Below are 435,121 nucleotides of genomic sequence, written 5' to 3'. Positions count from 1 at the left end.
GGGGGGATGTTCACGCCGCCCTCGCCCTGGATGGGTTCCACGACCACGCAGGTCACGCTGTCCGCGCCGACGCGGCGGATCAGGCGCGTCAGGGCGTCCAGGTCCCCGTACGGGCTGGTCAGCGCGCCGGGAATCAGCGGGCGGAAGATGTCCTGGTACTCGGGGTTCGGCGTGAGGCTCAGGCTGCCGAGCGTCTTGCCGTGGTACCCGCTGGCGAACGAGATCTGGTACTTCGCCTTGGGGCGCCACGCCTTGGCGAACTTCAGGGCGCCCTCGATGGCCTCGGTGCCGCTGGAGCAGAAGAACACCTGACTGTCCGCGTGGCTGGGCAGTTCCCGCGAGAGCAGCCCCACGAGGTTCGCCTGCAGGGCCGCGCGCCACGGTCCGGTGGACTGCTGCGGCAGGCCCATCGCGCGGTTTTTGCGCAGGAACTCGTGCATGAACTCCGTGATGGCGGGCGGCATCTCGCCGAAGGGCGTGGCGGCGTACCCGCTGGCGTTGATGCGGCGCACGCCACGTTCGTCCTCCAGTTCCCAGGGGGTCACGCGGGAGAACGGCCCGGCGAGGCCCAGCACGTCCAGACCGTACAGGAGTTCCTCGTTGCCGTACTTCAGTTCCAGGCGGCGGACGTCCGCGCCGCTCAGGCGCTCGTCGAGCACGTCACGGGTCGAGATGAAACCGGGGGGCAGGGCACTCATGCCGGTCAGTCTAGAGCCCCCCGGCGTGAGAGGCGTCCCCGCCGGGTCAGTTGCCGTTCACCACGCCTCTCAGCGCGGGGACGCCGCCGGGGTACGCCCGCGCGTCCAGGCCGTCCGCCGTCAGGTAGCGGGCGGCCAGCCCGGAGCGCACGCCCCGCTCGCAGATCACGACCAGCGGCCCCAGGTCCGGGGTGAGGCCGTGCGCGCCGTCCTCGATGGCCTGGAGGCTCACGGCGCGCACGGGCAGCGCGGTCAGCCCGGCCAGGGGTTCGGCGGCGCGCAGGTCCTCGGGGCGCAGGTCGATGACGGTGGCACCTTCGGGCAGGGTCATGCGCGCAGGATACGCGCACGCGGCACATTCCGACCCACGGGGTCGGGTATGCTGGGCCGCATGGAAGAAGTCACCCCACAGGAAGGGCTGCGCCGCGTGCAGCAGGGCGCGCTGCTCGTGGACGTCCGCGAACAGAACGAATTCGACGAGGTGCATGCCGAGGGCGCCCAGCTGATCCCCCTGAGCGAGTTCGAGAGCCGCTACGCGGAACTCCCGAAGGACCGTGAACTGGTCATGATCTGCCGCAGTGGCGCGCGCAGCGCCCGCGCGGGCGAGTTCCTGAAGGCGCAGGGGTACGACTCGGTCGTGAACCTCGCGGGCGGCACGATGGCCTGGGTGCAGGACGGACTGCCCAGCGTGCAGGGCGGGAACTGATGACCGCTCCCGAGAACGCACCCGCCCCGGCGGGTCTGCCCAGTGAGGCGCAGGTCCTGGAGGCCCTGAAGGTCGTGAAGGACCCGGAAATCCCGGTGAACGTGGTGGACCTCGGCCTGATCTACGGTGTGGACGTGCAGGAGTCCGGCGTGGTGGACATCACCATGACCCTGACCAGCGTGGGCTGCCCGGTACAGGACCTGATCCGCAGCGACGCGGAACTCGCCGTGGGCCGCCTGGACGGCGTGAGCGAGGTGAACGTGGAGTTCGTGTGGACGCCACCATGGGGTCCGGACAAGATGACCGAGGACGGCAAGCGCCAGATGCGCATGTTCGGCTTCAACGTCTGAACCCAACCTGAGCAAACCGCCCCAGCGCAAGGCCGGGGCGGTTTGCTGTGGGCGGTCAGTCGGAGTTGCGGGCGATGCTGAAGATGTTCAGGAACTGCGCGAGGGCCATGGCGAAGCCCGCGACGTAGGTCAGGGCGGCGGCGGTCAGGACGCTGCGGGCGCCGCCGGTCGCTTCGGGGCTGCCGCTCAGGCCGGTCTGGTTCAGGTAAGCCAGGGCGCGGCGGCTGGCGTCGAATTCCACGGGCAGAGTGATGACGTGGAATAGCAGCGCCGCGCCGAACAGGACGACTCCCAGCCACAGCAGGCCGGTCAGTTGCAGGAAGATCCCGGCCATGACGAGCAGTGGCGCGAGGTTCATGCCGAGGCTCAGGGGGACGGCCATGCGGCCGCGGGCGACCAGGGCGGGCATGCGGACGCGGTCCTGGATAGCGTGCCCGACCTCGTGCGCGGCGACGGCCATGGCGGCGACGCTGGGGACGCCGTACACGCCCTCGCTGAGGTTGACGGTCTTGCGCAGCGGGTCGTAGTGGTCGCTGAGGCTGCCGGGAACGGCGTTCACGGGTACGTGGTTCAGGCCGTTAGCGTCGAGCATCATGCGGGCAACCTGCGCGCCGGTGAGGTTGCGGGGGTTGCGCACGGCGCTCCAGCGGCGGTAGGTGCGGGTCAGTGAGCCCTGGATGACGAAGGACGCGACCAGGATGATCAGGATCAGGGGGGTGTAGGGGCCGAGGAATTCCATGTCAGACTGCCTCCTGCCCACATCTTAGCCGACCGCACTCAGGTTTTATGAGATGCAGGGTGGGCCTTCTTGACCCTCCTGCCTGCCCCAGCAGGGACAGACGCGACGCCACGCATCGAGAAGTGGCGCGCCCACGGTCACCCGCGCGGCGCGCCACTCCCGACCCGAAGGTCCTCAGCCCTGGGGGGCCGCCGGGGCCGGAATGCCCTGAACGAAGAACCGAACGGCGGTGCGTTCCTCCTCGTGAACGTCGAGTTTCACGAATTCCGGCTGAGTGTACAGATCCAGGCGGTCTCCCACCAGGTACCCGCGAGCGATGGCGAGGGCCTTGACCGCCTGATTGACGGCTGCCGGACCGATCGCCTGAATTTCCACCTGCCCCTGAGAACGCAGAAGGGCAGCAATAGCACCGGCGATAGCATTGGGACGGGAGGTGCCGGACACGCGCAGGGTTTCCAAAATCATGCTCCTTTCCGACCTGCCGCCCCGAAAGGCAGAGGTTGAAACAGTTTCATATTAAGTGTGGCAGTCCGCGAACGACACCAGAAATGTGCACAGCCGCACCCTCCCCCCTTCGGGGGTGAACCGCCGAGCGAACCATACCCGCCCGAACCTGACAGGCACCTGACACCGAATTGACCCTCACGTCACAAAGGCGCGGCATCCTTCGGCGCATGACACAGGACACGGGGACCGCCAGCTTCTGGCACCGACTGCTGGACACCAGACTCACCCGCCGCAGCGCGCTGGGCAGCGCCGCCGCCACCGCCGCCGCGATCACGCTGCCCCTGACCATCAGCGAGGCCGACGCCGTGAACAATGGCGGCCCCAGCACCGTGGACCCAAAGGCAGTGAAACCCCAGACGGTCGCCCCGTTCCGCGCGATTCCCACCGGGAACGCCGACGCGCTGACGCTGCCCGCAGGCTACCGCTACCAGGTGCTGGCCCCCTGGGGTGAAGTCTTCACCGACGCCGGGCGCGAGATCGGCTTCAACCACGATTACGTCGGCTTCTTCCCCATCGACATGCTCGAGGGCGGCCAGAGCAGCACCGACGCGCTGCTGACCATCAACCACGAGTACGTGAACTCCATGTTCGTCGGCGGCGACACGAAGAACCGCACGCCCGGCCAGATCAGGGCCGAGATGGAAGCTGTGGGCGTCAGCGTGGTGCGCGTGCGCAGGGAAGGCGGCAAGTGGGCCATCGTGCCCGACCCCCGCAACCGCCGCATCGACGCGCTGACCGACATCGAACTGACCGGCCCGGCGCGCGGCACGGCCGCCGTGAAGGGCGCGACCATGGTCAAGGGCACCGTCGGGAACTGCTCGGGCGGGCAGACCCCCTGGGGCACCCTCCTGACCTGCGAGGAGAACGTGGACGGCTACACCAAGGCCTGGGCGGGCAGCGGGTACGAGGCCATGCACCAGGGCTGGGTAACCGAGATCGACCCCTTCGACCCGAAGTCCACCCCAAGAAGCGCACCGCGATGGGCCGCTTCCGGCACGAGAACGTCGCCGTGACCGTCGCCGCCGACGGCCGCGTCGTGGGCTACATGGGTGACGACATGCAGGACGCCTGCGTGTACAAGTTCGTGTCGCGCGGCAAGTACGACCCCAAAGACCGCGCCGCGAACCTGAAGCTGCTGGAAGACGGCGACCTGTACGTCGCGAACTTCGGCAACGGCAGCTGGGTGCTGCTGGACTACGACCGCAACAAGAAACTCCAGGACGCCAAGGGCGCCGACGGCAAGGCCCTGTTCGCCAGCCAGGCCGACGTGCTGGCCGACGCCCGTGCCAGCGCCCTGGCAGTGGGCGGCACCCCGGTCGACCGCCCGGAGGACATCGAGATTCACCCCCGCACGGGCGAGGTGTACGTCGCCCTGACGAACAACAGCAAGCACGGCAACTACTTCGGGCAGATCATCAAGTTCCGCGAAGCGGGCGACGACTGGACCGCGCAGACGTTCCTGTGGGAGGTTTTCGCCGTGGGCGGCCCCCAGAGCGGCTTCGCCAGCCCCGACAACCTCGTGTTCGACCCGTACGGCAACCTGTGGATGGTCACGGACAACAGCGACCTGGGCAGCAACCCCATCAAGGACTTCCACGGCAACAACGCCATGTTCTTCTTCCCCACCGAAGGGCCCAATGCGGGCAAGGCGTACCGCTTCGCGATCGGCCCGGTGGACGCCGAGATCACCGGCCCCGTCTGGTCCCCCGACGGCAAGACGCTGTTCCTGGCGATCCAGCACCCGGGCGAGGACAGCGAGAGCCTCGACAAGCTCCGCTCGAACTTCGCCGCCAAGGCGGGCAGCAACGTCCCTCGCCCGACGCTGGTCGCCATCGAGGGCTTCCCCGGATGGCGCGCGTGACCGCCGCTGACCTTCCCCCCGTGAAGGCCCCCTGGATCGTGGGTCGCCCCGCGCTGCTGGAACACGCCGCCGCCGACTACCTGAACGAACTGGCCCGCCAGCGCCCCTGGACCCGCGCCCGCGCCGAGGACCTGCTGGACAGCCTGGAAGCCCACCTGGGCGAACCCGCGCCGCTGCTGGCCTACACCCGCCTGACCGGCGAGGCGTGGCTGCGCACCCTGCCCGAACAGGAGCGCACGGAGGCCGCCGACCTGCTGAGCGACTTCCGCGCGTACCTGCGCGACTGGGGCTGGCTGGACCACGCCCGCCCCGTCAACCAGCCCGACTGATACGGGATTAAATTGACTTGCTTCCAACATTATTGCCTTCCGTTGTCCCCTCTCCCCCTGTGGGACTCGGAGAGCTGCGCAGCAGAGAGGGAGGGACTCGCAGAGCGGCGCAGCTGAGGAGCGACGCGACGGAAGGGTGAGGGGGCCACCGGGCGACTCCGAATGTTTTGGAATCACTTGAATGTCGTATAACCCGGACCCCGGACACGAACGCGCGCCCCTTTCTGGACTGGGGGCGCGCGTTCGTGTCCGACTCACTTCGAGAGCAGGTCGCTTCGTGGTCAGGTCATTTGGTATTCAGGAAATCGAGGATCGCGCGGGCCAGCGCCTGCGCCAGCACCTCGCGGTACGCGGCGCTGGCGAGCTTCGGGCCCTCGACGGGACTGGACCCGAACCCCACCTCGACCAGGATGGCGGGCGTGGTGGGGTTCTTGATGACGTAGAACGCGTCGGTCTGCACGCCGCGGTTCACGGCGCCCGTCGCGGCGATCAGTCGCGCCTGGACCTTCTGCGCCAGCTGGCGGCTGAACGCGATCTTCGCCTGCGCGAGGATGTCCCCCAGTTCCTTCTGCGCGGTGCCGGACGCCTGCCGCGTGAGTTCCAGGCCGACGCTGCCGCCCCCGTTCTCCAGCACGGCGAGGCTGCGGTTCCCGCCCGCGAGCGGCTGCCCGAAGTAGTACGTCTCGATGCCCTGCGCGGACGGACTGGCGGAGTTCACGTGGATGCTCACGAAGGCGCTCACGACGCCGTTGTTCGCCATGCCGGAACGCGCCGCGAGATCCCGTTTCTTGTCCGCGCTGAGGTGCTCGTCCGTGTCGCGGGTCAGGATGACGTCCACGCCGTGCCGCAGAAGTTCCGCGCGGGTGCGCAGCGCGACGTCCAGCGTGACGTCCTCCTCCTTCACCCAGCGGCTGACCGCGCCCGGATCGACCCCACCGTGACCCGGGTCGAGGACCACGCGGGGCCGCACCACGGACGTCCCGGCGGGCCGCACGACCGGGGCGGGCGCGGGGGTGCGAGCGGCCGGGCGGGCCGGAACGGCGGACGCGGCGGCGCTGCTGGGCACGTCAATGACCAGCCGGGCCGGTTGACCGGCCCCCGCTGGCAGGACGCTGACCTTCGCGCTGCTGTGTCCCTTCGCCAGCGTGACGGTCACGGTGCGGCCCGCGACGGCGTACGCGGTGACGCCCGACGCACTGAGTGGGCCCTGCTCAGCCTTGAGCGGGGCGCCCAGCGTGACGGTCACGCTCTGCCCGGCGACCCGGCTGCTGGCGGTCGTGGTGGCGGGCAGGTCGAACACCAGCCGGGTGTACCCGTCGTGCTGCCCGACCCTGGGCGCGGCGTGCGCGCCGCCCAGCAGCAGGCCTCCCAGCAGGAGACTTCTCACGGTCCTGATCATGCGGTTTGCGGGGCTGTTCACTGCCGGGAAGTGTACCGCCCGGCACGCGTTTCCCGGATGGGAGCGGCGTGCCGGGCGTCTCACACAGTCGGGCGCTGGAGTGGGTTCACCCCGCCGGGCCGGTCAGGCGTTCGGTTTCAGCAGGTGGCCCAGGCAGTTGCCGTAACTGACGCCCTGCTGCGCGTCGAGCACGAGGTCCTGGACGCTGAATTCCTGCAGGACGCCCAGCATCGCGTCGCGCATGCGGGTGTAGATGGTGTTGCGGGCGTGGCAGCGCGCTTCCTCCACGCAGGGTTCGTGCCAGTTCAGGCTGATGCACGACAGCGGCGCGACCGGACCGTCGATGGCGCGAACCACCTCACAGAGGCTGATGAGCTGAGGTTTGCGGGCCAGGGCGTACCCGCCGCCGATGCCCTTCTTGCTCTTCACGACACCCTTGGCGGTCAGGGCGGCCAGGATGCGCACGAGGTACGGGCGGTGCACGCCGGTCGCCTCGCTGATCTCCTCGCTGGACACCCAGCGGTCCAGGGCCTGCGACCCCAGGAAGCCCAGGGCCTGGAAGGCGTACACGTCGGTGGCGGAAAGCCGCATGGGGCGCAGTGTACCGCGCCGTTAGCGTATGGGGGCGGGGTACTGGGCGCGCAGGTACGCCAGCGCGACCGGGTCGACCTGACCGCCACCCACCCAGCGTTCCTCCAGGTTTTCGGTGCCGAACAGCGCCCAGGCGGCGGCCTCGGTGTCCGCGTCCCAGGGCCCGCCGGGCAGCGCGGTGGCGTGCCCCTGCGTGATCAGCAGGGCGCGCAGCCACGCGAGTTCCTCGTCCGTCAGGGGCCGGGTGGTCTCGGGGCGGGTGAACAGCAGGTCGTGCACGTCCAGCAGCCGCGCGAGCTCCCGGCAGGGGTCGGCGTGATCGTCCGCGCGGAGGTTCACCCAGTCGTCCGTCAGGCCGCCGTAGCCGCGCCCCGGTCCGGCGCACAGCAGGGCCGCCGACTGCCGCCCGCGCCGGTCCCCGCCTGCCGCGTCCCCGGCGTTCAGGGCCGCCAGCAGGCGGCGGGGCAGCGGGAGGTCCGATCCGGCCTCCCAGGCGGCGCGCATGGCCTCCACGACGCCCGGCCCGGCCCCCCCACCGACCCCGCCCCTCCACGACGCCCGGCCCGGCCAGGATGTTCCCCTGGATGGCGACGTCGGCAGCGGCGTACCCGCCGGCCCAGGCATGGCAGTCCGCGCCCGTGAAGGTGACGCTGCTTCCGTCCGCGCCGACCAGCCCGAACTGGCGCTGCGCGATGCCGGGGTCGGTCGCCTGGAAGTGCGCCCCCACGGCGGCGGCGTCCAGTCCGGAGGCCAGCAGGCGCAGGCCCTCGGGGCCGAAGGTGGGGTTCACGTAGCTCTGGGTGGCGACGGCCCCCACGCCGCCGCGCACGAAGGGCACCAGCGCGCCCACCGCGAGGAACTTGCTGGCGACCGCCACACCCAGGTCGCCCGTGCGGGCGTCGCGGCCCACGATGGAAAAGGTCATGGCGGCAGGCTAACGCGGCCCGCATTGGGCACACGGTAGGCTGCGTGACATGACGGCTTCAGGCGAACAGGGCGTGATCTGGGTGCTGAGCGGCAGTCCCGGCGCGGGCAAGTCCAGCGTGTCGCGCTCGCTGCTGGCGCGCTTCCCGTTCGGGTTGCACCTGTCCATCGACGACCTGCGCGAGATGGTCGTTTCCGGAATGGCGCACCCAGCACTGGATCACCCGCCGGAGGCGGTGCGGCAGTTCGCGCTGGCCCGCACGGCGGCGGCGCAGACGGCCCGCCTGTACGCGCAGGAGGGCTTCGCGGTGGTGATCGAGGACGTGCTGTGGCCCGCCGATCTGGCGTTCATGGCGCGGCACTGGGAGGGGCTGGAGGTGCGCCCGGTGCGGCTGTTCACGACGCTGGAGGTCGCGCACGAACGCAACCGCACCCGCACGAACAAGACGTACGACACGTCGACCCTCGCGCCGCTGATTGACGGGCTGTATCCGCAGATGCCCCCCGGGATCTACCGGGAGGCCGGGTGGGCGGTCGTGGACAGCAGCGCCCTGACCCTGGAGGCCACCGTGGACGCCCTGCTGCGCCTGGAGTGGCCCGCGTGACGGAGGCGGTCCTGACCGGCACATGGTTCGTGGTGCGGACCAGCCTGCCGCTGTGGCGTACGCGGGACAACCCCAGCGTGACGTACGCGCCGCTGCCGGACGGGCGGGTGGTGGACACCGTGCGCTTCACCCGGGGGGGACGAGCAGGGCTGATCATCGGCGTGGACACCCCATTTCCCGATGGGGGCTGGGCATGGCGCGGCGTGAGCCTCCTGACCCGCTTCACGGTCAGCCGCTGGAGGGTGCTGGCGGCCGGGGACGGCTGGGCGATCACCGTGTTCGAGCGGACGCCGTTCACGCCCGCCGGGCTGGACGTGTACGCCCGCACGCCTGCCCTGACTGCGGCGCAGGTGCAGGAGCTGGAAGCCGCCCTGGACGGCCTTCCGGCCGCGCAACCGTTCCGCGCGGCGCTGTTCAGCCCCCAGCACGACGGTCGGTGAGGGTCAGCCGATGACGCTCCTGACCTTCGCGGCCATGCTCGGCGGGTACAGCACCGCGAACTGACCGCGCTGGTCAGCCCACACGCGGTTCATGTCGTCGTAGCCCATCGCCACGTAGCCCAGCAGGGGGTCCATGATGAACACCTGCCGGGTCTGGTCGTTGTAGCCCATCAGCACCCGCCAGTGCGGGATGACCTGCCCCTGCGTCGTGATGTGACTCTGCAGGGCGATCACGGGCAGACCGCTGCGGATGGCGGCGCGGGCGGTGTTCACGCTGCCCCCGGTGAACAGCCGCGCCTGCATCCCCACGCGCGGCGCGAAGTCCACGATGGCCTGCGCGGTCATGTACGACCGTTCGGTGGGGCGGGTCAGGCGGCTCACCTCGGTCATGTCCACCCGCAGCCCGAAGTACCCCAGCACCTGCGTGATACTGGCCGGACCGCAGGCGTTGTACGACTGCCGGATCAGGGGCATGCCGCTCAGGACGTACCCGGGCGGCGTGGGGGAAGGTGCGGCGGCCTGCGCGGGGAGGCTCAGGGCGCAGGCGAGGACCAGCAGGCGGGCGAGATGCACGCACGCAGCATCGCACGGGCCACCTGACCGGATTGTCTCAAGGTTGCATGAAGAAGGGAGAGGCCACGCGACCTCTCCCCCGTCCAGCAGCGTGGCTTACACCCGCGTGAGGTCCTTGGGCAGCGGCAGGAACTCGATCTCCGGGTGCTGCTCGGCGGTGTACTCCAGGTCGTAGCGGCTGCGGAACAGCATGACCGGGCGGCCCTGGTCGTCCTCGACGTGGCGGGCGAAGCGGGCGACGTTCGTGGGGTCACCGGCCAGCCAGCGCACCAGCTGGTAGCTGGTGACGTGCATCTCGACCTCCACGCCGTACTCCTCCTGCAACCTCGCCTGGAAGACCTCGAACTGCAGCGGCCCGACCGCGCCCAGGTAGGGGTCGCGCGCGCCGTCGGTCGGGTAGAACACCTGCACGACGCCTTCTTCCGCCAGCTGGGTGAGGCCCTTCATGAACGCCTTGCGTTTGCCGACGTCGCGCAGGCCGATGGTGGCGAACGTCTCGGGCGTGAAGCGCGGGAAGCCGGGCAGGATCACCTTGGCGTCCACGCTGATCACGTCCCCGATCTGGAACACGCCGGGGTTCACGAGGCCCACGATGTCACCGGGGTACGCTTCCTCGACCTTCTCGCGGTCCTGCGCGAACAGCGTATGCGCCTGCGACAGCCTCAGCTTGCGGCCGGTGCGGGTGTGCGTGACGTCCATGCCGCGCTCGAAATGCCCGCTCATGACGCGCATGAAGGCGGTGCGGTCGCGGTGCTGCTTGCTCATGTTCGCCTGCAGCTTGAAGATGAAGCCCGCGAAGCCCGCCTCGGGACTGCGCTCGCCCAGGTTCGTCTCGACGGGGCCGGGGGGTGGCGCGAGGTCCACGAAGTTGCTCAGGAAGTGCTCCACGCCGAAGTTGTTCATGGCCGACCCGAAGAACACCGGGGTCAGTTCGCCGCTCAGGAAGGCCGCCGGGTCGAATTCCGGCATGGCCCCCTGGATGAGTTCCACGTCCTCGCGCAGTTTCGCGGCGAGGTCCGCGCCGACCAGGGCGTCCAGTTTCGGGTCGTCCAGGCCGCTCGTCTGCATGGGCGCGCGGTGCTTCCCGCCCGAGGTACGCTCGAAGGCCAGCACCTGCTGCGTCTGGAGGTCGTACACGCCCTTGAAGTCCGGGCCGTCCCCGATGGGCCACGTCAGCGGCACCGCCGTGATTTTCAGGATGCCCTCCAGCTGCTCCAGCAGTTCGAAGGGGTCCTGCGCGGGGCGGTCCATCTTGTTTACGAATGTCAGGATCGGAATGCCGCGGTTGCGGCACACCGCGAACAGCTTCTCGGTCTGCGCCTGCACGCCACGCGCGGCGTCCAGCACCATCAGGGCGCTGTCGGCGGCAGTCAGGGTGCGGTAGGTGTCCTCACTGAAATCCTGGTGACCGGGCGTGTCGAGCAGGTTGATGTGCCGACCGCCGTACTCGAAGGTCAGCGCGCTGGAGCTGATGGAGATGCCGCGCTGCTGCTCGATGCTCATCCAGTCGCTCTTGGTGTGGCTGCGGCCCTCCTTGGCGGTGACGCTCCCGGCTTCCTGGATGGCACCTCCGTACAGCAGGAGTTTCTCGGTGATGGTGGTCTTCCCGGCGTCCGGGTGGCTGATGATGGCGAAGGTGCGGCGCCGGGCGATCTCGCTGGCGAGCGCGGCGGGGTTGATCTCGGGGCTGGTCATGGGAACTCCTGCGGGCCTGGAACGGTCGCGGCCCGGACATGCGTGAAGGTGGGAATCAACGCGGGTCTCGACTCGCGCTAGGGGGGCGTGAGGAGAACCGTCATGCGCTCATGATACGGCACGTCCCGCCCCGCGTGCCGCGTGCGGCGCAAACGCCTCCAGCGCGGCGTCCAGCGTGCCCAGCCGCGCGGCGATGAGTTGCGCCGGGTCGCGGTGGTACCCGCCGGCCATGACGGTCACGAGAGGCGTGCGGGTGCGGGCCGCCCAGCGGAACACGCGGCGGTCGCGGGCCTGCACGCCCTCCAGCGTGAGCGCCAGCCGCCCCAGCTGATCCCCGGCGAGGACGTCCGCGCCCGCGAGGTAGAACGCGAAGTCCGGCTGGAACGCCGTCACGAGCGGCGTGACCTGCGAGTCCAGCGCGTGCAGGTACGCGGCGTCGCCCGTCCCGTCGGGCAGCGGCACGTCCAGGTCGCTGGCCTCCTTGCGGAAGGGGTAGTTGCGTTCGGCATGCAGGCTGACGGTCAGCACGCGCGGCTCCTGCGCGAAGATCGCGGCGGTGCCGTTCCCCTGGTGCACGTCCAGGTCGAGGATCAGGATGCGCCGCGCCCGCCCGGTGTCCAGCAGCCAGCGGGCGCTGATCGCCACGTCGTTCAGGAACGAGAACCCCTCGGCGTGATCGGCGTACGCGTGGTGGGTGCCGCCGCCCAGGTTCACGCCCAGACCCAGCGTCAGGGCGTCGCGGGTGGCGGCCAGGGTCGCGCCGCTGCTGCCCAGTCCCCGCTCGACGACCGCCGGGGTCCACGGGAAGCCCAGCGCCCGTTCCTCGGCGCGGGTGACCTGCCCCTCGCGCCAGCGGGCCAGGAACGCGGGATCGTGCACCGCCTCCGCCAGGGGCCAGTCGAGGCTGGGGGCGTCCACCAGCGGCAGCCGCGCCTGCGCGCCGTCCAGCAGGGCCTGAATCCACTCGCGCGGCAGGAACTGCCGTCTGGGCGCAGCCTGCGCCTGGTACGCGGCGCGCCGGAACGCCGTGAACGCACGGAACGGGTGCGGGAACGTCACGTCCGCAGCGTACGCTGGGCGGCATGACCCGACCGCGATCCTGGCCGGAATTGCTCGCGCAGTTGTGTGCGCCCGTGGCGCTGGCCCCCATGGCGGGCGGCGTCGGCACCCCCGCGCTGGCGGCCGCCGTGACCTGCGCGGGTGGGCTGGGCAGCCTGGGCGGCGCGTACCTGACCCCACAGGCGCTGCGCGACGCGATCCGCGAGGTCCGCGCTCTGACCCACGGCCCGCTGATCGTGAACCTGTTCGCGCCGCAGCCCGTGCCCGCCGTCACGCCCGACGCAGTGGCCGTGGCCACTGCCGAGCTGGCCCCTTTCCACGCGGCGCTGAACCTCTCCCCGCCCACCCTGCCGGAGCGCGTGCAGGAGGACTTCACGGCGCAGCTGGACGTCGTGCTGGAGGAACGCCCCGAGGTCTTCAGCGTCGCGTTCGGCCCCATCCAACCGGACGCCCTGGCGGCGCTGCGCTCACGAGAGATCCTGACGGTCGGCACGGCCACCAGCCTCAGCGAGGCCCTGATCCTGCACGAGAGCGGCGTGGACGCCGTCACCGTGCAGGGCGGCGCGGCGGGCGGACACCGGGGCGGCTGGCAGGACGACGCCCTCGCGGACACGCTGACCCTCGTGCGGGAGGTCGCGCGGGCCACGCCCCTCCCGGTTCTCGCGGCGGGCGGCCTGATGACCGCCGGGGACGTGAGCGCCGCGAGGACGGCCGGGGCGACACTGGCGCAGTGCGGCACGGCGTTCCTCCTGGCCGATGAGGCGGGCACCTCCGCACCGTACCGGCAGGCGGTTCAGGCGGGGACGCGCGACACGGTCCTGACCCGCGCGTACTCGGGGCGCGCGGCGCGGGGCCTGCAGACCACCCTCACCGACGCCGTGACGCACCCCCTCCCCTTTCCGCACCAGAACGCCCTGACCCGCCCCCTGCGCACAGCAGGCGCGCAGGCCGGGCAGGCGGACGTCCTGAGCCTCTGGGCTGGGACCGGCTACCGGCAGGCGCAGGCGACCGGCGCGGCGCAGATCGTCGCGGCGCTGACGCCGTGACCGTCACGCTGCGGCCCCTGCGCCCCGGGGATGAGGAGGCGGCGGTGCGCTGGGCGGCCGATCCGGTGTTCTGCCGCGCGGCGAACTGGACGCCGGGCCTCGCGCCGCGCGTGATGCGGCGGCACTGGCAGGCGATCATCGCGGGGGGCGACCCGGCGTTCCTGCGGCTGGGCATGGAACTGGACGGGCAGCTGGTGGGGTTCGTGGATCTGGCGGGCCTGAACGGGACGTCGGCGGAGTTCGGGATTGTCGTCGGGGAGCGGGCGCTGTGGGGGCAGGGCACAGCGCGCCGGGCGGGTGAGGCGCTGATCAATTACGCGGCGGAACTGGGCCTCTCGCGGCTGACGGCGCTGGTGCACGCGCCGAACGCGCGGTCGCACGCGCTGATGCGCCGTCTGGGGTTCGCGGAGGCCGGGTACGCCGACCCGGAAGCCTACATGGGCGAGGTGGTGCCGGTCATCCGCTACGAACGGGAGATCGGTTCGGACTCACCTCACTCCTGAACGGTGTGCCCGGCCTCCCGCAGGGCCGCCACGCTGCGGCCGAGGTCGCTGGCGGCGACGAGGACGTAATCGGTGTTGTAGGTGGACAGCGCGAAGATGCCCACGCCCACGTCCCGCAGGGGGTTCAGGACGCTGGCGAGGATGCCGGTCAGGGTGAACTCGAAGGGTCCGGTGAGCTGAAGGGCCTGCCAGCCGCGCTGGACGCGCACGCCGTCCGGAACCTGCGCGGCGTGGCAGACGACGCTCAGTTCGTCGGGGGCGTTCATGACGCACCAGAGGTCGCCGCGCGTCGCCCAGTCGGGCACGGCGCTCCCGGCGGGGAGCTGGGCGACGGCGTACTCGCCGGGCAGGACGGTCAGCGTCAGGGCCATGCGGGCAGGATACGGCGACCCTGGCCGTTCGGTGGGGGCGCGGGCCTGGGCGGGTGGGGGGCGTGTTTTCGCGGCGCGGGGCGCAGCATGACGACATGACGAATCTTTCTGATCTTTCAACGGCAATGGCGGACGCGGTCGAGCAGGCCGCGCGGAGTGTGGTGACGGTGCGCGCGGCGCGCCCGGTGAGCGGCACGGTGGTGGGCGACGGGCTGGTGCTAACGCCCGCGCACCTGCTGCATTCGGACGAGGTGCCGGTGGTCACGCCGGACGGGCGGACCCTGACGGGCGTGGTCGTGGGCCGCGATCCGGGCAGCGATCTGGCGCTGCTGCGCGTGGACGACCTGACCGTCCCCGCACTGACGACCGGTGAGGCGGGCCGCACGGGAGAACTGCTGCTCGCGGTGGGCCGCCCGACCGGGGGTGTGCAGGCCAGCCTGGGCCTGAATCCGGGCCGGGCGCGGGACGGCTGGCTGCACGCGGGTGCCCAGCCGTTCCCCGGCGTGAGCGGCGGCGCGCTCGTGAACGCGCAGGGTGAACTCGTGGGAGTCCTGAACGCGGGCGTGCGGCGCGGGCAACTGCTGGCCGTTCCAGCCGCGCGGGCAGTGCGGGTGGCGGACCTGCTGTCCCGCGAGGGCCGCGTGCCGCGCGGGTACCTGGGGCTGGCGACGCAGCCCGTGCACTTCCCGGCCGCCACGACCCCGGACAGCCTGGAGGACGAGGGGGAATTCACGGCAGGCCCATTCGGCGCTGGTCGTTTCGGCCCCGGCATGGTCCGGGGTGAGGGTGGCGCCTGGGGCGGCCGTCGCGGTCCCGGACGCGGGCCGGATCATGGTGGGCACGGTCACCCCGGGCGGGGTGGGATGGACGAGGCCCGGCTGGAGAAACTCCGCCGCTTCCGCGAGCGCTTCGCGGGCGGGCGGGTGGGCCTGACGGTCGTGCAGGTCGAGGCGGGCAGTCCCGGTCAGGCGGCGGAGTTCCGGGTGGGGGACGTGCTGCTGGCGCTGGACGGCGAGGGCTTCACGCACCCGGCGGAACTCCTGTCGCGCGTCCGTTCCCGCGCGGGCGAGACGGTGACCCTGCGCGTCCTGCGCGGCGGCGAGGAGCAGGACATGAGCGTCACGGTGGGTGAACGCTGACCGTGACGACCCGCGCGCCCGTCCCGGTACGATCAGGCATGACCGCCGCACCTGCCCGGCCCACCGTGCTCGTCACGTTGGGTTCGGCGGTCATCGCGGCGGGCGTGGCGGCGATCCTGGGCGGCGCGGGATTCCTGTCCACCCAGGACGGGAACGAGCCGGATGTGCTGATCGTGGACGACGCGTGGCTGGACGACCCCTCACCCCTGGACGGCGCGGCGGTCGTGTCCCTGGGGTCCCGCACGTGGGTGGAGGTCCTGCCTGACCTCTGCCCGCACGGCTGGGCGTGCCTGCCTGCCGACGCCACGCCTGCCGAACTGATCGCGGCGGTGCACGGCGCGGCGGCGGGACTGGTGACGCTGCCGCCCACCTGGCTGGCCCCGCCCGACGAGGTGCCGCTCTCCTCGGGCGAGGTGACCCTCACCCCCCGCGAACGCGACGTGCTGGCCCTGCTCGCCGAGGGCCTCAGTAACAAGCGCGCCGCGCGGGACCTGGGCGTCAGCGAGAGCACCGTGAAATTCCACGTGCAGGCGCTGTACTCCAAGCTGGGCGTCCAGAGCCGCGCCGGGGCCGTCGCGCGCGGCATCGCGCTGGGCCTCGTGACCGTGTGACGCTCAGCCCAGCTCCACCCGCGTGAAGTGCTCCACGGTGGGGAACGGGTCGTAGAAGTGGTGCAGCAGGGCGCTCCACTGCTGGTACCCGGCGCTGCCCCGGAACCCCACGGTGTGATCCTCCAGCTTCCCCCACCAGACGAGCAGGGCGTACCGGTGATCGTCCTCCAGGCAGCGTTGAAGCTCGTGCCGGACGTACCCGTGCATCCCCGCGATGATGGGCTGGGCCTGGGCGAACGCCGCCTCGAACGCGGTCGTCTGCCCGGGGCGGATCTGCAGCAGGGCGATTTCCAGGATCATGCAGCCTCCTTCAAAAGTGGAGGAGGCCGGTGCGTCCAGCCTCCCTGTCCTTCAGCCGCGCAGCGGCGGACCCATCAGCAGTCGACTATTGCCTTAGATGCGTCCGGGGGCGAATTCGCCCTGGCGGCGTTCGGTGCCCATGCCGGCGACGACCATGTTGTGGATGCGGACCCAGGCGCGGGCGCTGGCCTCGACGACGTCGGTGGCGACGCCGCTGCCGTGCAGGGTGGTCTCGCCGTGGCGGGCGCCGATGTTCACCTCGCCCAGTGCGTCGCCGCCCTTGGTGACGGCCTGGATGCGGTAGCTTTCCAGTTCGGGGTTCAGGCCGGTGATGCGGTTGATGGCCTGGAACGCGGCCTCGACGGGGCCGTCGCCGTGCGCGGTGGCCTCGACGGCGCCGTCTGGGGTCTGGAGGCGCACGAAGGCGACGGGGGTCATGTTCATGCCGCTGGTGATCTGGAAGCCTTCCAGCGTGAAGGTCTGGGGGACGTCGGTGCGGGCCTCGACGAGGGCGCGCAGGTCGTCGGCGTAGATCTGGCCCTTGCGGTCGGCGAGGTCCTTGAAGCGGCCGAACAGGTGCTGGACCTTGTCGTCGGTCAGGTCGGTGTACCCCAGGTCGTTCAGGGCCTTGCGGAACGCGGCGCGGCCGCTGTGTTTGCCCATCACCAGGACGGCGGCTTCGCGGCCGACGAGTTCGGCGTTCATGATCTCGTACGTCTCACGGGCCTTGATGACGCCGTCCTGGTGGATGCCGCTCTCGTGCGCGAAGGCGTTGTCGCCGACGATGGCCTTGTTGGGCTGGACGGGCATGCCGCTCAGGCGGCTGACCATGCGGCTGGCACGGTACAGTTCGCGGGTGCGGATGCCGGTCTCGAAGCCGTAGTGGTCGCGGCGGGTGTGGAACGCCATGACGAGTTCTTCCAGGCTGGCGTTCCCGGCGCGTTCGCCGATGCCGTTGATGGTGCATTCGATCTGCCGGGCGCCGCCCTGCGCGGCGGCGATGGAGTTCGCGACCGCCATGCCCAGGTCGTCGTGGCAGTGGGCGCTGAGGATGACGTGGGCGGGCAGCGCGGCGCGGATCTCGGCGAACAGCGCGCGGATCTCCTCGGGGGTGGTGTAGCCGACGGTGTCGGGAATGTTGATGGTGGTCGCCCCGGCCTCCACGGCCGCCCTGAAGATGCGGATCAGGAAGGCGGTGTCGCTGCGGGTGGCGTCCTCGGCGCTGAATTCCACGTCGTCCACGAACGAGCGGGCGTAGGTGACGGCCTGGATGGCGCGTTCGACGACCGCGTCGGGTTCCAGCTGGAGTTTTTTCGCCATGTGGATGGGGCTGGTGGCGATGAAGGTGTGGATGCGGGGTTTCTCGGCGGCCTCGACGGCTTTCGCGGCGGCCTCGATGTCGGGGCGGGCGGCGCGGGCCAGGCCGGTGATGATGGGGCCGCGGACCTCGCGGGCGATGCGGCTGACGCCTTCGAGGTCGCCGGGGCTGGCGATGGGGAACCCGGCCTCGATGACGTCCACGCCCATGCGGGCGAGCTGGTGGGCGATCTCCAGTTTCTGGGTGTGGTTCAGGGCCACGCCGGGGCTCTGCTCGCCGTCGCGCAGGGTGGTGTCGAAGATGCGGATGCGGTTGGTTTCAGTGGTCATGGGCGGCTCCTGGTGGCGGGTGGGTGGGCAATGAAAAACCCCGGAGGCTTTGAGTCCTCCGGGGGTTCAGGCGCGGTTCTCCCTGCCGTTCACTCCACCGGAGGACGGTTAAGAAGAAGGCTGAACGCGGTCATGGCCCCAGCGTAAGCGCCGGTTCAGGCGGGGCGGGCAGGTTGTCTAAAAAACGGCCGTTCAGAATCCGGCCCTCACAGCAGAACTCAGGAGTATTGAAGGGCACCTTCAATCTCCTGAACGAGCGGACTCGCAGAGCTGCGAAGCAGAGCGAGCACCTGACAACACCGGCGGTTGGAAGTGGAATTGAAGGGCGTGGTGTTGGCCCCAGGGTGGAACTGGAAACCGCTGTCAGAATCCGGCGTTGCCGAGTTCGGCGTGCAGCGAGCGGCGGCGCGGGTGCTCGGCGCGCAGGAGTGCGGCGGCGCTGCGGGCTTCCTCCGCGCCGATGACGGCGCTGGCCTGCCGCAGGAGCGTGGCGGCGGCCCGGTACCCGTCGCGGTTGCCCTGGGCGACGGCCTGCGTCACCAGGTTCAGGATCAGCGGGGTGGCCTCCGCACTGGGGAGGGCCAGGGCGTAGCGGACGGCGAGCGGGCCAGCCAGGATCTTCAGCGGGTCGCGCCGGCCCATGACCTGCGCGGCCTGCGCGTGCTGCCCGGCGTCGAGCAGCAGGCCGACCAGGGTCGCGAGGCGGTTGGGGTCGCCTCGCCAGGCGGTCACGAGGTCCTGCAGGTCGGCCGCCCAGTCGCGGCTGACCTCGCGGTAGCGGTTCACCCAGGTGTGGACCGGATCGACCTGCTCGGGTCCGTTGGGTCCCACCCGGTACAGGATGAAGTTGGCGTCGTGGTCGTCCGAGACGAGGGTGGCGCGGCTTTTCGTGCTCAGGGCGTCCAGCGCGACCCGGCGGGCGTCACTCTGGCGGCCCGCGGCGCGGTACTGCTCGAACAGGTAGAGGCGCGCGCGCCGGGCAGCTTCGGGTTCGCCTCGGCGTGGCGCAGGAGTGCGTCGGCGTGCCCGGCCGCCGCGAAGGCCGCGTGGACGTCGCGCAGGGGCAGTCTGTGGGTGCTGAGTTCCTTCAGGGCCGCCTGGGGGTCGCCGGGAATGAGTCGTTCGATGACGAACTTGAGGTGCCCGTCGCGCCGCGCGAGGTTCAGGGCGTGCGCGGGGGGCATCAGTCCTTCCCGGTCGAGGTCCAGCATCACGCGGGTGATGGCCGCGCGCCGGGAGATGGTCAGGTTCTCGCTGGCGCCGTCGAGCGCGCCGAGCAGTTCGGCGCGGTGTTCGGGCGGCAGGTTCTGGTACAGCTCGCGTTGCCCGGCGCTGTCGATCTCGACCGGGTGCCACGTGTGGAGGTGGAGGCACTGGATCAGCAGGTGCAGGGTGTCGGCGCGGTGCGTGTCGTTCAGGTCGCGGCCCAGCAGGAGCAGCAGCGCGGTGCGGGCGTCGCTGGCGAGGTCCGTGCCGGTGTCCACGTCGTCGCTGATGGTCTCCAGGCCGTCCACGAAGGCCCTCACGGCGTTCAGTGCGTCCTGGATGGGGCCGCCACTGCACGCCTCGAGGAGTTCGTCGATCATGGCGTCGATGTCACTCAGGTCGGCCCCTTCGTCGTCCCAGTCGTGTTCAGGGTCGTAGTCGACGGTGGCGAAGGCCAGTGTCAGTCGCTCGGCGAGGCCGCCGCTGGCACCTGGGGCACTCAGCAGGACGCTCAGCAGGTCCGGCACCCGGTCCAGCATGCGGCGGATCACGCCGCGCAGCGCGGGGGCGTCCAGCGGGCCGAGCAGGTCGTCCAGGGACGGCAGCGCGATGAAGTCGCCGGGGCGGATCAGGGCGCGGCGCAGCAGCGCGGCGACGTGCTTGCAGCGCCCACCGCCGCCGACGGGGCAACTGCAGACGGCGTCCCTGACTTTTCCGGCGCGCAGGGTGACCAGCAGCTCGTAGTGGTCGGTGCCGTGCGCCGTGCCGCGCAGGTGCTGGTCGTCCCCGTCGGGCTGCCGGGTCAGGCGGGTCAGCCCGTTCGTGTAGGAGGCGCCGCGCGTCCAGGTGCGCTCGTCGATGTGGGCGCGGGCGGTCTTCTCGGTCAGTCCGGTCACGGCGTCCCCCTCCCGGTTTACTTGGTGCCGTAGATGCGGTCGCCCGCGTCGCCCAGGCCGGGGACGATGTACCCGTGGTCGTTCAGGTGCGAGTCCATGGCGGCGACGACGATCTCCACGTCGGGGTGGTCGCGTTCGATCACGGCGACACCCTCGGGCGCGGCGAGGATGCACATGAGTTTGATGCTGGTCGCCCCGGCGGCTTTCAGGCTGGCGATGGCGGCGCTGGCGCTGCCCCCGGTGGCGAGCATGGGGTCGGTGAGGAACACGCGGCGTTCGGCGATGTCGGTCGGAAGCTTGTTGTAGTACGCGACGGGTCCGAGGGTCTCGGGGTCGCGGTACAGGCCGATGTGGCCGACCTTCGCGGCGGGCACCAGCTGCACGATCGAGTCGGTCATGATCAGACCGGCGCGCAGGATGGCGACCAGCGCCAGCTTCTTGCCGCTGAGCATGGGGAACTCGGCGGTGGTGATGGGCGTGGTGACTTCCTCCTGGGTGACCTCCAGGTCGCGCATGGCCTCGTACGCGAGGAGCAGGCTGACCTCGCTGGCGAGTTCGCGGAATTCCTTCACGCCGGTGCGCACGTCGCGCATGACCGAGAGTTTGTGTTGCACGAGGGGGTGGGTGACGACCGTAACCATGCCTTCACCATACCCCGCGGCCCGCAGGGCGTCCGGCCCTGGCGGGGCAGACGGGCGGGCTAGCCGGGCAGGCGGGCCAGGGCGTGGCGGGCGCGCGGGACCTTCTGGTCGCGCTGGCCCTCGAATTCGTAGGGTTCGTTCATCAGGAACCAGTACAGGTCGTGCAGGGTGGTCATGGCGAGGTACGCGCGGTAGCGGGTCAGCGTGGCGGGCGCGTGGTCCGGCAGGCAGGTCAGCGCCGCCTGGAGGCTCTCGTCGGGCGGGAGCAGGTCGAGGGTGCCGGTTTTGAGCAGCGCGAGGTCCCGCAGCGGGTCGTCCCAGTCGGCTTTCGTCCAGTCGATGATCAGCACCTCGCCGTGGGGTTCGCTGATCAGGATGTTGTCGTGCCACAGGTCCAGGTGGCAGAACGCGGCGGGCTGGTCCAGCAGGCCGCGGTCCAGGGGGATCTCGACCGCGTCGAACAGGTCTTCCAGGGGGTAGGCGGCCAGGGCGCTGCGGAAGCGGCGCAGGCGCTCCTGCACGCGGCGCAGGTTCACGCGGCCCTGGGTGGGGCCGTGCAGGGCGCGCAGGCTGGCCTGAAGCTGGGGCAGCGCGCGGGGCAGGTCCGGGGCGCGCAGGGGGTGACCGTCGAAACGGCGCATGATCAGCGCCTCGATCCCGTCGACCTCCAGCGCGTCGATCACGCGCTCGCCCATCCCGGCGCGGCGCATGTTCGCGGCCTCCACGCAGTGTTCACCCTGATGGTTGCGGTACACCTTCACGACCGCCCGCCCGTCCTGCGTGGCGTACACGCGGCTCTGCATCCCGGCGTCCACGGGGGTCAGGGGACCGAACCGCGCCTCCAGGTTCGGGAAGCGCGGGGTGGGGGGTTCGCCGCCTCTCGACCGTCCACGCGGTTCACTCCAGGACCCTCGGGGGTTCGCCGGGGTGGGTGGTGCGGAGGGTCATGCGGTGGGGGTCACTGCGGGAGTTTCTCCAGCAGGCCGACCAGGCGGGCGTCGAGGCCCTTGCCCGCCTGGGGTTTCAGGCGGTCCAGGCCGCCCAGGCGCACGTAGGCGTTCGCGACGGCCAGGATGCGGGCGTACAGGGGGATGTCCTCGCCGCTCAGCTTGTCAGGTTCGCCCTGACCGTCGTAGCGTTCGTGGTGGTGGCGGATGGCCTTCTGCGCCTCGGTCAGGTGGGGGACGCCGTGCAGGAAGTTCGCGCCGACCTGCGCGTGGCCCTGCTCGCCGTGGATCTTGCCGATGTCGTGGAGCATGGACGCGAACCACAGTTCCTCCAGTTCGCGTTCGGTCAGGCCGACGGCGCGGCCGAGTTTCTGGGCGATGTCCGTGACGGACTGCGCGTGGCCCAGCGAGTCGAAGTCCTGACTCTCGACGGCCTCGACGAGGGCGCCGGTCAGTTGCCGGGCGGCCTGTTTCCATTCCTCGCGTCCTTCGAGGATGCTGAGGATCGGGGCGACGGCGGCGGCCCACTTGGTGACGGCCTCCTGCACAGCGGGCGGGATGCCCTCGCTGCTGGCGCGGTCGAGGATCAGGGCGCCCAGGTGGCGTCCCCGGACGCTCAGGGGCACGACGAGGCTGATCTGGGCGCCACTCAGTCCGGCCTGTTCGAGCTGGGCGGTGATCTCGGGGCCGTTCGTGTCGAACAGTTCGCGGCTGCCGTCCGGGACGACCCGCGAGCGCATCTGCGCCCAGGGGCCGGTCAGGGCGAGGCCCAGCAGGGTCTTGGGGTACTCGAACACGGCGGCGACGCGGTCCTGGCCGCGCCGGACGACGGCGTAGCCCTGCACGTTGCCGCCCATCAGGGTGGCGGCGTAGGACAGGGCGCCTTCCAGCACGCCCTCCTGGGTGGGGCGCGACACGAGGTCGGCCAGCACGCGTGTCGGGTCGAGCGGCTCCTGGTTGATCCCGGTCTTGCGCGGGTCTGGAGTGCCGGTCGGGGTCTGGGGGGTGCGGGGACGCCTGAACACGTTGCGGTCAGTATACGCACGCGGAGCAGCCCGGGCGGGGCACGATCCGCGTGGGGCGGATGCTCTAGGCTGCGCGGCATGAGGGACGAGGTGCAGGTAGTGAACGCGGGCGTGATGGTGGCCGTGCAGCGCGCGTACGGGCGGTATGGTCGCCGGGCGGGCGAGTGGATGGACCGCTACGCGCGTCAGGGTGGGCGGGTGTACTGCGCGTCGGGGTGCGTGGCGTGCTGCAACATGCCGATCCGCGTGAGTCTGGCCGAGGCGCTGGTCATGGCCGCCGAGCTGGACGAGACGCTGGCGGCGGCGGTGGAGGCGCATGCCCGCGCGGCGATCGCGAATGCCCGGACGGCCCGCAGTGACGACGAGTACGTGCAGCGTCACCGGACCGAGGTGGGCTTCTGCCCGATCCTGGACCGGGAGACCGGGGGGTGCAGCCGCTACGAGGCGCGGCCGACCCGCTGCCGGGACACGTTCAGTGCGTTCCCGGCGCATTTCTGCGAGGCGGGCGTGTGGGAGCGCATGACCGCCCGCGAGCGGGCCGAGTACCGCCGCGAGGTCGCGCGGACGCCCGGCACGGACGGTGAGCTGCATTTCATCGCGCCGCTGGAGCACCTGAGCGAACCCATCTGGGAGACGGCGTCCCGCGCGATGGTGGACGCCTGGGGCGTGGAGGTCTGGGGCGACTACTGGGTGCTGACGACCCTGGCGCGGGACGAGCGGTTCATGGGGGCGATCCTGGCCGGGGATACGCGCGCGGCGTGGCAGCGGGCGTCGGGGCGGGGGCTGGCGCACCGCATGCTGCTGGAATTCGCGTGACCGCCCCGGCCCTGTCGGCCTCTCCCCTGCTGCCGGGAACATTGCCGCCGGGGACGCTGCTGCTGGTGCGGCACGCCCGCGCGGCGGGGCAGGCACCGGACGCGGCACTCACCCCGGAGGGCCAGGCGGGCGCGGCGGCGCTGGTGCCCGCGCTGGGCGGGCTGGGCGTGACGCGGGTCATCAGCAGCCCCTGGCGGCGTGCCGTGGACACGGCGGCCCCACTGGCGGCGGCGCTGGGTCTGCCGGTCACGCCCGACGACCGCCTGACCGAGCGGGTCCTGACCGGCGTGCCCCGCACGGACTGGCGCGAGCGGCTGCGGGACAGCTTCGCGGACGACACGCTGGCCCTGCCGGGGGGCGAGTCCGGCGCGGCGGCCCGTGGGCGCGCTCAGGCGGCGCTGGACACGCACCGTGACCCGGATGGGGTGACGGTGGTGGTCACTCACGGCAACCTCCTGGCGCTGCTGCTGGGACTGGACTATGACGGGTGGGCGGCGCTGCGCAACCCGGACGTGTGGCTCTGGACGCCGGGGGTCACGCCGATCCGCCTGGATCTCCCGGCGTGACCCGCGCGTTCCATCCCGGTGATCCGCACGCCGCGCCGCTGGTGGGCGGGCAGCCGTACGCGGTGGAACGGCACCTCCTGGCGGGCGTGCCGTGTCTGGTGGAACGCCCCGCGCCGGGCCGGGAGGTGCGGGCGGTCTGCGTCGTGTACCACGGCGCGTGGGCGGCCAAGGAGGGCAAGCTGGGCGTGTACGCCGCGCTGGCCGCGTGGGGTGCGGCGGTGATCCTGCCGGACGCGGCGCTGCACGGCGAGCGGCAGGGCGACACCCCGCCGGGACTGAACGCCCGCGAGTTCGTGTGGGAGAGCGTGCGCCGCACGGTGATGGAGGCTCCGGCGCTGCTGGACGCCACGCAGGCGGCTTACGGGCGGGTGCCGGTGTGGGTGGTGGGGTCCAGCATGGGCGGGTACGTGGCGCAGACCCTCGCGCGGACGGAGGCGCGGGTCGCGCGGGCGGCGGCGCTGATCACGTCCGGCGTGTGGCACGAACCGGAGGTGCGCCGCCCGGACCTCCAGGCGTTCCTGGACCGGCATCGACCGCTGGAGCACGCGGCGGACGCCGTACCCACGCCGCTGTTCCTGGGGAGTGGCGGGGCGGACCCGGTGTTCCCACTGGAGGATCACCATGCGCCCACTGTCGCCGCCTACCGCGCGGCGTACGCCTCGGCGGGTCGTCCGGAGGCCCTGCGAGGGGCGGTGTATCCGGGCGTCGGGCATTACACCAGCGTGCGGATGCGGGACGATACGGTGGCGTTCCTGCTGGCGGACGACTGATACGGACTCCGGTTGAAAGGTTTGCAAAAACTTTCAACCCGAGCGGAGCGAGCAGGAGCGAAACGGGTTCCGGGCGTGGAGTTGGCAACCCGGTGCTGTCCCGGGTTGTCAACGAAACAGACGGAATCCGTATGACCCATCCTCCGGATTGTGTGGAGGGTTACGTGAGCTTCACGGTACGCTCATGGGGTGGAGAAACCCGTTTCTGATCCTTCCGGCCCCTCGGCCAACCGCGCGCTGCTGGGCGGCATCGCGTTCAGTTTCCTGTTCACTGCCCTGATCTGGCTGCTCGGCCCGCGCCTGGAGGGTGTGCGGCTGCTGCCGGACCAGGGGGCCGCCTGGTACTACTGGAAGCTGCCGGAGGCGACCGTCTGGACGCGCCTGAGCGCGTGGCTGCCGTACCTGCTGCATCAGGTGATCATCTGGTGGCTGATCTACCGCGCGCAGGTGCAGCGGCCCGGGTACACGGGCGGCCTGCACTGGTTCAACGTGTGGGCGCTGGGCGTGAATGCCGCGTTCATCCTGTTGCACCTGATCCAGACGCACGTCTTCTACGACGGGCTGGCGCAGGACGTCAGCGTGTTCAGTTCGCAGGGCTCGGTCATCCTGCTGCTCGTCATGGTGATCCTGATGGAAAGCCGCCGCCGGGGCCTGCTGTTCGGCCGCAGCGCGGGCGTGCCCGACAGCGCCATCGGCGTGGTGAAGCGGTATCACGGGTACGTGTTCGCGTGGGCGACCATCTACACCTTCTGGTTCCATCCGACCGTGTCCACGCCGGGGCACCTGATCGGCTTCATCTACATGTTCCTGCTGCTGGTGCAGGGCAGCCTGTTCTTCACGCGGGCGCACCTGAACCGCGCGTGGACGACCAGCCTGGAGGTCGCGGTGCTCGTGCACGGCGCGCTCGTGGCGTACGGGCAGGGCAAGGGCCTGTGGCCGATGTTCGCGTTCGGGTTCGGCGCGATCTTCATCGCCACGCAGATGTACGGCCTGGGCTGGCCCCGCTGGGCGCGCTGGACCGCCATCGCCGCGTTCGTGGCGCTGGTGACGCTGGTGTACAGCGGGCGCGGCTGGGACAAGCTGAACGAGGTGATCCGCATCCCCGTCATCGAGTACGTGCTGGTGTTCATCCTGGCGTGGCTGATCGCGGGCGGGCACTGGCTGTGGCGCAGGCTGCGCCCGGCGGGAGCGACCAGCGCGGCCTGAGAGGCCGGTAGAAAGGGGGGCGGCGAGATGGTCAGCCACCCCCACGCCTTGCACCTCTCCAGTAGCGGGGCCTGCTAGCCTCGGGCGGATGACAGAGCAATGCGGTGAGTCGCAGACGAACCCGACCGGAGGTCGCAGCAACAGGCACGCTTTCGGCGCAGATGGACGGGATTCCGGTGGCGTTCCGGAATGCCGGGACTCGCAGCCGGTGCTTGCACTCCGCGTGCTGCTCGTTCCGCCGGATACCCGCCCGCCCACCCTGGACCTGCCCGTGCAGCTGGCCCGCATGACCGGCGCGGAGGTTCGGGTGCCCCCGGCGGCGGCGCTGCCGGACTTCTTCACGCCGGGCGACACCGGGGCGCTCGCGGCGTGGCTGCGGGCCGGGGCGGCGGACGCGGACGTACTGGTCGTGTGCCTGGAGACGCTGTGCCTGGGCGGGATGATCCCGGCGCGGCGGGTGTCGGACCCGCTGGCGGGGGCGCTGGAACGGCTGGCGATTCTGGCGGAGCTGAAGGCCGCGCATCCGGCGCTGCGGATCTATGCGTTCGGGGTGATCGTGCGGGTGGCGCACGACAACGACCCGCACGAGGAGAAGGCGTACTACGGCGAGTGGGGCCGCGAGTTGCGGGCGTACTCGGCGGCGTTCGACCGGCACGCGCGGCACGGCGAGTCGGACCGCGCGGCGCTGGACGCGGCCCGCGCGGCGGTTCCGGCGGACATCCTCGCGGACTGGGTGGGCACCCGCGAGCGGAACCGGGCGCTGCATCTGGCCGCGCTGGACCTGCTCGCGGGGGGGGTGCTGAGTCACCTGTGCCTCACGCTGGACGACACCACGCCGTACGGGCTGGCGGCCTTCGACCGGCGTCTGCTGGAGGCCCGTGCGGACGTGCTGGGCGTGTGGGACCGCCTGGACGTGTACCCCGGCGCGGACGAGGTGCCGTGCGCGCTGCTGGCCCGCGCGCTGCGCCCGGAGGAGGTGCCGGTGTGGGTGCGCTTCTGTGGGCTGGGCGGGGCGGGTGCGGAGCTGCTGTACGAGGATCGCCCGGCGGGGGAACTCGTGCGGGCGCACCTGCGCGCGGCGGGGTGCCGACTGGCGGACTCCGTGCAGGAGGCGGCGTTCGTGCTGGCGGTGAACACGCCGGGCACGCGGCAGGCGCACCGGCAGCCGGACTTCGCGACGGTGGACACGCCGCACCGGCACCTCCCGGCGTTCGTGGACGCGCTGCGCGCGGACCTGCGGGCCGGGCGGGCCGTGAGCGTGGCGGACATCGCGTACCCGAACGGCGCCGAGGCGCGGCTGTGGACGCTCATGGAGGGGCTGCCGCTGGCGAAACTGGCGGGGTTCAGCGCGTGGAACACGGCGGGGAACACGCTGGGGTCGGCGGTGGCGTTCGGGAAACTCGCGCCGCTCGTGACGGACCGCGCGGCGCACGCGGAGGCGCTGCTGGCCCGCATCGCGGACGACGTGCTGTACCAGGCCGAGGTCCGATCGCTGGTCCGCGAGCGGCTGGGCAACCCCAGTCCCTTCGATCTGGGCGAGCAGCGCGCGGACGCCGAGGCGGCCCTGCGTGAGCTGCTGCCCCCGCGCGTGCAGGCCGTGTGGGACGCGCACTTCGCGGGGCGCGGCCTGAGCCTGGAGCTGGGCGAGCCGCATCTGGCGTGGCCGCGCCTGTTCACGGGCGTGGTGCCATTAAAAGTGACCGAAGCGGTGTCCGGCGGATCGTGACGCCTGCATCAAACGGCTGATGTGCAACGGACAGACGCGCGGCACACTGGGGGCATGAACGCGCCTGCGCCCACCGTCCGCCCCCGGCCCGCCGCCCCTGTTCCCGCGTGGTCGGTGGCGGGCGGCCTGCTGGGCCTGGGGACGCTGGTGGCGTGGGCGTGGCTGCTGTTCGGCGTGGCGGGCGGCGTGGAGGTCGCCAACCAGTCCGGTCAGGTCCTGTCGGGCCTGCGCGTGTGTGGCCCGAGCGGGTGCGTGGAACGGGCGCGCCTGTGGCCGCATCAGTCGTGGCGGGTGCCGGTCGAGGGTCAGGCGACCGTGCAGGTGGGCGGGGCCGAGGTGGCCCTGGGGGCGCTGGACAACCAGTCGGCGCGCGTGGTGATCGGCGAGGGCGGCTCGGTCCACACGACCACCGAGTGATGCTTGTAGGGGCACGCGTCCGGCGGGACGCTACCCTGTCCGGGTGAAGTTCGCTGTCCTCTCGACCAGCCTCGACCCGGAAAGCCGCAGCGCGTGGCTGTGCGACCTTGCTGCCGCGCAGTTGCGGGCGCAGGGGCACGAGGTCACGCACCTCGACCTGCGCGCCACTCCACTGCCGCCCTTCGACAACGACCAGGGCCCGCAGGGCTGCTACGCGCATCCGCACGCCGGGGTGTACCACCGCGCGGTCCGTGAGGCGGACGGGGTGTTCCTGGGCGTGCCGGTGTACAACTGGGGCCTGGGGTCGGGCGTGAAGGCGCTGGTGGAACTGACCGGCAGCAGCGACGAGGCGCGCGGCCTGCACGGCGCGTGGTTCGACCGGCCCGTGACGTTCCTGGTGTCGGGCGGGCTGGATCACGGGTACCTGAGTCACGGGGCGTTCGCGTTCGGGCTGATGGTGGATTTCCGCTGCGTGGTGAACCCGCACTTCGTGTACGCGACGTCCGCGCACTGGGCCGCGCCGGGCGTGCCGGGCGAGTGGCTGCGCGGGCGACTCTCGCGGACGGTGGACCGGGGCGTGGACCTCTCGGCGCGCCTGCGGGGCCGCGACTACGCGAGCGTGTGGGAACTGTGACGGGGCGCGCGCCGCTGCTGCCGCCCACCGAGAAGCCCCGCGTGATCCTGGAGCACCCGGATTTCTACGTGGTGCACAAGCCCGCGCTGTGGCTGACGCATCCGGTGCGGGCGCGGGTGGACGTCCCGGACCTGCTGACGTTCATGCAGCGCGAGACGGGCGAGGCGGACCTGGCGCCCCCGCACCGCCTGGACCGCGAGACGAGCGGCGCGCAGGTCCTCTCGCGGGACCGGGAGGCGGCGGGGCGGTTCTTCACGCTGTTCAAGACGCATCTGGTCGGCAAGACGTACCTCGCGCTCGTGCACGGCTCGCCGGACTGGGAGCGGCGCACGCTGGACGCCCCGCTGGGCGACCTGGGCCTGGGCGGCGCGAACCGCATCGCCATCCGGCAGGGGGTCGTGCCGGACGGGCGGCCCGCCGTGACGGACTTCCGGGTGGTGGCCCGCCGCGCCGGGCACACCCTGATCGAGGCGTACCCACGTTCGGGGCGGCTGCATCAGATCCGCGCGCACCTCTCGCACCTGCGCCTGCCGATGGTCGGGGACAAGATCTACGGGCGGGACCCCGGCGTGTTCCTGCGCTTCATGGAGGAGGGCCAGACGCCGGAACTGACGGCGCGGCTGGGGCTGGCGCGGCAGGCGCTGCACGCGGCGCGCGTGGCGTTCCCGTGGGCCGGCGCGCAGGTGGTGGCCGAGGTGCCGCTCGCGCCGGACCTGCGGGCGTACTGGGACGCGCTACCGCCCGACGACATCTGAGCCCTGAAACGTGAGCGGCGCACGTATACTCGCCGGACGATGACCTCTGCCTCCACTTCACGCCCCCGGGTGAGTCCCTGGGTGCTGTCCGCGTTCTGGTTCGGTTCCGCCTTTCACTGGCTGCTGCTGCTGACGATCCTGATGCCCACGAACGTGGTGAGTTTCGTGGGCGAGGCGCAGAAAGGGACGTACCTGGGGGCGCTGACCGCCATCGGGGCGATCATCGCGCTGGTCGTGCCGCCACTGGTGGGCGCGCACAGTGACCGGACCGGGCGGCGCCTGCCGTACCTGAAGCTGGGTGTGGGCGTGAACCTCGCGGGTCTGGCGGTGATGGGCGTGGCGGTCGCGACGCTGGGCGGCATGACGGGCTTCTGGGTGTACCTGCTGGGGTTCCTGCTGGTGCAACTGGGGAACAATTACGCGACGGCGCCGTACTCGGCGTTGATTCCGCAACTGGTGCCGCCGGAACTGCGCGGGCGCTACAGCGGGATCATGGGGATGCTGCAGGCGACCGCGCAGCTGCTGGGCGCCGTGGCGGGCATCGCGATCGGGCAGCTGGGCCTGCCGCAGGTGGTGGGGTTCGTGCTGATCGCGCTGACGCTGGTCGTCCCGGCGGTCATCACGATGCGGGGCGTGCCGGAGGGGGACGCGCCGCCCGCCCGGACCGGGGAGAGCATGCCGTGGACGCAGCTGTTCACGTTCAAGCCGTTCCTGTGGGTGTTCATCACGCGGGTGCTGTTCGCGCTGGGGCAGTACAGCGTGCAGCCGTTCCTGCAGTACTACGCCGGGGACGTGCTGCGCCAGCGCAACGAGGTCCTGAGCAGTTCGCTGATGCTGGCGTGCATCATCGTGGCGAGCATCCTGTCGGCGGTGGTGGGCGGGCAGCTGAGTGACCGTGTCGGCCGCAAGCCCGTGATCTACGTGGCGGGGACGACCATGGCGGTGGCGGCGCTGCTGCTGCTGCTCGCGCCGAGTTTCGCGGTGGCGCTGGCGCTGTCGGTCGCGTTCGGGCTGGGCTTCGGGGCGTTCACGAGCGTGGACTGGGCGCTGGGCAGCGACGCCATGCCCAGCGAGAAGAGCTACGCGCGGGACATGGGCATCTGGCACGTGGCGTTCGTCGCGCCGCAGTTCGTGGGGCTGCCGCAGGGGCAGCTGCTCGACTGGGGGAACGCGCAGGGCGGAAACCTGGGGTACACGCTGGTGTTCGGGATCGCGGCGGCGTTCTTCCTGCTGGGTGTGATCCTGGTGCGGAACGTGCCGGACACCCGGAAAGCTGCGGCCTGACCGGAACAGAACTGGCCCCCACCCTCTGCGGAAGGTGGGGGCCGCTTCGTGTCGGTGGTCAGCCGACGTCGGTGATGATCGGGGAGCGGAAGTTGCTGTCCTCGGTGTACACCCAGCGGCGGCGGCTGAGCAGCGCGACGATCAGGCTGACGAGCGCCACGACGCCCATGCGGCCCATGAAGGTCCAGTACTGCCCCTCGAACGCGCCGAACATCGCGTGGCGCATCGCGTTGATGACGTCCGTGACGGGGATGACGTTGTGCAGCGTCTGGAAGAACGGGTTGCTGAGTTCCACGGGGTAGCTGCCGCCGCTCGCGGCGAGCTGCACGATCAGCAGCACCAGGGCCAGGATGCGCCCGGCGGGGCCGATCAGGAGGTTCAGCGCCAGGATGACCAGCAGGAAGGTCACGCTGCCCGCCAGGGTGGTCAGGATGACCTGTCCGGGGGTGGCGAACTGCACGCCCATCAGGCGCACGCCGATCACGACGATGATCGCCTGCCCCAGCACGATCAGCAGCGGCTGCGTGAGTTTGCGGGCCACGCGGGCGGCCTGCCGGGTCTGGCGGCCACTCTCGGGCAGCAGCAGGTACGGGAAGATGAAGGTGGTCATGGTGGCGCCCACCCACAGCGCCAGCGCGATGAAGTACGGCGCGAAGGCGTTGCCGTTGTTGGGAACGTCCGCGAAGTTGGTGGTGCGGACCTGCACGCTCTCGGCGAGGCCGGTGGGGTCGCCGCCCAGCTGCTCGATGCTGGCGGGGACCTTGTCGTGCAGTTCGTTCAGGCCGTCGGTGAGTTTCTGCGCGCCGTCCAGCAGGTCCCCGGCGCCGTTCTTGAGGGTGCGGGTGCCGTCTTCGAGGCTGCTGGCGCCGTCGGCGAGCTGCCGGGCGCTGCTGGCGAGGGTCTTCCCGCCACTGTCGAGGGTGTTCAGGTCTTTCTGCGCGGGGAGTTTCGCGGTGATCTGCCCCAGCGCGCCCTTGATCTTCTCGTTACCGTCGGCGAGGGTGTTGACCCCGGCCTGGAAGTCTTTCGCGCCGCTCGCGAGGGTCTGGGCGCCCTGCGCGGCCTTGCGGGTGTTGTCCGCGAGACTCCTGGCGCCGCTCTGGAGGCTCTGCGCGCCGCTCTGGACCTGTTTGCTGCCCTGCGCGAGCTGCTGCGCGCCGGTCACGGCCTTCTGCGCGCCGGCCTGGGCGCTGGCGGCGCCCTGCGCGAGCTTCTGCGCGCCGCTCTGCACCTGCGCGGCCCCGTCCTGCAGGCTCTTGCTGCCGCTGGTCAGGCCCGCCTGCAGCTTGTCGGCACCGGCCTGCAGCTGCGTGGCGCCGCTCTGGAGTTCGCCCAGGCCACTGACGAGCCCGGGGAGCTGCGTGGCGAGCTGCTGCGCGCCGCTGCTCGCGGTCTGCGCGGCCGTCTGCGCCTGCCCCAGGCCACCCGCGAGCTGCGTGGCGCCGGTCTGGAGGCTGGCCGCGCCGGTGGCGGCGGGGGTGCCTTTCACGGCGCCGCTGAGCTGCGTGGCGCCATCCGCGAGGGTCTCCGCGCCGGTCTGCAGCTGCCCGAGGCTGCTGCTCAGTTTCGGCAGTCCGGCGGCAAGTTGCCCAGCGCCGTCGGCGGCCTTCTGCGCCCCGCCCCTGGCCTGCCCGAGGCCCGCGCCGAGTTTCTGGGCTCCGGCCTGGAGCTGCGCGGCGCCGTCCACGGCGGGCTTCAGGCCGCTGACGACGCCGCTGCGCAGCTGCGCGGCCCCGCCGCTGAGCTGCTGGGCTCCCTTGTTCAGGTCGCCGAGGCCACCGGCCAGTTGCGGCAGTTGCGTGGCCAGCTGGGCGTTGCCGCCCGCGACCTGGGTGGCCCCGGCGTTCAGTTTCGCGGCGCCCGCGGCGAGCTGGTCGCCCCCGGCGGCGAGTTGGGTCAGGCCGCCGCTCAGGCTGGTCGCCCCGGCGGTGAGTGTCGCGGCGCCGTCGCGCAGGGGCTGCAGTTGCTGCCTGCCGGGGGAGGCCTGTTCCAGTTGTTTCAGGCCGCTGCTGAGCTGGGTGACGCCGCCGGTCAGGCGGGTGACGCCGCCGCTGAGGGTTCCGGCCCCGTCGGCCAGTTTGTCCGCGCCGCCTGCGAGTTTGCCCGCGCCGGTCTGGAGGTCGCCCGCACCGGTGTTCAGTGTGCGGGTGCCGTCGGTGAGGGTCTGGGCGCCGTCGGCGAGTTTGCGGGTGGCGTCACGGATATCGGCGAAGCCCTCCTGGACGTCCTGGAGGCTGGTCTGCACGACGTCCCAGCGGTTCTCGCCGAGTGTGGCGTTCAGTTCGGTGGCGATGGTGCCCGCGACGCGGTCGGCGACGGTGCTGGCGTAGTAGTTCAGGCCCGGCGCGCGGTACAGCTGCAGCAGGCCGTGCTGGGCGCTGCTGCCCGCGACGGCCTTCTGGCTGAAGTCGGCGGGGATGGTCAGGGCGAAGTAGACCTCGCCGTTGCGGACGGCCTGCTGGGCGGCCTGCACGCTGGGGTAGGTGCGGAAGTCCACCGGGGGGTCGTCCCGGAGTTCCTTGACGAGGTCCTGGCCGACGTTGATCTTCTCGCCGCGTGAGACGGTGCCCCGGTCGAGGTTCACGAGGGCGGCGGGCAGCTGGTTCAGGTTCCCGGCGGGGTCCCAGACGCTCATGAGGTACACGGCGACGTAGGTGATGGGGATGAACAGGAAGGCCAGCGCGGCGGCCCACATGATCGGGTAGCGCCACAGGCCGCGTTCGGTGGGCGTCAGGGCGCGGTAGCTGTCGCGCAGGGTGGGGCGGGGGGTGGGGGCTGGGTCATGGGCACCTCGGCAGGAGATCGTTTCTGACGTTCCGTCAACTGAGCGCAGTGTGCGCCACAACCGACACTCTGTCAAGTGACATTGTGTCAGCAATCTGCTAAACTGTGGACATGAGTGCCCCCGCCTCCCCCACCTCCCGGCGACGCCTGCCCTCCGCCGACCGGCGCCAGCAGATCCTGGGCGGCAGCGAAACCCTGTTCACCACCCTGGGCTTCGAGGCGGTCAGCATGGGCGACATCGCCGCGCACCTGAACATCTCGCGCCCGACCGTGTACGCCTACTTCACCTCGACCACCGACATCCTGGCCGAACTGCTCGACGTGCGCCTCAGCGAATTCGAGACCCGCCTCGCGCCGCTGCTGCGCGACCTGCACGCCCAGCCGCGCCCCTTCGCCGCCATCCTGGCGCAACTGATCCAGGAACGACCCCTGCTGACCCTGCTCCAGAGCGGCAGCGGCCCCGCCTTCAACGAACGCCGACTGGCGGTCTTCCACGACCTCGAAACCCGACTCCAGCACCACCTCACCCACCCGGCAGGCCGCGTGCGCACGCCGTACCTGCTGACCTGCCTGACCCTGCTGCTCCAGGCGACCGCGTCGCACGCCATCACCGCGAACCTCGCCCCGGCGCAGGTCGAGGCGCTGTCCGACACGCTGGACCGCTTCGTGCAGGCCGGACTCCAGGGGACGGCGCCCGACCGGTCATGAAACCCAAACATGAAGACCGAGCGTGAAGAAGCGCTTTACCCGCATGTGACACTCCTGTGAGGCCCGGCGGCGTACCATGACGTCACCAGCGCACAAATGAATACGCGGGCCGAGTGAAGTCCGCAGCGCGAGAGGCCGGACTCAGCAGAGCGAGGCCTCTCTTCCCGTGGTCCCGCCGCGCAGCCCACCTGCGCGCTTCTGTCGCCGGGCTCGCCGTCGCGGTCGTGGCGCAGCCTCTATCCTGGGCGCATGACGACCAGCATGGAAGGCCGCCGCGTCCTGATCACCGGCGCGACCGGCGGCATCGGCCTGATCACCGCCCGTGAACTCGTGACGCGCGGCGCGCACGTGACCATCGTGGGCCGCAACCCGGACAAGACCGCGCAGGTCGCCCGCGACATCGGCGCGCAGGCGACCCTGCTGGCCGACCTGAGCGAACTGTCGCAGGTCCGCCGGGCCGCGCAGGAGTTCACGGCGCGCGGGGGGGGCCTGGACGTCCTGATCAACAACGCCGGGGCGTTCTTCACCTCCCGGCAGGAGACGCGCGAGGGCACCGAGCAGACCTGGGCGCTGAACCACCTCTCGCCGTTCCTGCTGACCCGCGAACTGCTGCCACTGCTGCGCGCCGGGAGCGCCCCCAGGGTCGTGACGGTCGCGTCCGCCGCGCACATCATGGGCCGCCTGCGCCTGGACGACCTGGAATTCCGCCGCGGCTACGGCGGGTGGGCGGCGTACTCGCAGAGCAAACTGGCGAACATCCTGTTCGCGCGGGAACTCGCGCGGCGCGAGCCGGGCATTCAGAGCAACAGCCTGCACCCGGGCATGGTCGCCACGGGCTTCGCGCACAACAACGGCGGGTGGGTCAGCCGCGCGTACCGCATCGTGGACCGCTTCGCGATCACGCCGGAGCAGGGCGCGCAGACGACCATTCACCTCGCGGCGGACCCGGTGAACGTGACCGGCCGGTACTTCAGCGACTCGCGTGAGACGACACCCGCTCCGCAGGCACGTGACGACGGCGCGGCCCTGCGCCTGTGGGAACTGAGCGAGGGGGCGGTGAACGCGCACCTGCGCTGACCCCCCGGGCTGACCTCCCGGAATTTTGCACCGGGTTCAGTTTTGCGGGGGCGGCGCCTCCGACCCCACTACGCTGAACCCCTGATGACCACTCTTGCCTTCCTTGGCCTGGGCGCCATGGGCGACCCGATGGCCGCGCACCTCGCCACGCACGCCCGCGCGCACGGGCACCGCGTCCTGGTCTGGAACCGCACCCCCGCCAGGGCCCAGGCACACGCCGACACGCACGGCACGCACCCCGCCACCCTGGCCGAGGCCGCGGCGGCCGACGTGATCTTCACCTGCCTACCCACCAGCGCCGAGGTGGACGAGGTCATGCACCAGATGCGCCCCCACCTGCGCCCCGGCGCGACCTGGGTGGACTGCACGAGCGGCCACCCGGACGCCGCCACCCGGCAGGCCGCCGAACTGGCCGCGCACGGCGTCACCTTCCTGGACGCCCCGGTCAGCGGCGGCACGATCGGCGCGCAGCAGGGCCGCCTGACCGTCATGGTGGGCGGGGACGCCGCCGCGCTGGACACCGTGCGGCCCCACCTCGCCTTCGCGGGCAAGGTCGTGCACGTCGGCGGGACCGGAGCGGGCTTCGCGGTGAAGGCCGTGAACAACGCCCTGCTGGGCGTGACCCTCTGGGCGACCGGTGAGGGCCTGGCCGTGCTGGGCCGCGCCGGCGTGAACCTGGGCGCGGCGCTGGACGTCATCAACGCCAGCAGCGGCCGCAGCAACGCCAGCGAGAACCTGATCCCGCAGCGCGTCCTGACCCGCGAGTTCCCCGCCACGTTCGCGCTGGGCCTGCTCGCCAAGGACGCCGGGATCGCCGTAGACCTCACGCAGGGCGTGCAGGGCAGCGCCCCAGTGCTCGCGCAGGTCGCCGCCCTTCTGCGCGCCGCGCAGCACGCCGTCGGCCCCGCCGAGGACCACACCGCCGCCCTGAAACTGATCGAGGCGATGAACGCCCAGGAGATCCGATGACCACCCCCCGCTTCGGCGTCGTCACTGACGGCGGCCTCGACGTCTACCCCACCCTGCATGGTGAGGTGCCGGTCGCGCCGTTCGCCGTGAACTTCGGCAGCACCACCTACCGCATGACCGAGATCACCCGCGAGGAACTGTACCGCGAACTGCAGACCAACCCCGTGCACCCCACCAGCGCCCAGCCCACCCCGCAGGACTGGATGACCGCCATGCAGGCCCCCGGTACGCCCGAGGTGCTGGCCGTGACCACCAGCGCCGCCCTGAGCGGCAGCCACAACTCCGCCGATCAGGCCCGGCAACTCCTGGAGCAGGGTGGGCCGCAGGTGACGCTGCACGACAGCGGCACCATCAGTGCCGCGCAGGCGTTCCAGGTCCACGCAGCCGTCACCGCCGCGCAGCGCGGTCTGAGCCTCGCGGAGGCCCGCGAGTGGCTGCGCGCCGTGCACGCCGAGACGGAACTGTACTTCACCATCGAGACCCTGGAGTACCTGCGCCGCGGCGGCCGGATCGGGCGCGTGCAGGCGGCCGTGGGCGGCCTGCTGAACCTCAAACCCGTCGTGACGGTGGACAAGGCGGCCGGGACGTACACGAACGCCGCGCGGGCCCGCTCGTACCGCGGCGCGATCCAGGCGCTGACCGAGCAGGTCACCCGCCGCTTCGGCGAGGGCACCCCGCTGCGCGTGGGCCTGCTGTACGGCGATCACCCCGAGGACGCCGACACGGCCCTGACGCAGCTCGCGGCGCGCCACCCCATCGTGTGGTCCGACCGGACCGGCGTGAACCCGGTCCTGAGTGTCCACGTCGGCCCGCGCGCCCTGGGACTGGCCGCCGCGCCCGGCGCGTGGCCCTGGGACCGCTGACCTCCCGGCGGCGATGCCCTGCGCTGACAAACGGGATGACCGTGACCTGCCTCCGACATGAGCGCGTTCCGTTGTCCCCTCTCCCTGCATCGGACCCGCAGAGCTGTGGAGAGAAGCAACGGCAGGGTGAGGGGTCAACCCCGGTCATCCGGCCGCGCCGGGGCGCGTTCAGGCGTGGCAGACCTGCACGGTGAACACGGTGGGTTCCAGCGCCGGGCCGCTGCGCAGTCGCGCGTCTGTGCCCGGAGCCTGCGGGCCGCTCCAGACGTTCAGGGTGGCGTCCACGCACGCGGCCCCGGCGTGGTCCGCCAGGGGACTGCGGGGCGTCACGAGGACCGGGGTGCTGCCGGGGTCCAGGGTGGCCGTCTGGCGCGGGTTGCTGCGGGCGACCTCGCTGCCGCGCCCGTCCAGCAGGCGCAGCGTGCCGGTGGCGACGGCCGGGCCGGGCAGGGTGGACTGGAAGGTCGCGCGGGCCTGGACCTCCGCCCCGTCACGGACGAGCTGCACGGTGACACTGACCTGCCCGGCGATCTCGCCGCCGGGTGTGCGGGCGTCGCGGGTGACGGTGCGGGTGGCCAGCACACCCCCGGTGGCGGGGGCAGTGGCGGCCGCGCCACTGGACGCTGTCTGGTTTGACGGTGCCGGGCTGGGCATGGCGGCCCCGGCGGCGGCCAGTACGCTCAGGGCGGCGGCCAGTCCGGCGCAGAGCAGCGCGGTCCGGCGGGCGGGCCGTGGGCGGTCCGGGCCGTTCATCAGTCGCCCGCCTGCGGCAGGGGCTCGCGGGTGGGGGCGGCGCCGGGCAGGCGCAGGCCCACGCGGGGCAGTTTGTTCCACTGGACGTTCCGGCGGCGCAGGAACGTCACGCAGGTCATGACGACGACCAGCGACACGAAGGGCCGCAGGAACAGCCGCTGGGTGGGGGTAATCAGCAGGGGCCGCAGGGACTGGCGGCCCAGCAGCAGGGCGGCGGCGGCCACGGCGACGTCCGCGCCGACGTTCAGCAGCAGGGGCAGCAGCGCGTCGTTCATGTGCTGCGTCAGCAGGGCCAGCGCGGCGAGGTCGAAGATGGGCCCCGCGCCGCCCAGGGTCAGGCCGTAGACCAGCACGTACGGCAGGGTCAGCCAGCCCAGGCGGCCGCCCCTGGGGTTCATGATCAGGTGGCGGTACTTGCCCATGACCTGGAAGGTGCCGTACATCCAGCGCATCCGCTGGCGCCACAGGCTGCGCAGGTCCACGGGCGGTTCGGTGTAGCTCAGGGCGCCGGGTTCGAAGCGCACCTCGTAACCTTCGGCGGCGATGGCGACGGTCAGGTCCATGTCCTCGGTGATGGTGTCGTGGCTGTAGCGCAGGCGGCGGATCAGGTCGCTGCGGAACGCCCCGGCGGCGCCGGGCACGACACTGACGGCGCCGAGCATGTCCTGCGCGCGCTTTTCCATCTGCTGGCCGACGCTGTATTCCAGGTTCTGCATCTGCGTCAGGGACGTGACCGGCCCGGCGACGCGCACGTCCCCGGCGACCGCGCCCACGCGTGGGTCGTGGAAGTGCCGGGCCAGGGCCGCCAGCGTGCCGGGCGCCAGTGCGGAGTCGGCGTCCACGCTGACCGCGACCGGGTAGGTCAGGTGGTCCGCGGCGAGGTTCAGGGCGCTGGCCTTTCCGCCGTTGGGTTTGCGCAGCACCGTGACGCGCGGGTCGCTGCGGGCGAAGTCCTCGGCAATGGCGGCGGTGGCGTCGGTCGAGCCGTCGTCCACGACGAGCACCTGCAATGCGGGGCCCTGCTGGGCCAGCACGGAGCGCAGGGTGTCGGCGATGCCGACCTCCTCGTTGTACGCGGCGATCATGACGCTCACGCCGGGCAGCGGGGTGCCGTGGGCGCGGGCGCGTCGGCGGGCGGCGGTGCGGGCGTGTGCGAACGCCAGCGTGACCGTCAGGACGGCCTTGAGGAGCAGCAGGGTGACGATGATGAGCAGCACCCATCCCAGCGTGGTGGATGGCAAAGAAACAGCAATAGACATGGTGAGGCCTCCCTCGGGGCGGTCTCACCACTGGCTCCACTCGTCTCATGAGGTGACCGATTCGAAGACGAGTATCGTTGCCTCCCGGCATTGTGTGGGGTGGGTCGGGGTCCGGGGACCCTCGGCCATACCCTACGCATCACACGTTAATCGCCCGTTACTGACGGGCCATGAACGCGGCGTTTGGGGCGTACTGGTTCAATGTTAAGCCGACCTACAGTCAGCGGGGGGCCAGTCGGGGGCATCGGTGCAGCCCGTCCAGAACGCTGCCATCATGCGCCTTGCATGCCTGCCGTCACCCCGCCTTCCCATCAATCGGCCCGCCGCGCACCCCGCCGCACACGCGCCCTTCATGAGTGGATTCTGACAGCGGCCCTGTGCGGCCTGACCGGCCTGCCGACCGCCCACGCCGCGCCCCTGCCCTCCTGCGGGGTGTTCGGGCTGACGGTGGACAGCCCCGCCGTACTGGACGCCCTGGAACGCAAACTGGGCTGCCGCTTCGGTGCGGTCCGCTGGTTCCAGGACTGGAACACACCGTTCAACCAGGCGTACGCCCGCACCCTGAGTGCTCAGGGCCGCGAACTGGAACTGTCCTGGCAGCCCCGCGTGCGCGCCGCGTCCGGCGTGCGGGGCGTGCCGTACCGCGACATTGCCGCCGGACGGCACGACGCGTACCTGCGGCAGTTCGCGCGCGACCTCCGGCGGGGCGGCGTGACGGTCCGCGTGACCTTCGCCCCGGAGATGAACGGCAACTGGGGCACGTACCAGCTGACCCGCAGCAACACCCCCGCCGATTTCGTACGGGCGTGGCGGCGGATCGTGAACGTGTTCCGGGCCGAGAAGGCCCCGGTGCGCTGGGTGTGGACACCGAACATCCTGTACCCCGGCATGCCCAGCTCCTACCGGGCGCTGTACCCGGGCGGCGAGTGGGTGCACGAGGTCGGCCTGGACGGGTACAACTGGGGCACCACCAACCCCTGGAACCGCTGGCTGAGTTTCCGCGACACCTTCGCCGCGTCGTACCGGCAACTGAAGCTCGTGGCGGGCGACAAGCCCGTGCAGCTGGGCGAACTGGCCAGCGTGGAGCAGGGCGGCAGCAAGGCCGCGTGGATCCGGGACATGTGTGCGGCCCTGCCGGGTTTCGGGCAGATCCGCCGGGCGTTCTGGTTCCACCTGAAAGACGGCCGGGTGGACTGGCGCATCACGACCAGCGAGGCGTCCCTGGACGCGTTCCGCCGCTGCGTCCGCACGCGCCGCTGAGGAGCCCCCGACCGCCCCGGCGGCGTACCCCCGGATGGGTGGAATGCCGTCCTGCGCAGCCCGGACCGGCATTCATGTAAGAGGTTTGAAGGAGACGGCAGGAGACACTCACAGCGCAGTCGAGCATCCCGATGCTCAGGGCAAACCCGCCGCGAGGCGGGGACGCAAAGCCACGGAACCCCCAGGGTCAGCCGGGCCACCAGAGGGAGACGCCACATGACCATCCACCGAACCGCCGCCGCCGCCCTGCTGGGCCTGTGGCTCACCGCGTGCAACGACCTGTCCACCCCGCAGGCCACCGCAACCACCCTGCGCCCCGCCGCCGCCACCTGGACCGAAACCTTCGACACGCTGGACAGCGCCCGCTGGATCCGCTCCAGCTGGCCCGGCTTCTGGCAGGCGCCCGGCCTGACCGGCGGGTTCGACCCGTCCCTGGCCAGCGTGAAGGGCGGCCACCTGCTGCTCACCCTGAACGTGCAGGCCTGCGCGACCGGCCTGTGCGCCCGCGCCGCCGAGATCCAGAGCGCCCAGACCTTCGGCTTCGGGCGGTACACCTACCGCTTCCGCGCCGCCAGCACCAGCGCCAACCCCTCCCGCAGCGGCAAGGTCCAGAGCGGGAACATCAGCGGCGCGTTCAGCTACGTGAACGACAGCGCCACCGAGATCGACCTGGAAATCGAGGGGAACCGCCCTAGGACCCTGAACGCCGCCGTGTGGAACACCGTGAACAACAAGAGCTACAGCGTGCTGCCCACCGGCGTCACCTTCGGGCAGAGCTTCCAGACCCTGACGTACGAGTGGCGCCCCGACCGCGTCACGTACTTCCTGAACGGCACGAAAGTCTGGGAGACCACGCAGAACGTCCCGCAGCAGGCCGCACACATCATGCTGAACGTCTGGCCCACCAACAGCGCCGCGTGGGGCGGCACCGCCACGACCGGCACCGTGCACATGCTGGTGGACGAAATCCGTTTCGAGGCGTTCTGACCTGCCCGCGCCAGGAGACGTTCAGTGAATGAACCGATCTGATACGGGATTCAAGTGATTCCAAAACATTCGGAGTCGCCCGGTGGCCCCCTCACCCTTCCGTCGCTTCGCTCCTCCCTCCCTCTCCCACAGGGGGAGAGGGGACAACGGAAGGCAATCACGTTGGAAGCAAGTCAATTTCATCCCGTATGACTGGTGCTCCTGCGCGGCCCCACCCTGACCTGGGTGGGGCCGCCGCATGTGGCATGCATTTTCGACCCCGACCTGTGGCCGCCCGGAGGCAGCCCCCTCCTGCCCAGTCGGGTCAGGCCGGGAAGGGCAGCGTGCCGGCCGCCGCGAGGTCGCCGCCGAGCCAGCGCAGCGCGGCGCGGCGCGCTTCGGGCTGGAAGCCGTACGTGACCAGCGCGGGGGCGTTCACGTCCAGCGCGGCGTAGGGGTTGTACAGCGCGAGGTGCAGGTCCGGGCGGACGCCGCGCAGCGCGGCGTGCCGGTGGCGGGCGGTGGTGGCGAGGATCACCGGGAGGCCGTGGGCACGCAGGGCGTCCCAGTCGAGTTCAGCCGGGTCGTCGAAAGCGTGCAGCTGCACGTCGTACACGCCGCGCAGGTCATCGGCGAGGGTCTGGGCGTCCACGCTGGCCTCGCTGACGTTCTCGCGGGGAACTTTCGCCTGCGCGACCAGCAGGACGCGTGAACCGGGGGGCGGGGCGACCGGGTCGCGGTAGGCGCTCAGGCCGCGTGCCCAGGCGCCCTCCAGCAGCGCCGCGTCCGCCTGCGGGTCCAGGGTGTCGTCGGCCTGCGCGGGGTAGCGGGCGGCCAGGGTCTCCAGTCGGCGCACGCTGGCCTGCATCTGCGTGGCGTCCAGCGTGCCGCTGTCGAGGGCGGCCTGGATGGCGTCCAGGGTGGCCTCCTGCGCCTCGCGGCGGCCGAGGGCCATGACCAGGTCCGCGCCTGCCTGGAGGGCCATCACCCCGGCCTCGCCGCGCCCGTAGTGGTCGTCGATGGCCTTCATGCCCATGGAGTCCGTGACGATCACCCCGTCATAGGCCCACGCCTCGCGCAGCAGGCCGGTCAGCACCGCGCGGGACAGTGTGGCGGGCCGCGCGGGGTCCAGCGCCGGGTAGATGATGTGCGCGGTCATCACGGCGGGCGTGACGGGCAGCAGGTCGCGGAACGGTGCGAACTCCCCGGCCTCCAGTTCGTTCCTGGGTTTGTCCACGCGGGGCAGCGCAAGGTGGCTGTCCAGGCTGGTGTCCCCGTGGCCGGGGAAATGTTTGACGCACGCGGCGACGCCCGCCCGGTCGTGCCCGGACAGCGCCGCGCGGCCCATGCGGGTGACCAGTTCCACGTCGGCGCCGAAGGCCCGCTCGCCGATCACGGGGTTGGCGGGGTTCACGTTCACGTCCAGCACGGGCGCGAAGTTCCAGTTGATGCCCACGCGGCGCAGCTGCCGTGCCAGGGCGGCATTCACGTCCGCCGTGAGCGTCTCGTCGCCCGCGGCCCCCTGACTCATGGCGCTGGGGGCATGCGGCCAGAAGGTGGGGCGCAGGATCGCGCCGCCCTCGTGGTCCAGGGCGATCAGGGCGTGCTCGCCCATCACGGCCCGCAGGTCGGCGCACAGCGCCGACAGTTGCGCCTCGGACTCCACGTTCTTGCGGAACAGGCACACGCTGCGGATGCCGTGGCGGCGCAGGTACGCGGCGGTGTCGTCGTCCAGGGTGGGGCCGGGGATGTCCACCATCACCAGCGCGCCGCTGGACAGGGGGCCGTTCGGGGTTGGGCTCACGCCGCCCAGCCTACGCCAGCGCCTGCCCGGACGCGCGCGGAGGTGGCGCGCACCAGTTCGCCGCGCCGGTCCGCTACCCTGGGCGGCGTGAGTGACGTGCTACGGCGCCTGCGGGGCGCATTGATCGTGAGTGTCCAGGCGGACGACGGCAGCCCCATGCGGGACACGGGCATCATCGCGGCCATGAGCCGCGCGGCGCTGCTGGGCGGCGCCCGGGGCCTGCGGCTGCGCAGTCCGGAGGACATCCGGGCGGTGCGGGCACTGACGGACGTGCCACTGATCGGGTTGACCAAGCAGGCGCAGCCGGGCTCGCCGGTGTACATCACGGCCACCCCGGCAGAGGTGCGCGCGGTGGCCCAGGCCGGCGCGGACATCGTGGCGTTCGACGGAACGGACCTCCCCCGCCCGTACCCGGTGGCGGACCTGATCGGCGAGGCGCACGCCTGCGGGGCGCTGGCGATGGCGGACATCAGCACGCTGGCGGAAGCGCAGGCGGCGTACGCGGCGGGTGCGGACATCGTGGGAACCACCATGAGCGGGTACACGCCGCACAGCCCGCAGCAGGCCGGGCCGGATGTCGAGCTGATGCGCGCCCTGGCAGCCGGGGGGCTGCCGTTCATCGCGGAGGGGCGCCTGAACACGCCGGAACTGGCCGCGCAGGCCCTGGGGACCGGCGCGCACGCGGTGGTGGTGGGCAGCGCGATCACCCGCCCGGATCACGTGACCCGCTGGTTCGCGCAGGCGCTCGGGATGGCGGGCAGCCGGTCAAGCTGACGGTCCGGTGAGAGGGGCACGCTCAGGTTCTCAGACGGTAGGTGCGGAAAACCGCTACATTCGGCGCACATCCTTCTCAAGTTCCCCCGCCGGAGTCCACCCAGCGCCGCCCGGCGCGCCGCACCCCAGGAGTTCAAGCATGAAATACCGCGCCCTCACCACCCTGATCACCGCCGCGATGCTCGGCGGGACCGCCTCCGCGCAGAAGACCCAGCTGGAATTCTGGACGATCAGCCTCGCGCCGCTGTTCAACGACGAGATGAACCGCCTGGTCGCGCAGTTCGAGAAGGAAAACCCCACCGTGGAACTCAAGTGGGTGGACGTGCCCGCCACCGCCATGGAGCAGAAGCTGCTCGCGTCGGTCGCCGCCGGTCGCCCGCCGGCCGCCGTGAACCTCAGCAGCGACATGACCGTCAAGCTGGTGCAGCAGGGCGCGCTGGAGGCGCTGGACCTGAGTGCCGCGCAGAAGAAGCTGTACTTCGCCAGCCCGCTGAACACCTTCACGTACGACGGGAAGGTCATGGGCGTGCCGTGGTACTGGGCGCCGAAGGTCGTGGCGTACAACACCGAGATCTTCCGCAAGGCGGGCCTGGACCCCGCCAACCCGCCGCGCACCATCCAGACGCTGATCGCCGCAGCGAAGCAGATCAAGGACAGGACCGGCATGTATGGCTTCATGCCGAACATCAACGGGATCAGCATGCTGTACGTGTTCCAGGAGGCGGGCCTGCCCATCCTGGACAAGAGCGGCAGCCGGGCCGTGTTCAACAGCCCCGAGCACGTCAAGGTGCTGCAGACGTACGTGGACCTGTACAAGAAGGGCTACATCCCCGAGGACACCATGCGCCGCGGGTTCACGGCCGCGACCGAGCTGTACTCGGCCGGGAAGCTGGGCATGCTGATCACGGGCCCGCAGTTCATCCTGCGCGTGCAGAACGACAACAAGGCGATCTTCGATCAGACGCGCGTGGCGCCGTACCCGATCAACATCGCCGGGAACGTCATCCACACCGGCCTGATGGGCTTCATGGTGCCCAAGGGTGTGCGGGACAAGGCGCTGGCGCAGAAGCTCGCGCTGTTCCTCACGAACGACGTGAACCAGCTGCAGTTCAGCAAGGTCACGAAGACGACCTTCCCCAGCACCGTGAAGGCCAGCGGGGACAAGTTCTTCAAGCAGGGCGGATCGGACGCCGTCAGCCAGGGCCGCCTCGTGGCGTCCACGGAACTCAAGCGCGCCAAGGACCTGACGCTGGTGTACCCGGACGCCAGCAAGCTGAACAAGGTCTTCAAGGACAACGTGGAGGCCGCGATGGCCGGTCAGAAGAGCGCCAAGCAGGCGCTGGACGACATCGTGAAGGCCTGGAACGCCAGCCTGTAACCGGGGTGCAGGGAGCTGGAGGCGGCGCGCGGTCAGGTGGCGCCCGCCTCCCTGCCCTTTCGGAGGACACATGAAGCAGCGAATCTGGGGCCTGTGGCCTCTGTTGATCAGCCTGAGCCTGGGCGCGGCGGCGACGCCCGTGACCCTCACCCCGGCCGCCGAGGCGCGCGTGCAGACGCCGTTCGCCTCGCTGGTGCCGCAGCCGAAGGCGGCGACCTTCCCGAACGGCACGCTGCCCCTGAGCGGGCTGGGTGTGCGCGTGGTGGGCACGGCGCCGGAGCTGGGGTGGGCCGCGCGGGACCTGCGCGCCGAGTGGAAGACGCGGCTGGGCCTGACACTGGCCGACGCCCCGGCGGGCGGGAAGGGCGTCGTGATCGGCACGCTGGCCGACGCCGATCTGGCCGCCCGCGCGAAGGCGGCGGGCCTGACGCCGGGCGGCGCGGAAGCGTACGCGCTGTGGGTGGACGACGGCGGGGCGTACGTGGTCGGGGCGGACGCGCGCGGCGCGTACCTGGGCGCGCAGACCCTGCGGCAGCTCCTGACGCCCGCCGGGCTGCGCTACGCCCGCATCACGGACGCGCCCGCCCTGCGCCAGCGCGTGGCGATGATCTACCTCGACCAGTACAGCAGGGGCGTCAACGACGCCCTGATTCCCATGCTGGCCGCCCTGAAGTTCAACGCGGTGCTCGTCATGAGCAACTACGTGCAGTGGGACACGGCCAAGGCGGGGGGTTTCGCGCACCCCGGCGGGGCCAGCAAGGCCGAGGCGAGGCGCGTGGCGGACCTGGCCCGCAGCTACGGCCTGGAGGTCATCCCGCTGATCGAGACGCTGTCGCACGCCGGGTGGATGTTCTACGGCGGGAAGAACGCGGACCTGAAACAGGACCCGGACAGCCAGAATCCCTGGGCGTACGACACGCTGAACCCCGCCACGTACGACCGCGTGATCCTGCCCATCCTGAAGGAGGCCGTCGAGGTCTTTGGGCCGAAGGTGATTCACCTGGGGCACGACGAGGTCCGTAACCGTGACCGCTTCCCCGCACGCGAGAACGGCAAGGCGCTGGGGTTCGAGACGCTGTTCGTGAACGACGTCGTGAAGCTGCACGGGTACCTCAAGGGACTGGGCGTGGACAGCATGATCTGGCACGACACCGCCTTCGCAGACGCCGTGATCGGCACGCTGCCCGCCCGCCTCCCGAAGGACCTGCAGGTGGCGTACTGGAACTACGCGCCGGGGAACAGTTTCGGCATGCTGGGCACCATCCAGAAGCTGGGCTTCCCGACCTTCGGGGCCAGCTGGTCCGACCCGGGCAACGCCGAAGGGCACGCGCAGGCCGCCGCGAGTCTCGGCGCGCATGGCATGATCCAGACCCGCTGGACCGGATACTTCGGGAACCCCAGCATCTGGGACGGGAACGCCGACCAGGGCACGCCGTTCGTGCGCGCGGCGGGCGCGTTCTGGAATCCGGCCGCGCCCGCTGTGAAGGACGCTGAACTGCGCTACCGCGACCTGTATCAACCCACCCCGTACCGCGCCGAGGCGGGCGCGACGGTGGACCTCTCCCCCGTCGTGACGCGCGCCCTGGCAGATGAGGACGGAAGCGGCTGGATCGGCAAGGGCCGGGACATCGATCTGCGGAATCTGAAGCCCCGCGTGCAGCGGCTGGGCGCATACCTGTTCGACGTCCGGGGGGCCGTGATGCTGCGCGGCAGCCGCGCCAGCGTCAAATCCCTCCCTGACCGCGCCACGGTGGACCTGAACCGCAAGGCCCGCGCCCTGGCGTTCCTGCACGCGACCGGCTGGCCCGCCGCCACCAACCGCGAGAAGGTCGGCCAGTACGAGATCGAATACGCAGACGGCAGCCGGATCACGCAACCGCTGGAGTACGGGCGGCACATCCGCGCCTGGACGGACACCGCCCCCACCAGCATGATCCCCGCCCCCGGCTGGAATGGCGTGACCGGCGAGGGCCTGAACGTCGCCGTGCCCGTCCTGGAATGGGTGAATCTCAGGCCCGATCAGGTCATCCGCTCCGTGACACTGGTCAGCGGGGGCGGCAACGCCAACCCCGCCCTGCTGGGCCTGACGGTCCTCGGCGACTGACCGCATCGCCGCACCCGGCTCGCCCAGCGTCGGCCTGGGTGCGGCCCACTCCGGAGTTCATTCAGGTCGCGTTCAGCCGCGGCGGTCGCGTCCGCCGTAGCATACGGGCGTGTCCTCTCCCGCCTCGGATCGCCCGACCCGGCCCCTCCCGCAGAAACCGGCGGGGCACGTCGAACTGGCGCGCTACTCCAGCCTGGGGCGCCTGTGGGCCCTGCTGGGCGGCGCAGCCCGCGCGGGACGGCAGGTGACGCTGGTGCGCGGCGACGCGCCGGACCTGTGCCGCCGCCGCGTGAGCGGGTACGTGCTGCCCGGCGCCGGCATCTTTCTGGACGTGGCGCGCACCGCCCGGCACCTTGAGGACGGCTTCGCGCCGCACCCGGCCCTGGTGGCCCTCCTGGCGGGCGACCCGGACCCGCTACGGGCGGAACTGAACGCCCACTTCGAACTGCGGGTGGATTTCACGCTGGCGCTGACCGCGTCCCGCGACCTGATCTGCCGCCCCGAACTGCGCTTCGTGCCGATCGTACCCGGCCTGAGCGACCTGCCGGGCGACCTGACGCCCGAGGTTCGTCGCCTGGGCCGGGACGAACTGCACCTGCTCGTGCAGCGGGCCTGCGGACTGGCCTGATCCGGACTCCGATTGAAGGGCTGACAAAGCCGTTCAATCCGAGCGGCGCGAGTGGGAGAAAGGCGGGTTCCGGGCGTGGAGTTGGCAACCCGGTGCTGTCCCGGGTTGTTCACGAAACAAACGGAATCCGTACGATGAACCGGCACCGGACGCGGGCGCGGCGCACCCGGAAGACGGTAATGCGCCGCGCCCAGCGGAAAGGCGGGTCAGAACGTGAAGCCGCTGCGGGTGACCATCAGTTTCAGTTCGTGGGGGCTGGTCGCGGCGGCCAGGGCCTCGTCCATGGTGATCAGGGTGTTGCGGTACAGCTGCACGAGGTGCTGGTCGAAGGTGTGCATGCCGCGGATGTTGTCCTCGATCAGGGCGTCCTTGATCAGGGGGGTCTTGTCCTCGTCCTTGATGTATTCCTGGATCAGGGGGGTGTTCAGCAGGACTTCCAGGCCCAGGACGCGGCCCACGCCGTCGGCGCGGCGCAGGAGGCGCTGGCTGATGATGCCGACGAGCGATTCGGCGAGTTGCAGGCGAACCTGTTCACGTTCGAAGGGTGGGAAGAAGTCGATGATGCGGTTCACGCTGCGTACGGCGTCCTGGGTGTGCAGGGTGCTGACGACGAGGTGGCCGGTCTGCGCGGCGCTCAGGGCGGCCTCGACGGTTTCCTTGTCGCGCATCTCGCCGATCATGATGACGTCCGGGTCCTGGCGCATGGCGTACTTCAGGGCGGTGCGGAAGTCGCGGGTGTCGCTGCCGACCTCGCGCTGCACGACGATGCTCTTCTTGTTCTTGTGGAGGATCTCGATGGGGTCCTCGATGGTGATGATGTTGTACGCGTACGCGCGGTTGATGTGGTCGATCAGGCTGGCGAGGGTGGTGCTCTTGCCGGAGCCGGTGGGGCCGGTGACGAGGATCAGGCCGCGGGCGTGTTCGGACAGGCCGCGCATGACGTCCGCCGGGAGACCCAGCGCCTCGAAGCCGGGGATGGCGTCGGAGACGATGCGCATGACCATGCCGACCGCGCCGCGCTGCCGGAAGACGTTGCAGCGGAAGCGGCCCAGTCCGGAGACGCTGTACGCGAGGTCGAGTTCGTTGCGGTACGTGAAGTCGTCCCACTGGTCGGCGTTCATGAGGGACTGGGCGAGCAGCATGGTGTCGGGCGGCATGAGGGGCTGCGTGCCGAACGGCACGAGCTGTCCGTCGATGCGGCCCATGGGGGGGCTGCCCGCCTGGAGGTGGACGTCGCTGGCGCGGCGGCCGACCATCTCGCGCAGGAGTTCGTCGAGGGTCACAGTGTCTCCTGAAGGGGCATGTTGTCGATCAGGCGCACCCCGAAGAGGCGGGCCGCCACCAAGACGCGATTCATGGGGTCATTGTCCATGATTTCCGGCGTCTGCATATCCCCCCCGACGACCGTGAGGTAATCCAGGGTCAGTTCGGGTTCCTGCGTGAGGACCGCGTGCCCGGCGGCTTCCAGTGCGTCCGGGCGGCGTTCGCCGGCGGCGTAGGCGGCCTGAACGGCGCGCAGGGCGCGGGAGAGGATGGTCGCGCGGTCCTGCTGCTCGGCGGTCAGGTAGGTGTTGCGGCTGCTGAGGGCCAGTCCGGACGCGGCGCGGACGGTGGGCACACCCTGGATGCTGACGGGGACGTTCAGGTCGCGGACCATACGGCGGATCACGGCCAGTTGCTGCCAGTCCTTCTCGCCGAACAGGGCGACGTCGGGCTGCACGAGGTTCAGGAGTTTCAGGACGACCGTGGCGACGCCCGTGAAGTGTCCGGGGCGGGCGGCGCCGTCCAGGCCGTCGCTGACCCCGGTCACGGTGACGCTGGTGCTGTAGCCCTGCGGATACATGGTGTTCACGTCCGGGTGGAAGATCAGGTCGGCGCCGGCCTGCGCGGCGATCCCCAGGTCGCGGTCCAGGTCGCGCGGGTAACGGCTGAGGTCCTCGGTGGGGCCGAACTGCATGGGGTTCACGAAGATGCTCAGGACGACCAGTCCGCCGGGGCCTGCCTCGTGGCGGGCGGCGCGGATCAGGGCGGCGTGCCCGTCGTGCAGGTAGCCCATGGTGGGCACGAACGCCACGCGGCGCCCACGGACCGCAGCGCGCAGGTCGTGTGGGGTGGTCAGGACGTGGGGGAGCACGGCGGTCACTGGTCCTTCTCCAGGCCCAGGGCGCGCACGGCGGCGTCCAGCACCCAGGAGATGACGGCCAGCACGACCGCGCCGATGATGGCCGCGCCGAAGCCAGCGACGTTCAGGGCGGTCGCGGCAGCCACCAGCCACAGCACGACGCCGTTGACGACCAGCGTGAACAGCCCCAGCGTGAGGACGTTCACGGGCAGGGACAGCAGCAGCAGCACGGGGCGCACCAGGGCGTTCACGATGCCCATGACGAGCGCGGCGATCAGGACGCTCAGCAGGTCGGCGCCGGGCGCGAAGCTCACCCCGGCGTACACGCGGGTCAGGAGGTACAGGGCCAGCGCGCTGACCAGCAGTCGGAGGACGAATCCCATACCTGCAGGATACGGGACGCTGCGGGCGTTCCGGGCGCGGCCCCTGAGGGCAGGCGGGTAGACTGGGCGGGTGACCGTGCCCGACCCGCTTTCCCTGCGCGCCTTTCTGTTCGCGGACCCGGCGGCGCATTCGCTGTCGCCTCGTATGCACCGGGCCGCATTCGCGTACGCCGGGCTGTCCGGTTCGTACGAGGCGCGGCGCGTGCCCGCCGATGAGCTGCCGGACGCTGTCGCGGGCCTGCGGGCGGCGGGGGTGCTGGGGGCGAACCTCAGCCTGCCGCACAAGGAAGCGGCGCTGGGGCTGCTGGATTCCCTGAGTGACGCGGCGCGGGCGATCGGGGCGGTGAATACCGTCACGCATCGGGACGGGTCGCTGCGTGGGGAGAACACGGACGCGCCGGGGCTGCTCGCGGCGCTGCGGGACGCGGGCCTGCCGGACCTGCCGCTCGGGTCGGACGTCGTGATTCTGGGGGCGGGCGGGGCGGCGCGCGCGGCGGCGTTCGTGGCGCTGCGGGACCTGCGGGGCCGGGCGTGGATCGTGAACCGCACGCTGGAGCGGGCGCAGGCGCTCGCGGCGGATTTCGCCGGGTGGGGAGAGGTGCAGGCGGCGTCCGCGCCGGACGTGCCGTGGTCGTCGGCGGCGCTGGTCGTGAATGCCAGCAGCGCGGGCCTGAACCACCCGGAGGGCACGCCGCTGGACGCCGCGTTCCTGGCGCGGGTGCCGGTGGGGGCGCTGGTGTACGACATGGTGTACAAGCCGGCCGAGACGCGCCTGATGCGCGAGGCGAGTGCCCTTGGCCTGAGTGCGCACAATGGCCTGGGGATGCTGGCGCATCAGGCGCGGCTGGCGTTCCGCGAGTGGACGGGCGTGGACGTGCCGGCCGGCGTGTTCCGTGACGCGCTGGCGGACGGTCTGGTCTCGTGACGCGGCTCGCGGCGCTGCGGGGGCGGCAGGTGCCGGTGGTGGTGCTGCTGGTCATCGTGCTGCTGTCGCTGCTGGTCGCGTTCGCGGTGCATTCCTTCGCGCAGGAGCAGCAGCGGGGCCGTTTCGAGCGGGAGGCCGGGGCGTACACGCAGCTGCTGCGGGACCGGGTGCTGGTGTACGAGCGGCTGCTGGAGGCCGCGCGGGCCAGCTGGCAGTCGGTCGGGCCGGACCCGGCCGAGACTCGCTTCGCGCAGTACGTGGCGGGGCTGCAGCTCGGCGAGCGCTACCCCGGCGTGCAGGCGGTCGGGTTCGGTCAGCGAGTGGCGCGCGGGGACGCCGAAGGGCTGCTCTCGGAGCTGCGGCTGGACACGTTCCCGGACGTGACGCTGCGCGCCGGGGGGCCGGTGCAGGACGAGCGGGTGATCATCACGCGGATCGCGCCGCCCACCCCGGAGAACCTGGCGGCGCTGGGCTTCGACCTGAACAGTGAACCCGTGCGGCGGGCCACGATGCGCGAGGCCCTGAGGACCGGGCGCGCCCAGGCGACCGGGCAGGTGCAACTGGTGCAGCGCGGCCCGGCGGGACAACCCATGCAGGGGTTCCTGGTCATGCTACCGGTGCAGGCCAGCAGCGGGCGGGGCGGATTCCTGTATGCGGCGGTGGACGGCGCGTCGTTCCTACAGAGCCTGTCGACGGTCCAGGGCGCGCCGGGGAACCTGAAGGTGCGGGTCAGTCTGGCGGGGCAGCCGCTGAGCGGCGGGGCAGAAACGTCCGGCGGGGCGTTCTCGACACGGACGTCGTTCACGTTGATCGGGCAGGTGTGGACGCTGGAGTTCACGGCGGGCAGCAGCTTCGGGCGGGATATCGCGGCGTTCGTGCCGTACCTGATCGCGCTGCTGGGGCTGCTGCTGGCGGGCTTCGCGTTCCGGATCGTGAAGGCGCAGGTGGACGCCCGTGAGCGGGCCGAGCGGCTGAACGTGTCGCTGGCGCACGCCCGGTCCCTGCAGGAGGCGGCCCGCGCGGAGTTCGAGGCGATCTTCCAGTCCATGCAGGACGCGGCGGTGTTCACGGACGCCGAGGGTCGCGTGCGGATGGTGAACCGGGCGCTGCGGGACTGGCTGGGCCGAGGGGACCTGGAGGGCCGCCCGCTGGGCGTGATTCACGCGGACCGCCGCCTGGACGGCCGCAGCCGCTTCGAGCCGCTCTCGACGAGTTACGTGCGCGCCGACGGGACGGTCTTCTCCGGGGAGGCGCAGCGCAGCGAGGTGATCGCGCCGGACGGCACGCTGCTGGGCCTGCTGGAGGTCGTGCGTGACATCCGCGAGCGGGTGCAGGCCGAGCAGGCGGTGCAGGCCGAGGAACGCCGCTCGCGCGCGGTGCTGGACGCGCTGCCCAGCGTGGTGCAGCTGTCGGGCCGCAGCGGGCGCGTGCGCTACCGGAATCTGGCGCATCAGGTGCAACTGGGCGGTCAGGACCTCGCCGAGCACCTGGGGCCGGAGGAACGCGTCGCGTACGCGCAGTGGCGTGAGCAGGTGATCGCCAGTGGCCGCGACGCGAGCAGCGAGTGGGAACTGCACACCACGCGGGGCGCGCGGTGGTTCCAGGTGCGGCTGAATCCGGTGCGTGACCCGTCGGGCCCGGACACCCCGTCGGTGTCGGCGTGGGTGACGACCGCGACGGACATCCACGACCGGCTGCTGGCCGAGCGGCGGGCGCAGCGGAACGAGGAGCGGTACCGGGCGGTGCTGGAGGGCATGCCGCAGATCGTGTGGCTGACCGATCCGCGCGGCGCGCCGGTGTACTCCAACCGCCGCTGGGCGGAGTTCGTGGGTGGGGCGCGGGCCGGGCAGAACCTGGGCAGTCTGATTCACCCGGAGGACCGCGCGGATTACCTGCGGGGCTGGCAGGCGGCGCTGGCGTCCGGGCGACCATTCGAGGCAGAGCACCGCCTGCTGCGTGCGGACGGGCAGTACCGGGCGTTCGTGACGCGCGGCCTGCCGGTCCTGGACGCCGATGGGCAGGTGCTGGAGTGGGTGGGGACGAGCACGGACGTGGACGATCAGGTGTACGCCGAGCAGACCGCGCGGCTGCTGGCGGACGTGTCCGAGCAGCTCTCGGCGCGCAGCGACGATTCCAGTCACCTGCGGCACGACCGCTACCGGGCGGCGCTGGCGCGGCTGGACGGGCGGTTCGTGGACAGCGGGGCGCTGTGGACGGTGCAGCCCACGCAGCTGGTCGCGGTGTCGTCCCCGTCGGCAACGTGGCACTCGGCGGCGTTCCAGGTGGTGGCGGGCGGCGCGATCGAGCAGGTGGTCGCCAGCGAGGACCCGGTGTTCATCGACGCGGACCCGGCGCTGCACCGCGTGAATGCCACCGGGGCGCTGTTCTACCCGCTGACCGGGCGGGGTGGGGCGCTGGTCGGGGTGCTGGGGCTGCTGTACCGGCAGGCGCTCACGGCGCGTGATCAGGATCTGGCGCAGGAACTCGCGGGGCGTTTCGCGTCGGCCCTGACGAACGACCGCCTGCAGGAACGGGTGCTCGCGGCGCAGACGGACCTGCAGGCGCTGAACCTGTCCCTGGAGGAACGGGTGCAGCAGCGGACGCTGGAACTGGAGAACGCGAACCGGGAACTGGAGGCGTTCAGCTACTCGGTCAGTCATGACCTGCGGACGCCGCTGCGGCACATCGTGGGGTTTGGGGACCTGCTCGCGAAGGAGACGGGCGCGGACCTCAGTCCGAAGGGGCAGCGGTACCTGACGGTCATCAAGGAGTCGGCCAGCCGCATGAGTCAGCTGATCGACGATCTGCTGTCGTTCTCGCGGATGGGCCGTCAGGAGATGCGGCAGGTGCCGGTGGACCTGCGGCGCGTGATCGAGTCGAGCTGGCACGCGCTGGAACCCGACCGGGCCGGGCGCGTGGTGACGCTGACGCTGCCGGACACCCTGCCGACCGTGCAGGGGGACGAGGCGCTGCTCAGTCTGGTGTTCACGAACCTGCTGAGCAACGCGATCAAGTACTCGCGGGGCCGCGATGAGGCCCGCGTGACGGTCAGCGTGACGGGCGGGCAACATGAAGTGACGGTGAACGTCAGCGACAACGGGCTGGGGTTCGATCCGCGCTACGCGGATAAACTGTTCGGCGTGTTCCAACGACTGCACCGCGCCGAGGAGTTCGAGGGGATCGGCATCGGCCTCGCCAACGTCCGCCGTATCGTCACCCGCCACGGAGGGCGCGTGAGCGCCGAGGGCCGCCCCGGCGAGGGCGCGACCTTCAGCGTCACGCTGCCCCTGCAGGGCCCGGCATGACCGACGCCCTGCCCGCGCCCGGCGAACCGCTGCGGCTGCTGCACCTCGAGGACAGCGAACTCGATCATGAACTCGTCACCATGCACGTCGAGACGGAACTGCCCTGGGGCGTCGAGTTCACGCGGGTGGAGGACGAGCGGGAGTTCCTGCGGGCGCTGGACGAGGTTCGCCCGCACCTGATCCTCAGTGATTTCGCGCTGCCCAGCTACGACGGCCTGAGTGCCTTCCGGGCCGCACACGCACGGGCGCCCCGCGTGCCGTTCATCATCGTGACCGGCGCGATGGGCGAGGAGACGGCGGTGGACACCCTGCGCGAGGGCGTCACGGACTACATCCTCAAGCAGCGCCTGGAGCGGTTGCCGTCCAGCATCCGCCGCGCGCTGGGCGAGGTCGAGTCCCGCACGCAGCGGGAACGGGCCGAGCGGGAGGTCCGCGAACTGAACGACCGCCTGCGCGCCCGCCTGGAGGAGGTCGAGCGGCTGCGCAACACCGCCGAGCGGCAGAGTCAGCGTCTGGAGATCCAGGCCCGGCAGCTGGAGGAAGCCCTGAACCTCCAGAAGACGTTCCTGGCGGAAACCAGTCACGAGCTGCGCACGCCGCTGACGGCGCTGCACGGGTACCTGCGCCGCGCCGAGCGCGAGGCGGGCGGCAGTCAGACGCTGCAGGACGCGCAGCGCGTCGCGGAGAACATGACGCGCCTCGTGAACGACCTGCTGCAACTGTCGCGTGGGGAGCTCGTGCAGAGCATCGAGATGCACTTCACGAACCTGGGGAACCTGCTGCGGCAGGTGGGCCGCGACTATGGCGTGCAGGCCCCGGACGGCAACTTCGAGATCGTGGGCGATCCGGGCCGCCTGACGCAGGTGTTCGTGAATCTCGTGACGAACGCCATCCGCGTGACGGGCAACGCGCAGTTGGTGCGGCTGGAGATGGAACCCCGCGCGGGCGAGATCGAGGTGCGGGTCGTGGACCGCGGCCCCGGCGTGCCGGACGCCGTCAAACCCCGCATCTTCGACAAGTTCTACCGCGGCAAGGAGGCCGGGTCGGCCGGGCTGGGTCTGACCATCGCGCAGCAGGTCGTCACCGCGCACGGCGGAACGATCGACGTGGTGGACACGCCGGGGGGCGGCGCGACGTTCCGGGTGCGCCTGCCGGAACTGGAGGAGGACGCCGGGGACGACCTGAGCGGGGAACCGCTGCCCGTGGACGACCTGCCCGGACAGGAGTTCACCGACGGGCCGCGCGACGCGCTAGCGTGAACACATGAAGACGCGCTAGCGTGAACACATGAAGAAGACCCTGAACGTCACCTGGCTCGGCGAGCAGCGTTACCTGGGCGTCAGCGAGAGCGGCCACCAGCTCCTGATCGACAACAGCCCCACGAAGGTCGGCGTGTCGCCCATGGAGGCGCTGCTGGGCGCGCTGGCGACCTGCACCGCGTACGACGTCGTCGAGATCATGAAAAAACGCCGCACGCCTCTGAGCAGCTACCGCATCGAGGTCGAGGGCGAGCGGGCCGACACCGACCCGAAGCGCTACACGACGATCACGGTGCGGCATATCGCCAGCGGCGAGGGCGTCACCATTGAGGCGCTGGACAAGGCCGCGCACCTCAGCCACGAGAAGTACTGCTCGGTCGCGGCGAGCCTGAACAGCGACATCACGGTCGAGACCCGCGTGGAATGACGGTCGTCAACAGCAGCGCACCCGCTTCGGTCCGTCGGGTGCGCTGTTGTTGACGGCGTCTGCACGACCTGGCGTCTGCACGGCCCGGTCGTCCCGGCGTTGACGGGTGACAGAATGCGCGCGTGACGGTCTCCCCCTCCCAGACTGGTGTTGATGCCTCTCCCCTGCTGGCCCTCGATATCGGGGGCACCAGCATGCGCGCCGCTCTTGTGTCGGGTGGTCAGGTCGTGGAGCGTGTGGAGGCCCGCACGCCCCGCCCGGCCTCGCCGGACGCGGTGATCGCGGCGGCACTGGAACTGGCGCGGCCCCTGGCGGCGCGGGCGTCGGCGGTGGGTGTGGCGTGCGCGGGCGCCGTGGCGCGTGGGCGCGTGACGGCGACGGCCACGCACACGTTCCCCGGCTGGGTGGACGTTCCCCTGGCGGAGCGGCTGGGCGCGGGGCTGGGCCTGCCGTGCGCGGCGCTGAACGACGCGCGGGCCGCCGCGTGGGGTGAGTACGCGGCCGGTGCGGGCGGGGGCACGACCGAGTTCATGTTCGTGACGGTCAGCACGGGGGTCGGGGCGGGGCTGGTGCTGGGCGGGCGGTTGCATCTGGCCGGGAACGGCCTGGACGCCGAGCTGGGCTTCGTGACCGTTCCGGCGCACTGGCACGCGGGGTCGCCCACCCCGGCAGGGCGACTGGCGCCGCTGGAGTTCGAGTCGAGCGGCACAGCCCTGAACGCCCGCGCGGCGGCGCTGGGCTTCACGGATGCCCGTGCGCTGTGCGACGCGGCCGAGGCCGGGGACGCGCGGGCGGACGCGGAGTACCGGCACTCGGCGGCGGGGCTGGCGTGGAAGATCGCGGACATCGCGGCGCTGCTGGGCGTGACGCGCGCGGCGCTGGGCGGCAGCGTGGGCCTGCGCCCCGGCTACCGGACCCGCGTGCAGGAGGCGCTGGCGGCGTTCCCGGAGCGCTACCGGCCCGAGGTGGTGCACGCGGCGCTGGGCGCGGACGCCGGGCTGATCGGCGCGGCCCTGTGGGCGGCCCGGCAGGCGGCAGCACAGACCGGCTCAGCGCAGGGGTGAGCGGGCCCCGGTGATCCAGCCGTTCTGTACGGCGCAGTAGGGGCTCTGCAGCAGCGTGATCAGGGTGCGGGTGTCCTCGCCGGGGTGCGGCGTGACCGGGTGCCACTGTCCGGCGCACTGGACCTGCACCTCGTATCCGGGTGGCGTGGGGTGCACGCGGTAGTTGCCGATGGGGTGGGTGCCGCTGGGCAGGGTGGGGACGTGCATGGTGAACCTCCGTGGGTGTCGCCATGTGGGGCGCTGGCGCAGGGTCATGGTGCTTCGCGGGGCGTGACTGTGGCGTGACCGTCCCCGGCGCCCCCTCCACCACTTTTCATTCGGCAGGTCGCGGGGCGGTTTCGGACCTCCTGCCCACGCCGCGCGCCGGGGCATTTTGATCGTCTGACAGCGTGTTTACGCGCCGGGGGGCGGGTGTGTTAGCCTCGCGGCAACCACAAGGAGGTCCGTATGAGCAGCACCCTGATGGAAGGGTTCCTTCCCTTCGAGCATGAACCGTACTTCAACTTCAAGGACGCGCAGGTCGCCGAGCGTCAGCGCGCCGCGTTCACGCAGGTCCGCGAGAAGTACCTCGGCCGGACGTTCCCGCTGATCGTGAACGGGCAGGAGGTGCAGGGCGACGGCACCTTCGACGTGCGCAACCCCGCCGACACGCGCGAGGTCGTCTGGTCCTTCCAGAAGGCCACCCCGGCGCAGCTGGACGAGGCCGTGAAGGCCGCGCAGGTGGCGTTCGAGGAGTGGCGTTTCACCGAGCCGTTCCAGCGCGCCACGATCTTCAAGCGGGCCGCCGAGCTGCTGCGCGCGCGCCGCATGGAATTCAATGCCGTCATGACCCTGGAGAACGGCAAGAACTGGTTCGAGGCCGACGGCGAGGTCGCCGAGTCCGTGGACCACTTCGAGGTCTTCGCGCGGGAAACGATGCGCTGGGCGACCGGCAAGCCCGTGTACCCCATGCCGGACGAGCACGTCACGACCGTGTACGAGCCGCTGGGCGTCGTGGCCTGCATCAGCCCCTGGAACTTCCCCAGCGCGATTCCGCTGGGCATGGCGCTGGGCGCGCTGGCCGCCGGGAACACCGTCCTCTGGAAACCCGCGTCCGAGACGCCGCTGTCGTCGTACCTGATGATCGAACTGCTGTTCGAGGCCGGGCTGCCGCGCGGGACCGTGCAGTTCCTGACCGGTACGGACGACGTGCTGGGCGATCCGCTGGTGGATCACCCCGGCGTGCGGATGATCGCGTTCACGGGCAGCAAGGAGATCGGCTGCCGCATCTACGAGCGGGCCGCGCGGGTGCAGCCGGGCCAGAAGTGGCTCAAGCGCGTCATCGCCGAGATGGGCGGGAAGGACCCGACGGTCGTGTGCGCCGACGGTGACCTGGAGGCCGCCGCGACCGGGATCGTGCAGGCGGCGTTCGGGTACAGCGGGCAGAAGTGCAGCGCCTGCTCCCGCGTGATTGTCGAGGAGAGCGTGTACGACGACCTGCTGGCCCGCGTGGTCGAGAAGGCGCGCGGCCTGAAGGTGGGCCTCCCCGAGGAGAACGCGGACCTGGGTCCCGTGATCACGCAGGGCAGCGCCGAGCGCATCACGAAGTACGTGCAGGAGGGGCAGGGCCGCGTGCGCCTGCTGCTGGGCGGCGAGACGCCCGACGTGGGCGAGCGCGTGGGTGGCTACGTGGCCCCCACCATCCTCGCGGACGTGCCCGCCGACGACCCGCTGTTCCAGGAGGAGATCTTCGGGCCCGTCCTGGCGTTCACGAAGGCCCGCGACTGGCAGCACGCCATCGAGCTGGCGAACGACAGCGAGTACGGCCTGACCGCCGCGTTCTACTCCCGCGACCCCCGCAAGATCGACGAGGCCCGGAAAAAGATTCACGTCGGCAACCTGTACGTGAACCGCAAGTGTACGGGCGCGCTGAGCGGCACGCACGCCTTCGGCGGGTACGGCATGAGCGGCACGAACGCCAAGGTGGGCGGCCCGGACTACCTGTTCTGGTTCCTGCAGACGAAGACCATCGCGCAGCGCTACTGATACGGACTCCGGTTGAAAGGTTTGCAGAAACTTTCAACCCGAGCGGATGCGACTCGCAGAGCTGCGCAGCAGAGAAGGCGCGGAGCGGGTTCCGGACGTGGAGTTGGCAACCCGGTGCTGTCCCGGGTTGTCAACGAAACAAACGGAACCCGTATGAGGGCGCGCGTGGTCGGGTCAGGGTTGCCCGCGCAGCCACGCCCGCCCCGCCGCCTCGTCCGGCACGAAGCGGATCGCCGGGTGGCGGGCGTGCTCGCGGGCGAGTTCCGCGAAACGCTCGCCGTACCGGGCCGGGTCGGGCACGACGACCGCGACGGGCAGGCGATAGTTCACGAACTTCTGGAACAGCTCGCCCAGCTGGCCCGTGCGCAGGTTCAGGAAGTCGGCGCCCAGGTCCGTGTCGTGCAGGAGGAGGCCCGTGTGCCCGAAGGTCGCGCCCACCACCTGCGGAATGTCAGCGGCGGACCGAAGCGTCAGGCCCAGCTCGGGCAGGGTCGTGACCTTGTCGGACTGTTGGGGTTCCATCCTCCCATTCTCGTTTCTCGCCGCAATCTGGGACACTGGTCGCATGACGGATGACTCTCGCAATCAACGCTCGCAGCTCGCGTTCGCCCGGCTCCTGCCGAAACTGTTCCGTGGGGGGCAGGCGTTCGTGGGCGTCGAGGCGTCCCTGAGCGGCCTGACCGACGAGCAGGCCACCACCCGCCCGGCGGGGCTGCCGCACAGCGTCGCGGAGCTCGTGGCGCACGTGAACTGGTGGAACCGCTGGATGCTGGACATCATCGAGATGGGTCAGGCCCAGCCGTACCCGAAGCACGCCGCCGACACCTGGCCCGAGGTGCAGGCGAGTGACTGGCCGCGCGTGAAGAACGAGTTCTACGAGCTGCTGGCCCGCATCGACCCGCACGCGGCCCGCCCGGACCTGTCCAACCCCGTGAACCACGAGGAGACCATCGGCGAGCTGCTGGCCGACATGGCGCTGCACACGGCGCATCACTTCGGGCAGGTGGTGACGGTGCGGCAGGCGCTGGGGGCGTGGCCTCCTCCCGGCGGCGGCGACACCTGGTAAACGCCCGGCCCTGCGCGGGCCGGAAAGGATTTCTATGTCGAACGTGTTCTACCGCAGCAGCAAATCGTACCCGGTCGCCGTGCGCGCCGGGGGCGTGTTCATCGAGACGCAGGATGGCCGGTCGTTCCTGGACGGGTCGTCCGGGGCGCTCGTGGCGAACATCGGGCACGGGCGCACGCAGGTCGCGCAGGCGATGGCCGCGCAGGCGTCGCGGCTGGCGTTCGTGCACGGCTCGCAGTTCACGAGTGACGTGCTGGAGGCGTACGCGTCGCGCCTCGCGGCGTTCCTGAACCTGCCCGCCTTCCGCTTCTGGGCGGTGTCGGGCGGGTCAGAGGCGAACGAGAGTGCGATCAAACTCGCCCGGCAGTACCACGTGGAGCGAGGCGAGCCGGGGCGCTTCAAGGTGATCACGCGGGTGCCCAGTTACCACGGCGCGTCGCTGGGTGCGCTGGCCGCGTCGGGCATGGGCGCGCGGCGCGAGGTGTACGCGCCCCTGATCCGCGAGGACGCCTGGCCGAAGATGCCGAAACCCGACCCGACCCTCAGTGGCGAGGAGGACGCCGAGCGGCTGCGCGCGGTGCTGGAGGCCGCCGGGCCGGAGTCCGTCGCGGCGTTCATCTGTGAGCCGGTGGTGGGCGCGTCGGACGCGGCGCTCGCCCCGAACGCCGGGTATCACGCGCGGATCGCGGCGATCTGCCGGGAGTACGGCGTGCTGTTCGTGGCGGACGAGGTCATGAGTGGCATGGGCCGCTGCGGCGCGCCGCTGGCCGTCCGCCTGGGCGGGGACGTCACGCCGGACATCGTGGTGCTGGGCAAGGGCCTCGCGGCGGGCTACGCGCCGCTGGCGGGCCTGATGGCCAGCCCGGAGGTGTACGGCACGGTCATGGACGGCAGCGGCGCGTTCAAGCACGGCTTCACGTACGCCGGGCATCCGGTCAGCGTGGCGGCGGGTCTGAGCGTGCTGGACATCGTCGAGCAGGAGGGGCTGGTGCAGGCGGCCCGTGAGCGCGGCGCGCAGCTCCTGGCAGGTCTGGAAGTCCTGAAGGACCGGCACCCGCAGGTCCTGGCGGTGCGCGGGCAGGGGCTGCTGCTGGGCGTCGTGCTGGGCGACCCGGCCACCGAGCAGGCCTTCGCGCGACCCGGACTGGCCGACCGTGTCGCCGCCGCCGCGCGCGAGGAGGGCCTGCTGACCTACCCGGGCTCCGGCGCGGTGGACGGCGTGCGCGGCGATCACCTGCTGCTGGGGCCACCCCTGAGCATCACAGCCGCCGAGGTGGACCTGCTGCTCGAACGACTGGACCGGGCGCTGGCCCGCACCGGGGCGGCCGTTCCGGGCTGATCCGCACAGTAAGGGGGGCCGGTGGGCGTCGCTGCCCCCGGCCCCTTCCCGTGCCCTGCGGTTAAACTTCCAGCGCCTTCTTGTTGATGAAGGGCATCTTGTCGCGCAGTTCCTTCCCGACGACTTCCAGGGTGTGGTCGCGCATCTTGCCGCGCTGCTCCTCCATGAAGGGGAACCCCGCCTCGGCGTCGGCGATGAAGCGCTCGGCAAACTTGCCGGTCTGGATGTCGCTCAGGACGCGGCCCATCTCGGCTTTCGTCTCGGCGGTCACGACGCGGGGGCCGGTGACGTAGTCGCCGAATTCGGCGGTGTTGCTGATGGAGTGGCGCATGCCTTCGAAGCCCTTCTCGTAGATCAGGTCGACGATCAGCTTGACCTCGTGCAGGGTCTCGAAGTACGCGATTTCGGGCTGGTACCCGGCTTCCACGAGGGTCTCGAAGCCCGCCTGGATCAGGTGGGTGACGCCGCCGCACAGGACGCTCTGCTCACCGAACAGGTCGGTTTCGGTCTCTTCCTTGAAGGTGGTTTCCAGCACCCCGGCGCGGGTGCAGCCGATGCCGTTCGCGTACGCCAGGGCGATGTCGCGCGCCTTGCCGGTGGCGTCCTGCTGCACGGCGAAGATGCCGGGCATGCCCGCACCGTCGGCGTAGACGCGGCGCAGCATGTGGCCGGGGCCCTTGGGGGCCACGAGGAACACGTCCACGTCGGCGGGGGGCGTGATGCGGCCGAAGTGCACGTTGAAGCCGTGCCCGAACGCCAGGGCCTTCCCGGCGCTGAGGTGCGGGGCGATGCTCTGCTCGTACGTTTTGGGCTGCTGCTCGTCGGGGATCAGGAGCATGATCACGTCGGCTTCCTTCGTGGCGTCCTCGATGCTGGCAACGCGCAGGCCCGCCTGTTCGGCCTTGGCGCGGCTGGCGCTGCCGTCACGCAGGCCGACGACGACGTTGAAGCCGCTGTCCCGCAGGTTCTGCGCGTGGGCGTGCGCCTGGCTGCCGTAGCCGATGATGGCGATCAGCTTGTTCTCGATGGGGGCGGTGCTCACGTCGCGGTCGTAGTACATTTTTGCAGCCATGTTCGGGATTCTCCTACAGAAAGGGATTTCAGGGACTGGGCGGACTAGGCGGGTTCAGGGGATTGATAGTTGATGGTCGAAGGTTGATGGGTGTTCGTTCAACCATCCACTATCAACCATCGACTTAGAACAGGTTCGGGACGTGGCGGGCGCGTTCCTCGCGCGGCTGGACTTCCAGGGTGGGTTGCAGGGCCTGCGTTTCGCCCTCGTGGTAGACGTGGGTGGGGATGTCGGCGTTGCTGCCGCGCGTCAGGGCGATGCGGCCGGTGCGCATGGTCTCCAGGATGCCGAAGGGGCGCATCTGTTCGATGAACGCGGTGATCTTGCCCTCGTCGCCGGTGACTTCGAAGGTGAGGGCGTGGCGGCCGACGTCCACGATGCGGCTGCGGAAGTCCTCGGCGATCTGGCGGACCTCGACGCGGCTCTCGGGGGTGATGGCGACCTTCACGAGCACCAGTTCGCGGTCCACGTACTTCTCGAGGCTGTGGTCGATGATCTTGATGACGTCGTGGAGTTTCTCCAGCTGGCGGATGGCCTGTTCGACGACGCCGCGGTCGCCGCTGACGACGATGGTCATGCGGGACACGCCGGGGTGTTCGGTGCTGCCGACACTGAGGCTCTTGATGTTGTAGCCGCGGCGGCCGAACAGGGCGGTGATGCGGGTCAGGACGCGGGGTTCGTCGCGCACCAGGATGGACAGCAGGTGGTCTCGGACTTCGGTCATGCTTCGCTGGCCTCCTCGGCGGCGTCCTGCATCTGCGCGGACAGGTCGGGGCTCCTGACAGGTTCGGTCTCGATCATCTCGTACAGCGCGGCCCCGGCGGGGACCATGGGGAACACGCCGTGTTCGTGCGGGACGACGACTTCCAGCAGGGCACTCTTGGGGTCGCTCAGCCACGCGTCGATCGCGGCGGGGAGTTCCTCGGCGGTGGTGGCGCGGTAGCCGGGCACGTCGTAGGCGTCGGCCAGTTTGATGAAGTCGGGGTTGCTGTCACCCAGCCAGACCTCGCTATAACGCTTCTCGTGGAAGAGTTCCTGCCACTGGCGGACCATGCCCAGGAACGAGTTGTTGATGATGCAGATCTTGACGTTGCGGACGTCGTACATCTTCAGCGTGGCGAGTTCCTGCGCGGTCATCTGGAACCCACCGTCCCCGGCGATGACGACCGAGCGCACGCCGGGTTCGGCCATACCGGCGCCGATCGCGGCGGGCAGGCCGAAGCCCATGGTGCCCAGCCCGCCGGAGTTGATCCAGCGGCGGGGTTTCTCGAACCGGGCGAGCTGCGCGGCGAGCATCTGGTGCTGCCCCACGTCGGAACTCAGGATGTCGTCGGGCCGCAGGCGGTCCACGACGGCCTTCACGGCGTACCCGGCGCCGTAGGTTTCGGGCGTGACGGTGCGGCTCTTCCACTCCTCGATCTGCGCTTTCCACTCGGGACGCGGGGTGGGCTGGGCGCCCTCGACGAGGAGCTGCGCGGCCTGCCGGGCGTCGCCGCGCACGGGGACGTGGGTGCGGATGATCTTGCCGATCTCGGCGGCGTCGAGTTCCACGTGGATGATCGCGGCGTTCGGCGCGAAGCCGTTCACGCGGCCCGTCACGCGGTCGTCGAAGCGCAGGCCGATGCCCAGCAGGACGTCTGCCTCGCTGATCGCGCGGTTCGCGGCGACGCTGCCGTGCATGCCGGGCATGCCCAGCCACAGCGGATCGCTGCTGGGGAACGCGCCCAGGCCCATCAGGGTCGTGATGACCGGGATGTCCCACGCGCGGGCCAGGGAGGTGATCTCGGCACTGGCGTCCAGGCTGCCGCCGCCCGCCATGATCACGGGCTTCTTCGCGCCGCGCAGCAGTTCCAGGGCACGCTCGATGCTCTCGGGGCTGGGGGCGGGCGCCTCGGGGCGGGCGTGCGGGGCGGGAATCTCGCCGTGGAAGGCGGCCAGCTGGATATCCTTGGGGATGTCCACCAGCACGGGGCCGGGGCGGCCCGACCGGGCGATCCGGATGGCCTCCGCGACGATGCGGGGCAGGTCCTCGACGTCGCGCACCACGTAGTTGTGTTTCGTGATGGGCAGCGTGATGCCGGTGATGTCGGCCTCCTGGAAGGCGTCGGTGCCCATCAGGTGCGACGCGACGTTCCCGGTGATCGCCAGCAGCGGCACGCTGTCGAGCATCGCGTCCGCCAGTCCGGTCACGAGGTTGGTGGCGCCGGGGCCGCTGGTGGCCATGCACACGCCGATCTCGCCGGTCGCCTTGGCCCAGCCTTCGGCGGCGTGCGCGGCGCCCTGCTCGTGGCGGGTCAGGACGTGGCGGACCTCGGGGTAGAAGGTCAGCGCGTCGTACACGGGCATGATCGCCCCACCGGGGTACCCGAACACGGTGCTGATGCCGTGGTTCGCGAGGGTCGCCCACAGGGCCTTCGCGCCGGTCATGTCGCCCCGGTGCGGGGGGTGCTGCTTGCCGTTGTCTGCCATGGTCTCCTCCGTGCCTGCGCTGGTATGAAAAACCCCCACCCGGGTGTGGGTGGGGGTGTGCGGGTAGGTCGTACGCCTAGCCTCGGACTCCCCCGATGCCAAGAAGTACCACCACGATCGCCGCGTTCATGTGTTCACCATAGGCTCCCGTCTGAACCGGGTGCAAGGCGCGTCTAGACCGCCGGGCGTTCCGGGCCGGGGAACAAACGGACGTTCGTACGTGAGGTTGAAAGTCAACAGTTGATGGTTGATGGAATCGAACTCCATCAACCATCAACCGTTCACCATCAACTCCTGGGTCCGGTCTCGTACACCGCCTGCCAGGCCTTGTAGACGGTGCTGACCTTGTCGGTGCGCACGCCTCTGGCGTCCTTGATGGTGCGGGTGATGTAGAGGCTGTACCCGTCGGCAGCCCAGTCGACCTGCCGGACCACGCCGGGGCGCAGGGCGGTGTTCACCACGTATTTGGGGGCGGGGTGCGGCACGCGCGCGGTGATCACGGCGGGGCTGACGGTCACGGTCCGCTGCGGCTTGACGCCCCAGACCTCGACGGTCAGGGTGCTTTTGGCGTTGTCGTTGGTGGCCTTGATCAGGATGGGGGCGGTCGTGTCGTTCTTCAGTTTCAGGTCCAGGCCCGGGTCGTACACGGCGGCCTCGAAGCCCACCTGCGGTTCGTAGTACCCGACGCGGTAGGAGTGCTGGTTGCGTTCCACGACCGGCAGGCCCGCCTGGTACAGCGCGCGGAACACGGTGGTGCTGACCTGGCACACGCCGCCGCCCAGGCCGTCCACGGTTCGGCCCCCGCTGATGATCAGGCCGCCCACGAACCCGTTCGCGGCGTCGATGCCTCCCAGGCTGTTCAGGAAGCTGAAGACCTCGCCGGACGGGACGACCGCGCCGTTGATCTTCGAGGCGGCGTTCGCGACGTTCGTGCGGCGTGCGGCGCTGCTGCCGTAGTACGTGCTCTTCCCGACGGCGATCAGCTGCAGCTTGTCAGCGGCTGGGAGTCTGTCGATGGTCAGGGTGGGCTGGTCGGCCTTGCTGGGGAACACCACGGTCTTCACAGTGGGGTCCAGCACCGCCTTGCGGAACAGGGCGTACGCGGCGGCGCGGTCCGTGACCAGTCCAGCCTTCTCCTTCGCCTTGACCAGCTTGCCGCCCTGCAGGACGTAGCGGGCGTTCAGGGCGGGCTGGTCGATGGCGTCGGTCAGGCGGCCGAACGCGGCCTTGAGGGTCTTCTCGTCGGGTTCGATGCCGCTGTCGCGCACCCAGTACAGGTCCGCGACCTGCAGCGCGGTCAGGCCGCCCTTGCGGGCCGTGCCGCTGAGGGTCACGGTGAAGGGGCGCGCGATGGCGTTGCCCTGGTCCACGTAGGTCTTGAGGGTCGCAGCCGTGAGTTTCGCGGGGGTGGCCTTCAATGCGACTTTCAGGCTGGTCAGGCTGGGGGTGGCGACGTAGGTGTTCACGGCGCCGGTCACGTCGGCGCTCAGGCCGGGCGCGTCGGCCTTCACGGCGTAGCGCTTGCCGACCTTGTCGAAGTACACGCTGGCGTTCCTCGGGGCCGTGTTCAGCCCGGTGGTCAGGGTGGTCAGCGTGGCGCGGGCCTTCGCGGCGTCCACGGCGGCGGTCAGGGGGATGTCCTGCGCTGGCGCCTGACCGATGAGGCCCTGGAGTTTCTCCAGCATGCCGCGGTCCTGCGTGATCTTCAGCGCGGCGTCCACGCTGGTCTGCGCGTCGGCGTGCCAGCCGAGCTTCTCGGCGCCGAGTGTCCAGGTGTTCTTTCCGGCGGTGACGGTGACCTGCGGGGGCGTCGCGGCGCGGCTGCCCACGGCGGCCAGGGCCTGCTCGCGGGTCATGCCGCCGACGTCCGTCCCGGCGATGCGCAGGCCGGGGGCTAGGGTGGTGGTGTTCTGCGTGGCGGCAACCGCCAGCGCTCCCCCCACGAGGAGCGCGACGGTTCCGGCGGTGATTCCTGCGGCCCAGACCTTCATCGGAAGGCAGTGTAAGGAAGTTCACGCCCCTGTGATTGAGGATTGGGCACGTTCACTGGACAGGTAAGGGTTCATGAAGCCCCCGTCAGGAGCGACTCCCCCGCGCATCCATCCATGCCGGACGCCGTGGCTCCCTCCGTATTCCATCAGCAGCGGCTGGACATGGCGCCGCAGGCACGCAGCCGTCCCTCTCTTCCCCGACCGCTCACGACACGCCGCGGTTTTCACTCCACGAAAAGGCGCGTTCCCAGGCGAGTCCGGGAGGGGGCCTCCACCCCCTTCCTCTCGCCTGGGAACGCGTCCTGTCTCGCTGCGGCGGTTACGCCTTGGCGGCCTGCCCCCCGGCCCTGCGGCGCTCGCGCCACTCCTCGAAGTACACCACCAGCGGCGCCACGATGTAGATGCTGGAGTACGTCCCGATCAGGATGCCCACCAGCAGCACCAGACTGAAGTCCCGCAGCACCGGCCCGCCGAAGATCAGCAGGCTCAGCAGCGGCAGCATCGTGCTGATCGACGTCATGATCGTGCGCGACAGCGTCTGGTTGATCGCGAGGTTCACGATCTCGCGGTACGACTTGCCGCGCAGCTCCTTGATGTTCTCGCGGATGCGGTCCGACACGATGATCGAGTCGTTCAGCGAGTACCCGATCAATGTCAGCAGGGCCGCCACGGTCGCCACCGTGAACTCCAGGTTCAGCAGCGCGAACAGGCCCATGGCGATCATCACGTCGTGAATGGCGGCCAGGATCGAGCCGACGCCCATGATGAAGTCGAAGCGGAAGCCGACGTACACCAGGATCAGGCCCAGGCCCAGCAGCACGGCGTAGATGGTCTTCTGCGTCAGCTCCTTCCCGACGGCCGGGCCGACCGTCTCGGTGGCCTGCACGCTGCCCTGCGGCAGCTTCTGCACGGCGGCCTGCACGGTGCGGATCTCCTCGGTGCTCAGTTCCGGCACCTTGATGGTGTACGACGCGCCCTCCTGACCGGTCACGACGTTGCGCAGGATCACGGTGCTCTGCCCGTTCACCTTCGCCACGCCGGCACCGGTCACGGCCGTGCGGACCTGCTCGGTGGTCGTCCCGGCGTCCGTCTTCGCGGTGATCGTCGTGCCGGACGAGAAGTCCACGCCGTAGTTCAGGCCCCTGGTGAGCACCGTCACGCCGCCCGCGACGGCCAGCAGCACGCTGAGGGTCGTGATGATCCGCGCCGGGCGGATGAAGTCGATGTGCGTCTCCTTGATCCACTGCGGCGCGCTCATGTTGGTCCTGCGCTGCGCGAGCCACTGGATGAACCACTTCGCGAACACCAGGTTCGAGAAGGTCGAGGCGATCACGCCGATGATCAGCGTCACCGCGAAGCCCTTCACGGCCCCGGTCGAGTAGGTGTACAGCGCCATCGCGGACAGCAGGTGCGAGGCGTTCACGTCCAGGATGGCCGCCGTCGAGTGGTCATACCCGGCGCGGATGGAGTTCTTGATGCCCTTGCCCTTGAACAGTTCCTCCTTGATGCGCTCGAAGGAGATCACGTTCCCGTCCACCGCCGCGCCGATCGTCAGGACCAGACCCGCGATGCCCGGCAGGGTCAGCGTCGCGCCGAAGCCCGCCAGCATCCCCAGGATCACCACGCTGGAGAACAGCAGGCCCAGCGCGCCCACCAGACCGAACCAGAAGCCGTAGTACCCGAACAGCATCACGAACACCAGCCCGATCCCGACCAGCGACGCGACCGCGCCACTGCGGATCGCGTCCGCGCCCAGGCTCGGCCCGATGGCCTGCTCGGCCTCGGTCTTGATCTTGATGGGCAGCGCGCCCGACTTGAGCACCAGCGCCAGTTGGTTCGCTTCCTGCGCGTCGAAGTTCCCGGTGATCTGCACGTCGCGGTTCAGACGGCTCTGGATGGTCGCCACGCTCTGGATCTGGTCGTCCAGCACGACGGCCATCAGCTTCCCGACGTTCCTCCCGGTGAACTCCCCGAACTTCGCGGAGCCCGAGTCGGTGTTCTGGAAGGTCACGATCCAGCGGCCGGACTGCGGATCGGTCGCCGCCTGCGCGTTCTGGATGACCTCACCCGTCGCCTCGACCGGCCCCAGCTGCGCCAGGGTGTACCCGCCCGTCTGCGGCTTCTGCTGCGCCAGCGTCTGATCCGGCTGGGCGTTCGCCTGCACGATCCGGAATTCCAGACGCGCCGTCTGCTTGATGATCGCCCGCGCGCGGTCCTGCACGGCGGGCGTCGCGCCCGGAATCTCCACGACCACGCGGCGGCCCCCGGCGACCGTCACGGTCGGCTCAGCCACGCCCAGCGCGTTGATGCGGTTCTCGATCACGGTCTTGACGCGGTCCAGTTCGTCCTTCGTGGCGGTCCCCGACTCGGGCGCCAGCTCGATCCGCAGGCCGCCCTTGAGGTCCAGACCCAGCGTCATGAACTGGAACTTGTCGTTCCACAGGCTCCAGACGTTGTCCTTGTGCTCCCAGGGCCGCCAGATGTACGCCACGGACGCCAGCAGCGTCAGCAGCAGGATCAGCCCCGTCCAGAGGTTCGGTTTGCTCGCGGTCGGCGCGCTGCGCGGGGCAGGGCGGCCGGATTTCTTGCCTTTGTTTCCGTACGTCATTCACAACTCCAGTGCATTGCAGAGAATCAGGGGGGGCGGTCCGCGGTGACGCTCAGCCCCCGTCGGACTGCCGCCGTCCCAGCACGCTCAGCGCCGGTCTGACACGCGGCTCGGCCCACACGGGCAGCGCCAGCGTGAACCGGGCCTGCGCGGGCGGCAGGGCCACCGGGCGGGGCGCGTCCCCGGCCAGCAGCGGCACGGGCGAACCGGGCGGCGGCGCGGGCCGCAGCTCCGGCAGGGCCGGGGCGACATTCCCCGCCGCCCAGCGGCCCGGTTCCGGCACGTTCCAGGGCTGACCCAGCGCCACCGCCAGCAGCGGCAGCAGGGGGAACAGGCCCGGCAGGCTCAGCAGCGCACGCTGCCACGCCAGTCGGAAGGAACGCGGGAATCTCAAGGCGACCCAGCATAGCAGAAGGCCCCCACGCCAATTAGCCGCCCCTTAACACCGGTTCGGCACACTGCCTGCGTGGCCGATGTCCGGACGTCGCCACCCGAACCCGAAGCCCCCCATTCCCAGGCCCTCAGTTCAAGGCCCCCAGTCAACAGGAGTGTGCCCCCCATGAAAAACCGACTTCCCCTGATCGCCTTCGCCGCGCTGCCCCTGACCGTCGGCGCCGTGCTCGCCCAGCAGAGCGGCACGGGCACCGCCAGCACCGGCGCCGCGACCACCGCACAGGCCCCGCAGCGCGTGCAGCCCGCCCAGCCCGGCCAGCGCACCGGGCAGAACCAGACCCAGCAGAACCAGTCGCAGCAGGGCCAGAACGGGCAGCGTCAGCCCGGCGAGCGCCCCCAGCGCAGCGGCACCAACTACGCCGACACGTTCATCACCAACCTCGCCAGGCAGCTGAACACCACGCCCGAGAAACTCAAGGCCGCCGCCGTCAAGGCCGGAAACGCCACCATCGACGCCGCCGTGAAGGCCGGGGACATCCCCGCCGACCGCGCCGCCGACATGAAACAGCACCTCGCGGAGAACCCCTTCGCCTTCGGCGGCCGCGGCCCCGGCGGCCCCGGACGCGGCGGCCACCACGACGGCCCCATGGGACCCGGCGGCCCGCGCGGCCAGGACAACCAGGGACCGCAGGGCGACAGCACCGACCAGGGCAGCGCCACCGGCACCACCAGCGGCACCTGATACGGACTCCGATTGAATGGGCTGTAAAGCCCGTTCAATCCGAGCGGATGCGAGCAGGAGAGAAACGGGTTCCGGACGTGGAGCCGGCGATCCGGTGAAGTTCCGGATTGTTGGCGAAACAAACGGAATCCGTATGCTCCACCCCCGCCCCCCAGGCCCCCCGTCCCCGTGGCGGGGGGTTGGTCATGTTGGTCCGTGCTGACCGAGTCGGGTCGTCACAATCAGCGGCGTGCCCGCCAACTTCAACGTGACGCCTGACACGCCCGCGCCCATCCCCTCACCTGGCCTGGGCCTCCGCTGGCTGGCATGCTGGTTGCTGCTGACCCTGCTCGGCTGGTACGGCGTGACCCTGATGCCCCTGGCCCGAACCCTGGCCGGAGAGACCGGCCCGCCCCTGACCGGAGAGCCACCCAGCGCCTTCATCCTGTTCGGCCTGAACGCCGGACTGGCCCTGCTCGGCGCCCTCACCTGGGGCCGTGCGGAGGGCGACCGGGGCTGGACGGCCCGCGCCGCCCCGTGGATCATGCGTGCAGCCCGGCTGTCCCTCGCGTACGTCCTGTTCATCTACGGCTGGCAGAAGGTGTTCCTGCTCCAGATGCCCAGGCCGGAGAACACGGACCTCCTGACCCGTTTCGGGGAGATGAACCACATGGGCCTGCTGTGGCGCACGGTCGGCGCCTCGCCAGTCTTCCAGTTCGTGGGGGGCGCACTGGAAGTGCTGTCCGCGTTTCTGCTGCTGCACCGCCGCACGGCGCTGGCCGGGGCGCTGCTGGCAGTGCCGGTCATGAGCTTCGTGCTGCTGCTGAACCTGAGCTTCAACGTGTTCGTGAAACTCGGGGCCGCGAACCTGCTGCTGCTGGCCGTGGCGATCCTGTGGCCGCACCTGCCGAACCTGTGGCGCGCCGTGCGGAACGAACCCACCCGGCCCCTGCCCGCCCCTCCGGGACTGCCCGGCTCCCGCCCACTGCGGGCACTCGCGCGGGTCGCCGTGTTGGGGTACGTGCTCGCCGCGCCACTCCAGAACAACCTGACCTTCGTGCAGAGGTGGTCCCCCCGTCCCGTTCCCCACGACCTCGCGGGCGTGTACCGCGTGACCGCCGACTCCCGCCCCGCCCCCGACATCGCGAACGACTGCCGCTGGCGCACCCTGGCCCTGAATGCCCACCGCACCAGCCTCGCGCCGCTGTACCGCACCGAGTGGATGAACTGCCCCCACGATCCCGCCACAGGTGCGGGACGCTACGAGGTCAACGGGCAGACCCTCACCCTGACCCCAGCAGGCGGCTCCCCGCAACGTCTGCGCTGGGCGCGGCAGGGCGCGCAACTCACCCTGACCGGCCAGGACAGCGGTACTCCCTTCACCGTCACCCTGGAACCCGCGCCCGCCCGCGACACCCGCCTGCTGAACGACCACTGGCGACTGTTCGTCACGCCCGCCGCGAACGAGTGAACGCCACGAAAAAGCCGGAACCCCACGCGGAGGTTCCGGCTTTCATTTGGCGGTTTAGTTCTGCTCGACTTCGACCATTTCGCTGGCTTCGATGATGTCGCCTTCCATCACGTCGTTCCAGTCCACGTTGATCCCGCACTCGTAGCCGGTCTGTACTTCGCGGACGTCGTCCTTGAAGCGCTTGAGGCCCACGATGGTGCCCTCGTACACGACCTGTTTGCCGCGCGTGACTTTCGCCTTGGCGTTGCGCTTGAGGCTGCCGTCGGTGACGTACGATCCGGCGATGTTGCCGCTCTTGGGGTGGCGGATGACCATGCGGACCTCGGCGCGGCCCAGGTACTTCTCTTCGAACACGGGTTCGAGGTTGCCCTTGATCAGGCGGTCGACCTCGTCGATGAGTTCGTAGATGATCCGGTAGGACTTGATGTCCACGCCCTTGGTGTCCGCGACCTTCTTCACGCCGCCGGACGCGGTGACGCTGAAGCACAGGATGGTCGCCTCGGCGGTGGAGGCCAGCAGCACGTCACCTTCGGTGGGCGCGCCGATCCCGGCGAGCATCACGTTGATCTTGACGTCGTCCTTTTCCTTGCGGGCGAGGATGCCCTGGATGGCTTCCACGCTGCCCTGCGTGTCGGCGCGCAGGATCAGGTTCACGGTGCGGATGGTGCCCAGCGGCCCGAGGAGGTCTTCCAGGCTGCGCTGGCCCTTGCGGCGGTCGCGGGCGTCTTCCTCGTCGCGGCGGACGTCGGCGCGGCTGGCCACGACTTCACGGGCGGCGTGCTCGTTCTTGGCGCTGATGACCTTCTCGCCGCTGCTGGGGACCTCGCTGAAGCCGAGGATCTGCACGGGGGTGCTGGGGCCCGCTTCCTTGATGCGCGCCCCGGCGCTGTCGGTCATGGCCTTGATCTTGCCGTAGTTCTCGCCGACGACCAGGAAGTCGCTGACGTGCAGGGTGCCTTCCTGGACCATGATGGTCGCCAGGACGCCCGCCTGCTTGTCCACCTTGCCCTCGATGACCACGCCGCTGAACTCTCCCTTCGGGTCGGCGCGCAGGTCCTCGATCTCGGCGGTCAGGCTGATGTACTCCAGCAGGTCCTCGACGCCCTCGCCGGTCTTGGCGGACACGGGCACGACGACCAGGTCACCGCCGTACTCTTCAGGCACGAGGTTCAGCTGCGTCAGGTCGGTCTTGACGCGTTCCGGGTCGGCCTGGGGCAGGTCGACCTTGTTGATCGCGACGATCATGGGCACCTTGGCGGCCTGCGCGTGCGCGATGGCCTCGCGGGTCTGCGGCATCAGGCTGTCGTCGGCGGCGATCACGATGATGGCGATGTCGGCGACGTTGGCGCCGCGCGCGCGGATGGTGGTGAAGGCCTCGTGGCCGGGCGTGTCGATGAACACGATCTTGCCCTTGCTGGTCTTCGCCTCGAACGCGCCGACGTGCTGGGTGATGCCCCCGGCTTCCTTGGCGGCGACTTTCGTCTTGCGGATGTAGTCCAGCAGGCTGGTCTTGCCGTGGTCGACGTGACCCATGATGGTCACGACGGGCGCGCGGTGCGGGATTTCCTTCTCGGTGCTCACGGGTTCCTCGGTCTGGGCGGGGGCGGCGGGCTGCCCGGCGGTCGGTGCAGGCTGCGCCGGGGCCGTCTGCGCGGGCGCAGCGGTCTCAGGCGCCTCGGTCTGGGCGGGTGCGCTGCCGCCGTCGGCTTCAGCGGCCAGGATGTCCTTGATCAGTTCGACGGTGTCTTCCTCGATGGTGCTGCTGACGCTCTTGTAGGACACGCCGAGCCCGTCGAGGATTTCCAGCATCTTCGCGTTTTCGACGCCAAGGTCCTTGGCGAGGGTGTAAATACGAACTTTCGACATGCTCACCTCCGGTGAGACCCGCGCGTCACGCGCGGGGTAAATCAGTGGAACTCAGGAGCACCTGCGACACGCGTGGGGCCTGCGCTCCGAACGCGCGGCGCAGCCGCTTCTCCGCCCAGCACGCGGGGGTGTCGGCGCACACGTACGCGCCGCGCCCCGCGCGCGGTCCCTCCTGCACCTGCCAGTACCCGTCCGCGCCGCGGGTCAGGCGAACGAATTCGCCCTGCGCGCGGCGGCGGCGGCAGGCCACGCACGTCCGTTCCGGGACGTGAGGAGCGGGCCTGGGTGTGGCGGGAGAGGGGGCGGCGGTCAAGGCTTACTCCTGCTCGTCGTCCGGGCTGGCGGTCGCGACGGACTTGCTGTCCTTGAACAGCGCGTCGAACGCCGACTGGGCGCTGCCCGGGTCGCGGCCTTCCTGCTCGTCCTGCATGGCCTGCTGCATCGCGGCGTCCAGGTCGCTGATCGCGGCGGTTTCGCGCAGGTCGATCTTGAACCCGGTGAGTTTCGCGGCCAGGCGGACGTTCTGCCCGCCCTTGCCGATCGCCAGGGACAGCTGATCCGGGGTGACGGTCACGGTCGCCTCGCGGCGGTCGGCCAGCACCTCGATCAGGCCCACCTTGGCCGGCGAGAGGGCGTTGCGGATGAAGTCACGGGTGTTGGCGTCCCAGAGGATCACGTCCACGCGCTCGCGGCCCAGTTCGCCGGTGACGGCCTGGATGCGGTTGCCGCGGTGCCCGATGCACGCGCCGATCGGGTCGACGTTGCTGTTGTGGGAGAACACGGCGACCTTGCTGCGCTGCCCGGCTTCACGGGCGATGGCCTTGATCTCCACGATGCCGTTGGCGACCTCGGGAATCTCCTGCTTGAGGAGGTAGTCGAGCAACCTCTCGTCGGCGCGGCTGGCGAGGATCGTGGGGCCCTTGGGCGTCTTGCGGACTTCCTTCAGGTAGATCTTCACGCGGTTGCCGGGCGTGAGCTTCTCGCCGGGGATCTGCTCGCGGGGCGGCAGGATCGCCTCGCCCGCGCCCAGTTCCACGAACCAGTTGCCCTTGTTGTCGCTGCGGACGACCTGCGCGGTGAGGACCTGACCCTCGCGGTCCTTGTACTCGTTGAAGACGACGTTACGTTCGGTTTCGCGCATCTTCTGCGTCAGGGTCTGCTTGGCGGCCTGCAGGGCGATGCGGCTGAACTTCTCGCGGTCGACGGGGAACTCCATCTCCATGCCGACTTCCACGCCGGGATCGAGTTCCAGCGCGTCGGCCAGGGAGATCTGCAGGTGCTCGTCCTCGACCTTCTCGACGACTTCACGCACGATCAGCACTTCCAGCTCGCCGCTCTGCGGGTCGAGGTGCACCTCGATGCGCTTCTCGGGTTCCACGTTGCGGGTGTACGCCTGGGCGAGGGACTGCTCGAACGCCTCGATCAGCTGCATCTCGTTGATGTTGCGGGCCTGCGCCACTTCACGCAGCGCGTCGGCAAAGTTGAATTCCGGCTGGCTCATCTCACTCTTCCTTGCGGGTGCGCGTCCGGCACCCCTGAATGATTCCTGCTCTTAACGGTGGCGGTCCGGGAACTCGGCGAGGTTCGCCTGGAACGTCCCGGCCGTCAGCGTGACGGGCTCGTCGCCCACCGTGAAGGTCACCTGATCGCCGTTCACGCCCGTCAGGGGCGCCGTGAACGCGTGGCCCTCGCCGCGCACGCGGACCTTCAGGCCCAGCATCCGCTCGAAGTGACGGGCGCGCAGCAGCGGCCGCTTGGCGCCGGGCGACTCGAATTCCAGGCGGTACTCCCCGGCGATCGGGTCCACCCGGTCGAATTCGGCTTCCGCCGCGCGGCTGGCGCGGGCCAGGTCGTCCACCGTGACCGGCTGCTCGTCAAGACGGTCGATGCGGACCAGCACGATCGGCTGGCCTCCCATGTTCTGCATCTGCACTTCCAGCACCTCGAAACCCAGGGGTTCGAGCGCGCCGCTTGCCAGTTGCATCAGTTTGTTGTCGTTGTTATTCATATTGTACCGGCTGACCAGCAGCCTGAAACCACCCCCTCCACGAAAAAAGGTGAGCGAACCGCCCACCCCCATCCGAGGAATTACCCCCCCAGTATACCCCAGACGAGCCAAAACGCAGGCCAGACGTCACAAACGCCGCGCCGGTCGCGGCGCAGCCGCCCTGCCACGCGGCCGTCCACGGTGAATTCGCCGGGTCGGGCCGCCCTGCGCTAGAATGCCGCGCGGACCGTCAGGCCTTGATCTGACGGCACGACGTCCCACCTGATCACCGACCGGCCCGCGCGCCGTCCCCAGAGAGGTTCCACTCATGATTCTGACCCTGTTCATCGTGCTGTTCGCCCTCGTGTGCGTGGGCCTGATCTTCTTCGTGCTGCTGCAGGTGCCCAAGCAGGCGGGCCTGTCGGCCAGCATGGCCTCCGGCGGCTCGCTGCTCGGCGGGCGTGGCGTCGAGGGCGGCCTGATCCGCATCACCAGCGTCCTGGGCGGCTTCTTCATGCTGCTCGCGCTGCTGATCAACCTCGTCTCGCGCTGACCATCTGGCGCTGAGGGTCCCACCAGAGGACCGGCAGGGGGCGGAGGTGATCGGCGGGACCGTTCACCTCCGCCTTCTTTTAGTCATGGGCAGATGGAAGGGGGCCGCGCGGCATGATGCGCGGCCCCCTCGTCCTGTGCCTTGACGGGCTGGTCAGCTCCAGTCGGCGGGACGCCCGGCCAGGCCGAAGTGCCACGCGATGGCCTGCGCGATCCGCTGCGACGCGTGCCCGTCGCCGTAGGGGTTGCGGGCGGCCCGCATGGCGGCCAGGGTGGCCGCGCTGCCCAGCAGGTCCTTCAGCGTGGCTTCCAGCTGCGCCGGGTCGTTCCCGGCGAGTCGCAGCACCCCGGCTTCGACCCCCTCGGGACGCTCGGTCACGTTTCGCAGGACCGCGACCGGCACGCCCAGCGCCGCGCCCTCTTCCTGCAGGCCGCCGCTGTCGGTGGCGAGCAGGCGCGACGCGGCCATCAGGGGCGCCATGTCGCTGTAGTCCAGCGGTTCGGTCAGTTCGAAGTTCGCCACGTCCTCCAGCGCGGGGCGCACGGCCTCCTGCACGGCGGGCGAGAGGTGCACCGGGTAGATGAAGTGGTGGTCCGGGTGGGCCTGCGCCACGCGGGCGAGCGCCTGGGCCATCTCGCGCATCATGGGCTGGTTCTCGCGGCGGTGCATGGTGACCGTCACGAGCGGCTGCCCGGCGTCCACGCGGGCCTGCCACGCGGCGCGCAGCGGGACGCGCCCGGCCACCTCGCGCACGGCGTCCACGGCGGTCTGGCCGGTCACGACGATGCCGTCCGGGGCCTTGCCCTCGCGCAGCAGGTTCGCCTTGCTGCCGGCGGTGGGCGCGAAGTCCAGGGTGCTCAGGACGCCGGTCAGGCGGCGGTTCGCCTCCTCCGGGAAGGGTTCGCTGAGGCTGCCGCTGCGCAGGCCGGCCTCGACGTGCCCGACCGGGATGCCCTCGTAGAAGGCGCTCAGGGCCACGCAGAAACTGGTGCTGGTGTCCCCGTGCACGAGGACCATGTCCGCGCCCATCTCGCGCAGGGTCCGCCCGGCCTGCGGCACGATCCGCGCCGTCAGGTCCGCCAGGGTCTGCCGGTCGGTCATGACGTTCAGGTCGCGGTCCGGGGTCAGGCCGAACACGTTCAGTGCCCCGTCGAGCATCTGCCGTTGCTGCCCGGTCGACAGGATCAGCGGGGTCAGGCCAGCCTGGGCTTCCACGGCGCGGTACACGGGGGCCATCTTGGTGGCCTCGGGACGCGTCCCGAAGGCGAGGACAATCTTCTTCATTCTTCGTCTCCCTGCCCGGTCTGGGCGAGTTCGAGGTTCCGGGCGCGCACGCGGCGGTACGCCACGAAGACCAGGCACAGCATGGCCGTCAGGATCGTGCCCAGGATCGCCTGGAAGCGCAGGCCCTGCAGGCTCATGCCGACCGCGCCGCACGCCAGCGCGACCAGCCACAGGATCACGGCGGTCCGGCGGGCACTGCTCGTGCGGGCCAGCACCCGGTGGTGAATGTGGGTCTTGTCCGGGTGACGCAGCGGGTTGCGGATGCCGCGCGCCAGCCGCCCGATGACGACCTGCGTGGTGTCCAGCAGCGGCAGCGCCAGCACGATCAGCGGCACGAGCAGGCTGGCGCCCGCGCTGAACTTCAGGGTGCCCAGCAGGCTCACGGCGGCCAGGGTGTACCCGAACAGCGTGCTGCCCGCGTCACCCATGATGATGCGGCTGGGGTTGAAGTTGTGCCGCAGGTACCCCAGCGCCGCGCCGGACAGCCCCGCCAGCAGCACGACCGCCGCCGCGCGGTCCGGGAACTGCGCGGCCGTGGCGAGCAGCACGAAGCTCGCCACGAACGCCACCCCACCCACGACGCCGTCCACGCCGTCGAGCAGGTTCACGGCGTTCGTGAGCGCCACCACCCACAGGATCGTCAGGACGGTACTCAGCGGCTGATTGATCACGTCCGGCAGGACCGGCAGGAACGGAATGGCGTTGAAGTCGATCCGCAGGTCGTTCACGAGCAGCAGGATCGCCGCGAGCGTCTGCACCATCAACCGCGTGACGGGCGACAGACCGTACTGATCGTCGATGAACCCCACCAGCACCAGCATGGACGCGCCCAGCAGGATCGCCAGGACCTGAATGTTGACGATGTCCACCGCGATGGGCCGTAGCGCCCACGCCAGGATGATGCTCACGATGAACCCGGCGTAGATCGCCAGCCCCCCGGCGTTCGGGAGGGGTTCCTTGTTCAGGCGGCGCTCGTTGGGCTGATCGGCCCACCCGACCTGAATCGCGAAGGCCCGCAGGCGCGGAATGAAGAACCAGGTGAACACCCCGGCGCTGACGAAGGTGATCAGGACGCTGAGAAATCCCCGGCCCGTCAGGTCGGAGATGCCCAGCTGGGCGGCAAGTGCGCGGAGTGACTCCATAAACGGCCCAAGTGTAACGGCTCCCACGCCCGGAAGGTTCAGGCCGCCTGAACGCCCTCTCATACGCGGCTGAAAGTGCACGGCGGGTCAGGCCTCCAGCCAGAGGGACACGCGGACCGGCGTGCGGTCATCCCCGACGGGGCTCAGGTCACGTCCGCGTGGACTGCCCGGTGGGCCCCCCTCTGCATGTGGACCCGCCGGGCAGACACTCCGCGTGAGTACCGGCCACTGAACGCCGTGTTCAGGGCGTCACGGTGAAGACGGTCGCGCTGCCCAGGCCACTCAGCGGACCAGCGCCGACGAGCAGCGTGCGACTGTCCGCACTCCAGGCCAGGAAAGTGGGCGCGGCGTCCAGCGGGGCGCCGCGGGTCAGTTCACGCCCGGTCGCCGGGTCGTGCAGGGCCACCACCCACCCGGACGGCGTGGGCGTCGCGGCGGCCAGCAGCGCGCTGTCCGGACTGAAGCGCGTGGCGCCGCCGCCCAGGGTCGCCAGCGGTTGCCGCTGCCCCGGCGCGTACAGGTCGGTGCGGCCGTCGGTCCGCTGGTACGCGAAGACGCCCTTGCCGCTGATCTGCACGTCGCGGTACGCCACACCCGGCGTGACTGGCAGCGCGAAGGTCTTGCGGTTGGCGAGCAGCATGACCCGCGCCTCGCCCCGCGTGGGGAACAGGTAGGCGCGCGTGGCGTCCGGCGAGACGGTCACGCGGGACAGCCCCGCGACCGGCGCGTTGAAGATGACCTTCCCGGTCTTCTGCGCGGTGACGCTCAGGCCCTGCGCGTTCCAGGTGGCGACGTGGTTGCCCCAGTGGTTCACGCTGAGGGCCGCCGCGCCGCGCTGCGCGGCCAGCGCCGCCTGGGACGCCCCGCGCAGTTCCGTCAGGCCGCCGCGGGTCAGGGTGAACGTGAAGCGGCCCACGCCCTGCACGTCCAGAGCCGGGGCCGCCCGCCCGGCTGCCCGCAGGGTGCCGTCCCCAGCCAGCGTGACCGCCGAGCCGTCCGCGAGGACCGCCCCGGCCCGCACGGTGCCGGGCAGGCGCAGCGCGGTGCGGGCGGTGGGCTGGTCGGGCGTGCCGACGTTCAGGGCGGAACCGCTGACGCTCAGGACCTGCTCGCGCGGCGAGAGGCTGCCCGGCGCGGCGCTCAGGCCGCCCAGGTCCGCGCGGCGCTCGCGGTGCCCGGTCTGCACGTCCCGCACCTGCGTCTCGCCGGTGCGCAGCAGCAGCACGGTGTTGTTCCGTAGCGGCAGCCCGGTGAACGGCCCGGCCGATTCCGGATCGCCGGTCCGCAGCACGGTCGTGGCGGGCAGGCCTTCCCTCAGCGCGACGAGGGTTCGCCCCAGCGGAATCGTGACGCTGCGGCCATCCGCGCTGAACACCGCCCGGCCCGGCTGGCAGGTGTCGTCGCAGGCCGTGCCGCTCAGGACCCGCAGGGTGCGCGTGTCGATCAGCTGCGCGCGGGTGCCGCGCACGACCACGGCGCGCGCGCCGTCGGTGGCGACCGTCAGGGACGCGACCGGCGCAGCGTCCAGCACCTGTCGCCGCAGGTCGTCCGGGTTCACGCGCTCCAGACCCGCGCCGGACCCGACGAGCAGGGCGCCGTCCGCGTCGAATCCGGCGCCCGTCGCGCCCGGCAGGGGCAGACCAGCGCTCACCACGCGATTCTGAATGTTCACCACGGCCACGCGGTCAGCCAGCAGCGCGGCGGCGCGGGTGCCGTCCGGGCTGACCTGCACGGCCCGGCACGACCCGCCCAGCCAGACGCCCCCCAGGTCCCCGGCGCTCCCCAGGTGCAGCAGCCGCTCGCCCAGGCACAGGTTGATGCCCTCTGCGTTGTCCCAGCGTGCGTCCGCGAGGGGAGCCGCGCCGGGCAGCAGCGGCGTGTCGCGGACGGTCAGGGTGACGGCCCCGGCGGAACCGAGCAGGGCACTCAGGGCGGCCACGCGGGCAAGACGGACAGGCAGTCGGTGGGACACGCGGCGGAGTGTAGCGCGCCGGATCTGACATGCCTCTTCCTGGGAACCTGCGGCTGAACAGACGGGCGCAGGGAACTCTGGGACATGAGAATCACCGCGCCGGAACGCCCTTCGGAGTCTCCGTGGAGGCCACGCGCGGAACGCCGGTCGCCCCGAACTCCGTCTTGAGCAGCAGCACGACACGGGTTGGAAAGGGCATGCCGGTCGAGGTGGCGCGGACCGCTGGGTTCAGAGTCGAGCCCTCTCCCCTCTCTGAGCCGACGTTGTCCTGCGGACCGCCTCTCCGTGCCGCAGTTTCCGGTCCATCGTCGCAGGTGTCCGATCCTCTGACGGTTGTGCGAATCAGGCAGCCACCGGCTTTACATTTGATAGATTCAGCGTATCCAGACGTATCACTCGACAGGCATTGGCGGGGCGGGGTATGCTGCCCGGTGATGAGCATGCACGACCAGAAGACCGTCGCCATCGTCGGCGGCAGCGGCTACGCCGGGGGCGAGTTCCTGCGCCTCGCCCTGAACCACCCCCACCTGAACGTCACGCAGGTCACCAGCGAACGCAACGCGGGCACACCGGTCAGCATGGTCCACCCCAACCTGCGCGGCCGCACCAACCTCAAATTCCGCCGGGCTGCCGACCTCGACGAGGCCGACATCATCGTGCTGGCCCTCCCGCACGGCAGCGCCGCGAAGAGGATCGCCGAGTACGAGGCCAGAGGCAAGATCATCGTGGACCTGTCCGCCGACTTCCGCCTGAAAGACCCCGAGGTCTACCGCGCCACCTACGGCGAGGCCCACCCCACCCCCGACAAGCTCGGCGAGTGGGTGTACGGCAACCCGGAACTGCACCGCGAGGACCTGCGCGGCGCGACCCGTATCGCCTGCGCCGGGTGCTTCGCCACCAGCGTCATCCTGGCCCTGTACCCCCTGCTGAAACTGGGCGTGCTGCTTCCTAAGGACATCATCGCCACCGGACTGGTCGGCAGCAGCGCCGCCGGAGCCAGCGCCAGTGACAGCAGCCACCACCCCGAGCGGGCCGGGAGCCTGCGGGTGTACAAACCCGTCGGGCACCGCCACACCGCCGAGGCGCAGCAGGAGCTGCCGGGACACTTCCCGCTGCACCTGACCGCCATCAGCACCCCCCGCGTGCGCGGCATCCTGACCACCGCGCACGCCTGGATTCCCGACGGGTACAGCGACCGCGACGTCTGGAGCGCCTACCGCGAGGTGTACGGCCAGGAGCCGTTCATCCGCATCGTGAAGGTCGCCAAGGGCATCCACCGCTACCCGGACCCCATGCTGCTCGACGGCACGAACTACTGCGACATCGGCTTCGAGATGGACCAGGACACCGGCCGCGTCGTCCTGATGAGCGCCATCGACAACCTGGTCAAGGGCACCGCCGGGCACGCCATCCAGAGCCTGAACATCGCCCTGGACTGGCCCGAGACGACCGGACTGGAGTTCGCCGGACTGCACCCCGCCTGACCACGGAGCGAGGCGGCCACCCCCACGCGTGGGGTGGCCGCCCGTCCGTCAACAATCAGCCCAGCGGCAGGGCGTTAAAGCCGAACGTGCCGGGGCCGACGTGCGCGCCGATCACGGGACCCATCAGCTGAACGCGGCCACGCTGGACGTTCAGGCCGCTGCCCGCCATGGCCGTCCGCAGCGCGTTGATGCGCCCGGTATCGCGCCCGGCGTGCATGATGGTCACACTCAGCGGCGTGGTGCCGAAGCGGTCCTTGAGGCTGCCCAGCATGTCCCCGGCGGCCTGGTCGACCTTCACGCGACGGTTGGCTTTCAACTCTCCCCGGTCGAAGGCGAGAATGGGCCGCACGCCAAGCACACCACCGAGCAGCGCCTGCGCGCGCCCGATCCGGCCGCTGCGCCGCAGGTAGTCCAGCGTGGCGACTGAAAATTCCGCGTACAGGCTATTCCGTGCCTCCAGGACACCGCGGGCCACCTGATGCAGCTCCTGCCCGGCACTGACCTGATCGCGGGCCACCATCGCGAGTTCCGCCAGGGGTCCGGACGCGACTTCAGTGTCGATGATGTGAATCCGCCCGGTTTCACCAAGCTGCTGCGCGGCTGCCTGGGCGTGACGGACGGTATCGGACAGCTTCCCGGAAATGTGCAGGCTCACGACCGCCTCGTGCGTGGTCAGCAGTTCCCAGTACTTCTCCATGAAGGCGGCGACCGTCACGGGCGAGGTGCTGGCGCTGCCACCGGAGCGCATGTGGTCGTACACCGCGTCGGGGTCGATGTCCTGCCAGTCGAGCAGGGTGCGCTCCTGCATGTTGACCTGCAGCGGGATGATGTTGATTCCCAGCTGCTGGGCACTGTCGGGGTGCAGGTCGCAGGTGGAATCGGTGAGCACGGCAATCATGACCTTTATGTATTCTTAAACTGCTGCAGATTCTGTGAGCAAATCCCCTTGATGGGGACACACCCGTCGCGTCAACTCCCTGTCACAGGACAATTAAGAAAACTGTCATATATCAGCCGCGCGGGAAGCACGCCACCGGCACCTGGCCCAGGTCGATCAGGACCGTCAATGGGCGTCGGTGGCCGCCTGCTCCTGACCCACCTGGGCCAGGAGTCGCCCGGACCCGCCCGCGAACAGCAACGTGTTTGTCGGGACCGACAGCACCCCCGAGGGCAGATAGGCACCCCAGCGCGGATCGAGGGGAACAGCGTCCGGCAGGCCAGCCGCGCGCTGCAGGGCGTTCTGGTACGTCCCGCAGTCGAAGGCGTCCAGCTGGCCGTTCAGCAGGTACGGTGCGTCCCCCAGCCGCCCGATCTCACGGCGGATGGCTGGAAGGTGCGCGTCCCGGACACCGGAATCCACGACCAGCACCAGGTCCCGGCGACGCAGGCTGTCCAGCGGCAGCACCGCGGCGCCGCGTCCGAACAGGCCAGGTTCCTCCGCGACGCGGTCCTCGCTGATCTTGCGGGTCAGGTGCCGGCAGGGACCCCACATGGCCTCCGCGTACTCGCAGGCCACGAGCAGACTCCCGACCGGGGCGCGCCGCAGCGCCTCGTCCAGCGGCAACAGGCGCTCAGCGGGCAGCTGCGAACGCTCGCGCAGGTCCGCTGGCCGCCACCCGGCGCCATCCACGAGGGTCAGTGCCGTCAGGTCCGGCCCCACCTGGGCGGGGAGGCAGGAACTGAGCAGCAGGCTCAGGCAGGCCAGCAGGCCAGTTCGCCACACGGTGGACTTCGGGATCACACCCCATTGTGTGACCGGGACCGTCAGGGGCAGTTCACGCGGCCCTTCACGCTTCCCAGACGCTCGCCACGACCACGTGTGATACGGGATGAAATTGACTTGCCTGCAACGTGATCGCGTTCCATTGTCCCCTCTCCCCTGGTGGGACTCGGAGAGCTGCGGAGCAGAGAGGGAGGGATTCGCAGAGCGGCGCAGCTGAGGAGCGAAGCGACGGAAGGGTGAGGGGGCCACCAGGCGATTCCGAATGACCTGAACTCACCTGGATCCCGTATGAAACCCGGACGGTCCTGCCCGGCGCGTGATTCCCCGTGATTCCCGGCGGGTTCAGGCGCCGGGCAGTCGCAGGACCCCCTCGAGCGCGGTGTACGCGTCGGGGCGGGCCAGGAAGACCAGTTCGTCCGTGGCGGTCAGGCGCAGGTCGGGTCGGGGCAGGCGCACGGAACCGTCCCGCACGACGCCCACGACCTCCACGCCGGGGGGCAGGGTGACCATGCCCAGCCGCGCGCCGCGCCAGCTGGCGGGCACCACCCGGCGGTACAGTTCCCGGTCGCTGGCAGGCGGCGGCAGCGTGTCGGCGTCCAGTGGCGCGGGGGCGGCGCCGTCGTAGGGAACGGCCGGAGTCTCGGCGGCGCGGCGCGGAATGTACCGGACGGTGTCGGGCAGCCACGCGGGCGTGGTCGCGTGCACGGCGCTGTCCCGCCGGGCGTGCACCTGACTGTCGATCAGGCCGCGCGTCCCGCTGAGCAGGTGCGCGAGGCTGCTGGCGGCCAGCGTGACCGGCAGCAGCGCCTCGCCGCCCCAGGTGACGGTCAGCAGGGTCGCGGCGAGCGGCACGTTCAGCGTGACGGTCAGGAACGCCGCGGCGCCGACCATGGCCGCGACCGCCGGGTCCACGCCCAGCAGGTTCGCCAGTCCCACGCCCAGCAGGCCACCCACGCCGACCGAGGGCAGCACGCCGCCACCCAGCGCGACGTGAAGGCCCAGCGCGAGCAGCACCCAGCGCCACGCGGCCTGCTCACTGCCGTCCGCGAGGAAACCCCCGGCACCCAGCTGCACCCAGCCCATGCCGTCCCCGAGCACGGCGGGCGTGAGCCGCTGCGCGACGACGGCCGTCAGCAGGCCGACGGCCCCCGCGAAGACCAGGCGCCGCCAGCCGCTCAGGAACGAGGCGGGCAGGGCCGCGCAGCTGAGCAGCGCCAGCCACCCCAGCAGCGACGCGCCGAGCGCCACGAGCAGGAACGCGGGCAGCTGCGCCGCCGCCGGGACCTGCACGTCCGGGAAGCTCAGCAGCGGCGTGAACCCGAAGGCCAGTCCGTACACGGCGGTCCCCGCCACGGCGGCCAGCAGGCAGGGCATGACGACCTCGAATTCGAACTCGAAGCGGCGGTACAGCACCTCGGCGATCAGGACGGCGGCGGCCAGCGGGGCGTGCAGCACGGCGCCCAGTCCGGCGGCGGCGCCCGCCAGGGTCAGGGTGCGGAACTCGACGCTGTCGAGCCGCGTGACGCGCTGCATGAGCCGCGCGCCGAGGATGCCGGTCATGGTGAACGGCGCGTCGCGGCCCAGCAGCAGCCCGGAGGAATGCCCGACGAGCGTGCCGAGCAGCGTGCGGAGTTGCGTGGGCAGGGGCGCCCACTGGCCGCGCTGGTGGTACCCGCGCACGAGTTGCGTCAGGGGGTCCCCTTCCCCGGACCGGACGAGCAGCGCGTACGCCACGGCGGCCAGCGGCAGCGTGATCAGGCCCCAGTGGGCCGCGGTGCCGAAGGCCATCATCAGGCCGCCCTCGCCGGTCGTGCCGGGCGGGGCGTAATCGGTCAGGCGGACGGCGAACGAGATCAGGGTGTCCAGGGTCAGGCGCAGGACGATGCACAGTCCGCCGACCAGGGCGCCCAGCAGCACACTGAGCACCACCAGCCTCCCGGTTTCCAGGCGGTGCAGGACGGCGCGGGGCAACGGGGAACGCATTGCCGACCATGCTAGAGCAGTTGCGGACCGAACGCCAGCACAGCCCCCGAGGGCCCCGGCGGGATTTCACTGTTCTGATCGTCAAAAACTCCAGCCGCCGCCACGCGGACGATCCGCTCGTGCGGGGCGGAACGGGTCACGGTGAAGGGCTCTTAAAGTCACGCGGCCCCTTCACAAATCGCGCTTCACGCGTAAGATACGTGCCGGAACTCCGGTTGCGGGGTGCGGCGCGGCGCCGCACGGTCCCGCCCGGCCTGAAAGGAGCTTCACCATGGCCTACGAACTGCCCACGCTGCCCTACGCCTACGACGCCCTCGAACCCCACATCGACGCGCGCACCATGGAGATCCACCACACCAAGCACCACCAGACGTACGTGGACAACGCGAACAAGGCCCTCGAAGGCACCGAGTTCGCCGACCTGAGCGTCGAGGACCTGATCCAGAAGCTCGATCAGGTGCCGGCCGACAAGAAGAACGTGCTGCGCAACAACGCGGGCGGGCACGCCAACCACAGCCTGTTCTGGCAGGTCATGGGTCCCCAGGGCAGCGGTCAGCCCAGCGGTGAACTGGCCGACGCGATCAACGCGGCCTTCGGTTCCTTCGACGCGTTCAAGGAGAAGTTCGAGGACGCCGCCAAGACCCGCTTCGGCAGCGGCTGGGCGTGGCTGGTCGTCAAAGGCGGCGCGCTGGCCGTCGTGAGCACCGCCAACCAGGACAACCCCCTGATGGGCGAGGCCGTCGCGGGCGTCAGCGGCACCCCGCTCCTGGGCGTGGACGTGTGGGAGCACGCGTACTACCTGAACTACCAGAACAAGCGCCCGGACTACCTGAAGGCGTTCTGGAACGTCGTGAACTGGGACGAGGTCGCGCGCCGCTACGCCGCCGCGAAGTAACCCCCCTGCCGAACTGAACGGAAGCGCGCCCCATCCAGTGTGGGGCGCGCTTCTGTTCGGTCGCTCAGGGGCGCATGCGCGTGAGCATACGCGGGAACGGAATCGCCTCGCGGATGTGGTCGATGCCCGTGATCCAGGCGATCACGCGTTCAAGACCCATGCCGAATCCCGCGTGCGGCATGCTGCCGGTCCTGCGCAGGTCCAGGTACCATTCGAAAGCCTCCAGCGGCAGACCCTCGTGCTCGATGCGGGACTTCAGCAGGTCGTAGTCGTGGATGCGTTCGCTGCCGCCGATGATCTCGCCGTAACCTTCGGGCGCGATCATGTCGTCGCACAGGGCCACGCGGGGGTCCTGCGGGTCGGGCTGCATGTAGAACGCCTTGATGGCCGCCGGGTACCGCTCGATGATCACGGGGCGGTCGAAGTGATGCCCGAGGATCGTCTCGTGCGGGGCGCCCAGGTCGTCGCCCCACTCGACGGGCTGCACGTCCTCCTGCACGTTGGCGGGCAGGTCGCGGTCCTCGATGTGCTGGCGGATGATGTCCAGCGCGTCGGTGTACGTCACGCGCGGGTAGTTGCCTTCCGCCGCGCCCGCGAGTTTGCTCTGGTCACGCCCGAGGATCTTCAGTTCCTCCTGGCATTCCTCCAGCACGCGGCGCACCAGGAAGCTCACGAAACGCTCCTGCAGCGCCATGTTCTCGGTGTGGTTGCTGGGCACCACCTCGGGTTCGATCATCCAGAATTCCAGCAGGTGACGGCGGGTCTTGCTCTTCTCGGCGCGGAAGGTCGGGCCGAAGGTGTACACCTTCCCGAACGCGAACGCGCCCGCCTCGGCGTGCAGCTGCCCCGTCTGGGACAGGTACGCCTTGTCCTCGCCGAACAGGTCGATCTCGAACAGTTCGGTGGTGCCCTCGGCGGCGTTCGGGGTGAAGAACGGCGCGTCGAAACGGATGAAGCCTTCACCGTGGAAGAAGTCCACGACGGCGCGCTGCACGCTGTCCCGCACGCGCATGATTGCCCAGGGGCGGCGGTGACGCAGCCACACGTGACGGTGGTCCATCAGGAACTCGATGCCGTGCTCCTTGGGCGTGATGGGGTACTCGCCGTGGTTCTCGCTGATCACGGTCAGGTCCCGCAGGCTGAGTTCCACGCCGCCCGGGGCGCGCTCATCGGCGCGGACCTCGCCGGTCACGGTGATCGCCTGCTCCTGCGTGAGGCGCTTGGCCTGCTCGAACACCTCCTCGGACACGTCGGTCTTGAAGACGGTGGCCTGCACGAAGCCGCTGCCGTCGCGGAGTTTCAGGAACTGGATCTTGCCCTTGCCGCTCTTGTCCTGCAGCCAGGCGTGAACGGTGACGGTCTGCCCCACGTGCTGCGCGAGGTCATGGATGCTGGAATGAACGCTCATCGCGGATCAGTATAGGCAGCGCGCACCGGGCGGAGGTCGGGAGGGACACGGCCAGCCCAGCCCGTACACTGTCCGCTGTGGGTCAACCGCTTCTGGAATTCGGCATTCTCGTGGGTCTGCTGATCATCAACGGCTTCTTCTCCGGTTCCGAACTGGGCGTGGTGTCCGCGCGGCGGTCCCGGCTGCAGGCGCAGGCGAACGCCGGGCACCGGGGCGCGCGGCGCGCGGTGGAACTCTCCGAGAACCCCGGCGCGTTCCTGGCGACCGTGCAGATCGGCATCACCCTGATCGGGACGGTCAGCGCCGTGTTCGCCGGGGGAAGCCTCACCCGGTACCTGGAAGCGGCGCTGACGCCCGTGCTGGGCGACCTCGCCCCGAGTGCGGCGTCGGTGGGCGTGGTCCTGATGGTCACGTTCCTGTCGCTGGTGCTGGGTGAACTGGCCCCGAAGAACATCGCGCTGCGCAACCCGGAAGCGCTGGCGATGCGGGTCGCGCCGTTCTTCGCGGGACTGGCACGCGTCGCGAAACCCGTCGTGTGGCTGCTGGAAACGACGACGCGGTTCCTGCTGCGCCTGCTGGGCATGCGCGGCGAGACGCAGGAGCAGATCACCGAGGAGGACGTCAAGGCACTGGTCATGCAGGCCGCCGAGAGCGGCAGCCTGGAAGCGGGCGAACGGGAACGGATCGATCACGTGCTGCGCTTCAACGACCGCCGCGCCCGCGACCTGATGACCCCCCGCACGGACGCCGTGACCCTGCGCGCCGACCTGCCCCTGCCGGACCTGATCGCGTGCGTGCTGGCGAACCCGCACGACCGGTACCCCGTCACGGACGAGACGGGCGACGTGACCGGGCAGGTCTCGGTGGCGGACCTGCTGCGCGCCGTGACCGAGGGCGGCAGCATCCTCGACCACCTGCAGAGCGTCGTGTTCGTCCCGGAAACCGCCTGGGCGGAGGACGTCCTGACCCGCCTGGCCGGGGAGGCCGGGCAGCGACTGGCGATCGTCGTGGACGAGTACGGCGTGTTCACGGGCCTGCTGACCAGCACCGACCTCCTGACGGAACTGGCGGGCGTGAACACCCCGGACGACGAGGGACAGCTGGTCATGCGGGACGACGGGAGCTTCCTGGTGGACGGCGGGATGCCCATGCACGACCTGCGTGATCACCTGCCACTGCCCGCGCTACCCCGCGAGGACTTCAGCACGCTCGCCGGGTACGTGCTGGAAGTCCTGGGCGAGTTCCCCGCCGTGGGCGCCCGCGCCAGCCACGACGGCTGGGAACTGGAGGTGCTGGACCTCGACGGGCCGCGCATCGACCGGGTGCTGATCACGCCGCCCGGTGCGCCCGTGGACAACTGAGCGGTGCTGGGCAGGGGGGAGAGGGGTCGCCGCGCCGCCTCTCCCCCCTTCGCGTGCAATGTCGCTTGACTCCAAACTCTACATATGTTGTTAATAGGGCATGCCGCGATCCCCCAACTCCAGCCCGCACACCAGAGCCGTCCTGCACGCCCTCCAGCAGACCTACCCCGCCCACACCTACGGCTACGACCTCTCCAAGGGCACCGGGCTGAAAAGCGGGACGCTCTACCCCATCCTCCAGCGCCTGCACGAACAGGGCCACCTGGACGCCCAGTGGGAACAGTCCCCCCACCCCGGCAAACCCCCCCGCCACATCTACCGCCTGACCCAGAGCGGCCTGCAACTGGCCCGCGAACGCCACGAACCCAACCCCGCAGCCCGCCGCACCAAGGGAGCCCTGACATGACCCACGAAGAATGGAACACCGGCATCCAGCACGAAGCGGACAGCGTCACCGACCCGCAGTGGACGCACGATATCCGCACGTACCTGCGCCATCGGCAGCTGGCCCGCACCGTCCTGACCGCGCTGCTCGCCACCACGGGCACCGTGACCGCCACTGCCGCCCTGACGCTGGGCACGCAGTGGAGCGTCATGACCCGCGAGGCCGCCCGCAACGGCGTGGACAGCCTGACCTTCCTGAAATGGAACCTGCTGGGCAACCCACAACCCGTCACGACCATCACCAGCAGCCAGGACCCGCAACTACCCATCGTCGGATTGATCCTGACCGTCTTCATGCTCGCCGCCGTCGCCACCCGCCTGCGCGTTCCCCACTGGATCACGCTGCTGTGCGCCGCACTCGGCACCCTGACCATCGCCAGCGTCAGCCACCTGATCAACCACGACTTCGCCGGGTTCCCCGCCTACCCCCTGAGCGTCGCGCTGGGCGTCGCCGCCCTCGGCATCGTCTTCGGTCTGCCCTTCCGCCACCCGCCCCACCAACCCCGGAGCCTCGCGTGACTCCCGACGAGTGGCACGACGGCATCCGCAACGAGGCGGCCAGCATGCAGGACACGGACTGGAGCCAGGACACCCGCCGCCACCTGCGCCGCCGCGCATGGCTCACCGCTGCGAACATCACGCTGGGGTTCACAGTGGTCACCCTGTCCCTGATGGCCACACTTAACGCAGCGCTGATCGGTAGCCTGCCCGCCCTGCCTTCCGGCATTACCCAGATGTTCGCCACTTCCCTGAATCCTGCGTGGGCGCTTGTCGCTGGCCTGGGCTACCTGCTGACCCGGCAAGGATTCACGCCAGTCCAGGCGGCAGGAGTCCTCCTGACTGCCAAGCTTCTGGGTTCAGTCGCGACACGACTCGTCACCCTGAATGTCCCATCAACCTTTCCGGACGGCACGACCATCCTGTTCGACATCCTGCCCTCTCCACAGACATTCATCAGCGGCCCAATGCTTGTATCTCTGATTCTCAACTTCGTCGTCCTTGGCGCCGGAATCGGACTGGCGCGCGTCAAGCTACCCAGGAGGAGAACCGCGTGACCCCGGAAGAATGGACAACCGGGATGCGCAACGAAGCCTCCAGCGTGAACGATAGGGAGTGGGCCATGGAAACGAAACTGGCGGCGGGACGATCCGGGTGGCGTGGCGCGGGCGTGTCTGCACTGGTGTTCGCTGCTCTGGGCGTGGGCGTGGTGATGCTCGGGCAGTACATCTGGCGGCACGACGCGCCGGATGGCCTGTGGGTGGGCGTGATGATCCTTTCGGGCATGATCGGAGCCCTACTGGGTGCCCGGCGCGTGGGGGCACTGGAAGCCGGGGCGGGCGCACTGGCGTTCCTTCCGGGCGCGTGGCTGGCCGTGGTGGCGTTGCAGGCCATGCTGAGCGACGCGGCTCCGTTCACGCCGATCATCGGAGTTTCGAACGAGGATGTCGCCGTGCTGGCGGTCATCGCGGCGTGCGCAGCGGGCAGTGTCCGGGCCGCCACCCACCGCCGGACCCTGGTGCGCGCGTGACCCCGGACGAGTGGCGCGACGGCATGGATCACGAGGCGCAGGCGGTCAGGCCGGAGGATGAGGGCTGGGCGCGGGACACCCTCGCGTCGGCACGGCTGATCCCGCACCGGACCGTGCTGGTGGATGTCCTGCTGAGCGTGGCGACGGTGGGCGTAGCAGCGTTCACCCTGAGTGGACTGTCGGCGGCACTGCTGCGACTGGTCGCGGATCAGGAGCCGGTTTGGGTGGTGCTGACCCTGCTGAACCTCTCGACGGCAGGGGTGCTGGCGCTGCTGGGCCTGAGCCTGGGTGCCGCCCGCGTGCGCGTGTGGACGCTCGGGACGGCGTTCCTGATCTACCCGCTCGCGTGGGCCGGGGCGCAGGGTGCGCTGGGGAACACGGTGGGCTGGGACGCACCACTGAGCGACGTCCTGCTGGCCGGGGGAGCCGTCGTCCTGTCGGTCCTGGCGGGTGCGCTGGCTGGTCGTGCCGTCACGGCGCGCAGGTTGCGCCGGGCCTGACGCTCCACAGGAGCGGGCTGACCCCAGCTGCACCGGGGTCGGCCCGCTCTGTCCGGTTACGCCAGTGGCAGTTCGATCATGCCGCCCGGCCCCTCGCCGTCCTTCCTGCCTTCCATGCGGGCGGTGACGGCCAGTCCGGTGGGCGTCTGGGCGAGGCCACCGTCGGCAGTTTCACGCAGCGCGGCGGGCATCATGCGGCCCACGCTGGCCATCGCGCCCAGGACCTCGTCGGGCGGGATGAAGGATTCCAGTTGCGCCAGCGCGAGCTGGGCGGCGCTGACGGCGTGCACGGCGTAGAAGGCGTTGCGGCTCACACAGGGGACTTCCACGTACCCGCCGACCGGGTCGCACACGAGGCCGATGGTGTTCATCAGGGCCATGCTGGCGGCGTGCACGGCGGCGCGGGGCGTGCCGCCCATCAGTTCGACGATGGCGGCGGCGGCCATGGCGGCGCTGCTGCCGATCTCGGCCTGACAGCCGCCCGCCGCGCCGCTGATGAACATGCGCTTCGAGATGGCCTTTCCGATCCCGGCGGCGAGGATCATGGGGTTCACGAGTTGCTCGTCCGGGATGCCGAGGTGGTCGGCCACGCCGATCAGCGCGCCGGGAATCGTACCGGCACTGCCGGCGGTGGGCGCGGCGACGATGCGGCCCATGCGGGCGTTCTCCTCGTTCACGGCCATCGCGTACGCCTGCACGCGCTTCAAGACCGGCGCACCCAGCACGTCCGGGGCGTCCCAGAGGCCCTTGGCGTTCCAGCCGACCATCCCCGTGATGCTCTTGGCGTCGCTGCTCAGGCCGCGCTGGATGCTGGCGCGCATCTCGCGGATGCGGCGCAGCATCTCGGCGCGGATGTCGTCGGGGTGCAGGCCAGTCTCGGCGCAGTCCTGCGCGAGAATCCATTCGGAGGCGGGGTGGGGGGCGTTCAGGATGTCGTCGAGGGTGGTCATGGCGTCCTTGAGGCGTGCGCGGCGCACGGATGGTGAATGGGGAATCAGGTGCGGAAAAGTGGCTCCCATCGTACGCCCCGGCCTGTCTAGCCGAATCAGCGCGCGGTGAGGCCGTCCGGAGCGCACGGACACGCTACGGTGCAGCCGTGAAGCTCCTGCTGATCCGCCACGCGCAATCCGAGAACAACGTCATCGAGGACCGCCCGGACTACGCTCAGGCGCGGCAACCCGACCCACCCCTGACCGCGCACGGACACGCCAGCGCCCGGCAGTTCGCGCACGACGCCGACCTGAGCGGCGTGACGCACCTGTCCACCAGTCTGATGCTCCGCGCCGTGCAGACCGCCGCGCCCATCGCCGCCCGCCTGAACCTCCCCGCGCACGGCATCGAACGGGCCTACGAGTACGGCGGCCTGACCACCGGTCCCGCCGGAGGCTTCACACCCGTCACGGGCGGCGACCACGCCAGCCTCCGCGCGGACTGCCCCGCGTTGATCTGGCCCGCGCACCTGACCGGGCAACCGTGGGACGGGGGCGCGGAAGCCTGGGGGAACCCCTCTTCCACGCCCGCGCCACGCACGTCCTGAACGACCTCCGCGCCCGGCACCCCGGCCCGGACCGGGTGGCGCTGATCACGCACCATGACTTCGCCGGAGCCCTCATCCGCGCGGCGCTCGGCTGGCCCGTCACGGACACGCCGCCGACCTTCCACCTCGCTCACCTCGGCACCGCCCAGCTCGACCTGCCCGCAGACGGCCGCGTGGGCGGACTGGAGTGGCTGAACCGAGAGTCTGAAGGTAGAAGAGTCTAAGTGTCCAAGCCAGATGCACTTCGACCCTCAGACTCTTCGACGCTCCGACCCTTCGACCCTCAAACTTCCCGTGCCACGCGCAGCAGTTCGCCGCTGCGGACCATGTCCACGATCTTGAGGAGGTCGGGGCGGTAGTAGCGGTCGCGGGTCATGTTGGGGATGTGCGCGCGGATGTGCTCCCACGCGGCCTGCGCGCCCCGTCCGGCGTGGAGGGTCTGGAAGTCGAGCGCCTGTGCGGCGCACAGCAGTTCGATCCCGATGACGTTCTGCACGTTCTCCAGAATGGCCCGCAGCTGCCGGGCGCCGTGCGCGCCCATGCTCACGTGGTCTTCCTGGTTGGCGCTGGTGGGGATGGTGTCCACGCTGGCGGGGTGCGCGAAGACCTTGTTCTCGCTGACGAGGGCGGCGGCGGTGTACTGCGCGATCATGAAGCCGCTGTTCAGGCCACCCTGCGGCGTCAGGAAGCCCGGCAGGCCCGACAGGGACGGGTTCAGGAGCTGTTCGCAGCGGCGCTCCGAGATGCTGCCCAGTTCCGCCACGGCGACCTTCAGCGCGTCGATGGTCACGGCGAGCGGCTGCCCGTGGAAGTTCCCGCCGCTGACGACGTCGCCGGTGTCGGGGAAGATCAGGGGGTTGTCCGTCACGGACGCGAACTCGACCGCCAGCACCCGCTCGGCGTGCGCCAGGGCGTCCAGACTCGCGCCGTGCACCTGTGGCGCGGCGCGCAGCGAGTACGCGTCCTGCACCTTCCCGTCCCCGACCAGATGCGACGGCGCGATCTGCGAGTCCCGCAGGAAGAACCGCAGTTCCTCAGCCACCGCGACCGCGCCGGGATGGGGGCGAAGGCCCACCACGTCCGGCTGGAAGGGCCGGTGAGAGCCATACATCGCCTCGACCGTCATGGCCGCCGCGAGATTCGCCGTGCCCAGCAGCGTCCGCGCGTCCGCGACCGCCAGCGCCAGCAGGCTGCCCATCAGCTGCGTACCGTTGATCAGCGCCAGTCCCTCCTTTGCCTGCAACGTCAGTGGGCTCAGGCCCAGCTCGGCCAGCACGTCCGCACTGGCGCGCACCGCGCCCCGGTACTCGATCTCGCCGTGCCCGATCAGCGCCAGAGCAAGGTGCGCCAGCGGGGCCAGATCCCCCGACGCGCCCACGCTCCCCTGCGCCGGAATGACCGGGTGCGCCCCCGCGTTCAGCAGGGCCAGCAGCAACTCCACCACCTCGGGCCGCACCCCCGAATGCCCCAGCGCCAGCGACTGCGCCCGCAGCAGCAGCATCCCGCGCACCACCTCGCCCGGCAGGGCCTCCCCCACCCCGATCGCGTGCGACAGGATCAGGTTCAACTGCAACTCCTCCAGCCCCTCACGCGGCACCTGCACCGACGCGAACTTCCCGAAACCCGTGTTCACGCCGTACACCGCCGCCTGACCATCCACGATCCGCTCGATCACCGCCCGCGCCCGCAGGATGCGCCCACGCGCCGCCTCGGACAGCTGGACGGACTCGCCGCCACGCACGACAGACAGGAAATCAGACAGGGACAGGTGTTGATCGAGAATCACGGGAGCTCCTTCGGAGGGTTGATGGGTGAAAGTGGATGGGTGATGGAAACGGCTCAGAGGCGCGTGCCGTCGACGAACACGTTCCGGACGGGGTTCGCGCCAAGGGTGTAGGACAGGTCGCGCCAGTCGGGGCTGTGCAGGGCGAGGAAGTCGGCGCGCTGGCCGGGTGTGAGGGCTCCCCGGTCGCTCAGGCCCAGGGCGGCGGCGGCGTTCACGGTGCCGGCAGTCAGCGCCTCGGCGGGCGTAAGGCGGCACAGACGCACCGCGAGCGCCAGCGCCAGTTGCGTGCTGAACACGGGGGACGAGCCGGGGTTCAGGTCAGTCCCCACGGCGACCGCCGCTCCCGCGTCGATCAGGGCGCGGCCCGGCGCAGCAGGCAGACCCAGGTGCAGGGTCACGCCGGGCAGGATGGTCGCCACGGTGTTCGACGCGGCCAGCGCGGCGATCTGCGCGGGGCCGCTCGCTTCCAGGTGATCCACGCTCAGGGCACCCAGCTCGCACGCGAGCTCCGTGCCGCCGATGGCGTGGAACTGATCGGCATGCAGCTTCGTCTGAAGCCCGTGTGTTTTTGCGGCCTGGAGGATGGCGCGGGTCTCGTCCACCGTGAACGCCTCCCGCTCGGTGAACACGTCCACGGCCGTCGCCAGACCGTCGCGCGCCACGCCCGGGATGAGGTCATGGCAGACGGCCTGCACGTACTCCGCGCGGCCTTCGGTGGGCGGCACGTGAATCAGCAGGGACGGCACGAGCTCGAATTCCGTCTGGAGGACGCGGACGGCATGAAGCATCCGCCGCTCGGCGTCGAAGTCCAGGCCGTACCCGCTCTTGACCTCAATCGTCGTCGCGCCGGATGAACGCAGCGCCTCCAATCGGGGCCGGGCGAGGGCCACGAGTTCGTTCACGCTGGCCGCCCCGGTCGCCCGCATGGAGGAGCGGATGCCGCCGCCGCGCGCGAGGATCTCCTCGTACGGGACGCCCTGCACGCGAGCCTCGAAGTCCGCGAGGCGATCCCCGGCCCACACGGCGTGCGTGTGCGGGTCGATCAATCCCGGCACGACAGCCACGCCACCCAGGTCATGCTCCTGCGCGTTGCCGGGAGCGTCGGCGCGCGGGCCGACCCAGCGGATCACCCCGCCCGACACCAGCATCGCCGCGTCGGGGATGACCTTCAGGTCGCGCATGGCCGCGCCACGCTGCACGTCGCGCGCAGGCGTGACGAGCTGGCTGATGTTCGTGAAGAGAGTTTCCGTCATCGTGTCCACCCTGGCCGCACGGAATTAAATTCGTCCACAGCGCACAGCGTCTCCATGATCAGCCGTGCGGTCAGGAGTTCGCTGCGCCCGGTGGGGTCGAGGTTCGGGGCGAGTTCCACGACGTCCAGTCCGACGATGGTGTTGTGCCGCGCGGTTTCCGCCAGGATCGCCATGCCCTGCGCGTAGGTGAGACCGTCCGGTTCGGGGCTGCTGGTGCCGGGGATGACGCTGGGGTCGAAGCCGTCCACGTCCACGCTGAGGTACACGTTCTTCCCGCGCGGTAGCCGCTCCAGCACGCGCGTCAGGTCGGCGGTCACGTCCGTCATGGGGATCAGGGCGTGCCCACGTGCTCGGGCCGCCGCGACCGCTTCCGGGTCGAAGCGCAGGCCGCGCAGGCCAATCGTCGTGATGTGCACGAGGTTCTGCAGTTCCTCGCACGCGCGGCGGAAGGGACTGCTGTTGCTGAAGCGGGTGTCGTTGCGGCTGTCCGTGAAGTCCAGGTGCGCGTCCAGTTGCACCACGTGCAGGTCGGGCACGCCCGCGAACGCCCGCAGGATCGGGTACGTGACGCTGTGGTCGCCACCCAGGAACACCGGCAGGCTGCACCGATCCCGCACGAGTTCCGCCGCCTCCGTGATCCGCTGCCGCGCCAGTTCCGGCTCCAGGCTGGGCAGCACCACGTCCCCCGCGTCCGCGAAGGTCACGCCCGCCAGCCTCGTCACGCCGTCCAGGCCCGTGAAGGGCGGCACGCTCCGCAGGCTCGCCTCGCGCAGGGCACGGGGCGCGAAGCGGGCGCCGGGGCGGAAACCCAGCGCGATATCGAAGGGAATACCCAGCACGGCCACGTCCGCCGTCCAGTCCCCCTCGGGCTGAACCATCGGCGCGCGGGCGAAGGTGGCAATCCCGCCGTAGGGCAGGTGGGTGGGTTGGGTCACTGGCAGAACCTCCGGTTGGTCGGGACACCCGTGATGGTGTACTCACCGAGGGGACGGAGTGACGGAACCCGGAACCGCTGGACGATCATACCCACCGTATTCCCGGCGGGAACGGTCGCGACGCACACCACGCCCGGCTTCACGTCCAGCGCCTCCATGCCCGGTAGGACACGGGTCCGCAGGCCACCGCTGGTGTTCCACAGGCGCAGGGTGTTGTTGCCGCGGCCCAGCAGGTACTGCCCGTCGGGCATCCAGGTCACGTCGAACACGTCACTGTTCTTCAGTGGCAGGACACGTCCGTCCGGTTTCACGAGATTGACGGTGATGGGGTCGTGTTTGGGGTTGTTAGAGAACTGCCTGAACAGCAGTGCGTGGAATCGGCCGTCGAGGCTGGGCTGGCGCTGATCGAGTTCCCAGGTCATCCAGCCGACATCTGCCCATTCCGGGGATGGCGCGCTGACCGACACCACCCGGCCGCCGACCAGTGTGACCGGGTAGGTGGCCGAGGTGGGCGGCGCGTCGGTCTGCGCTTGAGCCAGTGCACCGAACGCCAGAGTCGTGGCAACGGCTCGCCGGAGCAGGCCTGAGCGGGCAGCAGGGGTGTTCATTCTATGGACTGTATGCCGAGGCTGGGGAGGTCGAGGCCGCGTTCGTGGGCGACGTTCAGGGCGTGGTCGTATCCGGCGTCGGCGTGGCGGATGACGCCCATGCCGGGGTCGTTGGTCAGGGCGCGGGACAGTTTCTGCGCGGCCTGTTCGGTGCCGTCGGCGACGATGACGAGGCCGCTGTGCTGGCTGAAGCCCAGGCCGACGCCGCCGCCGTGGTGGAAGCTCATCCAACTGGCGCCCGACGCGATGCCGACGCCGAAGTTCAGGAGGGGCCAGTCGCTGACGGCGTCGCTGCCGTCGAGCATGGCTTCGGTTTCGCGGTAGGGGCTGGCGACGCTGCCGGCGTCGAGGTGGTCGCGGCCGATGACGATGGGGGCTTTCAGGCGGCCGTCGGCGACCATCTCGTTGAAGAGCAGCGCGGCGCGGTCGCGTTCCTTATACCCGAGCCAGCAGATGCGGGCGGGGAGGCCCTGAAAGGCGATCTGGTCGGCGGCGTACGTCAGCCAGGATTGCAGGCGTTCGTCGTGGGGGAAGAGGTCCAGCAGCGCGCGGTCGGTGGCGCGGATGTCCTCGGGGTCGCCGGACAGGGCGACCCAGCGGAAGGGGCCGCGCCCCTCGCAGAAGGAGTCGCGGATGAACGCGGGCACGAAGCCGGGGTAGTCGAAGGCGTTCTCCACGCCCGCTTCCTGCGCGCGGTGGCGGAGGTTATTGCCGTAGTCGAAGGCGACCGCGCCGCGTTTCTGGAGTTCGAGGATGGCGCGGACGTGCGCGGCCATGGCCTCGTAGGCGCGGCGTTTGTACTCGTCGGGGTGGTCGGTGCGCAGGCGGCTGGCGTCCTCGTCGGCGCTGACCGGGGGGAGGTAGCCCCACATGGGGTCGTGCGCGCTGGTCTGGTCGGTGATGAGGTCCGGGGTCCAGTTCATCGTCACGAGCTGCGGGACGAGGTCGGCGGCGTTGCCCTGCACGCCGATGGACCGGGCGACGCCCTCAGCCTTGTACTTCTCAGCGCGGGCGATGGCGTCTTCAAGGCTCGTGGCGACCTCATCGAGGTAGCGGGTGTCGAGGCGTTTCTGGATGCGGGTGGGGTCGATCTCGATGGTGATGCTCACGCCCCCGGCGAGCTTCACGGCCAGCGGTTGCGCGCCGCCCATGCCGCCCAGCCCGGCGGTGACGGTGATGGTTCCCGTCAGGCTGCCGCCGAAGTGCTTACGGGCCGCTCCGGCGAAGGTCTCGTAGGTGCCCTGGAGGATGCCCTGCGTGCCGATGTAGATCCAGCTTCCGGCGGTCATCTGGCCGTACATCATCAGTCCCGCCTGATCGAGCTTGTCGAAGGTCTCCCAGTTCGCCCAGTGCGGCACGAGGTTGCTGTTGGCGAGCAGCACGCGCGGCGCCCACTCGTGCGTTTTCAGCACGGCGACGGGCTTGCCGGACTGGATCAGCAGCGTCTCGTCGTCCTCCAGGCGGTCCAGGGTCTCCACGATCCGGTGGAACGCCTCCCAGTTGCGCGCCGCCTTGCCGCGCCCGCCGTACACGACCAGGGTGTCGGGGTGCTCGGCGACCTCCGGGTCGAGGTTGTTCATCAGCATGCGCTTGGCCGCCTCCTGCACCCACCCTTTGGCGGTCTTGTGCGGGCCGCGTGGGGCGCGGATGACGGGGGCGGGTTCGGTGGGGGCGGGGTGCGTCATGGGGGGTCCTCCGGGGAGTGGGGGCTGTGAGCTGTGAGGCGTGCAGGGGCAGTCACCTCCGCTCCGGCAGATTTCCTCAGAGCCCGTAGCTCAGAGCTCATAGCCCAGTTCTGTGCCGCCATCTTCCATCTGCCTTCCATCATCCGCAATCGAGTTTTCCGGCTTGACCGGAAAGTGATCTGCCCCTCTTGCCCGCAGTCAGCACATGGATCATTCTGAATGAGTGAGCACTCACTCGGATTGGAATGAACGGACGAAGCGGACCTCGCCCCGCCCGGCGGACGATCCCCAGCGGCGGGCGACGATCCTCCGCGCGGCGCAGACCTGCTTCGCGCAGGACGGGTTCCACCGCACGACCATGCGCGCCGTGGCGCGGCAGGCGGGACTGGCCGAGGGCACCCTCTACCACCACTTCCGGGGCAAGGACGACCTGCTGCTGGGCCTGTTCAGCGCCCTGGGAGAGCAGGCGCGCGAGGCACTCGATCCGGCGGCGCTGGCGACCCTGAACCTGCGGGACTTCCTGCAGGCGTTCCTGGCCGTGCCGCTGGCAGCGCTGGCGCAGGACGAGGCGGGGCTGCTGCGCGTGATCCTGTCCGAGGGCCTGATCCGCCGCGACCTGGGCCGCGCGTTCGCCGACGGTCTGACCGGGACGGCGGACCTGGGCGCGCAGGGGCTCGCGGCGCGCCCCGAACTGCGCGGCGTGGACACCGGCGAGCTGCTGCGCACCGGCCTGACGCTGGTGCTGGGTCACAGCGTGCAGGGCGCGCTGTCGGGCGAGCCTCTCCCCGATCCGCAGGTGACGGCGGCGCGCGTGGCGGACGTGCTGCTGGCGCTGGTCGCGGCGGGGCGCGCGTGAGGGTCACGCTGATCGCGCTGGGGTCGCGCGGGGACGTGCAGCCGTACGTGGCGCTGGGGCTGGGGCTGCGCCGGGCGGGGCACGCGGTGCGGCTCGCCTCGCACGAGACGTTCCGGGCGTTCGTGACGGGCGCGGGCCTGGAGTTCGCCCCGATGCGCGGGGACGTGCGGGAGGTCGTGAACAGCCCCGAGATGCGCGCCGCGCTGGCGGGCGGGAACATGCTGGCGATCAACCGGGTGTCTGCCCGCGCCACGCAACAGGGCGCGTTGCTGTGGGCCGAGGACGGTCTGGTGGCCGCGCGGGACGCTGACCTGCTCGTGGCGGGCATCGGGGGGCTGAACGTCGCGCAGGCGCTGTCGGAGAAGTTGCGTGTGCCGCTCGTGGAGGCGCACGTGGTGCCGTTCCACCCCACGCGGGCATTTCCGGGCGCGATCGTTCCGCCGGCCACCGTGCGGCTGGGCGGCTGGGCGAACCGCCTGTCGCACGTCGTGACGCGGCAGGTGATGTGGCAGATGTTCCGCTCGGCGGACTCGCGCGCGCGGCGCGAGGTGCTGGGCCTCTCCCCGCCCCGCTGCTCGGCCCGCGCCCGCTGCGGCCCCTGCCGACCCTGCACGGCATCAGCCCGGCGGTCCTGCCCCGCCCCGCCGACTGGGACGCGGCGCAGCACCTGACCGGTTACTGGTTCCTGCCGCAGGAGGCCTGGACGCCGCCGCCCGCGCTGGAGGCGTTCCTGGCCGCCGGGCCGCCTCCGGTGTCCATCGGGTTCGGGAGCATGACCACCCCGGACCCGCAGGCGACGACCCGCGAGGTGGTGCGGGCGCTGGAGCGCAGCGGGCAGCGGGCGGTCCTCCTGAGCGGCTGGGGTGGCCTGAGCGCCGCCGACGTGCCGGACTCGGTGTTCGTGACGGACAGCGTCCCGCACGACTGGCTCTTCCCGCGTGTGGCGGCGACCGTGCATCACGGCGGGGCGGGCACGACGGCGGCGGGCCTCGCGGCAGGCGTGCCGAATGTCGTCGTGCCGTTCTTCGGGGATCAGCCGTTCTGGGGCGACCGCGTGCAGAGGCTGGGTGTGGGACCCGCCCCGGTGCCGCGCCGCGCCCTGAACGAGCGGACGCTGGCGGAGGCCCTGACGCACGCCGTGACCGATCCCGGCATGAAGGACCGGGCGGCGGCCCTGGGCACCCGCATCCGCGCGGAGGACGGCGTGGCGCGCGCGGCGGAGGTGATCTCGGGCTTGAAGCTGTAACCCCCAGCCCCCTGTTTCCGGCCTGACCGGAATCGTGCCATGCTGCGCCCGTGGCTTCCTCTTCCCTGCTGGCGGGCGCGGTGGACGTCCTCTCGGCCTTCGACGCGGATCACACCGAGTGGCGCCTGTCGGACCTGTCCCGGCAGCTGGGCGTGCCGACGAGCACCCTGCACGAGCAGCTGACCGCGCTGTGCGGCACGGGCCTGCTGGTGCGGGTGGGTCGGGGTCGGTACCGGCTGGGCTGGCGGCTGCTGAAACTCTCCAGTGCGCTGTACGGCAGTCTGCCGTGGTACGGCCCGGCGCACGCGGCGATGGAGCGGGTCGCGCGGGCCGGGCATGCCCTGGCGTTCCTGAGCGTGCTGGACGGCAGTTCAGGCCGGGTGCTGTGCATCGCGCGCAGTGTGCAGGGCCGGGACGGGCCGCCCGTGGCGGGGGAACTGGAGTTCGAGCTGCCCGCGCACGCGTCGGCCAGCGGGAAGCTGCTGCTGGCCCTGGCGGGGCGGCCACTGCCGCCGGACGCCGCCGGGTTCACACCTCACACCGTGACCACGACCGGGGTGTGGGCCTCCGAGGCGGCGGACATCCGCGCGCAGGACGCGGCCCGCACGCGCGACGAGTGGGCATCCGGCACGTCCGGGCTGGCCGTTCCGCTGCGCGGCGCGGGCGGGACGGTGCTGGCGGCGCTGGGCGTCAGCGTCCCGACCGCGCGCCTGCGCGAGGCCGCGCTGCTGCGCCTGCTGCGGGACGAGGCGGACGCGGTCAGTTGGTCGTTCGGGTGGCGTCCGGGTTGAGCCGCGCGGCGTCGGGCGGGATGAGCCGCGCGGCGTCTTCAGGCGGCAGGGGGCGTGCCAGCAGGAACCCCTGCAGGTGATCGCAGCCCATGTCCCGCAGGCGCTCGCGCTGCGAGTCGTCCTCGACGCCCTCGACGGTGACGGTCATGTTCAGCGTCTGCGCCAACTGGATCATGGCGCCCATCAGGGCCGTCACGCGCGGCTCGCGGTCGCCGTTCAGGTGTCGCGTGAAGGACCGGTCGACCTTCAGCTGATCGAACGGCAGGGATTCGAGCATGCTCAGGCTGCTGTACCCGGTGCCGAAGTCGTCCATGGCGATCTGCACGCCCAGCGCCTTGAGTTCCCGGATGTGCGCCTGGGCGCGGTCCACGTCCCGCATGACGAGACTCTCGGTGATCTCCAGGATCAGGTGCCGGGCGGGCAGGCCGGTGGCGTGCAGCGCGGCGCGGACGGTGTCCACGAAGTGCGGCAGGTCGAACTGCAGCGGCGAGACGTTCACGGACATGCACAGATCACGCTGCGGGAAGTTCCACTGCGCCGCCTGACGGCAGGCCTCGTGCAGGACCCACTCGCCGATCGGGAGGATCAGGCGGGTGTCCTCCGCGAGCGGGATGAACGTGCCGGGCGGCACGAGGCCCCGTTCGGGGTGCTGCCAGCGGATCAGCGCCTCGAAGCCCGCCAGCGCGCCGCCGCGCACGGCGTAGCGCCCCTGGTAGTGCAGGCGGAGTTCCTGGCGGTCCAGGGCGCCGCGCAGGTCCCGTTCCAGCAGCTGTCGGTCGCCGGGTTCACCCATGGCCGGCTCGAAGTGCAGGACCTGGTTGCCGCCGCTGCGTTTGACGCGGTACATGGCGAGGTCGGCGTGCTGTTGCAGCGCCTCGGCGTCCCGCCCGTCGGACGGCGCGACGGCGCAGCCGATGCTGGCCGTGACGGTCACGCGACTGCCCGCCAGATCGAAGGGTTCGGCGAGCACGTCCGCGAGTTTCTGCGCGACGAGCGTCGCGTCGCGGCGGGCACTGACGCGGCTGAGCAGCACCGTGAACTCGTCCCCGCCGACCCGACCGACGAGGTCGCTGCTGCGCACGACGCTCTGGAGGCGCCGCGCGACCTGTTGCAGCAGGCTGTCCCCGGCCGGGTGCCCGAGCGTGTCGTTCACGCTCTTGAAGCGGTCCAGGTCGATGAAGATCAGCGCGGCGTTCTCGGCCGGGCCGAGTCCGCGCAGGGCGTCGGTGGTGACCTGATGGAAGTGCGCGCGGTTGCTCACGCCGGTCAGGGGGTCGTGCGTGGCGCGGTGCAGGAGGTCCGCCTGCGTGTCGCGCAGCTGCCGGTTCGCGCGGGCCAGTTCCACGTTCCGGAGCCGCTCGATCTCGGTTTCGCGGTTCAGGAGCTCCAGGCGGATCTCGGCGGTCAGCAGCTGCGAGCGGGCGTCGACCTCCTGTTCGTGCACGGCGCGTTCCAGTGCGTGGTGTTCACGTGCGAACCGCAGCGCCTCCTGGTACGCCCCGGCCAGCTCGTGCTTCCGGGCCAGTCCTGACAGCGCGAGGATCTCGACCGGGCGGCTGCCCACCTCGCGGGCCAGACCGAGACTCTCGCTCAGCAGCGCCTGCCCCTCGTCCAGGTGCCCGAGGGTGAGGTGGGCCAGCGCGGCTGCACACGCCAGCCGGCTGATGCCCTCGTGGTCCTGCCGGGCGCGGGTGGCGTCCAGGTCCGCCAGGGCGACCTCCAGTGCGCGTGGGGCGTCTCCCTGGCGCAGCAGGGCGCGGCTGACGCACTCCTGCACGGTGCTCACCCAGCGGGGCGGTCCCACCTGCCGGATCAGCGGGAGGTGTTGCCCGGCGAGGTTCAGGACCAGCGCCGGGTGCTCCTGCCGGTCGTGGATGAGGATCAGGTGCGTGACCGACGACGCCAGCATGATCGGTGATTGCAGGACCTGCGCGAGCTGCTGGGCACGCTCGTGGAACGCCAGGGCCTGGGTCAGCTGCCCGGTGGTGGTGTACAGCGCCGCGAGATTGTTCAGCGCGCGGAATGACCCCGTGTCGTCCCCGCTGGCCTGTGTGACGCGCAGGCTGTCCAGAAAGGACTGCAGGGCCAGGTCATACTCCGCGACGCGGTCGTGGTACAGACCCAGGCCGTTCAGGCAGCGGGCCAGCAGCGCCGGGTCATCCAGCTGCCCCGCTCGTGCGTGGGCGGCTTCCAGGTGCGCCTTCACGTCCGGCAGCCGCCCGGTGTACAGCGCGCAGCCACCCAGCAGCAGGTGCGCCAGGGCCTCGGCGCGGACGTCACCGAGTTGCCGGGCCTGTTCGAGCAGTTCGGCGAGCCGCGTGACCGTCACCTCCGGGGTGTTGTACATCCCGGCTTCCAGGGCCACCACTTCCCGCTCCAGCACCCCTATCGGCTGCGCCGGTCGGGGCTGGGGCGTGACGCGCGGTCCGTTCATGCCCGTAGCGTAGGGCGCGCGGCGGCACAGGTTCCTTTCACGCGCGCCACCTTCAGACCGTCGCGCCCCGGCCGGGTCAGGGCGTGGCGTCGACCGGGCGGGTGAGCAGGTCCTTCAGGGCCGCGTTGATCCACGCGAAGGCGCGGCGGGTGTTCGGCATGGTGTACGTCTGGTCCGCGCCGCGCTGCATGAACACGTACACGAGGTGGTGGCCGTCGGTGGTCTCGACGTAGCCGCTGTACGTCAGCAGCTGCCAGCCGTTGCCGCCCTTGGCGCCCACGTAGCGCACGCGCTTCTGGTGCGTGAGGTTCAGCGCGGACTTCCCGAACCCCAGCGCCATGACGTCCCGCTGCCAGCGGCGCGACGGTTCCGACAGGTCAGGCCGCAGGAACTCCTGCGCGACGAGCGTCCCGAACTCGTACGGGGTGCTGAGGTTGTACACCTGGGCGTCCACCGCGTCGTCCTTCCGGTGGTCGAAGTGGTCGTTCAGCTTGCGCTGCACGTAGTCCGCGCGGTACTTCCGGCTGTCCGCGTCGATCAGCTCCGCCAGGCGGCGTTGTTCCTCACCCCGCGCGGCGGCCCAGCGGCTCGTGCCGTTGAACGTCGCGGACAGGCCGGTCTGCGCCACCCACCAGTCCTTGGTGGGCAGGATCAAGCGCGTGCGGCACAATCCCAGCCGGTCGGCGACGTCCTGCACGGCACCCAGGCCCACGCGGCGGTGCAGGATGTCGGTGGCGGTGTTGTCGCTGTTGCGGATCATGCGCTCGGTCAGGGTCCGCACGTCCGAATCGTCGAAGGGGTAACTACCCAGCGACTGGTTCTCGCGGGTCACGTCGAAGCGCTCGGTCGGCTGGACGCGCCCCGCGTCGATGTCGCGCAGCAGCGCCCACAGCACCGCCTGCTTGTACGTGCTCGCCAGCGGGAACACGCTGTCGGGGTTGACGGCGAGCGCCCGGACAGGCCGCAGGGTCACGGGGTCTACCTCGGCCACCCACAGGCCCAGCTGCCCGCTCAGGTGATGAGGGGGCGGCGGGGCCTTCGGCACCTCGGGCGCGGGTCGCAGGCAGCCCGCGTCGTCCCGCAAGGGGTCGGCGGGGGGCGCGGCGCGGTCCTGGCGTTGCAGGACGACGTGCCCCTCCTGCTGGGGCGGCGCCGCGCACGACCACAGCAGGGCGGGCAGCGCCCACAGGAGTCGGGCCCTCACTTCAGACCGTCACGGGCTCCAGGGTCACGCCGACGGTGCCGGGACCGGCGTGCGTGGCGACGACCGCGCCGATCATGTGGTCGCCCATGTCCTCGAACTGAATCCCGGACAGTCCGGCGCGGACCTCCTTGACGTACTCCTCGCCGCCGGGGGTGCACATGACCGCCACGCGGGTCGGCCCGTGGGCGGCCGTGTACTTCCGGACGTGCTCGACGAGGTCCGCCACGGCCTTCTTGTGGCCGCGCACGCGCCCACCGGAGTCCACGCGGCCGTCCTTGACGACCAGGATGGGTTTGATGTTCAGCAGGCTGCCCAGCAGCGCCTGCGCGCCCCCGATGCGCCCGTTGATGCGCAGGAAGTCCAGGGTGTCCACCGTGAAGCGGATATCGGCCTTGCTGGCCGCGGCCTCCAGCTGCCGGACGATCTCGTCCATGCTCAGGCCCTGATGCGCCAGTTCAGCGGCGCGCAGCACACGCAGGCCCAGGCCCATGCTGACCGAGCGGCTGTCCAGCACCGTGACCTTCCCGCCGAACTCCTGCGCGGCCAGTCGGGCACTGCCCACGGTTCCGGACATCTGCCCGCTGATGTGCAAGCTCAGGACCTCGTCGGCCACCTGCAGGGCCTCGGTGTACGCGGTCGCGAACTCGGCCGGGCTGGGCTGGCTGGTGCTGGGCGTCTTCTTGCCCGCCTTCAGACCCGTGAAGATGTCCTGCGGTCTGATCTCCAGGCCGTCCTTGTGCATCTTGCCGTCGAACAGCACGTACAGCGGCACACTCTTCACGCCGATCTGCGCGAGCAGTTCCGGCGTCAGGTCACTCGTGGAATCCGTGACGATCGCAATGGTCATTCGCTGATACTAGCGTGACATTGCACACGGTGCAGACAAGCCCAACGCAGAACCGCCCCGATGTGGGGCGGTCCGGTCGAAGCGGCTCTACTCGGGGTTCTTCACTCGGGTTTCTTTTTCGGCTGCCACTTCTTGCGGCCCCCGGCGCCCGGCTCACTCGTCGCCTGCTGTCCTTCCTCAAGCAGGTTCTCCCCGACCTGTTCAAGGTGCACGTGCTCGGTGATGGGTTCGGCGCTCGGTTCGGTGACAGGTGCGGGCGTGGCGGCCTGCACGTCGGGTGCGGGGGCCGGAGCCGCCGCGGCTTTCGGAGCCCACTTCTTCCGCTCGCCGGTCGCGGCGGTCGGGGCAGGCGCGGCTTCAGACGTCACGGCAGGAGCGGGAGCGGGCTGGGCGATCGCGGTCTGGGTGGTCGGCTCGGCTGCATCCGTCACGGGCGCGGCACTGACCGGCTGGCCCTTCGGCGCCCATTTCTTCCGTTCACCGGCAGCAGGCGCGGCAGCGGGGGCCACTTCGCTCGGCGCGGCAGGCGCGGTGGGCTCGGTGGTTGCCGGAGCAGGCGCCGCTTCCGCCTTGGCCTTGGGAGCCCAGGCTTTCCGGGCCGGGGCGTCCGGGCTGGGTGCGGCCGGAGCAGGTTCGGCCGGAGCGACCGGGGCGGGGTTCACGTCATCTGCCTTGGCCTTGGGTGCCCAGGCCTTGCGGGCCGGAGCGTCAGCGACAGGTGCGGTGGGGGCTGAAGCGTTGGGGGCTGGAGCGGTGGGCGCCGCCGTCGCAGCCTCCGGTGCGGGCGTGACGGGCGCCGCACTCACGTCGTCGCCGCCTTTGGGCTTCCAGCTCTTGCGGGCCGGAGCGTCCGTGGATGGGGCAGCGGCAGCAGGGGCTGCCGGTGCCGCGGGCGCCACATCGTCGGCACCCGCCGCTTTGGGTTTCCAGCTCTTGCGGGCGGTCGCCTCGGGGTGCGCGGCCTGCGCCTCAGGCTGGGTGCCCTGGGTCGCGTCGGGGCTGCCGGGCTGCGCGTTGATCACGGCGGCGCTCGTCTCGCCCACCACCGCGGCGGGGGCGCCGGCGCCGGGGCGGTCGCCCGTGCGCTCCATGGGCGTCTGCGCGTTGGGGGCGCTGACGACCTCGGGCTGCTCCAGCGGGGTGGCGCCTTCCACGGGGCCGGTGGGGGCGGCCTGCTGCCAGGTGCCGTCGGCGCGCTGCACGCTCTCGAGCATGAGTTCCGCGACGTCCTTGACGATGATGTCGTCGCGTTTCTGCTTCTCGGGCGTGGAGTTCATCATGGCCTTGCAGAAGGGGCAGCCGACGGCGACGACCTTGCCGGTCTGCTCGAACTCGTCGCTGGCGGCTTTGGCGTCGTCCAGGCGGGCCTGGAGTTCACGGAAGCGGTTGTCGCTGATGCGCTCTGCGCCTTCTTCCTCTTCCTTCCAGAACTGCGCGCCGCCCGCGCCGCAGCAGAAGGAGTTCTCGCGGCTGCGTTCCAGGTCCAGCACCTCGCCCGCCATCTTGGTGATGAGGGTGCGGGGCGCGTCGTACACGCCGTTGTGGCGGCCCAGGTAGCAGGGGTCGTGGTAGGTGACGTTCTCGGCGAGCCGCTCCATGGGGAGCTTCCCGGCGGCCACGAGGGTCTCGAGGTACTCGGTGTGGTGGATGGTGCGGTAGTCGCCGCCGAGCTGCTTGTACTCGTGCCCGATGGCGTTCATGCAGTGTGGGCAGGTCGCCACGATCAGTTTCGGCGCGACGGTGTTCAGGGTCTCGACGTTCTCGGCGGCCAGCTGCTGGTACAGGAACTCGTTCCCGGCGCGGCGGGCGCTGTCGCCGGTGCAGGCTTCCTTCTTGCCCAGCACGGCGTAGTTCACGCCGGCCTTGTCGAGCAGCTGCACGAAGGAGCGGGCGACTTTCTGCGCGCCGGGGTCGTAGCTGGCGGCGCAACCCACCCAGTAGATGACGTCCGGGGTGGGGTTCTCGTCGATTGTGGGGACTTTCAGGCCCTCGGCCCATTCGAGGCGTTTGTCGCGGCTGATGCCCCAGGGGTTGCTGGCGCGTTCCATGCCGCGGAAGGCCGTCTGGAGTTGCGGGGGGAACTCACCGGCGACCATGACCTGATGGCGGCGGATGTCGATGATGTCGAGCATCTGCTCGTCCTGCACGGGGCAGACCTGCATGCAGGCGCCGCAGGTGGTGCAGGCCCACACGGATTCCTCGTTGATGGCGAATTCCAGCAGGGGGTGCGCGGTGCTCGCGCCACCCTCGAAGGGCGCGGGCTTGAGCGTGAAGGGGCTGGGGTGCGACCCGATCACGTTCAGTTCCATGCGCTTGTTGATTTCCAGCGCGGCGGGGCTCAGGGCCTTGCCGGTCGCGTTGGCCGGGCAGACGTCCTGGCAGCGGTTGCACTGGATGCAGGAGTACGCGTCAAGCAGGCGCGGCCACTCCAGGTCTTCCAACTTCTCGACGCCCAGTTTGGGTTCGTCGGCCTCCATGGCCTCCTCCAGGCCCTTCATGGGGGGGAGAACGCCGCTGCCGACCGGGCGCTTCAGGGCGTAGTTCAGCGGGGCCATGAAGATGTGGATGTGCTTGGTGAACGGGAAGTACGCGAGGAACGCCAGGACGCTGCCCAGCGCACCCCAGTACCCGAAGATGCGCCAGCCCTCGATGGCCTGCTCGCTGGCGCCGTTGAACAGCAGGCGGCCCAGGGCGCTGCTGAACGGCTGGAAGGAGTCGTACCCGCCGAGCTTGCGGGCTTCCTCGGTCATCTTGGCGGCGTTGCCGAGCACGCGGCTGCCCACGTGGAAGGTGATGAACGACGAGACGATCAGGCTGTCACGCAGGATGTAGTTGGCCCGCAGCAGCGGGTGCAGCAGCGTCTTGTCGGTGAAGCGGAAGTCGCGTTTGCTGGGCAGGAACAGGCGGCGGATCAGCAGGCTGATGACCCCCACGAGGACCAGCATGCTGAGCAGGTCGGCCAGGAAGTTGTACCCGGCGAGCAGCGGGCTGTCCTTGGAGTAGATGTGGAACGGCAGGTAGCCTTCGAGGCCGTCCACGACGTTCACCAGCAGGTAGTACACGAAGCCGTAGAAGATGAAGCTGTGCAGCACGCTGATGGCCGTGCGGCGGCGGAAGGTGCGCTCCTGGGTGAGGCTGACCCGGATGGCGTACAGCACGCGCTGGACGGGGTTCCCGGTGCGGTCCTCGCTGGCGGGCGCGCCGCGCGCGACGCGGCGGTAGAGGCGGTAGAAGCCCCACGCGCCGAAGCCACCGGCGATCAGGGCGAAGAGGAAGAACAGCAGTTTGTGGATCAGGGGCAGCAAGGGGGCAACTCCTTCGGTCGGAATGGCTTAACTGTACTCGGACGAAAAATTAGACTGAGTCAAAGTATATCGGATGCCGCGCCGCGCGCACATCACCCGTGCACCGGGTCCCGCGTCAGTCCCACATGCACGAGATACACGCTGTCGGACTCAAGCTCCGACGAGCGGGCCAGGAACTCCTGCACCACCCCGGACAGCCGCTCGCGGAACGCCTGCGCGTCCTCCCGCGACAGCCGCAGCAGCGCCCATTCCCCCAGCGGCCGCTGCGCCGCCGGACCCCCCGGACGCTCCAGCTCCTCGCGGGTCAGTTCACGCCGCGTCAGCACCCCCTCGGGCGTCACGTGAAACCGCAGCAGCCAGTCCGGCGACAGCCGCCCGTACTCCCGCGCGTACCCGCGCAGCATCCGCTCCCACGCGGGGCGCTGCACGCCCGACAGCATCTCCTCCAGCGGCATCACCCGCGACGGGTCCACGATGAACTCGTTCGACACCGCCTGAAACACCGCCGGACGCTGAGAGGCGACCTCCCGCACCAGCCCCAGCCGCACGAACCGCTTGACCCAGTACCCCAGGGACGTCGGCGGGCACCCGGTGATCTCCGCCGCCTGCGCGATGGTCATCGGCGCCGTCATGAAAGGCGTCAGGAGCCGCATGCGGTCATGATCCAGCAGCACCTCAACCACCTGCGGATCGTCAAGGATAACGTGCGCCATGTCACGAATTCTACGGGGGTTTTTGCAGCGGACCTCCGCTACCGTGATCCCCACCGGAGGTCCCCCATGACGCGCACCATCCTGCTGGCCCTGACCCTCATCCTTCCGCACGCGAGCGCCGCCGCCCTGACCGGACCGGCCGACAGCGGCATCTCCCTGACCTGCCCCATGCGCCTCTGCCCACCCAAGGCCCAGTAAGCCCTCACCGCGAGCCGCCCCGACCATAGCCCCGATCTGCCAGAAGCACTGGCGGACCGGGCGTCCTGTCCCCTACCCCACGAGGCCCCCATGACGAGACCCGCTTCCCTGACCGCCCTGCTCCTGCCCCTGCTGCTCGCCGCGTGCGGTGGGGGCGGCACCTCCACCCCCAGCCCGACGCCGACACCGACGCCGGGGAACGCGATCACGACGCGCCTCGCGGCGTGCCCGGTCGTGAACGCGTCCTCGGACCCCGCCGCGAGCAGTTGCCTCGCCGGGACGTACGCCGGGAAGACCCTCGGCGGCGCGGCCTGTTCGCTGACGGTCGCAGCGGACGGCAGTTACACCTTCGCCAGCCCGACCCTGACGTACTCGTTCACGCCCACCCCGCAGGCCATCCGGGTGTTCGGGCATCAGACCCTCCCGGACCTGAATCAGGTGATCTGGCTGATCGACGATCCGCTGACCGCCACCGAACCGAAGGAGCTGGACTTCCACGCCACCTGGGGCCGCAATGCGCCCAGCGTGAAACTGGACATCCAGGGCACGAAACGCCTCGCGGGGGGCGGCAGCACCTCCGTGACCTGCACCGTTCCGCTGTAACGTCACGCCGGAACACCACCGACCCCACCCCGCACCCTGAAGGCCGCCTGCACGCGCGCTCAGCGCCGGGCGGCCCCGTTGCGGTAGCCTCAGCGCGTGAGCCTGACTGCTGCCGAACTTCAGACGTACCTGCACGCCCTCGTCCGCGGGGACCTGAAACTCGCCACGATGATCTGGGGCCCCCCCGGCGTGGGCAAGAGCAGCGTCGTGGCGCAGGTCGCCGCCGCGCACGGCCTGGACTTCGTGGACGTGCGCCTCTCGCAACTGGCCCCCACGGACCTGCGTGGCCTGCCGGTTCCCGAGAGCGACGGGCAGGGGGGTGGCGTGAGCCGCTGGTACCCGCCGGAATTCCTGCCCCGCAGCGGGCGCGGCATCCTGTTCCTGGACGAGGTGAACATGGCCCCGCCCACCATGCAGGGCATGGCGCAGCAGCTGATCCTGGACCGCCGGGTGGGCAGCTACGAACTGCCGGACGGGTGGTTCGTGTGGGCCGCCGGGAACCGCAAGGAAGACCGCGCCAGCGTCTTCGACATGCCCGCGCCCCTCGCCAACCGCTTCCTGCACCTGACGGTCCGCCCGGACTTCGACTCCTGGCGCGCCTACGCCTTGGGCCGCAACCTGCACGAGCACGTCATCGCGTTCCTGACGTTCCGCCCGGAACTCCTGCACCGCCTCGACCCGCAGCAGCCCGCGTGGCCCAGCCCCCGCGCCTGGGAGATGGCGTCCCGCCTGCACCGCGCCGGACTGGACGCCACGCCCGCCATCGGCGAGGCCGCCGGAGCCGAATTCAGCGCGTTCGTGCGCCTGTACGAGCAGCTGCCCGACCTGGGCATCGTCCTCGAGGGCCGCGGCGCGGGCCTGCGCCTCCCGGACGAACCCAGCGTCCGCTACGCCGCCGTCGTGGGCCTCGCCGCCCGCGCCGCCACCGCCGACGAGGCGTACCACGCCTTCACGTGGCTCGCCGACAGCGCCGGACCCGAATGGCTGCAGCTGTACGTCGCCACCCTCGTCAGCAAATTCCAGGCCATCGGGCAACTCGCGGACCTCGCGGAACTCGTCGGCCGGGACGAACGCCTCGCGACGCTCGTGCAGACCACGCTGAGCCTCACGGAAAGCGCGTGAGGCGGGGGGATGGTCGATGGTTGAACGTTGATGGAGAACAGCTTTTTCCATCAACCATCAACCATCAACGTTCAACACCGGGAGCCCCATGACCCCGGTCCCGGTCACCCCTGAGTTCCAGCGTCTGATTTCCGGCTCTCGGTTGCGGCTGCGGGGGCGGTCGGCGTTCTTCGCGACGTTGCTGCTGCACGCGGAGTTCGTGCCGTCGCGGGAGGTCGCGGCGGCGGGCACGGACGGCGAGCGGGTGTACGTGAACCCGGAGGTCGCCGCGACGCTGGCGCTGGACGTGCTGGACGGGCTGCTGCTGCACGAGGTGCTACACGCGGCGCTGTCGCACGTGGAACGGCGCGGTCCGCGTGAGAAGAAACGCTGGAACAAGGCGGCGGACCTGATCGTGAACGGCATGGTGTCGGCGGCGGGGCTGCCCACGCCGCCGCAGTCGCGGCGGGACGAGCACCTGGAACGCCTGAGCGTCGAGGAGGTGTACACGTCCATCGAGGCCGAAGCCGAGGGCGACGGGAACGACGAGGGGGACGACCTGCTGGACGGGCCGCCCAGTGACGCGCCGCCGCGCGGGCAGAAGCCGGGGCAGGCCGGGCAGACGCAGCGGCAGTGGCAGCAGGCGCTGGCGCAGGCGCGCAGCGTGGAGGCCATGAGCGGCAAGGGCGACGACCCGCTGGGCGAGCACCGCGAGTTGCAGCGCCTCGCCCCGGCGCGACTGGACTGGCGGGCGCACCTGTGGCGCTTCCTGGCGCGCACCCCGGTGGATTTCGGGGGGTTCGACCGGCGGTTCGTGGGGCGCGGACTGTACCTGGAAGCGCTGGACGACGAGTCCCTGACCGCGCTGATCGCCGTGGACACGTCCGGCAGCGTGGACGACGACGCGGTGCGGGCGCTGGTGGGTGAGGTGCAGGGCGTGCTGGGCGCGTACCCGCACGTCCGCGCGACCCTGTACTACGCGGACACCGAGGCGTACGGCCCGCACGACCTGACGCCCGGCGGCGAGATTCCCCCACCGCAGGGGGGCGGCGGCACCGACTTCCGCCCCATCTTCCGGCTGCTGGACGAGCACGAGCCGGACGTCCTGATCTACCTGACCGACGGGTACGGGGATTTCCCCGAGCAGGCGCCACGCGTCTCTACCCTGTGGGTCGTGCCGCCCGGCGGCCTGGAGGACGAGGGCTTCCCCTTCGGTGAGGTCCTGCGCCTGGAAGAACACACGTGAAGGCGACCAGTCGCCCGGACGGTTTCGAGGTCGCGCTGACCCTGACCCCGGAGGCGGGGTCGGCGTGGTTCGTGTTCGACGGGCCGAAACTGGTGCTGCGCGCGGACGGCACCCTCCCGACGGGCGAGGCCCCGCTGCCCGTGGTGGACGTGACGCCGCTGGGCACCCTGGACGGCACGTCGTACCTGGCGGCGGGTCTGGACGGCGAGCTGCCCGGCGGCTTCCAGTCGGTCCCGGTCCGCACCGGCTTCGGTCGCCTGCCGGAGCACCACATGGGGCTGGCCGGATACGCTGCGCAGCTCATCGAGTTCGCCCGCACGCACCGCTACTGCGGCCGCTGCGCCACGCCCCTAAGTGACGCCACGCATGAACGCTCGCGCCGCTGCCCGAACTGCGGCCTGACCGCCTACCCCCGAGTGGCCCCCGTCGCGATGGTGCTGATCCGGCGCGGTCAGGGCCGGGACACCGAACTGCTGCTGGCCCGCAGTCCGCACTTTCCGCCCGGCATGTACTCCGCCCTGGCAGGTTTCGTGGAACCCTCCGAGACGCTGGAGGCCGCCGCCCAGCGCGAGGTGCAGGAGGAGGTCGGCGTGCAGATCACGGACCTGCAGTACCAGTTCAGTCAGCCGTGGCCGTTCCCGCACTCGCTGATGCTGGGCTTCACCGCCGAGTACGCGGGCGGCGACATCACCCCTCAACCCGGCGAGATCGACGACGCCCGCTGGTTCCCCATCACTGACCTCCCCACGCTGCCCGCCGCGTTCAGCATCGCGCGGGCGCTGATCGACGGGGCGATGGCGGGCGCGCTGGAGGAAGTGGGGAGTGGAAAGTAGGGAGTGGGTCGGCTGCCGGGGCACACCCCCCTGGCCCACACGCATCGCACCCGCACACCCACGGGCCATCCACTTCCCACTCCCTCCTGCCCACTTCCCTGTTCCCCCGTGCCATCATCGCTGCGATGACTGGTGAGCTTGACCCGCGGACGCTGACGATCTTGGGTGTGGAGGGGGCGCTGGAGGCGGCGGGTGCCCCGCGGGCGACGGCGGATACGCTGTCGGGCCTGTCGGCGCATCCGGACGCGCGGGTGCGGGCGCGGGTCGCGCGGCATCCGAACACGCCGGTGGAGGTGCTGGGGTCGCTGGCGGCGGCGTACCCGGCGGACGTGCTGGCGAACCCGGGGTTGCCGCTGATGCGGCTGGCGCGGCCGAACCTGCTGGGGGTGTTCCCGGCGGACGGGGTGATCGCGCTGCTGAACGCGCCGGGCGTGCCGGGGTGGGTGGTGGATTCGGCGCTGCGGCACGAGGACTACGCGGTGCGCACGGCGCTGGCGGGCCGGGCGGATCTGAGTGCGGAGCGGGTGGCGGCGCTGGCGCAGGATGCCGGGTGGCAGATCCGCGAGGCGGTCGCGCGCCGGGACGAGCTGCCCGAGGGGCTGGTGCGGCAGCTGGCGGCGGACGACGATTACGACGTGCGCAAGGCCGTCGCGTCCCGCCCCGACCTGCCGGGGGACGTGCTGCGGGTGCTGGTGGGGGACGCGCACGGCATGGTGCGGGCCGGGGTGGCGCGGCGGCTGGACCTGCCGCTGGACTGCATGATCCACCTCGCGGCGGACGGCGACCCGGACGTGCTGGCGACCCTGGCGCGGCGGGTGGATCTGCCCCGGTCGGTGCGGGAGTGGCTGGCGACGAACGACCAGCCGCTGGTGCGCGCCGCGGCCCTGCAGGCGTGGACGGTCCCGGCGGAGTGGCTGGCGCGGGCGGAGGTGGACGCCGACCCCGACGTGCGCGCCGCGCTGGCCCGCCGCCCGGACGTTCCGGCGGAACTGCTGACGCGACTGGCGGCGGACGAGTCCGAGACGGTCCGCCGCGCCGTGCTGGACCGCAGCGACCTGCCCGAGGACGCGGTGCTGGCGCTGGCCCGCGCGCCGGAAGCGGACATCCGCCTGCACGTGGCGAGCGCGGAGGGTATTCCCGCGTCGGTGCTGGACGCCCTGCTGAGCGACCCGGACGCGAGTGTGCGGACGGTGCTGGCGGTCCGCCCGGACCTGGGCGAGACGCGATTGGAGGTCCTGGCGGGCGACCCGAACCCGGAGGTGCGCCGCGCCGTGGCGTACGCGTCCGCGACGTCGGGCGGGACGCTGGCGGGACTGGCGCGTGACCCGAATGCCGGGGTGCGCCGCGCGGCGGCCCTGCACCCACACCTCGCGCCAGAGGAAATGGCCGTGCTGGCCGGGGACCCGGATGAAGGCGTGCGACTGGCCGTCGCCGGACGCGCCGACCTCTCCCCCACCGTGCAGGACGCGCTGCGGGCCGATCCGGAGGCGAGCGTGCGAGAGGAAGCCGCGCGGGTCGGCGCGTGACCGACATCCGACTGCCGGTGGGGCACGTGAAGTTCAGCGTGCGGGCCGTGATCCTCTGCACGCGCGGGGACACGCTCCTGACGAACTGCGGTCACGGCGAGCACGGGAGCGGCTTTCACTTCCTGCCGGGCGGCGCGGTCAGGGCCGATGAGGACTCCGCGCAGGCCGCCGCGCGCGAATGGCACGAGGAGACCGGCCTCACCGCAGACGCGCTGCGGCTGGTCGGAATCATCGAGAGCTTCTTCGGCCCGGCGGGACGGCGCGAGCACGAGATCGGCTTCTACTACCACCTGCCCGCCCCACCCGACCTGCCTGACGGGACCTTCACCGTGCAGGACAACCCGGACGTGCAGTGCCAGTGGGTGCCCTTCGACCGGATCGAGGCGACCCCGGTCTACCCGCTGGTCATCCGGGACCTGCTGCGCGTCCCGCCGGGCGAGGTGCGGCACATCCTGAACCGGGAAGCGTGAGTGCCGCGCCAGCAGTGGAATCTGCGGCCGTTCAGCGCACCTGCACCTGGAAGCAGACGGTTCCACTGTCCCCGGCGGGCATGGAGCCGACCCGGAACGTGAGCAGTTGACCCACCAGACTGCCCGCGTCCGCATCTGAAGCGCTGGTCAGCAGCGTGACGCCGCTCTGGGTGACCTGAATTCCCAGGCCCACTCCGTAGGCGCTCGTGCGGGTGAGCGTCGAGGCGGGCGCGGTATCGCTGAGGACGAAATTCAGCGCGGCGCCTCCCGAATTGACGTACGCGATGCAGTATTCCAGGACCTCGCCCGGCTGGGCGACGCTGGACGTCCCGGCGCCGCCGCCCCTCGTCACGTTCCGAACCGACTTCGTGAGAGCCACGCTAGGGGGCAGGCTGGGCTGGACGGTCACGGAGTCGCTGTCCCCGTTGTTCCCGGTCTGGGCGGTGGCCTCCCCACCTCCGGTGACGGCCGCGGTGTTCGTGAAGGAACCGGCGGCGCTCGTGACGGTCAGCAGCAGATCGGGATACGAACTGCCCGCGGCGAGAGCGTCGCTCCGCGTGCATCTCAGGGGACTGAGGGTGCACGTCCATCCGGATCCGGCGAGAGCCACGGCGGTCATTCCGGCCGGGAGGGTGTCGGTCACGGTGACGGTCTGCCCGGTGGTGGGAGCCGGTCCGGCGTTCGTGACCCTCAGCGTGAAGGTGCCGTTCGCTCCGGCCTGGAATGAGCCACTGTGGAACTTGTCCACCGTAAGGTCAGGTCCGGCCACGGTGATCACGGCGGGTTGATCCCCGGCGGTCACGGGGTCACTGTCGCTCGTGTCACTCACGACAGTCCCGAGGGTCTGCTGGCGGTACGTGACGGTCCCGGTGTTGCTGATCACGGTGCCGCCCGCCGTTCCGGCGTTCACGGTCACGCGGAAGCGCACGCGCGACTCCTCGCCGGGCAGGACCGCGCCGCCTGCCGTTGCCGTGGCGCCGGTGCCCAGGCGGAAGGTCACGGTCCGCCCCGCCGGGTCGTACTCGGCCTGATCGTCGCCGGACACGTCGGTCTTGGACCCGGCGTTCGCCCCGGTGATGACCAGCGACCCCGGCACGAAGGTCGTTCCAGCGGGCAGAGGATCGGTGAGGATCACGTTCAGCGCGCCGTCGTTGCCCTGGTTCCTGACGACCAGTTCGTATTCCAGGGTGTCGCCGGGGATCAACTGGCCGCCGTTGAGGTCCGTGACGGTCTTCGTCAGGGCGTCCTTGATGTTCGGCACGAAGATCTCGGTCGCCAGCGTGACCACCCCGGGGAAGATGACGTCACTGCTCGTGCCGACGACCCGCACCACGGCAGACGTGCTGCCGTTTGGGAGGGCCGTGTTCGGCGTGAACGTGTCGATGTCCACGCCCAGCGTATTCGTGAAGTTCGGCACCTGTCCGGTCACGACGTTCGATCCGCCCCCGGCTGCGCCGCTCGTGACCGAGATGGTCGAGTTGAAAACGTCGTTGACCGTGTTCACCGTATTGGACACGGTGCTGAGCGAGGCGGTGTTCGGCCCGAAGCGCAGGCTCCCCTGGGGCGTGGCGGACGCACCCTCCTGCTGCCCCCGGTCACCGTCCCAGGCGACCACGCCGATGGTGCTCCGGACCGTCCCGACACTGGGCGTGACGAAGCCACTCACGCCGATGTCCAGTGGCGCCGCCGGATCGCTGGCCTGCAGGAAGCCGTCGAACACGGCGAGATTCCGGGTGGGCAGGCTGGAGTTCCGGTACGCGACGACCAGCGACCACCCGGCCCAGCTGCTCGCCCCAGCGTTGCTGGCGATATTGCCGACGGTGTACGTCCCGCTCCCGCCTGCCTGCACGAGGGTCGTGACGTCCACGAACGACTGGTAGTTCGACCCGATCACGGAGGTCCGCGAGGCGGTCAGGGCGACACTCGTCCCGGTGGCCGGCGTGGCGAGGCGCACACCGGCGCGATTCGTCGCGCTGCTGCTGATCCCGCTCCAGTACAGCCCGGCGAACAGGACGCTGCTGCCCGCCCCGAGGTTCAGGCTGGCAGAACTGGAGTTCGTGGTGGCAGCGTCGCCGTCCAGGTCGATGGGGACCATGTACACGCTGTTGTTCGTGGTGGTCCCGCCACTGCGGGCCGTGTTGCACGCTGTGATCTGCGCGGCGGACGCCGGACTGACCGTCGTGCAGTGATAGTTCACGTTCCCGATCAGGACGATATCGCCGTTCGTCGCGGTATTCGTGTACCGGGAACTGAAGGTGGTCTGCGCCCCGGCAGACCCTGCAAGGACGAGGATCAGCGCCAGGACCGCCGAACAGAACCGACTCAAGCCGCTGTGGCCCGGACGCAACGTTGTGATCATCGTACCCACAGCTTACGTCGCGGCGGCATTCATGAGTGTCACAGATGGTGGCGCAGCCCTGCTCCCCCCGACAGGGGAGCTTCAACGGCAGTGCGCCTCATGACTGATCCGGATTCCGTCCTCCGGGTCGAATCAGCGAAAGGCAATGGCGAAGGCGAAGTTCGCCTGTACTTTCAGCGACTTCACAACGAACTCCAGGGTCTACGGGGAAGAGTCGGCACATCCAACACTCTCACCGCATGTCTGCATCCAGCGGTGTGCAGGTGCACCGAGGGCGATCCTCGAACCAGACGACACGAGTGGACTCGCAGAGCTGCTACGCAGAACGAGAACCCGTCAGCACCAGCGGTGGCGACGTGAAGTTGCATCCACTGGAGGACGTGGGGCACAGGGCAGGGGGTCAACGGGTGCACCTCGAACGTCTCACCGTTGCCTGCCTGCCCCTGCATGAGGTTCCAGTTCCACACGGACCACTCGTCACAGTCCATTCGGCCCGGATTAACTCATACGGATTCCGTTTGTTTCGTTGACAGATCGGAAGATCACCGATCCGTCAACTCCACGCCCGGAACCCGTTTCTCTCCTGCTCGCCCCGCTCGGGTTGAAAAATTTTGCAAACCTTTCAACCGGAGTCCGTATCAGATGGCGAGGCCCTGGGCGTGGGCGCTGACGTCCTTGCTCTCGTACTGGCCGGGCGGCAGGTCGATGGCGGGGGTGTTGGCCTCGAATTCGTCGCTCCAGCCGACTTCCTCCAGGGCTTTCTTCCACGCGCCGATGCTCTCGTTGCGGTAGATCTGGTAGGCGGCCATGCCGACCTCGGGGCCGCCGCGCGCGATGACGGATTCCACCCAGGCCCACTTGGCGGACACGTTGCGGAGTTCGGCGGTGGTGCGCAGTTCCTTCTGGATGCGTTTCATGCGCTTCTCGATGGTCTGTACGCCGGCGAAGGGGTCCGCGAAGTGCGGCGTGTGGCGTTTGGGCACGAAGGGGCTGATGCCCAGCGCGATGCGGTTGATCTTCGCGAGGTCCTTCGTGAACTCGATCAGTTCGGTGATGTCATCGTCGTTCTCGGGGCCGAGGCCGATCATCATGTACACCTTGACGCCCTTGAAACCCAGGTCGCGGCTGATGTGCGCGGTCTTGGTGAGGTCCTCGGTGGTGATGCCCTTCTTCAGCCAGCGGCGCAGGCGTTCGCTGGGCGCGTCACTCGCGACGGTGAAGGTGCGCAGGCCGCCCGCCTTGAGGATCTCGGCCAGTTCGGCGTCCACGGTGTCGGCGCGGATGGAGCTGACGCCCAGCTTGATGCCGCGGTCGGTCAGGGTGCGGCCCACGAACTTGGTGTGCGGGAAGTCGCTGAGGGCCGCGCCGACCAGGCCGACCTTCTCCACCCAGTCGGGGATGGTGTCCAGCAGTTCCTGCGCCTGGTTGTTGCGGTTCGGGCCGTACATGGTCCGCGCGAGGCAGAACGTGCAGGGGCGCGGGCAGCCGCGCTGGGCTTCCACGAGGAACATGTTGCTCAGTTCGCTGTGCGGCGTGACGATCTGACTGTACGCGGGCAGCAGTTCCTTGGGCGCGGTGGCCCACTTGGGTTCGTGGACGTGCCGCGCGGGGAGGAAGATGCCGGGCATGCCGTCGATCAGGTCGTAGAAGTCCTCGCGGCTCTCGGCTTCGCGCAGGGCCTCGCTGATGACGGGCACGATCTGCTCGCCGTCGCCGATCACGATGATGTCCGCGAAGGGCGTCAGGGGGTAGGGGTTGCTGCTCGTGAAAGGCCCGCCGATCATCACGATGGCGTCGCTGTCGTCGCGTTCCTCCCGTAGGGGGCGCAGGCCCGCCACGTCCAGCGTGCGGATGATGTTCGTCAGGTCCAGCTCGAACGACACGCTCAGGGCGAACAGTTCGCAGTCCCCGGCATCCCGGCCGGTCTCCACGGTGGGCAGGGCCTGCCCGGTGCGTTCGAAGGCGTCCACGTCGTCCGGCAGGAAGGCGCGTTCGCAGGCGACGCCTTCCTCCTGGTTGAACATGCGGTAGATGACCTGGTAGCCCAGCGAGGCCATGCCCACCGAGTAACGGTTCGGGAAGGCGAGGGTCACGCGGATGGGGGCCTGTTTGTGGATGGTGCCGGTCTCGTCGTCCAGCAGGGGTTTGATGGTCGTGCGCCAGTAACTCAAGGGTCCTCCGGAGGGGGCGCGCGGCTGGGGGTGCCTCCCCCGTGCTCCTCACCGGGTCCGCCCTGGGGCGGCGCGCGTCACAATCGGCGATTCTAGCGGACTCGGGCAGTGGGAAGTGAGGGGCGCGTCACGAGGAGCAGGGCGCGCCCCTCACTCCAGCCGATGTGACGGGTCAGGATTCTCGGTAATCCACGTCAAGGGCCGCACCGAGTTCCGCGCGGAGCAGTTCGGCGAGCGCAGCCCCTCGGCGTGAAAGGCCTGCCGGGCGGTCTCGTCCGGGAAGTCCGAGCGGGCCGGGTCCTCCCAGTTCAGGGTGGCGTCGAACGCCTCGGCCCAGGCGGTCAGCCGCCTGCGCAGCGCGCCCGACAGGGGCAGGTCGTGCGGCGTGAGCTGGTAGGGGTCGGCGCCGGGTTCCCAGAGGGGCCAGCACCCATAGTCCGCCATCAGCAGCAGGCGGCGCTGGGCGGGGCGGGTCACGCGCGCCCGCTGCAGCGCGGCGGGAGTCGGGCGGTCATACCGTAGAATACCGCGCATGAAGAGTGATCCCGTGGATCTGACCCTGTTCCTGGCGCAGAGCGTGGTGGACCAGCCGTCGCTGGTGCGCGTCTCGAAACGCGGCCCGACCGTCATGGTGCGCGTCGGCCCCGGCGAGGAGGGCCGCCTGATCGGCCGTCAGGGGCGCGTGATCCAGGCGATCCGCACGCTGGTGCGCGCCGCGTCGGACCCGCGTGAACGGCTGAACGTCGACCTGGACGCGCCCAGAAAAGCGTGACGGGCGGGCAGGACCGGACGCGGCTCGGGTATTTCCTCGGGCCGCATGGCGTGAAGGGCGGCGTGAAGGTGTACGTGCTGGGCGACCAGGAGCAGTTCCGCGCGCTGAAACGCGTGTTCGTGGAGGGGCGCGGCTGGCTGCGCGTGGCGCGGCTGGAGATGCTCGCGCCGGGCGTGGCGCTGCACCTGGCGGGCGTGACGTCGCGCGAGGCGGCCGAGGAACTGCGCGGCCTGAACGTGTTCGCGGCGGACGACGAGCTGCCCGAGCCCGAGGAGGGCGTGTACTACTACCACGAGCTGCGCGGCCTGACCCTGCACGGCGCGGGCGGCGAGGTGCTGGGCGAGGTCGTGGACGTGGAGGACGGCGGGCATCAGGATCTGCTGGTCGTGCGGCACGAGGGCGGCGAGTCGTTCGTGCCGCTGCAGGCGCCGTACGTGCTGGTCAACCTGAACGACCGGAAGCGTCCCGCGTCGCTGGCGCTGTCGGCGGATGCCCCGGCGGGTCTGCTGGAGTCCGCCGAGCCGGAGGGGCCAGAGGCGGGCGGCGATGACGCCTGAGCCCACCCCGGACGGCCCGCTGACGTTCTCGTTCCTGACGCTGTTCCCCGAGCTGCTGGCGCCCTTCGCGTCCGAGGCGATCCTCGGGAAGGCGCGCGAGCGGGGGCTGGTGGACGTGAACCTCGTGAACATGCGGGACTACTCGCAGAACAAGCACCTGAAGGTGGACGACACGCCGTACGGGGGTGGGGCGGGCATGGTGATCCGCGTGGACGTCGCCGAGCGGGCGCTGGCGAGCCTGCCGCCCGCCGACGAGGTGATCCTGTTCAGTCCGGCCGGGCAGCCGTTCACGCAGGCGGTCGCGGAGGAACTGGCCGGGAAGGCGCACCTCGTGTTCCTGTGCGGCCGGTACGAGGGCTTCGACGCCCGCGTGGAGGGGCTGGTCACGCGCGAGCTGAGCGTCGGGGACTTCGTGATGATGGGCGGTGAAGCTGCCGCCGCGTGCGTGCTGGAGGCCGTGGCCCGCCTGCGGCCCGGCGTGCTGGGCGACGCGGACTCGCACCGGGCGGACTCGTTCAGTTCGGGCCTGCTGGACTACCCCGAGTACACGCGGCCCCTGGAGTGGCAGGCGCAGGAGGTGCCGGAGGTGCTGCGCGGCGGGAATCACGCGGCGATCGGCGCGTGGCGGCGCGAGCAGGCGCTCAGGCGCACGCTGACCCGCCGCCCGGACCTGCTGACCACCGCCCCGCTGACCCCGCAGGACAGCGCCACGCTGCTGACCCTGGGCGCCACCCCGGACGACCTGACGGCCTGGGGGGCGCCCCCTCCACCACCGCCGAAAAAACCGAAGCGGAAGAAGACACCGGACGCGACGCCCTCCGGGACGTGAGAATCCAGTCAAAACTTCTTTTCTTCTGTGGGATGCGCTCAAGTCGCGCGGAGCGGAACGCGCCAGCATAACAGCCTATGCGCGTTCCGCTGTTTCCCCTGCCGAATCTGGTGCTGTTCCCGGGCGTGGTGCTGCCGCTGTACGTGTTCGAACCCCGGTACCGCACGCTGCTGGCGGACGTGCAGGCCAGCGGGGAGCCGTTCGGGATCGTGCGGATCCTCCAGACGTCGAAGGAGTCGGACCTGCCCTTTCAGGACCGGGTGTCGCGCGTGGGCACGCTGGCGCACCTGCGGCACGCCGATCCGCACGAGGACGGCACGAGCACGATCATCATCGCGGGCGGCGACCGCTTCCAGGTGCAGGAGTTCCACACGGACCACGCGTACCTGAGCGCCGACGTCGCCCTGTGGCCGCTGGAGGCCGAAGGCGACCTGAGCCCCGCCGAGGCCGAGGGAGCCGCTCACGCCACCGCGCGTGAACTCCTGTCCGCGCTGCTGCGCCTGAACCCGGAGAACACCGACGCGCTGCGCGCCGCCGCCGCCCGGAGGACCCCCTCCTGATCGCCAGTTTCGCCGCGAGTGTCCTGCCGCTGAGCCCCGAGGCCCGCGAGGACGCCCTGCGCGCCCGGACACTGCTGGACCGGCTGGACCACCTGCTGGGACAGGTCCCGACGACAGCGAAGACGCTGAATTGAGGTCTGAGGGTCGAGGGTCCAAGCGTCTACGGTATTTCCCTTTGATGCTTAGACCCTTCGACCCACCAGCATTCTGTCCCGCACATAATCTAGTCCGCTCTGCTAGGCTGTGTGCTCGATGGCGACGGTGGCGGAATTACGGGAGAAACTGCGGCGACCCCTGGCGGCAGAGCTGGCGTCTGGCTGCCAGAACCGCGTGGTGGCGGGCGGCGTGGAGAAACTGCTGGCCTCGCCGCTGGGGAACCCCTTCCCGAAGGTGCGTGAGGCCCTGGCTGGGTACGCGGGCCTGGACGCCCAGGGGCGCGAGGTGGCCCTGCGCGCGGCGCTGGACCTGCTGACCGAACCCGACAGCCAGAAGACCGCGACCCGCGCCGCCCCGGTCGCCAAGCGGGTCGCCGTGCCCACCGCCGAGCCCGGCGAGCGCCTCCCGCCAGACGCGCCGGTCGAGCGGCTCGACACTGGCCCCGGCGGCGCGCGCAAGCTGCACACACTGGGCCTGCACCTGCTGCGCGACGTGCTGCACGCCTACCCGCACCGCCACGAGGACCGCCGCGCCCTGCCCGACCTGTCCGAGGTCGAGGAGGGGCAGAAGGTCACGGTGGAGGGCCGCGTGGTCGCCAAGTCCCGCCGCAGTCCCAAGCCCGGCATGCAGATCCTGGACGTGACGCTGGAAACGCCGTCCGGGGGCCGCGTGAAGGCGACGTGGTTCAATCAGCCGTGGGTGGAAAAGCAGCTGCGCGAGGGGGCGCGGCTGGTCCTGACGGGCCGCGTGAAACGCTTCGGGCGGACCGTGCAGCTGAGCGTGGAGCACCTGGAGACGGTGGACGGCGCGCAGGATTCCCTATCGACCGGGCGGATCGTGGGCGTGTACGACGCGAAGGACGGTATCTCGCAGGAGTTCCTGCGTCGCGCCGCGTTCCGCACCCTGCAGGCCGTGCCACTGGACGATTACCTGCCCGCTCACTGGCGGCGGCAGTACGGCGTGACGGACCTGAGCGACGCGCTGTGGGGCATCCACTTCCCCGCGGACGAGGCGCACCTGAGCCGCGCGAACCACCGCCTGCGCTTCGACGAGTACCTGTTCCTGGAACTCCGCATGCTCCTCCAGGGCGAGGACGCCGTGCTGCAGGGCAAACGCTTCAACGCCAGGGGCGACGACATCCACACCTTCGAGGGCGCCCTTCCCTTCCGCTTCACGAACGCGCAGCGGCGCGTCCTGCTGGAAATCACGGACGACATGCGCAGCGACCGCCAGATGGCCCGCCTCGTCCAGGGAGACGTCGGCAGCGGGAAGACCGCCGTGGCCGCCTGCGCCCTGTACCTCGCCGTGCGGGACGGCTACCAGGGCGCGCTGATGGCCCCCACCGAGATCCTCGCGCGGCAGCACTACGCGAACCTCGTCGGGTACCTCGGGCAGCTCGACATCCGCGTGGGCCTGCTGATCGGCGCGATGACCCCCAAGACGAAACTGGAAATGCAGACCCGCATCGCGGAAGGGGACGTGGACGTCGTCGTGGGCACCCAGGCGCTCATTCAGGAGAACGTCCGCTTCGACAACCTCGGGCTGGCCGTCGTGGACGAGGAACACCGCTTCGGCGTGCAGCAGCGCCGCAAACTCCTCGCGGGCCGCCCCGACGTGCTCGTCATGAGCGCCACGCCAATCCCCCGCTCGCTGGCGCTCACCGCGTACGGCGACCTGGAACTCAGCATCATCGACGAACTCCCACCAGGCCGCACGCCCATCGAAACCAAACTCATCCAGGACACCGCCCGGCAGCAGGCGTATGGATTCGTCATGCGCCAGATCCGCGAGGGGCGGCAGGCGTTCGTCGTCACGGCCCTCATCGAGGAGAACGAGAACCTCGAACTCCTCGCCGCCACGCAGCTCGCCGACGACCTCAAGACCATCCTCCCCGAAGCGCGCATCGACCTGCTGCACGGAAAGATGAGCGCCGCCGAGAAAGACCATGTCATGGACCGCTTCCGCGCGCACGACTTCGACATCCTCGTGTCCACCACCGTCATCGAGGTCGGCGTGGACGTCCCCAACGCCACCGTCATGGTCATCGAGAACGCCGAACGCTTCGGCCTCGCCCAGCTGCACCAGCTGCGCGGCCGCGTCGGCCGGGGCAGCGCCCAGAGCTACTGCGTCCTCATCGCCGGGGAACACAGCAAGAAAACCCGTCAGCGCCTCAAGATCATCGAAAGCAGCACCGACGGCTTCGTCATCGCGGAAGCCGACCTGAAACTCCGCGGCCCCGGCGAGATCCGCGGCACCCGCCAGAGCGGCATCCCCGACCTGCGCCTCGCCGACCTCGCCAACGACACGCAGATCATCGAACAGGCCCGCGAACTCGCCAAACACATCCTCGCGCACGACCCGAAACTGGAACACCCCCGCCTCCAGTACCTCCGCAGCGAACTCCAGAACCGCAGCCAGAGCGTCGCCTACAGAGAAGTGATCTGATGACCCCTACCCCATTGATCGTGTACGTGGATGTGGACGAGACGCTGGTGCGGAACGTGGGGCGGTCGCGGGTGCCGATTCCCGGCGCGATCGCACATGTGCGGGAGCTGGCGGCGCAGGGCTCGGAGTTGTACTGCTGGAGTTCCGGTGGGGCCGAGTACGCGCGGGACAGTGCGCGTGAGGTGGGCCTGGAGGGCATGTTCACGGCGTTCCTGCCCAAACCGCAGGTGATGCTGGACGACCAGCGGGTCGAGTCGTGGCGGCAGCTGGTGCAGCTGCATCCATTGTCCTGCCCCGGCGAGTCGGTGGAGTCGTACCGGGCGGCGCTGGACAACACCCGCCGGTCAGAGCGGTGAGGTACTGACCGACGCAGGGTAAATCTGCCGGAATTCGGCCGGATGGACTGGAGTACCGGGTGCTCTGGGTAGGAGGAGAACCGGCCACGGGGGTTGTCGCCGCGCATGCTGGTCGGCGCTCCAGCGGAGCAACCGTAAGCCCTCCCGTTGTGGGGGTCGCGGTCGGGGACATCGGCTCCATGTCACGGCCGCATCGCCCAGGTTCGTTCCTGGCAAGGCTGTTCGGCAACTACAATTCACGGCATGTTCAAGCCACTGTGGGGCCGAAGAGTACCCTCCGGTGTTCTCGGCCTGCGCGCGCTCGTGGTGGGCAGCGTGCTGCTCGCGCTGTCGTCATGCACGTACGTCAAACTCCTGACTCAGCAGCCGGAGATCACATACGATGCCCGACTGGGGGCCTACTCGTTCGTCGGGCCAATCAATTTCGGCACTGCGGAACGTCTCAGGAAGGAGGTGCCTGATGGGTCGAAACTGATCTTCCAGAGTTTCGGTGGGCGTTCAGAAGAAGCGCAGCAGATTGCCCGTTGGATGAAATCCCACCGCATCAACCTGACGATCAGAGGGTACTGCGTCAGCTCGTGCGCAAATTATGTGGCCGGGGTACCGGGCGCGCAGTGGGGACAACCGACGATTCTGCTGTTTCATGGCGGTGAGCAGTCTACGTACGTCGCGCCCTGTACGGGTCTGCTCGGATGCAGATCAGATGCGGCGAGCGACCGCGCTGCCTTTGCCCAGGAGTTCGGGTTAAATCCTAATTTCGTGGTTTTTTCGGGCAGGGCGGTCGAGTCCGTGTTCGCCCAGCGGGCCGCAACGGATGGCGCGCGCCGCCTTCCAGGGCTGCCACTTCCATATTTCTGGGCTCCGAGTCGCGAGGAATTGAAGTGTTTCGGGGTAGAGGCGGAAGTGTCGAGCCTTGCGGACCTTCCCATCAGCGACAGTGCACGGAAGTGGTATTTCACGACCGCTGAACTGTCCCCTGCGCTTCAACAGGAGTTTGGTGTGATGTGCGACCAGTTCCGTTCTGACCTCAGGCGATGAGCCGGGCTGTGGCGGCTCGCTCTAACAGACCTCCCGTTCCGGATGAGCAGCAGACCTCCGGGCATGGTGAATCACGCCTGGAGGTCTGCTGCTTCCGTCTCGAAACGGCTGGATCGACACGAGTTGGTGGGCCGATGCGTCAAGGCCGCCGGTTCACGCTGGCCTATCCATACAGGGAGGGGAATGAAGCGCGTCCCTGCTCCATCCCCCTCGCCTGGCCGCTTACTTGATGTTGCCGTTCAGGCCGTTGGGGTAGAAGCCGCCTTTCTTCGCGCCGGGGGCGAGGTAGACGATGTTCAGCACTTCGCGGGTGCTGCGGGGGAAGGCGATGCCGTTCGCGTCGGCGGGGGCGATGACGGCCATGCCCTTGGCATCCGTGAGGCCCTGGTCTTTCATGCCGCCGACCTTGCCGCGCAGGTTGCTGATGGCCTGGACGACCTGCCCGACGTACAGTCCGGCGGCGGCGCTGACCTGACGCTGCTGGAAGAGCATGCTGCGGATCGCGCCGCCGTGGTACGCCTCGACGGCGAGGATGCCGGCGGCCGCCTGCAGGTACGCGGGGTTCGTGATCAGGGTCGCGGCGCCGTTGTAGGCAGTGACGCCCACGTCCTCGAAGATGAACGCGCCGTGCAGGAAGAACAGGTCGTTGGCGAAGGGGTTGAAGCCGTCGATCTTCCCGCCGCTGGCGGCCTGTCCGGCGGCGCGGAAGGCGCCGTTCAGGTCGATGACGGGGCGGGGCGCGGCGGCCTTGCCGAGTGCGCCGTGCAGGAACTTGACGTGCTGCAGTTCGTCCTCGGCGATGTCGCGGGCGAGGGCCTGGACGTTGCCGTCCTTGAACTGCATGCCGCGGTCCTGGTCGAGCCCGGCGGGCAGGCGGATGTCGGCGCCGCCGCCGATCTTGCGCAGTTCGTTCACGCGGCCCACGGCGGCGAGGTAGAAGGCCGCTTCGAGGTATTCGAGGTTCAGGGCGAAGTTCAGGACGTCTCCGTCGATGTTCTTGGCGGGAGCGGCGCTGGCGGTGCTGCCCGCGGCGAGGCCCATGGCGGCGGCGCCGAGGCCGAGTTTGCCGAGGAAGCCCATGGCGGCGCGGCGGTTCATGGCGGTTTCGTTGGTGGCGTCGGTGATGATCTGCTGTTCGGTGTCGTGGCTCATGGTGGTGCTCCTGGGTGTGGTCGCCCGTGAACGCCTCTTGCGGGGCGTCCGGTTCGGGGGTGGGAGGTGGGGTGGGTGAACCGCTGCCGGGTGGCGGGGTTCGTTCTTGACATCCAGCCATATGCGGGAGGGGAGCTGATTGGATCACGGCCGGGTTGAGCGTGAATGCCACATGAAGGCGAGTGGGGTGGGTAGAGTGGGCGGCATGAGTGACCAGCCCACCCTGTTCGAGCGGATCATCGCGCGGGAGATTCCCAGTGACGTCGTGTTCGAGGATGAGAAGTACATCGCCATCCGGGACATCGCCCCGAAGGCCCCGATTCACCTGCTGGTGATTCCCAAGCGCATGACGCCCCGCGTGGACGCGATCACGGACGCCGCCGAGATGGGCGAGTTGTGGCTGACGGCGGTGAAGGTGGCGCGGATGCACGCCGAGGATTACCGGCTGCTCGTGAACTGCGGGACCGGAGGCGGTCAGGTCATCTTCCACACGCACATTCACGTCCTGGCGGGCTGGGAGCACGGCCCGGACAGCGACACCTGATGCCGTTCGAGGGGGTTCTGTTCGATCTGGACGGCGTGCTGGTGGACAGCGAGCACCTCGCCGAGAGGGGGTGTGGGTGCGGACGCTGGCCGAGCACGGCCTGCCCATTCCGGCGAACGAGTTCTCGCATCTGGCAGTCGGGCAGACGTTCCCGAACGTGCTGCTGCGCCTTCAGGAGCTGCACGGCTGGACGGCGTCCGACGCGTTCCTGCCAGTGCTGGAGGAACGCTTCAATCAGGCGTTCCATGACCTCCCGGCCATTCAGGGCGCGCGGGAGACGCTGCTGGCCCTGCGCGCGGCGGGCATTCCGTTCGCGGTGGCGAGCAACAGTGAAAGGGGGCGACTGCACCTGAAGCTCCGCGCGTCGGGACTGGCGGACCTGGTCGGGGAACACGCCTACGATCCGTCGTGGGTGGGCGGGCGGGGCAAGCCGCACCCCGAGCTGTACGTGTTCGCGGCGGCCCGGCTGGGCGTGGACGTCACGCGCTGCGTGGTCGTCGAGGATTCCGTGCCGGGCGGCACCGCCGGGGTGGCGGCGGGCGCGACCCTGTTCGCGCTGCTCGCCGCCGGACACATCCACCCGGACAGCGCCGCGCAGATGCAGGCCATCGGGGCGGCGCGGGTGCTGCGCTCGCACCGGGAATTGCAGGAGGCGCTGGGGCTGTCCGCCTGATTACCGCGTGCCCCTCATGTCACCGTGAGGGGGCGTTCACGAGGGCTTCGGGAGGCGTTCACACGGTGCCGACGGCTGCATTCTGCGCTGCACTCGGGTGGGAGGCTCCGGGCATGACACAGCAGCACTCCGATGACGTGAAGAAACTGGCCGACATGATCGAGGGCGTGAAGTTCGCCATGCTGACCGTCCAGACGGCCGAGGGTCACCTGCACGCGCACCCCATGACCACCCAGGAGGTGGAATTCGACGGGGACATCTGGTTCATCGGCGGGAAGGACACCGAGCAGGTCGCCGCGATGCGCGCCCACCCACAGGTGAACGTCAGCTACGCCCGCCCCGACAAGGGCGTGTACGTCAGCGTGAACGGCGAGGCGAAACTGGTCGAGGACCGCGCCAAGCTGGACGAACTCTGGAGCGACATGTACAAGGCGTACTTCCCGCAGGGCAAGGAAGACCCGAACATCCAGTTGATCCACATCGCCGCGAACGGCGCGGAATACTGGGAGAGCGACGGCAAGGTCCGCAGCCTCATCCAGATCGCCAGGGGCCTCGTGACTGGCGAGCACGCCCACCAGGGTGAGAACGAGACCGTCAAACTCTGATCCTGCGGGCACGCACAGTCGAAGAGGGGGAGCCGATCACCGGTCTCCCCCTCCTCTGTTCACTGGTGTAGGCGGTTACTTGACTTCCTTCAGCACGGCCTGGGTGAGGTCCACGGCGGTGTTCGCGTGGACGATCAGGTTCGTGGCGTTCGCGACGTTCGCGTCCAGCACGATGCTGTAGCCGTTGGTCTTCGCGACCTTGGCGACGGCCGTGTTGACCTTGGTGGCCAGGGGCTTGAAGGCCGCGTCGATCTGCTTGACGTACCCGTCGCGGACCTTGGCGTAGTCCTGCTGGGCCTTGGTGAGCGCGGCCTTGTCGGCGGCGGTGCCTTTCGCGGCCTTGCCAGCCAGGGTCTGCAGGGTGGCCTGCCGGGCCTTGAGGTCGGCGCTGGACTTGGTGTTCAGGTCCAGGTAGGTCTTGCTGCCACTCATGTTCTTGATGACGTTCTGGACGTTCACGACGCCCACGCGGTTCTTGCTCTGCTGCGCGTGGGGCACGGTCGCGAGAAGCGCCAGTGGTGCGAGGATCAGGAATCGGTTCATGTGAACCTCCATGTAAAGCGCAGCGCCGGTCTGGCCTGCGGGCAGGCTTTGACCGGCGCTGGGTGGGTTACTTGATGTTCTTGACGACGGCGCTGGTCAGGTCGGTGCTGTCGTCGGCGTAGATGACGAGGCCACTCTTGGCGGCGACGCCCTTGTCCATGACGATGCTGTACCCGTTGCTCTTGGCGACGGCGTTCACGGCCTTGTCGACGGCCTGCTCGATCTGGGTGACCTTGGGGTCGATCTGCTTGTCGTAGTCGGCGGCCTTGGCCTGGATGGTCTTGACGAGCGTGTCGCGGGTCTGCTTCTCGGCGGCGGTGGCGTTCGCGCCCTTGGCGTCGATGGCCTTGATCTGCTTGTCGATCGCGCCGAGTTCCGCTTCAGCTTTCGCCTGGATGTCCTTGATGGCCTTGTCGTTGGGGTGCGCGGTCAGGAGCTTGCTGACGTCCACGAACGCGACCTTCTGGGGGGTGGTCTGGGCGTGGGGAGCGACCATGCCGAGGCCGAACGCAGCGGCGAGCGCCACGGGGGCGACGAGTTTCGAGCTGATCTTCATGCCTGGAAACGTAGCATGCGCCTTTCTGAGCCGAATGAAGGGCGCCTGACGGGCTTCACATACCGTTCCCATTCCGGGGGACGGGACGTGTGACGGCGCGCAGTGGGTACACTGCGGGCATGCTCGTTCGCGACTGGATGACCCGCAACCCGGTGACCGTCTCCCCCGACACGCCCGTGATGGACGCCCTGAAGATCCTCAAGGAGGGCGGCTTCCGGCGCCTGCCGGTGCTGGACGCGCAGGGGCGATTGGTGGGCATCACGACCCGCAAGGACCTGAAGGACGCCATGCCCAGCAAGGCCACGACCCTCAGCGTGTGGGAACTGAACTACCTGCTGAGCAAGCTGACGGTGGACGAGATGATGGCCCGCCCCGTCATCACGGCGGCCGAGGGCGAGTACATGGAGGACGCCGCGCTGCGCATGCAGGAGCACCACGTGGGGGGCCTGCCGGTCCTGAACGACGCGGGGCAGCTGAGCGGGATCATCACGACCATGGACATCCTGCGGGCGTTCACGGGCATCCTGGGCATGCGCGAGGGTGGGCACCGCCTGACGCTGGACATGCCGGACGTGCCGGGCAGCCTGGAACGCGCGACCGGGGCGATCCTGCCCAGCAACATCATCAGCGTCGCGACGTTCGGCGGCGAGAACGGCCGCCGCCGCTTCGTGATGCGCGTCAACGGGGACGGCGTGCGTGACGTGCGCGACCGGGTCCGCGCGGCGGGCATCGACGTGCTGGACTGAACGCACAGCCGTGGGAGGCCCGGTGTGTAGCGCACCGAGCCTCCTTTGCTTGCCGCCTACAGCAGGCTGATCGCGTATTCGCCCATCAGGCGCGGAATGTTCACGCCGGTCGTGGCGACCGAGTTCTTGAATTCCATGGTGTGGTTGATCTCGATGATCTTCAGGCCGCCCCACTCGTTCTGTGCGGCGGGGTCCTCGACGAGGTCGATGGCGACGATCTGCCCGTGCACGGCGGCGGCGGCCCGCACGGCGAGGTCGGCCATCTCGGGCGTGACGGGGCAGTTGCTGGCCTTCGCGCCGCGCGCGGTGTTCGTGATCCAGTGTTCGCTGGTGCGGTAGATCGCGCCGATGCACACGCCGCCCACCACGAACGCGCGGATGTCCCGGCCGGGCTTGTTGATGAGTTCCTGCACGTAGAAGATCCCGTGCTGTGGCCCACCCAGGACTTCCTTGTGTTCGATGACGGCCTCGGCGGCGGCGCGGTCGTTCAGGCGGCTGACCATGCGGCCCCACGAGCCCACGGTGGGTTTCAGGACGACCGGGTAGCCCATCTCCTCGATGAGGGTCAGGGCGGTGTCGCCGTCGAAGGCCACCCCAGTGCGGGGCGTGGGGAGGCCGTGGGCGTGCAGGGCGGCGTTCGTGGCGAGCTTGTCGCCGCACAGTTCGATGACGTGCGCGGGGTTGATGACCTTCACCCCGAAGCCCTCCAGCGCGCGGGTCACGCCGTGCCCGCGGCTCTGGCTGACGCAGCGTTCGATGGCGACCTTCCAGGGCACGTTCGCGCGGCCCTGCTCGTCGAAGGTGACCTTCAGCTGGGGGGTGTAGACCTTGTCATAGGGAACGCCGAGGTCGTCGAGGGCCTCGAAGAGCATCTTCTCGTCGGGGCGGATGCGGTCGTACAGGACGGCGAGGTCGGCCATGCTGGTCTCCTGGGGGAAAGCGGGCGGGCGGTCAGACGGCAGAGGTGCCTGGGGCCAGCAGCGATCCTCCGCTTCAGAAACGGGCGAACACCACGCCCGTTCCTTCCACTTCGGATCGCTGCTGGGATCGGGTTCTCGCTCCGCTCGGGTCCGACACCTTCGGGGACTGCGCCCTCAGCTGCCGGACCACCGGGTTGACCGCCAGCTGTGTCCGCTTTACTCGCCCCAGTCCTCCGCTTCCTGCGGGGCGGCTTCGAGGCGGGGGGGGTCGATGGAGACGACCTCATATTCCACGCCGGTCTCGTCGTCGATGACGAGTTCGCCCAGTTCGGGGTTGGTCAGTTCGATGGTCGCGCCGGTATCGGGGTTTTCAAATTGAACGGTAGCCATAATCACTCCTTGCGTTTGATAGGCTAAACGATATCGAGCTTATCGTTTGTTATTGTCTAGGGGACTTACCCCTCGTCGTCCGCCAGTTCAAGCTCGAACTTCGCGCGGCAGTGCGGGCAGGTCATGAGCGCGACCTCCACGCCGTCCTGCGCACGGGTCATCGGGGCCGCCTGCAGCATCTCGGCCGTCACCTCGAACTCCTCGTCGCAGTTCGGGCAGGTCGTCATCGCGCCCAGCAGTTCCAGTTCGAAGTCCTCGCCGCCGTCGTTGCGGGTCACCTCCATTTCCGAATGACAGGAGGAACACACGATCACGTCCCCCACCTGAAGCTCCGCGCGGTCCTGATCGGTCAGTTCCAGCACCTCGGCACAGATGGGGCAATCAATCTCAAGGGTCGCCATACACCCAGTTTAGGCGGGCTCGCCGGGAAAACGCCCGTGCTTCTTGAAGAACGCCAGGATGCTCCCCTCGGCCAGCGCCTCACGCAGGAACTCCGGCGGCGGCGGCAGCTGCACTGTCCCGCCCGCGTACGTCAGGACTCCCGTGGGCACGTCCAGGGACACCTCCGCGCCGTCCTCCAGCAGCCCGGTCAGGTCGTACTCGAACGCCGGAATGCCCAGGTTCAGGAGGTTGCGGTAGTGGATCCGCGCGAAACTCGGCGCGACGATCCCGCCCACCTGCAACTTCTTCAGCGCCTGCGGGGCGTACTCACGGCTGCTACCCAGGCCCCAGTTACGCCCCCCGATCAGCACGTCGCCGGGCTGCACCGCTGCTGCGAACTCCGGGCGGATGTAATGGAACGCGAACGTCTGAAACACGTCCTCGCCCGCCATGAACGGCGCGAACTTGCCCGGCAGGATATCGTCCGTGTTCACACTGTCACCAAATTTCCAGATTCTCGGCATCTCAGGCCCCCTCTTGCTCGCTTGACTGCTCGTAACTGATGAATTCCAGCAGCGACCCGTCCGGATCGCGGAAGTACACGCTCAGGCCGTTCCCCTGCGCGCCCGCGCGGGCCACCGGTCCCAGTTCCACCGGCACGCCACACGCACCCAGGTGCGCGGCGGCCCCACTGACCGGGCCGTCCCACACGAAGCACAGGTCACTGCCACCCGGCGCGACCGGCACCCGCGCCAGCGGCTGCGGACTCAGGCCCGGCCCGTGCAGGTTCAGCTGCTGCGCCCCGAAGCGGTACGCGAAGCCCTGCCCGCGCGGGATAACTTCGGCCCCCAGCACCCTCGCGTAGAACTCGTTCGAGCGCGCCCAGTCCGAGACGTGCAGCACGCAGTGATCCAGCCGGACGTTCACGCGGGCACCGGGGTGGACAGCACCACGCAGCCGAACGAGCCCGGCCAGGACAGGAACGCCTGCACCGCCTGCATCTGCTCGGGCGTGCAGCCCAGCAGCAGTTTGAGTTCCGTGTCGCGCTTGCGGGCGTCCACGGTGGCGACCACGCCCGTCACGGCGCGGGCGTCCGGATGTCCCAGAAACACGTCGATCTCCGCGCTGTTACCGGAAGTCGTGCCGCGCAGCGACCCGTAGTCGAGGGGATAGCAGGTGTCCGGGAAGCGCGGGTGGGCCGACCCGACGGGCTGCTCGACGACCACCTCGGCGTCCGCCATGAGAGTGTCGAGGACCGCCCAGAAGTTCGCGTCGGTCACGCGGGTACCGAGGTGGCGAGCACGTCTTCGGGCAGCGCGACGCGGCCCATGACGGCGGTCGCGGCGGCCACGGCGGGCGACGCGAGGTAGATGCGGGCGTCCTTGTCGCCCATCCGCCCGATGAAGTTGCGGTTGCTGGTGCTGACGCAGACCTCGCCGGGGGCGAGCACGCCCTGGTGGCGGCCCATGCACGGCCCGCAGCCGGGCGTGCCCAGGACCGCTCCGGCGCGTTGCAGGGTCAACAACGTGCCGTCGGCCATGGCGTCCTCCATGACCTGACTGCTGGCCGGAATCACGAGGAGGCGCGTGCCCGGCGCGACGCGCCGTCCGCGCAGGACGTCGGCGGCGGCGTGCAGGTCCTCGATGCGTCCGTTGGTGCAGGTGCCGATGAATACCTGATCCACGTGCTGGTCGCGCAGCTGCTCGCGCAGGTCGGCCACGTCGAACACGTTGTCCACCTCGCTGGGCGCACTCATGCGGGGGTTCAGGGTGGCAAGGTCGATCTCGATGCTCTGCACGTACGTGGCGCCCTCGTCAGGGTAGACCCATTCGGGAATGTCGTACCCGTACGCGGTGAGGATCTCGCCGCCGGGGACGACCAGTCCGGCCTTCGCGCCGGCCTCGACGCAGAGGTTGGCGAGGGTCATGCGTTCGCCGCGCGTGAAGCGGTCCCCGGCGTGCATCTCGATGCTCTGGTACGTCGCTCCGTCCGCGCCGAGGCGGCGGATCATCTCCAGCGCGACGTCCTTGGCGGTCACGCCGGGCCGCAGGTCGCCCGTGAAGGTGACTTTCACGCTGTCAGGGACCTTCAGCCACGTCTTGCCGCTGGCGGCGGCCAGGGCGATGTCGGTGGCGCCCATGCCGCTGCCGAACGCGGCGACCGCGCCGTAGGTGGTGCTGTGGCTGTCGCTGCCCAGCACGATCCAGCCGGGGCGGGCCAGGCCCTCCTCCATCAGGACCTGATGGCAGATGCCGCGCCCCACGTCGAAGAGGCGCACGCCGGTCTGCGCGGCGTACTCGCGCGCTTCCTTCTGCGCCTGCGCCACGCTGACGGTACTGGCCGGGGCGACGTGGTCGATCACGATGCTGACCCGCTCGGGGTATTTGGGGGTGGCGTTCAGGTCCTGCCCCATGCGCTGGATGAAGCTCTGGGCGATGGAGTCCACGACCATGACCTGATCGACCTCGACGACCGCGAGGTCACCGGCGTACACGACCTGCGTGCCGCGCCGGGAGAGGATCTTTTCCGCCATGGTCTGCGGGCGGGGGGTGGGGTTCGTCATGCGCCCCATCATGCCGCATCCGCCCGGCAGCGGCGTGAGATTGACTGGATTTTCGACCGAAAACTTTTCAAATGCCATTCAAGGGTGTGGGTGCCAGATTCCCCACAGGTGATCCAGCGCCTTCCAGACGACAGGAACCCATCCTTCTGGACTCGGGTCAAGACACGCGGTCAGCCAACTGTCACCATGCTCCGGTACCCACAATTCACCCGGCGACCGGCCCCCACACGCCACCCCCGAACCGGGTGGAGCGTGGCCGCCTGGACTGCCACCCAGGAGACCGTATGACCGCATCCCGCCTTCCCCTCACGCTGCTCCTTGCCGTCACCAGCCTTCTGTCCGCGTGCCGCAGCGACCCCGCCACGCCCACCGCACAGGCGGGCACGCACCTGAGTGTCACCTCGACCCCCACCCCGACCGAGGCGATCGCCGCGCCGAAACTCACCGATCTGGCCGCCACTTACCCCGGCGGCACGCAGCCCCGCACGCTGGCACTCGATAAGAGCGTCCCGCTGATCCTCATTCACGGCGTGGGCGGCTGGGGCCGCGACGAGGGCCTGGGCCTGCGCTACTGGGGCGGACTGCTGGACGTGCAGGCCGACCTGCGCGCCCAGGGATACACCGTGTACACCGCCAGCCTGGGGCCGGTCAGCAGCAACTGGGACCGCGCGGCGGAATTGTTCGCGCAGATCAAGGGCGGCTGCGTGGATTACGGCGCGGCGCACGCCCAGACGCAGGGGCACGCGCAGAAGGACACGAAGAAATGCTACGCGGGCGTCTATCCCGCCTGGGACGCCGCGCACCCCGTGAACCTGCTGGGGCACTCCATGGGGGGGCAGACCGCGCGGCTGCTCGTGAAACTGCTGGATGACGGGGACGCCGCCAACCGCGCCAGCGGCGGCCTGTTCAGCGGGGGGCGCGCCGGATGGGTCCGGAACGTCATGACCGTCAGCACGCCCAACAGCGGCTCCCCGGCGGCGGACACCCTGCAGGACGCGATTCCCATGTTCAAGAACCTGATCCTGGCGTTCGCCGCCAGCGTCGGCAGTATCGACCCGGAGAACTTCGTGTACGACTTCGACCTGGGCCAGTGGGGCCTGAGCCGCGCGGCGGGCGAGGGCTTCAGCGCGTACAACAACCGGGTCTTCAACTCCGGCATCTGGAACAGCCGTGATCAGGCGGCGTACGACCTGAGCGTGGACGGCTCCGCCGCACTAAATACTTACGTGGGCCGCAGCCGCACCACGAAGTACTTCTCCTGGGAGACGAACGCCACCAGCCGGGGCCTCGTCACGGGCTGGCAATACCCGAACCTGACCATGAACGCCGTCCTCTCCCCCATCGCGTACCCGTACGCGTGGCCGCTCAAGCCGGGCCTGGGGAACATCAGCGGCCGCAGCCCCGGCGGGATCGGGTACGACAGCTCCTGGTGGGCGAACGACGGCATCGTCCCGAACCGCTCCATGAACGCCCCGCTGGGCCAGAGCAGCGCCGCGTACACCGGGCAGCTCACCGCGCCCGGAGGCTGGTACCGCCTGGGCCGCGTGGACGGGTACGACCACATCGACATCACCGGGAACCTGTCCTTCCGGGACGTGAAGGCCTTCTACCGCAATCAGGCGGCGTTCCTGGCCGGCCAGTAACGCGCGGCACCACCGAAGCAGGAGGCGGCCCCTGGTGCGGGCCGCCTCCGTTCACGTGATGGGGCTTACGGGCAGAGCTGCCCGCTGCACAGCGCGTGGTAGCGGCGCGACATCTCCTGGGCGGGCGTGGCGCAGCGGTCCTCCTCGACCCACCACCACGTCAGGGCCAGCAGCCCGCCGCTGAGGTAATGCGCGGCGTAGCCGACCGCCGGGTCGTGGCTGGGCACGCGGCCCGGCATGACGAGGTCCTGCATGATCACCGCAAACTGCCGTTCATACCGGGACAGGATGGCGTGCGGGCCACCGTCCGGGCTGAGGGAACTCAGGATCGGGGCGATGTGCGCGATGTGCGCGAAGTACACGGTCCAGCGGGTGTCGTCCGAGCCGGTCCAGGCGCGCAGGGCGTCGTGAACGCGGCCGATCATCTGTAGGAGGTAACTGCTGAGCACCTCGTCCTTGTTCTCGAAGTGCAGGTAGAAGGTCGAGCGGCTGATGTTCGCGCGGTCGCAGATGGCCTGCACCGTGACAGTCTGAAGGTTCTGCTGTTCAAGCAGGAGGTCCACCAGCGCGGACTGAAGCGCCGCCTTGGTTCGCCGGACGCTGCGGTTTCTGGGCACCATTACGCCCCTGATTTTATGATCCGTTCATCTGCAGGGCCTGACTGAATGGGCATTCCAGTGGACATTCCCGCGACAGCTGTCCACTTCTGCACGATCCGGCGCGCCATGCCCGGAGATCACGCCGCCTTTCGCTGGCGTGCAGGCGCGGCGCGTGGCACAGTGGCGGCATCCGACCATGCCGCACTTCCTGCCCACCGACCCTCCCAGCCGGCTGCCCCTGATCGTGGTGCTGGACGACGACCCGCACGAATGCACGCTGGTCAGCACCCTGATTCAGGAATGCGCGCCTGACTGCGCCGTGCAGGCCGGACCGCCCAGCGGGGCGACCCTGCGCGCCCTGACGGCCCCCGGCGGCCCGCGCCCGGACCTGATCCTCATCGAGGAGGACATGCCGGGCCGCATGGGCGTGGACGTCCTGCGGACCCTGCGGGCCGCGCCGGGCTACGCGGACGTTCCGGTCGTGATCCTCGGCGCGGCCGAGGCGGCAGGCCGCGCCGACGCCGCGCTGCGGGCCGGAGCGAGTGCGTACCACGTCCGGCCCGCCCGCCTGGACGAGTACCGCGCGCTGCTCGCCGACCTGCTGCGCGGCGTGCTGCCCAAGCAAGGCTGAAGGTTCAGTCCAGTCGCCCCAGGTACGCCTGCGTCTGGTACGCCAGCACGACCTGACCTCCGGTGGCGTGCACGTCGAAGGCGGCGTCCAGCGCCCGCTCCAGCGCCGGGTAGGTCACGTCGCCGTGGTTCGGCAGGTAGCTGACGCTGGTCGCCAGGGCGCGCAGGCCCTCGCGCGTCAGGGGGTGCCCGTGCGTGAAGGTGTGCCGCGTGAACCCGCCGGGGAGGTGCTGGGGCAGTTCGTCCTCCAGCACGCGGGTCCGCAGCGGGTCGTCCCCGGTGAAGGCCCGGACGACCTCGCCGTACGCGCGGTTGAAGGGGCTGTCCGCCGCGCGCCAGTCGTTCCACACGAGCAGCACGCGCCCGCCGGGCCGCAGCACCCGCCGGAATTCCGGGACGGTGCGGGCCGGGTCGAACCAGTGCGCGGCCTGCGCCGCCGTGATCAGCCCGGCGCTGGCGCCCGGCAGCCCGGTGGCCTCGGACGTACCCTCGTGGACGCTCAGCCCCCCGGCGCGGACGGCACCCTCCAGGTTGGTTTCGAGGTGGGCGCGCATCTCCGGGTTGGGTTCCACCGCCGCCACGCGCGCCCCGCCCGAGAGCAGCAGCGCCGTGAACCGCCCGGTGCCCGCACCGATGTCCGCCACGCCGCCCGACAGCAGCCCGGCCTCCTGCAACCACTGTCCCAGCGCGGCGGGGTAACCGGGCCGGGCGGCGGCGTACGCGTCGGCGCGGCCCAGGAACCGCGCGGGATTCACCACCTGCGAGTCGGTCATGCCCGGAGCATACGCGCCGGGGAGCCGCTCAACCGCCGGATCTGACCGGCCCGCCCGGGGCAGCCTCGGTTTCGGGCGCTTCGGGTGGGGCAGGCTCAGTGTGGACGGGCTCAGCGTGGGCAGGCTCGGTCAGGGCGTGTTCGGACGCTGACGTCGCAGCCGGTGCCGGGTTCGCGGGCGCGACGCTGCCGGGCGCCGTGCTGGCCGGGGGGACCGGCGTGGGCTCGGTGCGCCTGCCGCTGCGGCCGCGCTTCGGTCTGCCGGGAGCCGCGCGCCTGACCTCGGGCTGGGCCGTCAAGGGCCGGACCGGGGCGCGCACGCTGGGCCGCCACGCGCTCGCCACGAAGTACACCACGCCCGCCAGGACGCCGGTGATCAGCAGGAACCACAGCAGGCGGCCCAGCACCCCGGCGGCACCCACGATGAACAGGCCCAGCCCGGTCAGGAGTTGCCCGAGCAGCCACACGGCGGCCAGGGCCGTCACCGCAAGCAGGATCACGCCCGCCAGGGCCAGCAGGATTCGGGTCATCGGTTCGCAGTGTAGCAAGGGGCGTGTCCCCCAGATGAGCACCGCGCATCAGTGGCGCCCTGGCGTACCCTGGGCGGCGTGAAGATGCTGGAAACGGAGCTGCTCGTGGTGGGCGGCGGGGTGGCCGGGGCGTACGCGACCCTCACGGCGCGCAGTTACGGCGCGGACGTCATCCTGGCCTGCAAGACGCCGCTGGTGGGCGGCTCGACCCGCTGGGCGCAGGGCGGGATCGCCGCGCCGCTGGCGGAGGGCGACGAGGACGCGCACGCGCAGGACACCGTGAAGGCCGGGCGGGGCCTGTGCGAGCCGGAGGCGGTGCAGGCGTTCGTGCGCGACGCCCGCTCGCACGTGGAGACCCTGCGGGACCTGGGCGTGACGTTCAGTCCGCACGCCACGCTGGAGGGCGGGCACAGCCGCGCGCGCATCCGGCATCAGGCGGACGCGACCGGGCACGCGATCAGCGTGGCCCTCGCCGAGGCCCTGCAGGCGGGCCGCAGTCCGGCGCTGCGGGTGCTGGAGCACGCGTTCGTGCGGAACCTGCGCGTGTCGGGCGGCGCGGTGGTGGGCGCGGACCTGCTCACGCCGGACGGCCCGGTGCGGGTGCGGGCGGGGGCGGTGCTGCTCGCCACCGGGGGGTTCGGGCGGCTGTACCCGGTGACGACCGCACCGCCGGAGGGCACCGGGGACGGGCTGGGGTTGGCGTGGCAGGCGGGCGCGGCGCTGCGGGACCTGGAGTTCGTGCAGTTCCACCCGACCGCCGTGGTCCGTAGCGGCGCGGCGCACCTGGTCACCGAGGCCGCGCGGGGTGAGGGGGGCCGCCTGCTGAACGCGCGCGGCGAGCGCTTCATGGAACGGTACGACCCGGCGCTGGAACTCGCGCCGCGGGACGTGGTGGCCCGCGCGATCGCCGCGGAGATCGCCGCGACGGGCCGCGTGGATCTGGACCTGCGGCACCTGGGCGCGGCGTTCGTGCGCTCGCGCTTCCCGACCGTGACGGCGTCCCTGGTCCCGCTGGGCCTGGACCTGGGCGCGGACCTGATCCCGGTGCAGCCCGCCGTGCACTACACGATGGGCGGCGTGCAGACGGACGTGCAGGGCCGCTCGACCGTGCCCGGCCTGTACGCGGCCGGTGAGGTCGCGTCCAGTGGCCTGCACGGCGCGAACCGGCTGGCGAGCAACAGCCTCTCGGAGGGGCTGGTGTTCGGCGCGCGGGCGGCCCGCGCGGCCCTGGCCGCCCTGAAGGCTGTGCCCGCCCGCTCGGAGGGCCTGCACGCGCCACTGGTGGACCCGGCCTGCCTGCCGGACCTGCGCGCGGTGGTGGCGGGCGCGGCGGGCCTGCGCCGGGACGCGGCGGGCCTGCGCGCAGCGCTGGACGGCTGGCAGTGGCCGGGCACGACCGCCGAGTCCCGCGAGAGCCTGGAGGCGGGGCACCTCGCCCTGATCGGCGAGCGGCTGCTGCGCGCCGCGCTGATGCGGGAGGAGTCGCGCGGTGGGCATCACCGCACGGACTTCCCGCGTGAGGCGGCCTCGGCCGTGCATTCGGTGCAGTCGCGGGCGCTGGGGGGTGGGGTGGCCCGCGTGCCGGTCGGCGTGCCCGAGACGCGCGCGGCTGTGCTAGGGTCTTCCGCGTGAATTCCCGCACAACGCTGACCGTGGGGGCCGCCCCGTGCTGAGTCTGGATGAGCGCCTGCGCGCCGCCCTGGCCGAGGACATCGGCCGGGGCGACGCCACGACCCTCGCCACCATTCCCGCCGCGCAGCAGGCCCGCGCGGAGTTCCTGCTGAAGGAGGCCGGGGTCCTGAGTGGCCTGACGGTCGCCACGCGCGTGTTCGCGCTGGTGGACCCGACCGTGACGGTCACCTGGACGGCGGCCGACGGTGAGGCGCGTGAACGCGGCCCGGTCGGAGTGGTGCAGGGCGCGGCCCGCAGCCTCCTGACCGGGGAGCGGCTGGCGCTGAACCTGATGCAGCGCCTGTCGGGCGTGGCGACCCAGACGCGCCGTCACGTGGACGCCCTGGGCGAGTCGCGCACGCGGCTGCTCGACACGCGCAAGACCACGCCGCTGTGGCGCGACCTGGAAAAACAGGCGGTCCGGCACGGCGGCGGGTTCAACCACCGCGCCGGGCTCGACGACGGCATCCTGATCAAGGACAACCACGTCGCCGCCGCCGGGAGCATCACCGAGGCGATCCGCCGCGCGCGGAACCACGCGTACCTCCTGAAGGTCGAGTGCGAGGTGCCGGACCTCGCTGGACTGGAGGAAGCCCTGCGCGCCGGAGCGGACCGCGTGCTGCTGGACAACATGAGTGACGACCTGCTCGCGCAGGCGGTCGCCGTGCGGGACCGCCTCGCGCCGCATGTGACGCTGGAGGCCAGCGGCAACATGACGCCCGCGCGCCTGCCCGCCGTGGCCGCCAGCGGCGTGGATTTCGTGAGCGCCGGGGGCCTGACCCACTCCGCGCCCGCGCTGGACATCAGCCTGAACTTCATTCCCCTCTCTGAGACTGCACTGCCCGAGGACTCCAAATGACCGAATCTGACGTGAATCCCGTCGTCCCACGCCCCCAGACCCCGCACCGCGACCTGCTGCAACTGGAAGTCCTGCCCGACGAAGCGCAGATCCGCGCGGACATCGAACGCCTGCGCCGCGAGAAGAACGCCGTGATCATCGCGCACAACTATCAGCGGCCCGAGGTGCAGGGCATTGCGGACTACGTGGGCGACTCGCTGGGCCTGTCCCGGCAGGCCGCGAAGACCGACGCGGACGTGATCGTGTTCGCCGGCGTGCACTTCATGGCCGAGACGGCCGCGATCCTCAACCCGGACAAGACCGTGCTGCTGCCCGACCTGCGCGCCGGGTGCTCGCTGGCCGACACCGTCACCGCGCAGGGCATCCGCGACTGGAAAGCGCAGAACCCCGGCGGGCTGGTCGTCACGTATGTGAACACCACCGCCGACGTGAAAGCCGAGAGCGACTACTGCTGCACCAGCGGGAACGCCGTGCAGATCGTGCAGAACCTCCCGGCAGACGTGCCGGTCCTGTTCGCCCCGGACCGCTTCCTGGCCGCGCACGTCATCCGCGAGACGGGCCGCGCCATGGACGTCTGGGACGGCGCCTGCCACGTGCACGAGGCCATCCGCCCCGAGGACGTGCAGGGCCAGCAGGCGGCGTACCCGGACGCGGAACTCCTCATCCACCCCGAGTGCGGCTGCTCCAGCAAGATCCTCGGCGCGATCCCCGACTTGCAGCTGTACTCCACCGAGGGCATGATCCACCGCGCCAAGGCCAGCCCCGCGCAGGAATTCATCGTCGTCACCGAGACCGGCATGGTCACCCGCCTGGAACACGACGTGCCCGACAAGACCTTCATTCCCGTCAGCCGCACCGCCTGCTGCGAGTACATGAAGATGATCACCCTGGAGAACATCCGCGACGCCCTGGTGAACCTGGAGCCGCGCGTGACCGTCCCGGCGGACATCCGCGCGCTGGCCCTGAAACCCATCGAGCGGATGCTCGCCATCGGGTAAGTGCAGGCCAGAGGGGGCGTGGACCAGTGACGAGTCCGCGCCCCCTCTGCGTGCTGATCAGGCCCGCGCGTCGTCCAGGTGCTCCTGCACGTTCTTCCGCAGTCGGGCAGCCAGCGGCCAGCGCAGGTAGCCTTCCAGCGTGGCGGCGCCCGGCTTGGCGCCGAACCACAGGTCGAACAGTTCACCGATGGTCGGTGCGCCGTCATCGGCAGGCGTGAAGGTCACCGGGTCGCCCGCGCCCACCGTGCCGGGCTGGAGGACGCGCAGGTACGCGCCGGGCCGCCGCGCCCTGGCGAACGTCTTCGCGAAGGTGCCGTCCCCCATGTGCGCCGCGAGGGTCGCGCAGGGAATGCGGGGCGCGGTGACCTCGAACACCACGTCACCCTCTGAGGCGTGAACGGTCAGGCGGTCGCCGACCCGCAGCGCGGCGGATTCCAGTCCGCTCAGGACGAGGTTCTCGCCCAGCGTGCCGGGCCGCAGCGGCTCGCCCAGCACCTCGGTCCAGTGGTCGTAGTCGGGCGCGGTGTACAGGTACGCCGCCTGATCGGGGCCGCCGTGGTGCTTCTTGCTGTCGATGTGGTCGCCGTCCAGTCGTTCCACGCCGACCGTCACGCGGCCCGGCACCGGGTGCTTGTCGATGCCGCTGATGTCGTCGCGTTTCCCGACGCGCAGGGCGGTCGGCTGCCCGACGCACACGGCGTCCAGCTTGAGGGTGGGGGTCATGCCCGCCAGCGTAGCGTGCCGGGCGCGGGGTGTGGCCTACAGGAGCGTGGGGCGTGGTGACCGCTGTCCTCGTCAGGAACGCGGGCGTGTGATGGAATGCGGGGCGTGAGTGTTCCGCCCCCCGCGTCTCCCTTCGATCCCGCCCTGGCCGAGGCGGGGCGAGTCCCGACCCTGGCCGTGCTGGTGTCCCTGTTCGGCCTGACGGTCCTGCCGTTCCTGGCGGGCCTGATCCAGGGGCAGACCGAAGGGATCCTGCGGGAACTGATCTACGCGGCGGGCACGGCGTTCCTGCTGAGCATGGTGTGGCGCGGCAGCGTGTGGGCGTGGCGCTTGACCCTGAGTTTCGGGATGCTGGCGGGCTTCCTGGTGTTCATCGTGGGCATGCTGGCGGGCAGCGCGTCCTGGCGCGGCTGGATCGTCAGTCTGGCGGGGCTGGGCTACCTGCTGCTGTGCACGGCGCTGGTGGGGACGCCCAGCATCCGCGCGTTCCTCGATTCCCGCTGGGCGCAGCGGTCCGGGCGGCGGGCGTGAGCGGCGAGCGGCGCTTCACGGTGCAGGGCACGAACAACTCGTTCACCTGCGCGAACTGCGGCACCCTGGTGCATCCCCTTCAGAACGGGTCGGTCCGCAACCACTGCCCGGCGTGCCTGCACAGCCTGCATGTGGACGTCATGCCCGGCGACCGCGCCTGCGACTGCCACGGCGTCATGGAACCCGTGGACGTGGACCAGAGCGGGAAGAAAGGCTGGGTGATCGTGCACCGCTGCCGCAGGTGCGGGTTCACGGGCCGCAACCGCACGGCGCTGGACGATCCGGGGCAGCCGGACAGCTGGGACGCGCTGATCGCGATCAGCAGCCGCAGGCGCGAGTGATCAGGTAGGGCGTCCCGGCGGTTCCTCTGGGGGTCGGGGTATCCTGCGCGTCATGGCACTCTGGCTTGTGTTCGGTTTCATCCTCCTCAGCGCGACCCTGATCCTGGCGATGACGTTCGGCCCGCTGCGCGCGGCGGCGAACGTGCGGGTCATCCGGATGATCGCGTACGTGCAGTACGCGGCGGCGCTGCTGCTGCTGGGCGCGCGCCTGACCGGGAAGGCATGACGGTCCACACGCTCGACCTGAACTTCCAGAACACGCCGGGCGTGATCGCGTCCAGCGTGTTCGACACCGGGGACGGGCTGGCGGTCGTGGATACCGGGCCGGGCAGCACCCTGGGCGCGCTGGAGGCCGGACTGGCCGGGCTGGGCGCGTCCCTGGCGGACGTGCGGCACGTCCTGCTGACGCACATACACTTCGATCACGCGGGCGCGGCGGGCACGGTGCTGGACCGGGTGCCGCAGGCCCGCGCGTACGTGCACGAGCGGGGCGCGGCGCACCTGTCCCGCCCGGAGCGGCTGCTGGCGAGCGCCACGCAGATCTACGGGGAGCACATGGACACCCTGTGGGGCACCATGCAGCCCATCGATCCCGCGCGCCTGACCGTCCTGAGCGGCGGCGAGACGCTGACGCTGGGCCGCGTGCCCGTGCAGGTCCTCTACACGCCGGGGCACGCCGTGCACCACGTGTCGTACCACGCGGTGGACGACCTGTTCCTTGGGGACGTGGGCGGCATCCGGCTGGACGTTGCCCAGACACCCCGCGCGCCCACGCCCCCGCCGGACATCAATCTGGAGGCGTGGCAAGGCAGCCTCTCCGTGCTGGAGACGCTGGACGCCCGGACGCTGCACCTCGCGCACTTCGGGGCGTACCCGAACACGCCGGGCCACTGGGCCGGGCTGCGCGCCACCATGACTGCCGACGCTCAGCGCGTCCGCGCGGGCCTGACGGCCGGACTGGACCCGCAGGCCATCACGACCGCCTTCACCGAGGACCTGATGCACGAACTCAAGATGGAAGACCCGACCCTGCCCGCCCGTTACGATTTCGCGTGCCCGCCGTGGATGAGCGTGCAGGGGCTGCTGCGCTACTGGCAGCGGCAGGCGGCGCGGGGGAACGCCTGATGCGCGTCCTGGTGATCGGCGGCGGCGGGCGCGAGCACGCCATCGTGCACGCCTGCGTCCGCGCGGGGCACGAGGTGCTGTGCACGCCCGGCAACCCCGGCATCGCGCAGATGGCCCGCGTGATCGGCAGCGCGCAGGACGCCGCCAGCCTCGCGCAGCTGGCCCGCACCGAGGCGGCCGACGTGGTCATCGTGGGGCCGGAGGCGTACCTCGCGGCGGGCGTCGTGGACGAGTGCGAGGCGCTGGGCATCCCAGCGTTCGGCCCGTCACGCGCCGCGAGCCGCCTGGAGGGCGACAAGGCCTGGAGCAAGGCGTTCATGCACCGCCACGGCATTCCCACCGCCGCGCACCACACCTTCAGCGACCTGGGCGCGGCCGGGGCGCACGTGGCGACCCTGACGCCGCCCATCGTGGTGAAGGACGCGGGCCTGAAGGCCGGGAAGGGGGTCACCATCGCCCACACCGCCGAGGAGGCGCACGCGGCGCTGTGGGACATCTTCACTCAGCCCGGCGCGCAGGCGGTCATCGAGGACTTCATGACCGGTCAGGAGGTCACGGTGCTGGCCCTGACCGACGGCAGCGCGTACGCCCTGACGCCCCCCAGTCAGGACCACAAGACCATCCACGCGGGCGACACCGGCCCCATGACCGGCGGGATGGGCGTCATCTGCCCCTTCCCGATCAGCGCCGAGGCGCTGGAGGTCGTGCGGCGCGACATCATCGAGCCCACCCTGGCGGGCATGCGCGCTGACGGGCACCCGTTCCGGGGCGTGCTGTACGCCGGACTGATGCTCACCCCGCAAGGGCCGAAGGTTGTGGAGTTCAACGCCCGCTTCGGCGACCCCGAGGCGGAAGCCGTCCTGCCGCTGCTGGAAAGCGACCTCGCGCAGCACGCCCTGGACGCCGCGCGCGGGCAGCTCCGGCCCGACGACGTGCGCTTCCGTGACGCCGCGAGCGCCACCATCATCCTCGCCGCGCCCGGCTACCCCGGCGAACCTCAGAAAGGCATTCCCCTGACCCTCCCCGACCCCGGCCCGGACGAGGTCATCTACCACGCGGGCACCGCCGACAGCGCCGCCGGACTGATCAGCAATGGGGGCCGCGTGCTGGCCGTCACCGCCGTCGCGGACACCCTGAACGGCGCGCTGGGCCGCGCGTACGCCCTCGCGGACCGCGTGGGCTTCCCCGGCGCGCAACTGCGGCGCGACATCGGCGCCCGCATCGGCGCGGCCCCTGACTCCACGCCCGTTTGACCAGCCCGCGCGCACGCGCTACCATTCCCCACGCACCGGCCGGTGTGGCGGAATGGTAGACGCACTCGACTCAAAATCGAGCGGGAAACCGTAGGGGTTCGAGTCCCCTCACCGGCACCAGATGAACGCGGAAGCCCTCGCCCCGGCGGGGGTTTCTGCATTGGCTCCCAGTTACAGCGGTGGGCGGGCGGTGATCCACTGCCTGGGTTGACCGGAGGTAGGGACAGGGGCGCCCACGGCCGTCCGGTGAGTAGCGTCCCTCCCGAGGAACAGCAATCCCACGCCCACCCGCTCGGGCAAGGCGTGGGACAGGTGAGGTCACGTTACTCGGTCTGCTTCTCTTCCTTCTGCGCGGCGGCCAGTTCCGCCTGCCGTTCGGCGCGGGGGTTCACGCTGTTCAGGACGCGCTCGAACGCGGCGACCACGGTGTCGATCTGCTCGCGGCTGATGGTGACGGGCGGCAGGAAACGCACGACGAGCGGCGTCGCCTGGAGGGTCAGGACGCCCTCCTCGTGTTCCAGCGCGTGGATGTACGGGGCGCTCTTTTCTTTCAGTTCCACGCCGATCATCAGGCCCAGGCCGCGCACCTCGCGGATCTTGGGGCTCTGGATGGCGCGCAGTCGCTCCATGAAGTACGCGCCCTTCTCGCGGGCCTGCTCGGCCATGCCCTCGCGCTTCATGGCGCGGATCGCGGCGACCCCGGCGGCCATCGCCAGCGGGTTCCCGCCGAACGTGCCGCCGTGACCCCCGGCGGGCATGCGGTCGGCGACGTCGGCGGTCATGACGAACGCGCCGATGGGCACGCCGCCCGCCATGGCCTTCGCGAGGGTCATGCCGTCGGGCACGACGCCGTAGTGCTCGGCGGCGAACATCTTCCCGGTGCGGCAGAAGCCGGTCTGGATCTCGTCGAGGATCAGCAGCGCGCCCTTCTCCTGCGTCAGGCGGCGGGCCTCCTGGATGAATTCGGGGCTGGCGGGCCGCACGCCGCCCTCGCCCTGCACGGGTTCCAGAATGACGGCGGCGGTCTCGTCGGTGATCGCGGCGCGGAGTTCCTCGATGTTCCCGTACGTCACGAAGTCCACGTTGCGGTTGTCCACAGCCTCACCGAAGGGTTCGCGGTACTTGGGTTCCCAGGTGAACGCCAGCGCGCCCAGGCTGCGGCCCGAGAAGCCGCGCTTCATGCTCACGAAGCGCTTGCGGCCCGTGGCGGTGATCGCGAACTTCTTCGCGGCCTCCATGGCTTCGGTGCCGCTGTTGCACAGGAACACGCGGTCCAGTCCGGCGGGCGTCACGCCGACCAGTTCGGTCAGGAACTCGGCGCGTTTGTCGTTCGGGAGGCTCTGGGGCATGACGAGCAGCCGCTCGGCCTGATCGCGGATGGCTTTCACGACGTCCGGGTGGCAGTGGCCGATGTTCGCCACGCCGTACCCGGCGACGCAGTCGATGTACGAGCGGCCGGTTTCGTCCCAGACGACGCTGCCCTGCCCGCGGGTCATGACGACCTCGTGCTTACCGACGACGCGGCTGTCGTACTTCAGTTCGGCTTCGAGCCACTTGCTCTGGGTTGAGGTCATGCGGGGGTCCTCCGTGCGGGATGGGGAATGAACGGGGTGGGTTGAATTCGCCGTGCCGGAGCGCAGGCGGAATGCGACAGTGTAGGCCCTGCGGAGTGGGCAGGTGCCCGGGTGTCCAGGGGACACGATCATGGCACGCGGCAGGCGACAGGCTGGATTATCCTGGCAATCGGCAAGAATGAGGGTTCAGGGCTGTGAGCTCTGGGCTATGGACTCTGGGAAAACCGTGACGCCGCAGTCCTCACAGCTCAGAGCCCACCGCCCCCGGAACACGTTTCGCGCGGGGCGGCAGGTTGATCAGCCCCAGCCCCGCGAGCACCACGAGCACGCCCAGCACGGACAGGGCCCCGACGGGCTCTCCGGCCAGCGCCGCCCAGCCCAGACCCCAGACCGGCAGGGCGTACGTGACGGCGGTGACCTGCGTGGGGCTCACGCGGGCCAGCAGGCCGTAGTACAGCAGGTACGCCAGTCCGCTGCCGACGATGCCCAGGAACGCCACCGCGCCCACGGCCGTCAGGGTGAGCGGGGCGGGGGCCGGGCCGATCAGCGCGACCGGCAGCAGGATGACGCTGCTCAGGCCCAGCTGCGTGGTCGCCAGCCCGACGGGGTTCAGGCCACCCAGGGTGCGTTTGGCGATGGTGGTGGCGACCGCGTACCCCAGGCTGGCGAGCAGCAGGATGATCACGCCGTGCAGCGTGGCGTGCCCGCCGCCCAGCCCGCCCGAAACGGTCAGGGCGACGCCGCCCAGGCCCAGCAGCACGCCCGCCAGGGTCACGCCGCGCAGGCGGGTGTCGCGCAGGGTCAGGCCGATCAGCAGCGCGAACAGCGGCGTGGTGGCGTTGATGATCGCCGCGATGTTGCTGCTGACCGTCTGCTCGCCCCACGCGAAGAACGACCAGGGAATCACGTTGTTGAACAGCGCCACCAGCAGCAGCGGTTTCCACAGCCGCGCGGGCGGCAGGCTGTGGCGGCCCAGCCGCAGCGCGAGCAACAGCACCGCCGCGCCGAACACCGAGCGCAGCAGCGCCACCCACACGGGCGGGAACACCTCGCCACTCAGGCGGATCAGCAGGAACGACACGCCCCAGAACGCCGAGAGCAGGAACATGTCCAGCGCGTCACGGCGGGTCACGCACGGCTCCCGGAGCGGCGGAAGTCCATGGTCCAGTTCGTCTCCCAGCCCACCCCGCCGTCGGTGGAGAGGGCCTGCTCCCAGCGGGCCTCGCTGGGGCTCAGCACCTGCCAGGTGAATCGGCAACGGCAGGGCTGTCCCTTCCACTCGTCCTCGCCGTAGAAGGTGCCCACGCCCGCCGTGAAGGTCCCGGTCATGGGGGGCTGGAACGCTCCGTCGGACGCGCCGATCCACTGGATGGTCCAGTGCTGCGCGGTCCGCTCGAAGGCGCGGACGGTCAGGCCCAGCGGGGTGCCGTCCGGGCGGTTGATGTCCTCCACGTTCCCCAGACCACCCAGTGCGGGGCGGACTCGGGCGACGGTCTGGAATTCCTCCCAGTCCTGCGAGCCGACCAGACGGTCGCGCAGGCGCCGGTTGTGGATGACCCAGTCACCGTGCAGGAAGTCGAAATCGTGTTCACTCATGGGTGGCCTCCGGGTGACTGGGGCGCAGCTGAGCAAGGTGCGCGGGCAGCGCGGGCCAGCCGTCCTCCTGCGCGGCGCCGTCCGCCCAGTTCTCCTTGCCGCTCCAGCGTTCGATGCTCAGGGCGTACACGGCGGTGCGGGCCAGATCGGCGTCCGTGATGGGACGGGTGTGCGTGCCCACACGCAGGCCAGGAAAGACCCGTTCGCTGAGGGTGGTCAGGGCCGCGCGGGCGTCCTCGCCGTGCAGGACGCGGGCGGTGCCGAACACGATCACGGAGCGGTACTGCACGCTCAGTTCCAGCGGGGAGTTGCTGGGCAGCAGCGCGCCGGTCTCGGTGACCTCAAAGGTCACGGGGTGCCCGTGCGCCTCGGCCTGTTCGGTGTTCGCGCGCAGGCGGCCCACGACATTCGTGTGATACACGAGGTCGTGCGTTTCGGGGCGGTACGCGAAGGCCAGCGGCGTCACGAACGGCCACACGCGGCCATCCTCGCCGTGATACACGGTCGCCACGCGGCCCAGCGGCACACGCAACAGCAGGTCTTCGATCCAGGCGTCGTCCCGGCGGTTCTGCGGGCGGCGGCCCACGCTGGGGTCACGGTGGGTGGGGTCGTAGAAGCCGGTCACGGGTTCACCCCGTCCAGCAGGCCCTGACCCGTCCAGCGGAATTCCATCTGGCGGGCGGTGCGTTCGGCCAGCGCGTGCGAGTGCAGCCGCCCGACGAGGTGCAGGGTCATGTCGATGCCCGCGCTGATCCCGCCGGACGTGACCACCGCGCCCGAGTCCACCCAGGCGACGTCCGGCACGACCGTCAGCGCCGGGAACTGCGCCTGCAGGTCCGCCTGATCTTCCCAGTGGGTGGTGACGCGCAGGCCGTCCAGCAGGCCCTCCGAGGCGAGCAGGAACGCGCCGGTGCAGATCGAGGCGAGGACCTCCACCCGCGCCGCCTGCGCCCGCACCCACTCACGCACGCGCGGGTCGGCCAGCGGGGCGTCCATCACGCCGCCGGGCACGATCAGCACGTCCAGCGGCGGATGATCGTCCAGCGTGGCGTGCGGCAGGACCCGGAAACCCCCTCGCCCGACCGCCGGGGCGCCAGACGCGCTGATCAGGACCGGCTGGAAGGGCGCCGCCTCGCCGTCCCGACCGGCCAGTCGCGTGGCGACACTCAGGACCTCAAAGGGGCCGCCCAGGTCGAGGACCTCGATGCCGTCGAAGATCAGGATACCGACGGTAAACGTCATGCCATCCCCCGGCTCAGCGGGAGGCTGAAGTGGTGCGCGGTGACGTTCATTCCGGCGCGGTGGTACAGGCGGTGCGCGGCGTGGCGGGTCTCCCCCACTCCGGAGTCGAGGTGCAGTTCCGCGCAGGCCAGTTCGCGGGCGCGGCCCTCCAGCCAGTGCAGCAGCGCGCGGGCGTGGCCGCGTCCACGGTATTCGGGGAGGGTGCTCAGGTCGTCCACGTACAGCGTGCGCCCGGCCCAGAGCAGGTGCATGACGCGGTACCCGGCGACGGCGACGGCCTCCTCGCGGCGCGGTTCGAACGCGCCGACCAGCGCGTAGCCCTCGGGGCCAGTGGTGGTCAGGAAGGCGCGCAGGGCGTCCGGGCTGGCAGTGTGGGGTGATACGGGCCGCAGGGCGCGCAGGGCCGGGAGGGCCAGATGCGCCTGCGCGGGCGGAATGGGGCGGAGGTCACGGGGTTCGGTCATGGGCGTAGAGTAGGGGGCATGGTGGCCCCCTCGAAAGCTCCACTTCCCGCTCAGGTGCGGGGGCCACTGGCGGCCCGTGCGGATGAGCTGCCCTTCCCGCTGGACCTGCGCCGCGACCAGACGGAGGCGCTGCACGCGCAACTGGCCCGGCAGATCCGCGAGGCGGTCCTGTCGGGCCTGCTGCCGGGCGGCACGCCGCTGCCCGGCACGCGCACGCTGGCGCGGACGCTGGGGGTCACGCGCGGCGTCGTGGAGGCGGCTTACGCGGAACTGCTCGCGGACGGCACGGCGCAGGCCGAGGTGGGGCGCGGCACCCGCGTGCGCGACGAGACACCCGCGCCCGCCCCGCAGGTTCCGACTGGCGCGTCGGGCGTCCCGGCGTGGCTGCCGGTCATGCCGCCGCTGCCGGTGGACGGGCATGGCGCGCGGCCGGGGCTGGACTTCCGGGTAGGCGTGACCGGCACCGCCACCCTGGACCGCCGCGCGTGGCGGCAGGCCTGGGCGGACGCGGCGCGCGAGGAGGTCAGCGGCGATTACGCCGATCCGGCGGGCGAACAGCGGCTGCGCGCGGCCCTGGCGGCGTTCGCGGGGCGGCAGCGCGGGCTGGGCGCGCAGGCCGAGGACGTCCTGGTGACGGGCGGGACGCTGCACGCCCTGAACCTGATCGTGCGCTCGCTGCTGCCGCCGGGGTCGCGGGTGCTGATGGAGAATCCGGGGTACCGCGCGGCGCGGCAGGTGCTGCTGGACGCCGGGCACGAGGTCGTTCCCGTGCCGGTGGACGTGGACGGCCTGATCGTGAACGCGGACACGCCCGCCGCGCGGCTGTTGTACGTGACGCCCAGCCACCAGTTTCCGCTGGGGGGCCGCATGTGCCTGCCCCGGCGGCTGGCGCTGCTGGAGTGGGCGGCCCGGCACGACGCGCTGATCGTCGAGGACGACTACGACGGCGAGTTCCGCTACGGCGCGCCCCCGCTGCCGCCCCTGGCCGCGCTGGCGGCGCAGACGGGCGCGGGGGGGCGGGTGCTGTACCTGGGCACGCTGAGCAAGGTCCTGACGCCCTCGGTGCGGACGGGATTCGTGGTGGCGGCCCCGCTGCTGCTCTCGCGGCTGGTGCGGGCGCGGACGCTGCTGGACTTCGGGCCGCCCGTGCAGGTCCAGGCGGCCCTGACGCACCTGCTGACCGGCGGGCACGTGGACCGGCACATCCGCCGCTCGCGCCGCTGGCACGCGCAGGTCCGCGCGGCGCTGACCGAATCACTGAATGGTCTGGACGGACTGGCGCACCTGGGCGGCATCGAGGCGGGCCTGCACGTCTGCCTGCACCTCCACCCCGCGCTGCCCGCTTCAGTTGTGGCGGCGGAACTGGCCGCGCTGGGCGTTCACGTGACCACCCTGGACACCTACACGCTGGGCACGGCCCCGAACGCGCTGCTGCTGGGGCATGGGGGCCTCAGCGCGGCGCAGGCGGCGGCAGGTGGACGGGTGATCGCGGGCACCCTGCGAAGGTGTGCAACCCGCGCGGGCCTCACGCCGTACTGTGAAGCATGAGCAAGTCCTTCACCTTCCCGCTGATGGCGGCCCTGCCGGTCCTGCTGGCCTCCTGCGGGAACGACCTGGACCGGTACTCCCGGACCACGTACAGCAGCTACGAGCAGTGCCTGATCGCCAACCGCGTCCTGATCGACCGGGGCCTGAGCAACCCCTGCGTGTACCGCTCGGGCGGCGGCTACTACGGCCCGTACGTGCGGGTCGTGAGCGGCACCACCCGCTACGTCGGCTACGACCGCCTGGGCAAGGTGTCCGGCGCGGGCCTGACCTACGACAGCAAACGCGGCTCGTACGGCAACTTCAATGCGCCCGTCAGCCGGGGTGGCTTCATGTCCGGCGCCCGCTCGGGCAGCTTCGGCGGCTGACTTCCACTTCACCCACTCGTTCTTTGCGCGCTCCTCGACCGGCGCGTGCCGGAGTCCCCATGCCTAAAGAGTTCAGCCTGCCCCTGATGACCGCCGTCCTCCCCGCCCTGATCGCGTCGTGCGCGAACCAGCCCGCGCAGCAGGTGAACCAGCCGTACGCGCAGTACGGCGCGCAGACCGTCCCGGACGGCTGTGAACTCGAACTCGACGGCGAGATCGACTGTGACGACAGCGTCAAGCTGAAGACCGGGAAGAGTACGAGCAAGGTCGCCAGGGCGGTCGCGGCGGGCGTCGCGGCCCGCGCGGCCACCCGGTCCTCCTCCGGTTCTTCTAGTGTGAACGAGGCGTCGAGCGTGTCGAGGGGCGGGTTCACCACCTCGGCCCGCGCGAGCAGCTCGGGCAGCGGGTACGGCGGATGATCCGGCGGACCGTCACCCCCCGCCCGGACTGGGAGGCGCGGCTGCGCGAGGTGGGGTTCACGTGGTTCGCGCCCACGCCCGAGCATCCGGTGCCGTACTGGAGCGAGGACGGGTACTACGCCTTCACGCCCGCGCAGATCGAGCACCTGCGCACGGCCAGTCAGGACCTCACGACTCTGGTGCTGGAGGCCACCGGGCACGCCATCGAACGCGGGCGGCTGGCGGAACTGGGCATCCCCGCGTTCCTGCACAGTGCCGTGCGGGACTCCTGGGAGCAGGACGACCCGACGGTGTACATGCGCCTGGACCTCGCGTATGACGGCGGGGGCGGCGTGAAGCTGCTGGAGGTGAACGCGCAGACGCCCACCAGTCTGCTGGAGGCGGCGGTCAGTCAGTGGCAGTGGCTCGAGGATCAGCGGGCGCGCGGTGAGCTGCCCACCGGGGCGACGCAGTGGAACACCATCCATGAGGGCCTGACCGAGCAGTGGGCGCACCTGAAGGCCGCGCGGGGCCTGACCGAGGTGGCGTTCTCCAGCGCCCGCGTCGAGGAGGACGCGGCGACCGTCACGTACCTGCGGGAACTGGCCGAGGCGGCTGGGCTGCGCACGTCGTTCATCTTCACCGAGGAGCTGGGCACCAGCCCCACGGAGGCGTACCTGCTGGACACCTGGAGTCTGCCCATCCGGCAGCTGATGTGGCTGTGGCCGTTCGAGTTCGCGTGGGAATCGCGCGATTCGGCGTTCCTGGCGAGCACCGGCACGCGCTTCATCGAGCCGCTGTGGAAGGCCGTGACCGGCAGCAAGGGCCTGCTGGCGCTGCTGCACGAACTGAACCCCGGCCACCCGAACCTGCTGCCCGCCACGCTGACGTCCGGCGCGCTGGGGGCGGACGTGGTGCGCAAACCGCTGTTCTCCCGCGAGGGCCAGAACGTGCAGCTGCCCGGTCAGGCCAGCACGCCCGGCGCGTACGCGGACCTGCCCGTGGTCGAGCAGGCGTACACGGAACTGCCCACCGCGCAGGCTGCGGACGGCCCCCGGTACCCGGTGCTGGGCGTGTGGATCGCGGGGGACGAGGTGTGCGGCCTGGGTATCCGCGAGGGCCGCTCGCGCGTGACGGACAACCGCGCCACCTTCGCGCCGCACGTGGTGCTGCCCGCATGAGTGCGCCCACGACCTTCCGGGTGAAACTGCACTCGTTCCTCGACCCGAGTGACGGGGCGGGTCCCGCCGAGCGGCTGTTCAATGCGCTGCTCGTCACGCTGATCCTGCTGACGATCGTGGTGACGATCCTGGGCACCGTCCCGGACATCGCGCGGGAGTACGGCCCGGTCATCCGCGCGTTCGACTACGTGTGCGCGTTCGTGTTCGGTCTGGAGTACCTGGGGCGGCTGTACGTCACGCCGCTGAGGCCCGGCTTTGATGGCACTCCCCGGTCGTACCTGCACTACGCGACGTCGCCGCTGCCGCTGATCGACCTGCTGGTCCTGATCTCGCTGATGGTGCCCGCCACGACCGCCCTGGCGAGCCTGCGCGGCCTGCGCCTGTTGAAACTCCTGAGCCTGCTGAAACTGGGCCGCTACTCGGACTCGCTGCAGCTGATCGGGCGGGTGATCCGGCAGCGGACCGGGGAACTGCTGTCCACGGTGCTGATCGTGCTGGTGCTCGTGTTCATCGCGGCCAGCCTGCTGTATCAGGTGGAATCCAGCGCGGGCACCAAGGGCTTCGAGAGCATCCCGCAGGCGCTGTGGTGGGCGGTCGTGACCCTCACCACCACCGGGTATGGGGACGTGTACCCGGCCACGCCGCTGGGCAAGGCGGCGGCCGGGCTGATCATGCTGTTCGGGGTGGGCATGGTGGCCCTCCCGGCGGGCATGATCGCCAGCGGGTTCGCCGAGGAGCTCTCGCGCCTGCGCCAGCAGGAAACGGCGGCCTGCTGCCCGCACTGCGGCAAGGCGCTGGAGTAACCGCGTGACGAAGGGGGGCGACGGCACACGCACGTCGCCCCCCCTCTCGTTCATTGGCTCAGCGGCGACCCTTGACCAGCCAAGCGTGTTCCCCGATCCCGGCGGCCTGGTTCGCGGCGCGGGCCATGACGAACAGCAGGTCGGACAGGCGGTTCAGGTACACCTGCACGTGCGCGTTGGCGTCCTCCTCGTGCAGCAGGCGGATCACCTCGCGTTCGGCGCGGCGGGCGACGGTGCGGGCGACGTGCAGGCTCGCGGCGACCGGGGTGCCGCCGGGGTGCACGAAGCCCGTGAAGGGCGGCGCGTCCTCCTGGTAGCGGTCGATCATCGCCTCGATGAACGCGGTGTCCTGCTCGTCCATGCGGCTGATCTTCTTCTCGTACGTGGTGCCGCTGCGCGTGGCGAGGTCCGCGCCGACGTCGAACAGGGCGTTCTGGAGGTACTCCAGGTCGGCGTCCATCGCGGCGCTGGGGCCGTGCGCGCGGGCCAGGCCGATGGCGCTGTTCAGTTCGTCCACGGTGCCGTACGCTTCCACGCGGATGTTCGCCTTGCTGACGCGGTCCGCGCCGTACAGGCCCGTGGTGCCGCCGTCCCCGGTCTTGGTGTAGAGCTTCATGCCCCACAGGGTAGTGGATGGGGAAAGGTTGATGGTCGATGGAAGGCCCGACGACCCTCTATCAACCATCAACCTTCAACGTTCGGCTGTGCTTACCGGCCGGTCGCCTCGGTGAGGTCCCGCAGACTGCGGGCGAGGTCGGGGCGGAGGTCGGCGGCGGCGTAGCGCCACGTCCAGTTGTGGTCGCCGGTGGTGCCGGGGAGGTTCATACGGGCCTCGGTGCCGAGATTCATGAGGTCCTGAAGGGGCACGACGGCCAGCCGGGCGCGGCTCTCGAAGGCCATGCGGGTCAGCTGCGCCGCGAAGGTGTCCTCGGTGGGGTCGCTGCTGGTGTACACGCGGAAGTTGTGCCGTTCGAGTTCGTCGGCGTTCCGCCACCAGCCGCGCGTGGTGTCGTTGTCATGCGTGCCGGTGTACACGACCTGATTCTCCCGCAGGTTGTGCGGCAGGAAGTCGTTCACGCTGAAGTCCCCGCCGCCGAACGCGAACTGCAGGACGGCCATGCCGGGGAACTCGAAGTCGTCGCGGAGTTTCTCCACGTCGGGCGTGATGACGCCCAGGTCCTCCGCGATGATCGGCAGGGTGCCCAGCGCCTGACGGACCGCCTCGAACATCTCGTGACCTTTAGCGGGGACCCACTGGCCGTGAATGGCGGTCTCGGCGGGGAACGGGATCTCCCAGGAGGCCGCGAAGCCACGGAAGTGGTCGATGCGGATCACGTCGAACAGTTTCAGGCTGCCCTGGAAGCGTTTGATCCACCACTGGTAGCCGTCCTTGTCCATGGCGTCCCAGTTGTACAGGGGGTTGCCCCACAGCTGGCCGGTCTCGCTGAAGTAGTCGGGCGGGACGCCCGCGACGACGGTGGGCTGGCCCTGGTCGTCGAAGTAGAACTGCTCGCGGTTCGCCCAGGCGTCGCTGCTGTCCATGGCGACGAAGATCGGGATGTCCCCGATGATCTGGATGCCCTTCTCGGCGGCGTAGCGGCGCAGCACCGTCCACTGGCGGAAGAACAGGAACTGGATGAACTTCACCCGTTCGATGTCTTCCTTCAGGCGGGTGCGGGCGTTGTCCAGCGCCTGGGGTTCGCGGTCGCGGGTGCCGGGTTCCCAGGCGTTCCAGGGCAGGCCGCCGTGGGCGTTCTTCAGGGCCATGAACAGCGCGTAGTCGTCCAGCCAGTCGGCTTCCTCGGCCTTGAAGGCGTCGAAGTCGGGTTTCAGGTGCTGGGCGTCGCCGAAGGCGTAGCGGGCGTAGGCGCGTTCGAGCATCTGGTTGCGCCACACGTACTGCTGGCCGAAATCGACCTTGCCGGGGTTGAATTCGGGCAGGACGTTGAATTCGGTGTCGCTGAGCAGGCCGTGTTCACGCAGGGCGTTCAGGTCGATCAGGTAGGGGTTTCCGGCGAAGGCGCTGAACGCCTGGTAGGGGCTGTCGCCGTAGCCGGTGGGGCCCAGCGGCATGACCTGCCAGTACTTCTGTCCGGCCAGGGCGAGCCAGTCGACGAACGCGCGGGCGTACTGGCCGAGTTCGCCGATGCCGAACGGGCCGGGGAGGCTGGTGGGGTGCAGCAGGACGCCGCTGGATCGTGGGATGGTCATGGCAGGGAGCCTCCGGTGGAACGGTCGTGGAACGAGAGTGGAAGTGATTCCAGTTAACGCCACCGATACTACCGCGCCCGCTGACGGGGGCATAGTTGCACGCAGTTCACACGCCTCATGCAGGCCCCATCCCAGGGCAGCCACGCCCCCGCCGGAAGGCCGTTACCCGCGTCATGCGGACCGCCTCGCCAGACGGCACACGGTCGTCTGGATGACCGACCTCAGCGGGAGCCGACTCACCCGCTCTCCTCACTGATGGCCCCCGATGGCCCTGTCGCGGCGCCCGGTTCCAGGAGGTTCCAACCCGCGACAGGGAGGGGGCCGGGCACGCCTGGCACCCGGCCCCTCCCCCACCGCCCCCACTGTCGGGCGGTTTACTGGCCCTGTCCGTCCTCGCGCTGCGCGGCGGCGGCCAGATCGAAGGCCTTCAGGGTGACCTTCACGTCGCGCGTCTGCCCGTCCCGGACGACGGTCAGGGTGACGGTCTCGCCGATCCTGCGGCTGATGATCTGCTGCGGCAGCTCCTCCACGCCCGCGAGGGGCTGGCCGTCCACGGCGGTGATCACGTCGCCGGGCAGGGTGGTGCGCTGCCCGGTGGATTCGTCGGTGACGGTGCGGCTGCCCTTCAGGCCAGCGGCGGCGGCGGGGCTGCCCTGGTACACCCGGCCGATCAGGACGCCCTGCTCGGGCAGTTTCGCCTGCTTGCGCTCGGCGGCGCTGAGGCTGGCGACGTCACTGATGCCCACGCCCAGGCTGGGCGTCTGGATGACGGTGCCCTTCCCGGCCTGCAGTTCGGGCAGCAGTTTCTTGACGGTGTTCACGGGAATCGCGAAGCCCACCCCGGCGCTCTGGCCGATGCCGCCGGTGAGGATCTGGGTGTTCACGCCGATCACCTGCCCGGCGCTGTTCAGCAGCGGGCCGCCGCTGTTGCCGGGGTTGATGGCGGCGTCGGTCTGGATGACGTTCTGGTTCACGCCTTTCGTGCCGACCGGCACCTGCCGTTCCAGGCTGCTGATGATGCCCTCTGAGACGCTGAAGTCCAGGCCGAACGGGGCACCCATGGCGATGGCCTTCAGGCCCACGTCCAGCTGGCTGCTGTCCCCGAGCGGCAGGGCCTTGATCTCGCTTGCGGGGACGCCCTCGGCGCGGATCAGGGCGAGGTCGAAGTCGGGCGCGCGGGCGACGACCTTCGCCTTGTAGGTCTTCTTGCTGCCGTGCAGACGGACTGTGATCTCGCTGGCGCCCTCGACGACGTGGTTGTTGGTGATGATGTCGCCGCCGCCCGTCACGAAGAAGCCGCTGCCGGTCCCGGTCTGCTTCTGCTCCTGATCGCCCTGACCGAAGTCGAAGGGCAGCTGCTGCTGCAGGCGCTGGCGCAGCTGGGCCTGCGCGCTGCTGCTGTCCCCTTCCGTGACGCTGATGTACACCAGGCCGTCGCGGCGCTCCTTGACGACCTGCACGGTGTTCGCCTCGGATTCCGTGCGGGCGCGGGCGTTGTCGTACGGCTGCGCGAGGGTCTGCACCATCTGCCCCTGGCTGGCAGACGCGCCGGTCGTCGCGGCGCTCGTGACGGCATTCGTGGTCGTGGCGGGCGCCGTGGCCTGGGTGGCGTTCCGCTCGCGGATGTCGTAGCCGACCAGTCCGCCCAGGACCAGGGAGCCGGTGAGTGCCAGGATGGACAGGGTCTTGTTCATGCGCGCAGTCTGCCCACGCGGGGTTACACGTCGGTTAAAACGCGGGTGGGGCCGTCTTCAGGAACGGCAAGCCTCCGGTACAGCAGGCCTCCTGTACGGCAAAAGGAGGCGGCTCCCCACGCCGGAGAACCGCCCCCCTCTTCTGTAGCGCGCGGGTTACTGCCCGAGCACTTCGATGGCCTTCTTCAGGATGGCGTCGCCCTGCACGTCCACGACGGCCTCGCCCTGCTGGGCGCTGCGGGTGGGCCGCTTGACCTCGCCGGTGTAGCTGAACTTCCCGTCCTTGTCGGCCGTGACGGTCACGGGTTTGCCCTCGACGGTCAAGGTGAGTTTCTCGCCGGGCTTGACGCCGCTGCCGCTGAAGTTCACGGGCGTGGTGTAGCGGGTGTCCTTGACTTCGATGTCGGGCGTGACGCCCTTCTTGTGAATCTGGCGGCCCTTGGGCGTCAGCCACTCGTTGGACACGATGGCCGCCTTGCCGCCGTCCGGCAGGGTGATGGGGGTCTGCGCGACGCCCTTGCCGAAGGTCTGCTCGCCGATGATCTGCGCGCGGCCCGTGTCCTGCAGCGCGCCGGACACGACCTCGCTGGCGCTGGCGCTGTTCTTGTTCACCAGCACGACCAGTTTCCCGGTGTAGTCGGTGGGGCGGTTGGTGGCGCTGCCGAACACGACGGTGTTCTTCGCGCGGTCGCGCAGGCTGACGATCGGGCCGCTCTGCAGGAACTGGTCGGCGACGTCCACCCCGGCGTTCAGCAGACCGCCGCCGTTGTCACGCAGGTCCAGGATCAGTTTCTGCACGTTCCGCTTCTTCATGTCGGCGACGGCGGCGCGGAACTGCTCGCTGGCCTTCTCGTTGTAGAAGGTGTTCAGCGCGATGTACCCGACGCCTCCGGGCAGCACGGTGGATTCCACGCTGACGATCTGCACCGGCTGGCGTTCCATCTTCACGGTGTACGGCTTGCCGTCACGGGCAAAGGTCACGGTCACCTGGGTGCCCTTCTCGCCACGCACGAGGCGCACGATCTCGTTCAGTTTCGCGCCGGTCACGTCCTTGTCCCCGATCTTCAGGAACACGTCCCCGATCTGCACCCCGGCGGTGGAGGCCGCACCGGTCTTGAACACGTTGTCGATCTTCCCGCCGGTCCCGTCGGCGTTCGCGGCGACCAGCGTCACGCCGATCCCGTAGAACTCGCCCTGCAGGTTCGCGGCGTCGATGGCGTTGTCCTCAGGTTCGCTGTAGTACGTGAATTCGTCGTCCAGGCTGCCCAGCGCTCCGGTGATCGCGCCGCGCAGCACCCTGTCCTGATCCACGGGGTACAGGTAGTAGCGGTTCAGGTCGTTCAGCACCTGAATGAGGCTCTTGCCTTCCTTGCTGCTGCTCAGGTTCACCGGGGTGTACCCGCCCAGCTGCGCGTAGGCGACAGCGGCGGTGGCGGCCAGCGCGGCCCCCACGACAGTCATGCGTTTGGCGTTCACGCCGCTCAGGATAGAGCGCGGCGGTGAAGCGAACGTAAGCGAAACCCGGAGTGCCGTTCAGACGACCCGCAGTGGCCCCTCCGGCGCGCCGGTCAGTCGTTCATGGGCCGGGCGCGCCCCTGGGCTATCCTGGGCCGCAAGCATGACCAAGCGCACCCACCTTCTGCCTCTTCACCTTCCGGGGGAAGCGGCGTGATCGATTTCAAGCACGTCACCCTGGAGTACCCGGTGACCCGTACCCTCGCGCTGGACGACGTGTCCCTGAACATCGGCAAGGGCGAGTTCGTGTACCTCGTGGGCCACTCGGGCGCCGGGAAGAGTTCGTTCATGAACCTGGTGCTGAAGCGCGCGCTGCCCAGCCGGGGCGAGGTGCGCGTGGCGGGCGAACCGCTCTCGGCGTACCGGGGTCGGCGCACGTCGCTGCTGCGCCGCCGCATGGGCACGGTGTTTCAGGACAACCTGCTGCTGCCGCACCTGAACGCCTTCGACAACGTCGCGTTCGCACTGCGCGTGACCGGCGTGCCGCAGCGCGAGTGGCCGCAGCGGGTCACGGCGGCCCTGCGGACCGTGGGTCTGGAACACAAGAAGTACGCGCTGCCGCTGCAACTGTCGCTGGGCGAGCAGCAGCGCGTGGCGATCGCGCGGGCCATTGTCGGGAACCCGCCGCTGCTGCTGGCGGACGAACCGACCGGGAACCTCGACCCGGACAACAGCCGCGAGGTGCTGAAGGTGCTGCAGAACGTGAACCTGCGCGGCACGACCGTGATCGTCGCCACGCACGCCAAGGACCTCGTGGAGACCTTCCGGCACCGCACGCTGACGCTCCGCAAGGGCAAACTGGTCCGCGACGACCCGTACGGGGGGTACGCGCTGTGAAATACCACCTGAGACAGGCGCTGCTCGCCATGCGCGGCAACGTCACCGCGACCCTGGCCACGCTGATGACCATGACCCTGACCCTGCTGATGCTGGGCTTCGTGCTGCTGCTCACGCTGAACGTGAACCGCACCATCGCGCAGCTCGAGGGGCAGGTGGAGGTCGCGGCGTTTCTGAAAGCCGACGCGCAGGACGACGCGCTGCTCGCGCAGGCCCGCGCCATCCCGCAGGTCCGCGACGCGCGACTGGTCACCAGCACCGAGGTCCTGACCGAGATGACGCAGGACTCCCCGTTCGCGCGGGACGCCGCCGCGCTCGTCGGGAACCCGTACCCGGACACGCTGCGCCTGCGCGTGGCGCGCGTCGAGGACACCCGCACGGTCGCCGCGCAGATCGCCGCGCTGCCCGGCGTGGACGACGTCGAGTACGGCGCCGGGTACGTGGACTCCACCGTGCGGACCCTGAGCGCCGTGCGACTCGCCGGGTACCTGCTGGTGGGCCTGCTGCTGCTGGGCACGCTGTTCAACATCCTGAACGCCGTGCGGGTCGCCATGTACGCCCGCCGGGACGAGATCAGCGTCATGCGCCTGCTGGGCGCCACGCGCGGCTTCATCCGCATGCCGCACGTCCTCGAGGGCCTGATCGTGGGCGGACTGGCCGCCACGCTGGCGCTGGGCATCCTGACACCCGCGTACCTGAGCCTCACGCAGCGCGTGCAGCAGCTCGCCCCCGTCTTCCCTGTCGTCCGTGACCCCGGCACCCTCGCGCCGCTGCTGGGCGGCGTGGCGTGCCTGGGCGTCCTGATCGGCCTGCTGGGCAGCGTGTTCGCCACCCGCCGCTACCTGCAGGAGCTGGAATGACACGGACTCCAGTTGAAAGGTGTGCAACAACTTTCAACCCGAGCGAAACAAACGGAATCCGGATGGGGACCGCCCGCGCGCTGGCGCTGACGCTGCTGCTGGGCGTCGGAGGCGCGCAGGACACCAGTGCCCGCCTGGATCAGCTGCAACAGCAGCTGCAGGAGCAGCGGCAGCTGAGCGAGGACAAGGCCCGTGAACTTGCGGCCGTGCGCGCCCGCATTCAGAACCTCAGCGCGCAGCAGCGGCAGACGCTGACGCAGCTGGACGACCTGGCCCGCCGGACCGCCGCGCTGGAGAACGAACTGGCGACCATCACCGCCCGCGTGACCCTCGCGCAGCGGCAACTGACGGACACCACCGAGCAGCTGAAGGTCACGCGCGCCCAGGTCGCGCGGCTGCAGGGCGACGTGCGCGAGGTCATGACGCTCATGTACCGCCAGCGCAGCGGGCAGTACCTGCAGCTGCTGTCGCAGGCGCGCAGCCTCCCGGACCTGCTGATCCGCCTGCGGTACACCAACATGGCCGGCGCGTACCAGACGCAGGTACTCGCTGGCCTACGCTCCCAGGCGGCCGCGCTGCGTGACCAGGAACGGGTGCAGGCGCAGCAGACGGCGCAGTTCACGAAACTCCAGGCGGAACGCAGCGCGAAACTGGCGGCGCTGCGCGCCCAGCGCGAGCAGCAGAACACCCTGCTGGCCCAGCTGCGCACCAGCGAGCAGGGCCAGCGGACCCTGGCCGCGCAGCGCGCCGCCGAGCAGGCCCTCGCCGCGCAGCAGGTGGACCAGCTGGTCGGGCAGGTTGTCGCCGAACGCGCCCGCCTGGAACAGGAACGCCAGCGCCGCCTGGAAGAAGAACGCCGCCGCCGCGAGGAGGAAGCCCGCCGCATCCGCGAGGCGCAGGAACGCGCCCGGCAGGAAGCACTGCGTCTTGCACAGCTGCGACAGGCCCAGGCTGCCGCCGCTGCCCGGCAGGCGCAGGCCGCGCGGGCCGCGCAGCTGCAACGCGAACAGCAGGCCCTCGCTCAGCGGCAGGCGCAGGTGCAGCAGGCCCAGGCGCAGGTCGAGCAGCAGCTCGCGCCCCTGCCGCCGGTCAGTGGCGCGTCCGGCTTCCCGCTGCCCGGCGGGCGGGTCCTGGCGCCGTACGGCTCGAACGGCGCCCCGTGGGTGGTCCTGACCGGGTCCAGTCAGGTGGTCGCCGCGGACGGCGGGAACGTTCTGGCCGTCACGTCCTACGCGTCGCTGGGCTGGGTGGTCCTGATCGATCATGGCGGGACCGTCAGCGCGTACCTGGGTCTGCGCGACCCGCAGGTCAGCGTGGGCAACCGCGTGGCGCGCGGCACGCCGCTGGGCGCCGTGGGCGGCAGTTCGATCATCGGGCCGGGCAACATGGCCTTCCAGCTCCGGCAGGGCGGGCAACCGGTCGCGCCACGCTTCTGATACGGGACTCAATTGACTTGCTTGCAAAGTGATCGCGTTCCGTTATCCCCTCTCCTACTGAGGGACTCGCAGAGCTGCGCAGCTAAGCAGCGAAACAAACGGAATCCGTATCACCTGAATCCCGTATGACCTCACCCGGCCCTTGATGGCGCGAGGGCCAGTCTGATACTCTTCTTCGGTGCGCTTACCGGTTGGCTGCTGACGGGCGCATTTCCCCGTGATCCTAGCGGGAGCTTTACCCTCAAATACCCCCAGTTGGAGAACTACCATGGTCAAGATTCGCCTGTCCCGCTTCGGTTCCACCCATAACCCCCACTACCGCATCGTCGTTGCCGACGCGCGCCGTCCCCGTGACGGTGGGTACATCGAGAACCTGGGCCACTACGACCCCCGCAAGACCACCGAGAACTACCTCAAGGTGAACGTCGAGCGCGCGCAGTACTGGCTCGCCAACGGCGCTCAGCCCACCCAGACCGCCCGCCGCCTGCTGAAGAGCCAGGGCGTCAAGGTCGCCTGAGTTCCACTTCACGGAACCTGAAGCCCCCGCTGCGGGGGCTTTTTCCATGTGATGAACACGCGCCGCCCCGTCATATTCGGGGCGGCGCGTGTGTGTGCCGGTCAGCGGCTGAAGGCGATGAACCCGGCGGTGATGCCGAGGAGTGTGCCGATCAGCACTTCCAGGTAGGTGTGGCCCAGCAGGACGCGGACGGGGTTCGGGGCGAAGCCCTCGCGGACCACCGCGCGGAGTTCCTCGACGAGTTCGTTCAGTAGGCGGGCCTGCTGGCCGCTGCTGTGCCGGACGCCGGTGGCGTCGTACATGACGATCAGGGCGAACACGGCGCTCGCGGCGAACAGGGGGCTGCCGAGCCCTTCGGTGATGCCGACGCCGGTGGTCAGCGCGGCGACCATCGCGGAGTGGCTGCTGGGCATGCCGCCGGTCTCCATGAACGCGGCGGGTCGCCAGCGGCGTTCGATCAGCAGGATCAGGAAGACTTTCAGCAGCTGCGCGGCGGTGCTGCTCAGGACGGCCACCCACAGCCAGCGGTTGCTCAGCAGGTCAGCGAACGAATTCACCGGTGACCTCGTGTGTGGGCAGGGCGTGCTGGCGTTCGGCGGCCATGACGGTGTTCATCAGGAGCTGGGCGACGGTCATGGGGCCGACGCCGCCGGGGACGGGCGTCAGGGCGCCCGCGACCTGCGCGACGTCCGGGTGGACATCGCCGGTCAGGCGGCCCCTGCCGTCCTCGGTGGGGACGCGGTTGATGCCGACGTCCACGACGGTCGCGCCGGGGCGGACCATGTCCGGCGTGATCAGGTGGGCTTGCCCGGCGGCGACGATCAGGATGTCGGCCCCTCGGGTGACGGCGCCCAGGTCGGGCGTGGCGCGGTGGGCGACGGTCACGGTGGCGTCGGCGTTCAGCAGCAGGCCCGCGACGGGGCGGCCCACCAGGGCGCTGCGGCCCACGATCACGGCGTGCTGTCCGCGCACGGTCACGCCGTGGTGCGCGAGCAGCGCCATGATTCCGGCGGGGGTGCAGGGGCGCAGGCCCGCGTGGTCGTTCCAGAGCGCGCCGGTGTTCGCCGGGTGCAGGCCGTCCACGTCCTTGGCGGGGTTCACGGCCAGCAGGACGGGGGCGGGGTCCAGGTGGGCCGGGAGGGGCAGTTGCACGAGGATGCCGCTGACGGCCGGATCGGCGTTCAGCGTGCCGATCAGGGTCAGCAGGTCGGCCTGGGTGGTGTCCTCCGGCAGGGCGTGCACGTGGCTGCTCAGCCCGACCTCTGCGGCCTTCTTCGCCTTGCCACGCACGTAGGAGGCGCTGGCGGGGTCCTCCCCGACCCGCACCAGGGCGAGGTGGGGGGGGTGGGGCAGGCGCGCGGCGCGGCGGCGGGCCTCGTCCAGCAGGGCGGCGGCGGCGGGCGGTCCGCCGAGGACCTGCGCGGTCCCCTGGGTCACTCCTGCGGCTCCTCGCGGCGGGCGGGCTTCTCGTTCAGGCTGCGGCTCAGGCCTGCCAGGACGCCGTTCACGAAGCGGCCGGAGTCGTCCCCGCCGAACTTGCGGGCGATGCGCACGGCGCTCTCGATGACGGGCGGGTGGGGTTCGGGGGTGTACATCATCTCGAAGGTCGCCAGGCGCAGGACGTTCAGGTCGGTCTGGGCCATCTGGTCGAAGCTCCAGCCGCGGATGGTGCGGCGCAGCGTGGCGTCCACGTCGGGGCGGGCGGCGCTGATGCCCTGCACGAGTTCCTGCGCGAAGGTCAGGGCCTCCTCGCTGAGGGTGGGGTAGGTGTCGTCCCCGCCGCGCATGCTGCCCTCGGCGCGGGTGAAGACGCTCTGCATGGGGAGGTTGCCCCGGTCGGCTTCGAACAGCACGCGGAACGCGAATTCACGCGCGGCGCGGCGGGTGCCGACGGGCGCGGCGGCCTTCTCGCGGCGGCGGGTCACGCCTGACCGCCCTTGGGCACGCAGACGTTCTGCACGGTGACGTTCACGGCGCGCACGCGCAGGCCGGTCATGAGTTCGATGTTCTCGCGCACGGCCTGCTGGACCTTCTCGGCGGTGCCGGTCAGGCTGCGGCCGAATTCGATGTTCAGGCCGACGTCAACGGTGACGTCCTGCCCTTCGCGAGTGACTTTCAGGGCGCGGGGTTTGCGGCCGGGCGTCTGGGTGCGCAGCACCTCGCCGACCTTCAGGGGCGTGGTGGCGACCTCGGTGCCCTCGATGCCGTCCAGGGTGGTGGCGGCGATGTCCATCAGGACGCTCTTGCTGATCTCGACTTCGGGTGTTGCCATGCTGGTCTTGCCTCCGGTTCGCGCGGGATGGACGCGCGACAATACCGCCCAGTGTACCTGCTGGGCGTTCAGTTGGTCACGCCGCGCGCAGCGAGCAGGTCGTCCAGGGCCGCCTCGTCCAGCACGGTCACGCCGAGTTCCTGCGCGCGGGCCAGTTTGCTGCCAGCTTCCTCCCCGGCGATCAGGAAGCTGGTCTTCTTCGTGACGCTGCCCGTGACGCGCCCCCCGGCCTGTTCGAGCTGTGCCTTGATGGCGTCGCGGGGGCGGCCCAGCGTGCCGGTGATCACGAAGTTCAGGCCCTGTAACTGGTCGCCGCGCGTGACCTGTTCCTCCTGCGGGTTCACGCCGTGGTCGCGCAGGCGGGCGATCAGGTCCCGCATGCTGGGGTCGGCGAGGGACGCGGTGACGCTCTGGGCGATCACGCCGCCCAGGCCGGGGACGTTCTCGATCTGCTCGGGCGTCGCGGCGAGCAGGGCGTCCAGCGTGCCGAAGGCGCGGGCGAGCGCTTGGGCGTTGCGTTCCCCGACGTGGTTCATGCCCAGCGCGTTCACGAGCCGCCACAGTGGTTTACCCCGGCTGGCGTCCAGCTGGGACAGGATGTTCTGCGCCTTCTTCTCGCCGCTGCGGTCCAGCGAACCCAGTTGCTCGGCACTCAGGGCGTAGAGGTCGGCGGCGTCGCGCACGAGTCCGGTCTCGATGAGCTGCGCGACCAGTTTCTCGCCGATGCCGCGCACGTCCATCGCGCCGCGCGCCACGAAGTACCGGATGCGCTCGAACGCCTGCGAGGGGCAGGCAGGGTTCGGGCAGTAGGTGTTCGCGTCACCCTCGGCGCGCGTGACCTCATGACCGCACTCGGGACAGTGGGTGGGGAACTCGAAGGGCCGGGCACCCTCCGGGCGTTTCTCGGTGAGGACGCGCATGATCTGCGGGATCACCCCACCGGACTTGCGCACGACGACCGTGTCCCCGATCTGCAGGTCCAGGTCACGGATGAAGTCCTCGTTGTGCAGGGTCGCGCGGCTGACGGTGCTCCCCTCAATCAGGCGCGGCGCGAGGTGCGCCAGCGGCGCGAGCTTCCCGGTGCGGCCCACGTTCACCGTGATGGCCTCCAGGGTCGTCTCGACCTCCTCGACCGGGAACTTGTACGCGATGGCCCACCGGGGCGCGCGGCTGGTGAAGCCCGCCTCCTCCTGCGCGCGCAGGTCGTTCAGTTTCAGGACGGTCCCGTCCGCGTCGAACTCGAAGGTGCTGCGCGCGGCGGTCATGCGGGCGTGGTAGTCGGCGGCGGCGTCCAGCCCGCGCAGTTCCTCGCTGTGCGCGCTGGTCGGGAAGCCCTGCTCGCGCAGCCACGCCAGCACCTCCGCCTGGGTGCGGGCGGGCACGCCGTCCCGTTTGCCCAGCGCGTAGAAGATTGCCCGGAGGTTGCGGCTGCGGGTCACCTCCGGGTCCTTCTGGCGCAGCGCGCCCGCCGCGCCGTTGCGGGGATTCTTCAGCAGCGGCGTGCCGAGTTCCTCGGCCTGCGCGTTGAACGCCGCGAAGTCCGCGCGGCTCATGTACACCTCGCCGCGCACCTCCAGTTCCCCGCTCAGGCCCAGCAGCGTGGTGGGGATGCCCGGCACGGTCAGGACCTGCGCGGTGACGATCTCGCCGGTCACGCCGTTCCCGCGCGTCGCCGCCCACTGCAGCTCGCCGTTCAGGTAATAGAGGTTCACGCTCAGGCCGTCGATCTTCAGCTCCCCGGTGAACGTGAAGTCGTCCTGCTCGGCCGGGAGGCCCAGCGCACGGGCCAGTTTCTCCTGCCAATCGCGCAGTTCCGCGTCGTCGAACGCGTTGTCCAGGCTGGTCATCGGCGTGGGGTGATCCATCGGCTGGAAGGCCGCGCCGGGCGCGCCGCCGACCGTCTGCGCCGGGCTGTCCGTTCCGACCTGCGCGGCCCAGTCGGGGTGCGCGGCCTCCAGGGCACGCAGTTCGCGCGCCAGGGCGTCGTACGCGTCGTCCGGGATGCTGGGCGCGTCCTGCTCGTAGTACGCGCGGTTGTGGGCGGCCACCTCGGCCCGCAGGGCCAGATAGCGGTCGAAGTCGGGCAGCGTCATGCCCAAGAGGGTAACGCAAGACCACCGGCCCGGCTTTCCCGCCACCAGCACCACCCCCGGAACTTCAGATTCGCTTCAGTCCGGCCCGCTATCCTGCCGGGCGGTGTACGGAGACGGACGGACGCACCCGGACGGAAACCGGCACGCCAGAACAGAGCGTGAAGAATCCCCCAATGCGCCGTTCACCAAACACCCCCATGTGACCCCGAGTCCAATGTGCAGTGGGGTCTAGACACCCGGAAAAATCCGTATACTCTATTCAAGCAACCCACGCACCACATTCCCTGGAGGAACATCACATGAAGAAGATCCTGACCCTGGCCCTCGCCATGACCGCCACCGCCGCCTCCGCCCAGGCCCTCCGCGTCGGCCTCGCCTATGACGCCGGCGGCAAGTTCGACAAGAGCTTCAACCAGAGCGCCTACGAAGGCAGCCAGCGCGCCAAGAAGAACCTCGGCATCGAAACCAAGGACTTCGAACCCAGCGACCCCAGCCAGACCGTGCAGGGCATCCGCCAGTTCGCGCAGGACGGCTTCGACCTGACCGTCGGCGTCGGCTTCGCCAACAACGCCAGCATCAGCCAGGTCGCCAAGGAAAACCCCGACCTGTTCTTCGGCCTCGTTGACGACGTCTCCCCCGAGAAGAACGTCGCCAGCCTCGTCTTCCAGGAAGAGCAGGGCAGCTACCTCGTCGGCTACCTCGCAGGCATGAACAGCTCCACCGGCGTCGTCGGCTTCGTCGGCGGCATGGACATCCCCCTGATCCACAAGTTCGAGGCCGGCTTCGCCGCAGGCGCCAAGGCCGCCAACGCCAAGATCAAGGTCATCGCCCAGTACGTCGGCACCACCCCCGACGCCTGGAACAACCCCGCCAAGGCCAAGGAAATCGCGGGCAGCATGCGCGCCAAGGGTGCGGACATCATCTTCGCCGCCGCCGGCGGCTCCGGCAACGGCGTCATCGACTACATCAAGCAGACCCAGTGCCTCAAGGCCGGCAACCTGCCCGCCGGCGTGAAGTTCAACACCAACAACTTCGCCAAGGTCCCCAAGAGCGCCGCGTACCAGAAGGCCTGCGCCGGTAACACCCGCCCCATGTTCTTCATCGGCGTGGACAGCAACCAGAACTACCTCGGCGACTTCGACAAGAACCCCGCCACCATGAACCACGGCCTGACCAGCATGCTCAAGCGCGTCGACAACGCCGTGTACGCCCTGATCCAGGACGTCAAGAACAACAAGTTCAAGGGCGGCGAGCGTCGCTTCGGCCTGAAGGACGCGGGCGTCGGGTACTCCGTCGACCAGTACAACAAGGCCCTGATCAGCAGCGCCCAGGTCGCCAAGGTCGAAGCCGTCAAGGCCAAGATCATCAGCGGCGCCATCAAGGTCCCCACCAAGTAATCCCATCACACGCGAAGACGGCCCCCTCACCGGGGCCGTTTTTCCATTTTCCATGCCGGATGGCCGGATGCACGTGACCTGCGACCACCGTGACCGCGCCCGGTCGTCCCCTCATTCCCGACAGCAAGATCGGCGCGGCGGAAGGCGGAGCAGGCCACCCGGCAACCCGCTGTGCAGGCGTGGGGCGTCATACGACAATGGGGGTCGCATGGACCGCCCGAGATTCCACATCACGTCCCATTGCCCCCGCCGCCCGTCGGGTCCTTCGCTGCGGCGTTGCTCACGGATTTCCACAGACGGCATGAGGATCAGGGGATACACTGCGGCGGCAAGCGGGTCACGGTCCAGCTAAGGAGGCGAACAGAAAGGGCCGAGGGTAGGAAGTTCCCCCCTCGGTCCTGTGGTGGTGGCTCGGGCCTGTTAGCCCGCTCTCAGAGTTGCCGGATCAGGATGGGCGTGCTGGTGGGCTGCTCGCTGCCCCCGGTGGGTTCCACGCTGACGGCGACGGTCTGCCCGGCCTGGGCGCGGAGGATGACGATGCCCTGCCCGTCGAACACGCCGGCGCTGACGGGCTGGCCGTTCTCGATGCGCCACAGCTGGTACACGCGGCCCTGTGGGGCCAGGGCGTTCAGGTGCAGGAACGCGCGGCCGTCGGGCAGGCGGATGAGTTCGCCCAGGGTCTGCCCGCCCGCGGTGAGCGGCTGGGACTGCGCGCCGGGGCTGTTCTGGTACTGGCTGAACAGGTCGGGCGTGGTGACCGGGCGCAGGAAGATCACGCCGAGCGTGAGGGCCGCGACGACGCTCAGGAGCATCAGGCGCCAGTTCAGGGTGCGCTGACCGCGGGTGCGGGGCGTGGTGGTGGCCGCGCCGCCGGGCGCAGCGTGGGGTCCGTCAGGGTACAGAGGGAGGTTCGCGGGGGGCAGCGTGGTGCTGGACTGCGCGGTGGCGCCGGGGTGCTGGCCGGTCTCGCGGTGCAGGCGGGCGATCAGGCGGTCCTCGGCGCCGTCCGGGACGGGCACTTCCGGCAGGGTGCCGGGCAGGTCGTGCAGGAGTTCGAGGTCCGCGCGGTACTCGCGGGCCAGGGCTGGGTCCGCGTCGATGGCAGCCCGGACGCGCTGCTCGTCGGCTGGGGTCAGCTGTCCCAGGGCAAGTGCCAGGATGTCGTCTCTGCTGATCACGGTGCACCTGCCGGGCGGGTGTGGGGGGTCGTGTGGTTCATGGCTGGATTCCGAGGTGGGTGCGCATGCGGTCGATCGCGGCGCGCAATCGGGATTTTACGGTACCGACCGGCAGTCCGGTCAGGATGGCGAGTTCGCTGTGCGAGTACCCCCGGTAGTACGCGAGTTCCACGAGGTGGCGCTGCGTGTCGTCGAGGGCCTGTACGGCGCCCTGGGCCATGATCTGCGCGTCGCTGTCGGGCGCGGCGGTGGGAGCGTCCCAGTCCTCGATTTCCAGGGGTGTGTCGGGGCGGTCGCGGAGTTCCTGCAGGAAGCGGTGGTGGGCGATGCTGACCAGCCACGTCTTGGCGCTCGCCCGCGTGGGGTCGAAGCGGGGGGCGTGCCGCCAGGCGTTCATGAAGGCGTCCTGCACGCAGCTTTCCACGTCGTCGGTCTGCTTGAGCATGCGGTGGCCGAGGCTGTACAGCAGCCGGGCGTAGCGGCGGTGCAGCTCCCGCAGGGCGTCTTCGGTACCGTCGGCCATGGCGCGGATCAGCGCCTCGTCCGGCAGTTCAGGGTGAAGGGGGGCAGTCATAGGTCGCGTCCAGCGTATCAATGCAGCGGCGCGCGGTTGGGGGGTGGGCCTGAGCTGCCTTTCATGAATGGCGCGGCCGGACGGTCCAGTCGCGGGGACAGGTCGGGAGAGGATCATGCGCGACGCCTCCTCAGATGCGGGGGGCAGCGCCCTCAGTGGTGGGTGCCGCGACGATGGCGGCCTGGACGGCAGGTGCCGGGGCGGCCGTCACGGCGTGCGCGGCAGCGTGATGTGCGGCAGGCAGGTGCGCGGCGGGCTGGGTGACTGGGGCGGGTTGCGTGGCTGGAGTGGCCGTGAGGTTCAGGTCGTCGCGCAGCCCCTGGGTGCTCCTGCGGAATTCGCGCAGGCCGTTGCCGAGGCTCTTGCCGAGTTCCGGGAGTTTACGGGGGCCGAAGACGACCAGGGCGACGAGCAGCACGACGAGCAGTTCAGCGGGTCCGATGTTGGGCATGACGTTCTCCTTCAGGGGGTGGGGGCGGTGACCCGGTCCGGCGGATGCTGGACGGGGTACTGGGTTCATTCAGGTGTATGCGGCTGAGGCCGGATCGGATGACCGGTGGGCCGAGGGTGAAGTCGGCGTGAACCTCCGGAGGGGGTGCCGGAGGCGTGGCGGTACACTCGGGCGCGTGAACGACGCCGCCCCCTCCCCTGCCCTTCTGAACCTGACGGCCACTCACGGCCGACTCGACGCCGTGGTGTCGGCCCTGAGTGGCGCGAGTCGCTCGCAGGTGGCGGGCTGGATCGAGGCGGGGCACGTGCAGGTGGGGGGTGTGGTCGTCAGCAAGCCCAGCCTGAAACTGCGCGGCGGCGAGAGGTTGCTCGTGCAGGTGCCGCCGCCACCGGACGCGACGGTGGCGCCCGAGCAGGTGCCGCTGGACGTGATCTTCGAGGACGAGCACCTGATCGCCGTGAACAAACCCGCCGGGATGGTCACGCACCCCGCACCAGGTGTCACGACGGGCACGCTCGTGAACGCCCTGCTGGGCCGCATGACGCTGCCCGAACAGTCGGGCTTCGACGGTCCGGACGGGTACCGGCCCGGCATCGTGCATCGGCTGGACCGGGACACGAGCGGCGTGATCGTCGTGGCGAAGACGGTCGCGGCGCACGCGCGACTGGCGGCGGCGTTCAAGGACCGCGAGACGCGCAAGGCGTACCTGGCGATCGCGGCGGGCGGGTGGGTGGCGCAGGAGCGGGTGAACGTGGACGCGCCCATCGGGCGGCACCCGGTGCAGCGGCAGCGGATGACGGTGGGCGGCGCGCAGCCGCGCGAGGCGCAGACGCTGTTCACGCCCCTGGATACCCGCCCGGACGGGCATGGGCGCACCCTTTCGCTTGTGCGGGCGCAGCCGCGCACGGGCCGCACGCATCAGATCCGGGTGCATCTGGCGCACCTGGGCAGCCCGATCCTGGGGGACGGCGTGTATGGCCGCCCGTCGGAGTTGATCGCCCGGCACGCGCTGCACGCGCAGTTCCTGACCATTCCGCACCCGGTGACCGGCGGGGCGCTGCACCTGCACGCGCCCGTCCCGGACGACATCCTGCAGGCATGGGTCGCGCTGGGCGGCGCGCTGCCTGCCGGGCTGGAACAGACGCCCTGACACCCGTGGTCGCCCCTTCCTCCGGTGTCCGGCGCGAGTACCACTTGCATTCAGTCCAGAGATCCGGTATCATTTGAATTCGTGCGCCGCAACGGGAGGTTCCCGTGCGGCTGGAAGGTGCCCCCACTTTCAGGACATGCTGGATGCCATCTCAAAGGGCGTTTGCTGGTCACTGGGGCTGTGCTTTCCCGAAAGGACCACAAATGAACTTTGATCAACTGATTGCGCCCGCACCGGGACCGGCAAGACCCTCGCCTTCGCGCTGCCCATCCTGAGCAAGCTGGAAACCAGCCGCGAGCGTGCCCGTCTGCCCCGCGCCATCGTCGTGGCCCCCACCCGCGAACTCGCCAAGCAGGTCGCGGACGAGTTCAGCAAGAGCGGCGCCCACCTGACCACCGTCACCGTGTACGGCGGCGCCAGCTACGGCCCGCAGGAGAACGCCCTGCGCCGCGGCGTGGACGTCGTGGTCGGCACCCCCGGCCGCCTGATCGACCACCTCGAGCGCGGCAACCTCGACCTGAGCGCCGTGGAATTCGCCGTGCTGGACGAGGCCGACGAGATGCTCAGCGTGGGCTTCGCTGACGCCATCGAGACCATCCTCAAGAGCACCCCCGAGACCCGTCAGACGCTGCTGTTCAGCGCCACACTGACGAACGACATCAACCGCCTGTCCCGCAAGTACCTGAACGACCCCGTCATCGTGGACATGGTCGGCGAGGGCAAGAGCCAGGCCGCGCAGACCGTCGAGCACCTGAAGGTCAAGGTGGGGCGCACCCGCACCCGCGTGCTGGCCGACCTGCTGACCATCTACAACCCGGAAAAGGCCATCGTGTTCACCCGCACCAAGCGTGAAGCGGACGAACTGGCGAACGAACTGATCCACCGCGGCATCGAGAGCGAGGCGCTGCACGGCGACCTGGCGCAGAGCCAGCGTGAACGCGCCCTCGGTGCCTTCCGCAGCGGCCGTGCGGGCGTGCTCGTTGCGACCGACGTCGCCGCCCGTGGCCTGGACATCCCCGAGGTCGACCTGGTCGTGCAGTACCACCTGCCGCAGGACCCCGAGAGCTACGTGCACCGCTCCGGACGTACGGGCCGCGCGGGCCGTACCGGCACCGCGATCATCATGTACGGCGACCGTGACGGCCGCGAGGTGGCGGGCCTGGAACGCATCACCGGCGTGCGCTTCATCGAGCGTCCCCTGCCCACGCCCAAGGAAGTCGCGCAGGCCAGCGCCCGCGCCAGCGCCGACATGGTCCGCAAGGTGGACGTCAGCGCCGCCGCGAACTTCCAGGCGGAAGCCGAGCGTCTGTTCAGCGAGCTGGGCCTGGAGGCCCTGAGCCGCGCCCTGGCGAAGATCAGCGGCGTGACCGAGCCCGTGAAGGCCGCCAGCCTCCTGAGCGGCGAGGAAGGTCTGACCACCATCATCCTGCACGCCGAGCGCATGAGCGTGGCCCGCGCCGTGGCCGTCCTGGCCCGCAACGGCGACCTGGACACCCGCCGCCTCGGCAAGGTGCGCCAGTGGCGCGGCGGCGCCGTGGCCGACGTGCCCAGCGAGTTCGTCGAGAAGCTGATGGCCGCCAGCCCGCTGGAAGGCGAGGTGCAGGTCGAGATCGCGCAGGAACTGCCCGAACTGTTCGAGCAGCCCACCCGCGAGCGCCGCGACCAGGGCGGGTACCAGGGTGGCCGCGGCTACCGTGACGAGGGTGGCTACCGTGGCCGTGGCAACGGCGGCGGGTACCAGGGCAACCGCGGCGGCTACCAGGGCCAGGGCGGCGGCGACCGCGGCGGGTTCCAGGGTGGCAACCGTGGCGGCGGCCAGGGCCGCTGGAGCCGTGACCGTGACGACCGCGCCCCGCGCCGCGAGGACTTCGCCGACCGCGAGTTCGTTCCCGCTGGCCGCTGAGCCCAACAGTTAAGAAGCGCCTCCCCATCGTGGGGAGGCGCTTTTCCTGTCGTGGGTCAGGGTTCGCGGCCGGCGGTCAGCCACCGTGCGTCATGGTCGCCCGCACCGGCCGGGCCGTGTGCGCGGGCCCACGTGGCGGCCGCCTGCGTGTCGTAGGGCACGCGGCGGAACTCGGCGGTCCAGTGTCCGGCGCGGCGGGTGAGCTGCACCCAGCGGGCCAGCGGCAGCCCATCCTTCTGCCGGGAGACCGGTCCGGCGTTCACGACGGTCAGGCCGTCCACGACCGTCAGCATCTCGCGGTGGGTGTGCCCGACGACGCACACTCGGCCCCCCGTGTCGAAGCTGAAGCCGTCAAGTCGCTCGCGCAGTTCCCGGAACCGGGCGGGGCGGGTGTGTCCGCCCGGGGTCTCGGTGAGCATCAGGTCCTCCCAGGGACTGCGGGGGCTGCCGTGCGCGACGCGGACCTCGCCGCCCACCGTGTCGAGGTGGGTGGGCAGGGCCGCGAGGGTCGCGGGGACGTCCGCCGGGAGCTGGGCGCGGACCCAGGCACGCATCGTTTCCTTGCCGTCTCGCAGGCCCGCGACGCGTTCGTCGGTGTTGCCGCGCACGCTGGGCGGGGCGAACTCCTGTTGCAGTGCCCAGGCGCTGCCTGGGTCGGCGCAGCCCCAGACGGTGTCGCCCAGGTTCAGCACCTGATCGGGACTCGCGGCGCGGATATCGTCCAGCACGGCGCGCAGCGCGAAGGCGTTGCCGTGCACGTCGCCCAGGATGGCGAGGCGCATCAGCGGACGGGTTTCCGGATCGCGGCGAACAGCATCGAGAACAGGGCCACCGTGATCAGGTACGACGCGAGCGACGCGGCGGGCGTGAAGGCGGGGCTCAGGGCGTCGTGCGCGAACTTGTAGATCGCGTACGGCACCGCCCAGCCCATCGCGTACAGCGCGGCGCGCGGCAGGAACTCCCGCGTGACCGCCGCCTGCGGGAAGTACCGGATGGGCAGCAGCATGGCGGGCAGCAGCAGCAACTGCGCGAGGTAGAACCAGGGCGGCAGGGTGTCCAGGCCGTAATCGAGCGCGGCGAACAGGATGTTCACGGCGGCGATGACCACGCCGGTGATCAGGGCCGTGCGGAGGATGGGGGCATTCACCCGCCCATGCTGCCACGACCGGGCCGGTGGAACGCGGCGGGCCGCTTCATGCCCCCTCCACGTTCCACCGGCGCGTTCGTGCCAGCGGCGTTGGTCAGCGGTTCACGCTGCCCATCGAGGCTTCGGGGTAGCGGGTGCCCTGCGCCGCGCCGGGCGGGAACGCCGCGTCGATGCGGGCCAGGTCGTCCGGCGTGAGGTGAACGTCCAGCGCACCCAGGTTGTCCTCCAGATACTTCACGCGCCGCGTGCCGGGGATGGGCACGAGATCGTTCCCCTGCGCGAGCACCCAGGCGAGGGCCAGTTGCGACGGCGTGCAGTTCTTCTGCGCGGCCATGGCCTGCACCTCGCGCACAAGGTCGAGGTTCTTCTGGAAGTTCTCGCCCTGGAAGCGGGGGTTGTGCTTGCGGAAGTCGTCGTCGGCCAGGTCGTCCGGGCTACGGATCTCGCCGGTCAGGAAGCCGCGCCCAAGGGGGCTGTACGGCACGAAGCCCACGCCCAGCTCGCGGCAGGCGGCCAGGACGCCCTGTTCCGGGTCGCGGGTCCACAGGGAGTACTCGCTCTGCACGGCACTGATGGGGTGCACGGCGTTCGCGCGGCGCAGGGTGTCCGGGCTGACCTCGCTCAGGCCGATGGCGCGCACGAGGCCCTCCTGCACCAGCTGGCCCATCGCGCCGACGGTGTCCTCGATGGGCGTGTCGGGGTCCACGCGGTGCAGGTAGTACAGGTCCACGTGATCGGTCCGCAGGCGCTTCAGGCTGCCCTCGATGGCCTGCCGGACGTACTCGGGCCGCCCGTTGATGCGCCGACCGCCGGGCGAGTCCGGGGCGATCTGGATGCCGAACTTCGTGGCGAGGACCACGCGGTCACGTTTTCCCTGCAGCCAGTCACCGAGGAGTTCCTCGTTGGTGTGCGGGCCGTACATATCGGCGGTGTCGTAGAACGTGACGCCCAGGTCCAGCGCGCGGTTCAGGGTGCCTAAGTTCTGCGCGCGGTCGGTGGGGCCGTAGAAGGCACTCATGCCCATGCAGCCCAGGCCGAGGGCCGAGACGGTCAGGTCGCGCAGGTGTCGGGTGGGCAGCGGGGTGGTGGGGGTCATGCGGGTCTCCTCTGCGCGAGAATCCAGGGCATCGCGCGCGGCATCAGGCGGGGCAGGATCACGAGGGACTGGATCGGCACGGCGATCAGCGTGACGACCAGGGTCAGGACTGGAATCGGGACGCGCCCGGCCAGGACGGGCAGGACCAGCAGCAGCACGGCGGTGATGAGCGGGTAGGTGACCGCCCAGACGAGCAGGGCGACGCGGTGGTGCGCCGCGCCGTGCAGGGACGGGAACCGCACCCAGCCGCCGCTGAGCCGCTCGACCAGCGGGAACACGACGTAGTGGGTCAGGGGGACGAGCAGCGCGGTCAGCAGCAGCGCGATCAGGGGGGTGGGGTAGTGACCCAGCAGCGTGGGGCCGAGGATCAGCAGCAGCGCGGTGATGGTCGAGTAGATGCCCAGCCAGCGCCCGGCGGTGAGCCGGAGCGGACTGGACGGCAGAGGGCGGGTCAAGCGCTGGCCTCGCGCGGGGCCGGACGTGGAACGGGCTGGAGGGGTGCGGCAGCCGTGCCGTCGCAGTTCAGGTGTGCGTCGTAGCGGGCGATCTTGGCGCGGATGGCGGTGAGGTCGGCCTGCAGGGACAGCAGTCGGGCCTCGACCTCCTGTTCGTGCCGCACGAGCAGCGCGCGGCGTGCGGGGGCGGTGTGCTCGCCCTCGCGCACCAGGGCCATGTAGGCGCGCAGGCCCGCCATGCCCATGCCGGTGCCGCGCAGGTGCAGCAGAAACCGCAGCAGGCTCAGTTCGCGTTCGCTGTAGCGGCGCTCGCCACCCGAGGCGCGGGGCACGTCGAGCAGGCCCTCGCGGTCGTAGTAGCGCAGGGTGTGCGGACTGACGCCCAGTCGCGCGGCGGCGTCCTGAATGCTGAGTGGGGAACCCTCGGTCATGAGCGCACCGTACGCCTTCGAGTGCACGCGAAGTCAAGCGCCGCTCACGTCATGAAGGGCGCATGAATCCGGTGCTCCCGACGCGGGCAGCCTGCCGGTCAGGTGCCGGTGTCGAGCAGCAGCCGGGGCCGGAACTTCAGGCCGTCCGCCGCGACCAGGTGGGCCGGGACGCCGTTCACGTGCCGCATGGCCCGCTCGGGCGGCACGCCGTGCAGGTGCCCGTACACGATCAGGTCGGGTCGGGCGTCGTCGATCACGCGGGTGATGGGGTTGGCGGGGTACGGCGGGGTGGCCGGGGGATAGTGCAGCATCAGGATGAGGTGGTCGCCGGGCTGCCGGAGTCTGCGCGCGGCCTGCACGCTGAGGCTCAGGCGTTCCGCCTCGCGTTCCAGCAGGCGCTGGTCGTCCGTGCCGAGGGACTCGAAGCCGGGTGTGATCCAGCCGCGCGAGCCGCACACGACGACGTTCCCCACCCGCACGGCGTCGTTCACGACCGCCAGCATGCCTTCAGGGAGGGCTGCGCGGAGTTTGGAGGCGGTCGGCCACCAGTAATCGTGGTTGCCGCGCAGCAGCACCTTCGTGCCGGGCAGCGCGGCGACCGGCGCGAGGTCCTGCATGGCCTCCGGGAGGCGCATCGCCCAGGACAGGTCGCCGGGCAGCAGCACCAGGTCCTCGTCGCGGACCACGGCGCGCCACTCGTCGAAGATCGCCTGTGGGTGACCGGCCCACTGCGGCCCGAACACCGTCATGGGTTTCGGGGTGCAGAAGGCGAGGTGCAGGTCGGCTATCGCGTACACGCGCATGGGGGCAGTCTCCGGTCGGGGTGGGGGGCGTGAAAAAAGCCCTCCCGGCTGGGGAGGGCTTCCTTGATGGTCGGGGCGAGAGGATTCGAACCTCCGACCCCGTCGTCCCGAACGACGTGCGCTACCAGGCTGCGCTACGCCCCGAACCCGACCATCGCCCGCCGGTAGGCTGGGCAGGGAGAAGTCTACGCGGCACCCCCCGGGTGTCAAGCAGAGCGCGCCGCCCTGGAGGCATTCCCGGGCAGCGCGCACGGCGGGATTACTTCAGTTTGGCGAGGGTCGCCTTGGCGGTCTCCTCGTCACGCTTCTCCCAGAAGGTGGTGGCGTTGAAGCTGATGGCTTTTTCCAGCTGCGCGATGGCCTCGGCCTTCTTGCCCTGCAGGAGCAGCGCGTTGGCGTACTCGATGCGGTGGACGGCGGTGGCAGGTTCCAGCGCGATGGCCTTCTCGAAGTTGGGGATGATCTGGTTCTTGTCCGCGCCGGTCGCGCGGGTGGCGATGAAGCCCTTGGACACGAGGTTGGCGTTCCACAGGCCCAGGGCCACGTACGCGCCGGCCATCTTGGGGTCCAGTTTGACGGCCATGTCGAGGTTCTTCTTCATCTCGCCGGCCAGGCCGAGGCTCTGGAGGATGCCGCTGAACTGCGCGAGGCGGCCCTGCGCGCGGGCGAGTTCGAAGTACGCGTCGGCGTTGTTCTTGTCCTTGGCGATGGCCTGCTTGGCGTAGCCCTGGGCCTTCTCGAACAGGGCCTTCTTCTGGCTGTCGGCCACGAGGCCCGCGCCGGCGGTGGTGGCCTCGGCAGCCAGGGCGAGGCTGTCGCTGGTGTTCAGGTCGGCGGCGGCGGCGGCGGCGTCCTGCCACTTGCCCGCGTCGAGCATGTTCTGCGCGGCCTGGATGGACTGGGCGGACGCGGTGGCGATCAGGGCAAGGGACAGGGTCAGGGCGATCTTACGCATGTGGTGTTCCTCCGGTAGGACAGTTGGATTGGATGCTGGGTCAGACTATACACGCGCCGCACCGGTGAAGCTGACGGGGTCGTCAGGTACGGCACGCACGGATTGTTCTGCACCGGGTTCAGGGTGGGGCGCGGGGGGTGCTACGCTCGGTGCAGACGTGGACTGGAAAGTGATTCTGTCGGACCTGCGGGGCCGCGTGCCCCCCGGCGGGGGGGGTGTCGTGCCCGGCAGTCTGCGCTGGCTGGAAGCGCGGATGCGGGAGCGGGGCGCGAACCCCAGCAGCGTGCGCAACATCGTGTACCGCGACGTGGGCACCGCGCGGGACAAGGCGCAGCTGCGCGAGGTGCTTGCTGAACTGGCCCGCGACCTGGGTGTGGCGCTGCCCGAGGCGGCGGCGGCCGTCACCCCGGCCAGCGACGAGCTGGAGTTGCTGGGCCGCAGCAAGAAACGGGCGTTCCGGCAGTTCACGGCGGGTGTCCGGTCGGGCCGCGCGCCGCGCCTGATCGTGAGTGGCCCGCCGGGCGCCGGGAAGACCGTGCTGCTGGCGCGGGTGGCGCGGGCGCTGGAAGCCCAGGGCGTCGCGGTGAGGTCTCTGCGCCTGAGCGGGGACGACGCGCTGCCCGCACCGGAGGGCCGGGTGGGGTCGTCGTTCGCGGCGCAGGCGCAGGCGCAGTTGGACGCCGCGCGGCGCGTCCTGCCGACGGGCGGGGCGCTGCTGCTGCGCGTGTCGGCCGATCTGCGCCCGCTGGGTTTCGCGCCGCGCCTGCCGGGCGGTGAGGGCACGGACGCGGCCACCTGGGCGACCGAGACGCTGCTGCGGCGCGCCCCGGCGGGCGTGGCGGTCCTGCTGGCCGTCGAGGGCGACGCGCCGGACGGCAGCGGCGTGGAGGTCATCGAGTTGCGCCCGCCGACGCCGACCGAGGCGCGGGCGTACCTGATGGACCGCCTGGGGGTCACGCGGGCCGAGGCGGACCGGCTGGTGCGCGAGACGGGCCGTCACCTGGACCGCCTGACGCTGCTGGCGAACGTGGCGGGCGAGGGCGGCGCGGCGCCCGCCGAGCTGCTGGCCGATCCGGAGTCACGGCGGCTGGTGACGCTGACCGCCGCGCTGCAAGCCGCGCACCCGACCGGGCGGGACCGGCCAGAACGGGATTGGCCGGAGGCGCTGCTGGCCGCGCTGCTGGGCGGCTCGCCGCTGGGCGTGCCGCCGCATGCGCGGGCGCTGCTGCTGGGCGGCGTGGGCGGCTGGCGGGCGACTCCGGCGCTGGAACGGGCGTGGCCGGTCGCGCCGCCGGGCGAGGTCCGCGCGGCGCTGCGGGCCGTGGCGGGCCTGGACGCCGGGCAGGGCTTCGGGCCGTACCGGCTGGGGGCGCTGGCGGCGCTGGGGGACTGGGCGGCGCTGGCGGCGCAGGTGGCGCAGCGTCCGGACGACGCGCGGCACCTCCCGGCGTTGTGGCCGCGCGTGCGATCGGCGACGGGCGCGGCGCGCGAGTCGCTGGCGCGGGCGGTGGTCATGCATCACGCGGGGCGCGGGGAGTACAACGATCCGCGCGCGCGCGACGCGCTGTTCACGCTGCTGGAGTCCGGCAATGACGCGGTGCGCGGCTGGGCGCGGGTAAAACTCGCCGAGAGCAGTCTGGAGGCCGGGCGGATGGACGCCGCGCTGGCGCAGTTGCAGCACCCGGACGTGACCGGCATGGACAGCCAGGACGTGGGCGCCCGTGATCCGTGGGCGGCGGCAGCCGAGGTGGACGCGCTGCTCGTGCGGGCGGCGCTGGCCCGCTGGCAGGGGGACCTGGGGGGCGCGACGCGGGCGGCGCAGGACCCGCGCCTGTCGCGGGGCGGGCCGCGCGCGCTGCTGTGGCGCGGCCTGATCGCCAAGGACGCCGGGCGCTGGCCCGAGGCGCTGGAGGCCCTGCGGGCGGTTCCGGCGGCCAGTCCGCTGCTGTCGGCGCGGGCGCGCTACCAGGAGGGGGATCTGCTGTTGCGGCTGGGTCAGCCGCAGGAGGCGCTGGGGGCGCTGCTGGACGCCGGGGCGCGCCTGTCGGAGGCGGGGGGTTCGCCGGAGGAGCGGGCGCGGGTGCTGGCCCGCGCGGGCACGGCGCTGCGCCGCCTGGGTCGCCCGGCGGAGGGACTGGAGCGGCTGGGCGAGGCGCTGGCGCTGGTCCCGCCGGACGAGCGGCGGCATGTGGACGGCGTGCCGCGCGCGCGCCTGCTCTCGGAGGGGGTGCCGCTGCTGCTGGCGCTGGGGCGCGTGGAGGACGCGCAGCGGCAGGCGGCGCTGGCCCTGTCGCTGCTGTCGCGCAGCGAGGCCCGCCCGGCCGAGGCGGGGTACCGCGAGCGGCGTACCCGCTACCGGGCGGCGCTGACGTACCTGACGCGGGGGCTGGGCGTGCCGTACCTGCCGCCGCTGGGGGGCGCGCAGGTGGACAGCGCGGACCTGCGTCAGGCGCGGCGGATGCTGGAGGCGCTGCTGGAGGCACCGGCGGCGCGGGTGGACCGCGAGGTGACGTTGCGCTTCGACATGCTCCTGAGCCTCGCGCTGGCGACGCCGGACGCCGCGCTGGCGACGGCGCTGGTGCAGGAGGCGCTGACGCTGGCGTCCCACCCCTACGAGGAAGCTCAGGCGCGGGCGATGCTGGGGGACGCGCTGCTGCGTGCCGGGCAGCCCGAGGCGGCGCTGGGCAGCGTGAACCGCGCGCACGCGCTGCTGCGCCGCCCCGCGCCCGGCGGACCGCCGCGTGATCCGGGCATCGACGCGCAGCTGCTGGCCCTGGAGACCCGCGCGGAGCTGCTGGGGGGCGCGGCGTCACCGACCACGCGGAACACGCTGGGGACGCCGGATATTCTGGGCACGCCGGGCATTCTGGTTACGCTGGACGCGCTGCGCTCGGCGCTGGAATCGCCGGACCTGCGGCCGTTCCGGGCCGGGGTGTGGCGCGAGGCGGGCCGCGCACTGGAGCAGGCGGGCGCGGAGGTCGGGGCGATCCTCGCGGCGTGGGGGGTCCCGGCGGCCCTGGTGGACTGGGGGGCGCCGGACGCGCTGGCGGCGTGGGCGCAGGTGCGGGACGAGGCGGCGCGGGGCGGGTATGCTGTGGCGCGTGAGTAACAGTGAATCCGCCCCCGGTGGCCGCGCGGCCGTGCGGCTCCTCCAGGGGTACGTGTGGCATCCGCAGGACGCCGAGATCGACCTGGAGTCGTACCTGCCGCATGAACTGGACCTGCCCGCTCCCGGTGAGACCGCAGACCAGTCCGGCGCGGAGCAGGAGGGCGCGCACGTCCTGTGGGACAGCGTCCAGCCTCCCTTCGCCTTCTTCGAGAACGGGGAGCCGACGGCGTCGCAGGCGTTCTATCAGTTCACGGTGCTGCGGGTGTACGAGCCGCGCCCGGACAACGACGCGCTGCATGCCGACGCGCAGGCGGCCAGCGGCATGCTGGGGCCGCTGCTGGAAGTGACGCCGGACGGGGTGGGCTGGCAGCTGTGGGAGGACCTGCGTGACCTCTGAGCAGGGGTTGCCGTGGCTGGACCTGCGGGTCGAGGGGGACCCGCACCCCCGGCGGTTCGACGGGCAGGCGACGGCGCTGCAGTACCTGTTGCGGGTCGAGCGGCTCTCGGCGGACGCCGCGCACGAACTGCTGGAACGGGGCGAGGTCGGGCCGCCCGCCGCGCGGCGCGGGTACACGCTGCGGCCCCTGGGTCAATGACCGGCGAAGCTCAGTCGGAGGGCACCCCGGAGTCCAGCGGGCCGGTCGTGGCGATTCCGGTGTACGCGGGCGTCAGTGAACTGGAACTGGGCGTGATGGTGTCGCTGCTGCGCCTGTGCGGCGGCGAGGGCTGCGTGCGGACCGTGAACCGCTCGCGGGCCAGTATCGTCACGGCGGGCGGACTGGTCAGTACGCCGCACGTGCTGTTCGCGGCGCTGCCGGAACCGGCGGCCCTGCTGATCCCCGGCGGTCCGGGCGCGGCGAAGGCGGCGCGTGATCCCCTGCTGCACGGGTTCCTGCGGGCGCACGCGGCGCTGCCGACCGGCGCGAGCGGCAGCGGCCTGCTCCTGCCGGGCGAGGCGGGCAGTCTGGACGGGCGGGTGGTGGGCGGCCCGGCGGATCTCGCCGACACGCTGTGGGGCTTCACCCCGGCGGACGTCCGCCCCGGCGAGGTCGTGACAGACGGACTGCTGTGCTCGGCACCGGCGGGTTTCGCATCGCTTCACGCGGCGCTGCACGTCGCCTCGGCCCTGTGGGGCGAGGACGCGGCCAGGGACGCGGCGCGGCGTCTGGGCGGCTCTCCCCTGCTGCACTGATACGGATTCCGTTTCTCTCCTGCTCGCTTCGCTCGGGTTGAAGGTTCCTGCAAACCTTCCGGAGTCCGAATGAACCTGGCCCCACAGACCCTTGTGTGCTACGGCTGGCCGGGCGTGATGCGGGACAGCCAGGGTTCGGCCGGGACGGGCACGCTGCTGGTCGTCCAGGCCTGCTCGAAGGTGCGGTCCTGTTCGCGAATGGCGGCCGCGTTCCCGGTCGCCAGGGCCGATTCGGCCAGTCCGGCGCTGCCCCACGCGCTGAAGTGGAAGTTCATGCTGCCCACCACGACCAGCGCGTGATCCACGGTCATGATCTTGCTGTGCATCCTGAAGGTGGTGTAGCGCGCCTCGAAGCGGTCCTCCAGGCCCAGGCGGCGCAGTTCGCGGCGCATCAGGGCGACCCCGGTGCGGTTGGCGGGTTTCCCGAACCCGTATTCCACGACGAGCAGGCGGACGTGCACGCCGCGCTGCATGGCGGCCAGCAGTGCCGGGAAGTACACGGGCATCCGGTCCACGGTGCAGGGGTCGGGGTTCAGGTACCCGAACCAGCAGTCCAGGCCGGGGCTGAAGTCGGACTGCATCAGGTCGATGCTGCGGCGCGCCGCGCCGATCAGCGCGAGGTGCGCCCGGTCCGCGTGGTCCTCCCCGGCGGTGCGGCGGTACAGCATGAAGGCGCGGTCGGGTCCGGTGCCGACCGCGCGGGCCGCGAGCGCCGGGTGCGAGGGCGCCTGCGCCGGTTCCAGCGCGCAGCGAGACGCCACCTCGGCGGGCAGCAGGGCCTCCGGGCAGCGGAGTTCGTCGCTGTGCCGCCACAGGTCGTCGAAGGCGGCGACGCCCGCCTGCGCGGCGGGTCCACGCACGCGCAGTCCGGTGTCGTGCAGGGCCAGCCCCCCGGCATCCCCCAGCGGCAGGTGCCAGCCGGTGAAGTTGTACCCGCTGACGGTCAGGTCCTGCCCGTCGATGACGTGCAGTTTCACGTGACTGTGCGGCAGGTACGCGTAGTTCAGCAGCGTCAGCGTCCAGCCGACGCGCGGGTCATGCAGTGGAACGTCGGCCTCACGCAGCGCGCGGGCCAGCCCCAGCACCTGCGCGCTGCCCGCCGGGTCGCTCAGTTGCGGGTAGTTGCCCAGCAGCACGCGGACGGTCATGCCCTGCGGGTACGCGGCGGGGTCGGCCTGCACGCGCCGGTACAGGTCGCGGGCCGCCTGCACGAAGGTCCCGCCGGGCCGTGCGGGGTCGCTCTCCCATTCCATGGTCGTCAGCAGCACCTCGGCCCGCGCCGCCTGCATCTCCTGCGCGAGCGTCTGGTAGGCGTCCTGCGGGGCGTCCAGATCACGGGGCGTGCGGACGTAGCCCAGCACCTCGTTCCCGCAGCTGAGGTCCGGACCGCCCCGCGCCCGGTCGAGGTCCCACAGGACCCGTTCCAGCGGCGCGACGGGCGCGGCGCACACCTGCGGCGCGGGCGTGGTCGGCCGCGCGGCGGGTCCCAGGAACAGCGGGAGTCGCGCGGCGTGCGCCCCGGCGGGCAGCAGCAGGGCGAGAATCAGGAGGGCGGCGCGCATCTGCCGGGCAGGCTAGTGCCTGCGCGGCCCGGCCTCCACCAGATCTGCGTGAGAGGCCCACATCAAACGCTGCGAAACCGTTCCTGCCGTGGGAACACAGCGGTGTTCAGAGGCGCCGGGCAGAGCGAGGAGGCGTGAACGACAGTGGTGGGAAGTGGAGACGGAGGGTGTGCCGTTGGCCCTTCAACGGCACTGGACACCACTGAGAAACGGGGGCGCGGCCAGCCCGGCGCACGCCCCCACCTCTTCCCCCGGAGTCTGTTTCAGTCCACGACCTGGAAGCCGAGTTTCTCGGCCTGTTCGACGAAGAAGTTGATGTTCTCCGTGAGGGTCTGCTGGCCGAGGCTCTTGCGGTGGTGCTCGCCGGTCGCGGCGATGATCAGCGTCTCGGCGAGGCAGGCGGGTACCTGTCCCTCGCCGAACTGCAGGTCGATGTTGCTGGTCATGCCGCCCGGGGGGCGCACGACGCCGCCGGGGATGACGCGCACGCCGGGGATGGCCTGGACGCTCTCGTCGACGTCGGCGGGGCGGCCCTCGTCGAAGATCCACGTGCCGGGTTTGACGTGCTGCGGGAAGATCACGGGGTTCGGGTCGCTGGTGGCCGTGAAGATCAGGTCGGCGTCCTTCAGGGTGTCGTAGCTGGTCGTGGCGATGATCTCGGTGTCTTTCGCGGCGCGGCGCAGGGTGCCCGCCGTGCGTTCGAGCCGTTCGGCGTCGCGGCCGATCATGATCAGTTTCGCGACCTGCGGCGCGATGGTCCGGGCGATGCCGAACGCGACGACGCCGTTGGCGCCGACGACGGCGGCGGTCGCCTGCTTCAGGTCGCGGCCCTCGGCGGCGAAGTGTTCGAGAATGCCGGGGATGGCGGCCTTGATGGTGCCGGAGGTGTACGCCCCGCCGTTCGTGATGGTCAGGTCCGGCACGGCGGCCTGCACGTCGACGCCCTTGTTGCCCACGACACTCCAGAACGCGCCCAGGCCGAAGACTTCCGCGCCGAGTTCCTGCGCGAGCCGCGCGCCCTCGATGGCGCGGCGGGTGGCGAGGTCCGGGTTGTCGCGGAACACGTCGGGCAGCAGTGGGCTGGACAGCAGGTAGCAGCGGATGCTCTTGCCGTCACTCGTGCGGATGCCGCGCAGTTCCCCGATCTTCATGGGGCGCAGGCTGTCGGCCATCTGCCGGACGCTGCGTTCACTGACGACGCCCTTCTCGACCAGGGGCCGCAGCCACGCGAAGCGGCGCGCACTCCAGAAGTTCTCCAGGGTCATGGGGTGAATCATGAACGCGGCGACGACCTCGTCACTGCGGCGGCCCGCCAGGGGGACGGCCTCGCCCAGGCGGGGTTCGGTTCCGTCGATCATCCGGCCGATGTTCTCCTTGAACCGCCACGTCGCCGCGACGAGCAGGGCCAGCGCGGCCAGTTTCGCCGCCGGACCCAGCGGCAGGGTCGCCACGGCCAGCGTGAAGGTCAGCAGGCCCGCCAGGGTCGCGCCGCTCACGAAGCCGGAGAATCCGGCGGCGGCGGCGTACACCAGGACGGGCAGCGCGCACACCCACAGCGGCAGCGCCCCGGTGACGGCCAGTCCGGCCAGGACGCCGAGCAGCACGAGGTTGCCCCGCCCGCGCGGCGGGGTGTCCCCGAACAGGAAGCGAGGGGGGTTCAGGTGACCCAGGTACGCGGCGAGCGCGGCCATGACGGTCACCTCGGGCTGGCCCAGGCTGGCGGCCATCAGGACCGCCAGGAAGCCCTTGGCGGCGTCGAGCAGCGCGGTCAGGGCGGCCAGTTGCGGGCCGACGCGGTGCAGGACGTTCTCCACGCCCAGGTTGTGGGGATTGTTGACGCGGACGTTCACGCCGGCGCGGGTCAGGACGGCGTGTCCGAGGGGCGCGCTGCCCGTCAGGAACGCGACGAGCAGCAGCAGGGCCGAGAGAAACAGCATGCCGGGCATTCTACGGCACGCCCACCCTGCCGTTCTGGAAGGGCTGTCAGGATGCCGGCAGGTGGCGGTGCTCCCACACGAGGTCCCGCATGACCCAGCCGCTGCCGGAGAAGCGCAGGCCCAGGCGCAGTTCGCCCAGCAGGTACTCGCGGACGTCGGTGACGCTGGTGCCGGACTCGACGGCGTCGGCCAGCGTGCGGTCCCCGTCGAGCAGGCGCGCGACCGGGTGCAGGGCCGCCCGCTGCCCGGCGGGCTGGAGTTTCAGGCGGGACCACTCGAAGCGTCCGGTGGGGGTCAGTTTGCCGTCGCGGACGGCCTGCACGACCGTCTGGGCGACGTCGAACAGCGGGATCTCGACGTCGCGGGCCACCGCGCGGATGGAGCGGCCGCCGGGCTCGTCGAACAGCGGCACGCGCCCCTGGAACACCTGACTGGGGCTGCCGATCACGGCGCACACCTGGTCCCACTCGTCGCTGATGCGCGCCCAGTCGGTCGAGAAGTGCCCGTAGGGGGCCAGGGGCGTGCCGGTCACGCTGCGCGGCTCGAAGCGGAAGGTGCCGGATTCCGCGAGGATCGGGCTGGCGTGGATCGCCTCGGCACCCATCCAGTCGAGGATGCCGCCGGAGATCACCTCGCCCTGCATGAAGGCGACGGTGAAGGGAACGTCGGACTGGACGTCGAGCACACCCGTCTGGCGGGTGGTGTGGATGAGTTCCAGGACGCCCATCAGGGGCACATCGCTGAGCAGGCCTTGCATGGATGCGGTCACGGTATCACCTCCTCGTCAGCGCGCAGTGCGGAGATTCATACACCTGCCGATACACCCGTCAGGGGCGCCCCGCGCAGGTCGGCCCAGGCGCGGCCCAGGGCGTGCGCGACGTCGCTGGCGCCCAGGCCGTACCCGAACGTGTCGGCGGCGATCTCCCCGGCGCGGGCGTGCAGGCGCACCCCGGTCCGCGCGGCGTCCCAGGGGTCCAGTCCCTGACCGAGCAGCGCCGCCAGGAGGCCGCCGAGGGTGTCGCCCATGCCCGCGCTCGCCATGCCCGGATGCCCGCCGCGTGAGACGCTCAGTTCGCCTGCGCGCGCGACGACGCTGGGGCCGCCCTTGAGCACGACCACGCCGCCCAGCCGCTCCTGCAGGGCGCGGGCGGCAGCCAGCGGGTCGCGGGTGACCTCGGAGGTGGGGACACCCAGGAGCCGGGCGGCCTCGCCGGGGTGAGGGGTCCAGATGCACGCGCCGTGCCCGTGTCCTGCCAGTTCAGGCTGGAGGGCGTCGGCGTCGAGGACGGTGGGCACCTGCCAGCGCAGCACCTCGCGCGCCAGCGCAGAGGCGTCCGGGCCAAGGCCCATGCCGATAGCGACGGCGTCCGGGCGCACGTCATTCGCCGTGAGGAAGGCGTGCAGGTCGGCGTGGCGTTGCGCCATCAGTTCCGGCGTGACGAGCGGCACGTCCGCCGCCGAGTGGACCGTGACGAGTCCCGCCCCGGCGCGCAGCGCGCCCAGTCCGGCCAGGGCCGGGGCGCCCAGGGTGCCGGGGTGACCGCCGACGATCCAGACGCGCCCGGCGGTGCCCTTGTGCGCGGCGGCGGTCCGGACCGGCAGCAGCGCGCCCAGGCCAGCGTCGTCCGGGCGGGCGGCGACCTGCGCGTCCTGAACCCACGCGGTGGGCACCGGGAGGGGCGCGACGGTCAGCGTCCCGCCGTGCGCGGCGGCATCCCCGAACAGCTGGGCGGGTTTCGGACCGATGAACGTGACGGTCACGTCGGCGCGCACCGCCTCGCCGGGCAGGTCGGCGCGCGTGGCGTCCAGACCGCTGGGCAGGTCGATGGCGAGCACGTCCGGGCCGCGGTCACGGGCGGCGTTCAGCGCGCCGATCACGCGAGCCAGGTCGCCCCGCAGGGGGGGGCGGAACCCGGTGCCGAGCAGGCCGTCCACGAGCACGGCGGCGTCCCGCGCGGCGCGGCCCAGCGCGGCCGGGGTCAGGGGCCGGACCTCGCCGCCCACGGCGCGCAGACGGCGGCGGTTCAGGCGGGTCAGGGGATGCGTGGACGGTCGAGCCAGGACCGTCACCTCCCGCCCCGCGGCGAGCAGGTGCCGCGCGGCGACCAGCGCGTCCCCCCCGTTCGCGCCGCCGCCCGCCAGCAGCACGACCCGCCCGGACGGCCAGCGTTCCTGCACGGCCCGCGCGACGGCCTGACCGGCGATCTCCATGGCCGGGTCGAGCAGGCCCGCGCGTTCCAGGCGCGCGTCGATGGCGCGTACACCGTCCGGGGTGAGGACCGCACCGGTCATGATCCGCTCAGCTGCCGGCGCCGCGCAGCACGAGGAAGATGACCAGCGCGGCGACCGCGAGCAGCACGAAGCGCAGGTACTTCAGGCCCGGCGTGCGGCTCAGCTGTTCCCTGGCCTCGGCGCGGGTGTCCTCGCGGGAGCGTTTCATGGACAGCCGCTGCCCGTGGCGGATGTGCCGCACGCCCTCCGCCACGCGCCCCTGGCGGCGCACCGCCACCCCGAGGTTGTGGTGCCCGCCGTCGTAGTCGGGTTCCAGGGTGAGCACCTCGCGGTAGATGGCTTCCGCCTGCGCGAAGCGGCCGGCCTCCATGTCCAGGTTGCCCAGGTTCGTCAGGGCGCGGTAGTGGCCGGGGTCGGCCTCGCGCGCGGCGGTCAGGGCCTCGCGGGCCTGCGCCTCGTCGCCCAGCATGGCGTGCAGGACACCCAGCGCGTTCAGCGCCTCGGCGCGGGTCATGGGCTGTGCCAGCGCGCCCGCCAGTGCCCCACGCAGCGCGGCCGGATCGTCGGCGCGGCGCTGCGCCTCCAGCGCGTCCAGCGCCTGCATGACGTCCGCCGGGTGGACGTACAGGCGCAGCTCGGCCGCCAGCGGGTGCGTCAGCGAGTCGGCGGCCGCGGCGTACGCGGCCAGCTGCTGGCGCGCGGCGGGGTACCGGCGGGCGCGGATCTCGTCCTGCACGACCCGCAGCGTCTGCAGGGCGTCGACGAGGTCGGCACTCTCGCCCAGCACGCTGGCGGTCGCGGCGGCGCGGCGCCACGCCCCGGCGCGGATCAGGTCGCCCAGCGTGGCCGGGGCGGGGTCCGGGACGACCTGGGGGTCGGTGGTCAGGTCGGCGGTCACGACGGACCCCGGCAGGTGGCGCGGCAGAGGAACAGCCCGGAACGGAAACTCACCCCGTGAGTATACTGACGTGTTCCCGGCGCGCCCACAGCGGCGCTCACCGTTGTCCCGCCCACACGCTGCCCCTCACTTCCTGGCCCCGGAGGGCCGTCCCCGCATGCCCAGAGACTCCCGCAGACCCGCCCGCACCTCCGACCGCCGCCCGTCCGACCGGCGCGGCCCCGACCGCCGCACCTCCGACCGGCGCCCCGCCGACCACGAGGAACGGGACCTGAGCGCCGCGCCACTGTACTCCCCGGCGCGCGTGCGGGACCTGCTCGACCGGCACGGCCTGAAACCCACCAAGAGCCTCGGGCAGAACTTCCTGATCGACGGGAACATCCTGCGTGCCATCGCCGAGGCGGGCGGCGCCGCGCCCGGCGTGCCCGTGCTGGAGATCGGCCCGGGCCTGGGCGTCCTGACGCGCGAGATCGCGTCCCGGGGCGCGCAGGTCACGACGCTGGAAAAGGACGAGCGGCTGCGGCCCGTGCTGGCCGAGACGCTGGAGGGCCTGGACGTGCAGGTCGTGTGGGGCGACGCGCTGGACTTCGATTACGCCACGCTGCCCGCGGGCACGCGGGTGATCGCGAACCTGCCGTACTACATCACGGGCCTGCTGCTGTCGCGCTTCATGCGCGCGCCCGGGATCGTGTCCGCGACGGTGCTCGTGCAGAAGGAGGTCGGGCAGCGCCTCGCCGCGCGGCCCGGCGAGGAGAACTACGGGTTCCTGAGTGCCATCGCCGCGCTGTACGGCAGCGTGCAGCACGTCCGCGACGTCCCCAAGGGCGCTTTCCTGCCCGCGCCGGACGTGACGAGCGCCGTGATCCGCCTGGACTTCGACCGGACCCGCCCGGCGCCCGAGCAGGAATTCCTGTCGTTCGTGGAGACCGCGCTGCACCACCGCCGCAAGACGCTGCGCAACAACCTGCGCCTGACCGGCATGGACGGCGACGCGATCGACGCGGCGCTGGAGGCCGCCGGGCTGCGCGCGGACGTCCGCGCCGAGGACGTGTCCCTGGGTGACCTGCGTGACATGGCCGTCAAACTGGGCGTGATACGGTAACCGCGAGCAAGAATTACCCCCCAGTCACTATTCAGGGCCGCCCAGACAGGCTCCCCGGAGGAATCCCCTGTGAAGTTCTACATCATCGGTGACGTGACCGTCGATCACCTCTACCACCTCGAACGCCTGCCGGAACCCGGCGAGGAAGTCACGCCGCAGCAGGCCAGCATGAAGCCCGGCGGGGCCGGCGGCACCATGAGCGTCACCCTGGCCCGCCTGGGGCACACCGTGACCCTCGCCGCGCGCGTCGGCGACGATCCGTTCGCGGAGTACGCCCTGAGCCGCGTGCGCGAGAGCGGCGTCAGCGAGGCCGCCATCCAGCGCGACGCCACGCTCATCACCAGCACCATCACGGTCATGCAGACCCGCGACGGCGAACGCGCCATGATCAGCGACGGGGCCGCCAACCGCCAGCTGGACCCCGCCGGGTTCAGGAAGAAGGACGTCGAGGGCGCCGACGCGCTGATCATCAACGCGTACGCCCTGACCGAGGGACCGCAGCGCGAGTACAGCCTCGCGGCCATCGAGGCGGCGCGCGGCGCGACGACCCCGGTCCCGGTGTTCATCGACCTGGGGACCGGCGCGGTGAACAAGGCGGGCACCACCCTGCTGGACGACGTGGTCGGCGCGGACTACCTGATGCTCAATCAGCACGAACTGCAGGCCCTGACCGGCACCAGTTCGATCAGCGCGGCGCTGGCGCAGCTGGGCAAGGCCGGCGCGCGGCGGGTCGTGGTGAAGGTCGGCAAGATGGGCTCGATCACCTGGACGCCCGACGACACCGAACTCGTGGACGCCTACCGGCCCGCCGGGAAGGTCGTGGATTCCACCGGCGCCGGGGACACCTTCACGGCCGTGTTCGCGCACGCGATCCTGGCCGGGGCGGGGATCGGCGGGGCGGCGCGCGCCGCGAACGCCGCCGGGGCGCTGGCCGCGACCGGCTTCGGCGCGCAGGAACGCCCGATCACGCACGAGGACCTCTCGGCGATCGTGCCGGAACTCGCCGCGGCGGCGCCCGCGCCCGCCCCGGCGCCCGCCAAGACCACCCGCAGCCGCAAGACGCCCGCCAGCTGAGCGGACAGTGTGAATGCGCCACCCGGTTCGACTCGGGTGGCGCGCTTCGTTGGGCGCGCGGCGGCCAGGATTGCCCGCGCCGCCTATAGTTGAGGGATGACGGACCTCTCCCCCACCTCCGACCTCGCGGCGGTCGCCCGCGCCCTACTGGACCACTCCGGACCGATCGTGGTCCTCTCGCACGAGAATCCGGACGGGGACGCGCTGGGCAGCGTGCTCGGCCTGACGCGCGCCCTGCGCAGCCTGGGCCGCGAGGTGATCGCGCCCATGCAGGTCCCGCGCTTCCTGGCGTTCATGCCCCGCCCCGGCGAACTGACCGAGGGGCGCCTGACCGAGTGGCCTGCCGGGGCGCTGGCGGCCGTGCTGGACGTGGACAACAACGATCACGTCCGGGTGGGCGGCGCGGACCTGAGCGTGTTCAGCGGTCCGGTCGTGAACGTCGACCACCATGGCACGAACGCCCGCCGCGCCGACGCACTGGCCGTGGACCCCTCGCAACCGGCGGCGGCCGTGATGGTCGCGGACCTGATCGACCTGCTGGGCGCCGGGTGGACCGAGGAGATCGCCACGCCGCTGATGCTGGGCCTCGTGACGGACACCGGGTCGTTCCGGTTCGATTCGGTCACGCCCGGCGCGTTCCGGACCGCCGCGCGGCTGCGCGAGGCGGGCGCCCGCCTGGGCTGGATCAGTGACCAGCTGGGCCAGAATCCCCGCACGTACTACACGCTGCTGCGCGAGGTGCTGGGCAGCCTGGAATTCCTGCACGGCGGGCGCGTGGTCCTCGCCCGGGTGGACGAGGCGATGCTGGCGCGCGCCGGGGCCGCCTGGGAGGACGTCGAGAGTTACGTCGGGATGCTCCGCAACGCCGAGGGGTCGCAGCTGGCCGTGATGGTCAAGGACTTCGGGGAGCGCGTGAAGCTGTCCCTGCGCTCCCGCGCGGGCGTCAGCGCGCAGAACATCGCCGTGACGCTCGGCGGCGGCGGGCACGTCCCGGCCGCCGGGGCCAGTCTGAACCAGCCCTGGCCGGAAGTGTTCCCGCAGCTGGACGCGGCGATCACGGCGGAACTCGCGCGGGTGGACGCCAACCGCTGACGCCGGCTCCGGGCGGCTGATCCCGTAGCGGGTCAGCCGTCCATGAGTTTCGGCAGCATCCGCAGCCAGTTCACGTCGGCCCAGCGGGCCAGGAACGCCTGCGCCTCGGGGCTCAGGGGCTGGTCGAGTTCCACGGCCAGCAGCGCCTGACCCCCGCGCGTCTGGCGGGTGCAGGTCAGCGTGGCGATGTTCACGCCGTCCGCTGCGATGGTCGTGGCGATGCGGGCGATCATGCCGACCGCGTCGGTGTAGCGCAGGATCAGGGTGGGGCTCGCGCCGCTGAAGTTCACGCCCAGGCCCTGCACGTGCGTGACGAGGATCACGCCGCCGCCCGTGCTGCTGCCCTGCACCGTGACCCGCTGCGTGTCGCCGCTCACCTCGATCAGCGCGGTGTTGGGGTGCACGTCGCCCAGGTCCGCGTCGTGGAACTCGAAGGTCAGGCCCTGCGCCTGCGCTTCCTCGAACGCGGCGGGCAGGCGCTGGTCGTCGGGCCGCATGCCCAGCAACCCCGCGATCAGCGCCAGGTGCGTGCCGTGCCCGCGCCCGGTCTTGGCGAACGAGGCGTGCAGGCCGATGCGGGCCGCGCGGGGCGGTTCGCCGAGCAGGTGGTGCGCGACCAGACCCAGGCGGCAGGCCCCGGCGGTGTGGCTGCTGCTGGGGCCGATCATGACGGGCCCGATCATGTCGAGGAGGGACATGCGGCGAGTATAGGGGCGCCGCACAGGGGGGCGGCCCCGACTGCTGGCCGCCCCCCCTGTTCCTGCGCGCAGGTTTACTTCTGTTCGGTCAGCGGGCGGAGGTTCTCGCGCAGTTCCTCGACCCGTTCGCCCAGGTCCACGTCGGGGTCGAGGCCGTTCGCGTCGGCGTTCCCGGTGGCGCCCTGCATGCCGCTCTGGATGGTGTCGGTCTGGTTCAGGTCCTCGTGGTTCAGGACGGCGTTCTCTCTGCGCGTATCGTCGCTCATTCCTCCAGCCTGCCGCGCCGGGGCCGGGTGCGGATGGGCGGAGGCTGTAGGGGCGTTCATGGCCGAGCGCAGCGCGCGTCCGCTGACCCCCGGCGTGGCGAGGGCCGCGCGGGCCAGCGGCAGCCGGGTGCGCCCTGGCAGCGCTGCGAACAGGCGCAGCATCGTGCGGGCCAGTGCGCCGGGCGGCGTGTCCGGGTCGAGGAACGCGTGCCACGCGGCGGGCGGCAGCGCGAAGAACGCCCGGAAGAACCCGGCCAGCTGGTCCGGGGGCAGGTTCAGCAGGGCCTGCACGCCCAGCAGGTGAACCTCGCGTGCGGCGCGGCGCTCCGGGGGCCACAGGGCCGCCCAGGCCGCCGCGTGCGGGTCGCGTCCGGCGCGCAGGGCGGCTGAGGCCGCGTCGGCGACATGCGGGGCGCGGTGCAGGGCGCCCGCCACCTGAAACCCACTGATGGGGTGGACCATGCCCCCAGCGGCCCCGAAGGCCAGCGGACCGTGCGGGTCGGGGGCGGCGGCGTTCATGGGGAACGCCACCCATTCCTCATGCAGGATCTCGCCGGGCGGGGTGCCCTGCGCGCGCAGGCGCTCGTGCAGCCGCGCGCGCAGGGCCGCGCGGGTGGGGGCGGGGCGGGCGATCAGGCTGGTTTCCTCCACGAAGTACGTGTCGCCGCCCAGGTGCATGGCGTACAGGAAGGTGGGGGTGTCGCCCGGACCGTGCGGGGCGCGGTAGTCCATCCAGACCACCCCGCCGGGCGCACTGGGGGGCCGCTCGAAGCGGGCGGTGAGGCCGTACGCGGTCTGCAGGGCCGCGCCGCCGGGATGGCGGGGTCGGCGCAGGCTGCCCGCGTGCCCGGCGGCGTCCACCACGAAGCGGGCCCTCAGCACTTCCCCTTCGCGGGTGTGCACGGTCCAGCCGTCCGGGTCGGGCGCGGCGTGCGTGACGGTTCCCACGGTCCAGGCCAGGGGTCCGGCTCGGTCCAGCAGCGCGTGCAGGAACCGGGTGTTGTCCAGCAGCGCGTAGGGGCGCAGCAGCGGCGTGGGCTGCGGGCCGGTGTATACCCGCACGTCGGTCCAGACGTGCGCGGCGCAGGCCTGCGCCCAGCCGGGCAGGTCGTCCAGCCACGCGCCGTACGTGGCGGGGAAGGCCTGCGGCGCGTGCGGCGCCACGATCCGGACGCTGTGGTGCCGGGCGCGCAGTTCGGCCGCCAGGGCCAGCGCGGCGGGCCCCGCGCCGACGATCAGGGCGTCGGTGTGCGCGGGCTCGGTGTGCGCGGGCTCGGTGGGGGCGGGCATGCGCGCAGGGTAGCGTGCCCGCGCGGCGGCGGAGTGTACGCCCGCGCATGAACGGCAGTTCAATTCTGGACTGTGGCGCGGCGCGCTGCCGGCGGCCGGGCCGCGCACTAGGGTGAATGGATGACCGGAACCTCTGCCCCGTCCCGCCGCGTGCGCCGCGCCGCCCTGATCGGCGTGGGCGCCCTGACCCTGATGGCCGCCCTGAGTGCCTGCTCACGCGACGGCGCCCAGGACACCCTGAACCGCGTGGTGTCCACCGCCGGACTGGACGTGACCAGCAACGTCCGCTACGGCCCGGACGTCCGAAACGTGATGGACGTGTACGCCCCGCAGGGCGCCCGCAACGCGCCCATGGTGCTGTTCATTCACGGTGGCAGCTGGGAAAACGGCGACAAGGACGGGCACAAGTTCGTCGGGGAGTCCCTGGCGCGCGCCGGGTACGTCACGGCCGTCATGAGTTACCGCCTCGCCCCGGCGAACCGCTACCCGTCGTACGTGCAGGACGCCGCGCAGGCGCTGAAGGTCCTGCGTGAGAAGGCGGTCGCGCTGGGCGGCAACGCGCAGAACGTGTTCGTGATGGGCCACTCGGCCGGGGGCTTCAACGCCGTGGAGGTCGTGGACAACGCCCGCTGGCTCGCCGAGGCGGACGTACCGGTCAGCGCGATCCGCGGCGTGATCGGCGTGGCCGGGCCGTACTCGTACGACTTCCGGCAGTTCTCCAGCGCGAAGGCCTTCCCGGTCGGCGCCACCCCGGACGAGGTCATGCCCGACCGGCACGTGCGCGCCGACGCGCCGCCCCACCTGCTGCTCGTCGCGGCGGACGACGACACGGTGTACCCGCAGAACGCCCTGAACATGGAAGAGGCCCTGAAGCGTGCGGGCATCCCCGTCACGCGGACTGTGCTGCCGAAACTGGGGCACATCACGATCATCGCGGCCATGGCGCGCCCCCTGACGTTCCTGGGCGGCACCCGGCAGGCCGTCATCGACTTCATTGAGGCGCACCGACTGCCCTGAACGTACCCTCGGCGCGGGCGGGTAGCATGGACAGCGTGAGGCGTTCCCTGCTCCTGCTCGCGCTGCTGTGCCCCGCCCTGGCGGGGTGCCGCTACAACTTCGTGCCGCTGATTCCCGGCCAGATCCAGCCGGAACTCCCGGCGCGCGTGACCGGCGCGACCCTGACCCGCGACGGCGAGACGCTGCTGCTGCGCGCCCAGGTGGACGGTCCGATCACGCCCGGATTCCTGAGTGTCGCGTGGTTCAACGGCTCCCAGGCCATCGGCACGGACAGCGTGTACCTGGACGACACGCAGCGGGCCGCGACGTTCAGCCTGCGCGCCCCCGAGAAGGGCGCGTACCGGGCGGTGCTGTCCTTCGGCGGGACGGTCCTGCGGCAGGTGGAACTGTACGAGGTGAAACCGTGAGGGCGTGGCGTGGCGTCGTCGAGTGGACGGCGGGGCAACGCGAACGCTTCGTGTGGCGCGACGGTCGGCTGGAACCCCTGCGGGTCGAGGCGCGGGAGGCGCCCGTGAATTACGGCTGCCTGCCCGGCACGCTGAACCCGGCAGACAATGCCGAGGTGGACGCCGTGTGGCTGGGCGAGCCGCTGCTGGTGGGCACGGTGCGCGAGGGGGACCCGGTGGGCCTGCTGCACCTGCATGACGGGGATCACAAGGTGATCTTCAGCGAGGGAGCGCCGCGCGGCGCGGCCCTCAGGGCGCTGCTGGCGTGGTTCCCGCCAGAACGCGGCGCGACCGTGCAGGACGCGCAGGCGGCGCAGGCGTGGCTGGCGGACCTCCAGCTGCAGGACTGACGTTCACTGCCTGCTCAGGGCGTGTGCGTGCCCTGCGTCCAGTCCTGCGTCAGGGCGCGGACCTGCCCGGCGACCCAGGTCATGGCGTCGCTGCCGGGGTAGGTGACGGCGCTGTGGTCCTCGCGGGGCGACACGAAGCGGGTCAGGCCGCGCGTGGTGCCGTCCAGGCGCACGTTGCCCTCCACCTCGAAGAGGTAGTTCACGGCGAACCCGTTGGCCGCGCCTCGCCTGGGGAGGCGTTTGCTCTGCACCTCGATGCCGCGCGCGACGTTCGGCCACACGACGTCCTTGCCGTTCACGCGCTGCCCGGCGACGGTCAGGGTGTCGCAGGCACTCAGGGGGGAGAACGGGTCGGTGGTGCGGATCAGCGGTCCGAAGTCGGTCTTCCAGCCCAGGCAGATGCCGTCCAGGTCGATCTGCGCGGCGAAGGGCACGTCGGGCCGGTCGCGGGTCAGCTGGTGCAGCCACGCGACGCCCTGCGAGTGCCCCAGCAGCACGAGGCGGGGCGCGTCGGCCCCCCAGGTGGCGCGCAGGGCGTCCAGGTCGTGCAACAGCGCCGCGTACCCGCGCTGCGGCGTTCCGGTGAGGCCCGAGGTGAATTCGGACAGGGGACTGCTGGCGTAGTTCGCAGCCTGGACGCTCATGCCAGCCGCCTCGAATTCCTGCGCGACGCGGTCCACGGTGCCGCGCGAACCCAGGTACGCCCAGTTGTCACGCGGGGCGACGCACGGCACGCCGCAGCGCCCCGCGACGGACAGAATCACGACGTCAGGCGCGGCCCCCTGCACGTTCAGGGCTGGGGTGCGGGTGGACTGCACGGTCAGGGTGGGCGCGCAGGCGGTCATGAGCAGCAGGGCAGGAAACAGCGCGAAACGCATCGGGTGAACAGTGTAGTCGCTGCCGCGCCTGCCGGGCCGTGGTGCGGGCACGGTCCCCGCCGGGTCATACGTGATTCAGGTGATTCCAGGTCATTCGGAGTCGCCCGGTGGCCCCCTCACCCTTCCGTCGCTTCGCTCCTCAGCTGCGCCGCTCTGCGAGTCCCTCCCTCTCTGCTCCGCAGCTCTCCGAGTCCCACAGGGGGAGAGGGGACAATGGAACGCGATCACGGTGCAAGCAAATCAATTTCATCCCGGATCAGGGGGTGCGCGCCCGGTACAGTTTCACGGGTCGCCCGGCGTTCCCGTACTGGTGTTCCAGCGTGGCCTGCTCGCTGCGGACGAGGTGTTCGAGGTACCGCCACGCGGTCACGCGGCTCAGGCCCACCTGCTCGCCGATCTCCTCGGCGGTGACGGCCTGCGGGGCGCCGGTCAGGGCCTGCGCGACGCGGTCCAGGGTGTTCGGGTCGATGCCGCGCGGCAGGGTCGCGGCCTGCGGCGCGCCGTGCCCGAGCAGCCGGTCGAGGCGGCCCTGGTCCAGGCGGGCCGCGCCGGGCGGCGGGAGGCGCCGGGCGCGGTGGCGGGACAGCAGGTCCTGCAGGCGCGCGCCGGTGAAGGGTTTGATCAGGTAGTCGAACGCGCCGTGCGCGAGGGCCAGCCGGACGCTGGCCTCGTCGTCGGCGGCGGTGATCAGGGCGACGTCGGTGGTCAGGCCGTGCGCGCGCCAGTGCCGCAGCAGGCCCAGGCCGCTGCCGTCGGGCAGGTGGACGTCCAGCAGGATCAGGTCGGGCTTGAGTGCCTGGGCCAGTGCGTCGCCCTGGGCGCAGGTGGCGGCGCTGCCGACGACGTGCACGTCGGGGTCGCGTTCGAGCAGGTCGCGGTTGATGCGGGCGACGCGCAGGTCGTCCTCGACGAGCAGCACGCGGATTCGGGCGTTCATGCGGTCACCTCGGCCGGGTCGGTGGGGCGGTGCGGGAGGGGCTGCGGGAGGCTCAGCTGGAAGACCGTCAGGGGGCCGCGCCGGGTGTGACGCAGCGTGCCGCCCAGGCCCTGCACGCGCGCGTGGACGCCATGCAGGCCGTACCCGCGCCCCTCGCCCTTGCTGCTCGCCCCACGGTTGAAGAGGGTGTCGCGCAGGGTCTCGGCGACGCCGGGGCCGCTGTCCTCCACCTCGACCTGCATGCCGTCCGGGTCCTCTCCGACCGTCACGGTGACCAGTCCGGGCTGACCGGCGAGGGCCTCAAAGGCGTTCTCGGTGAGGTTCCCGACGGCGCTGACCAGCGTGTCGGCGTGGCGTTCCCAGTGCGGCCCCAGGTGGCTTCCCTCGGTGATCTGGAAGTCAATGCCGAGCTCCTGGGCGCGTTCACGCTTCCCGGCGAGCAGCGCGACCAGCCGGGGCACCTGCACGTCGCGCAGCAACTGGCGGAACTGCGCGTCGGCGTGAATCTCGGCGTTCAGGACGCGCAGGGCCTCCTCGGAGCGGTCCAGTTGCAGCAGGCCCGAGAGGACGTGCAGGCGGTTCTGGTACTCGTGCGTCTGGGCGCGCAGGACGTCCACGAAGCCCCGCGCGTGCGTGAGTTCCTCCGCGAGGGCCAGCGCCTCGGCGCGGTCGCGGAAGCCCGCGACGAACCCGCCGCCCTCCAGCGGTTCGAGGTTCACGAGGACCGGCTGGCCGCGCAGCGTGACTTCCAGGTTCTGCGCGCGGGCGACCGGGTGGCCGGCGGTCAGGAGGGCCAGTTCCGGCCAGAGGGTCGCCAGTGGCGCGGGGACTCTGGCCGCCCAGCAGGGTCACGGCGCGGTCGCTGCTGAGCGTGACCAGCCCGCCCGCATCCACCGCCAGCACGCCCTCACGCAGGGCGGCCAGCACGGCGCGCTGCTGGCGGGCCAGCGCGGCGATCTGCTCGGGTTCCAGGTTCAGGATCTCGGCCCGCAGGCGCCGCGCGGCCCACACCGCGCCGACGGTGCCCAGGCCCAGCGCCAGCACGAACCACGGCAGCAGGCTGATCAGTGCGCTGCCCACCAGATGCCACACCTGCGGCATGAGGTACCCGGTGCTGACCACGCCCACCACGCGCGTGCCGGGCACGCCGCCCGCCCAGACGGGGACCTTGCCGCGCACACTCAGGCCCAGGCTGCCGCGCGCGACCGACACGACCTCCTGCCCGGCCAGCGGCTGCACGTTGTCGCCGCCCTCCATGGGTTTACCCAGCCGTTCGGGGACGGGGTGCGCCAGCCGGATACCCCGCGCATTCCCGACCACGATGAAGTCCGCGCCGGCCTCCTCGCGCAGCAGGTTCACCTGGGCGTTCAGGCCAGCGTCCTGCGTGCCCTTCTCGGTGCCCTGCACCACCGCGGGTAGTTTCGCCACGATGCGACTGGCGGTCAGGGCGCGTTCACCCAGGCGTTCGCGGGCCTCGCCGTACAGCTGCGCGGTCTGCACGCCGACCAGCAGAGCGGTCATGGCGCACAGGACGATCAGGTGCAGGCGCACCAGTCGGCCCTGCAGGTTGGGACGGCGTCGGTTCATGGGTGTTCGCTCCCGATTGTAGGAGGCGGCAGCCCCACCTTGGCAGGGGTTGCGTACATTCCGTTCACGGGCGTGCATTGCGTGCACGGATTGCGCGGCCAGCACGCAAAAAACACCTTGTTCCGCCGGTCCGGGGGGCGTACTTTACGGGGGACACCACAACCCACCCCCTCACCGGAGGAACACCCATGAAGAAAACCGCCATTCTGGCCGCGTCCGCGCTGTTGACCCTCGCCACTCCCGTCACCGCCCAGGGCGTCAGCAACCTGCGCATCATGGCTCCCGCCAGCCCCGGCGGCGGCTGGGACCAGACGAGCCGCGCCATCCAGACCGTCCTGCAGAACCAGGGCATCGCCAAGCCCGTGCAGGTGTTCAACGTGCCCGGCGCGGGCGGCACCATCGGCCTGGCGCAGCTGTACAACAGCAAGGGCGACGGGAACCTCCTGATGACCATGGGCCTCGTGATGGTCGGCGCGATCCAGACGAACTCCTCGAAGGTGGACCTCAGCCGCGTCACGCCGATTGCCCGCCTGACCGGCGAGTACGAGGTCATCGTGGTGCCCGCCAGCAGCCCCTACAAGAACCTGGGCGACCTGGCCGCTGCGTGGAAGGCCAACCCGAATCTGCCCTTCGCGGGCGGCAGCGCCGGCGGCACCGACCACATGCTCGTCGGGCTGTTCGCCAAGGCGGCAGGCGTGGACACGAAGAAGATGAACTACGTGCCGTTCAGCGGCGGCGGTGAAACCCTCGCCGCGGTGCTGGGCAATCAGGTGACGGCCGCCGTCGCCGGGTACGGCGAGTTCGAGGCGCAGATCAAGGCCGGGAAACTGCGCGCCCTGGGCATCAGCGCCCCCAAGGCGCAGCCCGGCATTCCGGTGCCCACCATGAAGTCACAGGGCTTCAACGTGGAACTCGCCAACTGGCGCGGCATCGTGGCCGCCCCCGGCCTGAGCAGCAGTGAGAAGGCCGCGCTGGTGGCCGTGATGGACAAGCTGCACGCCAGCAAGGAATGGAAGGACACCCTGAAGACCCGCAACTGGACGGACCTGTACATGAGCGGCAGCAAGTTCGACGTGTTCCTGAAGCTGGAAGCCAGCCGCACCCGCGAGATTCTGAAAGACATCGGCCTCGTGAAGTAAGGCCTGCAGCTGGTCGTGCCGGGCGGTGGCGAGTTTCCTTCGCGCCGCCCGGCCCCACGTTCCCCCACCCCCACCCCCGCCGAGGTACGTGAATGTCTGACCCCTCCCCCACCCTCACCCCGCCCGCGCGGCCCGCGCTGAGCGTTCCGGACCTGCTGGTCGCCGTGGGCGTCCTGATCGTCGGGGCGCTCCTGCTGATCGGTACGCTGAAGATCCCGTTCGGCATCAATGCCTTCGTCGGGCCGCGCGTGTTCCCGATGATCGTGTCCGTCGGCACGCTGGCCCTGGGCGCGCTGCTGCTCGTGGCGACCCTGCGCGGCTCCCGGGCCGAACCCGCCGCCGAGGAGGACAGCGACCCGGACGCCCAGCCGGACCTGCGTCAGCCGGGCCTGATCCTGGGCGGCTTCCTGATCGGGTCGCTGATCCTGGTGCCGCTGGGTTTCGTGGTGGGCACGGCCGTCATGTACTTCAGCGTGGGCTTCGCGTTCGGTGAGCGCCGCCTGCCTCTGCTGGCGGGCGTCGCGCTGATCGTCGCGCTGGTCACGTACGTGGTGTTCACGCGCGGCCTGGGCCTGACCCTGCCGCCCGGCATTCTGAAAGGGGTGCTGTGATGGAGGCCGTCACCTCCCTGCTGGCGGGCTTCGAGACGGCCCTGACCCCGCTGAACCTGCTGTGGGCGCTGATCGGCGTCACGCTGGGCACGCTGGTCGGCGTGCTGCCGGGCATCGGCCCGGCCCTGACGGTCGCGCTGCTGCTGCCCGTCACGGCGCAGTTGCCGCCCGTCAGTGCGTTCATCATGTTCGCCGGGATCTACTACGGCGGAATGTTCGGCGGCAGCACCACCAGCATCCTCCTGAACACGCCGGGCGAGTCGAGCAGCATCATCACCGCGCTGGAAGGGAACAAGATGGCCCGGCGGGGCCGCGCCGCCGCCGCACTGGCGACCGCCGCGATCGGGTCGTTCGTGGCGGGCACCATCGGCACCATCCTGCTGACGTTCGCCGCGCCCGCCATCGCGGACGTGGCGGTGCAGATCCCGCCCAGCGCGAAGTTCGCGTTGATCATGCTGGCGTTCGTGACCATCAGCGCCACGTTCGGCGGGTCGCCCCTGCGCGGCCTGATCAGCCTGTTCCTGGGTCTGGCGATCGGCCTGGTCGGCACGGACCTCCAGAGTGGTCAGGCGCGCTTCACGCTCGGCTACCCGGAACTGCTCGACGGGATTGACTTCGTGACGGTCGTGATCGGCCTGTTCGCCATCGGCGAGACGCTGTTCGTCGCCAGCCGCCTGCGCAAGGGCAAGGCCAGCGTGATCAAGCTGGACGGGAACGCCCGCATGAACCGCGAGGACTGGCGGCGCTCGTGGAAACCCTGGCTGCGCGGCACGGCGCTGGGCTTCCCGTTCGGCGCGATCCCAGCGGGCGGCGCGGAGATCCCCACGTTCCTGTCGTACACGCTGGAGAAGAAACTCAGCAAGCACCCCGAGGAGTTCGGCAAGGGCGCCATCGAGGGCGTGGCGGGGCCGGAAGCGGCGAACAACGCCTCGGCGGCGGGCGTGCTGGTGCCGCTGCTGACGCTGGGCCTGCCGACCAGCGCGACCGCCGCGATCCTGCTGGCCGCCTTCCAGCAGTACGGCCTGCAACCCGGGCCGCTGCTGTTCGTGACCAGCCCGGAACTGGTGTGGGGCCTGATCGCCAGCCTGTACATCGGGAACGTCATGCTGCTCGCGTTGAACCTGCCGCTCGCGCCGGTCTGGGCGAAACTGCTGCTGATTCCCCGTCCGTTCCTGTACGCCGGGATTCTGGTGTTCAGCACGGTGGGCGTGTACTCGCTGAACAACAGCGTGTTCGACCTGTTCCTGCTGGCGATCTTCGGCGTGATCGGCTACGGCATGCGCCGCTTCGACTTCCCGGTCACGCCCGCGATCATCGGCGTGATCCTGGGGCCGGTCGCGGAGAGTCAGTTCCGGACCGCCATGCAGCAGAGCGGCGGGGACATGAGCGTGTTCGTGCGGCAGCCGCTGTCGGCGTTCATCCTGCTGATCGTGGTGGCGGCGCTGGTGGTGCCGCAGGTTCTCAAGGCCCGCGCGGCGCGTCAGGGCACGGTCGGCTGAACACAGTCGGAACAGGAAGAGGTCGGGCGCGTCATGGCCCGACCTCTTCCCATGGTGGCTTCAGCGTATGCCGCGCCCTTCCAGCAGCAGCCACAGGTGACGCAGCAGTTCGTCCACGTCATGGAAGGTGCGGGCGTCCTGGGGTCGGCCCTGCGGTTCCAGCCGGACCGTCGGTCGTGACGGTGCAGTGGCGGATGGGGCAAGGGGTTCGATGCGGATCAGGTACTCGGTGGGGGGATTCGGGGGGGTCACGGGGGCTCCTTGCTGATCAGTCTGACCGGGGGGGTGTTGCACGGGCGTTGCGCGGTACACTGGGGACACTCATGAACACCGGGTCAGTGCTGGTCCTGCGGACGCTGGGTGTGCCCCGCGCCAGCGTGGTGGGCGCGCCGCTGGACGTCACGGGCAAGAGTCTGGCGCTGCTCATGTTCCTGGCGGTCGAGGGCGAGACGCCGCGCGAGGTGCTGGCGGACCTGCTGTGGTCCGATCAGGAGGGGGACGCGGCGCGGCGGAACCTGCGGGTGCAGCTGCACCGCCTGAAGGGAGCGGGCCTGTCGGACTGGCTGGAGGTCGGGCCGGGCGCGGTGGCGTTGCGGGGCGAGGTGCAGGTGGACCTCCTCGCGCTGCGGGCGGCGCTGGCGTCGGGGGACGTGGCGGGCGCGGCGGCGTTCGCGCGGGGGCGGTTCCTGGATCACCTGAGCGTACCGGGCGCGGCGCAGTTCGAGGAGTGGCAGGAGCGCGTGGCAGGTCAGGCGCTGGAGGAGCAGCTGCGGGCGCTGGACGCCCTGGCGGCGTTCGAGGCGGGTCGGGGTGGGTGGGCGGCGGCGCTCTCGGCGCACGCACAGGCGCTGACGCTGGACCCGCTGCGCGAGCGGAGCGTGCGGGCACAGATGGAGGTCCTGGCCGCGATGGGGCGCCGCGAGGACGCGCTGGACGCGTACCGGTCGCTGTGCCGCCGCCTGCGGGACGAGCTGGGGGCCGAGCCGCTGCCCGCCACGCGGGTGCTGGCCGAGGGACTGGAGCGGGACCGCCCGGCGGCTCCTCCGGCGGCGGCGCTGGTGGGCCGCGCGGCGGAGGTGCTGGCGCTGCGCGCGGCGCGGACGATGCTGGTGCTGGGCGAGGCAGGGATCGGGAAGTCCCGCCTGCTGCGCGAGGCGGCGGGGGACGCGCTGGTGCTGCGCGGCGCGCCGGAGCTGACGCCGCTGCCGTTCGGGGCGCTGCTGGACGCGTTCCGTTCGGATACGAGCGGGCTGGCGTGGTGCCCGGAGTTCCTGCGGCCGGGGCTGGCGGCGGCCCTGAGCGCGCCGGGCGGCGTGGCGTCCACGGACCGTGGGGCGATGCTGGACGTGCTGGCGCAGGCGCTGCTGGCCCTGGCGGGTGGGCGCGCGGTGGTCGTGGAGGACCTGCACTGGCTGGACGCCGGGTCGCTGGAGGCGGCGTTCCTTGCGCTGCACCGGGGCGCGCGGCACGTGTGGCTGTCGGCCCGCCCGGGGGAGTTGCAGGAGCGGGCGGAGGTGCTGGCGGTGCTGGGCCGCGTGAACCCGGCGCGCCTCACGTTGACCGAGTTGCCCAGAGAGGCTGTGAACGAGCTGATCGCGGGACTGGCGGGTGGGGAGGCGCCGCTGTTCACCGCGCGGCTGTTCGAGGCGACCGCCGGGCACCCGCTGTTCCTGATGGAGACGCTGCGCGACCTGCGCGAGCGGGGTCTGCTCGCGGAGCGGGGTGGGCGCTGGCACACGCCGTTCGATGCGTTCACGGTGGATTACGCCGAGGTGCCGGTCCCGCCGTCGGTGACGCAGGCGATCCGGGGCCGGGTGGAGCGGCTGGGGCGCGTGACGCGGCAGCTGCTGCAGGCGGGGGCGCTGTGGGGCGAGTCCTTCCCCGTGTCGCTGGTGGCGGGGTGCGTGGGCGTGCCGGTCGGGGAGGCGCTGGACGAGCTGGAGCGGGCGCAGGAGGCGCGGCTGGTCACCCCGGACGGCGCGGGGTTCCGGTTCGGGCATGACCTGCACCGCCGGGCGCTGCTGGAGGACCTGGGCACCGCCCGGCGCGGGCACCTGCATGGGCAGCTGGCGGCGCTGGCCCCGGACGGCACTCCGGCGGGCACCGTCGCGCAGCATTTCGAGGCGGGCGGGCAGCCGGAGCGGGCGTGGCCGCTGTGGGTGCGGGCGGCGCGGGAGGCCGAGGGGCTGTTCGCGCACGCCGACGCGTTCGCGCTGTACGGGCGGGCGCTGGCGTGCGGGGCGCCGCCGCGTCAGGCGTTCGCAGTGCGGGTAGCCCGCAGTGAGCTGTGCCGCCACCTGGACGACGAACCGGGGCGCGAGGCGGAACTGGACGCGCTGGCGGCGCTCGCGGCCGGGCTGGACGACGCGGGGTGCTGGGCAGACCTCGCCGCGCGGCGCGCGAAGTGGCACACGGAACGGGACGAGTACGCCCTGGCGGTCGCGGAGGTGCGGGCAGCCCTGGGGCGTTTCGGCGGGGCGCTGGATGACGATGTCCGCTCGGCGCTGCTGCTGGAGGGTGGCGCAGCCATGGCGTGCCTGGAGGACTGGCCCGCGTCGGCGGAGTGGCTGCAGGAGGCGCTGACCCTGACGCGCGAGCGACTGCCGGTGCGGGCCTCGAACGTCCTGTACTGGCTGGGGTACGGTGCGTACCGGTCCGGAGAGTACGCGCAGGCGGCGGTGGCGTACCGGCAATCGGTGGACGTCCTCCCGGCGGGCACGCTGTCGCGCGGGCGGGTGCTGAGCCTGTGGAAGGTCGGGGCGTGCCTGCGCCGAATGGGGCAGTGGTGCGAGGCGTCGGCGGCGCTGCGCGAGGCGGACGACAGCGCCCGCACCCTGAACGCCGGGTCGATCCGGGGCCTGATCGTCGCGGAGCAGGCGGCGCTGGCGTTCGATCAGGGCGAGCGGGAGGTCGCGTCCGCCCTGGCCGCCGAGGCGCGGACCCTCCTGAGCCCCGGTGGGACAGAGGGCTGGGACGTGCTGAACCCACTGCTGGCCGCGCTGGCATCCGGTGCGGTCCCCGCGACGCGTTGAGCATACGCGGGAGGCCGCCTCCCGGACCTGATCCGGTGGCGGCCTCGTACGTGTGTCAGGTCAGGCGACGTCGATTTCCTGAAGCACCGTCACCTCGGGAGCGCTGGCGAACCAGTCGCCGGCCTTGGCGCGGTACGCCTGGTAGTGCTCGCTGTCGCGGTGGGCCTGCGCGGCGGCCTGATCGCGGTAGCGTTCCTGCACGTGCAAGCGGACGGTGCCGTCCTTCTCCTCGCGCAGCAGGTCGTAGCGGAGGTTGCCTTCCTCCTGACGGCTGGCCTTGACCATGCTCAGCATCTCGGCCTGGACGGTGTCGACGTGCTCGGGTTTGGGCGTGATGATGGCGTGGACGGCGATGACGCTCATGCGTTCACCGTGTCGCCCTTCAGCGCGCCGAGGAGGGCGGTGACGAATTCCTCGTCGCTCATGGGGTTCTGCCCGGTGATGAGTTCACGGTCACGCACGACGTGACTGGTGTACTTGCCGCCGTTCTGCACGTCCATGCCCGCGGCGCGCAGGGCGTCGGCGGGGTAGTACTGCATGGGGGCCTCGAAGGTCTTCTCGGCGTCCTGCTCCTCGGGGGTGCTGAACACGGTGGCCTTGTACCCGTCGTAGATGAAGTCCTGCGCGGCGGGCGTCTCGCCGTTCTGCAGGGCCGTCTGGTAGGCGGCGGCGTCCTGCTGCGCGGCGAGCAGGGCGACGGGTGCGTGGCAGATCAGCGCGGTGGGCTGGGCCTTCTCGTGGAAGTGGCGCAGGACCTTGCCCAGGTCGGCGTCGCGCATGAGTTCGATCATGGGGGCGTGCCCGCCGGGCAGGAACACCGCGTCGAACTGGTCGAGGTTCGCGGCAGCGTCGCTCAGCTTGTGGATGGGTCCGCTGAGGGTCTGCTCGACGAAGGCCTTGATCTGCTGGTGTTCGGCCTCGTCCTTGAAGAAGTCCTTGGTGTCGCTGCCGTGGTCCATGGGGGGGCGGTTCCCCTTGGGCGTGGCGATGGTCAGCTTGTGGCCCTCCTGGGTCAGGCGGTGGGCGGGCACGCCGAATTCGTTGAGGTAGAAGCCGGTGGCGTGGGTCTGGCCGTCCTTGAGCGGGAGCTGGTCTTCGCTGGACATCACCACGAGGATGTTCTTGGTCATGGGCGACACCTTATGCGCCGACAGGCGGGCCGACTGTCGAACCCCTTACTTTGCTTTCTAAAGCATTCAGGTTGGGTGAAGACGCCCTGAACCCGGCGGCCCTGTCCATGCACGTCACGGTGGGCGGCTCACGCGGCGCGCTATCCTGCCGGGAACCGCGCCTGCCGGGCGTGGTCATCCAGAACCGCCGGAGGGAATTTTCTGCCCTGTGATGGCGTGGCAACCGGCCCTCATTGCGGCACTCGGTGCTTTCAGAGAAGACCCGCGTGGGTGCGCTGACGATGGTGCGAGCGGGGACGATGGCCCAGAAGCGGCGCAGCACTCGCGCAAGGACTTTCGAGGCCGCCCAGGGGCGGCTTTCTGCTGTACAGGGGTAGACCATGAGTACCGATATCCGCGCCGAGGCGCGCAAGAGAATCTTGATTCTGGACGGAGCGTGGGGCACGCAACTCCAGCAGGCCGGACTGACCGAGGCCGACTTCCGCTGGGACGGCGCCGATCCGCTGCGGATGTACCGGGGGAACTTCGACCTGCTCCAGCTGACGAAGCCAGACGTGATCCGCGCCGTGCACCGCGCGTACTTCGAGGCGGGGGCGAATATCGCCAGCACGAATACCTTCAACTCCACGACGATCAGTCAGGCGGACTACGGCACCGAAAGCATGGCGCGCGAGATGAACGTGCAGGGCGCGCGGCTGGCGCGCGAGGTGGCCGACGAGTTCACAGCTCGCGACGGGAAACCCAGGTGGGTGGCGGGGAGCATCGGCCCGACGAACCGCACGGCGACCCTCTCGCCGGACGTGGAACGCCCGGAATTCCGCAACGTGACCTACGACGATCTGGTGGCCGCGTACACCGAGGCCGCCGAGGGCCTGATCGAGGGGGGCGCGGACCTCCTGCTGCTGGAGACGGTGTTCGACACCCTGAACGCCAAGGCGGCGCTGTTCGCCTGCGAGGAGGCCTTCGCCCGCACCGGGAAGACGCTGCCGGTGATGCTGTCGGGCACGATCACGGACGCGTCCGGCCGCACGCTGAGTGGGCAGACGCCGGAAGCCTTCGCGATCAGCACCGGGCACGCGAACCTGTTCAGCCTGGGTCTGAACTGTGCGCTGGGCGCGGACCTGCTGCGCCCTCACCTGCGCGAGATCGCCGCGAACACAGAGGCGCTGGTGTCGGTGCATCCGAACGCGGGCCTCCCGAATGCCTTCGGGGAGTACGACGAGACGCCGGAGCACACGGCGAGCGTGCTGGCCGACTTCGCCCGCGAGGGCCTCGTGAACATCGTGGGTGGGTGCTGCGGCACCACGCCCGAGCACATCCGCGCGATTGCCGACGCGGTGCGCGAGATCACGCCGCGCACGGCCCCGGAGCAGCCCGCCGTGCTGCGCCTGAGCGGCCTGGAACCGCTGAACGTCACGCCGGAACTGAACTTCGTGAACGTCGGCGAGCGGACGAACGTGACCGGCAGCCCCAAATTTGCTAAGGCCATCCTGGCCGGGGACTTCGACGCGGGCCTGAAGATCGCGCGGCAGCAGGTCGAGAACGGCGCGCAGATCGTGGACGTGAACTTCGACGAGGGCATGCTCGACGGCGAGGCCGCCATGGTGAAGTTCCTGAACCTCCTGGCCGGTGAACCGGACATCAGCCGCGTGCCGCTGATGCTGGATTCCAGCAAGTGGGAGATCCTGGAGGCGGGCCTCAAGCGCGTGCAGGGCAAGGCGGTCGTGAACTCGATCAGCCTCAAGGACGGCGAGGAGAAGTTCCTGGAACGCGCCCGCCTCCTGAGGCGTTACGGCGCGGCGGCGGTCGTCATGGCCTTCGACGAGCAGGGACAGGCCGACAATCTGGAACGGCGCATCGAGATCACCTCCCGCGCGTACCGCCTGCTGACTGAACAGGTGGGCTTCCCGCCGCAGGACATCATCTTCGACCCGAACGTGCTGACCGTCGCGACCGGCATCGAGGAGCACGACCGTTACGCCATCGACTTCATCGAGGCGACCCGCTGGATCAAGGCGAACCTGCCGGGTGCCCTCGTGTCGGGCGGGATCAGCAACGTGTCGTTCTCGTTCCGGGGGAACAACCACGTGCGCGAGGCGATGCACGCCGTGTTCCTGTTCCACGCGATCCGCGCGGGGCTGGACATGGGTATCGTGAACGCCGGGATGCTCGCCGTGTACGAGGACATCGAACCCGAGCTGCGCGACGCGGTGGAGGACGTGATCCTGGCCCGCCGCCCCGACGCCACGGAACGGCTGCTGGAACTCGCCGACCGCTACAAGGGCATCAAGCGCGAGGTCGGCGCGGGCAGCCCCTGGCGTGACCTGCCGGTGCAGGAACGCCTGAAGCACGCGCTCGTGCAGGGCATCGCGGACTTCGTGGACGTGGATGCCGAGGAGGCGTATCAGGAACTCGGCTCGCCGCTGAAGGTCATCGAGGGACCCCTGATGGACGGCATGAACGTGGTGGGCGACCTGTTCGGGGCCGGGAAGATGTTCCTCCCGCAGGTCGTGAAGTCCGCCCGCGTGATGAAACGCGCCGTGGCGTACCTCACGCCGTACATGGAAGCCGAGAAGCAGGAGGCCGGCGGCAAAGGCAAAGTGCTGCTGGCAACCGTGAAGGGCGACGTGCACGACATCGGCAAGAACATCGTCGGCGTGGTGCTGGCCTGCAACGGGTATCAGGTGACGGACCTGGGCGTGATGGTGCCCACCGAGAAGATCCTCGACGAGGCCGAGCGGATCGGCGCGGACGTCATCGGCCTGAGCGGCCTGATCACCCCCAGCCTGGACGAGATGGTCACCGTGGCCCGCGAGATGACCCGCCGCGGCCTGACCCTGCCCCTGCTGATCGGCGGGGCGACCACCAGCCGCGCGCACACCGCCGTGAAGATCGACCCCGCGTACCCCGGCCCCGTGGTGCACGTGCTGGACGCCAGTCGCGCCGTGACGACCACCGCCGACCTGCTGGCCGACCCGGCAGGCGTGCAGGACCGCGTCCGCGAGGAGTACGACGCGCTGCGCGAACGGCACGGCGGACGGCAGGTGCGCCTCATTCCTATCGAGGACGCCCGCGCCCGCGCACCCCAGGTCTCCCCCACCCCCGCGCCCGCCCCACGCGAACCGGGCCGTCAGATCATCGAGCAACCCATCGCGGAGCTGCTGGACTTCATCGACTGGACGCCGTTCTTCATCGCCTGGGAGATGAAGGGCATCTACCCGAACATCCTCACCGACCCCCTGCGCGGCGAGGAAGCCCGCAAACTGTTCGCCGACGCACAGGCGCTGCTGCAACGCGCCATCGACGAGAATCTGCTGACCGCGCGCGGCGTGATCGGCCTGTGGCCCGCCCGGCGCGACGGAGACGACATCGTGGTTGATATTGAACGGTTGATGGTTGATGGAAACGACCAGACCCCGTCATCTATCAACCATCAACCATCAACCATCCTCCACACCCTGCGGCAGCAGCGCGACCAGACCACGCCGAACGCGGCACTGGCGGACTTCATCCTGCCGGACGGGGATCACATCGGTGCGTTCGCCGTGGCGATTCACGGGGCGGAGGAACTCGCGGCCGCGTTCGAGGCGCAGCACGACGATTACAACGCCATTCTGGTCAAGGCGATCGCAGACCGGCTGGCCGAGGCCTTCGCGGAGAAACTCCACCGGGACGTCCGCGTGCGCCACTGGGGCTACGCGCCCGAGGAGACGCTGGGCAACGACGACCTGATCCGCGAACGGTACCAGGGTATCCGCCCCGCGCCCGGCTACCCCGCGCAGCCCGACCACACCGAGAAACGCACGCTGTTCACCCTCCTGAACGCAGGGGAAGTCGGCCTGCGCCTGACCGAGTCGTGCGCCATGACGCCCGCCGCCGCCGTGTCGGGCCTGTACTTCGCGCACCCTGAGGCCCGCTACCTCGCCGTGGGCCGCATCGGCCGCGACCAGACCCTGGACTACGCCCGCCGCAAGGGCCAGAGCATCGAGGAAACCGAACGCTGGCTGGGACCGATCCTCGCGTATGACCCGGCGGGTGTTGAAAGTGGACAGTTGATAGTTGATGGTCGGAACCCGTCAACCATCAATCTTCAACCATCGACCGCGGCCGGAGGCGGCCAGTGACGCGAGTGTCTGTCGAGCTGGTGCCCCGGTCCCGTTCTGGCCTGCGCGCGGAGATCGCGGAGGTCGCAGGCGCGCTGAGCGGCGTGGATACCGTGAACGTGCCGGACCTGACGCGGTACTCGCTGCGCTCCTGGGTGGGGTGCGGCTTCGCCCGGCCGGGTTTCGCGGCGATTCCGCACCTGCGCGCCGTGGACTTCAACCCGCGTGAGCCGCTGCCGTTCCTGCCCATGCTGGAGGAACACGGCATTCGTGAGGTGCTCGTCGTGACCGGGGACGCCCCGATCGACATGAGCGCGAAGGTGTACGACCAGGACGCCGTGGACCTGATCCGCCGCCTGAACCGCGACGCGCCGCACCTGCGGGTGTACGCCGGGCTGGACCCGTACCGGCAGTCGTTCGTCCGCGAGCGGGATTACCTGGAGCGCAAGCTGGACGCGGGCGCGGCCGGGTTCTTCACGCAGCCGTTCTTCGACCTGCGCCTGCTGGACACCTGGGCGGACCTCCTGCCGGACGGCACGGACGTGTGGTGGGGCGCGACGAGCATTCTCACGGAAGCCAGCTTCAACTACTGGCGCGCCCGGAACCACGCGGTGTTCCCCCGCACGTTCACGCCCACCCTGGACTGCAACCGCACGTTCGCCCGTGACCTCCTGACCTTCGCCCGCGAGCGGGAGCAGCACGCGTACTTCATGCCCGTGAAGGTGAACGTGCTGGAGTACCTGGGTGGCATCCTCTGAGCGACTGGGCTGTGAACCACCCCCACCCGGCCTCCCCCCTGAAGGGGGAGGAGCAAGGCACAAAGAAAGTCGATCAGCGGAACGAAACGTCCCACCCACCTACTGACCGCCGACTGCCACCGGCCGTCGTGCGCGAAGCGCGCGGGCCTTACGGGGGCGACAGGATGGCGTCGAGGCCGGACCCGTCACTGCCTATGCCGACCGCGCCGCAACAGTAAAGCCTCTTGCCGAGCGCAGCGACCGCTCCCCCTGCCCCTCTGGGGTACTCGTATGAGCCGCTTGCGGAGGGGGCTGGGGGGTGGGGCGACGAACGAAATGAGCCTCCCAGGAAATCCGGAGAGGCCCACATCCCGCTGAAGCTTCAGCTGTTGTCGATCACGACCGTGAAGCTCTTGCTGACCTTGCCCTTGGCGGGCACGTCGACGCGCAGGTTCGCGGTGCCCTGGTTTTTGACGGGGGCGCTGGTGTCGATGATGATGATGCGGCCGCCGATGCGTTCGGTGATTTCGGCGCGGACGGCGCGGTCTTTGCTGCTTTCAAAGGCGTAGGTGACGCGGTAGGTAGTTTTGGTGATGTTGCCTTTGGTGTCTTTGGTCTGGGCGGTCTGCTGGACGGTGCGGGTGTAGCTGAGGTCGGGGTCTTCGCCTAAGGAGAAGTCGATGGTGCCGCCCTGGCGGGTGTCGGGGATGCTGGTCTGGCCGACGATGCGGCCGTCTTCGCGGACGGTGATGGGGCCTGCGGGGAGGCGCTGGTCGGCTTTGAGGCGGTAGGAGCGGTTCAGGTTGCCTTCGCGGGGGCTGGGGTCGAAGTAGGTCTGGAGGCCGGCGTAGCGTTCGAAGGTGTTGAGTTTGGGGGTGATGAAGGGGAGGGTGGTGACGCTGTTCGCGGGGAGTTGGAAGGGGGTGGTGAGGGCGTAGCGGTAGAGGCCGCGGAGTTCGCCCTGGCTTTCGATCTTGGGGGCGGGGGCGGCGCTGGTCATGACGTCCATGGCGGCGCCGCGCATCATGTAGGCGGCTTCCTGCTGGTTCTGGATGTTGACGTCTCCGGCGTAGAGTTCGGTGTTCTGGACGTCGTAGGCCTGTTCGGTGGTGTTGCGGATGTCGGCCAGGGCGGCCAGTTGTGCGCCGCTGCTGCTGGCTTTCAGGGTGTAGCGGGGGGTCCAGGTGACGGCGCGGGTCAGGTAGCTCAGGGTGCCCTTGCCGGGCTGGGCGAGGGTGTAGGTGACGCTCTGGGTGGGGGCCTGGGGGTTGGCGGGTGGCGCGGCGTCGAACTGGAGGTCTTCGTAGCGGGCGGTGAAGTAGCGGCCCTGGGCGTCCTTGACGAGCAGGTCGCGGGCGCGGATCAGGGTGACGGGTTCGGTTTTGCCGTCTCGGCGCAGATAGATGGTCTGGCCTTCGAGGCTGCTGAGCCAGTTCGCTTCCTGTTTCTGGATGGCCTGCGTGAAGGTGAGGCCTTCGAGGTCGAGGCTGCCGGACAGAATGTTCTGCCAGGTGTCGAGGGGCAGGTTCAGGCGGAGGGTGTTCGTGTCGGCGGTGACGGGTTCACGCACCTCACTGAAGCTGGGGTAGATGCGCAGGTCGGCGGCGCTGGCACTTCCGAGGGCGAGGGTGGTGGCGACGGCAGCGGCGACGGACAGGCTGTTTTTCATGTCTGGATGGTGACCCGCCGCTCAATATGAGATGTGAGAGCGTGCGTCAGGAACGCGACAGAAAACCCGCCGCCCCGGATGTGGGGTGGCGGGCTGTTCGTCTGCTCGGGACGCTTAGAGGATGTCGTCGCGGATGCAGGCCTTGAAGTGGCCGGGGGCGACTTCGCGCAGTTCGGGGACGATGTTGGCGCAGTCGGCGATCGCGTAGCGGCAGCGGGTGCGGAACACGCACCCCGACGGCGGGTTGATCGGGCTGGGGATGTCGCCTTCCAGGATGATGCGCTGGCGTTTGACGGTGGGGTCGGGCACGGGCGCGGCCGACAGGAGCGCTTCCGTGTAGGGGTGTTTGGGGTTGCGGTTCAGTTCGCGGCTGGGCGCGATTTCCATGACGCGGCCCAGGTACATCACGATGATGCGGTCGCAGATGTACTCGACGACGGCGAGGTCGTGCGCGATGAACAGCACGGTCAGGCCCAGTTCTTCCTGCAGGTCCTGCAGCAGGTTCACGACCTGCGCCTGGATCGACACGTCGAGCGCCGAGACGGGCTCGTCGGCGACGATGAACGCGGGGTCCACGGCCAGGGCGCGGGCGATCCCGATGCGCTGGCGCTGGCCGCCGCTGAACTCGTGCGGGTAGCGGCGCATGTGCTCGGGGCGCAGGCCGACCTTCTGCAGGAGTTCGGCGATGCGGTCGATGCGGCCCTTACCGGGGTGCAGGTTGTGGATCTGCATGGCCTCGCCGATGATGTCGCTGACGGTCATGCGGGGGTTCAGGCTGGCGAACGGGTCCTGGAAGATGATCTGCATCTCGCGGCGGTAGTCACGCATCTGCCCCTTGGACAGCTTGGTGATGTCGGTGCCGTTGAACAGCACCTGCCCGCCGGTCGGTTCGATCAGGCGCAGGATGGCTCGCCCGGCGGTGGTCTTCCCGGAGCCGGATTCGCCCACCAGGCCGACCACTTCGCCGCGCCCGATCTTGAAGGACACGTCGTTGACGGCCTTGACGTTCCCGACGACGCGGGACAGCAGTCCTCCGCGGATCGGGAAGTATTTTTCGAGGTTCTGGACGTCCAGCAGCGTCTCGCCCATGGCGGGCATGCTGCGGCGGTCTTTGCTTACGGCGGTCATGCGGTCACCTCACGCTGCGCCTGCGCGAGTTCACGCCAGCGGATGCAGCGGGACATGTGGCCCTGCCCGGTGTCTTCCAGGGCGGGAACAGCTTTCGAGCAGTCGGGAACGGCGAACTTGCAGCGGGGCTCGAAGGCGCAGCCGGGCGGCAGGTTCAGGGGGTTGGGCACGTTGCCGGGAATGGCTTCCAGGCGGCCCTTGGGCTGGCCGGGCACGTGCTCGTACTCGCCGGGTCTGGGGATGGAGTTCAGCAGACCGATGGTGTAGGGGTGGCGGGGCGCCTGGAAGATGTCCACGACGTCGCCTTCCTCGACCACGCGGCCGCCGTACATCACGACGACGCGGTCGGCCATCTCGGCCACGACCCCGAGGTTGTGCGTGATGAACAGGATGCTCATCCCGACTTCCTTCTGCAGGTTGCGCATCAGGTCGAGAATCTGCGCCTGGATGGTCACGTCGAGCGCGGTGGTGGGCTCGTCGGCGATCAGCAGGGCGGGTTTGCAGCTCAGGGCCATGGCGATCATGACGCGCTGACGCATCCCGCCGGACATCTGGTGCGGGTACTCGTTGACGCGCTTTTCCGGGGCGGGGATGCCCACGAACCGCAGCATGTCGGTGGCGACGCCCATGGCGTCCTTCTTGTTCTTGCCCTGGTGCAGCATGACGGCTTCAGCGATCTGGTCCCCGACGGTATAGACGGGGTTCAGGCTGGTCATGGGCTCCTGGAAGATCATGGAGATGTCGTTCCCGCGGATCTTGCGCATGTCCGCTTCGCTCAGCGTGACGATGTTCTTCTGAACGCCGTCCTTGCCGGTGAAGAGGATCTCCCCTTCCACGATCTTGCCGGGAGGGGTCGGGATCAGGCGCATGACCGACAGGCTGGTGACGCTCTTGCCGGAGCCGGATTCGCCCACGACGGCGAGGGTTTCGCCTTTCTTGATGTGGAAGGTCACGCCGTCGACGCTCTTCACGACACCGTCGTCGGTACTGAAGTAAGTTTTCAGGCCGTTCACGGCCAACAGGACTTCACCCTGGTGGGTCATTGTTCCTCCGTTTTCAACACGTTGTGCATCATACAACCGTTAGGGATTCTAGGGCGTTCTGTCACGTTCGGCGCGGCCAGCGAAATGGGCCGCGCCGGACGTGGGCTGGGGTCAGGAGCGTTTGCGCGGGTCGAAGGCGTCGCGCAGCCCGTCGCCGAGCAGCTGGAAGCACATGACGGTGAACACGATGAAGAAGCCGGGGATCAGGACCCAGGGGCGGGTGTTCAGGCTGCTCAGGCCGCCGTCCTGCGCGGCTTTCAGCAGGCTGCCCCACGAGGCGTAGGGTTCCACGGCGCCGATCCCCAGGAAGCTCAGGCCGGATTCCAGCAGGATGAAGCTGGGGATGGCGAGGCTGGTCGTGACGATCACGTAGGTCGTCAGGGTGGGCAGCATGTGGCGCCACATGATGCGGTTGTCGCTGGCGCCGAGGCTCTTGGCGGCGGACACGAAGTCCTGTTCACGCACGCTGAGCAGCTGCCCGCGCGCGACGCGGGCCAAGCCGCCCCAGCCGATGAAGGCCAGGATGCCCAGGATCACGTACAGCGCCAGGATCGGGTTGATGTCCTTGGGGAACACGCTGCGCAGCAGCAGCAGCAGGAACAGTGAGGGGATCGCGGCAAGCACCTCGACGAGGCGCATGATGATCGTGTCGACGATGCCACCGAAGTACGCGGCCATGGCGCCCATCATCAGGCCGATCAGGGTGGTGATCAGCACCGCGCCGAAGCCGATGGTCAGGCTGATCTGCGAGGCGTACAGCGTGCGGGTGAACAGGTCGCGGCCCAGGTCCTCGGCGCCGAACAGGTACAGACTGCACTCTTCCTTGGTCGTGCCGAACAGGTGCAGGTTGCCGGGGAACAGGCCCAGGATCTTGTAGCTGGCCCCGCGCACGCCGAAGTACAGCGGGCAGCGTTCCGTGGTGGGCTTGAACTCGTTCACGAAGGTGTCCATGTTCAGCTGCTGGGTGTACTTGAACACGTAGGGACGCGTGAACGCGCCGGTGTCGGGGTCCCGGAACTGGATGGGGGTGGGGGGGTGGAAGCGGGTGATGTTGCTGGTCGAGTACGAGGACAGGGCGTCCGGCGCGATGAACGGCGCGAAGATCGCCATGAGGTACAGCAGGATCAGCATCAGGCCGCCGGCCTGAGCGAGGCGGTTCTTGCGGAACTGTTGCCACGCGACAGACAGCTGCGACTGGCCGAGGGCCTTGTCCTTCTTTGCGGGGGTGGTGGGAGCGGTGGTGGTCATGTCAGCCGACCTTGATGCGCGGGTCTACGACCGCGAGGAGAATGTCGCTCAGGGCGTTGCCGATCACGAGCAGGACGGTGGTGATCACGGTGAAGCCCGCGATGAGGTACAGGTCCTGCGCGTTGATCGCGTCGAGGATCATGGGGGTCATGCCTGGGTACGCGAACACGACCTCGATGAATCCGGCGCCGGCGACCGCGCTGGGCAGCAGGCCCCCGATGTTCGCCACGATGGGCAGGATGGCGTTGCGGAAGGTGTGCTTCCAGATGGCGGTGCGTTCGCTGACGCCCTTGGCGCGCGCGGTGCGGATGTAGTCCGAGCGCATGACTTCCAGCATCTGGCCGCGAATGACGCGGGTCAGTCCGGCGGCGTCGCTGACGGCCAGGATGATCGCGGGAATCGCGAGGTGCTTGACGATGTCCAGGAATTTCTGGACCGGGGTCATGCTGTCGTATCCGTTGCTGGTCATGCCGTTGATGGGGATGTCCCAGCCGGTCGCGGTACGGACCTGCAGGATGAAGTAGATGACGATCAGCGCCAGGAAGAAGCTGGGGAAGCCCAGCAGGAAGTACAGGATGACGTTGATGGTCTTGTCGCCCAGCGAGTTCTGCCGCACGGCGCCGAACACGCCGATGGGAATGGCGATGGCGTAGAACAGCACCGTGTACAGCAGCACCAGGTACATCGAGTTGGCGATTCGGGGCTTGATGACGTCCAGCACGGGCTGCTGGTACGAGAACGACAGGCCCAGATCGAAGTTGAAGAGCATGTTCTTCATCCATAGGAAGTACTGCTCGATGGGGTGTCGGTCCAGGCCGAAGTTGCGTTCCAGGGCGGCCAGCGACTCGGGGCTGATGTTCGGGTTGAGCTTGGCCGGGGTCAGGAAGTCGCCGGGGGCCAGCTGGATCACGAAGAAGATCAGGATGCTGGCCAGGAACAGGGTGGGGATGGACTGCACCAGGCGGCGCAGGAGGAATGGGATCATGCGGGTACTCCGTGGGGCGTCATGGGTGTGGGGGGCAGTCCGCGCGGGCGGACCACCCCCCGTGGGAGCAGCGTGCTGCTCTGGTCGCTTACTTGATGAAGGTCAGGGCCTGGAAGCGCTGGCCGTAGTAGGCGTCCATCATGTTGGCTGCGAATTCGCCGCCCAGACGCTCGTTGAAGGCCACGTGGAAGTTGCCGCCCACGAGGTAGATGACGGGCTGCAGTTCGCCTTCGGCCTTCATCAGCTGGCCGCCGATGGCGCGGCGCTTGGCGTCGTTCAGTTCCGCGTCGCCTTGGTAGTACAGCTTGGTCATCAGCTGTTCCTGGCTGGTGGCGCACTTGCCGTCGGTGGGGTTGTTGTAGGAGTGCAGGTTGCCGCCGCAGGGGACGACGTTGCTGCCGAAGCTCCAGATGTTGCTGCCGCCGGACAGGCCCAGCAGGATGGCGTCGAAGGGACGGTTCTCGCCCTTGGAGGTCAGCTGGCCGACCAGGGTGTTGAAGTCGATGGGGGTGAAGTTGACCTTCACGCCGACCTTCTTGGCCTCGTCGGCGAAGATGCGGCCCAGCTGCTCGCGGACGGTGTTGCCCGCGTTGGTGCTCAGGTTGAATTCCAGCACCTTGCCGCTCTTGTCGACCAGGTAGCCCTGGGCGTTCTTCTTGGTGTAGCCGATCTGCGCGAGCAGCTTGCTGGCCTGCGCGAGGTCGTACTTGTACTGGGGGGCGCCGGCGGCGAGGCCCGCCTCGATCTGGTTCTTGAAGATGGGGTAGACGCTGAAGTAGGTCTCGCTACCCAGGCCGCCCAGGGCGAGCTGCACCATGGCCTGACGGTTGGCGATGTGGCTCATGGCGCGGCGGAAGCGCACGTCACGGAACAGTTTCTGCTTGGCGGGGTCGCTGGCCTTGTTCCAGTTGAAGGTGATCCACTGGCTGGTGGCCTGGGGGCTGACGTTGGGCTTCAGGAAGGCCTTCAGGCTGCCGTTGTCGATGGCGCGCTTGGTCTGGGCCAGGTCGTCGGCGTTGCGCATGCCGACGATGTCGATCTGACCGGCCAGGAAGGCGGCCAGGGAGGCGTTGGCGTCGGCGACGATGCGCACGGAGAGGTTGCTCAGGTAGGGCAGTTCCTGACCGCGGCTGTCCTTGTTCCAGTCGCCCCAGTTGTTGTTCTTCTTGAACACGGTGCGCTCGCCGGCGCGGTAGGACTCGACGACCCACATGCCGGGGCTGACGATCTGGCTGGCGGGGGTGGAGAGGCCCCACATCTTCTTGATGGCGTCGGCGCCGCCCTCGCGGTAGGCCTTGCCGAAGACGTGGTCAGGCCAGGGGGCGTAGCTGAGGATGCTCAGGGCGCTGGCGCTGGGCTGGGGGAAGTCGAACTGCAGGGTGTAGTTGTCGATCTTCTTGACCGTGATGGGCTTGCCGACCAGGAAGAAGGAGTCGCGGCTGTTGCTGCCGACCTTGTCGTCGGTGTGGATCTTCCAGGTGGTGACCCAGTCGTCGGCGGTGATGGCCTGACCGTCGCTGAACTTCATGCCCTGGCGGATCTTGACCACGAAGCGCTTGTTGTTGTTGCTGACCACGGCGGGAGCAGCGGCCATGTACGGGATGAACTCGTCGTTGCGGGGGTCCTGGGTGAACAGACCGGCGCCGGTTTCCATGCGGTCAGGGATGCTGTCCGCTTCGCTGCTGGTGAAGGGGTTCATCGTCTTGAAGTCGCTGATGGCGGACAGGCGCAGTTCACCGCCGCGTTTGTTCGCGGTGTTCTGTTCAGCGGTCCAGGCGGCGGGCCAGACGAAGGCGCTCTGGGCGGCGGCGGTGCCGACCGTCAGGGCGAGGGCAAGAGTCAGGGCTTTTTTCATGGGGTCCTCCAGGGTGCGTGAAAGGAAATACGACAAGTTCCGGCGCGCAGCCGGTGAGCTTGAGGTCCAGATTTCGTTTTCCAGCGAGCTAAATATATTGGCGTATGAATGCAGGGTCAAGAACTGCATCTGGGCGCGAGGTCAACTCAAATCAACCTCATGAATTAACTGGCGCATGAATGGAATTGCCCAAGCAAAATTTGCATTTGAAATGCAGAAATGTGATGAGTTGAACAGGGCTGGCCCATTCTGACCGTCGAATGATTTCAGCCCTGTCTAGAGAGGATGCTCAATCTGAGCTTGCGTTCAGCAACCTCTGCACGAACACGAGGTCCAGCCAGCGCCCGAACTTGTGACCCACCTGCCGGAAGTGCGCGACCGGCGTGAAGCCCAGCCGTTCGTGGAACGCGAGGCTCCCGGCGTTCTCGGCATCCACCCCGCCGATCAGCGAGTGCAGCCCACGCGCGCGCGCCTCCTCGATCAGCGGGAGCATCAGGGCGCCGCCCACGCCCTGCCCGCGCAGACCGTCCCGGACGTACACGCTGTGCTCGGCGGTGAAGCGGTAGCCGGGCTTGGCGCGGAACGGCCCGAAGGTCGCCCAGCCGACCACCTCTTCCCCACTGACGGCGACCCAGACGGGCCAGCCGTGCGCGGTTTTCTCGTCGAACCAGTCCAGGCGCGATTCCAGCGTGACCGGTTCGAGGTCGTACGAGGCGGTCGTGTGCTCGACCGCGTGATTGTAGATGTCAGTGATGGCGGGCACGTCCGCACGGGCCGCGGCGCGCACGGTGACGGGACTGTGGGTCATGCGCGCACGGTAGGTCAGTGCGGGGCACAGTGCAAGGCCAACGCGCCGCCCCGGTCAGAGGCGACGCGCCGATGCAGACCAGGTCAGCGGCTCTTGAGTTCCGTCCAGATGCGGTCGTACAGCCGCTGCGGGCGCCCTCCTGGCAGCTCGCCGATGAAGTCCAGTCGGCCGTCCGTGAGCCACGCGGCAGGCGGATTCAACGCCGGGATGTCCTTCAGGAAGTCGTCCAGGTACGAGCGGGCGGCGGCGTTCGGGGTGGCGTAGTAGGTGTAGTTGCTGAGCTGCGCGCCGTTTTCCCCGTCCAGGATGAAGTCGATGAAGCGGTGCGCCAGTTCGGGGTTGGGGCTGCGTTTCAGGACGACCAGGGTGTCCATGCTGATGGTCGTGCCCTGGCGGGGCAGCAGCACCTGCACGTTCTCGTCCTCCTCGGTGGCGATCAGCAGGTCACCGACGTAGATCTGCCCGAGGTCCACGGTCTTCGCCAGGAGTTTGTTGCGGGTGCCGGGGCCGCCGTCGAAGCCCTGGAAGCCCTTCTTCGCCACCACGCGGCGCAGCAGGTCCCGCGCGGCGCGCAGTTCCTCGACGCGGGTGGTGTTCGCGCTGAACCCCAGGTATTTCAGGGCCGCGCCGATCACCTCGCGCGGATCGTCGAGCAGCACGAAAGAGCGGCGGTCATCCGGGCCGAAGATCTCCGCCCAGGTGTCCCGCGGCACGTACCGCTGCCTGTTGAACGCCAGTCCGGTCGCGGCGTACTGGTACGGCACGGAGTACACGTTCCCAGGGTCGTAGTCGGCGTTCAGGAAACCGGGCGCGATGTTCTTCAGGTTGGGAATCTGGGATTTGTCCAGAGGCTGGAGCAGTCCGGCGCGCACCATGGTCTGCACGACGTAGTTGCTGGGCACCGCGAGGTCGTACTGCGCTCCGCCCCCCTGCAGCTTGGCGAGCATGGCCTCGTTGCTCTCGAAGGTGTCGAGCACGACCCGCACGCCGTTCGCCTTCTCGAAGGCCTTCACCAGATCGGGGTCGATGTACTCCGACCAGATGAAGATGCGAAGGGTCTTCCCGTCCCCGCGCGGGACAGGGGTCGCCTGACCCGCCGCGCCCGTCTGGGCCTGCGCGGGTTTCTGCACGCGGTAACAGCCGCTCAGGAGCAGCAGGCCCGCGGCGGCCAGCAGCGCGGCCCGCTTCACGCGTCCCGCCGGGGGCGAAGCAGCGCGTTCGCCGCGACGATGGCGACCACCGTCACGAGCACCAGCAGCGCACTCAGCGCGTTGATGTCCGGCGTCACGCCGCGCTTCACGTTCGTGTAGATCAGCACGGGCAGCGTGCTGAAGCCCGACCCGCTCGTGAAGTACGTGACCACGAAATCGTCCAGGGACAGCGTGAACGCCAGCAGCGCGCCCGCCAGCACGCCCGGCATCGCCAGCGGCAGAATGATCCGCCGGAACGACTCCCAGCCACTCGCGCCCAGGTCACGCGCGGCCTCCTCCAGCTCCGGGCCGTACCCGGCGAGCCGCGAGCGCACCGTCAGCGCCACGTAACTGATCTGGAAGGTGACGTGCGCGAGCAGCACCGTCCAGAAGCCGTTGTCGAAGGTCCACCCGGTGCGCTCCAGGCCCTGCCGGACGAACGAGTAGAACATCAGCAGACTGACCCCCATCACCACGTCCGGCACCACGATCGGCAGGACCAGCAGCCCCGTCAGGGCCGTGCGGAAGCGCAGCGTGTACCGCCACAGGCCCAGGCCCACCAGGGTGCCCAGCACCGTGCTGACCAGCGTGCTGAGCAGGGCGATCTCCAGCGTGTGCGCCAGTGCCTCGCGCACGTCCGCGCGGGCGAACAGCACCCCGTACCACTTGGTGGTAAAGCCCGCCCACGTCGCCCCGAAGCGCGAATCGTTGAACGAGAACACCACCAGCACGACAATCGGCAGGTACAGGAACGCGTACACCAGCCACGCCCACACGCTCAGGGCCGGATGCGTCCGCCGGATCACAGTGCCCTCCGGGCCGTCGATGGGCGAAGGGTGATGGTTGATGGAACCTCTTTCAACCATCGACCATCAACCATCAGCCGTGCGCGCAGCGCACTCATACGAGTTCCTCCAGGCCCTTCTGCCCGGCCACGCGGGCGTACGCCCACAGGCCCAGCAGCACGGCGCCCATCAGGAGGAAGCTCAGGGCGCTGCCGTACGGCCAGTCGCCCGCCTGCCCGAACTGGTTCTGGATGAGGTTCCCCACCAGGGCCGTCTTCGCGCCGCCGAGGATGTCGCTGACGACGAACGTGCCCAGCGCGGGAATGAAGGTCAGGAGGATGCCCGCCACCAGCCCGGGCAGGGTCTGCGGGAACACGGCGCTCAGGAACGCCCGGACGGGCGGCGCGCCGAGGTCCTCGGCGGCTTCCAGCAGGCGCCAGTCGATCTTCTCGACGCTGGAGTACACGGGCAGCACGAAGAACGGCACGAACGCGTACACCATGCCCAGCAGCGTGGCGGTCAGGCTGGGCACCAGATCGAAGGGGCGCAGGATCAGGATCCAGGCGTACACGCGGATCAGGAAGTTCGTCCAGAACGGGATGATCAGCAGCAGCAGCAGCAGGTTCTTGCGCCGCGCGTCCTGCCGGGCGATGTAGAACGCCAGCGGGTACCCCATCAGCACGCACAGCGCCGTACTCAGCGTGGCGACCCACACGCTGCGCCACAGCACCCGCACGTTGTCCCCGGTCCACTCCTGGAACAGCGCGTCGTACCCGAACACCCGCTGCCAGGACTCCAGCGTCCACGGGCCGCCCACCTGCGCGAGGTCCGTGCGCGTCAGGAACGAGTACCCCAGCATCACCAGGGCAGGCACGATCAGGAACACGGCCAGCCACACCACGCCCGGCCCCAGCGTGGCGAAAAACCGCCGCACGGTCAGCACGGGGCACCTGCCGAGGGTTGATGGTTGATGGTTGACAGTTGATGGAACACCTCTCTATCGACCATCAACTTTCTACTTTCAACCCCCATCACGCTTCTTCCAGTACGACGAGGTTGTCGGGTGGCAGGTACAGGGCGACCTGCTCGTCGTAGTCGAAGTCCTCGTCCGCGCCGATGTCGGCGTTCAGCTGGAACGCGACGAGCTGCTGCCCGCCGGCCTGGAGGAGGTACTGGTTCTCGGCGCCGGTGTACACGATGTCGTCCACGCGGGCGCGGATCTCGTTGCCTTCGGTCTCGTCGTCGCGTTCCATCCTCAGTTTCTCGGGGCGGACGGACAGCGTGACGGTCTGGCCGGGGCGCAGGCCCTCGCCGTGGGTGGTGCGCAGCGGGCCGTGCTCGGTCTGCACGGTCGCCTCATGGCCGTCCACGCTCAGGACGGTGCCCTCGATCAGGTTGCTGCTGCCCAGGAAGTTCGCCACGAACGCCGTCCTCGGACGCTCGTACAGTTCCTCGGCGCGGCCCAGCTGTTCCACGCGGCCCCGGTTCATCACGGCGATACGGTCGCTCATGACCAGCGCCTCCTCCTGATCGTGCGTGACGAACACGAACGTCATCCCCAGCGTCTCCTGCAGGTTGGCGAGTTCCACCTGCAACTCCTTGCGGAGCTTCAGGTCCAGCGCGGACAGCGGTTCGTCCAGCAGCAGCACCTGCGGTTCGTTCACGATGGCGCGGGCCAGCGCCACCCGCTGCCGCTGCCCGCCCGACAGCTGATCCGGGCGGCGCGTGGCGAAATCCGCGATGCGGACCCGCTCCAGCGCCTGCATGACCCGCCCCCGGATCTGCGCGGCAGGCACACCCTTCATGCGCAGGCCGAACGCCACGTTGTCCTGCACGGTCATGTGCGGGAACAGCGCGTAACTCTGGAACACCGTGTTCACGTCCCGCCTGTGCGGCGGCACGCCGGTCATGTCCTGCCCGCCGATCAGCACCGCGCCCGCGTCGGGCTGCTCGAAGCCCGCCAGGATGCGCAGCAGGGTCGTCTTGCCACAGCCGGACGGCCCCAGCAGGCTGAAGAACTCACCCCGGCGGATATCGAGGTCGATGTCGTCCAGTACGCGCGTCTCGGCGCCGCCCGGCGAGCGGAAGCTCTTGCGCACGCCGCGCACGCTGACAGCCGCGTCGTCCGCGAGGTCACGCGGCCGTTTTCCCTTGAAGGTCACGCCGCTGATGGCGTCACCCCGGTCCAGTACACAGTCATCCCCAGATTGTAGATGCCATGCCCGGCAGGTCCGCCTTTCGGGGGACGAGCCCCCCATGCCCGGCAGGTACAGTCGAGCGCAATAGCCCCCTGGAGGTGTTCCCGTGGACCTTGAAGCGATCGTCGTCCCCGCCCTGTTCTTCGGCAGCGTGTTCGGTTTCCCGCTGCTGCGCCGCCAGATGATCCACCGTCACGAACTGGAACGCGAGGCGCTGCGCCGCGGCTTCCTGCCCACCCGCGTGACGCAGGAACACCCGGCCCTGCCCGCCCCGGCGACCCTCAGCGCCGGGGATGATGCGCCGACCCTGGCGCTGCGCCTGCCGGAACCGCACCGGCTGTTCGCGCTGGCGCTGCTGTGCCGCCTGGAGGACACGCCCCCACCTGCCGAGGAACGCTCGCGGACCATGCTGGCGCAGATCCGCCTGGAGTACCTGCCGGAAACCCTGCGCGCCTACCTGCACCTGACCCCCGCCGGGCGCGAGCAGCTGCGCGCCCAGGGCCGCGACCCCGAGGGGCTGCTGCGCGAACAGCTGGAGCGCCTGAACGAGGGCCTGGACGACCTGCTGCGGCACGACCACGCGGCCGCCGACCGGCTGCTCACGCAGGGGCACTTCCTGCGCGACCGTTTCGGCGCGGCGCACGGCGAGACGCTGAAAGCCCACTGACTCCGCCGGTCAGCCCTGCCCCCCGGAGCGTTCGGCCGGGGGGATTGCCACTGCACCTGCTATGCACTGGGACGCACCACCGGCCACATGACACCAGACCGTGCGACCCCACGGTGGAAGCGCTACAGTCAGGGTCACGCGTCAATTCACTGGGGTCCGGTCGTTCACCCGGACAGTCCCCCATTCCCCAGACGCGTGCCCGGAGGTCCCCATGAGCGTCCGTCTTCCCCTGCTTCTCACTGTGCTCCTGGCCGGGTGCGCCGCGCCCAGCGCCCCCACCTCGCTGTCCCCCACGCCCACGCTGGGCGCGCAGTCCGTGCTCACGTGGCAGGCGCTGCGTCAGGGCGACAGCGGCCGCGACGTGGTCACGTTGCAGTACCTGCTGCGCCACCGCGGGTACACCCTGAGCGTGGACGGCGCGTTCGGTGCCGGGACCGACAGCGCCGTGCGGTCCTTCCAGAGCGCCAGCGGCCTGACGGTGGACGGAATTGTGGGCGGCAACACCTGGGAGAAACTGATCGTGACCGTGCGCCAGGGCGACAGCAGCAACGCCGTGCGCGCTGTGCAGGATCAGCTGCGCAGCGGGTACGGGTACACGGCTGTGACCGTGGACGGCGTGTTCGGGTCCGGCACGAACACGGCCGTGCGGGACTTCCAGACCAGACGCGGCCTGAGCGCCGACGGCGTGGTGGGCCTGAACACCTGGCACGCCCTGGTGACCGGCGCCAGCACCGGCGGGACGGGCACGACGGCCAGCCTCGCGCAGAGCATCCTGAACACCAGCCGCGTGACGCTGGGCACCAGTAGCAGCACCACGAACGGCAACCCCCGGCAGAACATGCTGGACACCGCCGCCGGGCGGGCCGTCACGCGCGGCTGCGCCAGCAACGCCAACTGCGGCCTGACCGTCTACCTGAAAAAGAGCATGTTGCAGGGCATGTCCGACATGTCGCGCAGCAACAGTTTCTACGTCACCTCCATCGCGGGCGGCGTGCATTCCACGTACTCGGACCACTACGCGGGTCTGGCGTTCGACATCGGCATCTGGAACGGCGTGAGCCTCAGCAGCCCGAACAGCGCCCACACGGCGGCGCGCAACGCGTGCCTCGCGGCGGGCAGTGATCCGGGGCAGACCTTCAACGCGTACTACGACCCGCCCGGCGGGCACAGCAACCACGTTCACTGCGCGTGGAACTGACCGTGACGACCCGCCGCCCACGGGCGCGAGCCTTGCCAGCCGGACCAGTCTGCACCGAAGCGACAGATCCCGCCCAGATGCCATCGGTGGCTCTGGCGTCACTGCTCCGCCCGCCCCGCACGCGCGCGGCGAAAGGTCCGGCGCACTCAGGAATGGGGAGCGTTGCGGTATGGCCCCGGCCCATCCTTCGCAGGTCGTCTCCATCGGGCCGCTGGTCGCGGTCCCCGTTCCCCACCGCTGCCCCGAGGAGAAGACGATGAACAGCCTCCACCGACGCGACGTGCTGAGACTGGGTCTGCTGGCAAGCGCCAGTGCCGCCCTGGCCAGTTGCGGCGTTCCCCTGACCCGCGTGCCCGAGCGGCTGAACTCACTGGCGGTGGCCGCGCCGAGTATCTCGACCTGCGCGGCGTGGCTGGCGCAGCCCGCGACCGCTCCCATCGTGATGCTCGCGGCGCGGCCCACGCGCATCCTGGTGCACCACACGGCCAGCGCGAACTCCACGGACCTGTCACAGGCGCAGGCGTTCAGTCTGGCCCGGACCATCCAGCAGAGTCACTTCTCGCGCGGGTGGATCGACTCCGGGCAGCAGTTCACGATCAGTCGCGGCGGGTACGTCCTGGAGGGCCGGCACCGCAGCCTGGAGGCCGCGCAGGGCGGCACGCAGCACGTGCAGGGCGCGCACTGTGACGGGCAGAACGACGTGGCGGTCGGCATCGAGAACGAGGGCACGTACATGACCGTCTCGCCGCCGGGCGGGCAGTACAGCGCGCTGGTGGGTCTGTGCGCGTGGCTGTGCCAGCAGTACGGCATTCCCGCCACGGAACTGTACGGGCACCGGGACTTCAACAACACGAGCTGCCCCGGCGACGTGCTGTACGCGAAACTCCCGCAACTGCGCGCGGACGTGGCGGCGCGGCTGGGCGTGCAGGTCCGCATCTGGCCCACCACGAAGACCGGCATGACCGGCGAGCGCGTCCGCAGCGCGCAGCGCCTGCTGATCGCCGCCGGGCAGACCCTGACGGCGGACGGCAGTTACGGCAGCGGCACCGCCAGGGCCGTCAGCGCCTTCCAGGCAGGGGTGGGCCTCACGGCGGACGGACTGATCGGATCGGCCACCTGGGAACGCCTGATCCGCACGGTCCGCCGGGGGGACAGCGGACCGGCGGTGCAGGCGGCGCAGGGGCAGCTCGCGGCGCGCGGGTACGCGGTCACGGTGGACGGCGCGTTCGGTCCCGGCACCGAGAGCGCCGTGAAATCCTTCCAGACGAGTAAAGGTCTCACGTCGGACGGCGTGGTCGGCCCGAACACCTGGCTGGCGCTGGAAAGCTGAGGAATAAGCGGCCCCGGCGGCCTACGCGTCGCCGGGCCGTTCCGCGACGGTCACGCCGAGCAGGTGCGCGAGGTCGAGCACCTGCGCGGCCTCCACCATGACGCCCTGCAGGTCGGCCGCCCCGGCGCGCAGGCCCCCCAGGGCGCTGCCGCGCAGGTCCGCGCCGTCCAGCTGCGCGCCGCGCAGGTCGGTGCGGTGCAGGCGGCAGTCCCGCACCACGGCTCCGGGCAGTTTCGCCTCCATGAAGCTGGCCTCGCTGAGGTCGCAACCGCTGAGGTGCAGGTGCAGGGCGTCGGCGCGCTGCCAGACGCTCAGGGGCGCGTGGACGCGGGTCAGGCGCACGTGCCGCAGGCGCACGCCAGCCGCCTGGAGGCCCAGCAGGCGCGAGCCCGTGACCTCGGCCCGTTCCAGGCTCACGTCCGTCCAGCGCGCGCCGCTGAGGTCGCAGTCCTCGAAGTGGACGTCCAGCAGCCGCACCCGCTCCCAGGTGCTGCCGGTGAGGTTCACGCGGCGGAACACGCACCCGGCGAAGGTCACGCTGTGCAACGCGGCCAGAGCGGGCCAGTCGCCCCCCTCGAACAGCGCGCCGCGCAGGGTCGCCTCGTCCTCTATCTGGTCCGGGCTGGGCGCGCGGACGCCGCCACGCGGGAATTTCGGGGGTGTCGGCGCGGCGGGCCTGTTCACACCGTCAGGATCTCGTGGCCCTTCGCGGTGACGACGACGGTGTGCTCGAACTGTGCGCTGGGGCTGCCGTCGGCCGTGACGACCGTCCAGCCGTCGGCGAGGAGGCGCGTCTCGGGACGGCCCAGGTTGATCATGGGTTCGATGGTGAACACCATGCCCGGCTGGAGTTTCAGGCCGGTGTAGCGCGCGCCGTAGTGCAGGACGGTGGGTTCCTCGTGCAGGCGTTTGCCGATGCCGTGCCCGGTGTACTCGCGCACCACGCCGTACCCACGGCCCTCGGCGAGGCTCTGGATGGCGTGCCCGATGTCCCCCAGGCGCGCGCCGGGCTTCACGAGGTCCAGCGCGTCCTTCAGGGACTCGCGGGTGGTGTCCACGAGTCCCTGCACCTCCGCGCTGACCTGACCGACCGTGTACGTGGTGCAGGCGTCCCCGTAGTAGCCGTCGAGCAGCACGCCGATGTCCACGCCGATGATGTCGCCGTCCTTGAGTTCGCGGGCGTCGGGGATGCCGTGGCAGATGACCTCGTTCACGCTGGCGCAGATCGTGCCGGGGAAGGGGTTGTTCTTCGGGCCGTACCCGACGTACGCGGGAATCGCGCCGGCCTTGCGGATGTGTTCCTCGGCCAGGCGGTCGAGTTCCTTGAGGGTCACGCCGGGTTTCACGAACGGCGCAAGAATTCGGAAGGTGTCGGCGACGAGCGCGCCCGCGCGGCGCATGATGTCGATTTCACGGGCGGATTTCAGGGGCACGCGGCTCATAACGCATGAGGCTAACACGCCCGCGCCGCGACGGGACCGCCGCAGGTCACGCTGCGCGCCCCCTCCCCTGCCCGCTGGTACGCTTCCGGGCATGACCGAACGGCGAGTGGTGATCAGCGTGGACATGGAAGGCGTGTGCGGGGTGTCGAGCTGGGTGCAGGTCAGCCCCCCGGAATTCGGCGGACTGGTCAGCGGCGCGGAGTACGAACGCGCCCGTGAACGCATGACGCTGGAGGCGGCCGCCGCCGCGCAGGGCGCGCTGGACGCCGGGGCGACGGACGTGCTCGTGAACGACAGTCACGACACCATGCGCAACCTGATCCCGGAACTGCTGCCCGACGGGGTGCGGTTCACGAGCGGGAACGACAAGCCGCTGAGCATGGTGCAGGGCGTGCAGGAGGCCGGTGTGGTGGGCCTGCTGTTCGTGGGCTACCACGCGCGCGCCGGAAGTGTGCGCGGCCCGCTGGCGCACACCTGGAACGGCTTCATCCGGGACGTGGTCGTGAACGGCGTGAGCACCGGCGAGTACGGCCTGAACGCCCTGCTGGCCGGGCATTACGGTGTGCCGGTGCTGTTCGCGTCCGGGGACGACGTGGCCATGGGCGAGATCACGGCGGAACTGGGAGCTGGGGTGGTCACGGTGCCCGTGAAGGAGGGCCTGAGTGCCTTCGCGGCGGCGCACCTGCACCCGCGCGAGGCGCAGCGCCGCATCCGGGACGGGGCGCGCCGGGCAGTGGAGGCGGCGGGCGACGCGGCGCCGTACGTGACCCGCTGGCCTGCGCACGCGCAGGTCAGTTTCAACCACCAGGCCCGCGCGGACGCGTGCGAGCGCGTTCCCGGCGTGACCCGCGTGGACGCCGTCACGGTCGGGTGGCACAGCCCGGACGCGTACCACCTGTTCCAGACGTTCCGCATGCTCGCCAAGGTGGCCGAGGTCCGCCTGGACGGGTGACCGACCCCCTCTGCTCGCCTGAACATGCTCAGGGCCGTGATCGGAGTCGCGGCCCGGTCAGATCGGAAGTCCGGTCACGTTCTCACGCGAGGCCTGCTAGCCTGCGGGCATGAAGCGTTTCCTTCCGCTGCTGGCCGCCCTGACCCTCTCTGCGCCTGCCTCCGCCGCCGTGGCGTGGGCCGGGGCGGACGCCACCACCACGGGCTTCGGCGTGCACGCGGGCGCGGCCCTGCTGCCCATTCCGTTCGTCGGGACGGTGGGCGTGGAGGGCAGCGCCGAGCGGCCCTGGCGCGTCACGGACACCACCTTCAACCGCGTGGCGCTGGGCCTGACGCTGCGTGACCTGAACATTCCCCTGTCGAAGGTGGACGCCTTCGCCACGCTGGGCGGGCAGGCGCTGCTGCCCTCGTTCGGCGGGGACAACGTGTACGCGCTGTACGGCGAGGCGGGGCTGCGCGGACCGGTGTTCGGCCCGGCGGGCTGGCGGGCTTTCGTGCGCGGCACGAGCGCCGGGAACTTCGGAGCGGGACTGGGACTGGAACTGCGATTCTGATCAGCTGAACTGTGGAAGCGGCGCGCCAGTTAACCCGGCGCGCCGCTCTCTTCATGTGAGGTTACCCGTCGTTGGTGTTGTCGTTGTCGGGGTCCATCTGGCGGTTGGGTTCGCCGTGTTCGACGCCGATGTCGGGGTTGCCGGGGCTGTCCTGCACGACGCCACGGTCGTCGTAGTCGGCGGGGATGTGGCGCAGGCTCTCGGCGTCGCTGTGGTTCTCCTGGGGCTGGTCGAGGGTCTCGTCGCTTCGGTGTCCGGTTCCGGTCATGCGGCTCAGCGTAGGGGGCGGCGGGGTGGGGCGCGTGTGGGGTGGGTCAAGGGGACTTGATGCGCTGTGGAACGCTTCCATTCACGCCTCGCGGGGTCGAGGTGGCTGCAGGCGGCGGAAAGTTCGCCCTGATCGACGTTTTCAGGATGGCCGCGTGGAATTTCGGACCGTCGCCCCTCCCCCTTTCAGTTTTGGAAGCGCTACAATTTCCATACCAATGAAACGACTGGCGACCCTGCTGACGGTCGCGCTGTCTGCTTCGGCAGCGGCGCAAACATCCCTGCCCGCCGACACCGCGCGGGTCCACTACCAACGTGCAGACGGCGCGTACGCCGGCTGGGGCCTGCACCTCTGGGAGGACACCACCGCCCAGGTCACCTGGGACAAACCCCTGACCCAGAGCGGCAGGGACGACTTCGGCGCGTACTACGACATTCCCCTGAAACCCGGCGCGCAGAAGGTGGGCTTCATCATGCACAAGGGGGACGACAAGGACCCGGGCGCGGATCTGTGGTTCGACCTGAGCCGGGGCCGGGAACTGTTCCTGAAGTCCGGCAGCGCGAACGTGGCCTACGCGAAGGCCGGGCCGTTCACGGTGGACGCCAGCAAGGTTCCGGTCGCGCAGGCCGCCGCTACTCCGGCCGCGACCGCTCCGGCGGCGGCCCCGGCGGCCACCTCGGCCGCGCAGCCCATCCCGAAGAACGTCCTGCGCGTACGCTACGTCCGCCCGGACGGCAAGTACGACGGGTGGGGCCTGCACGCCTGGGAAGACACCAGCGCGCAGGTCGAGTGGAGCAAACCCCTCCCTCCCACCGGCGTGGACGCGGGCGGCGCGTACTGGGACGTGCCTCTCAAGGACGGCGCGGCGAAGGTGGGCTTCATCGTGCACAAGGGCGACGAGAAGGACCCGGGTGCCGACATGTTCGCCGACCTGACGAAGGGGAACGAGGTGACCGTCATGAGCGGCAAGGCCGAGTTCGCGTACGGCGCGCCCGCCGTGCTCAGCGACCCGCCCGTCCCGGCCGGTGTGGCCCGCATCAACTACTACCGCCCGGACGGCAAGTACGACGGGTGGGGCCTGCACGCCTGGGAGGACACCACCGCGCAGGTCGAGTGGAGCAAGCCCCTGACGCCCACGGGCACGAATTCGTTCGGCGTGTACTGGGACGTGCCCATGAAGACCGACTGGAAGAAACTGGGGTTCATCGTGCATAACGGCGACAATAAGGATCCGGGGGCCGATCAGTTCCTGACGAGCGACATGGGCAATCAGGCGTGGATCGTGAGTGGCAGCGCGACCGTGAACACCACCAGGCCCGATACGAGTGTGCGCACGGTGGGCGACCTGACGCGCGCGCAGGCGGTGATGCTGTCGCGTGACCTGATCGCGGTGAAGCCGGAGTTCGTGCAGCCCGGCGCGTTCCTGACGCTGCACGCCGCGCGGGGCGGCGGCCTGAAACTGTCGGCGGTCGGGGTGGACGGCGGCGACAGCCTGACCCTGGAGGAAGTCGAGGGGGGCCTGAGCGCCGCCCTGAAGGCGAAAGCGCCGTACCTGAGCGGCTACGCGCTGCTGCGGGTGCGGCCCGAGGACGCCGCGCGCATCGGGACCGCGTTGCAGGGTCAGGTGGCGGTGAGCAGCGTCATGCCGGACGGCACGGTGCTGGGCGCGACCGGCGTGCAGACCGCCTGGGCGCTGGACGACCTGTTCGCGTATGACGGCGCGCTGGGCGCGCAGTGGCAGGGCAACACCCCGACGCTGCGGCTGTGGGCGCCGACCGCGCAGGACGTCAAATTACGCCTGACCCTGGCCGGTGGTCAGGAGACGGTCGTGCCGATGACCCGCGACGCGAAGGGCGTCTGGACCGTCAGGGGCGCGCAGACCTGGCGCGGCGCCGCCTACCGCTACGAGGTGAAGGTGTACGCGCCCTCGACCGGGAAGGTCGAGACGAACCTCGTGACCGACCCGTACTCGGTGGCGCTGACGCGGAACAGCACCCGCTCGGTGCTCGTGGACCTGAACGATCCGGCCACCAAACCCCAGGCGTGGGACGCGCTGAAAAAGCCCGCGCTGCGCTCCGCGAGTGACCTGAGCTTCTACGAACTGCACCTGCGGGACTTCAGCGCGGCGGACAGCACGGTCCCGGCGGCGCAGCGCGGCACGTACCTCGCATTCGCGCAGGCGGCCAGCGACGGCGTGAAGCACCTGAAGGCCCTGGCGAACGCCGGGCTGAAGGCGGTGCACCTGCTGCCCACCTTCGACATCGCCACCATCGAAGAGGACAAGGCGGCGTGGAAGTCCACGGGAGACCTGGGCAAGTTCGCGCCGAACAGCGACGAGCAGCAGAAGGCTGTGACCGCCGTGAAGGACCAGGACGCGTACAACTGGGGCTACGACCCGTACCACTACATGGTGCCGGAAGGCAGCTACGCCGTGAACCCGGACCAGCGGACGCTGGAGTACCGCCGCATGGTCGCCGCGCTGAACGGCATGGGGCTGCGCGTCGTGCAGGACGTCGTGTTCAACCACACGGCCGCCAGTGGACAGGCGGACCGCAGCGTGCTGGACCGGATCGTGCCCGGCTACTACCACCGCCTGAACGCGAACGGCGCGGTGGAGAACAGCACCTGCTGCTCGAACACCGCCACCGAGCACGTCATGATGCGCAAACTCATGGTGGACACGCTGGTCCTGATGGCGAAGGCGTACAAGGTAGACGGCTTCCGCTTCGACCTGATGGGCCACCACATGGTCGCCGACATGCAGGCCGCCCGCAAGGCGCTCGACGCCCTGACCGTCCAGAAGGACGGCGTGGACGGCAAGAGCATCTACCTCTACGGCGAGGGCTGGGACTTCGGGGAGGTGCAGGGCGGTGGGCGCGGAACAAACGCCACGCAGATCAACCTGTTCGGGCAGGGCATCGGGACCTTCAACGACCGCCTGCGCGACGCCGTTCGCGGCGGGAACCCCTTCGGCGGCCTGCAGGAGCAGGGCTTCGCCACCGGACTGTTCGTGCTACCCAACGGCCAACCCGTGAACGCGGACAGGGCCAGGGCGCTGCGTCTGGCGGATCAGGTGCGGATCGGCCTGACCGGCAACCTGCGCGACTACCGCTTCACGGACGCGACCGGCAAGATCGTGAAAGGCTCCGAAATCGGCTATAACGGCGCGCCCGCCGGGTACGCCGCCAGCCCCCGCGAGGCGATCACGTACGTCAGCGCGCACGACAACCAGACGCTGTTCGACGCGATCCTCCTGAAAGCCCCCGCCAGCGCCACCCCGGCCCAGCGGACCCGCATGCAGAACGTCGCGAACAGCGTCGTGCTGCTCGGGCAGGGTCTGCCGTTCAGTTACGCCGGGGATGAGATGCTGCGCTCCAAGAGCTTCGACACCGACAGCTACAACAGCGGCGACTGGTTCAACACGCTGGACTACACCGGCAAGAGCAACGGCTTCGGCAAGGGCCTGCCGCCCGCCGAGAAGAACGCCGCGAACTGGGACCTGTACCGCGGCCTGCTGGGGAACACCGCCCTGAAGGTCAGCTCGACCGACGTGAAGCGCGCCTTCGACCACTACCAGGAGATGCTGCGCGTCCGGTACTCCAGCACCCTGTTCCGCATGGAGACGGGGGCGCAGGTGCAGCAGGGCCTGACGTTCCTGAACGTGGGACCGCAGCAGCAGCCGGGCGTGATCGCCATGAAACTCAGCGGCGCCGTGAGCCCCACCAACCCCTACCGCAACGTGGTCGTCGTGTTCAACGCGACCGGCCAGAGCGTGACCCTCAGCGACGCGGCCCTGGCTGGCCTGAACCTCAGCCTGCACCCCGCGCTGGCCGCCAGCACGGACGCGACCGTGAAGACCAGCCGCGCGAGCGGGAACAGCGTGACGGTGCCTGCGCTGACCACCGCCGTGTTCGTCGGGAAGTAATTCCGCACGGGGCAGGGGGCCGCCGGGCGACCGGGCGGCCTCCTCTCTTTCATCGCCTCGCGTACACTGGACGTCCACTCATGCAGACCATCGAGAACCAGACCTTCACCAAGAAACGCATCGAACTGGACGGCACCCAGTTCCAGAACTGCACGTTCGTCGAGTGCCTCCTCGTGTACAAGGGCACGGACGGCACCGCCATGAACGGCTGCCAGCTGGACAACACCGGCTTCGCGTTCGAGGGGAACGCCGCGAAGACCATCGAACTGCTCACCGCGATGCACAAGGGCGGCTTCGCGGAACTCGTGGAGGCGACCATCGCCACCATCCGCGGTGAGGAAGTGCCGCAGCCCGGCGCCCAGCAACCCGGCACCGCCCAGGCTTAAGAACCACGTTCAGGGGGGCGGCTTCCCGGGTGGGGGCCGCCCCTTTCTGTGGGCGGTATGCTGCCGCGCGTGACCAAGCACCCGCTGCCCGTGATTCTCGATGGTGACCCTGGCCTGGACGACGCGGTGGCGTGGCTGCTCGCGCTGGGCAGCCCGGAGGACCTGCGGGTGCTGGGCGTGACGACCGTGCACGGCAACGTGTCCCTGGACCGCACGACCCGCAACGCCGGGGTGACGCTGGCCCTGGCGGGCGCGGCGGCGGACGGCGTGGGCGTGTACGTGGGCGCGGATCGCCCGCTCGTGCGCCCGGCACTGACCGCGGCGGCCGTGCACGGCGATTCGGGCCTGCCTGCCGACGGTCTACCGGACCCGGCCCGCGAGCCGGAGGCCGGGCACGCCGTGGATTTCATCATCCGCACGGTGCGCGCCATGCCGGGCGCGGTGACCCTGATCCCCACCGGCCCGCTGACGAACGTGGCGCTGGCGCTGCGGCTGGCGCCGGACCTCGCGCCCTTGATCCGCGAGGTCGTGTGGATGGGCGGCAGCACCGCGCAGGGCAACCGCACGCCGGCCGCAGAGTTCAACGCGCTGGCCGACCCGCATGCCGCGCACGTCGTGTTCGGAAGTGGCGTGCCGCTGCGGATGGTGGGCCTGAACGTGACCATGCATGCGGTCGCGGGGCCGGACCGCATCGCGGCGCTGCGCGCCCTGGGCACCCGCGCGGGAGGGGCCTGCGCCGAGCTGCTCACGTTCTACGCGGACGTGTACCGCCGCCGCTACGGCCTGGACGGTGGGGCGCTGCACGACCCGCTGGCGGTGGCTGCTGCGATCCGCCCGGACCTGCTCGACTGGCAGGCGATGCCCGTCAGCGTGGAGACCACCGAGGGCCTGAACGTGGGCCGCACCGTCTGCGACCTGTACGGCGTGACCGGTCAGCCTGCCAACGCGCTGGTGGCGGTGGGCGTGCGCGACGCCGAATTCTTCGACCTGCTGCTGGAACGGGTGGGCCGCCTGCCCTGATCAGGGCCGGACGACGCGCTGGAGGAGCTCCTCGTCGGGCGTCAGAGGTTGGAAACGCGGGAGGAACAGCTCGAAGGTGGCTGGGGCGACGTAGTGCGCGCCGGGCTGGTCGTTGCGTGTGGCGACCCGCTCCCACGCGCTGGCCGGGTCGAAGGGCAGGACGTGCAGGGTCAGCGGCACGCCCAGGGCGACGGCCTGCGCGCGCAGCTCGTCGCGGCTGGCGCGGGTCCACAGGCCCTCGTCGAGGATGACCGGGACGCCCAGCGTGACCGCCCGCGTCCACTGCGCGTGCATGAGGGTCCGCACGCGCGCCAGCATGGCCGGGTACTCGGCGACGGACGGGTCGGCGCCGTGCAGGGTGGTCATCCACTCGTCGGGCGTGAAGCGCAGCGCGCCCAGCTGCGTTTCCAGCGTGCGGGCCAGCGTGGTCTTGCCCGAGCCGATGAAGCCGTGCAGGGCGTGAATCTCGCTCATTCCGGTCTTTCCGTGACGTGCAGCGTGACCTCCTGCGCTTCGGGCAGCAGGTAGGCGCGCAGCGTGCCGCCCCGCAGGTCGGCGATCAGGTACGGGACGTCGTAGGCAGCCAGCCGGGTGTCGGTGCGGCTGGGCCGGTCCGGGCCGCGCGGGTGGCTGTGGTACAGGCCCACGAGGTCCAGGTTCTCGGCGCGCATGGCTTTCAGGGCGCGCAGCAGGTACGTGGGGTCGGCGAGGTACTCGCGGGTGGGGTCCGGCGCGATGTTCGGCAGGGGATACAGGGTGTGTACGCACCACGTTTCGCCGTGCTGGACGCCGCCCAGTGCGCCCACGACCTCGTGGTGGGGGTGGGTGCGGGCGTGCTGCCAGAGGGCCGCGTGCAGCGCGGCGGGAAGGTGCAGGGGCACGCCGGGCATTCTGGCATGACCCACGCCGGGGGCGTAAGGGGTGAAATGCCGTGCTGGTGCGGAATTGCGCCTGATTTTGGAGTACACTGCGCCGCATGGCGAAGGCGCGTTCGAGGGGTGCAGCTCCGGTCAGCCGGTTCGACGGAGAGGCCCTGGGCCTGGTGCTGTTCGCGCTCGGGATCTTCCTGGGCGTGACGGTGTTCATGGAACCGGCGCAGCCGGGTTCGGAGTCGTTCATGGGGCAGGCGCGGGCGTTGCTGGTGGGCTGGCTGGGCTGGGCGTCGGCGCTGCTGCCGGTGGTGCCGGTGGCGTACGGGACGCTGGTGTTCCTGAACCGGGACGTGGGGAACCTGACGCGGCGGGTGCTGGGTGGCGTGCTGGTGGTGCTGTCGCTGCTGGCGCTGCACGAGGTGGCGCAGCCGGGGCAGGCGGGGCAGCTGGCGGGGCTGGCGATGACGCCGCTGGTGCGCGCCCTGAGTTACGCGGCGGCGCTGTTGCCGCTGCTGACGCTGACGCTGGGGGTCGAGGTGATGCTGCGCCTGTCCCCGCTGTCGCTGCTCAAGGGCTTCTTCCGCTCCATCAGTGTGCTGCTGGGCGGCGGGGCGGCGCAGGTGCAGGGCGTGCTGGAATCCCGCCAGGAGGGCCGTGAGGCCGCGCGTGCCCGCGTGGGCGCCCGCCAGGGGCTGGCGAACCTGCAGCGGGAAGTCGAGGGGTTGCGCCGCCTGTACCCGCAGGCGCCGGAACTGTCCGGCCTGCACGACGAGTTGCGCGCGGCGGGCCGGGACGTGCGCGGCCTGGACGAGGCGGGTCTGAAGAATCTGGACAGGGAGTTGGTGGCGTGGCGCGAGGTGGCGCGCACCTTCGTGGGGAACGCCGCGCGGGACCTGCGGGCCGACGTGAGCGCCGAGGCGCCCGAGGCCGGCGCGCAGGTGGAGGCGGTCGCGAACGAGGTCCGCGCCGGGCGGCACGACCTGAGCGCCGAGCTGCCGAGCACCATGGCGAGCGCCGCGCTGGAGCGGCTGCGGCGGACGCTGGTGCTGGAGGTGCAGCGTCTCGCGCAGCGGGCCGGGCGGCTGGAACGCGACCGCAAGGCTGCTGAGAAGGCGCTGGGGAAACCGGACGCGGGCATGCTGGCGCGCGAGGTGCCCGCACACGCGGCCCGCGCCCGCGAGTGGGCGGAACTCGCCGAGGAGTTCACGGCGTGGCGGGCCCGCGCGGCGGCGTACGTCGGCTGGCCCGAACTGGCCGCCGCGTTCGACCGCGCGCCGACCGAACTGGCCGAATCGCTCGCGGAGGCGCTGGGTGCCGACCCCGACGCGGTGATGGCGGACCCGTCGGGGTGGCGCGCGCAGCTGGCCCGCGCGCAGGAGGACGCCCGCCGCCGCGCCGAGGCGCTGGCCGCGCAGCCCATCCCGGACATGGCGCCCGCGCTGCCCACTCTGGACTTCGATTTCGGCGCGCCGCTGAGTGCGGCTGCAGCGGTGCCCGCACCCGCCCCGGCGCCGCTGTGGTCCCCTCCGGGACGGACGGCGGCAGCAGTCACCGAGGCACCGGCACTCCATGCGACGGTCGCGACGGCTGTCGTGGGCGCGGCGACCATGGGCGCGGCTGCCCCGGCGGTCATGCCCGCACCGACGCCCACGCCCGCTCCGTTCAACCTCTCCCCTGCCCCGGCGACTACCCCGGCTGCCGTGGAGGCGCTGGACTGGGACGCGACGCCGCTGCCCGCACCATCTGGACCCACGACCCCGGCACCCTCTGCCCCGATGCCTGCTGCGCCGTTCCCCCCCGTGCCGCCGACCCTGCCGCCCACCGCGCAGCGCCCCGCGCCCGCGTACACCCCGGAGGTCCGGCCCGACCCGGTCCTGCCGGGCCTGGAGGACGCCCCGGCGGGCGTGGACCCCTTCAGCGGCTGGGATGACGACGACCTGCCGTTCGGCCCGGCCTCCACGGGACCGGCTGCCCCAGCGGCCCAGGTGGCTCCTGCATCCCAAATCACTCCGGCGGTGCAGGCGGCCCCCTGGGAGAGTCCGCAGCCCGAACGGCGCGCCCCGACCCCGCCGCAGACCCAGCCCCCCTCGGCGCCGCTGCCGCTGTTCACGGGCGAGGCGAACGCCCGCCCGGTGCAGGGGGCGATTCCGCTGGCCCGTCCGGACGAGGCGCTGCTGGACCCGATTCCCGGCGCGGCGCTGAACACCGAGGCGCTGGACATCTCGGCGCGGCAGCGGGCGGGCCTGATCGACGAGACGCTGCGGCACTTCAACCTGCAGGCACGCGTGGTGGACTACGCGCGCGGCCCGACCGTGACCCGTTACGAGATCGAACCGGCGCCGGGTGAGAAGATCAGCCGCATCGCGGGGCTCGCGAACGATCTGGCGCGGGCGCTGGCGGTGGGCGGCGTGCGGATCGAGGCGCCGGTGCCGGGCAAGAGCGTGATCGGCCTGGAGGTCCCGAACGCGGAGCGTGAACCGATCACGTTCCATCAGGCGGCGGCCGCGCCGAGCTTCAAGGGGTCGCGGGCGAAACTGCCGATCATCCTCGGCAAGAGTATCGACGGCGAGATGATGGTCGGGGACCTCGCGAAGATGCCGCACCTGCTGGTGGCGGGCAGCACGGGCAGTGGGAAATCCGTGTGCGTGAACACGTTGATCACCAGCCTGCTGTTCAAGTACCTGCCGACCGAACTGCGCTTCCTGATGATCGACCCGAAGATGGTGGAACTCACGCCGTACGACGGCATTCCGCATCTGGTGCGGGCGGTCGTGACGAACCCGGTGGACGCGGCGGGCGTGCTGCTGGGCGCGGTGGCGCACATGGAGCGGCGCTACAAGATGATGTCGCAGGTGGGCGCGAAGAACCTCGAGCAGTTCAACGCGAAGATGCGTCAGGTCGGCGAGACGGAACTCCCGCATCTGGTGATCATCATCGACGAGCTGGCGGACCTGATGATCACCAGCCCCAAAGAGGTCGAGTCGGCGATCATGCGGCTGGCGCAGATGGCCCGCGCGACCGGGATGCACCTGGTGCTGGCGACGCAGCGGCCCAGCGTGGACATCCTGACCAGCCTGATCAAGGTGAACGTGCCCGCGCGAATTGCGTTCGCGGTGAGCAGCAGTCACGACAGCCGCACGATCCTCGACGCGCTGGGCGCCGAGCGCCTGACCGGCATGGGTGACATGCTGTTCTACCAGCCGGGCCTCGTGAAACCGATCCGCCTGCAGGGGCCGTACATCAGCGAGGTGGAGTCCGCGCGGATCGCCGACGAGCTGCGCCGTCAGGTGTTCGAGGACGCGTTCGTGGAGGCCTACGGCACGGACTTCGAGGGGGGCGTGGAGGCCAGCGGGCCCAGCGGCGACAAGTCGAACATGGACTTTTCAGATCCGCTGCTGCGGCAGGCGGCGCAGATCGCCATCGAGGAGGGTCAGGGCAGCGTGTCGCGCCTGCAACGCCGCCTGTCGGTGGGCCACGCGCGGGCCGGGAAGCTGATGGACATGCTGGAAGCCATGGGGATCGTCAGCAAGCATCAGGGCAGCAAGCCGCGCGAGGTGCTGATCACCGAGGCGGACCTGCCGGAGTACTTCGGTCGCTGATCACGCGCCGCATGGCACAAGGCTGGCAGATGGCAGGCAGATCATAAACAAAAGATAAATGTTCTGAATTGAGCATGAGAAAGCCCCTAATGTATGGGGCTTCTTCATTTATTTGACCTGCAAGATTGCTTCCAAAAGTTGCTTTTCGTGGCCCCGTGGTGAAGATTGATTGACGGAAACCCGCAGTTCAATATCCATAGTTCCCGAGGTGATCTCATGAAAAAGCACACTGGTCTGCTCACCCTGAGCCTGATGCTCGCCACTCCCGCACTCGCCGGTGGGGCCGGCGCCCCCGCTGCCCCCCGCCCCGCCGCGGCCTGCAAGAGCATCGCGCAGATCGTCACCACGGACCCCAACTTCAGCACGCTGGCCACCGCCGTCGAGGCCGCCGGGCTGACCCAGACGCTCATGAGCGGTCAGTACACCGTCTTCGCCCCTACCAACGCCGCCTTCGCGAAGATGCCCAGCGACGCGCTGGCCGCCGCGCTGAACGACCCCACCCTGCTGCGCGCGATCCTGCTGTACCACGTCGTCCCCGGCAAGGTCACCGCCAAACAGGTCATGAACATGACCTCCGCGAAGACCGCGCAGGGCGGCAGCGTCCTGATCAGCACCATGAACGGCAAGGTCATGATCGACAACGCCACCGTCACCAAGGCCGACGTGATGGCCTGTAACGGCATCGTGCATGTCGTGGACACCGTCCTGATGCCCGCCATGGCCGTGGCCGCCGCCGACCAGATGGCAGGCACGACCGACAGTGGCGCCATGGACACCACCGTCACGGATACCACCGTCACGGTCACCACCCCGGCCGCGCCCGCCACCGACGTGACCGTCATCCCGGTCACGCCAGTCGGCACGACGACCACGACCACCACCACGACCACGACGGAAACCACCACTGAGACCACGGCCGTCATGGGCAGCAGCACCGTGTACGACATGGTGATCAGCGACGAGCGCTTCAGCACGCTGCGCGACCTGCTCAGCGACGCCGAACTGACCGACCTGCTCATCAACAACGAGTACACCGTCTTCGCCCCCACCAACGACGCCTTCGCCGCCGTGGACGCCGACACCCTGGCCCTGATCGCCAGCGACCCCGACACCCTGAAAGCCGTCCTGACTTACCACGTCCTCCCCGGCAAGATCACGCCCGATCAGGTCGGCGCCGCCACGCAGCTCAGCAGCGCCCAGGGCGCCAGCCTGAACTTCCGCATGGACGGCAGCACCCAGATGGTCAACGACGCCATGGTGGACGGCATGCCCATCGAGGCCAGCAACGGCTACATCTACGCGATCAACCAGGTGCTCCTGCCGCCCGATCTGGTCCTGCCGACCCCGGTCGCCGAGGCCACCGTCACGACGACCACCACGACCGTCACCATGACCCTCCCCATGGCGCAGTCCGGCGCGAACATCACCGAGGTCCTGTCCCAGCCGCAGTACAGCACCCTGCTGAGCCTCGTGCAGCGCGCCGGTCTGGTCGACGCTCTCATGGCGGGCGACGTGACGATCTTCGCGCCCACCAACGACGCCTTCGCGAAGGTTCCCCAGGCGACGCTGGACATGCTGATGGCCGACATGGACAAACTCAAGCAGGTCCTGCTGTTCCACGTCGTCACGGGCCGCGTGGTGGACGACGGCCTGAACGTCGCGCAGCTCCGCTCCATGGAAGGCAGCAGCATTGACCTGATGATGAACGGCGACATGTACATGGTCGGCGTGCGCAGCGGCGACATGATCAACGGCGGGATGTTCAACAGCCGCGCCGACGCGGGCGGCAGCGTCATCTACCCCATCGACAGCGTCATGCTCCCCCCCACCCTGAAGTAACCAACCGGGGAAACGAGGAGCTGACTGGGACGTGAATCCCAGTCAGCTCTTTCGTTGTGCCTGCCTCAGGGAGGTCACCCCCACCGGACCAGCGCGCGGGACTGCCTGAATGAACGGTGGGCGGTCACCGGAGAACCACCCACCGTCAACTGGCCGGTTCGGGTCACGGACGGGCGGCGCGCCCCTGTCGGCCCGACCTGGGACGGCGGAGTAGGCGCACGGCGAACAGCGCGGCGATCACGGCGGCGTAGATCAGCGGCTGGGTGTGGTCCTTCTTCACACCCCAGTAGTAGTGCAGGGCGCCCAGGCTGACGGCCACATACGCGAGCTGATGCAGGCGGGTCCAGCGCTGGAAGCCCAGGCGTTTCACGGCGCGGGGCGTGCTGGTCAGTGCCAGGGGCACGAGCAGCAGCAACGCGGTGAACCCGGCGGTGATGAACGGGCGTTTCAGGACGTCCTCGGCCATCAGGGTCAGGTCGAAGGAATGGTCCAGCAGGTAGATCAGGAAGTGCAGGACGGCGTACCCGAAGGCGAGCAGGCCCAGCGCCTTGCGGATGCGGGCGGGCCACGTCCAGCCGGTCAGCAGGCGCAGCGGCGTGCAGGCCAGCGACAGCACGAGCAGCGCCAGCGTGAGCAGTCCGGTCTGCAGGGTGGCGCGCTGGATGGGGTTCGCGCCCAGCTGCCCGCTCAGGGCGTCGGCGATCAGGACGGCGGCCGGGATCAGGCCGCCTACCGTGACCGCCGGGACCAGCCAGCCCAGTGACGGGCGGCGGCGGGGCGCAATCGGTCGGGGCCGGGCGGGGGTCTTCAGAAGAACCGCCGCAGGTCCATGCCCTTGTACAGGCCCGCGACCTGCTCGGCGTACCCGTTGAACGGCAGGGTCTTGCGGCGGCCCAGTTCACCGATGCGCCGTTCGGTCGCCTGACTCCAGCGGGGGTGCGGCACGGCCGGGTTCACGTTCGCGTAGAAGCCGTACTCCTGCGGGGCGGCCAGCGCCCAGGTGGTCTGGGGTTGCTTCTCGGTCAGGGTGATCCGCACGACGCTCTTGATGCTCTTGAAGCCGTACTTCCACGGCACGGCCAGTCGCAACGGCGCGCCGTTCTGACCGGGCAGCACCCGCCCGTCCAGGCCGACCGCCATGAACGCCAGGGGGTGCAGCGCCTCGTCCAGGCGCAGGCCCTCCACGTACGGCCATTTCAGGACCGGCTGGCGCTGACCGGGGAACTGCTTGGGGTCCAGCAGCGCGGTGAACTGCACGTACTTCGCCTTGCCCGTGGGTTCCATGCGGCGGATCAGCGCGGCGAGCGGGAAGCCCAGCCAGGGCATGACCATGCTCCAGCCCTCCACGCAGCGCATGCGGTACACGCGGTCCTCCAGCGGGAACCAGCCCTGCAGCGTGTCGATATCCACCGTCATGGGCTTGCGGACCTCGCCGTCGATCCGGACGGTCCAGGGGCGGGTCTTGAGGCTGGCGGCCAGGCGGGCGGGGTCGCTCTTGTCCAGCCCGAACTCGTAGAAGTTGTTGTACGAGGTGGCCTGCGCGTAGGGCGTGACGGCCTCGCTGGTGTCGTACGGCCCGAGTGGCCGGGTGGGGCGGGTGAAGGCCGCGCCCTGCGCTTCGGCGCTGCCAGGTCCGCCCGGGCGGCGGGTGAGGAGTTCCAGGCCGCCGCCCAGCGCGCCCGCGGTGGCGGTGAACAGGGCGGCGCTGCGCAGGAACTCCCGGCGGGGGTTGGGGGTGCCGGGCGTCAGGATGCGGCGCTCGCCGGAGTCCGGGTCGGCGTGGTCGGGCGGGGTGGGGTGATCGCTCATGGGTGGACCTCCTGAACAGATGTACGCAGCCTGAGCGGTTTCGGTTCAGTGCACTGTCACGCGGCGCACGGTAGCCTCGGTCAGCGCGACAAAATGCACATCCGGGCCAGTCCTCTCCGGGGCGGGCCGGGGCATCTGGTCATCCTGTCCCTATCCTTTGCGACAGAATGAAGGCACAATGAAGTCAGGCTTCACCCCCCTTCCCTGGAGGTTCACCATGAAGAAAGCACTCCTCGCTGTCCTGCCCCTGTCCCTGGCACTCCTGAGCACCGCCGCCAGCCCCGCCGCGCAGGCCCAGCAGACCGGCAAACTCAAGGCCTGCTTCATCTACGTCGGCCCGGTCGGCGACATCGGCTGGAGCTACGCCCACGACGAGGCCCGCAAGAAGACCGAGAAGGCCCTCCCCTGGCTGGAAACGAAGTACGTGGAAAGCGTGCCCGAGGGACAGGCGACGCCCGTCATCGACCGGCTGGTCAAGGACAACTGCAAGGTGATCTTCACCACCAGCTTCGGCTTCATGGACCAGACGCTGGACGCCGCCAAGAAGTACCCGAACGTGATCTTCGCGCACGCCAGCGGCTTCAAACGCGCCCCGAACATGGCGACGTACATGGCGGACTTCTACCAGATCTACTACCTGAACGGCATGATGGCCGCCGCCGTCAGCAAGACCGACAAGCTCGGGTACGTCGCCGCGTTCCCCGTCCCGGAACTCAAGCGGCACATCAGCGCCTTCGCCATGGGCGCCCGCGCCGTGAACCCCAAGGCGACCGTCAGTGTCAAGTGGATCAACGCATGGTTCGACCCCAACAAGGCCCGTGAAGCCGCCGAAGCCCTGATCAGCGAGGGCGCAGGCGCCCTGGCCTTCACGGAGGACACCGCGACCGTCGTGCAGACCGCCGCCGCGCGCAAGATCCCCTCCTTCGCGCACTACTCCCCCATGTACAAGTTCGCGCCCGACTACGTCGTCAGCGGCCAGCTGGTCCACTGGGAGAAGATCTACATCGACTTCCTGACCAAGGTCCGCACCGGCACCTACACCACCAAGAACCTCCAGAAAGTCGACTACTGGAACCTGCTGCGCGGCGGCAGCGTCGAACTGGGCGCGCAGGACGGCATGGCCATCAACCCCAAATGGATCCCCGCGCTGAAAGCCAGGACCATCACCGTCGCCGGCAAGAAGACCACCGTGTACGACCGCGTCATGGCCCTCAAGGCCGACATGGAGAAGGGCGGCAAGTTCGACCCCTTCACCGGCCCCCTCAAGGACCGCAACGGCATCCTGCGCGTCCCCGCCGGGAAGGTCGCCAGCATCGCCGACCTGAACAACATGGCCTGGGTCGCCCAGGGCGTCACCGGCCAGGTCGCCGACGAACCCAAGAAGTAAAACCGTAGCGGGTTAAAAGTTGATGGTTGATGGAGGGGGCGTGGTCCCTTCCGTCAACCATCAACTGTTCACCGTCAACCGTCCCGCTCAGCGCGGGCGCGCAGCTGCCCCGGCGTGAGGCGGCCCCCGTGTCCGGGCCAGACCTCGCGCAGGTCGAGGTCCAGCAGGCCCTTCAAGGTCCTCAGTGCCTGCGCGTGGTCGTGGTTGTACGCCGCGCGGGGCAGGTGCGCGCCGTCCGCGCCGCCCACGACGGCATCCCCGGCGATCAGCACCCCCTCCCGCAGCAGCCCGATCTGCCCCGGCGTGTGCCCTGGCAGGTGCACGACCCGCCAGCCCATCACATCCTGCCCCGGCAGCGCGGCCTGCACGGACCGCAGCTTCGGGTGAGCGCGGGAGATCACGCGGCCCAGGCCCGGAAAGCCCGCCGGGTACGGCAGGTCGTGCGCCTGCCCCAGCAGCGCCGGGTGCTCCAGCGGGTGCGCCAGCACGGGCACGCCCGCCCGCGCGGCCAGGAACGCGTTCCCGGCGTGGTCCACGTGCGCGTGCGTCAGCAGCAGCGCGTCCGGCCGGAACGCCCGAAGCAGCTGAGCGAACCGCGGCGCGTGGGACAGGGCGCCGCTGTCCACCAGCAACCGCCCCGCCGGGGTGCTCAGCAGGAACACGTTCGCGTACAGAGGCCGGACTTCCACATTCACGCGCCCGATGATGCCACGCGGCGTACGCTGCCCCCATGAACCGAATCTCCTGGCTGGCCGTCCCCGACGACACGACCGCGCCCGAAGGCGTGCAGAAACTCCACGCGAAAGCCAGAGCGAACCTCGGGTTCGTGCCCAACGTGTTCCGCGCGCAGGCCCTGAACCCGGGCACGTTCCTGGCGTGGTGGAACGACTTCAACACCCTGGTCAACCGCGAGGGGCACCTGTGCAGCGCCGACCGGGAACTGCTGGCCGTGGTCGTCAGCGGCCTGAACCGCTGCGTGTACTGCGCCGTCTCCCACGGCGCGGCCCTGCGCGAATACAGCGGCGACCCACAGCTGGCCGACACGGTCGCCGTGAACTGGCGCCACGCTACCCTCAGTGCCCAGCAGGCAGCGCTGTGCGCCTACGCGGAGAAACTCACCCTGACGCCCGCCCACATGACCGAAGAGGACCTGCACGCCCTCCGCGAGGCGGGCCTGAACGACCACGCCATCCTGGAAGCCACGCAGGTCATCGGGATGTTCAACATGACCAACCGCGTCAGCAGCGCCCTGGGCTTCACCCCCAACGAGGAATACCACCACAGGGGCCGCTGACCGGGATCAGCCGCGCGTGTACCCGGTGGCGCTCCAGCCGCAGCCGGACCGGACCAGACGGACCGTACCGGGATAGGTGTCCGTGCTGCGCTGCCCCGTCGAACGGTTCGTGAGGCTGATCGTGACCGTCCCGGACGCCGTGGCGGTATTGCCGTTGATGCTGACCCCAGTCACGTTCACCTGATACGAGAAGTTACTGAACCCGGCCGAGTACGAACTGGCCGCGGCGGACAGCGCCTCGTTCGCGGCCGACACGGTCGCGGAGCGCACGGCAGCCTCGTCCTGTTCCGGCGTGACGTTACAGACCTGCGGCGCGCCGCTCTGACCGCCGGTGCCCTCGCTGGACTCCCCGCCCGTGGCCGCGCCGGTCATGCTGCTCAGGTCACCGACGTTCACGCGGTACGTGACGCCCAGCGCGAACCTGGGGCCGGGCACGTTGACCAGCGGCGTACTGACCCGCTGGTACCCGGCCTCGATGAAGCCCTCGACCGGCACGAGGTCCAGACCGACGCGCGCCCCGACCCCCGCGAACAGCACGCTGCTGCTTCCCTGGAATCCGCCGCCGCCCAGCACGTACCCACTGACCAGTCCGGCGTCGAACACGTCGAAGGTCACGCCACCCCCGAACGCGGCCTTGCCGCTCTGACCCTCGACGTTGCTCGTACAGTACGCGCCCTCGATGAAGCCCCCGAATCGGCCCTCCTGCAGCCCCACGCGGGCTCCGGCGATCCCGCAGGACAGCCCGAGGCTGCTGGTGGCGCTCAGGCGCAGGTCGGCCGCCTGGGCGGGCGTGGCGAGGGCCGTCAGGGCAGCGGCGGCGGTCAGGGCGGTCAGCCAGCGGGTTTTCAGCATACTGCGTTGTAACACGAAAGCGGGGCGCCACCACACAGACACCCCACTTCCCTCAAACTGACTTCAGGGTCAGCACATCAGTTCAGTACGTGTAGAAACCCTGACCGCTCTTGCGGCCCAGCAGACCCGCCTGCACCATCTTGCGCAGCAGCGGGCTGGGACGGTACTTGTCGTCCCCCAGCCCCCTGTGCAGGACTTCCATGATGGCGAGGCAGGTGTCCAGCCCGATGAAGTCCGCCAGGGTCAGCGGGCCCATGGGGTGGTTCATGCCGAGCTTCATGATCCCGTCGATGGCTTCGGGTTCCGCGACGCCTTCCATGACGCACTGGATGGCCTCATTCAGCATGGGCATCAGGATGCGGTTGCTGACGAAGCCGGGGAAGTCGTTGCAGGCCAGCGGGGTCTTCCCCATCCGCTCGGCGGTCTGCGTGACGAACTGCGCCGTCTCGTCGCTGGTGCTGTAGCCCCGGATGACCTCCACGAGCTGCATCAGCGGCACGGGGTTCATGAAGTGCATCCCGATGAACTTCTCCGGTCGGCCCGACGCGCTCGCCAGCGCCGTGATCGGAATGCTGCTCGTGTTGCTCGCCAGGATGCCGTCCGGCTTCACGATCTGCCCCAGCTGCCGGAACAGGTCACCCTTCACCCCCTCGTTCTCCACGATGGCCTCCACGACCAGATCGCAGTCCGCGAACGCGGTCAGGTCCGTCGTGAACTCCATGCGGCCCAGGATCACGTCCGGCGTGTCCGTCAGGCGGCCCTTCTCATGCAGTTTGGCCAGTGATTTCTCGATCACGGCGCGGCCCCGGTCCAGGAACTCCTGCTTCACGTCCTGCACGACCACGGTAAATCCGCTCTGCGCGGCGACCTGCGCGATGCCACCGCCCATCTGTCCAGCTCCGATCACTCCGAATTTCATAGATTTACTCCCTGCGTCAGGATGAATTCCCTGACGCGTGTCAGATGCTCCAGTAGTTCTGGCGCGGCTCCATGCGTCTCGGCCTTCCCCAGAAGACGCGCCACCCCAGCAGCAACGGCCACAAGCTGCTCGGAGGTCAACGTGTCGAGTTCCAGCAGATAGGACAACTGCGCCTCTTCCAGAATGAACTTGAGGGCAGCGTCCTCGCCGTGTGCCACCACCTCGTCGCGGAGACTCTCGAAAACGATGTTGGCGATGGAGATGTCATCACTCTCCGTCGAAATAAAAACTGCCACTACTCGACGAGCGGGACACCCTCGATCTGCACGGCCCGGCCGCGTTTGACGGGGTTGAAGGCGGTGTACTTGTAGCGGGAGCAGCCCGCCTGGACGAAGGGGTCGTGGTCGAACAGGTCCACGAGCTCCTGCAGGGTGTCGGCCTGCGCGACGATCACGCCGCCGGTGTTGTCGACCTTGCGGCCGCTGGTGAGGAACACGCCGCTGCGGTAGTGCTGGTCGAGCCATTCGCGGTGGGCGGGGGTGACCTTGGCGATCTCGTCGGTGGGTTTGAGGTAGGTGCTCTCGATGATCCACAGGGTCGTCATGGTGCTCAGCCTACCCTCCGGACGGCCAGGGCGAGGCCATTGCCGCCGCCCATGCACAGGGTGGCGATGCCCGTTTCCTTGTTCTGCTGCTTCAGGGCGTGCAGGAGGGTCACGAGGATGCGCGCGCCGCTGGCGCCAATGGGATGGCCGAGGGCGACGGCGCCGCCGTTCACGTTGACGCGGGCGGGGTCGAGGCCGAGTTCGCGGGCGACGGCGAGGCTCTGGACGCTGAACGCCTCGTTGAGTTCCCACAGGTCCACGTCGCCCGCCTGCCAGCCGAGTTTGGTCAGGAGTTTCTGCGTGGCGGGGACGGGCGTCATCATGACCCACTCGGGGGCGAGGCCGCCGGTGGCGTAGTCGACGATCTCGGCCAGGGGGGTCAGGCCGTGCGCCTGGGCGAAGTCGGCGCTGACGACCATCAGGCTGGCGGCGCCGTCGTTCAGGCCGGGGGCGTTCCCGGCGGTGACGCTGCCATCCTTCTTGAAGGCGGGTTTGAGGCGGCCCAGGGTTTCCTCGCTGGTGTCGGCGCGGGGGCCCTCGTCGGTGTCGACGACGGTGTCGCCCTTGCGGCCCCTGACGGTGACAGGCACGATCTCATCGGCAAAGCGGCCTTCCTGCTGCGCGGCGATGGCGCGGCGGTGGCTCTGCGTGGCGTAGGCGTCCTGTTCCTCGCGGGTGATGGCGTACTTCTCGGCGACGCGTTCACCGGTCAGGCCCATGCCCTCGTCATTGATGGAACACCACAGGCCGTCGTGGGTGTTCGCGTCGAGGACCTGCGCGTGGCCCAGGCGGTAGCCCTTGCGTGCGCCGGGAAGCAGGTGCGGGGCGTTGCTCATGCTTTCCATGCCCCCGGCGAGGACGGCGTGCTGGTCCCCGGCGCGGATGCTCTGCGCGGCGAGGATCACGGCTTTCAGGCCACTGCCGCACACCTTGTTGATGGTCAGCGCCCCGACATCGTTGGTCAGTCCGGCTTTCAGGGCGGCCTGCCGGGCGGGGTTCTGCCCGCTGCCCGCCTGCACGACCTGCCCCATGACGACTTCCTCGATGAGTGCTGCGTCCAGGCCGCTGCGGCGCAGGGTTTCGCGGAGGGTGGTGGCGCCCAGGTCGACGGCGCTGACGCTCTCGAGGCTGCCGAGGAACTTCCCGGTGGGCGTGCGGCTGGCCGCGACGATCACTGCTCTTTGCATGCGCGCAGCATAGCGCGCCCTGCCTAACGGGCGTTAGGTTGGCGTCCACCACACCCGGCCCGCGAACCCACCGCGCGCGTCCGCCTTCGCGCGGCGCAGCGCCTCCAGGTCCTCGGGGGTCAGGTCGTGCAGGGCCGCCAGAGCGCGCAGCACCTCCAGCACGTCGGCCAGTTCCCCGGGTTCGCCGGACTCCAGGTACTCCGCGACCTCCTCCTCCAGCTTGGCGCGCAGCGCGGCGCGGTACTCCTCCCCATTCAGCAGGTGGGTCTGGCCACCGAACAGTTCCGGGATGCGGTCACGCACGAGTTTGCCCATGCCGGGCAGCGTAGCAGTCGGCGCTCGCGGCCGCCACGCACGGCCCCTCACGCACGGCACAGGCGCCCTCTGGCGTGCGTGGTAGCGTGGCAGCATGTTTGAGTCCCTTGGGAATAAGTTGCAGGACATCCTCGACCGGGTGGGCAAGGAGCGCCAGCTGACCGAGGCGCAGGTCAAGGCGGCCATGCGCGAGATCCGCATGGCGCTGCTGGAAGCCGACGTGAACTTCGGCGTGGCGAAGGACTTCGTGGCCCGCGTGAGCGAGAAGGCCGTGGGGCAGTCCGTGGAGGGCAGCCTGAACGCCGGGCAGACCGTCGTGAAACTCGTGCACGACGAACTGATCGAGACGCTGGGCGGCAAGGCCGCGCAACCCGAACTGAAAACCGAGAGGAACGTGTGGTTCATGGTCGGCCTCCAGGGGGCCGGGAAGACCACCAGCACCGGCAAGCTCGCCGCGCACTACAAGAGCAAGGGCCGCCGCGTCCTGCTGGTCGCGGCCGACACGCAGCGCCCCGCCGCGCGCGACCAGCTCGAAGTCCTCGCCAAGCAGGTGGGCGTGCCCGTTCTGAAAGTCGCGGACGGCGAGAGCCCCGCCGAGACGAAACGCCGCGTGGACGAGCACCTGAAAACCGACTTCCGTGACCTCGTGATCGTGGACACCGCCGGCCGCCTCCAGATCGACGAGGCACTCATGGATCAGCTGGCCGACCTGCAGACCGCCATGCAGCCCACCGAGAGCCTGCTCGTCGTGGACGCCATGACCGGCCAGGAAGCGCTGAACGTCGCGCAGACCTTCGACCAGCGCGTGAACGTCACGGGCCTGATCGTCACGAAGATGGACGGCGACGCGCGCGGCGGCGCGGCCCTCTCGGCACGCACCGTGACCGGCAAACCCATCTACTTCGCGGGCGTCAGCGAGAAGATCGCGGGCCTGGAACCCTTCTACCCCGACCGGGTCGCCGGCCGCATCCTCGGCATGGGCGACGTGCTCGGCCTGATCGAACGCGCGCAGCAGGCCGACCTGAAGGCCATGGAAGTCAAGAAACCCGGCGACTTCGACCTGGAGGACCTGCTGCTGCAACTGCGGCAGATCCGCAAGATGGGCCCGCTGGGTGACCTGCTGAAACTCATTCCCGGCATGAGCCGCGCGCTGCCCGAGGGCTTCAACATCGACGAGGCGCAGCTGCAGCGCATCGACGCGATGATCAGCTCCATGACCGTCAAGGAACGCCGCAACCCCAAGATCATCGACGGGCGCCGCCGCAAACGCATCGCCGCCGGCAGCGGGCACAGCGTGCAGGACATCAACAAACTCCTGAAGATGCACGAGCAGATGAAGGACATGATGAAGATGCTCCAGCGCATGAGCGGCCCCGGCGGCAAGGGCATGAAACCACCCCGCATGCCGAACGTCCCCCCCAGCCTCAAACGCTGAACACCCACCAGCACCCGCTTCCGCGCATCCGCCGGGGCGGGTGTTGACACATCCGCACGCGCCCCATATACTCACTCCCGCTGAGAACGCGCCCACACGGCACGCAGCGAGACAAGACCACCTGGGTCGTTAGCTCAATCGGTAGAGCAGCTGACTTTTAATCAGCGGGTTGTAGGTTCAAGTCCTACACGACCCACCAGGAAAACCCCGTCCTAGACGGGGTTTCTTCTTTTGCCCTGTCCCGCTGACATGGCCCGGAGTGCCCCGCGTGGCCCAAACGTGGCCCAAGTGTTTTCAGGTGGGGTCATCCTGGCCCACTGCCCCCCGGTTCGACGATCCCCCCACCGGCCCCCAGGTGCGGCCCCACTTCGCAGAAAAAACACGTCAGAAAAAACTCTGGCCTGTATACCCCCTAAAAATCTGGGGACATTGGGGACGCAGCGCCTTTTATGCCGTCCCACACGAAGAAAAACCCGGTCCCCACGAAAAACGGGAGTGGGGACGCAGTTCCCGAAAACACCGTCCAGCACGGCATTATTCCGTGTCCCCACTTTTGGGACTTTGCGTCCCCACACTGGGGACTCAGGCCCGGCCGGGGTGGGGACGCGCCCCGGCGTTTTCGTGTCGCCAGTTCCAAGAAGTCCCCGCCCCGCGCGCCCTGGCCTAAGCTTTCCGGCGCGGCCCGCCCTTCCTGACCGCCCGGCGCACCGGGGACACCGCCCCCCGCGTCTTCCCTTCGCCGGGCACGTCCCCACCATCCCCCGCCCCGTCCGGCCCGCCGCCCTGCGCCGCGTCCCCCGCCCGCACCTGCGGCCCCTGCAGGTCCGCCAGCCCATACCCCAGGCCCCGCAGCTTCCCCGGCAGGGCGTGCGCGTAAATGTTCAGTGTCGTACTCACCTGCGCGTGACCCAAGAGAGCCGCCACGCTCACCGGGTCTTCGCCCCTCGAGATGAGGTAAGTCCCCGTGCTGTGGCGCAGCGCGTGCGGGGACAGCACCGGCACCCCCCGCCGCCGCGCACGTCCGGCGCATCACAGCGCGCAGCGTGTCCTGACGCAACGGGCGACCATCCACCGCCGGGAACATGGGCGCTGTAGCCTTCAACCCCTGGCCCCGGTACCCCGTGGCGTGCATCTCACGGGCCACGCGGCCCCGCATGTCTTCGACGATCCCCAGCGCGTCCCCGGACAGGTACACGCGCCGCACGCCCGCCGCGGTCTTCGGTCCCCCGGTGTACGTCTTCCCTTCAAACTCGCTGCGCGTCTTCGAGACGCTGACGTAAGGCGCGCCCGTGTCATCCGTCCCCAGGTCCCCCCAGGTCAGGGCCAGCGCTTCCCCGATGCGAAGCCCGGTGTACGCCAGGAAGGCCAGCGGCACGGCGAAGCGGTCCCCCAGGGCCACGGTCACGAAGCGCGCCAGGTCTTCCGGCGTGAAGTGCTTCACCTTCGACTCTGTGACCGTCCCGCCCTTCGAGGGGGACAGGGGCCGGGCGTACTGCGCCGGATTGTCCCTCAGCGCCCCGTCAGCGATAGCGCGCGCATACGCCCCGTGAATCAGGACGTGAATCTGCCGCTGACCGCTGAACCCCAGGCGGGGCCGCGTCTTTCCCTCTTCGCCGGGCACGGGCACCTCTTCGCTCAGCAGCTCGAAGTACTCCCGCAGCCGCCCAGGGGTGACGCCCGCCGCTTTCAGGTGCGCGACGTGCGGCGCGACGTGCCGGGTGTACAGCGCCTCGTTATTCCAGGCGGTGCGGTCTGCCCACGTGGCCCGCTTCCAGCGCATGAACTCCGTGACCATCTCCCCCACCGTCAGCGTTTGCGACACGGGCCGCTTCCCCTGCGCCGCTTCCTGCAGGGTGCGGGCTATCGCTTCGTGACCTTCCCGCTTCGTGTTCACCGTGGCACTCGGGCGCGCCGTTGTCCCGTCCGGGTACGTCACCCGCACCCGCCACCGCCACCGCCCGGACGGCAGTTGCTCGACTTGCCCCTGCCGGTCACTGGCCTTGCCCTTCCGCTTCCCCGTCATGGCCCACAGGGTAAGCCCGGCGTACCCCCCTGGCCCCCGAACACGCCCGGAAGACAACACGGGCCGCGCCCTGGCCCCTCGAGCGACCCGCGCCCCTTTTACTCAGGGGTGAGTAAAACCCCCGGCGCGTGACGCCCTCAGCCGGGCTTAGACCGTGACGGGATCATCTTCCCGGCGGCAGGAACATGACCGGCGAAGGGGGAAGCCCAGGCCAAGCGCCCACGCTTCCCCTTCGCCGGTCTTCCAGGTGCTACGCCATGCCCGCCCACAGGACGCCCGCCCCGATCAGGGCCAGCACGCCCGCGCCGGTCAGCGCCCAGCGCGCCCAGGGAACGCGGCGAAAGAGGAACGCCAGGAACAGCAGCGCGCACGCCAGGGCGAAGACCTCCCACGGGAAGGCCGGGCCATAGGACACGATCAGGTCTGTACTCGAGCTGTACCCGGTGGGCACCGTGGGCGCGCCGCTCATGGCCTGCCCTGCAGGAAGGCCCGGACGCGCAGCGCGGCCCGCACGATCACCCGCACAGGCCACGGCAAGGGCGGGCCGGTGAACCTGTCCCCCAGCACGGCCCGCACCTCATTCCCCCCGCGCAGCGTCCGGCGCACGGCCTACTTTCCCCCTTCGCCGGTCTTCCACAGCCGCCCCGCCACGATGCCCAGGATGGGGGCTATCAGGAAGAGGGGGGCCACGGTTCCGCCCTGTCGGATTTCCAGCGCCGACCACAGCAGTACAGCCGCCGCCAGGGCGTACAGCGCAACCGCCCCCCACTTCCTACCGGTCACGCCTTCCCCCCTTCGCCGGTCTTGATCTGGTACGCCTGCCACAGCATCACGGCCCCCATGCCTGCGAAGCCGCCCAGCAGCCACGCGGCAGGGCTGCCCAGGGCCAGCAGCAGGAAGCCCACGCCTGCCAGGGCCGCGTGCCGCCACGCCTTGACGGGGGGCAGCGCGACGCCCACCAAAAACAGTCCCAGGGCCGCCCCGGTGAAGATCAGGGCAGAGATTCCAGGTTCCCCCGATCGTGCGGGAACCTGCCACGCCCCCACAGCCAGGGCCGCAGCAAATCCGACCCCGCTCAGCACGCGGTACGCCTTCACGCCTGCCCCTCTTCGCCGGTCTTCGACCCCTGCCCAGGTTCCACCGTCAGGCGCAGGTCTAGCGCCTCGAGAATCGCGGCCCACAGGGGGGGAATCGAGCCACCCCGCCCCCCGGTGTCATTCAGGGCGCGCGTTATCGCGTTTGGGTGGGCATCCACGGCGCGGGCAAGGTCTGCGCGACTCAGGCCCTTCTCTTTCAGGCGGGCATTCACGGCTGCCCGTATCTCTTCATTCATGCCCACAGCCTAACACATGAGGTTAGCTAACCAAGTTTGACAGCACTAACCACAAATGTTAGTATCAGATCAGCAGAAAGGGACGCCCTTCCGACCAAGAAAACGCGTCCCCGCCTGACTTCCAGCACCTCTAGGAGTGAAAGCAATGAACGATACCACCGCCCCCCGCGCCCTGTCCCGCACCTGGGAAACGGTCACCCTTGACCGCATGGACGGCGCAGTCGTCCAGACCCGCGCGCACACCGTCACCCTGACCCGCACGCCCGCCGGTATCGAAGCCCAGGTGAACGGCGAAGCCTGCGACCTCGCCCGCGCCGTGGGCATCCTGCAGGGTGCGGACACCGTGACCGTCACCGCCCAGACCCTCGAAGCGCCCACGATCGGCAAGGCCCGCGCCGCCGGTCTTCACCGCCTCATGGCCCGCGCCGGGGTGCCCAGCAGGGAACACTACGGCTTCGCAGGTGCGGCCCTTGACCGCGCCGTGTTCAGCCTCGCAACGCTGACCGAAGGGGACGCCCGCGCCGTGTGGGCCTTCCTGCGCGCCACGTTCCCCCAGGTGCGCGCCGCCTGACCCGCACGGGGGGCCACGCCCGGCCCCCACCCCTGCGCCCTCGAAGCCCTGCCCGCGCATCCCATCCCCGGCGAAGTGGAAGACGCCCCGGCCCCACCGGCACGCCGCGCCCACCCGCCCCGCTTCGAGGAACTGCAGCACCCAGTAAGGACGTGACCCTGTGGCCCGCACCTGCGCCGCCCTGTACTTCGCCTGTCTGATCCTGACCGCCGCGCCCGGCCCGCACGCTTACCGCTTCGCCGCCCTGGCGATCCTGTGCGGCTTCCTGGCCCTGGCCTTCGCCCTTCGCCGCTTCACCCGTCAGGACGTGACCGCATGACGCACCCCCACCCGCTCGAAGACACCCGCACCCCCGCCCAGCTCACAGCCGACTGCAGCGCCGCCCCCCTGACCGCCCCGGAACGCCTCGAAGCCCTGCGAAACATCACCCTTCGCCGGGACGTCCTGACCCGCGAACTGGCCCAGCTCGACGCCATTGAAGCCGGGCACCGCGCGGCCCTCGAAGGCGGGCACGCATGACCCGCGCCGCGTCCCCCGCGTGGCAGGTCTGCGAAGACTGCGGCAGCGCCTACGGCCTCCCCACCGCCACCCCCACCGGGAAGGGCACCGGCCCCGCCCTGTGCGTCCCCTGCCACACCGAACACCTGACCCGGCACGCAGCACACGTTCAGCTCGAAGCCCTGACCGCTCCGATCGTGGGCGCGTGGGCCTCACAGTGGGGCCGCGCGGGCGTCCCCTTCCGGGAACTCCTGGCGATGGTTGAACACGCCACCGGGGCGGACATGGAACACGAAGACGGCGAAGCGCACCGCGCCCGCACCCTGCGCTTCCTGGCCCGCGCGCACCCCGCCCCCGCCGCCCTGCCCGAAGACGCGCCGCCCCTCCGCACCGCGGTAGACCCCGCCGCGCTGCCCGCCCTGCGAGAGTGCCGCCCCGCGATGCCTGAACACGGCATCCACCGGCCTTACTTCGTGGATGACCGGGGCGAAGCCGTCACGATCTTCCCCACGGTGGACACCCTGACCTTCCTGCAGGCTGACGGCGTGCGCGTCCTGATCTTCACCGGGCACGCCCAGCGCACCACCGGCCCCCTGTACGGCCCGCACGGGTACCGCGTCCCCGCGCACCTGTGGGCGCACGTCGAAGCGGTCCTGAACGGCGAAGGCGTGACCGCGTGACCCGCCGGAAGTCCGCCCCCGCCCGGCCCACGAAGCCCCGCGCCCCCCGCGCCGTGTTCCCCGGTGCCGTGGCCCTGCGCGCCTGCGCCCTGATCTTCGAGGGCACCGGAAGCCCCGCCCTGTACGTCTGCACGGACGATCACGGCAGCATTCCCCGCCTCTTCCGCGTGCCGGACGCCGCACAGGTCACCGTCACCACCCCCCGCCCCGCCGCGCCGGAAGACCGGGGCCGCGTGTTCCTGCCCGGCAGCACCGTGACCTTCCAGACCCCGGACGGCCGCACTTCGACCCTGGCCCTTCACACCGTCCGCCTGTACCGGGAAGTCGTCGAAGCCCTCGAGGGGCACGCCCAGGCGACCCGCGCCGCGCAGGAAGCCCGCGCCGCCTTCGAAGGCACAGCCGGCGAAGAGGGAACGTCAGGGCAGGGGGCCGCGTGAAGACCCGCACGCCCAGGAAGCCCCACCGGCCCCGCGCTGACGCCCGCCCGCACCCCCACCCGCCCCGCACCCTGAACCGCTGACCCCCGCCCCCTGGCCCGGCTTCCCCTTCGCCGGGCCTCACCCGTTCCCCGCTTCGACCGCGCCCCCCGCTTTCCTCCCCGGAAGTGGGGGGCAATCCCGCGCCCGCTTTGCCCGCCGGAAGTGGCGAGCATTCCCCACCGGCCCCCTGTGAGGCGTTCGCCAAATCGGGCGAACCGTCTAGAACGCAGTCCACCGGCCCCGCCGCGCGTTCCCCGAGACGGGGGAACCGTTCAGCACGCAGCCCAGCGCCCCGCCCAGCTCCGGCCCATGCCCCTGCGCGTGGGCCGCTGCCCTGTCCCGCCCATGAGGGACTAGTGATAAACCCCGCCCGCTCGAGGTTCCCGCCCATCCTGGCGAAAACCTCCCAGGCATACCGGACAGCGGCCCCCGCCATACCGGACAGCGCCCCCAGGCATACCCGGCACGGCAGACCCGCCCGCGTTTCAAACGCGACCGCCCCCGCTCGAGGTTTCCCCCCACGCCGGGGAAAACCCACCCCCCGCGCCCCACGTTCCCTCTTCGCCGGACAGCGCCCCCACTTCCAGCCCAAATGAAAGTGCGTCCCCAGCGCGCCCCGCACCCACTGCCGTTTGAAACGGAAGTGCGTCCCCACCGCCACCCCGCGCGCCGTACCATCTTCGACCCGCCTCGAACATGACCGCCGCGCCGTCCCTGACGCTTTTTCCTGACGTCAGGAAAATGGTCCGCAGCTGCCCGGCATCAATTTGCCAGCCCCGGCAACACGTTCAGCGGGTCACGCCCTGCAGGTCACGACCGCGCGCAGCTGCCCGGCAAGCATCACCCTATGGTGACGGTTGCCCGCATCCGGTCAGAGTGCCGCCACCAACGCCCGCCGGAAGCTCCGCATGAACCGCGCGCCCATCACGTCCCCCAGGTGCGCGGCCCGCTCGGCAGGCCACAGGGACGCCCGCGCTTCCAGTTCATCCGCGAGACACCACCGCTTCGAGTTGCCCGGCGTGAAGCCCAGGCAGGCCACGCGCCCGGCGGCTTCCAGGCGGCGCAGCGCCCGGCGCGTGCTGTCCCCTTCCGCCCGCACCGTCCGGGCCAGTTCGCAGCCGGTCAGCGGTCCCCGCTCGAGCGCTTCCAGAATCCCGCGTTGTACCCGCCCTGGCCCTCGACTCATGCGCCCAGTGTGCCCCGTGGATGCACGTTCCCGCAGTGACAGGGCACTTACCGCGCATCAGCAGGGGCGAAAGCGGGCAGACCCCACGTCTTCCCTTCGCCGGAAACGCCCACCCACACGGCCCGCACGCCCCCCAGTGGGCAGAAGTGCATGATGAAAAGAGGCAAGGTGGAAACACCCGGCCGCACCGTCATGCACCGTCATGCACCGCCACGCACCGCCGCACGCCGCCACGCCTCGAGGCCCCGCGCCCTGCAGGCTTCCCCGGTTTCAAACCGGAGAAACACCCCCACCCGGCGAAGAGGGAAACGCACCGCGCCCCCTGCCTCCCAGCTCGTCGAAGATGGTTGAAAGTGGCTAAGGCTGCCCAAGTACAGCGCACAGGGGCACGCCGGGAAACGCCCACGGGGACGGCATTCACGGCGCATGGTGGGCGTTTGTTCCGGTTGAGAAAGCTAAGGTGTTAGCGCCTTCGACCGCGCACGGTGGGCGCTTCATCCCCTGGCGAAAACTGACGCCCAGCGCCGCGCAGAATCGCACGCCCCGCCGCACCGGGAAACACGCACGGGGACGGCGTTCCTGGGGTCATGGTGGGCGTTTGTTCCACCTGACAAAACCTGACATTTCCGAACACTTCGACGGGCCGGGAAGGGTCACGGGAAGCGCCCGCCCCTGCCGCTGCGTGCGGGACAGGTGCGGGCGCACTCAGGCCGGGAAAACGCCGGGAAGCCGGTCCCCCTCTCATTCCTCTTCGCCGGTCACCTCGAGGGACAGCAGGTCAGCGACCGTCACCGCTTCGCCGGTCAGGCGGTGCATGATGCCCGCCACGGTTGCCAGGGTGCCCAGGTCAATGCGGGACGTGTCCCCACGGGCCAGCCGGTACACCGTGCCGGGGTCTAGCGTGCCCTGCGCGTAGCCGCTCATGGCGACCTGATAGACGGTCAGGCCGCGCGCCTCGCACGCCTCCCGGACGGTCACGCGGGCCGCGTAGGGCACGGGGCAGGGCGTGCCGTACCCCAGGAAGTGCGTGGGTCTGCCGTTGCGGTACTGCCCGCGCAGACCGTGCGGTTGCTGTGTCTTCATGCGTTCCTCTCTTCGAGCGTCACCGCTGCGAGTGCGGCCATGAGTGCCCAGGCGGCGCGGGCGTGCCGGGCAGGGGTGCCGTCCTGACCCCCCAGGCGTGCGGCTTCGACCTGGAAGACGTCAGCGGCCCCGGCGGGCGGGGGTGTCCACACGTCTTCCAGGGCGGCGCGGCCCGTGCGTGCGGCCCACTGCCACGCGGCGCACTCCGGGGCACTCAGGCCGGGCCGCAGGTCTTCCCACGGGCGGACGGGTAGGCCGGTGCCGCCCGCTGCGTTCACGGCGTCTTCGAGGTCTTCAAGGTGGGCGTCACTCAGGCGGCGCAGGGCCAGGGGCAGGCGGTCCCGGTTCCGGCCGGTGCGGGTCTGCGCTTCCAGCTGCGCGACCCTCGAGGCGCGACCCTTCACGCGCGGCCCCCGCCCAGCTCGGCGCACAGGGCCGCGTCGAAGCGCCACAGGGCACCGCCCCACCGGGCCAGCCGGTGAACGTCCGGCGAAAGGGGCACGCGGGCCGCTTCCCGGTCACACCACGCGCCGCACGCCTCGAAGTACGCCACGAAGGCGGGGACGCGGGCGGGGTCCGGTGGGGTCAGGGGCGCGCCGTCCGGGCCACTCAGGGCCAGCTCTGCCCAGGCTTCCGCGTCTTCCTTCGCCGGGTGCGTCACGGGCAGCCCTTCGCCCAGATGCGCGCACGCCACGCGCAGGCGGGCCAGCACGCCCCCCACGTCCCCGCCTTCCTCGAGGATGCCCAGCGCGTCCCGGTACGCCGCCGCGTCCCCCGGTGCGAGCTGCGCGCGGGCCGCTTCGAGCTGCGCCCACGTGCGGGCCTGAACCTCTTCCCGCCGGGCCGCTTCCCGTCCCTCGAGGGCTTCCAGGCGCGCGACCGTCCCCCGGCCCCGCCGCGTCACGCTTCACCCCCGTCCGGGGCGCACAGGAACGCCCAGAGGCTCAGGGCGCGCACGTCCCCGCGTAAGCCTTCCGGGGCATCCTGCGCGGCCCGCTCAAGCGCGTCCGGGGTCACGTCAGCGCGCAGGTGTTCCGGCAGGGCGTCCCACAGGGTCACGGCCCGGCCCCGCTGCGCCTCGAGGCGGGACAGTCGACTGCGCCGCGCGGTCACGCGGTCCCCCGGCGAAGGGTGAAGGTGCGGCGTTCCACCCGGACGGGGACGGGCACGCCGTCCGGGCCGCGTTCCATGACCTGCCGGGTGACGGTCACCTGTACACCGGCAGGGCGCGCCGCGCGGGCCTGACCTTCCAGGCGGGCCACGCGGGCCACGTGTGCGCCCTTCACGCCGCCCCCCTGCCCAGGCGCGGGCCGGTGGGGGTGGGCGCGGGGTCTTCCTCTTCGCCCGGCTGCGCGTCTTCGAGGGCCTTGATTCTCGCCTCGAGTTCCCCGATCTCGACAATGCGGGCGTAAGCCGCCGCGCCCTGGCTGACGGCGTGAACGGCTTTCAGGGCGTGCGCGGGGTCTTCCGCTTCCAGCAACTCACCCGCGCGGGACAGGGCGCGCCACAGCAGCGCGCGGGCATCCTCGAGCGTGCCGGGTTTCCCTCTTCGCCGGGCGCGTTTCGCCTGACGGGCTGCCACAGGGTTAGGGTTTGCCATGGTCTGACCTCCCGGCCCCGGACTGGGGGCCGCGTATAGAGCGGGGGGGGACGGTGCCGCCCCCCAGGGCGTGAAGGGGGCCGGTCATGCGTTCCCCTTCGCCGGGATGCCCAGGCGGCGCAGGGCCGCGCGGGCAGCTTCGCGGCCCTGCGCCGTGATCCGGTCCCCTTCGACCATGCCGGACTGCCGGGCCAGCTCGAGGGCCACGCGCTGACCTGCAGGGGACGGCGCGCGGCCGGACAGTGCCCGCTCGAGGGGCGCGCGGTGCGGGTGCGTGTCACTCAGGGCGCGGGCGTAGGCACTCAACACCACCCACTGCAGGGGCGTCACGCTGCGCCCCCTTCGACGCCCGGCGCGTCTTCCCAGGTGGGGCGCGGGCGGCGCGCGGGGCGGGCCTTCCAGCCCCGGCCCACGTCTTCCCCTGCCGTCAGGTACGCCCCGCACCGGCACGCGGGATGCAACGCCAGCGGGGGCGGCACAGGCTGCCACGCCTTCGGGGGACAACTGCAGGTGACCATGCCCGGCCCCCACTCCGGGGCGGGGACAGCGCGGGCGCACGTCCCGCAGTGTCCGGGCAGGGTTGCCGCGTGCGCGTTCCGGGCGCGGGCCTCTTCGAGCGGCACGCCACGGGCCGGGCGTGAGGTTGTCGCATTCCCGACAACCTCGAGAGGGGCGGGCAAGGGGTCCGGCGAAGAGGGAACGGGCAGGGGTGCCAGGTCTTCCGGGGGTGCCGTCAGCCACGCCAGCACGTCCGCTTTCCGGTCCCGCAGTTCCGACAGCAGCGCCGCCGGGGGGCGCTTCCCCGTGAGGGTCAGCCGCTCCCCCTGCACTTCCAGGCGCGCCCCTGCCGCCTCGAGGCGGGACAGCAGGGCGGGCACGTCCGCCCCGGTCACAGGGTCACCACGCCGGGCAGGTCTTCGCCTTCCGCGTAGCCTTCCAGGTCTTCGAGGGTCAGCGCGTGGGGGGCGGGGTCAGGGGTGACCGGCGAAGGGAAAGACGTCTCTTCCTTCCTTAGAGTCCCCAAAGTCCCCAATTCATCAGAGAAATAATTTAAGTTGGGGACACAGTGAAATGCCGTGCTAGTCGCGCTTTCTTCGCCCTGTGTCCCCAGAGTCCCCAGAGTCCCCACAGTTTCATAGGAGTCCCCCAGGGGAAGGCGCAGCATCAGCAGGTGCTTCCGCTGACCGTCCGGCGTTTTCCTCTTCGCCGTGGCCCGCACCCGCCCCCCGGCTTCGACCTCGCACCGCATCAGGCCCGCACCGTGAAGGCGGTCCCGCATGTTCCCCCACAGCTTCGCAGCGTCCGGCAGGGCCGCGCCCGCCTGCCCCTGCGCCGCCCGCTGCAGCGCCTCGTGAAGACCGTCCGGCAGGAAGCACGCCCAGTCCTGCCCGCCCTCATGCACGTGATAGCCGATCATGACCGCGCCCGGCTTCGTGCTGAACGTTTCCTCTTCGCCGCTGAACACGCGCCGCTGCCACCCGCACGCCGGGGCCACGTCCGGGTCAGGTGTGCCGCCCCCGCGCAGGTCTTCGAGGTACACGCGGCCCTGCGCGAGTAGGCCGGACAGCAGGGCCAGCGCGCGGGCCACCGGATCAGCGTCCCGCAGGTGTTCCGCCTGCCCCTGCGCCGTGTCCCGCAGGGCGTCCCCCACCCGCGCCCACAGGGCCAGCGCGTCCCCCTCACTGACCGCGCCCACCTGAACCGCGTAGGACAGGAACACTTCCCACCCGTAAGCCAGCTCTGCCGCCGCGTCCCCGGTGCGACCGTGCGCGCCCTGGAAGTGCGGAGACAGGGCACGCACCCGCGCGCCGTGCGCCGCGCCGCCCACCCGCACCGCGTCCCAGGAAGACGCCACGCCCTGAACGAAGCCCGCCAGGGCCAGCGCGTACACGCCCCCCACGGCGTTCTCTTCGCCCTGGTAGTACGCCTTCGACTTCGCCGGGGAATCAATCAGGCGGCGCGCCACTTCGACCATCACCAACCGCGCCCGGTTGCTGTGCCCGCGTGGCAGGTCTTCCGCTGACGCCGCGATCAGCCCGCGCGGGTACAGCGCCGCCCGCGCCCGCCGGTCAGCGGTCAGCGTCCCGCGCCCCGCCCCGTCCGCCGCGCCCTGAATCACGCGGGACGCCGTGCCGTCCAGTTTCGCCCGGTCCCCCACACTCCCGGACGGCTTGAAGTCATCAATCACGAACAGCGCGTCTTTCACCCGGAAGGCGTTACTCTCGAGCGCATTTGCTGACGTGTTCCACCCGTCAGGAAGGAACTTCCGGCCCCACCGCGCCCCGTAGTGCGCCATGACAAGGCCCATGAACGCCGTCTTGTGCCGCCCGGTTTCCCCGACCGTCCACACCACGAAGTCCGCCTGACCCAGCGCCGCCCGGTACGCCGCGCCCAGCATGGGCACGCCCACCGCGTCCGGGGCCAGCTCGAGCAAGGCCAGGGACGCCCGCACCGCCGCGCGCACCTCTTCGACCGGACGGGCCGCCCCCCCATCGAGGCGCGCAGGGTCCGGCAGGGCGTAGGCGGACAGCCGCCCCGTGAGTTCCACGCTGACGCCCGCCACGCCGCCCCGCGCCCCGATCACTGCGCCGGCCGTCAGGTACACCGGCCCATGCTCCGGGTGCTGAATCCATCCGGTGTGCTGGTACACCGTGCGGCGCGGGTATCCGCGTGCGTTGCTCAGGACCTGCAGGGCGTCCCGCGCTTTGTCTTTCTTGCCGTTCCCGGCGGGCATCCGGGCCTCACCGCCCCACTTCGCCACGGGCCACGCCATGCCGGAAAACTCGGCTGTCGTGACGGTCACGACCGGCGGGAAGAGGGGCGCGCCGTCCGGGCGGGTGCCTTCGATCTGGAAGACGCGCCGCGCGTCCCCGCTGCCGTCCTCTTCGATCACTTCCGCCGTGATGAACGCCGCGAAGTCTGCCAGGGTTTCCGCACTCACCCACTCTTCGCCGTCCTCTTTCTTGAGGGTCAGCGCTGCGAGCTTCCCGCCGCGCACCCCGTAGGCCGTGCGGGGGCCGGTGGGCACGTCCCCAGGTTCACACCACGCGGGCCGGTCTTCCCCGGCGGGGGGCGTGGCCTCTTCGGGGGCCTTCCAGGGCTGCGCGACTTCGACCGCCTGCAAGAGCCGCGCGCCCAGGTGGGCGGCGTGCGCGTCCGGGTCTGCCCCCTGGCCCACGCTGCCCAGGGCGTCACAGGCGTCAGCGTCCGCTTTCCCAGGGACGGCGAAGGGGGACGCGGTGCCGCCCACCTGGAAGACGTGGCAGCCGCGCGCCGTCAGCAGCTCCGCCCACTTCACGCGGGCCTCTTCGCCTTCCGGGTCCGGGTCTGCGTACACATACACCTGCGCGCCTTCCCCCAGGTGGGCCACGTGGGGCAGGGCGGAAGCGGACGCCACGCCCTGCACAGCCCAGCCGCGCGCCGCTTCGACCGGGGCCACACCGTCAGCGCCCCGCGCCGCCGCGCCCAGCATCAGCACGCACGCGACCGCGTTCAGTTCCCCTTCGACGATCAGGACGCGCGCCGCGCCCACCTGACCGGGGCCACACAGGGCCGGGGTGGACTGCCCGGCGGACACGTACACGTACCGCTGCGTGTTCGCTGCCTTGAGTGCCGCCTTATCTCCGGGGTTCCTGGCCTTCACCGCCCAGGGCGTCCCGTCCGGGCCGGGCACCTCGAAGGCCACCGCGCCGGGCAGGATGTGCCGGGACAGCGTGCGCCGCTTCCCGCCCCCCGCGTCCCCTGTCCAGCGGTACGCGGTCAGCAGGCCGGACGCCAGGGCCGGAGTCAGGCCGCGCCGGGCCAGCTCGAGCGCTTCCGGGTGCGTGTCCCCCGCCTGCAGGCGTTCCCAGCCGCGCAGGGCTGCGCCGTGCTTTGCCGCCTCGAGCGGGTGCAACTTCGAGAGGGCCGCGTCAGCCTTCGCCAGCCGCGCCGCCTTCCGGTCCACCTGCGCGGGCCTCGAGGTGGGAACCGTTCCCCTTTCGCCGGGTTCATCCTTCACGCCCGCCCAGTCGAGCAACAGGCGCACCGCGTCCCCCTTCGCCAGCCCTGCCGACTGCAGGAACGCCACTGCGCCCCCCTCGAAGCTGTCACCGCCGAACCTGTGGAAGACCGGGCCGGACGTGCCGCGCCCGTAGGACAGGGACGGGTTTTCCTCTTCCTGACCGGGCCGGAAGTCGCACACTTCGCCCTGCGCTTCGCTGTGCAGGTGCGGGGCACTCTTGCCCAGGTACGCCGCCAAGTTCCGAAGCACCGCGCCGGGCGTCAGCGCCTCGAGGGCACGCTGTAAGGCACTCACAGGACACCCCCGCCGGACGTGAACGCACGCGCCCAGGTGCGCGGCGTATCCTGACCGGGAAGCGTGAGGGCTTCGCCTGCCTGCCCGGCCTGCCTGCCGGGCATTTTCATTTCCCCACCACGCGCAGCGATTCCCGCCACGTCACGAAGTCCGCCCACCGCACGAAGTACCGGGGACGGTCACCGCGCCCAGCGTTGTACGCGATCAGGTCCCCGGACTGCACCGCGGTGTAGATCAGGTCACGGGGAAGACGGGTCATCTTCCACAGTTCAAGCGGGGTGTACGTCGTTTCGCCGTCCGGGCTTCCGGCGGGCATGGTGGGCACGCTGTCCGGGCGTGCGGTCACAGCAAGATCAACAGCATGAGTCATGTATGCCCCTGCCCTGCCCCATGTGGGGAAGGGTGCGTTTCTGAGGGGCCGCGCCTTCCAGGGGGAAGGGGGGCCGCGCGTCAGGCAGCGACGGGCTGGACTGCCAGGAAGTACCGGGTGCCCGTCAGCAGGTCACAGGGGGGGCAAGGGGACAGGATGGGGGCCGGGGCCGCGCATACAGCGGACGGGGCACCCGCGCACGCCTCGAGACGGGACGCACCCGGCGCTTCAAGTACGCCCTATATGAAGCGACCAAAATGAATCGCAGCGCAAGGGCAAGGCTATATGCAACCCTATTCCTCTTGTAATTTATGTGACGGCAAAGAGAATAAAATGCATCACTTAACTTAGTTTGCCTAATTAATGCGATTTTTGATCTTTCGGAATAATAAAGCCTACCCAGCAGAAATGGGTCCGTACCCATCTTTGCAACGAACAAAATTAACGTGATAACCGGAAAACCACTCGTAGGTCTAACTTCAAAACCCTTGATTGTTAAATTTTTCCACTCTCTATAAATGCGGGGGAAGTTTCGCACGCTGGAATGGGGGCCAGAGTACTTGAGCGGAACAAACGGGCGCAAATTCACGCGGGCCGCTGCGACCTCGAGCGGCGAAGGCGTGGGCGCTTCGAGGCGGGGCACGTCTTCCCCTTCGCCGGTCCGCCTGCCCCACACGATCACCGGCCCGCGCGTGGCCTTCACAGTCACCTGCCCGTCACTGTTCAGCGCGTAGTCATCCCACGTCACCGCCTGCGCCACCTGTGCCCACGTGTGGACCTTCCAGGTGTTCAGGGTGTGGGCCGGTTTCATGCACATAGGCTAGCAGATTCCCGGCTGTGTACGGGAATGCCCGAATGTCAGCGTGTACACGATCTTTCCCGCGCCTTCGACGTGGCCCAAACGTGGCCCATCCGCCCCCGTTCCCCCCAGGTTCACGCCGGACATCCCCGGCGAAGAGAAACGCCCTGAACACCGTCTGAGACACATAAACCCGGACACCACCGGAAGACAGCAGAATGGCCCCGAAGCCCCGTATGCCGTCTTTTAATCAGCGGGTTGTAGGTTCAAGTCCTACACGACCCACCAGGAAAACCCCCCGCCCTGCGCGGGGGTTCTTGCTTTGTCTTCAGCGCCTGCGCGCCAAGAGGCGCAGGGCCACGCCGAGGACCAGTAGGGTGAGGCCGAGGCGGGCGAGGGTCATGGCGTCTCCTCCGCTACAGCGTGACGTCGGTGCTCAGGGCCGCCTGGAGCCGCTGGGCGTAGTCGTCGGCGCTGATCTCGTACACGCCGAGGGTCTGGAGGTGCGGGTTCTGGATCTGCGCGTCGAGGAGGGTGAAGCCCCGGGCGTGCAGGTGTCCGGCGAGGCCGATCAGGGCGGCCTTGCTGCCGTTGGTGACGCGGTGGAATTTACTCTCGGCGATGAACGCGCCGCCGAGGGCGAGGCCGAGGACACCACCCGCGAGTTCCCCGTCTCTGTACGCCTCGAAGGAGTGCGCGAGGCCGGTGTCGTGCAGGTGGGCGTAGATGGCGGTGAGGTCGTCGCTGATCCACTCGCCGTCGCGGGGGGGGCTGCCGGGGAGCTGGCCGCGGCACCCGGCGAGGACGGCGTCGAAGTTGGTGTCCACGCGGTACGTGAAGTGCTGCAGGTCGCGCCGGAGTCGGCGGGCGACGTGCAGGCCGCCAGCCTCGGTCAGGGGCACGATGGCGCGGTCGTCGACGCTGTAGAACTGCACGCCGTCGCCGTTGTCCATCAGGAAGGCACCCTGCGCGTAGGCGCGGGCGACCTGCCGGGTCAGGGGGTCGGGGTGGGTCAGCCAGGGCTGCGCGGCGGGCACGTCAGCGGGGGTACAGCACGGCCTGCGTGCAGCGGAACAGGGCCATGAGTTTGCCGTCCGGCGCGCGGACCTCGGCGTCCCAGACCTGGGTGGTGCGCCCGGCGTGGACATTGCGGGCCTCGCAGGTGACGGTGCCGTCGCGGGCGGTGCCGAGGTGGTTGCTCTTGAGTTCGATGGTCGTGAACGACTGGGCGCCCTCGGGCAGGAGGATGCGGGTGCCGTACCCGCAGGTGGTATCGGCCAGCGCGACGACGCTCGCGGCGTGCAGGAAGCCGTTCGGGGCGAGCAGTTCGGGCCGCACGGTCAGTTCGCTGCGCAGCAGGCCCCGCTCGGCGTGCGTGAAGCGGATGCCGATCAGGCCGGGCAGGTGCCCGGCGCCGAACGCGGTCAGGTCGTCCGGGCTGGGGACGGGCCGGGAGGAGGTGGTCATGCGGCCCAGCGTACCCTGCCCGCCCGCGTGAATTGGGGGCAGGCTCCCGCGTGGATTATCCCGCGTCGCCTAGAATGGGAGGGTGCGTCTGGATTCGCTGTCCACCCTGAACTACCGGAATCTCGCCCCGTGTACCTTGCTGTTCCCGGCGGGCGTGACCGGCGTGTTCGGGGAGAACGGGGCGGGCAAGACGAACCTGCTGGAGGCGGCGTTCCTGGCGCTGACCGGCCTGACGGACGTGACGCGCCTGGAACAGCTGGTGCAGCAGGGCGAGACGGAAGCGTACGTGCGGGCGGACCTGGAAAGCAGCGGCAGCCTGAGTGTGCAGGAGGTCGGCCTGGGGCGCGGGCGGCGGCAGCTGAAGGTGGACGGCGTGCGGGTCCGCACCGGCGACCTGCCGCGTGGGAGCGCCGTGTGGATCCGCCCGGAGGACAGTGAACTGGTGTTCGGGTCGCCGTCGGGGCGGCGGGCGTTCCTGGATTCGCTGCTGTCGCGCCTGAGTGCCCGTTACGCGGAGGTCCTGTCGCGGTACGAGCGGACGGTGTCGCAGCGCAACGCGGCCCTGCGCGGCGGAGAGGAGTGGGCGATGCACGTCTGGGACGAGTCCCTGGTGCGCCTGGGCACCGAGATCATGACGGTGCGCCGCCGCGCGCTGGTGCGCCTGAACGAACTGGCGGCCGAGGCGAACGCGGCACTGGGCAGCCGCAAGGGCCTGACGCTGAGCCTCGCGGAGTCCACCACGCCTGAGACGTACGCGCATGACCTGGCGTCGCGCCGCGCGGAGGAACTCGCGCGGGGCAGCACGGCGACCGGTCCGCACCGCGACGATCTGGTCCTGACGCTGGGGGACTTCCCCGCCGGGGAGTACGCCAGTCGCGGCGAGGGCCGCACGGTGGCGCTGGCGCTGCGCCGCGCGGAACTGGAACTCCTGGCGGAACGCTTCGGCGAGCGGCCGGTGCTGCTGATCGACGATTTCTCGGCGGAACTCGATCCGGGGCGGCGGGCGTTCCTGCTGGACCTGGCGGCCAGCGTGCCGCAGGCGATCGTGACGGGGACCGAGCGGGCGCCGGGCGCGGCGCTGACCCTGCGGGCGCACGGGGGCCGCTTCACGCCCGAGGTCACCCCTGAATCCCTGCCCGAGGAGGTCAGCGCGTGACGCGGCGCGGGCGGCGCATGAGCGGCCCCCTGCGGCTGGGGGACCTGATGGGTGCCACGCTGGGCAGCGCGAAACTCACCGGGGGCATCCAGCGGGCGCGGGCGATCCTGCTGTGGCCGCAGGCGGTCGGGCCGGAAATCGCGCGGATCACGCGGCCCCGCACGCAGCAGGGCGGCACGCTGTTCGTGGAGGTCCGCGACAGCGCCACCGCGCACCACCTCAGCATGCAGCGGCATCACTTCCTGAAGGCCCTGAACGCCCTGCTGCCCGACGCGCCCCTGACCGAGCTGCGTTTCGGGGTGGGCACGGTGCGCGAACCGACCGCGCCGGTGGCGGTGGCGCCGCTGCCCGCCCCGGACCGCGCCCGCGCGCGGGAACTCGTGCAGGACGTCCCGGACGACCTGAAGGGTGCCGCGCTGCGCGCCGCCGAGGCGATCACCCGCGCCCGCAAGTGGCGCGAGGAACAGGGGTTCCGGCCCTGCCCGGTGTGCGGCGAGGCCAGCCGCGAACAGCCCTGCCGGGCCTGCACGCTGACGCTGGAGGACCCGAACGTGCGCCGCGCCGCCAAGGCCCTGATGCGCCACCCCGAGCGGCTGGAGGGCCTGCGCGACACGCTGGGCAACAGTGGCGTGCAGGCCGCGCGGTTCCTGGCGCTGCGGCAGCTGGAGGAGCAACTGGAGCTGCTGGCCCTGGAATGCGTCCGCAGTGGCGAGGGCGGCGGGTACCAGGGATTCCTGGCCGAGCAGGCGGCTCTGTACCTGACGCTGTTCCTCAGTCGGCCCCGCGCCGCCCTGAAACGCAGTGACCGCGCGTACCTGCCCGAACGGGTCCGGCACGTCCTGAACGCCTCGGACTGATCCCACCCCGTCCGGGGGAATGCTGCCCAGGTGCCTGTGCATGCCCTGCGCGGCCCACTATCCTGAAGGGCATGACCGACGCCCCGGACGGCACGCCCACCCCCTCCCCCGTTCAGCCCGGCGGTTCGGCCGGTTCGCACCGTGAGGCCTCGCCCCGGCGGGTGCGCGTGGCGATCCTGACGGTCAGCGACACCCGCACGCCCGAGACGGACACCAGCGGGCAGTTCCTGCGCGCCGAGATCGAGGCGCAGGGGCACGAGGTCGTCGCGTACCGCGTCGTGAAGGACGACGCCGTGCAGATCCGCACCGCGCTGGTCGCCTTCACGCGCGAGGCGACCGTGGTGATCTCCAGCGGCGGCACCGGCATCACGGGCCGCGACGTGACCGTGCCGGTCGTGGAGAGTCTGATCACCAAACCCATCCCCGGATTCGGCGAACTGTTCCGGATGCTCAGCTACCAGCAGGTGGGCGGCGCGGCCATGCTGTCGCGCGCCGTGGCGGGCCTGGTGCGCGGCGCGGTCGTGTTCGCCATGCCGGGCAGCCTGAACGCCGTGCAGACTGCCTGGAACGGCATCCTGAAGGACGAGTTGGGCCACCTGGCGTTCGAGGTGGAACGCCACGGACAGCCCGGCGTGCTGCTGCCACCCACCCAGCCGGTCGCGGAGCCGCACCCGGCCTCACCCCCGATGCCGGGCGCGGGGGGCGGGGTCGCGGCGGGCCTGGGCCGCCACAAGAAAGGCGGGGGCCTGTGATACGGACTCCGGTTGAAAGGTTTGCAAAAACTTTCAACCCGAGCGGACTCGGAGAGCTGCGCAGCAGAGCGAGCAGGAGAAACACGGTTTCCGGGCGTGGAGTTGGCAACCCGGTGTGGTTCCGGGTTGTGAACGAAACAGACGGAATCCGTATGACACCGGGACGGCCATGGACAGCCTGAGCCTGCCGCTGGCGGTCACGCTGGCCCTGCTGGCCGCGTACTGGCTGGGCCGCGTGACCCGCGCCGCCCGCGCCCGCCTCGCGCCGCGCGTGACGTACTGGGCGGCGCCCGGCCTGGGCGCGCTGCTGCTGGCGCCGATGCTGGACGTCCCCGCCCTGTTCGGCGTGGGCGCGGGCCTGCTGCTGCTCGCCGAGTACTGGCCGCACGCGTTCGTGCCGCAGCGCATCCGCCCCAGCCCCGGCTGGCCCCTCGTCCTGGCTGTCCTGGGCGGAGGCCTGGGCGTCAACGTCCTGCGGGGCGACGCCGACCCGTGGGTCACCGCGATCAGCGCCGCGCTGCTCCTGGCGGGACTGGCGGGCCTGCTCGCCGCCGCCGCGTTCCGCCCCTGGCCGGTCACGCCCCCCCTGACGTTCGCCAGCCGCTGGAAGACCGTCACCACGCCCGACTGGCCCGAACTGACCGTCACCCTCAGCGAGCAGGGCGCGCACCTGCGCAACGTCTCGGGCCGCACGCTGCGGGTCGCCGGGTGGTCCCCCGCCGGACTGAACGCCTGGTACCCCGTCCGCGCCCCCACCGGAGACACCATGCAGGAACTCGCCGCCGGGCAGGAGGCGCTGCTGCCCGTCCAGGCGCACGACCACGGCGTGCGCGTCTGGTACGCCCCCGCGCGTGGCGAGACCACCCACCTGTTCCGCGCCGACTGGACCCCCACCGCCCACGCCGAGGACCGCGTCCTGAATTGAAACCGGACAGGGACAGTCCCGGAACGCCGCCCGCGCTGTCCCCCAGGCGGCGTTCCGGCCGACCGGTCAGGCCACCCGGACGCCCCGAATCGTCATCTCATGATTTGCCCTGTGGCCCCTCCGCGTGGCAGGATGACGGGTCACGCGCTCAGCGCGACCGGGCCAGGTCGGCCCACCGGGCACGCCCCGCCTCTCAAGCCTCACCTCAAGACACGGCCCCCGCCCCCACCTGTGCGGCGTGCAGGCCGACAGGATCACCCATGACCCAGCACACCCGCGCGCCCCGCCGCGCCAGCACCACCCCCTCCGCCGCCAGCACCGCTCCCGCGCCCACCGTGCGCGACTGGCAGACCCTCCTGGGCGACCGCACCCCCACCCCCGTGCAGGCCCAGGCGATCCCCGCGCTGATGGAAGGCAGGGACGTCATCACCACCGCCCGCACCGGCAGCGGCAAGACCCTGGCGTTCCTGATCCCGGCCGCCGCGCGCGGCATCGGCATGCGCCCCACGCGCGGCATGCAACCCGAGGCGCTGGTCATCACGCCCACCCGCGAGCTGGCCGTGCAGATCCGCGACGTCGCCACGGAACTCGGCATGACCGCCGGGCGCATCACGGGCGGCATCACCCCCGGCCAGACGACCCGCGAGGCGACCGGGAAGGGCCTGATCACCGGCACGCCCGGCCGCCTGAAGGACCTGATCGGACGCGGCGAACTACGCCTGAACAACCTGCGCTACGTCGTATTGGACGAGGCCGACGAGCTCCTCTCGCTGGGCTTCCTGCGCGACGTGGGCGACATCCTGCGCCACGCCCGCGACCAGCAGCCCCAGGGCCGCAGCCTGCAGATCGCCATGGCCTCCGCGACGTTCCCCGCCGAGATCCGCGACGTCGCCCAGCGCTTCATGCACAACCCCGCCCGCATCGACGTGGCCCCCACCCCCGGCGCCGACGCCACCGGCGACATCCTCGGCGGCGTCAGCACCGCCACGCACCTGCTGCAGCACACCACCAAGGACGCCCTCCTGACCGACGCAGCCCGCCACACCCGCGCCGCCCTGAAGGAGCCCGGCGGGTGCGTCGTGCTGTTCAGCCGCACCAAACACCTCGTCAAACGCCGCGCCCAGCACCTCGGCGACCTCCTCCCCGGCGAACAGGTCAGCCCCCTCGAAGGGAACATGGACCAGAAGAAACGCGAACGCACCATGCAGGCGCTCCGCGACGGACAGTCCCGCATCCTCGTCGCCACCGACATCGCCGGACGCGGCATCGACCTCCCGGAAGTGCGCCTCGTGATTCACCTGGACGTCGCCGCCACCGCCGAGGACCACGTCCACCGCTCGGGCCGCACCGCCCGCGCCGGACGCGACGGCACCAACCTGATCCTCCTCGCGCCCGAACAACGCGCCCTGTGGCAGGGCATCCGCCGCAAACTCCCCGCCGCGCTGCAACCCCCCGCCACGCCCGAGGAACGCCAGATCGACCCCGAAGTGCAGGAAAAACGCGGCCAGGGACGCGGCCAGAGCCAGCCCCAGAACCGAGGCGGCCAGCCCGCACGCGGCGCCCAGCAACCCCGCGGCACCCAGAGCAGCAGCCAGAGCCAGCGCCAGGGCGCTCCCCGCCAGGGCCAGCAGGGCCGCAGCGAGGGACGCCCCCAGCGCACCGACGCCCGCCCCCAGCAGCGCCAGGACACCCCCGGCACCGGCGCCGGCCGCGTCGGCCCCCAACGCCCCAAACGCCGCCGCTGAGCAGATAGCACCACAGCGCCCCAGTCGATATGGACTGGGGCGCTGACTTTGTGAACCTCACGGACGCCCGACTTCCCCCAGGCACTCTCGTACCCCACACGCGCCGTGCAGACCGTACAGCACAAGACCTGCTCACGTGAGGCAACGGCACGTGCCAGGGCGTGCCATACCTGATAACCTCGGGTGCTAGGGGATCAGAATGCCCCGAAAAAAAGCCCCAGGTTGTGTGCCGCAACCTTCCGACACACATGCGCCCGGATGGAGCGCTCTGAATTCAGTTGGGGCAGCATCAAGTGAAATGAACGATCCAGCCGAGAAAAAACAGTCTCGATGGTCTTCCGAACCCACCGCATCGCGCCCCACCAGGGGCGCGGTCGTTTGAAGTTCTTCTTCGGCTGCGCATACACGCCGCATCCCTGGTATCCCCGATCCCCAAGTACCAGTCTGGCTTCCTGAACTTCCAGGAGTGCTCGTGCCACCGGTGGGTCACCTTCTTGACCTGGCACAATGGCAAAGCGCACGAGCATGCCGTGATCGTCGATCACGGCATGCAGTTTGAAGCCGTAAAAGAACCCCGTTTTGCCGTATCCTCCCTGTCCACCACGGCCACTGGTGGCCGTGGTCATCGCTCTGGGCCGTTTGTGCCGCCCTCCGACACAACACACCAGCGGCTTACTGTCGATGACGTACACCGTGTCGTCGTCGAAGTGGGGCAGGCGCAACGCGAGATCCGCGTAGATCCGTTCGAGATTCTGTTGAATTCGCAGATACCGCGTGCGATCCGGAAGGACGGGAAAGAGGAAGACATACGTGGCTCGCACCTGGGCGTACCACTGCTGCACCGAGGGCTGTGCGAGCAAATCGCCGACGAGCGCAATGGTCATCAATTCAGCGTAGCTGCCCTTCTGGTGCGGCTCGTTCGGGAGCGTGAAAAGGCCGCTGCACGCAGCGGCCTTGAGGTAATCGTCGACGTAGACGTAGATGATGATGAATAGGTCGACGACGGTATGCTGATGGAGCGGAAGTTCTTTGGTAGGCATACCGGATCTTCCGCTTTCTCCTGTTCCGTCACTACCCCCTAGCACCCGAGGTTGACAATGAGCCAGGTGTCCATGTCGCGAGTTTAGGTCACTCACCCGGTGTTCGCTGCCTTATCCGCCCGGGAAGAGCCTTCTGAAGGCCATCTCGACGAGCAGGGCCGCGAAGGGGCTGTCCAGCAGCAGGCGGAGCCACTGGGCGCTGGGTGGGGCGAACTCGCGTACCAGGGACTGCACGACCGCCAGGACGAACGCAGCGCGGGCCGTGCCAGCGAGGACCGGCTTGAGTTCCTGGGCGGCCTGCACCGCGGCTTCCAGCAGCGCGCCCACCTCGGTCCACGTGGCGCCGTCGCGCAGGGCCTGGGCCTTGGTGACGAGGTTGGGCAGGTGCTTGTCGAGCCACGGCTGAACAGTGGGCACGTCGAGGGTGGTGCCATTGCGAGTGGCGGCGCCGAGGGCGATGACGGCGGACAGGACAGTGAAGTGGTTCATGGTGGACCTCGATGTGGCGCGGCCCCCGCGCTGAGGCAGGGGCCGGTGAGAGGGTGGATTGTCAGTGCCCCATGAGGCACAGCGGGCCTACTCGCGTTCCAACTGCAGCGCACCGTCCGGGTACAGGGTCAGCCGGGTGTCGTTGTATACGGTCGGCTTTCCGTCCCACAGGACGTTCTCCCCAGCCATGTCACGCAGGAACACACGCGGGACCGGGGCGGACTCCGGCAGAGCCGCCAGCGCCCGGCGGTGGTACGCCTCCCGGTCCGGCAGGCCATTCAGTCCCCCGTTGATGCGCCGCGTGATGCCCTCAAAGTCCCCGGCGTCTGCCAGAGCGTTCAGCTTCCGCTGAGCCCAGTACGCGCACGCGATCCGCGCGGCCGTGCCGGGCTGGGCTGCCAGGTCAGGCTGCGCTTCCAGCGGCAGACCCAGCAGCGCCCCGTACGTGCGGTAGTTGTGCCGCCCGGTCAGCTGAATCCAGCCGCGCCCCCGGAACCGGTACCCGTCGCCCGGCTGCGTGTTCCCGAGGTCCGCGCGGCCTTCGTAGCGGCGCTGCGCTGGTGTGGGGCCCCAGATCTCCTCGAGGTAGCGGAACCCGGCGGATTCGTGCGCGAGTTGCGCCAGGAACGCGGCCACGCGGGCCCGGGTCGTGATGCCTGCCCGCGTGGCGGGATCGGCCAGCGCAGCGGCCACCTGGGCTGCCTGGGTGGCACTGAGCGTGGGCACGAGGGCCCGGATGAGGTCAGCGGTGATCATGCTCTCCCCTTCCCTGCTGAATGAGGCGGGCGCGGCGTTCGGTCATGCCCAGCACCGCCCAGATGCCGTCGAGGAGTGCCCAGACGACGAGCAGTAGCGCGGCGCCGTTGCGGTACGTCTCCTCGATGGGGATGAATGGCGGGATGGTGGCGGCGCCGTTCACGTGTCGCCACACGAAGAACACGCCTGCCACGGCGTGCACGAAGACGGCAAACAGGCGGCGGGTCCGCTGCTCCGGCCAGGAGAGGGCCGTCAGCAAGAGGCGAACCAGGGCGGACAGGAACCACCCGCCAGCCAGGACCGCCCACATGAGCTTGAGCCAGTACCCTTCGATGATCACGCGCTGTCACCTTCCTTCTTCGGGGCCGTGGGGCCGCCGGGGTTCGTGAGTTCGCCGAGGTCGACGTTGTACTTCTGCCCGATCAGCTTCACGGCCGCGCGCAGCGTCCACAGGGGCGGGATCGCCCCGGCGAGGGTGCCGATGGTGGCGCAGACGTAGTCGTCGAGGCTGGTCAGCTGAGCGAGCAGGACGGTGGTGCTGGCGCTGAAGACGAGGCTCAGCAGCAGGAAGCCGTACAGCTTCGCGCGGTCCTTGGCCATGTCCATAGCGAGACTGGTGCCGAGTTGAGCGATGAGGCCGAGGCCAGCCGCGCCGAAGGCCAGCACCCAGAGGGGGCGAACGGAAGGTTTTTCCATGGTGCTCCTGATCCGGCCAGGGTGAATGGGCACCGCCCCAGGGCCGGAGAGGCTGGGGCGGACGGTGGGGGTCAGCTCAGCGGGCGGGCCTGGGGTACACGGCGCCGCTCAGGGGGCGGGTGCTGCTCGTGTCCCCGGCTGCCTGCGCGGCGGCCGTGGCGGGGCGGAACGTCTCGCGGTACGGGATCTGGCTGAGCAGCAGGCCCAGTGCGTCGGCGCGTGTCGTCGTCGGTGCGGGCATCTACCTCACCCCTTCGCCATGAGGATGCGGTTCCCGCCCGGGTTGCCGGTCAGGGTGCTCTGCGCGAGCGGCGCGTACATCCGCGTCGCCCCCTGCACCTCGATGCCCTGGTCCACGCCCGCCACGCTGTCCGCCGGGCGCATGGTGATCAGGTGCCGCAGCAGGCCGCCCAGTCCGTCACTGGTCTGGTATGGCCCGGTCGGGTATCCGACGTTGTCCGCGCCGCTCAGGGTCGTCACGTCCAGCGCGGACGAGCTGTTCAGGCCGTGCAGCCACGCCAGGGGCATGACGGCGTACTCGCCTGTCGCCCAACTCCGGGCGCGGCAATGCCCCCCCGCCGGGAACCCCACGGGCGTCCCGGTCGCGTGCTGATGCGTGAGGATGTCGTCCGCCCAGGCGTTCGTGATGGTCCGCCTGCGCTCGATGCCGTGCCACGTGTTGCCAGTGCTGACCATCGCGAACCCGTACTCGCTGACCGTCAGCGCGGATTCGATGGCGGTCTGCGCGACGTTCGTGCCGGTGCCGTAGGTCGTGCCGGGTGTGGTCAGCGCCCCGGTGCCCGCGTTGACACCGAGCGCGGTGGTCGTGCGGACGTTGATGACGGCCGTGGGGCTCCCCCACAGCAGTTCGACCTGGATCACCCAGCGGTTCGTCAGGCCCGCCAGGGGCATGCGGTACGTGACGATCCCCGCGCTGATGTTCGCGGCGGGCGTGACCGTGTCCCATTTCGGGTTGGTGGCCGTTCCGGTGCCGATGGCGTTCGCGTTCGCGTGCTGAATTTCCCACCCGGCGGCGGTCAGGAGTTCGTGGAGTTTCTGCGCGTAGGCGGCGAGGCTACCAACGCCGGTCGGGTAGTTCTGGTAGAGCATGGGCATGGTTCAGGCCTCCAGGGTGATGAATGTGGCGGTGAGGGTTAGCGCGACGGTCGCGCCACTGAGGTTCGTGACCCGCACGGGCACCTGCCCGTCCGGGGTGGTTTTCGCGTCCCAGCCGCTCACCGGGTTCCCCCAGCGCGCCTGAGTGCCGATCAGCTCGAACACCACGCCCGCGTTCGGGCTGGGGTCCGCCGCCTGCCCCCGACTGCCGTCCGCCGCGCGGTCCTCGGGTGTCAGGTGCCCGCGTGCCCAGCACGCGGCGCTCGCCGTGAGCTGATGCAGGAGGTACGTGCGGCCCAGCGGCAGGAGCACGTCCGCTGAGGTGCCGTCCGCGAGGCTGGGCGTGGTGACGCTCGTCGTCGCGCGGGTCAGGGCCGCGCCGCCGCCCCCGCCGCCGGTCGCGGATGGGTCGTAATACTCCCAGGCGTTCCCTGCGGGGTTCAGGCGGATGCTCTGCCCCGCTGCGCCCCCGGCGGGCACGGCGCGGTTCTGGATGCCCGTGACCTTGAAGGCGTACGTGTTGCTGCCGTCGGCATACGTGCCGTCGAGGTCGGTGCTGTCGGCCAGCATCGCAGCGGCGGCGTCCTGCGCGGCCTCCGTGAAATCACTCAGGTCGGCACTCGTGAGCGTCACGTCCCCGGTGCGCCCGGCGACGCTACTCACGGGCGCGGTGACCTCCTGCGATTCCAGGTCCGTCACGCGGTCCACAATGGCGTCCAGGCCCGCCACGGCACCGCCCGGCAGTTGCCCGTACACAAGTGGCAGGCCGCTGAGGATCGTCATGCGCAGGCCCAGCAGGCCCGTACCCGCCACCTCTGCGCCGCTGCCGTCCAGTCGCGTGGCACTCTGGTACGTCACGGCGCCGTCCGTGGTGGTCGCGCCGGGGATGATGGCCGCTCCCGCTGGGTAGCTGCTCCCGGCCACGTCCACGTCCAGCTCCAGCGCCGCGCCGCTCGGGACGCTGAGGGGCGGGTTGAACGCGACGCCCGTGCCGCTCGTGGTGGCGGCGTGCGCCACGCCGTTCACGCGTAGCGTCAGCGTCCGCCCGGCAGGCAGGGTGACGGTCAACCCGCTGATGAGGATGGCCGCGTTCGTGGTGTACCGGAAGCGGTAGCCGGGCTGCCCGCTGACCGTGCTGTTGGTCCCGGCTGCCCAGGATCGCGTGACGGCCTCCGCGCCCTGCCCCCAGCGGGTGAGGTCGAGGTCCGGCGTGAGGGTGATCTCCGCGCCGCTGACGGTGCCGGTGAGGCCGTCCCCGGCGCGCACGGTGATGAGGGCCGCGTCCGGCGTGGCGACCGTGGGCACCTCGAACAGCACGTCAAACGCGGGCGTGGCTGCGGCGGTGGCGTAGGTCGCCTCCCCCATCGCGCCGCCGTTGGCGTACCAGCGCAGGTACGGGTCCAGCACGAGGCCGCTCCAGCCCTGCCCGGTGTACGTGGCGATGCTGGCGAGCTGCACCTGGGGCGCGATGCCGCTCTGGCTGTTCCCGAGGCGCAGGCCGTACAGGGTGTTCGGGTGCAGGGTCAGGGACGCGAACGTGGCGTGATGCCCGCCACCCTGCGGGGTCAGCGCGGCACTCTCCGCTACCTGCCCCTGGAAGGTCCGCCCCGCGTCGCTGGCGTGCTGGGTGATGAATGCCTGCACCGGCCCGTTGCTGAGCGTCAGGCCCCCGATCTGCAGACCAGTGATCGGCGTGGCCGCTAGCACTCGGAAGAACATGCTTACGTTCAGGACGTTGTCCGGCACGGCGTTCACGCTGACGGGCGTGCCACTGCGGGCCAGGGCCGTGGCGGGCGTGTCCGGCACCTCGCGGTACAGGGTCAGGGCGCTGCCCGTCCCGTCGACGTACAGGGCGGCGCTACTGTCCCCGCCCGTCACCGCATGCGGCACCCCGCTCGCACTGGTGACGTACATGGCAGCGGTGCCGTCCGTCCTGCGCACGAACACCATCTCCCCGGCGTCCCACGCGGCGGGCGTGTTCTCAGTCTGCCTGGCCTTTATGTCCACATGGACCCCCATTGCGGCGCGGCGCCGCCCGATTCGATCGGCGGCAGGTTGAGATTCCCAGCGAGCGGTGCCGGGTGCGGATCGTGCCCGTCCGCCCGCCAGAGCGAGTCAACGAGGAGGTACGTGATGGTGAACGACCGGGTGAGCCCCTCGCCGAACGGTTCCTGCGCTTCGGTCGGTTCCAGGATCGTCAGGGCACTGATGCCCTCCCAGTACTGGGAGGCGGTGATGGCCAGGGCGTGCCACTGGTTCGCCAGGACTGCAACCGTCTCTGCATCAACGGCCTCCACCTGGAAAGTCAGTGGGAGCTGCACAGGCTTCGCGGTGCGGCTCCCGGACGCCCAGGTGCGGCCACGCGCCGTCTGCCGCGGCGTGACGTTCCGTGGCGTGGTCAGCGCGCCCCGCGTGACCGTGATCCCACCGCCAGTCAGCGGGTACGTCACGCCCCCCGACGTGAGGGCGGGGGGCAGCAGGGGCGAAAGTTGCGTGTCGGGTGGAATGGCTAGGTTCATGCTCCTCCTTACGTGCTGGCCTGCACGGCGTCGGTCGTGGCGTTCTGATCCCGCGCGCTGATCGCAGACGTGAAGCTCAGGGCCTCCGCTTCATCCCGCTGCCCACAGCGGACCTCGGTGTACAGTTCGCCGTCGTCATCGGTGTCATACACGATCAGTTCGATGGGCAGCTCCCGCGTTTCGACGACCCCGCCCAGCGGGCCCCGCAGGGTCAGCTGAGCCGTGGCCACCGGGCTGTAGTTCCACCCCGGGAGCCGGGCCGTAACGGGGTTCAGGGTCGGAATGCGCGCCAGGGGCGTCGCGCTCGCTTCCACCAGGGCGTGATTCACGCTCATCAGTGCCGCTTCGGAAATCAGCAGGGGCGCGGCCCGGTCGAAGGGCGCCAGCACGAATTCCACGGTGGCCCCGTCCGCCCAGATGGCCGGCAGGTGCTCGCTGCGCACCACGTCCGGGAACACGTACAGGGGCGGCGCACCTGCACTCACCGTCCCCATCCGCATTGACCCGGTGGGCGTGGTGACGGTCAGGCCGCTCAGGCTCGCGCCGTTCGCAACCAGCCGGAAGCCGTCCGGAACAGGCGTGCCCGGCGGAACGTGCACCGTCAGGTAGTACAGGAACACCGTGTTTCCACCTGGCGGCGCGAGGGTCAGACCACTCGTCAGCGTGCCGTCCCACAGAGACGCCGGATCGCCCGTCACGGTCACGGGCGGCACTGGATCAACCGGACCTGAGAAGTAGACGGCCTGCACACTCACGCTCGCCCCCGGCAGCACCGTGAACAGTTCTGCGCTGGTCGGGAGGGGCAGGCCCCGCCACGCCTCCCCGAACGTGCGGGGCGCGACGGGCACCGGAATGGTCCGGGGCGACGTGCTGCGTGCGGGGGTGGAGATGATCGTGCCGCCCTCTCCGTCCTGCCCGCCCACTTCGGTCAGCAGGAACTGAGCGGTCATGGTCCGCGTGAACATCACCCGGACGTCCGTGACCAGCGTGCTGCTGTCGGTGTCCAGCCCGTCGATCTCCACGCCGAAGGTGGCCTCGTCGATCACGAGCGTGCCGGTCGGGTACCCGAACACGGGACGCAGGTCCGCGTTCACGCCCCAGTCGGGATTCACGTCCTTCGCCTGGGTGCCGCCGTCCGCGTTCAGGTACGTGCGGGTCTGTCGGCTGCGGCCCTTGAGTCGCTCGTCGATCAACTTCGCGGCGGGCCAGTAGTTGCCGTGGATGGCCGTACTGGTGACGTTCAGGTCCGGGATGGTCACGGTAGTGGGCGCTTGCAGGGTGCTGCCCAGCTGGCCGGACGCAATGACGTCCGTGAACAGCTGCCGCACCTGCGTGCCCAGATCGGCCTCTGGCAGCAGCGTCCGCACCTCCACTTCGGTCAGCCGCCGGTACCGGAAGCCCTGCAGTTTGTAGCGCCCCACCTCGCTGCGGGCGCTGCCCGTGATGACGGCCGTGCCTGCGTACTTGTTCAGCCACGGTCCGGTGCCCGTGCGGTACTGGACCTGCACCGTGTCGCGCGGGCCGATGCCCAGGGTGCCCGGGTCCCCTTCGAAGGTGGCCTCCCGGCAGTCGCCGAGCGGCCCGACTTCCATGCGGCGCGGCCCGCCCACCAGGTGCAGCGGGGTGCCGCTGGGCGGGTCCAGTTCACGGACGTGTTTCTCCGTGCCGTCCGGGGACAGCACGCGGATTCGGTACTCTTCCATGTTTCACCTCCAGAAAATGAACAACCGCCCCTGCCGGGGCGGCGTGTAACGGCTAGTCGGTTGTGCAACTGATAAGGCTTACTTCACCCGCGTCAGCGTACAGGTCGGGTAGTCCGGCAGGACGCCAGACCGTAGCCATTCTGCCCGAGCTGCCTGAAAAGCGGCGTCATCCAGACTCCCCTGATGGAACAGACCCACTTGCTGTTCGTTCAGGCGGTGATGAGCCGGGTGGATCACACACCACCGAGACGTGACCTTCTTATTGATCACGCCCATCTGCATCAGGATCAGGGACGGCCCCCCCTGCGCTGCACTGTCACTGGCGAGCATCTCGTCGGTGACGACGCCCAGCCCGCCGACCTTTCGTTGGAACACCAGGATGCTGGGGGTCACGTTCTGCACGGCCGATACGTTGATGTTGCTTGAGGCCACCAATGGTGAAGTCAGTCGCCACACCTGTCCCGCTTTCAGGAATGGGCTGCCGTCAGCCGGCAATTGAGAACGCACCGACGGGGTGGGCACGGACGAACTGGGCACCGATGCTTTGGGAGGTGACGACGCCACGGCGAGGGCCGCCGAACTGAACATGGCGAGAGAGAGGGCAAGGGGGCGCGTCATGAACGTCACGATAGCGGAGCGGCACCGGCCAGCCGCGCGCAATTGCGCATTCATACCAGCGCGCCGGTCGTGCTCGTGTAGCTGTTGCTGCCCTGCTGCACGGTGACCTTCACGCCGTCCTTGAAGGTGTCGCGGATGATCACGGCCCCTTCCTTGAGGATGTCTGCCGCGTCCTTCAGCACGCGCACCCCGTCCAGCAGCGGCGTGGCCAGCGCGAACTGAATGGGTTCCGGCAGGGTGCTCAGGCCCGTGATGTCCACCCCGCCCGTGCTACCCGGTGTCGTGACGCCCAGGTTGTTCCGGAGGCGGTCCAGGCTGGGCTGGATGGCCTGCCCGGTGGTGGTGAGGAACTGCTCTGCCGCCACGATCCCCGCCTCGAAGGCGGCCACGGCCGCCGCGTCATCCTCGGTCCCCGGGGTCTTTGCAGCGTCCGTGAGGGCCTTGATGCCCGGCGCCAGGATGTCCTTCAGGGCGTCGTTGAAGATGGCCTCGATCAACCCGTCCACCACGCCGCTGTACGCGCTCTCGCGGAAGGTGTTGCGGAAGTTCGTCCAGTCCCCGGTGGTCAGGGCCTGCTTCATGCCGTTCTTGATGCCGCCCATCACCCCGCCCTCGATGGCCTGCGCGATCTTCAAGCCGAACTCGTCCACGACCTGCTTCACCTCGGGCCCGCCCCCGAAGGTGTCGGCGAGCCAGCCCCGGCTGCGGACGGTGGTCTTCGCGAAGTCGTCCCCGTTCAGGAGGGTGAAGCGCTTGTTGAAGTCCTCGCGCATCTTCGCGGCCTGCTCGTACGCCTTCCGATGGCCGTTCAGCGCCTCACCGATGGCCGACACGATTTTCGTGATCGCCCCCACCCACGCGCCGATGTCCGCCGGGTTCGCGATGATCCGCATGACGTCCCCGGCCAGGGCCGCCACCTTCCCGGCAAGGTTGCCCAGGCCGTTCAGGTTCGCGGCCAGATCGTCGTTCCCCACGCCCTCGGCCAAGGTGCTGAACGCGCCCGCCAGGTCCTGCACGTACCCGGCGTACTCCTGCACCTTCCCAAGACCCTTGAGCAGTCCCGCGATCTCCGGGCTCATGGCCCGCAGGCTGCCTGCCAGTTCCCGGAACTGCCCGGCCAGCTTCAGGTTCCCCATCCGCTCCGCTTCGTCCGCCAGCTCGTTCAGCTGTACGGCCGCGTCCCGCAGACCGGACGAGTACTCGCCGGCGGTCATGCGCCCAGCGTCGAAGTCATCGGTCAGCGTCTGGATGTCGGCCTGCCACTGCCCGAAGTCGAAGGCCGTCCCGACCTCCGGAGTCTTCGGGTTGCGCAGCTCCTCGATCAGGGCCAGCAGGTTCTGCAGGTCCGCCTCGGTCAGCTGGCTGGCGGCCCGGGCCTGCTGCAGCGAACTGGTCAGCGCGTCGTACTGGGTGGGGTCACTCAGGCCAGCCGCGCCCATGGAGAAGATCCGGGTACTGAAGTCCGAAAAGCGGTTCTCCGGAGTCGGGTTCTGCAGCGCCACCTTCCCGGCGCGTTCCCAGCCATCGACGATGCCGTCTTCGGTGATTTGAGCCAGGGCATCCAGGTATCCCTGGGCGCCCTTGACGCTCTCCTCCAGCCCGGTGCGGATGGTGTCCGGTAAGCGCTGCCCGATCTCGCTGGCCAGCAGATCCACGACTTCACCCATCAGGGCCTGCACCTGGGTGGGGTCGGTCGTCTCGTCCAGCAGCGTGCCCAGGTCACGGGCTTTCGCCACTTCCTCAAGGTCGGGGGCGTCACCAGAGTTCACGAACCCGTTGGTGCCGGGCACGTAGCCCGCCGTGTACGGGTCCACGAACCTGGGCAGATCTGCGCGCAGGTCCTTGAGGAGCCCCTGCAGCCTGGCGCGCATGGCCGGGTCGGTGACCTCCTCGAGGCGGGCCAATACCTGACTGATCTGTTCGTCGATCGTGCCGGACAGCCCGGCGACGAAGGTGTTGAACTCGTCGGTCAGGGTGGCGTTCCCGGTGAGGGTGTTGATCGCATCGGTCAGCAGGTTGATGGCGTCCGCGGCGTCCTCGCCCCGCCCGGCCGCGTCCATCACACCGTCCAGTGCTGTTTCCAGGGTAGCGAGGGCGCCGGCCGAGTCGCCAGCGGCGGCCAGTTCGTCAGCGACCTTCCTGGCCCCTTCGGCCAGGGCCGTGTTCGCCTGGGCCTGCATCTCGAAGATGACGCGCTGCGCTTCCTCCTCGTCCAGGCGGCGACGTTCCCACTCCTCGTACACCGCCTTCAGGAGGTCCTGATCACGGGCCGCGCGGGCCTCGCCGTACACGGTGATCAGGCCCTCCTCGTCCCGCCCGGGCAGACTGGCGATCGTGGCCCGCAGCCGGTCCGCGTACGCCTCCGCCTTACCGACGTTCTCCTCACTGAAGGCCTTCTGCTGGAGATCGGCCAGCTGCCGGGTGGCGTCGTCCTGAATGCCGACGAGCGTCTCGGCCAGATCCGCGTCCACCTGCCGGATCTTGTCGCCGTACTGGTTCCAGAGTTTCTGCCGCTGGGTCAGGGTCAGCCCGGTGGCGTTGACGGCCGTGTTGCGCTCGCGTTCCAGGCGGGTCTTCTCCTGCTGGGCTGCCACGCGGGCCTGGGTCTCCCGGGCCGCGAGGACGTCCGCGCCCAGCCGCTCCTCGATGTCGAGGCGTGCGGCCGCGCTGCCCCCAGCGCCTTTGACCTGCCGGTCGTAAGTCTTCAGGACCAGCCCGGCGGCGCGGTCCGCCAGTTCGAACTGCCCGTCGGCCAGGGCGCGCTCCGCGGCGAGGCGGTTCTGCCCCGCCACCTTGCGGTCCTCTTCCCGCTTCCTGTCGTCCTTGTCCTGGGCGTCCTGGCGGCGTTTGATCTCCGCCTGGGCCGCCTGCCACTTCGCGAGGCTGACCTCCGGCGTGACCCCACCGTCGACCAGCTGCTGGAGACGCTGGCCGCTGGCCTTCCGGAGGCTGGCCTCCATGCGCTGCTGCGCGACGGCGTCCTGCTGCTGCTGCTGTTCACGCTGGAGGGGCGTGAGGTCGGCCTTGCGGCCCCGGACCTGTTCCAGTTTCTTCGCGGCGTCCCCGGCGAGGTCGAGGAGGGCCTTGTACTTCGCGGTCTCGCCCCAGCGCTTCTTCTCGGCCTCAGCTCCTGCCAAGGCCTGCTGCCGGATGGTGTCGAGGCGGGACGTGATGTCCGCCGCGGGGCGGCCCAGGTTGTCCAGGCTGGCCGTGATGTCGAGCTGGCCCTTGAGCTTGTCGAAGGTCTGGTCGTACTCCGACACCGCCGTCTTCGACTTGCCTGTTTCCAGCCCGACCCACTGCACCGCCTGGGCGGCCAGATCGTTGCTGTCCCGGAACTTGTCGAGTTGCGCGGTGGCCGCCCGCCAGCGGTCCGCGTTCGGAGCCGCGCCACCCGGCGCGTATTTCGCGACGGCGTCGGTCAGGCGCTGCGCTTCCTTCACGTACGACTCGAACGGCTTCGCGGCGAAGCCAGCAGCCGTGCCGGACGTGTTCAGTGCCGGAGCTGGCCGCACGGAGCCCGTCAGCCCCGCGTACCCGATGGTCCGGGCGTCCACGGGTGTGCTGCTGCCCGCGCGGTAGCCCATCAGGTGCAGGTGCGGCGCGCTGCCCGCCGTGGTGCCAGTGTTGCCGACGGTGCCGATCTGCTGCCCCCTCAGGATCAGGGCCTTTCCGCCACCCTTGCGCAGCGCCTCCTGCACGCCTGCGTCGAACTGGTCGAGGTGAATGCCGACCAGCTTGTTCCCGAGGGCGTCCACGAGTTCGAACACCTTGCCGTTCTTCGCGTCCTGGCGGGTGCTGATCTGCCCAGCGAACGGCGCGAGGATCGGCGTGCCGCGCGCCGCGCCGAAATCGATGCCGTTGTGGGTCGCGTCCGCCCGCACGGCACCGTCGTGGTGGTAGTCCTTCCCGCTCACCCCGAACTCGTTCAGGATGGTTTTCCCGGCCAGCCCGAGGGCCTGGACAATGCCGTCCGTGGCCTGCTGCACCGCGCGCTGCTGCCCCGGCAGGAGCGGCCCCTCGCCCACCTGTGGCTGGATGCGCCGCAGCACGAGGTCCGCATCGTTCGTGGCACCCTCCCCTGCACCGCCAGCCAGGCCGGTACGGGCCACGATGAACGCCGCTGCGCGCAGCGCCGGGTTGTTCTTGGGGTCGAGTGCCTTCTCGACTTCCTGCCCGGCGCCCAGCAGGAACTTCAGGATCGCGGTGGTGCCGTCATCCTTCGCGGTGATCTGCAGGGTCGCGTGCATCTCGGCAGGAGTGTCGACGTTGTTCATCGCCTCTTTCAGATCGCCCAGCTTGATCAGGAGGGGATTGACTCCCTTCTCCAGCAGACCCGTGAATCCGCTCAGCAGGCTGCCGTTGAAGAGGATCTGCGTCCGTTCCCACGCGGCGTTGAACTCGCCCACGTTGTCCTGCGCGGTGCCCTTGAGCTTGGCCGTGGCGCGGTCCAGTTCACCGGTGCTGTCCGTGACCTTGCTGAGAATCCCGTCCGTGTCGTCCAGGCCGCCATTCAGCAGGCCGATCACCGCTTGCAGGCCGCCCACGTCACCGATGAGTGTGGCGAGCGCTTCGCTGTTGTCCCCGACGCCGCGGCCCAGCTGATCAAGGAACTTCACGAGACCCAGGCTCTTGAGGCTCGTGGCACTGAACTCGATGCCCAGGCTCCTGGCGAGGTCACGGGCTTCCTTGCTGGGTTTCTGCACGTTCGTCAGGGCCGAGCGGATGTACTCCAGAGCCGTGCTGGCGGGGATGCCGCGCGTGGTGAGGAGCGCCATGGCGCCCAGCAGTTCTTCAAGTGGCACGCCCAGACTCTTGGCCTGACCGGCCACGGCGCCCAGACTTCCGGCGATCTCGCCGAGGCGCACCTTGCCCGCGCTGATGCTGGCCCAGAGCATGTCCGTGACCTTGCTGGCCTGACCGGCGTCCAGTTCGTACGCGTTCAGGATGCTGGTCAGCGCGTTCGCGGCCGTCCTGGTCTCCTCGCGGGTGACCTTCGCCAGCTGGGCGCTGCGTTCCAGGAACTTCAGCGCAACGGGTTCACTGTCGGTCCCTTTCACGCTGGCGCCCAGGATTTCCTCGTATCCGAGTTTCAGGTCCGCGAAGGACTTGCGGGTCTCCACGCTGAGTTTCAGCATCCGGCGGCCCAGCTCGTCCAGGTCTGCGGGCATCTTGTTCGTGAGGGTGCTGATCTCCGCGAGCCCCTGCTGGTACGCGGCAGCCTTCTGGGTGCCGTTCACAAGAGCGACACTGACCGCCCCGGCGGCAAGGGCCGTGCCGCCCAGCGCGGCGGTCGTCAGTGCAGCCTGCATGGCGACGCCTCGCAGGTTCGCCTGCGCGGACGGCAGAACGGCAACCCCCGGGAGGGCCGCGCCGCCCATCCCGCCGCCGGACACGAGGGCCAGGGTGGGCGTGGCGTTCTGTTCCACGGTGTTGGCGAGGGTCTTCGCGGCGGCGGCCACCTCGGCGCGTTTGCTGAGCAGCCCGTCCCGCAGGCCGTCCCCGGCGAACGCGCCCACGCGGCGCATCACGCGGCTGGGGCTATGGATGTCCAGCGCGTCCTCCGCGCCGCCCTGCACCTGATCGGCGAGATTCACGGCCGCCTGACGAACCTTCACGGCCTCTGCGGCGAGACCGGACTTCAGACCCTCCCCGGCGTTGCGCGCCACGTCCCGTGCGCCTTCCTGGGCGGCCTGCTCAGCGGCCTGCATGCCACTGCTGATGATCTGCTCGAGCAGCTGACCGAAGGGACCCAGGTTCCCCAGGGCTTGCAGGATGCCCTGCGTGACGCCCGCCCCGAACCCACCGGGTGTGTTGATGCCCTGGGCGCTGTCCATGGTCCGCTGAGCGGCGGCGGCCACCTGGGTCAGCCGGCGGTAGGCGTCGCTCTGCTTGTCCACGGCCTGGGCTTGCAGCAGCGCCTGAGCGTGAATACGGCGCTGCGCTTCGATGACCTGGTCGTCACTGAGCTGACGGGACTGCCAGAGGTTCCGGTACGCGCGCTGCTCGTTGTTCAGGGCGTTGATGCTGGCCGCGTAGCGCTGCTCTTCCTCACGGCGGGCCTGGGCGGCCAGCTGGGACGTCAGGCGCATCTGAGCCTGCTGTTCCCGGATGCGCGCGGCGCGCTCCTGGGCTGCGGCGACCTCGGCCCGGCTCGCAGCAGTCTGGCTGCGGTACCCCGCCACGACAGCCGCGTTCTGTTCCTGAAGGGCCTTCGCGCTGGCCTGATACTGGGCGCCCAGCACCTTCGCGGCGCGGGCCTGCTCGTTCGCCTGCTTGCCAGTCAGGCTGCCCAGGGCTTCCAGGTCTTTCTTCACGCGGTCCGTGGCAGACAGCGCGGCCCGGTCATCCACGTGGAGCTTCACACCCTCGCGTTCCACCTGCTGCTGCAGGCGGGCGAAGTCAGCCCAGAAGCGGGACTCGTCCAGGGCCGGCGAGAGGACCAGATCGCCGATGCTCGTGGGGTTCGTCATGGGGGTTCACCTCCGGAAAGGGGAATGGAAAACCGCCCACTGGGGGCGGAGGTCTGGGCTCTTTGGGGGACATTTTTCAGCTCATGTGTCGTGCGGTTTTACGCCTTGGTCGTTTAGAATCAAGAAATGCTCATCAATCCCGGTGGGGAATTCGGCTTCTGGCAAGGTTTTGCTTATTTTATTATAGTTATTTGCGGCATTCTTAGCGCCCAGAGAATGGGATACAATGCCAGAGTACATGGCTTTTACTATAGACCTCCACGAAATACAGTCACAGTTCCGCTCCCATTGCTCGACGCGCTATTCGTAATCGCCTGCACATTAATCGTTTTAGCATGTGCCTTCTATATATTAATCAGCTTGCGTAATTTAAACTACTTACTGCCAATTCCATTTGGCTATCTCATTATTTACCGAGTCACCTACGCCATCGAATTCAACAGGAAGGACACACTGCATTACTGGTACAAAAATAAGAAATAAGCAAGGCGGCAGGTCGACACTGGCTCCAGACCTCCTGAACAGTCAATCCCTTGAGCCGCCTCTGTTACCAGAGGCGGCACCTTTGCCTCACCCCAGCCCTCCCGCCAGAGCGATCCCGTCCCACACCTGAATGAGTGGGCGGCCGTCTCGCGCGGCGGGCCAGGACGTCCACACGGGGCCCTGCAGGAGGCCTGCCCTCATGGCTTCACCCAGTCCGGCCGCCACGTCGCGCGGGACGGGGTACGGCACAGCCCGAGGCATCGCAGGGCGGGTGCGGTCCATGAAATCCGGGAGGATTCGACTGTTCAGGTCCTTCGGTGCTTCCGCGCCCCAGGCAATCGCGCCCGCCCAGACCTGCCGCTGCCACTGGCGCTGCTCCCCGGCAGTCAGGGTGGCGAGGGCATGTTGGACGCGGTCGAGGGGCGCGTCGATCCACCGGACAGCCGGGCACGCCAGGGCGAGAGCCGCGAGGGCACCCGCCCAGTCGAAGGGGGGCCACTATCGCCCCCCTCCTGATCCGGCGGGACCGGCGCACGGGTGGCCTGCCACCACGGGCTGAAGTGCTCCGGGGCGGTCAGGTCCAGGAACTCGTCGAACGTCAGGTCCGGCAGGCGGCGGGCCAGCAGGGTGTAGATCACCTGCGCCTGCGTGTCTGTATCGAGCTGGCCGAGGCTGCGCACGAGGCCCAGTTCCCGCCAGCTGGGCGCCAAATAGGGCACGAGGAGCGGTCCGAAGGCGTCACAGTACTCGGGGTTGGGTTCTCCAAGAGCCGCTTCTGGCGCGGCCATACGGGCAATATGTCTCTCTTGTTGGTGTTGGAAATCCATCAGCGTCCCCTTCGGGCGATGGGTAGGGTCAGGCTCGCGTGCAGGCTGACCTGCGGGTCCGGGAGGCGTGGGGCGCGGGCCAGCAGGGCGCCACGCGGCACCGTCCAGCCGTGCGCGGCTTTCTGCATGCGGGCCAGCGTGCGCCCCCGCTTCAGCGGTGCGTACAGGATGAATCCCTTCGCCTCGATGCGGTCCTCGAAGATGGTGCAGCCCAGCAGGGCCAGCTGGGGGAGGCGGCCACGCTCCCCCAGCACGATCAGTGGTTCCTGCATGGCTCACCTCCCTTCAGGGGCTCAGTTGCCGTTGACCGGCTTCCACTCGGGCGTGGTGTCGTTCAGGTTCGCCCAGTACAGGCCGCCCGACAGGTTCGCGCTGACCATCACCCGCTGGCTGCCCGCGGGGGCGGCCTGCCGGGTGGGCGCGCCGATATTCACCGTGGCGAGCAGCGCGAAGCCGTCGGGGTACACCCAGACGATCCGCTCGCGGTTGTTCGGGCTGATGCTCATGCCCTTCGTGATCAGCCGCTTGACCACCGGGTCGTCGATGCCGCCCAGCGTCTTGATGCTGGCCGTCATGTCCTTGCCATTCACCACGCGGATGGGCGTGATCCGGCCGTGCACGTTGATGGTCTCCTCCTGGTCCGCCAGGGTGGGGTTGCTCTCCTCGGCGATCGGCACTTCCAGCAGGTTGGTGTACGTCGCCGTGGTGTTGATGGCGATGGCTGCGGGCGCGGCCTGGATGGCCACGGCGGTCCCGGCGTTCGTGACGGTGGCGGCGGCAGTGGTCGTGACCTGGGTGGTGCCGAAGGTCAGCACGGTGCCGCTGGGCAGGTCCACGTTGCTGGGGGCGCTGATGGTCATGGTGGTGGCGTTCGCGGCGACAGCGGCGGTGTTGGTCAGGGTGGTGGCCGGGATGATGCTGGTCGCGCCGACGGCCAGCAGGTACGTCATGAGCTTGGTGCCGCTGTAGACGTTGGGGGTCTTGTCGGCGGGCAGGGCAGTGGGCAGGTCGGGCATGGTGGGGCTCCTTTACGTCACCTGGACGTACGTGAGGGCGAACCGCTGCCCCGCGTAGTGCGTGCGGGTCGCGGTGTCGAAGCGGGTGGGCATGCCGTCGGCGGGACTGGCGCCGCCGCGGCGAAGTTTGAGTGTGGGGTGCCGGTCGATCTCCCCGGCGCGCCGCTTCAGGTGCGCGAGGAGGAGGTCGAGTTGCGTCTTCCCGGCAGCGGTGGGCGCGGCGCCGTACAGCATCACGAGCACCAGGCGCTGCCGTTCCTGCGCGCCGTGCAGCTGACTGACCAGGCTGTCCCCGGTGTCGCTGGTCACGGCGTAGATCGTCCCGGTGGGTGGGAGTGGCTCGGGGATCAGGTGGCTCGCCACGGTGCCGGTGTCGTCCCGGGCCAGGGCCACGCCCAGCTGCGCGAGAAGTTGATCGAGGGTCATGGTGGGTCACCTCCTGTCGGTGGAGTTCACTGCAGGGCGTTCAGGGCCGCGCGGATGCGGCCGTGCAGTTCGGTGTCGCCCAGGGCTTTGGACAGCCAGGGGCGCGCACCGTACGCAGTGGTGCGGTTGATCGGGGAGCGGGGCGGCTCGGGGAATTCCAGCGCCCAGGCTTCGGGTGGGACGGGGGCGACGCTGTTCAGCGCTCCCACGACCCACGAGCCGTCGGCGAGCCGCTCCCTGCCGAGGCAGGCGAGGAGGGCGCCGCTCTGCCTGGCCGGGTACTCGCCCGGGTTGCTGCTGGGGTTGGGCAGGCCAGGGTGGTGGGTGCCGCTGCCGGGCTGGTTCAGCTTCTCGCGCAGGAACGCCAGGGTGGTGTCCGCCACGGCTTCCAGCGCGGGCTGCAGGTACTGGCGCAGCCGCTCCTGGGCGTCCGGGTGCAGGGTCAGGCGGGTCATGCGCTGCGCCCGTCGGTGGCGCGGGCCGTGAACGACCACGCGACGCGCTGGGTGCCCTCGTCCACGATGTCCCCGATGGGCTTCAAGGTGACCGGACTGGGCAGCTCTCCCCCACTGATCACCAGGATCAGGCCCGGTCCGTGCAGGGGTGCACTCCAGTGGATGACCCCTTCCCAGAGTGGCAGCGCGGTGTCCCCGCCGAGAGTGGCGCGGTCCTGCGCGTCCAGCTGATACGCGACGCACGGCCATCTGCCCAGGGAGACCCCGGCGCCGGGCGTGCTGGGCGTGGGATCAACCGGCGGGAGCGTGACGGGCATGCCGGACTCGTCCAGATCCGGAGGCGGGAGTGCCCCAGGATCAGCGGGCCGCACCTGCGCGCGGAACACCTCGACGGTCTGCCCGAGCTCGGCGTACAGCTCGTCCAGTTCAGGACGTTCTGCCTGGAACTCAGCGGTCAGCGCGCCGGTCATGGCCACACCTCACAGTCGTCCCAGCCTACCAGCCCCGGGCCGGGGACGCCACTTCCGGCGGCCTGATCGCGCAGGCGTCCGGCCAGGGTGCACCACGCGTCCGCATTGGCGGCGCTGGCCGTGCCGGTGCCGGCCTTCTCGATCTCGATCCTACCCACCTTCAGGCGCTTCTTGCCGGGCGCCGTGAGGCCCGCCCCGCGCGCCTTCAGGCACACCGTCTCGAGGATGTCAGCCGCCACGAGCCGCACGTCACCGTGCACCTCGAAGGCCAGCTCGGCATCCACCTGCTCAGCAGGGTCCAGAGCCTCGTGGGCGGCCCAGGCAGCGGGGGTGACCAGCACCCGTAGCCGCTTCAGGTCATCTGCGCTCAGGGCCATGGGTCACCCCCTCGCTCAGCTGCCCTGCACGAGCACGGCGCCGTTCGAGTCCACGACGCGGGCACCCAGCACGTGACCGACCTTCATTGCGAAGCTGTGGTTCCGGAAGCTGCCCTGATCCTGGTATTCGCGGGTGGTCGGCATCTCCGTGTACGTCAGCGGCCCACCCGCGAAGCCTTCCAGGAACGCCACTTCCAGCCAGTCGACCATGCGGTCGAACGCCACGTAATCCTGACCGAACACGCGGCTCCACAGGCGCTCGAGGTGCAGTGTGAACGCGCCACGCAGGATGTTCGGGGTGCGGCCGCTGCGGGCGTCCTCGTACTCCTGGGTGTTCGCCAGGTTGAACGCGTCCCGGTTGGCCGTCCCGAAGATGATGTCGGTGATGTCGACGCCGTACTCCAGATCGTTACCGTCCCCGTCCTTGAAGGTGCGGGCAGCGAACTTGGCGCGCAGCTTCTTGATGGTATCGATGGTGGGCGCGCCAGAGCCGTCCCCGGCCACGGTGATCTTCCCGCTGCTCAGGCCGTCGAGGATGGCCTTGAACACCACGATCGCTTCCGTGCGTCCGGCGCCGCGGCCCAGGCTTTCCAGCCCGCGCGTGAACACGCCCACCTCGTCGTTCTGGCTCATCTCCCACGTGTACGAGAGGGCCTTCTCGTAGTTCGCGACGCGGTACCCGCCCTCAGCCTCACTGAAGGTGGCGTACTGAACGTCTTCCTTCTCGGGGCGCAGGGCCAGTTCGCCCATCTCGCTGAGGCGCATCGTGCGGATGGTCTTGAAGTCCGGGACGGTGATCACGCGGGCGAAGGAGCGCCAGTTGCTGATCGGCCCCTGGTACGCGGGCAGCAGCGTGCGCTGGCGCAGGTTCGCCAGGGCCAGCGGCAGGTCACTGGTGGTGTGCGTGTCGGTGAGGCGCTGCGCGGCCATCAGCGGGCCGATGCTGTCGATGAACTCGTCAGCGAGGGACTCGACCTGCGCTTCGACCTGGGCGTCACTCAGCGTGGCGCGCTCGGCGCGGACGGCGGTGTACGCGTCGGCCACGTTCTGCGCGCCGTGGTAGCCCTGGTAGAACGCCCGGGTGCCCGCCTCGACGATCACGGCGTCAGTGGCGGCCTGCGCGGTGCCGGTGGGAATCTCGCCTTTGGCTTCGGCGAGCTGCATTTTCAGGAGCAGGGTCTTGGACATGAATGGCCCTCCTTGGGGCATGAAGAAGCCCGGCGCTCAGGCCGGGCGGTGAGGGGGTGAGGGCCGGTCAGGCGTTGGTGAGGCCGACGGGCGTGACCTTGCCGTCCGTCCAGTCCGCCAGGGCGTACCCGATCAGGGCGTTGCCACTGGCGACGCCGCTGTACGTGCCGTCCGCCGCGACCTTGTAGACCTTGTCGCCTGCCGAGCCTGCCCCGGCGACTGGCAGGTTCACGCTGGTGCTGATGCCGATCAGTTCGACGGTGGCCTGCCCATCGGCGAGACCAGGGGCGGCGGTGCCGTCCGCGACGGTGGCGGCCGTGGCGCGGTCGGTCTGCGCCCAGCCCTTGAGGCCCTTGGTGTTGATGAGGACGATGTCGCCGCTCTTGGTGCCGGCGGGGACGGGCATCGCGAGGCTGATGTTGCCTTTCGCGGTGCGGTTGAGGTTCTTCGCCATGGTGTGCCCCTCCTATGGGGTGGTGTGGGGGTGAAGGGCCGGGGTTACAGGCCCAGCGAGCGGCGGGCCGCGCTGAACGTGCTGCGGCTCTTGCCGGTGGTCTTCTTTGCGTCCTGCACGGTGGTCGTGGTGTCCAGTCCGGGGTTGTTCGCCTCGTCCTGCGCCGCGCCGGTGCTCACCTTGCGCTCGGCGATCAGGGCCGCCACCTCGGCGCGGGCTTCGTCCTCGTTCTCAGCGCGCAGGGCCGCGTCAGTCACGCGCTTCTCGAAGCGGGCGTCCAGGTCGATGTCCCCAGACTTGCCCAGCTTGGGCAGGTTGGCGTCGGTGAGCGCCTTGGTGGCGATGGCCTTGCGCCCGTCATCCTGGATCTTCTTTTCCAGGGCGAGGCGCGCGGTGCGCTCGGATGCCAGCTGATCTTCCAGGGTGTTCGCCCCGGCCTCCTGCTTCCCAGCCGCGACCGCCTGGTCGTACAGCGCGGGGTACTTCGCTTTCAGTTCCGCAAGGTCTTTCACGTGATCCTCCCTGACGCTGTCGGCCGCGTTCAGCTCCCCGGCGAGGTCGGCTGGTCCCATCACGGCGTCGATCGTGACGAGGCGCGCGTCGTCATTGACGACCTGAATGGTTTCCTCCGGGTCCGGCCAGTCCGGATCGACCTCCTTGGCCGGCAGGTACCGGGCGCTGCCACGCACGTTCGTGCTCATCCCGACCTTCACCCCGGCGTCCAGCACGGCCTGAAGGTCCCGGCCCTGCGTGGTGGCCACGACCACGCCTTCGAAGCGCAGCAGCGTGCCGTCCATCCAGAGGCGGTCGTACTTGATGCCCACGTTCTGGATCAGGCCCTTGGGTCCCTCGTACCAGGGGTCGGGGTGCTGCACCAGGCCGTACAGCTCGCCGGTCTTGAGGGCGTCCTGCGCGGCGGCGCACATGCCGGTCAGGACGGCGAGGCTGAAGAAGCGCCGGTTCAGGTTGATGGCATCGGCAGACTTCGCGACGCCGCTGATCCGGCGGGGCTTCCCAGCGTCGGCATCCTGCATGGGCTGCAGGTCAAAGGATTCGACGGCATCTCGGAGGATGCCGCCTTGGCTGGTGGGGCTGCGGGTGCGCTGGTCGGTCATGTTCGCTCCTTGTCCTGCATCAGGACTTCGCCCGGTTTGAGTTCCGGGTGACGGCGGGCAGGGAAGTGATCCGGCGGGGCTTCCTGGTCACTGGCCGGCTTCGGGGGCGGCGGTTGGCTTCTTGGCGTTCGGGTCGGGGTTCGGTCCATTCGTCTCAGCCTCCTTGGCTTCACTGGCCAGCTTCTCCGCATAGAAAAAGCCGCTCTCGCGGCTCCAACTTATGCAAATTGCCTTGCCAGAAATTCTTCAGGCATAATGTTACTTTTTCGCCTGTTGCATGAGACACACGAAGGGACAATATTACTGATCCAATTTGATCCTCCTTTTGACAGCGGGATTAGATGATCAAGTTCTGGCTTATCGGTCAATGAGCCGCACCAATGACATTTTCCAGAATATTCAGCAAGCTTTTCTCGCAATTCTTGTGGAGTAAAGCTGCCTTCAGCATTATTTTCCAATGCTCTGCGGCGCATCTTCCACATACGCACTCGTTCTGGATTTTTTTCTCTATACCTTCTCTGAATCTCTCTCGACTTCTCTGGATCAGACCTACGCCTCTCAAGCTGTTTTTCCGCACGCTTAAGCTTGTTTTGAGGCAAATTAGCTAAATACCTTATCCGATCTCTCACTTCAGGCTTCTCCTTTCTTTTTCTTTCAGCCTCCAATCTTTTTTGTTTGGCACTACTCTTTTGAGAATACTTTTTGTTGCAAATAGATTTTTTATCTTTTGGAAATGCCTTTCTATACGCAAGGCATTTATCAGGATTCATCTCCCTCCATCTTTTATCGTATTCCCTACGGCACTCTTTACACCTAGGGGTATATCCTCCTTTACAAGCCGCATTACGGCCAAAATTTTGCGAGTTGAGTGTTTTACTAACGTTGCAGGTAGTACACGTCCTCGTGTATTCCATTCCAATTCACCTCCAGTGAGGCCCGCCCGGTGAGCGGGCCTCGGTCAGTCACTCAGGCCGCGCGGGGGAAGGGTTGAACTCCCTCCCGGTCAAAGCAGCCTGCTTTGTACTCGTCGTGAACCTTCGCGCCGATCTGCCGCAGTTGCTCGTGCAGGTCAATGACGCCGGGGATGGTGCCCCAGATGCTCACCCACGCCTCGACCGCTTCGCGGATACCGGCTTCCAGTTGGTCGTACGCGGCGGTGTAGAGCGCATAGCGCTGGGCGCACCGGGGGCAGTAGTGCTCCTGCTGCCCGTCCGGGTGGTGGAAGATGACGCCATTTGCGGCCCCGCAGGAGTCGCATTCCCCCAGAAGGGGCAGGGGGTGAGCCTGCCCCCCGGTCATGCGCTGATCCCCAGGGCGCGGGCCATGCTCACCGGGAAAGGCTTGATCTCGTGCTTCAGGTGGCGTTCGTCTGCGCCGCGCAGGATGCGGTCAGCGGTGAGCACGTCGGCGGGTTGTCCGTCCACTTCCGCCATGAGCACGCCACCGTGCTTGCTGATCGTGACGGTGTTCTTGCGGACCTGCACCACAGCGCCGTCCATGCGGTCAAGAGTGACGGTTTGCCAGGTGCGGGAGAGGGCGGGAACTGCGGGGGTGTTGCTGGCGTATCCTTGCATTGCAATTGCCTCCTATGGCGTTGCAGAAGGGGCTAGCTTCCTACGGCGTCGGCCCCTTTTCTGCTAAATGAATGGTAGCAGAATTTGCTACTATTTGCAAATTCTGCTACCATTGCTTGAGGTGATACCGTGGCAGGAATGAATGAGCAGGTGCGCGAAGCAGTGAAGCAAGCAATGGCCGCCCGGGATATGTCTCAGGGCGAACTAGCGCGCCAAACCGGCCTAGTTCGCCCTGCTGTATCTAAGTTACTTAATGGAACAGTCGGCAAGGTGCCAGACAACTGGCAGCGAATCCTTGACTTACTCGACTTAGAATTAGTCGTACAGCCTAAAAAACAATGACTTATTTGGATCCTGAGCGAGCAGCAGCGATTGCAGCTTTCTTACTAGATTGAATCAATTTTGATTTCACATCTTTTGCCAAACCCTCTAGTCCAGGGTAAATACTCTGATTACTCATACCACATTTGTTTAGCAAGTCTATAACTTCACTTCTCAGTGAGTGTGGAATTTCTATTTTTTCCCTCCATGAATCCGAATACTTTTCTGTAAATATTGTCTCGCTAGGCTTGGCAATATTTCCTTTTATTAGAAAGGTTCCGCCCTGCCTAAGTAGACGCAAATTATAATATGATGGCTCGGTTATCCATATTGTATCAGAGGTATCACCGAAAATCATATGGTCAAAAAAATCATCTCTGTCTTCCTTAAATTTCTCGTACGTCCAATCAAATTTTGGTTTTATATCTTTTAAAATCTGTATTGATCTTTTATTAATCTCTCTATAGTTATACGCCCATATAACAGAAGAACCTTCATCCGAAACCACGCCGTCAAATGCGAAAAATAATCCAACCATTGGAATAGAAGTGAAATCAAGCAATCTAGTTGCTCCACCGTAATGCTGCATCAACGACACCCAAGAAAAATTACTTGAAGGTACGTCCTCACCAGTTGAATAATGTCTTGCAGCGGCCCTGAAATTACCCATCAAAGTCATTTCCGTAGTAACAGCACGAGCATTGGGGTAATCGGGTGGCAGTATTCGTGAAATGTTAGGCTCTAGAGGCCAATCTTTAGTTTGTCCACGGAATGCCCATCCGCTATCAAATTTTAAGAGCCACTTAATCAGATTATCAATATCTTCAATTACCATTTCAACCCGTCCTTATATTGGAGTATGCTTCGCGAATTACTTCTAGACTCCTGCGCAGATCATCGAAATTTGCTACATCGAAGCTAATTTCTCTAGTTTCAAATTTATTATCCTTTGAGGATATCGCAATAGTGCCTCCATTTGCTTCTTCCTGAATCAACGCTTTCGTTTCCGTGGAAGAGGCTATTGCCGATCTCGCTTGAGCTTCGATAATTTCGGGGTCAAGCTTCACCCCTTCAATTTCAACTTCACCTTTGTATCCACCAGCCTGCAATAGATATTCTTCCAAAGGTTTCTGAAGATCCTCATCGATATCGAATGGATTGGGTCGCCAAAACTCAAAGGAAAACTTTTTGATCGCAAATGCCTGATTTAGCTTTTCGATAAATCCTTCAGGATCAGGTATTGCCTTGAGATCTACGTCCCAAAAGCCTCTGATTGCTTCAAAGCTAGCCAACATATCCTTAAGCCTATTCGCAACGGTTTCTGATCCTCTTGAAAGTCTTCCATTGCGCGATATTGCCACTAAGCCAATTCTTGCATCAAGAAAAATGTGCACAATGGGCCAGTTCTCAGCTAATCCATCCTCAAATTTTCCAGTTGAGGGATCATATTCCACAACGCTGATGCTTGATTTTCTACCGAAGGTAAAGTAAACACCATCATCATCTATGATTGTTAGATCAGCAGTTCTCCATTCGTGGTCTCGATAGTTGAGAAGAGTAGCGGAGTTGACGGCCAGCAGGATGGCTGCTTTTCTGCTGATCTGAGAGGGGAAAAGGGAGAAATGCTCATGGAGACGCAATCGAAACAACTCAAAGGTGACAGTTTCTACAGCCATGTGGAAGACAGATTACAGGTTCCTTAGACATTCTTAAATCGAAAATGACATACCAATATACGCAAATACAAAAAAACGAATCATATATTTTGTAAATGACATTAATTTGCCATTCTTTCGTTGTGGCGCTGCTTCAAGTCGTCGTACGTCATTCAGCGTCCCCTGCGGGTACAGGGATTCGCACGATTGTGAGTCCTCACTTGGGGGGTGGGTGCTTACCTGTCGGCAGGCCCTCTCCCTCAACAGTCATTTTTTCAGATTCAGCTTTTGGGTCGTAGCCGAGTTCGGCGGTCATGGTCTGACGGCTGGCCAGGCGCTCGCGGGCGACGAGGTTGATCTTGGCGATCAGGGCGGTGAGGTCCTCGTTCTGCAGGCTGGGGAAGTTGAAGGGGAATTCGACCTGCGCGGCGCTGACACGCTTGCGGCTGCCCTTCTTGGTGGTGAAGGTGCCGTCCGGGTACCGCCGGGTGAGTTCGGTGCGGAAGGTGGCCTGCAACCAGTTCCACACGGTGCGCTGCCGGCGCTGGAAGCTCTTGCGAGCGGGTTCGCCCATGCTGTCCGCCGTCGTGCGCGTGACCCCGCCCCCCTCGGCGAGGTAGTGCTCCGGGAGGCCCAGCGCGACGGCGAGCAGCTGCTTGATCAGCTTCGCGTCGACCGCGGAGTCCTGCGCCTTGAGATCCGGGATGTGGAACTCGAACTCCTCGCGTTTGCCTTCCTGGTTCTGCGCGAGGGTCAGTACGGCACCGTTCCTGGGGACGTTCCGGAAGCGGCCCGCCTTGGCGTTCAGTTCCTTCTCGTCCTTCGCGAAGGCGTAGTACACCGCGTTGATCCGGGAGGCCAGCTCGTGCACCTTCGTGCGGGCGTTGATGAAGTTCAGGTACGCCAGGGCCGGGCCCAGGGCGCGGCCCACGGCAGGCCAGCCGCGCACATCGTTCAGGAGGCTGTCGTGGGCGGACCAGACGTACTCGCCCTCGCGGAGGGTGCGCTTCCCGGCGATACCGATGCTCTCGACAACGTCGGGCAGGCCCGGCGCAGTGGTGAACTTCAGCTGCCCGTCGATCACGCCATACTGCCCGATCCGGGCGGCCTGGTCCCGTCGCGTGAAGCGCTTGGGGTCGGGCCAGATCGTGAGGTTCTCGCCGAGGAGCAGGTGCTCCGTGAACCAGCGTTCGATCAGCGCCTCGAAGTTGTTCGCGGCCCAGAATTGCTCGGTGACGGCCTGCACGGTCTTGTCGGGGTGATCACCGTACGTGACGGAGGTGCCCAGCACGAAGCTCTTGATGACTTCGACGGCGCCGTACAGGAGGGGGTTGAGGTACCACGCCACGACGGCCGCGCGCTGCGTGTCGGCCCGGGAGAGGGCGCCCAGCAGGCGCACCTGCTGCGGGAGGGTGACTGGACCGCCGATGCCGCCTGTGAGTTGCCAGCCGCCCTGCATGTCCTGCGCGTCTTCGTGGCGCGTGGTCACGGGTTGGCCGTATTGGTCGAGAATCACCAGTCACCTCCTTGGTAGGTGTCGTCCTGCTCGTACCCGGCGATGCCGGAAGGGGGAAGTTCGGGTTCTTGCTCGCCGAGCATCAGTTCGGTGAGCGCCCAGACGAGGGCGTCCATGCGGTCGGGGGACTTCTCCCCAGGCACCCAGGTCGTCATCTGCCCTTCCAGGTCCGGGAACACGCCCACGTGATGCACCAGGCCCTGCTCGTAGAGGGTGCTGATCGGCTCCGCCCGGGTCTGCTTGCCCCGGCTGGCCCAGACGGGCTTGACCGGCACGCGCTTGTCCACGGTGCTGATGGTGTGCGTGACCATGTCCCCGCCGTTGTTCTTCTCGGGGACGATCGCGTCGGCGCGGTGGTAGTGGTACGCGTCGATGCTGGTCTGCGCCCACTCGCTGGGGCTGAAGTTCCCGGACAGGTCTCCCAGGACGTACGCGTGCCCGTGGGCGTCCTTCCCGGCGACGATGATGCCGGTCTCGGCACTGTCACTGCTCTGACTGGCCTGCGGGTCCACGGCCACCACGATCCGGATCAGGTCAGGCAACTGGTCGAACTTCAGGCGGAAGCCTTCGCGGTTGAACATCGCGTACTTCCACAGCGCGCCGGGCGTGTCCTCGAGCAGTTCCCCTTCCAGCTCCTGACGGCCCAGGCGGGTGCCTTCGTACTTCCGGATGACGTTCCGCTTGAAGGTCTCGGAGAGGTTCCCGAGGTTCTCCGCGGTGCTGCCCCCAGTCAGCACCGTCCCCTCGTCCTTCTTCAGTTCCCGGATCAACCGGTTCGGGCGGGGCGTGCCGGTCATGACCACGCGCGGGTCTTTCCCGAGGCGCAACCCGAACAGCAGGTTCGACCAGGTGGTGTCCTCCCCTGTCCCCTGATCCGCGTCGTTCCACGTGGCGGGCTCGTCGCCCCAGGCGCCGTGGTGCTGCGGGCCGCGCAGCTTGCGGGGCGTTTCGCTTGAGTAGCACTTGAATCGCGCGCCGTTCTTCAGGTACAGCTCCCCGAGTGACCGGTTCCAGGCGGTGTCGATGCTGCCACCCCGGAGTTCTGCTTCATCCAGCACGGACAGCAATCCAGACTCCCCCTCGACCATGACATCCCGGGCATCCGCCGCGGTCTGCGCCACCAGGGCGAAGCGGCCTCTCGGTGTTTCCCGCGCCCACTGCGCGATGGTTTCCGCGCCGGTCCTCGTCTTCCCGAATCCTCGCCCAGCGAGGATCAGCCAGACGAACCACTCGCCCTGCGGCGGCAGTTGGTTCGTTCGGGCCGTCAGCAGCCAGCGTTGCCGGGCGGTCTGCCCACGGACAACCGTTGGTTTACGCGGTTGGATCCGTGCTACCCGCTTCTGGGTTGCTTTGATCCGGCTGACCATCTCCAGCATCACTCACCCCCTGACCTAGGACTTCCCGCGTGATGGCGATCTCACTGAGCACCTTGATGGCGCCCGTGACCGCACCGATGTTCTCTGCCGTGGACCCGGGCAGCTCCTGGGTCATGCCGCCCAGTTTCCGTATGAGGGTGGTCAGGGTGGAGTTGAGCTCTCCAGCCCAGGTCTGCGTGGTGACGAGGCTGGAAAGTTGGGCGTAAAGGGCGGAAAGCTCGGTGTCCGCATCGAGGGCGGCGCGGTAGTTTCTGAGCGTCCTGTCCGTGATTTTGTGGGTTTCGCAAGCTTTCCGGTCACCGAAGAGGGCGGCATCCACGAGGATGCGGGCGGCGCGGGCGTTGTCTCGTTTGGGGGATGCCATCGGTCACCTCCTGAGTGGCATGAAAAAAACCCCGCGCTGGGCGGGGCCATGTAGGAGCGTCGTTTAGCGAAGGGCTTTGAGCGCCTCGTACTGTCGGCGTACCTGCGTGTTCTCGGTGCCGGGCTGGAAAGTGGCTTTGAGTTGTTGTTGGATTTGCAGTTTGGAAAGGCCGTTTTGGCCTTCGATGGACGCGGTGCCGGTGGAGTACCGATTGCCGTACATTGAGTAACAGTCGGACATCCGATCGGTTGAGTTGTCGATCAGGTAGTAGCACCCACTGACGGCGGTCGTGTTGCTGAAGTTGAATGTGTAGAACTGGTCGATGTAGTCGCCTGGGTCATACAGGCTGAAGTTTTTATACTGGCTGTTGTAGCCCGCGATGACGGGTGTGTTGTAGCCGTTGACGCCTTCGAGGTAGTAGTCGCCTGGCGTGACGCTGGATGCTTTCAGCGTACGGAGTTTGTAAATGTCGGAGTACGTGTTGATGATCGTGTACGTAAATTTCCAGCTCCCGTAGAGACGCTCGGTCTGCTGCTGGTTGTATGAACCCGTGGGTGATGGTGTTGGGGAATTCGTTTTCCCGCTACAGGAGACAAGGAGACCCACAGCGAGAGGTATCAGAAGAAGTAGTTTCACGTTAGAAGTTCTACTCAATGCGCATTCGGTTCGTTGCCTCACTTCTTCCACCCCTGACGGGTAGTTCAGCTACACCGCATGAATAAGAAACCGCCCTCAAGGGGGCGGATGTTTTTCGACTTGTTGTGCAGCATAGTAAAAGTATGCGGTCAGCGTGAAATTTCTGCAATAGGCAGGTTCCGCAGGTGTTCCTGGGCATGCGGGTCTCCGAGGTGGAACGCGAGGGTCAGCACGGCCTGCGCGTAGCGAACGGCCTGGGGCTTATCGCGGAACCAGCCGCCGGCGGGGTTGACGAGGGTGGAGACGGTGGTGCCGTCCCGGATGGCGCTGAGGGTGGGGTCAGTGTTGACCAGCTGTGCGAGGACCCCTTCGGGAACGTTGCGCCAGGGCATGTCGACTTCGCGGGTGCCCAGGTCGTAGGGCGCGCTGGCCCAGTTGCCCACGACGGGGCGCATCCGGCCCCCGCCGCTGCCTTTGCCCTTCTCGCGGGGCAGCTCTCCCCCACCAATCTGATGCACGTCCCACGCGCGCAGAGCCTGGTAGTACTGCTCAGCGTGGTCTCGCGCGGCGCGCTCGCGTTCCCGGCGGGTCTTCCCACTGAAGTCGTCGTGGACGATGCGGGTGCGGGTGCGGCCCAGGGGGCGTGGGGCGGGCCGGGGTTGCTGATACCGCTCGCCGGGGCTGCTCAGGGTCAGCAGTGCACTCTGGCCGGGCAGTTGCTGGATCTGCTCCCGGTGGTACTGGGTGGGGTCCTGCACGTTCCGGGCGCGGCGAGCGAGTTCGTGCACGTCGCTCTCCCAATCCCGAGCAGCCTGCGCAGCAAGAACCTGGCGGTACAGGGTGCGCAGCTGGGTGTAGCGGGTGCGGAGACCGGCGCGGCGGGCGCGCCACATCGCACGGACCAGTTTGCGCCGGGCAGTCTGGAGGCCGTCCTGCGTGGGTTTGAGCCAGGTGGCGCGGACGGTGCGTTCCGCGGCGGTGAGGCTGGGTGGGCGGGGTGCGGTTCGGGTGGTGGTTTTGCGGGGCATCGGCACCTCGTGGTGGGGGCGGGTCATGGTCATCGGTGCGGACTCCTGGGTGGCTGGGTGAGACTGGGTGATCATGGGAGCGTCCTCACATTGGGCTTTGAGTTGCGTTGAGCTGCGTCCCACATTGCTAAAAGCGGTACAAAGTGCCTCATGGGTGAACGGCACACTGCCCACGTTGCACTTGCTCCAATGACTCTCGGCGCGGACCATCCCCGAGCCTCTGGCGGACCGTGCAACCTAATTCCTCCCCTTCCCACCCCCAGGCTCCTGGGGGTGTTTTCGTGCGGATCACGGGCGGCAGGTCGCGGGGCTTATCAGCGGGGTGTGGCAGGGCAGGATTCAGGCCCAGGTCGTAGAGGTAGTGGGCATCCCGGTCTTTGATGCGCAGGTACCCGCGCTGCCGCCGCTGGTACCGGGCGCGGATCAGGCGGCGCAGGATGGGGTCGGTGGCGGCTTCCAGCGCGCGGGTGTACTCGCGTTCTTCCTGGCGTCGGCTCATGACTGCACCTCGAAGAGGGTGGCGGTGAGGGGCGTGATGGTGACGTGCACCTGCCCGCCGGTGGTGACCGGGCCGCGCGTGACGCGCAGTTCGTCGATGAGGCTGTCGTCGGCCCAGACGCCCGCGTGGGTCAGGGCGTCCTCGAGGGCTTTGGGCAGGTTGCTGAGGTCCCGGGCGCGGCGGTCGGGTGGGCAGACGTGCAGGTGCAGGGAGAGGCGGGCGCCTGGCGGGGTGCTGGGGCTGTTCAGGGCGCGGATGATGTCGCGCACAGCGCGGCGGTACTGGCGGCCGTCCTGGCTGAGGAGGATGCGGGCGGCCCAGGGTGGCGCACCGGGCTTCCTGGGTGTGCAGGGGACGAGGGTGGCGCGCCAGATGCTGTTCAGGCTGGGTGGGAAGGGCAGCGTGAAGGTCAGGGCCGTGTTCGGGGAAGGCTCTGGAGCTCTCGGCTGACAAGCGATAGGTCGGGGGGGCAGGACCGTCACCGGGGCAGGTGGTATGGCGGGCTCTGCTTCCAGGCCCAGCCGGGCGCGGGTGGCGCCCCGCACAGCCAGGTCGGGGATGCGGGCGAGGTACGCCTCGGCGGCCTGCCGGGTCGGGAAGGGGTTCACGCGGTCACCGGCCCGTCACCCGATCCACCGACCGCCGCGCGACGGACATGCACGTCACGACCACCATGGACACGCGTCACTGGGTCCCCTCGGGCGTTTCTGCGTGCGCGCCCTGATCATCGGTGATATGACGGGGGGGATGAGTCTTTCCGACCGGCAGGGCAAGTGGTTGGGGCTGCTGGCGACCGTGGTCCTGATCTCCGCACTTGTGAGCGGCTACGTCGTTCCTTCTGGCGATGCGTGGCGTTGGGTGAACTTCGCTGTTGACCTGGTGACCCTGGCGGCCAGCTTTACCATCGCCGCTGTGGTGTCGCCACACCGCTGGGTGCACGTGGGGCTGGTCATCGTGTGGGTGGCCCTGGCACTGTTCACGTTCCCCCGGCCGCTGTAACGCCGCGCGGTAGACGCGCACGCGCTTGCTGTCCAGCTCGCCCTGCTGCTCCAGTTCCACAAGCAGCTTCCGAACGTCGTTGTGCGGGAGGTTCAGGCGCGCCGCGTAGTGATTCGCGGGCCGTCCCGGGTCCTGGCGGACCAGGGCGAGCAGGTTCTGCAGGTCCGTCGCGCGGGTGATCACGAGTCACCTCCAATCGCTGGCGCCTGAGATACTGCGGTGTGTCCGATTTCTGGTTGAGAAGTCTGCTGCTGCTCGTGATTCTCGTCGCGGTCAGCTTTGGTCTGGATCGCCTGCGCGTGAAGCCCTGGCAGCGGTTCGCGGTGATGTTCATCGTGACGGGTGGCGTCCTGCTTGGCTGGGACGCGGTGCGTGGTCCCGTCACGTAACGCCGGGTTCTGCTCACTCCCTATCGGGCAGGGGGTCACGCTTTGACCTCCTCGACGAGGTTCAGCACGGCTTTCTTGAGCCAGTCGGCGGGTTCACCGAAGGCGATGGTCGCGTGCGTGTCGGTGTCGACGATCAGCGCCTGAACCTTCGGGTTCCTGCTGGCGTCCTGCTTCCCGACGATGCGCAATTCCTGCGTGGGCGTGAGGTGCTGGGCGACGTAGTCCATGACCCAGTCCGTCCACCCGCCGCGCCCGTTGCTCTTGCTCTGCAGCTTGCTCTCCTCGATGTGCTGCTTCTGGCGCTGCAGGCGTTCGTGGGTGCCGGTGCTGACGTTCTCCGCGATCGCGGCGGCCCGCTGCTCCCCGGTCAGGGTGTGCAGGGGCACCTCGGCGCCCGTGTCGGGGTGCTGCACCGTGGCGTGCGCGTCGATGCTGGCGGCCACCTCCGCTGCGGCCCTCACCTGACTCGTGGTGGGTTTCTCACTGCCCGTGGCGGTCTTCAGGTACTGGGCGACAGCGACGACCTGCTCTGGTTCCAAGTGCTGAACGACCTTCGCCGCTTCCTTCAACTCCCGGGCCTGTCGCTCGTTCTCGGGCTGTAAACCAATGGTTGACAGGGCCTGCGTGGTCCGGGCGGCGTCCATGAGTTGCTGGGCACGCTGGCGGGACCAGCCCCACACCTGCTCGCAGTAGTCGCCGAACGTGCGGTGCGCGACGCGGTACAGGCGCTGATCGCGGATGGTCAGCAGGGCCTCGCCGACGGTCACGAAGCCGTGCCAGCCGTCCCGGATGGTGCCTTCCAGCTGCATCAGTGTGGCCTGTTCCTGTTGGTTCAGGGTTTCGGTGTGAGCGCTCACTGGCCTACCTGGCAGGTGCGGTCCGGATGGATGACTTGACGTACTAGGATGACTCTGTGCTGAGAGACTTCACAGCCCAGGAACGCCGGTGGTATTGGATCCTGCTGGGGCTGGCCATCGTCTTCGGGTTGATTGGCCGTATCAACGATCAGGGGCCTGCTGGGTCTTGGTGGTTCACTGCCTTCTACAGTGTTGGCAGCCTGTTTGCCCTGCTGCTTGTGCGCGTTACCTACCGTCTCGTCCCCTACAACCGCTGGTTGTTCCCCTTGATGTGCCTGCACTTGGTTGGCACACTTCTGGCCCTCAAGTCGGCTATTGAGAAGGCAGTACACAGCTAGGGTGTCGATCTCTCGAGTCTTGGTCATCAGAATCACCTGGGGGCGGCGCGGACCGCCCCCCGTTCCTTGGTCAGTCAGCTGCGCCGTCGGTGTCGGGCAGGTTGAAGGGCAGGTCCTCGTCTGGCTGTTTCGGATCGATGACGAGGCGGGGCGGCACGGGACCGGCATCCACGTACAGGGGCTCGTCGAGGGTGGGCGCGTCCTGTGCTTCGGTCACGGGGTCCTGGTCTCCGATCTCGGGCAGTGCCTCGCCTTCACCAGTGCCGGTCAGCAGGGGCGAGGCGCCCATGTCAGCCATCAGCTGCGCGTGGTCCTGTTCCAGTTGACGGTTCGCGGCCAGTTCTTGCTGGATGGCTTCGTTCAGCGTGGGCTGGTTGCTGACCGTGCACTCCAGGCACAGGGTGCTGCCCAGCAGCGTGTCCACCCCCAGGCCTGCGGTCTCCAGTTCATCCAGGGTCACCCGCGTCGTGCACAGCACCTCGCCTTCATTGCTGACCGTGATGTTGCCGCGCAGGTGCACGCTCACGTACACGCTGGGCAGGTGCTCACCGTCCAGGCGGGGCGTGACTTCCAGCTTGATCTTCCCGCCGTCCTGTGCCGCGCCCTTGAGGGTGGGCATGTGCTCCAGGGTGAACTTCCGTTCCGCTCGGGCGCCGGGCATGAACGCGAGTTTCGTGTCGGCCACCCAGCCGGTGTCCTTGTCGTCCTTGATGGCGATGCTGCGCGGGGTCACGGCGAAGATTCCGTAGGTCTGCATGGTTCGTTCCTCCTGGGTGCTCAGCTGGGGCGGCAGTAGTGTTCGACGGGAATCCAGACGGTGATGTCGCGGCCCTTCGGGCTGACGTGGTGGTGCAGGCGGGGTTCCTGCCCGCACCTGGGGCAGGTGGCGGACGTGGCGCGGTTGAGTTCGAGCGTCTCCCCTTCCCTGGCGCCCAGAGCTGCGGCGAAGGTCACGGGGCGGCCGATGCGGCGTTCACTGAAGGACACGGGGCACCTCCACACCGGGAAGGGCGGGCGTGCGGTCCACGGCCTGCTGGGCAAGTTCAGAGGTGTAGCGGGCGACGAATTCCTTCTTCAGGAAGTCCAGCTGGCGGGTCTCCATCAGTCCCAGCGGCTGGCCGTGCGTGACGGAGTTCAGCAGGCGGCGTTCGAGGCTGCCGGGCGCGGTGATCTGCTCGCCGCGGCGCATGCGGTCCATGCAGGTGTCCCACGCGGCGATGGCCTGCAGGTTGAAGCCCTGGGAGCCGGTCCCGAGATCGATCAGGCGCTGGGGGCTGGGGAAGAACGTGTCCAGCCGGAACGCCGCGCGGCAGGCTGCGGTGAACTGCTCGGCGGTGAGTTCGGCGGTGAGGATGTCGCGGTAGATCTTGACGGTCTGCGCGTTGTGCTTCCTCGCCCAGCGGTCCTCGAGGATCGTCCAGGCAGCGGCGAACTGAGCGTCAGAAAATTGCACGGGTGTCCTCCTGCAGCGCGGCGTAGATGTCCTGAGCGCGCTGTGCGGCGTGCTTGTTGGCCTGGTCGGTGGTCTGGGGTCTGGGCGTGAATTTCACGACGTGCGCGGCTCGGAGCGGAAACAGGCCCTGCCAGCCGTTGGTGATGCTGGTGTGGATCACCTCGGTGGGTGGGTGCCCCTCGGCGGCGAGCTGGCGGAGCTTGTTGAACATCCCGGTGACGGTGCTGGGCGCGGTGGCGAGGCGGCGTTCGCGGCGGTACTGCAGCCACGCGGCCCACGCTTCGGGCAGGCCCGGGACTGCGGCCAGGTCCTCGGGCAGGTCGGGGAGCGGGGCGGCGCGGCGCCGGGCGGCCGGAATTTTTGCAGTGCTCGTGGCGTTTGTTTCACCACGTGCTGGGCGGGTGGTCTGAACTTCAGCCGTGAGGGGCAGGTCAGTGTCTGCCGCGTCAGCGGTCTCGCCGTCAGGCGAGAGGCTGTTGCCCAGGACGACCACGGGTTGACGGTCCTGAACCCCCGGCGCGGTGCCGTTCCGCGCCTCTCCCCCCTGGGGGGTTAGGGGGGTTAGTTGTTCTTCCTTCTGTATTCCTTCCTTATTCCTTCCTTTGTGCACTTCAATCGCCGGATTCGCCTTTGCACTTTCCTGCGCTGGGACGGTGTTCTTCCCTTGTTCAGCCCGCACGTTCGTACGCGCGTCGAGCGCGAGCGGCGCGCACGCCCCGCGCACGACATGCGCGCCGCCGTGCGCCACCGCGTGCCCTTCGCTGACCAGAAACGCCAGGGCCTGTTGGATGGCGCGCTCCTTGTACGGCAGGGCGTTCATCAGGTCGCCGACCGTCATGGACTGCTTGCGGTAGTTGCTCTGGCGGGACAGGGTGACGAGCACCCAGCCCGCCGCGCCGGGCAGGGTGGGCGCGAGGTCGAGCGCCCAGTTCTCCAGCGTCGCGTACGTTCCTCTGGGGCGGGGCATCAGAAGGGCAACACGGCGCGCCGTGCCTCCGTGAGGGCCTGGGCGGCTTCGTCGTTGCTCCAGGTGCTGAACGTGCCGAGGATGACGTCCGCCTGCGCTTCCGTGAGGTCCCGGGTGCGGATGGCCAGGTCGCTGTTGAGCAGGTATGCCCAGAGGCTGGCGCGGTCCTCGCTGGTCTTCGCTCCGGCGCGGCCCGCGTGGGCGCATAGCGCCTTGCGCTGGGGTTCGGTGAGCAGGGCTTCAGCGGCGACGGTGGTGGGCTGTTCAGGCTGAACCTGGGGCGCGGGTTGAGTGGGCTGGGGGGCGTACTTCAGGCCCAACGCCTTCAGTTCGGTGTGGCAGGCGCGGGCGGCGTCCGTGGTGGTCCGCCAGGCGTACGTGTTGCGTACGCTGGTGAAATCCGGCGGGCGGCGCTGGAGTTATCCGGCACGTCCCGCTGGATGAAATCGGCACCCTGCGCTGGGCGAATCCGGCACCCTCTGCTGGATGTCGGCACCCGACACGTAGACGAGACTCCCTTGGTCATCCTGAAGGATGACCAGAAAGCGAGCGTCTATGCGAAAAATCAGAGAAGTCTTGCGCTTGAAGTTGGACCTCAAACTGAGCGACCACCAGGTCGGGCAGAGTGTCGGTCTGGCGCGCAGCACGGTTCAGGACTACGTCATCCGAGCGAAACAGGCCGGGCTGACCTGGCCACTTCCCCCTGACCTGGATGACCACCAGCTTGAACAGCAACTGTTCAAGCAACAGGATCAGGCGGCGCAGCGTGCCGTGCACATTCCCGATTGGGCTGCACTGGACCGAGAACTCCGGCGCAAAGGCGTTACACGCCAACTCCTGTGGGAAGAATATCGGCGCCAGCATCCCGATGGCTGGCAGTACGCGACGTTCAACGAACACTACCGTCACTGGAAAGCCGCGAGCGGTTTGACCATGCGTCAAACCCACCGAGCAGGGGAAAAACTCTTCGTCGACTACGCCGGACTGACCGTGCCCATCACGGATCCAAAAACCGGAAAAGTAAGTGCAGGACAGGTGTTTGTGGCGACCCTGGGAGCCAGTGACTATACCTACGCGGAAGTCACACGCACGCAGAGCGTTCCGGACTGGATTGCCTCGCATGTCCGTGCCCTGGCGTTTTTCGGCGGTGTCCCGGACATCATCGTTCCTGACAACCTCAAGGCTGGCGTGCACCACGCCAGCCGCTACGAACCTGAGCTGAACCGCACCTATCAGGAGTTTGCCCAGCACTACGATGTCGCGATCATTCCGACCCGGGTTCGTAAGCCCAAAGACAAGGCCCTGGTCGAAGTGCATGTGCAAATCGTGGAACGCCGGATTCTGGCGCCCCTTCGTGATCGGGTGTTGTTCAGCGTGTCGGAAGCGAATGCACTGATCTGGGCGCTGGTCGAGGCACTGAATCAGCAACCGTTTCAGAAACGACCCGGCAGTCGGCGCAGTGAGTTCGAAGCCCTGGATCGCCCCCTACTCCGCCCTTTACCCATCCAACCGTTCGAAATTGCGGAGTGGAAGCAGGCTGTGGTGGGGCTGGATTACCACGTCGTCGTCCTGGGGCACGCCTATAGCGTGCCCCACCTGCACGCCAGGACGCGGGTGGATGTTCGCCTGACTCCGCAGCTCATCGAAATCTACCGGGCAGGACAGCGGATCGCCGTGCACCACCGGGTGTCAGAGGAGCACGGCAGGACGATGCGGCACACGACATTGGCGGAACATATGCCGACCCATCATCGGCAGCTCGCTGCTCTGAACGCGGATGCCTTGATCCAGCAAGCCCAAGCCATTGGTGAACAGACCGCCGCGCTGGTCTGCGCCATTTTCGATGGTGAACAGCATCCTGAACAGCAAAAACGCACGGTGTTGGGCATTCTCCGGTTGCACCGTGAATATGGCGCGCGGCTGGAAGCCGCGTGCCGCCGTGCCCTGTTTTTGCAGGCCCACAGCCTGCAGAGCGTCCGTTCCATCCTGAAGCACCGCCTGGACGAGGCCGAACTGCCCGCGGCCTCTGAGGTGCTGCCCGTGGCGGTTCACAGCAATCTCCGTGGCCCGCAGTACTTCGCCGATCTCGACGAACCCGACACGGACCGCGTGTTGAATTGAGGTTTTGATGCTCCTGCACCCTGTGATTCAACAACTCCGCACGCTCAAACTCGATGGCATGGCCCTGGCGCTTCAGGAACAGCAGGAACAGGCCAGCATCCGCGAACTGAGCTTCGAAGAACGCTTGACCCTCCTGTTGGAACGCGAGCGCGTGATTCGGGATACCAAAGGCATGCAGCGCCGCCTGTCGGCGGCGCGGCTGAAACAGAACGTCAGCATGGAGGAGGTGGATGTCAAACATCCACGTGGGCTCGACGCCAAACTGTTCAGGTCACTTCACAGCGGGCAATGGATCGCCGAAAAGAGAGGTGTCATCATCACCGGCCCGACGGGGGTCGGCAAGACGTTCATTGGGTGTGCCCTGGCACACCAGGCCTGCCGCCAGGGGTTTACCGCGCTGTACGCACAAACAGGACGACTGCTTGGGGACATGACGCTGGCCAAAGGCGACGGGCGGTACCTGAAGTTGCTCGCTCACCTGGCCAAGGTGCAGGTGCTGATTCTGGACGACTGGGGGCTGGATGTGCCGACGCCAGAAGGCAGAAGAATTCTCCTGGAGATTCTGGATGACCGCTATGAGCGGTCATCCACCATCATCACCAGTCAATTTCCGACGTCGGCCTGGCACGCCAATCTGGGTGATCCGACACTGGCGGACGCGATCTTGGATCGCGTCCTGCATCACGCCTACCGGATTGAATTGAAGGGAGAAAGTCTGCGGAAGAGGTCGCGTCACTTGACCCCATCAGCCGTCAGCCTTTCATAATGGACACAGCTCGTCTGCCGTGGGGGAGAGTGCCGGATAACCTCAGCATGAGGTGCCGGATAACTCCAGCGGCGACTGCCGGATTAGCCAGCATACGCATACGTGTCGAGGATGGCCTGCACCTCCTCTGCGGGTGCCACGCGTCGCACGCGGGTCGCCATGTCCCCGATGCTGGTCACCCAGCGCTGCAGCACTTCCTCCTGCTGCGGATCGGGCAGTGTGTGCGCAGTGGTGCCTGCCGTTTGCTGCACCTCACGCGTCACATCGACAGGGCGGGTGGACTGAGCCTGCTGGGCGGGGCGCTCCTCGCGGCCGTTCTCGGCCTGGGCCATCTCCTCGGTCGTGTACAGGCCACTCATGTCCTGCGGGAACGCCTTGCGCAGCGCGAGGGCTTCGGCCACCTTGGCGAGCATCAAGTCCGGCATCTTCGACCACATCGGGCCGGGCTTCCCGTCGCGGTTGGTCTGCACGTACGAGTCCCAGCGGGCCACCGCCCACAGCGGCTCACGGAAATCACTGCGGAGCACGCCGACCTTCGCGGCGGCGGGGGGCGTGGCGTCCAGCCACACTTCGCGCCACTGGCCGTCCTTGCCGCACCAGAGGGGGCCCATCTGCCCGGCGTACTTGCCGCTGCGCTCGGCGATGAGGCGCAGGCCATCGATGCTGACCTGCACGCCCATCACTTCGCGCCGCTCTTTGTTGTCCCAGCGTTTGATGGCGTAGATCTGCCGGGCGAACGGGTCCAGGCCGGTGCGGTCGCACTGCTGCACGAAGAGGCTCAGTTCGTCGTCGGTGGCGCCTTTGGCGATGGTGCGTTTGACGAGGTCGATCTGCTCGCGGGTCAGGCCGGGCTGCGCGGGGGCGAGGGTCATGCTGGTGGGGCGGGCGTGTTCGAGGGCGGTCATGCATCCACCCCCAGGTCCGGGAGGTTGAACAGCGCGTAGGTGAGGAGCAGGGTGATCCCGATGGTGGCGAGGCCGATCAGCATGGTTTCCCTCCGGTGAGGTGGGCGCGCAGGAGGCGCACCTGTTCCGCGTTTGCGGCGGCGTGACGGTCCTGTTCAGTGGGTGTCGGCTGCGGGGCGACTGGCTGGGCGGGTCGCTGCTGGTCCGGTGTGGGCGCGGAGTCGTTGAAGCGGGCCATCAGCGGCGCGCCTCGATGCACAGCCAGCAGACGGTGGTGCCGGGGTCCACATGGGCACGGCACTCGGCGCAGGTAGGCAGTGCGAAGTAGCGGCGTTCAACAAGGTGCCCGGCGCGGCGCACCACGATCTCCCCCAGCCCGGCGCGAGCCAGGAACGCGAGGGCATGCGCGGGCCGCTCTTTCGGTGTGACCTTGAGGGTCATGCGTGCACCGCCAGGGCGACGGTCAGCACCGCAGCGGCGAACAGGGTGCCGCCCAGCCAGCGGCTGTACAGCGCCTGCGTGGCATGCACCCCGAACCGCCAGCGGGTCACGCGGCACCCCCTTCGGTGTGCGCGGCGCAGCGGGTGGGGAACTTGACGGTGGCGACGACCTCACTGAGGTTCCAGTGCCCACAGGTATCCCCGTCGTCGGTGCTGGCGTTGCAGTCCATCCCGATGCGGCCCAGGCCGTGCTGGCAGCCGCACGCGTCGCAACGCAGGCCAGTCACGCCGCGCGCTCTGGCGTCGGCGATCAGGCCCGCGATGACGCGGTCGTGGGTGGTGTCGCGCTGGGCATCGCGGCGCAGCTGGGCGGGTGTGCGGTGCAGGTCCAGGTGGCGGTTGGGGTTCGTGGTACTGTTCGTCATAAGGTTTCTCCTTGCCGCACCGCCTTGCTAGGGGCTTTAGGTGCGGTTTTTTCGTTTCAGCCGACTTTCTTGTCGGTCTGCTGCACGCCCTCGGGAGCGGTGTCAGTGGGTTCGGTGGTGTTGGCGGCTTCCCGTTTCTGGCGGCCCAGCTCAGCGGCGTGGTGCAGGATGACCAGCACCCTCTGCGCTGCTGCCGGGTCGTGGCGGGTGGTGATCACGGGCTTCTTAGGGGTCATTCCTGCACCCGTCGAATTCGGGCGGTTTCAGTGGTCTTGGGAGTGACGCTCAGGAGGACGCGGGCGAGCTTGATCTGCCCTTCGCGGCTGTGGATGTCCACGCCACTGCCGGTGGTGACGCTGCCGAGGTACAGAGCGGGGGCGGCCTGACGAGTCATACATGCACCTCTTCACCTTTTACGTTTTTACTGGTAATTCTGGCCGAGTAGAGATCCTCAATGGCAATACCAAGAGCCGCCGCCAAGGGTGCAGCGATGCTCAGAGACGCATCTTTTTGGATGCCCTGCTCCTGCTTCTGGATGGTCGCGATGGGAACCCCAGACAGATCTGAAAGCTGCTGCTGGGTGAGCTTTTTCTCCTCTCGAACAGATTTCAGGCGGTCTAGGTTAAACATCGTGCGAGTATTCTACGTTTCTACTAGTATCCCGTCAATACCAGCACTAGTAGAAACTTTGAATACCAGGGAACTCCTGAACTACCCTCTGCGTACTAGTACGGCAATGCTAGGAACGTATTCCATGACGACACGAGGGAGATCATCTACGCGCATTGTTCCGCCCTGGGCAACAGCCCTGAAGGTGCGGAGAGTGCAGCTTGGCCTGTCTCAGGAAGGCATTGCCGATGCAACTCAGGGTGTCGTTTCACAGAGCACTATGTCTGCGCTGGAAGTAGGCAGGCAGGAACTGACCGACCTCGCCTATATCCGAGTGGTAGCCCTCGCCAAGGCCCTGAACTGGTCTCTTGCTGAGATGCAGCGCGCCACCGGCGTGGACCTCGGCATCACGCCCGTCACCCTCGTCGGTGAAGGCAGCGCGGACGTCTACCCACTCACTGCCGCCCTCAACCTCGACACCCCTGGCCCCGCCATTGATCACGAATTGGTCACCCCCGGCCTCAAACGCCCCCTCCTGCTCCGCATGGACAGCGAAGAGATGCTCGGCGTCAGCTCCGCCAGCATCCGGCCCGGCAGCACCCTCCACATCGACCAAGCCGACACCAACCCCGAAGAAGGTCGCGTGTACGTCCTCACCGACCAAGACGGCGCGCACGTCCGGCTCTACACCACCACCCGCCTCGGCCCGGTCTTCCGCGCCGAGAACCGCACCTTCGAAGACATCCCAGCGACAGAAGCCACCATCATCGGCCGCGTAGTTTCTGTTGCCACCGATTACGACCCGAACTTGAACTGAGAGGAGGAATTTCTCGTGCAGTCCTACTTTATGCCCCGACGTTATGCTCCAAGCAAAGCCCCCGTCTGGGGTTTCATCTCCGCCGGAAATCCCGCCGATCCCGCTCCGTTCCAACCCGTCCGGCGCGTCCCCATCCCCCCACCCTTCCGGCGGTTCGGGATGCTCGCCTTCAAAGTCACCGGCGACAGCATGACCCACGAAGGCGAACACGGCCTGCACGAAGGCAGCTGGGTGCTCGTCGACCAGAAGGACCTCTGCACCGACCGCGGCTGGCTCTTCGCCTTCCAACTTGAAGACGGCAGCATGGTCGTCAAACGCTACAACCTGCATCAGGGCCGCCCCGCCATGCACAGCGACAACGCGGAGTACGCCCCAGTGCACCTGACCAGCAGCGTGCGTAACCGAGGCCGCGTGTACGCCACCAGCCCGGACGGCGTGACCTGGCATGCCGTGAAGTACCGCGGGCTCAGCAACTAGGGCCGCCCATGACCCATCACGTCCTCGAAATGTACGATTGCCTCGACACTACCGGTTGGCACCGCCTGTTCGAGCGCAACGAGGTCGAACCACAGTTCAGCCGGCACGGCGAAGACCTCAGCATCCTCTGCGTCACCTGGAACAGCGACGAGGTTGAAGTGTTCGCCATCTACCACTTGGTCAACGACATCCTCCGCGAGCTCAAAACGCAGAGCACCCTCTACACCGAAGTCATCGAACCGCCCTACCGCATGCAGCCGCAGCCGCTCGATCACGGCACGGTCGTCCACCAGTGGTGGCGGGGCCGGCACCAGAACCCGCTGCGCTGGCCTGCTGGAGAGGATCTACCGGACCATGTGCGGCAGGCCGTGGTCCGCCTCTACGTTGAAAGCCGCTTCCACCAGTGGCCAACCGTGCTGCCACAGGAGCCCGGCGTGACATTCCAGTTCACGGTGAACCCGGACTGGCGCACCCGCACCTTCGAAGACAGCATTTGCGACGTCCTGGAAGGCCTCAGCACACCCGACTTCCCGGTCCGGGTTGCGTTCGTGGCGGAGAAGCGCCTGCCGTACTTCCCGTGGGTCAAGCGCCCGGCCGAAGCTGGGGGCAGTTGATGCCTCTTGAGTAGCCCGGGCACCGTATCCTTCTGCTCACCGTGGGACAGTTGAAGGCCGCGTAACGCCATAGTCCGAGCCATGCCATGCCGTGGCCTCAACAATCGACCTCTCACCACCGGAGTACCCCGTGACACACCGCTTCCCCACATTCCTGCACCACAAGTACGAAATCCACGAATGGCGCCACGCCACCGCCATCCTCGCCCACGAATTCCCCGATGAATGGCAAGACATCCTCGACATGCTGGCCGACTTCCGCCTGTGCAAAAGCTTCATCGCCAGCGGCGGCGGCAACAAAAGCAGCGTGTCCGGCAGTCTCGACGGGTTCCTCACGGAACGCGGCTGGGAGGAAAAACAATTCCAGACCGCCATCCTCGTCGACGGCGCCCAGAAAGACAGCCCCACCCACAAGGTCGACTGCTTCCGCAACCGCGTCGCACTGGAAATCGAGTGGAACAACAAAGACCCCTTCTACGACCGGGACCTGAACAACTTCCGCCTCCTGTTCGACCTGCGCGTCATCAGCGTCGGGGTCATCGTCACCCGCACGGACGGACTCCAACGCATCTTCAACGACCTCGGGCGTGGAACGAGTTACGGACAAAGCACCACGCACATGAGTAAGCTCCTCCCACGCATCGAAGGTGGCGGCGGCGCAGGATGCCCCGTCCTCGCCATCGGGATCAAGGACACGATTTACACGGAGGATTGCTAATGGACGCCGCAGAAGACTTTCGCCAGAACGTACAGGGACGTTTTCACACCGTCCTGGCCGACCCGCCCTGGCAATTCACCAACCGAACCGGCAAGATCGCCCCGGAACACCACCGACTCACCCGGTACCCCACCCTGACCCTCGAGGAGATCAAAGCCATTCCCGTGGCCGAGAAGGTCGTTGAGCCCGCTCACCTCTACCTCTGGGTGCCCAACGCCCTGCTGCCTGAAGGAATCGAGGTCCTGCGCGCCTGGGGCTTCGAATACAAGAGCAACATCGTGTGGCACAAGATCAGGAAAGACGGTGGGCCGGACGGCCGCGGCGTCGGATTCTACTTCCGCAACGTCACCGAACTCCTCCTGTTCGGCGTGCGCGGCAAACACGCCCGGACCCTGGCCCCCGGCCGCTCACAGGTCAACTTCGTGGCCACCCAGAAACGCGAACACAGCCGCAAGCCCGACGAAATCTTCCCGATCATCGAGGCCTGCAGCCCCGGCCCGCGACTCGAACTGTTCGCCCGGGGCCTGCGCGAAGGGTGGACCGTGTGGGGGAACCAGGCGGACGAAACGTATAAACCCACCTGGGAAACCTACGCGAACCACAGCGCGTCCGAACTGACCAAAGCCGGAGATTGACGGGAACGTCCATGACGCCCACCCGCACCGCCGCCCTGTACCTGCGCGTCAGCACGGCCGCGTAGGCCGGTGACGAACGCTTCGGCCTGGCCGTCCAGACCCGTGCCGCTCGGAAGGAACCGGGAATCTTCTTGAACGTCACCCACCAACACGGTGCTGGTCAGCACCGTGGACCGCATCAACTTCCCCACCCACAGCCCTGAGGAACACAATCGGACCGCATTGCACTGGACTTCGCCCACGCAGGTCCTGCTGGGCTGGCCCCAAAGTTTGGACAGTTTCGAGTAGAGACTCGGCTCAAGAGCAGGGTACAACATGGGCTCTTTCTGCTTACCCAGGGGACGGTCTGACGTCCACATTTGCGGTGCCCTGTCCGCAAAGGGGGGCGGCAGGCCGCCCCCTGGCCTGCTGAGCAAAATCGTCAGGGGTTCGGTAGCCCAGCGAGGAATGCGGTCTTCTGGCGTTGTAAAAGTTGCGATAGCTGTCCAGGACGACACCGGCGTGCCGCGCCGAGTAGAACACCTCCAGATTCAGACATTCCTCCCGCAACCGAGAGTGGAAACTCTCAGCGAAGCCGTTCTGCCACGGTTTCCCTGGCTGAATGAACCGAGTGCCAACGTCCTGAACCGCCAGCCAGATCCCCAGGTCGCGGGCGATGAACTCCGGGCCGTTGTCGCTGCGGATGAATCCTGGCGCGCCACGCTTGGCAATGACCTCGTGCAGGACGTCCTTCACGTCCATGGACGTGAAGGACTCCGCCACCCGCAACGCCAGGGACTGACGGGTGAACTCATCAGTCAGCGTCAGGATCTTCAATGTCGTCCCCTCCAGGGTCTGATCGAAGAGGAAGTCATACGTCCACACGTGGTCGGGGTACGCAGCCTGCATGGGAACACCCGCTCCCGTGCGGATCTTCTTCCGGCATCTGGTATTGACCGTCAGGTGCTCTTCCCGCCAGATGCGCCGGACCTTCTTCCGGTTGATGCGATGTCCCTCCTGGACGAGCAGCGCGTGAATGAACCGGTACCCGCGTCGAGGATGCACAAGGGCCAGTTCGCGAATGTGCTGCCGGAGATCCCCATCGTGACGCGGCTTCGGACGGTAGTACCAGGTGGATCTGGGAATGCCCACCAGGAGGCAAGCCCGTTCGGGCTTGACCTGGGCGGCGACGAGTTGCCTCGCTGCCGCCCGTCTCTCGGCGGGCGTCACCGCTTTTTCTGGATCACGTCCTTCATGGCATCGATTTCCAGGCGCTGCTGCCCAACAATTTTCAGGAGGCGGGCGTTCTCCTTCTCCAGACGACGAAGCCGTTTGGCTTCGTCGGGCGCCGTATCGCCGTATTTCTTCTTCCAGGCGTAAAAGGACGCCGGACTGCAGCCGAAGTCACGGCACAGGTCCTCGACTGACTTCTCGCCCTTTTTGGCGTCCTGGAGCAGCTTGATGATCTGATCTTCGCTGAACTGCCGGTTTTTCATGGGGGCCTCGCTTCCCAGCCTACGGCTGGCGGGGGGGCGAGCCTGACTCTCTACTTCATCCCGTCCAGTTTTCGGGGGGCAGACCACTGCAAGGCGACGAACTGGCAGTCATGGCCCGAACGTCACCATGCACCCGCACAGCCGGACTACCCGCACTGGCCTGGTTGACCCGGATCGGGAGGCAGATCCCGAGTCAAGCTGCACGGAAGGGCGGCAACGTGTATTGGGAATGCCTGCGGCTCCTCGGATTGCCATTTCCGACCGCCAGCACCTCAGTGTCTCGCAATGTCAGGTACTGAGGTCGCCTTCATCTGGGCGTGCGTGACGGGCGAGGTCGTGGCACGCCGAACGACGACCAAAGTAAAGAAACACGGGCACCGTGCGGTGTCCATGTTTCGACTCGGGCTTGATCATCGCCAAGATTCCGGCGCGTCCTGGCAGACCCTGAGGACCCTAACGCCACGTTTTGAAGGGTCGTCGATTACTGGCACTTAGCGAAGGGGCCATTTTCGCACCGCCGTTTAACGGAAAAGCAAATTCTTTACTCTGAAAATACTGCCGCCTTCGATATCACCGGACGGTTCATCCTCGCAGAATTGAAGTTCGATGCCGTTGAAAGTTACCCGACAAGGCGATTGATTTTCCTCAAGTCGTACGAGCTTTCCATTCAATGTACGGTAAATACTCGTTTGATTGATATCAACCTGCGGCGCGATGATGTGACTCAGGACGAAAGAGCGTCCGACCGACGTCCGAGCGAATCTGACCAGATCACCTCCAGCCACCTCCTGAACAATGTTATCCGGTGGGATTAGGACGGAATAGCTTCGCTCGACACTAAGCGCGGCTTCCACATTGCTATTCCGGTAGACAGTTGCCCATGCATTGTCCAACCCGTTAAGGGCTGCCTTGAAAGACACTGGTTCGGTTTTAGAGTCTTTCTGATCCTGACAGCCGGTCAGCAATGGGATGCAAATGATCACAAGCAACGAGAGTGTCTTCATCTGTATATTGAATTTAACGCCTGAATATCATACATACTGAGACCACGACGTTGCCCTATATCAGAGGGGCTTCCGACAGAATTGGAAGGTTTCGGTGTTCTGGGTTGAAATTCTGAAAAAGCGGGGCCATAGTGCATCACCGAACTGTAATCGTACGGCGTGTACGTTTTGTAAGATGAGGCGCATTGAGTCTGATAGCTGTCGCCGGTGATATTGACAGTGATGTAGTTTGCGCGGTCGCAACGTTGATGCTCGTGAATCATACCTGCCGCGTGGGCCATTTCGTGGTGAAGGACTCCACGTTCGATAGATGTTCCAAAGATATTCGGATTGTAGAGGACAAACTGCTCAGAAGACTGACTGCTCCGCCCTACAGATGATGCTCCGCGCACTCCCGGTTCACTGAAGATCATGGTCTTAAATGTCACGCGGTTGTTTACCGAAGGATTGTAGTTGAACTTGACATTGTTGACATTTTGATTCCAAGAATAGATAGCATTGTTGATCGCCGAACGCTGAGCTGACGTGACGGAGGCGTCATAACTGTATGGTACCGTTCGGTTTGGCCAGCGTCGTTCGTTCACTTTTTCGCGCCAGCAGATAAGAAAGTAGAAGCTGCAACTTGCTGGCGTGATGCCAGCGCCCATGGTCGAGACGGAGGTGGAGTTTGGTTGTACAACTGGATCCGTGGAAGGGGCGCCGGGATCAACCACAAATCGCCCTTCGTATGCTCCCACCTGATAGGACGAGATCAAGTCACCTACCGTGCTAGAGACGCTGATTAACTCGTCTTCGTTGGCAACGGCATAACCATCACGATTTTTGTATTCGACGACTTCGCCCGTGGTGAGGGTGACCGAGACGTATGGCTCCGTTTCCAGTTGTGCCTCTTCCTCCGGGGTAAGTGCGTAAGCCGAGGAGTCATTGGTCGCTTGAGCATGCATTTGAGTGCGGACCTTCTGCCTGAGATCAAGGAGGAAAGGTGCGTGAGCGGTGGCTCCGATTTCAGGCCGTTGGCTTGTGGGGACAGAAGAACTCTGAGTGCCATTGCAGGCCGCCAGGAGTAAACCAAGGCCGATGAGAGGGACGGTGCGTTTGATCATATATGTCTCCGATGATCGGCGTGAAGCTCAAACAAATAGTTGAGCTTCACGCCGATCTATTCAGGTCAGGCTTAATGGGACTGAGCTACTTTTGTTGAGTTTCCTCGCCCTTACGTCTGCTGCGGCGGAATCCAGGAACGCGTCTCAGAACGTTTTTCGGTACAGCTCCAGTTGGAAGAGGTCACGGCTGTAATACAGATTGGGCATCAGGCGCCGCGCGTTGACTTCCACACTGGCCTGGAGGCCGGCCACCAGACTGCCGCGGGAGCCCGGAGCGGCAGACGCGTTGTAGTTCAAGTTGGTGTACGCTTTGCCAGTGGCTCCGAAACCCACAGCGCCGTAGAAGTACAGGCTGGCGGTGCTGTTCAGCGAAGCGTTGGCGATCACGCTGGCTGCCCAGGAGGTCGTGGGTGACGGTGCAGAACCGGAAAGGGCATTCTGGTAGGTCCAACCGTTACCGCGGACATATTTCGCGCCCAGGCTACCGTTCACGGTGCCCGTGCTGCTCACGGTGACTTGGGCATCAATGGTTCCGTCAACTCGAAGGATCACGTCATATTTGGGTGTGACCACGACCGGCACCCAGCCGATCCAGAAGGTTCGGGTAGGCAGGAGAATACTGGTGAGGACGATGTCTTTCTGCGCAGACCATCGTCCGCTGGCTTTCAGGTTTCCGGTCGCCGTCAGGGCGCCGTCGAGTCGAGCTTCAAAACTTTTGATGCTTCCCCAGGACCAGTTGATGTTGAGTGTGGCGTCGGCATTGATGTTGGCGCATCCGTCAGCAGTGGCCCGGACGCCTGCAGCGTCAATGATGGTCTTGTTGAAGCACATTTGCTTCTCGAATACGCGGTAGGTCGCGAGCGGGCGGATCGAACCCATGCTTAGTTGATCGATCGGATCAGCAACGCTTTTCCGGGGCGTCAGGTCATCACTTTCATACTTGGCCTTGACACTGAGGGTGTTGAGATCCACGGCTGTTTGAGCATCACCATTGCGGAGGTCGATCGTGGTGGGGTCGTATAAAACCACAGCTGGTTCATCGGTTGGCGACGATTGCAGGCTGTATTCACCTGGTGCCACGTTAGCGTTGGTGAGGGCTTCTTCGAGTGTAGTGGGGGTGGTGGACACCTTGACCGTGCCGGTGGCGTCGCTCTGCACTGATGACACTGTCCCGAGAACGCCGTAGGGGGCGTTTGGTGAGGGAGCGCTAACGACGATGTCACCTGCCTGAAGTTGCCCGGGGTCCTCAACAGTACCGGGAGTTGCGGCCTGTGCTTCCACGGTGCCGGGTTGAATTTGGCCGAAGCTCAACGTGCCGTCATCCTGGTGCGTCATCACGGAGGCGGCCTGGACGCTTAGAACGCGCGTTTTGCCTGTCGGAGGGGTCGGATGATCAGCCCGCTGCTGGCCACACGAGGCGAGAAAGGTACTGAGGACCACGGTCATGGCAATGGTTTTCTTCATGAAGTCTCCACGCCGCTCCTGAATTTTCTCCTTGAGAACTATGGGGGCGGTATGAAGAGGATGAAGTGACAGCGTCACACTCGCTCAGACATCCGCCGAATGTCCGCTCCCTCCGGCATCACCATGTGCCTTCATCCTGTCGAGCACCATCACATGCAGAAACCGGGGCAGCGGTCTCGAACCGAATGTCCGGTACATGTCCGTGATCCCACCTGGACGCTTGATAAATTAGAAGTGATGAAGAAGTTCCTTAAAGTTATCGTTCTCCTGACAGCTCTGGGACAGACCGTGGCGATTGCTGAAAAGACCTCGCCATACAATTGCACTGACTATGTCGGTCCTCACCTTGATCCTGCCGAACAACCAGGCGAGGGGCAGAATCCGCCTAAAGTTTTCATGAACTGCATCGAGCCCATTGGGACTCAGCCTTAGAGCCAGAGGACAAAACGAGTGTGCATGTGCCCAGGTTGCATCGCAGCGCGGCCGAAGCTTGGGCCCTCCTGGTTTTGTCCTCAGCCTCTTAGCGCATTTTCACCACCCTCGCCGCGCCCGTCCAGACTTGGGTCGCGGCGAGTTCCGTCTCCGAATTGTGAACATGCATCAGCTATATTTGAGCAATGCCGTCAGGCCCAGAACCATCTGCACCTCCTTGCACCGAGATGGTCACCGCCTCCATGCCGTCCCACAGTGTCCTGCGCGACTTGCAGGCGACAACGTTTTATGAAAAGCAGTGGCTCCTCCAAGGCGGATCGCCCGAGGCTCTCCTGGACCAGTACCGTGCACACGGTTCAGTCTTGAGCTTCCTGCGCGGCACGATTTTCGCCATGCATCAGGAGCGCTATACGGAGGCGCATGACTTCCTGCGTACAGCGTTTTTGAAAAGCACCACATTGCAGGAGCGGCTGATGGTCAGCGTGTACAGCACTTCGCTCCAGCTTTATCTCTCCATGGAGAATCAGGCCAAGCAGCGGTCCTACCAGGGCGATGGACTGGAGCTGCTCCTGGATGGTCTGCACCAACTCCAGAGTTCGCCCGATCGGGATATGTTCGCGCTTGAAGTGGAATACCGGGTCCTGTGGATGATCGTTCACCTGCAGAACACAAGCGGCCGGTACAGCGAGAGCCTGCCATTCATCACCCAGATGCGGCACATTGCCTTCTTGATGGGCCACGAAGAGTTCCAGCATCGTGCAGACAGTCTCCGTGCCTGGGCGCTCGGGAACACCGGAGGATTTCACGAGGCGCTAACCCTCCGCAAGGAACTGGACACCAGGGACACCATGGCGTCCGTCACCACCAATGCTCTTGACATCGCGATGCTGTTGGCCAACCTTGGCAACCTGGACCAGGCCCTGGAAACCCTGAATGCCGCCACGCAGCTCCCGGATGATCAGCAGTGGATTTTGCTGATCCAGTCCATTTTTGGTGTGCAGAGCCTAGATATGCAGGAGACCCTCTTCACAGGGCGTTCCGCTCGCTACCAGTGGATGCCCGAGGTGCTCAGGCATCTGGCCCACCTTTACGCTCTGGAGCCTTTGCGATCCCGTACCGCTGATCGACTGAAACTGGCCAACCAGATTGTGGACAAAATGAAGGTTGATCTCCGCGGCTTCGGCAGTGATGACCGCTCCTTTGCCGCGTGGGTGCTGAGTGCAGCCCACCTCAACAGCCAGAACTATGGTCTGGCACGGCAGAGTTTATCCGGGCTCCCGCCGCTACACTCCGAACAGTTGCTCACTAGAGCGCTCCTGGCCGCTGCGCGACTGGAGCTGGCCCTTGAGCCAGGCTTCTATGAGGTCGAGACTGTCATGCGCAGCGAGCAGGACCTCCGCTCGATCTTTGGCACTGCTGAACAGCTCACGCACGCCTCGCCAGCAGGGCTGGCAAAAGCGGTGCAGAGGTGGCATCCGGTGGCCGCTGCATATCTCGCTGTCATGCCAGACCCGATTCCAGCCCTGCATTCTGCAGCGCAATCCATCATTCAAATTCGGTCCGCCTGCACCGCACACAACTTGATTCTGCCACCGCTATATATAGCGGAAACCGTTCTGAACGTTTTCGGCTATGACGTCAATGCGGAATTGAATGCGGCGATGCGTCGGCAACGCAACGCGCTTCAGGGTCAGATTGGTGCAGCCCGCACGTGGTTGAGGATCGTGCCGGCTGCACAGTTAACCTATGGGCTGCTAAAGGCGGCAGAAGGACAGGGATCCGTAGAACATCGTGCGGCAGCAGAACGGACGGCGGCGTCATATGGCCTGGTCCCCGCTTTGAGGAGTGAGTTTGCGGAGCTTGAACTCGCGCAGTTGTCGCAGGCCCTCCAATCATGGCTCGAAGGACGAAGCAACCATGCTTCCTTCATGAGTACTCTCGCAACTTAATTTTGTTGTGATCGCAGTGACCGGTAGTGATCCAGCCTTGACTTCACGCGACGTTGCGAGCGTTCGCCGATGACGTCAGTTAACGTCACTGACACTTCACGAGAAATGGCGTCCTGAACGCAGTGCGACCTGACTACCCTTCAAATCGCACAGTAGGCAGCAGAAAGTCGGCTCCTATACAGTATTTCTGCGACTTGAAGGGTAGTCAGGCCCGTCACATCTCATCCACGTCGTAGCCCCACGCGAGCAGGTCCTCGGGCGTCGGGGTGCGCTCGTCCATCAGCATCACCCGCCCCCCTTCCACCCGCGCGTGCACGAACAGTTCATTGCCCGGCTCGATGCCCCACAACTCGAACGTCAGGTCCGGCCACAGCGCTCCCACCGTCTCCAGCCACGGCACCGGCGCCGACCAGGCCGACGCAAACGTCACCGTCAACACGCCCGGCTCCGCCACGACCTCCACGTCCGCCGCGTCCCGACTGGACCCCCAGTGCATCGTCCGCCACGCCGCCCCATCCAGCGGTACGTCCGGCAGGGGGTCCACACCACCCGACTGCAGGCTCACCACCCGCTGCAGGTCCCCCAGACCACCCGCGTGGTAGCCCCGGGCCATCACCTCGGGCGGGACGGACACCTGCGCGGCGAAACTCAGCAACTGCGCGGCCACCGGGCCCCGGTCGTACTCTGGGGCCGCGCCCCGTTGTGCTGCACGCCACGCCCCCAGCACGTCATCCGTGCCCGTCACCACCAGTTTGTTCTGGCACCAGTTCGTCATGTCACCCCCATATACGCGCGCTCAGGACACGCGCGTTCCCTACACTCCAGGCATGCCGGACTCACCCCACCGCACACCCCGCTTCCGTCCCCCCTGGTGGCAGGTCATCCTGGTGATCTTCCTCGTGATCCTGATGGCGATCTCCCTCTGGCCCAACGGGTAGGCCATGAGCGGCAGCCGCACCGTTCCCGTCGTGATCGTGAATGCAGACCACGGAGCGCCCTGGGAACTTCTCGCCCTTGCGAGCGCGCTCCTGCTTCTGGCCTACGCTCTGCGTCACGTGCCCTGGGCCCGCTGGACCCTCACCGCGCTCGGCACCCTGGCCCTGATCGGCGCGGCCCTCGTGCAGTTCAACCTCTGACCACCCCGCAACCCCATAGGGCATGATGACCGTACTGAAGACCTGTTGCGCAGTAGTTGAAGGATCAGTGGGGAGCCGATTCGCGGCTCCCCACTGATCTGTCCCTACGCTCAGGGCGTGCAGAGGTGGTGGCGGCGTTGCCAACGGAGATTGACGAGTCCGGCGACACACCCCCACATCACGCCGTGCTGTGAGGTCCGATTCCTGAAAAACTCCTTGCAGACGCGAAATTTCTTGATGCGGCCGATGGCATTCTCAGCGCTGATCCGCACCTTGGAGATCAGCCGATTCAGCTCACGTTGCTCCTTGCTCAACTCGCCGTTCTTCGGTCGTTTGGCGGGCACGATGGTTTCCCAGTCCGGATAGACCTTCTCCATTCCGGTATAGCCCCGGTCTCCCCACACCCGGACGTGCCTGGGCAGTCGGTTCATCAGTCGGGAACGTCGCAGCACCTTCATGTCGTGGGTGCGACCGCTGGCGGTCGCACTGAGGTGCACGATCTGTCCTTCGGGCGTCACCGCCACCTGGGTTTTCAGGGTATGGGTCCTTTTCTTGACGCTGTAAAAGCGCTTCTTGTCCTTGGGCCGCCCGACCGCCTTCTTGCCGGGGTTCTCCCCCTTCTTCACTTTCGGCTGCCCGCGAGGTTGCTCAGTCCCATCCACGATCACGTCGGTCAGTTCGGGGAAGATCTCCAGAAACTCCTCCAGAGAGCGTATTTTCCTCGGGTTCCTGCTCGCCCCTCCAGGAGCCTCATCCGGCTCGGCCTGGAGCGTCCGGGGACGGAGGGGAGCAGGCAACGCCTGCTCCAGGACCGGCAGCAGGGCATGGATGTTCCGGCAGATGTTCGCCGCGTCCAGATCGAACAGGATGCCCAGAACATGCATGGTGAAGTACTGTCGCAGATAGAGCAGCGTGACCAGCAGTCGCTGGCTGAGGTCGAGCTTGAAGGTGTTGCCCGCTCCGATGCGCCGGACCCGTCCGGCGCGGGAAAGGGAGCGGTGATGACTCCGTTCCCACAAGGGCTCCAGTTCAATCAGCAGCTGGTCAAACTCGGCAGGACTCAACCCCACCAGCCGTTCAAAGGACCGCCCCCTGGATTTCAGCTTCTCAAGCCGCAACACCCTTGAACCTACCTGCTCCGACCTCTACTGCGCAACAGGTCTTGACCTCATGACCCACCCGCCCCGCACTCCCCCCACCGTCCGCGCGTACCTCCGCGTCTCCTCCGCCGCGCAGGTGGAGAAGTACAGTCTCGCCTTCCAGCGGGACAAGGCGCTGGCCTGGGCCGCGTACCAGGACCTCGGGCCGGTCCAGTTCTACGAGGAACGCGGCGTGTCCGGCAAACTCGACGACCGCCCCCAGCTGACCGCCCTGCTCGGCGAGATCCAGCCGGGCGACACCGTCATCGTCTACAGCCTCAGCCGCCTCGGGCGCGGCGGCGCTGTGCAGATGCTGGGCATCGTGGGCCGCATCAAGGACGCCGGGGCGCGACTGGTCAGCCTCACCGAGAACATCGACACCGAAACACCAGCCGGGCGCCTCATGCTCACCATCCTCGCCGCCCTCGCCGAATTAGAAGTCGAAACCACCCGCGAGCGCACCGCCGCCGGACGCATCCAGGCCGCCAGCCAGGGCATCTACCCGCAAAGCGGCGCCGTACTCCCCGCCGGGTACGAACGCGGCCCGGACGGGCGGATCGTCGAAGGAGCCTTCGCCCCCACTGTGCGAGAGGTCTTCAAACGCGCCGCCGGTGGCATCCCATTCAACGCTGTCGCGGACAGCCTCAACCGCGACGGCATCCCCGGCGCCAAAGGGAAACGCTGGTACCTCGCCACAGTCCGCGGCATCGTGCAGGAACCCACCTACCGCACCGGGCAGCTCCAGTACCGCCGCCGCAGCCACGAAGACACCCCCCACGCGTGGCTGCCCATCCCCTGCCCCACCCTCGTCACCGACGCGCAGTGGCACGCCGCGCAACGCACCGCCACCCGCAACCACGTCCGGCGCGACCCCACCCGCTTCCCGCTCTCCGGCCGCCTCACCTGCGGCTGCGGCACACCCCTCGTCGGGAACGCCCACAAGAGCGGCAGCGGCGGCACCATCCTCTACTACCGCTGCAGCCCCGAACGGCGCGGCACACCCACCTGCCCCGTCAGCGGCAAAGGCAGCAGCTTCTACGCCGTCAGCACCGTGGACGTCGCCGCGCGCCTCGCCCTCGCAGACGCCCTGCGCGACACCGAAACGCTCACCCGCCTGATCAGCCGCCCCCACGCAGACCCCCACGCCGCACAACGGACCCTCCTCGAGGAACGCCGCGCCGCCCTGATCGACCTGCACCTCGAAGGCCTCATCGACCGCGCCGAATTCGTCCGGCGCCGCGACGACCTGCAAGCCCAGATCCAGGCCCTCGTGCCGATCAGCACCCCCATCCTCCCCGCGCCAGAACTCACCGACCTCGCCGACGGCCTCCCCAGCCTCAACGACACCGAGTACATGGCCCTCCTCGATGACCTCGACGTGCACTTCACCGCGCAAAAAGGCGCGCACGTAGAAGTGCGCGCCCTGAACCTCCCCACCGCATAAACGCGTGTGGGACGGCTAAAAATTAACCTGCGTTGGAAAACTGCATTCGGAAGACGAATTTGGTGACGTCGGCTTTGAGGGTGTCGATCATGTCGTTGAACATGGTGGTGGCTTCGAACTTGTATTCGGTGAAGGGGTCGCGCTGGCCGTAGCCGCGCAGGCCGATACCCTGGCGGAGGACGTCCATGCCGTGGAGGTGTTCTTTCCAGAGCTGGTCGACGACCTGCAGGATGACGTAGCGCGAGAGGCTGTTCATCATGGTGGGGCTGAGTTCTTCCTTGCGGGTGTCGAAGGCGTCGGCGACGGCGGCGAGGAGGGTGTCCTGCGCTTCGGCGGGCGTCTTGGCGCGCAGGCTCTCGAAGTCGAAGCCTTCGAGCTGGGGGACGGCGTCGGTGATGGCGGCGCGCAGGCCGTCGATGTCCCAGCTTTCGTGGTTCTGGTCGATGGGGAGGTGCGTGGCGAGCTGGTGGTCGACGAAGTCGGCGATCATGCCTTCGGTGCTCTCTTCGACGTCGGCGTCCGGCCCGAGGAGCACTTCGCGGCGCTGGGCGTAGACGGTGTCGCGTTGTTTGCTCATGACGTTGTCGAATTCGAGGAGTTGTTTGCGGGTGCTGAAGTTGCGGTCTTCGACGCGCGCCTGGGCTTTTTCGATGGCGCCGGTGACCATCTTGGCTTCGATGGGCTGGGTGTCGTCCATGCCGAGGCGGTCCATCATGGCGACGACGCGGTCGTTGGCGAAGAGGCGCATCAGGTCGTCCTCGAAGGACACGTAGAAGCGGCTGCTGCCGGGGTCGCCCTGGCGTCCGGCGCGGCCGCGCAGCTGGTTGTCGATGCGGCGGCTCTCGTGGCGTTCGGTGCCAATGATGTGCAGTCCGCCGAGGTCCTTGACGCGCTGGCGGTCGGTGAGGGTGTCCGCCTGCAGCCCGATGGCCTGGTTGATGAAGTCCTCGTTCATGCCGGGGATCTGCATGCCGATCTGCATGGCGTCAGGGTCCTGGCGGCTGATGGCCTTGATGAAGTTCTCGACTTCCGGCGTGTAGCGGCTGAGGCCGAGTTGCTGTTCGATGGCCTCGCCGAGGATGAATTCGGCGTTCCCGCCGAGCATGATGTCGGTGCCGCGGCCGGCCATGTTGGTGGCGATGGTGACGGTACCCGAGCGGCCGGCCTGCGCGACGATGCTGGCTTCCTGGGCCTCGAATTTGGCGTTCAGGACGCTGTGCTGGATGCCGGCCTGCGTGAGGAGGTCGCTGAGCTGTTCGCTAGTGACGATGCTGGCGGTGCCGATCAGGACGGGGCGGCCGGTGGCGTGCATGTCCTTGACTTCCTGCACGACGGCGTTGTACTTGCCCATCTTGCTGCGGTAGACGAGGTCCTCGGCGTCCTTGCGCTGCACGCCGCGGTTGGTGGGGATCACGAGGACGTCGCTGCCGTAGATGTCGAGGAATTCCTTCTCCTCGGTCTTGGCGGTGCCGGTCATGCCCGCGAACTTGTTGTACAGGCGGAAGAAGTTCTGGTAGGTGATCGTGGCGAGCGTCTGGTTCTCGTTCTCGATCTTCACGCCTTCCTTGGCTTCGATGGCCTGGTGGAGGCCCTCGCCGTAGCGGCGGCCGGGCATGCTGCGGCCGGTGAATTCGTCGATGATGATGACTTCGCCCTCGGCGTTGACGATGTAGTCCTTCTCGCGGTGGTACAGTTCGCGCGCGCGGATCGCCTGGGTGATCATGTGCGCCTTGTCCATGTTGTCGGGGCTGTACAGGTCGCTCAGGGACAGCAGGCGTTCGATCTTGCTGATGCCGCCTTCCGTGATGTGCACCTGCTTGCCTTTCTCGTCGATGGTGTAGTCGCCGGTGGGTTCGGTGCGGACGCCGGGTTCGGCGGGTTCGCCCTTCTGGAGGCGGCGGATGAGTTTGGCGTACACGTAGTAGAGGTCGGTGGCTTTCTCGGCGGCGCCGCTGATGATCAGTGGGGTGCGGGCCTCGTCGATGAGGATGGAGTCGACCTCGTCCACGATGGCGAAGTTCAGGGGGTGGTCGGCGCGCAGGGCGAGGGCCTCGCGGCTCTGGGCCATGTTGTCGCGCAGGTAGTCGAAGCCGAGTTCGCTGTTGGTGACGTAGGTGATGTCGCAGGCGTACGCGGCCTGTTTCTGGTGGGGTTGCATCTCGCGGCTGGCGAGGCCGACGGTGAGGCCGAGCGTGCGGTACAGCAGGCTCATTTCCTCCATGCCGACCCGGGCGAGGTAGTCGTTCACGGTCACGAGGTGGCAGCCGCGGCCCTCGAGGGCGTTCAGGGCGAGGGCGAGGGTGGCGACGAGGGTTTTTCCCTCACCGGTGCGCATCTCGGCGATGCGGCCCTTGTGCAGGGCGTAGCCGCCGATGAGCTGCACGTCGTAGTGGCGTTTGCCGATGGAGCGGCGTCCGGCCTCGCGGATCAGGGCGAAGGCGGGGACGACGACGTCGTCGAGGGTCTCGCCGCCTTCGGTGACGCGGCGGCGGAGTTCCATGAAGGCCGCGGCGAGATCTTCGACCTTCTGGGTCTCTTCTTCCAGCGCGTTGACGGGCTGCACGATCGTCTTGATGATCTGCGCGACGTCGCGCTGGTTGTTGTCGAACATCTTATTGAGGACACGGAACATGACAAGCGAGTATAACGCGCGGGCCGGGCGCGGCGCGGCCTGATTTCAGTGAGGGGCGCATAAGCAACTTGAGCGGTTTTCACTCAGGGAGCATGAACGTCCGCTCCACGCGCGGTGAAGGCCGGGCAGCCTGGGCTCATGCGCGGCCCGTATCCTGCGCGCATGACCCTGAAAGTCCTGCCTGCCCTGCTGATCCTGCCCCTGCTGGGCGCCTGCGCGCCCGTCGCCTCGCTGCTCGCCAACGCGGAGGCGGATGGTCCCGCGCCGCGCCGCGCCGGGCCGCTGGTGGTCGGGCAGACTTGGACGGTCAGCGGCCCGGTGGACGGCATGACCGTGACGCAGTCCGTGAACGTCACCGATCTGGTGGACGTCGCCGACGGCACCGCCAGCGTGAACGGCCGCGATCAGGCCGACGCGTTCGGCGCGGCCCGCGCGGGCTTCACGGTCGCCACGTACGACGGGAACCGCCGCGTGCTGCGCTTCGACTGGATCGCGGAGAACGGCGCGACGTACTCCTGCCGGATCGACACGCTGCTGTCCCAGCCGTACCGGGGTGAACTGACCCTGAAGACCGGGGGCCGCACCGCGACCGGGACGTGCTCTGCCGTCAGCAACTGATACAGACTCCGGTTGAAAGGTGTGCAACATCTTTCAACCCGAGCGAAGCGAGCAGGAGAAAAGCGGTTTCCGGGCGTGGAGTGGACAGACCCGGTGTTCTTCCGATCTGTCCATGAAACAAACGGAATCCGCATGACCGTCATGACCAGGGGCGACCGAGCAGCACGCCGGTCGCCCCCTCCCCTGTCGGGTCACCAGCGGTAGCGGTCGTCCCAGGTCTCGCCCCGGCGGATGAAGGGCGCGCGGGTGCCCAGCACGCGGTGACCGCCCTTCACGGCGGCGCGCACGATCACGCGCGGGTCCAGCCCCGGGTGAAGGCGCTGCGCGAAGGCGACGTCCTCGCGCACGTCGAGACTGCCGCCGCTGGCGACGGAATCGGTGCCCAGCGCGACCTCCACCCCGGCCGCCGCGAAGGCCGCCCAGGGGAACACGCCGCACTCCAGATGGTGGTTGCTGCGCGGGCAGGTCACCACGGCACTCCCGACCCGCGCGACGCGCGCGATGTCATCCGGGGTGACGTTCACCATGTGGATCAGGGTGGGTTTCGCGTTCAGGACGCCCAGTTCGTCCAGGTACCGCACCGGGGTCAGGTCCGCCTCGGGTGCCCGCCCGATCACGTCCGCGAAGGTGTCGGGGTAGAAGGGCGCCAGTCGGTTCTCCCAGATGGGGCCGCCACCGCGCGTGTACAGGTCGTGCTCGGCGGGGTGCTCGGCCACGTGGATCTGGAGGGGCAGCCCCTCCCCGGCGGCGTAGTCGCACAGCAGCCGCATCAGGCGATGGCTGACGGTGTGCGGCGTGTGCGGGGACAGGCCCACGCGCGGCCCGCCGGGACGCTCCTGCGCGCGCCAGCCTTCGATCCGTTCGCGCACCGTGCGGAAGATCTCATCGGCCTTCTCCGGGAAGGTCCCCAGCACCTCGTAGTACAGGACGCCGCTCAGGTCCTCGCGGGGCAGCAGGGTGTCCATGACGTCCGGGGCGTGCATGTATACGATGTCGCCCACGCCTCCCGCACCCAGCCCGGCCAGGGTGTCCGCGCCGTGCCGGGCGGCCTCGGCACTGCGTTTCTCGCGCTGGGGCACGACCACCTCGGGAATCCAGCGGAAGTACGGCAGGGCCATGAACTCGTACGTGCTCATGTCCAGGTGCGTGTGGGCGTTCACGGGCGGAGGCGCGATCACGGACCCGGCGCGTTCCTCGCGCGCGTGGGGGTACGCGGCGCGCAGCGTGTCAGGGTGCCCGGTCGCCGCGACCGTCCCGCCCACCACGACCACCGCGCCGGGACTCTGCGCGCCGCCCATGCCGGTGTACAGCACGTCGCAGGTGAGCAGGCGGGGCGTGTGCGGGTCGCTGTGGGTCATGCGCGCCATGCTACGCCGCGCGTGCGGGACAGACGGACCGCGCCGCGCGTGCAGGACACGGCGGCGCGGCACAGGTTGAGCCAGATTCAGTGGGCGGCGATGTCCTGGCCCTGCTGTTCGCGGGCGAGTTTGTCCCAGTCGATGCGGCGGCGCCGCCATTCGAAGATCAGGACCTTCACGATCTCTTCCGCGCCGCGGGCGAGGAACACGCCCCAGACACCCAATGGGGAGTAGAGGCCCAGGCCGATGGCGAGGGGGAGGCCGACGACGAACGCGCCGATGACGTCGCCGATGATGACGCCCTTGCCGTCGGCCGCGCCGGGGAGGACGCCGCCGCCGATGATCATGTTCCGGACCTTGAAGATCTGGAACGCGGCGCTGATCAGGATGCCGATCAAGGCGATGTGGTGCACGTCGCTGCCGACACGGGGGAACAGGCTGGGGACCAGGACGGCACTCAGGGCGAACAGCAGGCCGAAGCCCAGTCCGGTGGCGAGTCCGGCGCGGCTGATGCGCCGCAGCCACACCTGGGCGGCGGCGGCGTCCCCGGCGCCCAGGGCGCGGCCGATGAAGACGGTGGCGGCGCTCATCAGGCCGAACGAACCCACGATGAAGATGCCTTCCAGCGTGCCGACGATCTGGCTGGCGGCCAGCGCGGCGGTGCCGACGCGGGCGTACACGGCGGCGTACAGGAACCCGCCGAGGCTCCAGGCGAACTCGGTGAACGCGATGGGCGCGCTGATGGTCAGCAGCGGCGCGGCGATGGACCGCCAGGCGTCGCGGGCGGGCAGGGTGAGCGCGGCGAGGTGGCGCGGGCCGTAGATCTGGTAGGCGAGCAGGGCGGTCTTGAGGATGTTCGCGAACACCAGCGCCCAGGCGGCGCCGACCACCCCGAGTTGCGGGAGGGGGCCGACGCCGAACACGAGGCCGTACGCGAGGAGGCTCTCGACGATGACGGTGATGACGGTGGCGACCAGGGGGGTGCGGGCGTGCCCGAGGGAGCGCAGGGCGCCGCTGAGGATCCAGGCGAGGCTGCCGGGGATCAGGGCGAGCATGCTGACCTGCATGTAGGGGGTGGCGGTGCGGGTGACGGCGTCCTCGCCGCCCGCGAGGCTCAGCAGGGGTCCGGCGAACAGCACGACCGGGACGGTCAGGAGGGCCGCGGCGAGCACGCTGGTGACGACGCTGACGGTCAGGGTCTGGTTCACGCCGGGCCGGTCGGCGGCGCCGTGGCGGCGGGCGACGAGGATGCTGGTGCCGCTGCCCAGGGCGCCCAGGGTGACGAAGAACAGGAAGCCGAGGCTGCCGCTGAGGCCGACGGCGGCGACGGCGACGGCGCCGAGCGTGCCGACGATGATCTGGTTGATGAAGGTCAGGACGAGCTGGATGACCATTTCCAGGCTGACGGGAACGGCGATGCTGGCGATCTCGCGCGCGGGGCTCTTGATCGATTCAGTTGGGGGTGGGGTGGGGGCCGTGACGGCTGACATACCTCCACCCTACACGGCGCGGGTCAGCGGGGCATCCGCCAGGTGGCGCAGTCCCATCTCCTCCCACACGTCTTTTCATTTGTGAACCAATCTGCGATTTTTCTTGACATTCATCAATCATGGCAGGCAGAATGCCCCTCAAGAGGCAGCCCCAATGACCCAGGACCCCAGCGTGACCACCGACCACCCCGCCCCCCTGATCCCCGCGACCTCGTGGGCGATCATCGACTCCACCCTGCGGGAGGGCGAACAGTTCGCACGCGGGAACTTCAAGACCGAGGACAAGATCGAGATCGCCCGCGCGCTCGACGCCTTCGGCGTGGAATTCATCGAGGTCACCACCCCGATGGTCAGCGCGCAGACGCACGCGGACATCCGCCGCCTGACCGGGCTGGGCCTGAAGGCCAAGTTCCTCACGCACGTCCGCTGCCACATGGACGACGTGCAGCGCGCCGTGGACACCGGCGTGGACGGCCTGGACCTGCTGTTCGGCACCAGTTCGTTCCTGCGCGAGTTCAGCCACGGGAAGAACATCGGGCAGATCATCGACACGGCGCAGCAGGTCATCAGCTGGATCAAGACCAACCACCCGGACCTCCAGATCCGCTTCAGCGCCGAGGACACCTTCCGCAGCGAGGAAGCCGACCTGATGGCCGTCTACAAGGCCGTCTCAGATCTGGGCGTGCACCGCGTCGGCCTGGCCGACACCGTCGGCGTCGCCACGCCCCGGCAGGTGTACACGCTGGTCCGCGAGGTCCGTAAGGTCATCCACGCCGAGTGCGGCATCGAATTCCATGGGCACAACGACACGGGCTGCGCCGTCAGCAACGCCTACGAGGCCGTCGAGGCAGGCGCCACCCACATCGACACGACCATCCTCGGCATCGGGGAACGCAACGGCATCACGCCGCTCGGCGGCTTCCTGGCCCGCATGTTCACCTTCGACCCGCAGGGATTGATCGACAAGTACAACCTCGACCTGCTGCCCGAACTGGACCGCATGATCGCCCGCATGGTGGACCTCCCCATTCCCTGGAACAACTACCTGACGGGCGAGTTCGCGTACAACCACAAGGCCGGGATGCACCTGAAGGCCATCTACCTGAACCCCGGCGCGTATGAGGCCATCCCGCCCGGCGTGTTCGGCGTGGGCCGCCGCATCCAGGCGGCGAGCAAGGTCACGGGTAAGCACGCCATCGCGTACAAGGCCCGCGAACTGGGCCTGCACTACGGCGAGGACGCCCTGCGGCGCGTCACGGACCACATCAAGGCGCTGGCCGAGCAGGACGAACTGGACGACGCCCACCTGGAACAGGTGCTGCGCGAGTGGGTCAGCGCGTAAAGGAGGCCCTGAGCGGTCAGGTCATCTGCCCTGCCGCGCCCCGGCGGGTCGGCCTATCGTGACCGGTATGCCGCTGATCGTGCCGACCGTCCGGAACCTGGAGCGCCTGCGGAAGCGGTATCAGCCGCTGTCCACGAACGCCGTGACGACCGGCGACCTCATCCACGAGGTCGTGGAGGTCGGCCGGGGCGAGGAGGTCTTCCGGCGCGCGTCGGGCGCCCTGCGCCGCTGGGACACACACCGCTCATGGTGGCTGCGGGTGCATCCGGCGGACGAGCCGCCCACGCCGGGGCAGACGGTCGTCATTCAGGTGCAGGCGGGGCGCTTCAGTCTGCTGGCCCTGGCGTTCTGCGACCGCGTGACGGACGTGATCGACGGGCCGCGCCGCTGCGGCTTCACGTACGCCACGCTGCCCGGCCACCCCGAGCGGGGGGCAGAAACATTCCTGGTCGAGTGGCACGCTGACGACCGCGTGACGTTCACCGTGCGGGCGGTCAGCCAGCCGGGGTGGCCCGTGCTGCGACTGGTCCGTCCGGCGCTGGCGTGGCTGCAGGGACGGGCGACCCGTCAATACCTGCGGGCCATCTCGCGCGCGGCGGTCGCGCAGAATGCCTGAATGACCACGACCGACCCCCTGGCCGCTCCCCTCCTGTTCCGCGCCCTGTCCGACGGCGGGTCGGGCGGGAAGCGCGTGGCGGTATTCCTGCAGGGCGGCGACGAGCAGGCGCGGGCTGCCGCGTCCGGCGCGCCGCTGAGCGTGTTCGTGCAGGCCGCCGACCCGACCGGGCTGAGGCTGAGGGTGTTCACGCCCACCAGGGAGAAGGGCAGCAGCGACAGCGCCGCCATCGCCGCGCTGAGTGCCGTGCACGCGCAGGTGGGCCTGCTGGACATCGTGGAGGTCACGCAGGGCGACCCGGAAGCGGGAGGGGAGGTCCAGAGCGCACAGCTGTGCGGCGGCGAGTGGGTGCTGCGCCAGGGCCTCGCCACGGCGCGGGAGGTGCAGGCGGACCTCTCCCCCGTCGGGCTGGCGGGGCAGGAAGCGTGGGTGGGCAGCACGGGCCGCCCGAACCTGATCGTGCAGGTGCCGACCCTGGCCGCGCTGGAGGCCTTCACCCCGGACGACGCGGCGATCGGTGCCGTGAACCGCGCGACCGATACCACGGGACTGGTGCTGTACACGCTGGGCGGACCGGGCCGCGTGGACCTGAGCTTCCGCGCGTTCGGCCCCCTGAAGGGCTTTTCCGAGGACGCCGCGAGCAGCAACATGCTCGCCTGCCTGATCGGCGTGCTGGGCGGGCGCGGGCAGCTGCCGGGGGACGCGAACCTGCTGCGGGCCGCGCAGCGCCGCCCCGGTCAACCCGCCCGCCTGACCGCGCAGTTCGCGCCACTGCGGGATGGGGTGGAGGTCTGGGTGGGTGGCCTCGCCGCGCCGGACGCCCCGAACTGATACGGACTCCGGTTGAATGGTTTGCAAAAACCGTTCAACCCGAGCGGATGCGAGAAGGAGCAAAGCGGGTTCCGGGCGTGAAGTTGGCAGATCGGTGGTGTTCCGATCTGTCAACGAAACAGACGGAATCCGTATGAGGCGGATTCCGTGCCCGGACTGAACGGTCCTTGCAGCCCGTTCCAGCGGAGTCCGGATGCGCCCCGCCCCGCAGCGGCTCACGGAGCGGCGGGGGGCGGACCTTTAGACTGCTCCCATGGAGCTGTTACTCGACCTTCACCCCGACGCCTACCCCCTGGAGGGCTTCCGGCGCCGCCAGCTGCTCGACTGGGTCTACGGGCAGGGCGCCGGGACCTTCGACGCCATGACGAACCTCCCGGCCGCCACCCGGCAGGAGCTGGAGCGGACGTACCTGCTCAATCCCTTCAAGCTGATCGAGACGGTGCGCAGCGCCGACGGCAGCGTGAAGTACCTGTTCACCCTGCAGGACGGCCGCCAGATGGAAGCGGTGTACATGCCGTACCTGGACCGCAAGACCATCTGCGTGTCCACCATGGTGGGCTGCCCGGCCCGCTGCGCATTCTGCGCGACGGGCGCCATGGGCTTCGGCCGGAACCTGACCCCCGGCGAGATCGTCGGGCAGGTGCTGGCCGTCGCGGGCGGCGAGGACATCGCCCCGCGCGAGATCCGCAACCTGGTGTTCATGGGCATGGGCGAGGCCATGCTGAACTACGACAACACCATGCTGGCCGCGCGCATCCTGCTGCACCCGGACGCGCTGGGCATGAGCAAACGCCGCGTGACGCTGTCCACCGTCGGCATCGCCAAGGGCATCCGGCGACTGGCGGCCGAGGACGACCTGGGCATCAAGCTGGCGATCAGCCTGCACGCCCCGGACGAGGAGACCCGCAAGCGCATCATCCCGACCGGGCAGGTGAACTCCATCGAGGAGATCATGAGTGCCGCCCGCGAGTACCAGGACGTCACGGGTCGGCGCATCACCATGGAGTACACCATGCTGCGCGGCATCAACGACCACCTCTGGCAGGCGGAACTGCTGGCCGAGCTGCTGCGCGGGCTGGTCAGTCACGTGAACCTGATTCCCATGAACCCCTGGCCGGGCTCGGACTTCGAGAGCAGCACCGAGGAGCAGATCCAGGCCTTCTACGACCTGCTGGAGGCGCGTGGCGTGGACGTGAGCGTGCGCCGCTCGCGCGGGCGGGACGCGGGCGCCGCGTGCGGGCAGCTGGCCCTGAAACGCCCAAATGCGCACAGCGGCGGCGCGGCCTGAACGGCTAGCATGCACGCAGCCGAATACGCAGTCAGATGAGTAAGGGTTAGGAGAGAGGTTAATGCTACGCTACAGGCGTTTCCGACCCATCAGGAGGCCCATAAGGTGACACATACACGTTCCGTTCTGCTGGCGCTCACCCTGGCCCTCGCGAGTCAGGGCGCCGCCCAGACCATGCTCGAGACCGCCACCACCATCGGCGTGCAGAACACCCTGCAGTCCGCCGGTACGCCCGCCATCCCCAACGTCACCGTGCCCCAGGCGGGCGCGGCCGCCCCCGGCGCCGGTGCGGCCAGCGTCCCCGCCACGGTCGTCACGCCGCTGACCGCCGACCAGCAGGCCCTGCTGGCCCAGGCCCGCGCCGCGTACGAAGCGAACAACTTTGCCGAGGCCCGCCGCCTGTACGAACAGCTGATCACGCAGAACTACACCAATCCCGCCCCGCACTTCGGACTGGCCCTGACCCTGTTCGCGCAGAACGACGATCGGGGCGCCGCCTTCGAACTGCAGCAGTTCATGGCGCTGGCCCCCGACCGCTTCGAGGGTCCCTACAACCTCGGCGTGATCGCCAGCCGCGCCGGACGCCGCGACGACGCCCTGAAACTGTACGAGCAGGCCGCTGGCCTCATGAAGGACCAGGCGGGGCCCGCCGCGCAGCGTCAGGTACTGGAGGCCCTGGCCGCCGAGCAGACCCGCAAGGCCGACTTCACGGCCCTGAGCGTCACCCTGGCCGCCATCGCCGTGATCGACCCGCAGGATCAGGACGTGCAGTACCGCCTCGCGCAGGCCCGCACCCTCAGCGGTCAGGGCGCCGCCGCGCTGCCCGGCGTGTACACGCTGCTGCAGGCCGCCCCTGAACGCGTGGACGCCGCGCTGCTCCTGGCGGACATCTACGTCGCGCAGGGCCTCCCGGACCGCGCACTGCGGGAACTGGACGCCGCCGCGCCCCGCGTGAAGACCGGCGCCGACCGCTCGGTCCTGCTGCTGCGCAAGGCCAGCGTCCTCGCGCAGACCGGCGACACCCGCGCCGCCGTGTTCGCCGCGCAGGCCGCCACCCGCGAGGACCCCAAGAACGCCACCGCGTTCGCCCGTGAAGGTGAGCTGCGCGCCGCGCGCAACGACCGCCCCGGCGCGCTCACCGCGTACCTGAACGCCGTGAAGCTCGACCCGCAGAGTGCCGCCTACCGCGCCGCCCTGGCCGGGTGCGCCTCACGCTGAACCAGGACGCGCAGGCCCAGGCCGACGCCGCCCGCGCCCTGACGCTGCGCCCCGACGACGCCACGCTCGCCCGCGCGCTGTTCGTGCAGGGCGTCGCCGCGTACCGCCAGGGGCAGTACGCCCAGGCCCGCGCGGCCCTGAGCTCCAGCCAGACCCGCGCGCCGGGCGCCGACACCGCCCTGTGGCTGGGCCTGAGCGCCTACGCCGCGAAGGACTACGCCGCCGCCGCGACCGCCCTGGCCGAGAGCGTCAAGTTGAACCCCACCCCCACCGCCCGCCTGAACCTGGGCAGCGCGCTGCTCGCCACCGCCCGCTACGCGGAAGCCGAGGCGGTCCTGCGCGGCCTGGTCAGCGAGAACCCCAAGAACGCCGAGGCATGGTACCTGCTGGGCCTCGCGCAGCGCGCCCAGACGCGTGAAACCGAGGCCCGCACCTCCCTGAAGGCGGCCGCCGCGCTGGGCAACGCCCGCGCCCTGGAGGCCCTGAAGTGAGCCGCGCCGCAGGACCCCGCCGCTGGCCGGACCTGATGATCGGCGCGCTGGTCCTGCTGCTCCTCGGCGGGTTCGGCACGCTGCTGCTGCGCCCCCAGGCCGGCACACCCGTCAGCGCCGCGGCGGACAGCGGCACGGACGCCCCCGCGACCGACACCACGACCCTCGACTCGGTCCCCGGCGCCCCCGGCAGCACGGAATCCACCGATGCGGCCACGGCACCTGTCAGCACCACCGAGATCACTGCGCCCACCGGACAGGACAGTGTCACCTCGCCCGGCAGTGACGCGCCGCAGGCGGACGGCAGTGCCAACCCCGGCAGCGTCCCCTCCACGGACGGCGCCGACACCCCGGTGATCGCCGCCGCGCCCATCGGCACCCCCGACCCCACCCTGACCGACACGCAGACCGCCCCCCAGACCGAGGACGCCGACCCGGCCAGCGCGGACCCCGCCAGCGACACCCCGGCCACTGACCCCGCCGCACCCGCCGCCCGCACCGGAGGCGCCGTGCCCACCAGCGAGCAGCGCACCCCGCTGCGCAGCGACTACCGCATCACCCTGGGCACCTTCGGCAGCGACGCTGCCGCGCAGAGCGCCACGCAGGGCGTCGGTGCCCTCGGGTACACCGTGTATCCCATCACCGTCGCCGCCGGGGTCGTCGCGCAGGTTGGCCCCTTCGCCGACGAGGCCACCGCCCGCGAGGCCCTCGCCGACGTGCAGCGCGCCTACCCCGGCGCGGTCCTCTACCCACCCAGGGACCGCAGCCTGAGCACCCCCAGCACGCCAGCGACCACCGGGGCCACTGCTGAAACCGCTCAGACGACCCCCGCCGAGCCCGCCACCCCGGCACCCACCGCCACCACGCCCACGTACCTGCAGGTCGGCGCATTCGACCGCCTGGAAAGCGCGCAGAACCTCGTGCAGCAACTGCGCGACCTGGGCTACAACCCCACCGTGAACGCCCCCGCCGGGAAGAAAGTCACCGTCCTGGTCGGACCGTACACCGGCGATCCCCTCACCCGCACCGAGACCCGACTTCAAGAGAACGGACTCGACAGCTTCCGGGTCCGCTGAACGTGGCTGAAATCCCCACCGCCGCCATCAGCCGCCTCGTGACGTACCTGCGCATCCTCGAACAACTCGAACTGCAGGACGTCAGCCGTACCAGCAGCACCGACCTCGCCGAACGGGCGGGCGTCACCGCGTTCCAGGTCCGTAAGGACCTCGCGTACTTCGGCCGCTTCGGCACGCGCGGCATGGGCTACACCGTCCCCATCCTGAAACGCGAACTCGTGCGGGTCCTCGGCCTGAACCGCACCTGGAACGTCGTCATCGTCGGCGTCGGCCGACTCGGGCAGGCCATCGCCAACTACCCCGGCGCCAGCGACTACCAGTTCCAGTACGTCGGCCTGTTCGACGTGAACCCCGACCTGATCGGCACACAGGTCCGCGGCCTGACCGTGCAGCACCTCGACACGCTGCGCGACTTCACCCAGACGCAGACCGTCGACATGGGCTTCCTGGCCGTCCCACCCGACCGCGCGCAGGACGCCGCACAATCGCTTGCAGACGCCAGCGTGAAAGGTATCCTGAACTTCGCCCCCACCGTCATTCAACCCCGCACCACCGAACGACCGGGCCACACCGACCTCAGCGACGAGTGGCGCGGCGTGATCGTCGAGAACGTCGACTTCCTCGCCGGCATGAAACGCCTCGCCTTCTACATCCTCAACCCGCACCTCAAAGACGCTCCCACCCCGGAGGACCCCGCATGAAAAAATTTCCCCTCCTCGCCCTGCCCCTGCTGCTCGCCGCCTGCACCGACCCCAGCACAACCCCACCGGTCGGCCCTCAGGTCGGCATGACGCCCAGCATCAACGGCGCGGACATCACCGTGGATGTCGAGGTCAAATACGACGCCAGTGGCGTCCCTGAGAGCCTCAGTTCACTGACCACCACCACCCAGCCCACCGTGAACTTCAACGTCGCCGCGTCCAGCCTCGGCATGACGCTGACCGGCTACGAGGTCAAGGTCATGGACAGCGCCGGCGCCCAGTTCGCCGGGACCGACGGCCAGTACACCCGGTCCTTCGGCGCCCGCGTTGCCGGCGGGTACGCCTGCAAGACCGGCACGACCATCGACTACGCCACCGACCAGTGCGACTACGTCAACAAGGTCCCCTACGCCCGCACCGTTCAGGTCGGCCAGGTGCCACTGCTCGTCGACGCCATCTCCGAGGAGGCGCGGCGGATGTACGTCGACGCGTTCCCTGACGAGACGTGCCCCACGCTGCGCATGAACGTGACCTTCACCGGGTATGACGACCTGAACCGCGTCATCACGCCCATCACCGTGACCAACGCCCCCATTCAGGTCACCTGCAACACCAAGTGAATCCCGGAGTGCCCACCATGACCAGAACACGAATCCCAGCCCTGGCCCTGACCACCACCCTCCTGCTCGCTGCCTGCGGTCCAGGTGTTCCCACTCCCGGCAACGGCAATACTGGAGGTGGCACCGGCACCAGCGGCACGCCGACCGTGAACATCACGCCCACCAGCGGCACCACCCTGGGCGGCGCCGCACTGACCGGCCCCGTCGCGCAGTTCCGGGTGAAACTGGCCGATCAGGACGGCACGGTCACCGCCGTGAAATGGACCGTCACCCAGGGCACCACCGTCGTCGCACAGGGCGCCGTCCCCAGCGCAGAGATCAAGGCCGACACGACCCTGACCCTGCCCACCCTGCCCGCCGGGACCTACACGCTGTCGGTGACCGCCACCGACAACAGTGGCAAGACCGGCACCGCCACCACCCAGTTCACGGTGGACGCCCAGCGCCCAGCGCTGACCAGCGTGAAGGTCGACGGGACCGCCATCACCGACGGCGCCACCCTGGACCGACTCGTGAACCAGAGTGCCATCCTGACCGTCACCTCGACGGACAACGCCAGCAGCCCGGTCATCAGCGTGTACAACGGCACCACCCTCGTCGCGCGCGACCAGGGAACTTTGACCTTCGACCTGAAGAACAACGCGGCGGGTCCGGCCATCTACACGGTCGTCAGCACCGACGCCGTCGGTAACAGCGTCTCCCAGACGTTCACGGTCAACTACGCGCAGACGAACACCGAGACCGCCGCGCCCGCCCCGGTCCTCCTCATTAACAATACGGACGCCGAACCGTACAGCAACGTCCTGAGCCTCACCGCGTCCGCCGGTGTCGCCCCAGGCGTCAGCGTGAAGCAGATGATCCTGCAGGTCACCGACGCCAAGGGCATCGTGGACACCACCACGTTCACCAGCACCTCGGAAAACGCCACCTTCAACATCGACACCACCAAGTACCCCGACGGCAGCCTGAAACTGCAACTGATCGTCATCGACAGCACCGACAAGCGCGGCCTGAGCGCCGTGAAGACCGTTCAGATCGCCAACAGCGTCGCGCCGACCATCACCATCGTGTCCCCGACCAACGGCTCGAACGTTAGCGGTCCCACTCAGGTCAAGGTGCAGTTCCGGCAGAACAACACGGAATTCACCTTCCAGCCCGCCATCGCCACGCTCGATATAATCGACTCGCGCGGAGCGGTCGTCACCACCCAGACCGCCCCCATCGTCGCCACGAACCAGGGGCTGTGGGAAGCGACCACCACCGTCGACTTCAATGCCACTCAGTACCTGAACGCGGGCTACACGCTGCGCGCCACTGCCGTCGTGCAACTGAAGAATGAGACCACGACGCGCACCCTGACTGCGACGTCCACCGTTGAGAACCGTTCGGTCACGCAGGAACCACCGGCCTTGAACATCCTGCTGCCCGTCTTCTATGACGCCCAGGCAACCCTGCGGCCCGTCCTGACGCGCAAGAGCGCCGTTGCCGTGCAGGTCAGCGACAGTGACAGCATCGTCAAGCTGGATCTGCAATTCATCTGCGACAAGGCCAACAAACTCCCGACGCAGACCTGCAACACCACGGCTTACAACTTCAACATCCCCATCAACAGCGCTGGACTGTTCTACAGGGTGTTCAACACAGGCGTCCTGATGGATGGTCAGCCCTTCGTCGAGAACGGTAATTACGTGCTGCGCGTCACAGCCACCGACGAGGCGGGCAACTCCAACTTCAAAGAGATGAACGTCCTGGTGGACCGCAGCCGAGCAGGTATCCCCAACCTGACTTTCAACCGCGTGGCTATCTTCGATGACGGTGGCAGCCGATTCACTCCGACGGCAGCCAACTGGTTCATCGGCAGTGGAATTTCAGGGCTGGATGCGCTTGGTCGACCAGTGCCCATCCTGGATCAGAACGTCAATACGGTCCGGGCACTCAGTCTCTGGTACAACTCGAACGAGGAGGGGCTGTCCGAGACCTCGCCGTCCCTCGTGGGGATCAATCCGCAGGTCACCCCAGGCAGCACCTTCTCCACGGGTTACAACTACTTCAACGCGACGGGCGGGTACCTCAACAGCTTCCTTGTACAGGACCTCACCACGGGCGTCGTCGAGTATTACCCTGGCACCCGCGTCCTGGTCAGCACCCGCTAACCACCGTTCAGAACATTCCGCCGGGCGCCCGATGGCGCCCGGTTATCGTTTTGCCGCACCGGACTCTCCCCGACCCTGAATCTCCCTTGAACACGAGCCTTACCGTTCCAAGGTCCCTCACCACCCGTTGGGGTCGTGGTCGGGTTCTTCGATGAGTAGCCACAGTTGGCGTTGCTGCTGGGCGGCGTTGTTCTGTGCGTCGAGGAGGACCTGTTCGAGTTCGGTGGCGAGGTGGGGGTGGCGGCGCCGGAAGTGGGCGTAGTCGCAGAGGATCAGGGCGTAGCGGGCGCTGATCTGGTCGGGGTCGGTGAGGATGTCGTAGAGGGCGTCCCAGTTGCGGCCGAAGGTGTCGCGCAGGGCGAGACCCTTGAGGAACGCGAGCATCAGGGTGTCCTTGTCGTGGACGGCGCCGAAGTCGATTTCGCGGACGGTGATCTGGTAGCCGGCGGCGATGATGCGGGGTTCGTGTGGGGCGGCCTGGAGGCCGTCCGGGGGGCGTTGAAGATCTGGATCATTGGATGCTCCGGAAGGTGCGGTAGTGGTCGGGGGTGTAGTGGCAGTCGTCGGTGCGGGTGGGGGGTTGGCCGCCGCAGACGATGCGGCGGGCGCCGCGGTCGTTCTCGCCGGGGGTGGGGACGGTGTATTCGCGGTAGTAGCCGCTGGGCCGGGTGGGGAGGCGGCGTTCGCGGTTGCCGAAGGCGCTGCCGTCTTTGGCGTAGCGGAAGGGGCCGCCCTGGGCGATCTGGCGCATGACCTGTTGGCCTTCGCGTGGGAGGGCGCTGAGGGGGATGGTGGCGGCGGTGGACTGGCGCTGAGTGGACTGGCGCTGGGTGGTCTGGGGCTGGGTGGTCGTCTTGCCGGTCGTGGCGTTATCCGTCGTGATGGTGGTGCGGGTGGTGACCTGGGTGCTGTCGCTGCGGATCACGGCGTCGTCACGCGGGGTCGTGCAGGCAGCCAGGAGCAGGGGAATGAGCAGGAGCAGGGTGGGCCGGGCGGGGTTCACCCGGTCAGTCTAGGCTGCGCTGCCTGAGCCACCGCAGCAGGTCGCCTTGCAGGTGGGTTAATCCCTTGTAGGCGGTCTGCTCCGGTGTCATGGATTCAATAGCGGCCGCGAGGGCCTGAGCGTGCGCGGGCGTCTGCACGGCATCCGTCAGTGGGTGAACGAGAGGGCGGATGGTGAACAGGGCGCCGTGCGCGTCCTGAAAGCCGATCAGGGTCTGCCGTTCGACGCGCAGGTACGCCCGGTCCGGGTCGAAGCGGGTGTCGTGGGCGCGGTCCTCGTCGGGCGGGGCGGCGGGGTGGTGATCGAGGCGACCTGTCATGCTGAGGCCCCACGCGAAGCGGATGAACGGCCCGCGATTGATGGCGGCGTCTACGAGGCGCGGCGCGGTGGCGTTCATGGGGCCGCTGCCCGCGACGGGTTCGTGCACGGTGCGGAAGTCCCGGCCGAGTTTGTCGCGCGGGTCCCAGTGCTGTGGCATGAGGACGTGGGTGGCCGCCAGCCAGTCCGCGCCGGTGCGTGGGTCGCGGGCGATCAGCGCGAGGTCCTCCTGGGTGTTCAGGCCCAGGAAGTCCAGCGCGTGGAGAGGCTGCACGTCGGCCACCAGGGCTGAGTGCGGCGCGTTGTGGCGGCACAGGTCTGTGACGGCGTTCCAGCGCGGGTCGAGGGTGGCCTGCCAGCCCAGCAGGTCGTTGCGCAGGGTCGCGCCGTCCCATGTGATCGCGCCGCCACTGTCGCGGGCGAGGGTCGCGGCGACGTGCGTCAGGGCCGCCTCGCGCAGGTCCGGGGTCAGGGCCGCCTCGCCCATGTACTCGTGCGGGGCGCGGCTGTGCGCGGCGACCTTGCTGGCACTGAACGCGGCGTACGCGTCGTCCAGCGTGAAGGTGTGCCCCTCGGGGCGGGGGTCGTCCAGCCAGGGAATGGGCTGCTGGCCCATCCGGTACAGGCCGGCGGACACGGTGTACGTCCCGTTCAGGAACGGGCGGTAGAGGGTGGGTGGGGCCACGCCCTGCATTCTGGCAGGACGGCAGTGGGGGCGGCCGGTCACATGGACCAGGCCGCCCCCGGTGGCAAAGCGTCAGGCGAGGTTGCCGTTGGTCATGACGCCCGTGGCGAGCAGCACGAGGATCAGCACGCCGACGATGACGCGGTAGATCGCGAAGGGTTTGAAGTTGTTGGTGGACACGAACTTCAGCAGCCACCCGATGGCGAGGTACGCGGTGACGAAACTGACACCCGCGCCGATCAGGACGTTCAGGAGGCCGATCTCCCCGAAGATCAGTTCCCGTTCCTGGATGAGGTTCAGCAGGGCGGCGCCGCCCAGCGTGGGGACACCCAGGTAGAAGCTGAATTTCGTGGCGGTGGCGCGGTCCAGACCGAGGATCATGCCGCCGAGGATGGAACTCGCGGAGCGGGAGAACCCGGGCCACAGCAGCGCGAGGCACTGGAGTGCGCCGATCATCAGGGAGCGGCGCACGCCGATCTTCTCGATGGCGTCCACGCTGGGTGTGACGCGGCGGGATTCGATGATCCACATCAGGATGCCGCCCACGATGAGCGCCCACGCGACGACGCTGGGGCGGAACAGTGTCGCCTTGATCGCGTCACCGAACAGGATGCCCAGGATGACGGCAGGAATGCACGCGACGAGCACGCCCAGCCACAGCGTGCGCTGCTGCGGGTCGGTGTTCACGTGCCTGATCTTCAGGAAGTCCCGCCAGTAGTACACGAGGACGCTGAGGATCGCGCCGCCCTGGATGACGACCTCGAAGGCGTCCTTGACTTCCTTGGTCCAGGGCACGCCCATCAGGTTGCCGGTGAGGATCAGGTGCCCGGTGGAGCTGATCGGCAGGAACTCGGTGATCCCCTCGACGATCCCGTAAACGATGGCGTAGAACCAGTCCATAAGGGCCAAGTGTAAGCCCTGTCACGGGGGATGGCGCGTCCTCCATTGGGTGCAGACTGGGCTCATGGGTCTGGACGGGTACATGACGCGTTGGAATCTGACGCCGGACGGAGCGGCGATCCGCACGCCGGGCAGCGACCTGACGCCCGTGCGCCGGCAGGGACGGGCGGCGATGCTGAAGGTGACCCGCAGCGCGGAGGAGGTGCGTGGGCACGACCTGATGGTGTGGCTGGACGGGCAGGGCGCAGCGCAGGTGTTCCGGCATGAGGCCGGAGCGGTGCTGCTGGAGCGGCTGGAGGTGACCCCGTCCCTGGCGGACTGGGCGCTGACAGGGCAGGATGACGCGGCGACGCGGGTGCTCTGCGGCGCGGCGGCGGGTGTGCATGTGGCGCGCGGGCGACCCTGGCCAGATCTGCCGGGTCTCCCCCGCTGGTTCCGGGCGCTGGAGGCCGCGCAGGGACAGGGGGAGGGCTTCGTGCGGGCCTGGGGCACGGCGGAGCGTCTGCTGGCCGATCCGCGGGACGTGCGTCCGCTGCACGGTGACCTGCATCACGGGAACGTCCTGCACAGCCCGGAGCGGGGGTGGCTGGTCATCGATCCGAAGGGTTTGATCGGGGAGCGGACTTTCGATTTCGCGAACATGCTGTGCAACCCGGCGCCGGACCACGCGCTGAGGCCGGGGCGGCTGGGGCGTCAGTCCGCCCTGATCGCACATGAGGCGGGGCTGGACCGCGCGCGGCTGCTGGCGTGGGTGGGGGCGTACGCGGGTCTCTCGGCGGCGTGGCATCTGGAGGACGGTCAGATGGAGCAGGCCCGGCAGTCGCTGGAGGTCTCGGCGCTGGCTCATGGCCTCCTCTGAATCGACGGCGACCAGCCGTTCGACGTCCGTGCGGCCTCCCCCTCCCACCTGGGGTGCTCATGTCGTATAATTTTCGTTTGGGTGCCCCCGTGATCCTGCCCTGCGCGCTCGAGCGTCGCGCTGCGGCCTGGCCCCACCACATGCGGAAGGTGAATCACCTGACGCGGGGCTGGCACGAGGACGGCAAACTCTTTCCCGATCACAACGCTCAGGAGTCCCCATGTCGTACATCAGCATGAAGCAGCTGCTGGAAGCCGGAGTTCACTTCGGTCACGAAACCAAGCGCTGGAACCCCCGTTTCAAGCGTTTCATCTTCGCCGAGCGTAACGGCATCTTCATCATCGACCTGCAGAAGACCCTCAAGCAGGTCGACCGCAGCTTCGACTTCATCAAGGAACTCGCCGAGCGCGGCGGCGTCATCCTGTTCGTCGGCACCAAGAAGCAGGCGCAGGAAATCGTGGAGCTCGAGGCGCGCCGCACCGGTATGCCCTTCGTCACCAGCCGCTGGCTGGGCGGCATGCTCACGAACTTCAAGACCATGCGCACCCGCATTGACCGCCTGAACGAACTCGACGACCTGTTCGAGTCCGAGCGCGTCAACGACCGCACCAAGGCCGAGCGCATCAAGCTGGCCGCCGAGCGCGAGCGCCTCCAGCGCTTCGTGGGTGGCATCCGCAAGATGAACCGCCTGCCCGACGCGATCTTCGTGGTGGACCCCACCAAGGAAGTCATCGCCGTGCAGGAAGCCAACAAGCTCGGGATTCCCGTGATCGCCCTGGCCGACACCGACAGCGACCCGGATGTCATCGACTACATCGTGCCCGGCAACGACGACGCGATCCGCAGCATCCAGCTGATCACCCACCGCATCGGTGACCTGCTGGTCGAGGCGCGTGGCGGCGGCGAGGACGTCGGCGCGGCCGCAGCCGAGCAGACCGAAGCGACCGAACAGGCCGAAGCCTAAGCACGGGACACGGGGGGGACGCGTCCCGGCGCAGGCCGATCAAGGGCGCGCCCCCCTTTTCCCGCGCAGCTTGCCCGAACCCGACTCCGAAGCCCGAGATGCGGGCTTCACGCCCACAGGAGGCAACACATGCTGGAATCGATCAAGAAACTCCGCGAACTGACCGGCGCGGGCATGATGGACGTCAAGAAGGCCCTCGCCGACGCCGACAACAACGAAGAGAAGGCCATCGCCCTGCTGCGCGAGCGCGGCATCGCCAAGGCCGTCAAGAAGGGCGACCGTGAAGCCAAGGAAGGCATCGTGCGCTTCGCCGTGGACGGCAACCGCGCCGCCATCGTCGAAGTGAACAGCGAGACCGACTTCGTCGCCCGCAACAGCGACTTCCAGGCCGTCGTCGAGAAGCTCGCGCAGGCCGCGCTGGCCGCCAAGACCAGCGACCTGGACACCTTCAAGGCGTACACCATCGACGGCGAGACCGTCGCCGACCTGGTCGCCGCGACCGCCGGTAAGATCGGTGAGAACATCGTCCTGAACAAGGTCGCGTACCTCGAAGGCAGCACCGTCGCCGGGTACGTGCACAGCAACGGCAAGATCGGCGTGCTCGTGGACGTCGAGGGCGGCAGCGAAGCCCAGGCGAAGGACGTGGCCCTGCACGTCGCCGCCGAGCGCCCCCAGTTCCTCAGCCGTGACGAGGTGGACTCCAGCGACATCGAGAAGGAGCGCGAGATCCTCACGAACAAGGCGCTGAACGAAGGCAAGCCCCAGCAGATCGTCGAGAAGATCGTCGAAGGCCAGATCGGCAAGTTCTACTCCGAGAAGGTCCTGCCCGAGCAGGCGTTCGTGAAGGACAACAGCCTGACCGTCGCCAAGTACCTCGGCGGCGCGACCGTGAAGCGCTTCGTCCGTTTCGAGATCGGCGCTTAAAGACCCGCCTGGGCCCCCCTCAGCGGGGGCCTTTGCGCGGCCACCGTCCACCCGGCAGCCGCCCCGCGCGGTTGCCGGTTTCTCCTGCCCCCCCGCCCCCCCATTCGTAGAGGTGAATCATGTTCAAGCGTGTCCTGTTAAAACTTTCTGGTGAGTTCCTGGCTGGCGAGTCGGGCTTCGGGATCAGCCCCGAGACGACCGCCGCGCTGGCCCGGCGCATCACGGACGCGCTGGACGGCACCGACATCGAACTGTCGATCGTGATCGGCGGCGGGAACCTGTGGCGCGGCGCGCGCAACGGGCAGGGCATGGACCCCGCCACCGCCGACTACATCGGCATGCTGGGCACCGTCATGAACGCCATGGCGCTGCAGGACGCCATGGAAAGCGCCGGGCGGCCCACCCGCGTCATGAGCGCCATCCAGATGGCGGCCGTGGCCGAACCGTACATCCGCCGCCGCGCGATCCGCCACCTGGAAAAGGGCCGGGTCGTGATCTTCGGCGGCGGGAACGGCGCGCCGTTCTTCACGACCGACACGACCAGCACCCTGCGCGCCCTGGAAGTCGGGGCGGACGTCGTGCTGATGGCGAAGAACAAGGTGGACGGCGTGTACGACAGCGACCCCCGCAAGAACCCGGACGCCAAGTTCATCGCGCAGGCGACGCACCTGCAGGTCGTCGAGCAGCGCCTGGAGGTCATGGACGCCACCGCGCTGACGCTGTGCATGGACAAGGGCCTGCCCATCGTGGTGTTCGACCTGTTCCAGGACGGTAACCTGCCGCGCCTGTTCCGGGGCGAGCGGGTCGGCACGCTCATCCAGAGCTGAGACTGACTTCGGTGGAACGGCTGATGTCAGCTGTTCCATCCGAGCGGATGCGAGCAGAAGCAAAACGGGTTCCGGGCGTGGAGTTGGCCACCCGGTGCAGTTCCGGGTGGCCAGAGGAACAGACGGAATCCGTACGACCCCTGAACGGGCACCGGGCGCCCTGATCGCTTAGACTGGCGACACTTTCCCAAAAGGAGACCCTCCCATGGCTGACATGAAAACCATCCAGGCCGACACCCGCGAGAAGATGGGCAAGGCCATCGAGTCGCTGGAGAACAACCTCTCGGTGCTGCGCACCGGCCGCGCCAACCCCGGCATCCTGAAGAAGATCGTCGTGGACTACTACGGCAGCACCATGCCGATCGATCAGGTGGCGAGCATCACCACGCCCGACGCTCGCACGCTGGTCATCACGCCCTGGGACCGCGGCGCGCTGAACCCGATCGAGAAGGCCATCCGCGACAGCGACCTGGGCCTGAACCCGAACAATAAGGGCGACACGATCTTCATCAGCCTGCCCATGCTGACCGAGGAGCGGCGCAAGGACCTCGTGAAGAACGCCAAGAGCTATTCCGAGGACGCCCGCATCGCCGTGCGCAACATCCGCAAGCATGCGCTGGACGAGGTGAAGAAGGTCGAGGGCATCGGTGACGACGAGATCAAGCGCGGCGAGGCCGACGTGCAGAAGATCACCGACGAGTTCATCGCGCGCGTGGATCAGACCTTCCAGAAGAAGGAGCAGGAAATCCTCGGGTGAGGCTCCCCGCCTCCCCTGCCCGTGACCGCCGGTCTCCCCGGCGGCACTTTCCTATGAGCCGTTCCCTGGGGGCCGCGTGGAATCGCTGAGCAGCCGCGTCCTGACGAGCGTGGTGGGCTTCGCGATTCTCAGCGTGGTCGTGTGGATCGGCTGGTGGGCCATGCTGCCCGCGCTGATCGTCGTGGCGATCATGGGGCTGTACGAGTACATCCGCATGCTGGACCGCAATGACATCGACGTGCGCCGCGTGAGCCTCGCGGTGTTCGCGGCGGCGCTGATGATCGCCAGCCTGCCGCTGTGGCCGCAGGCACCCTGGCCGGGCGGATCGTGGCGCGAGGCGGTCCTGACGGTCGCGCTGGGGTACCTGCTGGTCGTGGAGGTCATCCGGCCCGGCGAGCGGCCCCTGGAACGCATCGTGTACTCGATGTTCGGGCTGCTGTACATCCCGTGGCTGCTGGGGTACTTCCTGATGCTGCGCTACAGCCCGGACGCCGGGGACGGCCTGCTGTACTTCGCGCTGCCGCTGATGGCGACGTTCGCGGCGGACATCGGCGGGTACTTCGTCGGGTACTTCTTCGGGAAGCGCAAGCTGGCCCCGGAGGTCAGTCCCGGCAAGACCGTCGAGGGTGCCGTGGGCGGCCTGGCGTTCAGTTTCCTGATGGTGCTGGCCCTGACGACGTTCACGCACGTGTGGACGCCGTTCGAGGCGCTGCTGTACTCGATCCTGGTCGCCAGTGCCAGTCAGCTGGGCGACCTGTCCGAGAGCCTGATCAAGCGGTCCCTGAAGACCAAGGACAGCGGCAGCAGCCTGCCGGGGCACGGTGGGTTCCTGGACCGCATGGACAGCCTGCTGTTCGCGGTGCCCGCCACGTACCTGTTCCTGCACATCAGCGTGTTCACCCGCTGAGCGGCGAATCGTGCGCGGTCCCGCCGCTTCCGTCCCCCGCGTCGTCTAGCATGCGGGGGATGAGTCTTTCCGAGGGTGCAGGGCGCGGGATCGCGGTGCTGGGCAGTACGGGCAGCATCGGCACGCAGACGCTGGACGTGGCGCGTGAGCGCGGCTGGCGGGTGACGGCGCTGGCTGCCGGGCGCAACGTGGAGTTGCTGGCCGCGCAGGTGCGGGAGTTCCGGCCTGAACTGGTCAGCGTGGACGCGGGTGTGCTGGCGCAGGCGCGGGAGGCGCTGCCGGGCGTGCGCGTGATCGCCGACCCCAGCGAGGTGGCGACCACGCCGACCGGGGTGGTCGTGAACGCCATGAGTGGATTGATCGGCCTGTCCCCCACCCGCGCGGCGCTGGAGGCGGGGCAGGCGGTGGCGCTGGCGACGAAGGAGGCGATGGTCACGGCCGCGCACCTGATGTGGGAGGCCGCAGCCGTGGGCGGCGGGCGCGTGGTGCCCATCGATTCCGAGCACACCGGGGTGTTCCAGTGCCTGACGGGCGAGGACATGGCGGACGTGGCCGAGGTGATCCTCACGGCGTCCGGCGGGCCGTTCCGCGAGGGGCCCGCCGACCTGAGCGGCGTGACACCCGAACAGGCGCTGAAACATCCGTCGTGGAGCATGGGCCCGAAGGTCACGATCGACAGCGCCACGCTGATGAACAAGGGGCTGGAGGTCATGGAGTGCGCCAGCCTGTACGGCCTGCCGCTGTCGCAGGTGGGCGTGGTGGTGCACCCGCAGAGCCTGATTCACGCGGCGGTGCGTTTCCGGGACGGGAGCCTGAAGGCGCAGTTCGGGCCGACCGACATGCGCCTGCCCATCGCGTACGCGATCGACGCCGCGCCGACCGGCATGACGCGCCCGGGGGACGTGCGCGGCGCGCGGCGCGGGCGCGAGGTCGGCACTCACCTCGGCTGGCCGATGCGCGGCACCTGGGAGTTCCGCGAACCGGACCACGCGCGCTTCCCCTGCCTGGGCCTCGCTTACCGCGCCGGGGAGGCCGGGGGGCTGCTCCCGGTCGCGCTGAACGCCGCCGACGAGGTGGCCGTGGACGCGTTCCTGGCCGGGCAGATCGGCTTCACGGACATTCCACGCCTGCTGGAACGGGTGCTGGACGACACGCCCGCCGGGACCCTGACCTGGGATACGCTGGCCGAGACGGACGCCTGGGCCCGCACCCGCGCGCAGGAACTCGCCCAGAGCGGGGTGAACGCGTGAGACGGGCACCGTCTGTTGCGTTCGCCCTCCGGGAGGTCGCCGAAGGACGAACTCCACGTCCGGTGCCCGTCCTGCTCCCACTCGCATCCGCTCGGATGGCACGGCTGAACCCCGCCGTCCCATCGGAGGCCATATGAACGTCGTTCAGGGCATCGCGGCGGCCCTGACCCCACTGGGGCTGCTGTGGACGGTGCTGATCATCGGCGTGGCGACGTTCCTGCATGAACTGGCGCACTACGCGCTGGCGCGGCGGCAGGGGGTGGCTGTGCACTCGTTCAGCGTCGGGATGGGCCCGGTGCTGCTGCGGCGGCAGTGGCGCGGCACCGAGTGGCGGCTGAGCCTGCTGCCCATCGGCGGGTACGTGGAGATCGACGGCATTGCCCCCGAGGAGGATGGGCAGGGCGGGTACCGTCAGCCCACGCGCGGCTTCGCGGCGCTGCCGGTGTGGGGGAAGGTGGCGATCCTGCTGGCCGGGCCGCTCACGAACCTGCTGCTGGCGATCGGCTTGATGACCGTGGCGTTCAGTTCGCAGGGGGTGGCCGTGCCGGACCGCGCCCGCATCGAGGAGGTCGTGCCGGGCAGCCGCGCGCAGACGCTGGACCTGCGCGTGGGGGACGTCATCACCGGAATCGACGGGCAGGACATCCCGGAGACGGCGACCGTCGGTGGCCGCACGGTGGCCGGGTGGGAGGGGGTGCGCGACGTCCTCACGAAGGACGGGCCGCACACGTTCACCGTCGTGCGGGACGGGCAGACCCGCGACGTGCGTTTCGACTGGACGCCCACCGTGAACGGCGAGCGGCAACTGCTCGGCATCCGTTACGCGCCGGACGTGCAGCCCGTCAGCGTCGGCGCGGCGTTCGTGCGCGCGTGGCAGGTGACCGGGCAGGCCGTCCCGCAGGTCATCCAGTCCTTCGCGGGTCTGTTCCAGCGCTTCTTCACCCTGGACCTCAGCCGCGACGAGAACGTCAGCGGCCCCATCGGTACCGCCGAGATCGTCTCCCGCGCCGCCGCTGTCAGCCCCTGGGCCCTCGTGCAGGTCGCGATCCTGCTGAACCTCTCGCTGGCGTTCTTCAACCTGATCCCCATTCCCGGCCTGGACGGGGGGCGCATCGTGCTGGCGTTCGTGGGCGCGCTGCGGGGCCGCCCCCTGACCTTCCAGCAGGAGCAGGCGATCAACTTCGCGGGCTTCGCGTTCGTGATGCTGCTGATGGCGTTCGTGGTCGTCCGGGACGTCAGCCGCTTCTTCTAGGGTCGTGGGCTGTGGGTTGTAGGAAGTAGGAAAAGAGGGGGCGCCGGATGAGTCCAGGCGCCCCCTCTTCTCTCTGATGTTCCCACAACCCACTACCCACTCCCCACAACCCTCTCCACCCGTTCGCCCAGTCCGGTCAGCACCTCGTATTCGATGGTGCCTGCCCACGCGGCGACGTCGGTGACGGTCAGGTCGTGGTCGGTCCAGAGGGTGACGGGGTCGCCCGGCTGAACGTCCAGGCCGGTGACGTCCACCATCAGTTGATCCATGCAGATGCGGCCCAGGACGGGGCGGCGCTCGCCCGCGATGAGGACCTGGGCGCGGCCGGTGGCGTTCCGGGGGTACCCGTCCGCGTAGCCGATGCCGACCGTGGCGACCTGCGTGTCGCGCTGGGCGCGCCAGAGGCACCCGTAGCTGACGGTCTCGCCGGGGTGGGCGGTGTGGAGGTGCGTGACGCGTGCGGTGAGGGTCATGACCGGACGCAGGGGGAGCACGCCGCGCAGGTGCGGGGGGGCGAAGCCGTAGCTGGCGAGGCCGGGCCGGGCGAGGCGCAGGCCGGGCAGCGCCCCGAAGGACAGGATGCCGCCACCGTTGGCCGCGTGGGCCAGCAGGGGTTCGGGCGTAGCGGGCAGGGAGTCCAGGACGGTCTGGAAGCGGCGCAGCTGTTCGTGCGCGAAGCTCAGGTCGGGTTCGTCGGCGGTGGCGAAGTGCGTGTACGCGCCTTCCAGCAGGCCGCGTTCGCCGAGGCGGGCGCCGACCCGGATGGCCTCCTCGGGTCGGGCGCCGAGGCGGTTCATGCCAGTGTCGACCTTCAGGTGCGCGCGGGCGTGGGCGGGCAGGGCGTCGGCCTCAGCCAGGGAGGCGACGGGCAGGCGGACGCCCAGGTCGGCCAGGACGGGCACCTCGGCGGGCGTGGGGGGCGTGAGGAGCAGCGTGGGCCGCCCGGTGTGCAGCGCGGCGACCTGCGCGGCCTCGCGGGGCGTGGCGACCGCGAACCCCCACACGTCCGGGTGGCGGGCGGCCAGGGTGACGATCTCGCGCAGGCCGTGCCCGTACGCGTTGGCCTTGACGGGCAGCAGCAGCGGCGTGGCGGCGCGGCGGGACAGGTGGGTCAGGTTGCCGTGCAGGGCAGCCTCACTGAGGTGGGCGTGGGCGCGGGCGGCGAGCGTCATCACCGCGGATGCTACCCCCAGGTGCGGCCCGGTGGGGGGTGGGTGTCCAGCCGGGGCGGGCCTGTATGATTTTTCCCAACGATGCCCAGCTTCCTGACTGCCGGTTCCCTGACGCCCCTCGCCCCGAAATCCTCCCGTTCCCGCTCGGTCCGACTGGCGGTGCTGGGCGGCCTGCTGCTGCTTGCCGCGCCCGCCGCCGCGCAGACCGGCGGGACCCTGCCGCTCGTGTCCGTGGGGGACAAGTGGCCGCAGGCGCAGGAGACGTACGTGATCCGCGTGTCCGCGCAGGACGCCGGGAAACCCCTGGGCCTGGAGGTGTTCTCGCCGACGTTCAACCTCGCGGATTACGTGGATGGCCGCCGCGCGGAAGGGTACTTCGGGGATGAGCTGTACGCGAAGAACGAGCCGTTCGAGACGACCTTCACCCTGACCGGCCCGGGCGGGACGGTGCTGGAGCGGCGGTTCAGCCTGAACCGCGAGCACACCTGGGACAGCCTGTTCAGCGGCGGCCTGGGCGCCGGAACGTACACGCTGAAGGTGACCAGCCGGGGCAACGGGAAGAACTCGTTCGCGCTGCGCGTCGCCGATCCCTTCCGGCTGGAGACGAGCGATTTCAGCGTGAACGCCCGCTCGACCGATTCGGAGGCGCTGCTGGCCGCGCGGGTGAACGTCACGGCCGACTGGGTCGGTCAGACGCTGGGCCTGCTGAACTACGACGTGGACGGCGCGCCGGAGGCCGAACTGTGGGCGGTGCAGCCGGGCGGGACGCGGGTGAACCTCACGCCCAGCGAGAACGGCCGCACGGCCACCGACGCGTTCCGCATCACGCCCGAACTGGTGGGCGAGTGGCAGCTGTACATCCGGGTGCTGAAGACCACGAAGCAGTACAGCAACGCGATCCGCTTCTCGTTCCGCCTGAACGACCAGCCGATCACCGGGAGCGTGGGGGGCTTCGTGGTGCCGGGCGGCGCGAAGATCGCCAATCAACTGCTGGTGGACGTCGTGGACCCGCAGGGCCGCCCGATTCCCGGCGCGTCGTACGCGCTGGTGGGGGACGCGGTGGTGCGCCCGGTGCTGCCCGGCGGGTACGTGCCGGTCAGCAGCACCCTGATTCAGGGCACGGGGAACATCGTCTCGCCGACCGAGGTCCGTTACCAGCCGGGCTTCACGAAGATCCGTTTCGTGGCCCGCCCGCCGCAGGGGCAGCTGGTGGTGGAGGCCGTGGCGCTGTACGCCGGGCAGCGCATCCCGCTGACGGGCGTGCCGTTCCAGGTGGCCGGGCAGACGCTGAGTGCGCCGGCGGCGGTGCCGCTCGCGCCGGGCGAGTACCCGGTCACGCCGACCAGCCTGCCGGGCAGTTCGGTCACGCCGCCCCCGGCGGGACGCGTGTCGGACAGCGGCACGGACCGCGTGACCATCGAGTACCGCGTGCTGACGGACGTGACCCTGGTGACCGCGCCGGACATCCTGAACGTGTGTGACGTGACGCAACTGACGGCGCTGGCGAAGACCGACTTCCCGTACCGCCTGCCGGGCAAGCTGAGCCTGAACCTCCCGACCGGCTGGACCACCGATTACCCCGTGAACGTCAGCGGGGAGTTCAGTCAGGGGCAGCCGCTGCGGCTGAAGGTGCCGGTGCGGGTGTGCCGCACGGACACCGCCGAGGCGGTCCTGGACCCGGTGGACCTGCGGACGACCGGGCAGGCGCGGGTGCGCAATCCGGGTGGCGCGAACGTCACCCGCAACGTGCAGGGGGGCGCGCGGGCCAGTCTGAACAAGACCGTGGAGGCGTCCCCGCAGGGCCAGGGGTTCCTGGTGACGCTGGTCCTGACGGTGGACAGCACCCTGGAGAACGTCCGGTTGATCGACCCGCTACCGGGCGGTGGGGCGCAGCCTGCCGTGCGGGGGCCGCTGCAGGTGCAGGGGCCGAGCCTGGCGAACCTGAACCCTCGGCTGGATGGGGACGCGATCCTGCTGACGCGGGTGATTCCCGGCACGTACACGCTGACGTACACGCTGTTCACGGATCAACCGGCAGACCGCGTGGTGACGGCCCCCGACCTGGGCTGGTGACCGGGTGCGCCGCTCGCTACCGCGTGGGGGTGAATGCCTGGTGAGTCAGGTCTTCACCCTTGGGGTGGGCGCCTCAGGTACACTCCTCTCATGAAACGCCTGGTGCTGGTCCTGCCGCTGCTGCTGGCGGCCTGTGGGTTCTCCCCGCGGGTGCCGCCTTCGGTGGGGGACCTGCTGGGGGCACCGACGGCGCTGAACGTGGGCGGGCAGGTCGTGACGCTGGATTCCGCGTCGGCCAGCGGGTCGGGCGGGTTCGGCGTGAAGGTGCGCCTGACGTCGCGTGACGCGCTGCCCGCGCTGCGGCTGGACGGCGTGTTCGTCGTGAGCGGCACGGACCTGTGGAAGTCCCCGCTGCGTTCTACGGGCGGCGTGGCAAGCGCGTATGGCCGCGCGGGTTCCGGCGTGCAGGCAGGAGAGACGGTGCAGGTCGTGGTGCGGCTGCGGGATGCGCAGGGGCGCGTGCTGTGGCTGCGGGACGGCGAGACCCGCGTGGGCACCGCCCCCTGATCAGCCCACACAGAAGCGCGGCCCGGTCATCACGTCCGGGCCGCGCTTCTGTGGAGGGTCAGCCGGGCGTGACCACGCCGTCGCGGACGCTCAGGTGGTGGTCGGCCTGCGCGGCGATGTCGCGGTCGTGGGTGATCAGTACGACCGTGCGGCCCGCGTCGGCCGCGCCGCGCAGCAGCGCCAGGATGCGCTCGCCGGTGCGGGTGTCGAGGTTCCCGGTGGGCTCGTCGGCCAGCAGCACGCCGGGATTTCCGGCCAGCGCGCGGGCGATGGCGACGCGCTGCGCCTCACCGCCGGACAGCTGACTGGGCAGGTGGTCCGCGCGGCGGTCCAGGCCGACCAGGGCCAGCAGTTCTCGGGCGCGCTCCTGCCGCTCGCGGGGGGGCAGGCCCGCCAGGGTCAGGGGGAATTCGACGTTCTCCTGCGCGCTGAGGATGCTGACGAGGTTGTGGTTCTGGAACACGAACCCGTAGTGCCGCAGCCGCAGGTCGGCGCGGCTGGTCTCGTCGAGCGCGGTGAGGTTGGTCTCCCCCACCTGCACGTGGCCGGTCGTGGGTGTGTCGAAGCCCGCGAGGAGGTTCAGCAGGGTGCTCTTGCCGCTGCCCGAGGGGCCGACGACGGCGGTCAGGCCGGGCGGGAAGGTGTGCGTGAAGGGCGCGAGGGCCTGCACCTGCCCGTCGCCGCTGGGGTACACGCGCGACAGGTCGTGGACGCTGAGGGTCAGGGCCGGTGTGGTGGGCCGGGCGGTCGGTTCGGTGGCGGTCATGTCAGACCCTCCCCAGGGCGTCGGTGATGCTCAGGCGGCTGGCGTTGCGGGCCGGGAGCAGCCCGGAGAGCAGTCCCAACAGGAAGCTGATGCCGAGTGCAAGCAGCGTCAGGCGGGGTGTGAGGGCCGCCGCGTCGATCCCGGCGAGCTGCTGGGTGTACAGGTTCACGACCACGATGCCCACGAGGCCCAGCAGGACGCCGCCCACGCCGCCCACCAGCGACAGCAGCAGCGACTCGGTGAGGACCAGGGCGCGGACGAACGCGGGCCGTGCCCCGATGGCGCGCAGCGTGGCGAACTCGCGGGTGCGTTCGAAGACGCCCATCATGACGGTGTTGGCGACCGCCAGTCCGCCCACGATCAGCGCGATCAGCGAGATGCCGAAGCGCACGGCGTCGCTGATGCGCAGGGCCCGCTCGATGAAGCTCAGGAAGTCCGACTGCGTGGCGGCCTCCAGGTTCAGGCGGTCGCTGATGCCCGTGGCGACCGCGCGGGCCTGCCGGGGGTCCTTGAGTTTCACGGCGACGAGGGACACGCGGTCCTCGGCGCCCTCGCTGCGCTGCAGGGGCGTGAGGGGCATGAAGATGAAGTTGTCCACCAGTCCGGACTGCGGGGCGAGCACGCCGACGACCTTCACGCTGGCGCGGCGGTTGAGGTTCAGGGTGCTGCCGACGCTCAGCCGCAGGTTCTGCGCGGCCTTGGCGCCGACGACGGCCGCGCCGGTCTGCTCGTCGGCGGGCAGCAGCAGGCGGCCCTGCGCGAGCGCCGTGCTGGGGAACACCGCGCCGATGCCGCCGCTGGCCGGCAGACCGTACAGCACGACGCTCTGGGTGGGGTCCAGGCCGCCGCGCACGGCCATGATGACGGGCGTGACCGTCTCGATGCCCAGTTCGGGCGCCAGGGCCTGCAGCTGCGTGACGGTGCTCTGCGGGAGGTTGGGGTGCAGCGCCATGCCCTGCGACAGCGGCGTGAGGCTCACCTGGATGTCCGGGCCGATGCCGCCCAGTTCACTGGTGAACACCTTGCGGATGCCCTCGCCCAGGGACAGGAAGATCACCATGCTGGCGACCGCCACCGTGATGCCCAGCGCGGTCAGGAAGGTGCGGACCCGGCGGCGGGTCAGGCCGCGCCACGCGAGTCGCCACAGGTCACTGGCTTTCATGAGGTTCAGGCTACCCGCGCGGGGGCGGGACAGGTGGCATGCCCGCGTACAGACCCTGTGCCCACGGAACTCCCAGCGGTTCCTCACGCTCGGCCCGTAGGGTCGGGGACACGATGCGCCGCACCTCTGCCCTGACCGCCCTGACACCCCTCCTGCTCGGCGTGGCGGGCGCCCAGACGCTGCTGCCGCTGGATTCCCGCCCGGCGACGCGGGTGCTGCCCGCCCTGATCGGCGGCCTGCGCGGCGACGCCCTGCGCGTGCCGGACGCGGCGCTGCTGGGCACGGCGGCGCGCGGCGCGGACCCGGCGGCGCTGACCGCGTGGCTGGACGCGCAGCCGCGCACGGGACCGCTGATCGTGTCGCTGGACGCCCTGGCGTACGGGGGACTGGTGCAGTCCCGCACGAGCCCCCTGACGGCGCAGGAGGCTCTGGCGCGGCTGGAGCCGCTGCGCACCTGGACCGAACGGACGGGGCAGCCGGTGTTCTCGTTCATCACGCTGCCGCGCGAGCCGGACGCGACCGACCGTGCACGCAACCTGGAGGTGGTGCGGGCCGTGATCGGCTGGGCGCGCGAGGGCCGCCTGACGGAACTGGACGTCACCTGGGACGACGCGCTGCCCGGCAGTCCAGCCCCGCAGGAGGGCGCCGCGCTAACACAGGACACCCCGGCGAACGTGCGGGTGTATCCCGGCGCGGACGAGGTGCTGTCCATGCTGACCGCCCGCGCCCTGGCACCCGGAGCGGCGACCGTGCGGGTGGAGTACAGCGATCCCGCCGCGGCGCAGCAGGTCATGAAGTACGAGGGCATTCCCCTGACGCGGAGTGCCGAGAACCACGCGCAGGGCAGCGGCTTTCAGGTCGTGGACGGAAAGGCGAACCTGACGCTGTACGTGTTCAACGGAGGCGATCCGCGCCGCGCCGCGCTGCGGGTCAGCAGTCTGCTGCGCGCCGGGCGGGTCGCGGTGGCGGACGTGGCGCAGGTGAACCTCGGGAATCCGCGCTTCTGGTCGGACCTGCGCACCCTGCGCCAGCACGCGAACCTGCAGGCGCTGGCGGCGTGGGGCACGCCTGGGAACAACCTCGGGACGGCGCTGGCGCACGCGAAACTGGCGCGCGGCGCCGACCCGGTGCGGCAGGACGCGCTGCTGGCCCGCGAGTTCGCGAACGACGTGATCTACAGCAGCGAGGTCCGCGCCCAGCTGCGCAGCCTGATCCCCGAGGCGCAGCTGAACACCCCGCAGGCGCAGGCGACCCTGATGCGGCTGGCCGGTGAGTTCTTTCCGCTGCGGGTGGGCGACACCTACACCCTGGGGGCGGCGGCGCTGCCGTGGGGCCGCTCGTTCGAGTGGGACTTCACGCTGGACCGGCAGCCCTGATCATTCCGCCGATCTGATCATTCCGCTGGGGGGTGTCGTTCGGTGTCGCTGGGGCCGACGCTGAGCAGCAGGGCCGCGCCGATCACCAGGCCAGCGCCCAGCAGCGCCAGCGCGGAGAGCCGCTCGCCGAACAGCAGCGCGGCCAGGGTGGCGGCCACGACGGGTTCCAGGCTGGCGATCACGCTGGCGCGCGTGGCGGGCAGATGGCGCAGCCCCCAGGAGTACGCCAGGTACGCGAGGTAGGTGCTGAACACGGCGATGGCGCCCAGGCTGCCCCACGCGCCGGGGGTCTTCTCCGTGAAGGTCACGAAGGGCAGCAGGACCACGGCCCCGACCGGCAGCGCCACGGCCAGCAGGGCGGGCGGGTCGTAGCGGGTGAAGAACGCCTTGCCGTACAGGTAGTACAGGCTGTACGTGAGGGCGGCGGTCAGGCCCCAGGCGAGCGCGGCGGGCGTGACGGTCACGCCCTGCCCGCCGCCCAGGCTGATCAGGGCGATGCCGCCCAGCGTGCCCGCCACGGCCAGCAGTTCCCGGCGGCCCAGGCGTTCGCGCAGGAATGCCCAGCCCATCACGGCCACGAAGGCGGGCGCGGTGTACAGCAGCACGCTGGCGAGGCTGGCGCCGCCCGCGCGGACGGCCAGCTGGTACGACCCGTAGAAGATGCTGACGCCCGCCACGCCGAACGCGGCCGTGATCAGCAGGTCACGGCCACGCGGGAGGCGGGCGCGGATCACGGCGGCGTGCGCGGCGTACAGGCCTCCGGCCAGGGCGGCGCGCCAGAAGGCGACCTCCAGCGGGTCCAGTCCGGCGGCCTGCGCCTGCTTGCCCAGGATGCCCAGCAGGCCCCACAGGACGGCCGCGACGAGGATCAGCAGCGGGGCGGGCAGCGCGGTGGGCAGCGCGGGGCGGGTCACGCCGGGTGGGCGCTCAGGCGGCGCCACACGAACACGGTGGCGATCACCGTGATGAGCAGCCCCGCGCCGCCCAGCGTGAGCAGCCCGATGCCCACGAGGTCGCGGGTCTCGCCGACCGGGGCGAGCGTCCCGCGCGTGTATGCCTGCGTGTCGCCCGGCGCGGCCAGGACGTCCACCGGGACGGGTGCGTCGGCGCGGCCCGCCTGCAGCGCGGTGGGGTTCGGCACGGTGACGGGCCGCAGCAGGCCGTCCGGGGTCAGCGGGGAGTACACGCTGTTCGTCACCCAGTAGCCGTAGCGACCCTCGGGCAGCGCGGTCTGCACGGTCAGGCTGGTGCCGGAGACCTCCACGGTCGGCGCGGCCAGCGGTCGTTCCTGGCCCTGGGCGTCCACCTCGGTCAGGGTGCTGCCGCCGGGCGAGACGCGCAGGTGGTACTGCCAGCCGCCGGTGCTGGTGCGCAGGCCCAGGTCGCCCAGTTTCGCCTGCCCGCCCAGCGCGCCCTTCACGAAGATGTCGGTCACGCCCGCGCTGAAGCCCGCGGGGCTGTTCCAGGGGTTGCCCATCTGGCCGTACGTGACGGTGAACTGCATGCCCTGCGGGGTGGGGCGGGCGTCCAGTTCGCGCAGGTCCAGCATGTCCTGGGTGAAGGCGGGGCGGGTGGGGAGCACGTACCCGCCGTCGCCGCGGGCGTCCGCGGCGGGGTCGGTGAGTCGGGTCTGGGAGGCGAGCAGGGCCAGCACGCCCGGCAGTATAGAGGCGGCCATACCGCACTGGGGCGGGCCTACAGCCGCACGAGGTCGTCGCGGTGCACGGCTTCCGGGCCGTAGGTGTAGCCCAGCAGACCCTCGGCGGCGCTGGAGTGCTGCCCGGCGAGTTTCAGCAGGTCCGCCGACGCGTAGCGGGTCAGGCCGCGCGCGAGTTCCGTGCCGTCGGGCGCCAGGATGCGGATGGTGTGGCCGCGGTCAAAGCGGCCCTGCACGCCGGTGATCCCGGCGGGCAGCAGGCTCGCGCCGCGTTCGGCGACGGCGCGGGCCGCTCCGGCGTCCAGGGTGACGCTCCCGGCGGCGATCTCCGCGAGAATCCAGCGCTTGCGGGCCTCCAGGCGGGACCCGGCGGCCAGGAAGCGGGTGCCGATGCTCTCGCCGGTCAGCAGGCGGGTCAGGACGTCGCGTGCGTCGCCGGGCGCGATCACGACCGGGGTGCCCGCGCGGGTGGCGATCTCGGCCGCCTGGATCTTGGTGTGCATCCCGCCGGTGCCCCGGTGGGAGCCGGCGCCCCCGGCACGCGCCCAGACCTCGGGGGTCACGCGCTCCACGACGGGAATCAGGGTGGCGGTCGGGTCGCGGCGCGGGTCGGCGGTGTACAGGCCGGGCGCGTCGGTCAGGATGACCAGCAGGTCCGCCTCGACGAGGTTCGCCACGAACGCGGAAAGAGTGTCGTTGTCCCCGACCTTCAGCTGTTCCAGCGCGACGGCGTCGTTCTCGTTGATGACCGGCATCACGCCGCGCGCCAGGCAGGTGTCCAGGGTGGTGCGGGCGTTCAGGTACCGGGTGCGGTCCCGGAAGTCGTCGGCGGTCAGCAGCACCTGCGCGACCGGCAGGCCGTACAGGTCGGCCAGCTGCGCGTAGGTGTGCATCAGGCGGCCCTGCCCCACGGCGGCCAGCAGCTGCTTTTCCGCCAGGGTCCGGTCGCGGGGCGGGAAGCCCAGCGCCTCCCACCCGGCCAGCACCGCGCCGCTGGTGACCAGGACGACCTCGTGCCCGGCCTCGCGGGCGGCGGCCAGCGTGCGGATCAGGTCCACCATGCGGGGGCGGTGCAGGCGGTCCGTGCCTGCCGTGAGGACGCTGGTACCGAGTTTCAGGACGACGCGCACGCGTCCCAGGATACGGGCGCGGGCCGCGCGGTCGGGGCGGGCTGTGCAGTCCGGGCGCTCCCCCGCCGGGGAGGTGCGGGTGCTCCCGGCGTGGAATGCGGCACACTGGGCGGGTGCTCCGCGCCGCTCTGTTCCTTCCCCTGCTGACCCTGACGGTTCCCGCGTCCGCCCAGACGGCCCCCACAGGCGACCCGCTGGGTCCCGTGCGGGGCGTGCAGCTGTTCCTGACCTCGTTCCAACCTCCGGCCGCCGAGGGGTCCCTGCTGGCCCTGGCGCGGCGCGAGGCGCTGGACTGGGCAGCCACGCAGAACCTGTTCGCGGCGCAGGTCACGGACGCGCCCAACCGCTTCCTGGACTGGCGGGGCAGCAGTGCCGGAGCGGGCGGGACGGTGTTTACGACCCTGCGCGCCGCGACGTACGCCCAGGGCAGCCGGGCGCTGCTGGTCCTGAACCGAGAGTGGTGCCGGGCCGGGGCGTGCCAGCAGCGCACGGTGTTCGGCTGGCTGGACGCGCGGGGCCTGAAGCCCGTGCCCGAGGCGGACGTGATTCAGGTGATCCGCGACGCGGACTTCCTGACCGGCGCGGCCCCCACCTGCCTGCGCGGCGTGACGCTGGGCGTGCAGTACGTCCCGGCGCGGCAGGGCGCGACCCTGTCGATCCTCCCGGTCGTACCGGACGCCGCCCGGCGCGCGTGCGAGGCGGCGGGCGTGAATCTCACGTCCACGCTGCGCGCCCTGCGGATGACCTGGGTGGCGGGCGCCGGGAAGTTCCGCTGGTAAACAATGCTGGCGCCCCTGGACGACGGGTGTCCAGGGGCGCCTGAAAGGATTCAGCGGCCGTTCAGACGGCGTTCGCGCGGGCGTCCTGGGCGGCCAGTTGCTCGACGACGCCGCGCAGCGCGAGTTCGAACTCGGCGCGGTACTCGCCGGGCAGTTCCTCGCGGGGCTGGCCGGTCTGGGCGTCCAGGCCAGGCAGGCTTTCCTTGAACTGCTGCCAGCCGATCGCCATGGCGTACAGGTGGCGCAGCAGGCGCAGCGTGGTGGGCGCGCTGTAGGGCATGTGCTGCACGAGGCGGCGCAGCTGGCTGTCGAGTTCCCGGCGGAATTCCAGGCCCAGTTCGGGCCGGACGTTGCGCTCCAGGACGGTGCCGAGCAGCACGAGCAGTCGGCGCAGGGGGGTCAGGGCGTCGGCGGAGTCGAGCAGCACGTCGGTGACCTGCTGCGGGGTGCGCGGCTGGCGTTCGATGAGCAGGTCGCTGGTGCGGCCGATCCAGGCCTGCAGGTGTTCGGTCAGGAGCGCCAGGAACAGTTCTTCCTTGGTGTCGAAGTACAGGTAGAGGGTGCCCTTGGCGAGACTGGCCTCGCGGGCGACCTGGTTCATGCTGAGTTCGGCGTAGGTGGTCGTGGTCCAGAGTCGCTCGGCGGCGCGCAGGATGTCGTCGCGGCGTTGGTTCTTTTCTTCGGCGCTGCGCGCGCGGGCGGGTCGGACGTTCTCGGAGGGCATCAGACTAGACCATAGCTTTGTGATTTTTCTGACGCTGTGAAGCACTTCACGGTATCCTCCCCCAGGGGGTCACGAATACCCCCAGATGCCCCCATCACGGCCCAGGCAGGTATGCTGGGCCGGACGCCGCCCCGGCTGCCGGGACGCCACCGCCCGCCCCTCCCGCTCCGCTTCTCACGCCTGGACCCCGGTCCGCTGGACCTCACCGACTGGACTGCAACGATGACTGATCCCCTCCCCCACCCCCTGGCCCTGCCGGGCAAACCCCGCGCGGACCAGGTGACCCGTCAGGTCCGCACTGACCTGAGCAGCTGGGACTTCCAGCCTCACCTCGTGAGCGTCCTGGCGTCCGGCGACCCGGCCAGCCGCGTGTACGTGGACAGCAAGGCGCGGCAGGCCAAACGCCTGGGCGTGCGCTTCACGGTGCGTGATCTGGGCGCGACGACCACGCAGGAGAAACTGCACGCCACGCTGCACGCGCTGTCAAGCGACCCGGACGTGCACGGCATCATGCTGGAACTGCCGCTGGCCGGGCCCCTGGACGCCGACGCCGCGCTGCTGCACCTGACGGCCCGCAAGGACATCGAGGGCCTGAGCCCCGCGAACCTCGCGCTGATCGCCGCCGGACGCGAGAGCGAGGCGCTGCTGCCCCCTACACCCCGCTCGATCCGCTTCCTGCTGCGCGAGGCGCTGGGTGACGACCTGCGCGGGCTGCGCGTCGCCGTGATCGGCCCGGGCCGCACCGTGGGCCGCCCGCTGACGTTCATGCTGAACAACCGCGGCGTGACCGTCACGCTGTGCAACGAGCACACCCGTGACCTGGGGGGCGTGCTGGCCGCGCAGGACGCCGTGGTGGTTGCGGTGGGCCGCGCGGGCCTGCTGCGCGCCGAACACGTCCAGCCGCACCACGTCGTCGTGGACGCCGGGATCAACGTGCCACCCGACGGCAGCGGCGTGGTCGGCGACGCGCAGGCGAACCTTCCGGTCCGCGCGCAGACGCCCGTCCCCGGCGGTGTGGGTCCGCTGACGAGCGCCCTGATGTACCAGAACCTCGTGCGGGCCGTGAAGTTGCAGCGCGGCGAACCGGTCGAGTAACCGCCCGAGGGTGGAGGGGAACCCAGGCAGACGCTCCGGGTGCCCCTCGGTCCGTCACTCTGCCGGGCGCCTTTCCAGCGCGATCTGCACCTCGGTGGGCGTGAACCCCACGCTCTGGTACAGGCGCTGCGCGTGGTACTCCGGGTCGGCCACGATGACCAGCGTGCGGGTGCCCAGATGCTCGCGCGCCCACTCGCCCGCATGGTGCACGAGAGTCCCTGCCAGGCCGCGCGAACGGGCGTCCGGGTGCGTCTCGACGCTCTGGTAGCGGGCCACGCCGTCCCCCGCGTCGAAGATGCCCAGGCCCGAGAGCATCTGCCCGTCGTCGTCGAAGGCTCCCAGGACCGCGCCGTGCCCGGCGGCCTGCGCGGCGCGGTAAGCGGCCAGCTTGCGCCGGGCGAACACGCGGTACCCGTCCGGTTCGTGTCCGTGCGGGTCGGCGGCGTTCACGACCTCGCGCAGGGCCAGGGCGCGGTCCCAGTCGGCACCCTGCAGCACCCGCAGCTGCGCGTCACGGTTCAGGCGGCGGGGTGCGTGCGTGCGCGGCGCGGTCAGGACCGTGTCGGCCCGCACGTCGTACCCGGCGGCGCGCCACTCGTCGGCCACCGGGCCGCTCAGGGCGGGGCCGGGCACGTCCACGCCGAACACGCGGTGCGCGGCCTGCGGGTGCGCGCGCGTGAAGGCCGCCTCCCACTCCGGGAGGTCGCCGGGCGCGGGCGGCGCGGGCATCAGCAGGAAGTTCCCCCACCAGAACGTGGGGTTCGCGGGCGACCGGACGACCGTGGCGTCCGCGAGGGCCTGCACGAGGCTGCCCTCCTGGCGGCGCAGCGCGACGTCCGTGAAGTAACCGAGGGACCGGGTCATGCCGCCCAGGCTAGCGGGCCGCCACCCCGGTGCGCCTGCGCCATCTGGCGCACTGTCCGGGTCAGGGGGTGTCGGTCCGGCTGGCGCGGTACTCGGCCAGCGCGCGTTCCTCGGCCGGGATGCGGATACCGAGGAGCAACGCGGCGTTCAGGAGGGTGTAGGCGAGTGCGGTGCGCCACGCGCCGACCGCCAGTGGGGCCGAGGCGATCTCCAGCGCGACGACGGCGTAGTTCGGGTGGTTCAGGTACCGGAAGGGGCCGCCCGTGACGCGCTGCCCGCCGGGCACGATCAGGATGCGGGTGTTCCAGTAGCGGCCCAGCGTGCGGATCACCCAGTAGCGCAGCGGCTGCGCCAGGATGAACAGCGCCAGCGCCCACGGGTTCACGCGGCCCCGGCTGGCGCGGCCCTCCAGCAGGGTCAGGAGCATCCAGGTGGGGTGCAGCACGAAGAACAGCGGGTAGTGCGACTGGCCGTACTCCTGCGCGCCGTGCTCGCGCGCCCAGCGTTCGTTCGAGCGGGCGACGCGCAGCTCCAGCAGGCGCTGCACGACCAGGAACGCGAACAGCCACCCGGCTGTGGTGCGGGCCTTCACAGGTCCCCCCTCAGCAGCGTGTCGGCGGCGTCGTCGGCGTCCAGGTCGCCCCGCGCGACGCGGGCGTACAGGTCGCGGCCCAGCTCACGCGCGCGGCGTAGAAGGCGTTCCTGCACCAGGGTGCGGACCTCCAGCGCCGCTCTCGCCTCGCGGCGGCGTTGCAGGCCCTCCTCGCCCAGGTGCGCGCGGTGGGCTTCCACGGCGGCCACGATGGCCTCTATGCCCTCGCCCTTCGCGGCGACGGTGCGGCGGATCGGGGCGAACCAGGTGTGCTCGTCGTGCGCGCCGAGGCCCTGCGCGGCCATCAGTTCACGGACGGTGCGGTCCGCACCGGGCAGGTCGGCCTTGTTCACGGCGATCACGTCCGCGATCTCCATGATTCCGGCCTTGAACGCCTGCACGCCGTCCCCCCCGGCAGGCGTGACGACCAGCAGTGTGTGGTCGCAGGCGGCGGCGACGTCCACCTCGGACTGCCCGACGCCCACGGTTTCGAGGATCACCCAGTCGAAGCCCGCGCCTTCCATCAGGGCCAGGACACCCAGGGTGCGCTCGGACAGGCCTCCCAGCGCGCCCCGGCTGGCCAGGGACCGCACGAAGACCCCCTCGTCCGCGTGGTGGCGGAGCATGCGGATGCGGTCCCCGAGGATCGCGCCGCCGCTGTAGGGGCTGCTGGGGTCCACGGCGAGCACCGCGACGCGCTGCCCCCGCGAACGCAGGAACGCGATCAGGGCGTCGGTCAGGGTGCTCTTGCCGCTGCCGGGGCTGCCGGTCACGCCCAGCACCACGGCGCGCGCGCCACGTTCGCGGGCGGCGCGCAGCAGGGGACGCGCTGCGGGCAGGCCAGCTTCGGCCAGGGTGACGGCGCGGGCCAGGGCGCGCAGGTCCCCGGCGCGGTAGCGGTCCAGCAGCGGCCCCGACGGAGGCGGGGGGGCGGAGGGGGCGGTCACGGGCTCCCCCGGTCAGGCGTGGGCAGGTGAGGGTGCATGTGCCTCCACCCTAGCGCACCCACCCCGCTCCATCCGGCAGGTCGGGAGTGGGCATTCAGCCGTGCAGGACGCGCAGCACGTCCGCCGCGCCGTAACCTGGCGTCCAGCCTCGCAGGGCGCCCAGTCCGTCCCCGCTGGTCAGCAGGCCGGGCTCGGTGACTCCGCCGCGCTGCACCTGCGCGTACCCGGCGTCGGCCATCAGGGCGTTGCACAGGCACTTGCGGCCCACCGTGTCGGCGGTGTCTCCGCCCTTCGCCCCATAGGCCTGGGCGGGTTCGGCGGGGCAGCGCCAGCCCACCCGCCCTGACTCGGTGCGGTACGCCTCGCGCAGGTACCCCAGGTCGCACACGCGCTCGCGGGCAGCGTACACCTCCGGCTGTGAGAGGGTGCCGGGCAGCGTGACCACCTTGAACGGGAAGCCGGTGGGCGACGCGAGGGGGTCGGTGAACACGTCCAGCGTCCCGGCCTGCGCGCGGGTCAGGACATCCTCTTTCAGGTCGGCGCGTAGCCCGGATTCCCGCGCGAAGGCGAACAGGGTACCCACCTGAATCCCGGCCGCGCCCGCCGCCAGGGCGTCGCGCAGGGCCTCGGGGGTGCCGCAGCCGCCCGCCAGCCAGAACGGCAGGCCCAGGGCGCGCATCGCGGGCAGGTCCACCTCGTCCCGCTCGCCGTACACGGGCTGCCCCCGGTCATCCAGGGTCAGCGGGCCGCGCGGGGGCGCGTTGTGCCCCCCTGCCGTCGGTCCCTCCACGATGAAGCCCTGCACCGACCCGCTGGCCTTGCGGGCCAGCACCCCGGCCAGGACGTGCGAGGACACGATCGGGTAGAAGTCCGGGCGGGTCAGCGGGGCGGGCGGCAGGTCGAACTCGGCCGGGTCGAAGGTCAGGGTGAGGGGATCGCCGGCCTTCACGTCCACCCGCAGGCTGGCGGGCCGCCCCGCCGCGAACGCGTCCAGGATGCCGGGGATGTCGCGGGGAATCCCGGCGCCCATGATCACGGTGCCCACCCCGGCCAGCATCGCGCCGTACAGCGCCGGCAGCGTGTGCACCTGCAACTTCGTCAGGAGGTTCAGGCCCACCGGGCGGTCGTGACCCTCGCAGGCCAGCGTGACCTCCACGAACGCGCCCAGCAGCGTCATCTCCCAGGCGTCGCGGGAGCGGTCGGCGGTCGGCAGGGGCAGCCGGGCGTACGCCTCGCCGGGCGCGCGGCCCTCCGGGCGGAAGTACCGCTCCAGGCACGCCTGCGCCAGCGCCGGGTTCGGGAAGCCCGCCAGGGCGCGGCGCACCTCTCCCCCGCTATCCCCGTCCTGCAGGCGGCGCAGCAGCACCGTGTCGATTCCGGTGCCGGACACCACGCCCAGCCCGCCATTCAGGCAGACGGCGCGGGCCAGTCGCCAGTCGGACACGGCGATGCCCATGCCGCCCTGGATGACACGCGGCAATTCGCAGGTGCCGGGGCGGTTTTCAGTCTGATCGGTGGTGGTCGGCTGGTCGGTCATGCGCGGTCCTCCCGCCGCAGCGGTCCCGTGGGCCAGCCCGTCCGGCCCCTCCCCCGCTGCGGCACTCACGCCCCCAGCGTGCGCCCACCCGGCCTGCCCCCCGGCGACCCTGGGACACCGTGCAGGATTGCACCGCGTCCCGACCTGACCGGCATACGGGCGGCCAGGACGTTCACAGGGCAGAGGGTCCAGGCTGTGACCCCTGGACCCTCTGGCACCTGGACGTTCTGACCTGTTACGGCGCCTGTCCCAGCACGTCGTCGGCCTCGGTGGCCTCCAGCAGGTTTTCGAGGTGGGCGTCGTCGTTGAAGCCGAGCAGCATGCCGCTGCCCTCGCCCAGCAGGACGCGGGTGATGCTGGTGTTCGCGACGCTGAGGCGCGCCCAGGCGTTGGCGGGCACGCCGCCCAGCGCGAGGCCCACGGCGACGCGCACGACGCCGCCGTGCGTGAACACCAGCACGCGCTGCCCCGGGTGGCGTTCGCGCAGGGCGCCGAAGGCCGCGCCGCTACGGGCGTACAGGTCCTCCATGCTCTCCCCGCCGGGGCGGCGGGTGCTCCACGGTTCGGTGCTCAGGGCGCCCAGGTAGTCGGGGTAGCGTTCACGGATCTCGCTGATGACCAGCCCGGACAGTTCGCCGACGTCGATCTCACGCAGGCCAGGGTCGCGCTGCGCGGGGGGCGCGCCGGTGAGGCGTTCGGCGACGATCTCGGCCGTGCGTGCGGCGCGCGCGAGGTCGCTGGTGTACACCGCGTCGAAGTGCTGCCCGGTCAGCCGCTCGGCGAGACTGGCGGCCTGGAGAATGCCGATGTGGCTGAGGGGCACGTCGGCCTGGCCCTGGTAGCGGCCGTCGGCGTTCCAGGTGCTCTCGCCGTGCCGGACCACCCAGAATTCGGTGGCGGTGGCGCGGTCGGGCGCGGCAAATCCGGTGGGGGCGAGTCGCTTCGTCAAACGGCTCCCGTGAACGTGACGCCCTGGCCTTCCACCATCTGCCCGATCACCCAGGGCTGCTCCCCGGCCGTCTTCAGGGCGTCCAGCGCGGCCTGCTCCTGCGCGGCGGGCAGGATGAACAGGAACCCGACGCCCATGTTCAGCGCGCGGAACGCCTCGTGGCGGGCGACCTGGGCGCGCTGCACGATCAGTTCGAAGACGGGCGGGACGGTCCAGCTGGCGGTGTCGATCTGCATGCCGATGCCCTGGGGGAACACGCGGGGCGGGTTGTCGATCAGGCCGCCGCCGGTGATGTGCGCCATGCCGCGCACGTCGATCCCGGCGCGTTCCAGGGCGTCGAAGGCGTGCAGGTACGCGCGGTGCGGCACCGGCAGGACCTGCGCGAGGGTCTGCCCATTCAGGTCGTCACGGGCCTCCTGCCAGTCGAGGTCGTCCAGGGCCATGCGGGCCAGCGAGAAGCCGTTGGTGTGCAGGCCACTGCTGGGCAGCGCGATGACGGTGTCCCCGGCCTGGATGCGGCTCCCGTTGATCAGTTTCGGGCGGTCCACGACGCCCACGATGGTCCCCACGATGTCCAGTTCGCCGTCCACGTACACGCCGGGCATCTCGGCGGTCTCGCCGCCCAGCAGGGCGACACCCAGCGCCTCGCAGGCCTGGGCGGCGCCGGTGACGACCTCGGCGACGCGTTCGGGCAGCAGTTTGCCCATGGCGACGTAATCCAGGAAGAACAGCGGGCGGGCGCCCTGCACCAGGATGTCGTTCACGCAGTGGTTGACGATGTCCCCGCCCAGCCCGCTGAAGGTGCCGCTGCGCACCGCGACCTTCGTCTTGGTGCCGACGCCGTCGGTGCTGGCGACGAGCACCGGGTCCTCCATGTGCCCGAACGCGGCGCGGAACAGCCCGCCGAAGCCGCCCAGGCCGCCCAGGACGTTGGGGGTGTGGGTGCGCGCCACGGCGCCTTTCATGAGTTCCACCGCGCGGTGTCCCGCGTCGATGCTGACGCCCGCCCGTTCGTATGCCGACGCCTGGGCGCCCTGGTCTTGCTTGGTCATGAGCCTCCTGCATCCACCGTCTGGTGGACTTCGGGCGTTCAGTTTACCCGAGTCCGCGCGCCGCGCGCCTGCGCCGGATCAGGGCGCGTCCAGCCGCGACGACCCCCACGACCAGCGAGAGGATGATCATGCCCCACAGCAGCCGCTCGCCACTCTCGGACAGCCACACGACGAGCGCCGTGACGGGCAGCGCCCCGGCGGCCGTGGCGAGCATGAACGGCCGGAACTGCATGCGGGCGGCGCCCGCCACGAGGTTCATCACGTCGGCGGACAGGACCGGCATCAGGCGGATCATCAGGACGCCCTGCGTGCCGTGCCGCTCGGTGAACTCGTGGACCTTCAGGCGGGTGCGTTCGCCGACCAGCGTGCGGATCAGGGTGTCGCCCAGCACGCGGCCCAGGCCGTACCCGGCGGCGGCGCCGAGCATGGTGCCCACGTACACGATCAGGAACCCCTCGTAGGGGCCGTAGGCGCGGGCGGTCACGGCGATCAGGACCAGCGCGGGCAGGACGGGCAGGACGGCCTGCAGGATAAACCCGGCGATCAGGGCGAGGGGTCCGGCCCAGCCGAGGCTGTCCACGAACGCACGGGTGACGGCCGGGTCGCGGCTGGTCAGGGCGCCGAACGCGGTGATCAGGAAGGCGCGCACGTCGGGCAGCAGGGCCACGCCGACCAGAAGCGCGGCGGCGCCGCCCAGGATCAACCAGCGGAGGTGGCGGTGGGGCGCGCGGGCGGTCATCGGCGCACAGTCTAGGGTCGGCGCGGGTGATGTTCGCCCCGCGAAAGTTGGAGTGCGTTCACGTTCGCGCGGAGGGTGCGAGGGGCACCTGCAGTCCGTCGTGCGCGAACGCCCAGTCCGGCGGCAGGAGGTGGTCGCGGCGGACGTCCACGCCGTGCGACAGGTGCGTGAGGATCACGCGCCGCGCCGCGCGGGCCCAGGGAAGGTCCAGCGCCTCGCGGACGTCGTACACGCTGCGTCCGCTGTGCGGCGCGGCGCCCTCGTCCTCGAAGGAGGTGCCCAGCGCCAGGAGGTCCAGCTCCGCCAGCCACGTCTGCGCGGTGTCCGTGGGCACGTCGATGGCGTCGGTGATCACGGCCGCCCGCCAGTGGGGCGCGTCGAGGCGGATGGCGTGGCTCTCGCCGTTCGCACCGTGCGGCACGCGGAAGAGGCGCAGGGTCACTTCTCCCACAGTCACGCCCGCCTCGGGGATGGGCTGCACCGGCGGGGCGCCCCGGAAGGCGTACGGGAAGCGGTCCGCGAGCGCGGGGACGACCTCCGGCGGAGCGTAGATCCGCAGCTTCCCACCGGCGTACCGCACGTAGTCGAACAGGTCGCCCAGCCCCAGGATGTGGTCGTTGTGCGCGTGGGTGATCAGCACCACGTCCGGCACCAGCGGGCCGGGCAGGCGGGCCAGCGCGGCGTGCGTGTCCGGCCCGGCGTCGAGCAGCGCGGTCCCCTCGCCGCCAGCGGGCAGGGGCACGCGCAGCAGCGTGGCGGTGCGGCCCCGGCGGTTCACACCATTCGTGCGGGCCTCCTGGCAGACGGGGCAGTCGCACCAGAAGCGCGGGACGCCCTTGCTGTCGCCGGTGCCCAGGAACGTCAGCGAGGCGTGGGGAGCGCCGGGGTTCACGCGCGCATCAGGTCGCGGGCGGCGCGGGTCAGGTCCCCGCTGCCCGCCAGACTGCTGCCGACCAGCACGGCGTCCGCAATGTCCCGCACGCTGGCGAGGTCCTGAGGGGTGCGGTACCCGCTCTCGGCGACGAGCACGCCCGTAAAGCCAGCGTCGCGCGCGCGGCGGATCAGGCGCGGACTGACCTCCAGATTGATGTGCAGGGTGGTCAGGTCGCGGTTGTTCACGCCGATGATGGGTGCACCGGCCTCCAGCGCGATGTCCAGTTCACGTTCGTCGTGGACCTCCACCAGCGCGTCCAGGCCCAGGTGGTGCGCCGCGCGCAGGTACTCGGCGGTGGCCTCGTGCAGCACGCTGACCATCAGCAGCGCCGCCGACGCGCCCCACTCGGCGGCCTCGCGCAGCATAGCGGGATGCACCACGAAGTCCTTGCGCAGCGCGGGAACCGCGACGCCGCCCACCACGTCCCGCAGGGCCTGCGCGGTCCCGTCGAAGTGGCGGGGTTCCGTCAGGACGCTGATCGCGCGCGCGCCACCCGCCTGATACGCGAGCGCGGCGTCCAGCGGATCCAGCGGCGCGATGGCGCCCTGGCTGGGGCTGGCGCGCTTGACCTCCGCGATCAGGGACAGGCCCGGCTGACGCAGGGCCGTCTCGAAGCGGTGCGTGCGGGGGCGGGCGCCGCCCAGGGTCGGGTCGGCTCCGGCGTAGTCGGCGGCGCGTTCGTGCACGATGCGGCCCAGCACGCCCGGCACGCGGTCCAGGTTCAGGGGCACGGGGGGGCGGGGTCCGTCTGACATCCGCGTGAGGATAGCGCGGGCATGGTAGTCCCTGGGCGGGCGTGTTAGCCTGCGTGTCTATGAGTCTCGCCCCCGGCAACGGCCCCGTTCAGATCAACGAGCAGCAGGTTCAGGCCCGCATTCAGGAAATCGCGGCGAAGATCCGCGAGGACTACCGGGGCATCGAACCTCACCTGATCTGCGTCCTGAACGGCGCGTTCATGTTCCACACCGACCTCGTGCGCGCGCTGGACATGCCCTGCACCATCGACTTCCTGCAGGCCAGCTCCTACGGGAACGCCAAGCAGAGCAGCGGCGAGGTCCGCATCGTCAAGGACCTGCAGTTCCCCATCAGCGACCGGCACGTGATCCTCGTGGAGGACATCGTGGACACCGGCATCACCATGAACTACCTGCTGCACTACCTCGAAGGGCGCGGGCCGAAGACGCTGAAGATCGCGGCGCTGCTCAGCAAGCCCAGCCGCCGCAAGGTGGAGATTCCCGTGGAGTACCTGGGCTTCACGATTCCCGACGCGTTCGTGTACGGGTACGGCCTGGACCGCGCGCAGTTCGACCGGAACCTGCCGTTCATCACCAGCCAGGAATAAGGCGGGCGATTCCGGGGGGCGGGGCCTGCGGGTGCCCGCCCCCGTCGCCTGTCACGGCATGCTGGCACGGCATAAAAAAAAGACACCCCGTGAAAGGGTGCCCTCTGGAATGGAGTGCTTACCAGCGGTCGTTGCGACGGGCGCCGGCGCCGCCGCCGTAATCGCTGACCGGAGCGGCCTTCGTCACGACGATGTTCTTGGCCTGGGGGCCCTTGCCGCGCTGGCCTTCTTCGATTTCGAATTCGACTTCGTCGCCTTCGTTCAGCTTCTTGAAGCCGCTGGCCTGGATCGCGCTGAAGTGCGCGAACACGTCGGGGCTACCTTCGGTCTGAATGAAGCCGTAGCCTTTTTCCGCGTTGAACCATTTCACTTTACCTACTGCCATAATGCACTCCTTAGTTTCCAGATGTAGGCGTGGGCGCACGGTGAAGACCCTGTGCGCCCACCCTCGTCAAGTCGTTGTGCGAACTCGGGAAACTATGGGTGCAGTTTAGAATCCACCCCAGGCGCCAAACGTGCTGTGCACCACATTCTAGGCCAGCTGGCGGACCCACCCCAGGCTGGGCACGCCGACCACGACCCGGCACCGTCCAGGACGGCACCCAGCACCACGCCACCCCATCCGCAGGCAGCCTCCGGAGCGACTCTCTGAACCCGGTCCAGCCCCCCTCGCCCCGCACCCCGTAGGGTCAGGGCATGGACTGGACCGACACCCTGAACCAGCTGCGCCTGATGACCGGCCCGCTTGTCGCAGCCCTGCTGACCGGCCTGATCGGCTGGGAACGACAGGCCCACCGCGCCGGGGCGGGCCTGCGCACCCACATGCTGGTCGGCATCAGCGCCGCCGTGTTCGTCGTCCTGGCCGAGGCGCTGATCCGGCAGTTCGGTTCGGACAATCCGGCCGTGCGCTTCGACCTGATCGGCCTGCTGGCCGCCGTCGTCAGCGGCGTCAGCTTCCTGGGCGCGGGCACGATCTTCTCCGGCGGGCAGGGCGGCCAGACGCGCGGCCTGACCACCGCCGCCAGCCTGCTCGCCAGCGCGGGCGTCGGCGTCGCCTGCGGCCTGCATCTGTACGTGTTCGCGCTGGGCATCACCCTGCTGTTCCTATTCGTCCTGCGGCCCCTGCACCACCTGGAAAGGGACCGCAGGGACGGGGAAACCTGAGCGGACGGACCACCGTAGAGCGGTGCAATGCGACGCCTCCCCCACTTGGATTCGGCCTGGATCGACTGCCCCCGCTGCCGACACCGCCTGCTGCGCTGGAACACTTACCGCGCATCACAGGACAGACCCTGGATTCGCGCTGGCTGGTCCCCGTTCCGCTGGTGGGCCTGGGCCTGACGCTGCTGCTCGTGACGCAGGTGCCGCTGCTGCTGACCGTGCTGGGCGGGAGCCGTGGGCAGCTGCTGGTTCTGACCGTCGGTGGCCTGGGGTTCCTGTGGGCGGCGGGCGTCGCGGCGGCGCGGCACCGGTGGAGGCTGAACCGGCGCCGCGTGCTGGCGGACCGGCTCTCACCTGACGACTGGGTGTGCCCATCGTGCCTGCACAGTGTGCCCTGCCCGGACGGCTCGGGGTTCCGGCTGACCGGGGGGACTGGTCAGAAGGCCAGGATTGTATACAATATCCACGATGACCTCCTTCGAGCGCCCCACCCTGGTCCGCGACGGCGTGTACGAACACCTGCGCCGCGCCGTGCTGGACGGCGACCTCGCCCCCGGCGAACGCCTGGGCGAGGTGGAACTCGGCGCGCAGCTCGGCGTGTCCCGCACCCCCATCCGCGAGGCCCTGATGCGCCTCACGCAGGACGGCCTGCTCGTCGCCGAGGCGAACAAGGGCGTGCGCGTCCGCACCCTCAGCGCCGCAGAGGCCCGCGACACCTACGTCGTCCGCGAGGAACTCGACGGACTGGCCGCCGCGCTGGCCGCGCAGCACCACACCACCGCCGACGCCGCCGCCCTGCGCGCCGCCCTGAATGACCTGCACGCCGCGCCCGGCAGCGACTACCGCGCCCAGACCCGCCTGGACCTCGCGTTCCACCGCGCCATCACGCACGCCGCGCACAACGCCGCCCTGAGCGACCTGAACCGCGACCTCGAACAGCGCGTCGCACTGATCAAGCACCAGACCCGCACGTACAACGCCCACCCGCAGACCGACGCGCAGCACGCCGCCCTGCTGGACGCCATTCTCGCCCGTGACCACGACGCCGCGCGGGACGCCGCCCGCACGCACGTCCGCACCTTCGCCGCCCTCGTCCTGAACGACCTTCACCCCAGGAGCACCCCATGATCGACCAGCTGTACCGCAAAGCCGTCCTGACCGTCGCCGGACAGAAAACCGTCGAGAACGCCGTCCGCGCCCGCGGCTGGGGCATGGCCCAGCGTTTCGTCGCCGGGGAAACCCCCCAGACCGCCATCCAGGCCGTCCACGACCTGAAAAAAGACGGCATCATGGCGAACCTCGACCTGCTGGGCGAATTCATCGAGAGCCCCGCGCAGTGCACGCAGTTCGCCGACAACGTCATCACCATGCTCGACGCCGCGCACGCCGACGGCATCACGCCCTACGTCAGCATCAAGCTGTCCAGCGTCGGCCAGGGCAAAAACGTGGATGGCGAGGACCTGGGTCTCACGAACGCCCGCCGCATCATCCGCCGCGCCAAGGAATACGGCGGGTTCGTGTGCCTCGACATGGAAGACCACCCCCGCGTCGACCAGACCCTCGCGCAGTTCCGCACCCTCGTCGGCGAATTCGGCGGGCAGCACGTCGGCACCGTCCTCCAGAGCTACCTCTACCGCACCGAGAAGGACCGCGCCAGCCTGGACGACCTGAGCCCCAACCTCCGCATCGTGAAGGGCGCTTACCTGGAACCCGAAACGGTCGCGTACCCGCAAAAAGCCGACGTGGACGCCGCGTACCGCCGCCTCGTGTACGCCCACATGCAGGCCGGGAACTACGTGAACGTCGCCACGCACGACGAAAGCATCATCCACGACGTGCAGATGTACGCCCTCGCGCACGGCGTCAGCAAGGACGCCTTCGAATTCCAGATGCTGTACGGCATCCGCCGCGACCTGCAACGCAACCTCGCCGCCGCCGGATACCGCGTCCGCGCGTACATCCCCTACGGCCGCGACTGGTACCCCTACTTCAGCCGCCGCATCGCCGAAACGCCCCGCAACGCCATGTTCGTGCTGCGCGGCATGCTCAAAGGCTGACCCTCCCTGTCCCTTCGGCCCGTCCGCCTTTCAACCCAGTCCAGAGCAGACCACACGAATCAGGAGACCCCATGATCAAAGTTCAGGAGTACCGCCCGCAGAGCTTCATCGATTTCACGAAGGAAGAGAACGTCAAGGCCTACCAGGACGCGCTGAAGAAGGTTCGCGCGGAATTGGTCGGGAAGCACTACCCGATGGTCATCAACGGTGAGCGGGTGGACACGGCGGAGAAGCTGACCAGCCTGAACCCCTGCGACACGACTGAAGTGGTGGGCACGACCGCGAAGGCGACGATCGAGGATGCCGAGCGTGCCCTGCAGGGCGCGTGGGCGGCGTTCGAGAGCTGGAAGAAATGGGACATGGACGCCCGCGCGCGCGTGCTGTTGAAGGCCGCCGCGATCCTGAAGCGTCGCCGCCTGGAGGCCTGCGCGCTGATGAGCATCGAGGTCGGGAAGAACTACGCCGAGGCTGACGTGGAGGTGGCGGAAGCGATCGATTTCCTGGAGTACTACGCACGCAGCGCCATGAAGTACTCGGGTTTCGGGAGCAGCGAGACGACGTGGTTCGAGGGTGAGGAGAACGGCCTGATGAGCATCCCGCTGGGCGTGGGCGTGAGCATCAGCCCGTGGAACTTCCCGTGCGCGATCTTCATCGGGATGGCGGCCGCGCCGATCGTGGTGGGGAACTGCGTGATCGTGAAGCCCGCCGAGGACGCGGGGTTGATCGCGGGGTTCATGGTGGACATCATGCTGGAGGCCGGGCTGCCCGCCGGGGTGCTGCAGTTCCTGCCGGGTGTGGGTAAGGAGATCGGGGAGTACCTGACGACGCACGCGAAGACGCGCTTCATCACGTTCACGGGGAGCCGCGCGGTGGGCCTGCACATCAACGAGGTGGCGGCGAAGGTGCAGCCCGGCCAGAAGTGGATCAAGCGCGTGATCATGGAGCTGGGCGGCAAGGACGGCATGATCGTGGACGAGACGGCCGATCTGGACGTGGCGGTGACGGCGGCGGTGCAGGGTGCGTTCGGGTTCAACGGTCAGAAGTGCAGCGCCATGAGCCGCCTGATCGTCGTGGACAGCGTGTACGACGAGGTGGTGAACGCCTTCGTGGAGCGCGCGGGTGCCCTGAAGGTCGGGACGGGTGAGGAGAACGCGAACGTCACGGCGGTCGTGAACCAGATGAGCTTCGACAAGATCAAGGGCTACCTGGAACTTGCCCCGCAGGAGGGCAAGGTGCTGCTGGGCGGCGCGGCGACCGGCGAGGCGAACGGGAAGCAGGGGTACTACGTGCAGCCGACCATCGTGGGTGACGTGAAGCGCGAGTCGCGTCTGGCGCAGGAGGAGATCTTCGGGCCGGTCGTGTCGGTCATCCGCGCGCGGGACTGGCAGGACGCGCTGGATATCGCGAACAGCACCGAGTACGGCCTGACGGGCGGCGTGTGCAGCGCCAGCCGGGAGCGTCTGGAGCAGGCCCGCGCGGAGTTCGAGGTGGGGAACCTGTACTTCAACCGCAAGATCACCGGGGCGATCGTAGGTGTGCAACCGTTCGGCGGGTACAACATGAGCGGCACGGACAGCAAGGCGGGCGGCCCGGACTACCTGGCGAACTTCATGCAACTGAAGACCGTGACGGAACGCTGGTAAAGGCAGGACCCGTACAGCTGTGCACCAGAAGCCCCGGATTCGATTCCGGGGCTTTTTTCTGCGTTGACGCGCAAGCAGATGCATTGGCGGTCATGCTTCGGAACATCGGGGTCACTTGCAAATGCAATCAATATATGAGCGCAGATTTTCAAACGCCACTATCTGATGCCCAACTGACCCAGTGATGAGAACAGATACTGTACAGGGAAATCCAAGTGACCGTTGCCACATCTGCCCGAAGCACAGGTCAAAACAACGCGGAATCAGCGATCTAGACATTGCTTTTCCATCTTTCTGGACCAGGATCAGAGCAACCTAGACATGACGGTGATTGCGATCTGGCCGCGCACTAACATCCCCCTCAACTTCATCACACCGAGCGAAGCTCACTGCCCGCCCTGACGCCGCCCCGGCAGCGCCAGCACCCTCCTCTACATCATTTCGGCACCGTGCCGGAAGGCCGCCTTCCGTCACACCTGGAGACCTCATGAAGCACACCCGTTCCATCCTGGCCGCCACCCTCGCCCTGAGCCTCGCCGCCTGCAGTCAGCAGACGGTCACCCCCGTCGCCCCCGAGGCCAGCGCCCCCGCTGACGCCGTCGCCGGCGCGTACCTGGTGGGCTTCAAGCAGGGCAACCTCAGCAGCCAGAGCGTGACGGAACAGGCCGCCGTGCAGGCCCAGGCCATCGCCGCCGCGGGCGGGATCATGACCAGCCAGTGGGTGGACATCAGCGCCGCCGCCGTGAAACTCGACGCCGCCGCGCTGGCCAAACTGCGCGCCAACCCCAGCGTCGAGTACGTCGAACCCGACTACGTCCGCACCGCGCAGGGCTTCAGGAGCGGCGTCACCGACCGCAAGGTCAGCGCGGGCCTGAGCGCCCAGGGTCTCACCGCGCAGGCGCTGTACGCCCCCAGCGGCGAGTTCACCTGGGGTGACAACGCCCTGCGCGTCCAGAACCTCCGCGCCAGTGGCTACACCGGCACCGGCGTCGCCGTGTGCGTCGGCGACACCGGCATCGACGGCAACCACCCCGAATTCGCGCGGAAACTCAAGGGCTTCAAGAACTTCGTCACCACCGAAGCCAACCGCAACGATCCCTACGCCCTGAACGACGTGTCCCACCACGGCACGCACGTGTCCGGCACGATCTTCGCCCAGCTGGGCGCGGGCACCGGCGCCAGCGGTACCCTGAGCGGCATGGACGCGAATGGCGTCGTGGGCGTGGCAACGGGCGTGAACCTGTACATGGCCCGCGTGCTGGGGGACACCGGGTCCGGCAGCAGCAGCGGCATCATCAACGGCGTGAACTGGTGCGCCGCGCAGCTCAAGAGCCAGGGCGGCACGGAGGACAAGGTCGTCATCAGCCTCTCCCTGGGCGGCGGCAGCAAGAGCCGCACCGAGCAGCGCGCCTACACCAGCGTGTGGCAGAAGGGCGCCATGACCATCGCCGCGACCGGCAATGACGGCGCTGCCGTCTCCTACCCCGCCGCGTACACCGAAGTGGTCGGCATCGGCGCGGTGGACAGCAACCTCGCCAAGGCGGACTTCAGCAACTTCGGCACGCAGGTGGATCTGGTCGGCCCCGGCGTGGACGTCATCAGCACCGTGCCCCTGGGCCAGGGCAGCCAGGCGCTCGCCTCCGGCGGCGGCGTGAGCTTCCCCGAGGTGAAGGCCGCCGACCTGACCGGCAAGGGCAGCTTCACCGGGAACATCGTCGCGGCGGGCGGCACCAACAACGAGTTCTGCGGCACCACGACCCGCAACGCCGCCCTGGCCGGCAACATCGCCCTGATCGCCCGCGGCACCTGCTCCTTCGAGGAGAAGACCGCCAACGCCGTCGCCAGCGGCGCCAAGGCCGTCATGATCTACAACAACGCCGCGGGTGCCCTGGGCATGACCCTCACCAACACCTACACCGTGCCCGTCGTCGGCATCCTCCAGGCGGATGGCCAGGCCCTGCTGACCAAGCTGCCCACCACCGGCACCGCCGCCGTCACCAGCGCCGACTACGAGTCCTACAACGGCACCAGCATGGCCACCCCCCACGTCAGCGCCGCCGCCGCGGTCGTCTGGGCCGCCAAGCCCACCCTGACGAACACCCAACTGCTCAGCCTGCTGACCAGCACCGCCAAGGACCTCGGCACCGCCGGGAAGGACAACAACTTCGGTTTCGGTCTGGTCGACCCCCTGAAAGCCATCACCGGCCAGTAACCGTCACCTGCACCCGGCACCCCTTCCACACGGAGGGGGTGACTTTCATTAGTCTGAGCCCATGCGCTGAGCAGCCCTGCTGTTCCCCATGCTGCTGTCCGGCACGACAGCTTCTGCGCCCGCGCACCTGTTCCTGCCGGGCACCCTGAGCGCCACGCAGCCCCGCGTCAGCCTGCGCGTGAAGGGCCTGGATTCGCCGGGCCGCTCGCTCATGACCGGGCTGTGTCAGGTCAGGTACACCGTCTTCGACCGGCAGGGCCGCGCCCTCCTCGGGTATCCGAATCGCGGGACCCTTTGCGCCGAGGTGGGCCTGGGCGTGAACACCGCGCGGGGCGCGTGGGGGGCGTTCACCCTCGACCTCTCCCCCGTCCGCGCCGCGCGGCTGCCCGCCGGGACGTACCTCATGACCGCGCACATTCAGGCGCAGGACGGCGGCACGCGGGTGACCCTCGTGTCGAACACCGCGACGCTGCGGGTGCCCTGACCTCTACCAGCCCGCCTCCTGCAGCAGTCGGTCGACGATCTGCACGCCGCCCAGGATGGCGGGGAGGCCGCCGCCGGGGTGGACGCCGGTGCCGACCTGCCACAGGCCGGTGCTCAGGCGGTACGGCTGGGGGTGCAATGGGCCGCCGCGCCACGCGGGGAGGCCCGGGCCGTACAGGGCGCCGCCGGGGTGCCCGCCCTGTGCGTAGTGGTCGGGGGCGAGCGTGGCGACGTCCAGAGCGTCCCGCAGCAGGTCGGGGACTTGCAGAGTCGCCTCGGTCCGGCGCAGTTGTGCCTGCACCCAGGGGTGGTCCAGGGTCAGGGCCTCGCCGGTGGCGGGCGTGGCGAGCAGGACGCTCAGCTGCCGCCCGTGCGCGTGCACCAGGGTGAGGGTGTCCGGGGGCAGCGCGCCGCGCCGGACGTGCGCGTGGAACGCCGCGAAGCGGGTGGGCGGCAGGACGCTCGTGGCGGGCAGCGGGGCGGGGCGGGGCAGGACGGCGTACACGCCGACGCCACTGACGGTGCGCCGCGCGACGGGTAAGGGGGTGGGACGGCCCCGCAGCGCGGCCAGCCGGTGCGGGTCGAGGGCGCTGACGATCAGGTCGTGCCGCGCCGTCTCGCCGCCCGCGAGGGTAAGGGTCTGCCCGTCCAGTCGCGTGACCGGGGTGTGTTCGCGCTGCTGCACGCCGCGTGCCTGCCCGAAGGTCAGCAGGGCGTCCAGCAGCGCCCCCATGCCGTCCGCCGGGCGGAACACGTCCGCGCCGACCAGTGCCGGGATCAGCGCGTACAGCGGCGGCGCGACCCCGGGGGGCAGTCCGGCGTTCAGGGCGTGCGTGGCGAGCGCGTGGGTCAGCGCGGGCGGCAGCTTCTGCGCGGCCAGCCAGCCGTGCGCGGTCAGGTGCGGGCCCTGCACGCGCAGCAACGCGGCGGCCGCCTGCCGGAACAGCGGGTCCCGCAGGCGCGGTGGGGTGGTCAGCAGCACGCCCAGGAACGGGGTAAGCGGCGCGGCGGCCCGCAGGTACCGCTGCCAGTGCGGGTGCAGAGGGTGGCCCGGCGGCACCGGGAGCGGCACCGGGCCGTGCGGCGTGTGGTGCAAGCCCAGCCCGCCGGGCAGCGGGCGCAGCTTCAGGGGGTCGGGTTCGTTCAGGCCGCGCAGGTACGCGCGCCACACCTGCGGGAACGTGAACAGGCTGGGGCCGGTGTCCACCACCTCGCCCGCCAGGGTGAGGCGGCGCAGCTTCCCACCGGCCTGATCCCGGTCGTACACGGTGACTGCGTGCCCCCGGTGCGCGAGGCGGGCGGCGAGGGCCAGTCCGGCGATCCCGCCGCCCAGAATGCCGACTGTTCGGGTGCCGACGCTGCGGGTCATGTCAGAACCCGGTCCACTGGCCGCGCGCCAGCAGGTACACGAGCTGCACCCCGGCGACCGCGCCGACGATCCAGGGAGTGACGATGCTCAGGGGGTACAGCCGCGCGGCCTGTTCGGGGGTGGGGCGCAGCAGGAGGCGCAGCGCCATGCCGCCGCAGGTGAGGAGCAGGGCCAGCGCGGTCAGTTTCGACGCGGGCAGCAGCAGCGCCGAGGCGAGGATGAACCACGTCAACGCGTAGGCGGCCGTGCCGCGCGCGCCGAGGGTGGTGGCGACCGTGCGGGTTCCGGCGGCGCGGTCGGCGGGAATGTCCTGCGCGGCGTCGAAGGCGTGCTTCCCGACCGAGTAGCTCATGAGGGCCAGCAGCGGCCACCACGGCACCGGGCTGCCCAGGGCCAGGGCGGGCAGCGCCAGCGGCAGGGCGTACGCGACGTTGCTCAGGCCGTCCAGGAACGGGCGGGCTTTCAGGCGCAGCGGGGGCAGACTGTACGCGGCGAACAGCAGCGCGGACGCCAGCAGCAGCAGCGTGGCGGCGGGCGGCAGCAGGATGCTCAGCGCGGCCAGCGCGGGAAGATTCCACCACAGCGTGGCACGCAGCAGCGGCGCGGCCTCCTGCACCTGAAGCCGCGCGCCCTGCCAGCCGCCCTTGCGGGAGGAGCGGGCGTCCTCCTCCTGGTCCCACAGGTCGTTCAGGCCGTAGATCAGCAGGTTGAACGGCAGGGTCAGGTACGCCAGCAGGGCCAGCACCCCGGCGTCCACGGTGGACAGGCGGCCCGTGAGCCACACGCCGGTCACCAGGGTGCCCACGGTGTTCACCCACAGCGCCGGGCGGGACACGACCAGTGCGCGCCGCAGCGGAAAACGGGCGGGCGTCAGGGTGGGGGCGGCGCGGTCGGTCGGCATGACGGCAACCTCCGCAGCATAGCGGCTGGGGGTGGTGGGCAGATGACCCGGCGTTTGGCCGGAATCGTTACGTTCCTGCGGTCACGCGGCGCTCAGAATAGGGTTTGATGAACCTTCCCGCCGGGCGGTCGCTGACTGCCATGTTCACCGCCTCCGAGGTCGAGGCGCAGACCGGTGTGCCCGCCACGACCCTGCGGCAGTGGGAACGCCGCTACGGCTTCCCCCGCCCCGAGCGCAGCGCGAACGGGTACCGCCTGTACTCCCCGAACGACGTGGCCGCCATTCAGCGCATGCAGGCGCACCTGAACGCCGGGGTGCCCGCCAGCCGCGCGGCGGAACTCACGCAGCGCGATCAGGACACCGTGCCCGCGCAGCCCGAGGCGCGTGACGCCGCCGAGTGGTCCCGGCAGCTCACGCTGGCGCTGATCGGGTCGGACATGGATCAGGCCGGTAGCCTGCTGGGGCAGGTGCACTCGCAACTGCCCGTCGAGGACGTCCTGACCCAGGTGATCTCCCCCACCCTGCTAGACATCGGGTCGCGCTGGGAGCGCGGGGAGATCACGGTCGCGCACGAGCATCAGGCCAGCGCGTTCCTGCGGGCGCGCCTGTCGCACCTGATGGACGTGGCGGGCGTGCAGGAGGGCTTCGGGCCGCTGGTCGTGGCGGCGTGCGCGCCTGGCGAGGAGCACGAACTGGGCCTGATGATGCTGACCCTGGCCCTACGCCGCCGGGGCGTGCGGGTCGCGTACCTGGGCGCGAACGTGCCGCTGGGAGACCTGGCCGTGTTCACGCGGCAACAGGGCGCGCGGGCGGTGCTGCTGGCCCTGAACGGAGACTGGGCGCTCGGGCCGACCCGCGAGCACCTGCGCGACCTGGGCGGGCTGGGCGTGCCGCTGTTCGTGGGCGGCGCGCTGGTCAACGCCCGGCCTGAACTGGCCGAGGAGTTCGGCGGCGTGTACGCCGGGCCGGACGCGCCGCGCGCCGCGCAACGGATCGCCGCGCACCTGCACCGCACAGATGGCGGCGGCGAGGGAGGTTCCACATGAGAGTACTGGTCACCGGAGCAAGTGGCTTCGTCGGGAAGGCAGTCGTGAAACACCTCGTGCAGGACGGTCATGACGTCTGGGCCGGGAGTCGCCGGGGCGAGGCGGTGGGCGGTGCGCGCGGCGTGAAACTGGACGTGACCGATCCGGGCAGCGTGCAGCGCGCCGCCGGTCAGGCCGACCCGGAAGTCGTCGTGCACCTAGTGGGCATCATCGCGGAAGCTGGGGATCAGACCTTCGAGCGGGTGCATGTCGAGGGCACCCGCAATGTCCTGGCTGCCACGCCGCGCGGCGCGCGGTACGTGCACATGAGTGCCCTGGGCGCCCGCGAGGACAGCGGCAGCCGGTATTCCAGCAGCAAGGCCCGCGCCGAGGCGCTCGTGCGGGCCAGCGGGCTGGACTGGACGATCTTCCAGCCCAGCCTGATCTTCGGTGTCGGGGACGACTTCTTCGGGCGGGTCCTGCGGGAACTGGTGTCCACGGCGCCGGTCGTGCCGCAGATCGGGGACGGGTCGTTCCCGTTCCGGCCGGTCAGCGTGCAGGATGTCGCGCAGGCCTTCGCCCGCGCCGCCGGGAGCCGCACCGGCCTGCACGGCACGTTCGCCCTGACCGGCCCGGAGGAATTCACATTCCGGCAGCTGCTGAACCTGGAACTCGGGGCGCTCGGGAAACGCAAACCCATCGTGCCCGTGCCGCTCCCGCTGATGAACCTCGCCGTGCCGCTGATGCAGGTGCTGCCCAAGCCCCCCATCACCCGCGACCAGTACGCGATGCTCAAGGAAGGCAACACCGCGCCGAACGAACCGGCCCGCAGCACCTTCGACCTGCCGATGCTGCGCCTGCAGGATCACCTGCCACAGATCGTGCAGGCCGCCCTGAAGAAGTAATCCGCGCCGAGCCGTGCGCCCCGCCGCTCAGCCCGGTGGGGCGCGCCCTTTGCCCCTGGGTCATACGGGACTCCAGTGACTCCCCTTCGACGTGGTCGCTTTTCTTGATCCCCTCTCCCCATGTGCTGCGCAGCAGAGAGGGAGGGAGGCGCGAAGCGAGGGAAGGGTGAGGGGGCCACCGGGTGACTCCAAATGACGTGGAATCACTTCAAGCCCGTATCAGCTCAGGGTGCGGGGCAGGTCCTGCAGGGCCGCGACCTCCATGGGGGGCGTGCCCTGGCGGAACGCGGCGAGGTACCCGCTGACGGTGCCGCCCGCCCGCTCGACCAGCCGGGCGAGGGCCTGGGCGGTGCCGCCACTGGCGACGACGTCCTGCACGATGGTCACGCGCTTGCCCTTCAGGCGTTCGGCGTGCGGGCCGTCCAGCCAGAGGGTCTCGGCGACGCCCAGGGTCATGCTGGGCACGTCCTGAATGAGGGGCTGCTGCATGTACGTGCGGCGTTTCTTGCGGGCGCACACGTACGGCAGGCCCGAGCGGTCGCTCAGTTCGTGCGTCAGCGGCAGGGCGTTCGTGACGACGGTCAGCAGGACCTCGGTGCCGCCTGGGATCAGGGCGACCATGGCCTGCGCGGCGGCGTTCGTGAATTCGCTGTCGCCGATGAATTCCACCAGGGGCACGCGGCCCATGCCGCCCGCGCGGACGGTGGGGAGGGTGCGGCTCACGTCGCCGATGGTGACGGTCAGTTCCTGCGGGGCTGTGGTCATGGCTCAGGCTAACGCACGTTCGTCAGCTGAGGTCGGCAGGACCGGACGCCAGAGGGAAACCCCCTCCGCGTGAGAGGGGGCCTTGAGGGAAGCGGTTATTTGAAGAGGGGCAGGTGGCCCAGGGCCGTGACCTCGGGGCGTTCCTGCCCCTCGGTGAACACGGCGACGACCGCCGCGACTTCCCCGCCGACTTCCTCGATGATCTGGCGGATGGAGTGCAGGGTGCCGCCGCTGGAGACCACGTCGTCCACGATGGCGACCTTGCGGCCCCTGATCTTCTGCACGTCGAAGCCGTCGAGGACCAGCAGCTGGGGCTTGCCGGTGGTGATGCTGACGACCTCGCGGGCGACGGGGTCGACCATGTAGGGCTTCTGGGTCTTGCGGATGACGATGTACGGCTTGCCGCTTTCCCGGCTGATGACGTGCGCGAGGCTCAGCGCCTTGACCTCGGGCGTGACGAGCACGTCGATGTCGGCGGGGAGCTTCAGGGCGAGTTCGCGTCCGGCTTCCTCGGTGACGTCGGTGTCGCCGAGCATGTTGAACAGGGCGACCTTGATGTCCGGGGAGACCGGCACGATGGGCAGGTCGCGGGTCACGCGACCGATCTGAACCTTGAACGTGTCCACTTGACGCAGTGTAACGCGCGGCGCGGAGTGGGGTGAGGGACGGGCGCCCGGTGGGGGTGGCGCACCTGTCTGGATAGTTGACTTGTTTTGTACGCCATAAAGGTTTACCTTTTTTGTCAATGATTGCCTCCGCCCCCACCCGTCAGCCCGCGCGCACGGACCTGAGTGCGCTGAAGTTCAATCAGGTCACGGTGGTGTTCGTGACCCTGCTGGCCGTGATCCTGACCGTCCCGGCGCTGACGCTGGTGCTGGGCGCGGCCATGCTGATCGGGGCCGTCATGCCCGACCTCTCCCCCATGCGCGCCGCGTACCGCCTGCTGGGACCCGCCCTGGGCCTGAAGCCCGAGGTCGTGGACGAGGACCCCCGCGCGCACCACTTCGCGCAGGGCGTGGGCGGCGGCTTCCTGCTGGCCTCCGCGAGCTTTACACTGGCGGGTCTGCCCATCGTCGGGGCGGTACTGGGCGTGACCGTGATCGCGCTGGCCGCCCTGAACCTCTCCCAGAAGATCTGCGTGGGCTGCGTCATGTACTTCCAGTACCGCCGTCTCCGCTACCAGCTGCTCAAGCGCTAAGGACCGACCATGAGTGACATCGAAGCCCTGAAGAAAGCCGTTCCGCCCTTCCAGATTTTCGACCTGATCCCCCAGTACGCCGAGCAGGGCTTCATCGACCCCGAACGGATCGACCTGCTCAAGTGGGCCGGGGTGTACCCGCAGCGTCCGCAGGAGGACGGCTTCCTGATGATGCGCGTCCGCGTGCCCGCCGCCGAGTTCTCCAGCGCCACCATGCGCGAGGTGGCGAACATCGCCGAGGAGTACGGCCGGGGCTTCCTGGACGTTACGGACCGTCAGGCGTTCCAGTTCCACTGGCTGACCATCCAGGACATCCCCCGCATCTTCGAGCGGCTGGAACCGCTGGGCCTGCACCCCAAGGGCGCGTGCGGCGATACCGTGCGAGCCGTGATCGCCAGCCCCCTGGCCGGCCTGGACGCCCGCGAGATCATCGACGTGCGCCCCCTGGCCCACGCCATGGAAGGCACCCTGACCGGGAACCCCGACTTCCAGGACCTGCCGCGCAAGTTCAAGATGAGCATCACGGCGGTGCCGGAACTCGAAGGCATCCACATGATCAACGACATCGGCTTCCTCGCGCACCGCGTGAACGGTGAGGTCGGCTTCGACGTGTGGGTGGGCGGCGGCCTGGGCGCCGTGGCGCACCTGTCCAGGCGCCTGGGCGTGTTCATCCGCCCCGAGGAGGTCGTGGAGGTCGGGCAGGCCATCACCGCCGCGTACCGCGACCACGGCTACCGCCAGAACCGCAAGAAGAGCCGCCTGAAGTTCCTGATCAAGGACCTGGGCGTCGAGAAGTTCCGCGAGATCGTCGAGAACGACTACCTGGGCCGCAAGCTGACGGACGGCCCGGCCGCGCCGACTGCACGTTTCGGCGGGAACGACGTGCTGGGCGTGAACCCGCAGGCGGACGGCCTGAACTACGTGGTCGTGGCGACCACCGTGGGCCGCATCGACCCCACCAAGGCCCGCGTCCTGGCTGATCTGGCCGACCGTTACGGCAAGGGCGTGCTGCGCACCACCGCGTTCCAGAACATGGTGATCCCCCACGTCGCCACCGAGGACGTCGAGGCCCTGAGCGCCGAACTGGCCGCCATCGAACTCGCGCCGAAGGCGACCATCCGGGGCACCACCATCGCCTGCACCGGCAACCAGTTCTGCCGCCTCGCGCTGACCGAGACCAAGGCCCGCACCGCCGATCTGGTCGATCACCTCGAACCCCTGACGCTGGCGATGGACGTGCCGTTCACGATCAACCTGACCGGGTGCAGCAACGCCTGCACGCGCTACCAGGTGGCCGACCTGGGATTCATGGGTGCGAACAAGACCGACAAGGACGGCACCGTTCACGAGGTCTTCAACGTTCACCTGGCCGGGAGCATCGGGCAGGCGCAGCGCACCGGCACGAAACTGAAGGGCGCGGTGCCCGCCGAACGCCTGAACGAGTACGCGGCGGCCGTGCTGGCCGAGTTCCAGGCGAACAAGCAGCCGGGCGAGAGCTTCGTGGAGTACGCCGACCGCACCGGGCACGAGCACTTCGCGCCGGACGCCGTGCTGGGCGCGCGCGAGGCGGTCACCGCATGACCGCCGTGGCCGAGCAGCAGGCCGTCGGCACGGGCCGCGTGGTGTGGCTGACCGGCCTGAGCGGCGCCGGGAAGAGCACCCTGGCGAGCGCCCTGTATGAAGAGCTTCTGGCGCGCGGCGTGGCCGCAGAACTGCTCGACGGCGACGCGGTGCGCGAGAACCTCAGCAAGGGCCTGGGCTTCTCGAAAGCCGACCGGGACACGAACGTGCGCCGCATCGGCTTCGTGGCGGGCCTGCTCGCCAAGCACGGCGTGACGGTCCTGGTCAGCGCGATCAGCCCGTACGCCGACACGCGCCGCGAGGTGCTGTCCGGCCTCCCGAACGCGCTGGAGGTCTTCGTGGACGCCCCGCTGGACGTCGTGACGGCGCGGGACGTGAAGGGCCTGTACCTGAAGGCCATCGCCGGAGAGATCCCGCACTTCACCGGGGTCAGCGACCCCTACGAGGCGCCCGAGAACCCCGACCTGCACCTGCGCACCGACCGCATCAGCGTCGAGGACGGCGTGCGGCAGCTGCTGGAGAAACTGGGCGTATGACCACCACCTCGCCCCGACCTGACTTCACGCCGGCCAGCGACCCGCTGGACGTGATCCGCTGGACGCTGGAAACGCACCCGGACGTCCTGATGCCCAGCGCGTTCAACCTGAACGGCGTGGTGCTGCTCGATCTGGCCGTGAAGGCCGGGTACCGGGGCGAGGTGGTGTTCGTGGACACCGGGTACCACTTCCCCGAGACGCGGGCGACCCGCGACCGGCTGGCTGCCCGCTACCCGGAACTGACGTTCGTGACCCTGAACGACGGCGCGAGTCCCGAGGACGGACAGACCGACCCGGCGCTGTACGCCAGCGACCCGGACGCCTGCTGCGCAGTGCGGAAGGTCGCGCCCCTGCAGGCGTACCTGCGCGAGCGGGCCCCGTCGGCGCTGCTGAACGCCCGCAGCCGCGATCAGGCGAGCACCCGCGCGGACATTCCGTTCGTCGAGGACGGCGCGCGCGTGAAGGTGAACCCGCTGGCCCACTGGACGCGCGAGATGCTGGAAACCTACGCGCGCGAGCAGGACCTGCCGGTGAACCCGCTGTACTGGGACGGCTTCCTGAGCGTGGGCTGCTGGACGTGTACGCGTGCCGTGCGGCCCGGCGAGGACGCCCGCGCGGGCCGCTGGGCCGGGAAGGGCAAGACCGAGTGCGGCCTGTGGGCCGGGGAGAACAGGCTGTGACGCGCCGCTGTTGACGCCCGAGCACCTGCACCGCCGCCTGAATCCTGAGCGGCTTTTCCTGCCCCGAATAGTTGAGTCTTTTCATCAAGAGGTCCGACCCATGACGATCCTGCTTCCCACCACCACTGCCCTCCCCAGCCCCCTCGGCGGCACCCTGGTCAACGGCGTGCGCCGCGCCGGACACGACTTCGACCCGGCGGAACTGGCCGCGCTGCCGCGCCTGAGCATCAGCGAGCGCACCCTGGCCGACCTGGAGATGCTCGCCACCGGCGCGTACTCCCCCCTGAACGGCTTCGTGAACGAGGCGGACTACCTGTCGGTCATCGAGCGGCTGCGCCTCGCGGACGGCACGCCCTGGAGCATCCCCATCACGCTGCCCGTGACCGCCGAGCACGCCGGGCTGCGCGGCCGCGTGGTCCTGAGCTTCGAGGGTCAGGACGTCGGCTGGGTGGACGTGCAGGAGGCCTTCGCGGCCCGTAAGGCCTGGGAAGCGCGCGAGGTGTACCGCACCGAGGACGCCGCGCACCCCGGCGTGGCGGCGCTGTACGCGCAGGGTGACTTCAACCTGGCCGGGCCGGTCGCGCTGTTCGAGGTGCCCAGGGGCCACTTCCCCCGGCACCACCGCACGCCCGCTGAGGTGCGCGAGGTGATCGAGGCGCGCGGCTGGCGCTCCACGGTGGCGTTCCAGACCCGCAACCCCATCCACCGGGCGCACGAGTACCTGCAGAAGGTCGCGCTGGAACTCGTGGACGGGCTGCTGCTGCACCCACTGGTGGGCACCACCAAGGGCGACGACGTGCCCGCCGCCACCCGCGTGCAGGCGTACGAGGTGCTGCTGGAGAAGTACTACCCGCAGGCCCGCACGCTGCTCAGCGTGTACCCGGCCGCCATGCGCTACGCCGGGCCGCGCGAGGCGATCCTGCACGCCCTGTCCCGGCGCAACTACGGCGTGACGCACTTTATCGTGGGCCGCGACCACGCGGGCGTCGGCAGCTACTACGGCACGTACGACGCGCAGGAGATCTTCAGCGCGTACACGCCCGAGGAACTGGGCGTGCAGATCCTGAAGTTCGAGCACACCTTCTACTGCAACTCCTGCGGTCAGCTGGTCAGCCCCCGCACCTGCCCGCACGACAGCTCGCATCATCTCGTGCTGAGCGGCACGAAGGTCCGCGAGAAGCTGCGCGCCGGGGAGAACCTGCCCGCCGAATTCACCCGGCCCGAGGTGGCCGAGGTACTCCGCGCCGCGTACGCCGACCGGGGCTGACGTGACGACCCTCTCCCCTGACATTCAACCCACCCGCGCCGCGCGGGGCCCGAGCCGCTGGCAGACGCTGGTCACGCAGCTCGTGGGCCTGCTGGTCATTCTGGGCGCGTGGTGGCTGGTCACCGACGTGCTCAAACTGTACCCGCCGTACGTGTTCCCCGGCCCGAAAGCCGTGTGGACCGAGATCAGCTACGGCCTGTGGGGCACCGGCCCGCAGGACGGCAAGCTGCTGTCCGCCATCGGCGGGAGCCTGCGCCGCGTCCTGACCGGGTACGTGATCGCCGTGCTGCTGGGTGTCGTGGTGGGCCTGCTGATGGGCGCGTGGCGGCCCCTGCGGACCACGCTGGGCGCGTACCTGACCGGCATCCAGAGCGTGCCCAGCATCGCGTTCGTGCCGTTCGCGATCCTGTTCCTGGGCCTGAACGAACGCGCCGTGCTGTTCGTGGTCATCCTGGAAGGGTTCATTCCGGTGGCGCTGGCGGTGTCCGGCGCGCTGCTGAACGTCCCCCCGGCGCTGCGCGTGGCGGGCCGCACGCTGGGCGCGGGCTCGCTGGGCCTGACGCTGCGGGTGCTGCTGCCCGCCAGCGTGCCCAGCATCCTGACCGGGCTGCGCACCGCCTGGAGCTTCTCGTGGCGCGCCCTGGTCGGCGGGGAACTCCTGATCGCCGGGGCGGCCAGCCTGGGCGAGCAGCTGGAAATCGGGCGGAACACCGCGAACGTGGCGCTGGTCCTCGCGACGATCATCATCATCGGCGTGATCGGCGGGCTGTTCGACTCGCTGCTGCGCGCCGCCGAGGGCCGCGTCCGCCGTGACTACGGCCTGGAGGTGCCACAATGACCACCACCATGACCCGCGCCGCCCCCGCCCCCCTGGCCGCCGAACGTGGCGGCGCGCCCCTGAGCCTGGACGGCGTGACGTACCACTATCAGGGCCGCCGGGGTCAGCAGGCGGCAGGCGTCGGCCCCCTGAACCTGGACGTGCCGGCCGGTGAGTTCCTGTGCGTCGTCGGCCCGTCCGGCAGCGGCAAGAGCACCCTGCTGAGCCTCCTGGCCGGGTTCCTGAAACCCCAGCGCGGCCAGATCACCCTGGGTGGCGAGGTCGTGCGCGGCCCGCACCCCCGCCTGACCCTGGTGCAGCAGGAGGCCGCGCTGTTCCCCTGGCTGACCGTCTCCGGGAACGTCGCCTTCGGCCTGCGCGGCGTGCCCCGCGCCGAACGCGACGTGCGCGTGCAGGACGCGCTGCGGCAGGTGGGCCTGGACGGCTACGGCCCGCGCCGCCCACACGAACTCAGCGGCGGGCAGCGCCAGCGCGTCGCCCTGGCCCGCGCCCTGGTCACCCGCCCCGGCCTGCTGCTGCTCGACGAGCCCTTCAGCGCCCTGGACCACGCGACCCGCACCGCCCTGTCCGACGAACTGCTGACCCTGTGGCGGCAGACCGGCGTGACCGTCGTGTTCGTCACGCACCAGCTGGAGGAAGCGCTGCACCTGGGCCAGCGGGTCGTGGCCCTGCGCGGCGGTCAGGTGGCCCTGGACGCGCCCGCCGCGCAGACGAGCGTGGACGACCTGAAACGCCTGCTGGGCGAGTAATACGGACTCCGGTTGAAAGGTTTGCAAAACCTTTCAACCCGAGCGGACGCGAGGAGGAGAAAAACGGGTTCCGGGCGTGGAGTTGGCAACCCGGTGTGGTTCCGGGTTGTCAACGAAACAGACGGAATCCGAACGAGGTGCAGCACGCATAGAGGCCCGGACCCCGGTGGTCCGGGTTTTCCTGTGGCCGCCTGCCGACCGGGTCGGCGAGTCTCGCGGCTCCCCCGGCATTCAGCAAGTGAAGGGGCGAGGGCCGCCCGGAAGCAGCCCTCGCCCGCTGACCTGAACTTCAGTCGAGGAAGTCGCGGAGTTTGCGGGTGCGGCTCTCGTGGTACTTGAGTTTGCGCAGCGCCTTGTTCTCGATCTGGCGGATGCGTTCGCGCGTGACGCTGAAGCGCTGCCCGACCTCCTCCAGGGTGTGCTCACGGCCGTCCACGAGGCCCTTGCGGAACTTCAGGACCATCGCTTCACGCTCGGTGAGTTTCGACAGGGCCTTTTCCAGTTCCTCGCTCAGGAGGGTCTTGGCGGCGTTCTCGACGGGACTGTCGAGGTTCTCGTCGGGAATGAAGTCCCCGTAGAAGGAGTCCTTCTCGTCACCGATGGGGGTTTCGAGCGAGACGGGTTCCTGGCTGACCTTCTGCACTTCCTCGACCTTCGCGGCGTCCCAGCCGGGACCCATGGCCTCGGCGATCTCCTCGTAGGTGGCCTCGCGGGACAGTTCCTGCTGGAGCTGGCGGGCGGTGCGGGTCAGTTTGTTGATCGTCTCGACCATGTGCACCGGGATGCGGATGGTGCGGGCCTGGTCGGCGATGGCGCGGTTGATGGCCTGACGGATCCACCACGTGGCGTACGTGCTGAATTTGTAGCGGCGGCGGTACTCGAACTTCTCGACCGCGCGGATCAGGCCCTGGTTGCCTTCCTGGATCAGGTCGAGGAAGCCCAGGCCCCGTCCGGTGTACTTCTTGGCGATGCTGACGACCAGTCGGAGGTTCGCCTCGATCAGGCCCTGGCGGGCGGCGGCGCCGTCCTCGGTCTGGCGCATCAGGCGGCGGCGGGCGCGGTCCTCGAGTTCGAGGTCCTCCTCGAGCACCTTGCGGGCTTCCTCGCCTTCCTCGATGCGGCGCGCCAGGGCGATCTCCTCTTCGAGGGTCAGCAGGGGCACGCGGCCGATCTCGTGGAGGTACTGGCGGACCGGGTCGTTGGACACGGCGCGGGGCATGTCGTCGAAGTATTTCTCCTCGTCGTCGTCCTGCGCGGCGGCCGGGCCGTCCTCGGCGGCTTCTTCCTCGGTGTCGTCCTCGTCCTCGTCGAGGTCCTGCACCTCGATGTTCTGCCCGGCGAGGTACAGCTGCATGTCCTCGAACGCGTCGGGACTCTCGGGGTCCAGCCCGTTGGCTTCCAGCGCGCTGGCGAGCGCGGTGGCGATGTCCTCGCTGGAGAGCACCCCGGCGGCGCGGCCGGCCTTCAGGAGTTCCTGAATGCTGGCGTGCGCGTAGTAGGGCTTCTCGGGCTGGCCGCCCTTGACGGGCGCGGCGGCGGGCTTGGCGGCCGGTTTCGCGGCGCGCGCGGTGGGCTTGGCGGCCTTGGCGGGCTTCTCGGCGGGTTCGGCCTTCGCCTCGGTCTTCTTCGCGGCAGGTTTCTTCGCGGGCTTCTCAGCCGCTTCGGCCTTGGCGGGCGCCGCCTTGGGGGCGGCCTTCTTCGCGGGGGCCTTCTTGGGCGCCTCGACGGTCTCGGCGGCCACGACGGGCGCGGCCGCTTCGGGTGCAGGCTGGGCCAGTTCGGGCGCGTCGGCCTTGGGTGCGGCCTTCTTCGCGGCGGGCTTGGCGGGCATGGGGCTGGTGGCGGTCGTGACGGGTTTGGGCGTCGTGCCGGGCGCGACGCGGGCACGGGCGCGCGCGGCGGCCTTGGGTTCGCCGCTCTCGGCGTCGATCTTCTTGCGGGTGCGGACGGTCGTGGAATCTGCCATGCGGCCTCCTGGGGTGGGGTCGGGGCGAATGCTGGTGGGTTGGGTGGTGTCCGGGCGGCGGGCCGTGTGCCGGGTGCCGGGCACCTGAACGCGTCAGTCTAGCAAACGCGCCCAGGACCGCATCGTGACGGGATCAGGACGTGGGAGGGGGGAGCTGGTGGGGAACGCCGGGCCAACAGGTGAGATACGAGGCTGGCCGCCCACTGGTTCCCGCCCCCCGGTCGGGGAGGGCAGGCGCGAGTTGGGGTCAGGCGCGCGTGACAGACAGCACCTTGAAGCCCGCCTCGCGCAGGGTCTCGCGGACCTCGCCCAGGGCGCGCAGGTCCGCCTCGTAGGGCAGGAAGTCGTTCGCGACGAGGTGCAGCGTCCCACCGGGCCGCAGGCGGCGCGCGGCGGCGGCGATGAATTCCCGCGCGACGTCCAGCACCACGCCGCGCCCCACGTGGAAGGGCGGGTTCGTGAGGATCACGTCGAAGGTCGCCGCCGGGTCCAGCGCGGCGTCCACGTCCGAGTGGACGGCCGCGCCGGTCAGGCCGCTGGCGGCCAGGGTGGCCTGCGCGCTGCGGACGCTGGGCAGATCGCCGTCCACCAGGGTCACGGTCGCGCCGCGCCGCGCGGCCCACGCGCCGATGAGGCCGGTGCCGCAGCCCAGGTCCAGCACGTCCTTGCCGCTCAGCGCGCGGCCGTCCGGGTCGAGGCGTTCCAGCGCGCCCAGCATCAGCGCGGTGGCCTTGTCGGGTTTCGCGGCGCTGAACACACCGGGCAGGCCCACGACCGTCACGCCGAAGGCCTCGAAGCCCTCGGGGTCCGGGAGGGCCGGGGTGGGACCGGGACGGCGGATGAGTTTCGCCACGCGCATCCCACCGTCACGCGCCACGACCTCCCCGGCACCGAAGGCGTTCCCGGCCAGCCGCACGTACCGGTCGAAGCCCTTGTCGCGGTCCCCGGCGATGTACAGCGTCCCGCCGGGCGGCGTGCAGGCGTGTGCCCAGGCGACCTGCGCGGCGGCGTAGGCGTTCCCGCGGTCCCCGGCCAGCACCAGCGCCACGGTCCGGGCGCGGTCCGGCCAGCGCTCCAGCAGGGACTCGCCGGGCACTGCCGCGTGCGCGTCCAGGCCACCCGCCGCCAGGGCGCTCAGCGCGGCGGCGCTGCCCTCCACGGCGCGCAGGGTCACGCCGGGCAGGCTGCCCAGCAGGCCACCCATGGCACTCAGGTCGAGCACGTCGCCGCGCACGCGGTCCTTGCGCATCACGCCCGCCAGCAGCGCCTGCGCGGCGTCCACGTCCGGGTAGCCGCGCACGCCACTCTTGGTGAGGGCCTTCAGGGAGTCCAGCCGGGGCGGGAGGTTCGCGGGGCGCACCTCGAAGTAGTTCACGGCGGGCCGCGCCTCCGCACGGCTCCCGGTCGGAGCCGCCGGGCGATCGGAGGCGGATCGCTCAGGGGGTCGGTCGTTCTTGAATCGGATTTTCTGCTTGGGCCTGCGCGTCACCCCCACAGAGTCGCACACCGGGACGCCATTCAGGCGACGCGTCCCCCGAACGGCCCACCGCGACCCGGCGCCCGTCGCCCGTCCGGCGACCGGAAAACGCGGCCCCCACACCTTCGCAGGGGCCGCGCGTGTCCGGTGCTCCTTCAGGAACGCCTCAGCAGGCCGGAGTTCACTTCACGACGATGTTGATGATGCGGCCCGGCACGTAGATCTCCTTGACGATCTGCTTACCCTCGATGAAACGGGCCACGTCGGCGTTCTCTTTGGCGGCGGCCATCGCCTCGTCCTGCGTGGCCGACTTGCTGATCGTGACCTGCCCGCGCACCTTCCCGCTGACCTGCACGCCCAGGGTGACGGTGTCGCGGGTCGCGGCCTGCTCGTCCATGGCGGGCCACGCGGCGGTGTGTACGCTGCCGTCCTGGCCGCGCGCCGCCCAGATCTCCTCGGCGATGTGCGGCACCACGGGGGCCAGCAGGCGGTTGAAGATGTCCAGCGCCTCGTCCCAGGCGGGCGTGCCGAACACCGGGGCGCGCTTGGCCTTGACCAGGGTGTTCGTCAGTTCCATCAGGGACGCGACGATGGTGTTGAAGCTCAGGCGTTCGAAGTCCCCGGTGACCTTCTTCAGGGTGCTGTGCACCGCGAAGCGCAGGTCGGCCTCGGACACGGTCTCGGCGGGGCCGGTGACCTTGTCGTCGGTGAACAGCGTCCACACGCGGCTCAGCCACTTGGCGGGGCCGTTGATGCCCTGCGGGTCCCACGGGCCGCCCAGTTCCCACGGCGCGATGAACATCAGGTACGTGCGCACGGTGTCCGCGCCGTACTCGCGGACCAAATCGTCCGGGTCGACGACGTTGCCGCGGGACTTGCTCATCTTCTCGCCGTCCTCGCCCAGGATCATGCCCTGGTTGCGCAGGTGCGCGAAGGGTTCGCTGTGCTTCGTCAGGCCCATGTCGCGCATGACCTTGATCCAGAAGCGCGAGTACAGCAGGTGCAGGATCGCGTGCTCGATCCCGCCGGTGTACAGGTCCACGGGCATCATGGGGTCCTTGGCGGGATCGAAGGGGCCCTCGTGGTAGTCGGGGCTCAGGTAGCGGTACATGTACCAGCTGGAGTCCACGAAGGTGTCCATGGTGTCCGTGTCGCGCTCGGCGGGGCCGCCGCAGACGGGGCAGGTGGTCTTCAGCCACTCGGTGTCCAGTTTCAGGGGGCTCTGGCCGGTCGGGGTGAACTCCACGTTCTCCGGCAGGCGCACGGGCAGCTGGTCCTCGGGGACGGGCTGCGCGCCGTGCTCGGGGCAGTGCACGAAGGGGATCGGGGTGCCCCAGTAGCGCTGGCGGGCGAACAGCCAGTCGCGCAGGCGGTACGTGGTCTTCGCCTTCGCGATGCCGCGCGCCTCCAGCTGCTCGACGATTCCGGCGATGCTGGCCTTCCCGCCGCTCAATCCGTCGAACTCGCCGCTATTCACGATGACGCCCTCACCGGTGTAGGGTTCCGCCGCGTCTTCGGCCATCGGCTCGGCGCCCTCGGCCCGGATGACCTCCACGACGTCCAGGCCGAACTTGCGCGCGAACGCGAAGTCACGGTCGTCGTGCGCGGGCACCGCCATGATCGAGCCGGTGCCGTACGTGACCAGCACGTAATCCGCCACCCAGATCGGCAGCGCCCTCCCGGTGATGGGGTGCGTGGCGTAACTGCCGGTGAACACGCCCGTCTTCTCGCCCTCCTGCTGGCGTTCCACGTCGGTCTTGCGGCCCGCTGCCGCCACGTACGCCTCGACCTCCGCGCGCTGCTCGTCGGTGGTCAGGTCCGCCACCTTGGCGTGCTCGGGAGCCAGCACCATGAACGTCGCGCCCATCAGCGTGTCCGGACGGGTCGTGAATACCGTCTCCGGCCCGGCCGGCGTGTCGAAGGTCACCTCGGCCCCCACCGACTTCCCGATCCAGTTCGTCTGCATCAGGCGGACCTTCTCGGGCATGTCCGTGTCACTGAAGTCCAGCAGCTCGTCGGCGTAGTCCGTGATCTTCATGTACCACTGGCTCAGGTTGCGCTTCTCGACGGCGGTGCCGCAGCGTTCGCAGTGGCCGTTCACGACCTGCTCGTTCGCCAGTACCGTCTGGTCCTTCGGGCACCAGTTCACCAGCCCGCCCTTCTTGTACGCCAGGCCGCGCTTGTAGAACTCGATGAAGAACCACTGGTTCCAGCGGTAATACTCCGGGTCGCACGTGGCGAACTGGCGGCTCCAGTCGATCATGGTGCCCATCGCCTGGAACTGCCCGGTCATCCGCTCAATGTTCGCGTACGTCCACGTCGCCGGATTCGTCCTGTTCTTGATGGCGGCGTTCTCGGCGGGCAGGCCGAAGGCGTCGAAGCCCATCGGGAACAGCACGTTGTACCCGCGCATCCGCAGCCAGCGGGCGCGGGCGTCCGGCGCGACGTTCGCGTACCAGTGCCCGATGTGCAGGTTCCCGCTGGGGTACGGGAACATCGTCAGCGCGTAGAACTTCTCGCCCGGCGCGTCCTCATTGAACCTGTACAGGCCGCTCTGCTCCCAGGCGGTCTGCCATTTCTTCTCGATGGCGTGCGGGTTGTACCGCTCCATGCGCGGCTCGGGAATGTTGATGGGGTGCTCGTTGTTCATCTGGACTCCTTCGGAAGGGTGATGGGTGAAAGTTGATGGTTGACGGAAGCGGCTGCTCTGGCGGGTGCTGAGGCCGGTCTATCGACCATCCACCATCAAAAAAAACGCCCCGGCAGCCAGCCGGGGACGCTCGAACGGACCTGAGTCAGTCGAGGCGTCCCCGGGTGGTAAGCGCAGAGCGGATCATGTCTGGAAGTGTAGCGGATGGACGCGGGTGGCGTCACCTGCCGGGTGCGGGGTCGGGTCAGGCCTGGAGGGTGCCCCAGAGGGCGGCGGCACTCAGGAGGCCCAGGACGGCGGCGGGCGTGACGGGTTCCTTGCGGCGCAGGTGGACGGTGGCGGCGCCGATCATGGTGAGGATCAGTCCGGCGGCGGCGGCGGTCGAGAGGGCCGGGAGGATGCCGGTCACGCGGGGGAGGATCAGGCCCAGGGCGCCCAGGACTTCCAGTGCGCCGATGGCGCGGACGGTGCCCTGTGGGAAGTCGTTGACCCAGGGCATCTGGGGGGTGAGTTTTTCTCTGGGCTGGGTGAGTTTCATCAGTCCGGCGGCGAGGAAGGCGAGGGCGGTCAGGGCGGTGATGATCCAGTAGATGATGTTCATAGGGCTCCTGGGCGGTGAGGTGATCCTCCCGCAGCACAAACGGAGGATCTTCTCCGCTTTTGGCCAGCGTAGCATAAACGGAGGGCATCCTCCACTTTGTTATGCTGGGGGGGTGTCCGACCCCACCCCCACTCCCCTGCGCGGCGACGCGGAACGCAACCGGCGACGCATCCTCGACGCCGCCCGCACCGTCTTCAGCACGCAGGGACCGGACGCCACCCTCACCAGCGTCGCCCAGCACGCCGGGGTGGGCGCCGGCACCCTCTACCGCCGCTTCCCCACCCGCGAGGACCTCCTGACCGCCCTGTACCTCGAGGAATACGCGACCTACCACGCCATCCTCGACGAGGCCCTGAACCTCCCCGACCCCTGGCACGGCTTCAGTCACTTCATCCACCACATGTGCGAACTCCAGGCGCAGGGCGGCCTGCAGAACCCCTACGCCTTCACGCCCGGCCGCAACCGCACCCTGGAAGCCCAGCGGACCAGCATGCGCGTCGGCATGCAGACCCTCATCGAACGCGCCCAGGCGGACGGCAGCCTGCGCCCCGACCTCACCCCCGAGGACCTGCTGCCCATCATGATCGGCCACGCCGCCGTCATCACCGCCACCCGCACCATCAACGCCCAGATCTGGCGCCGCGCCCTCGCCCTGACCCTCGACGGGCTGCGCCCCCAGGGCGCCCACCCGCTCCCCACCCCACCCCTGTCCCAGCGTGAGGTCTTCCGCATCCAGAGCCGCCGCGCCTGACCACGCGCCTGAACCACAGCAGAGGAGGCAGCCACAGGGATTACCGGGGCCGCCTCCTCTGCACGGAACTGCTGTGCCTTATACGGATTCCGTTTGTTTCGCTGACAATCCGGAACTTCACCGGATTGCCAGCTCCACGTCCGGAACCCGTTTCTCTCCTGCTCGCTCTGCTGCGCAGCTCTGCGAGTCCGCTCGTGTTGAAAGTTTTTGCAAACCTTTCAACCGGAGTCCGTGTTACATCGCGGGGGGAATCTCGATGCCGATCAGGCCGAGGGTGTCCTCGAACGCGGTGCGGACGCGGGCGACGAGGGCCAGGCGGGCCTCGCGCAGGCCTTCGGGGCTGGCGAGGACGTTCGTGGCGGGTTTACCCTGCTTGTCCTTGGCGTTGTACCAGGCGTTGAAGGACGTGGCGAGGTCCAGGGCGTACTGGGCGACGCCGTGCGGGGAGTGCGCGCGGACGGCCTGCTCGACGACCTCGGGGAGTTTGGCGACCTGCTTGGCGAGGATCAGGTCCACGTCGGGCAGGGCGTCCCAGGCGGCGCCGGTGCCGTCCACTGGGTGCCCGGCGTCCTGGGCCTTGCGCAGGATGTTCGCGGCGCGCACGGCGGCGTACTGGATGTACGGGGCGGTGTCGCCCTGGAGGCTGCTGGCTTTTTCGAGGTCGAAGTCGAAGGCGCGGCTGGGTTCGTTGCGCAGCATCGCGAAGCGCAGGGCGCCCACGCCGATGCGGCGGGCGATTTCCTGCGCGTCGTCACGCGTGGCGAGGTCGGGGTTCTTCGCGCTGAGTTCCGCGAAGCCCCGCGCGGCGGCCTGTTCAAGTGCGCTGTCCACGGCCAGGGTGATGCCCTTGCGGCCGCTGATGGTCTGCCCGTTCAGGTTCACGAACTCGTAGCTGAGGTGGATGCTGCGCGCTTCCTTCTCGGTCTCCCCGGCGACGCCCAGGCTGCTGCGCACGAGCATCTGCGGGTGCTTCTGGCGGGAGTCGATGACGTTGATGACCTCGTGCGCGTGCCCGAAGCGGGCCGCCTGGGCGCTGTCGCCGGTGGGGTCGCTGGTCCAGATGGTGTTCCCGGCGGGGTCGGTCATGAACGGTTTGAAGGTCATGCCCTCGAACAGACCGAACTTCCAGAACTGGAAGCCGATGTCCTTGGCGACGTACATGGCGGTGCCGTCGCTGCGGCGCAGCACGACGTTGGATTCCTCCAGGCCGGGCATGAATTCGCTGACGTCCATGATGAACGCGCCCGCGAACTTCCCTTCCGTGGGGTGCGAGGTGTACCGGCTGCCCTCCAGGATGTCCATGGCGCGGTTCAGGAAGCCGCTGCCGACCACGTCGGACTCCCACACGAGCAGGTCGTACGTCGCGCCGATGCGGAAGCAGGTTTCCAGCTGGGCCTTCACAGTCTGCTCGACGAGGGGGCGCAGCAGGCCCTCTTCGAGCTTGTGCATGACCTCGCGGATGCCCGCTTCCATGTCGGCCTTGGCAGGGTCGGCGTTCAGCTGCACGTAGCCCTCGCCCAGCCAGTGGTCGTACTTCTGCTCGCCGTTCCACTCGCGGCCGTAGTGGTCCATGGCGAACAGGCTCTCGGCGGCCTGACGGCCGGTGTCGTCGATGTAGTTCTGCACCTCGACCTCGTACCCGGCGGCGCGGAAGATGCGCGCCATGCTGTCGCCGAGGACGACGTTGCGCAGGTGCCCGACGTGGAGTTCCTTGTTGGGGTTCACGCTGGTGTGCTCGATGACGACCTTGCCGTCCTGCGCGGGGAGGTTCAGGGGCGTCTGCACGACGCCGCGCACGAAGCCGCCGACGTCCACGAAGAAGTTCAGGAACGGCCCAGCGGCCTCCACACGCTCGATGCCCTCGGGGAGTTGCACGGTCTGCGCGAGCGTCTGCGCGACCTGCGCGGGGTTCTGCCCCAGCGCCTTGGCGATCTGGAACGCGGCGGGCGTGCCGTAATCGCCGGGTTTATTCGCGGGTGTTTCCTGGATGGCGACGTCCAGCGGGGCGCCCATCTGCGCGGCGGCGGCCTCCACTGCCGTCTTGAGTCGAGCCTTCAAGTCCATAACTGAAAAGTGTACGGGAAACCGCCCGGCGGAACGACCCGCCCGGGCGGCCTCCAGGGACGGTCAGAAGATGCGCGGGTTGGGTGGGGTGTCCAGCGTCATGTCGGGCGCGGCCTCGTCCGCCCAGACTTTCATGTGGGTCAGGCGGGCGCTGCCGAACGACGTCGTGAACGCCACGTCGGACGCGTCGCGGCCCTGCGCGATCAGGATGCGGCCCGCGCGGGGGCGGTTGTGACGCGCGTCGAAGGTGCGCCACTGGCCGTCGATGAACGCCTCGAACCACGCGTGGAAGTCCATGGGGACCGGGTCGGGCGTGATGTCGATGTCCGGCAGGTACCCGCACACGTACCGGGCGGGGATGTTCAGCGCGCGGCAGAACGCGACGCCCATGTGCGCGAAGTCGCGGCACACGGCGCGGCCGCTGCCGAGCGCCTGGAAGGCGGTGGTGGCGCTGGTGGAGCCGTAGCCGTACGTGCAGGTGTCGTTCAGGTAGTCGCTGATGGCCTGCACCTGCGCCCAGCCTCCCTGGATGTGCCCGAAGCGTTCCCAGGCGTCGGCGCTGATCAGGTCGCTGTCCACGTAGCGGCTGGGCAGCAGGTACGTGATGGTGTCGTCCGGCAGGGCCTCGACGGGCGTCTTGGGCAGGTCGGGGTGGGCGGGGTCGGCGTTGCGGGTGATCTCGGCGATCAGGTCGTGCCCGATGATGAACGTGCCGGGCTGCGCGACGGTGCGCCACACGACGTTCCCGTGCGTGTCGGTGTACGTGTGGATGCCCTGCGCGGCGCCGATGGGCCGCTGGTCGATGATGCGCTGGCGGGTGCCGGTGGGTTCCAGGCGGTCGCGGGGCTGCACGACGAACAGCATGGGGGTGGGGTAGGGCACGTCGAAGGTCAGCTGGAAGCCGGCGCGCACGCGGACGGGACGGTCGAAGGAACTCTGCGGGTCGGCGGCGGGAGCGTCGGGCTGGGCCATGCGCCTCAGTGTGAGGCGCGGCGGACCGGGGCGGTGTGAGGGGCGTCCCGCTCTGCGTTCATGTTCCCCGCTCGCCGGTGGGTGCGGCGGTACCCTCGGGGCATGAATCGTCTGGGTCAGGAGAGCAGCCCGTACCTCCGTCAGCATGCGGACAACCCGGTGGCGTGGTGGCCTTGGGGCGAGGAGGCGTTCCGGGAGGCGCGCGAGCGGGACGTGCCGGTGCTGCTGTCGGTGGGGTACTCGACGTGCCACTGGTGCCACGTGATGGCGCACGAGAGTTTCGAGGACGGGGCGACCGCCGCGTACATGAACGCGCACTTCGTGAACGTGAAGGTGGACCGCGAGGAACGCCCGGACGTGGACGCGGTGTACATGGCGGCCACGCAGGCCCTGACCGAGCAGGGCGGCTGGCCCATGACGGTGTTCCTGACGCCGGACGGCGCGCCGTTCTACGCGGGGACGTACTTCCCGCCGCGCGACGGGCATGGCCTGCCGAGCTTCTCGCGGGTGATGGCGAGCGTGGAGCGCGCGTGGCGCGAGGAGCGCCCCAAGCTGCTGGGGAACGCCGAGGCGCTGACCGAGCATGTCCGCGAGGCCAGCCGCCCACGCGCGGCGGAGGGTGAGGTGGACGCCGGGCTGCTGGAGCGCGCGGTGGGGAATCTGCGGCGGGTGTTCGACGAGGCGCTGGGGGGCTTCGGCGGCGCACCGAAATTCCCCGCCCCGACCACGCTGGATTTCCTGTTGACGCAGCCCACGGGCCGCCTGATGGCGCTGCACACGCTGCGGCGCATGCTGGCGGGCGGCCTGCACGATCAGCTGGGCGGCGGCTTCCACCGTTACAGCGTGGACGAGGCGTGGCGGGTGCCGCACTTCGAGAAGATGCTGTACGACAACGCGCAGCTGACCCGCACGCTGCTGCGCGCCTACCAGCTCAGCGGGGATGAGGGGTTCGCGCAGGCGGCGCGCGGGACGCTGGAGTACCTGCGGCGCGAGATGCTCGCCCCGGACGGCGGCTTCTATTCCGCTCAGGACGCGGACACGGGGGGTGTGGAGGGCCTGACGTTCACCTGGACGCCCGCCGAGGTGCGCGCCGTGCTGGGCGACGCGGACGGCGACCTGCTGTGCCGCCACCTGGGCATCGCGGACCCTGGGAATTTCCTCGATCCGCACCGGCCCGAGGTGGGCCGCCGCAGCGTGCCGTTCGTGGCGCTGCCCGTCCCGGACCTAGCGCTGGACCTCCGGCAGACGGAGGGAGAGGTCGCGGTGCATCTGGACGCCCTCAAGGCCCGCCTCCTCACGGCCCGCGCGCAGAGGGCGCAGCCGGGCACGGACGACAAGGTCCTCACGTCGTGGAACGGACTGGCTCTGGCGGCCTTCGCGGACGCGGCCCGCATCCTGCGCGAGCCCGCCTATCTGGAGGTCGCGCGGCGGAACGCGGCGTTCATCGAGGAGCACCTCGCCCTGCCGGACGGCACACTGCGGCACACCTGGGGCGGCGGGCAGGCGCGCGTGGAGGGCCTGATGGAGGACCACGCGCTGTACGCCCTGGGGCTGGTGGCGCTGTTCCAGGCGGGTGGTGACCTGACGCACCTGCACCGCGCGCAGGAGCTGTGGGAGGTCGTGCGACGCGACTTCTGGAACGAGGAGGCGGGCGTGTTCATGGCGTCCGGCGGCCGCGCCGAGCCGCTGCTGGCCCGGCAGGCCCCCGGTTTCGACAGCGCCGTGATCTCCGAGAACGCGGCGGGCGCGCTGCTGGCCCTGTGGATGCACCGCTACTTCGCAGACGAGGAAGCAGAGGGCATGGCGCGCCGCACCGTGAACGCCTTCCGGGGCGACATGCTGGCCGCTGCGGGCGGCTTCGGCGGGCTGTGGCTGGCCGCCGCGTTCCTCCACGCCCCGCACACCGAGGTCGCCATCATTGGCACGCCCGATGAACGCGCCCCGCTGGAGGCGGTCGCGGCAGGCGTGTTCCTCCCGTTCGCCGCGCTGGCCTTCACGGAGGCGGGCGGTGACCTGCCCGTCCTTCTGGACCGTCCCGGTGACGGGCGCGGGTACGTGTGCCTGCACCACACCTGCGACCTGCCCACCAGCGACCCCGGCGTGTTCCGCGCGCAACTGGGACGCGTGGCCGGTGGGGGCCAGTAGCGTCAGTGGAGCGGGGTCCAGGTCAGCTCCACTGATCCACTCGCCGCCTCCCGGCAGGTGAACGTGTACCGTTCCACGATTTTCCCCTGAGACCGCAGCGTGACGCGGAAGCGCTCGGACTCTCCCCCACCGGACAGCGGCTGGAAGCGTTCCGTGTCGTAGGGCACCCGCACCGACCGAGCCAGATTCACCGACGCGGCCTCCTGACAGGGCGCCCCGGCGGTGGTGCCGTCCCTCACTGGACCACACGCAGTCAGATTAGGGATCAGCAGCAACGCCGCCCGGTTCACCTGCTCAGCGTAGCCTCGCTGCATCCCCGTTTCGTGCATTCTGTTCCGTGTTGTCTCTGGAGTAGTTTCGCAGTTTTGACTGTGTGGGCGCTACGCTCAGGGCATGAGCGCGCCCACGTCCCCGGCCGCCAGCGCCGCGCCCGTCACCCCCACCCCACCCCCCACGCCCGCCGGACTGCTGCGGCTGTTCGTGGGCGTTGCGCTGGTCGGCATCGGCGGCGGCCTACCTGCTCACACCCGCCGCGCCCTGAACGCGCGGGGCTGGATGACCGACGCGGAATTCGCGGAAGCCTACACGCTGGCGCAGCTGACCCCCGGCCCGAACGCCGTGAACCTCGCCGCCATGATCGGCGCGCGCCTGCTGGGCGGGAGCGGCGCGGCGCTGGCGGTCGTGGGCATCCTCACGCCCGGCCTGATCGCCATGCTGACCGTCAGCGTCTTCACCCTCGGCCTCCCCGGCGGCCTCCCCCCTGCGGTGCAGAGTGGGCTGCGGGGCGCGGCCTGCGCGGCGCTGGGCGTCATGCTGACCGCCGCCCTGCCCGTCCTGAAAGTCACGGCGGGCATCCGCTTCGGCCCCACCCTCGCCGTGATCACCTTCCTGCTGCTCGCCGTGCTGCGCGCCGACCTGCTGATCGTTCTGGCGGGCACCGTCATCGTCGGCCTGATCCTCCACCGCCCCCGGAGCGACGAGTGACGGCCGAACCGCTGGACATCCTGCTCACGTTCGCGCGGCTGGGCCTCGTGAGTTTCGGCGGCGCGAACCTCCCCGAGATCGAACGCGTGCTGGTCGAGCAGAAGGGCTGGATCACGCCGCAGCTCCTCGCGAACGGCTTCGCGCTGGGGCAGGTCATGCCCGGACCGAACATGCTCGCCATGACCCACTACGGCTTCGCTGCTGGGGGCTTGCTGGGCGCGTTCGCCGCCACGCTGGGCTTCTACGGCCCCACCGCGCTGCTCAGCGCCGCCGCGATGACCGCGTGGCAGCGGCTCAGCCGCTGGCGCTGGTTGCCCGCACTCCGGAGCGCCCTGCTGCCCTTCGGCGCGGGCGTGCTGCTGGCGGGCGTGCTGGTCCTCGCGCGAGGCAGCATCCACAGCTGGACCGGGGCGCTGATCGCCGCCGCCTCGTTCGCCCTGCTGTGGCGCACCCGCGTCAACGCCGCCCTGATCGTCGTCGGGGCCGCCGTGCTGGGCGCCGTCCTCGGACTGTAACCACTCGGCTACACTGACCGGATGCCGCTCCTCCCCCACGCCCCCCGGAGCCACCCTTGAAACCCTGGGTCCACCTCGGCTCCGCGCCCGTCCCCGGCAGCCACGACGAGCTGCAGCTGTGGCAGCGCGACACCGAGTTCAGCATCCGCGTGCGCGGCACGCCGTACGACCTGATGAACTCCCGCCAGCACGGCAGCGAGGAGGCGCTGGCCGACCTCGCCCTGACTGGGCTGGGGGCCGCCGCGCAGCGCGTGCTGATCGGCGGGCTGGGCATGGGCTTCACCCTCGCCGCCGCGCTGCGGACCCTGCCCGGCGCGGCGCAGGTGACGGTGGCGGAACTCGTGCCGGAGGTCGTCACGTGGAATCACGGTCCCCTCGGCGCGGTCGCCGGGCACCCTCTGCGCGACCCGCGCGTGACCGTCGCGGTGGCCGACGTGGGCGAGGTCATGCGCGCCCACCCCGCCGGGTTCGACGCGATCCTGCTGGACGTGGACAACGGCCCCGAGGGCATGACCCGCGCCGCGAACGACGCCCTGTACGGCCCGCGCGGCCTCGCCACCGCCCGCGCCGCCCTGCGCCCCGGCGGGGTGCTCGCCGTGTGGAGCGTCGAGAAGGTCCCCCGCTTCACCGACGCCCTGACCCGCGCCGGATTCACCACGCAGGTCCACCACCCGCGCGCCCGTCAGGGCAGGGGCGGCAAGCACACCGTCTGGACCGGGAGGAAGGGCGGCGCATAGCAGTGGGCAGGCAGTGGGGAGTGGTGAGTGGGAAGTGGATCGTGGGTGATCCCGTCCGGGTCGCTTAAAGGCCGATCGGCAGCGTTCCCGCCCATTTCCAGCCGACCCACTCCCCACTACCTACTGCCCACTCCCCCGTTCACCCCCCGGTGAGGAACCGCGTCGTCTCGCGGAAGAGCAGGTCCACCTGCTCCAGGTTGTCGAAGGTGTGCCCGGCGCCGGGGATGGCGACGGCGTCGCAGTGCAGGGCCTGGGCGTAGCGGACGCCGTACTCGGGGGGGCAGGTCTTGTCCTGGTCGCCGTGGAAGACGCGGGCCTCGCCGCCCCACGCGGCGGCGGCGTCGAGGGGCCTCAGGCGGGTGACTTCCTGGAGGAAGTCGCGGCCCAGCGGCCAGCCGTTGTAATCCGTGATCGTGGCGGGCAGGAACCCGCCGCGCAGGAACGGGAGCCACAGTTCCGGGAGGGCGGGGGCCCACAGGGCGAGGCGGTGGGGTCGGGCCTGCGTGGCGCTCTGGGCGGCGACGAGGCCGCCCATGCTGAAGCCGAGGAGCATGACGCGCTGCGGGTCGAGGCCCGGCTGGCGGCGCACGTAGTCGAAGGCGGCGAGGGTGTCCTCGATTTCGCGGGTGACGGTCATCTCGCTGAAGTCCCCCTGGCTCTCGCCGCTGCCGCGGAAGTCGAAGCGGAGGCTGGCGACGCCCCGCGCAGCGAGGTGGCGGGACAGCAGCGGGAAGAGGCGGTGGTCGCTGGTGCGGCTGCCGGTGAAGCCGTGCAGGAGGATCACGCTGGGCCAGCCGTGCGTGGGGGCGTCCCCGGCGGGGCGGTGCAGCATGCCGTACACGCGCTGCCCACCGACGCTGAACTGCGCGAATTCCTCGTTCAGGGCCTGTTCGTTGCTGCCTCGGGCGCGGTCGGTCATGCGCCGATGCTACCGCCCCCGGTCAGCGTTTGAACTTCACGAGTTCGGTGGTCATGCCGCTGTTCACGCTGCGGATCATGCCGGTGCCGGGCGCGTACCAGACGCTGCTCTGCACGGTGGTGCCGCTGGCGAGGGGGCTCCCGGCGGGTGGGGTGCGGCCGCCGGGGAGGGTGATCTTCACGGTGGTGGTCGTGTCGAGTCGCCACGAATTGAACGTTCCGGCGGGCACCTTGACGGTCTCGCGTTTCACGATGCGGGTGACGCTGCTGCCCCGACTGGTCATACCGCCGCTCATGCTCATGTCCTGTGTGGACGTCCAGCTGTACCCGGGCCGCCAGAGGTTCAGTGGCGGCAGGAAGGAGCTGTTGTTCAGGGTCATGCCGGCGCCCTGCGCGCCGCTGAGTTTCCCGCTGAGGCCCTTGCCGGTGCAGGTCCAGGTCATGGTGCTGGTGCGGCCCTCAATGGTGGTGGTTGCCCGGACGCTGCTCCCCTTGACGGTATTGGTGGTGGTGAAGGTGCCGCTGCCGGGGCCGGTCATGCGGTAGGTGTACGTGCCGCCCGGGACGATGTCGGCGAGCTTGCACGCGGCGTGCGCGGCGGGGCTGGCGAGCAGGGCCAGGGTGAGGGTCAGGGCGGGCCGGGTGGCGGGTGCGCGCATGGGGGTTCCTCCGGGGCCGGGGGGGCTGGACGGGTTCCCCCGCAGCGTACACCCGCCCCGCAGCGCAGAACAGGCCCACCCGTCACGGGGCGAGCCTGTCCATTAACCATCACCTCTCGACCATCAAACACGCCCCTCAGGGCGTCAGGCGGTGGCGGTCGCGGGGGAACGCGCGGGCGTAGCGGACGTTGCTGATGCCGAGCAGTTTGGCGGTGAGGCGTTCGGCGCCGATGGCGAAGCCGCCGTGGGGGGGCATGCCGTACTTGAAGACCTCGGTGTAGCCCTCCAGGGTTTCGGGTTTGAGTTTGTAGGTGGCGATGGAGTCCATGAGCATGGCGTGGTCGTGGATGCGCTGGCCGCCGCTCGTGATCTCGATGCCGCGGAACAGCAGGTCGAAGCCTCGGGTGATCTCGGTGCTGGGGGTGCCGTCGGCGTTGCTGTCGGGGTGGGCGTAGAAGGGGCGGGCGGCGCGGGGGTACTTGGTGACGAACACGAAGTCGCTGCCTTCGGTTTCCGCGTAGTGCTGGCACAGCAGGCGTTCGGCTTCCGGGTCGAGGTCCTTGCCGCCCACCTGATGCCCGTACTTCTCGGTGACCAGCACGCGGGCGTCCATCAGGGTGATGCGGGGGATGTGGGGGGGCACGTCGGGGATGGTCGCGCCGAGCAGGTCGAATTCGGCCTGCGCGGTGGTCTTGAGGCGGGTCATGATGGCGGCCAGGAGGCGGTTCTCGAGGCTCATGACGTCTTCCTCGTCCTCGATGAAGCCCATCTCGACGTCCAGGCTCAGGTACTCGTTGAGGTGGCGGCTGGTGGCGTGTTCCTCGGCGCGGTAGACGGGCGCGACCTCAAACACGCGTTCGAACACGCCGACCATGATCTGCTTGTACAGCTGCGGGCTCTGCGCGAGGTACGCGGGGTGCCCGAAGTAGTCGATGGGGAACAGGTTCGCGCCGCCCTCAGCGCCCGCCGAGACGATCTTGGGGGTGCTGATCTCGGTGAAGCCCTCGGTCATCAGGTGGTCGCGGAACGCGGCGACGAGTTCCGCCTGGACTTTCAGCGCGGCGCGTTCCTTCAGGCCGCGGACGGTCACGACGCGGTAGTCGAGCATGGTTTCCGGGTTGACGTTCCATTCCATCTTGGGAATCTCGACCGGGGCGGGCTCCACGGCGGCGCTGATGACGCGGAAGTCCTCGACCTGCACCTCGAAGCCGCCGGGGGCCTTGGGGTGGGCCTTGACCTTCCCGGTGACCTCCACGCTGCTCTCGGCCAGGGGCAGGGTCAGGCCGCTGCCGACGCACTGGGTGACGCCGCTCACGTCGCGCAGCACGATGAACTGCACGCCGCCCAGGTCGCGCCGGGCGTGCACGAAGCCCTGGAGGCGCACGGTCTGACCGTCGTGGTGGCTGAGGTCGCGGGTGAGGGTGCGGGGCAGGCGTTGCTGGGCCGGTTCGGTTGCTGGGGTGGTCATGCGGGCTCCTTGTTCACTGTTCATTGAAAAGCCCCCGACTCCGGTGAGGGTGTCGGGGGCGCGGTATGCGGCGTGACGTCCCCTAGCAGGGATCATCATTCACGTTGTTGTTCGCCGCGATCATGCGGGGCAGTGTACGCGCGCCCGGCGGGGGTGGTCAACGCGGGCGGCTAGGCAGGCGCGCAGGGCACCTTGATTCACATTTACCGACCGACCAGACGGTATGCTCTGGGTATGACCCGTACCCGGCAACCCGAACTCACACGCGTCGCCCTGCTCGACGCGGCCCTGGCCGTCCTGCGCGACCACGGCGCCGCCCTGTCGCTGGACGCCGTCGCCCGCGCCGCCGGGGTCAGCAAGGGCGGGCTGCTGCATCACTACCCCACCCGCGACGCGTTGCTGCGGGCCCTGGGATTCGCGCTGATCGACGATTTCCGCCACAAGCTGGACGCGGCACACGCCGCCGAACTGGCCGCACACGGTCCGGCGCGCGGCGCGTGGCTGCGCGCATACATCACCCTGACCTTCACCCCCGACCAGGACGGCGAGGCGCTGCACACGGCCCTCGCGCCGCTGGCCGGGCACCCGGCGCTGCTGGCCGGACTGAGTGCGGCGCAGGCGTTCCTGCTGACCGACGCCGAGGCGGACGGCGTGCCGCCCGGCACCGCGCACGCCATCCGGCTCGCCTGCGACGGCTACTGGATGGGTGAACTGACCGGCCTGCCGCGCCTGAACGACACGCAGGCGCAGGCCCTGCGGGAGACGCTGACCGCATGGACCCGCTGAACCCCGCCGCGCCGGACCCCCAGGCCGCCTATGATCCAGGCCCCGGCTGGCAGCTGCGCTTCTGGAGCATCTTCGGCGGGCAGGCGCTGTCGCTGATCGGGTCGGCCATAACGCAGTTCGTGCTGCTGTGGTGGATCACCGACACGACCGGCAGCGCCGCGGCGCTGGGCGTGGCGGGCGTGGCGGCGCTGCTGCCGCAGGCGCTGCTGTCCCCGCTGGGCGGGATTCTCGCCGACCGCTACAGCCGCCGCGCGATCATGATCACGGCCGACGTGATCAGCGCCGCGTGCATGCTCGTACTGATCAGCCTGTTCGCCAGCGGCGGCGTGCAGCTGTGGCACGTGTACACCATGATGGCGGTGCGCAGCGCCATGCAGGCCTTCCAGACTCCGGCGGCGGGGGCGAGTACCGCCATGCTGGTGCCCGCCAGTTTCCTGCCGCGCGCGGCGGGCCTGAACCAGACCCTCCAGGGTGTCATGACGGTGGCCGCCGCGCCGCTGGGGGCCCTGGCGATCAGTGTGCTGCCGCTGGGCGCGGCCCTGGGGATCGATGTGGTCACCGCGCTGCTGGGTGTCGCGCCGCTGTTGCGCTACGCGGTGCCGCAACCCCGCGTGATCCGGCTGCCCGGGGCGGGTGTCCTCTCGGATTTCCGGGCGGGCGTGAACGTGGTGTGGCGCGACGCGGGCCTGCGCCGCCTGTACCTGCTGCTGGGCGCGGTGGTGCTGGCCGTCATGCCGACCTTCACGCTGACGCCGCTGCTGGTCAAGACCCACTTCGGTGGAGGGGCGGGGCAGGTGGCCCTCATGGAGGGCCTGTCGGGGGTGGGCATGATCGCGGGTGGCGTGCTCGTCGCGGCCCTGAATCCGCGCCGTCCGGTGGTGACGATCCTCGTGTCGTTCGCCGCGTCGTGCCTGACGGTGGCCCTGACGGCCCTGGCGCCCGGGGATGCGTTCTGGCTGGCGGTCGTGTGGTGGGTCGTGAGTGGCGTGACGTTCTCGTTCGGGAACGCACCCATGACGGCGTTGCTTCAGCGGGTCATCCCGAACGAGTTGCAGGGCCGCGCGCTGTCCCTGCTGAACATGGTCATGGGGCTGGCCGGGCCGGTGGGGCTGGCGCTGGCGGCCCCGCTGGGAGAGTGGATCGGCGTGCGGGGCGTATTCGTGGTGGGCGGCGTCCTGAGCGGCGCGGCGGCCCTGGCGGGTTTCCTGTCCCCGGCCCTGCGCCGCCTGGACGCGCCGGTCGGTCCCGCATCCGGCGAGGCGTCCCGGGCCGGGTAGGTCCGCGGGACGCTCAGCCGCTATCCTCTTGGGCATGTCAACGAACGTTCGTTCGGCCGGGCGTCCCGCTGGGCTGGCGCGGCCCCGCAGCCTGCTGTTCGCGCCGGGGAACCGCGCCGACCTGATCGCCAAACTGCCCCGCAGCGCCCCTGACGCGGTGGTGATCGACCTGGAGGACGCCATCCCCGGCACGCCCGAGGCGAAGGCCGCCGCCCGCCCGGTCGCGCGGGACGCCGCGCGGGACCTGTTGGGCGCCGCGCCGCACCTCCCGGTGTTCCTGCGCGTGAATGCCGTCCACTCGCCGTACTTCGCGGACGACCTGCATGTCCTGACGCCGGAGCTGGCGGGGGTGGTCGTCCCGAAACTGGAACGCGCGGACGACGTGCGGCAGGTCGTGAACGCCCTGGCGACCTTCGGCCTGACCCTGCCGATCCTGGCGGGCCTGGAGACTGGCGCGGGCGTGTGGCACGCGCACGAGATCCTGCGCGAGGACGCCGTGCGCTGGGCGTACTTCGGCGCGGAGGATTACACCACCGACCTGGGCGGGCGGCGCACGCCCGGCGGGCTGGAGGTTCTGTACGCCCGCTCGCAGGTGGCGCTGGCCGCGCGGCTGACCGGCGTGCCCGCGCTGGACATCGTCGTGACCGCCCTGAACGACCCGGCACGCTTCCGCGAGGACGCCGGACTGGGCCGCGCGCTGGGCTACGCCGGGAAGCTGTGCATCCACCCCGCGCAGGTCGAACTGGCACACGAGCTGTTCGGCGCGACGCCCGTAGAGACGGCCCGCGCCCGCGCCCTGCTCGCCGCCGCGCACGACGCCGCCACGCAGGGCCACGGCGCGTTCAGCTTCGAGGGTCAGATGGTGGACGAACCCATGCTCGCCGCCGCGCGCGCCATCCTGGCGCAGGAAGTGGGTAGTGGGGAGTAGGCAGTGGCAACGCCTCGATCCACTCCCCACTGCCCACTCTCCACTCACTGCCGGAGGCACCCATGAATGAGGATCTGAACCGCCCGCAGGGGCGTTACCTGGAGGAACTGACGCCCGGCACCGTGATCCGGCACCGCGTGACGCGCACGGTGACGGAGGCGGACAACGTGTTCTTCACGACGATGACGATGAATCCGCAGCCGCTGCACCTGGATCACGAGTACGCGGCCGGGACCGAGTTCGGGCGGCCGCTGGTGAACAGCCTGCTGACCCTGAGTCTGCTGGTGGGCCTGAGCGTGCATGAGCTGACGCTGGGTACGCTGGTCGCGAACCTGGGATTGACGGACGTGGTGTTCCCGAAGCCGGTGTTCCACGGGGATACCATCCGCGCGGAGTCGGAGGTGCTGGAGGTCCGCGAGAGCCGCAGCCGCCCGGACGCAGGCATCGTGATCGTGGAGCACCGCGCGCTGAACCAGCGGGGTGAGGTCGTGGCGAGGTGCAAGCGCACGGCATTGATGCAGCGGCGGCCCGCCTGACCCGGTCCGCCTGATGGTCCCCCGCCCCGCCGACGAGCCTGCCGAGGTGCTGCGCCGCGCGTTCCTGAGTGCGCTGGACGCGGTCTCCCCTGCCCGGCTGCTGGCGCCGCATCTGGGTGGGGCGCGGCCGGATTTCATCCTGGCGGTCGGGAAGGCCAGTGTGCCGATGGCCTGCGCGGCGCTGGAGGCCCATGCGGGCGTGCCGGCGCTGGTCGTCACGCCGCACGGCAGCACTCCACCGGGTGAGGTGCGGCCGGGGGTGGAGGTCATCGCAGCGGGCCACCCGGTGCCGGACGGGGGCAGTGTCCGGGCGGGCCGCGCGGCGCTGGAGCGGCTGGGGTCGCTGCGGGCCGGGCAGCGGGCGCTGGTGCTGCTGTCCGGGGGTGGGAGTGCGCTGTTGTGCGCGCCGCGCGGCGTGACCCTGGCGCAGAAGCAGGCGTTGACGGGCGAGTTGCTGCGCTGCGGGGCGGACATCACGGAGATCAACACGGTCCGCAAGCATCTGTCGGCTGTGAAGGGTGGGGGGCTGGCGCAGGCGACCCGCGCGGGGGTGCGGACGCTGGTCCTGTCGGACGTGGTGGGTGATCCGCTGGACATGGTCGCCAGCGGGCCGACCGTGCCGGACCCGACCACGTTCGCAGACGCGCTGGCCGTGCTGGACCGCTACGGGCTGGCCGCGCCGGAGGCCCGGGCGTACTTTCGCAGCGGCGCGCCCGACACGCCGGACACCCTGCCCGCTTCGGAGGCGACGGTGATCGGCGGGAACCGTCACCTGCTGGACGCCGCGCGGGAGGCGCTGACGGCCCAGGGGGTGCCCGCGCTGATCCTGGGGGACACCTTCACCGGCGAGGCCCGCGCCCTGGCAGCGTTCCACGCCTCGGTCATCCGCAGCATTCAGCAGCATGGGACGCCCGCGCCGCGCCCGGTGGCGCTCCTGTCGGGCGGCGAGGCGACCGTCACCCTGGGAGCGGATGCCGGGCGGGGCGGACGGAACCTGGAGTTCGCGCTGGCGCTCCTGACCGAACTGGGCGGCACCCCGGCGGGGTTGCGCGGCGTGCACGTCCTGTCGGCGGGCAGTGACGGCGTGGACGGCAGCAGTGACGCGGCGGGCGCGGCCCTGAGCCCGGACAGTCTGGACCGCGCCCGCGCGCTGGGGCTCGACCCGGCCGAGTTCCTGCGGCGCCACGACGCCCACGCGTTCTTCCACCTGCTGGGTGACCTGCTGCGCACCGGGCCGACCGGGCATAACGTCTGTGACTTCCGGGCGATCCTGCTGACCTGACCGCCGGGGTGACCTGACCGCCGCGCGACCCCGGCGGGGTAGCCTGCGCGTCATGCGTTTCTCTGTTGCGGCCGCTGCACTCGCCATTCTTGCCGTGCTGGGTGGGGTGATCTGGTGGCAGTCCGGGTCCCGCTGGCGTGGGGAGCTGTACTGTTTCGCGGACCCGGCGCGGGTGTGGGGTGTCGCGGACCGCCCGGCGGACCTGATCCCGTCGTGTCCGCCCTCGCGGGGCGTGCGGCGCGAGGTCCGCAGTGGTCAGACGCGCGTGGAGCAGTTCACGCTGCCCCGCTGGGACCCGGTCCTGGTGCGTGACCTGCTGACGACGCGCGGATTCGCGGTTGCACACGCCCTGCCGGACGACGGCATTCAGGCCGAGGCGGTCCTGACCCGCGCCGGGGAGACGGTGCTGTACACGGCCGCGCATCAGGGCCAGGGGACGTTCGTGACGCTCAGTTCGCCCGGTGAACGCTGAACCGGACGGGGTGTGCTGGATTCACTGGACGGGCAAAGCAGCGCCCCCCGCCCTGGTGGGGGCGGGGGGTCCGATGAAAGCGCTGCGGCGGTGGTTCAGTTCAGGACGCGGCGGGCGCCGTCGTAGCGGTTAGCCCAGTAGGGGTTGCCGAACAGGGGTTCGATCATGGTGCGGCCGTGGTAGCTGTTGGCGTTGGCCATCATGCCGTCGCCGAGGTACACGCCGACGTGGCTGGCGGTGCGGCCCATGGTGTTGAAGAACACGAGGTCCCCGGCGCGCAGGTCGCGGCGGCTGACGGCGCTGCCGACCCGCCACTGCTGCGCGGCGGTGCGGGGCAGGTTGATGCCCAGCTGGCGGAAGACGCTCATGGTGTAGCTGCTGCAGTCCAGTGCGCCGCCGCCGGTCGCGCCGAGCACGTAGCGGGCGCCGAGGAAGCGGGTGGCCGCGGCGCGGATGGTGGCGTTGCCGGTGGCGACCGGGGCGGGCGCGGCGGCCTGGGGGCGCGCGGCGGGTGCGGGGGTGCCGCCCAGGTTGAGGGTCTGCCCGACCTGGATGGTGGTGCTGGGCAGTTTGTTCAGTTTCATCAGGGTGGGGGCGTCCACGCCGGCCTTCTTGGCGATGGAGTACAGGGAGTCGCCGGGTTTGACGGTGTAGGTGGCGGCGGTGGCGGTTCCGGTCAGGGCCAGGAGGGTCAGGAGGATGCGCGTCGCTTTCATCGGTAGGCAAAGTTTAACCTACCTTTATTTATTCGTCCTTAATTCATCTGCTTTCCGGGGTCAAATATGCGCCTATACGGCCTCTATACGGCCCGCCTGCTGATTCATGAGTCAGAAACCGGCCCCTTCTGCCATGATTCTCAGAATGCAGCTCACAGCCCCGGATGCCAGAAAAGTGCTTTGCTGCACGCGCCGTGCAGCGTTTGCCGAAAATGCCACAACCTCAGCGTTCTCACGCAGGCGCTCCGGTGGCCCGGCGCCCTCCCTCCAGGGCATGAAGCACACCCTGCCCGACACACGTCACTGACGGCGCGCATCATACACACCATACACACAGCTATACGCGCAGGCCCAGCCGCCTCATGAGCCGGGCCGCACGCACCTCCGGACGACTGCCTATACTCGGCGTACCAGCCCCGCACCTCGCCCGACCAGTGGCGATCGGGGTACCCTGGAGGACGGCATGAAGGAAATCCTCTCCACCGAGCAGATCCAGACCGGACTCAAGCACTACCGCCGCATCGCCCGGCAGGACATGCTGCGATCAGGCGAAACCCCCCACCCCGACGCATTCCTGAAACACGCCGAGAGCCGCCGCGAGGTCTACACCCGACTCGGCGCGTTCGCCGACGACCACGGCCCCGACGAGGTCATCACCCACGCCCTGGACCTGTACCGCACCCTGCCCTTCGTGACCGGCACCCCCGAACACGAACACCCCGACATCAAGGGCCAGGAAAACGCGCTGGAGAACTTCTTCCTGCTCGTCGGCCTGGACCCCAAGACCCGCCGCGAGGCCCGCAGCAAACGCCCCCGCCTGAGCTGAGCCGGACTCCGGTTGAAAGGTTTGCAAACCTTTCAACCCGAGCGGAGCGAGCAGGAGAGAAACGGGTTCCGGGCGTGGAGTTTGCAAACCGGTGTCCTTCCGGTTTGTGAACGAAACAGACGGAACCCGTATGAAGGCCCCTCCCGGCACGCCGCCCCCTGCCCCGCAGGTGGGCGGCGCACGACTGGCAGCCGCTACACTTCCAGCCATGTCGAACCCCGAATTCGTCGGACTCGTGAACTCCCTGCAGGCGACCGCCGAGGCCGCCCTGGGCGACCTGAACGCCGCGACCGCCAGCGCCGCCCGCGACGGGCTGCTCGAGGAACGCCGCGCCCGCCAGACCGCCGAGCGCAGCCTGAAACTCCTGACCATGCTCGCCGAGAAGACCCGCGGCAACCTGGATTTCACCGAGGCGGACCTGTTGACCGACGCGATCGCCAGCGTTCGCGAACGTCTCGCCGCGCCCAGCCCCAGCGCCGACGCCGCCCCCGACGCGAACTGACGTGCGGGCCACCCTCCAGCGCGTCACCCGCGCCACCTGCACCGTCGAAGGTGAACTGACCGGGCAGACCGGCCCCGGCCTGCTCGTCCTGCTGGGCGTCGCGCCCGGCGACACCGACGCCACCGCCCACGCCATGGCCGCCAAGATCGCCAAGCTGCGCATCTTCGGCGACGACCAGGGCCGCATGAACCGCAGCGTGCAGGACATCGGCGGCGGCATCCTGAGCGTCAGTCAGTTCACGCTGTACGCCGACACGCGCGGCGGCAACCGCCCCAGCTTCACCGCCGCCGCGCCCCCCGACCACGCCCGCGCGCTGTACCACACCTTCAACGCCGCGCTGCGCGCCCTGGGCCTCCCGGTCGGCGAGGGCGTCTTCGGCGCGCACATGGTCCTCGACCTGACGAACGACGGCCCCGTCACCCTGACCATCGACCTCGACTGACCGGGTACGCGGGCGCCGTCTCCGGATGTGGGTCCGGGGGTGGTTTCTCACGTCCTGCGCGTAGGGTGGGGCGCATGACGCGCCGAACGCTGGCCGCCCTGCTGCTCCTGACCGCGCTGCCTGCCCTGGCGGCCCCGTACGTGGTGCGGGCCGGGGACACGCTGTACTCGATCGCGCGGGCGAACGGGACGACCGTGGACGCCCTGCTGCGCCTGAACAGGCTGTCCGGCACCGCGCTGGAGGTCGGGCAGACCCTCCAGCTGCCCGCCAGGGGCGAGACGCCGCCCACCGCGACCGGGAAGCCGGGCCTGCCTGCGCCGCTCCCGGCGGGGCAGCTGACGCCCACGCCCGCCACGGCGCGGATCGCGGGTGTGAACATCACGGTGCCGACCAGCCTGCGGATGGGCGACGCGTTCCTGGTCAGCCTGAGTGGACCGCGCGCCGCGCAGGCGACCGTGCGATTCCCCAGCGAGGTGGGCGAGGACGTCCGGATGCCCAACGAGATCCTGCGGCCCACCGGTGGCGCCGGGCAGTTCGTGGTGGTGGGCCGCGTGGTGCTGGGCAAGACCACCCCGGTCGTGTACGAGGTGAGTCTGGACGGGCAGCTGGTCCGGGGGCGCATTCCGGTGCTGGGCCTGGAGGACCCCATCCAGCACCTGAACCTGCCGCCCAGCGTGAGCCGGGTGCTGGTGGACCCGGCCCGCGCAGCGGAGGACGCGCTGGTGGAGAAGGCGTACGCGCGCCGCACCCCGCAGGCCTGGAGCAGACCCTTCGCACCTGCCCTGAAGGGCGTGTCGCCGACGAGTTCGTCGTTCGGGCAGCCGCGCACGTACGTGGCGGGCGGCCCGGTCGCGTACCACTTCGGCACCGACTACCCCGCCAGGGCCGGGACGCCTGTACTGGCCGTGAACGACGGCACGGTCGTGATCGCCGGGCGCTACCCGGTACGCGGCGGGCTGGTCGTCATCGACCACGGGGCGGGCGTCGTGAGTCTGTACTTCCACCAGAGCAAAGTCACGGCGCAGGTCGGGCAGAAGGTGAGGCGGGGCGACAAGGTCGGCGAGGTGGGCAGCACCGGCCTGAGCGCCGGGCCGCACCTGCACCTGGAAATCCGCGTGCGCGGCGAGGGCACCAACCCCGCCGGGTGGACGGGCCGCCTGTGGCCCCGCTGAGGGGCGTATCCTCCGGGCGTGCCTGAACTGAACCGACTGCTCGTCGTGACGCCGCACCCGTCCGGCGCGCTGCCCGCCGAGGTGCTGAGTGACATGCTCGGCCCGGACCTCCTGAACGCAGAGGCGCGGGACGCCCTGCTGCGCCGCGTGTTCCTGGACGGCGACCCGTACACCGACCTGATCTTCCACCTGCCGGGCGCGCGCAGCGTGCAGGCCGCCTGGAGCCGCTTCGCGGTGGACCTGAACCGCGACCGCGACGACCGGGACGAGAACGGCGTGATCAAACGCGGCACCTTCGACCGTCAGCCCCTCTACCCGCCGGAGTTCACCCTGAGCGAGGCGGCGCGCGAGACCCGCCTGCGCCGCTACTGGGACCCGTTCCACGCCCTGGTGGCGCAGGAGGCACGGGAGGCGGACCTGCTGATCGTGGGGCACTGCATGGCCCCCAGCGGCCCGGCCCTGAGCCACGACACGGGCACGCCCCGCCCGGGCCTGTGCCTGATGACCGGCACGGACGATGCCCCCACCTTCCCGCACGCGGCGTGGGAGGACCTGCGTGCCGCCTGCGCCGACGCCTTCGCACCCGTGCTGGCGGGCACCCCCTACCCGGACGTGCAGGTGGGTGTGCCCTGGCAGACCGACACCATCAGCGCCGCGTACGCAGCGCCGGACCGCGCGGCCTTCGGCATCGAGGTGAACTCCGGGCTGTACCTGAACGTGGACGGCACGCCCCGCCACGACGTGATCCGCGCGCTGAACGAGGCTTTTACCCGCTTCGCCCCGCAGGCCCTTGCCCTCACCTGGGGCTGAGCAGACAGAAACGGAGGGGGCACTGCCGCCCCCTCTGATCCAAATGCGGGTTCAGTGGTCGCGGGTGGCGAGGGTCCGCATGGCGCCGAGCAGTTCCTGCGCCGCCTGTGGGTTCGCGGCGCCCGCCAGCGCTCCCGCCAGCGCCGCGAGGCCCGCTGCGGCCTCCTGGTCGGCGTAGGCCTGCGCGTGGGCGACGCTGCCGCTGTCCAGCAGCCAGCGGTGGATGTCCGCGATGACTGCCGGGTCCTTGTCGGGCCGGACGCGGTGCATCTGCGTCAGGAAGGCGCCGCGCTGTTCTGCGGGGGCGTGCGCCAGCCAGTGCAGGACGATCATGGTGCGTTTGCCTTCCAGCAGGTCCCCGCCGATCTCCTTGCCGTACTTGGCGGGGTCGCCGTTCAGGTTCAGCACGTCGTCGCGGATCTGGAACGCCGCCCCCAATGCCAGGCCGGCGGGCAGGAAGTCCGGGTGCGGCGCGGCCCCGGCGGCCAGCGCGCCCAGTTGCAGCGGCACGACGACCGTGTAGTACGCGGTCTTCAGGCGCACCATGTCCAGGTAGTCGGCTTCGGTCAGACTCCACTCGCGGGCCTCCACCCAGCCCAGGTCGAGGTGCTGGCCCTCGGCGGTGCGGTGGATCATCTCCAGGAACGCTTCCATCGCGCCGGGCACGCCCGCGCGGTGCACGGCCGCCCACATGTAGGCGTGCAGGCCGTCCCCGGCGTTGATCGCCAGGGGGACGCCGTGCAGGCGGTGCAGGGCCGGGCGGCCGCGGCGTTCCTCGCTGTCGTCCTCGATGTCGTCGTGGATCAGCACCCAGTTCTGGAAGAGTTCCAGCGCCGCCGCGAGCCACAGCGCGCCTTCCCAGGCGGGGCCGGGCTGCACGCCGTGCGCGCGGGCGCTGGCGAGCAGCAGGTCGCTGCGGATGCCCTTCCCGCCGCGTGCGGGGTAGTCGCGGAGCATGGCGTGGTACGCGGCGAGTTCGGGCCGCCCGGCGTGGGCCGGGTCGGGCAGCAGGGACAGCACGCGGGACAGCAGTTCGGCACGCATCGCCGCGCAGCATAGAGCAGCCGCCGTCCCCGAAGAACCCATGAAGGCGCAGTGGGTGCCCCCGGACAGTTCCGCGCGGCCGGGGCCAGGAGGATGAAGGCATGACGTCCTCCCGACTGCGCCGCGCCGTGACCCTCTCGCTGCTCCTCGCCGGACTGACGGTCGGCGCGGTCGCTGCCGCCCAGGCGGCACAGACCCCAGCCGCCGCGACCACCGCTGCGACGACGGTGGCCGCCCCGACGCTGCGGCCCGCGCTGGGTGGCGAGCGGCGGTTCCTGACCCTGCCGGGCTTCGGGCGGGTCGCGTACTACGCCGATCCGCGTGGCGAGGGCCGCCCGCTGGTGCTGACGGTCAGCGTGAACGCCGCCGCGAGCGCGTACGAGATGAAACCCCTCTGGGACGCCTTCGCCGGGACGCGCCCGGTGTACGCGCTGGAATGGCCGGGCTTCGGCAGCAGCGACCGTCCGGACGTGAAGTACACCTCTGCCCTGATGACGGGCGCCCTGACGGCGCTGGTCGCGGAGCTGGGCAGCGAGGTGGACATCGTGGCGCTCAGCCTGGGCAGTGAGTTCGCCGCGCGGGCCGCGCTGCAGGAACCCCGCATCCGCAGCCTCGCCCTGATCAGTCCCAGCGGGCTGGGGCAGCCGCGCGGCGGCACGCAGCGGGCCACCAACGAGGACGGCGGGCAGACGCTGTACAACCGCCTGAATACCTTCAGCACGCCGCTGTACGCGCTGCTGCGGACCCGCATCAGCATCGAGTACTTCCTGAGCCGCTCGTTCCGCGGGCCGGTCGATCAGGGTCTCGTGAACTACTCCATGGACACCACGCGGCAGCCCGGCGCGAAGTACGCTCCGCTGTACTTCATCAGCGGGCAGCTGTTCACCGCGGACGCGTACGGCGACCTGTACAGCCGCCTGACCGTGCCCACGCTGGTGCTGTACGACAGGGACGCCTTCGTGTCCTTCGACCGCCTGCCGCAGTTCACCGCGCAGCCCAGTGTGCGTGCGGTGCGGATCGAGGGCACCGACGGCCTGCCGCAGTTCGAGAAGACCGGCGCGGTCGTGGAGGCCCTGCGGGCTTTCTGGGCCCTCCCCTGACGGGGGACGCGGCACCTGCCCTGCACGGACCCCTACCGACAACGTATCGTGGACGCTGAGACCATGCCGGACGCGCCCCCTTCCCCCCTCACCCTGGCCCTGGCCTGGGATCAGCGCGACACCACGCCCGCGCTGGCCCGCCAGAGTGCCGTGGCGCACCTGAACACCCCCGCGCACGCGCAGGCGAGCGTGCTGCTGGGGTACCTCGACTGGCGGGAGGGAAAACTCCCGAAGGCGACCGAGGAGGTCAGCGCCGCGATCAGCACCCTGAGGCTCGGGGAGCCCAGCGTGTGGCTGGGGCGCGGGCTGAATATTCTCGCGGCGCTGCAGAGCACCCTGAACCGCGCCGACCGGGCCGTCGAACTGTACGAGGAGCAGGTGTCCCTGGCGCGGCATATCAACGACCCGGAACTCACCGCGACCGCCCTGCACGATCTGGCCGTCGAGTTACGCAGGAGCGACCCGCAGCGGGCACGGGCGTACATCACCGAGGCGCTCGGGACGTTCCGGCAGCTGGGGTACGACTTCGGGGTGGCAATCGCCCACGCGAACCTCGCCGAGTTCGACCGGGACGAGGGGGACCTGCCCGGCGCGCACCGTCACGTGCAGCGCGCCCTGAGCTACCCGCACCTGGATCAGCATCCGCACCTGGAAGCCAGCCTGCTCGCCTCGCTGCTGCTCGTTCAGCCCGAGCCGATCAGCGAGGCCGAACGT

Annotated in this window: 451 protein-coding genes, 3 tRNA genes, 5 pseudogenes and 2 riboswitches (1 of these 461 only partly in view); of the genes and pseudogenes, 209 read left to right on the top strand and 250 right to left on the bottom strand. The window is 69.7% G+C overall.

What is annotated here, in order from left to right; genetic code table 11:
- The coding region (locus EXW95_RS18930) for an aminotransferase class III-fold pyridoxal phosphate-dependent enzyme (protein ID WP_174368776.1) at nucleotides 1-698 on the bottom strand (698 nt) is incomplete at its 3' end.
- Between the two features lie 46 nt (nucleotides 699-744).
- Nucleotides 745-1,029 (bottom strand): rhodanese-like domain-containing protein, encoded by a 285-nt coding sequence (locus tag EXW95_RS18925; protein WP_046842388.1) that lies wholly within the window; start codon nucleotides 1,027-1,029, stop codon nucleotides 745-747.
- 60 nt (nucleotides 1,030-1,089) lie between these two features.
- Between EXW95_RS18925 and EXW95_RS18920 the strand changes: the two genes are divergently transcribed.
- Together EXW95_RS18920 and EXW95_RS18915 are read left to right on the top strand one after the other, a co-directional pair.
- Nucleotides 1,090-1,404, top strand: coding sequence for a rhodanese-like domain-containing protein (locus tag EXW95_RS18920; protein ID WP_254605682.1), 315 nt, complete (start codon nucleotides 1,090-1,092; stop codon nucleotides 1,402-1,404).
- Nucleotides 1,404-1,754: a metal-sulfur cluster assembly factor gene (locus tag EXW95_RS18915; protein ID WP_174368774.1), complete on the top strand. Its 351-nt coding sequence runs from the start codon at nucleotides 1,404-1,406 to the stop codon at nucleotides 1,752-1,754. Before EXW95_RS18920 ends, EXW95_RS18915 begins: the two co-directional genes overlap by 1 nt.
- Nucleotides 1,755-1,809: 55 nt before the next feature.
- On the opposite strand, the gene EXW95_RS18910 is transcribed toward EXW95_RS18915, so the two are convergent.
- Both EXW95_RS18910 and EXW95_RS18905 read right to left on the bottom strand, forming a co-directional pair.
- Entirely contained in the window at nucleotides 1,810-2,493 is a 684-nt protein-coding gene (locus EXW95_RS18910; RefSeq protein WP_174368773.1) for a zinc metallopeptidase, read from the bottom strand.
- 174 nt (nucleotides 2,494-2,667) lie between these two features.
- Nucleotides 2,668-2,952: a stage V sporulation protein S gene (locus EXW95_RS18905; protein ID WP_174369070.1), complete on the bottom strand. Its 285-nt coding sequence runs from the start codon at nucleotides 2,950-2,952 to the stop codon at nucleotides 2,668-2,670.
- 215 nt (nucleotides 2,953-3,167) lie between these two features.
- Here EXW95_RS18905 and EXW95_RS21430 point away from each other — a divergent pair.
- Both EXW95_RS21430 and EXW95_RS18895 read left to right on the top strand, forming a co-directional pair.
- A pseudogene (locus EXW95_RS21430) lies at nucleotides 3,168-4,861 on the top strand (PhoX family phosphatase).
- Nucleotides 4,858-5,190 (top strand): hypothetical protein, encoded by a 333-nt coding sequence (locus tag EXW95_RS18895; protein ID WP_371810173.1) that lies wholly within the window; start codon nucleotides 4,858-4,860, stop codon nucleotides 5,188-5,190. The pseudogene EXW95_RS21430 and the gene EXW95_RS18895 overlap by 4 nt, the downstream one beginning before the upstream one ends.
- 286 nt (nucleotides 5,191-5,476) lie before the next feature.
- Here EXW95_RS18895 and EXW95_RS18890 read toward each other — a convergent pair whose 3' ends face one another.
- The 4 genes and pseudogenes from EXW95_RS18890 to EXW95_RS21420 all read right to left on the bottom strand — a co-directional run.
- Nucleotides 5,477-6,577, bottom strand: a complete 1,101-nt coding sequence (locus tag EXW95_RS18890; RefSeq protein WP_371810172.1) for an N-acetylmuramoyl-L-alanine amidase — start codon at nucleotides 6,575-6,577, stop codon at nucleotides 5,477-5,479.
- 135 nt (nucleotides 6,578-6,712) lie between these two features.
- Nucleotides 6,713-7,180 (bottom strand): RrF2 family transcriptional regulator, encoded by a 468-nt coding sequence (locus EXW95_RS18885; protein ID WP_119674610.1) that lies wholly within the window; start codon nucleotides 7,178-7,180, stop codon nucleotides 6,713-6,715.
- Between the two features lie 21 nt (nucleotides 7,181-7,201).
- The gene (locus tag EXW95_RS21425) at nucleotides 7,202-7,684 is read right to left on the bottom strand and encodes a DUF1028 domain-containing protein (protein ID WP_371810171.1); all 483 of its coding nucleotides are present in this window, start codon (nucleotides 7,682-7,684) and stop codon (nucleotides 7,202-7,204) included.
- A 124-nt stretch (nucleotides 7,685-7,808) separates the two neighbouring features.
- A pseudogene (locus tag EXW95_RS21420) lies at nucleotides 7,809-8,105 on the bottom strand (DUF1028 domain-containing protein); the annotation flags it as partial.
- 49 nt (nucleotides 8,106-8,154) lie between these two features.
- Between EXW95_RS21420 and EXW95_RS18875 the strand changes: the two are divergent.
- Together EXW95_RS18875 and EXW95_RS18870 are read left to right on the top strand one after the other, a co-directional pair.
- Nucleotides 8,155-8,709, top strand: a complete 555-nt coding sequence (locus EXW95_RS18875; RefSeq protein ID WP_174368771.1) for an AAA family ATPase — start codon at nucleotides 8,155-8,157, stop codon at nucleotides 8,707-8,709.
- Nucleotides 8,706-9,149, top strand: coding sequence for a hypothetical protein (locus EXW95_RS18870; protein WP_174368770.1), 444 nt, complete (start codon nucleotides 8,706-8,708; stop codon nucleotides 9,147-9,149). Before EXW95_RS18875 ends, EXW95_RS18870 begins: the two co-directional genes overlap by 4 nt.
- A 3-nt stretch (nucleotides 9,150-9,152) precedes the next feature.
- On the opposite strand, the gene EXW95_RS18865 is transcribed toward EXW95_RS18870, so the two are convergent.
- From EXW95_RS18865 to EXW95_RS18855, 3 genes are all read right to left on the bottom strand, one after another.
- Nucleotides 9,153-9,722, bottom strand: coding sequence for a C39 family peptidase (locus EXW95_RS18865; protein ID WP_371810170.1), 570 nt, complete (start codon nucleotides 9,720-9,722; stop codon nucleotides 9,153-9,155).
- 96 nt (nucleotides 9,723-9,818) lie between these two features.
- Complete coding sequence (locus EXW95_RS18860) at nucleotides 9,819-11,417, bottom strand: peptide chain release factor 3 (RefSeq protein ID WP_174368769.1); 1,599 nt, start codon at nucleotides 11,415-11,417, stop codon at nucleotides 9,819-9,821.
- A 108-nt stretch (nucleotides 11,418-11,525) separates the two neighbouring features.
- On the bottom strand, nucleotides 11,526-12,476 hold the full coding sequence (locus EXW95_RS18855; RefSeq protein WP_174368768.1) for a histone deacetylase: 951 nt from the start codon (nucleotides 12,474-12,476) through the stop codon (nucleotides 11,526-11,528).
- Between the two features lie 23 nt (nucleotides 12,477-12,499).
- Between EXW95_RS18855 and EXW95_RS18850 the strand changes: the two genes are divergently transcribed.
- Nucleotides 12,500-13,522: a nitronate monooxygenase family protein gene (locus EXW95_RS18850; RefSeq protein ID WP_174368767.1), complete on the top strand. Its 1,023-nt coding sequence runs from the start codon at nucleotides 12,500-12,502 to the stop codon at nucleotides 13,520-13,522.
- Nucleotides 13,519-14,025 carry a GNAT family N-acetyltransferase gene (locus EXW95_RS18845; RefSeq protein WP_174368766.1) on the top strand — a complete coding sequence of 169 codons (507 nt, stop codon included), beginning with the start codon at nucleotides 13,519-13,521 and terminating at the stop codon, nucleotides 14,023-14,025. The genes EXW95_RS18850 and EXW95_RS18845 overlap by 4 nt, the downstream gene beginning before the upstream one ends.
- Here EXW95_RS18845 and EXW95_RS18840 read toward each other — a convergent pair.
- A complete protein-coding gene (locus tag EXW95_RS18840) occupies nucleotides 14,016-14,396 on the bottom strand; it encodes an ACT domain-containing protein (RefSeq protein ID WP_174368765.1) in 381 nt (126 codons plus the stop codon). The two genes, EXW95_RS18845 and EXW95_RS18840, sit on opposite strands and share 10 nt — an antisense overlap.
- A 95-nt stretch (nucleotides 14,397-14,491) precedes the next feature.
- On the opposite strand from EXW95_RS18840, the gene EXW95_RS21200 reads away from it, so the two are divergent.
- Nucleotides 14,492-15,535 (top strand): S1C family serine protease, encoded by a 1,044-nt coding sequence (locus EXW95_RS21200; protein ID WP_305852130.1) that lies wholly within the window; start codon nucleotides 14,492-14,494, stop codon nucleotides 15,533-15,535.
- Between the two features lie 38 nt (nucleotides 15,536-15,573).
- Complete coding sequence (locus EXW95_RS18830) at nucleotides 15,574-16,146, top strand: response regulator transcription factor (RefSeq protein ID WP_174368764.1); 573 nt, start codon at nucleotides 15,574-15,576, stop codon at nucleotides 16,144-16,146.
- Between the two features lie 3 nt (nucleotides 16,147-16,149).
- Here the strand turns inward: EXW95_RS18830 and EXW95_RS18825 are convergent, their stop codons facing one another.
- The 7 genes from EXW95_RS18825 to EXW95_RS18795 all read right to left on the bottom strand — a co-directional run bounded on the left by EXW95_RS18825 (nucleotide 16,150) and on the right by EXW95_RS18795 (nucleotide 22,808).
- On the bottom strand, nucleotides 16,150-16,446 hold the full coding sequence (locus tag EXW95_RS18825; RefSeq protein ID WP_174368763.1) for an antibiotic biosynthesis monooxygenase: 297 nt from the start codon (nucleotides 16,444-16,446) through the stop codon (nucleotides 16,150-16,152).
- Nucleotides 16,447-16,539: 93 nt separating this feature from the next.
- Nucleotides 16,540-18,093: a 2-isopropylmalate synthase gene (locus tag EXW95_RS18820; RefSeq protein WP_174368762.1), complete on the bottom strand. Its 1,554-nt coding sequence runs from the start codon at nucleotides 18,091-18,093 to the stop codon at nucleotides 16,540-16,542.
- Between the two features lie 363 nt (nucleotides 18,094-18,456).
- Nucleotides 18,457-18,924: a hypothetical protein gene (locus EXW95_RS18815; protein ID WP_174368761.1), complete on the bottom strand. Its 468-nt coding sequence runs from the start codon at nucleotides 18,922-18,924 to the stop codon at nucleotides 18,457-18,459.
- A gap of 62 nt (nucleotides 18,925-18,986) precedes the next feature.
- The gene (locus EXW95_RS18810) at nucleotides 18,987-20,195 is read right to left on the bottom strand and encodes an SWIM zinc finger family protein (protein WP_174368760.1); all 1,209 of its coding nucleotides are present in this window, start codon (nucleotides 20,193-20,195) and stop codon (nucleotides 18,987-18,989) included.
- 17 nt (nucleotides 20,196-20,212) lie between these two features.
- Entirely contained in the window at nucleotides 20,213-20,836 is a 624-nt protein-coding gene (upp, locus tag EXW95_RS18805; protein WP_174368759.1) for a uracil phosphoribosyltransferase, read from the bottom strand.
- Between the two features lie 59 nt (nucleotides 20,837-20,895).
- Nucleotides 20,896-21,660, bottom strand: coding sequence for an aminoglycoside phosphotransferase family protein (locus EXW95_RS18800; protein WP_256435103.1), 765 nt, complete (start codon nucleotides 21,658-21,660; stop codon nucleotides 20,896-20,898).
- 134 nt (nucleotides 21,661-21,794) lie between these two features.
- A complete protein-coding gene (locus EXW95_RS18795) occupies nucleotides 21,795-22,808 on the bottom strand; it encodes an HD domain-containing phosphohydrolase (protein ID WP_174368758.1) in 1,014 nt (337 codons plus the stop codon).
- A 78-nt stretch (nucleotides 22,809-22,886) separates the two neighbouring features.
- Between EXW95_RS18795 and EXW95_RS18790 the strand changes: the two genes are divergently transcribed.
- The 9 genes from EXW95_RS18790 (at nucleotide 22,887) to EXW95_RS18750 (ending at nucleotide 30,982) form a co-directional block, all read left to right on the top strand.
- Complete coding sequence (locus EXW95_RS18790) at nucleotides 22,887-23,624, top strand: YkgJ family cysteine cluster protein (RefSeq protein ID WP_174368757.1); 738 nt, start codon at nucleotides 22,887-22,889, stop codon at nucleotides 23,622-23,624.
- Nucleotides 23,621-24,190, top strand: a complete 570-nt coding sequence (locus EXW95_RS18785; RefSeq protein ID WP_371810169.1) for a histidine phosphatase family protein — start codon at nucleotides 23,621-23,623, stop codon at nucleotides 24,188-24,190. The genes EXW95_RS18790 and EXW95_RS18785 overlap by 4 nt, the downstream gene beginning before the upstream one ends.
- A complete protein-coding gene (locus EXW95_RS18780) occupies nucleotides 24,187-24,960 on the top strand; it encodes a serine aminopeptidase domain-containing protein (protein ID WP_174368756.1) in 774 nt (257 codons plus the stop codon). The genes EXW95_RS18785 and EXW95_RS18780 overlap by 4 nt, the downstream gene beginning before the upstream one ends.
- 189 nt (nucleotides 24,961-25,149) lie before the next feature.
- Complete coding sequence (locus EXW95_RS18775) at nucleotides 25,150-26,166, top strand: hypothetical protein (RefSeq protein ID WP_174368755.1); 1,017 nt, start codon at nucleotides 25,150-25,152, stop codon at nucleotides 26,164-26,166.
- Between the two features lie 223 nt (nucleotides 26,167-26,389).
- A complete protein-coding gene (locus EXW95_RS18770; protein ID WP_371810168.1) occupies nucleotides 26,390-27,892 on the top strand; it encodes a DUF4127 family protein in 1,503 nt (500 codons plus the stop codon).
- A 54-nt stretch (nucleotides 27,893-27,946) separates the two neighbouring features.
- Nucleotides 27,947-28,309, top strand: coding sequence for a hypothetical protein (locus EXW95_RS18765; RefSeq protein ID WP_174368753.1), 363 nt, complete (start codon nucleotides 27,947-27,949; stop codon nucleotides 28,307-28,309).
- Between the two features lie 43 nt (nucleotides 28,310-28,352).
- Nucleotides 28,353-28,943: an NADPH-dependent FMN reductase gene (locus EXW95_RS18760; protein ID WP_174368752.1), complete on the top strand. Its 591-nt coding sequence runs from the start codon at nucleotides 28,353-28,355 to the stop codon at nucleotides 28,941-28,943.
- Nucleotides 28,940-29,698 (top strand): RluA family pseudouridine synthase, encoded by a 759-nt coding sequence (locus EXW95_RS18755; protein ID WP_174368751.1) that lies wholly within the window; start codon nucleotides 28,940-28,942, stop codon nucleotides 29,696-29,698. The genes EXW95_RS18760 and EXW95_RS18755 overlap by 4 nt, the downstream gene beginning before the upstream one ends.
- A 39-nt stretch (nucleotides 29,699-29,737) precedes the next feature.
- Nucleotides 29,738-30,982, top strand: a complete 1,245-nt coding sequence (locus EXW95_RS18750; protein WP_058976460.1) for an MFS transporter — start codon at nucleotides 29,738-29,740, stop codon at nucleotides 30,980-30,982.
- 58 nt (nucleotides 30,983-31,040) lie between these two features.
- Here EXW95_RS18750 and EXW95_RS18745 read toward each other — a convergent pair whose 3' ends face one another.
- On the bottom strand, nucleotides 31,041-33,827 hold the full coding sequence (locus EXW95_RS18745) for a YhgE/Pip domain-containing protein (protein WP_254605677.1): 2,787 nt from the start codon (nucleotides 33,825-33,827) through the stop codon (nucleotides 31,041-31,043).
- 50 nt (nucleotides 33,828-33,877) lie between these two features.
- Between EXW95_RS18745 and EXW95_RS18740 the strand changes: the two genes are divergently transcribed.
- From EXW95_RS18740 to EXW95_RS18725, 4 genes are all read left to right on the top strand, one after another.
- On the top strand, nucleotides 33,878-34,474 hold the full coding sequence (locus tag EXW95_RS18740; RefSeq protein WP_174368750.1) for a TetR/AcrR family transcriptional regulator: 597 nt from the start codon (nucleotides 33,878-33,880) through the stop codon (nucleotides 34,472-34,474).
- 249 nt (nucleotides 34,475-34,723) lie between these two features.
- Nucleotides 34,724-35,551 (top strand): SDR family oxidoreductase, encoded by an 828-nt coding sequence (locus EXW95_RS18735; protein WP_174368749.1) that lies wholly within the window; start codon nucleotides 34,724-34,726, stop codon nucleotides 35,549-35,551.
- A gap of 84 nt (nucleotides 35,552-35,635) precedes the next feature.
- Nucleotides 35,636-36,520 (top strand): NAD(P)-dependent oxidoreductase, encoded by an 885-nt coding sequence (locus tag EXW95_RS18730; RefSeq protein ID WP_174368748.1) that lies wholly within the window; start codon nucleotides 35,636-35,638, stop codon nucleotides 36,518-36,520.
- On the top strand, nucleotides 36,517-37,383 hold the full coding sequence (locus EXW95_RS18725; RefSeq protein WP_174368747.1) for a DegV family protein: 867 nt from the start codon (nucleotides 36,517-36,519) through the stop codon (nucleotides 37,381-37,383). Before EXW95_RS18730 ends, EXW95_RS18725 begins: the two co-directional genes overlap by 4 nt.
- Nucleotides 37,384-37,551: 168 nt before the next feature.
- Here the strand turns inward: EXW95_RS18725 and EXW95_RS18720 are convergent, their stop codons facing one another.
- Both EXW95_RS18720 and EXW95_RS18715 read right to left on the bottom strand, forming a co-directional pair.
- Entirely contained in the window at nucleotides 37,552-38,136 is a 585-nt protein-coding gene (locus tag EXW95_RS18720) for a hypothetical protein (protein WP_174368746.1), read from the bottom strand.
- Nucleotides 38,136-39,353: a glycosyltransferase family 2 protein gene (locus EXW95_RS18715; RefSeq protein WP_371810167.1), complete on the bottom strand. Its 1,218-nt coding sequence runs from the start codon at nucleotides 39,351-39,353 to the stop codon at nucleotides 38,136-38,138. The genes EXW95_RS18720 and EXW95_RS18715 overlap by 1 nt, the downstream gene beginning before the upstream one ends.
- 49 nt (nucleotides 39,354-39,402) lie before the next feature.
- Nucleotides 39,403-39,489, bottom strand: a riboswitch (cyclic di-GMP riboswitch).
- Nucleotides 39,490-39,680: 191 nt separating this feature from the next.
- Between EXW95_RS18715 and EXW95_RS18710 the strand changes: the two genes are divergently transcribed.
- Nucleotides 39,681-40,655: a glycoside hydrolase family 26 protein gene (locus EXW95_RS18710; protein WP_174368745.1), complete on the top strand. Its 975-nt coding sequence runs from the start codon at nucleotides 39,681-39,683 to the stop codon at nucleotides 40,653-40,655.
- A gap of 129 nt (nucleotides 40,656-40,784) precedes the next feature.
- A riboswitch (cyclic di-GMP riboswitch) is annotated at nucleotides 40,785-40,859 on the top strand.
- 12 nt (nucleotides 40,860-40,871) lie between these two features.
- Complete coding sequence (locus EXW95_RS18705) at nucleotides 40,872-41,642, top strand: glycoside hydrolase family 16 protein (RefSeq protein ID WP_174368744.1); 771 nt, start codon at nucleotides 40,872-40,874, stop codon at nucleotides 41,640-41,642.
- Between the two features lie 304 nt (nucleotides 41,643-41,946).
- On the opposite strand, the gene nagZ is transcribed toward EXW95_RS18705, so the two are convergent.
- Nucleotides 41,947-43,425 carry a beta-N-acetylhexosaminidase gene (gene nagZ / locus EXW95_RS18700; RefSeq protein ID WP_371810166.1) on the bottom strand — a complete coding sequence of 493 codons (1,479 nt, stop codon included), beginning with the start codon at nucleotides 43,423-43,425 and terminating at the stop codon, nucleotides 41,947-41,949.
- A gap of 87 nt (nucleotides 43,426-43,512) precedes the next feature.
- Between nagZ and EXW95_RS18695 the strand changes: the two genes are divergently transcribed.
- From EXW95_RS18695 to EXW95_RS18680, 4 genes are all read left to right on the top strand, one after another.
- A complete protein-coding gene (locus tag EXW95_RS18695) occupies nucleotides 43,513-44,199 on the top strand; it encodes an N-acetylmannosamine-6-phosphate 2-epimerase (RefSeq protein ID WP_371810165.1) in 687 nt (228 codons plus the stop codon).
- 139 nt (nucleotides 44,200-44,338) lie between these two features.
- Nucleotides 44,339-45,577, top strand: coding sequence for a sugar ABC transporter substrate-binding protein (locus tag EXW95_RS18690; protein WP_174368743.1), 1,239 nt, complete (start codon nucleotides 44,339-44,341; stop codon nucleotides 45,575-45,577).
- Nucleotides 45,578-45,647: 70 nt separating this feature from the next.
- Entirely contained in the window at nucleotides 45,648-47,681 is a 2,034-nt protein-coding gene (locus EXW95_RS18685) for a beta-N-acetylhexosaminidase (RefSeq protein WP_174368742.1), read from the top strand.
- 109 nt (nucleotides 47,682-47,790) lie between these two features.
- A complete protein-coding gene (locus EXW95_RS18680; protein ID WP_174368741.1) occupies nucleotides 47,791-48,309 on the top strand; it encodes a hypothetical protein in 519 nt (172 codons plus the stop codon).
- A gap of 206 nt (nucleotides 48,310-48,515) precedes the next feature.
- Here the strand turns inward: EXW95_RS18680 and EXW95_RS18675 are convergent, their stop codons facing one another.
- From EXW95_RS18675 to EXW95_RS18665, 3 genes are read right to left on the bottom strand one after another with little or no spacing between them, the layout of a single operon-like run.
- The gene (locus EXW95_RS18675) at nucleotides 48,516-49,592 is read right to left on the bottom strand and encodes a type IV pilus twitching motility protein PilT (protein ID WP_174368740.1); all 1,077 of its coding nucleotides are present in this window, start codon (nucleotides 49,590-49,592) and stop codon (nucleotides 48,516-48,518) included.
- Nucleotides 49,589-50,443 (bottom strand): pantoate--beta-alanine ligase, encoded by an 855-nt coding sequence (panC, locus tag EXW95_RS18670; protein ID WP_371810191.1) that lies wholly within the window; start codon nucleotides 50,441-50,443, stop codon nucleotides 49,589-49,591. The genes EXW95_RS18675 and panC overlap by 4 nt, the downstream gene beginning before the upstream one ends.
- A 5-nt stretch (nucleotides 50,444-50,448) precedes the next feature.
- Nucleotides 50,449-50,814, bottom strand: a complete 366-nt coding sequence (locus EXW95_RS18665; protein WP_174368738.1) for a phage holin family protein — start codon at nucleotides 50,812-50,814, stop codon at nucleotides 50,449-50,451.
- 76 nt (nucleotides 50,815-50,890) lie between these two features.
- Here EXW95_RS18665 and aroE point away from each other — a divergent pair, with 76 nt between their 5' ends.
- The 5 genes from aroE (at nucleotide 50,891) to EXW95_RS18640 (ending at nucleotide 57,794) form a co-directional block, all read left to right on the top strand.
- The gene (aroE, locus tag EXW95_RS18660; RefSeq protein ID WP_371810164.1) at nucleotides 50,891-51,739 is read left to right on the top strand and encodes a shikimate dehydrogenase; all 849 of its coding nucleotides are present in this window, start codon (nucleotides 50,891-50,893) and stop codon (nucleotides 51,737-51,739) included.
- Nucleotides 51,736-55,044, top strand: a complete 3,309-nt coding sequence (locus EXW95_RS18655) for a CHASE domain-containing protein (protein WP_174368737.1) — start codon at nucleotides 51,736-51,738, stop codon at nucleotides 55,042-55,044. The genes aroE and EXW95_RS18655 overlap by 4 nt, the downstream gene beginning before the upstream one ends.
- Nucleotides 55,041-56,303, top strand: a complete 1,263-nt coding sequence (locus EXW95_RS18650; RefSeq protein ID WP_174368736.1) for a hybrid sensor histidine kinase/response regulator — start codon at nucleotides 55,041-55,043, stop codon at nucleotides 56,301-56,303. The genes EXW95_RS18655 and EXW95_RS18650 overlap by 4 nt, the downstream gene beginning before the upstream one ends.
- A gap of 28 nt (nucleotides 56,304-56,331) precedes the next feature.
- Nucleotides 56,332-56,730 carry an OsmC family protein gene (locus EXW95_RS18645; protein WP_174368735.1) on the top strand — a complete coding sequence of 133 codons (399 nt, stop codon included), beginning with the start codon at nucleotides 56,332-56,334 and terminating at the stop codon, nucleotides 56,728-56,730.
- 122 nt (nucleotides 56,731-56,852) lie between these two features.
- Nucleotides 56,853-57,794 (top strand): ROK family protein, encoded by a 942-nt coding sequence (locus EXW95_RS18640; protein ID WP_371810163.1) that lies wholly within the window; start codon nucleotides 56,853-56,855, stop codon nucleotides 57,792-57,794.
- Here the strand turns inward: EXW95_RS18640 and EXW95_RS18635 are convergent.
- Nucleotides 57,780-58,001: a hypothetical protein gene (locus tag EXW95_RS18635; protein WP_174368734.1), complete on the bottom strand. Its 222-nt coding sequence runs from the start codon at nucleotides 57,999-58,001 to the stop codon at nucleotides 57,780-57,782. The genes EXW95_RS18640 and EXW95_RS18635 overlap by 15 nt on opposite strands.
- 240 nt (nucleotides 58,002-58,241) lie before the next feature.
- Here EXW95_RS18635 and EXW95_RS18630 point away from each other — a divergent pair, with 240 nt between their 5' ends.
- Nucleotides 58,242-59,819: an L-glutamate gamma-semialdehyde dehydrogenase gene (locus EXW95_RS18630; RefSeq protein WP_174368733.1), complete on the top strand. Its 1,578-nt coding sequence runs from the start codon at nucleotides 58,242-58,244 to the stop codon at nucleotides 59,817-59,819.
- A 174-nt stretch (nucleotides 59,820-59,993) separates the two neighbouring features.
- Here the strand turns inward: EXW95_RS18630 and EXW95_RS18625 are convergent, their stop codons facing one another.
- Nucleotides 59,994-60,341, bottom strand: coding sequence for a DUF4180 domain-containing protein (locus tag EXW95_RS18625; RefSeq protein ID WP_174368732.1), 348 nt, complete (start codon nucleotides 60,339-60,341; stop codon nucleotides 59,994-59,996).
- A gap of 43 nt (nucleotides 60,342-60,384) precedes the next feature.
- Between EXW95_RS18625 and EXW95_RS18620 the strand changes: the two genes are divergently transcribed.
- Together EXW95_RS18620 and EXW95_RS18615 are read left to right on the top strand one after the other, a co-directional pair.
- Nucleotides 60,385-60,885, top strand: a complete 501-nt coding sequence (locus EXW95_RS18620) for a DinB family protein (protein WP_174368731.1) — start codon at nucleotides 60,385-60,387, stop codon at nucleotides 60,883-60,885.
- Nucleotides 60,886-60,919: 34 nt separating this feature from the next.
- Nucleotides 60,920-62,224 (top strand): aspartate aminotransferase family protein, encoded by a 1,305-nt coding sequence (locus EXW95_RS18615; RefSeq protein ID WP_174368730.1) that lies wholly within the window; start codon nucleotides 60,920-60,922, stop codon nucleotides 62,222-62,224.
- A 61-nt stretch (nucleotides 62,225-62,285) separates the two neighbouring features.
- On the opposite strand, the gene ilvC is transcribed toward EXW95_RS18615, so the two are convergent.
- The 6 genes from ilvC to EXW95_RS18585 form a co-directional block, all read right to left on the bottom strand.
- Complete coding sequence (gene ilvC, locus EXW95_RS18610; RefSeq protein WP_174368729.1) at nucleotides 62,286-63,296, bottom strand: ketol-acid reductoisomerase; 1,011 nt, start codon at nucleotides 63,294-63,296, stop codon at nucleotides 62,286-62,288.
- A gap of 124 nt (nucleotides 63,297-63,420) precedes the next feature.
- Nucleotides 63,421-64,020, bottom strand: coding sequence for an acetolactate synthase small subunit (gene ilvN / locus EXW95_RS18605; RefSeq protein WP_174368728.1), 600 nt, complete (start codon nucleotides 64,018-64,020; stop codon nucleotides 63,421-63,423).
- A complete protein-coding gene (gene ilvB, locus EXW95_RS18600) occupies nucleotides 64,017-65,765 on the bottom strand; it encodes a biosynthetic-type acetolactate synthase large subunit (protein WP_371810161.1) in 1,749 nt (582 codons plus the stop codon). Before ilvB ends, ilvN begins: the two co-directional genes overlap by 4 nt.
- 287 nt (nucleotides 65,766-66,052) lie before the next feature.
- Complete coding sequence (locus EXW95_RS18595) at nucleotides 66,053-67,756, bottom strand: VanW family protein (protein WP_174368727.1); 1,704 nt, start codon at nucleotides 67,754-67,756, stop codon at nucleotides 66,053-66,055.
- A gap of 319 nt (nucleotides 67,757-68,075) precedes the next feature.
- On the bottom strand, nucleotides 68,076-70,364 hold the full coding sequence (gene secD / locus EXW95_RS18590) for a protein translocase subunit SecD (protein WP_174368726.1): 2,289 nt from the start codon (nucleotides 70,362-70,364) through the stop codon (nucleotides 68,076-68,078).
- A 52-nt stretch (nucleotides 70,365-70,416) separates the two neighbouring features.
- A complete protein-coding gene (locus EXW95_RS18585; protein WP_058976622.1) occupies nucleotides 70,417-70,758 on the bottom strand; it encodes a hypothetical protein in 342 nt (113 codons plus the stop codon).
- Between the two features lie 165 nt (nucleotides 70,759-70,923).
- Here EXW95_RS18585 and EXW95_RS18580 point away from each other — a divergent pair, with 165 nt between their 5' ends.
- Complete coding sequence (locus tag EXW95_RS18580) at nucleotides 70,924-71,499, top strand: hypothetical protein (protein ID WP_174368725.1); 576 nt, start codon at nucleotides 70,924-70,926, stop codon at nucleotides 71,497-71,499.
- 229 nt (nucleotides 71,500-71,728) lie between these two features.
- The gene (locus tag EXW95_RS18575; RefSeq protein WP_174368724.1) at nucleotides 71,729-72,949 is read left to right on the top strand and encodes a hypothetical protein; all 1,221 of its coding nucleotides are present in this window, start codon (nucleotides 71,729-71,731) and stop codon (nucleotides 72,947-72,949) included.
- A 54-nt stretch (nucleotides 72,950-73,003) separates the two neighbouring features.
- On the opposite strand, the gene infB is transcribed toward EXW95_RS18575, so the two are convergent.
- Genes infB through rimP form a run of 4 tightly spaced genes read right to left on the bottom strand, consistent with a single transcriptional unit; the run spans nucleotide 73,004 to nucleotide 76,823 of the window.
- On the bottom strand, nucleotides 73,004-74,815 hold the full coding sequence (gene infB / locus EXW95_RS18570; protein WP_174368723.1) for a translation initiation factor IF-2: 1,812 nt from the start codon (nucleotides 74,813-74,815) through the stop codon (nucleotides 73,004-73,006).
- 25 nt (nucleotides 74,816-74,840) lie between these two features.
- Nucleotides 74,841-75,128, bottom strand: a complete 288-nt coding sequence (locus EXW95_RS18565; protein WP_174368722.1) for a YlxR family protein — start codon at nucleotides 75,126-75,128, stop codon at nucleotides 74,841-74,843.
- A 3-nt stretch (nucleotides 75,129-75,131) separates the two neighbouring features.
- Nucleotides 75,132-76,316, bottom strand: a complete 1,185-nt coding sequence (gene nusA, locus EXW95_RS18560; RefSeq protein ID WP_174368721.1) for a transcription termination factor NusA — start codon at nucleotides 76,314-76,316, stop codon at nucleotides 75,132-75,134.
- A 51-nt stretch (nucleotides 76,317-76,367) separates the two neighbouring features.
- Nucleotides 76,368-76,823 carry a ribosome maturation factor RimP gene (gene rimP / locus EXW95_RS18555; RefSeq protein ID WP_174368720.1) on the bottom strand — a complete coding sequence of 152 codons (456 nt, stop codon included), beginning with the start codon at nucleotides 76,821-76,823 and terminating at the stop codon, nucleotides 76,368-76,370.
- Nucleotides 76,824-77,130: 307 nt separating this feature from the next.
- On the opposite strand from rimP, the gene secG reads away from it, so the two are divergent.
- Nucleotides 77,131-77,355: a preprotein translocase subunit SecG gene (gene secG / locus EXW95_RS18550; protein WP_174368719.1), complete on the top strand. Its 225-nt coding sequence runs from the start codon at nucleotides 77,131-77,133 to the stop codon at nucleotides 77,353-77,355.
- Between the two features lie 153 nt (nucleotides 77,356-77,508).
- On the opposite strand, the gene wecB is transcribed toward secG, so the two are convergent.
- From wecB to EXW95_RS18535, 3 genes are all read right to left on the bottom strand, one after another.
- Nucleotides 77,509-78,639: a non-hydrolyzing UDP-N-acetylglucosamine 2-epimerase gene (wecB, locus tag EXW95_RS18545; protein ID WP_174368718.1), complete on the bottom strand. Its 1,131-nt coding sequence runs from the start codon at nucleotides 78,637-78,639 to the stop codon at nucleotides 77,509-77,511.
- Complete coding sequence (locus tag EXW95_RS18540) at nucleotides 78,636-79,781, bottom strand: MraY family glycosyltransferase (protein WP_174368717.1); 1,146 nt, start codon at nucleotides 79,779-79,781, stop codon at nucleotides 78,636-78,638. Before EXW95_RS18540 ends, wecB begins: the two co-directional genes overlap by 4 nt.
- Nucleotides 79,782-80,022: 241 nt before the next feature.
- Nucleotides 80,023-81,753: a hypothetical protein gene (locus EXW95_RS18535; RefSeq protein ID WP_174368716.1), complete on the bottom strand. Its 1,731-nt coding sequence runs from the start codon at nucleotides 81,751-81,753 to the stop codon at nucleotides 80,023-80,025.
- Between the two features lie 440 nt (nucleotides 81,754-82,193).
- Between EXW95_RS18535 and argC the strand changes: the two genes are divergently transcribed.
- Nucleotides 82,194-83,237: an N-acetyl-gamma-glutamyl-phosphate reductase gene (gene argC / locus EXW95_RS18530; protein ID WP_371810190.1), complete on the top strand. Its 1,044-nt coding sequence runs from the start codon at nucleotides 82,194-82,196 to the stop codon at nucleotides 83,235-83,237.
- Between the two features lie 55 nt (nucleotides 83,238-83,292).
- Here argC and EXW95_RS18525 read toward each other — a convergent pair whose 3' ends face one another.
- The 3 genes from EXW95_RS18525 to EXW95_RS18515 form a co-directional block, all read right to left on the bottom strand.
- Nucleotides 83,293-84,135, bottom strand: a complete 843-nt coding sequence (locus EXW95_RS18525) for a DegV family protein (protein WP_174368714.1) — start codon at nucleotides 84,133-84,135, stop codon at nucleotides 83,293-83,295.
- Between the two features lie 165 nt (nucleotides 84,136-84,300).
- Entirely contained in the window at nucleotides 84,301-84,978 is a 678-nt protein-coding gene (locus tag EXW95_RS18520) for a hypothetical protein (protein WP_174368713.1), read from the bottom strand.
- A gap of 324 nt (nucleotides 84,979-85,302) precedes the next feature.
- The gene (locus EXW95_RS18515; RefSeq protein ID WP_174368712.1) at nucleotides 85,303-86,943 is read right to left on the bottom strand and encodes a chloride channel protein; all 1,641 of its coding nucleotides are present in this window, start codon (nucleotides 86,941-86,943) and stop codon (nucleotides 85,303-85,305) included.
- A gap of 271 nt (nucleotides 86,944-87,214) precedes the next feature.
- On the opposite strand from EXW95_RS18515, the gene sodA reads away from it, so the two are divergent.
- The gene (sodA, locus tag EXW95_RS18510; RefSeq protein WP_174368711.1) at nucleotides 87,215-87,838 is read left to right on the top strand and encodes a superoxide dismutase [Mn]; all 624 of its coding nucleotides are present in this window, start codon (nucleotides 87,215-87,217) and stop codon (nucleotides 87,836-87,838) included.
- Between the two features lie 64 nt (nucleotides 87,839-87,902).
- On the opposite strand, the gene asnS is transcribed toward sodA, so the two are convergent.
- Nucleotides 87,903-89,246: an asparagine--tRNA ligase gene (gene asnS / locus EXW95_RS18505; RefSeq protein WP_174368710.1), complete on the bottom strand. Its 1,344-nt coding sequence runs from the start codon at nucleotides 89,244-89,246 to the stop codon at nucleotides 87,903-87,905.
- A 77-nt stretch (nucleotides 89,247-89,323) separates the two neighbouring features.
- Between asnS and EXW95_RS18500 the strand changes: the two genes are divergently transcribed.
- The 6 genes from EXW95_RS18500 (at nucleotide 89,324) to EXW95_RS18475 (ending at nucleotide 93,079) form a co-directional block, all read left to right on the top strand.
- Nucleotides 89,324-90,607, top strand: coding sequence for a hemolysin family protein (locus EXW95_RS18500; protein ID WP_174368709.1), 1,284 nt, complete (start codon nucleotides 89,324-89,326; stop codon nucleotides 90,605-90,607).
- A gap of 100 nt (nucleotides 90,608-90,707) precedes the next feature.
- Entirely contained in the window at nucleotides 90,708-91,013 is a 306-nt protein-coding gene (locus EXW95_RS18495) for a PadR family transcriptional regulator (protein ID WP_174368708.1), read from the top strand.
- A complete protein-coding gene (locus EXW95_RS18490) occupies nucleotides 91,010-91,570 on the top strand; it encodes a hypothetical protein (protein WP_174368707.1) in 561 nt (186 codons plus the stop codon). Before EXW95_RS18495 ends, EXW95_RS18490 begins: the two co-directional genes overlap by 4 nt.
- Nucleotides 91,567-92,106: a hypothetical protein gene (locus EXW95_RS18485; protein ID WP_174368706.1), complete on the top strand. Its 540-nt coding sequence runs from the start codon at nucleotides 91,567-91,569 to the stop codon at nucleotides 92,104-92,106. The genes EXW95_RS18490 and EXW95_RS18485 overlap by 4 nt, the downstream gene beginning before the upstream one ends.
- Nucleotides 92,103-92,579, top strand: a complete 477-nt coding sequence (locus tag EXW95_RS18480) for a hypothetical protein (RefSeq protein ID WP_174368705.1) — start codon at nucleotides 92,103-92,105, stop codon at nucleotides 92,577-92,579. The genes EXW95_RS18485 and EXW95_RS18480 overlap by 4 nt, the downstream gene beginning before the upstream one ends.
- Nucleotides 92,576-93,079, top strand: a complete 504-nt coding sequence (locus EXW95_RS18475) for a hypothetical protein (RefSeq protein ID WP_174368704.1) — start codon at nucleotides 92,576-92,578, stop codon at nucleotides 93,077-93,079. Before EXW95_RS18480 ends, EXW95_RS18475 begins: the two co-directional genes overlap by 4 nt.
- 56 nt (nucleotides 93,080-93,135) lie before the next feature.
- On the opposite strand, the gene sdaAA is transcribed toward EXW95_RS18475, so the two are convergent.
- Nucleotides 93,136-94,029 carry an L-serine ammonia-lyase, iron-sulfur-dependent, subunit alpha gene (sdaAA, locus tag EXW95_RS18470; protein WP_174368703.1) on the bottom strand — a complete coding sequence of 298 codons (894 nt, stop codon included), beginning with the start codon at nucleotides 94,027-94,029 and terminating at the stop codon, nucleotides 93,136-93,138.
- 146 nt (nucleotides 94,030-94,175) lie between these two features.
- Between sdaAA and EXW95_RS18465 the strand changes: the two genes are divergently transcribed.
- Together EXW95_RS18465 and EXW95_RS18460 are read left to right on the top strand one after the other, a co-directional pair.
- Nucleotides 94,176-94,616 (top strand): histidine phosphatase family protein, encoded by a 441-nt coding sequence (locus EXW95_RS18465; RefSeq protein WP_174368702.1) that lies wholly within the window; start codon nucleotides 94,176-94,178, stop codon nucleotides 94,614-94,616.
- Entirely contained in the window at nucleotides 94,553-94,840 is a 288-nt protein-coding gene (locus tag EXW95_RS18460) for a histidine phosphatase family protein (protein ID WP_174368701.1), read from the top strand. Before EXW95_RS18465 ends, EXW95_RS18460 begins: the two co-directional genes overlap by 64 nt.
- A 59-nt stretch (nucleotides 94,841-94,899) precedes the next feature.
- Here the strand turns inward: EXW95_RS18460 and hutH are convergent, their stop codons facing one another.
- From hutH to hutU, 5 genes are read right to left on the bottom strand one after another with little or no spacing between them, the layout of a single operon-like run.
- The gene (hutH, locus tag EXW95_RS18455) at nucleotides 94,900-96,402 is read right to left on the bottom strand and encodes a histidine ammonia-lyase (protein WP_174368700.1); all 1,503 of its coding nucleotides are present in this window, start codon (nucleotides 96,400-96,402) and stop codon (nucleotides 94,900-94,902) included.
- Between the two features lie 53 nt (nucleotides 96,403-96,455).
- Nucleotides 96,456-97,655: an imidazolonepropionase gene (gene hutI, locus EXW95_RS18450; protein ID WP_174368699.1), complete on the bottom strand. Its 1,200-nt coding sequence runs from the start codon at nucleotides 97,653-97,655 to the stop codon at nucleotides 96,456-96,458.
- The gene (locus EXW95_RS18445) at nucleotides 97,652-98,590 is read right to left on the bottom strand and encodes an arginase family protein (protein WP_174368698.1); all 939 of its coding nucleotides are present in this window, start codon (nucleotides 98,588-98,590) and stop codon (nucleotides 97,652-97,654) included. Before EXW95_RS18445 ends, hutI begins: the two co-directional genes overlap by 4 nt.
- Complete coding sequence (locus EXW95_RS18440) at nucleotides 98,587-99,198, bottom strand: hypothetical protein (protein WP_174368697.1); 612 nt, start codon at nucleotides 99,196-99,198, stop codon at nucleotides 98,587-98,589. Before EXW95_RS18440 ends, EXW95_RS18445 begins: the two co-directional genes overlap by 4 nt.
- Nucleotides 99,195-100,883, bottom strand: a complete 1,689-nt coding sequence (gene hutU, locus EXW95_RS18435; protein WP_174368696.1) for a urocanate hydratase — start codon at nucleotides 100,881-100,883, stop codon at nucleotides 99,195-99,197. The genes EXW95_RS18440 and hutU overlap by 4 nt, the downstream gene beginning before the upstream one ends.
- A gap of 223 nt (nucleotides 100,884-101,106) precedes the next feature.
- On the opposite strand from hutU, the gene EXW95_RS18430 reads away from it, so the two are divergent.
- The 4 genes from EXW95_RS18430 (at nucleotide 101,107) to EXW95_RS18420 (ending at nucleotide 103,776) form a co-directional block, all read left to right on the top strand.
- The gene (locus EXW95_RS18430) at nucleotides 101,107-101,739 is read left to right on the top strand and encodes a TetR/AcrR family transcriptional regulator (protein WP_174368695.1); all 633 of its coding nucleotides are present in this window, start codon (nucleotides 101,107-101,109) and stop codon (nucleotides 101,737-101,739) included.
- The gene (locus EXW95_RS20820) at nucleotides 101,736-102,410 is read left to right on the top strand and encodes a glycosyltransferase (RefSeq protein WP_371810160.1); all 675 of its coding nucleotides are present in this window, start codon (nucleotides 101,736-101,738) and stop codon (nucleotides 102,408-102,410) included. The genes EXW95_RS18430 and EXW95_RS20820 overlap by 4 nt, the downstream gene beginning before the upstream one ends.
- 80 nt (nucleotides 102,411-102,490) lie before the next feature.
- Nucleotides 102,491-102,985 carry a glycosyltransferase gene (locus tag EXW95_RS20815; RefSeq protein WP_371810189.1) on the top strand — a complete coding sequence of 165 codons (495 nt, stop codon included), beginning with the start codon at nucleotides 102,491-102,493 and terminating at the stop codon, nucleotides 102,983-102,985.
- A 50-nt stretch (nucleotides 102,986-103,035) separates the two neighbouring features.
- On the top strand, nucleotides 103,036-103,776 hold the full coding sequence (locus EXW95_RS18420; protein WP_174368694.1) for an IclR family transcriptional regulator: 741 nt from the start codon (nucleotides 103,036-103,038) through the stop codon (nucleotides 103,774-103,776).
- On the opposite strand, the gene EXW95_RS18415 is transcribed toward EXW95_RS18420, so the two are convergent.
- The 5 genes from EXW95_RS18415 to EXW95_RS18395 form a co-directional block, all read right to left on the bottom strand.
- Nucleotides 103,745-106,210 (bottom strand): bifunctional diguanylate cyclase/phosphodiesterase, encoded by a 2,466-nt coding sequence (locus EXW95_RS18415; protein ID WP_174368693.1) that lies wholly within the window; start codon nucleotides 106,208-106,210, stop codon nucleotides 103,745-103,747. The genes EXW95_RS18420 and EXW95_RS18415 overlap by 32 nt on opposite strands.
- 76 nt (nucleotides 106,211-106,286) lie before the next feature.
- The gene (locus EXW95_RS18410) at nucleotides 106,287-107,414 is read right to left on the bottom strand and encodes a serine hydrolase (RefSeq protein ID WP_174368692.1); all 1,128 of its coding nucleotides are present in this window, start codon (nucleotides 107,412-107,414) and stop codon (nucleotides 106,287-106,289) included.
- 1 nt (nucleotide 107,415) lies between these two features.
- On the bottom strand, nucleotides 107,416-108,261 hold the full coding sequence (locus EXW95_RS18405; protein ID WP_174368691.1) for a DegV family protein: 846 nt from the start codon (nucleotides 108,259-108,261) through the stop codon (nucleotides 107,416-107,418).
- Nucleotides 108,262-108,362: 101 nt separating this feature from the next.
- Nucleotides 108,363-111,566 (bottom strand): heterodisulfide reductase-related iron-sulfur binding cluster, encoded by a 3,204-nt coding sequence (locus tag EXW95_RS18400; protein WP_174368690.1) that lies wholly within the window; start codon nucleotides 111,564-111,566, stop codon nucleotides 108,363-108,365.
- 92 nt (nucleotides 111,567-111,658) lie between these two features.
- Entirely contained in the window at nucleotides 111,659-112,279 is a 621-nt protein-coding gene (locus EXW95_RS18395; protein ID WP_174368689.1) for a helix-turn-helix transcriptional regulator, read from the bottom strand.
- Between the two features lie 66 nt (nucleotides 112,280-112,345).
- Here EXW95_RS18395 and EXW95_RS21095 point away from each other — a divergent pair, with 66 nt between their 5' ends.
- The 7 genes from EXW95_RS21095 (at nucleotide 112,346) to EXW95_RS18365 (ending at nucleotide 118,256) form a co-directional block, all read left to right on the top strand.
- On the top strand, nucleotides 112,346-112,477 hold the full coding sequence (locus EXW95_RS21095; RefSeq protein ID WP_256435020.1) for a hypothetical protein: 132 nt from the start codon (nucleotides 112,346-112,348) through the stop codon (nucleotides 112,475-112,477).
- Between the two features lie 90 nt (nucleotides 112,478-112,567).
- Nucleotides 112,568-113,080: a hypothetical protein gene (locus EXW95_RS18390; protein WP_174368688.1), complete on the top strand. Its 513-nt coding sequence runs from the start codon at nucleotides 112,568-112,570 to the stop codon at nucleotides 113,078-113,080.
- A 96-nt stretch (nucleotides 113,081-113,176) separates the two neighbouring features.
- A complete protein-coding gene (locus EXW95_RS18385) occupies nucleotides 113,177-114,202 on the top strand; it encodes a MoxR family ATPase (RefSeq protein ID WP_174368687.1) in 1,026 nt (341 codons plus the stop codon).
- Between the two features lie 88 nt (nucleotides 114,203-114,290).
- Nucleotides 114,291-115,427 carry a VWA-like domain-containing protein gene (locus tag EXW95_RS18380; RefSeq protein WP_174368686.1) on the top strand — a complete coding sequence of 379 codons (1,137 nt, stop codon included), beginning with the start codon at nucleotides 114,291-114,293 and terminating at the stop codon, nucleotides 115,425-115,427.
- The gene (gene nudC / locus EXW95_RS18375; protein WP_174368685.1) at nucleotides 115,424-116,260 is read left to right on the top strand and encodes an NAD(+) diphosphatase; all 837 of its coding nucleotides are present in this window, start codon (nucleotides 115,424-115,426) and stop codon (nucleotides 116,258-116,260) included. The genes EXW95_RS18380 and nudC overlap by 4 nt, the downstream gene beginning before the upstream one ends.
- A 125-nt stretch (nucleotides 116,261-116,385) precedes the next feature.
- Nucleotides 116,386-117,786 carry a hypothetical protein gene (locus tag EXW95_RS18370; protein ID WP_174368684.1) on the top strand — a complete coding sequence of 467 codons (1,401 nt, stop codon included), beginning with the start codon at nucleotides 116,386-116,388 and terminating at the stop codon, nucleotides 117,784-117,786.
- Complete coding sequence (locus tag EXW95_RS18365; protein WP_174368683.1) at nucleotides 117,783-118,256, top strand: NUDIX domain-containing protein; 474 nt, start codon at nucleotides 117,783-117,785, stop codon at nucleotides 118,254-118,256. Before EXW95_RS18370 ends, EXW95_RS18365 begins: the two co-directional genes overlap by 4 nt.
- A 31-nt stretch (nucleotides 118,257-118,287) precedes the next feature.
- Here the strand turns inward: EXW95_RS18365 and EXW95_RS18360 are convergent, their stop codons facing one another.
- From EXW95_RS18360 to EXW95_RS18350, 3 genes are all read right to left on the bottom strand, one after another.
- Nucleotides 118,288-120,615, bottom strand: a complete 2,328-nt coding sequence (locus EXW95_RS18360) for an S-layer family protein (RefSeq protein WP_174368682.1) — start codon at nucleotides 120,613-120,615, stop codon at nucleotides 118,288-118,290.
- A 638-nt stretch (nucleotides 120,616-121,253) separates the two neighbouring features.
- Nucleotides 121,254-122,786, bottom strand: coding sequence for a radical SAM protein (locus tag EXW95_RS18355; RefSeq protein WP_174368681.1), 1,533 nt, complete (start codon nucleotides 122,784-122,786; stop codon nucleotides 121,254-121,256).
- A gap of 150 nt (nucleotides 122,787-122,936) precedes the next feature.
- Nucleotides 122,937-123,263: a hypothetical protein gene (locus EXW95_RS18350; RefSeq protein WP_174368680.1), complete on the bottom strand. Its 327-nt coding sequence runs from the start codon at nucleotides 123,261-123,263 to the stop codon at nucleotides 122,937-122,939.
- A 55-nt stretch (nucleotides 123,264-123,318) separates the two neighbouring features.
- Between EXW95_RS18350 and EXW95_RS18345 the strand changes: the two genes are divergently transcribed.
- The 7 genes from EXW95_RS18345 (at nucleotide 123,319) to EXW95_RS18315 (ending at nucleotide 129,499) form a co-directional block, all read left to right on the top strand.
- Nucleotides 123,319-123,558 (top strand): KH domain-containing protein, encoded by a 240-nt coding sequence (locus tag EXW95_RS18345; RefSeq protein ID WP_058976649.1) that lies wholly within the window; start codon nucleotides 123,319-123,321, stop codon nucleotides 123,556-123,558.
- Nucleotides 123,555-124,115 carry a ribosome maturation factor RimM gene (rimM, locus tag EXW95_RS18340; protein ID WP_174368679.1) on the top strand — a complete coding sequence of 187 codons (561 nt, stop codon included), beginning with the start codon at nucleotides 123,555-123,557 and terminating at the stop codon, nucleotides 124,113-124,115. The genes EXW95_RS18345 and rimM overlap by 4 nt, the downstream gene beginning before the upstream one ends.
- A complete protein-coding gene (trmD, locus tag EXW95_RS18335) occupies nucleotides 124,105-124,944 on the top strand; it encodes a tRNA (guanosine(37)-N1)-methyltransferase TrmD (RefSeq protein WP_174368678.1) in 840 nt (279 codons plus the stop codon). The genes rimM and trmD overlap by 11 nt, the downstream gene beginning before the upstream one ends.
- 77 nt (nucleotides 124,945-125,021) lie before the next feature.
- Nucleotides 125,022-125,504 (top strand): LON peptidase substrate-binding domain-containing protein, encoded by a 483-nt coding sequence (locus EXW95_RS18330; RefSeq protein WP_371810159.1) that lies wholly within the window; start codon nucleotides 125,022-125,024, stop codon nucleotides 125,502-125,504.
- A 252-nt stretch (nucleotides 125,505-125,756) separates the two neighbouring features.
- Nucleotides 125,757-128,105: an ATP-dependent DNA helicase RecG gene (gene recG, locus EXW95_RS18325; protein ID WP_174368677.1), complete on the top strand. Its 2,349-nt coding sequence runs from the start codon at nucleotides 125,757-125,759 to the stop codon at nucleotides 128,103-128,105.
- Nucleotides 128,105-128,461 (top strand): DUF705 domain-containing protein, encoded by a 357-nt coding sequence (locus EXW95_RS18320; protein ID WP_174368676.1) that lies wholly within the window; start codon nucleotides 128,105-128,107, stop codon nucleotides 128,459-128,461. The genes recG and EXW95_RS18320 overlap by 1 nt, the downstream gene beginning before the upstream one ends.
- A 243-nt stretch (nucleotides 128,462-128,704) precedes the next feature.
- A complete protein-coding gene (locus EXW95_RS18315) occupies nucleotides 128,705-129,499 on the top strand; it encodes a hypothetical protein (RefSeq protein WP_174368675.1) in 795 nt (264 codons plus the stop codon).
- 222 nt (nucleotides 129,500-129,721) lie between these two features.
- On the opposite strand, the gene EXW95_RS18310 is transcribed toward EXW95_RS18315, so the two are convergent.
- Nucleotides 129,722-130,651 (bottom strand): ferritin-like domain-containing protein, encoded by a 930-nt coding sequence (locus EXW95_RS18310; RefSeq protein ID WP_174368674.1) that lies wholly within the window; start codon nucleotides 130,649-130,651, stop codon nucleotides 129,722-129,724.
- Between the two features lie 205 nt (nucleotides 130,652-130,856).
- On the opposite strand from EXW95_RS18310, the gene EXW95_RS18305 reads away from it, so the two are divergent.
- The 3 genes from EXW95_RS18305 (at nucleotide 130,857) to EXW95_RS18295 (ending at nucleotide 132,473) form a co-directional block, all read left to right on the top strand.
- Nucleotides 130,857-131,195 carry a histidine triad nucleotide-binding protein gene (locus EXW95_RS18305; protein ID WP_174368673.1) on the top strand — a complete coding sequence of 113 codons (339 nt, stop codon included), beginning with the start codon at nucleotides 130,857-130,859 and terminating at the stop codon, nucleotides 131,193-131,195.
- Between the two features lie 76 nt (nucleotides 131,196-131,271).
- Complete coding sequence (locus EXW95_RS18300; protein ID WP_371810158.1) at nucleotides 131,272-131,868, top strand: HAD family hydrolase; 597 nt, start codon at nucleotides 131,272-131,274, stop codon at nucleotides 131,866-131,868.
- Between the two features lie 113 nt (nucleotides 131,869-131,981).
- Nucleotides 131,982-132,473 (top strand): pyridoxamine 5'-phosphate oxidase family protein, encoded by a 492-nt coding sequence (locus EXW95_RS18295; protein WP_174368672.1) that lies wholly within the window; start codon nucleotides 131,982-131,984, stop codon nucleotides 132,471-132,473.
- Nucleotides 132,474-132,548: 75 nt separating this feature from the next.
- On the opposite strand, the gene EXW95_RS18290 is transcribed toward EXW95_RS18295, so the two are convergent.
- Together EXW95_RS18290 and EXW95_RS18285 are read right to left on the bottom strand one after the other, a co-directional pair.
- Nucleotides 132,549-133,016: an OmpH family outer membrane protein gene (locus EXW95_RS18290; RefSeq protein ID WP_174368671.1), complete on the bottom strand. Its 468-nt coding sequence runs from the start codon at nucleotides 133,014-133,016 to the stop codon at nucleotides 132,549-132,551.
- Between the two features lie 67 nt (nucleotides 133,017-133,083).
- A complete protein-coding gene (locus EXW95_RS18285; RefSeq protein WP_174368670.1) occupies nucleotides 133,084-133,572 on the bottom strand; it encodes an OmpH family outer membrane protein in 489 nt (162 codons plus the stop codon).
- Between the two features lie 119 nt (nucleotides 133,573-133,691).
- Here EXW95_RS18285 and EXW95_RS18280 point away from each other — a divergent pair, with 119 nt between their 5' ends.
- Entirely contained in the window at nucleotides 133,692-134,318 is a 627-nt protein-coding gene (locus EXW95_RS18280; RefSeq protein ID WP_174368669.1) for a CBS and ACT domain-containing protein, read from the top strand.
- Between the two features lie 56 nt (nucleotides 134,319-134,374).
- Here the strand turns inward: EXW95_RS18280 and lysX are convergent, their stop codons facing one another.
- From lysX to EXW95_RS18245, 7 genes are all read right to left on the bottom strand, one after another.
- Entirely contained in the window at nucleotides 134,375-135,238 is an 864-nt protein-coding gene (lysX, locus tag EXW95_RS18275; RefSeq protein WP_174368668.1) for a lysine biosynthesis protein LysX, read from the bottom strand.
- A 216-nt stretch (nucleotides 135,239-135,454) separates the two neighbouring features.
- A complete protein-coding gene (lysW, locus tag EXW95_RS18270; RefSeq protein ID WP_058976663.1) occupies nucleotides 135,455-135,628 on the bottom strand; it encodes a lysine biosynthesis protein LysW in 174 nt (57 codons plus the stop codon).
- 65 nt (nucleotides 135,629-135,693) lie between these two features.
- Nucleotides 135,694-136,029 (bottom strand): hypothetical protein, encoded by a 336-nt coding sequence (locus tag EXW95_RS18265; protein WP_174368667.1) that lies wholly within the window; start codon nucleotides 136,027-136,029, stop codon nucleotides 135,694-135,696.
- A gap of 9 nt (nucleotides 136,030-136,038) precedes the next feature.
- Nucleotides 136,039-136,533 (bottom strand): homoaconitate hydratase, encoded by a 495-nt coding sequence (locus EXW95_RS18260; RefSeq protein ID WP_174368666.1) that lies wholly within the window; start codon nucleotides 136,531-136,533, stop codon nucleotides 136,039-136,041.
- Between the two features lies 1 nt (nucleotide 136,534).
- A complete protein-coding gene (locus EXW95_RS18255; RefSeq protein WP_174368665.1) occupies nucleotides 136,535-136,936 on the bottom strand; it encodes a VOC family protein in 402 nt (133 codons plus the stop codon).
- Nucleotides 136,933-137,289 (bottom strand): inorganic pyrophosphatase, encoded by a 357-nt coding sequence (locus tag EXW95_RS18250; RefSeq protein WP_371810156.1) that lies wholly within the window; start codon nucleotides 137,287-137,289, stop codon nucleotides 136,933-136,935. The genes EXW95_RS18255 and EXW95_RS18250 overlap by 4 nt, the downstream gene beginning before the upstream one ends.
- The gene (locus EXW95_RS18245; RefSeq protein WP_174368664.1) at nucleotides 137,286-138,572 is read right to left on the bottom strand and encodes a 3-isopropylmalate dehydratase large subunit; all 1,287 of its coding nucleotides are present in this window, start codon (nucleotides 138,570-138,572) and stop codon (nucleotides 137,286-137,288) included. Before EXW95_RS18245 ends, EXW95_RS18250 begins: the two co-directional genes overlap by 4 nt.
- 284 nt (nucleotides 138,573-138,856) lie before the next feature.
- Here EXW95_RS18245 and EXW95_RS18240 point away from each other — a divergent pair, with 284 nt between their 5' ends.
- Nucleotides 138,857-140,215, top strand: a complete 1,359-nt coding sequence (locus EXW95_RS18240) for a triacylglycerol lipase (protein WP_174368663.1) — start codon at nucleotides 138,857-138,859, stop codon at nucleotides 140,213-140,215.
- A 65-nt stretch (nucleotides 140,216-140,280) separates the two neighbouring features.
- Here EXW95_RS18240 and EXW95_RS18235 read toward each other — a convergent pair whose 3' ends face one another.
- Nucleotides 140,281-140,835 (bottom strand): TetR/AcrR family transcriptional regulator, encoded by a 555-nt coding sequence (locus EXW95_RS18235; protein WP_174368662.1) that lies wholly within the window; start codon nucleotides 140,833-140,835, stop codon nucleotides 140,281-140,283.
- A 175-nt stretch (nucleotides 140,836-141,010) separates the two neighbouring features.
- On the opposite strand from EXW95_RS18235, the gene EXW95_RS18230 reads away from it, so the two are divergent.
- Nucleotides 141,011-141,445, top strand: a complete 435-nt coding sequence (locus EXW95_RS18230) for a two-component system response regulator (protein WP_174368661.1) — start codon at nucleotides 141,011-141,013, stop codon at nucleotides 141,443-141,445.
- Nucleotides 141,446-141,449: 4 nt separating this feature from the next.
- On the opposite strand, the gene EXW95_RS18225 is transcribed toward EXW95_RS18230, so the two are convergent.
- Together EXW95_RS18225 and EXW95_RS20810 are read right to left on the bottom strand one after the other, a co-directional pair.
- Nucleotides 141,450-142,217: a class I SAM-dependent methyltransferase gene (locus EXW95_RS18225; protein ID WP_174368660.1), complete on the bottom strand. Its 768-nt coding sequence runs from the start codon at nucleotides 142,215-142,217 to the stop codon at nucleotides 141,450-141,452.
- 28 nt (nucleotides 142,218-142,245) lie between these two features.
- Entirely contained in the window at nucleotides 142,246-142,746 is a 501-nt protein-coding gene (locus tag EXW95_RS20810) for a hypothetical protein (RefSeq protein ID WP_254605673.1), read from the bottom strand.
- An 84-nt stretch (nucleotides 142,747-142,830) separates the two neighbouring features.
- Between EXW95_RS20810 and nadB the strand changes: the two genes are divergently transcribed.
- The 3 genes from nadB to nadA are packed head-to-tail and all read left to right on the top strand — an operon-like array spanning nucleotide 142,831 to nucleotide 146,274.
- On the top strand, nucleotides 142,831-144,378 hold the full coding sequence (nadB, locus tag EXW95_RS18215; protein ID WP_217449517.1) for an L-aspartate oxidase: 1,548 nt from the start codon (nucleotides 142,831-142,833) through the stop codon (nucleotides 144,376-144,378).
- 34 nt (nucleotides 144,379-144,412) lie between these two features.
- Nucleotides 144,413-145,276 carry a carboxylating nicotinate-nucleotide diphosphorylase gene (gene nadC / locus EXW95_RS18210; RefSeq protein WP_174368658.1) on the top strand — a complete coding sequence of 288 codons (864 nt, stop codon included), beginning with the start codon at nucleotides 144,413-144,415 and terminating at the stop codon, nucleotides 145,274-145,276.
- Nucleotides 145,273-146,274 (top strand): quinolinate synthase NadA, encoded by a 1,002-nt coding sequence (gene nadA, locus EXW95_RS18205; protein WP_174368657.1) that lies wholly within the window; start codon nucleotides 145,273-145,275, stop codon nucleotides 146,272-146,274. The genes nadC and nadA overlap by 4 nt, the downstream gene beginning before the upstream one ends.
- Before the next feature lie 57 nt (nucleotides 146,275-146,331).
- On the opposite strand, the gene EXW95_RS18200 is transcribed toward nadA, so the two are convergent.
- On the bottom strand, nucleotides 146,332-146,997 hold the full coding sequence (locus EXW95_RS18200) for an MOSC domain-containing protein (RefSeq protein WP_174368656.1): 666 nt from the start codon (nucleotides 146,995-146,997) through the stop codon (nucleotides 146,332-146,334).
- 96 nt (nucleotides 146,998-147,093) lie between these two features.
- Between EXW95_RS18200 and EXW95_RS18195 the strand changes: the two genes are divergently transcribed.
- The 6 genes from EXW95_RS18195 (at nucleotide 147,094) to EXW95_RS18170 (ending at nucleotide 150,367) form a co-directional block, all read left to right on the top strand.
- Nucleotides 147,094-147,528, top strand: coding sequence for a hypothetical protein (locus EXW95_RS18195; protein WP_174368655.1), 435 nt, complete (start codon nucleotides 147,094-147,096; stop codon nucleotides 147,526-147,528).
- Nucleotides 147,525-147,869 (top strand): RNHCP domain-containing protein, encoded by a 345-nt coding sequence (locus EXW95_RS18190; protein WP_174368654.1) that lies wholly within the window; start codon nucleotides 147,525-147,527, stop codon nucleotides 147,867-147,869. Before EXW95_RS18195 ends, EXW95_RS18190 begins: the two co-directional genes overlap by 4 nt.
- Before the next feature lie 52 nt (nucleotides 147,870-147,921).
- Complete coding sequence (locus tag EXW95_RS18185; RefSeq protein WP_168927148.1) at nucleotides 147,922-148,095, top strand: hypothetical protein; 174 nt, start codon at nucleotides 147,922-147,924, stop codon at nucleotides 148,093-148,095.
- The gene (locus EXW95_RS18180) at nucleotides 148,092-148,994 is read left to right on the top strand and encodes an MBL fold metallo-hydrolase (RefSeq protein WP_174368653.1); all 903 of its coding nucleotides are present in this window, start codon (nucleotides 148,092-148,094) and stop codon (nucleotides 148,992-148,994) included. Before EXW95_RS18185 ends, EXW95_RS18180 begins: the two co-directional genes overlap by 4 nt.
- Nucleotides 148,994-150,247 carry a phosphoribosylamine--glycine ligase gene (gene purD / locus EXW95_RS18175; RefSeq protein WP_174368652.1) on the top strand — a complete coding sequence of 418 codons (1,254 nt, stop codon included), beginning with the start codon at nucleotides 148,994-148,996 and terminating at the stop codon, nucleotides 150,245-150,247. The genes EXW95_RS18180 and purD overlap by 1 nt, the downstream gene beginning before the upstream one ends.
- 38 nt (nucleotides 150,248-150,285) lie before the next feature.
- Nucleotides 150,286-150,367, top strand: a tRNA-Leu gene (locus tag EXW95_RS18170).
- 203 nt (nucleotides 150,368-150,570) lie between these two features.
- Here EXW95_RS18170 and EXW95_RS18165 read toward each other — a convergent pair.
- The 6 genes from EXW95_RS18165 to EXW95_RS18140 form a co-directional block, all read right to left on the bottom strand.
- The gene (locus tag EXW95_RS18165; protein ID WP_174368651.1) at nucleotides 150,571-151,821 is read right to left on the bottom strand and encodes an acetylornithine/succinylornithine family transaminase; all 1,251 of its coding nucleotides are present in this window, start codon (nucleotides 151,819-151,821) and stop codon (nucleotides 150,571-150,573) included.
- Nucleotides 151,822-152,062: 241 nt separating this feature from the next.
- Nucleotides 152,063-152,953: a DMT family transporter gene (locus tag EXW95_RS18160; protein ID WP_174368650.1), complete on the bottom strand. Its 891-nt coding sequence runs from the start codon at nucleotides 152,951-152,953 to the stop codon at nucleotides 152,063-152,065.
- On the bottom strand, nucleotides 152,950-153,417 hold the full coding sequence (locus EXW95_RS18155) for a hypothetical protein (RefSeq protein ID WP_174368649.1): 468 nt from the start codon (nucleotides 153,415-153,417) through the stop codon (nucleotides 152,950-152,952). Before EXW95_RS18155 ends, EXW95_RS18160 begins: the two co-directional genes overlap by 4 nt.
- Nucleotides 153,410-154,042, bottom strand: coding sequence for a pyridoxamine 5'-phosphate oxidase family protein (locus EXW95_RS18150; protein WP_174368648.1), 633 nt, complete (start codon nucleotides 154,040-154,042; stop codon nucleotides 153,410-153,412). Before EXW95_RS18150 ends, EXW95_RS18155 begins: the two co-directional genes overlap by 8 nt.
- A complete protein-coding gene (locus tag EXW95_RS18145; protein WP_174368647.1) occupies nucleotides 154,039-154,659 on the bottom strand; it encodes a DJ-1/PfpI family protein in 621 nt (206 codons plus the stop codon). Before EXW95_RS18145 ends, EXW95_RS18150 begins: the two co-directional genes overlap by 4 nt.
- A complete protein-coding gene (locus tag EXW95_RS18140; protein ID WP_174368646.1) occupies nucleotides 154,656-155,123 on the bottom strand; it encodes a GNAT family N-acetyltransferase in 468 nt (155 codons plus the stop codon). The genes EXW95_RS18145 and EXW95_RS18140 overlap by 4 nt, the downstream gene beginning before the upstream one ends.
- An 18-nt stretch (nucleotides 155,124-155,141) precedes the next feature.
- Between EXW95_RS18140 and EXW95_RS18135 the strand changes: the two genes are divergently transcribed.
- From EXW95_RS18135 to EXW95_RS18115, 5 genes are read left to right on the top strand one after another with little or no spacing between them, the layout of a single operon-like run.
- Nucleotides 155,142-156,671 carry a PLP-dependent aminotransferase family protein gene (locus tag EXW95_RS18135; RefSeq protein WP_174368645.1) on the top strand — a complete coding sequence of 510 codons (1,530 nt, stop codon included), beginning with the start codon at nucleotides 155,142-155,144 and terminating at the stop codon, nucleotides 156,669-156,671.
- The gene (locus EXW95_RS18130) at nucleotides 156,668-157,036 is read left to right on the top strand and encodes a hypothetical protein (protein WP_174368644.1); all 369 of its coding nucleotides are present in this window, start codon (nucleotides 156,668-156,670) and stop codon (nucleotides 157,034-157,036) included. The genes EXW95_RS18135 and EXW95_RS18130 overlap by 4 nt, the downstream gene beginning before the upstream one ends.
- A gap of 59 nt (nucleotides 157,037-157,095) precedes the next feature.
- On the top strand, nucleotides 157,096-157,455 hold the full coding sequence (locus EXW95_RS18125) for a hypothetical protein (RefSeq protein WP_174368643.1): 360 nt from the start codon (nucleotides 157,096-157,098) through the stop codon (nucleotides 157,453-157,455).
- The gene (locus EXW95_RS18120) at nucleotides 157,452-158,615 is read left to right on the top strand and encodes a glutathionylspermidine synthase family protein (RefSeq protein ID WP_174368642.1); all 1,164 of its coding nucleotides are present in this window, start codon (nucleotides 157,452-157,454) and stop codon (nucleotides 158,613-158,615) included. The genes EXW95_RS18125 and EXW95_RS18120 overlap by 4 nt, the downstream gene beginning before the upstream one ends.
- A complete protein-coding gene (locus EXW95_RS18115; protein WP_174368641.1) occupies nucleotides 158,612-159,418 on the top strand; it encodes an ion transporter in 807 nt (268 codons plus the stop codon). Before EXW95_RS18120 ends, EXW95_RS18115 begins: the two co-directional genes overlap by 4 nt.
- Before the next feature lie 58 nt (nucleotides 159,419-159,476).
- Here EXW95_RS18115 and EXW95_RS18110 read toward each other — a convergent pair whose 3' ends face one another.
- The 4 genes from EXW95_RS18110 to EXW95_RS18095 form a co-directional block, all read right to left on the bottom strand.
- A complete protein-coding gene (locus EXW95_RS18110) occupies nucleotides 159,477-160,034 on the bottom strand; it encodes a cob(I)yrinic acid a,c-diamide adenosyltransferase (RefSeq protein ID WP_174368640.1) in 558 nt (185 codons plus the stop codon).
- Between the two features lie 92 nt (nucleotides 160,035-160,126).
- Nucleotides 160,127-161,629, bottom strand: coding sequence for a 4-alpha-glucanotransferase (gene malQ, locus EXW95_RS18105; RefSeq protein WP_174368639.1), 1,503 nt, complete (start codon nucleotides 161,627-161,629; stop codon nucleotides 160,127-160,129).
- 374 nt (nucleotides 161,630-162,003) lie between these two features.
- The gene (locus EXW95_RS18100; protein WP_174368638.1) at nucleotides 162,004-163,323 is read right to left on the bottom strand and encodes a S1C family serine protease; all 1,320 of its coding nucleotides are present in this window, start codon (nucleotides 163,321-163,323) and stop codon (nucleotides 162,004-162,006) included.
- Nucleotides 163,324-163,479: 156 nt separating this feature from the next.
- Nucleotides 163,480-164,799, bottom strand: coding sequence for a S41 family peptidase (locus tag EXW95_RS18095; RefSeq protein WP_371810154.1), 1,320 nt, complete (start codon nucleotides 164,797-164,799; stop codon nucleotides 163,480-163,482).
- A gap of 192 nt (nucleotides 164,800-164,991) precedes the next feature.
- Here EXW95_RS18095 and ftsE point away from each other — a divergent pair, with 192 nt between their 5' ends.
- The 4 genes from ftsE (at nucleotide 164,992) to rpsP (ending at nucleotide 168,488) form a co-directional block, all read left to right on the top strand.
- Nucleotides 164,992-165,675 carry a cell division ATP-binding protein FtsE gene (ftsE, locus tag EXW95_RS18090; protein ID WP_058976591.1) on the top strand — a complete coding sequence of 228 codons (684 nt, stop codon included), beginning with the start codon at nucleotides 164,992-164,994 and terminating at the stop codon, nucleotides 165,673-165,675.
- Nucleotides 165,672-166,535, top strand: coding sequence for a cell division protein FtsX (locus EXW95_RS18085; RefSeq protein ID WP_371810153.1), 864 nt, complete (start codon nucleotides 165,672-165,674; stop codon nucleotides 166,533-166,535). The genes ftsE and EXW95_RS18085 overlap by 4 nt, the downstream gene beginning before the upstream one ends.
- A 62-nt stretch (nucleotides 166,536-166,597) precedes the next feature.
- The gene (locus EXW95_RS18080) at nucleotides 166,598-167,971 is read left to right on the top strand and encodes a murein hydrolase activator EnvC (RefSeq protein WP_174368637.1); all 1,374 of its coding nucleotides are present in this window, start codon (nucleotides 166,598-166,600) and stop codon (nucleotides 167,969-167,971) included.
- 268 nt (nucleotides 167,972-168,239) lie between these two features.
- Complete coding sequence (rpsP, locus tag EXW95_RS18075; protein WP_174368636.1) at nucleotides 168,240-168,488, top strand: 30S ribosomal protein S16; 249 nt, start codon at nucleotides 168,240-168,242, stop codon at nucleotides 168,486-168,488.
- Between the two features lie 101 nt (nucleotides 168,489-168,589).
- On the opposite strand, the gene EXW95_RS18070 is transcribed toward rpsP, so the two are convergent.
- The 5 genes from EXW95_RS18070 to ligA form a co-directional block, all read right to left on the bottom strand.
- On the bottom strand, nucleotides 168,590-169,045 hold the full coding sequence (locus tag EXW95_RS18070; RefSeq protein WP_174368635.1) for a divergent PAP2 family protein: 456 nt from the start codon (nucleotides 169,043-169,045) through the stop codon (nucleotides 168,590-168,592).
- Complete coding sequence (folD, locus tag EXW95_RS18065) at nucleotides 169,029-169,925, bottom strand: bifunctional methylenetetrahydrofolate dehydrogenase/methenyltetrahydrofolate cyclohydrolase FolD (RefSeq protein WP_174368634.1); 897 nt, start codon at nucleotides 169,923-169,925, stop codon at nucleotides 169,029-169,031. The genes EXW95_RS18070 and folD overlap by 17 nt, the downstream gene beginning before the upstream one ends.
- Nucleotides 169,922-170,413 (bottom strand): transcription antitermination factor NusB, encoded by a 492-nt coding sequence (nusB, locus tag EXW95_RS18060; protein WP_174368633.1) that lies wholly within the window; start codon nucleotides 170,411-170,413, stop codon nucleotides 169,922-169,924. The genes folD and nusB overlap by 4 nt, the downstream gene beginning before the upstream one ends.
- A complete protein-coding gene (locus tag EXW95_RS18055; RefSeq protein ID WP_046844840.1) occupies nucleotides 170,410-170,760 on the bottom strand; it encodes an Asp23/Gls24 family envelope stress response protein in 351 nt (116 codons plus the stop codon). Before EXW95_RS18055 ends, nusB begins: the two co-directional genes overlap by 4 nt.
- Nucleotides 170,761-170,828: 68 nt before the next feature.
- Nucleotides 170,829-172,853, bottom strand: a complete 2,025-nt coding sequence (gene ligA / locus EXW95_RS18050) for an NAD-dependent DNA ligase LigA (RefSeq protein ID WP_174368632.1) — start codon at nucleotides 172,851-172,853, stop codon at nucleotides 170,829-170,831.
- A 299-nt stretch (nucleotides 172,854-173,152) separates the two neighbouring features.
- Between ligA and EXW95_RS18045 the strand changes: the two genes are divergently transcribed.
- Nucleotides 173,153-174,250, top strand: a complete 1,098-nt coding sequence (locus EXW95_RS18045) for a BMP family protein (RefSeq protein ID WP_174368631.1) — start codon at nucleotides 173,153-173,155, stop codon at nucleotides 174,248-174,250.
- Between the two features lie 431 nt (nucleotides 174,251-174,681).
- Here EXW95_RS18045 and EXW95_RS18040 read toward each other — a convergent pair whose 3' ends face one another.
- The 3 genes from EXW95_RS18040 to tatA form a co-directional block, all read right to left on the bottom strand.
- Complete coding sequence (locus EXW95_RS18040; RefSeq protein WP_371810152.1) at nucleotides 174,682-175,428, bottom strand: anti-sigma factor domain-containing protein; 747 nt, start codon at nucleotides 175,426-175,428, stop codon at nucleotides 174,682-174,684.
- Nucleotides 175,429-175,465: 37 nt separating this feature from the next.
- Nucleotides 175,466-176,002: an RNA polymerase sigma factor gene (locus EXW95_RS18035; protein WP_174368630.1), complete on the bottom strand. Its 537-nt coding sequence runs from the start codon at nucleotides 176,000-176,002 to the stop codon at nucleotides 175,466-175,468.
- Between the two features lie 130 nt (nucleotides 176,003-176,132).
- Complete coding sequence (gene tatA / locus EXW95_RS18030; RefSeq protein ID WP_174368629.1) at nucleotides 176,133-176,453, bottom strand: twin-arginine translocase TatA/TatE family subunit; 321 nt, start codon at nucleotides 176,451-176,453, stop codon at nucleotides 176,133-176,135.
- Nucleotides 176,454-176,628: 175 nt separating this feature from the next.
- On the opposite strand from tatA, the gene EXW95_RS18025 reads away from it, so the two are divergent.
- The gene (locus EXW95_RS18025; protein ID WP_174368628.1) at nucleotides 176,629-177,603 is read left to right on the top strand and encodes an RluA family pseudouridine synthase; all 975 of its coding nucleotides are present in this window, start codon (nucleotides 176,629-176,631) and stop codon (nucleotides 177,601-177,603) included.
- Between the two features lie 226 nt (nucleotides 177,604-177,829).
- Nucleotides 177,830-179,506: pseudogene (locus EXW95_RS18020) on the top strand (DEAD/DEAH box RNA helicase); the annotation flags it as partial.
- A 56-nt stretch (nucleotides 179,507-179,562) separates the two neighbouring features.
- Here the strand turns inward: EXW95_RS18020 and EXW95_RS18015 are convergent.
- From EXW95_RS18015 to EXW95_RS17980, 8 genes are all read right to left on the bottom strand, one after another.
- The gene (locus EXW95_RS18015) at nucleotides 179,563-180,288 is read right to left on the bottom strand and encodes a metallophosphoesterase (protein ID WP_174368627.1); all 726 of its coding nucleotides are present in this window, start codon (nucleotides 180,286-180,288) and stop codon (nucleotides 179,563-179,565) included.
- Entirely contained in the window at nucleotides 180,288-180,653 is a 366-nt protein-coding gene (locus EXW95_RS18010; RefSeq protein ID WP_174368626.1) for a hypothetical protein, read from the bottom strand. Before EXW95_RS18010 ends, EXW95_RS18015 begins: the two co-directional genes overlap by 1 nt.
- Nucleotides 180,654-180,747: 94 nt before the next feature.
- Nucleotides 180,748-181,749: an aldo/keto reductase gene (locus tag EXW95_RS18005; protein ID WP_174368625.1), complete on the bottom strand. Its 1,002-nt coding sequence runs from the start codon at nucleotides 181,747-181,749 to the stop codon at nucleotides 180,748-180,750.
- Nucleotides 181,746-182,204: a hypothetical protein gene (locus EXW95_RS18000; protein WP_174368624.1), complete on the bottom strand. Its 459-nt coding sequence runs from the start codon at nucleotides 182,202-182,204 to the stop codon at nucleotides 181,746-181,748. The genes EXW95_RS18005 and EXW95_RS18000 overlap by 4 nt, the downstream gene beginning before the upstream one ends.
- Nucleotides 182,201-182,635: a MerR family transcriptional regulator gene (locus tag EXW95_RS17995; RefSeq protein ID WP_217449217.1), complete on the bottom strand. Its 435-nt coding sequence runs from the start codon at nucleotides 182,633-182,635 to the stop codon at nucleotides 182,201-182,203. Before EXW95_RS17995 ends, EXW95_RS18000 begins: the two co-directional genes overlap by 4 nt.
- A gap of 98 nt (nucleotides 182,636-182,733) precedes the next feature.
- Nucleotides 182,734-183,438, bottom strand: a complete 705-nt coding sequence (locus tag EXW95_RS17990; protein WP_174368622.1) for a metallophosphoesterase — start codon at nucleotides 183,436-183,438, stop codon at nucleotides 182,734-182,736.
- Between the two features lie 67 nt (nucleotides 183,439-183,505).
- Nucleotides 183,506-183,582: transfer RNA gene (locus tag EXW95_RS17985), tRNA-Pro, on the bottom strand.
- Nucleotides 183,583-183,697: 115 nt separating this feature from the next.
- The gene (locus EXW95_RS17980) at nucleotides 183,698-184,393 is read right to left on the bottom strand and encodes a tetratricopeptide repeat protein (RefSeq protein WP_174368621.1); all 696 of its coding nucleotides are present in this window, start codon (nucleotides 184,391-184,393) and stop codon (nucleotides 183,698-183,700) included.
- A gap of 157 nt (nucleotides 184,394-184,550) precedes the next feature.
- On the opposite strand from EXW95_RS17980, the gene EXW95_RS17975 reads away from it, so the two are divergent.
- From EXW95_RS17975 to EXW95_RS17960, 4 genes are read left to right on the top strand one after another with little or no spacing between them, the layout of a single operon-like run.
- Nucleotides 184,551-187,502 carry a tetratricopeptide repeat protein gene (locus EXW95_RS17975; RefSeq protein ID WP_174368620.1) on the top strand — a complete coding sequence of 984 codons (2,952 nt, stop codon included), beginning with the start codon at nucleotides 184,551-184,553 and terminating at the stop codon, nucleotides 187,500-187,502.
- Nucleotides 187,483-187,899: a DUF3208 domain-containing protein gene (locus EXW95_RS17970; protein WP_174368619.1), complete on the top strand. Its 417-nt coding sequence runs from the start codon at nucleotides 187,483-187,485 to the stop codon at nucleotides 187,897-187,899. The genes EXW95_RS17975 and EXW95_RS17970 overlap by 20 nt, the downstream gene beginning before the upstream one ends.
- The gene (locus EXW95_RS17965) at nucleotides 187,889-188,098 is read left to right on the top strand and encodes a hypothetical protein (RefSeq protein ID WP_371810151.1); all 210 of its coding nucleotides are present in this window, start codon (nucleotides 187,889-187,891) and stop codon (nucleotides 188,096-188,098) included. Before EXW95_RS17970 ends, EXW95_RS17965 begins: the two co-directional genes overlap by 11 nt.
- The gene (locus EXW95_RS17960; protein ID WP_174368618.1) at nucleotides 188,095-188,694 is read left to right on the top strand and encodes a transcriptional regulator; all 600 of its coding nucleotides are present in this window, start codon (nucleotides 188,095-188,097) and stop codon (nucleotides 188,692-188,694) included. Before EXW95_RS17965 ends, EXW95_RS17960 begins: the two co-directional genes overlap by 4 nt.
- A 98-nt stretch (nucleotides 188,695-188,792) precedes the next feature.
- Here EXW95_RS17960 and EXW95_RS17955 read toward each other — a convergent pair whose 3' ends face one another.
- From EXW95_RS17955 to EXW95_RS21415, 5 genes are all read right to left on the bottom strand, one after another.
- Nucleotides 188,793-190,256, bottom strand: a complete 1,464-nt coding sequence (locus tag EXW95_RS17955) for a phospholipase D-like domain-containing protein (protein WP_174368617.1) — start codon at nucleotides 190,254-190,256, stop codon at nucleotides 188,793-188,795.
- 263 nt (nucleotides 190,257-190,519) lie between these two features.
- Complete coding sequence (locus tag EXW95_RS17950) at nucleotides 190,520-192,193, bottom strand: glycerol-3-phosphate acyltransferase (protein WP_174368616.1); 1,674 nt, start codon at nucleotides 192,191-192,193, stop codon at nucleotides 190,520-190,522.
- A gap of 46 nt (nucleotides 192,194-192,239) precedes the next feature.
- Nucleotides 192,240-192,962, bottom strand: a complete 723-nt coding sequence (locus EXW95_RS17945; RefSeq protein WP_371810150.1) for a DUF4388 domain-containing protein — start codon at nucleotides 192,960-192,962, stop codon at nucleotides 192,240-192,242.
- Between the two features lie 35 nt (nucleotides 192,963-192,997).
- Nucleotides 192,998-194,485, bottom strand: a complete 1,488-nt coding sequence (locus EXW95_RS17940) for an NAD(P)H-hydrate dehydratase (protein ID WP_174368615.1) — start codon at nucleotides 194,483-194,485, stop codon at nucleotides 192,998-193,000.
- Nucleotides 194,486-194,492: 7 nt separating this feature from the next.
- Complete coding sequence (locus tag EXW95_RS21415) at nucleotides 194,493-195,323, bottom strand: tetratricopeptide repeat protein (RefSeq protein ID WP_174368614.1); 831 nt, start codon at nucleotides 195,321-195,323, stop codon at nucleotides 194,493-194,495.
- Nucleotides 195,324-195,480: 157 nt separating this feature from the next.
- Here EXW95_RS21415 and rsmA point away from each other — a divergent pair, with 157 nt between their 5' ends.
- From rsmA to EXW95_RS17920, 3 genes are all read left to right on the top strand, one after another.
- Complete coding sequence (gene rsmA, locus EXW95_RS17930; RefSeq protein ID WP_174368613.1) at nucleotides 195,481-196,425, top strand: 16S rRNA (adenine(1518)-N(6)/adenine(1519)-N(6))-dimethyltransferase RsmA; 945 nt, start codon at nucleotides 195,481-195,483, stop codon at nucleotides 196,423-196,425.
- Between the two features lie 69 nt (nucleotides 196,426-196,494).
- Nucleotides 196,495-197,499, top strand: coding sequence for a carbohydrate kinase family protein (locus EXW95_RS17925; RefSeq protein WP_174368612.1), 1,005 nt, complete (start codon nucleotides 196,495-196,497; stop codon nucleotides 197,497-197,499).
- Between the two features lie 96 nt (nucleotides 197,500-197,595).
- Nucleotides 197,596-198,591 carry a bifunctional oligoribonuclease/PAP phosphatase NrnA gene (locus EXW95_RS17920; protein ID WP_174368611.1) on the top strand — a complete coding sequence of 332 codons (996 nt, stop codon included), beginning with the start codon at nucleotides 197,596-197,598 and terminating at the stop codon, nucleotides 198,589-198,591.
- Nucleotides 198,592-198,623: 32 nt separating this feature from the next.
- On the opposite strand, the gene sdaAB is transcribed toward EXW95_RS17920, so the two are convergent.
- Nucleotides 198,624-199,289: an L-serine ammonia-lyase, iron-sulfur-dependent subunit beta gene (gene sdaAB, locus EXW95_RS17915; protein ID WP_174368610.1), complete on the bottom strand. Its 666-nt coding sequence runs from the start codon at nucleotides 199,287-199,289 to the stop codon at nucleotides 198,624-198,626.
- 74 nt (nucleotides 199,290-199,363) lie between these two features.
- Nucleotides 199,364-200,845 (bottom strand): lycopene cyclase family protein, encoded by a 1,482-nt coding sequence (locus EXW95_RS17910; RefSeq protein ID WP_174368609.1) that lies wholly within the window; start codon nucleotides 200,843-200,845, stop codon nucleotides 199,364-199,366.
- Nucleotides 200,846-200,965: 120 nt separating this feature from the next.
- Between EXW95_RS17910 and EXW95_RS17905 the strand changes: the two genes are divergently transcribed.
- From EXW95_RS17905 to EXW95_RS17895, 3 genes are read left to right on the top strand one after another with little or no spacing between them, the layout of a single operon-like run.
- A complete protein-coding gene (locus EXW95_RS17905) occupies nucleotides 200,966-201,862 on the top strand; it encodes an alpha/beta hydrolase (protein ID WP_174368608.1) in 897 nt (298 codons plus the stop codon).
- 26 nt (nucleotides 201,863-201,888) lie between these two features.
- Nucleotides 201,889-202,269 (top strand): hypothetical protein, encoded by a 381-nt coding sequence (locus EXW95_RS17900; RefSeq protein ID WP_174368607.1) that lies wholly within the window; start codon nucleotides 201,889-201,891, stop codon nucleotides 202,267-202,269.
- Entirely contained in the window at nucleotides 202,266-202,658 is a 393-nt protein-coding gene (locus EXW95_RS17895; RefSeq protein WP_174368606.1) for an inorganic diphosphatase, read from the top strand. The genes EXW95_RS17900 and EXW95_RS17895 overlap by 4 nt, the downstream gene beginning before the upstream one ends.
- A gap of 14 nt (nucleotides 202,659-202,672) precedes the next feature.
- Here the strand turns inward: EXW95_RS17895 and EXW95_RS17890 are convergent, their stop codons facing one another.
- The 4 genes and pseudogenes from EXW95_RS17890 to EXW95_RS20795 all read right to left on the bottom strand — a co-directional run.
- A complete protein-coding gene (locus tag EXW95_RS17890; protein ID WP_174368605.1) occupies nucleotides 202,673-203,536 on the bottom strand; it encodes a hypothetical protein in 864 nt (287 codons plus the stop codon).
- Between the two features lie 256 nt (nucleotides 203,537-203,792).
- Entirely contained in the window at nucleotides 203,793-204,473 is a 681-nt protein-coding gene (locus EXW95_RS17885) for a response regulator (protein ID WP_174368604.1), read from the bottom strand.
- Nucleotides 204,470-205,192, bottom strand: a complete 723-nt coding sequence (locus EXW95_RS20800; RefSeq protein WP_371810149.1) for a sensor histidine kinase — start codon at nucleotides 205,190-205,192, stop codon at nucleotides 204,470-204,472. Before EXW95_RS20800 ends, EXW95_RS17885 begins: the two co-directional genes overlap by 4 nt.
- 421 nt (nucleotides 205,193-205,613) lie before the next feature.
- Nucleotides 205,614-205,994: pseudogene (locus EXW95_RS20795) on the bottom strand (sensor histidine kinase); the annotation flags it as partial.
- 254 nt (nucleotides 205,995-206,248) lie between these two features.
- On the opposite strand from EXW95_RS20795, the gene EXW95_RS17875 reads away from it, so the two are divergent.
- The 3 genes from EXW95_RS17875 (at nucleotide 206,249) to EXW95_RS17865 (ending at nucleotide 209,309) form a co-directional block, all read left to right on the top strand.
- A complete protein-coding gene (locus EXW95_RS17875; protein WP_174368603.1) occupies nucleotides 206,249-207,199 on the top strand; it encodes a tripartite tricarboxylate transporter substrate binding protein in 951 nt (316 codons plus the stop codon).
- Nucleotides 207,200-207,291: 92 nt separating this feature from the next.
- Complete coding sequence (locus EXW95_RS17870; protein WP_174368602.1) at nucleotides 207,292-207,810, top strand: tripartite tricarboxylate transporter TctB family protein; 519 nt, start codon at nucleotides 207,292-207,294, stop codon at nucleotides 207,808-207,810.
- On the top strand, nucleotides 207,810-209,309 hold the full coding sequence (locus tag EXW95_RS17865; protein WP_174368601.1) for a tripartite tricarboxylate transporter permease: 1,500 nt from the start codon (nucleotides 207,810-207,812) through the stop codon (nucleotides 209,307-209,309). Before EXW95_RS17870 ends, EXW95_RS17865 begins: the two co-directional genes overlap by 1 nt.
- Nucleotides 209,310-209,369: 60 nt before the next feature.
- Here EXW95_RS17865 and EXW95_RS17860 read toward each other — a convergent pair whose 3' ends face one another.
- Entirely contained in the window at nucleotides 209,370-209,561 is a 192-nt protein-coding gene (locus tag EXW95_RS17860; protein WP_174368600.1) for a hypothetical protein, read from the bottom strand.
- A 71-nt stretch (nucleotides 209,562-209,632) separates the two neighbouring features.
- Between EXW95_RS17860 and EXW95_RS17855 the strand changes: the two genes are divergently transcribed.
- The gene (locus EXW95_RS17855; protein WP_174368599.1) at nucleotides 209,633-212,341 is read left to right on the top strand and encodes a BTAD domain-containing putative transcriptional regulator; all 2,709 of its coding nucleotides are present in this window, start codon (nucleotides 209,633-209,635) and stop codon (nucleotides 212,339-212,341) included.
- 60 nt (nucleotides 212,342-212,401) lie between these two features.
- Here EXW95_RS17855 and EXW95_RS17850 read toward each other — a convergent pair whose 3' ends face one another.
- Together EXW95_RS17850 and EXW95_RS17845 are read right to left on the bottom strand one after the other, a co-directional pair.
- The gene (locus EXW95_RS17850; protein WP_174368598.1) at nucleotides 212,402-212,704 is read right to left on the bottom strand and encodes a putative quinol monooxygenase; all 303 of its coding nucleotides are present in this window, start codon (nucleotides 212,702-212,704) and stop codon (nucleotides 212,402-212,404) included.
- Nucleotides 212,701-213,471: a type 1 glutamine amidotransferase domain-containing protein gene (locus tag EXW95_RS17845; RefSeq protein ID WP_174368597.1), complete on the bottom strand. Its 771-nt coding sequence runs from the start codon at nucleotides 213,469-213,471 to the stop codon at nucleotides 212,701-212,703. Before EXW95_RS17845 ends, EXW95_RS17850 begins: the two co-directional genes overlap by 4 nt.
- Nucleotides 213,472-213,851: 380 nt before the next feature.
- On the opposite strand from EXW95_RS17845, the gene metH reads away from it, so the two are divergent.
- Nucleotides 213,852-217,595 (top strand): methionine synthase, encoded by a 3,744-nt coding sequence (metH, locus tag EXW95_RS17840; RefSeq protein WP_174368596.1) that lies wholly within the window; start codon nucleotides 213,852-213,854, stop codon nucleotides 217,593-217,595.
- Nucleotides 217,592-218,332 (top strand): methylenetetrahydrofolate reductase, encoded by a 741-nt coding sequence (locus EXW95_RS17835; RefSeq protein WP_174368595.1) that lies wholly within the window; start codon nucleotides 217,592-217,594, stop codon nucleotides 218,330-218,332. Before metH ends, EXW95_RS17835 begins: the two co-directional genes overlap by 4 nt.
- A 361-nt stretch (nucleotides 218,333-218,693) precedes the next feature.
- On the opposite strand, the gene EXW95_RS17830 is transcribed toward EXW95_RS17835, so the two are convergent.
- From EXW95_RS17830 to EXW95_RS17780, 11 genes are all read right to left on the bottom strand, one after another.
- On the bottom strand, nucleotides 218,694-219,980 hold the full coding sequence (locus EXW95_RS17830) for a DUF4139 domain-containing protein (protein WP_174368594.1): 1,287 nt from the start codon (nucleotides 219,978-219,980) through the stop codon (nucleotides 218,694-218,696).
- Nucleotides 219,981-220,094: 114 nt separating this feature from the next.
- Nucleotides 220,095-221,108 carry an ABC transporter ATP-binding protein gene (locus EXW95_RS17825; RefSeq protein WP_305852129.1) on the bottom strand — a complete coding sequence of 338 codons (1,014 nt, stop codon included), beginning with the start codon at nucleotides 221,106-221,108 and terminating at the stop codon, nucleotides 220,095-220,097.
- Nucleotides 221,105-222,151, bottom strand: coding sequence for an ABC transporter ATP-binding protein (locus EXW95_RS17820; protein WP_174368593.1), 1,047 nt, complete (start codon nucleotides 222,149-222,151; stop codon nucleotides 221,105-221,107). The genes EXW95_RS17825 and EXW95_RS17820 overlap by 4 nt, the downstream gene beginning before the upstream one ends.
- Before the next feature lie 111 nt (nucleotides 222,152-222,262).
- Nucleotides 222,263-223,399 carry an ABC transporter permease gene (locus EXW95_RS17815; RefSeq protein ID WP_174368592.1) on the bottom strand — a complete coding sequence of 379 codons (1,137 nt, stop codon included), beginning with the start codon at nucleotides 223,397-223,399 and terminating at the stop codon, nucleotides 222,263-222,265.
- 1 nt (nucleotide 223,400) lies between these two features.
- Complete coding sequence (locus tag EXW95_RS17810) at nucleotides 223,401-224,384, bottom strand: ABC transporter permease (protein ID WP_174368591.1); 984 nt, start codon at nucleotides 224,382-224,384, stop codon at nucleotides 223,401-223,403.
- A gap of 88 nt (nucleotides 224,385-224,472) precedes the next feature.
- The gene (locus EXW95_RS17805) at nucleotides 224,473-226,239 is read right to left on the bottom strand and encodes an ABC transporter substrate-binding protein (RefSeq protein ID WP_174368590.1); all 1,767 of its coding nucleotides are present in this window, start codon (nucleotides 226,237-226,239) and stop codon (nucleotides 224,473-224,475) included.
- A gap of 289 nt (nucleotides 226,240-226,528) precedes the next feature.
- Nucleotides 226,529-227,047, bottom strand: a complete 519-nt coding sequence (locus EXW95_RS17800) for a GNAT family N-acetyltransferase (protein WP_174368589.1) — start codon at nucleotides 227,045-227,047, stop codon at nucleotides 226,529-226,531.
- Between the two features lie 83 nt (nucleotides 227,048-227,130).
- The gene (locus tag EXW95_RS17795) at nucleotides 227,131-228,237 is read right to left on the bottom strand and encodes a spermidine/putrescine ABC transporter substrate-binding protein (protein WP_174368588.1); all 1,107 of its coding nucleotides are present in this window, start codon (nucleotides 228,235-228,237) and stop codon (nucleotides 227,131-227,133) included.
- On the bottom strand, nucleotides 228,234-229,043 hold the full coding sequence (locus tag EXW95_RS17790; protein ID WP_371810148.1) for an ABC transporter permease: 810 nt from the start codon (nucleotides 229,041-229,043) through the stop codon (nucleotides 228,234-228,236). The genes EXW95_RS17795 and EXW95_RS17790 overlap by 4 nt, the downstream gene beginning before the upstream one ends.
- 94 nt (nucleotides 229,044-229,137) lie before the next feature.
- Entirely contained in the window at nucleotides 229,138-229,965 is an 828-nt protein-coding gene (locus EXW95_RS17785) for an ABC transporter permease (protein ID WP_371810147.1), read from the bottom strand.
- A gap of 88 nt (nucleotides 229,966-230,053) precedes the next feature.
- On the bottom strand, nucleotides 230,054-231,184 hold the full coding sequence (locus EXW95_RS17780; RefSeq protein WP_371810146.1) for an ABC transporter ATP-binding protein: 1,131 nt from the start codon (nucleotides 231,182-231,184) through the stop codon (nucleotides 230,054-230,056).
- Between the two features lie 142 nt (nucleotides 231,185-231,326).
- Between EXW95_RS17780 and EXW95_RS17775 the strand changes: the two genes are divergently transcribed.
- The 3 genes from EXW95_RS17775 to EXW95_RS17765 all read left to right on the top strand — a co-directional run bounded on the left by EXW95_RS17775 (nucleotide 231,327) and on the right by EXW95_RS17765 (nucleotide 234,415).
- Nucleotides 231,327-231,887, top strand: a complete 561-nt coding sequence (locus tag EXW95_RS17775; protein ID WP_174368585.1) for a hypothetical protein — start codon at nucleotides 231,327-231,329, stop codon at nucleotides 231,885-231,887.
- Between the two features lie 211 nt (nucleotides 231,888-232,098).
- Entirely contained in the window at nucleotides 232,099-233,085 is a 987-nt protein-coding gene (locus tag EXW95_RS17770; protein WP_174368584.1) for a peptidoglycan-binding protein, read from the top strand.
- 256 nt (nucleotides 233,086-233,341) lie between these two features.
- Nucleotides 233,342-234,415: an N-acetylmuramoyl-L-alanine amidase gene (locus EXW95_RS17765; protein ID WP_174368583.1), complete on the top strand. Its 1,074-nt coding sequence runs from the start codon at nucleotides 233,342-233,344 to the stop codon at nucleotides 234,413-234,415.
- 21 nt (nucleotides 234,416-234,436) lie between these two features.
- On the opposite strand, the gene EXW95_RS17760 is transcribed toward EXW95_RS17765, so the two are convergent.
- Together EXW95_RS17760 and map are read right to left on the bottom strand one after the other, a co-directional pair.
- Complete coding sequence (locus EXW95_RS17760) at nucleotides 234,437-235,099, bottom strand: pentapeptide repeat-containing protein (protein ID WP_174368582.1); 663 nt, start codon at nucleotides 235,097-235,099, stop codon at nucleotides 234,437-234,439.
- A complete protein-coding gene (gene map / locus EXW95_RS17755) occupies nucleotides 235,096-235,857 on the bottom strand; it encodes a type I methionyl aminopeptidase (RefSeq protein WP_174368581.1) in 762 nt (253 codons plus the stop codon). Before map ends, EXW95_RS17760 begins: the two co-directional genes overlap by 4 nt.
- A 91-nt stretch (nucleotides 235,858-235,948) precedes the next feature.
- Between map and EXW95_RS17750 the strand changes: the two genes are divergently transcribed.
- Nucleotides 235,949-236,809, top strand: a complete 861-nt coding sequence (locus EXW95_RS17750; RefSeq protein WP_174368580.1) for a M55 family metallopeptidase — start codon at nucleotides 235,949-235,951, stop codon at nucleotides 236,807-236,809.
- 109 nt (nucleotides 236,810-236,918) lie between these two features.
- Complete coding sequence (locus tag EXW95_RS17745) at nucleotides 236,919-237,362, top strand: hypothetical protein (RefSeq protein ID WP_174368579.1); 444 nt, start codon at nucleotides 236,919-236,921, stop codon at nucleotides 237,360-237,362.
- Nucleotides 237,363-237,423: 61 nt separating this feature from the next.
- Here EXW95_RS17745 and EXW95_RS17740 read toward each other — a convergent pair whose 3' ends face one another.
- On the bottom strand, nucleotides 237,424-237,630 hold the full coding sequence (locus tag EXW95_RS17740; protein ID WP_174368578.1) for a hypothetical protein: 207 nt from the start codon (nucleotides 237,628-237,630) through the stop codon (nucleotides 237,424-237,426).
- Between the two features lie 217 nt (nucleotides 237,631-237,847).
- Here EXW95_RS17740 and pulA point away from each other — a divergent pair, with 217 nt between their 5' ends.
- The 3 genes from pulA to EXW95_RS17725 all read left to right on the top strand — a co-directional run bounded on the left by pulA (nucleotide 237,848) and on the right by EXW95_RS17725 (nucleotide 242,961).
- On the top strand, nucleotides 237,848-241,555 hold the full coding sequence (pulA, locus tag EXW95_RS17735; RefSeq protein WP_174368577.1) for a pullulanase-type alpha-1,6-glucosidase: 3,708 nt from the start codon (nucleotides 237,848-237,850) through the stop codon (nucleotides 241,553-241,555).
- An 80-nt stretch (nucleotides 241,556-241,635) separates the two neighbouring features.
- Nucleotides 241,636-241,941: a hypothetical protein gene (locus EXW95_RS17730; RefSeq protein ID WP_174368576.1), complete on the top strand. Its 306-nt coding sequence runs from the start codon at nucleotides 241,636-241,638 to the stop codon at nucleotides 241,939-241,941.
- Nucleotides 241,942-241,998: 57 nt separating this feature from the next.
- Nucleotides 241,999-242,961, top strand: coding sequence for a nucleoside hydrolase (locus EXW95_RS17725; protein ID WP_174368575.1), 963 nt, complete (start codon nucleotides 241,999-242,001; stop codon nucleotides 242,959-242,961).
- On the opposite strand, the gene EXW95_RS17720 is transcribed toward EXW95_RS17725, so the two are convergent.
- Both EXW95_RS17720 and EXW95_RS17715 read right to left on the bottom strand, forming a co-directional pair.
- Nucleotides 242,962-243,435: an AAA family ATPase gene (locus EXW95_RS17720; protein WP_174368574.1), complete on the bottom strand. Its 474-nt coding sequence runs from the start codon at nucleotides 243,433-243,435 to the stop codon at nucleotides 242,962-242,964.
- Entirely contained in the window at nucleotides 243,432-243,851 is a 420-nt protein-coding gene (locus tag EXW95_RS17715; RefSeq protein ID WP_174369048.1) for a Mov34/MPN/PAD-1 family protein, read from the bottom strand. Before EXW95_RS17715 ends, EXW95_RS17720 begins: the two co-directional genes overlap by 4 nt.
- Before the next feature lie 86 nt (nucleotides 243,852-243,937).
- Between EXW95_RS17715 and EXW95_RS17710 the strand changes: the two genes are divergently transcribed.
- Both EXW95_RS17710 and EXW95_RS17705 read left to right on the top strand, forming a co-directional pair.
- On the top strand, nucleotides 243,938-247,432 hold the full coding sequence (locus EXW95_RS17710; protein WP_174368573.1) for a DNA translocase FtsK: 3,495 nt from the start codon (nucleotides 243,938-243,940) through the stop codon (nucleotides 247,430-247,432).
- Nucleotides 247,433-247,648: 216 nt separating this feature from the next.
- The gene (locus EXW95_RS17705) at nucleotides 247,649-249,271 is read left to right on the top strand and encodes a fasciclin domain-containing protein (RefSeq protein ID WP_174368572.1); all 1,623 of its coding nucleotides are present in this window, start codon (nucleotides 247,649-247,651) and stop codon (nucleotides 249,269-249,271) included.
- A 163-nt stretch (nucleotides 249,272-249,434) separates the two neighbouring features.
- Here EXW95_RS17705 and EXW95_RS17700 read toward each other — a convergent pair whose 3' ends face one another.
- Nucleotides 249,435-250,055 (bottom strand): sulfite oxidase heme-binding subunit YedZ, encoded by a 621-nt coding sequence (locus EXW95_RS17700; protein ID WP_371810188.1) that lies wholly within the window; start codon nucleotides 250,053-250,055, stop codon nucleotides 249,435-249,437.
- 23 nt (nucleotides 250,056-250,078) lie between these two features.
- Complete coding sequence (msrP, locus tag EXW95_RS17695) at nucleotides 250,079-251,080, bottom strand: protein-methionine-sulfoxide reductase catalytic subunit MsrP (RefSeq protein ID WP_174368571.1); 1,002 nt, start codon at nucleotides 251,078-251,080, stop codon at nucleotides 250,079-250,081.
- 217 nt (nucleotides 251,081-251,297) lie between these two features.
- Here msrP and EXW95_RS17690 point away from each other — a divergent pair, with 217 nt between their 5' ends.
- Nucleotides 251,298-252,467, top strand: a complete 1,170-nt coding sequence (locus EXW95_RS17690; protein ID WP_174368570.1) for a BMP family ABC transporter substrate-binding protein — start codon at nucleotides 251,298-251,300, stop codon at nucleotides 252,465-252,467.
- A 74-nt stretch (nucleotides 252,468-252,541) separates the two neighbouring features.
- On the opposite strand, the gene EXW95_RS17685 is transcribed toward EXW95_RS17690, so the two are convergent.
- Nucleotides 252,542-253,162 (bottom strand): MBL fold metallo-hydrolase, encoded by a 621-nt coding sequence (locus EXW95_RS17685; protein WP_174368569.1) that lies wholly within the window; start codon nucleotides 253,160-253,162, stop codon nucleotides 252,542-252,544.
- 35 nt (nucleotides 253,163-253,197) lie between these two features.
- Here EXW95_RS17685 and EXW95_RS17680 point away from each other — a divergent pair, with 35 nt between their 5' ends.
- Entirely contained in the window at nucleotides 253,198-253,761 is a 564-nt protein-coding gene (locus tag EXW95_RS17680) for a peroxidase-related enzyme (protein ID WP_174368568.1), read from the top strand.
- 6 nt (nucleotides 253,762-253,767) lie between these two features.
- On the opposite strand, the gene EXW95_RS17675 is transcribed toward EXW95_RS17680, so the two are convergent.
- The 6 genes from EXW95_RS17675 to EXW95_RS17650 form a co-directional block, all read right to left on the bottom strand.
- On the bottom strand, nucleotides 253,768-254,613 hold the full coding sequence (locus EXW95_RS17675; RefSeq protein ID WP_174368567.1) for a hypothetical protein: 846 nt from the start codon (nucleotides 254,611-254,613) through the stop codon (nucleotides 253,768-253,770).
- A gap of 82 nt (nucleotides 254,614-254,695) precedes the next feature.
- Complete coding sequence (locus tag EXW95_RS17670) at nucleotides 254,696-255,532, bottom strand: 3-hydroxyacyl-CoA dehydrogenase family protein (protein ID WP_174368566.1); 837 nt, start codon at nucleotides 255,530-255,532, stop codon at nucleotides 254,696-254,698.
- Nucleotides 255,529-255,828, bottom strand: coding sequence for a hypothetical protein (locus tag EXW95_RS17665; protein ID WP_174368565.1), 300 nt, complete (start codon nucleotides 255,826-255,828; stop codon nucleotides 255,529-255,531). Before EXW95_RS17665 ends, EXW95_RS17670 begins: the two co-directional genes overlap by 4 nt.
- A complete protein-coding gene (locus EXW95_RS17660) occupies nucleotides 255,828-256,136 on the bottom strand; it encodes a YciI family protein (protein ID WP_174368564.1) in 309 nt (102 codons plus the stop codon). The genes EXW95_RS17665 and EXW95_RS17660 overlap by 1 nt, the downstream gene beginning before the upstream one ends.
- Before the next feature lie 5 nt (nucleotides 256,137-256,141).
- Nucleotides 256,142-257,323 (bottom strand): acetyl-CoA C-acetyltransferase, encoded by a 1,182-nt coding sequence (locus tag EXW95_RS17655; protein ID WP_174368563.1) that lies wholly within the window; start codon nucleotides 257,321-257,323, stop codon nucleotides 256,142-256,144.
- Nucleotides 257,324-257,356: 33 nt separating this feature from the next.
- Nucleotides 257,357-257,638, bottom strand: coding sequence for a nucleoside triphosphate pyrophosphohydrolase (locus tag EXW95_RS17650; RefSeq protein WP_174368562.1), 282 nt, complete (start codon nucleotides 257,636-257,638; stop codon nucleotides 257,357-257,359).
- Nucleotides 257,639-257,732: 94 nt separating this feature from the next.
- Between EXW95_RS17650 and ffh the strand changes: the two genes are divergently transcribed.
- Both ffh and EXW95_RS17640 read left to right on the top strand, forming a co-directional pair.
- The gene (gene ffh / locus EXW95_RS17645; RefSeq protein ID WP_174368561.1) at nucleotides 257,733-259,073 is read left to right on the top strand and encodes a signal recognition particle protein; all 1,341 of its coding nucleotides are present in this window, start codon (nucleotides 257,733-257,735) and stop codon (nucleotides 259,071-259,073) included.
- A 123-nt stretch (nucleotides 259,074-259,196) separates the two neighbouring features.
- Nucleotides 259,197-259,272: transfer RNA gene (locus EXW95_RS17640), tRNA-Lys, on the top strand.
- Between the two features lie 464 nt (nucleotides 259,273-259,736).
- Here the strand turns inward: EXW95_RS17640 and EXW95_RS20790 are convergent.
- Entirely contained in the window at nucleotides 259,737-260,069 is a 333-nt protein-coding gene (locus EXW95_RS20790; RefSeq protein ID WP_371810145.1) for a tyrosine-type recombinase/integrase, read from the bottom strand.
- A gap of 158 nt (nucleotides 260,070-260,227) precedes the next feature.
- On the opposite strand from EXW95_RS20790, the gene EXW95_RS21090 reads away from it, so the two are divergent.
- Nucleotides 260,228-260,353, top strand: a complete 126-nt coding sequence (locus tag EXW95_RS21090) for a hypothetical protein (protein WP_256435018.1) — start codon at nucleotides 260,228-260,230, stop codon at nucleotides 260,351-260,353.
- Nucleotides 260,354-261,346: 993 nt separating this feature from the next.
- Here the strand turns inward: EXW95_RS21090 and EXW95_RS17630 are convergent.
- From EXW95_RS17630 to EXW95_RS17615, 4 genes are all read right to left on the bottom strand, one after another.
- Nucleotides 261,347-261,565: a hypothetical protein gene (locus EXW95_RS17630; protein WP_174368560.1), complete on the bottom strand. Its 219-nt coding sequence runs from the start codon at nucleotides 261,563-261,565 to the stop codon at nucleotides 261,347-261,349.
- A gap of 140 nt (nucleotides 261,566-261,705) precedes the next feature.
- Entirely contained in the window at nucleotides 261,706-261,879 is a 174-nt protein-coding gene (locus EXW95_RS17625) for a hypothetical protein (protein WP_174368559.1), read from the bottom strand.
- Nucleotides 261,876-262,193: a hypothetical protein gene (locus EXW95_RS17620; protein WP_174368558.1), complete on the bottom strand. Its 318-nt coding sequence runs from the start codon at nucleotides 262,191-262,193 to the stop codon at nucleotides 261,876-261,878. Before EXW95_RS17620 ends, EXW95_RS17625 begins: the two co-directional genes overlap by 4 nt.
- Entirely contained in the window at nucleotides 262,190-262,429 is a 240-nt protein-coding gene (locus EXW95_RS17615; RefSeq protein WP_174368557.1) for a helix-turn-helix transcriptional regulator, read from the bottom strand. The genes EXW95_RS17620 and EXW95_RS17615 overlap by 4 nt, the downstream gene beginning before the upstream one ends.
- 145 nt (nucleotides 262,430-262,574) lie before the next feature.
- On the opposite strand from EXW95_RS17615, the gene EXW95_RS17610 reads away from it, so the two are divergent.
- The 5 genes from EXW95_RS17610 to EXW95_RS17590 all read left to right on the top strand — a co-directional run bounded on the left by EXW95_RS17610 (nucleotide 262,575) and on the right by EXW95_RS17590 (nucleotide 264,615).
- Complete coding sequence (locus EXW95_RS17610) at nucleotides 262,575-263,000, top strand: hypothetical protein (RefSeq protein WP_174368556.1); 426 nt, start codon at nucleotides 262,575-262,577, stop codon at nucleotides 262,998-263,000.
- A 160-nt stretch (nucleotides 263,001-263,160) separates the two neighbouring features.
- Nucleotides 263,161-263,319, top strand: a complete 159-nt coding sequence (locus EXW95_RS17605) for a hypothetical protein (RefSeq protein ID WP_174368555.1) — start codon at nucleotides 263,161-263,163, stop codon at nucleotides 263,317-263,319.
- Complete coding sequence (locus EXW95_RS17600; protein WP_174368554.1) at nucleotides 263,316-263,519, top strand: hypothetical protein; 204 nt, start codon at nucleotides 263,316-263,318, stop codon at nucleotides 263,517-263,519. Before EXW95_RS17605 ends, EXW95_RS17600 begins: the two co-directional genes overlap by 4 nt.
- Nucleotides 263,516-264,178 (top strand): hypothetical protein, encoded by a 663-nt coding sequence (locus EXW95_RS17595; protein ID WP_174368553.1) that lies wholly within the window; start codon nucleotides 263,516-263,518, stop codon nucleotides 264,176-264,178. Before EXW95_RS17600 ends, EXW95_RS17595 begins: the two co-directional genes overlap by 4 nt.
- Entirely contained in the window at nucleotides 264,175-264,615 is a 441-nt protein-coding gene (locus EXW95_RS17590) for a hypothetical protein (RefSeq protein ID WP_174368552.1), read from the top strand. The genes EXW95_RS17595 and EXW95_RS17590 overlap by 4 nt, the downstream gene beginning before the upstream one ends.
- Nucleotides 264,616-265,528: 913 nt before the next feature.
- Here the strand turns inward: EXW95_RS17590 and EXW95_RS17585 are convergent.
- The 13 genes from EXW95_RS17585 to EXW95_RS17525 all read right to left on the bottom strand — a co-directional run bounded on the left by EXW95_RS17585 (nucleotide 265,529) and on the right by EXW95_RS17525 (nucleotide 275,459).
- Complete coding sequence (locus EXW95_RS17585; RefSeq protein ID WP_119675032.1) at nucleotides 265,529-265,843, bottom strand: hypothetical protein; 315 nt, start codon at nucleotides 265,841-265,843, stop codon at nucleotides 265,529-265,531.
- A 741-nt stretch (nucleotides 265,844-266,584) separates the two neighbouring features.
- Nucleotides 266,585-266,926, bottom strand: coding sequence for a hypothetical protein (locus EXW95_RS17580; RefSeq protein WP_174368551.1), 342 nt, complete (start codon nucleotides 266,924-266,926; stop codon nucleotides 266,585-266,587).
- The gene (locus tag EXW95_RS17575; RefSeq protein WP_174368550.1) at nucleotides 266,923-267,330 is read right to left on the bottom strand and encodes a hypothetical protein; all 408 of its coding nucleotides are present in this window, start codon (nucleotides 267,328-267,330) and stop codon (nucleotides 266,923-266,925) included. Before EXW95_RS17575 ends, EXW95_RS17580 begins: the two co-directional genes overlap by 4 nt.
- A complete protein-coding gene (locus EXW95_RS17570; protein WP_174368549.1) occupies nucleotides 267,327-267,830 on the bottom strand; it encodes a hypothetical protein in 504 nt (167 codons plus the stop codon). Before EXW95_RS17570 ends, EXW95_RS17575 begins: the two co-directional genes overlap by 4 nt.
- The gene (locus tag EXW95_RS17565; protein ID WP_174368548.1) at nucleotides 267,827-268,039 is read right to left on the bottom strand and encodes a hypothetical protein; all 213 of its coding nucleotides are present in this window, start codon (nucleotides 268,037-268,039) and stop codon (nucleotides 267,827-267,829) included. Before EXW95_RS17565 ends, EXW95_RS17570 begins: the two co-directional genes overlap by 4 nt.
- Complete coding sequence (locus EXW95_RS17560; RefSeq protein ID WP_174368547.1) at nucleotides 268,036-268,212, bottom strand: hypothetical protein; 177 nt, start codon at nucleotides 268,210-268,212, stop codon at nucleotides 268,036-268,038. Before EXW95_RS17560 ends, EXW95_RS17565 begins: the two co-directional genes overlap by 4 nt.
- On the bottom strand, nucleotides 268,209-268,508 hold the full coding sequence (locus EXW95_RS17555) for a hypothetical protein (RefSeq protein ID WP_174368546.1): 300 nt from the start codon (nucleotides 268,506-268,508) through the stop codon (nucleotides 268,209-268,211). The genes EXW95_RS17560 and EXW95_RS17555 overlap by 4 nt, the downstream gene beginning before the upstream one ends.
- A 102-nt stretch (nucleotides 268,509-268,610) precedes the next feature.
- Nucleotides 268,611-268,856, bottom strand: coding sequence for a hypothetical protein (locus EXW95_RS17550; RefSeq protein ID WP_174368545.1), 246 nt, complete (start codon nucleotides 268,854-268,856; stop codon nucleotides 268,611-268,613).
- Nucleotides 268,853-269,419, bottom strand: a complete 567-nt coding sequence (locus EXW95_RS17545; RefSeq protein ID WP_174368544.1) for a hypothetical protein — start codon at nucleotides 269,417-269,419, stop codon at nucleotides 268,853-268,855. Before EXW95_RS17545 ends, EXW95_RS17550 begins: the two co-directional genes overlap by 4 nt.
- Nucleotides 269,416-272,823 (bottom strand): toprim domain-containing protein, encoded by a 3,408-nt coding sequence (locus EXW95_RS17540; RefSeq protein ID WP_174368543.1) that lies wholly within the window; start codon nucleotides 272,821-272,823, stop codon nucleotides 269,416-269,418. Before EXW95_RS17540 ends, EXW95_RS17545 begins: the two co-directional genes overlap by 4 nt.
- 106 nt (nucleotides 272,824-272,929) lie before the next feature.
- A complete protein-coding gene (locus EXW95_RS17535; RefSeq protein ID WP_371810143.1) occupies nucleotides 272,930-273,169 on the bottom strand; it encodes a hypothetical protein in 240 nt (79 codons plus the stop codon).
- A gap of 1,239 nt (nucleotides 273,170-274,408) precedes the next feature.
- Entirely contained in the window at nucleotides 274,409-275,029 is a 621-nt protein-coding gene (gene aat, locus EXW95_RS17530; RefSeq protein WP_174368542.1) for a leucyl/phenylalanyl-tRNA--protein transferase, read from the bottom strand.
- A gap of 1 nt (nucleotide 275,030) precedes the next feature.
- Entirely contained in the window at nucleotides 275,031-275,459 is a 429-nt protein-coding gene (locus tag EXW95_RS17525; protein ID WP_174368541.1) for a PaaI family thioesterase, read from the bottom strand.
- Nucleotides 275,460-275,541: 82 nt separating this feature from the next.
- Here EXW95_RS17525 and recF point away from each other — a divergent pair, with 82 nt between their 5' ends.
- The 5 genes from recF to EXW95_RS17500 all read left to right on the top strand — a co-directional run bounded on the left by recF (nucleotide 275,542) and on the right by EXW95_RS17500 (nucleotide 280,894).
- Entirely contained in the window at nucleotides 275,542-276,615 is a 1,074-nt protein-coding gene (recF, locus tag EXW95_RS17520; RefSeq protein WP_174368540.1) for a DNA replication and repair protein RecF, read from the top strand.
- A gap of 47 nt (nucleotides 276,616-276,662) precedes the next feature.
- Nucleotides 276,663-277,472, top strand: coding sequence for a DUF721 domain-containing protein (locus EXW95_RS17515; protein ID WP_174369046.1), 810 nt, complete (start codon nucleotides 276,663-276,665; stop codon nucleotides 277,470-277,472).
- A gap of 71 nt (nucleotides 277,473-277,543) precedes the next feature.
- The gene (locus EXW95_RS17510) at nucleotides 277,544-278,224 is read left to right on the top strand and encodes a molybdenum cofactor biosynthesis protein B (RefSeq protein ID WP_174368539.1); all 681 of its coding nucleotides are present in this window, start codon (nucleotides 277,544-277,546) and stop codon (nucleotides 278,222-278,224) included.
- A gap of 169 nt (nucleotides 278,225-278,393) precedes the next feature.
- Nucleotides 278,394-279,149 carry a hypothetical protein gene (locus tag EXW95_RS17505; protein WP_174368538.1) on the top strand — a complete coding sequence of 252 codons (756 nt, stop codon included), beginning with the start codon at nucleotides 278,394-278,396 and terminating at the stop codon, nucleotides 279,147-279,149.
- A gap of 260 nt (nucleotides 279,150-279,409) precedes the next feature.
- Nucleotides 279,410-280,894 (top strand): DEAD/DEAH box helicase, encoded by a 1,485-nt coding sequence (locus tag EXW95_RS17500; protein WP_174368537.1) that lies wholly within the window; start codon nucleotides 279,410-279,412, stop codon nucleotides 280,892-280,894.
- Between the two features lie 194 nt (nucleotides 280,895-281,088).
- Here EXW95_RS17500 and EXW95_RS17495 read toward each other — a convergent pair whose 3' ends face one another.
- The 26 genes from EXW95_RS17495 to EXW95_RS17370 form a co-directional block, all read right to left on the bottom strand.
- Nucleotides 281,089-281,934, bottom strand: coding sequence for a transposase (locus tag EXW95_RS17495; protein ID WP_174368536.1), 846 nt, complete (start codon nucleotides 281,932-281,934; stop codon nucleotides 281,089-281,091).
- A gap of 111 nt (nucleotides 281,935-282,045) precedes the next feature.
- Entirely contained in the window at nucleotides 282,046-282,423 is a 378-nt protein-coding gene (locus EXW95_RS17490) for a hypothetical protein (protein ID WP_174368535.1), read from the bottom strand.
- 87 nt (nucleotides 282,424-282,510) lie between these two features.
- On the bottom strand, nucleotides 282,511-283,179 hold the full coding sequence (locus tag EXW95_RS17485) for a glycoside hydrolase family 19 protein (RefSeq protein WP_174368534.1): 669 nt from the start codon (nucleotides 283,177-283,179) through the stop codon (nucleotides 282,511-282,513).
- Complete coding sequence (locus EXW95_RS17480; RefSeq protein WP_174368533.1) at nucleotides 283,166-283,519, bottom strand: hypothetical protein; 354 nt, start codon at nucleotides 283,517-283,519, stop codon at nucleotides 283,166-283,168. The genes EXW95_RS17485 and EXW95_RS17480 overlap by 14 nt, the downstream gene beginning before the upstream one ends.
- Nucleotides 283,516-283,875 carry a hypothetical protein gene (locus EXW95_RS17475; RefSeq protein WP_174368532.1) on the bottom strand — a complete coding sequence of 120 codons (360 nt, stop codon included), beginning with the start codon at nucleotides 283,873-283,875 and terminating at the stop codon, nucleotides 283,516-283,518. Before EXW95_RS17475 ends, EXW95_RS17480 begins: the two co-directional genes overlap by 4 nt.
- 76 nt (nucleotides 283,876-283,951) lie before the next feature.
- A complete protein-coding gene (locus tag EXW95_RS17470) occupies nucleotides 283,952-284,116 on the bottom strand; it encodes a hypothetical protein (protein ID WP_174368531.1) in 165 nt (54 codons plus the stop codon).
- Between the two features lie 5 nt (nucleotides 284,117-284,121).
- Nucleotides 284,122-284,991, bottom strand: coding sequence for a hypothetical protein (locus EXW95_RS17465; RefSeq protein ID WP_174368530.1), 870 nt, complete (start codon nucleotides 284,989-284,991; stop codon nucleotides 284,122-284,124).
- A 3-nt stretch (nucleotides 284,992-284,994) separates the two neighbouring features.
- Entirely contained in the window at nucleotides 284,995-286,998 is a 2,004-nt protein-coding gene (locus tag EXW95_RS17460) for a hypothetical protein (RefSeq protein WP_174368529.1), read from the bottom strand.
- Nucleotides 286,989-287,510, bottom strand: coding sequence for a hypothetical protein (locus tag EXW95_RS17455; RefSeq protein WP_174368528.1), 522 nt, complete (start codon nucleotides 287,508-287,510; stop codon nucleotides 286,989-286,991). The genes EXW95_RS17460 and EXW95_RS17455 overlap by 10 nt, the downstream gene beginning before the upstream one ends.
- 8 nt (nucleotides 287,511-287,518) lie before the next feature.
- Nucleotides 287,519-289,213, bottom strand: a complete 1,695-nt coding sequence (locus tag EXW95_RS17450; RefSeq protein WP_174368527.1) for a hypothetical protein — start codon at nucleotides 289,211-289,213, stop codon at nucleotides 287,519-287,521.
- A 78-nt stretch (nucleotides 289,214-289,291) separates the two neighbouring features.
- Complete coding sequence (locus EXW95_RS17445) at nucleotides 289,292-289,831, bottom strand: hypothetical protein (RefSeq protein WP_174368526.1); 540 nt, start codon at nucleotides 289,829-289,831, stop codon at nucleotides 289,292-289,294.
- Between the two features lie 50 nt (nucleotides 289,832-289,881).
- A complete protein-coding gene (locus tag EXW95_RS17440; RefSeq protein WP_174368525.1) occupies nucleotides 289,882-296,304 on the bottom strand; it encodes a phage tail tape measure protein in 6,423 nt (2,140 codons plus the stop codon).
- An 81-nt stretch (nucleotides 296,305-296,385) separates the two neighbouring features.
- Entirely contained in the window at nucleotides 296,386-296,544 is a 159-nt protein-coding gene (locus EXW95_RS17435) for a hypothetical protein (protein ID WP_174368524.1), read from the bottom strand.
- Between the two features lie 629 nt (nucleotides 296,545-297,173).
- Nucleotides 297,174-297,575 carry a hypothetical protein gene (locus EXW95_RS17430; RefSeq protein WP_254605671.1) on the bottom strand — a complete coding sequence of 134 codons (402 nt, stop codon included), beginning with the start codon at nucleotides 297,573-297,575 and terminating at the stop codon, nucleotides 297,174-297,176.
- A 38-nt stretch (nucleotides 297,576-297,613) separates the two neighbouring features.
- Complete coding sequence (locus EXW95_RS17425; RefSeq protein ID WP_174368522.1) at nucleotides 297,614-297,886, bottom strand: hypothetical protein; 273 nt, start codon at nucleotides 297,884-297,886, stop codon at nucleotides 297,614-297,616.
- A gap of 21 nt (nucleotides 297,887-297,907) precedes the next feature.
- A complete protein-coding gene (locus tag EXW95_RS17420) occupies nucleotides 297,908-298,630 on the bottom strand; it encodes a hypothetical protein (RefSeq protein ID WP_174368521.1) in 723 nt (240 codons plus the stop codon).
- Between the two features lie 12 nt (nucleotides 298,631-298,642).
- Nucleotides 298,643-299,056 carry a hypothetical protein gene (locus tag EXW95_RS17415; RefSeq protein WP_174368520.1) on the bottom strand — a complete coding sequence of 138 codons (414 nt, stop codon included), beginning with the start codon at nucleotides 299,054-299,056 and terminating at the stop codon, nucleotides 298,643-298,645.
- A gap of 26 nt (nucleotides 299,057-299,082) precedes the next feature.
- Nucleotides 299,083-299,511: a hypothetical protein gene (locus tag EXW95_RS17410; RefSeq protein ID WP_174368519.1), complete on the bottom strand. Its 429-nt coding sequence runs from the start codon at nucleotides 299,509-299,511 to the stop codon at nucleotides 299,083-299,085.
- Nucleotides 299,508-299,981: a hypothetical protein gene (locus EXW95_RS17405; RefSeq protein ID WP_174368518.1), complete on the bottom strand. Its 474-nt coding sequence runs from the start codon at nucleotides 299,979-299,981 to the stop codon at nucleotides 299,508-299,510. The genes EXW95_RS17410 and EXW95_RS17405 overlap by 4 nt, the downstream gene beginning before the upstream one ends.
- On the bottom strand, nucleotides 299,978-300,358 hold the full coding sequence (locus tag EXW95_RS17400; RefSeq protein ID WP_174368517.1) for a hypothetical protein: 381 nt from the start codon (nucleotides 300,356-300,358) through the stop codon (nucleotides 299,978-299,980). Before EXW95_RS17400 ends, EXW95_RS17405 begins: the two co-directional genes overlap by 4 nt.
- A 15-nt stretch (nucleotides 300,359-300,373) precedes the next feature.
- Entirely contained in the window at nucleotides 300,374-301,546 is a 1,173-nt protein-coding gene (locus tag EXW95_RS17395) for a hypothetical protein (protein WP_174368516.1), read from the bottom strand.
- A 67-nt stretch (nucleotides 301,547-301,613) separates the two neighbouring features.
- A complete protein-coding gene (locus EXW95_RS17390) occupies nucleotides 301,614-302,000 on the bottom strand; it encodes a capsid cement protein (protein ID WP_174368515.1) in 387 nt (128 codons plus the stop codon).
- A gap of 44 nt (nucleotides 302,001-302,044) precedes the next feature.
- Nucleotides 302,045-303,115: a hypothetical protein gene (locus EXW95_RS17385; protein ID WP_174368514.1), complete on the bottom strand. Its 1,071-nt coding sequence runs from the start codon at nucleotides 303,113-303,115 to the stop codon at nucleotides 302,045-302,047.
- Between the two features lie 218 nt (nucleotides 303,116-303,333).
- Nucleotides 303,334-303,885 carry an HNH endonuclease gene (locus tag EXW95_RS20365; protein ID WP_217449215.1) on the bottom strand — a complete coding sequence of 184 codons (552 nt, stop codon included), beginning with the start codon at nucleotides 303,883-303,885 and terminating at the stop codon, nucleotides 303,334-303,336.
- Nucleotides 303,886-304,081: 196 nt separating this feature from the next.
- Complete coding sequence (locus tag EXW95_RS17375) at nucleotides 304,082-304,414, bottom strand: hypothetical protein (RefSeq protein WP_174368513.1); 333 nt, start codon at nucleotides 304,412-304,414, stop codon at nucleotides 304,082-304,084.
- Nucleotides 304,411-304,614, bottom strand: coding sequence for a hypothetical protein (locus EXW95_RS17370; RefSeq protein WP_174368512.1), 204 nt, complete (start codon nucleotides 304,612-304,614; stop codon nucleotides 304,411-304,413). The genes EXW95_RS17375 and EXW95_RS17370 overlap by 4 nt, the downstream gene beginning before the upstream one ends.
- 213 nt (nucleotides 304,615-304,827) lie before the next feature.
- Here EXW95_RS17370 and EXW95_RS17365 point away from each other — a divergent pair, with 213 nt between their 5' ends.
- Complete coding sequence (locus EXW95_RS17365; RefSeq protein ID WP_217449214.1) at nucleotides 304,828-305,031, top strand: helix-turn-helix transcriptional regulator; 204 nt, start codon at nucleotides 304,828-304,830, stop codon at nucleotides 305,029-305,031.
- Between the two features lies 1 nt (nucleotide 305,032).
- Here the strand turns inward: EXW95_RS17365 and EXW95_RS17360 are convergent, their stop codons facing one another.
- The 9 genes from EXW95_RS17360 to EXW95_RS21410 all read right to left on the bottom strand — a co-directional run bounded on the left by EXW95_RS17360 (nucleotide 305,033) and on the right by EXW95_RS21410 (nucleotide 312,692).
- A complete protein-coding gene (locus EXW95_RS17360) occupies nucleotides 305,033-305,845 on the bottom strand; it encodes an FRG domain-containing protein (RefSeq protein WP_174368510.1) in 813 nt (270 codons plus the stop codon).
- Between the two features lies 1 nt (nucleotide 305,846).
- The gene (locus EXW95_RS17355; protein WP_174368509.1) at nucleotides 305,847-306,686 is read right to left on the bottom strand and encodes a hypothetical protein; all 840 of its coding nucleotides are present in this window, start codon (nucleotides 306,684-306,686) and stop codon (nucleotides 305,847-305,849) included.
- 196 nt (nucleotides 306,687-306,882) lie between these two features.
- Nucleotides 306,883-308,181, bottom strand: a complete 1,299-nt coding sequence (locus EXW95_RS17350; protein ID WP_174368508.1) for a hypothetical protein — start codon at nucleotides 308,179-308,181, stop codon at nucleotides 306,883-306,885.
- Complete coding sequence (locus tag EXW95_RS17345; RefSeq protein ID WP_174369044.1) at nucleotides 308,178-309,548, bottom strand: DNA-packaging protein; 1,371 nt, start codon at nucleotides 309,546-309,548, stop codon at nucleotides 308,178-308,180. The genes EXW95_RS17350 and EXW95_RS17345 overlap by 4 nt, the downstream gene beginning before the upstream one ends.
- Nucleotides 309,493-309,921: a hypothetical protein gene (locus tag EXW95_RS17340; protein ID WP_174368507.1), complete on the bottom strand. Its 429-nt coding sequence runs from the start codon at nucleotides 309,919-309,921 to the stop codon at nucleotides 309,493-309,495. Before EXW95_RS17340 ends, EXW95_RS17345 begins: the two co-directional genes overlap by 56 nt.
- 63 nt (nucleotides 309,922-309,984) lie before the next feature.
- Complete coding sequence (locus tag EXW95_RS17335; protein WP_174368506.1) at nucleotides 309,985-310,557, bottom strand: hypothetical protein; 573 nt, start codon at nucleotides 310,555-310,557, stop codon at nucleotides 309,985-309,987.
- A 149-nt stretch (nucleotides 310,558-310,706) separates the two neighbouring features.
- Nucleotides 310,707-311,612, bottom strand: coding sequence for a hypothetical protein (locus EXW95_RS17330; RefSeq protein ID WP_174368505.1), 906 nt, complete (start codon nucleotides 311,610-311,612; stop codon nucleotides 310,707-310,709).
- A 121-nt stretch (nucleotides 311,613-311,733) separates the two neighbouring features.
- The gene (locus EXW95_RS17325) at nucleotides 311,734-312,084 is read right to left on the bottom strand and encodes a hypothetical protein (protein ID WP_174368504.1); all 351 of its coding nucleotides are present in this window, start codon (nucleotides 312,082-312,084) and stop codon (nucleotides 311,734-311,736) included.
- Nucleotides 312,081-312,692 (bottom strand): RusA family crossover junction endodeoxyribonuclease, encoded by a 612-nt coding sequence (locus EXW95_RS21410; protein WP_371810142.1) that lies wholly within the window; start codon nucleotides 312,690-312,692, stop codon nucleotides 312,081-312,083. Before EXW95_RS21410 ends, EXW95_RS17325 begins: the two co-directional genes overlap by 4 nt.
- 103 nt (nucleotides 312,693-312,795) lie before the next feature.
- On the opposite strand from EXW95_RS21410, the gene EXW95_RS17315 reads away from it, so the two are divergent.
- Together EXW95_RS17315 and EXW95_RS17310 are read left to right on the top strand one after the other, a co-directional pair.
- Nucleotides 312,796-313,083, top strand: coding sequence for a hypothetical protein (locus tag EXW95_RS17315; RefSeq protein ID WP_174368503.1), 288 nt, complete (start codon nucleotides 312,796-312,798; stop codon nucleotides 313,081-313,083).
- Between the two features lie 236 nt (nucleotides 313,084-313,319).
- Nucleotides 313,320-313,472, top strand: a complete 153-nt coding sequence (locus tag EXW95_RS17310) for a hypothetical protein (protein ID WP_174368502.1) — start codon at nucleotides 313,320-313,322, stop codon at nucleotides 313,470-313,472.
- A gap of 35 nt (nucleotides 313,473-313,507) precedes the next feature.
- Here the strand turns inward: EXW95_RS17310 and EXW95_RS17305 are convergent, their stop codons facing one another.
- A complete protein-coding gene (locus EXW95_RS17305) occupies nucleotides 313,508-314,329 on the bottom strand; it encodes a hypothetical protein (RefSeq protein WP_174368501.1) in 822 nt (273 codons plus the stop codon).
- Nucleotides 314,330-314,385: 56 nt separating this feature from the next.
- Here EXW95_RS17305 and EXW95_RS17300 point away from each other — a divergent pair, with 56 nt between their 5' ends.
- Entirely contained in the window at nucleotides 314,386-314,667 is a 282-nt protein-coding gene (locus EXW95_RS17300) for a hypothetical protein (protein ID WP_174368500.1), read from the top strand.
- Between the two features lie 70 nt (nucleotides 314,668-314,737).
- Here the strand turns inward: EXW95_RS17300 and EXW95_RS17295 are convergent, their stop codons facing one another.
- Genes EXW95_RS17295 through EXW95_RS17275 form a run of 5 tightly spaced genes read right to left on the bottom strand, consistent with a single transcriptional unit; the run spans nucleotide 314,738 to nucleotide 317,407 of the window.
- The gene (locus EXW95_RS17295) at nucleotides 314,738-315,424 is read right to left on the bottom strand and encodes a hypothetical protein (RefSeq protein WP_174368499.1); all 687 of its coding nucleotides are present in this window, start codon (nucleotides 315,422-315,424) and stop codon (nucleotides 314,738-314,740) included.
- A 20-nt stretch (nucleotides 315,425-315,444) separates the two neighbouring features.
- On the bottom strand, nucleotides 315,445-315,654 hold the full coding sequence (locus tag EXW95_RS17290; protein WP_174368498.1) for a hypothetical protein: 210 nt from the start codon (nucleotides 315,652-315,654) through the stop codon (nucleotides 315,445-315,447).
- The gene (locus EXW95_RS17285) at nucleotides 315,641-316,120 is read right to left on the bottom strand and encodes a hypothetical protein (protein ID WP_174368497.1); all 480 of its coding nucleotides are present in this window, start codon (nucleotides 316,118-316,120) and stop codon (nucleotides 315,641-315,643) included. The genes EXW95_RS17290 and EXW95_RS17285 overlap by 14 nt, the downstream gene beginning before the upstream one ends.
- Nucleotides 316,107-317,087: a hypothetical protein gene (locus EXW95_RS17280; protein ID WP_174368496.1), complete on the bottom strand. Its 981-nt coding sequence runs from the start codon at nucleotides 317,085-317,087 to the stop codon at nucleotides 316,107-316,109. Before EXW95_RS17280 ends, EXW95_RS17285 begins: the two co-directional genes overlap by 14 nt.
- The gene (locus EXW95_RS17275; RefSeq protein WP_174368495.1) at nucleotides 317,087-317,407 is read right to left on the bottom strand and encodes a hypothetical protein; all 321 of its coding nucleotides are present in this window, start codon (nucleotides 317,405-317,407) and stop codon (nucleotides 317,087-317,089) included. The genes EXW95_RS17280 and EXW95_RS17275 overlap by 1 nt, the downstream gene beginning before the upstream one ends.
- Before the next feature lie 235 nt (nucleotides 317,408-317,642).
- Here EXW95_RS17275 and istA point away from each other — a divergent pair, with 235 nt between their 5' ends.
- Both istA and istB read left to right on the top strand, forming a co-directional pair.
- Nucleotides 317,643-319,208: an IS21 family transposase gene (istA, locus tag EXW95_RS17270; protein WP_119673501.1), complete on the top strand. Its 1,566-nt coding sequence runs from the start codon at nucleotides 317,643-317,645 to the stop codon at nucleotides 319,206-319,208.
- A gap of 7 nt (nucleotides 319,209-319,215) precedes the next feature.
- The gene (gene istB / locus EXW95_RS17265; protein ID WP_058979396.1) at nucleotides 319,216-319,974 is read left to right on the top strand and encodes an IS21-like element helper ATPase IstB; all 759 of its coding nucleotides are present in this window, start codon (nucleotides 319,216-319,218) and stop codon (nucleotides 319,972-319,974) included.
- 83 nt (nucleotides 319,975-320,057) lie between these two features.
- Here the strand turns inward: istB and bet are convergent, their stop codons facing one another.
- From bet to EXW95_RS17235, 6 genes are all read right to left on the bottom strand, one after another.
- Complete coding sequence (gene bet, locus EXW95_RS17260) at nucleotides 320,058-320,879, bottom strand: phage recombination protein Bet (RefSeq protein WP_217449212.1); 822 nt, start codon at nucleotides 320,877-320,879, stop codon at nucleotides 320,058-320,060.
- 237 nt (nucleotides 320,880-321,116) lie between these two features.
- Nucleotides 321,117-321,320: a hypothetical protein gene (locus tag EXW95_RS17255; protein ID WP_174368494.1), complete on the bottom strand. Its 204-nt coding sequence runs from the start codon at nucleotides 321,318-321,320 to the stop codon at nucleotides 321,117-321,119.
- 106 nt (nucleotides 321,321-321,426) lie between these two features.
- Nucleotides 321,427-321,744 carry a hypothetical protein gene (locus tag EXW95_RS17250; protein WP_174368493.1) on the bottom strand — a complete coding sequence of 106 codons (318 nt, stop codon included), beginning with the start codon at nucleotides 321,742-321,744 and terminating at the stop codon, nucleotides 321,427-321,429.
- A 56-nt stretch (nucleotides 321,745-321,800) separates the two neighbouring features.
- A complete protein-coding gene (locus EXW95_RS17245) occupies nucleotides 321,801-321,980 on the bottom strand; it encodes a hypothetical protein (RefSeq protein WP_174368492.1) in 180 nt (59 codons plus the stop codon).
- Nucleotides 321,977-322,138 (bottom strand): hypothetical protein, encoded by a 162-nt coding sequence (locus tag EXW95_RS17240; RefSeq protein ID WP_174368491.1) that lies wholly within the window; start codon nucleotides 322,136-322,138, stop codon nucleotides 321,977-321,979. The genes EXW95_RS17245 and EXW95_RS17240 overlap by 4 nt, the downstream gene beginning before the upstream one ends.
- Nucleotides 322,135-322,374, bottom strand: a complete 240-nt coding sequence (locus EXW95_RS17235) for a helix-turn-helix domain-containing protein (RefSeq protein ID WP_174368490.1) — start codon at nucleotides 322,372-322,374, stop codon at nucleotides 322,135-322,137. Before EXW95_RS17235 ends, EXW95_RS17240 begins: the two co-directional genes overlap by 4 nt.
- A 259-nt stretch (nucleotides 322,375-322,633) precedes the next feature.
- Between EXW95_RS17235 and EXW95_RS17230 the strand changes: the two genes are divergently transcribed.
- The 5 genes from EXW95_RS17230 to EXW95_RS17210 all read left to right on the top strand — a co-directional run bounded on the left by EXW95_RS17230 (nucleotide 322,634) and on the right by EXW95_RS17210 (nucleotide 325,614).
- Entirely contained in the window at nucleotides 322,634-323,170 is a 537-nt protein-coding gene (locus EXW95_RS17230; protein WP_174368489.1) for a S24 family peptidase, read from the top strand.
- A gap of 30 nt (nucleotides 323,171-323,200) precedes the next feature.
- A complete protein-coding gene (locus tag EXW95_RS17225; protein WP_371810141.1) occupies nucleotides 323,201-323,647 on the top strand; it encodes a helix-turn-helix transcriptional regulator in 447 nt (148 codons plus the stop codon).
- 8 nt (nucleotides 323,648-323,655) lie between these two features.
- Entirely contained in the window at nucleotides 323,656-324,261 is a 606-nt protein-coding gene (locus EXW95_RS17220) for a hypothetical protein (RefSeq protein ID WP_174368487.1), read from the top strand.
- Between the two features lie 130 nt (nucleotides 324,262-324,391).
- A complete protein-coding gene (locus EXW95_RS17215) occupies nucleotides 324,392-324,979 on the top strand; it encodes a BglII/BstYI family type II restriction endonuclease (RefSeq protein ID WP_174368486.1) in 588 nt (195 codons plus the stop codon).
- Entirely contained in the window at nucleotides 324,979-325,614 is a 636-nt protein-coding gene (locus tag EXW95_RS17210) for an MT-A70 family methyltransferase (protein WP_174368485.1), read from the top strand. The genes EXW95_RS17215 and EXW95_RS17210 overlap by 1 nt, the downstream gene beginning before the upstream one ends.
- Before the next feature lie 330 nt (nucleotides 325,615-325,944).
- Here EXW95_RS17210 and EXW95_RS17205 read toward each other — a convergent pair whose 3' ends face one another.
- The gene (locus EXW95_RS17205; protein WP_174366293.1) at nucleotides 325,945-326,823 is read right to left on the bottom strand and encodes an IS3 family transposase; all 879 of its coding nucleotides are present in this window, start codon (nucleotides 326,821-326,823) and stop codon (nucleotides 325,945-325,947) included.
- Nucleotides 326,820-327,089: a transposase gene (locus EXW95_RS17200; RefSeq protein WP_174366294.1), complete on the bottom strand. Its 270-nt coding sequence runs from the start codon at nucleotides 327,087-327,089 to the stop codon at nucleotides 326,820-326,822. Before EXW95_RS17200 ends, EXW95_RS17205 begins: the two co-directional genes overlap by 4 nt.
- Nucleotides 327,090-327,389: 300 nt before the next feature.
- Between EXW95_RS17200 and EXW95_RS20785 the strand changes: the two are divergent.
- A pseudogene (locus EXW95_RS20785) lies at nucleotides 327,390-327,584 on the top strand (IS4 family transposase); the annotation flags it as partial.
- Between the two features lie 26 nt (nucleotides 327,585-327,610).
- Here EXW95_RS20785 and EXW95_RS17195 read toward each other — a convergent pair.
- From EXW95_RS17195 to EXW95_RS17185, 3 genes are all read right to left on the bottom strand, one after another.
- Nucleotides 327,611-328,093 carry a hypothetical protein gene (locus EXW95_RS17195; RefSeq protein WP_174368484.1) on the bottom strand — a complete coding sequence of 161 codons (483 nt, stop codon included), beginning with the start codon at nucleotides 328,091-328,093 and terminating at the stop codon, nucleotides 327,611-327,613.
- Nucleotides 328,090-329,196 carry a M12 family metallopeptidase gene (locus EXW95_RS17190; protein WP_174368483.1) on the bottom strand — a complete coding sequence of 369 codons (1,107 nt, stop codon included), beginning with the start codon at nucleotides 329,194-329,196 and terminating at the stop codon, nucleotides 328,090-328,092. Before EXW95_RS17190 ends, EXW95_RS17195 begins: the two co-directional genes overlap by 4 nt.
- A 144-nt stretch (nucleotides 329,197-329,340) precedes the next feature.
- Complete coding sequence (locus EXW95_RS17185; RefSeq protein ID WP_174368482.1) at nucleotides 329,341-330,660, bottom strand: hypothetical protein; 1,320 nt, start codon at nucleotides 330,658-330,660, stop codon at nucleotides 329,341-329,343.
- A gap of 659 nt (nucleotides 330,661-331,319) precedes the next feature.
- On the opposite strand from EXW95_RS17185, the gene EXW95_RS17180 reads away from it, so the two are divergent.
- Complete coding sequence (locus tag EXW95_RS17180) at nucleotides 331,320-333,041, top strand: hypothetical protein (protein ID WP_174368481.1); 1,722 nt, start codon at nucleotides 331,320-331,322, stop codon at nucleotides 333,039-333,041.
- A 214-nt stretch (nucleotides 333,042-333,255) separates the two neighbouring features.
- Here EXW95_RS17180 and EXW95_RS17175 read toward each other — a convergent pair whose 3' ends face one another.
- On the bottom strand, nucleotides 333,256-333,816 hold the full coding sequence (locus EXW95_RS17175; protein WP_174368480.1) for a hypothetical protein: 561 nt from the start codon (nucleotides 333,814-333,816) through the stop codon (nucleotides 333,256-333,258).
- Between the two features lie 166 nt (nucleotides 333,817-333,982).
- On the opposite strand from EXW95_RS17175, the gene EXW95_RS17170 reads away from it, so the two are divergent.
- A complete protein-coding gene (locus EXW95_RS17170; RefSeq protein WP_174368479.1) occupies nucleotides 333,983-334,177 on the top strand; it encodes a hypothetical protein in 195 nt (64 codons plus the stop codon).
- A gap of 110 nt (nucleotides 334,178-334,287) precedes the next feature.
- Here EXW95_RS17170 and EXW95_RS17165 read toward each other — a convergent pair whose 3' ends face one another.
- A complete protein-coding gene (locus tag EXW95_RS17165; protein WP_174368799.1) occupies nucleotides 334,288-335,295 on the bottom strand; it encodes a transposase family protein in 1,008 nt (335 codons plus the stop codon).
- Between the two features lie 52 nt (nucleotides 335,296-335,347).
- Here EXW95_RS17165 and EXW95_RS17160 point away from each other — a divergent pair, with 52 nt between their 5' ends.
- Nucleotides 335,348-336,760 (top strand): recombinase family protein, encoded by a 1,413-nt coding sequence (locus EXW95_RS17160; RefSeq protein ID WP_174368478.1) that lies wholly within the window; start codon nucleotides 335,348-335,350, stop codon nucleotides 336,758-336,760.
- 22 nt (nucleotides 336,761-336,782) lie between these two features.
- Here EXW95_RS17160 and secA read toward each other — a convergent pair whose 3' ends face one another.
- The gene (gene secA, locus EXW95_RS17155; RefSeq protein ID WP_174368477.1) at nucleotides 336,783-339,392 is read right to left on the bottom strand and encodes a preprotein translocase subunit SecA; all 2,610 of its coding nucleotides are present in this window, start codon (nucleotides 339,390-339,392) and stop codon (nucleotides 336,783-336,785) included.
- 162 nt (nucleotides 339,393-339,554) lie between these two features.
- Here secA and EXW95_RS17150 point away from each other — a divergent pair, with 162 nt between their 5' ends.
- On the top strand, nucleotides 339,555-340,010 hold the full coding sequence (locus EXW95_RS17150; RefSeq protein WP_174368476.1) for a hypothetical protein: 456 nt from the start codon (nucleotides 339,555-339,557) through the stop codon (nucleotides 340,008-340,010).
- 191 nt (nucleotides 340,011-340,201) lie between these two features.
- Here EXW95_RS17150 and EXW95_RS17145 read toward each other — a convergent pair whose 3' ends face one another.
- Together EXW95_RS17145 and EXW95_RS17140 are read right to left on the bottom strand one after the other, a co-directional pair.
- Nucleotides 340,202-341,368 (bottom strand): amidohydrolase family protein, encoded by a 1,167-nt coding sequence (locus EXW95_RS17145; protein ID WP_254605668.1) that lies wholly within the window; start codon nucleotides 341,366-341,368, stop codon nucleotides 340,202-340,204.
- A gap of 86 nt (nucleotides 341,369-341,454) precedes the next feature.
- On the bottom strand, nucleotides 341,455-342,858 hold the full coding sequence (locus tag EXW95_RS17140) for an MATE family efflux transporter (RefSeq protein WP_174368474.1): 1,404 nt from the start codon (nucleotides 342,856-342,858) through the stop codon (nucleotides 341,455-341,457).
- A 154-nt stretch (nucleotides 342,859-343,012) separates the two neighbouring features.
- Here EXW95_RS17140 and lysS point away from each other — a divergent pair, with 154 nt between their 5' ends.
- The 10 genes from lysS (at nucleotide 343,013) to EXW95_RS17095 (ending at nucleotide 353,194) form a co-directional block, all read left to right on the top strand.
- A complete protein-coding gene (gene lysS / locus EXW95_RS17135; RefSeq protein WP_174368473.1) occupies nucleotides 343,013-344,200 on the top strand; it encodes a homocitrate synthase in 1,188 nt (395 codons plus the stop codon).
- A 67-nt stretch (nucleotides 344,201-344,267) separates the two neighbouring features.
- Nucleotides 344,268-344,816, top strand: coding sequence for a DUF1990 family protein (locus tag EXW95_RS17130; protein ID WP_174368472.1), 549 nt, complete (start codon nucleotides 344,268-344,270; stop codon nucleotides 344,814-344,816).
- On the top strand, nucleotides 344,817-345,647 hold the full coding sequence (locus EXW95_RS17125) for a PhzF family phenazine biosynthesis protein (RefSeq protein WP_254605666.1): 831 nt from the start codon (nucleotides 344,817-344,819) through the stop codon (nucleotides 345,645-345,647).
- Between the two features lie 253 nt (nucleotides 345,648-345,900).
- A complete protein-coding gene (gene rlmN / locus EXW95_RS17120) occupies nucleotides 345,901-346,935 on the top strand; it encodes a 23S rRNA (adenine(2503)-C(2))-methyltransferase RlmN (protein WP_174368471.1) in 1,035 nt (344 codons plus the stop codon).
- A gap of 105 nt (nucleotides 346,936-347,040) precedes the next feature.
- Nucleotides 347,041-348,153 (top strand): tetratricopeptide repeat protein, encoded by a 1,113-nt coding sequence (locus EXW95_RS17115; protein WP_371810140.1) that lies wholly within the window; start codon nucleotides 347,041-347,043, stop codon nucleotides 348,151-348,153.
- Complete coding sequence (locus tag EXW95_RS20780) at nucleotides 348,138-348,644, top strand: tetratricopeptide repeat protein (protein WP_371810139.1); 507 nt, start codon at nucleotides 348,138-348,140, stop codon at nucleotides 348,642-348,644. The genes EXW95_RS17115 and EXW95_RS20780 overlap by 16 nt, the downstream gene beginning before the upstream one ends.
- The gene (locus EXW95_RS17110; RefSeq protein ID WP_174368470.1) at nucleotides 348,641-349,720 is read left to right on the top strand and encodes an SPOR domain-containing protein; all 1,080 of its coding nucleotides are present in this window, start codon (nucleotides 348,641-348,643) and stop codon (nucleotides 349,718-349,720) included. The genes EXW95_RS20780 and EXW95_RS17110 overlap by 4 nt, the downstream gene beginning before the upstream one ends.
- 2 nt (nucleotides 349,721-349,722) lie before the next feature.
- Nucleotides 349,723-350,421 (top strand): redox-sensing transcriptional repressor Rex, encoded by a 699-nt coding sequence (locus tag EXW95_RS17105; protein ID WP_174368469.1) that lies wholly within the window; start codon nucleotides 349,723-349,725, stop codon nucleotides 350,419-350,421.
- On the top strand, nucleotides 350,418-351,041 hold the full coding sequence (locus EXW95_RS17100; RefSeq protein ID WP_174368468.1) for a hypothetical protein: 624 nt from the start codon (nucleotides 350,418-350,420) through the stop codon (nucleotides 351,039-351,041). The genes EXW95_RS17105 and EXW95_RS17100 overlap by 4 nt, the downstream gene beginning before the upstream one ends.
- A 17-nt stretch (nucleotides 351,042-351,058) precedes the next feature.
- A complete protein-coding gene (locus EXW95_RS17095) occupies nucleotides 351,059-353,194 on the top strand; it encodes a hypothetical protein (protein ID WP_174368467.1) in 2,136 nt (711 codons plus the stop codon).
- A gap of 117 nt (nucleotides 353,195-353,311) precedes the next feature.
- On the opposite strand, the gene EXW95_RS17090 is transcribed toward EXW95_RS17095, so the two are convergent.
- The 4 genes from EXW95_RS17090 to EXW95_RS17075 form a co-directional block, all read right to left on the bottom strand.
- Complete coding sequence (locus tag EXW95_RS17090; RefSeq protein WP_371810138.1) at nucleotides 353,312-353,578, bottom strand: barstar family protein; 267 nt, start codon at nucleotides 353,576-353,578, stop codon at nucleotides 353,312-353,314.
- 127 nt (nucleotides 353,579-353,705) lie between these two features.
- The gene (locus EXW95_RS17085) at nucleotides 353,706-354,197 is read right to left on the bottom strand and encodes a ribonuclease domain-containing protein (protein ID WP_174368466.1); all 492 of its coding nucleotides are present in this window, start codon (nucleotides 354,195-354,197) and stop codon (nucleotides 353,706-353,708) included.
- 4 nt (nucleotides 354,198-354,201) lie between these two features.
- Complete coding sequence (locus EXW95_RS17080; protein WP_371810137.1) at nucleotides 354,202-355,200, bottom strand: heme-dependent oxidative N-demethylase subunit alpha family protein; 999 nt, start codon at nucleotides 355,198-355,200, stop codon at nucleotides 354,202-354,204.
- A gap of 72 nt (nucleotides 355,201-355,272) precedes the next feature.
- Complete coding sequence (locus tag EXW95_RS17075) at nucleotides 355,273-356,100, bottom strand: undecaprenyl-diphosphate phosphatase (protein ID WP_174368464.1); 828 nt, start codon at nucleotides 356,098-356,100, stop codon at nucleotides 355,273-355,275.
- Between the two features lie 82 nt (nucleotides 356,101-356,182).
- Between EXW95_RS17075 and EXW95_RS17070 the strand changes: the two genes are divergently transcribed.
- From EXW95_RS17070 to EXW95_RS17035, 8 genes are all read left to right on the top strand, one after another.
- Complete coding sequence (locus tag EXW95_RS17070) at nucleotides 356,183-356,959, top strand: aminoglycoside phosphotransferase family protein (protein ID WP_254605664.1); 777 nt, start codon at nucleotides 356,183-356,185, stop codon at nucleotides 356,957-356,959.
- Nucleotides 356,960-357,179: 220 nt separating this feature from the next.
- Nucleotides 357,180-357,923, top strand: a complete 744-nt coding sequence (gene rpsB / locus EXW95_RS17065) for a 30S ribosomal protein S2 (protein WP_174368462.1) — start codon at nucleotides 357,180-357,182, stop codon at nucleotides 357,921-357,923.
- 129 nt (nucleotides 357,924-358,052) lie between these two features.
- On the top strand, nucleotides 358,053-358,847 hold the full coding sequence (tsf, locus tag EXW95_RS17060; RefSeq protein WP_174368461.1) for a translation elongation factor Ts: 795 nt from the start codon (nucleotides 358,053-358,055) through the stop codon (nucleotides 358,845-358,847).
- 119 nt (nucleotides 358,848-358,966) lie between these two features.
- On the top strand, nucleotides 358,967-359,674 hold the full coding sequence (pyrH, locus tag EXW95_RS17055) for a UMP kinase (RefSeq protein WP_174368460.1): 708 nt from the start codon (nucleotides 358,967-358,969) through the stop codon (nucleotides 359,672-359,674).
- Nucleotides 359,675-359,879: 205 nt separating this feature from the next.
- Entirely contained in the window at nucleotides 359,880-360,431 is a 552-nt protein-coding gene (frr, locus tag EXW95_RS17050) for a ribosome recycling factor (protein ID WP_058976331.1), read from the top strand.
- 76 nt (nucleotides 360,432-360,507) lie between these two features.
- Nucleotides 360,508-361,338: a phosphatidate cytidylyltransferase gene (locus EXW95_RS17045; protein ID WP_174368459.1), complete on the top strand. Its 831-nt coding sequence runs from the start codon at nucleotides 360,508-360,510 to the stop codon at nucleotides 361,336-361,338.
- Between the two features lie 59 nt (nucleotides 361,339-361,397).
- Complete coding sequence (dxr, locus tag EXW95_RS17040; RefSeq protein WP_174368458.1) at nucleotides 361,398-362,588, top strand: 1-deoxy-D-xylulose-5-phosphate reductoisomerase; 1,191 nt, start codon at nucleotides 361,398-361,400, stop codon at nucleotides 362,586-362,588.
- A 133-nt stretch (nucleotides 362,589-362,721) separates the two neighbouring features.
- Entirely contained in the window at nucleotides 362,722-363,840 is a 1,119-nt protein-coding gene (locus EXW95_RS17035; RefSeq protein ID WP_174368457.1) for an RIP metalloprotease, read from the top strand.
- A 92-nt stretch (nucleotides 363,841-363,932) separates the two neighbouring features.
- Here the strand turns inward: EXW95_RS17035 and alr are convergent, their stop codons facing one another.
- Complete coding sequence (gene alr / locus EXW95_RS17030; protein WP_174368456.1) at nucleotides 363,933-365,012, bottom strand: alanine racemase; 1,080 nt, start codon at nucleotides 365,010-365,012, stop codon at nucleotides 363,933-363,935.
- Nucleotides 365,013-365,093: 81 nt separating this feature from the next.
- On the opposite strand from alr, the gene EXW95_RS17025 reads away from it, so the two are divergent.
- Both EXW95_RS17025 and EXW95_RS17020 read left to right on the top strand, forming a co-directional pair.
- Entirely contained in the window at nucleotides 365,094-367,085 is a 1,992-nt protein-coding gene (locus tag EXW95_RS17025; RefSeq protein ID WP_174368455.1) for a hypothetical protein, read from the top strand.
- 90 nt (nucleotides 367,086-367,175) lie between these two features.
- Nucleotides 367,176-367,592, top strand: a complete 417-nt coding sequence (locus EXW95_RS17020; RefSeq protein ID WP_174368454.1) for a hypothetical protein — start codon at nucleotides 367,176-367,178, stop codon at nucleotides 367,590-367,592.
- A 58-nt stretch (nucleotides 367,593-367,650) separates the two neighbouring features.
- Here EXW95_RS17020 and EXW95_RS17015 read toward each other — a convergent pair whose 3' ends face one another.
- Nucleotides 367,651-368,358: an ABC transporter ATP-binding protein gene (locus EXW95_RS17015; RefSeq protein ID WP_174368453.1), complete on the bottom strand. Its 708-nt coding sequence runs from the start codon at nucleotides 368,356-368,358 to the stop codon at nucleotides 367,651-367,653.
- A 1-nt stretch (nucleotide 368,359) separates the two neighbouring features.
- Complete coding sequence (locus EXW95_RS17010) at nucleotides 368,360-369,520, bottom strand: ABC transporter permease (RefSeq protein WP_174368452.1); 1,161 nt, start codon at nucleotides 369,518-369,520, stop codon at nucleotides 368,360-368,362.
- A gap of 113 nt (nucleotides 369,521-369,633) precedes the next feature.
- On the opposite strand from EXW95_RS17010, the gene EXW95_RS17005 reads away from it, so the two are divergent.
- Entirely contained in the window at nucleotides 369,634-370,896 is a 1,263-nt protein-coding gene (locus tag EXW95_RS17005; RefSeq protein ID WP_174368451.1) for a DUF4127 family protein, read from the top strand.
- A 17-nt stretch (nucleotides 370,897-370,913) separates the two neighbouring features.
- Here the strand turns inward: EXW95_RS17005 and EXW95_RS17000 are convergent, their stop codons facing one another.
- From EXW95_RS17000 to proB, 3 genes are read right to left on the bottom strand one after another with little or no spacing between them, the layout of a single operon-like run.
- Complete coding sequence (locus EXW95_RS17000) at nucleotides 370,914-371,837, bottom strand: DMT family transporter (protein WP_371810136.1); 924 nt, start codon at nucleotides 371,835-371,837, stop codon at nucleotides 370,914-370,916.
- Nucleotides 371,807-372,550: a glucodextranase DOMON-like domain-containing protein gene (locus EXW95_RS16995; RefSeq protein WP_371810135.1), complete on the bottom strand. Its 744-nt coding sequence runs from the start codon at nucleotides 372,548-372,550 to the stop codon at nucleotides 371,807-371,809. The genes EXW95_RS17000 and EXW95_RS16995 overlap by 31 nt, the downstream gene beginning before the upstream one ends.
- A gap of 41 nt (nucleotides 372,551-372,591) precedes the next feature.
- Entirely contained in the window at nucleotides 372,592-373,683 is a 1,092-nt protein-coding gene (gene proB, locus EXW95_RS16990) for a glutamate 5-kinase (RefSeq protein ID WP_174368449.1), read from the bottom strand.
- 113 nt (nucleotides 373,684-373,796) lie between these two features.
- On the opposite strand from proB, the gene EXW95_RS16985 reads away from it, so the two are divergent.
- Nucleotides 373,797-374,462, top strand: a complete 666-nt coding sequence (locus tag EXW95_RS16985; protein WP_174368448.1) for a hypothetical protein — start codon at nucleotides 373,797-373,799, stop codon at nucleotides 374,460-374,462.
- Between the two features lie 61 nt (nucleotides 374,463-374,523).
- Here EXW95_RS16985 and EXW95_RS16980 read toward each other — a convergent pair whose 3' ends face one another.
- Nucleotides 374,524-375,186: a TetR/AcrR family transcriptional regulator gene (locus EXW95_RS16980; protein ID WP_174368447.1), complete on the bottom strand. Its 663-nt coding sequence runs from the start codon at nucleotides 375,184-375,186 to the stop codon at nucleotides 374,524-374,526.
- A gap of 222 nt (nucleotides 375,187-375,408) precedes the next feature.
- Here EXW95_RS16980 and EXW95_RS16975 point away from each other — a divergent pair, with 222 nt between their 5' ends.
- Complete coding sequence (locus tag EXW95_RS16975; protein ID WP_174368446.1) at nucleotides 375,409-376,281, top strand: bifunctional 5,10-methylenetetrahydrofolate dehydrogenase/5,10-methenyltetrahydrofolate cyclohydrolase; 873 nt, start codon at nucleotides 375,409-375,411, stop codon at nucleotides 376,279-376,281.
- Nucleotides 376,282-376,335: 54 nt separating this feature from the next.
- Here EXW95_RS16975 and EXW95_RS16970 read toward each other — a convergent pair whose 3' ends face one another.
- The 9 genes from EXW95_RS16970 to trpC all read right to left on the bottom strand — a co-directional run bounded on the left by EXW95_RS16970 (nucleotide 376,336) and on the right by trpC (nucleotide 384,650).
- Nucleotides 376,336-377,145 (bottom strand): GNAT family N-acetyltransferase, encoded by an 810-nt coding sequence (locus EXW95_RS16970; protein WP_174368445.1) that lies wholly within the window; start codon nucleotides 377,143-377,145, stop codon nucleotides 376,336-376,338.
- A gap of 61 nt (nucleotides 377,146-377,206) precedes the next feature.
- Nucleotides 377,207-377,737, bottom strand: a complete 531-nt coding sequence (locus EXW95_RS16965) for an isoprenylcysteine carboxyl methyltransferase family protein (RefSeq protein WP_174368444.1) — start codon at nucleotides 377,735-377,737, stop codon at nucleotides 377,207-377,209.
- Entirely contained in the window at nucleotides 377,734-378,684 is a 951-nt protein-coding gene (gene meaB, locus EXW95_RS16960; protein WP_371810134.1) for a methylmalonyl Co-A mutase-associated GTPase MeaB, read from the bottom strand. Before meaB ends, EXW95_RS16965 begins: the two co-directional genes overlap by 4 nt.
- Before the next feature lie 94 nt (nucleotides 378,685-378,778).
- On the bottom strand, nucleotides 378,779-380,221 hold the full coding sequence (locus tag EXW95_RS16955) for a nitronate monooxygenase (RefSeq protein ID WP_254605662.1): 1,443 nt from the start codon (nucleotides 380,219-380,221) through the stop codon (nucleotides 378,779-378,781).
- Nucleotides 380,222-380,456: 235 nt separating this feature from the next.
- Nucleotides 380,457-381,170, bottom strand: coding sequence for a histidine phosphatase family protein (locus EXW95_RS16950; protein WP_046842684.1), 714 nt, complete (start codon nucleotides 381,168-381,170; stop codon nucleotides 380,457-380,459).
- On the bottom strand, nucleotides 381,167-382,222 hold the full coding sequence (purM, locus tag EXW95_RS16945) for a phosphoribosylformylglycinamidine cyclo-ligase (protein WP_174368443.1): 1,056 nt from the start codon (nucleotides 382,220-382,222) through the stop codon (nucleotides 381,167-381,169). Before purM ends, EXW95_RS16950 begins: the two co-directional genes overlap by 4 nt.
- Nucleotides 382,223-382,265: 43 nt before the next feature.
- On the bottom strand, nucleotides 382,266-382,961 hold the full coding sequence (locus EXW95_RS16940; protein WP_174368442.1) for a TVP38/TMEM64 family protein: 696 nt from the start codon (nucleotides 382,959-382,961) through the stop codon (nucleotides 382,266-382,268).
- 58 nt (nucleotides 382,962-383,019) lie between these two features.
- Entirely contained in the window at nucleotides 383,020-383,853 is an 834-nt protein-coding gene (locus EXW95_RS16935; protein ID WP_174368441.1) for an MBL fold metallo-hydrolase, read from the bottom strand.
- The gene (gene trpC / locus EXW95_RS16930) at nucleotides 383,850-384,650 is read right to left on the bottom strand and encodes an indole-3-glycerol phosphate synthase TrpC (protein WP_174368440.1); all 801 of its coding nucleotides are present in this window, start codon (nucleotides 384,648-384,650) and stop codon (nucleotides 383,850-383,852) included. The genes EXW95_RS16935 and trpC overlap by 4 nt, the downstream gene beginning before the upstream one ends.
- Before the next feature lie 59 nt (nucleotides 384,651-384,709).
- Here trpC and hpt point away from each other — a divergent pair, with 59 nt between their 5' ends.
- Nucleotides 384,710-385,237 carry a hypoxanthine phosphoribosyltransferase gene (hpt, locus tag EXW95_RS16925; RefSeq protein ID WP_174368439.1) on the top strand — a complete coding sequence of 176 codons (528 nt, stop codon included), beginning with the start codon at nucleotides 384,710-384,712 and terminating at the stop codon, nucleotides 385,235-385,237.
- A gap of 118 nt (nucleotides 385,238-385,355) precedes the next feature.
- Here hpt and EXW95_RS16920 read toward each other — a convergent pair whose 3' ends face one another.
- The gene (locus EXW95_RS16920) at nucleotides 385,356-385,622 is read right to left on the bottom strand and encodes a cold-shock protein (RefSeq protein WP_046842690.1); all 267 of its coding nucleotides are present in this window, start codon (nucleotides 385,620-385,622) and stop codon (nucleotides 385,356-385,358) included.
- 311 nt (nucleotides 385,623-385,933) lie between these two features.
- On the opposite strand from EXW95_RS16920, the gene EXW95_RS16915 reads away from it, so the two are divergent.
- The 6 genes from EXW95_RS16915 to EXW95_RS16890 all read left to right on the top strand — a co-directional run bounded on the left by EXW95_RS16915 (nucleotide 385,934) and on the right by EXW95_RS16890 (nucleotide 392,794).
- The gene (locus tag EXW95_RS16915; protein WP_174368438.1) at nucleotides 385,934-386,401 is read left to right on the top strand and encodes an MgtC/SapB family protein; all 468 of its coding nucleotides are present in this window, start codon (nucleotides 385,934-385,936) and stop codon (nucleotides 386,399-386,401) included.
- Nucleotides 386,402-386,866: 465 nt separating this feature from the next.
- Nucleotides 386,867-387,526, top strand: a complete 660-nt coding sequence (locus tag EXW95_RS16910; protein WP_174368437.1) for a GntR family transcriptional regulator — start codon at nucleotides 386,867-386,869, stop codon at nucleotides 387,524-387,526.
- Nucleotides 387,523-388,455, top strand: coding sequence for a proline dehydrogenase family protein (locus EXW95_RS16905; protein WP_174368436.1), 933 nt, complete (start codon nucleotides 387,523-387,525; stop codon nucleotides 388,453-388,455). The genes EXW95_RS16910 and EXW95_RS16905 overlap by 4 nt, the downstream gene beginning before the upstream one ends.
- Nucleotides 388,456-388,526: 71 nt before the next feature.
- Nucleotides 388,527-390,098: an L-glutamate gamma-semialdehyde dehydrogenase gene (pruA, locus tag EXW95_RS16900; protein WP_174368435.1), complete on the top strand. Its 1,572-nt coding sequence runs from the start codon at nucleotides 388,527-388,529 to the stop codon at nucleotides 390,096-390,098.
- Between the two features lie 487 nt (nucleotides 390,099-390,585).
- A complete protein-coding gene (locus tag EXW95_RS16895) occupies nucleotides 390,586-392,310 on the top strand; it encodes a S8 family serine peptidase (RefSeq protein WP_174368434.1) in 1,725 nt (574 codons plus the stop codon).
- 88 nt (nucleotides 392,311-392,398) lie between these two features.
- A complete protein-coding gene (locus EXW95_RS16890) occupies nucleotides 392,399-392,794 on the top strand; it encodes a hypothetical protein (protein WP_174368433.1) in 396 nt (131 codons plus the stop codon).
- Between the two features lie 3 nt (nucleotides 392,795-392,797).
- Here EXW95_RS16890 and EXW95_RS16885 read toward each other — a convergent pair whose 3' ends face one another.
- Complete coding sequence (locus tag EXW95_RS16885; protein WP_174368432.1) at nucleotides 392,798-394,162, bottom strand: NAD(P)/FAD-dependent oxidoreductase; 1,365 nt, start codon at nucleotides 394,160-394,162, stop codon at nucleotides 392,798-392,800.
- A gap of 1 nt (nucleotide 394,163) precedes the next feature.
- On the bottom strand, nucleotides 394,164-395,063 hold the full coding sequence (locus EXW95_RS16880; protein ID WP_174368431.1) for a UbiA family prenyltransferase: 900 nt from the start codon (nucleotides 395,061-395,063) through the stop codon (nucleotides 394,164-394,166).
- A gap of 107 nt (nucleotides 395,064-395,170) precedes the next feature.
- Here EXW95_RS16880 and EXW95_RS16875 point away from each other — a divergent pair, with 107 nt between their 5' ends.
- Complete coding sequence (locus EXW95_RS16875; protein WP_174368430.1) at nucleotides 395,171-396,109, top strand: MerR family transcriptional regulator; 939 nt, start codon at nucleotides 395,171-395,173, stop codon at nucleotides 396,107-396,109.
- Nucleotides 396,106-396,993 carry a complex I NDUFA9 subunit family protein gene (locus tag EXW95_RS16870; RefSeq protein ID WP_174368429.1) on the top strand — a complete coding sequence of 296 codons (888 nt, stop codon included), beginning with the start codon at nucleotides 396,106-396,108 and terminating at the stop codon, nucleotides 396,991-396,993. Before EXW95_RS16875 ends, EXW95_RS16870 begins: the two co-directional genes overlap by 4 nt.
- Before the next feature lie 219 nt (nucleotides 396,994-397,212).
- On the opposite strand, the gene EXW95_RS16865 is transcribed toward EXW95_RS16870, so the two are convergent.
- Together EXW95_RS16865 and EXW95_RS16860 are read right to left on the bottom strand one after the other, a co-directional pair.
- Nucleotides 397,213-397,758: a phosphoribosyltransferase family protein gene (locus tag EXW95_RS16865; protein ID WP_174368428.1), complete on the bottom strand. Its 546-nt coding sequence runs from the start codon at nucleotides 397,756-397,758 to the stop codon at nucleotides 397,213-397,215.
- 95 nt (nucleotides 397,759-397,853) lie between these two features.
- On the bottom strand, nucleotides 397,854-398,384 hold the full coding sequence (locus EXW95_RS16860) for a phosphoribosyltransferase family protein (RefSeq protein WP_174368427.1): 531 nt from the start codon (nucleotides 398,382-398,384) through the stop codon (nucleotides 397,854-397,856).
- Between the two features lie 119 nt (nucleotides 398,385-398,503).
- On the opposite strand from EXW95_RS16860, the gene EXW95_RS16855 reads away from it, so the two are divergent.
- The 7 genes from EXW95_RS16855 (at nucleotide 398,504) to EXW95_RS16825 (ending at nucleotide 404,607) form a co-directional block, all read left to right on the top strand.
- The gene (locus tag EXW95_RS16855; protein WP_174368426.1) at nucleotides 398,504-398,956 is read left to right on the top strand and encodes a DUF4395 domain-containing protein; all 453 of its coding nucleotides are present in this window, start codon (nucleotides 398,504-398,506) and stop codon (nucleotides 398,954-398,956) included.
- Between the two features lie 9 nt (nucleotides 398,957-398,965).
- Nucleotides 398,966-400,537, top strand: coding sequence for a nitrite/sulfite reductase (locus EXW95_RS16850; RefSeq protein ID WP_174368425.1), 1,572 nt, complete (start codon nucleotides 398,966-398,968; stop codon nucleotides 400,535-400,537).
- Nucleotides 400,534-401,073 carry an adenylyl-sulfate kinase gene (cysC, locus tag EXW95_RS16845; RefSeq protein ID WP_174368424.1) on the top strand — a complete coding sequence of 180 codons (540 nt, stop codon included), beginning with the start codon at nucleotides 400,534-400,536 and terminating at the stop codon, nucleotides 401,071-401,073. Before EXW95_RS16850 ends, cysC begins: the two co-directional genes overlap by 4 nt.
- Nucleotides 401,070-401,753 (top strand): phosphoadenylyl-sulfate reductase, encoded by a 684-nt coding sequence (locus EXW95_RS16840; RefSeq protein WP_174368423.1) that lies wholly within the window; start codon nucleotides 401,070-401,072, stop codon nucleotides 401,751-401,753. The genes cysC and EXW95_RS16840 overlap by 4 nt, the downstream gene beginning before the upstream one ends.
- A 100-nt stretch (nucleotides 401,754-401,853) precedes the next feature.
- On the top strand, nucleotides 401,854-403,020 hold the full coding sequence (sat, locus tag EXW95_RS16835) for a sulfate adenylyltransferase (protein ID WP_217449211.1): 1,167 nt from the start codon (nucleotides 401,854-401,856) through the stop codon (nucleotides 403,018-403,020).
- A gap of 1 nt (nucleotide 403,021) precedes the next feature.
- Nucleotides 403,022-403,858, top strand: coding sequence for an ABC transporter permease (locus tag EXW95_RS16830; RefSeq protein WP_174368422.1), 837 nt, complete (start codon nucleotides 403,022-403,024; stop codon nucleotides 403,856-403,858).
- Entirely contained in the window at nucleotides 403,855-404,607 is a 753-nt protein-coding gene (locus EXW95_RS16825) for an ABC transporter ATP-binding protein (RefSeq protein ID WP_174368421.1), read from the top strand. Before EXW95_RS16830 ends, EXW95_RS16825 begins: the two co-directional genes overlap by 4 nt.
- A gap of 289 nt (nucleotides 404,608-404,896) precedes the next feature.
- Here the strand turns inward: EXW95_RS16825 and rpoD are convergent, their stop codons facing one another.
- The 4 genes from rpoD to EXW95_RS16805 form a co-directional block, all read right to left on the bottom strand.
- On the bottom strand, nucleotides 404,897-406,573 hold the full coding sequence (gene rpoD / locus EXW95_RS16820; RefSeq protein WP_174369036.1) for an RNA polymerase sigma factor RpoD: 1,677 nt from the start codon (nucleotides 406,571-406,573) through the stop codon (nucleotides 404,897-404,899).
- A 247-nt stretch (nucleotides 406,574-406,820) separates the two neighbouring features.
- Nucleotides 406,821-407,948 carry a class I SAM-dependent methyltransferase gene (locus tag EXW95_RS16815; RefSeq protein WP_371810133.1) on the bottom strand — a complete coding sequence of 376 codons (1,128 nt, stop codon included), beginning with the start codon at nucleotides 407,946-407,948 and terminating at the stop codon, nucleotides 406,821-406,823.
- Between the two features lie 283 nt (nucleotides 407,949-408,231).
- Nucleotides 408,232-410,700, bottom strand: coding sequence for a leucine--tRNA ligase (leuS, locus tag EXW95_RS16810; RefSeq protein ID WP_174368419.1), 2,469 nt, complete (start codon nucleotides 410,698-410,700; stop codon nucleotides 408,232-408,234).
- A gap of 244 nt (nucleotides 410,701-410,944) precedes the next feature.
- A complete protein-coding gene (locus EXW95_RS16805; RefSeq protein ID WP_119672954.1) occupies nucleotides 410,945-411,301 on the bottom strand; it encodes a DoxX family protein in 357 nt (118 codons plus the stop codon).
- Nucleotides 411,302-411,413: 112 nt separating this feature from the next.
- On the opposite strand from EXW95_RS16805, the gene EXW95_RS16800 reads away from it, so the two are divergent.
- Complete coding sequence (locus tag EXW95_RS16800; RefSeq protein WP_174368418.1) at nucleotides 411,414-412,052, top strand: TetR/AcrR family transcriptional regulator; 639 nt, start codon at nucleotides 411,414-411,416, stop codon at nucleotides 412,050-412,052.
- 234 nt (nucleotides 412,053-412,286) lie between these two features.
- Here EXW95_RS16800 and EXW95_RS16795 read toward each other — a convergent pair whose 3' ends face one another.
- On the bottom strand, nucleotides 412,287-414,116 hold the full coding sequence (locus EXW95_RS16795; RefSeq protein ID WP_174368417.1) for an arginine--tRNA ligase: 1,830 nt from the start codon (nucleotides 414,114-414,116) through the stop codon (nucleotides 412,287-412,289).
- 63 nt (nucleotides 414,117-414,179) lie between these two features.
- Nucleotides 414,180-415,088 (bottom strand): transglutaminase family protein, encoded by a 909-nt coding sequence (locus EXW95_RS16790; protein WP_174368416.1) that lies wholly within the window; start codon nucleotides 415,086-415,088, stop codon nucleotides 414,180-414,182.
- Nucleotides 415,089-415,190: 102 nt separating this feature from the next.
- Between EXW95_RS16790 and EXW95_RS16785 the strand changes: the two genes are divergently transcribed.
- Nucleotides 415,191-417,233, top strand: a complete 2,043-nt coding sequence (locus EXW95_RS16785; protein ID WP_174368415.1) for a thioredoxin domain-containing protein — start codon at nucleotides 415,191-415,193, stop codon at nucleotides 417,231-417,233.
- 2 nt (nucleotides 417,234-417,235) lie between these two features.
- Here the strand turns inward: EXW95_RS16785 and EXW95_RS16780 are convergent, their stop codons facing one another.
- On the bottom strand, nucleotides 417,236-417,424 hold the full coding sequence (locus tag EXW95_RS16780) for a hypothetical protein (protein ID WP_174368414.1): 189 nt from the start codon (nucleotides 417,422-417,424) through the stop codon (nucleotides 417,236-417,238).
- Between the two features lie 202 nt (nucleotides 417,425-417,626).
- On the opposite strand from EXW95_RS16780, the gene EXW95_RS16775 reads away from it, so the two are divergent.
- The 3 genes from EXW95_RS16775 to EXW95_RS16765 are packed head-to-tail and all read left to right on the top strand — an operon-like array spanning nucleotide 417,627 to nucleotide 419,469.
- The gene (locus tag EXW95_RS16775) at nucleotides 417,627-418,217 is read left to right on the top strand and encodes a chromate transporter (protein WP_174368413.1); all 591 of its coding nucleotides are present in this window, start codon (nucleotides 417,627-417,629) and stop codon (nucleotides 418,215-418,217) included.
- Complete coding sequence (locus EXW95_RS16770) at nucleotides 418,214-418,732, top strand: chromate transporter (protein WP_371810132.1); 519 nt, start codon at nucleotides 418,214-418,216, stop codon at nucleotides 418,730-418,732. The genes EXW95_RS16775 and EXW95_RS16770 overlap by 4 nt, the downstream gene beginning before the upstream one ends.
- 56 nt (nucleotides 418,733-418,788) lie before the next feature.
- Complete coding sequence (locus EXW95_RS16765) at nucleotides 418,789-419,469, top strand: spermidine synthase (RefSeq protein WP_174368412.1); 681 nt, start codon at nucleotides 418,789-418,791, stop codon at nucleotides 419,467-419,469.
- 139 nt (nucleotides 419,470-419,608) lie between these two features.
- On the opposite strand, the gene EXW95_RS16760 is transcribed toward EXW95_RS16765, so the two are convergent.
- The 3 genes from EXW95_RS16760 to aspS form a co-directional block, all read right to left on the bottom strand.
- Nucleotides 419,609-420,388, bottom strand: coding sequence for a S9 family peptidase (locus EXW95_RS16760; RefSeq protein ID WP_174368411.1), 780 nt, complete (start codon nucleotides 420,386-420,388; stop codon nucleotides 419,609-419,611).
- 22 nt (nucleotides 420,389-420,410) lie between these two features.
- Nucleotides 420,411-421,046, bottom strand: coding sequence for a hypothetical protein (locus tag EXW95_RS16755; RefSeq protein WP_174368410.1), 636 nt, complete (start codon nucleotides 421,044-421,046; stop codon nucleotides 420,411-420,413).
- Between the two features lie 136 nt (nucleotides 421,047-421,182).
- Nucleotides 421,183-422,514: an aspartate--tRNA(Asn) ligase gene (aspS, locus tag EXW95_RS16750; protein WP_174368409.1), complete on the bottom strand. Its 1,332-nt coding sequence runs from the start codon at nucleotides 422,512-422,514 to the stop codon at nucleotides 421,183-421,185.
- A gap of 234 nt (nucleotides 422,515-422,748) precedes the next feature.
- On the opposite strand from aspS, the gene EXW95_RS16745 reads away from it, so the two are divergent.
- From EXW95_RS16745 to EXW95_RS16720, 6 genes are all read left to right on the top strand, one after another.
- Nucleotides 422,749-423,300 (top strand): TetR/AcrR family transcriptional regulator, encoded by a 552-nt coding sequence (locus tag EXW95_RS16745; protein WP_174368408.1) that lies wholly within the window; start codon nucleotides 422,749-422,751, stop codon nucleotides 423,298-423,300.
- The gene (locus EXW95_RS16740) at nucleotides 423,288-424,577 is read left to right on the top strand and encodes an MFS transporter (RefSeq protein WP_174368407.1); all 1,290 of its coding nucleotides are present in this window, start codon (nucleotides 423,288-423,290) and stop codon (nucleotides 424,575-424,577) included. Before EXW95_RS16745 ends, EXW95_RS16740 begins: the two co-directional genes overlap by 13 nt.
- Nucleotides 424,578-424,611: 34 nt before the next feature.
- Nucleotides 424,612-425,505, top strand: a complete 894-nt coding sequence (locus EXW95_RS16735; RefSeq protein ID WP_174368406.1) for a CoA ester lyase — start codon at nucleotides 424,612-424,614, stop codon at nucleotides 425,503-425,505.
- A gap of 62 nt (nucleotides 425,506-425,567) precedes the next feature.
- Nucleotides 425,568-426,041, top strand: coding sequence for a MaoC family dehydratase (locus EXW95_RS16730; RefSeq protein WP_174368405.1), 474 nt, complete (start codon nucleotides 425,568-425,570; stop codon nucleotides 426,039-426,041).
- Nucleotides 426,042-426,054: 13 nt separating this feature from the next.
- The gene (locus EXW95_RS16725) at nucleotides 426,055-427,323 is read left to right on the top strand and encodes a glycerate kinase (RefSeq protein ID WP_174368404.1); all 1,269 of its coding nucleotides are present in this window, start codon (nucleotides 426,055-426,057) and stop codon (nucleotides 427,321-427,323) included.
- A gap of 52 nt (nucleotides 427,324-427,375) precedes the next feature.
- On the top strand, nucleotides 427,376-427,795 hold the full coding sequence (locus tag EXW95_RS16720; RefSeq protein WP_174368403.1) for a hypothetical protein: 420 nt from the start codon (nucleotides 427,376-427,378) through the stop codon (nucleotides 427,793-427,795).
- 95 nt (nucleotides 427,796-427,890) lie between these two features.
- Here EXW95_RS16720 and EXW95_RS16715 read toward each other — a convergent pair whose 3' ends face one another.
- Nucleotides 427,891-428,511, bottom strand: coding sequence for a LysM peptidoglycan-binding domain-containing C40 family peptidase (locus tag EXW95_RS16715; RefSeq protein ID WP_174368402.1), 621 nt, complete (start codon nucleotides 428,509-428,511; stop codon nucleotides 427,891-427,893).
- Nucleotides 428,512-428,974: 463 nt separating this feature from the next.
- Between EXW95_RS16715 and EXW95_RS16710 the strand changes: the two genes are divergently transcribed.
- The 5 genes from EXW95_RS16710 (at nucleotide 428,975) to EXW95_RS16690 (ending at nucleotide 432,263) form a co-directional block, all read left to right on the top strand.
- A complete protein-coding gene (locus EXW95_RS16710; RefSeq protein WP_058976254.1) occupies nucleotides 428,975-429,337 on the top strand; it encodes a hypothetical protein in 363 nt (120 codons plus the stop codon).
- Nucleotides 429,338-429,545: 208 nt separating this feature from the next.
- Entirely contained in the window at nucleotides 429,546-429,839 is a 294-nt protein-coding gene (locus tag EXW95_RS16705) for a DUF1844 domain-containing protein (protein ID WP_174368401.1), read from the top strand.
- Between the two features lies 1 nt (nucleotide 429,840).
- Nucleotides 429,841-430,281, top strand: coding sequence for a D-aminoacyl-tRNA deacylase (gene dtd / locus EXW95_RS16700; RefSeq protein ID WP_174368400.1), 441 nt, complete (start codon nucleotides 429,841-429,843; stop codon nucleotides 430,279-430,281).
- A 74-nt stretch (nucleotides 430,282-430,355) separates the two neighbouring features.
- Nucleotides 430,356-431,453, top strand: a complete 1,098-nt coding sequence (locus tag EXW95_RS16695; protein ID WP_174368399.1) for a M23 family metallopeptidase — start codon at nucleotides 430,356-430,358, stop codon at nucleotides 431,451-431,453.
- Nucleotides 431,454-431,471: 18 nt separating this feature from the next.
- Nucleotides 431,472-432,263 carry an N-formylglutamate amidohydrolase gene (locus EXW95_RS16690; protein ID WP_174368398.1) on the top strand — a complete coding sequence of 264 codons (792 nt, stop codon included), beginning with the start codon at nucleotides 431,472-431,474 and terminating at the stop codon, nucleotides 432,261-432,263.
- A 51-nt stretch (nucleotides 432,264-432,314) separates the two neighbouring features.
- On the opposite strand, the gene EXW95_RS16685 is transcribed toward EXW95_RS16690, so the two are convergent.
- The gene (locus tag EXW95_RS16685; RefSeq protein ID WP_174368397.1) at nucleotides 432,315-433,307 is read right to left on the bottom strand and encodes a polyprenyl synthetase family protein; all 993 of its coding nucleotides are present in this window, start codon (nucleotides 433,305-433,307) and stop codon (nucleotides 432,315-432,317) included.
- Between the two features lie 101 nt (nucleotides 433,308-433,408).
- Here EXW95_RS16685 and EXW95_RS16680 point away from each other — a divergent pair, with 101 nt between their 5' ends.
- Together EXW95_RS16680 and EXW95_RS16675 are read left to right on the top strand one after the other, a co-directional pair.
- Complete coding sequence (locus tag EXW95_RS16680; RefSeq protein WP_174368396.1) at nucleotides 433,409-434,407, top strand: alpha/beta fold hydrolase; 999 nt, start codon at nucleotides 433,409-433,411, stop codon at nucleotides 434,405-434,407.
- Between the two features lie 63 nt (nucleotides 434,408-434,470).
- A protein-coding gene (locus EXW95_RS16675; RefSeq protein ID WP_174368395.1) for a GGDEF domain-containing protein crosses the window boundary here: on the top strand, nucleotides 434,471-435,121 show its beginning. 906 nt of this gene lie beyond the right edge of the window; 651 of the gene's 1,557 nt are visible here — the first part of the coding sequence; it begins with the start codon at nucleotides 434,471-434,473; the stop codon falls past the right edge of the window.

It is taken from the genome of Deinococcus sp. JMULE3 (assembly GCF_013337115.1).
GTDB lineage: Bacteria > Deinococcota > Deinococci > Deinococcales > Deinococcaceae > Deinococcus.
The sequence above is the reverse complement of the archived record's forward strand: the minus strand, read 5'-3'. Positions and strand labels throughout refer to the sequence as shown.

Coding starts and splice junctions, on each gene's coding strand:
- EXW95_RS18925 (WP_046842388.1), bottom strand. CDS start 1,029: ATGACCCTGCCCGAAGGTGCCACCGTCATCGACCTGCGCCCCGAGGAC.
- EXW95_RS18920 (WP_254605682.1), top strand. CDS start 1,090: ATGGAAGAAGTCACCCCACAGGAAGGGCTGCGCCGCGTGCAGCAGGGC.
- EXW95_RS18915 (WP_174368774.1), top strand. CDS start 1,404: ATGACCGCTCCCGAGAACGCACCCGCCCCGGCGGGTCTGCCCAGTGAG.
- EXW95_RS18910 (WP_174368773.1), bottom strand. CDS start 2,493: ATGGAATTCCTCGGCCCCTACACCCCCCTGATCCTGATCATCCTGGTC.
- EXW95_RS18885 (WP_119674610.1), bottom strand. CDS start 7,180: ATGCGGCTTTCCGCCACCGACGTGTACGCCTTCCAGGCCCTGGGCTTC.
- EXW95_RS21425 (WP_371810171.1), bottom strand. CDS start 7,684: ATGCGCGCCGCCTGGGAGGCCGGATCGGACCTCCCGCTGCCCCGCCGC.
- EXW95_RS18875 (WP_174368771.1), top strand. CDS start 8,155: ATGACGGCTTCAGGCGAACAGGGCGTGATCTGGGTGCTGAGCGGCAGT.
- EXW95_RS18860 (WP_174368769.1), bottom strand. CDS start 11,417: ATGACCAGCCCCGAGATCAACCCCGCCGCGCTCGCCAGCGAGATCGCC.
- EXW95_RS18850 (WP_174368767.1), top strand. CDS start 12,500: ATGACCCGACCGCGATCCTGGCCGGAATTGCTCGCGCAGTTGTGTGCG.
- EXW95_RS18840 (WP_174368765.1), bottom strand. CDS start 14,396: ATGGCCCTGACGCTGACCGTCCTGCCCGGCGAGTACGCCGTCGCCCAG.
- EXW95_RS21200 (WP_305852130.1), top strand. CDS start 14,492: ATGACGAATCTTTCTGATCTTTCAACGGCAATGGCGGACGCGGTCGAG.
- EXW95_RS18830 (WP_174368764.1), top strand. CDS start 15,574: ATGACCGCCGCACCTGCCCGGCCCACCGTGCTCGTCACGTTGGGTTCG.
- EXW95_RS18825 (WP_174368763.1), bottom strand. CDS start 16,446: ATGATCCTGGAAATCGCCCTGCTGCAGATCCGCCCCGGGCAGACGACC.
- EXW95_RS18820 (WP_174368762.1), bottom strand. CDS start 18,093: ATGACCACTGAAACCAACCGCATCCGCATCTTCGACACCACCCTGCGC.
- upp (WP_174368759.1), bottom strand. CDS start 20,836: ATGGTTACGGTCGTCACCCACCCCCTCGTGCAACACAAACTCTCGGTC.
- EXW95_RS18790 (WP_174368757.1), top strand. CDS start 22,887: ATGAGGGACGAGGTGCAGGTAGTGAACGCGGGCGTGATGGTGGCCGTG.
- EXW95_RS18765 (WP_174368753.1), top strand. CDS start 27,947: ATGAACGCGCCTGCGCCCACCGTCCGCCCCCGGCCCGCCGCCCCTGTT.
- EXW95_RS18750 (WP_058976460.1), top strand. CDS start 29,738: ATGACCTCTGCCTCCACTTCACGCCCCCGGGTGAGTCCCTGGGTGCTG.
- EXW95_RS18740 (WP_174368750.1), top strand. CDS start 33,878: ATGAGTGCCCCCGCCTCCCCCACCTCCCGGCGACGCCTGCCCTCCGCC.
- EXW95_RS18735 (WP_174368749.1), top strand. CDS start 34,724: ATGACGACCAGCATGGAAGGCCGCCGCGTCCTGATCACCGGCGCGACC.
- EXW95_RS18730 (WP_174368748.1), top strand. CDS start 35,636: ATGACCACTCTTGCCTTCCTTGGCCTGGGCGCCATGGGCGACCCGATG.
- EXW95_RS18725 (WP_174368747.1), top strand. CDS start 36,517: ATGACCACCCCCCGCTTCGGCGTCGTCACTGACGGCGGCCTCGACGTC.
- EXW95_RS18720 (WP_174368746.1), bottom strand. CDS start 38,136: ATGAACGGCCCGGACCGCCCACGGCCCGCCCGCCGGACCGCGCTGCTC.
- EXW95_RS18710 (WP_174368745.1), top strand. CDS start 39,681: ATGCCTGCCGTCACCCCGCCTTCCCATCAATCGGCCCGCCGCGCACCC.
- EXW95_RS18705 (WP_174368744.1), top strand. CDS start 40,872: ATGACCATCCACCGAACCGCCGCCGCCGCCCTGCTGGGCCTGTGGCTC.
- EXW95_RS18690 (WP_174368743.1), top strand. CDS start 44,339: ATGAAATACCGCGCCCTCACCACCCTGATCACCGCCGCGATGCTCGGC.
- EXW95_RS18685 (WP_174368742.1), top strand. CDS start 45,648: ATGAAGCAGCGAATCTGGGGCCTGTGGCCTCTGTTGATCAGCCTGAGC.
- EXW95_RS18665 (WP_174368738.1), bottom strand. CDS start 50,814: ATGGGATTCGTCCTCCGACTGCTGGTCAGCGCGCTGGCCCTGTACCTC.
- EXW95_RS18650 (WP_174368736.1), top strand. CDS start 55,041: ATGACCGACGCCCTGCCCGCGCCCGGCGAACCGCTGCGGCTGCTGCAC.
- EXW95_RS18645 (WP_174368735.1), top strand. CDS start 56,332: ATGAAGAAGACCCTGAACGTCACCTGGCTCGGCGAGCAGCGTTACCTG.
- EXW95_RS18635 (WP_174368734.1), bottom strand. CDS start 58,001: ATGCACGTCCCCACCCTGCCCAGCGGCACCCACCCCATCGGCAACTAC.
- EXW95_RS18630 (WP_174368733.1), top strand. CDS start 58,242: ATGAGCAGCACCCTGATGGAAGGGTTCCTTCCCTTCGAGCATGAACCG.
- EXW95_RS18625 (WP_174368732.1), bottom strand. CDS start 60,341: ATGGAACCCCAACAGTCCGACAAGGTCACGACCCTGCCCGAGCTGGGC.
- EXW95_RS18620 (WP_174368731.1), top strand. CDS start 60,385: ATGACGGATGACTCTCGCAATCAACGCTCGCAGCTCGCGTTCGCCCGG.
- EXW95_RS18615 (WP_174368730.1), top strand. CDS start 60,920: ATGTCGAACGTGTTCTACCGCAGCAGCAAATCGTACCCGGTCGCCGTG.
- ilvC (WP_174368729.1), bottom strand. CDS start 63,296: ATGGCTGCAAAAATGTACTACGACCGCGACGTGAGCACCGCCCCCATC.
- ilvN (WP_174368728.1), bottom strand. CDS start 64,020: ATGACCGAAGTCCGAGACCACCTGCTGTCCATCCTGGTGCGCGACGAA.
- ilvB (WP_371810161.1), bottom strand. CDS start 65,765: ATGGCAGACAACGGCAAGCAGCACCCCCCGCACCGGGGCGACATGACC.
- EXW95_RS18595 (WP_174368727.1), bottom strand. CDS start 67,756: ATGAAGGTCTGGGCCGCAGGAATCACCGCCGGAACCGTCGCGCTCCTC.
- secD (WP_174368726.1), bottom strand. CDS start 70,364: ATGACGTACGGAAACAAAGGCAAGAAATCCGGCCGCCCTGCCCCGCGC.
- EXW95_RS18580 (WP_174368725.1), top strand. CDS start 70,924: ATGAAAAACCGACTTCCCCTGATCGCCTTCGCCGCGCTGCCCCTGACC.
- infB (WP_174368723.1), bottom strand. CDS start 74,815: ATGTCGAAAGTTCGTATTTACACCCTCGCCAAGGACCTTGGCGTCGAA.
- nusA (WP_174368721.1), bottom strand. CDS start 76,316: ATGAGCCAGCCGGAATTCAACTTTGCCGACGCGCTGCGTGAAGTGGCG.
- rimP (WP_174368720.1), bottom strand. CDS start 76,823: ATGAATAACAACGACAACAAACTGATGCAACTGGCAAGCGGCGCGCTC.
- secG (WP_174368719.1), top strand. CDS start 77,131: ATGATTCTGACCCTGTTCATCGTGCTGTTCGCCCTCGTGTGCGTGGGC.
- wecB (WP_174368718.1), bottom strand. CDS start 78,639: ATGAAGAAGATTGTCCTCGCCTTCGGGACGCGTCCCGAGGCCACCAAG.
- EXW95_RS18540 (WP_174368717.1), bottom strand. CDS start 79,781: ATGGAGTCACTCCGCGCACTTGCCGCCCAGCTGGGCATCTCCGACCTG.
- argC (WP_371810190.1), top strand. CDS start 82,194: ATGCACGACCAGAAGACCGTCGCCATCGTCGGCGGCAGCGGCTACGCC.
- EXW95_RS18525 (WP_174368714.1), bottom strand. CDS start 84,135: ATGATTGCCGTGCTCACCGATTCCACCTGCGACCTGCACCCCGACAGT.
- EXW95_RS18515 (WP_174368712.1), bottom strand. CDS start 86,943: ATGCGTTCCCCGTTGCCCCGCGCCGTCCTGCACCGCCTGGAAACCGGG.
- sodA (WP_174368711.1), top strand. CDS start 87,215: ATGGCCTACGAACTGCCCACGCTGCCCTACGCCTACGACGCCCTCGAA.
- asnS (WP_174368710.1), bottom strand. CDS start 89,246: ATGAGCGTTCATTCCAGCATCCATGACCTCGCGCAGCACGTGGGGCAG.
- EXW95_RS18495 (WP_174368708.1), top strand. CDS start 90,708: ATGCCGCGATCCCCCAACTCCAGCCCGCACACCAGAGCCGTCCTGCAC.
- EXW95_RS18490 (WP_174368707.1), top strand. CDS start 91,010: ATGACCCACGAAGAATGGAACACCGGCATCCAGCACGAAGCGGACAGC.
- sdaAA (WP_174368703.1), bottom strand. CDS start 94,029: ATGACCACCCTCGACGACATCCTGAACGCCCCCCACCCCGCCTCCGAA.
- hutI (WP_174368699.1), bottom strand. CDS start 97,655: ATGACGGAAACTCTCTTCACGAACATCAGCCAGCTCGTCACGCCTGCG.
- EXW95_RS18440 (WP_174368697.1), bottom strand. CDS start 99,198: ATGAACACCCCTGCTGCCCGCTCAGGCCTGCTCCGGCGAGCCGTTGCC.
- hutU (WP_174368696.1), bottom strand. CDS start 100,883: ATGACGCACCCCGCCCCCACCGAACCCGCCCCCGTCATCCGCGCCCCA.
- EXW95_RS18415 (WP_174368693.1), bottom strand. CDS start 106,210: ATGAACGGACCGCGCGTCACGCCCCAGCCCCGACCGGCGCAGCCGATA.
- EXW95_RS18405 (WP_174368691.1), bottom strand. CDS start 108,261: ATGACCATTGCGATCGTCACGGATTCCACGAGTGACCTGACGCCGGAA.
- EXW95_RS18395 (WP_174368689.1), bottom strand. CDS start 112,279: ATGGCGCACGTTATCCTTGACGATCCGCAGGTGGTTGAGGTGCTGCTG.
- EXW95_RS21095 (WP_256435020.1), top strand. CDS start 112,346: ATGACGCGCACCATCCTGCTGGCCCTGACCCTCATCCTTCCGCACGCG.
- EXW95_RS18390 (WP_174368688.1), top strand. CDS start 112,568: ATGACGAGACCCGCTTCCCTGACCGCCCTGCTCCTGCCCCTGCTGCTC.
- EXW95_RS18380 (WP_174368686.1), top strand. CDS start 114,291: ATGACCCCGGTCCCGGTCACCCCTGAGTTCCAGCGTCTGATTTCCGGC.
- EXW95_RS18370 (WP_174368684.1), top strand. CDS start 116,386: ATGACTGGTGAGCTTGACCCGCGGACGCTGACGATCTTGGGTGTGGAG.
- EXW95_RS18360 (WP_174368682.1), bottom strand. CDS start 120,615: ATGATCACAACGTTGCGTCCGGGCCACAGCGGCTTGAGTCGGTTCTGT.
- EXW95_RS18345 (WP_058976649.1), top strand. CDS start 123,319: ATGAAGAGTGATCCCGTGGATCTGACCCTGTTCCTGGCGCAGAGCGTG.
- trmD (WP_174368678.1), top strand. CDS start 124,105: ATGACGCCTGAGCCCACCCCGGACGGCCCGCTGACGTTCTCGTTCCTG.
- EXW95_RS18330 (WP_371810159.1), top strand. CDS start 125,022: ATGCGCGTTCCGCTGTTTCCCCTGCCGAATCTGGTGCTGTTCCCGGGC.
- recG (WP_174368677.1), top strand. CDS start 125,757: ATGGCGACGGTGGCGGAATTACGGGAGAAACTGCGGCGACCCCTGGCG.
- EXW95_RS18320 (WP_174368676.1), top strand. CDS start 128,105: ATGACCCCTACCCCATTGATCGTGTACGTGGATGTGGACGAGACGCTG.
- EXW95_RS18315 (WP_174368675.1), top strand. CDS start 128,705: ATGTTCAAGCCACTGTGGGGCCGAAGAGTACCCTCCGGTGTTCTCGGC.
- EXW95_RS18310 (WP_174368674.1), bottom strand. CDS start 130,651: ATGAGCCACGACACCGAACAGCAGATCATCACCGACGCCACCAACGAA.
- EXW95_RS18305 (WP_174368673.1), top strand. CDS start 130,857: ATGAGTGACCAGCCCACCCTGTTCGAGCGGATCATCGCGCGGGAGATT.
- EXW95_RS18295 (WP_174368672.1), top strand. CDS start 131,982: ATGACACAGCAGCACTCCGATGACGTGAAGAAACTGGCCGACATGATC.
- EXW95_RS18290 (WP_174368671.1), bottom strand. CDS start 133,016: ATGAACCGATTCCTGATCCTCGCACCACTGGCGCTTCTCGCGACCGTG.
- EXW95_RS18285 (WP_174368670.1), bottom strand. CDS start 133,572: ATGAAGATCAGCTCGAAACTCGTCGCCCCCGTGGCGCTCGCCGCTGCG.
- EXW95_RS18280 (WP_174368669.1), top strand. CDS start 133,692: ATGCTCGTTCGCGACTGGATGACCCGCAACCCGGTGACCGTCTCCCCC.
- lysX (WP_174368668.1), bottom strand. CDS start 135,238: ATGGCCGACCTCGCCGTCCTGTACGACCGCATCCGCCCCGACGAGAAG.
- lysW (WP_058976663.1), bottom strand. CDS start 135,628: ATGGCTACCGTTCAATTTGAAAACCCCGATACCGGCGCGACCATCGAA.
- EXW95_RS18265 (WP_174368667.1), bottom strand. CDS start 136,029: ATGGCGACCCTTGAGATTGATTGCCCCATCTGTGCCGAGGTGCTGGAA.
- EXW95_RS18260 (WP_174368666.1), bottom strand. CDS start 136,533: ATGCCGAGAATCTGGAAATTTGGTGACAGTGTGAACACGGACGATATC.
- EXW95_RS18245 (WP_174368664.1), bottom strand. CDS start 138,572: ATGACGAACCCCACCCCCCGCCCGCAGACCATGGCGGAAAAGATCCTC.
- EXW95_RS18240 (WP_174368663.1), top strand. CDS start 138,857: ATGACCGCATCCCGCCTTCCCCTCACGCTGCTCCTTGCCGTCACCAGC.
- EXW95_RS18235 (WP_174368662.1), bottom strand. CDS start 140,835: ATGGTGCCCAGAAACCGCAGCGTCCGGCGAACCAAGGCGGCGCTTCAG.
- EXW95_RS18230 (WP_174368661.1), top strand. CDS start 141,011: ATGCCGCACTTCCTGCCCACCGACCCTCCCAGCCGGCTGCCCCTGATC.
- EXW95_RS18225 (WP_174368660.1), bottom strand. CDS start 142,217: ATGACCGACTCGCAGGTGGTGAATCCCGCGCGGTTCCTGGGCCGCGCC.
- EXW95_RS20810 (WP_254605673.1), bottom strand. CDS start 142,746: ATGACCCGAATCCTGCTGGCCCTGGCGGGCGTGATCCTGCTTGCGGTG.
- nadB (WP_217449517.1), top strand. CDS start 142,831: ATGCTGGAAACGGAGCTGCTCGTGGTGGGCGGCGGGGTGGCCGGGGCG.
- nadA (WP_174368657.1), top strand. CDS start 145,273: ATGACCGAATCTGACGTGAATCCCGTCGTCCCACGCCCCCAGACCCCG.
- EXW95_RS18200 (WP_174368656.1), bottom strand. CDS start 146,997: ATGACCCCCACCCTCAAGCTGGACGCCGTGTGCGTCGGGCAGCCGACC.
- EXW95_RS18195 (WP_174368655.1), top strand. CDS start 147,094: ATGCGGGGCGTGAGTGTTCCGCCCCCCGCGTCTCCCTTCGATCCCGCC.
- EXW95_RS18185 (WP_168927148.1), top strand. CDS start 147,922: ATGGCACTCTGGCTTGTGTTCGGTTTCATCCTCCTCAGCGCGACCCTG.
- EXW95_RS18180 (WP_174368653.1), top strand. CDS start 148,092: ATGACGGTCCACACGCTCGACCTGAACTTCCAGAACACGCCGGGCGTG.
- purD (WP_174368652.1), top strand. CDS start 148,994: ATGCGCGTCCTGGTGATCGGCGGCGGCGGGCGCGAGCACGCCATCGTG.
- EXW95_RS18165 (WP_174368651.1), bottom strand. CDS start 151,821: ATGACCTCAACCCAGAGCAAGTGGCTCGAAGCCGAACTGAAGTACGAC.
- EXW95_RS18155 (WP_174368649.1), bottom strand. CDS start 153,417: ATGAGTGAACACGATTTCGACTTCCTGCACGGTGACTGGGTCATCCAC.
- EXW95_RS18145 (WP_174368647.1), bottom strand. CDS start 154,659: ATGACGTTTACCGTCGGTATCCTGATCTTCGACGGCATCGAGGTCCTC.
- EXW95_RS18140 (WP_174368646.1), bottom strand. CDS start 155,123: ATGACCGAACCCCGTGACCTCCGCCCCATTCCGCCCGCGCAGGCGCAT.
- EXW95_RS18135 (WP_174368645.1), top strand. CDS start 155,142: ATGGTGGCCCCCTCGAAAGCTCCACTTCCCGCTCAGGTGCGGGGGCCA.
- EXW95_RS18130 (WP_174368644.1), top strand. CDS start 156,668: ATGAGCAAGTCCTTCACCTTCCCGCTGATGGCGGCCCTGCCGGTCCTG.
- EXW95_RS18125 (WP_174368643.1), top strand. CDS start 157,096: ATGCCTAAAGAGTTCAGCCTGCCCCTGATGACCGCCGTCCTCCCCGCC.
- EXW95_RS18120 (WP_174368642.1), top strand. CDS start 157,452: ATGATCCGGCGGACCGTCACCCCCCGCCCGGACTGGGAGGCGCGGCTG.
- EXW95_RS18115 (WP_174368641.1), top strand. CDS start 158,612: ATGAGTGCGCCCACGACCTTCCGGGTGAAACTGCACTCGTTCCTCGAC.
- EXW95_RS18110 (WP_174368640.1), bottom strand. CDS start 160,034: ATGAAGCTCTACACCAAGACCGGGGACGGCGGCACCACGGGCCTGTAC.
- malQ (WP_174368639.1), bottom strand. CDS start 161,629: ATGACCATCCCACGATCCAGCGGCGTCCTGCTGCACCCCACCAGCCTC.
- EXW95_RS18100 (WP_174368638.1), bottom strand. CDS start 163,323: ATGAACAAGACCCTGTCCATCCTGGCACTCACCGGCTCCCTGGTCCTG.
- EXW95_RS18080 (WP_174368637.1), top strand. CDS start 166,598: ATGGGGACCGCCCGCGCGCTGGCGCTGACGCTGCTGCTGGGCGTCGGA.
- rpsP (WP_174368636.1), top strand. CDS start 168,240: ATGGTCAAGATTCGCCTGTCCCGCTTCGGTTCCACCCATAACCCCCAC.
- EXW95_RS18055 (WP_046844840.1), bottom strand. CDS start 170,760: ATGGCAACACCCGAAGTCGAGATCAGCAAGAGCGTCCTGATGGACATC.
- ligA (WP_174368632.1), bottom strand. CDS start 172,853: ATGACGCTGCCCGACTTCGACCGCTATCTGGCCCTGCGGGCCGAGGTG.
- EXW95_RS18045 (WP_174368631.1), top strand. CDS start 173,153: ATGAAGAAGATCCTGACCCTGGCCCTCGCCATGACCGCCACCGCCGCC.
- EXW95_RS18035 (WP_174368630.1), bottom strand. CDS start 176,002: ATGACTGCCCCCCTTCACCCTGAACTGCCGGACGAGGCGCTGATCCGC.
- tatA (WP_174368629.1), bottom strand. CDS start 176,453: ATGCCCAACATCGGACCCGCTGAACTGCTCGTCGTGCTGCTCGTCGCC.
- EXW95_RS18015 (WP_174368627.1), bottom strand. CDS start 180,288: ATGCGCCTCGCCATCCTGGGCGACGTGCACGGCAACGCCTTCGCGCTG.
- EXW95_RS18005 (WP_174368625.1), bottom strand. CDS start 181,749: ATGACCCCCACCACCCCGCTGCCCACCCGACACCTGCGCGACCTGACC.
- EXW95_RS17995 (WP_217449217.1), bottom strand. CDS start 182,635: ATGACCGAGGGTTCCCCACTCAGCATTCAGGACGCCGCCGCGCGACTG.
- EXW95_RS17990 (WP_174368622.1), bottom strand. CDS start 183,438: ATGCGCGTGTACGCGATAGCCGACCTGCACCTCGCCTTCTGCACCCCG.
- EXW95_RS17980 (WP_174368621.1), bottom strand. CDS start 184,393: ATGCGTAAGATCGCCCTGACCCTGTCCCTTGCCCTGATCGCCACCGCG.
- EXW95_RS17970 (WP_174368619.1), top strand. CDS start 187,483: ATGCTGTGGCGCGTGAGTAACAGTGAATCCGCCCCCGGTGGCCGCGCG.
- EXW95_RS17960 (WP_174368618.1), top strand. CDS start 188,095: ATGACCGGCGAAGCTCAGTCGGAGGGCACCCCGGAGTCCAGCGGGCCG.
- EXW95_RS17955 (WP_174368617.1), bottom strand. CDS start 190,256: ATGCGCGCCGCCCTCCTGATTCTCGCCCTGCTGCTGCCCGCCGGGGCG.
- EXW95_RS17950 (WP_174368616.1), bottom strand. CDS start 192,193: ATGCTGTTTCTCTCGGCCCTGCTGCTGCTCGTCGCGTTCCTGACGGGC.
- EXW95_RS17940 (WP_174368615.1), bottom strand. CDS start 194,485: ATGACCGGTGCGGTCCTCACCCCGGACGGTGTACGCGCCATCGACGCG.
- rsmA (WP_174368613.1), top strand. CDS start 195,481: ATGCCCAGAGACTCCCGCAGACCCGCCCGCACCTCCGACCGCCGCCCG.
- EXW95_RS17920 (WP_174368611.1), top strand. CDS start 197,596: ATGACGGACCTCTCCCCCACCTCCGACCTCGCGGCGGTCGCCCGCGCC.
- sdaAB (WP_174368610.1), bottom strand. CDS start 199,289: ATGTCCCTCCTCGACATGATCGGGCCCGTCATGATCGGCCCCAGCAGC.
- EXW95_RS17910 (WP_174368609.1), bottom strand. CDS start 200,845: ATGCCCGCCCCCACCGAGCCCGCGCACACCGAGCCCGCGCACACCGAC.
- EXW95_RS17905 (WP_174368608.1), top strand. CDS start 200,966: ATGACCGGAACCTCTGCCCCGTCCCGCCGCGTGCGCCGCGCCGCCCTG.
- EXW95_RS17900 (WP_174368607.1), top strand. CDS start 201,889: ATGGACAGCGTGAGGCGTTCCCTGCTCCTGCTCGCGCTGCTGTGCCCC.
- EXW95_RS17890 (WP_174368605.1), bottom strand. CDS start 203,536: ATGCGTTTCGCGCTGTTTCCTGCCCTGCTGCTCATGACCGCCTGCGCG.
- EXW95_RS17885 (WP_174368604.1), bottom strand. CDS start 204,473: ATGAACGCCCGAATCCGCGTGCTGCTCGTCGAGGACGACCTGCGCGTC.
- EXW95_RS17875 (WP_174368603.1), top strand. CDS start 206,249: ATGAAGAAAACCGCCATTCTGGCCGCGTCCGCGCTGTTGACCCTCGCC.
- EXW95_RS17870 (WP_174368602.1), top strand. CDS start 207,292: ATGTCTGACCCCTCCCCCACCCTCACCCCGCCCGCGCGGCCCGCGCTG.
- EXW95_RS17865 (WP_174368601.1), top strand. CDS start 207,810: ATGGAGGCCGTCACCTCCCTGCTGGCGGGCTTCGAGACGGCCCTGACC.
- EXW95_RS17855 (WP_174368599.1), top strand. CDS start 209,633: ATGAACACCGGGTCAGTGCTGGTCCTGCGGACGCTGGGTGTGCCCCGC.
- EXW95_RS17850 (WP_174368598.1), bottom strand. CDS start 212,704: ATGAGCGTCATCGCCGTCCACGCCATCATCACGCCCAAACCCGAGCAC.
- EXW95_RS17845 (WP_174368597.1), bottom strand. CDS start 213,471: ATGACCAAGAACATCCTCGTGGTGATGTCCAGCGAAGACCAGCTCCCG.
- metH (WP_174368596.1), top strand. CDS start 213,852: ATGAGTACCGATATCCGCGCCGAGGCGCGCAAGAGAATCTTGATTCTG.
- EXW95_RS17830 (WP_174368594.1), bottom strand. CDS start 219,980: ATGAAAAACAGCCTGTCCGTCGCCGCTGCCGTCGCCACCACCCTCGCC.
- EXW95_RS17825 (WP_305852129.1), bottom strand. CDS start 221,108: ATGACCGCCGTAAGCAAAGACCGCCGCAGCATGCCCGCCATGGGCGAG.
- EXW95_RS17820 (WP_174368593.1), bottom strand. CDS start 222,151: ATGACCCACCAGGGTGAAGTCCTGTTGGCCGTGAACGGCCTGAAAACT.
- EXW95_RS17815 (WP_174368592.1), bottom strand. CDS start 223,399: ATGACCACCACCGCTCCCACCACCCCCGCAAAGAAGGACAAGGCCCTC.
- EXW95_RS17810 (WP_174368591.1), bottom strand. CDS start 224,384: ATGATCCCATTCCTCCTGCGCCGCCTGGTGCAGTCCATCCCCACCCTG.
- EXW95_RS17805 (WP_174368590.1), bottom strand. CDS start 226,239: ATGAAAAAAGCCCTGACTCTTGCCCTCGCCCTGACGGTCGGCACCGCC.
- EXW95_RS17800 (WP_174368589.1), bottom strand. CDS start 227,047: ATGACCCACAGTCCCGTCACCGTGCGCGCCGCGGCCCGTGCGGACGTG.
- EXW95_RS17770 (WP_174368584.1), top strand. CDS start 232,099: ATGAGCGTCCGTCTTCCCCTGCTTCTCACTGTGCTCCTGGCCGGGTGC.
- EXW95_RS17765 (WP_174368583.1), top strand. CDS start 233,342: ATGAACAGCCTCCACCGACGCGACGTGCTGAGACTGGGTCTGCTGGCA.
- map (WP_174368581.1), bottom strand. CDS start 235,857: ATGAGCCGCGTGCCCCTGAAATCCGCCCGTGAAATCGACATCATGCGC.
- EXW95_RS17750 (WP_174368580.1), top strand. CDS start 235,949: ATGACCGAACGGCGAGTGGTGATCAGCGTGGACATGGAAGGCGTGTGC.
- EXW95_RS17745 (WP_174368579.1), top strand. CDS start 236,919: ATGAAGCGTTTCCTTCCGCTGCTGGCCGCCCTGACCCTCTCTGCGCCT.
- EXW95_RS17740 (WP_174368578.1), bottom strand. CDS start 237,630: ATGACCGGAACCGGACACCGAAGCGACGAGACCCTCGACCAGCCCCAG.
- pulA (WP_174368577.1), top strand. CDS start 237,848: ATGAAACGACTGGCGACCCTGCTGACGGTCGCGCTGTCTGCTTCGGCA.
- EXW95_RS17730 (WP_174368576.1), top strand. CDS start 241,636: ATGCAGACCATCGAGAACCAGACCTTCACCAAGAAACGCATCGAACTG.
- EXW95_RS17725 (WP_174368575.1), top strand. CDS start 241,999: ATGCTGCCGCGCGTGACCAAGCACCCGCTGCCCGTGATTCTCGATGGT.
- EXW95_RS17720 (WP_174368574.1), bottom strand. CDS start 243,435: ATGAGCGAGATTCACGCCCTGCACGGCTTCATCGGCTCGGGCAAGACC.
- EXW95_RS17715 (WP_174369048.1), bottom strand. CDS start 243,851: ATGCCCGGCGTGCCCCTGCACCTTCCCGCCGCGCTGCACGCGGCCCTC.
- EXW95_RS17710 (WP_174368573.1), top strand. CDS start 243,938: ATGGCGAAGGCGCGTTCGAGGGGTGCAGCTCCGGTCAGCCGGTTCGAC.
- EXW95_RS17705 (WP_174368572.1), top strand. CDS start 247,649: ATGAAAAAGCACACTGGTCTGCTCACCCTGAGCCTGATGCTCGCCACT.
- msrP (WP_174368571.1), bottom strand. CDS start 251,080: ATGAGCGATCACCCCACCCCGCCCGACCACGCCGACCCGGACTCCGGC.
- EXW95_RS17690 (WP_174368570.1), top strand. CDS start 251,298: ATGAAGAAAGCACTCCTCGCTGTCCTGCCCCTGTCCCTGGCACTCCTG.
- EXW95_RS17680 (WP_174368568.1), top strand. CDS start 253,198: ATGAACCGAATCTCCTGGCTGGCCGTCCCCGACGACACGACCGCGCCC.
- EXW95_RS17675 (WP_174368567.1), bottom strand. CDS start 254,613: ATGCTGAAAACCCGCTGGCTGACCGCCCTGACCGCCGCCGCTGCCCTG.
- EXW95_RS17670 (WP_174368566.1), bottom strand. CDS start 255,532: ATGAAATTCGGAGTGATCGGAGCTGGACAGATGGGCGGTGGCATCGCG.
- EXW95_RS17660 (WP_174368564.1), bottom strand. CDS start 256,136: ATGACGACCCTGTGGATCATCGAGAGCACCTACCTCAAACCCACCGAC.
- EXW95_RS17655 (WP_174368563.1), bottom strand. CDS start 257,323: ATGCAAAGAGCAGTGATCGTCGCGGCCAGCCGCACGCCCACCGGGAAG.
- EXW95_RS17650 (WP_174368562.1), bottom strand. CDS start 257,638: ATGGGCAAACTCGTGCGTGACCGCATCCCGGAACTGTTCGGTGGCCAG.
- ffh (WP_174368561.1), top strand. CDS start 257,733: ATGTTTGAGTCCCTTGGGAATAAGTTGCAGGACATCCTCGACCGGGTG.
- EXW95_RS21090 (WP_256435018.1), top strand. CDS start 260,228: ATGTCTTCGACGATCCCCAGCGCGTCCCCGGACAGGTACACGCGCCGC.
- EXW95_RS17630 (WP_174368560.1), bottom strand. CDS start 261,565: ATGAGCGGCGCGCCCACGGTGCCCACCGGGTACAGCTCGAGTACAGAC.
- EXW95_RS17615 (WP_174368557.1), bottom strand. CDS start 262,429: ATGAATGAAGAGATACGGGCAGCCGTGAATGCCCGCCTGAAAGAGAAG.
- EXW95_RS17610 (WP_174368556.1), top strand. CDS start 262,575: ATGAACGATACCACCGCCCCCCGCGCCCTGTCCCGCACCTGGGAAACG.
- EXW95_RS17600 (WP_174368554.1), top strand. CDS start 263,316: ATGACGCACCCCCACCCGCTCGAAGACACCCGCACCCCCGCCCAGCTC.
- EXW95_RS17595 (WP_174368553.1), top strand. CDS start 263,516: ATGACCCGCGCCGCGTCCCCCGCGTGGCAGGTCTGCGAAGACTGCGGC.
- EXW95_RS17585 (WP_119675032.1), bottom strand. CDS start 265,843: ATGAGTCGAGGGCCAGGGCGGGTACAACGCGGGATTCTGGAAGCGCTC.
- EXW95_RS17580 (WP_174368551.1), bottom strand. CDS start 266,926: ATGAAGACACAGCAACCGCACGGTCTGCGCGGGCAGTACCGCAACGGC.
- EXW95_RS17525 (WP_174368541.1), bottom strand. CDS start 275,459: ATGACCACCTCCTCCCGGCCCGTCCCCAGCCCGGACGACCTGACCGCG.
- EXW95_RS17515 (WP_174369046.1), top strand. CDS start 276,663: ATGGGTGCCACGCTGGGCAGCGCGAAACTCACCGGGGGCATCCAGCGG.
- EXW95_RS17510 (WP_174368539.1), top strand. CDS start 277,544: ATGACCGACGCCCCGGACGGCACGCCCACCCCCTCCCCCGTTCAGCCC.
- EXW95_RS17505 (WP_174368538.1), top strand. CDS start 278,394: ATGGACAGCCTGAGCCTGCCGCTGGCGGTCACGCTGGCCCTGCTGGCC.
- EXW95_RS17500 (WP_174368537.1), top strand. CDS start 279,410: ATGACCCAGCACACCCGCGCGCCCCGCCGCGCCAGCACCACCCCCTCC.
- EXW95_RS17495 (WP_174368536.1), bottom strand. CDS start 281,934: ATGCCTACCAAAGAACTTCCGCTCCATCAGCATACCGTCGTCGACCTA.
- EXW95_RS17490 (WP_174368535.1), bottom strand. CDS start 282,423: ATGAACCACTTCACTGTCCTGTCCGCCGTCATCGCCCTCGGCGCCGCC.
- EXW95_RS17485 (WP_174368534.1), bottom strand. CDS start 283,179: ATGATCACCGCTGACCTCATCCGGGCCCTCGTGCCCACGCTCAGTGCC.
- EXW95_RS17475 (WP_174368532.1), bottom strand. CDS start 283,875: ATGGAAAAACCTTCCGTTCGCCCCCTCTGGGTGCTGGCCTTCGGCGCG.
- EXW95_RS17470 (WP_174368531.1), bottom strand. CDS start 284,116: ATGCCCGCACCGACGACGACACGCGCCGACGCACTGGGCCTGCTGCTC.
- EXW95_RS17465 (WP_174368530.1), bottom strand. CDS start 284,991: ATGCCCATGCTCTACCAGAACTACCCGACCGGCGTTGGTAGCCTCGCC.
- EXW95_RS17455 (WP_174368528.1), bottom strand. CDS start 287,510: ATGAACCTAGCCATTCCACCCGACACGCAACTTTCGCCCCTGCTGCCC.
- EXW95_RS17450 (WP_174368527.1), bottom strand. CDS start 289,213: ATGGAAGAGTACCGAATCCGCGTGCTGTCCCCGGACGGCACGGAGAAA.
- EXW95_RS17445 (WP_174368526.1), bottom strand. CDS start 289,831: ATGACGCGCCCCCTTGCCCTCTCTCTCGCCATGTTCAGTTCGGCGGCC.
- EXW95_RS17440 (WP_174368525.1), bottom strand. CDS start 296,304: ATGACGAACCCCACGAGCATCGGCGATCTGGTCCTCTCGCCGGCCCTG.
- EXW95_RS17435 (WP_174368524.1), bottom strand. CDS start 296,544: ATGTACTCTGGCATTGTATCCCATTCTCTGGGCGCTAAGAATGCCGCA.
- EXW95_RS17430 (WP_254605671.1), bottom strand. CDS start 297,575: ATGGCCGCGCCAGAAGCGGCTCTTGGAGAACCCAACCCCGAGTACTGT.
- EXW95_RS17425 (WP_174368522.1), bottom strand. CDS start 297,886: ATGCAGGAACCACTGATCGTGCTGGGGGAGCGTGGCCGCCTCCCCCAG.
- EXW95_RS17420 (WP_174368521.1), bottom strand. CDS start 298,630: ATGCCCGACCTGCCCACTGCCCTGCCCGCCGACAAGACCCCCAACGTC.
- EXW95_RS17415 (WP_174368520.1), bottom strand. CDS start 299,056: ATGACCCTCGATCAACTTCTCGCGCAGCTGGGCGTGGCCCTGGCCCGG.
- EXW95_RS17410 (WP_174368519.1), bottom strand. CDS start 299,511: ATGACCCGCCTGACCCTGCACCCGGACGCCCAGGAGCGGCTGCGCCAG.
- EXW95_RS17405 (WP_174368518.1), bottom strand. CDS start 299,981: ATGACCGGCGCGCTGACCGCTGAGTTCCAGGCAGAACGTCCTGAACTG.
- EXW95_RS17400 (WP_174368517.1), bottom strand. CDS start 300,358: ATGGCCCTGAGCGCAGATGACCTGAAGCGGCTACGGGTGCTGGTCACC.
- EXW95_RS17395 (WP_174368516.1), bottom strand. CDS start 301,546: ATGTCCAAGACCCTGCTCCTGAAAATGCAGCTCGCCGAAGCCAAAGGC.
- EXW95_RS17390 (WP_174368515.1), bottom strand. CDS start 302,000: ATGGCGAAGAACCTCAACCGCACCGCGAAAGGCAACATCAGCCTCGCG.
- EXW95_RS17385 (WP_174368514.1), bottom strand. CDS start 303,115: ATGACCGACCAGCGCACCCGCAGCCCCACCAGCCAAGGCGGCATCCTC.
- EXW95_RS20365 (WP_217449215.1), bottom strand. CDS start 303,885: ATGAATCCTGATAAATGCCTTGCGTATAGAAAGGCATTTCCAAAAGAT.
- EXW95_RS17375 (WP_174368513.1), bottom strand. CDS start 304,414: ATGACCGGGGGGCAGGCTCACCCCCTGCCCCTTCTGGGGGAATGCGAC.
- EXW95_RS17370 (WP_174368512.1), bottom strand. CDS start 304,614: ATGGACGGCGCTGTGGTGCAGGTCCGCAAGAACACCGTCACGATCAGC.
- EXW95_RS17365 (WP_217449214.1), top strand. CDS start 304,828: ATGAATGAGCAGGTGCGCGAAGCAGTGAAGCAAGCAATGGCCGCCCGG.
- EXW95_RS17360 (WP_174368510.1), bottom strand. CDS start 305,845: ATGGTAATTGAAGATATTGATAATCTGATTAAGTGGCTCTTAAAATTT.
- EXW95_RS17355 (WP_174368509.1), bottom strand. CDS start 306,686: ATGGCTGTAGAAACTGTCACCTTTGAGTTGTTTCGATTGCGTCTCCAT.
- EXW95_RS17345 (WP_174369044.1), bottom strand. CDS start 309,548: ATGGTCAGCCGGATCAAAGCAACCCAGAAGCGGGTAGCACGGATCCAA.
- EXW95_RS17340 (WP_174368507.1), bottom strand. CDS start 309,921: ATGGCATCCCCCAAACGAGACAACGCCCGCGCCGCCCGCATCCTCGTG.
- EXW95_RS17330 (WP_174368505.1), bottom strand. CDS start 311,612: ATGACCCGCCCCCACCACGAGGTGCCGATGCCCCGCAAAACCACCACC.
- EXW95_RS17325 (WP_174368504.1), bottom strand. CDS start 312,084: ATGAGCCGACGCCAGGAAGAACGCGAGTACACCCGCGCGCTGGAAGCC.
- EXW95_RS17295 (WP_174368499.1), bottom strand. CDS start 315,424: ATGCAGACCTACGGAATCTTCGCCGTGACCCCGCGCAGCATCGCCATC.
- EXW95_RS17280 (WP_174368496.1), bottom strand. CDS start 317,087: ATGCCCCGCCCCAGAGGAACGTACGCGACGCTGGAGAACTGGGCGCTC.
- istA (WP_119673501.1), top strand. CDS start 317,643: ATGCGAAAAATCAGAGAAGTCTTGCGCTTGAAGTTGGACCTCAAACTG.
- istB (WP_058979396.1), top strand. CDS start 319,216: ATGCTCCTGCACCCTGTGATTCAACAACTCCGCACGCTCAAACTCGAT.
- bet (WP_217449212.1), bottom strand. CDS start 320,879: ATGACCGCCCTCGAACACGCCCGCCCCACCAGCATGACCCTCGCCCCC.
- EXW95_RS17255 (WP_174368494.1), bottom strand. CDS start 321,320: ATGACCCTCAAGGTCACACCGAAAGAGCGGCCCGCGCATGCCCTCGCG.
- EXW95_RS17250 (WP_174368493.1), bottom strand. CDS start 321,744: ATGACGAACAGTACCACGAACCCCAACCGCCACCTGGACCTGCACCGC.
- EXW95_RS17245 (WP_174368492.1), bottom strand. CDS start 321,980: ATGACCCCTAAGAAGCCCGTGATCACCACCCGCCACGACCCGGCAGCA.
- EXW95_RS17240 (WP_174368491.1), bottom strand. CDS start 322,138: ATGACTCGTCAGGCCGCCCCCGCTCTGTACCTCGGCAGCGTCACCACC.
- EXW95_RS17235 (WP_174368490.1), bottom strand. CDS start 322,374: ATGTTTAACCTAGACCGCCTGAAATCTGTTCGAGAGGAGAAAAAGCTC.
- EXW95_RS17230 (WP_174368489.1), top strand. CDS start 322,634: ATGTCTGCGCTGGAAGTAGGCAGGCAGGAACTGACCGACCTCGCCTAT.
- EXW95_RS17225 (WP_371810141.1), top strand. CDS start 323,201: ATGCCCCGACGTTATGCTCCAAGCAAAGCCCCCGTCTGGGGTTTCATC.
- EXW95_RS17220 (WP_174368487.1), top strand. CDS start 323,656: ATGACCCATCACGTCCTCGAAATGTACGATTGCCTCGACACTACCGGT.
- EXW95_RS17210 (WP_174368485.1), top strand. CDS start 324,979: ATGGACGCCGCAGAAGACTTTCGCCAGAACGTACAGGGACGTTTTCAC.
- EXW95_RS17200 (WP_174366294.1), bottom strand. CDS start 327,089: ATGAAAAACCGGCAGTTCAGCGAAGATCAGATCATCAAGCTGCTCCAG.
- EXW95_RS17195 (WP_174368484.1), bottom strand. CDS start 328,093: ATGAAGACACTCTCGTTGCTTGTGATCATTTGCATCCCATTGCTGACC.
- EXW95_RS17190 (WP_174368483.1), bottom strand. CDS start 329,196: ATGATCAAACGCACCGTCCCTCTCATCGGCCTTGGTTTACTCCTGGCG.
- EXW95_RS17185 (WP_174368482.1), bottom strand. CDS start 330,660: ATGAAGAAAACCATTGCCATGACCGTGGTCCTCAGTACCTTTCTCGCC.
- EXW95_RS17180 (WP_174368481.1), top strand. CDS start 331,320: ATGGTCACCGCCTCCATGCCGTCCCACAGTGTCCTGCGCGACTTGCAG.
- EXW95_RS17175 (WP_174368480.1), bottom strand. CDS start 333,816: ATGACGAACTGGTGCCAGAACAAACTGGTGGTGACGGGCACGGATGAC.
- EXW95_RS17170 (WP_174368479.1), top strand. CDS start 333,983: ATGAGCGGCAGCCGCACCGTTCCCGTCGTGATCGTGAATGCAGACCAC.
- EXW95_RS17160 (WP_174368478.1), top strand. CDS start 335,348: ATGACCCACCCGCCCCGCACTCCCCCCACCGTCCGCGCGTACCTCCGC.
- secA (WP_174368477.1), bottom strand. CDS start 339,392: ATGTTCCGTGTCCTCAATAAGATGTTCGACAACAACCAGCGCGACGTC.
- EXW95_RS17150 (WP_174368476.1), top strand. CDS start 339,555: ATGACCCTGAAAGTCCTGCCTGCCCTGCTGATCCTGCCCCTGCTGGGC.
- EXW95_RS17145 (WP_254605668.1), bottom strand. CDS start 341,368: ATGACCCACAGCGACCCGCACACGCCCCGCCTGCTCACCTGCGACGTG.
- EXW95_RS17140 (WP_174368474.1), bottom strand. CDS start 342,858: ATGTCAGCCGTCACGGCCCCCACCCCACCCCCAACTGAATCGATCAAG.
- lysS (WP_174368473.1), top strand. CDS start 343,013: ATGACCCAGGACCCCAGCGTGACCACCGACCACCCCGCCCCCCTGATC.
- EXW95_RS17130 (WP_174368472.1), top strand. CDS start 344,268: ATGCCGCTGATCGTGCCGACCGTCCGGAACCTGGAGCGCCTGCGGAAG.
- EXW95_RS17125 (WP_254605666.1), top strand. CDS start 344,817: ATGACCACGACCGACCCCCTGGCCGCTCCCCTCCTGTTCCGCGCCCTG.
- rlmN (WP_174368471.1), top strand. CDS start 345,901: ATGGAGCTGTTACTCGACCTTCACCCCGACGCCTACCCCCTGGAGGGC.
- EXW95_RS17100 (WP_174368468.1), top strand. CDS start 350,418: ATGAAAAAATTTCCCCTCCTCGCCCTGCCCCTGCTGCTCGCCGCCTGC.
- EXW95_RS17095 (WP_174368467.1), top strand. CDS start 351,059: ATGACCAGAACACGAATCCCAGCCCTGGCCCTGACCACCACCCTCCTG.
- EXW95_RS17090 (WP_371810138.1), bottom strand. CDS start 353,578: ATGCTCGCGTTCCTCAAGGGTCTCGCCCTGCGCGACACCTTCGGCCGC.
- EXW95_RS17075 (WP_174368464.1), bottom strand. CDS start 356,100: ATGGACTGGTTCTACGCCATCGTTTACGGGATCGTCGAGGGGATCACC.
- EXW95_RS17070 (WP_254605664.1), top strand. CDS start 356,183: ATGACGCGTTGGAATCTGACGCCGGACGGAGCGGCGATCCGCACGCCG.
- rpsB (WP_174368462.1), top strand. CDS start 357,180: ATGTCGTACATCAGCATGAAGCAGCTGCTGGAAGCCGGAGTTCACTTC.
- tsf (WP_174368461.1), top strand. CDS start 358,053: ATGCTGGAATCGATCAAGAAACTCCGCGAACTGACCGGCGCGGGCATG.
- pyrH (WP_174368460.1), top strand. CDS start 358,967: ATGTTCAAGCGTGTCCTGTTAAAACTTTCTGGTGAGTTCCTGGCTGGC.
- frr (WP_058976331.1), top strand. CDS start 359,880: ATGGCTGACATGAAAACCATCCAGGCCGACACCCGCGAGAAGATGGGC.
- dxr (WP_174368458.1), top strand. CDS start 361,398: ATGAGTCTTTCCGAGGGTGCAGGGCGCGGGATCGCGGTGCTGGGCAGT.
- EXW95_RS17035 (WP_174368457.1), top strand. CDS start 362,722: ATGAACGTCGTTCAGGGCATCGCGGCGGCCCTGACCCCACTGGGGCTG.
- alr (WP_174368456.1), bottom strand. CDS start 365,012: ATGACGCTCGCCGCCCGCGCCCACGCCCACCTCAGTGAGGCTGCCCTG.
- EXW95_RS17025 (WP_174368455.1), top strand. CDS start 365,094: ATGCCCAGCTTCCTGACTGCCGGTTCCCTGACGCCCCTCGCCCCGAAA.
- EXW95_RS17020 (WP_174368454.1), top strand. CDS start 367,176: ATGAAACGCCTGGTGCTGGTCCTGCCGCTGCTGCTGGCGGCCTGTGGG.
- EXW95_RS17015 (WP_174368453.1), bottom strand. CDS start 368,358: ATGACCGCCACCGAACCGACCGCCCGGCCCACCACACCGGCCCTGACC.
- EXW95_RS17010 (WP_174368452.1), bottom strand. CDS start 369,520: ATGAAAGCCAGTGACCTGTGGCGACTCGCGTGGCGCGGCCTGACCCGC.
- EXW95_RS17005 (WP_174368451.1), top strand. CDS start 369,634: ATGCGCCGCACCTCTGCCCTGACCGCCCTGACACCCCTCCTGCTCGGC.
- EXW95_RS16980 (WP_174368447.1), bottom strand. CDS start 375,186: ATGCCCTCCGAGAACGTCCGACCCGCCCGCGCGCGCAGCGCCGAAGAA.
- EXW95_RS16975 (WP_174368446.1), top strand. CDS start 375,409: ATGACTGATCCCCTCCCCCACCCCCTGGCCCTGCCGGGCAAACCCCGC.
- EXW95_RS16970 (WP_174368445.1), bottom strand. CDS start 377,145: ATGACCCGGTCCCTCGGTTACTTCACGGACGTCGCGCTGCGCCGCCAG.
- EXW95_RS16955 (WP_254605662.1), bottom strand. CDS start 380,221: ATGACCGACCAGCCGACCACCACCGATCAGACTGAAAACCGCCCCGGC.
- purM (WP_174368443.1), bottom strand. CDS start 382,222: ATGACCAAGCAAGACCAGGGCGCCCAGGCGTCGGCATACGAACGGGCG.
- EXW95_RS16940 (WP_174368442.1), bottom strand. CDS start 382,961: ATGACCGCCCGCGCGCCCCACCGCCACCTCCGCTGGTTGATCCTGGGC.
- trpC (WP_174368440.1), bottom strand. CDS start 384,650: ATGTCAGACGGACCCCGCCCCCCCGTGCCCCTGAACCTGGACCGCGTG.
- hpt (WP_174368439.1), top strand. CDS start 384,710: ATGAGTCTCGCCCCCGGCAACGGCCCCGTTCAGATCAACGAGCAGCAG.
- EXW95_RS16920 (WP_046842690.1), bottom strand. CDS start 385,622: ATGGCAGTAGGTAAAGTGAAATGGTTCAACGCGGAAAAAGGCTACGGC.
- EXW95_RS16915 (WP_174368438.1), top strand. CDS start 385,934: ATGGACTGGACCGACACCCTGAACCAGCTGCGCCTGATGACCGGCCCG.
- EXW95_RS16910 (WP_174368437.1), top strand. CDS start 386,867: ATGACCTCCTTCGAGCGCCCCACCCTGGTCCGCGACGGCGTGTACGAA.
- EXW95_RS16905 (WP_174368436.1), top strand. CDS start 387,523: ATGATCGACCAGCTGTACCGCAAAGCCGTCCTGACCGTCGCCGGACAG.
- pruA (WP_174368435.1), top strand. CDS start 388,527: ATGATCAAAGTTCAGGAGTACCGCCCGCAGAGCTTCATCGATTTCACG.
- EXW95_RS16895 (WP_174368434.1), top strand. CDS start 390,586: ATGAAGCACACCCGTTCCATCCTGGCCGCCACCCTCGCCCTGAGCCTC.
- EXW95_RS16890 (WP_174368433.1), top strand. CDS start 392,399: ATGCTGCTGTCCGGCACGACAGCTTCTGCGCCCGCGCACCTGTTCCTG.
- EXW95_RS16885 (WP_174368432.1), bottom strand. CDS start 394,162: ATGACCCGCAGCGTCGGCACCCGAACAGTCGGCATTCTGGGCGGCGGG.
- EXW95_RS16880 (WP_174368431.1), bottom strand. CDS start 395,063: ATGCCGACCGACCGCGCCGCCCCCACCCTGACGCCCGCCCGTTTTCCG.
- EXW95_RS16875 (WP_174368430.1), top strand. CDS start 395,171: ATGAACCTTCCCGCCGGGCGGTCGCTGACTGCCATGTTCACCGCCTCC.
- EXW95_RS16870 (WP_174368429.1), top strand. CDS start 396,106: ATGAGAGTACTGGTCACCGGAGCAAGTGGCTTCGTCGGGAAGGCAGTC.
- EXW95_RS16865 (WP_174368428.1), bottom strand. CDS start 397,758: ATGACCACAGCCCCGCAGGAACTGACCGTCACCATCGGCGACGTGAGC.
- EXW95_RS16855 (WP_174368426.1), top strand. CDS start 398,504: ATGATTGCCTCCGCCCCCACCCGTCAGCCCGCGCGCACGGACCTGAGT.
- EXW95_RS16850 (WP_174368425.1), top strand. CDS start 398,966: ATGAGTGACATCGAAGCCCTGAAGAAAGCCGTTCCGCCCTTCCAGATT.
- cysC (WP_174368424.1), top strand. CDS start 400,534: ATGACCGCCGTGGCCGAGCAGCAGGCCGTCGGCACGGGCCGCGTGGTG.
- EXW95_RS16840 (WP_174368423.1), top strand. CDS start 401,070: ATGACCACCACCTCGCCCCGACCTGACTTCACGCCGGCCAGCGACCCG.
- sat (WP_217449211.1), top strand. CDS start 401,854: ATGACGATCCTGCTTCCCACCACCACTGCCCTCCCCAGCCCCCTCGGC.
- EXW95_RS16825 (WP_174368421.1), top strand. CDS start 403,855: ATGACCACCACCATGACCCGCGCCGCCCCCGCCCCCCTGGCCGCCGAA.
- rpoD (WP_174369036.1), bottom strand. CDS start 406,573: ATGGCAGATTCCACGACCGTCCGCACCCGCAAGAAGATCGACGCCGAG.
- leuS (WP_174368419.1), bottom strand. CDS start 410,700: ATGAACAACGAGCACCCCATCAACATTCCCGAGCCGCGCATGGAGCGG.
- EXW95_RS16805 (WP_119672954.1), bottom strand. CDS start 411,301: ATGAACATCATCTACTGGATCATCACCGCCCTGACCGCCCTCGCCTTC.
- EXW95_RS16795 (WP_174368417.1), bottom strand. CDS start 414,116: ATGGACTTGAAGGCTCGACTCAAGACGGCAGTGGAGGCCGCCGCCGCG.
- EXW95_RS16790 (WP_174368416.1), bottom strand. CDS start 415,088: ATGGCCCAGCCCGACGCTCCCGCCGCCGACCCGCAGAGTTCCTTCGAC.
- EXW95_RS16785 (WP_174368415.1), top strand. CDS start 415,191: ATGAATCGTCTGGGTCAGGAGAGCAGCCCGTACCTCCGTCAGCATGCG.
- EXW95_RS16775 (WP_174368413.1), top strand. CDS start 417,627: ATGAGCGCGCCCACGTCCCCGGCCGCCAGCGCCGCGCCCGTCACCCCC.
- EXW95_RS16760 (WP_174368411.1), bottom strand. CDS start 420,388: ATGACCGACCGCGCCCGAGGCAGCAACGAACAGGCCCTGAACGAGGAA.
- EXW95_RS16755 (WP_174368410.1), bottom strand. CDS start 421,046: ATGCGCGCACCCGCCACCCGGCCCGCCCTGACCCTCACCCTGGCCCTG.
- aspS (WP_174368409.1), bottom strand. CDS start 422,514: ATGACCACCCCAGCAACCGAACCGGCCCAGCAACGCCTGCCCCGCACC.
- EXW95_RS16745 (WP_174368408.1), top strand. CDS start 422,749: ATGACCCGTACCCGGCAACCCGAACTCACACGCGTCGCCCTGCTCGAC.
- EXW95_RS16740 (WP_174368407.1), top strand. CDS start 423,288: ATGGACCCGCTGAACCCCGCCGCGCCGGACCCCCAGGCCGCCTATGAT.
- EXW95_RS16735 (WP_174368406.1), top strand. CDS start 424,612: ATGTCAACGAACGTTCGTTCGGCCGGGCGTCCCGCTGGGCTGGCGCGG.
- EXW95_RS16730 (WP_174368405.1), top strand. CDS start 425,568: ATGAATGAGGATCTGAACCGCCCGCAGGGGCGTTACCTGGAGGAACTG.
- EXW95_RS16725 (WP_174368404.1), top strand. CDS start 426,055: ATGGTCCCCCGCCCCGCCGACGAGCCTGCCGAGGTGCTGCGCCGCGCG.
- EXW95_RS16720 (WP_174368403.1), top strand. CDS start 427,376: ATGCGTTTCTCTGTTGCGGCCGCTGCACTCGCCATTCTTGCCGTGCTG.
- EXW95_RS16715 (WP_174368402.1), bottom strand. CDS start 428,511: ATGAAAGCGACGCGCATCCTCCTGACCCTCCTGGCCCTGACCGGAACC.
- EXW95_RS16710 (WP_058976254.1), top strand. CDS start 428,975: ATGAAGGAAATCCTCTCCACCGAGCAGATCCAGACCGGACTCAAGCAC.
- EXW95_RS16705 (WP_174368401.1), top strand. CDS start 429,546: ATGTCGAACCCCGAATTCGTCGGACTCGTGAACTCCCTGCAGGCGACC.
- EXW95_RS16695 (WP_174368399.1), top strand. CDS start 430,356: ATGACGCGCCGAACGCTGGCCGCCCTGCTGCTCCTGACCGCGCTGCCT.
- EXW95_RS16685 (WP_174368397.1), bottom strand. CDS start 433,307: ATGCGTGCCGAACTGCTGTCCCGCGTGCTGTCCCTGCTGCCCGACCCG.
- EXW95_RS16680 (WP_174368396.1), top strand. CDS start 433,409: ATGACGTCCTCCCGACTGCGCCGCGCCGTGACCCTCTCGCTGCTCCTC.